This is a genomic window from Listeria farberi, assembly GCF_014229295.1.
Classification (GTDB): domain Bacteria; phylum Bacillota; class Bacilli; order Lactobacillales; family Listeriaceae; genus Listeria; species Listeria farberi.
In genome coordinates this window covers 1,038,087-1,483,358 of record NZ_JAARZL010000001.1, presented here as the reverse complement: position 1 = coordinate 1,483,358, position 445,272 = coordinate 1,038,087, and the positions used below count along the sequence as shown (strand labels likewise).

Genomic DNA, 445,272 nt, shown 5'->3' with positions numbered 1-445,272 from the left:
CAATATTGTCTGGTAGTTATGGCGAGAAGGTCACACCCGTTCCCATCCCGAACACGGTAGTTAAGCTTCTCTGCGCCAATGGTAGTTGGGGGCTTCCCCCTGCGAGAGTAGGTCGCTGCCGGGCAGTATTTCTGGAGGTTTAGCTCAGCTGGGAGAGCATCTGCCTTACAAGCAGAGGGTCAGCGGTTCGATCCCGTTAACCTCCATTTTTTATGCCGGCTTAGCTCAGTTGGTAGAGCAACTGATTTGTAATCAGTAGGTCGCGAGTTCGACTCTTGCAGCCGGCACCATTAATATTTTCTTTATAGTAATACATATTTTTATTATAGAGAGCCGTTAGCTCAGTTGGTAGAGCATCTGACTTTTAATCAGAGGGTCGCTGGTTCGAACCCAGCACGGCTCACTTTTGCGGGTGTGGCGGAATTGGCAGACGCACCAGATTTAGGATCTGGCGCCGCGAGGCGTGGGGGTTCAAGTCCCTTCACCCGCACTTATTATACAATATGCGGAAGTAGTTCAGTGGTAGAACATCACCTTGCCAAGGTGGGGGTCGCGGGTTCGAACCCCGTCTTCCGCTCCATATTTTATAGCAACGCCGGGGTGGCGGAACTGGCAGACGCACAGGACTTAAAATCCTGCGGATAGTGATATCCGTACCGGTTCGATTCCGGTCCTCGGCACTTATATTTGCGCCCATAGCTCAACTGGATAGAGTACTTGACTACGAATCAAGCGGTTAGAGGTTCGACTCCTCTTGGGCGCACTTTATTAAACGGGAAGTAGCTCAGCTTGGTAGAGCACTTGGTTTGGGACCAAGGGGTCGCAGGTTCGAATCCTGTCTTCCCGATTGTTTCATCTTTTATTATATGGGGCCTTAGCTCAGCTGGGAGAGCGCCTGCTTTGCACGCAGGAGGTCAGCGGTTCGATCCCGCTAGGCTCCACTTGCTTCACATTTAATCACATAATTAGAAAGAAAATGGTAGCCTTATTATCATCATGGCGGCGTAGCTCAGCTGGCTAGAGCGTTCGGTTCATACCCGAGAGGTCGTGGGTTCGATTCCCTCCGCCGCTATTTTCAATCTTGGACCTTTAGCTCAGTTGGTTAGAGCAGACGGCTCATAACCGTCCGGTCGCAGGTTCGAGTCCTGCAAGGTCCACTTGTCACTTTATTATTATCATGGAGGAATACCCAAGTCTGGCTGAAGGGATCGGTCTTGAAAACCGACAGGCGGGTAATACCGCGCGGGGGTTCGAATCCCTCTTCCTCCGTTTTTCACTTGTGATATGTGGACTAAATTAAATATTATTGTCGCGGGGTGGAGCAGTCTGGTAGCTCGTCGGGCTCATAACCCGAAGGTCGTAGGTTCAAATCCTGCCCCCGCAATAGAGTGGTTCCGTGGTGTAGGGGTTAACATGCCTGCCTGTCACGCAGGAGATCGCGGGTTCAAATCCCGTCGGGACCGCCATTATGGCTTGGTAGCTCAGTTGGTAGAGCACTTGATTGAAGCTCAAGGTGTCGGCAGTTCGATTCTGTCCCAAGCCATTCTTTTTTAAACATTTTTGCCTTATGGCGGATATGGCGAAGTGGTTAACGCACCTGATTGTGGTTCAGGCATTCGTGGGTTCGATTCCCATTATCCGCCCTTTGTTTTAAATTTTATTATGCGGGTGTAGTTTAGTGGTAAAACTACAGCCTTCCAAGCTGTTGTCGTGGGTTCGATTCCCATCACCCGCTTTTTACCATGAAAATAGTTTTCTAGGGCCTATAGCTCAGCTGGTTAGAGCGCACGCCTGATAAGCGTGAGGTCGATGGTTCGAGTCCATTTAGGCCCATTTTATTCCACAGTAGCTCAGTTGGTAGAGCAATCGGCTGTTAACCGATCGGTCGCAGGTTCGAGTCCTGCCTGTGGAGTTATTCTTTCAAAATAGAATATTTATATATCTGGGGAAGTACTCAAGTGGCTGAAGAGGCGCCCCTGCTAAGGGTGTAGGTCGCTCGCGCGGCGCGAGGGTTCAAATCCCTCCTTCTCCGCCAGATATGGCCCGTTGGTCAAGCGGTTAAGACACCGCCCTTTCACGGCGGTAACACGGGTTCGATTCCCGTACGGGTCATCTGAAAAACAATGTCGAACATCGACATTGTTTTTTTTAGTAAGTTTTTGGAGGTGTGCTATGGGGGCAAAAGGGAAGTTTTGGATTTTAACGATGGTTGTAGCCATATCTGGATTGTCTCAGGGAGTTTTACTGCCACTTATTGCAATAATTTTGGAAGAAAAGGGAGTAAGTGCAGGAATAAATGGATTTCATGCCACAGGAATTTACTTAGGAGTTTTATTGATTTCTCCATTTATTGAAGCACCATTACATAAATATGGTTATAAACCTATAATATTAGTTGGTGGAGCGCTTGTTGCAATTGCAATATTTGCTTTTCCTATCTGGTTTAATTTATATTTTTGGTTTATATTGCGATTACTTATTGGGATAGGGGATCATATGTTGCACTTTTCTTCACAGACATGGATTGGTGCAATGAGTGATCCTAGTAAGCGTGGTCGGAATATGGCTATTTATGGTTTGTTTTTCTCTGTAGGGTTTGCAATTGGGCCACAGTTAGTCAATTTGGCGAAAATAAGTGCTAACTTGCCTTTCTTTTTATCAGGTATTTTAGTTTTAATTGCTTGGAGCCTTGTTTGGTTTGTTCGAAATGATTTTGTTGGAGAAAAAGCTGTTATTCGAAAAATTTCTTTTTGGGGAAGTTTAAAACGTTTTTCGGGTGTATTTAAGATGGCTTGGATGGCAATGATTCCACCATTTTTATATGGAATTCTTGAGACGGGTCTTAATGCGACGTTTCCAGTTGTAGGATTACGTGATGGACTTGATACAACAATGATTGCGTTAATTATTTCTTCTTTTTCAGTTGGGACAATTATTTTTCAAGTACCGATTGGAATTATTAGTGATAAATTTGGTCGGAATAAAATGTTACCTTTTTTAATTGGAGCAGGGGCTATTGTTTTTGTATTGATAGCTTTTGTTAAGACACCTATTTTCTTTGTGATATTCTTCTTTGTTTTAGGGATACTACTAGGCTCGCTTTATTCTTTGGGATTATCTTATATGACTGATTTGACACCTCTCGAACTACTTCCGGCTGGAAATATTTTGGTTGGAATGTTCTTTAGTCTAGGGAGTATTATTGGGCCGAGTGCTACGGGAATGATGATTGGTGTTTTTGGAAATCAAATATTTTATTTTGTGATTGCTGGAATCCTGTTGTTAGGCTGTTTATTGTTAACTTTTGGAAGACAAAAAGAAGCACTTTGAAAAAAATTAAAAATTTAATGATTGACAGTTTTTAGTTGCAAGTGGTATGATGATTTCAATCCAATTTAGGTGATTGAAAAAACTAAATAAATTACTCTTATTATGAGTGGTAGAGGGACTGGCCCGTTGAAACCCAGCAACCTTTCAATTCGTTGAAAAGGTGCTAAATCCTGCGAAGTGTGATGCTTCGAGAGATAAGAGAGACTTAAAAAGTTTCACTGTATTTGTGTATCGAAACTTCCAAACCTCTCTAATTCTCTAGGGAGGTTTTTTATTGGCAAAAAATGGAGAGGATAAGGTGATAGGTATGGTAAAGGCGATTAGTTCAAACTTGGGGTATCCGAGACTTGGGGAGAAACGTGAATGGAAACGTGCGTTAGAAAAGTTTTGGAATGGTACGATTTCTGAAGAAGAATTATTGGCGGAAACGAAGGCTTTAAGATTACATGCGCTGAAAAAACAACAAGATAAAGGAATTGATCTGATTCCAGTTGGTGATTTTAGTTTTTATGATCAGGTGCTTGATACGAGTGTGACATTTGGAATTATTCCGAAACGTTTTCAGCATAATGGTGGGAAAGTTTCCCTAAATACATATTTTGATATTGCACGTGGTAAGAGTGATGCGGTTGCCTCTGAAATGACGAAATGGTTTAACACGAACTATCATTATATTGTTCCAGAACTTGCTGATGCGGATCCGAAAGTATTAGATAATCGGGCGCTTTACTATTACGAAGAAGCCAAGAGAGAACTTGGTATTGAAGGGAAACCAGTGCTAGTTGGGCCGATTACTTATTTAAAACTAGGAAAAGGTAGCGATGCGGAAAGTTTTGAAGGATTATTAGATAAATTTATTCCGGCGTATGTAGAAATTTTGAAAGGTATCGAAGCTGCTGGTGCTACATGGGTGCAAATTGATGAGCCTTATCTTGCAACTAGCTTTGATAAATCAGAAATTGCTTTCTTCGAAAAAGTCTATCAAGCATTTCAAGTAGCGGTTCCGAATTTGAAAATTGAGTTACAAACTTATTTTGAAAGTTTGGATTATTATGAAGAGGTTGTTAATTTGCCAGTAGCAGCTGTAGGAATTGATTTTGTTCATGATCATGGGGATTCGCTAAAAGCACTTAGAGATTACGGATTTCCGGAAGATAAGTATTTAGCGGCTGGTGTAATTGATGGTCGAAATGTTTGGCGCAGCGACTTGGATGCGAAACTAGCGCTGCTTACGGAGATTGCGAGTTATGTGGAAGATGGGAGACTGATTGTTCAGCCATCTAACTCATTATTGCATGTTCCGGTAACGAAGCTAAATGAGCCAGATTTGGATGAAGTAATTCTTGGTGGTTTATCATTTGCTGATCAGAAATTAGATGAAATTGCTGTTTTAACCAAAGCTTTGACGAATGGCGCGGAAAGTGTGGCGACTGAACTAGAAGAAGCTCGTGCAGCAGTGAAGGCGCTCAATGAATCGAGTCATCGAAATAATTTAGAAGTACAAGAAGCAATAGCTAATTTAGCAAATGTACGAGTGGACCGGGAGTTGCCATTTGCGGAACGAATTAAATTACAGCATGCATGGTTGAAATTACCGCTATTCCCAACGACAACGATTGGAAGTTTTCCACAATCATCTGAAGTTCGGAAGACGCGTGCAGACTGGTTAAAAGGTAGTATCACGGATGCGGAATATAATGCTTTTATTGAAAAAGAAACGGCGCGCTGGATCAAAATTCAAGAGGATTTAGATATTGACGTATTGGTCCACGGCGAATTTGAGCGGACAGATATGGTGGAATATTTCGGTCAAAAACTGGCTGGTTTCCAAGCGACTAAATTTGGTTGGGTACAATCATATGGGTCAAGAGCAGTTCGTCCACCACTAATCTATGGGGATGTTGCTTTTACAGAAGAAATTACGGTAAAAGAAAGCGTCTATGCCCAGTCATTAACAAAACGTCCGGTGAAAGGGATGTTAACAGCACCAGTCACTATTATTAATTGGAGTTTTGTTCGTGATGATGTCCCTGAAAGTGTTGTTGCGAATCAAGTTGGGCTGGCGCTTCGTAAAGAGGTTGAAGCATTAGAACGCAATGGTATTAAAGTGATTCAAGTCGATGAGCCTGCTTTACGTGAAGGGTTACCACTTAAACAAGCACGATGGGAAAAATATTTGGATGATGCAGTTTATTCGTTTAAATTAACAACTGCTTCGGTTCAAAATGATACGCAAATTCATACACATATGTGTTACTCGGATTTTGACGATATCATTGATACGATTAGTGCTCTAGATGCTGATGTAATCTCAATTGAAACTTCAAGAAGCCATGGGGAGATAATTTCGACATTTGAAGAAGTGACTTATGATAAAGAAATTGGCCTTGGGGTTTATGATATTCATAGTCCACGTGTACCGACTGTGACAGAAATTCAAGATAATATTCGTCGGGCGTTACGTGCAATTGATGCAAAACAATTTTGGATTAACCCAGATTGTGGCTTAAAAACGCGGAAAGAGCCTGAAACGATTGCGGCGCTGCAAGATATGATTAAAGCGACTAAAGAAGTTCGTGCGGAATATCAAGTATTAGAGAAATAAAGGAATGGAGGAGAGGTAATATGGCAAAGCTGAAACAAGAGACGATAGCAGCGCAAATTGGAAATAGAAAATGTGAAAGAACGGGTGCTGTCAATATGCCAGTCTACTTCTCTACAGCTTACCAGCATGCCGATCTTGGAGTATCAACGGGGTATGATTATACTAGAACTGGGAATCCAACGCGAGACGCTTTACAGGAAGCGCTCGCAGCACTCGAAAATGGGACACATGCTTTTGCAACGAGTTCAGGAATGAGTGCAATTCAACTGGTTTTCCAGCTTTTTAAAACCGGCGAACATATTATTAGTTCGCAGGATTTGTATGGTGGGACTTTTAGATATTTTGAACAGTTTGGTGCCCAGTATAATATTGGATTTTCGTATTGGGACGGTCTAGACATTGCGGATTTGGAAAAATTAATTCGTCCTGAAACGAAGGCGATATTTATTGAAACACCAACAAATCCATTGATGCAAGAAACAGATATTACGGCTGTGTCTAAATGGGCGCATGCACATGATTTGCTTGTAATCGTGGATAATACATTTTATACACCAGTTTTACAGCAGCCATTATCTTTGGGAGCGGATATCGTGATTCATAGTGCGACAAAGTATCTTGGAGGACACAATGATGTGCTGGCTGGCGCGGTAATTGTGAAAGAAGAACAACTTGGGGAATTCTTTTTTGATCAATTAAATGCGACAGGGACTGTGCTATCACCATTTGATAGTTGGTTATTGATTCGTGGGCTTAAGACACTTGTTTTACGTGTAAGGCAGCATCAAGCAAATGCACAGAAAATCGCAGTCTTTCTGGAAGCACATGAGTTAGTAGAGGAAGTTCGCTATCCTGGGCGTGGTGGAATGATTAGTTTCTTTATTCGAGATGCGGCGCTTGTATCGCCACTTTTGAAAGAGCTGGATCTGTTTACTTTTGCGGAAAGCTTAGGCGGGGTGGAGAGTTTGATTACTTATCCAACGACGCAAACACATGCGGATATTCCAGAAGAGTTGCGGAATTCTTACGGACTCACTGACAAATTGTTACGTATTTCGGTTGGTATTGAGGCGAGCGAAGATTTGATTGCGGATTTATCCAAAGCGCTCGATACTGTTCTAGAAGGGGTGAGCGCTCGTGGTTAAAGAATATGCGCAAGACACAGCTGTGATTAAAGCGAGCCTCGGGATTGATAAAGAGACTGGTGCACTTAATACGCCAATTCATTTATCTTCTACTTTCCATCAACATGACTTTGATAACTATCATGCGTATGATTATGCGAGAAGTGGAAACCCAACAAGAGAAAAAGTGGAACAGGCGATTGCGGAACTGGAAGGTGGTACGGATGGTTTTGCTTTTGCTAGCGGTATGGCAGCTGTATCTGCGGCACTTTTTACACTTTCTAAAGGAGATCATTTTATTATTGCGAAGGATGTGTATGGTGGGACATTTCGTTTAGTTGAGCAGGTTTTGCCGCGGTTTGGGATAACGCATACGTTTGTTGATACGACGAATATTGACGAGGTCGCCAAGGCATTTCAGAAAAATACAAAATTGGTTTACTTAGAAACACCTTCTAACCCGTTGCTCCACGTAACGGACATTCGGACGGTTTCTAAGCTTGCGAAAGCGAATGGGTGCTACACGTTTGTTGATAATACTTTTTTAACACCATTACTTCAAAAACCGTTAGATTTGGGTGCAGATTTAGTTATTCATAGCGCGACGAAGTTTCTTGGTGGACATAGTGATGTTTTAGCAGGACTAATTGTCACTAATAATCCTAGTTTGGCTGAAGCGGTCTACTTTTTGCAGAATTCGACTGGTGGAGTACTTGGTGTGCAAGATTCATGGCTCTTGCTCCGTGGTCTTAAAACACTCTCAGTACGGATGAAAGCGGGGACGGAGACAGCAGAAAAAATTGCTTTGTTTTTAAATGCGGAGCCAGATGTAGTTGCAGTGCATTATCCAGGGCTGCCTTCTCATGCGGGCTATGAGATTCAAGTGGAGCAAGCAACAAGTGGTGGTGCTGTTTTATCGTTTGACCTTGGTAGTGAAGAAGCGGTGCGTGAACTAGTAACACATTTGGAATTGCCGGTATTTTCTGTGAGTTTAGGTGCGGTGGAGAGCATTTTATCGTATCCGGCTAAAATGTCTCATGCGGCTGTTCCGGAAGAGGAGCGTTTGGCACAAGGGATTACGCCAGGACTATTACGTTTCTCGGCTGGATTAGAAGATGCTGATGATTTGATTGCTGATTTAAAACAAGCACTTTCATTCATTAAGAAGGGAAGTGTTGCGAAGTGAATTTAAGAAAAGATTTAAGTGAAAAGGTATTAATTGCTGATGGTGCGATGGGCACTTTGCTTTATTCTTATGGAGTGGATCGTTCATTTGAGGAGCTGAATTTATCTCATCCGGAAGATATTGTGGCGATTCATAAAGCATATATTGGAGCAGGAGCAGATATTATCCAAACAAATACCTACGGCGCGAATTATATTAAATTAGCGCGATATGGGTTAGAAGATGAAGTGAAGCGTATTAATCAAGCGGCCATTCGATTAGCAAAAGAAGCAGCAAGAGGGACTGGAACGTATATTTTTGGTACGATTGGCGGAATAAATGGGGCGGTAGATGCAAGACTTCCAGCGGCTCCACTGGAAGAAATCAAGCGAAGTTTTAGGGAACAGCTATACTGTTTTTTATTAGATGGTGTGGACGCGATTTTGCTAGAAACCTATTATGATTTAGATGAACTTAAAACAGTGTTAAAAATTCTTCGTGAGACTACTGATTTGCCAGTAGTTGCCAATGTTTCTATGCATGAGCCGGGAATTCTTCAAAACGGGAAAAAATTACCGGATGCGCTAGAGGAACTTATTGCGCTTGGAGCAGATGTGGTTGGCACTAATTGTCGACTTGGTCCGTATCACATGGCACGTGCGCTTGAAACTGTACCGCTGTATAATAATGCTTATTTGGCTGTTTATCCAAATGCTAGTTTACCTGAAATGCAAGAAGGAAAAGTAATTTATCAATCGGATACGGATTATTTTGAACATTATGGGGAGATTTTTCGGCGAGAAGGGGCACGTATTATTGGCGGTTGTTGTGGAACGACGCCAGACCATATCCGCGCTTTAAGAAAAGGGCTTGAAACCACGAAACCTATCTTGGAAAAAGAAGTTCGGCCGATTTTGGAGCTAGTTCCAGAAGAAGTGGAAGACGTGGAATCGGGCGAGCGCTTGCTTGATAAAGTGAAGGAACGTTTAACAATTTTAGTTGAACTAGATCCACCACGGACTTTTGATACAACGAAATTTTTTGAAGGAGCCCAAGCACTTGACGCGGCGGGAGTTGATGCAATTACAATTTCGGATAATTCGCTTGCCACACCACGGATTAGCAATATGGCCCTTGCTTCGATTTTGAAGCATGAGTATGGTATTAAACCACTCATTCATCTAACAACGAGGGATCATAATTTGGTAGGGATGCATTCGCACGTGATGGGATTCCATAAATTGGGACTGCATGATGTGCTTGCAATTACAGGTGATCCAACCAAAGTAGGGGATTTCCCTGGAGCTTCATCGGTGTTTGATTTAAGGTCAGTGGAATTAGTTCAGCTGATTAAAAAATTCAATGATGGAATTTCTTATACGGGGAAGTCGCTGAAAGAAAAAGCGCGATTTCATGTTGGTGCGGCGTTTAACCCAAATGTACTTAATTTAGAAAAAGCGGTTCGTTTAATTGAGCGCAAAGTGGAATACGGTGCCGATTATATTATTACACAACCAATTTACGATGTTAATAAAGCTGTTTTACTAAAAGATGCATTGCGAAAAGCAAATATTGATGTGCCGCTTTTCATTGGTGTTATGCCATTATTATCTAGTCGAAATGCGGAATTTCTGCATAATGAAGTTCCTGGAATTCGTTTGACGGATGAGGTGCGTGAAAGAATGAGAGAAGCGGAGGAGCACGGTCATGCCAATGAAGAAGGTATGGCGATTGCTCGTGAATTAGTGGATGCTATTTGTGAGCATTTTCAAGGGATTTATATCATTACGCCATTTTTACGATACGATTTGTCAATAGAACTGGCGAAATATATTCAAAATAAACAACAAGTCCAGATAGTTTCTAAATAAAAAACTGGTTGTCATGAAGACAACCAGTTTTTTTACATGAATAGGTTTCTAGATAATAGGCTTAAAAGATAAGCAATCGCTAGTGTGATTCCAAAGATAGTTAATGCTTTAGAAGTGGATTTCATGGCTGGAACCATCGTAATCGGCGAAGTTTTACCGATGAAACGACGAACAGCTCGAATAGCTTCTGGCAAACTAAGTAAAATTAGAAGTGTCCACCACGGAGCATTTTGTGTGAAAATAAGGGCGATTTCAAATACATAACTGAACAGAAAAGCAGCTGCGAAAAGAACGGTTGCCCATTTACGACCTAATAAGATAGCTAAGGTTAAACGACCATTTTTTTTATCAGGCACTAAATCACGAATACTATTAGCAAGTAGCAAGTTACCAACGAGTACCATCACAGGAATCGATACATATACGATAAACGAACTAATAAATTCTGCTTGAATATAGAAGGAAATGAAAGTAATAATTCCTCCCATAAAGAATCCTGCCATAATTTCTCCAAACGGCGTATAAGCAATAGGATAAGGTCCTCCTGTATAAAGAAAACCAACAAGCATACAAATGGCGCCAAGTAGACCCACATACCAATTAAGTTCCATGGATAAATAAACCCCACCGAGAATGGATAATATGTATAAGAAAATGGCCAGGAATAAAATAAACCCGGGGCGCATACCATTACGAACGATGGCGCCACCATTTCCAACCGAGTGCTCATCATCTTGCCCTTTTTTGTAATCAAAATATTCATTGAATAAATTGGCGGATGTTTGTATAAAGAAACAAGCAATTAGCATAACGATAAAACGTGTAAAATGAAAACTGGTGTAGCTCATTGCGACCGAGGTTCCAAGAAATACAGGAACAAAAGAGGCTACAAGTGTATGGGGGCGAAGTAATGTCCACCATTTTTGAAATCCAGTTTGTTTTGTAAGTGCAGATTTTGAGGCATTAGCCATGTTTTTCTCTCCTTTTTCACTTCCATATGTTTCAGATGTCTACCCTTCATTTTAGGGAAATATTGCAAGAACGTCAATAATTAATGACGAAATGATAGAAAAAACGCAAACCAAGCAGTTTGGCTCTATTTTTGGTATAATAGAAGATGTGAATGTAAAAGGAGAGATAAGCATATGAATACTAAATTGCCTCTTGATTTATTTAATCAAGCGAAACGTAGCGCAAGCCAAGATCAACCGGCTCTATTTAGCTGGGTAACTGAGTTAGATGAATTAGTGTCTCCAGTCAAATTGTTTAAAAAAGCTGGTACGGCTTTTAAAGGTGAACGTTTTTTCTGGCAAAATCCAGAAATGACACTAACGATGACCGGCTTTGGCGTAACGAAACAATTTTTGGCGGAGAAGAAAAAAGATGCTTTTCTTGGACTGCAAGAGAAAATTGAAAAAAGGCTGCGCACTTGTGTAACAAATGCAACATTGGATGCAACTGGGCCAATTTACTTTGGTGGTTTTGCTTTTGATCCTGAACGGGACACAGAGAAAGAATGGCAAAGTTTTAAAGACGGCTTGTTTTATTTACCATTATTTATGTTAACGAATAAAAATGGTAAAAGTTATTTAACTGTTAACCTGTCTATCTATTCAGATGATACGGAAAGCAAATTAGAAGCTGTGTTTAATCAATGGCAAAAAATCATTCATCAAGAGGTTAATGAAGCTGAAATGGCATTACTTACAGATTTTAAGGAGATTGGCAAAGAACATTTCCTAGAAACTGCGAGTGAAATTATCGATATGATTAATCATTCAGAAGACGTAAAAAAAGTTGTTTTAGCTAGACGAATGGGCTTGCGTTTCCAGCGCCAAGTAGATAGTGCAATTATTTTAGAAAATATGCTAGCAACACAAGAAAATAGTTATTTCTTTCTTATTGAAAAGGGAACAGGAGTATTTTTCGGGGCGACTCCTGAAAGATTACTTGCGGTTAATGGGGATGAAATTCATTCGTCCTGTGTGGCTGGTTCTACGGAACGAGGCATGACCGAAGAAGCAGACGAAGCACTAGGAAATGCATTATTAAAAGATGCAAAAAATTTACGAGAGCATTCCTATGTAGTGCAAATGATGGAAGAAACTTTAAAACCATTTACAACTGGACTTTCGTTATCTAGTCAACCCGTACTTTTGAAAAATCGCGATATTCAACACTTATATATGAATATTACTGCGAAGAAAAAGCCGGATGTTTCGATGCTTGAAATGGTGAAAGCTCTTCATCCAACACCAGCTCTTGGTGGATTACCACAAAAAATGGGACTCGCGATTATTCGAATGAAGGAAGAAATGGATCGTGGCTTTTACGGGGCCCCGATTGGTTGGGTTGATTTAAAAGGCTCTGGTGAATTTGCGGTTGCAATTCGTTCAGGCTTAATTGTGGATTCGCAAGGTTTAATTTATGCTGGTTGTGGGATTGTTGGTGATTCTGTTCCAAAAGAAGAATTAAAAGAAACGGAAGTAAAATTTCAACCAATGTTACGCGTATTAGGAGGCATAAAGAAATGACAAATCATGAACAAGTGCTGACAGATTATTTAGCTGCATTTATTGAGGAGCTTGTGCAAGCTGGTGTGAAAGAAGCAATTATTAGCCCGGGTTCACGTTCCACTCCGCTTGCACTGATGATGGCAGAACATCCGATTTTGAAAATTTATGTGGATGTTGACGAACGCTCGGCTGGCTTTTTTGCCTTAGGTCTAGCGAAAGCATCGAAACGTCCAGTTGTTCTACTTTGTACTTCTGGAACTGCAGCGGCGAACTATTTTCCAGCAGTTGCCGAGGCCAATTTATCACAAATTCCATTAATTGTTTTAACTGCTGATCGTCCGCATGAGCTTCGAAATGTTGGAGCGCCACAAGCGATAGATCAGCTGCATTTATACGGCTCGCATGTTAAAGATTTTACGGATATGGCGCTTCCTGAAAACAGCGATGAAATGCTTCGTTATGCAAAATGGCACGGTAGTCGCGCAGTTGATATTGCAATGAAAACGCCACGTGGCCCTGTGCATCTTAATTTTCCATTACGCGAACCACTTGTGCCGATTTTAGAACCCTCGCCATTCACTGCTACTGGGAAAAAACATCATCATGTACATATTTATTATACGCATGAAGTGTTGGATGATAGCTCGATTCAAAAAATGGTGACAGAATGCACTGGAAAAAAAGGCATATTCGTCGTTGGGCCAATTGACAAGAAAGAATTAGAGCAGTCTATGGTTGATTTAGCGAAAAAACTTGGTTGGCCAATTCTAGCTGACCCACTTTCTGGACTCCGTTCATATGGGGCACTTGATGAAGTTGTCATTGACCAATATGATGCATTCTTAAAAGAAGCAGGTATTTCGGACAAATTAACACCAGAAGTAGTGATTCGATTTGGAAGTATGCCAGTATCTAAACCACTTAAAAATTGGTTAGAACAACTTATTGATAGCCGGTTTTATGTAGTAGACCCTGGTGCAGCTTGGAAAGATCCAATTAAAGCAGTAACTGATATGATTCACTGTGACGAGCGATTTTTACTGGATGTTATGCAACAAAATATGCCCGACGATTCTAAAGACAGTGCATGGCTAAATAGATGGACTACTTACAATCAAAAAGCGCGTGAAGTCGTTTTGGAAGAAATGGCGAATACACCTAACTTAGAAGAGGGTAAAATTGTTGCAGAATTACGTCGCTTACTACCGGATAAAGCAGGATTATTTATTGGTAATAGTATGCCAATCCGCGATGTAGATACCTATTTTTCACAAATTGATAAGAAAATAAAAATGCTCGCAAACCGCGGGGCTAATGGTATTGATGGTGTTGTTTCTTCAGCGCTAGGTGCCAGTGTTGTGTTCCAACCAATGTTTTTATTGATTGGTGATTTATCGTTTTATCATGATATGAATGGTTTACTTATGGCAAAAAAATATAAGATGAATCTTACTATTATTATCGTCAATAATGACGGTGGCGGGATATTTTCATTTTTACCTCAAGCAAACGAACCGAAGTATTTTGAGTCACTGTTCGGTACTTCAACTGAGCTTGATTTCCGTTTTGCTGCGGCATTTTATGATGCTGATTATCATGAAGCAAAATCTGTGGACTCGTTAGAAGAAGCTATCGATAAAGCAAGCTACCATAAAGGGTTAGATATTATTGAAGTAAAAACGAATCGTCATGAAAATAAAGCGAATCACCAAGCACTTTGGGAAAAAATTGCGACTGCTTTAAAGGCGTTAGATTAATATGCTAGTAAACGGTCAACATTATCATTTATTAAATGATATAAGCGATGAAAAACCAGTTTTATTAATGCTACATGGTTTTACTGGTTCTAGCGAGACTTTTCAAGATAGTATATCGCTTTTAAAAGAGCGTTTTAGTATAATCGCACCTGATTTACTTGGGCACGGAAAAACTTCTTGTCCCGAAGAAGTATCGCGTTATTCTATTGAAAATATTTGTGATGATTTGGCCAGTATTTTACGCCAATTAAAAATCGATAGCTGTTTTGTGCTAGGGTACTCAATGGGTGGGCGAGTAGCGACTGCTTTTGCTGCAAAATGCAAGGAGCTTGTGCGCGGGCTTATTCTAGTTAGTAGTTCACCAGGACTGCGAGACGAAAAAGCACGCGCAAGCCGGATTAGTGCAGATAACCGTTTAGCTGACACGCTTGACGCGGATGGTATGGAACCTTTTGTAGCTTACTGGGAAAATTTAGCCCTTTTTGCATCACAAAACGACTTACCATTTGCGTTAAAAAAGCGGATAAGATTAGAGCGATTAGCTCAAAACCCACATGGTTTAGCAAGGAGTTTACGGGGAATGGGCACTGGGAAGCAACCTTCTTATTGGGAAAATTTAGTGGACTTTACGTTTCCAGTGCTACTGATCACGGGCAATTTAGATGAGAAATTCGAAAAAATCGCCCGAGAAATGAAGCAACTTTTACCAAATAGCACTCATGTCACGATACAAGATTCGGGACATGCTGTCTATTTAGAACAACCGAACGTTTTTTCAAGTCAGCTTATTTACTGGCTGGAAGTTATTTTAAAGGAGGAAGAAAAATGAGTTTTAATTGGCAAACAGAAAAAGTATATGAGGAAATTAAATATGAAAGTTACGAAGGTATAGCAAAAATCACGATTAACCGCCCAGAAGTACATAATGCATTTACACCAAAAACGGTAACAGAAATGATTGATGCATTTAACTTAGCACGTGATAATTCGGATCTTGGCGTGATTATTTTAACAGGGGAAGGCGAAAAAGCATTCTGTTCTGGCGGAGACCAAAAAGTTCGCGGTCACGGTGGTTACGTTGGTGATGACCAAATCCCCCGTTTAAACGTACTTGATTTACAACGTTTAATTCGTGTTATTCCAAAACCAGTTATCGCGATGGTTGCAGGCTGGTCCATTGGTGGAGGAAATGTTCTTCAATTAGTTTGTGACTTAACAATTGCAGCAGACAATGCGAAATTTGGACAAACTGGGCCGAATGTTGGTAGCTTTGATGCTGGTTATGGTTCTGGCTATTTAGCACGTGTTATTGGACATAAGAAAGCAAAAGAAGTTTGGTTCATGTGCCGTCAATATACAGCGGAAGAAGCACTGGAAATGGGCTGGATTAATACTGTTGTTCCAGTAGCAGATTTAGAAAAAGAAACTGTAGCTTGGGCGAAAGAAATGCTACAAAAAAGTCCAACTGCGCTTCGTTTCATCAAAGCTGCCTTCAATGCAGATACAGACGGTTTAGCGGGTATTCAGCAATTAGCTGGTGACGCAACACTTCTATACTATACAACAGATGAAGCCAAAGAAGGTCGCGATGCCTTTAAAGAAAAACGCGATCCAGACTTTGACCAATTTCCAAAATTCCCTTGATTTGAAGGTGTAAAAATGGACATGACAAACTGGCTTCAAAAACGAGTGCGGCTTTCTCCAGGAGAAACCGCGCTCGTTTTTGAAGGAAAACAAGAAACATTTGAGGAAATATATGAAGCAGTAGAGAAGCTTGCAGGTAAGTTATTCGCGCTTGGTATTAGAAAAGATACGATGGTTGCTTTACTTGGAAAAAACGATCGGATGACTTTTTTACTTATTCATGCTTTGCAACAACTTGGAGCGGTTACTTTATTCCTTAACAATCGTTTAACGAAAAAAGAGATTACTTTTCAATTAGCAAATGCTGAGATAGAACAAGTGATTGTAGCAGACATATTTATGGAAAAAGTAACTTTGGGCGTTAGTTACAGAGCATTACAGCAAATGAATTATGTAAAGCCAGAGCTAGTTAGTACACAGGATTTATCGTGTATAGCATCGGTTATGTATACTTCAGGAACAACTGGAAAACCAAAAGGTGTGATACAGACATATGAAAATCATTGGTGGAGCGCTGTTTCTTCCGTTTTGAATTTAGGTTTAACAGAGAGGGATAGTTGGCTTTGTGCGGTACCGATATTTCATATTAGTGGATTATCAATTCTGATGCGTTCGGTTATTTACGGAATTCCAGTATATTTAGAAGAGCATTTCGATGAAGAGAGAATTACGAAATTGCTTGAAAGTGGTAAAATTTCTACAATTTCTGTAGTGACTTCGATGCTAGAACGATTGTTAAAAATCCAAAGGAGAAGTTACCATCCGAATTTAAGAACTATATTGTTAGGTGGGGGCCCAGCAAGTAAAAACGTTTTGGAAATTTGTAAGCAACGAGATATTCCGTTAGTCCAGTCGTTTGGTATGACGGAAACAGCTTCACAAATTGTGACATTGCCACCAAAAGATGCCTTAAATAAAATTGGCTCCTCTGGCAAGGCATTATTTCCGGCAGAAGTAAAAATTGCTGCTGACGGTGAAATTCTGCTAAAAGGTCCTTCGATTACTCCTGGATATTTGCACAATGAAGTAGCGACGAAAAAGGCATTTATAGATGGCTGGTTTAAAACAGGTGATATTGGTTATTTGGATGACGAAGACTTTTTGTTTGTTTTAGAGCGGCGTTCTGATTTAATTATTTCTGGAGGAGAAAATATTTATCCAACGGAAATAGAACATATAATTGGCACTTATGAGGCAGTAAAAGAAGTTGCGGTTGTTGGTAAACAAGATGCTAAATGGGGAAGTGTTCCTGTTGCTTTCCTCGTTATAAATGAAGGTTTTGATGAGGCAATATTAAAAGATATTTGTCAAACTAATTTGGCTAGTTTTAAGATTCCTAAGCAAATAACGATTGTTGAACATTTACCGAAAACAGCATCAGGCAAAATTCAGCGAAATAAATTAAAAGAAAGGTGCTCAAGTTGATTAGAGCACCTTTCTTTTTAGTAATCAAGTCCTTGTTTTAAAGCTTTTAAGTTATCATTCATAATGGAAAGATAATCGCGACCTTGGTCAATATCTTTTTGTGTGAGTGTTTCTAGATTATGAAGCGTCAATGTTTTTGTATTTGTTTCTTGCATGATAACATCCGCTATTTTCGAATTGGTATTTTGTTCAAGCATGATGTAAGGGATTTTAGCTGCTTCGATTTTTTCTACGATTGATTTTAATTTCTTTTGAGAAGGTTCATCACTAGTAGAAACTCCAGCTATAGGGATTTGGTGTAAGTTATATTCTGTTTCCCAGTAGCTATAAGCAGCATGGGCTGTAACAAAATCTTCTTGTTTTGCTTCACTTGTAACAGAACGGAAATCTTGATCTAATTTTTTTAGCTTTTCTTCTAAAGCTTGATAATTTTTCTCTAACATTTCTTTTTGATCAGGCATTTCTTTAATTAATTTATCTTTAACAACTGTGGCCATTTGTTCCATATAAACAGGACTTAACCATACATGCGGATTTATATCATGATGCTCATGCTCTTCTTCGCTCTCATGGTCATGTTCTTCAGCTGCATCTGGATCTATTGGTAAATCTAGTTTTTCTGCGGTAGGAACAAAAGTGACTTTTTCATTCGCTAATGTTTTTTTAGCTTTATCAACAAATCCTTCCATACCTAGTCCAATATAGAAAAATAAATCGCTATCGGCAATTTTCATCATGTCTTTCTGTGTCGGTTCAAAACTATGGGCATCAGAACCAGGCGGGTAAATACTTTTAACATCTACGTATTTACCGCCAATTTGTTCAGTTAAATACTGCAAAGGATAAACAGTAGTATATACACTCAATTTATCACTTTTAGTAGCTTTTGTATCACTACTGTTTGAACAGCCTGTAAGTATTAAAAAAACTGATAGTAGTGCTGATAAAGCAAAAAGGTAACTCTTTTTCAATCTATTCACTCCTCTAAATCGAAATTGTTCTTGTTTAAATAATATACTAATCGTAGTAATTACGATTTATAGTCCGAATTTGATAATACCTTATTATTTAAGAAAAAGCAAGAAAAAATGAACCGGCATAAGCCGATTCATGCTATTATTAATGATGATGAGCTTTACAAGTGTGCTCAGAATCATCGTTTTTATCTTTTTTAGGTGGAACGAAATCAAGTCCGCCTTTATGAAAAGGGTGGCATTTGGAAATACGTCTTATTGCAAGGTAACTTCCTTTTAAGGCGCCATGGGTTTCAATCGCTTCTATTCCATAAGCAGAACAAGTTGGATAAAAACGACAAGTAGCTGGAGTAAAGCGTGATATATATTTTTGATAGAGTCGGATGCCTCCGATAAGTATTTTTTTCATTATAATTCATCCTCTTAAAATTCATCTTAATAACAGCTTACCATATTTTTGAAAAAAGAAAAGGAAGTGAGTTTTTGTTTATTTATACAGATACATTAGGCAATAAAGTAACCATTTATTTCGAAAAGCAGCAAAAAAATCCAGACGATGTGCTTATTATTCCTAAAATAGACGGTAGTTGGCTATTTACGGAACACAAAATTCGCGGTTTGGAATTCCCTGGTGGTAAGGGGGAGCCTGGCGAAACTAGTATTGAAGCAGCGCGCCGAGAATTAATGGAAGAAACAGGTGCAGTTAGTGATACTTTCGATTTTGTTGCAGATTATTTAGTTGAATCTAAAGAACGAATTTTTACTAAACGCGTTTATATAGCAAAGGTTGTGTCAATAATGGAACAACCAAATTATTTAGAAACAAATGGGCCAGTCGTTTTGAAAGGAACACTTAGCAAGTTTATTTTACAACCAGCATTTAGTTTTTTTATGCGTGATGCTGGAATGGTACAAATTGTTAAGCAAGCGGAGCAGATCTTAGACGATAAAAACTAGTCAAATTAGGGTAAACTCTGCTATGATAAAAGAAACTGGAGGTGAGAAAATTGGGTATGCCACTTGAGGTAAACACAATGATCGTAACAAAGGGAAATGAAAAAAGAATTTCTGATAATTTTTTTGAACTGGAAAAACTAGGTTATCGCATTTATCCCATTGATGTTCCTATTGCTGTTCGTAAAACAAAAGAAGGCGAAACACTTGGAGAAGCAATTCCGCGTAAACTTGTATGGGAAAATAATAAAACCATCATTAAATATGAATTAATCGCTTTAAATTCAAGTAACTAAGTTTGGAGGGGATTTTTTGAAACGTAAAGTTGGTATAATTGGTGCTGGTCATGTTGGAAGCGACGTGGCTTTTTCTCTTGTTACACAAGGGATTTGTGATGAAATCGTTATAATAGATAAAATAGAAGCAAAAGCAGAGAGTGAAGCGCTTGAGTTACGCGATATGGCATCCATGACTCATTCCTATACAACCATTACAGCGAATAACTGGGAAGCTCTTTCAGATGCAGACATTATTGTGATGGCTGTCGGGCCCGAAACTTTACTACGAGAAGATCGTATGGAAGAACTCGTTGAAACAAGTCGGTCGGTAACAGAGATTGTGCCGAAAATTTTAGCGACAGGTTTTAAAGGAATTTTTGTAAATATTACTAATCCGTGTGATGTTATTACTATGCTTATTCAGAAAATATCTGGTTTTGATCGGTCTCGTGTATTTGGAACAGGGACATCGCTTGATACTGCTAGAATGAGAAGAGTGGTTGGAGAAGCTTTACATATTAATCCAAAAAGTATCGAAGGTTACGTTCTTGGCGAGCACGGTGAATCACAATTCGTTGCTTGGTCGACTGTGAAAATTGGTGGCGTCAATATCACTGATTATAAAACGAAAAGGCCGCTTGATTTACCTGCTTTAAAAGATGCAGTACGCGGTGGTGGCTGGAATATTTTAACTGGTAAAGGTTGGACGAGTTTTGGAATTGCTACTGCCACAGCGGGAATTGTTGATGCTCTCCTAACAAATGCTAAACAAGTATTTCCATTAGCTGTTTTTTCAGAACAAACACATACATATATCGGACAACCAGCGCTTATTGGTGCAGAAGGAGTTCTTGATATTATCGAACCCCCATTGACTAAAGAAGAACAGATTAATTTTGAAAATTCGGCAGCGGTTATTCGTAAAGCTTTCGACTTGGTTCAAATTTAAAAATAAACCTAAAAAACTAGCTACATGAAAGATGAGCATTTTTTCATATAGCTAGTTTTTTAAGCTGTTTTGACTTTTTTCTTTTGTTTAGGTTTTTTTGATTTTCTGGAAATAAACCGAATTAGGCTGATGATAAGCGATACGATATATTCACCAAATGAACCAATAAAAATAGCAATAGCAATTTCTGTTTGTGACATTCCGCCACCATAAAAACTGATGAAAAATACCACACCACTTGCAATTAATCCCATAGTTGCTAAAAAATATTTAAACCAATACCAACGAAAAACAAAATCAAATAAACATACAACGGCTAAAAACCCTAGAAAAATAATCAAGGATAACGTAATTAAACTCATAGATACAATCTCCTTTAGTTAAGTAAAACATCTTTTTTATCCATCTATCATACCACAGGATAGAAATAATGATAAGCAAAAAATAAAGGAATGCCTTTTTTAGAAATGCAAATGAAGACAAAACCGAATTTTTATTGCATATAGCCCCATTTTATGGTATTCTATCTTAGAATTAAAATTTATCTCTTATCCAGAGCGGTAGAGGGACTGACCCTTTGAAGCCCAGCAACCTACACATATAAGTGAAAGGTGCTAATCTGTTGCAGGAGTAATATCTCCTGAACGATGAGAGCAAAGGTATAATTATAGCCTTTCTCTATTCGTGCGCGTTTCGTGCAAAATAGAGAAAGGCTTTTTATATGAGACGTATTTGGAGAGAACTAGAGGAGGAAAAAAATTGGCTAAGAACCGTCATCTATTTACATCGGAATCGGTTTCTGATGGACATCCAGATAAAATTGCAGATCAAATATCTGATGCAATTTTAGATGCAATTATTTCAAAAGATCCGGACGCACGTGTAGCTTGTGAAACCACCGTGACAACTGGTTTAGTATTAGTAGCAGGAGAGATTACTACTTCTGTTTATGTAGATATTCCTAAAATCGTTCGTGATACTATTAAAGAAATCGGCTATACTCGAGCAAAATATGGTTTTGATGCAGAGACATGTGCTGTTTTAACGGCTATTGACGAACAATCACCAGATATTGCGCAAGGTGTGGACGAGGCACTAGAATCAAGAAGTGGCAGCGAAATTGATGCTGCTATTGAAGCAATTGGAGCAGGAGACCAAGGTTTGATGTTTGGTTTTGCTACAGATGAAACAGAAGAGTTAATGCCATTACCAATCTTTTTGGCACATGGCTTGGCACGTAAGTTAACAGAATTACGTAAAACGAATAAATTAGATTATTTACGACCAGATGCGAAAACACAAGTAACCGTAGAATACGATGAATTTAATCAACCTGTCCGCATTGATACAATTGTTGTTTCCACGCAACATCATCCGGACATTACACAAGAACAAATCGCGAAAGACTTACACACGCATCTATTCCCAGAAGTAATTGATGCCTCTTTCTTAGATGAAAATACAAAATACTTTATTAATCCAACCGGGCGCTTTGTTATTGGTGGACCACTTGGCGATGCTGGCTTAACTGGCCGTAAAATCATCGTGGATACATATGGTGGTTATGCACGTCACGGCGGGGGAGCGTTCTCTGGTAAAGATCCTACCAAAGTAGACCGATCTGGTGCTTATGCTGCAAGATATGTAGCTAAAAATATCGTTGCTGCTGGACTTGCTAAAAAAGTAGAAGTACAAGTTGCTTATGCTATCGGAGTTGCGCGTCCAGTTTCGATTTCGATTGACACATATGGGACCAGTAACTATTCGGAACAAGAATTAATTGATGGCGTTAATGAGCTATTTGACTTACGACCAGCCGGGATAATCCATATGCTAGACCTGCGTCGCCCAATTTATCGTCAAACAGCTGCATTTGGTCATTTTGGCCGTAGCGATCTTGATTTACCTTGGGAAAGAACGGATAAAGCAGAGGCATTGAAAAAATTAATCGTAAAATAAGCTTAACCGAACATTTCTTGTTAGGAATGTTCGGTTTTTTCTTTCCTAAACAGTGCAAAGAAAGTCTAGTTATGATATGATAGACGTTGTGAAAAAAAGATAAAATGATTATCTATATAGAGGAGAAATGTTACCATGTGTGGATTTGTAGGATGCGTACATGACCGCATTGCAGAAATTACTGGCGCTGATAAAGAAACCTTTAGACAAATGAACAGTATGATTACGCACCGTGGGCCAGATGATGAAGGATACTTCACAGATGATCACGTGCAGTTTGGTTTCCGCCGTTTAAGTATTATTGATGTAGAAAACGGTCATCAACCGTTAACGTATGAAAATGAACGTTACTGGATTATTTTTAATGGAGAAGTTTATAACTATGTGGAACTCCGCGAGCAATTAGTTGCTGAAGGAATGACATTTGAAACTGAAAGTGATACCGAAGTAATTATCGCTACATATGCGAAATACAAAGAAAAAACAGCAGAACGTCTTCGTGGGATGTTTGGTTTCGTTATTTGGGATAAACAAGAAGAACTTGTTTATGGCGCACGCGATCCATTCGGAATTAAACCATTTTTCTATGCAGAAGAAGATGGCAAGCTATTTATGGGTTCTGAAAAGAAATCCATTTTACATGCTTTAAAAGAAAAAGAATTGGATGAAGTTTCATTACAAAACTATATGACTTACCAATTCGTTCCAGAACCAGATTCCTTAACTAAAAATGTCAAACGTTTAGAACCAGGACATCAGTTCACGAAGAAAATTGGTCAACCAATGGAAATTACTACTTATTGGAAAGCATCTTTTGCACCAGTAACTAAATCAGAAGACGCTTGGATTAAAGAAGTCCGTGACGTGATGTATGATTCTGTAAAAATGCATATGCGTTCTGATGTTCCAGTCGGATCTTTTCTATCTGGCGGTATTGATTCATCGATTATTGCTGCGATTGCCAAAGAATATCATCCTGCAATCAAAACATTCTCTGTAGGCTTTGAGCGCGATGGTTTCAGTGAAATCGATGTCGCAAAAGAAACAGCAGATAAGCTTGGAGTAGAAAATATTAGTTATGTTATTTCACCAGAAGAATATATGAAAGAATTACCAAAAATTGTTTGGCATATGGATGACCCACTTGCTGATCCAGCTGCTATTCCGCTTTATTTCTTATCAAGAGAAGCGCGTAAACAAGTAACCGTAGCATTATCAGGTGAGGGCGCAGATGAACTATTTGGCGGTTATAACATCTACAACGAACCAAATTCTCTTGCGATGTTTAACAAAATGCCAAGCGTATTTAAATCAATGCTAAATAGTGTGGCGCACATTATGCCAGAAGGTATGCGTGGTAAAAGTTTCTTAGAACGTGGAACCACTCCGATGGAAGAACGCTATATCGGAAACGCGAAAATGTTCACGGAAAAAGAAAAACAAATTTTACTTCCAAAATATCAAGCTGGTCATGACTATACGAATATTACAGATCCATTTTATGCAGAAACAACGAATTATCATCCTGTAGAAAGAATGCAGTATATTGATATTCATACGTGGCTACGCGGAGATATTCTTCTCAAAGCTGACCGTATGACAATGGCTAATTCACTGGAAGTTCGTGTACCTTTCCTTGATAAAGAAGTGTACAATGTAGCAAGAAATATTCCAGATACAATGAAAACAACCAATAGCACAACCAAATATATCTTACGTAAAGCGGCAGCAACATTCGTGCCAGAACACGTACTTAATCGCCGTAAACTAGGATTCCCAGTACCAATTCGTCACTGGCTAAAAGACGAAATGAACGCTTGGGTTAAAAATATCATTAAAGAATCACCAACCGATCATTTAATTAACAAACAATACGTTCTAGGCTTACTAGAAGACCATTGTGCTGGGAAATTCGATTATAGTCGTAAAATCTGGACAGTAGTCATTTTTATGATTTGGTATGATGTATACGTAGCAGATAAATATGATTTTGGAAAATAAAAAGAAAACCTAGACAGGCTAATTATTAGCTTTGTCTAGGTTTTCTTTTTTCGATGACAATAACAAAAGGCGCATCATTTTTTTGATTTATAAAGTTATAAGATAAAACGTGGAAATCTTGTTGTGGAATCGCTTCACAAAAAGTCATGACAGCATCTTTTTCGATTTTTCCAGCTGGATGACCGTGATAAATCACAAGAATAATGACGCCACCAACTTCGAGCAGCTTCATTAAATGACCAAGACTTTCTAGCGTCGAATCAGCGGTTGTTGTAATTTCTTTGTCGCCACCTGGCAAGTAGCCGAGATTGAAAATAGCAGCGCGAACAGGTTTTGTTGCATATTTTGGAATGAGCGCATGGCTAGCACATACGAGCTCCATTTGCGAAGAAACACCCGCATTTTCTAAACGGGCCTTCGTCGCATCAACAGCCACTTGTTGAATGTCAAATCCAAGCACATGCCCATTAATACCAACAAGTTCCGCTAGTAAAAGCGTATCATGTCCATTGCCACATGTGGCGTCAATCACATAGTCACCAGGACGAACTACTTTCCGGAGCGTATCATGAGCGAAGGGGAGAATGCCTCTTAAATTCATTTGGAAACCACTTCCGCAGGTTGATAAAGTTTCCCTTGCCAGCTATCTCTTCGAACGAGTTCTGCATCAATCGCATTCAGTACTTCAAATTTATTTAAACTCCAAACTGGCCCGATTAAATCATCTACACCACCATCGCCTGTAATTCGGTGAATAACCATTTCTGGAGGTAGAATTTCGAGTTGGTCAGCCACTAAGTTCACATAACCATCACGGGTTAAAAATTCTAAGTCACCTTTTTTATAATCTTCAACCATAGGTGTTCCTTTTAATAAATGGAGCAAATGGATTTTAATACCATCAACGCCACTTTCAACTACCTTTTGTGCGGTTTCCATCATCATTTCCGGTGTTTCTTTCGGAAGTCCGTTAATGATGTGGGTACAAATGCGGATATTATGTTTTTGTAGTTTGCGCACACCTTCTACATAACAATCATAATCATGCGCGCGATTAATTAAGCGTCCGGTTTCATCATGAGCAGATTGCAACCCGAGTTCCAACCACAAATAAGTCCGTTCATTTAATTCGGCCAAGTATTCCACGACATCATCTGGCAAACAGTCAGGTCTTGTCGCAATCGAAAGTCCAACCACGCCAGGTTCATTCAAGACCGTTTCAAATTTCTCACGCAATTCAGCAACAGGGGCATGAGTATTTGTAAAAGCCTGGAAGTAAGCAATACATTTCCCATCTTTCCATTTCGTTTGCATCTTGTCGCGCACCTGCTGGAATTGTACTTTTAAATCAAGCGCTCGGTTTCCAGCAAAATCACCAGAACCAGCCGCACTACAAAATGTACAACCACCATGCGCCACTGTGCCATCACGATTTGGACAATCAAAACCACCATCTAGCGCAACTTTGTATGTCTTTTGACCAAATTCTTCGCGTAAACAGTAGTTCCATGTATGGTATCTTTTATTATCATTACTATATACAAATGGATTCGTTTGTTTCACTAGTTTTAAACTCCTTTAAATCAAATTCTCCATTCATTTTAGCACATTTTACTACGAAAGTTAGATAAATCTTCAGACCGCTTGCTAAAAAAACTAAATTCAGCTACAATAAGACTAATGAATTTTGCGAAATAGCGATGAATTGGAGTAGTAATCTCTATATTTTGATGTAAAGAGAGCTGACGGTTGGTGCAAGTCAGTCACAAAATCCGGATGAACTTACCATGGAGCTTGGGTGTATCCCCGTTTTCCGCGTTAAGGAATTGTTAAGTTGAGTGGTCAAACACTAATGTGGGTGGTACCGCGGGAGAAGCATCTCTCGTCCCATGGCGATAAGCCGTTGGGATGTAGGGATTTTTTTGTAGCCAAAATTCGATATTTTAAGGAAAAGAGGATGAGTAAAGTGACATTTAATCATAAAAAAATGGAACCGAAATGGCAACAATATTGGAGTGAACATAACACATTTAAAACAACAGAAGATAAAGATAAAGAAAACTTCTATGCACTAGATATGTTTCCTTACCCATCTGGAGCAGGTCTTCACGTAGGACATCCAGAAGGCTATACTGCAACAGATATTTTGTCTAGAATGAAACGTATGCAAGGGAAGAACGTCCTTCATCCAATCGGTTGGGATGCATTTGGACTTCCTGCAGAGCAATATGCGATTGATACTGGTAACGATCCAGAAGAATTCACCGCACTGAATATTGCCAACTTTACTCGCCAAATTAAATCTCTTGGTTTTTCCTACGATTGGGACCGTGAAATTAATACAACAGACCCAGAATATTATAAATGGACACAATGGATTTTTGAAAAACTATATGAAAAAGGTCTAGCTTATGAAGCTGAAATCGCTGTAAACTGGTGTCCAGCACTTGGAACCGTACTAGCTAATGAAGAAGTAATCAATGGCAAAAGTGAACGCGGTGGCTTCCCTGTTTTCCGTAAACCAATGCGCCAATGGATGCTTAAAATTACCGCATACGCAGATCGTTTGCTAGATGATCTTGATCTGGTGGATTGGCCTGAAAATATTAAAGATATGCAACGTAACTGGATTGGTCGTTCTGAAGGTGCAGAAGTTACTTTTAAAATTAAAGATAGCGATGAAACGTTTAATGTCTTTACAACACGGCCGGATACCCTTTTTGGCGCAACATATACCGTTTTTGCACCAGAACACGAACTTATCGAAAAGATCACAACACCTGAGCAAAAAGAAGCAGTGGAAGTTTATAAAAAACAAGTAGAACTAAAAAGCGAACTAGAAAGAACTGACCTTGCAAAAGATAAAACAGGTGTCTTCACAGGAGCTTACGCGATTAATCCAATCAACGGCGAAGAAGTGCCGATTTGGATTGCTGACTATGTTTTGATTCAATACGGAACAGGGGCAATTATGGCCGTACCAGCCCATGACGAACGTGATTTTGAATTTGCACAACAATTTGGTTTGAATATCCGTCCAGTACTTGAAGGCGGCGACGTGACAAAAGCAGCATTCACTGGCGACGGACCACATATTAACTCTGATTTCTTGAACGGCCTAGCTAAAGCAGAAGCGATTACTGCTGCAATTGATTGGCTAGAAAAAGAAGGCATTGGTAGCCGTAAAATCACATATCGTTTGCGCGACTGGTTGTTCAGCAGACAGCGTTACTGGGGCGAACCAATTCCAGTTATCCACTGGGAAGACGGCGAAACAACACTTGTACCCGAAGAAGAACTGCCACTACTTTTGCCAAAAGCAACAGAAATCAAACCATCAGGAACTGGCGAATCACCACTTGCTAACTTGCATGACTGGGTAAACGTAACAGACGAAAACGGTCGAAAAGGTCGTCGCGAAACAAATACGATGCCACAATGGGCTGGATCAAGCTGGTATTTCTTGCGTTATATCGATCCAAAAAACAGCGAAGCAATTGCTGACAAAGAAAAACTAGCAGAATGGCTTCCAGTTGACGTTTATATCGGCGGGGCAGAGCATGCAGTGCTTCACCTTCTTTATGCACGTTTCTGGCATAAATTCTTGTACGATATCGGTGTAGTTCCGACAAAAGAACCTTTCCAAAAACTATTTAACCAAGGGATGATTCTTGGCGAAAATAACGAAAAAATGTCCAAATCAAGAGGCAATGTCGTTAACCCTGATGAAGTAGTAGAAAAATACGGTGCAGACACACTCCGCTTGTACGAAATGTTCATGGGACCACTAGAAGCTTCGATTGCATGGAACGAAAATGGACTAGAAGGTGCACGTAAATTCCTAGACCGCATCTGGCGCTTGCTAGTAACTGAAGAAGGCACACTCGCTGAAAAAGTTACAACTGATACGAATGTTAACATAGAAAAAGCGTATCATCATATGGTGAAAACAGTTACGAATCATTACGAAAACCTGCGCTTCAATACCGGGATTTCGCAACTAATGATTTTCATCAATGAAGCATATAAACAAGATACGATTCCAAAACAATATGTCGAAGGTTTTGTACAACTCCTGTCACCAATCGCACCACACCTTGCAGAAGAACTATGGGAAATCCTTGGACACACCGAAACAATCAGCTACGTAGCTTGGCCAACATACGATGAAACCAAGCTAGTAGAAGATGAAGTGGAAATCGTACTTCAAGTAAATGGCAAAGTAAAAAGTAAAATCACCGTTGCAAAGTCACTCGAAAAAGAAGAACTAGAAAAAATCGCACAAGAAGACGACAAAATGAAAGAAAACCTAGAAGGCAAAACAATCCGTAAAGTGATTGTTGTTCCAGGGAAACTTGTAAATATTGTTGCGAATTGATAATGGAAACTGCTGGCTTCTAGCCGGCAGTTTTATTTTTGACCAATTTTTTGGTATAATTACGGAAAATGGAATGGAGAAAAGTTAATGAATAATGGTAGTATTATCAATCGAATAGAAGGTATTTTAAATGATTTGCCGAAGTCAGAGAAAAAAATTGGCCAAGCAGTATTAGCAAATCCAGAATTTACAACTACTGCATCGATTCATAAGCTAGCTCAAAAAGCAGATGCAAGCGGGGCGGCTGTTATCCGTTTCTGTAAATCAATCGGACTTCAAAGTTTTCCAGAATTAAAAAGACAATTATCATTAGATTTGGCTCAACCACAAAAGAAAGGCTATTATGATATTGAACCAAATGAAGATTTTCATACCATCACAGAAAAACTAGTTTCCAACATGATTCAAACGATGAACGATACGGCTAGCCAACTAAACGAAGCCAAAGTTTTAGATGCATGCGAATTACTCGACAAAGCAGATACTATTTATACCTATGGGGTCGAGGCTTCTTGGTTAGTAGCAGAAGATATTTCGCAAAAGTGGCTGCGTGCAGGGAAACATGTTTTAGCTACGCAAGATGCACATGTTCTAGCAATGGCTTTTGCAACGGGGAAGAAGAAAGCCGTTTTTATTGCTATTTCTAACAGTGGAGAAACATCCGAAGTCTTGCAACTCGTAGATCAAGCCAAACTGAACAACGTCATTGTGATTAGTCTTACACGTTTTGGTAGCAATAAGCTGAAGGAAAAAGCAGATTTATCTTTAGAAACTTCTCGTGCTCCAGAAGCTGAAATTAGAAGTACAGCAACAAGTTCAAGACAAGCGCAATTGCTAGTAATTGACATTTTATTTTACTATTATGCATCCCATCACTACGACGAAATGATTCACCAAATTAAACATTCGCGAGAGGCCACTAATCGTTTTAGAGAATAATAGAAAATAGGTAGTAGCTTAATAATTAAAGCTACTGCCTATTTTTTTATTACCAATAATAAATAAAAATTTTAATGTTTAATTTATATATTGAAATTTTATTTCATTTATATTATACTATGTTGGAAGGAGTGGTTAAAATGTTAGAGAATTTAGCAACAGAAGAACGAAATAAAAAAACGATTGATTTAGATACACTTTCTCCAAAAGAAATTTTAGCAGTAATGAATGAAGAGGATTTAACAGTTCCAATAGCTATAAAAAAAGTCTTACCTCAAATTGAGTCAATTGTAAGCGGTGTCATCTCGTGTTTTCAAAAAGGTGGCCGTTTGATTTATCTAGGTGCCGGAACAAGTGGAAGATTAGGGGTACTTGATGCAGCTGAATGTGTTCCAACTTTTGGGGTCTCAAAGGAGCAGGTCATTGGCTTAATTGCAGGTGGTGAAAAAGCTTTTGTAGCTGCAATAGAAGGTGCGGAAGATTCAAAAGTACTTGGCGAAAACGACTTAAAGCAAATTAAGTTAACTGCAAACGATTTTGTTATTGGTATTGCTGCAAGTGGTAGAACACCTTATGTGATTGGTGCGCTTGACTATGCCAAATCTGTTGGGGCTAAAACCGGAGCAATTTCTTGCAATACTAATGCAAAAATTTCAGCACACGCTGATATAGCAGTAGAAATTATGACCGGAGCGGAAATTTTAACAGGTTCCACTAGATTAAAAGCAGGAACAGCTCAGAAACTAGTATTAAATATGATTTCAACAGCTTCAATGGTCGGAATTGGAAAAGTGTATAAAAATTTGATGGTGGATGTTTTACCAACAAATAAAAAATTAGAAGAGCGCTCTAAACGAATTATTATGGAAGCCACAGAAGCCGATTACGAAACAGCAAATAAATTTTATGAAGCAGCTGAAAAACATGTAAAAGTGGCCATTGTCATGATATTAACCAATTCAACCAAAGAAATAGCGTTAGAAAAATTAAGTGAAGCAAAAGGGTTTGTTCGAAACACTATCCAAAAATAAGGAGCTGGAATAATGACAAAAGAAGCAGAAATTGGCAAACAAATATTTATTCACGTTGGTGGAATGGAAAACGTTTCAAGAATTGCACATTGTATGACACGAGTTCGATTGGGGATAGTTGATAGTGACCTTGTTGATGTAGCTGGATTAAAAAAAATTCCGGGCGTTATTGGTGTTGTAGAAGATGATACTTTACAGATTATTGTTGGACCAGGAGTTGTGAACAAAGTAGCCGGCGCAATGGCAGAAATAGCTGGTGTTAAAATTGGCGAAACGATTCAAGAAAATTTGGATAGCGGCACAAAAACTGGTAAGGAATTAGTCGAAGAAAAAGCATCCAAAACAAAAGCAGAATTAAAAGCAAAACAAAATAATTCATCAGGTTTTAAAAGATTACTAAAATCAATCTCTAATATTTTTGTTCCACTAATTCCAGGATTTGTTGGCGCGGGATTAATTGCAGGTATTGCAGCAATTATTGCTAACAATATAACAGCTGGAAATTTAGATGCTGCTGTTTGGACTCAATATATTGATATTTTAGGGGTTATTAATAAAGGAATATTTGCCTTCTTAGCCATTTATGTAGGGATTAATACCGCGAATGAATTTGGTGGAACACCTGTACTCGGTGGAGGAATCGCTGGAATAACATTGCTTTCTGGATTGGCAGAAGGACATACAATTACAAACATTTTCACGGGGGATCCTATCGTAGCCGGACAGGGTGGAATTATCGGCGTGTTATTAGCAGTTTGGCTAATGTGCCTACTTGAAAAAAACTTGCGCAAAATCATTCCAAATGCGATAGATATTATTTTTACGCCAACGCTTGTATTACTTATTATTGGTTTAGTAACTATTTTCTTAATTATGCCATTTGCAGGACTTGTATCAGATGGTTTAGTTAACGGTATTAATTGGGTAATCGAAGTTGGGGGAGTATTCGCAGGTTTTGTACTAGGAACGTTATTCTTACCAATGGTAATGTTTGGGTTACATCAAGTTTTAACACCTATTCATGTAGAAATGATTGCTCAAAATGGTTATACTATCTTACTACCTATTTTAGCAATGGCAGGTGGTGGACAAGTTGGAGCAGCAATTGCACTTTGGATTCGTTGTCGTAAAAATAAACCACTTGTAAATATGATTAAAGGGGGGCTTCCGGTTGGGATTTTAGGCATCGGTGAACCATTAATTTATGGGGTAACAATACCACTTGGTAAACCTTTTCTTACAGCTTGTCTCGGAGGCGGTATTGGTGGGGCTGTAATCGGCTATTTTGGTAACGTCGGAGCAATTGCAATCGGACCATCAGGGGTTGCACTTATCCCTCTAATCGCGAATAATGAATGGCTTTCTTACGTCATCGGACTAATTGCAGCATATTTAGGTGGATTCATTTTAACTTATTTCTTTGGCACTCCAAAAGACGCAATGAATAGCGTAGAATTTTAATTTACTGAAAGATAATAAAAAGCATCAGAATTTGAAATGAATTTTGATGCTTTTTATTATTTAAAATGTAAAACATGTAATTATAATTGAGAAATCGAGACTTTTATCGCAAATAAGCGAGAAAACAGCTCTTGGACACCGAACGCTATCGTGTTAATAACGAAAATGGCGTTCGGTGTTCCGGCAGTATTCAGTTTAATAATCGTCAATTTATACTAGAATAGATTTTGGGAAGTTTAACGCAATAACTTGCAACTTGAGCTCTATTATGCTATATTTATTGTTAGTGTTAAATCACACACGCACGGTGACAGACTGAGAAGGTGCTTAGCGGCTTGTTCGCTTAAGTTTTTCAGCTGGTTGATCCATGCGGAGGGCGGTTATCCGCAAAAAATAAACCAATAGGAGGGAATAACACATGCCTGTTATTTCAATGAAACAATTACTCGAAGCAGGAGTTCACTTCGGCCACCAAACTCGCCGTTGGAACCCAAAAATGAAGAAATATATCTTCACAGAAAGAAATGGTATTTATATCATTGACCTACAAAAAACAGTGAAAAAAGTAGACGAAGCTTTCAACTTCATGCGTGAAGTAGCTAGCGACAACGGTACTATCCTGTTTGTAGGAACTAAAAAACAAGCACAAGAATCCGTTCGCGACGAAGCTATCCGTTCTGGACAATATTTCGTGAATCATCGTTGGTTAGGTGGTACTTTAACTAACTTTGAAACTATTCAAAAACGTATTCAACACCTTAAAAAAATCGAAAAAATGGAAGCAGATGGAACTTTTGAAGTCCTTCCTAAAAAAGAAGTAGTCCTTCTTAAAAAAGAACAAGAAAAACTAGAACGCTTCTTAGGCGGAATCAAAGACATGAAAGGTCTTCCTGACGCTCTATTCATCGTTGACCCACGCAAAGAACGTATTGCGGTTGCAGAAGCTCGTAAACTTCATATTCCTATCATCGGTATTGTTGATACAAACTGTGATCCGGATGAAATCGACTACGTAATCCCTGCAAATGATGATGCTATCCGTGCGGTTAAACTTTTAACTGCTAAAATGGCTGATGCTATCATTGAAGTGAACCAAGGGGAAGAGTTAACTGAAGCAGAAGTTGCTCCTGTAGAAGAAAAAGCTACAGAAGAAACTACTGAAGCATAAGATTTTATTTGAAACTTTCAAGGTGATAAGGCACTATTCTTATCACCTTTTTTAAAGAGAAAAATTGGAGGGAAAATAAATGGCTAATATTACAGCTCAAATGGTAAAAGAATTACGTGAAAAAACTGGTGCTGGTATGATGGATTGTAAAAAAGCGCTTGTAGAAACTGAAGGAGATATGGAAAAAGCAATTGACTATCTTCGTGAAAAAGGTATCGCTAAAGCTGCGAAGAAATCTGATCGTGTTGCTTCTGAAGGTATGACTCATGTAATCAGCAATGAAAAACATGCAGTAGTACTTGAAGTAAATGCTGAAACAGATTTCGTTGCTAAAAACGATAACTTCCAACAGTTAGTTGATGCATTAGCTAAACAAATTCTTGCAGTACGTCCTGATAGCTTAGAAGACGCTCTTAAAACAGAAATGCCTAATGGCCAAACTGTTCAAGATTACATCACTGAAGCAATCACAAAAATCGGTGAAAACATTTCCCTTCGTCGTTTTGAAGTAAAAGAAAAAGCAGACAACTCTGCTTTTGGTGAATACATCCACATGAATGGACGTATTGGCGTTCTTACACTTCTTGAAGGAACTACTGACACTACAGTTGCAAAAGATGTTGCAATGCACATCGCTGCAATCAATCCTAAATACATTTCTCGTGAAGACGTTTCTACTGAAGAAGTGGAACACGAAAAAGAAGTATTAACTCAACAAGCATTAAACGAAGGCAAACCAGCTAATATCGTTGAAAAAATGGTAGAAGGTCGTTTGAAAAAATATTTAAGCGAAATTTCCTTAGAAGACCAACCTTTCGTTAAAAACCCAGACATCACTGTAGGTGAATACGTAAAACAAAGCGGTGGTAAAGTTGTATCATTCGTACGTTTCGAAGTAGGCGAAGGAATCGAGAAAAAAGAAGATAACTTTGTTGAAGAAGTAATGAGCCAAGTGAAAAAATAAGCCTTATTGATGATTTCCCCTCGAGTTTTCCTAGAGAATTCGGGGGGTTTTTGCTATACTTAAACTACATATAATAACAACAAAAGGAGTTCAATATGAAGAAAATCATCAAGATTACTTTAATTGTTTTATTTTTATTGTTTTTACTGGATAATATATGGATGATGGTACAAACAAAACAAGGACTGGATTTACCGATTTGGCTTCAAATAGTTTTTTTGCTTGTTTATATAATTTCTGCAATAACTACATATAAAGGAAAATGGTTTGGATTTTTTGCTTCTTTTTTAATGGGTATTGGTATTATGTTAGTAAGTATAATTGTCAGTTTGTAACTAAAAACCTCGATTATCACTCGGGGTTTTTTGTTTTATTAAGTTTAATATACTATATGTGAATATTTATACAATAAAAATATAATATTTTATATGTTTAATCCGTTAACTGTACTAAATATTAATGATTCAAACTTCATTTATGTACATTTAGTGAAGTGTGGATATCAAAGTGAATAAAACGGGAAAAATCACGCCGAAACGAGTGGGTAATCTCTTTTTTCTCAAATTTTATTTCAAAATGAGTAATAATCATTCTAAATAAGAATGGTTTTTCGTCATTCATGACAAGAAATAGACATTTCATTACATTTTTGGTTATACATTCTATTTTCATGTTACACTTTTTTTGTTCGAAAAAGTTGATAAAAGCCATGATTTACTACGGGAAAATGATGGGTGATAGTGTCAGCTAAAAGTGAGGTGAATACAAAAAAGGGGTAGCTTTTCTAAGAGAATTATTTACTTTATCACAATATGTTTACGGTTTCACTTTATTATTTACAAAGAGGGGGAAGACAGAATGAAGAAGATTGTATCATTTGTAATCGCATTTGTATGTTTGTGGAGCGTTTTACTTCCAGGACAAGAAGCGAGTGCAACAGCAAAAATCAATAGCTGGGATTTGGTAGATTCTAGTAAACACCTAGATTATTCAGGGAATTCAAAGTATATGTCATTTATCCGATCTGGGGCTAATACTTGGAATGCTTATAAAAAAGGAGTTATTAGACCAGCTTCAGGAGCAAACAAATCAGACGTATATTGTAGTGATATTTCAGCAAATAATAATATCAACGCGACAACTTACAGTAACGGAAAAATCACTTTTAACAATAAAAATATGGATAAAAAAAATAATGCTGGGAAACAAAATGTTGCTACACATGAGCTAGGACATGGTTTGCGATTAGGTCATAATGCATCTAGTGACGTAATGTACCAATATAGCACTTCTAAAACAACTTTATCTACGAATGATAAACAATCATATGATGCAGCATATAAAAAATATTAAAAAGGGGTACTTAAATTGAAAAAAACAACTATTGGCATTATCGCTTCAATAATTAGTATTTTAGGTATCGGCAGTATTTTAACAGTAAACACCCATGCCGAGAAGACTAAACCAGAGAAAAAAGAAGTACCAACATATGCTATTCATTCCGATTATACACTCGATGTAGACAATCCAAATGAAGTTGTTGGCGATGCGGATCATGTATTTGTAGGAAAAGTAACGAAAGAAACAGGAACAGATTACAAAAATAAAACACCAATGGAACAAGAAGATGGTTCAATCGAATATATTGGCGAAGCATATACAAATTATAAAGTAGAAGTCATTTCGAATTTAAAGAATGAATTAGCAATGGATAAAGAAATTGCACTTCAAAAACAAGGTGGAATTCGGGAAGATGGGTCGGCTTATGACGTTTTTGAAGATGATCAACTTCCAGAAGTAGGCAAAATCTACCTATTCAATGCTTACATACAAGATGATGGCTCTTTACTTGTAGCAGGAGGAAATTCTACTATTTCTTTCGATGAAAAAACAAAAAATATTGATACAGAAAAAGAAGTGAGCAAAACAGAGGAGTTTGAATTATATGAAGAGGCTGTTGAAAATCAAGTCACTTCAGAAGAAAATTAAATATTCTAATGATAAAGCATAACAATTCTTGGATATATTGTTATGCTTTTTTATATAACCAATTGATCCCGAGAGCAAGTATAATAAAAATAATTTTTAAACAATTTGCAATTATTTGTTGCGCTTTCAAAAAAAATCGGTTAAACTAATAACGTTGCATAATAAAACAAAGGAGGAATGGACGATGAATAATTATATGAAGGCTTCAAACAAGGCATTATTGCGCTTAAAAATAGAATTTATTTCACCGGACCATTTCAAAAACAAGGGAGCTCTCCTTTAATTTGGTTTTATTTTATACAAAGTGGTGACAAATAAATATATTTTTTCGGGTAATAATGGGCAGAAATAGGTCCATTATTTTTATTTGTCCAATTTTAAGGAGAAAAGGGAGGGATTGTTGTTTGAAAATTTATAAAGCATTAGGTTGGTTTTTTAAAGAAAATTGGAAATCTTATGCATTTGGGGTAACCATTTTGTTTACGATTGCGCTTTTACAGTTAGTTCCGCCACAAATTATTGGCTATACGGTTGATGCTGTAACGAATGACTCACTGACAAAAGACAAATTGATTAAATGGATGGTTATTCTAGTTGTAGCAGCAATTCTTGCATACGCTGGTCGCTATGTGTGGCGAATGTTAATTTTTGGTTCTGATAATAAATTACAACGAACTTTACGCTTGCGATTATTTGAACATTTTACAAAGATGTCGCCATTTTTCTTTCAACGTTATCGTACTGGGGATTTAATGGCCCATGCGACGAATGATATTACAGCCATTCAACAAGTAGCAGGAATTGGTGTTTTGACCCTATCAGATTCTGTTCTAACAGGCGGAACGGTTATTGCAACAATGGCGATTACAATTGATTGGCGCTTAACTTTGATTGCATTACTTCCAATGCCGTTTATGGTGCTCGGAAGTTCGATTCTAGGTAAAAAGTTACATGATCGCTTTCACGGGGCGCAAGCAGCTTTTTCGATGCTAAATGATAAAACGCAAGAAAGTATTTCTGGAATTAAAGTAACTCGGACATTTGGGCAAGAGAAAGAGGATATTCAAGATTTTGCGAAACAAACGAAAGAAGTTGTTCAAAAAAATATTTCTGTCGCTAAAGTGGATGCAATGTTCGATCCGATGATTTCTATTATTGTGGGGATTTCATTTGTTCTTTCATTAGGGTTTGGAGCGAAATTCGTTGTAGACGGAGAATTAACTATTGGGCAAGTAATTGCTTTTTCAAATTATTTATTCTTATTAATTTGGCCGATGTTAGCATTTGGGTTCTTATACAATATTATCCAGCGCGGGAATGCTTCTTATGATCGAGTGCAACATTTGCTCGCCGAAAAAGAAGATGTTGTTGACCATGAAGGTGCAGTAGATACGGTTCCAGTTGGGAACTTACAAGTAGCAATAGATAAATTTATTTATCCAGATGAAAGTGTTCCAGTTTTATCAGATATTCATTTTAATTTAAAAGCCGGGGAAACACTGGGGATAGTTGGTCGAACTGGTTCTGGGAAAACCTCCTTATTAAAACTGTTAATGCGGGAATATGATACGTATGAAGGTAAGATTGCTTTCGCTAACATGAAAATTCAAGACTACACAGTTCGAGCTTTACGAGAAGCAATTGGTTATGTGCCGCAAGATCAGTTTTTATTCTCAACAACGGTGCGAGATAATATTCGTTTTGGGAAACCAGAAGCATCACAAGAAGAAGTGAGTAATATTGCAAAACTTGTGTCTGTAGATGAAGACATTCTTGGTTTTGAAAATGGTTATGATACGATTGTCGGCGAGCGTGGAGTCTCACTTTCTGGTGGACAGAAGCAGCGTCTTGCCATCGCACGTGCGCTAATTATGAACCCTGAATTGCTTATATTAGATGATGCACTTTCGGCGGTAGATGCGAAAACAGAAGAACAAATTTTAGCTAATTTAAAAGAGAATCGTTCAGATAAAACGACGATTATCAGCGCACACAGATTAAGCTCTGTTGAACATGCGAATTTAATTATTGTCATTGATAAAGGCAGAATTGTGGAACGTGGAACCCATATGGAGCTAATGGATTTAGATGGCTGGTATAGAGAAATGTTTCAGGAGCAACAGCTGGAAGAAGCATTAGAAGAAGGGGGTGCAGCAGATGGAAGCGATGAATGAGCAAGATGAAATGTTAGTGATGTCCGGCAAAGAACATCGTGAGGTTTTAAAACGGATGCTTAGTTATACGAAATACCATATTCCAAGTTTGATTTGGACAGGTGTGCTTGTTCTTCTTGTGACACTTGCGGATGTGTTTGCGCCAATCTTGATTAAAATATTTTTGGATGATTATTTGACACCGATGAATTTGGAAATGCAAGCTTTGTTAATTCTTGGTGCGGGCTATTTGGGACTTACGATTGGGAAATCGGTTGTTTGGTATTTCCAACTGTTGTTCTTTCAAAAAATCGCGCTTGAAATTGTTCAACAAATGCGGATTGATATTTTTACAAAACTTCATTCACTAGGAATGCGTTACTTTGACAAAACGCCTGCAGGAAGTATTGTTTCGCGCGTGACAAATGATACCGAAGCTGTGAAAGATATGTTTATTAATGTGCTTTCAACAGCAATTCAAAGTTTGTTTATGCTTGTCGGGATTTATGCTGCAATGTTTGCGCTCAATGTTCAATTAGCGCTATATAGTTTACTGTTATTCCCACTTATTGTCTTTATTATTTTTGTTTACCGAAAATATAGTTCCCAATTTTACCGGGCGAGACGAGAAAAATTAAGCCAATTAAATGCGAAAATCGCTGAGTCGATTTCGGGGATGTCAATTGTTCAACAATTTAATCAAGAGCGTCGTTTAGTAAAAGAATTTGAGAAAATTAACAAAGATTACTATGACGTTGGGATGAAAAATATCAAATTTAATGCACTATTACTTGGACCAGCGATTGATTTAATTTATGCGTTAGCGGTTGTGATTATTCTTAGTTTCTTTGGGGCTGAATCATTAATTGGACCAGTAGCAATTGGGACGATTTATGCGTTTATTAGTTACTTTGACCGTTTTTTAGAGGCGATTTATAACGTAATGGAACGGCTGGCAATGTACCAAGAAGCAATTACAGCGGCTTCACGAGTATTTCGTATTATGGATGAAACAGAAGAAGTCCCAGCTCAATTAAATGATCCAGAAGCGAAAATCACGCGCGCCAAAATTGAATTTAAAGATGTTTCGTTTGCTTATGAAGGTGGACGAGATGTGCTTAAAAACATTAGCTTTACGGCAGAACCTGGGCAAACAGTGGCACTTGTTGGTCATACAGGGAGCGGGAAAAGTTCTATTATTAATTTAATGATGCGTTTTTATGAATTTGAACGTGGAGATATTTTAATTGATGGTAAGTCAATTAAGTCTCATGAAATTACTGAATTACGGAAGAAAACCGGGCTTGTCCTGCAAGATAGTTTTATGTTTTATGGCGATATTAATACAAATATTCGCTTGTATGATAAAAACATTACAGATGAACAAATTATAGATGCTGCGAAATTTGTTCAAGCGGACAGCTTTATTCAAACATTATCCGATGAGTACAAGCATAAAGTAATTGAGCGAGGTGCTTCATTTTCAAGTGGACAAAGACAATTGATTTCATTTGCAAGAACGGTCGTGACAAACCCACAAATTCTCGTTTTAGACGAAGCAACAGCGAATATTGATACCGAGACAGAAAGCTTAATTCAAACGGGATTAAAACGAATGAGAGAAGGACGTACAACAATTGCGATTGCGCATCGACTTTCGACAATTAAGGATGCCGATTTAATTTTAGTTTTATCCAAAGGAAGAATTATTGAACGTGGTACCCATGATACGTTAATTGCAGAACAAGGTGTATATCACTCGATGTATCAATTACAAAATAGCGGAATGGATTTAGACGAAGCGCTTTAAGCAGAGAAGTTTATTTCAAACGGTAAAAGGAATATAATGAGGAGCGAAGTGTTACAGCAGATTAGTAGGGGGAATTAAAAGTGTCATTAATCATTTCAATTATCATTACACTTGTTTTTGGGGCTGGAATTATCATGATAAGAATGAAAGCATCAAAGCGTCCAGCAAGTGTGAAAGGGATTATCATACCACCAATTATGATGTCGACAGGCGCTCTCATGTTTGTAATTCCTTTTTTCCGTGTTTCGTGGGTAGATATTTTAGAAGCTATAGCAATGGGGCTGGTGTTTTCTGTTATTTTAATTTGGACAACGAAATTTGAAGTTCGTCATAAATACGTATTTATTAAACGTACAAAAGCTTTTCCGGTTATTTTGATGGGACTGTTACTCATTCGGATCTTCATTAAGTACTGGATTAGTGGTAGTTTAGAAGTGGGCGAGTTGTCTGGTATGTTCTGGATAATGGCGTTTGCGATGATTGTGCCTTGGCGAATTGTGATGTATTTTCAATATAAAAATACCGAAAAAGAGCTTAATAAAGTAGAAGTTAGCGGAGAGTACGAATAATAGTGAAAGCATTTTCTAAAACAGCTTGAAAAATGCCGTTCGAATAGCTTATAATGAATAATGTTACATCGTGAGTAATGTTACTTGCCGGATGGGTGAAGCATATCCGAGACTGACGCGGCCAGTTACAAAAGGGCTTCCGAGTTTGGCTTGAAAAAAAGGAGGACATCATCTTGAAGAAATGGTTATTAGTAGTTTTAACTTTAGCACTAGGATTGTCGCTTGCGGCTTGTTCTGGTTCTAACAGTTCTGACAAAAAAGAAGACACAAAAAAAGAAACAACAAGTGATAAAGACAAAGTATTAAATTATTACATGGACTTAGTAGACGTTGTTAATGAAAACAATGGCGATTACAACGCTTATGTAGGAGCAGTTGGCGCAGATCCTAAACCATCTGAAGCAGAACTTGCATCTCTTGCAAAACCAGCTAGTGAATCAGCACTAAAAGTATCTGAAGCACTTGCGAGTGAAAAAACACCAGACCTTGGTAAATCCACAGATGATTTTAAAGCAGCTGTGAAACAATTAAGTGACGCTTACAAATTAGAAGCAGACGCACTTAAAGCTAGTGGTCGCGATACAACAAAAGCAGACGAAGCGATGGCAAAAGCGGACGAAGCAATTGCTGGCGTATTAAAAGATGCTGGACTTAATCCTTCAAGCATTACAACAGATACAGCTTCCTGATAATAAAAAAGACAGTTTCCAAATGGAAGCTGTCTTTTTTATTATTTGTTTTTTGTTTGGTTAATTTCATTTTGAAGTTGTTCAAAAGTCGCCATTAATTCTTGAGACTTAACTTCTAGTAGCTCTTTTTGGTCAAGTTCGGTATCATTGAATAATACCGGATCGCCAAAACGAATAATGATTTTTTTGCGTTTCAAAATCTCTCCAAATGTTTTTGGTCCATCGTAAACGGCAGGTAGCATGGGAACTTTTGCTTTATGGGCAATCGTTACGGCACCACGTTTTAAATGAAGATTCGTTGTTTTTCTAGTACCACTCGGGAAAATACCAACTACTTTGCCAGATTTTAGCATTCGGATGGGCGCTTTAATGGCACTCGGTCCAGGGTTATCACGATTGACTGGAAAGGCATTAAGGTGCGTCATGAGCCAGTTAAGAAATTTACCTTTGAATAGCTCTTGTTTTGCCATATAATGTACTGGTGTTGGCGATAGGGCAAAACCCAGATATAAGATTTCAATCCAAGACGTGTGAGTGGAAACTACAACATAAGGCGCTTCGATAATTTTGTCTTTGTTTTGTACTTGAAATCGTCCACCAATAATAATTAAAATAAAATGAACGAGGTTTTTTGCGAAATGATAAAACAACTTCTTCACTCCCAATATTGCTAGTTATTTTTTTAAACTATATCTAGTATACTTAAAATTGACGAGTTTTGCATTAAAAATAAATAATCTCTGAGAAAAAGAAATGAGGTAACCGATGAAATTTTTACATACAGCTGATTTGCATTTAGGAAAAATTGTATCAGGCGTATCGATGCTTGCAGAACAAGAGTATATTTTGGCCCAAATAACAAAGATTGCAGAAGAAGAACAGGTCGACGCACTTATTTTAGCGGGAGACTTATATGATCGTGCTGTGCCACCTGCTGATGCGGTGAAAGTATTAAATGATATTTTAGTCAAGTGGAATGTAGAGCTTGGTATTCCGATATTTGCGATTAGTGGAAATCATGATAGCGCCGAACGACTAGCATTTGGTAGCCAGTGGTATGAAAGCAGTAAATTATATATGAAAGGTAAATGCACTTCGGAGTTTGAAGGCATTCCTTTTATGGATGCGGAAGTGTGGCTCGTCCCATATCACGAACCAGCAATTATTCGAGAAGCTTTGGCAGATAATTCGATTCGCAGTTTTGAAGATGCTATGCAAGCTGTGACGAAACAAATTCGGTCCAAATGGGATAAAAGTAAGGCGCAGATTTTGGTTGGACATGCCTTCGTTTCTGGCGGGATTCCAAGTGATTCTGAACGACAATTAGCAATCGGGAATGTAGACCGTGTTTCTACGGATTGTTTTGATGGTTTTACGTATACCGCCCTTGGGCATTTGCACCATCCGCATGCAATTCGCCACCCGTCTATCTTTTACAGTGGATCTCCGTTAAAGTATTCATTTTCAGAAGCAAATGATCATAAGAGTGTGCGAATTGTGGAGTTGGAGGGAAAAGAACTGCTTAGCGTGACTGAGCGCTTTCTAACGCCAAAACATGATATGCGCATTATTTCTGGAACACTAGCGGAACTGACGGAAAACTTAGTAGAAAAGCCAAACGACTTTTTTCAAGTGAATTTAATGGATGAAGGGGCTTTAATTGATCCAATGGGAAAATTGCGCCAATTTTATCCGAACATTTTACATTTAGAACGAAAAAAACAAACTTTAAAAGAAACACAAGATAGCTTTGAAGAGATAATGAAAAAAGATGATTTAGAGCTATTTGGCCAGTTTTTTGAATATGTCAATGGAACGGAATTAACGGAAACACAAAAACAAAAGTTGGCGGATGTTTTTGAACAAGCGAGAAAGGAGGAAGTGGAATGAGACCGATTAAATTAACGATGCAAGCTTTCGGAGCCTATGCAAAAAAAGAAGTTATCGATTTTGAAAAATTGGGAACGGAGCAGATTTTTGTGATTTCTGGTAAAACTGGGGCTGGGAAATCGACTATTTTTGATGCAATTAGTTTTGCGATTTTTGGGAAAGCGAACACATTTGACCGTGAGAGTTTTTCGATGCGAAGTCATTTTGCAACGGATAAAGAAATAACGGAAGTAACGCTTGTGTTTAGATTGAAAGACAAAATTTATCAGATTAGTCGCATTCCGCAACAAGAAATTGCTAAACAACGTGGAAATGGAACGACAACTTCCCCACAAAAAGCAGAATTATATGAGCTAGTTGGTAATGAAATGAAGTTACTCGCGAGTTCCGTTCGCGATGTCAATACAAAAATGGAAGAATTAATTCAACTTAATGTGGACCAATTTAGACAAATTTTGATGATTCCTCAAGGCGAATTTAGAGAGCTCCTCGTATCGGATAGTAAAGAAAAGGAAGTCATATTGCAAAGGTTAGCACATACCGTTTACTATGAAAAAGTGGAAAATTTGCTATGGGAAAAGCAAAAACAAGCAGAAGTTTTAGTCATAGAAGCGCGCAAAAAAGTGGCAGAACTTGCTGAACTTAGTTTGCCAGGAGTGGAAGTTTCGGGAAAGACAACGAGTGAAATCAGCGCTCTACAAACCGAGGCAATTCAAAAAGAACAAGTGATTTTAACAGAATTAGAAAGTGAATTAAGTGTTGTTCGCAAAAAAACAAGTGAAGCTGTCGAAAAAGTGACACTAGCTAAAGAACAACTGCTTGATTGGCAAAATTTAGATTTATATATAGAAGAAGTAGCTAAATTAGATGCTGAAAAAGACTTTTATCAAGTGATAGCAGACCGAATTGAAGCAGCTAAAAGAGCCAGTAATTTGCGTTCTCAGGATGCACTTTGTATCCGTTTAAAAGAACAATTAGAAACTGCAGTAAATACTGAAAAACAAGTAGCACATGAAGTAGAGTTAATAACAAATCAATTTTCAAATGCCAAAAAACAAAAAGAAGCACTCGCTGAACAAGAAGCAGCACTAGAAGCTAATAAACGAACACTTTTTCAATTAGAAGAAATGGAACCAAAAATCATTGAATTAGAAACAGTAACGATTCAACAAAGAGTGGCTGAAATTAATTGGAAAGAAGCAGCAGATTGTTTGGAAAAAGTAATGAAAACAGAGCAGGAAAACGTAGCAGAACTACAGTTAATGGAAACTCGTTTAGGAGAAATTAACCAAGCAGAACTAGCGATTTTAGAGGCTATTAATAAACGAACAACTGCCGAAGCTCTCATTGAAAAAAATCAAGAACTTGTTAATAAACGAATGAAAATGGATCTATGGAATAAACAAAAACAAACAGAAGAACAAACACTAGCACAACTTTTAACAGAAAAATTAGCTATAGAAACAACTATTAAACAAGAAGAATCAAATTTACAACAAGAACAAGCTGCAACACTCGCAGCTCATTTGCACGAGGGGGACGCTTGTCCTGTCTGTGGTTCTGTGTCACATCCACAATTGGCAGAATACGGGGAGTCGGCCAGCCTCACAACTCTAGAAGAGGCAAAAGCCAAACTACGCGAAAAACAATTAGCGATTAATGAGGCTGAAAAATCAATCAGTCAACTTGAATGGCAATTAGCTGAATGGGCAGATATAGCAGATGTGAATCTAGTTGCAGTAGAAAATTTATTAGTAGAAAACCGCCAATTAGCTAAAAACCTATCGGATCAAATAAATCAATTGCAAACTAATGTGGCGCAAAAAGAAAATATTCAAGGCGCACTTGAAACATTAAAAAACAAACAAAAAGAGCTAGAAACAGAAAAAAATAATACGGCTCTTCAAGTAGAAAGTTTTCACCAAGAAGTTCAACTTGCATCAGGAAAATTAAGCTATCTGGAACAAGCAATTCCAGCTGATTTACGAGATAAAACTATTTTTGATAAGCAAAAGAATGAATTAAGTAGCAGCATTAAAACACATCTGGAACAAGTCGAACAAGTGGATAAGGTATTTAGAGAAGCTGAAAAAGAAACAACTAAGCTAGAATCAACATTGCAATCTGCCGAAAAAACAGCACTGGACGCTAAAGAAGCATTACAAGTCCAACGCGAAGTTTTTAAAGAGGCAATGAAACAAAATGATTTTCCTACTTATGAGGCTTATAAACAAGCTTTAATGTCAGTAGAAGAACTAAAGAGTAAAGAAGAACAACTAGCTGATTTTGAGCGGAAACGCCATTTAGCTATATCACGCCAAGCTGATTTGACAGAAAAACTGAAAAACAAACAAAAACCAAATATCGAACAACTAGAATCACTTATGAACGAAAAACAATTTGAACTTGCTCAGTCAGAAGAAAACACAATTAAGCAACGTGACTTTGTTTTGAAACGAAAAGAACTTGCCGAAAACTATCAAAACAGTATTCAAGCAGTAGAAAAAGCAGAAGAAAATTATGCGGACATTGGCTTATTAGCAGACTCAGCTCGTGGTAAAAATGCTAGACGGCTAACCTTTGAACGATATATTTTAGCGATGTTTTTAGACACGATTATCCACCGCGCCAACCACCGTTTATCCAAAATGACAAGCGGTCGTTTTGAACTCCAGCGAAAAATCGAAAAAGCAAAAGGAAATGTCCAAAGTGGCTTAGAACTTGAAGTTTTTGATGAATATACGGGATTAACACGCCACGTAAAAACACTTTCGGGAGGAGAAAGTTTTAAAACCTCTTTAGCTCTTGCTTTATCACTGGCAGAAGTTGTTCAAGAAATGGCTGGCGGGATTTCGCTTGAGACCATGTTTATTGATGAAGGGTTCGGCACACTTGATCCTGAATCACTTGAAGCTGCAGTGGAATGTTTATTAGAAACACAAGAAAATGGCCGCTTAGTTGGGATTATCTCTCATGTGCCGGAACTAAAAGAACGGATTTCAGCAAGACTCGAAGTAACAGCGACAAATCACGGAAGTACCACTAAATTTATTACTGCAAGTAGCTAAAAGACCGCATGCGTTGCCGTCCCTCGTCTTTTCCTATATAATAGTAGTTTAGAGTAATGGACGTTTTTGGGAGGAAGAAAGTAATGGAGCACTTTACAGCAATTCAAAATAAAATGATTCCATATAGTGTGAAGCAGGCTGGAAAGAAACTGATGGAAGACGGAGAAATCATTCAGTTTCGTGAAAAGGATTCAGCAGACCATTTTTTAACGTATTTTATTGATCAAAATGTCGTAGAAGATGCAGGCAGTGAAAATTATGCGTGTAGCTGTGCTGATTTTCAATTGAATGCTATTTGTAAACACATCTATGCAACACATTTAAAAATGGAAAAAGAAAAACAACAGATAGCCAAGCAAGATTTTAAAAATCGAATTCTCACACAGGAATCAAATACACTTCTTTCCCTTTTTCAACAAAATATGGCCCAACAACTTGAAGTGGAAGAGGACAATACGAACAAAATGCCACTTCAAACCCAATATATCCTCCGTTTAAAGCCGGATGAGTCTAGTTATATAATGACTATTGAAGTCAAAGTAGGAACAGAACGAACTTATGTTGTAAAAAATATGAATACCTTTTTAGCCGCAATTCGTGACCGACAGTGGCTTGTTTTTACCAAGAATTTTGCTTATGATCCGAATGAGCATTTCTTTTTGGAGGAAGACAAACAAATTTTGGATAAATTACTGCAAATCAGCGAAATTGCAAAAATATACGATACAGATACTTTCTACTGGTCCAAGTCTTACGCAGAAGAGAAAAATTTAACGATACCACCTAGCATGGCGAGTGGGTTATTGGAGCTTCTCACTAAACGCGATACGACTTGTATTATTATGAAAGAACGCGTCGAAGATATTAAATACCGCGGTATCAATGTGCGCCACGACAACCTTGATTTCATTTTTGAACTCAAAAAAAGCGCAGATGACAAATACCAACTAGAAATGGAAGACTTACAACAAGCAATCTTTTTTGAAGCTTACCAACTTCTTTTCTTTGATGGCACTTTTTTCATCCCTGCAAAAGAAGTGTGGGAATCGTTAAAACCGTTAATGGAATTTCATAAAGTAACGAAAAATGAAGTGGTGCAATTTTCAGAGTCCCAGTTGAGTGAAGTTATTTCATACGTTTTGCCTGCTTTACAGAAAAGTGGCAAATTAAAACTGGATGATTCGATTGAAGACCGGATTACGCAACAACCGCTTGATTGTAAATTATTTATTGCACTCGAATACGGAGAGCACACATTACGTCTTGAATATCATTATGGCAATCAACTATTCGATCCATTTGCAACTTCAGAAGAAGAAAACGAAAAGATTATGATTCGCGATGTGGAAAAAGAAGCCCGTGTAATGAATATTATTGAAAGCGCACCTGTCCATTTTTCCGGAACAAAAATGGTTGTCAATAAACAAGAGAAAGATTTATATCAGTTTTACTATCGCACCATTCCAAAACTTGCTGAGTACGCAGAGATTTATATGGAAGACGGCTTAGAAGAAATGGTAGAAGAGAATGTGCGCCCAGTAACAACGTTAGATGTCTCTTCTGATAACGATTATCTTTCTGTTTCATTCGATTTCAAAGGTATTCCGGAAGAAGAAGTGCAAAATGTCCTAGAATCCTTGCGCGAAAAACGCAGCTATCATCGTCTTAAAAATGGTCGTTTCTTATCGCTCGAGTCAGAAAACTATAAACAAATGGAAGACGTACTCCAAATGTTAGAGGTGCGTAAAAAAGATGTGCAAGCAAATATGCAAGTGCCACTTTATCGTGGAATGCAAATTTATGATATCTTAGGAGCAGGAACACAAGACGAACATCATAAATTCAGCCGTTCGTTCCGCGAATTGCTTACAGATATTACGACGCAATCCGAAGACAGTTTTGCTTTACCAAAAGGATTAAAAGCAGAGTTGCGCGATTATCAACTAACTGGGTTTGAATGGATGAAATCACTTGCGAAATATAATCTTGGCGGCATTTTAGCAGATGACATGGGGCTTGGTAAAACGGTGCAAACAATTAGTTTTCTAGCATCTGAGTTAGAAGATAACCCTAACTTAAAACCAGTCTTAATTATTACGCCAGCATCACTACTTTATAACTGGCAAAGCGAATTAGAAAAATTTGCGCCAGCTATTCCAGTGACCGTTTTACATGGAACGAAACAATCCCGGATGGCTGAAATGGAAGAAATGAAGCATGGCCATGTATATTTAATTTCGTATCCATCGTTACGCCAAGATATTGTTCATTTTGCAGATGTCGCTTTTTCCAGCGTTATTATTGACGAGTCACAAGCTATCAAGAATTATCATACGAAGGCATCTCAGGCTGTGCGCGCTTTGAAACGCAATCATGTATTCGCGCTCAGTGGAACGCCGCTTGAAAACAGTATCGATGAACTATGGGCAATTTTCCAAACATTAATGCCAGGATTTTTCCCTTCATTACGCAAGTTTAAAGAAATACCTTACGACAACATTGCTAAAATGATTCGTCCATTCTTACTACGTCGACTAAAACAAGATGTTGTCAAAGAACTACCAGATAAAATTGAAACCAACCTTTATTCTGAATTAACCGATGAGCAAAAAACAATCTACTTAGCTTACTTAGAAAAAATTCAAGCTGATTTAGAAGAAAGTAATGGCAATGCTTCCGAAGAACGAATCAAATTACTCGCGGGATTAACTCGTTTACGTCAAATTTGTTGTGATCCGAGTCTTTTTGTGGAAAATTATCAAGGTGAATCTGGTAAATTACTACAATTATTTGATACAATACAGACAGCAAGAGAAAACGGTAAACGCATTCTCCTGTTTTCCCAATTCACGGGTATGCTTGGAATTATTCGCCGAAAACTAGAAGAAGATGGACAAACACTTTTCTATATGGATGGTAAAACACCATCGAAAACAAGATTAGATATGGTCAATGCTTTTAATGAAGGGGAGAATGATATTTTCTTAATTTCCTTGAAAGCGGGAGGAACTGGACTTAATCTTGTTGGCGCGGATACTGTAATTTTATATGATTTATGGTGGAATCCCGCCGTAGAAGAACAAGCAACCGGACGTGCACACCGAATCGGTCAAAAACGCATCGTCCAAGTGTTCCGAATGATTACAAAAGGTACGATTGAAGAACGAATTTTTGACTTACAAAAGAAAAAACAAGCGCTAGTGGATGAACTAATCCAACCAGGTGAACAAATGCTAGGAAAATTAAGCACAGAAGAAATAAAACAAATTTTACAATTGGATAATGGAAGGGATGACAAATAATGAAAAAATGGGAAGTATTCGCAGTTCAAAATGTCAAGGCAGCAGAGGAAATTATCAACAAGTTAGTAAGTGAGGGCTATGAAAAAGAAGACATTTCTGTTCTAGCTAAATCAAAACACAACAAAAACCTAGAAACACTAACAGAAAAAGAAAATATCGAAATCGAACGTCCTGTAAACGAAGAAGCTTTCGGTATTATTTCTGGAATCTTACAATCCCTAAGTGGAGCTATTGTTATTCCTCAAGCCTATAACCCTAAATACGGTGCATTATACGCGGCGGGGCCCTTTGCCAAATGGTTCTCCAAAACAGACGATAAATCTGTAAAAAGATTATTAGAAGACTTTGATTTAACAGAAGAACAAGTAGATAAAATGATTGAAAATTTACATGCAGATAACATCTTAATTTTTGCGAGATAATATCGGTGAAAAAAGGAGAAGTTTATGCAAATTAAGGAATTTTTGATTAGTCGTCGTTCAGAGTTAGTGAATATGTTTTACGAAAATTATTATATTGAAACAGATGAATTTAAACTAAGACTTCGTGGTGGTGAAGAGGAAGCAGCTATTCGCTCCTTAAGCAATGCGTCGTGTGGCATGATTATTGATGTAATTACTGGTGTGAAAGAACGAGACTTTGAAAGCATCGGTAAAAGACGCTTCAATGATAAGACTGATATTAGAAAAATTCATCAACATATGAGTCAAGTCGAAAAATATATCATTACTAGCTTAGTCAAATGGAAGGAAACAGAAAATGTTTTCTATACGGATGCTGACATTATCCAATTTATGCTTGATATAAAAGATACGCTTTCATCCATTCAACAACAATTGTTAGAAGGATTTATGCAAGAAAATAGAAATCAAGTAGCAGCTCAGCGAAAAGAAATCATTCAATTATCCACGCGAATTATTCCAATAAATGATTCTATTGGCGTTTTACCAATTGTTGGTAGTTTAGATGACGATAGAGGCTATTTTATGAAAGAGAAAGCAGTAGAATCTGCGGATAAGCTGAATTTGGATACGATTGTCATTGATTTTTCCAGTGCGGTATTAAAAGATGATTTTGCAACGAAACACATGGAAGATATGATTCAATCCTTTAAATTGATTGGTTTAGTACCAATACTTTCAGGTATGCAACCAAGCTTTGCCCAGCGCACCATTCAACTTGGTTCCAATATTTCTAAACTCGAATCATTTGGCTCTTTAGAACAAGCATTAACCAATATAGGTGTATAAAGTAAAAATGAATGGCGCACGTTGCCATTCATTTTTTTGTTATAAGAAAAAGTTATCAAAATATAGCGGATTCTCTTTGTTTACTTATCGCTTGTTTTTAAGTACAATAGATGAGAGAGACCAATCGTTTCAAGAATTGAAGGAGGAAACGTGGATGACTAATTGGAAAGAAAAAGCAAAAGCATCATTTCAGTTGAACGACAAAACGTATCATTATTACAAACTTAAAACCTTAGAAGAGGACAAGCTTACAAACATCGAGAAATTACCTTATTCTGTACGTGTTTTGCTTGAATCGGTATTAAGACAAGCAGATGGCAGAGTAATTAAGGACTCACATGTAGAAGATTTAGCTCATTGGTCTAAAGATGGCAATGAAGGGGAAGTGCCATTCAAACCTGCCCGTGTTATTTTACAAGATTTCACAGGTGTTCCAGCAGTCGTTGATTTAGCTTCTTTACGTAAAGCAATGGCAGACCTTGGAGGCGATCCTGAAAAAATCAATCCGGAAATTCCGGTCGATTTAGTCGTCGATCACTCGGTGCAAGTGGATAGCTACGCGAATCCAGAAGCACTTAAAATCAACATGGAACTTGAATTCAAACGCAACATGGAACGTTACCAGTTTTTAAATTGGGCGCAAAAAGCATTTGATAACTACCGCGCTGTACCACCTGCAACAGGTATTGTTCACCAAGTTAACTTAGAGTATTTAGCAAACGTCGTCATTGCAAATGAAGTAGTAGACGGCGAATTTGTAGCGTTCCCAGATTCTCTTGTTGGAACAGATAGCCACACAACAATGATTAACGGTATTGGTGTTTTAGGTTGGGGTGTTGGAGGTATTGAAGCAGAAGCTGGCATGCTCGGTCAACCATCTTACTTTCCAATTCCAGAAGTTATTGGCGTAAAATTGCTAGGTGCACTACCAAATGGGGCAACTGCAACCGATTTTGCATTAAAAGTTACCCAAGTTTTACGGGAACAAAAAGTAGTAGGTAAATTTGTGGAGTTTTACGGTCCAGGCGTTGCAACACTGCCACTTGCTGACCGTGCAACTGTTGCAAATATGGCTCCAGAATACGGCGCAACTTGTGGCTTCTTCCCAGTGGATAAAGAAGCACTTAACTACTTAAAACTAACTGGCCGTGATAAAGAACAAATCGAATTAGTAGAAGCTTATTTAGAAGCAAATGATTTATTTTTCACACCAGAAAAAGTGGAACCAAACTACACGCAAATCGTGGAAATCGATCTTTCTGCGATAGAGCCAAACTTGGCAGGACCAAAACGTCCACAAGATTTAATCCCACTTTCAAAAATGAAAGAAACATTCCGCGAATCGATTACTGCCAAAGCAGGCAACCAAGGTTTCGGTCTTGATAAATCAGCTTTAGAGAAAGAAGTCACTGTAACCTTTGGTAATGGAGATCAATCTACTATGAAGACTGGTTCTGTTGCCATTGCGGCGATTACAAGTTGTACGAACACTTCTAACCCATATGTTATGTTAAGCGCTGGTTTGGTTGCTAAAAAAGCAGTCGAAAAAGGCTTAGAAGTACCAAAATTCGTCAAAACTTCCTTAGCACCTGGTTCCAAAGTCGTAACAGGCTACTTAGAAAAAGCTGGATTACTTCCATATTTAGAAAAACTTGGGTTTGACCTTGTTGGCTATGGTTGTACAACGTGTATCGGTAATTCTGGTCCATTAAAAGAGGAAATTGAAGAATCGATTCAAAACAGCGATTTGCTTGTTTCTGCGGTATTAAGTGGTAACCGTAACTTTGAAGGTCGTATTCATGCACTTGTGAAAGCAAACTTCTTAGCTTCACCACCTCTAGTCGTTGCCTATGCGCTTGCTGGGACAACAAATGTTGACATGCTAACCGAACCAATCGGGCGTGGTAATAATGGCGAAGAAGTCTTCTTAAATGATATTTGGCCAAGTTCCGAAGAAGTGAAGGCGCTTGTAGAAGAAACCGTAACCCCAGAACTTTTCCGTGAACAATATGCCCATGTTTTTGATGAGAACGAAGCTTGGAATGCGATCGAAACAACGGAAGACGCTTTGTACAAATGGGATGAAAATTCTACGTATATTGCCAACCCGCCATTCTTTGATAATTTAGCAAAAGAAGCTGGCAAAGTAGAAAGCTTATCTGGTCTCCGGGTTATTGGTAAATTTGGTGATTCTGTTACGACCGACCATATTTCACCAGCCGGAGCAATCGGTAAAGATACACCTGCTGGAAAATTCCTACAAGAACAAGGCGTGGCCATTCGCGATTTTAACTCTTATGGCTCTCGTCGTGGCCATCATGATGTGATGATGCGCGGGACATTTGCGAATATCCGTATCAAAAATCAAATCGCACCAGGTACAGAAGGTGGCTATACAACTTACTGGCCAACTGGCGAAGTGATGTCCATTTATGATGCATCTAGAAAATATATCGAAAATAATACTGGTTTAGTCATTCTTGCTGGCGACGATTACGGAATGGGATCTTCCCGTGACTGGGCTGCCAAAGGAACGAACTTGCTAGGAATTAAAACAGTTATTGCGAAAAGCTATGAACGGATTCATCGTTCTAACCTTGTCATGATGGGCGTTTTACCACTTCAGTTCCAACCAGGCGAAGACGCAGAAACACTTGGCTTAACTGGCTCAGAAAGTTTACAAGTGGAAATCGGTGAAGAGGTAGCGCCGAGAGATATTGTCAAAGTGACAGCTGTTCGCGAAGATGGCTCTAGCTTCACATTTGATGCACTTGCGCGATTTGATTCAGAAGTAGAAATTGACTATTACCGTCATGGTGGAATTCTACCAATGGTCCTTCGTGGCAAATTAAAATAATTATCAAAAAAGAAGCGAACAATTAAGTTCGCTTCTTTTTATTTTCACTTGCAAAAAGAGAACGTATGTTTTATGATTGGTAAATAGGAGGCTTGAGCGAATGAGGTATCAAAAGATAAGTTTGGTTGTAACAGGAATAATTGCAGCTGCAGTTGGTTATCTTATTTTCAAAAGCGGCTACCACCCAGATGTTCCGAACTGGCTATTATTTTTATTTTTAGCATTAAGTATTGCAGTTGCAGTTAGTCAGTGGAAAGAGAGACGAATAATTTGGAGTTGTATTGGTTTGTTTGTGGCAGTTTTAATTAGTGTATATTACATTTTAACTATATAGGAGGAATTCCCTTTGTCTGAAGAATTACGTTGCCCTTGGTCAATAAATGATCCATTTGAGTTAGAATACCATGATAAAGAATGGTGTATCCCAAGTAAAGATGACACTTATTTATTTGAAATGCTAAATTTAGAAGGGGCGCAAGCTGGTTTGTCATGGAAATTAATTTTACATAAAAGAAAAGCCTATCAAGAAGCTTTTTTTCATTTTGATATTGATAAGTGCGCTCGGTTAACAGATGAAGATTTAGCGCGGATTGTTTCAGAAGCGGCCATTGTAAAGAACCGTTTAAAAGTCAAAGCAGTTCGCACCAATGCCCTAGCTACACAAAAAGTCCAAGCAGAATTTGGCTCATTCGCTAATTATATTTGGAGTTTTACAAATGGAGAGCGAGTCATTAATGAATGGCAGGGAATGGGAGAAGTTCCAGCTAAGACAGAACTATCCGAAAAAATAAGTAAGGATTTGAAGAAACGAGGCTTTAAGTTCGTTGGACCTGTGATTATCTATTCTTATTTACAAGCTATTGGCATTCTGGACGATCATTTACGTTCATGTCCATTCCATACACTAAATAGGGAGGCGATGAAATGATGATTCCCGCAAAATTAAAACAAGGTGATGAAATTCGTATCATTGCTCCAAGTCGATCACTTGGTATACTAGCAGAAAATCAAGTTGATTTTGCTGTTAATCGCCTAAATGAGATGGGTTTTAAAGTCACTTTTGGAGAACATGTTTCAGAAATAGATTGTATGTTAAGCTCTAGTATTCACTCAAGAGTAGCTGATATCCATGAAGCGTTCAATGATTCGAATGTGAGGGCGATTTTAACTGTTATCGGTGGTTTTAATAGCAATCAGTTATTACCATATTTAGACTATGATTTAATTGCTGAGAACCCTAAGATTTTTTGCGGATTCTCTGATATTACAGCGCTAGGAACGGCTATTTATACGCAAACCGAACTCGTTACTTACTCTGGCGCTCATTTCTCTACCTTTTCAATGGAAAAGGGTCTAGACTATGTACTTGATTCATTTCACGCTTGCTTAGTAGATAAAGAACCATTTACGCTAACAGAAAGCACCTTGTGGAGTGATGATGAATGGTATTTGGATCAAGAGAATAGAGACTTTAGGCCCAATGAAGGATTAGTTGTTCTTCAAACAGGTGAAGCAGAAGGAACCATTATTGGCGGGAATCTCTGCACGCTTAATTTACTCCAAGGAACAGAATATATGCCTGATTTATCTGGTGCCATTTTATTTCTGGAAGATGATTTTATGACTATTCCAGAAACGTTTGATCGTGATTTGGAGTCGCTTCTTAATCAACCAGGTGCGGATGAAATAAAAGGTTTGGTCATTGGTCGCTTCCAAACAAAAACAGCAATGACGAGAGAGAAACTTGCTTTTATTATAGAAACAAAAACTGCTTTACAAAAAATTCCAGTTATTTCTGGTGCGGATTTTGGTCATACGCAACCACTTGCTACTTTCCCAATTGGCGGAACAGCAAGAATTGATACGAATGCAGTAAATAAAATTGAGATTATCAAACATTAAGAAAGAGGTTGTCCGTTATGGACAACCTCTTTTTTGGAATTAACTTAATGCGACATCTCGTTTTTTGAATATGAAGAAGGTAAAGAAAAGGATAATCGCTGTATATACACCTAAGCCAGCAATAATTTGCCAATCTGCTAAACCGCCAGCGATTTTTTGACCGCCAACTGTATCATTTAAGCTAAGCAAGTTGAAAATAATCCATTTCATCCAGTCATATTTTTCGATAGCGAGTGGTAGTAGTTGACGAATAATTCCACCAGAGAATAGTACGCCGACACCAACACCAACTGCTAATGCTTGTGAACGAACAACAGATGAGAAGAAGAATGCGATAGTTGCATACACGATCATCAGTAAGAAGTTTGTTCCAAGCAGCATCCAAGCATGATCCCACGCTGTCATTGCGCCTGTTGAAGGGGAGAGCGGCATGAAAATCGATTGCTTCGGAAGAATAAACGAGAAGATAAAACTAGCTAAGAATAGCGTGATGGAACTAATGATGCTATAAACAATACACATAAAATATTTAGAGAAGAGAATTTGACTTCTAGAATAAGGTCGAGCAAGTAATAACTTAATTGTTCCGCCAGAAAACTCTGTTGCAACAATAATACTTGCGACAATTACTACTAGCATCGTTGCGACTGCACCAGAGCTACCGAGTGATGCAAAGAAGTCAGCACTTGAAATTCCCGCTGTATTGCTAGCAGGTTTTTCATCTGCATCTACATAAGCTTGATAGAAATCAATTTGATTTTGAACTGATTCTTTTTCAGCTTTCGTTTGAGCAGCTTGTTTTTGGGTTTTTAAGTAAGCAACGGAATCTGTTAGTGATAGTGTTTCGGTTTTATAGGTTGGGTTACCATCTTTATCTGCTGAATTCCAATATTCCTCCTCACTAACCGGAGTTCCTTTATCATCGTAATAAGCTGTAATTCCAGCATTACTTGCATTGCCACCTTCAACGCCGCTTGTATCAATCTTACTTACGAAAAACATAAGTAGTGCCAACGCTAAAACTGCTGCAAATAAAACAATTTGCATAATCCAACTAGACTTTCTAGAAAATAATTTAGTAAATTCATTTTTTATTAATGCTATCATGCTTTTACACCTCCGCCATTTGTTAATTCTAGGAATCGTTCTTCGAGGGAGGCTTGAAGTGGGACCATTTCCAATAAATCGATATTTGCTTGAATAATCGCGCGGGCAATTAAATGCACATCTTCATGAGCTACTTCAATTTTAAATGAATTTTCTTTTTCAGCAATAAGTTTTACTGGAAGTGTAGCAAGAACAGGTTTTGTTGCTTCCGAATCCGTGACTTTAAGTTGATAAACAGCCACGTGATTTTCAAGAACATCACTCATTTTTTCTGTATGAGTTAAGACGCCCTTATTGATAATAGCAAAGCGATCGGTGATTTGTTGAATTTCGCTAAGCAAATGGCTAGAAATTAAAACAGAAGTACCGTTAGTTGCTAAATCACGAATTAAAGTTCTAAATTCTGCCATCCCTTGTGGATCAAGTCCATTGGTTGGCTCATCTAAAATAAGTAGGGCGGGATTGTGAAGTAAGGCTTGTGCAACGCCTAAACGTTGGCGCATACCTAAGGAATATGTTTTTACTTTTTGATTGATGGCATCTGAAAGTTTTACAAGTTCTACAATTTCACGAATATGATCATCTGTAATATTTTTTTGGCTCATTCGTGCAAATTGCTTTAAGTTAGCCCATCCAGACATATACATATAAAATTCCGGATTTTCAATAATTGCTCCTACTTCAGAAATTGCAGCCTTAAAGTCGGTATCAATATTTTTACCATTAATATAAACTGTCCCTTCTGAGCGGCGAATTAAGCCTACAATTGAGCGGATAATAGTTGTTTTACCGGCGCCATTTGGACCAAGTAAGCCAAATACTTCTCCTTTATGTATGTCAAAGCTGATATCGTGGACAATGTTTTTTTGTCCGATTTTTTTCGTGACATGTTCTAATTTTAAAACTGTCTCAGTCATGAACTCACTCCTTTTTTCTCTCACTACTAAAATTGTACTATTTTTTAGTTCTAATTACATTCGGCTAGAGGACGGGAAAAAATCAGTCTTTAGTAGTAGACTCGTTTTCTAAGTTAAGATGCCAATCGATGCTATAATGATCAATAACTTTTGCGTATTTGGCATCCCAAAAAGTTTTTTGAATAGGGATTTCAACGGTTCCTGTTTTAGAAAGTAGTACGAAAGCATGTACAAAACTTTCTTCAGTTTCAAAATTAACTGCAAGTGATAAACGATTTCCCGCATATGTTTCGCCTTCTAGTGTATCTGAGAAGTAAAACAAATCTTTATCGTCTTTCGTAAGCCTAGCATGAAGGATGCGTTCGCCTAATTTTTCATCTCCAGAGAATCCTTCCATCTCGTGAAAAAAACGAGTTTTTGTAATTTCTGCTTGAAACACTTTTTTATAAAATTCTAGCGCTTCTTGGGCTTCCCCGTTAAAAGTGAAGTAGGGCACAGTTGCTCGTATCATTAAATCAACTCCATTCTTGTTTCATTATACTAATTTTAGTACTAAAGCGAAAGCGCAAGCCCTGGGATGGACTTGCGCTTTCTTCTAACTTTATATATTAATGGTGGACAAGTTAGCTAGTTTTTAGACACCTTTGTAAGCTTCGAGATAGATTTCTTTTAGTTCGCTTACAAGTGGTTGTTTAGGGTTGGCAGTAGTACATTGGTCCATGAATGCGCGATCTGCAAGTGTATCTACAACCGCATCCAAGTCTTTTTTAGCAACATTTTGTCCTTTAAGACTCATATCGATACCAACATCTTTACCAAGTTTAATGATTTCATCTACAAGTGATTTAACGCCTTCTTCTGTAGTTGCAGCAGGGAAGCCGATAATACGAGAGATACGAGCATAATCTTCATCTGCACGGAAGCTTTCATATCTTGGGAATAACGCATGTTTTTTAGGTTTAAGTGCGTTATAACGGATAACATGTGGCATAAGGATTGCATTCGCACGACCATGAGGAATGTGGAATTCAGGTCCAATTTTGTGTGCCAAGCTGTGGTTAATTCCTAGGAACGCATTCGCAAATGCCATACCAGCAAGGGCAGAAGCATTATGCATTTTTTCACGCGCGTCAGGATCACCAGTAAGAACAGATTCACGTAAGTTTTCAAATACAAGTTCGATTGCACGGATAGATAATCCACGTGTATAATCGCTTGCCATTACGGATACATAAGATTCAATTGCATGAGTTAGAACGTCCATACCTGTATCAGCAGTAATGTGTGCTGGAACAGTAGTTACATATTGTGCATCGACAATCGCAACGTCTGGAGTTAATTCGTAGTCAGCAAGAGGGTATTTAATGTTGTTTTCTTTGTCTGTAATAACCGCAAATGGAGTTACTTCAGAACCTGTACCACTTGTTGTTGGAATTGCAACGAATTTCGCTTTTCCACCAAGTTTAGGATATTTGAAAGTACGTTTACGGATATCTAAGAATTTTTGTTTCAAGCCGAAGAATGAAGCTTCTGGGTGTTCATAGAATAACCACATACCTTTGGCAGCATCCATTGCGGAACCACCACCAAGAGCGATAATTGTGTCCGGTTTGAAGTCTTTCATTAGTTCTGCACCTTTATAAACTGTTACGTCCGATGGATCTGGTTCAACGTCAGCAAATACTTGGTAAGATACATCATTGCCACGTTTTTTCAGGTGTTCGATTACTACATCTACGTATTTGAATTGAACCATTCCTGGGTCAGTTACGATAAATACACGTTCAACGCCTTCCATTTTTTGAAGGTATTGAGTGGAATATTTTTCAAAGAAAATTTTTGGTGGAAGTTTGAACCATTGCATATTATTTCTCCGATCCGCGATACGTTTAACGTTCAGCAAGTTAGTCGCACTTACATTTTGTGATACAGAGTTTTTACCATAAGATCCACAACCAAGTGTTAGGGAAGGGATGAAACCGTTATAAATGTCACCGATACCGCCTTGAGCGCTTGGTGCATTTACGATGATACGGCAAGCTTTCATACGGATACCAAATGCTTTTTGAACTTCTTTATCAGTAGAGTGTATAACTGCTGAGTGTCCAAGTCCGCCGTATACTAACATTTCTTCACAACGATCGAATGCTTCTGCTTGGTTAGCAGCTTCGATAAATGCAAGAACTGGGCTTAGTTTTTCGTGAGATAGTGGGTATTTGTCGCCAACACCTTTAATTTCAGCTACAAGGATTTTTGTATCTTCTGGAACTTTGAAGCCAGCTTGATTTGCAATCCATGCAGGGGATTTACCAACTACATCTGGGTTAAGTGTTCCTTTTTCAGGGTTGATTACATAGCTTTCTAGTTTTTTGAATTCAGCGCCTTTAACGAAGTAGCATTTATTAGCTTCCATTTCTACTTTTACTTCTTTAGCAACTTCTTTGTCCACGATAACTGCTTGTTCAGAAGCACAAATCATACCTTGGTCAAAAGATTTAGAAAGAATGATGTCATTAACAGAACGTTTGATTTTAGCTGTTTTGTCAATGTAAGCTGGTACGTTACCTGGTCCAACACCTAGTGCAGGTTTACCAGTAGAGTATGCTGATTTAACCATTCCAGCACCACCAGTTGCAAGTACAAGTGCAACTTTATCGTGGTTCATTAATTGTTTTGTTGCTTCTAGGGAAGGTTTTTCTACCCATTGAATACAATGTTCTGGTGCTCCAGCTGCAACTGCTGCATCGTAAACAACTTTTGCTGCTGCAGATGAACAACGTTGCGCACTTGGATGGAAAGCGAAGATGATTGGGTTACGTGTTTTGATTGCAATAATTGCTTTGAAAAGTGTTGTTGAAGTTGGGTTAGTTACTGGTGTAACCCCGGCAACTACTCCGACTGGTTCAGCAATTTCGATAACACCAGTTTGAGTATCTTCGTTAATAACTCCGACTGTTTTGTTATTTTTAATGTTGTTCCAAATATATTCTGTTGCGAAGATATTTTTAATACATTTATCTTCGTATAATCCACGTCCTGTTTCTTCTACTGCTAATTTTGCAAGGGGCATATGTTGGTCAAGTCCGGCAAGCGCCATTGCGTGTACGATATTATCTACTTGTTCTTGGTTGTAACTTTCAAATGCTTTCAATGCTTTTTGTCCATTGTCTGCTAATCTGTCAATCACTTTTTGAACTTCTAATACTTCTTGGGCCGCATTTTCTTTAATTGCCATTTTCCAGAACCTCCTAATATTTGTTCGGGACTTAAAATGTCCATAGTAGACTTTTAACGTCCCTGATAATCCAAAAAAATTTGGCTTGTTGCTTTGCCGTATTCTTCTGTTTTATTTGATTACACCGTTAGTATAATCCATCAATAAAAGTTTGTCCAGTGTTTCACGTGAAAAACTTCACAAATTAATAAAGATGGTCGAAAAGTCCTTTTGGAAAAGCCTTTTTTAGTTAATTAGACATGGTTTATATGAGTATTTTTATCATTGGAATTTAAGCTGATTATCATTTGAGAACCTATATTTATGTGTATTTTAGGGGAAGTGATATTTATTATAATAGAGAAAATAGCATACTTTTTCTGGGATGAAATATTTTATAGGAAGATAGTTCTTTTTTCTTACTTGTTTATTAATTATCGTTTTGCAACCTTTTTAGTATAAAATAGTTTTGTTTTCTTGACTTTCATGGTTTTCTTATGTAAGATGAACACAAGTAAAAAATGATAGCATTGAAGAAGAGTAAGTAGCATGATGAAAGTTTTTAGAGAGCTGACGGTTGGTGAAAGTCAGTAGCGGACATGATGTGAATGGACTTCTGAGCTCTGGTTTGAAAAGGAACTTCCTTAGTAGGATACAGCGATTAGGCCTTATCGTTACACAAGGCGCCCATTCGGAATTTGGATGGATTAAGTGAACTGTTTTTGCAGTTAATCAAGGTGGTACCACGGGTCTCTCGTCCTTGTCTAGTATATTTGCTAGGCTTGGAGAGAGGCCCTTTTTTAATTTTATAAAACGAAAACATGAAACAAGAATAGTACTTTTCATCGATTTTTAAAGAGAGTTAGCGGTTGGTGCGAGCTAATAAATAGATGAAATAGGAATGGGCCTTGTGCGTGATGCCTTGAAATGGAGTAGGGGTGAACGGGAGCTCCCGTTATAGAGCAGCTGTAAAAAAACAGCACTGAGATAGGGGGAATTCCCTAAAATGAGGTGGCACCGCGATAACTCGTCCTCTGAAAAAGCATGATAGTAGGCTTTTTCAGAGGGCTTTTTTTATTTTAATGAAGAAGGGATGATTTAAATGAGAAAAATGAAAAGAATGGATGCAGATACTTTAACCGCGATTTTAGCCTTTCAACGTCTTTCCGGAACAGGCAAAAGCTTACTTGAAGGAGCTACAAAAGATGCAGAGGCAGGGAGATATTCTATTATTGCTATCAATCCTGTGCATGAAATTAAAGTATATCAACATGAATATTATATAGACGGGGCACTTCAATTAGTGGCAGATCCTTTAAAGGAAATTGAACTATTTATTGAAAAAGCAAAGACGGAGGAAGAAAGCTTACCTTTAGATTCAGGGGCAATTGGTTATGTTGGGTATGACGTTATTGCACTTTATGAAAATTTAGGTGATATACCAGTCGAAACGCGGGACATGCCAGATATTCGCTTTTATATATATGAAAGCTTTGTCATCATAGATCATCAAGCGGAAGAACTTATTTTAGTGCAAGATAATTGCTACTCTGGGAGAAGTGAAGCAGAACTAGATAAGGCGCTTGAAGCGATGTTTTTAGAACTTACAACGCCAAAAAAAGATGAACACAAAGCAGTTCAAGTTCCCAAAATGACTTACAAAAGCAATTATACAAAAGAGGAGTATATGAACTTAGTCAAAAAAGCGAAAACCTATATTCAAGATGGCGATTTTTTTCAAATAGTACTTTCTCAGCGATTAGAGGCAGATTTTACAGTGAAGCCGTTTGATTATTACCGGAAATTACGGTTATTAAATCCTTCTCCTTATCTCTTTTTCATTGATTTTGGCGATACAGTCTTAATTGGTTCTTCACCAGAGAGTTTAATTAAAACGAAAGGACGGACTGTTACGACGAATCCAATTGCTGGTACAAGGCGACGCGGGGCAACAAAGCAAGAAGATGAAATGTTGGCAACGGAATTATTATCCGATGAAAAAGAACTTGCAGAGCATCGAATGTTAGTGGATTTAGGACGAAATGATATTGGGAAAATTGCAGAAACGGGTTCGGTGCATGTACCAGTATATTTGACTATTGAACGTTACCGATTCTTGATGCATTTAGTTTCCGTTGTCGAAGGTACATTAAAACCAGGGTTAAGCGCGATGGATGCTCTTCGGTCGACGCTTCCGGCTGGTACAGTTAGCGGAGCACCAAAAATAAGAGCCATGGAGCGAATCTATGAATGGGAAAATGTAAAACGTGGCCCCTATGCTGGCGCGGTCGGCTACTTAACGAAAAATGGTGATTCTGATTTTGCTCTTTCGATTAGAACGATGGTACTTCATAATGGAAAAGCTTATGTGCAAGCTGGTGCAGGGATTGTTTATGATTCAGAACCTGAGAGTGAATACTTGGAAACATTACAAAAAGCGAAAGCCCTTTTGGAGGTGGGAGAATGATTTTATTAATTGATAACTATGATTCTTTTACGTTTAATTTAGAGCAGTATTTGGCAGAGTTTAGTGAAGTGATAGTGAAACGGAATGATGCGGCTGATTTAATGGAAGTAGCAGCTTTGGCTGAGGGTATTGTTCTTTCACCGGGGCCAGGAAAACCAAGTGAGGCAGGGCTATTAGAAGAAGTAGTTGCAAAATTTGCAAAAGAAAAGCCTTTACTTGGGATTTGTTTGGGACACCAAGCGATTGGCGAAGTATTTGGCGGAGAAGTAAAACGAGCAAAGCAAATTCGACATGGAAAAGTTTCCACTATGCGTCAAACCGCTGGAGCAATCTTTGCTAATTTGCCAGAAGAAATGCCTGTGATGCGTTATCATTCTTTAATAGTAGATAAAAACACGCTGCCACAAGTTTTGGAGGTGTTAGCAGTAGCGACGGACGATACAGAAGTGATGGCAATGAAAGTAAAAAATTATCCGGTTTATGGTTTGCAATTTCATCCTGAATCAATTGGTACGAATGATGGAAAACAAATGATGGAAAACTTTATTCATATAGTGGAAGGGGCGCGAACAAATGGAAATCTTACTACAAAAAGTATATGACCAAGAAAATTTATCCAAAGAAGAAATGAATATTGTTGCAACAGAAATTTTTGAAGGACGACTTTCAAAAACGAAAATCGCTGCTTTCCTAATGGCGCTTAAAGTCAAAGGAGAAACAGCGGAAGAAATGACTGGAATAGCAGAAGCGATGCAGCAAGTTGCGGTTCAAGTGGATTTCCCAGCTGGAACTGCGATGGATAATTGCGGAACTGGCGGAGATAAATCGAATAGTTTTAATATCAGTACAACGTCGGCATTCGTCCTGGCAGCAGCAGGGATTCCAGTGGCAAAACATGGGAATAGAAGTATTTCTAGCCGTTCAGGTAGTGCGGATGTTTGTCAGGAATTAGGAGTTGATATTAATATGCGTCCTGAAGATATGACTTATTTACTTGAAAAAGTAGGGATCGCCTTTTTATTCGCGCCCCATGTTCACCCTAATATGAAATACGTGATGGATGTTCGTAAAGAGCTTGGAACGCCAACTATTTTTAATTTGATTGGACCTTTAACTAACCCGGTTCATCTCGAAACACAATTAATGGGTATTTATCGTCGTGATTTAATTAGACAAACTGCGGAAGTTTTAGGACAACTTGGACGAAAACGAGCAGTTGTTTTAAATGGCGCTGGTTTTATGGATGAAGCTTCTCTAGCCGGCGAAAATCATTACGCATTATATGACAGTGGGGAAGTTCACTTATATACACTAAAACCTGAAGAAGTTGGTTTAACTAGCTATCCGCTAGAAGCAATTAGGGGCGGAGATGCAAAAGAAAATGCAGCCATTCTTCGTAGTATACTTGCCGGCGAACCGGGAGCCTATTTAGACACTGTTTTGCTAAATGCCGGATTTGGTTTATTCGCAAATGGCAAGGTAAAAACAGTAAAAGAAGGCGTTGATTTAGCCCGCGACCTAGTTAGAAGTGGTTTAGCTAAACAAAAATTGCAAGATTTAATAACTTATCAAAAAGAGGTGCTAGCGAAATGACATTTTTGGAAGAAATTTTAGCTCAAAAAGCAGTAGAGGTTGCTGAAATGCCATTAGAACAAGTAGCAGAAAAACGGAAAACTTATTCGTTTTATGAATTTTTAAAAGAAAATACAGATAAGGTGCAACTTATCGCGGAAGTAAAACGTGCTTCTCCCTCTAAAGGAGAAATCAATATGGATGTGAATCCGGTTCTGCAAGCTAAGTCTTATCAAGCAGCAGGGGCTGGAATGATTTCCGTTTTGACAGATCCTATTTTTTTCAAAGGTTCGATTGAAGACTTGCGAGAAGTAGCGGGAAATGTGGGAATTCCTGTACTTTGTAAAGATTTTATTATCAGTGAAAAACAATTAATTCGTGCTCGAAATGCAGGAGCAACGGTTGTATTGCTAATTATTTCGGCGCTTACAGAAGAGAAGCTAATCACATTATTTAAACAAGCTCTGGCGCTTGATTTGGAAGTGTTAGTGGAAGTGCATGACCAGAAAGAATTAGCTGTGGCTCAAAAGATTGGGGCTAAACTCATTGGCGTAAACAACCGGAACTTGCACACGTTTGAAGTGGATATTGCAATAAGTGAGATACTTTCAAGTGAGTTTTCATCGGATGCTTGTTTCATAAGCGAATCAGGTTTTAAAATAGCAGACGATGTTAATCGAGTTAGTAAAGAATATAATGCGGTACTTGTTGGAGAAGCGCTTATGCGAGACAAAACTCCCCAAAATGCAGCAGAAAGTTTGAAGGTGAAACGATGATTGTAAAAATTTGTGGATTGAAAAAAAGCCTCGATGTAAAAGCTGCAGTCGAGAATGGTGCGGATATGATTGGTTTCGTTTTTGCGAAAAGTAAACGCCAAGTTACGATTGAACAAGCGCACCAATTAGCTAAAAACATCCCACCTAATATTAAGAAAGTTGGCGTTTTTGTTAACCCGACTGAAGAAGAGTTAACAGCTGCTATTAAAGGTGTACCACTAGACATTGTGCAACTCCATGGTCAAGAACCGACCGAGCAAGCAGGCCGTATTGATGTCGAAGTAATTAAAGCTTTTCCAGTTAAAGAGGGTAAACTTCCTAACAATATAAATGATTATTCAAATGCCTATATCTTACTTGATGCTCCAGCAGAAGAATACGAGGGTGGCAGTGGGAAAACTTTTGATTGGGATAAAATAAATAGTAATCTACTAATAAAAAATAAATTGATTATTGCTGGTGGGTTAAATGCCGAAAACGTGAAAGAAGCTATTAACCGCTTTGAACCATATGCTGTAGATATTTCCTCTGGCGTAGAAACAAATGGTGAAAAAGATCCTGAAAAAATTAAAGTCTTCATTAAAACAGCAAAAGGAGTTGGAAAATAATGACATATCAAGCACCTGATGAAAATGGTTTTTACGGAAAATTCGGTGGCAGATTTGTGCCAGAAACCTTAATGAAAGCAGTGAAAGAATTAGATGAAGCGTACCGAGCTTCCAAAACAGATGCAGCTTTTCAAAAAGAATTAAACTACTATTTAAAAGAATATGTAGGCCGGGAAACGCCGCTTTATTTTGCGGAACAACTTACTGCCTATGCTGGCGGGGCTAAAATCTATTTAAAACGAGAAGATTTAAACCATACTGGAGCGCATAAAATTAATAATACGATTGGTCAAGCGTTACTTGCTAGGCAAATGGGCAAGCAAAAAGTAGTGGCAGAAACCGGAGCGGGTCAACATGGTGTGGCTACAGCGACAGTAGCAGCACTTTTTAATATGGAATGTACTATTTTCATGGGAGAAGAAGATGTGAAACGTCAATCGCTCAATGTATTTAGAATGGAGCTGCTTGGTGCAAAAGTTGTCAGCGTGAAAGCGGGTAGTCGTACGTTGAAAGATGCCGTAAATGAAGCGCTGCGGTTCTGGGTGGCGAATGTGGAAGATACGCATTATATTATGGGATCTGTTCTAGGACCTCATCCGTTCCCAGAAATTGTTCGTGATTACCAAAGTGTCATCGGAACAGAAGCACGTAAACAACATCTCGAGAAAGAAGGTAAGTTACCTGAAGCAATTGTGGCTTGTGTTGGAGGCGGGAGTAACGCGATGGGCTTATTTTATCCATTTGTGGATGATTCTTCTGTTCAAATGCACGGTGTGGAGGCAGCTGGTCATGGTCTTGAAACAGAATTCCATGCAGCCACGATTTCTAAAGGTGAAATTGGCATTTTGCACGGGGCCATGATGGATGTTTTACAAGACGAAAATGGACAAATTTTGGAAGCTTTCTCCATTTCTGCGGGATTAGATTATCCTGGTATTGGTCCGGAGCATAGCTTTTTCCGTGACTTAGGTCGTGCAGCGTACCATTCTGTTACCGATGATGAAGCCGTTGAAGCATTTCAACTTTTATGTCGTACAGAAGGAATCATTCCTGCACTCGAAAGCTCGCACGCGATTAGTTATGCAGTTAAACTTGCAAGCCAGATGCGTCCAGAAGAAAGTATGGTCGTTTGTTTATCTGGTCGCGGAGATAAAGATGTTAATCAACTAAAGGAACGCTTGGAGGGACAAATAAATGACTAAAACATTAACGAACAAACTCGCAAAAAAAGAGCATGCTGCTGTTGTTACTTATATTATGGGAGGAGATAGTGGTCTAGATAATTTAGAAGAACAGTTATTATTTCTAGAAGGCTCGGGTGTGAGCGCGATTGAAATTGGTATTCCTTTTTCTGATCCGGTTGCCGACGGTCCGATTATTCAACTTGCTGGGTTACGTGCTTTAAAGGAGCAAGTGAGTTTAGAAGCCATTTTAAATAAATTGGCTAGGAGTAAAGTGCAAATTCCGCTAATTATTATGAGTTATATTAATCCGATTTTTCATTTAGGTATCCCGAAATTTGTTGAATTGGTGCAGAAAACGCCGGTGAAAGGGCTTATTATTCCTGATTTACCTTATGAGCACCAAACACTGATTACGCCAGAACTTCAAGGGACAGATATCGCACTTATTCCGCTTGTTTCATTGACAAGTCCGAAAGAGCGCCTCGAAGAAATTGCGAAACAGGCAGAAGGGTTTATTTATGCAGTAACAGTTAACGGAACTACTGGTGTGAGAAATGAATTTGATACCCATATTGATAGTCACTTAGCTTACTTAAAAAGTATTAGTCCTGTTCCTGTTCTTGCAGGTTTTGGAGTTTCTTCTATTGAACATGTCGAAAAATTTGCGCGTGTTTGTGATGGCGTGATTATTGGAAGTAAGGTCGTACAAATGTTGCATGATGGGGAAACGAGTGAATTAGGTGCATTTTTACAAAATGCAGCGGAAGTTCCAATCGAAAACTAATTACTACTTACAATTTCTCTTTAAATATGGTAAAGTCTGGTGTATAGAATGTTAAAGAGGAGTTGTAAGGATGTCTGTTGAGGTAAAACCAGAGCATGCAAGAATGCTCAATAATACAAAAAATGTAACACTTGGAATAGCGATTGTATCTACTATTCAAGCCGTTTTAAGTACAGTTTCTATTGTGGGGCTTTTTGCACTACAACAAAGAAAAGAAGTACTTGCAAATGCAAATGCAACCGCTGTCGTTCAAAATACGATTATGACGACAACGATTATGGCGGTTATTTGTATCGCATTTACGATAATGTTATTTCTTTCTTATAACAAACTTAGAAAAGGCATTATAATTACTCCGCTTGTTTTTTATTTATATGGTGCGTTTACCATTCTTGGTGTCGTTTTATCAATGATTAATAGTGGTGTGAACTTTGTTTCGCTTGTTTTACCAGCAGTACTACTTGCTCTTAGTGTAACTTGTATTTTAAATCTTAGAAGAATGCGTTAAAAGTAGTAATGTAAGAATGATTTTTACATAATCCACCTAAAGACAGACTTAAAAGAAAAAATCAATTGAGGTAATGGAAATTATGAGTTCAAAATTAATGCGAGGAACGGCCGTACTTACTGCTGGGACATTATTATCCAAAATTTTAGGGATTTTGTATGTCATTCCATTTTACTGGATTGCTGGCGGGGAAGAGGCAACTATTCTCTATCAATATGGGTATGTTCCTTACCAAATTTTCTTAAATATCGCGACTGCTGGAGTTCCATTAGCAGTTGCTAAGTACATTTCTAAATATAATTCGTTAAATGAATATGCTTTAAGTCAAAGATTGTATAGGTCTAGTACGTATTTGATGATATTTACCGGGATTGTTAGTTTTTTAATTATGTATATTTTTGCACCGCTACTCGCTGGGATGCAAGAGGTTAGTGGCGGAACGAGTATTGAAGATATTACAACGGTTATTCGTGCAGTGAGTTTTGCGTTACTGATTATTCCTGTAATGAGCTTACTCCGCGGTTATTTCCAAGGATTTCATTCAATGGGACCTTCTGCTGTATCACAAGTAATTGAACAAGTAGCAAGAATTGTTTTCCTACTTGCAAGTACGTATATTGTGCTTCATCTTATTGGTGGAAGCCTTGTAACAGCGATGAGCTTAGCAACTTTTGCGGCTTTTGTTGGAGCTTTTTTCAGTTTAATTTGTTTACTTTGGTATTACCGAAAACGTAAATCAGGTATTCAAAAAATGATTGCTGGCAGTGAAAATAAATTACAAGTGTCGACGTTACATTTATTAAAAGAAATTTCTATCTCTGCCGTGCCTTTCATTATAGTAGGAATGGCGATGTCATTATATCAACAAATTGATTTATTCACCTTTGCGCGTGTTTTAACATACGATGGTATGCCTGGAAAAGCAGCGGAAGATTTACTTTCAATTTTCAACTTTTCTGTCCAAAAAATCATTATGATTCCGGGGACATTGGCGTTGGCGTTTTCGATGACACTCGTTCCACTTGTGGCTGCTTCTTTTCATAAAGGACATATTCGCGAAGTACACCGTCATCTAACTGCTGTTTTTCAAGTATTACTATTTTTAATCGTGCCGGCTTGTTTAGGGATAGCGCTCTTAGCTGATCCACTCTATACGATATTTTATGGTTATAATGCTGATGGATCTATGTTGCTTAGTTTTTTCGCGCCATTTGCAATTTTTTTCTCCTTATTTAGTGTTACAGCTGCGATTCTGCAAGGTATTGACGAACAACGTTATACGGTACTTAGTTTACTTCTCGGGTTACTAACAAAATCAGTGCTACAAATGCCACTAATATTACTTCTTGGTGCAAAAGGTGGCGCTCTTGCGACGGGACTTGGCTACATCGTTTCCGTACTTTTCACCATTTTTATTATTAAAAAATATGCTCATTATTCATTTAAGTATATTATTAGACGCCTAGTGTTAATTCTTGGAATAAGTTTTGTGATGTTAGTTAGTGTTTGGCTCATTTATCATGGGCTTGCATTATTCTTAAATCCGCATGCAAGATTAACTGCATTAGTTATTGTTTTTATATCAGCTGGAACAGGGGTTTACATTTATGCCTTTTTAGCTGCAAAAGCAGGGCTACTAAACTATATTCTAGGTGACCGGATGTATAAAATTCGCAAAAAACTTCATTTAATTTAAACTTTTTGTAAAGAACAAGCCGATATTTATTTGGGTTTGTTCTTTTTTTTTAAAAGAGTTAATGGTAAAGTAAACAAGGATGTATAATTTAATGTAAAGGAAGTTAGACGATGGGTTCAAAACTGCTCAGAGGAACATTTATTCTGACGCTAGGGACATTAATTTCTAAAGTGCTCGGAATATTGTATGTGATTCCGTTTTATGCAATTATTGGAGGAGATGAACCAGCGCTTCTATATAATTTCGGTTATGTGCCGTATCAATTATTCTTAAGCATTGCAACTGCTGGGATTCCGCTGGCTGTTGCTAAATATATAGCAAAGTATAATGCGATGGAAGAATATGCTGTAGGTAGACGTTTATTTAAAACCGGGGTATATTTAATGATTTTCTCCGGCATTGTCTGTTTCCTAGCAATGTATGGACTTGCTCCAACGCTTGCTCGTATGCAACAACTAGAGGGCGGCTATAGTTTAGCAGATGGCATTCAAGTTATTCGTGCCGTTAGTTTTGCCTTACTAATTATTCCAGTAATGAGTTTACTTCGAGGCTTTTTCCAAGGATATAATTCGATGGGGCCTTCTGCTGTATCCCAAGTATTAGAACAAGTTGTTCGGATTATGTTTTTACTTGCCGGGACTTTTATTGTCATGTATGTACTTGATGGGAATGTGGTAACAGCTATTAGTATCGCTACTTTTTCCGCTTTTGTCGGCGCTTTTGCAAGTCTGCTTTTACTGCTTTGGTATTTTTATAAACGAAAACCTGGACTTGATCGAATGCTTTTAGAAGATAGAGGGACAGTGAAAATTTCTATCCCAACACTTTATAAAGATATTATTCTTTCGGCCATTCCTTTTATTATTGTTGGTTCAGCTACATCGCTTTATCAATTGATTGACCAGTTTACACTAGGACGAGTATTAGAATATATAGGTATTTCTCCAGAACTAGTGAATTCTTATGTGGCAATTATTAACTTTGATGTACAAAAATTAATTATGATACCTGGTACACTAGCAATTGCATTTTCGATGGCGCTTGTTCCACTTGTTACAGGTGCTTATGTAAGAAAAGAATATGCACAAGTGAAACGTCAACTTAATGATGTTTTTCAAATTTTGTTATTTTTAACAATACCTGCTTGTTTTGGAATTGCGATGCTAGCCAGACCACTATTTACGGTGTTTTTCTCACCTAGTGATAATGGTACAGCATTACTACAACTTTTTGCGCCAATCGCTATTTTATTCTCCTTATTTAGCGTATCTGCTGCAGTCCTTCAAGGGATTGATGAACAACGATTTACCGTACTTGGTTTATTACTCGGTTTACTGGCTAAATCAGTTCTTCAAATGCCGCTCATTATGTTATTTGAGGCAAAGGGATCCATTATTGCAACCGGAATTGGCTATGCGGTATCTTGTATTTTCATGCTGCTTATTATTAAGAAATATGTTCGTTTTTCGTTCAAAGTTATTTTACGGCGAACGGTACTTTTCTTTGGGATGACGGCTTTAATGGGACTTGTAGTTATTGCACTTTATATTATGATGTCTAACTTTGTAACAACAGACCGGAAAATTCCTGCATTAATGATTACAATCGTTTGCGGCGGGGTAGGTGCAATTTTCTATGGTTACATGGCATTTAAACTCCACTTATCCGATAAATTATTTGGGCCACGTGGAACGAGACTGCGTGAAAAATTAAGAATTCGCTAGGAGGATTATATGAAAAAAACACCATTTATTATTAGCGGTATCGGTCTCCTTGGATTTATTTTCTTTATGACAGGCGTTATGACCGGTGCAAAGTGGATTCAACGTTTTGACTATTATTGGAATAGTGTTATCCGTGTGGGTATTACGGATGCTAAAACTACCTTGATTTCTTATCTAACGGATATTGGTGGGGTAGCTACCATTTGTATTTTAACGGCAATCCTTATCGTTATATTTGTATTTATGCGAAAAGTGGATATGGCGATTTGGTTTGGCGGTATTGTTTTAATTGGTGGAGCACTCATTCCTTCGATTATTAAAAATATCGTCCAACGTCCAAGGCCTACCTATAAATTAATCGAACAAGGTGGATTTAGTTTTCCAAGTGGACATTCAACTGGTTCAACAGTATTTTATGGAATGCTTGCTTTCTTGTTAATTCTATACGTGAGCCGCAGATGGCTTCGATTTACAATTGGTATTCTAGCGTTAGGTCTTGTTATTTTCATCATGTATTCGCGTGTTTACTTAGGGGTTCATTTTCCAAGTGATGTGGTTGCAGGGTTCTTAATTGGTAATGCAGCGCTTTTCAGCGGAATCGGATGTTACTTCATTTGGAATGAAAAATTAGCATTATGGGCGAGTAGATTTAAAAAAGCATAGAAAAAATCCTCTCTTTTAAAAAGGGAGGATTTTTTATTAAGCATGTTCATCTGTTTCACTAAAAATTTTCAAGTAAGTTGGTAATTCTTCGGCGATTTCGGTTGGAAGTACCACATAGCGTTTTTTTGCTAAAATTTCGCCGATATAGCTGTGAAGGAAGACTGCGGCTAGTGTGCCGGTAATTGGCTTTTCGGTTTGAGCCATTAATCCACAAATTGTGCCCGCAAGCGTATCCCCCATACCGCCAGTCGCCATCGCTGGCGTTCCATACATGTTTTGCCAAGCGAACTCACCGGAATACACTTTCGTACGATGACCTTTAAGTACGATTGTTGCGTCAATAGCAAGCGCTACATCAGTTGGTGTTACGGCATCTGGCGCTAATACTTTAAGCCTTTCCCATTCTCCAGCATGAGGCGTAAAAGTTAGTTTCGCGGCAGGATGGGGATTTTCTCCTTTTGCATAAATAGTAATCCCATCACCATCAATAATTACTTGTTGCTGTTCGGTTGATTTTTCTAAAACTAAACGAAAAATTTCTTCCGCATAGGCATCAAGTCCAAGCCCAGGACCAATTAATATCGTATCAAATTGGCTGATTTGTTCGCTGAGACTCGAGATATTTTCATAATCAATAAACATGCATTCAGGTATTCTTGTTTGAAGAGCAGGACGGTTAACACTATCGGAGGCCACGGTTGTTAAACCAGCACCACTTTTGACACAAGCTTCAGCCGCCATAATAGCAGCGCCACCAAATTGTTTATTTCCAGCGACGATTAAAACACGCCCGTAATCACCCTTATGTGTTTCATCTTCGCGTTTAGGAATCCAAGCGCACATTGCTTTTGGTGTTATTTTTTTCATTTTTGTAAAACCTCCTTATGACACTGGCTTTTATCTACTCAACCGGGTAAAATAAAGAACAGATAAATCATGTTTATCTTAAATGATAAGGAGGCTTTTGTAAAATGAAACCTATATATCCTGCAGTGAAAGCAGTTATCGTAAAAGACGGGAAATTTTTAGCATTAAAGAAAAAAGGGGTAGAAGGAGAAGTTTTTGAACTTCCTGGAGGCCGAATGAATTACGGTGAAACACATGGGGAAGCTCTTTTTAGAGAAGTTTATGAGGAAACTAAATTACAAGTACAGCCATTTATTTTATATGATACATGGGAATTTTTTCATAAGGACTTCCAAATTACCGGTGTTATTTATTTAGTGGAAATGCCAGAAGGAGGAGAAATCGAATTATCCGATGAACACGAAGAATATCGCTTTTTACCACTAGAAAAAGAAAGTTTAAACATAATGGATATCGTTTTTTCTGCACGCATGGAACGCTGGGATTTTGAAGCAATTAAAGGTTTTATGAGAAAATAGGGAGTTCCGGCTTCCAAGCTACGTAAAAACAGTTTACAATAGAGAAGATAAGTTTGAAGGAGGGAATAACAATTATGACAGAAATTAATTGGCAAAAAGAAGTGGAATCACGCAAAGATGATTTCTTAGAAGATTTAAAAGGGCTTCTTCGCATTCCGAGTGTTCGCGATGACAGTAAAAAAACAGAGGATGCGCCGTTTGGACCAGACGTGAAACGCGCGCTCGACTATATGATTGAACTTGGTAAAAAAGACGGCTTCACAGCGAAAGAAGTTGCAAACGTAGCAGGACACCTTGAATATGGCCAAGGAGAAGAACTAGTTGGCGTTTTAGGGCATGTCGATGTAGTACCAGTTGGTGATGGTTGGACGAACGGACCATTCGAACCAACTTTACGCGACGGCAAATTATACGCTCGTGGGGTTGCGGACGATAAAGGCCCAACAATCGCAGGTTACTATGCACTGAAAATCATTAAAGAGCTAGGTTTACCACTTTCTCGCCGTGTTAGAATCATTGTTGGTTCTGATGAAGAAAGCGGTATGAGCTGTGTGGAACGTTATTTTGAAACAGAAGAACAACCAACACTTGGTTTTGTTCCTGATGCAGAATTCCCAATCATTCACGCAGAAAAAGGTATCTCAGAACTAGATGTATCTTTTAAAGATGGTGAAGCAAGCGGGGAAGCGGCTTTCCGTTTACTTAGCGTTGAATCAGGCGAGCGTTACAATATGGTTCCTGATCATGCGACAGCTATTTTAGAAGACGTAAAAGACTTTGATAAAGTAGCAAGTGCATTCAAAAACTTCCTAGCAAACCATCCAGTAGAAGGAACATTAGAAGAAAACGGCAAATCCATTAAAATTAATATTGTCGGTAAATCTGCGCATGCGATGGAACCGAATAACGGAGTAAATGCTGGTCTTCATTTAGTAGCTTTCCTTGGTAAATTCAAGCTGACTGGTGCGGCAAATGATTTCGTAACATTTGGTCGTGACTATCTATTCGGCGATTCCCGCGCAGTTAAATTAGGTATTAGCTATGAAGACGAAGAAAGCGGCGAACTAACAATGAACGTTGGCGTTATCCGTTATGATGTTGCAGAAGGTGGTAAATACGGTCTTAATTTCCGTTACCCAGTTACTGCTAGCATGGATAAACTTAAAAATAAAATGCAAACAGTTGTCTATGAGTACAACGCGCAGTATACACATTACGATGATTCCAAACCGCTTTTCGTACCAAAGGATCATCCACTTATTCAAACTCTACAAGAAGTGTATACAAAACAAACAGGGGAAGAAGCTACCTTGCTCGCGATTGGTGGCGGAACTTATGCACGTCATATGGAGACTGGTGTTGCGTTCGGAGCACTATTCCCAGGCCGTGAAGACACGATGCACCAAAAAGATGAATTCAGTTATTTTGATGATTTATTAAAAGCTACTGCAATTTATGCAGAAGCGCTTTACAAATTAGCAAAGTAAGAGGTATAATTGAAAAAATTAACTGCTGCAAGGCTTAGTTTTGCGGCAGTTTCTTTGTTTCATTAAGTTTTTAGATAGTTCCAAAAATTAACTATGCAAGGAGAGACTCAAGATGAAAGTATTAGTAAATAACCATTTAGTGGAAAGAGAAGATGCCACAGTTGACATCGAAGATCGCGGATATCAGTTTGGTGATGGCGTATATGAAGTAGTTCGTCTATATAATGGAAAATTCTTTACTTATAATGAACACATTGATCGCTTATATGCTAGTGCAGCAAAAATTGACTTAGTTATTCCTTATTCCAAAGAAGCATTACGTGAGTTATTAGAAAAATTAGTTGTTGAAAATAACATTCATACAGGGAATGTCTATTTACAAGTGACTCGTGGTGTTCAAAATCCACGTAATCATGTAATGCCTGATGATTTCCCATTAGAAGGTGTATTAACAGCAGCCGCTCGTGAAGTACCGAGAAATGAGCGTCAATTCATTGAAGGTGGAACAGCGATTACAGAAGAAGATGTACGCTGGTTACGCTGCGATATTAAGAGCTTAAATCTACTAGGAAATATTCTAGCAAAAAATAAAGCACACCAACAAAATGCTTTGGAAGCTATCCTGCACCGCGGGGAACAAGTTACGGAATGTTCTGCTTCTAACGTTTCTATTATTAAAGATGGAGTTCTATGGACCCATGCGGCAGATAACTTAATTTTAAATGGTATTACTCGTCAAGTTATCATCGATGTTGCGAAAAAGAATGGTATTCCTGTTAAAGAAGCTGATTTCACTTTAACAGATCTTCGTGAAGCGGATGAAGTGTTCATTTCAAGTACAACTATTGAAATTACACCTATTACGCATATTGACGGAATTCAAGTAGCTGACGGAAAACGTGGACCAATTACCGCGCAACTTCATCAATATTTTGTAGAAGAAATTACTCGTGCGTGTGGCGAATTAGAATTTGCAAAATAATAAACTAAAACCTTCCTTTTTTAGGGAGGTTTTTTTAGATTTAGTTACCTATGTAAAAAATTATATAACTTTTTTAAGTCGTTGAAGCTTCTTATTTGGCTCCGCTTTCAAACTAAAACTTACGCTTTAAAGCAATTGACAAATTTTTTTGAAGGTGTATAATTCAAAAGGCTAATAGTTCGTATGCGAAATATTTGGAGGCGAACGATACGGAGGGAAGTTAATGGACGAGAAATTAGTAAAAGAGGTAATTTTCTCTTTTCGTGAAGTGCAACGAAAAACGCATCATGTGTTAGCAGAAGAGGCTGCTAATCGTGAAATCACTACAACACAATTACTTGCAATTAGAGAACTACAAAAAGAGTCGGATTTGACACTTGGTGAACTGGCAGAACGCATGAAACTGGGGAAAAGTACTGTGTCTGGCATTGTTGATCGATTAGTAAAAGCTGGATTTTTAAAAAGAACAAGAAATGAAAGCAACCGTCGTGCGCTTAGTTTGGAATTAACTGAAAAAGGAGCGACGAAAGCTGCAGAAACCTATCATGTGTTTTTTAACCGCTTAGAACCTATTCTGGAAATTGGCGAAGATAGGTTAAAAGAAATGTTAGATATACATCAAGAGATAATTACAATTTTAGAAAGGGAAGGTGCAAGAAATTGAATATGAAAGCAGCAAGTACATCAGTGAAGCGTAACGGAATTTTAATTGTTATGCTGATGGGCGCCTTTGTTACGATTCTCAACCAAACGTTGATGAATGTCGCTCTACCAAGTATTATGAAAGATTTTGGAATTACCGCCAGTCAAGGACAATGGTTATCGACTGGTTTTATGTTAGTAAATGGTGTTATGATTCCGATGACAGCCTTTTTAATTGAAAGGTTTACGACTCGTCAACTTTACTTATTTGCGATGATTACTTTTGCAATTGGTACTGCGATTGGTGGATTTGCAACTGATTACACAATGCTTATAGCTGGTCGTATGGTACAAGCAATTGGCGCTGGTATTGTCATGCCGCTTCTGACTGTGGTTGTATTAAACTTATTCCCGATGGAACGAAGAGGACGAGCAATGGGCTTAATTGGTCTAGCTATGAACTTTGCCCCAGCAATTGGTCCGACACTCTCAGGTTGGATTGTTCAGCAATATGATTGGCGTAATTTATTCTTTATTATTATTCCATTTGCAATACTTGATATTGTAGTAGCAATCTTCTTACTTAAAAATGTCGGTAAAAGAACTTTCCCGAAACTCGATATACTCGGAGTAATTATGTCAACTGTTGGGTTCGGTAGTTTATTACTTGGATTTAGTAACGCCGGAGATCACGACTGGTTAACTTGGAAAGTAGCCGGATTTATTATTCTTGGTTTAGTGGTATTAGGTATCTTTATCCGTTATCAATCAAGCAACAAAGCGCCACTTCTTAATTTTAAAGTATTTAAATATCCAACATTTGCACTTACAACAGCAATTAGTTTCTTTGTTGTGATGGGACTTTTTGGCGGTATGTTGTTACTACCGATTTTCTTACAAACTGTTCGAGGATTTTCACCGCTTGAATCTGGTTTAGTTCTTTTACCTGGTGCGCTTGTTACCGCTATACTTTCGCCGGTGACTGGAGTTATGTTTGACCGGTTTGGAGCGAAGTATTTATCTTTAGTAGGATTAGTTATTATGGCAGGTTCAACGTTTATGTTTACAAATTTAGATGAATCAACAACTTTAACTTTTATTATTATCATTCAAACTATTCGTTCAGCAGGTATGGCGATGGTAATGATGCCACTTCAAACAGCTGCACTCAATTCGCTACCACTAAAACTAGCATCTCATGGTTCGGCGATGTTTAATACGATGAGACAAGTAGCTGGCTCGATTGGTACAGCGGCACTTATTACTGTAATGTCAAAAAGTGCTGCAAGTTTTGCAGATAAACTAGGCCCAGCAGATGTAATAGGAAAAACAAAAGCAGAAGTTGCTAATCATGTGCTTATTCACGGAATTGAAACAGCCTTTTTAGTCGCAGGAATTCTTTCTGTAGTAGCTTGTATTTTAGCTTTATTTATTCAAAAAAATAGAAGTGCAATGGATCCAATTGTCACTAAAACAGAAGAAGTAAAAAATTAATAAAAAGCGCATTCCATTTTAATGAGAATGCGCTTTTTTCATGCAAAATAGTCCGCTATATAAAAAAATACGCAGAACGAACATATGTTGACTTGACGAGAGCGCTTAAGAGAAGTAAAATCATGAATAGTTACCAATTTGTTCGGAAGTGAAATAAACAGGGGATAATGAAGTTGCAAAGAGCTAATAAAAGGTGTGCATGTAAATGAAAGATAATTTTTTTGGGAGAGAATATGACATAGCGCCGGCCGGTGGAGAAACTGGTCAAGCATTTGTTGCAACACATGAAGACGAAAAATTCTTTTTAAAAAGAAATTCTTCGCCTTTTTTAGCGGCGCTTTCAGTAGAGAACATTGTTCCAAAGCTCGTCTGGACAAGGAGAGTAGAAAACGGAGATGTTATCACTGCGCAAAAATGGGTAAATTGTCATATTTTAACTCGGGAGGAAATGATTGGTCCAAGAGTAGCAAAACTCTTGGCGAAAATTCACCACTCGGAAAACTTGCGTCATATGCTCGGGAAAATCGAAAACTGTTATTTTTCTGCTCACCAATTACTTGCTCGTTTAAAAGCAGAAGTTGAAGTAAAAAATGAAGCTGCGAAAGCAATGCAAACAGCGATTGAGTATTTAGAACAAAATATTATAGCTGTTGAGAATGTGGATTATGTTGTTTGTCACGGGGATGTAAACCATAATAATTGGATTATATCGGAAGAAAATGAATTATTTCTTGTTGATTGGGACGGTGCAATGCTTGCTGATGCTGCAAACGATTTAGGAATGATATTATACCAATATATCCCGCGTAAAGATTGGGAAGATTGGCTTTCTAACTATGGAACGACATTAACTAACGAATTACATCGTAAATTAAAATGGTATACACTTTGCCAAACGGTCATGCAACTTACTACTAACCACTCTGAAGAAGCATGCGAACGAGCAAAACAAATTTTTCAAAATGCAATAGAAGATGATGAGGTGTAAAGAAAGATGCGTGTAAAACATAAACCATGGGCAAAAGATCGATTAGAAGAATTTCCAGCGATCTATATTAAAAACCCAGAAGATTTCAAGGGAAGCTGGCACGAAGTATTTGGCAATAATAATCCTATCCATATTGAAATTGGTTCTGGTAAAGGCCAGTTTATTAGCGGGATGGCAAAAGCAAATCCTGAAATTAACTATATCGGCATTGAAATGATTGAAAGCGTCCTAGTTTCTGCACTTGATAAAGCAATTGAAGCAGAAGTACCTAATTTGCGACTTGTAGCAAGAGATGCCAAAATGCTGGAAGAATCTTTTGAAAAAGGAGAAATAGCACAAATTTATTTAAATTTCTCTGATCCGTGGCCCAAAAAACGGCACACAAAACGTAGACTAACGAATCCAAACTTTTTAACCATTTATGAGCGATTATTACCAAAAGCAGGGGAGATTCATTTCAAAACGGATAATCGTAGCTTGTTCGAATATTCGTTAGTGGCTTTTTCTGAATATAATATGTTACTAACTTTTGTATCACTTGATTTGCATAATAGCGATTACGAGGGGAATATAAAAACTGAATACGAAGAAAAATTTTCAGCTAAAGGATTCCCAATCTATCGTCTTGAAGCAAAATTTGATAGAAATTAACTAGGATAAACCAGGTGCATTTGCTGCATCTGGTTTTTATTTTTAATTGGAGGCGTTAAAAATGGATTCCATTCAAATTGGAGAAATAAAAGTTTATTGGTTGCGTGGAGGCTATACTCATTTTGATGGCGGAGCAATGTTTGGAGTTGTCCCAAAACCTTTATGGGAGAAAAAATATCCGGCAAACGAAAAAAATCAAGTAGCCAATGTAACTGATCCGATGTTTTTTCAGTATTTAGGGAAAAATTATCTAATTGATAGCGGGTTAGGGAACGGGCGATTAACTGAAAAACAAAAGCGTAATTATGGGGTAACCGAAGAGTCTTTTGTATTAGAAGATTTAGCAAAAATAAATATTGCCCCTGAGGATATAGACTACTGTTTAATGACACATTTACATTTTGATCACGTTCTAGGTTTGACAGGTTGTTCAGAAGAGGGTTATTATTCTATTTTCCCAAATGCGGAGATTTGGACTTCTGAAATTGAATGGGACGAAATGCAACACCCGAATATTCGTTCAAAAGCAACTTATTGGCAAGAAAACTGGCAAGCAATAAAAGGGCAAGTCCGCACATTTACAAAAGAAAAGCATTTTAATGATGCAATTAAAATGGCCCACACTGGAGGACATAGTGCTGGACATTCGGTTGTTTGGTTTGAATCAAACGGAGAACGAGCGATTCATATGGCAGATATTTTTCCGACATTTGCTCACCAAAATATTTTATGGGTAACGGCATATGATGATTATCCTATGACATCCATCGCGGCAAAACAAGATATTTTCGAGCAAATTTTTGGGAAAAATTATTGGTTTTTATCGTATCATGATGCTAGATTTCGAGCAGTTAGAATTGGTGCAAATGGGGAAACTGACGCGGAACTAAAAATAGAAAATCGAAATTAAGAAGTGGAATTCCGCTTCTTTTTTTGAGGGTATTTTTATTTTGTGTTATTATATAACTTATAAAGCTTTATTCAAAGCCGAAAACATAACCTGGGGAGGGGGTTGTTTTCCGTTATACTATAAGGGGGTATATATGAAAAACGAACAAAAGAAAGCGCTAGTAACAAGGTTCGCGAAGATTGAAGGTCATGTGCGTTCAATCAAAAATATGACAGAGGAAGATCGTGATTTAGAAACAATTATGCAACAAATAGCAGCCGTTAAAAAAGCAATGGATGCAGCTGCAAAAGTGATTTATACAGAACAAATGAAAGAACTGATTGAGCAAGGCGTGGTGGACGAAGCTGTTATTAAAAAGAAAATTGACAGTTTTATTCGTTAAAAAAACGACTACCCACTTGGGTAGTCGTTTTAATTTTTAGGCTAAATACACATCAATGATTGTTCCTGTGTTAGCGTCTGCGATAAATTCGAATTGTTTTTTCTCGCCTTCACGAATGCAAGTGATACCACCGTGGTATACGAATGTATCAATAGCGAATTTTTTGTAGTGTTGCTTTTTTAGTTGAATCCAAGAACCTTCAATAGGTCCTTCTTGTTTGAATGCATTTTTTACATTTTCTAAGATGACGTCTCCTGAAATTGTTTTATCGCTAAGTAAATAATGATAAACAAGGTGTCCAGCTGCTGCTCCTGCTCCAACGCCGGCAATGAAAGCTTTCCAGTTCATCGCTTTTCCTCCCTAGTGTTGTCTATTCTATTTAAAGACGTTTTTGAACATCTCTTTTAACCATTATACTACAAATTTTTGATTATAAAAGGATTTTTGAACGCGCTTTCGATAAAAGGGAGAAGTAAGGCGAGCGGAAACATATTTTATTTGCTATAATAAAAGAGATTTCAGACGGAAAGAGATGATTATTAATGGAAAAAGAAACGTTAGCAATGTTTAAAGAATTAACGGAACTTCAAGGTACTTCAGGTGATGAACATAGAATTCGTGCGTTTATGCGAAAAGAACTTGAACCGGTTTCCGATGAAATTATCCAAGATGGCTTAGGTGGCATTTTTGGTGTGCGACACGGAGCCGCTGATGGTCCGCGCGTATTAGTTGCGGCCCATATGGATGAAGTTGGCTTTATGGTAACACAAATTACAGAAAATGGTTTGATTCGTTTCCAAACAATTGGTGGTTGGAATCCGCAAGTTTTACAAGCGCAACGTGTGCAAATTATGGCGCCAAGTGGTCCTGTAATTGGGGTTGTGGCTTCTGTTCCTCCGCATTTGTTATCAGAAGCGGAACGTAGCAAACCGACTGACCCGAAAAACTTACTTATTGATATTGGTGCGGATGATAAAGCGGATGCGGAAAAAATCGGTATTAAACCAGGGCAATTTATTGTTCCTGTAGCTGAATTCACTCCACTTGCGAATCCAAAGAAAATTTTAGCTAAAGCGTGGGATAACCGTTATGGTGTCGGTCTTGCAATTGAGCTTATGAAAGAATTAAAAGGGGAATCTTTACCGAATACGCTTTTTGCTGGTGCAAATGTGCAAGAAGAAGTTGGACTTCGCGGTGCAGGTGTTAGTGCCAATATGGTTCAACCAGATTTGTTTTTTGCGCTAGATGCTAGTCCTGCCAATGATACAACTGGGAATAAATCGCAATTCGGTCAAATTGGCCAAGGTTTCTTATTACGTATTTTTGACCGGACAATGATTATGCACCGTGGTATGCGTGAATTTTTACTTGATACTGCGGAAACAAATAAAATTCCATATCAATATTTTGTTTCGCCTGGTGGAACGGATGCTGGAAAAGTGCACACGTCACTTAGTGGTATTCCGAGTGCGGTAATTGGTGTTCCGGCTAGATATATTCACTCATCTAACTCGATTTTACACGTGGATGACTATGCGGCGGCGAAAGAAATGATTACAACGCTTATCCGCGGTCTGGATAAAACAACTTTTGAAACCATTAAAAACAATGCGTAAAATAATCAAAAGACCAGTATTTTTGGTTGGATTTCTACTTTTGGTAGCAAGTCTAGTGTTCTTAGTAGGTTACGCTACAGGGATACCTTACCTTCGCGATGCTGAAATTGGCTGGATTATTACCACCCTAATTGCGGGAGTGATGACGTTAATCGTTGGTTATTTTAATTATTATATAGAAAAGAAAAAAACGCAATCTAAAGTCCGGTGAAAAGTTTGGCTCTTATAACAGAGCCGGACTTTTTTCATGAGCGTTATTCTGGACGAAAGTTAGCTAAGGCGTTAGGATTTAACTAGTATGAAAGAAGAAGGAGCGAACAAAAAATGAAAAACTTAGAAACAGTAGAACAATTTAATGAGATAAAAGCGGGAGGCAAATCTGTTTTTATGTTTAGCGCAGATTGGTGCGGCGATTGTAAATATATTGAACCTGTAATGCCAGAAATTGAAGCTGAAAACGAGGATTTCGTTTTTTATCATGTAGATCGAGATGAATTTATTGATTTATGTGCTGATTTAGCTATTTTTGGAATCCCTAGTTTCCTTGCTTTTGAAGATGGTGAAGAAGTAGGGCGTTTTGTTAGTAAAGATAGAAAAACGAAAGAAGAAATTAATGATTTTCTAGCTGCAATATAAAAAGTGACTGCTTTTTATGGAAGGGGAGGCGCCTATGGCAAAAATGACCACATTAAAAATGAAAGAACGACTAGAGAAGGAGCTGGATAAACCTAACCGGCAGTTTGCTTACGATCGAGATAGTGACACGCTTTCGGTTACTCAAAATGGCAAAAAAGTAACTTTGGCTATCCCGCAAATCATCGCAAATTATGAAAACGATGGTGAAGCTGCGATTGAAAAGATTATTTACTATGTCGAAGAAGGTTTTCTGGCTGCATCCGGAAATATTGAACTTAAAAACAATACAGCGAATATTTTCCCTGTTGTTAGAGCGACTTCTTTTCCGAATACCACCAAAGCGGGAGAGGCGCTATTAACAGATGAACATACCGCCGAAACGAAAATTTTCTATGCACTTGATTTAGGAAAATCCTACCGTTTCATCGAAAAAAATATGCTGGAAAAAGAAGGATTATCCCATGAAGAGGTCAGAAAAGCAGCCTTCGATAATCTAAGAAAACTGGAAATTCCGCTAAAAAAAGATTCGGTTAATGGAAATGATTTTTATTTCGTGCGTACAAATGACGGCTATGATGCGAGTCGTTTGCTAAATGTTGATTTTCTTCAGCAAATGCGCGAAAAGCTAACTGGAGAAATGGTGCTTGCTGTGCCGCATCAAGATGTTTTAATTATTGGTGCTATTAAAGATAATACCGGCTATGACGTTTTGGCTCACATGACGATGGACTTTTTCGCAGATGGTCTTGTGCCGATTACCTCTTTGCCATTTGTATATAATAATGGTAAACTTGAACCGATATTTATAATGGCAAAAAACAGATTAAAGGAGTAGAAAACGTGATAGTAAATGCATTTTATAATGAAAAAGGGGTAGGGGACACTCTACTAATTGAAACAGGCGAAGTAACATTTGAAAATCGTGAGTGGGAGCGCCGTGGTGATGTAGCGCGAATTTTTGACCGCGAAACAAAAGAAGTAGCTGGTTTCAATATTTTTAACAGCTCCAAATACTTTGATATTACTGCAAATGGCAAAGTAGATTTAACGGAAGAACTTGTTGCGTTAATGAACCAAGTTATCGAAAAAGCGGGATTTGAACCTGAAATCGTAGCTGATTTAACTCCAAAATTTGTGGTTGGATATGTGGAGTCGAAAGAAAAACACCCGAATGCGGATAAATTAAATGTATGCCAGATTAATGTAGGTGGGGAAGTGTTGCAAATTGTTTGTGGCGCCCCGAATATCGAAGCTGGACAAAAAGTAGTCGTTGCGAAAATCGGAGCAGTAATGCCTAGTGGTTTAATTATTAAACCATCTAATTTGCGAGGCGAAGATTCTTTTGGTATGGTATGTGCCGCGCGTGAATTAGCAATTCCTAATGCGCCAACTGAAAAAGGTATCCTTGTTTTAGAAGATTCCGCTACTCCGGGAGAAGAATTTCCGGTAAATTTTTAAATAATTGATTTTTTTAAGCGCCCGATGCTATATCGGGCGCTTTTTTTGCTTGCTAAATCCGCCACTTTGTGAAAATAAGTAAATTGTAGAACAATACGCCTTTTATTGTATACAAAATATACATAAATCGTACAAAATAAAGATAATTTTCAAGGGATAACAAAAACTTATATCGGGTTTAAACCTAGTTGTATCAAGGTATTATAACGAATATGGCTCGAAAAATAGCGAATTCACAATTTTGTCATAGATTATTTTGATTTTGTCTGTTAAAATCAAACAAGAAAATTAAATTTAGGGTGATAATGAATGGGATGGTTTAAAGATTTTTTCTTTGGCGATATGGATGAAGAAGTAGATACATATGAAAATACGCCTACTAAGAAAGTAGAAAAGAAAGTAACATATGCTCCTGAAGTAGAACCGAAATCAAAAGTTACAGCAATTAAAACAAAAGAACGAAATATAAGAAACGTAAGACCTGCACCAAAAAGTGTAGTACCAAAGCAAAAACAACTGCAGCCAGTGAAACGGCAAGTAAAAGCACAAATGGTATATCAATATCCAAAAGGCGAATTTCGTTTTCCACTAATACCTGATAAGCCAGTCAGCCAACCATTTCAAACAGAGCAACAACCAACTAGAACTTTGCATCAAACGAGCGAAAAGCCTGTTGTAAAAGAAGAGACAAGAAAACGCCCTTTTGCCGCGACAGATGTTCCGTCTCCTGTTTATGCATTTAATAAAAGACCGAGTAAATATGAGTTTGCGGTGTCTGAACCAGATGAAATTGCAGAAATTCAAGAAGATTTAACTATTCCTCCAGTAGACTTACCAGAGTTAGCAGAAGCAGAAACAATTGCTTTTGATACAGAAATTGAAAGACAAATAGAAGATACTTACCCAGAAGAAGTTGGGATTGAAGAAGTAGTAGAGGAACCAATTTTGGCTAGTAATGAAACTACTCCAGTTGAAACAGCTCCAAAACGTGTGACACTTATTCAAGAAGAAGCGACACAAATACCTAAACCAAAAAAACAAGTTGAAGCAAGTAGACAAGAACAAATGTTGAAAAGCAGAATCCCATTTAACGTTATGATGGTAAAAAAAGATAAACAAGCACTTCAAAAAGAACCAATAGCTGAAGTTATCCAAGAGAAAGAAGTAATTAGTGAAAATATTCAGCCTACTACCACAACACAAGAAAAACAAGTAGCACCAGAATATCCAAACAATTACCAATTTCCGTCATTTAGACTTCTGCATCCGCCCGTATCGAAACGAGAAGATGATTCTTGGTTACAAATGCAACAAGAAATGCTAGATGAAACATTAGCAAATTTCAATGTTCATGCGAGTGTTGTTAATAGAACACAAGGTCCTGCTGTAACTAGATTTGAAGTCCAACCAGAAAAAGGGGTCAAAGTAAGTAAAATCACCAATTTAACAGACGATATTAAGCTAAACTTAGCTGCAAAAGATATACGAATAGAAGCGCCAATACCTGGTAAGAGCACGGTTGGTATTGAGATTCCAAATCAAACGAGTCGCCCAGTGATGCTTTCTGAGTTAATGAATACAGAAGCGTTTCAATCATCTAAGTCGCCGTTAACAGCCGCACTTGGTCTTGACATTTCAGGGACCCCGATTATTACTGACCTTCAAAAAATGCCTCATGGCTTAATTGCCGGGGCTACAGGGTCAGGTAAAAGTGTTTGTATCAACTCACTACTTGTGAGTTTGCTCTATAAAGCGACTCCTGACCAATTGAAGTTGCTTTTAATTGATCCGAAAATGGTCGAACTAGCTCCGTATAATCGTATTCCACATCTTGTGAGCCCAGTAATTACAGATGCAAAAGCAGCAACTGTTGCACTTAAATGGGCTGTCGAAGAAATGGAGCGTCGCTATCAACTCTTTAGTCATACCGGAGTTAGAAACATGGAAAAATATAATGAATATGCAAGTCATCCCGACCATACTGGGGAAAAATTACCTTATATTTTAATTGTTATTGATGAATTGGCTGATTTAATGATGGTTGCACCGAATGATGTAGAAGAATCTATTAGCCGTATTGCACAAAAAGCTCGGGCATGTGGTATCCATATGATTGTAGCGACGCAGAGACCATCTGTAGACGTAATTACCGGTCTTATTAAAGCTAACATCCCGACACGTGTTTCTTTCTCTGTGTCTTCGCAAATCGATTCTAGAACTATCCTTGATGCAAGTGGTGCTGAAAAACTTCTTGGAAAAGGAGATATGCTTTTCTTACCAAGTGGTGCAAGTAAACCAGTACGCCTGCAAGGTACTTTTGTTAGTGATGAAGAAATCGATGCAGTTGTAGCTCATGTTCGAAGTCAAGGTGAAGCTGACTACATCTTTGAAGAACAAGAATTACTTGTAAAAGAATCAGTTAAAGAAAACACTGATGAATTATTTGAAGAGGCCTGTGACTTTGTTTTAAGTCAAAATGCTGCATCTACTTCATTACTACAAAGACATTTCAGGATTGGTTACAACCGAGCGGCTAGATTAATGGAATCTCTTGAAAATCATCAAATAGTTTCAGGAATTAATGGATCAAAGCCACGCGACGTTATTATCACAAAAGATCAATTAGCTAAACTTAGAAACAAAGAAACTTAATTTTATAGTACTAAAATAACACGTTACTTAATTAGTTTTACAAATTACTTCTCTTTTCATGAGTAATTTCGCTTATATTCGCTGAAAGATTTTTCTAATTACATGGAAAGTGATATAATAAGCTGGTGAATTATTGACTCAACTATGAAATCAAACAAAAAACACAATTGGAACGTAAGATGATGTCTAGAAAACGGAGACTTTATACTGTTTTCAAAGTTAAGACTTGGTGCTTAACAGTTAACATGTTTTTTTTAGGCACCCTCTTCAAGATAAATTAATGGGGGTTCAAATAATGACTATCTATCATTTTGTTGGAATAAAAGGGTCGGGGATGAGTGCACTTGCTCAAATCCTGCATGATAAAGGTTTTCAAGTGCAAGGTAGCGATGTAGACAAATATTTTTTCACACAGAAGGCATTAGAAGAAAAGCAAATACCAATTATGACGTTTTCAGCAGATAATATAAAAGAAGGCCTAACAATTATTGCTGGTAATGCTTTTCCAGATACACATGAAGAAATTAAGCGTGCTAATGAGCTTAATCTTCCCGTGATTCGATATCATAAATTTTTAGGTCAATTAATAGATGGCTATACAAGTATTGCAATAACTGGTTCTCATGGTAAAACATCGACAACTGGTCTTCTTTCTCATGTAGTCGGTGCAATTCGTCCCACTTCTTATTTGATTGGCGATGGAACTGGTAGCGGCACAAAAGATGCTAAATATTTTGCATTAGAAGCTTGTGAGTATCAACGCCATTTCTTAGCTTACAAACCAACTTATGCAATTATGACAAACATTGACTGGGATCATCCAGACTATTTCAAGAGTGTAGATGATGTATTTAATGCATTTGAAACGCTTGGTAAACAAGTGAAAAAAGCAGTCTTTGCCTTAGGAGACGATGTTGAACTACGCAAATTATCATTAGACATACCGATTGTTTATTTTGGCTTTGGTTCTGAAAATGAATTTCAAGCTAAGAATGTTAATAAAGAAACTACTGGAACTAAATTTGATGTCTATCATCGTGATGAGTTTTTAGCTTCATTTGAAATTCCTGCTTATGGGGACCATAATGTTTTAAATGCTTTAAGTGTTATTGCGCTTTGTGACTATGAAGGATTACCAGTTGACGAAGTAAAAAAAGAATTAAAAACTTTCGAAGGCGTAAAAAGAAGATTTAGCATTACTGAAAAAGGAAATCAAGTTTTAGTAGATGACTATGCGCACCATCCTTCAGAAATTCGTGCGACTGTTAATGCTGCTAGACAAAAATATCCAAGTAAAAAAATCGTCGCTGTATTTCAGCCGCATACATTTACAAGAACGCGCACCTTCTTACAAGGTTTTGCGGATAGCTTGAATTTAGCAGATGAAGTTTATCTTTGTGACATTTTTGGCTCTGCGCGCGAAAAAACCGGTAATTTAACTATTGCTGATTTAGCGCATAAAACCAAAGGAAATCACATTATTAAAGAAGAACACACAGAAGAATTATTACAGTACTCAGAAGCTGTTATTTTGTTTATGGGAGCAGGAGATGTTCAAAAATTCCAAGCTGCCTATGAAAAAGTTCTTGATAATGAAAATATAACTAATGAAGTTCTAAAAAAAAGTGCGATTAATTAACTTTGAATAAAGCATGTCATTTATTTGGCATGCTTTTTGCTTGTTTGTAATTAGTATAAATAAAGCTTTACAGTATTTCTTAGGTGTATTAAAATATACCATGTGAGACAAAATACAACTACATAGATTAATGGAGGGATAAAAGTGGCAGAACGTTTAGTAGGCACCCAAGCTCCAAGATTTGAAATGGAAGCTGTTATGCCAAATCAGACTTTCGGAAAAGTTAGTCTAGAGAAAAATATAGAAGACGATAAATGGACAGTTCTCTTTTTCTATCCAATGGACTTTACATTTGTTTGTCCGACAGAAATCGTTGCAATTTCCGCTCGGTCAGATGAATTTGATGCATTAAATGCGCGGATAATTGGTGTTTCAACAGATACGATTCATTCGCATCTTGCTTGGACGAATACACCAATTAAAGAAGGCGGAATTGGGAAATTAACCTATCCGCTTGCTGCTGATACAAATCATCAAGTAGCTAGTGATTACGGGGTTCTAATTGAAGAAGAAGGTGTGGCATTACGTGGGCTTTTTATTATTAATCCAAAAGGTGAAATCCAGTACGAAGTGGTGCACCATAATAATATTGGACGTGAAGTCGATGAAGTGTTGAGAGTACTTCAAGCCTTGCAAACTGGTGGACTTTGCCCGATAAACTGGCAACCTGGTGAAAAAACAATTGTTTAAAATAAAAAGTGCTTAGGATTTACTCCTAAGCACTTTTCTTATACTAAGTTTTCTGGATTAAGAGGAGTTAATTCTGGAAGTACGAAAATGCCATCTTTACGAATAAGCACATCATCAAAATAAATTTCGCCGCCGCCATAATCAGCGCGCTGAATATTTACTAAATCCCAATGAATAGCTGATTGATTGCCATTAAACGCTTCATCATAGCATTGCCCGGGAGTAAAATGAAAACTTCCTTCAATTTTTTCGTCAAAAAGAATATCTTGCATTGGTTCATGAATAAACGGATTGACACCGATAGCAAATTCTCCAACATAACGAGCGCCTTCATCAGTATCTAAAACTTTATTAAGACGATCCGTATCATTTGCAGTCGCTTTGACAATTTTTCCATCTTTAAAAGTGAAAGAGACGTTTTCAAATGTAAAGCCTTGGTACGGTGAAGGAGTGTTATAAGTAAGCGTTCCATTGATAGAATCGCGAACTGGAGCAGTAAATACTTCGCCATCTGGAATGTTCATTTCGCCAGCACATTTAATTGCTGGAATACCTTTAATACTAAATGTTAAATCTGTTCCTGGTCCAACTAAGTGAACTTTATCTGTTTTATTCATAAGATCTACTAAGCCGTCCATTGCAGTGCTCATTTTACCGTAATCTAGATTACATACATCAAAATAGAAATCTTCAAAACCAACTGTACTCATTTTTGCAAGTTGTGCCATGGAGGAGCTTGGGTAGCGAAGTACAACCCATTTAGTTTGTTTTACGCGAATATCTGAATGCATTTTACCAACAGTCTCGCCTTGGATTTTTAATTTATCTGCTGGAACATCAGAGGATTCATTGATGTTTTCACCAGCGCGTAACCCTATGTAGGCATCCATTTCTTTCATAACATTGCCTTCGAATTCAGCAATTTTTGCATATTGTGCACTATCTGCACCGAGCATCATTGCGCGGTCGATTTGTGGTTCTTTTAATGAAACGAATGGAAAACCGCCAACTTTATACGCTTCTTCCACTAAAGCCATCACTAGTTCTTTTTGCACTCCGAAGTTTTCAATTAACACTTTTTCTCCAGCACCAAGTTTGACGGAATAGTTAATCAAATTATGCGCTAATTTTTCGATTCTTGCATCTCTCATATTGTAACCTCCCTAGTTTTAATTAAAAATAGGCAAAAAGCAGCCTGTATCCATTTTACTCCAAATTACACCAAAAGCAACCTTCTGTAACAAATTAGCAGGTTTCTTTCATATTAGTTTATTTTTCAGCAGTTACTTGCTAAAATGAAGCTAATACCTTTTCTTTTTTACATTTTGTACATAGATTCATTAGAGAAGAAAGTTTTAGAGGGGAATACTCAGGGTATAGAAAAAAGAATATGGAGGTGTGGATAGATGATAGTAATTTTGTATATTGCAGCACTCATTGCCGCAATTGCGCTTTTAGTTATTGCCATCTATTTGGGAAAAACATTAAAATCAACTTCCCAAACAATGGATGAGGTAGCTAAATCGTTAGAAAAAATAACCATAGAAGTACAAGGGATTACAGGCGAGTCACAAAAATTGCTTGATAAGACCAATACACTTCTAGAAGATGTAAATGGCAAAGTTGCGAAAGTTGATCCAGTTTTTGATGCAGTTGGTGATATTGGAACTTCTTTACTAGGATTAAGTCAATCTGTTCGCGAATTAGCAACACTCGCAACTAACAAAGTAGAACAAAATGAAGCAAAAATTTCTCAAGCTGTCTCAATTAGCAATTCAATTCTTTCTTTTAGAGAAAAGATGAAAGCGAATAAAGCAGCGAAAGAAGCCGCAAAAGAAGCTCGAGAGCAATCTAATTTCTAATATAATTTGGAGGGATTTAACATGGCAGAAAAAGAAGGTATTAATACAAAAGATTTTCTAATCGGTGGTTTAATTGGTGCAATCGTTGGTTCAGCCGCAGCACTTCTATTTGCACCTAAATCAGGTAAGGAACTACGTGAAGATTTAAATACACAAGTAGATACAATTAAAGAAAAAGGCAACCAATGGAAAGATGTTGCTTATGAAAAAGGTATCGAAATTAGTGGTGTAGCAAAAGGAACAAAAGATAAATTAGTTGATTCCGCTGGCGGATTTGTGGATGTTGTGAAAGACAAATCAGGCAAATTAGCTGATACAGTTTCTAAACAAAGTAAAGCCGTGAAAGAAGTTGTTTCACAAAATAAAGAAGAAAACCAAGAAGCTGCTAAAAAAGCGGCAGATGCTGTAAAAAGTGAAGCGAAAGATGCTGCAAGCGATGTAGAAAAAGCTGCAGATAAAGCAACAAAAGAAGCAAAAAAATCACTAGATGACGGTAAAGATGAAGCAAAAAAAATTGCTTCTGATGTGAAAAAAGAAGTAAAATAAAACTGAGTTAAAAAACAGCCTTACGAGGCTGTTTTTTTATACAAAAAAAGCAATATCCGCTTGTAATTTCTTTTAAAACATGTTAACATTAATTTTACATTATTTACTTTAATGCTTAAAAGCGATTAAGTATAAAAGTGGATTCGTGACAAATTATCTGTTTTCCTCTATAATGAGAAATAATCTTGGAGCAGATTTTTAGAAGGGTGGAAGTAAAATGGTTAATACAAATTTAGAGGAACTTAGAACAGAGGTGGATCAATTAAATATTGATTTGCTTGAATTAATTAGTAAACGTGCCAATTTAGTACAAGAAATCGGTAAAATCAAAGGAACACAAGGTTCTCTTCGTTTTGATCCATTACGTGAAAGAGAAATGCTTAATACGATTCTTGCAGCAAATAAAGGACCTTTTGAAGATAGCACGGTTCAAAAATTATTTAAAGAAATTTTTAAAGCGGGATTAGAGCTTCAAGAAGAGGATCATTCTAAAGCGTTACTTGTTTCTAGAAAAAATAAAAAAGAAGATACGATTGTTACAGTTAAAGGATTACCAATCGGAAACGGTGAGCCCGTATTTGTTTTTGGGCCTTGTTCCGTAGAATCTTACGAACAAGTTGCTGCGGTTGCTGAATCTATTAAAGCAAAAGGCCTAAAACTTATTCGTGGTGGCGCATTTAAACCTCGTACTAGCCCATATGACTTCCAAGGATTAGGTTTAGAAGGACTGAAAATTTTAAAACGTGTATCAGATGAGTATGGTTTGGCTGTTATTAGTGAAATCGTCACTCCAGCTGATATCGAAGTGGCACTTGACTATGTTGATGTTATTCAAATTGGTGCAAGAAACATGCAAAACTTCGAATTACTAAAAGCAGCTGGCCGTGTGGACAAACCAATCTTACTAAAACGTGGTTTATCTGCTACTATTGAAGAATTTATCGGTGCTGCAGAATATATTATGTCACAAGGAAATGGCAAAATCATTTTATGTGAACGTGGTATTCGCACATATGAAAAAGCGACAAGAAACACACTTGATATTTCTGCTGTTCCAATTTTGAAAAAAGAAACACATTTACCAGTTATGGTTGATGTAACCCATTCTACTGGTAGAAAAGATCTTTTACTTCCATGTGCGAAAGCTGCTCTAGCTATCGAGGCTGATGGTGTAATGGCGGAAGTTCACCCAGATCCAGCTGTTGCATTATCGGATTCTGCGCAACAAATGGATATTCCTGAATTTGAGGAATTTTGGAATGCAATCTTAGCTAGTAATTTAGTTCCTCATAAAATAAAATAATATTGAAAAACCTTGGTACGCCAGGGTTTTTTATTTTGGTTAAAATTAATAATGCATAATTGGTATTTAATACTAACATTCAATGCCATTTCGGTATGAAAATAAATGAAAATAAAGAGTAAAAACAATTGCATATCGAAAAAAGTTATCGTATTATTAAGGGAAGGCAAGTTTGTTTCCGTTTACAATGGTATATAGAGCCATTAAAATAATGAATATGGAGAGTGAATAGGGATGAATGTAACAATTTATGATGTTGCTCGTGAAGCGAATGTTTCTATGGCGACGGTATCTCGGGTAGTTAACGGCAATCCGAATGTTAAACCAGTAACAAGAAAGAAAGTATTGGATGTTATTAATCAATTAGGTTATCGTCCTAATGCAGTAGCTAGAGGTCTTGCAAGTAAACGTACAACGACTGTCGGTGTAATTATTCCTGATATTTCTAACGTTTTTTATGCAGAGCTTGCGCGCGGAATTGAAGATATTGCGACAATGTATAAATACAATATTATCCTTAGTAATTCGGACGAAAATGAGGATAAAGAACTTCAAGTACTAAATACACTGCTTGGTAAACAAGTAGATGGTATTATTTATATGGGGGAACGAATTTCTGAACAATTACAAGAAGAATTTGACCGTTCTCCTGCACCAGTAGTTTTAGCTGGAGCGGTAGATATGGAAAATAAATTAGCTTCTGTTAATATCGATTACAAAGAAGCGACAAAAGAAGCAGTGAAACGTTTTGTAGATAATGGACATAAGCAAATCGCTTTTGTTAGTGGTTCCTTAAATGAGCCTGTAAACCGTGAAATGAAATTGGCTGGTTATAAAGAAGCGCTAGAAGAAGCTGGTATTACTTACCAAGAAGACTACATTATTGAAGCAAAATATAATTACAATGCTGGTGTAAAAGTTTGGGAAGAATTAAGTGCATTATCTAAGAAACCAAATGCTGTTGTTGTTGCGGATGACGAGCTAGCAATCGGAATTTTAAATGCGGCTTTAGATGCGGGCGTTAAAGTTCCTGGAGAATTAGAAGTCATGACAAGTAACAATACAAAATTAACATTAATGTCACGTCCGCAACTTTCTACAATCGTACAACCTTTATACGATATTGGTGCAGTAGCGATGCGTTTATTAACAAAACTAATGACGAATGAAGAAGTAGACGAAAAGACAGTTATCCTTCCACATAGTGAAAAACTTCGTGGAACTACAAAAGAAAAAAAATAAGTTGACAGCATTTTTAGCGGTATGTTATAAATGTATGTATACTTTTCATAATGAAAATGACTATGAACGGACGAAGTAGTTGCTTATTCTTATTCCTAGAGAGCTAGTGGTTGGTGAAAACTAGTAGAGGTAAGTAGACGAATTACATCCCGGAGTCACGCTGCGTAGGATAATGGCGCGGCCGGTGTTTAGCCGTTATTTTTTGAAGTAGGATTTTTTCCTAAAAGTAGGGTGGTACCACGTTAATTAATACGTCCCTTCGCTAAAGTTTTTGGCGGAGGGGCGTTTTTTATGTCCAAAAATAAAAGGAGAATGATGAAAATGAATATTATTGATGAATTAGAGTGGCGCGGAGCTATTTACCAACAAACAGATGAAGAAGGTTTACGTAAATGGGTTGACGAAAAGCAAATTTCTTTATACTGCGGGATTGATCCATCTGGAGATTCGATGCATATTGGTCATTTAATTCCATTTATGATTTTACGCCGTTTCCAAAACGCTGGGCACCGTCCGATTATCTTGGTTGGTGGAGCGACAGGAACAATTGGTGATCCAAGTGGGAAAAAAGAAGAGCGTCAGTTGCAATCAATGGATCAAATTAGTAAAAACGTCGAGAGCTTACGTGTCCAACTTGGAAAGATTTTTGACTTTGAGGGTGATTCGGCTGCGAGCATGGTGAACAACTATGACTGGACGAAAGATGTGAGTATCCTTGATTTCTTGCGTGACTATGGAAAAGAATTCAACGTGAATACGATGCTTTCAAAAGATATCGTTGCTAGTCGTTTGGAAGTAGGGATTTCATTCACGGAGTTCGCTTACCAAATTTTACAAGCGATGGACTTTAATCACTTATATGAATTTAATGATTGTCGTTTGCAAATCGGTGGTAGTGACCAGTGGGGGAATATTACCGCTGGACTAGACTTAATTCGCAAAAAACAAGGTGAAAATGCCAAAGCTTTCGGCCTAACAATTCCACTTTTAACAAAAGCTGATGGAACGAAATTTGGGAAATCAGAAGGTGGCGCGATTTGGTTAAATCCGGAAAAAACAACGCCATACGAATTTTACCAATTTTGGATTAATACGGATGATCGCGATGTAGTGAAATACTTGAAGTACTTTACATTCTTGACTGAAGTTGAAATTGATGAGTTAGCGAAACAAGTGGAAGAAGAACCACATTTACGAGCTGCACAAAAAACGCTAGCTGCTGAAATGACTAAATTTGTGCATAGTGAAGAAGCGTTAGAACAAGCGCTTAAAATTTCAAAAGCATTATTCAGTGGAGATGTAACAGCTCTAACTGCGGATGAAATTGAACAAGGTTTCAAAGACGTTCCAACATTTGTGGCGGAAGACACGGAAGCGAACTTAGTAGATTGGTTAGTATCACTTGGGATTGAGCCTTCCAAACGTCAAGCGCGTGAAGATGTGACTAACGGAGCAATCTACATTAACGGTGAACGTCAGCAAAACGTAGAAAAAGTAATTGATGCAAGTGACCGGATTGAAAATAAATTTACAATTGTAAGACGCGGCAAGAAAAAATACTTCTTAGTTTCTTATAAATAAGAAGAGAAGCACTCATTTTAGAATGAGTGCTTTTTTGTACATAAAAAAACCTTACAAACACAACCGAAGTCATGAAGTGTAAGGTTTTTAGTTCTAATTAACGGCTGTAGAATTCTACGATAAATGCTTCGTTGATTTCAGCAGCAAGTTCAGAACGTTCTGGTAAACGGTTAAGAGAACCAGTTAGAGTTTCTGCATCGAAAGTTACGTATTCAGGCACGAAACTTGAAACTTCTAAGCTTTCAGCGATTGCAGAGTTTTTAGCAGATTTTTCACGAACAGAAATCACTTGACCAACAGATACTTGGTAAGAAGGGATATCTACGCGTTTGCCATCTACAGTGATGTGGCCATGATTTACGAGTTGGCGAGCTGCACGACGAGTGCGAGCAAGACCAAGACGGTAAACGATGTTATCAAGGCGTTGTTCTAGTAAGATCATGAAGTTCTCACCATGTTTACCTTGTAATTTACCAGCTTTGTTGAACGTGTTTTTGAATTGACGTTCAGTTAATCCATACATATGACGCAATTTTTGCTTTTCAGCTTGTTGCAAACCATATTCTGAGATTTTTTTACGTTGAGTTGGGCCGTGTTGACCTGGAGCATACGGACGACGCTCTAATTCTTTACCTGTTCCAGAAAGTGAAATTCCTAAACGACGGGAAACTTTCCAGCTTGGGCCTGTATAACGAGCCATAAGAGACTCCTCCTTTTATTTGTTTTTGGTATAAAACAAACGTGACGTAAAACCAAATCAGGGCAGTTTACCTTCATATACCATCACCATAGCAGCCGCCGGTTACGCGATATACCACAGAATTACATCTGGGGGTAAACAACACACTCATTCATTTTACTCAAGCTGCATTTTACACATCTTCCAGTATAGTATAGTTACTAGTAGCTTGTCAATTGATTTCTTGAACGATTGTATCACGGATTTTTTCTAGCCACAACTGGTCCACTTCATCAAAACGATTAAAGAGGGGACTGTCAATATCAAGCACGCCAAGCAACCGATTATTTTTTACAATGGGTAAAACGATTTCTGAATTAGAGGCAGCGTCACACGCGATATGTCCAGGAAAATCATGCACATTTTCTACTATATACGTTTTTTGGTCAAAGGCGGCAGAACCGCACACACCTTTACCTAGTGGAATGCGAATGCATGCAGGCAAACCTTGGAAGGGGCCAAGTACTAATTGATTTGTTTCTTTTTCAAGTAAATAAAACCCAACCCAGTTAATATCGGAAAGTGCTTGATTTAATATAGAAGAAACATTACTTAGATTTGCAATTAGATTTGGTTCGCCAGCAATCATTGCTTGTACTTGTTTTAAGGCAAGCTCGTAATTCTCTTCTTTTGTTCCGGTCATTTTTTTAATTTCAATCATATTTTAACCCCACATTTCTTTTCAAATAATGTCTTTAGTATAGCATGAACGACAAGGCATTTAGGAAAATTTGTTTTGAGGAAGGGTAGGTTTTACTTGCTTCAAAATTTTTTTCGCTAAACGCAAGTAATTCTAGGCAAATCGTGGTAAAATAAAAGATGTGTATAATGAACTGAAAATGAGGAATAAAATATACTACATATGGAAAGATGTACATAATTGAAAAGATGTATGAGCAGCACGATGGTGGCTGTTTTTCTTTCACAAGTTAACGTTGATGGGAGGATTTTGGATGTACTACATGTTAATCGGCTTTATTATCGTAGTTATTGCAGTCATTGGTGCAGGCTACATATTAAAAAGAAAACATTACCAAAGAATAAACGAGTTAGAAGAGAAAAAGATTAAACTCAGAGAGCGGCCGGTTATTGATGAACTTTCAAAAGTGAAAAAATTAAAACTAACAGGTCAGACAGAAGCGCTTTTTGAATCATGGCGTTCGTCCTGGGATGAAATTGAAACAAGATTATTTCCTGATTTAGAAGAAGTTTTATTAGAAGCAGAAATGAACACAGACCGTTACAAATTCCGTTCTGCGACACATGCTGAAAATGATATTGAGCAAATGCTTGTTGTAATTGAAAAGCAAATGGACCAAATTCTTGGCGGACTAAAAGAACTACTTATTAGTGAAGAAAAAAATGCCAAAGAAAGTCGTGCAACAAAAGAAAAATTTGCGGAGCTGCGACGTGAAGTTTTGACAAGAGGATTCAAACTTGGAGAAACGTTACCATATATCGAGGCAAAACTAAGTGAACTGTCAGAAAGCTTAAATAGCTATGATTCATTAACTGACCAAGGTGATCATTTAGAAGCGCGCGAAATTGTTATAGTAGTTCAAAAAGAAATGCAAGTAATTGAAGCCCAAATGGAACGAATTCCGTCTTTATTGCATGAAACAGATACCATTTTGCCAGAAGAAATGAATAAACTTCGCGCTGGCTATGAAGAAATGGTTCGAAAAGGTTATTATTTAGCTCAAATGGAGTTAGATAAAGAAATTTCTCGCATGAAAACGCAAATTGATAAAATGAAACAAAATGTAATCAATCTTGATTTAGATGAGGCTGAAGAAGGAATTGAAGAATTACATAATGAAATCGAATTGTTTTACGATACACTTGAACACGAAGCAGAAGCACGGCATTTTGTAAAAGAAAATCACAGTCCTACTTCTGATAAATTACAACGACAAAATACTGTTTCTGATGCACTTGCTGAACAAATCACGGAAGTAAAACAAACATATCATGTGGCGGAAGATGATTTAGCTATTTACCTTAAGACAAGCGCCAAATTAAGTGAAGCTAAAGAAAACTTCGAGCAGTTGACAGCATTGATTGCTAGCGGAGAAATTGCTTATTCTGCAGCACAAGATACACTAAAAGAAATAGATGTGGCTCTACTTTCCATTAGTTCTGAACAAGATAAATTTGCTGAGGAATTACGTTCGCTCCGTAAAGATGAATTAGAAGCTCGCGATGACGCGGAACGAATGAGACGTGCAATTATTACACTTGATCGTAAAATGGAACGAGAACGTTTGCCAGGACTTCCAGAGGAGTATTTATCACTTCGAGCACACATGGGAGAATCCATTGATGCGCTTGAAAAACGTTTAGAAGAAAAGCCACTAAATATGAAAGCAGTTAGTCAAGATTGGCGAATTGCGGAAGAAGATTTAACACATTTAACGGAAAAAGCAGAAGAAATGATGGAAAATGTGCGCTTAGTTGAACATGTCATCCAATACGCGAATCGCTACCGTTTACGCAATAAAGAATTGGCAGATGAACTAGTTCAAGCAGAGAATCATTTTTATAACGATTACCAATATAAAAAAGCACTTGAAATTGCTGTAACTGCACTCGAAAAAGTAGAAACAGGTGCATTTAAAAAAGTAGAAAAAGCTTATGAATCAAAAGTAAGCGTGGATGATATTGAATAAAGTTTAAAAAACAAGGATTTCTATTGTAATAATAGAAATCCTTGTTTTTTCTAAATTAGTAGTTGGAATGTGTTGGAATTATGATAAAATGAAGAGTGGAATATTTGGGAGGAGAGTCTATTTTTTATGATTTATTTCGATAATAGCGCGACAACTAAACCAAATGATGCCGTGCTTGAAACATATACGAAAGTAGCAAGTAATTACTTCGCTAATCCATCTTCACTTCATCGTTTTGGTGCAAAGTCTAAAGAATTACTAGACGCATCCAGAAAGCAAATCGCAACAATGTTAGGGGTTTTTCCAGAAGAAATTATCTTTACATCTGGTGGGACAGAAGGAAATAACTTAGCAATTAAAGGTATTGCCTACAACTACAAAAACCGCGGAAATCATATTATTACTTCCAGTATTGAACATCCTTCTGTACGCTTAGTAATGGAAGAGCTTGAGGAAAATGGCTTTAAAGTGACGTATTTAAAAGTTGATAAAAATGGCGTTATCCAGTTAGATGAATTAAAAGCAGCACTTACAGATGAAACCATTTTAGTATCTATTATGGGTGTGAATAATGAAGTAGGGAGTATTCAACCACTCCAAGAAATTGGCAAATTGCTTACTACTCGTGCAAATACTTTCTTTCATGTCGATTTTGTACAAGGTGTTGGAAAAATTCCGCTCGTAATAAATAAACATGCGATTGATTTACTAACTTTTTCAGGCCATAAATTTCATGCTTTACGCGGTACAGGAGCACTTGTAAAACGGAAAAAAGTTCATTTACATCCGGAAATTATTGGTGGCGGTCAGGAAATGGGCTACCGTAGTGGAACAGAAAATTTAGCGGGTGTTGTGGCGCTTGCCAAGGCATTAAGATTAACACTAGAAAATGAATCAAAGAGAGTAGAACTAATCGAAATCCGTGATTATTTATTAACAGAGATTGCTCTAATGCCCGATATGACAGTGCATACTAAGAAAAACATAGCGGCACCACATATTGTTTGTTTCTCGGCAAAAGGTCACCGGGGAGAAATTCTAGTTCATGCATTAGAAAAAGAAGATATTTACATCTCAACAACAAGCGCTTGCTCATCTAAACAAAAATTAGCAAGTAGTACGTTAAAAGCCATGGGTGTGACAGACGAAGAAGCCACTGGCGCGGTAAGAGTAAGCTTATCTTATGAAAACCGTTTATCGGAAGCGAAAATTTTTATTCAAAAGTTGCAAGAAATTATTGAAAATCTAAATAAAGTGGTGAAATAAATTGGAATTTGATCGTATGTTAATTAGATACGGAGAATTATCTACTAAAGGAAAAAACAGAAAACAGTTTGTGACTAGATTGGCACAAAATGTGAAGCGCGCAATGAAAGATTTACCGGAAGTCCGTATTCACGGGGAACGCGACCGGATGTATATTATTTTAAATGGGGCAGATTATCAGCTGGCAGAAGAACGTTTAAAACCGATTTTCGGAATTCAATCGTTTAGTCCAGCGGTTCGCGTTAATTTAGATTTAGAAGAAGTAAAAACTGCCGCGCTTGCATTAGTCCAAGATGTGCACGAAAAAAATGGTACTTTTAAAGTAGCGGCTAGACGTAGTCATCGTGAGTTCCCTCTGGACTCCAATGAAATCAATCAGGAAATTGGCGCACATGTATTACAAAATATCGAGGACCTGACTGTCAATGTAAAAAATCCGGATGTAAAACTAACGATTGATGTTCGTAAAGAAGGCGTGTTTTTATCATGTCGCACGATTCTTGGAGCAGCTGGTCTTCCAGTCGGATCTTCTGGTCGCGCGATGCTAATGCTTTCTGGAGGTATCGACAGTCCAGTTGCTGGTTATTTAGCACAAAAACGCGGCGTGGAGATTGAAGCAGTTCATTTTCACAGCCCGCCATATACGAGCGAACAAGCTAAACAAAAAGCAATCGATTTAGCAGGAAAACTGGCTAAGTATAGCGGACAAGTTCAAATGCATATCGTTCCATTTACAGAAATTCAAGAAGTAATCAAACAACAAATTCCTGAGAGCGTGATTATGACTGTTACACGCCGAATGATGCTTCGAATTACAGATGAAATTCGCCGTAAGAGAAATGGTTTAGCAATTGTTAATGGTGAAAGTTTAGGTCAAGTTGCCAGCCAAACACTCGAAAGTATGCTAGCAATTAACGCTGTAACAGCTACACCGATTATTCGCCCAGTTGTTTCCATGGATAAAAATGAAATTATTCAAATCGCACAAAAAATCGATACGTATAATTTATCTGTGCAACCATTTGAAGATTGCTGTACGATTTTCACGCCGCCTTCTCCAAAAACAAAACCAAAACTTGATAAAATCGAGCATTACGAAAGCTTCACAGATTTTGATTCGTTAATTGCGAAAGCATTAGACAACATCGAAACCATTTTTGTGAATGTAACTGAAACTGCGCAAGTGAAAGATGAGTTTGCTGACTTATTTTAAGATAAACCGTTTATCCTTTTTAGGATAAACGGTTTTTTGTATATTATATACATAAAAAAATAACTAAAAATGCATAAAATAGTTTTGAATATTAATAAAAAACCATTTGACATTATAAATATACATCATTATAATGAAAAGTATCATTTAACAATTAACGGGAGGGGTTAGGATGAAAGTTTCTATTATTGGGGCGACAGGATACGGAGGGCTTGAGCTAATCCGCTTGTTGCACCAACATTCTTCGGTCGACATAGCGACGTTACATAGTTTTTCCGCACAATCAGAAACATTGGCAAACTTTTATCCGCATTTAAAAGGTTTAGAAGCTAGCCCCTTAGAGAAGATAAATCCAGCAGAAATCATCGAAAAAAGCGAAACGGTTTTTATTGCTACGCCATCGGGAATTGCGAAAGATGTGGCCTTACCGTACATTGATGCCGGGCTTAATGTCATTGATTTATCCGGAGACTTTCGGCTAAAAGATAACCAAATTTACGAGAAATGGTACGGGAAAAAAGCGGCACCTGAGGATTACTTAGCTAAAGCGGAATATGGTTTAGCAGAATTTCGCGACAATAAACTTGCGACTTTTATTGCTAATCCAGGATGTTACGCAACGGCGACTTTGTTAGGGTTAGCTCCACTCGTGAAAAAACAGCTAATTGATCCCACCTCCATTATTGTAGATGCCAAATCAGGTCTTTCCGGTGCTGGAAAAGTGCCATCAACAAGCACTCATTTCACAGAAACGAATGAAAACATGACACTTTATAAAATGAATTCTCATCAACATATTCCAGAAATCATGCAACAACTAACAAAATGGGACGTGAGTATCCCAGCCATTCAATTTTCCACTTCATTAATTCCCATCACACGAGGCATCTTCACAACTATCTACGTTAAACCAAAAAAACCAATTACCGAGCAAGAATTACATCAATTATACGAATCTACCTACGAACATGCTCCATTTGTCCGAATTCAAGAGGCGAATTTTTATCCAACTATAAAACAAGTAACAGCTTCTAATTACTGTGATATTGGCTTAGCTTATAATGAAAAAACGAATGTAATCACCATTGTTTCCGTGATTGATAATTTAGTCAAAGGAGCCGCTGGTCAAGCCGTTCAAAATTTAAATATAATGGCGAATTTTGCTGAAAGTGATGGATTGGGATTTATTCCGGTGTATCCGTGAAGGGAGAAAATAATATGGAACTTATTAAAGGAAATATCGCTTCACCAAAAGGTTTTTATGCTGATGGAAAACATGCTGGGCTTAAAAGAAAACGAAATGATATTGGCTGGATTTATTCAGAAGTTCCGGCAAATTCTGCGGCAGTCTACACGATGAACCAAATGCAAGCTGCACCAATTTTTGTAACGAAAGATTCTTTTAAAAATAACGCGAAGTTACAAGCAATTATCGTAAATAGCGGAAATGCTAATGCGTGTACAGGGAATCAAGGGATGTTAGATGCACTTGCAATGCGAGCTAAAACGTCAGAAAAACTAGAAATCCCGCTAGATTCTGTAGCAGTTGCTTCGACGGGGGTTATTGGCGAGATGCTCCCAATGAATAAAATAATGGCTGGAATTGATATGTTAGACAAACAAACGGGAAATGCCGCTGACTTTGAAGAAGCAATTTTAACGACGGATACGTTTCAAAAACAAATCAGTTTTCAAACAAAAATAGGTGGTAAAATAGTGACGATGTCAGGGGTAGCAAAAGGTTCAGGAATGATTCACCCTAATATGGCTACCATGCTCGCTTTTATTACAACAGATGCAAACATTCCAGCTAAATTATTGCAAAAATTACTAAAAATAAAAGTAGACAAAACTTTCAATCAAATAACGGTTGATGGCGATACTTCTACTAATGATATGGTCGTTGTTATGGCAAATGGATGCGCAGAAAACCCGCTGATTCAAGAAGGAACAGCTGATTTTGACAAATTTGCAGCTATGTTTCAAGCCGTAACAGAGCACCTTGCTAAAAGTATTGCTCGAGACGGTGAGGGCGCGACTAAATTAATTGAGGTTCAAGTAAAAGGCGCGACTAAAACAGAAGATGCCAGAATGATAGCTAAAAAAATCGTTTCTTCTAGTCTCGTGAAAACAGCAGCATTTGGTGGGGATGGTAACTGGGGACGTATTATTTGTGCAATTGGTTATTCAGGTGGTCGTTTTGCACCAGATAACATTACTATTAAAATTGGTGGCATGGAAATACTAAATCATAGTAGCCAAACAATTTTTAATCAACAAGCATTAGATGCCTATTTAGAAGAAGAACATATCGTTATTGAAGTCGATCTTCATATCGGTCTTGAGTCAGGAACAGCGTGGGGATGCGACTTAAGTTATGAATACGTCAAAATCAATGCATGTTACCGGACCTAAGGAGTGAATAGAATTGAAAAATACAATAGTAGTAAAATTAGGCGGCGTTGCAAGTGATAATTTGACAGACCATTTCTTCCAGCAAATTATCAAATGGCAAGCAGAGAAAAAGAAAATCGTACTAGTTCACGGCGGCGGTCATTATATAACGAAGATGATGAAAGCACTTGATATTCCTGTTGAGACGAAAAAAGGCCTACGCGTTACTAATAAACAAGCGCTTGAAGTCACAAAAATGGTTTTAATTGGCCAAGTCCAACCAGCCATCACTACAGCTTTTCAAAAAAGAAATATTTCTGTTATTGGATTAAACGCTGGCGACACTGGTTTGTTAGAAGCAGATCAAATTAATGATTCAGACCTTGGTTTTGTTGGGAAAATTACTAAAGTGAAAACAGCTTTAATTGAACAATTACTTGCTGAAAATATTATCACTGTGATTGCACCGCTTGGTATCAATAGCGCGCATGACTGGCTAAATGTCAATGCTGATACAGCGGCTTGTGAAGTAGCAAGTGCGCTAAATGCTGAAGCGCTTTACTTACTAACAGATGTCCCAGGCGTGAAAAATGGAGCAAAAATTATCGACGAAATAGCTACGGATGAAATAAACAAATTACAAACTACCGACATAATAAAAGGCGGAATGATTCCAAAATTAGCAAGTGCTGCTTTTGCTGCTGAAAATGGTGTTGGTCAAGTAATTATTACAGATTCACTTGAAAATGCTGGAACGAAAATTAAAAATAAGGTGGCGATTAGATGAAACATGTTTTTCCAACCTATGAAAGATTCCCAGTTGATATAGTTAAAGGTAACGGTACAATTGTCAAAGACGCAACAGGTAAAACGTATCTTGATTTTACTAGCGGGATTGCAGTTTGCAACTTAGGTCATTGCCCGGAGAATGTTACGGAAGCGATTCAATCCCAATTAGCAAATATTTGGCATACTTCGAATTTATATGAATGTGCACTGCAAGATAGCGTGGCGGAATTAATTACTAACGGGACAGATAAACTAGTATTTTTTTGCAATAGCGGGACAGAAGCTAATGAAGCTGCTCTTAAATTAGCGAGAAAATATACAGGCAAAGAAAAAATAATAACGTTTGAAAAATCTTTTCATGGTCGTACTTTCGGTTCGATGTCAGCTACCGGACAAGCTAAAATCCATCAAGGTTTTGGAAGTCTTGTTCCTGGCTTTACATACGTTCCCTATAACGATATAGAGTCTTTCAAAACTGAGCTTGACGAGAATACAGCGGCTGTCATGTTAGAGGTAATCCAAGGTGAAGGCGGCGTCATTCCAGGAAATGCAGCCTGGCTAATGGAAGTTCAAAGACTTTGTAAAAAAGCAGGCGTATTACTTATTATTGATGAAGTCCAAACAGGACTTGGCCGAACTGGAACCCTTTTTGGTTTTCAGCAGACGTACTTAGATCCAGATATTTTTACTTTAGCAAAAGGGCTTGGTAACGGTTTGCCAATTGGAGCAATGGTCGGAAAAGAATACTTAAGCAGTGCTTTTGGACCAGGAAGTCATGGTTCTACTTTTGGCGGAAATAAACTAGCCCTCGCAGCTGCGAAAGAAATTTTATTATCAATGAAGCAACCAGGATTTTTAGAAGAAGTGAACGCAAAAGCAGCTTATTTTAGGAATTTATTAGAAGAACATTTCGAGCAGTTAGAAAATGTTGTAGAAATTCGCGGTGAAGGTTTTCTCATTGGCATAGAACTGGATAGTATCGCGGAGCCAGTTGTTACAGAATTACGTAATAAAGGTTTATTAATACTAACAGCCGGACCCAATATATTACGAATTTTACCACCTTTAACTGTAAGCTATGCAGAAATAGATCAAGTAATTAGTATATTAAAAAGCGTTTTGGAAAAACAATTGATTGGAAGTGAGTGAGATGACGATGTACGTTAAAAGCAGTACGACAGGAAAAGATATGTTAGATTTGCTTGAGTGGAATAAAGAAGAGTTGACCGATATTATTAAGCTAGCTGTTGCGATGAAAACTAATCCAGCCCATTATAGTCATATTTTAAGTGGAAAAATTTTAGGAATGATTTTTGATAAACCTTCTACTAGAACGCGGGTGTCTTTTGAAGCGGGTATTTTGCAATTAGGTGGTCAGGCGATTGTAATGAGTTCTAAGGAACTTCAAATCGGTCGGGGTGAGCCAATTAAGGACACAGCGCATGTAATGTCAGAGTATATCGATGCAATTATGATTCGGACTTTTAGCCATGAAAAAGTAGAAGAATTGGCGTACCATGCAGCGATTCCTATTATTAATGGTTTAACCGATTTACATCATCCATGCCAGGCGTTAGCAGATTTAATGACTATTTATGAATGGAAAGATCAATTTGAAGGTGTCAAATTAGCCTATATTGGTGATGGAAATAATGTATGTCACTCTCTTGTTTTAGCAAGCGCAATGGTTGGGCTAGATATACGACTAGCAATGCCAAAAGGATATGAGGTTGACGAAGCGATTCTCCATACTGCGAAAGAATTAGCAGAAAAAAGTGGCGCGAAGATTTTCATAACCGAAGATCCAATGCTTGCTGCAGCAGATGCGGATTTTATTTATACAGATGTTTGGACAAGCATGGGGCAGGAAGAAGAGAATGTAAAACGTTTAGCTGATTTTGGGGGAAAATATCAAGTGAACAGAGAGTTAGTTAGTGTTGCTAAGCCAGATTATCATTTCTTACATTGTTTACCAGCACACCGAGAAGAAGAAGTGACAGCAGAGATTATTGATGGGGCTCACTCGGTTATTTATCAACAAGCAGGAAATCGGCTGCACGCACAAAAAGCATTACTAGCAGCGATTTTGGAAGCAAAATAATTAATGGAGTAGACAAGGTGAGAGAAATGTTTGAAATCCCTAGTTTCTAATATAATTCTCCTAACTAATTTGTTTGTAATCATGTATAATAGGAAAAGTGAAAGTCCTATTGTTACTAATATCACTATGCTGTATTGTTTGTGTAAAACATTAAGTGAAGCGATTTTATATTAGGAAGGGGTCAGCATGGACAAAAAAGAATTTTTACAGGAACTTGAAGAAATTGTATCTGACCCAATTTTTATTGGAAAAAATAAATCAGAACGACAGAAAGAAATAGACAACAATATGTGGTGTATTTCTATAAACGTAAAAGTAGTAGAAGGGATAACTTTAGAGGATTTGCTTATATTCATTAAACGAGTTATCTCAAATCGAAATGAACAAGTTCAAAAGTTAAAACTGTCTAAAACCATCCTCTTTTATTTATGGTTTGATGCTCAAGCTAGTCAAATTAGGTTTAATGTTATATCTAATTATGATATAGCATTGCCATTCGGTTGTAAAACTACTTTTGTGGATAATTATGATTGTATCATTAAGGAATTTTTGCAAACAGCTTATCATAATGACTGCTCTTATATTGACGAATATACAAGCCAGGATTTTTCATTGAAGGTGTACCTTACGAAATTATAATGTTATACCTCATTTTAAGAATATTTGCAGACGAATAATCGTATAAAATCAACCTTTTTATTATTAGAAAGTAGGTGGAATATATTTGAAAAAGGAATTTTTTCACAATTCTATAATGGAGAGCGCAGAACTGGGAAGGGACAAAGTAATACTCGTTTTTTTAAGTAGTGATAATTTATCCAAAAATTTAGCTTATAAGATTGTTGCAAATTTAAAATCTGAAAGGGAAGCGAAAATGACCTTTAACCTGACACAATTGAATTTTGAATTTGAAACACAGCAAGTAATAATTTCCTATTATATTCTTGACGAAGAGTATCCGGATAAAAAAGTAACTTTTCAGGAGTTATTAGATTTGTTAAAATACAATTATAAAGTAACGTAAGATAAAACAATTACTACTAAATAAAAAAAGCAATATAAATTGGAAAAACTCCAAAACATATTGCTTTTTTTATTCATTTATTTGATGCCCAGTTTTTTATAGGAAATTACGTTTCACTTTATCCCAGAAGGAATTTTTAGGCAGTTTAATAATATTGATAAAGCGATCGCCTACTTCTAAGTTAACCTCATGAACATGTTGGATACTAAGTGCTTCGCTATCCATTCCAATCATTGGGAATTCATTATTTCCTTCTTCAGATGCAATCTCAATCCGTAATTTGCGTTTTGGACTAAGAATGAAAGAAGAACCGAGTGTGCGGAATTTGTTATTGTTAATAGAAGCGAGTTCACTTACTTGCATAGATGGAAGAAGTGGGTCCACGATAGAACCGTTCACTGATTTATTATAAGCGGTACTTCCTGTTGGTGTAGAAATAACCATTCCATCACCGCGGAAAGTTTCGAAGTGAGAATCATTAATATAAAGATCCATCGTAAGTGTTCTAATAATGGAAGAACGAATATTAAATTCATTTAAGACATAAAATGCTTTGGTATTATTTACTGTTCCATAAATAGTGGGGTAACGACGTACTAACCAACGATCTTCAATGGCTGCCTTGATGATTTCATCCAATTGATTAATATGGAAGTCACAGTATTGACCTAATTGCTCTGTTAGTGCAATCCCTGCATATAAACAATCTTGACGGAAGCCGGTTTCTCTTACAGATTTAAGAAAAGCACCATCGCCACCAATACTGATAATAACGTTTGCTTTTTGATAGTCATCTGTCAATTCATATCCATAATCCGTCGTAATTTTCTTTAATTCTTTTGCTTTTGCATGTAATTCTTCTGTTTTTCGATAGGAAAAATAAAAAATAGTTTTTGCCATGTTAGTTGTCCCTCCAGAATCCAATTTTAATCAACAAACTTATTATAACATGACTTAAGAGCAATTTCTTTCTTCATCTTTAAAAAAGTGAAAAGGGACACAATTTAAGAGAAAGATTGTACAAAATAAAAGAGACTGGTATTATTACATTATCTAAATAGAAAAAGGGGAGAAATAAATGAACGCTAAAAGATGGATTGCACTAGGAATTGTTTTCGCACTTTTGATAGTTAGTGCGTTAGCAAAATTTACATCAAGTCAAATTGCTTCAATGGAAGAGAGTAACCCGACATTTATCGAAAGTTTATTCGCAGATATGGATGAACTCACAGAAACGGTAATTGAAGAAGGTGGAGCCGATACAATTGCTGTATTATCTGTAGATGGTACAATTCAAGATACGGGAGATTCTGGTTCTTTATTTAGTGGAGCAGGCTACGACCATTCATTTTTCATGCAACAATTAGAACAAGTGAGAAACGATGATTATATTCAAGGTGTACTTTTGTATGTAAATTCACCAGGTGGCGGCGTCATGGAATCCGCACAAATTCGTGACAAAATTTTACAAATTCAAAAAGAACGTAATATACCGTTTTATGTTTCCATGGGGAGTATGGCAGCATCAGGAGGATATTATATTTCCGCACCAGCTGACAAAATTTTTGCAAGCAAAGAAACATTGACTGGTTCGCTTGGCGTTATTATGCAAGGGTATGATTATAGCGAATTAATGAAAAAACTAGGTGTTTCGGATAATACCATTAAAAGTGGCGAATATAAAGATATTATGAGCGGCACCAGACCAATGACAGAAGATGAGAAGAAAATTATGCAGTCAATGATTGATGATTCTTACAATGAGTTCGTTAATGTCGTTGCAAAAGGTCGTGGAATGTCTGTAGAAGAAGTGCGCAAAATTGCAGACGGCCGCATATATGATGGTCGCCAAGCAAAAGAAAATGGCTTAATTGATGAGTTTGGCTATCAAGAAGATGCTTTAGAAGCTTTGAAAAAAGAAAAAGGACTATCGGATGCAACAGTCATCCAATATGATGCACCGGAAGACTTTAGTTCACTGTTCTCTGTAGCAGCACAAAAAATCTCCGGTCAAAATGCGGATATTTCTCAACTAATTAAATTAACTGGCACACTCAAAGCGCCAAGAATGATGTATTTATATGGAGAATAATGTGAGAGGAGAGGCGCAAATGGCTAATGAAAATGCTGCTTTTGAAAGTAAACGCCAAGTCTATCATTATGAACCACCTATTCCGAAAGAAGAAGCTATTCCTAAACAGTATTTTGCTGGATTTTGGATCCGATTTTTAGCTTATTTAGCTGATTTAGTTGTCATTGCGGCTTTGAAGGGAATTATCGTTAACCCGATTTTCCGTGTTTCTGGGATAGAAATGGATGACGGTTTTTTCACATTTTATTGGGGGATGACCACGATTATTTTCCTAGTTTACTTTATTTTACTAACTAAGTTTTTTGGACAAACAATAGGAAAAATGCTGTTCGGACTTCGTGTAGTCAAATTAGATGGGAAAAAATTAACTTGGTTAACCGTATTATTCCGAGAAGGTGCGATGCGTTTTGTATTAAAAACAATTTGGCCTTTATACGTTGTTTGTGCTTTTACGCCAAATAAACAAGGAATTGCAGATTTCTTTGAATCTACCTCTGTTGTCCACATAGGTTATTTAGAATTAGATGAAAAGTGGGCAAATGGAGCAAAAAAATAGCTTATAGTTCACTTCTTCTTTAAAATGGAATAGAAGCGTCCATTAAAGGAGGAAGAAAAATGACTCAAGTAACATTTAAACATAATCCAGTTACACTCGTAGGTACCGAAAGAAAAGCAGGCGATAAAGCGCCAAACTTCACAGTGGTTAATAGAGATTTAGAAGAAGTAACCTTGCACGATTATGACGGTAAAGTGAGACTTATCAGCGTTGTTCCTTCCATTGATACAAGTGTTTGTTCCACACAAACACGTAAATTTAATGAAGAAGCAAGCAATTTAGATAATACGGTTGTCTTAACTATCTCCGTCGATTTACCATTTGCTCAAAAGAAATGGTGTGCAGCAGAAGGTTTGCCAAATGCAATTACTTTATCTGACCACCGCGATCTTTCTTTCGGGGAAGCATACGGTGTCGTTATGAAAGAACTTCGCTTACTAGCGCGTTCTGTTTTCGTTGTAAATGCAGCAGGAGAAATTGTCTACACCGAAGTAGTTTCAGAAGGCAGCGATCATCCGAATTATGGAGCGGCAATTGAAGCTGCGAAAAAAGCATAAATTATCTGTAAAACGTAATGGGTCAAGAAATACTGACCTATTACGTTTTTTATTTTTATGCTAAGATAGTTTTATTGGTAGTGATAATAGATGGGAAGGCAAGGTATTTATATGGATAAAAAAGTTTTTATGGTTTTGGAAGATTTAAACATATTATTATCCACTTTCTTAAATAATGAGAATTTAGGAGTATTTTTTTCTAAAGATTATAAGCATCAGTATATAGGAATCGATGACATTAGTGAAATGCATCTTACTAAAATGCATTCAATATTAGTAGGTAATCAGGATGTACAGCTAAAAATATTAGGGAAATATCAAAGTGAAGTGAATCGAGATGATAAGAGAGGCTTTGTAAGTATAAGGCTTGGTGATGAGGATCAATATGCTTTAGGAGCAACTCTCTTTCTTTCTGATCCATCTGAAAATGAGAGAAGGGTAGTAAATTTAATAAATCAATTCTTACGAAAAAATTGCCATAAAGGTGTTTATAACTCCCAGCGTACCAAAGTTGAAAATTATTATTGGACAAATAGTGCGCTTCTACGTGAAAAAAATTGGCACTTATTCTTAAGGGAAAGAAAATTTTCTGAAAAAAATAAAATAAATGGATACACACCCTTTATAATAGAGGAAGACCAATAAATATATGTTATAGAAAATAGTGATTATTAAGTAGAAATTTTATGAGTAAGAAGTTTTTTCTGTATTACTACAAAAAATAAACTGTACTAATTATAATTAACTATTTCCAATTGGAATTTCATCTTTTACTACAGAAAATCCTTTCACATTCTTTAGAAATACTGTATAATATTTGGTGGTGTTAGTAATGATGGAAATTCGAGGTGTTACTTTTGGCAAATGAAGCAACGCAAGAATTGTTTCAAGTGCTTGATAATACAGCTATTATCTTGCAAAATGAACTTGAAATAAGCTATTTGGAAGCGGTTTATGAAACAGGAGAAAACCTGTTTCAAAAAGAAGTTTTACAAAAAGAAGAGTTGTCTTCTGAAAAACAATTGAAATTACAAGAGTCTTACGAAAGTATCGAACTTGAGAATTTTTCAAATGAAGAAATACGCAAAGGTCTTCAATTAGCACTACTAAAAGGCATGAAACATGGTATTCAAGTCAATCACCAAATGACACCAGATTCCATTGGTTTTATTATGGCTTATTTACTTGAAAAAGTGATTCAAAAAAAGAAAAATATTTCTATTTTGGATCCAGCCTGTGGAACAGCGAACCTTTTAACTACCGTGATAAACCAACTAGAACTAAAAGGCGATGTAGACGTTCATGCGAGTGGTGTGGATGTAGATGATTTGCTTATTTCACTTGCATTAGTAGGCGCGGATTTACAGCGACAAAAAATGACGTTACTTCATCAAGATGGTCTGGCTAATTTGTTAGTAGATCCTGTAGATGTTGTAATGAGTGATTTGCCTGTGGGGTATTATCCAGATGATGAAAATGCAAAAACATTTGAACTTTGCCGTGAAGAAGGGCATTCATTTGCACATTTCTTATTTATTGAACAAGGAATGCGCTACACAAAGCCAGGAGGATATTTGTTCTTCTTGGTACCTGACGCAATGTTTGGGACTAGTGACTTTGCTAAGGTGGACAAGTTTATCAAGAAAAACGGTCATATTGAGGGAATTATTAAATTGCCTGAAACACTGTTTAAGTCTGAACAAGCACGAAAAAGCATCTTGATTTTACGAAAAGCGGACGTAAATGTAAAGCCGCCAAAAGAAGTTTTACTGGCCAATCTCTCTTCACTAACAGATCCGAGCGTAACTGCACCGATTTTAGCTGAAATAGAGAACTGGTTCAAGGGAAACAATAATGGAAGGAATTGACAAAAACAAAATGGAAAAAACGATTGCAATTAACGCCGGAAGTTCTTCACTGAAATTCCAATTATATGATATGCCATCTGAACGTGTTATTACAGCAGGTATTGTAGAAAGAATTGGCTTGAAAGATTCTATTTTCACAATTACTGTAGACGGAGAAAAAATCAAAGAAATTATTGATATTCCTGATCATGAAATTGCTGTTCAAATGCTACTTGAAAAATTAATTAATCACAAAGTTATCGGTTCTTACGATGAAATTACTGGAATTGGTCACCGTGTCGTTCACGGTGGAGAAAGATTCCCTGAATCCGTTTATATTGATGACCAAGTAATTAAAGATATTGAAGCTCTATCTGAACTTGCGCCACTTCATAATCCAGCAAACGTTACTGGAATTAAAGCTTTCCGTAAAATTTTACCTGACGTTGTTTCAGTGGCTGTTTTCGATACAGCGTTCCACCAAACAATGCCTCCAGCAAGTTACCTTTACAGCTTGCCTTACAGCTACTATGAAGATTATGGCATCCGTAAATACGGTTTCCATGGTACAAGTCACAAATATGTATCCGAACGCGCTGCAGAACTTCTAGGTCGTCCTGTAGAAGAGTTACGTTTACTAACATGTCACCTTGGAAATGGTGCTAGTATTGCTGCAATTGAAGGCGGAAAATCAATGGATACTTCCATGGGATTCACTCCACTAGCAGGTGTTTCTATGGGAACTCGTTCTGGTAACATTGACCCAGCGCTTATTCCTTTTATTATGGAAAAAACTGGCAAAACTGCTGAACAAGTGCTTGATGTATTAAATAAAGAATCTGGTATGCTTGGTGTTTCTGGTATTTCAAGCGACCTTCGTGATTTAGAAGATGAAGCTGCAAAAGGAAACGACCGTGCAGAACTTGCACTTCAAGTTTTCGTTGACCGTATTCATAAATACATTGGTTCTTATGCAGCTCGAATGAACGGCGTAGACGCAATTATCTTCACAGCTGGTATCGGTGAAAATAGTTCATACATTCGTGAAAAAGTACTTCGTGGGCTTGAATTCATGGGCGTATACTGGGATCCAGCACTTAACCAAGTGCGCGGAGAAGAAAGATTCCTTAACTACCCACATTCTCCGGTAAAAGTAATCATCATTCCTACAAACGAAGAATTAATGATTGCTCGTGATGTAGAGACAATTAAAAACAATCGCTAAAAACGATAAAAAAGGCTAGCTCTTTTTAAAGAGCTAGCCTTTTTCTATTATTATTTCTCATCTTTATAATCAGGCACATCATTACGAACTACAAGGACATCACAAGGGGAGTGGCGAATAATATATTCTGATACACTACCAATTAACAAACGTTCTACAGCGTTTAGGCCAGTAGCACCACACATAATTAAATCTGCTTGGAATGCTTTTGCTGCTTCTTTTGTAATGGCTGTTTTTGGTGAACCGTATTCAATATAGCTTTCTACTTTTGTTACACCGCCTTTTAAAGCATCTTCTTTATAGCCACTAAGTAATTCGTCTGCATATTCAGTAGCTTTGTCCGCCATGCTTGTATCATAATTGGCTACGGACGAGAACGCACGTGTATCAATAACATGTACAAGACCAAGCGCCGCATCATTACGGTTAGCCACTTGAATTGCTTTTTGGAAAGCTCTTTCTGCTTCTTTAGATCCATCAACTGCTACTAAAACTCTTTCATATTGTTGTAACATAATAATTCCTCCAATCAAAATATATGTATCTACTATACTTATATTTTACCCCTTTTTTTCCAAAAGAACCATAAAATGAAAAATAAATTATTATGAGGTAAATATTTCGTCTAATTTTGCTAAATCTTTTGTTTGAATTTCCGTTAGTTAATTTTTTACAATTTAGGTATATTGTGTTAGCATGGGGGTGTAGAAAATCTTTTATAGTCTATTATACCTATATCGAGGAGAGTGATTTAGATGTTAGTCGGCGTACCAAGAGAAATAAAAAATAATGAGAATAGGGTGGCAATGACCCCGGCAAGTGTTTTTTCTTATGTAAATGCAGGACACACTGTTTATGTGGAAAAAGATGCGGGGATTGGCTCTAATTATCAAGACGCTGATTTTGTGCAAGCGGGAGCAAAAATTGTCGAAACAGCTAAAGAGGCTTGGGATGTAGACATGGTTGTAAAAGTAAAAGAACCAATTGCTTCAGAATACCAATATTTTAAAGAAGGTTTATTACTTTTCACATATTTACATTTAGCGAATGAACCAAAGCTTGCCGAAGCTTTATTACAAAGTAAAGTAAATAGTGTAGCTTATGAAACAGTAGAACTCGCTGATCATACACTTCCACTACTTTCTCCAATGAGTGAGGTTGCAGGAAGAATGGCAGCTCAGATTGGTGCACAATTTTTACAAAGAACAAATGGTGGTATGGGTGTATTGCTTGGTGGTGTACCTGGTGTCGAGAAAAGTGAAGTAGTTATTATCGGTGGCGGAATTGCTGGAACAAATGCAGCAAAAATTGCTGTAGGACTTGGCGCTAATGTTACAATACTGGATATGAATTTGAAACGACTTCGCGAATTAGATGACATTTTTGGGAATCAAGTACAAACTTTAATGTCAAATGATTTTAACATCGAAATGGCTGTTAAAAAGGCCGATTTAGTCATAGGAGCTGTATTAATCAAAGGAGCAAAAGCACCAAAATTAGTTAAGGAGCATGTTATTAAACAAATGATTCCTGGTTCAGTTCTTGTGGATATTGCAATTGATCAGGGCGGGATTTTTGAAACTACCGATCATGTTTCTACACATGATAATCCAACATATGAAAAATATGGAGTTCTTCATTATGCAGTTGCTAATATGCCAGGAGCTGTTCCGCGGACATCTACCTTAGCGTTAACAAATGCTACCTTACCATTTGGATTAAAACTTGCGAATGATGGATTAGAAGAAGCTATAAAAAAAGATCCATACTTGCTTCGTGGTTTAAATACGTATCAAGGGCATATTACGTATAAAGCTGTTTCTGATTCTTTGGATTTACCTTATACAAATAGTGCAGAATTAATTTAATAAAAAGCAAACTTCCGCACGGAAGTTTGCTTTTTTTATTTGATAACTTGTAACGTTTTTGGAAACTCGGTTAGCACTTGAACACCGTCTTTTGTAACTACTAAATCATCTTCAATACGAACGCCAGCCACTCCAGGAACATAAATACCTGGTTCAATCGTAAATACCATATTTTCCTGCAATTCCATTTTATTTGTTTCTGTGATGGAAGGGAATTCGTGAACACTAGCACCTAATCCATGACCGAGGCGATGGGGGAAATAATCGCCATATCCAGCTTCACGAATAATATTCCTAGCAGTTAAATCGATATCACTTGCTTTTATACCAGCTTTTACTTTTTCAACAGCAGCTAGTTGTGCTTCTAAAACAGTATCGTAAATTTTTTTCTGTTCATCGGAAATGTCACCGAAAGCTACTGTACGTGTAATGTCAGAGCAATAGCCTTTATGGACAACCCCTAAATCAAATAAAACTAAATCGCCTTTTTGGATTTTAGTTTCGCCAGGAGTACCGTGTGGCAGGGCACCGTTTTTACCAGTAAGCACCATTGTATCGAAAGACATTGCGGTTACGCCTTTTTTCTTCATTTCATATTCGATTTTTGCCACAATTTCTGCTTCGGTTTTGCCTTCTGCGATTTCGTCTACGCCAACTTGTACCGCATAATCTGCTAATAAAGCTGCTTCTTTTAATATTTTTAGTTCGGCTTCTGTTTTTATAAGACGAATTTGCTCGATTTTGTGTTCAATCGGAATGAAAGAGCTGTCGGCGAATAAACCACCTAATTGTTCGTAGCGATCTACGCTCATATGTTTTTTCTCAATAGCAAATTTACTTGGATTTGCTATACGTTTTCTGATTTCGTCTGCAATGATTGTGAAAGGGTTCTCGGTATCGTTATATCCATACGCAGGGTGTGTCCAGTCGCCGCCACGAACATCTTCTACTTCAAGAGCCGGCGTAAATAGAAAAGGTTCGTTATCTGGGAAGACAGCTAAGCCAAGTACACGCTCATGTGGCTCACTATGATAACCTGAGAAATAGGCGATGTTCTCTGGATCTGTTAAAAATGCCACCTCGGCACCTTGGTCTTTTAACCAGTTTTGTAAGATATCGATATTTTTTTCCATAATTGTACCTTCTTTCCAATTGATTTCTATTTCATGATAACATGTGGAGGAAATATTTTGCTAATAAACGCCTCCTAGTTTACGAGGTGTTATATATTAGTTTATAATAAATAGTGGTACAATAATACACGTAAAATAATTAATCAGGAAGGAAGTTTTTACTATGAAGATTTCATTTCATGGTCAATCTTGTATTAAAATAATTACTGGAAATACAACTATTTTAGTTGATCCATTTATTTCTGGGAATGAAAAGTGTGATTTAAAAGCAGAAGAGCAAATGCCAGATTTTATTGTTCTGTCGCATGGGCATGATGATCATGTCGGTGATACAGTTGAAATTGCTAAGAATTCTGGAGCAACAGTCATTTGTAATGCAGATTTAGCTGCATTTTTAGCTGTAGAAGATGGTCTTGAGAATATTGCGGCAATGCATATTGGTGGGAAAAGACAGTTTAGTTTTGGGCAAATAAAGTTAACGCAAGCTTTTCACGGATCACAGACAGTTCGAGATGGTCGCATTGTTAACCTTGGTTTCCCAACCGGAATTGTATTTACGATAGAAGATAAAAATATTTATTTTGCAGGGGACACTGGTTTATTTTCTGATATGAAATTAATTGGTGAATTAACCCCGTTAGATGTTGCTTTTTTGCCAATTGGGGATAATTTTACAATGGGACCGGAAGATGCGGCGATTGCAGCACGATTTTTACAAGCGAAATTAGTTGTTCCAATGCATTACAATACATTTCCTTTGATTGCGCAAGATCCGCACAAATTTGTTGCATCGCTTGATAAGGGGATAACTGGCAAAGTACTTGAAATTGGGGAAGGTATCGAAATCTAACAAAATAGGAATGGGTGAACGAGTCGTGGCCACAAAACATGAACAGATTTTAAAATACATTGAAAATCTTGCAGTTGGAGAAAAAATTTCTGTGCGAAAAATCGCAAAAAACTTATCTGTAAGTGAGGGTACCGCTTATCGGGCTATTAAAGACGCAGAAATAATCGGGTTTGTTTCCACCATTAAACGAGTGGGGACACTTCGAATTGAACGAAAACAAAAGGATAGTATCGAAAAATTAACTTTTGCTGAGATTGTGAACATGATTGATGGGCAAGTGTTAGGCGGTCGTGCTGGGCTTTACAAATCGCTTAATAAGTTTGTTATTGGTGCGATGACGGTGGAAGCGATGGAACGCTATACCGACGCTGGGAACTTATTAATTGTCGGAAATCGGGTGAGCGCTCATGAACTTGCTTTGAAACGTGGCGCGGCGGTACTGATTACTGGTGGATTTGATACGGACGACGAAGTAAAACAGTTGGCGGATGAGAAAGAATTGCCTATTTTATCGACTTCGTATGATACGTTTACGGTTGCAACGATGATTAACCGCGCGATTTATGACCAATTAATTAAAAAAGAAGTAGTATTTGTTGAGGATATTTTGACACCACTAGAAACAACTGCATTTTTATCTACGTCTGATAAAGTGGAAGATTGGCATAAAATGGAAGAGGCAACAGGCCACAGCCGTTTCCCTGTTGTTAACCGGGCGATGAGACTAACTGGGATGGTTACGAGTAAGGATATTCTAGAAAAAAATCCAAGTATTTCGATTGAACGAGTAATGACAAAAAATCCGTTAACCGTTGGACCGAAAATGAGCGTAGCCTCGGTGGCACACATGATGATTTGGGAGAGTATCGAAGTAATTCCGGTCGTTAAAGATGACTTAACTTTAATTGGTATCGTTAGCAGACAGGATATTCTAAAATCTATGCAAATGATTCAAAAACAACCGCAAGTCGGCGAAACAATTGATGATACGATTGCGAATCAGCTTTCCGAAAAAGCAGATACTGGCGAAGAGGCAGATTACGAATTTAAAGTAAGCCCCCAAATGACTAATTCGCTTGGAACATTATCGTACGGTGTATTTACCCAAGTGGTCTGCGAAGTCGTACAGCAAAAACTATTTTCTATGAAGAAACGGAATGTAGCGATTGAAAATGTAACAATGTATTTTCTAAAACCTGTTCAAATGGACGCGACGATTGTCATTAAGCCGCGAATTTTGGAAATGGGGCGTAAAGCCGGGAAGTTAGATGTAGAGCTTTATTTAGAAGGGATTTTGACCGGAAAAGCTATTGTCGCTTGTCAAATGATGGAACGTTAAAAAGAAATAGAGGCGAAACAATGAAAAGTGAGATTTTACAACAAATAAAACAATATGAAACGATTATTTTGCATAGGCATGTACGTCCTGACCCAGATGCATACGGTTCGCAAATGGGACTTGCAGAAATTATCCGAGCTAGTTTTCCAGAGAAAAAAGTTTACTCGGTTGGTAATGATGAAGTGTCGCTCCAATTTTTAGGTGCAGTAGATGAAATAGCCGATGAAGTATATAAAGATGCGCTTGTAATTGTGTGTGACACCGCAAACCAAGAGCGGATTTCAGACGGGCGGTTTAACCTCGGTAAAGCACTAATCAAAATTGACCACCATCCAAATGATGATGCTTATGGTGATTTACTTTGGGTTGATACGACTGCTTCTTCTTGTAGCGAAATGATTGCTGCTTTTTGGGAATCATTTTCAGAAGAGTTAATTCTAAATGAAACAGCTGCAAGACTCCTCTATGCTGGAATTGTTGGTGATACTGGACGGTTCTTGTATCCAAGTACAACAGAAGAAACTTTACTTCTATCCTCGTATTTAGTAACATTTCCATTTGATCGTCCGGCGCTTTACCGTGAATTATATGAGCTACCAAAAAATACAGTGAAGCTTTCAGGGTATATTTTGCAAAACTTTGTTATGGATGAAAATGGCGCTGCAACCGTTTATTTAAGTGATACGCTTTTAAACGAGTTTGAAGTAGATCCGCGCGACGCTTCCGCACTTGTATCTTGCATCGAAAATGTGGAAGGAATTAAGGCGTGGATTATGTTCATTCAAGAAGGCCCGGTTTTCAGAGCGCGGTTACGTTCAAAAGGACCAGTTATTAATGAGCTAGCGAAAGAATACGGTGGAGGCGGACACCCACTCGCTTCTGGCGCGACCCTTCATAATGAAGAAGAAATAAAAGAAATGACAGCAAAACTTGCACGCATCTGTGCGGCTAAATAAACAAGAAATAAAGCCAGTTTAACTAGCTGGCTTTATTTTTATATAAAAACACGAACACACTTTCTTTTTTTTAGCTTAACCGATATAATGGAAAAAGAGAGTTTTGAAAGGAGAGAGGATAGTGGGGTTTGTTCATTTACAAGTTGCGAGTGCTTATGATTTGCTTTCTAGTACAGCATCAATCGATAAGCTAATCGCTAAAGCAAAAGAATACCATTATCCAGCCTTAGCAATTACGGATAAAAATGTACTTTACGGAGTAGTTGAATTTTATCAAAAGTGTTTAGCGGCGGATATAAAACCAATTATCGGGATGACGGTGACAATACAAGGTTACTTAAATCCAATTAATTCATATGAGTTGATATTAATTGCGGAATCAACCGCTGGATATCATGAGTTATTAAAAATCGCAAGTGCCATTCAAACACGGGAAGAAGGTCCCGAATTGCCACAGAGTTGGTTGCGTGCGTATAGCAGTCATTTAATTGCTATTTCACCCGGCGCCAAGGGAGAAGTAGAGCGTCTTCTTATGGAAGAAAATCATGGGGGGGCACTAGAAGTTTACGAGAACTTAGTCAGTATTTTTGGCAAAGAATCCGTTTATTTATCAGCCCAAAAAGAAAACCCACGCCTTTTTGCCAAAATAGAAGCTTTTTCAGCAGAAGAAAAGGCTCCTGTTGTTGCAACGAAAGATGTCCAATATATGGAGCCAAAAGATGCTCAGGCTAAAGAAGTTTTGACTGCAATCCGTGATAATCGTACAGTAGATTGGGAGACGCTGCCACTCGCTGGTCCCAATTATTTTACTTCACAGGCTGAAATGGAGCGTGACTGGCAGACTGATTTCGAAAAACAGGCATGTCTCGAAACAGAGAAATTAGCCGAACGTTGTCACGTTGAAATCGCCTTAGATCAGCATTTATTGCCAAGATTTCCGTTAAACCAAGAACAAAATGCCTCAGATGTTTTAAGGCAAACGGCTTATGCTGGCTTGAAAGAACGGGATTTATTAGCAAAAGAATATCGCGAACGTTTAGATTATGAGCTAAACGTTATTACAGAGATGGGGTTTGCAGATTATTTCTTAATTGTTTGGGATGTTATCCGTTATTCTCGAGAAGCAGGAATTTTAACTGGACCAGGTAGGGGGTCTGCGGCAGGGTCGCTTGTTTCCTATGCGCTTAGAATTACCGATGTCGATCCAATTCGTTATAACTTGCTATTTGAACGATTTTTAAACCCAGAAAGAATAACAATGCCTGATATTGATTTAGATTTTCCAGATAATCGCAGGGATGAAGTAATTTCTTATGTCGTATCTAAATACGGAGAGGCGCACGTTGCCCAAATTGGTACATTCGGGACCTTAGCTGCTAAAGCGGCGATTCGTGATACTGCGAGAAGCTTTGGTTTAAATTCGGTCCTATTATCAGAATGGTCGAAGTTAATTCCAAGTCAATTAGGCATCACCTTACAAAAAGCCTTCCAAGAAAGTCCACGACTGGAAAATCATATTAAAAGCTCCAAAGAAAACGAAATGATATGGGAAGTAGCTTGCCAACTCGAAGGTTTACCGCGCCATATTTCGACGCATGCTGCCGGGATTGTTATTAGCGATAAGCCCCTCGTTGAACAAGTTGCGCTTCAATTAGGTAGCGGAGATGCTAGATTGACCCAGTTTGCTATGGGGGAATTAGAAAAAATCGGCTTACTTAAAATGGACTTTCTTGGGCTCAGAAATCTGAGTTTACTTGATCGTGTTTTAAAATCAATTAATTATACTCGAGAAACGCCGCTAACTTTAGCAGATATTTCTTTAGAAGATAAAAAAACATTAAAACTGTTTCAAACAGGCGATACGACAGGCGTATTCCAATTTGAGTCAGACGGGATTCGCCGAGTGCTCCGAAAATTAAAGCCGACTTCTTTTGAAGATGTTGTGGCTGTGGATGCACTTTACCGCCCAGGACCAATGGAACAAATTGATACGTTTATTGCTAGAAAGCATGGAAAAGAAAAAATTCAATATCCACATCCAGATTTAGCGCCTATTTTAGAAGTGACTTATGGCGTTATCGTCTATCAAGAACAAATTATTCAAGTAGCTAATCAGATGGCTGGTTTTTCACTAGGAGAAGCAGATTTATTAAGACGAGCTGTCAGCAAGAAAAAAGCGGATGTTTTAAACGAGCAAAGACTTCATTTTGTTGAAGGAGCTAAAAATAAAGGGTATTTAGAGAGTAGTGCTAATCAAGTTTACGACATGATTGTCCAATTCGCGAATTATGGGTTTAACCGGAGTCATGCAGCTGCTTACTCAAAGATCGCTTTTCAATTAGCCTATTTAAAAGCACATTTTCCAGCGGCATTTATGTCGTCGCTTCTTAGTTCTGTTTTTGGAAACGATGATAAAATTTCCCAATATATTACAGAAGCAAAGAACTACGGTATCAACATGTTAGCACCAAGTATTAATCATAGTAATTATTACTTCCAAATGGAAAACGAGACCTCAATCCGTTATAGTTTCCGGGTTATTCGAAAAGTACCAACAAAATTTATTTTAGAAATCATCAATGAACGGAAGAAAGCACCATTTAAAGACTTCTTTGACTTTTGTGAAAGAATGCCTCACAAAATGCTCTCAGAAACGGTTTTAGAAGCGCTTGTTTTTTCTGGTTGTTTTGATGAATTTGGTGAAGACCGGGCAACTATATTAGCAACAATAGATGCAGTACTGCAATACATTTCATTACTCGGAGAAGATTCAAAAGGTATGAATCTTTTTGCAGAAGATGATGAGTTTTTGAAAAAAATGAAACCTCGTTACCGGAAAACCGCGCCAATTTCGATTGACGAAAAATTAGAAAAAGAAAAATTATATACGGGTCAATACGTTTCGGCACATCCAGTATCATATTATCAAAACAAATTACAAAACCTTGCTATTACAAAGTTAGCGAGTGTTGTTTCTGGAAAAATCTATCAAGTTGCAGCCTATGTTCATGAAGTGAAGTCTATTCGAACTAAAAAAGGGGAAACGATGTGCTTTTTGACGATTAGTGATGAATCGAAAGAACTAAGTGCTGTGATGTTTCCTGAAAGCTACCGAAAATACGCCAATTTTGCTCAAAAAGGAGAAATTCTTTTTCTTAAAGTGAAAGCAGATACGAGGAATGGAGAACTTCAATTAATTATCAATGAAGCTTCAGATTTAAAAGAAATGAAAGCTCCAGTAAGGCTATTTCTAAAGGTTACGGAACCACTGCAAATGGAGCAAATAAAACCGATTTTAGCGCGACATAAAGGAGATAGCAAAGTTATTATTCACCAAGCAATAACCAAGCAAACAACGGAACTTAAAAATATTCAAGTTACACCATCAAATGAGCTGCAAGAAGCACTGTTGAAGTTGCTTGGTAAAGAGAATGTAGTGTTTAAGTAATCTTAGACTTTCTATATTTATAGAAAGTATGTTATAGTTTAACGTGGAAAACAATATTGCGCAGTCTGTCCAGTTGTAATTCGGATAGACTGGCATTTTGTCTTCTTGTGGAAAAATGCGATGGATTTATGTTTCATGTCTTTATTCATTTTTTATTTTTACAACATTAAGAATCGTTAATAACCACAATAGAAAGCGTAAATGGGGAGGGTTATCCTTGCTAGGAGACTTGTTTACAAAACCAAAAAAGAGAAAATATGCCACAATTCCTTCTGATGGGACAAAAGCAGATGTTCCAGAAGGTATTATGACAAAATGTCCAGAATGCAAAAAAATAATGTATACCAAAGAATTGCAAAAGAATCTTATGGTATGTAATTATTGTGGTTTTCACCATCCAATTGGTGCTACAGCTAGAATTGATATGTTAGTTGATGCAGGCTCTTTTGAAGAGATTGATGCTAATTTAACGACTGCGAATCCACTTGGTTTTGAAAATTATATGGATCGAATTGAGAAAGATAAGCAGAAGAGTGGTTTGAATGAAGCGATTGTTACTGGTCATGCTACGATTGATGGTAATCCGCTTGTGATTGCTGTTATGGACTCACGCTTTAGAATGGCGAGTATGGGTTCCGTTGTCGGCGAAAAAATTCTTCGTGCAGTAGAGGAAGCTGATAAATCAAGTAAACCATTTGTAATTTTCACTGCTTCTGGTGGTGCTCGTATGCAAGAGGGAATGCTTTCACTTATGCAAATGGCGAAAACTTCCGCCGCATTTAAACGATTTAGTAATCACGGTGGACTTGTCATTACGGTAATGACGCATCCGACTACTGGTGGCGTTTCTGCTAGTTTTGCATCACTTGGAGATTATAATTTTGCGGAACCCGGCGCACTTATCGGTTTTGCTGGTCGCCGAGTGATTGAGCAAACTGTTCGTGAAGAATTACCAGAAGACTTCCAAACAGCGGAATTCTTATTAAAGCATGGACAATTAGATGACTGTATTTCACGACTTGATTTACAAAATAAATTAAGCTTTATTTTAAAAATCCATGTGAAAACACCTGAAGTTGGAGGTGAATCTGATGGCGAATGAAATGGAATTTGAGAAGCCAATTTTAGAATTAAAAAGTAAAATCGCTGACTTAAAGGAATATAATGAGACTTCTGATGTTGATTTGACTAATGAAATTGAAAAGCTAGAAAAACGCTTAACTAAGTTAGAATCCAGCATCTATAGCAATATGACTGCTTGGGATAAATTTCAAGTAGCTCGCCATCCGGACAGACCTACTACACTTGATTATATTTCGCTTTTATTTGAAGACTTTATGGAACTTCACGGGGATCGTGCATTTGGTGACGATGCTGCAATTGTTGGTGGTATCGCCACTTTCAAAGGTATTCCTGTGACAGTTATTGGACACCAACGTGGTAAAGATACAAAAGATAATCTGCACCGTAATTTTGGTATGCCTCATCCTGAAGGTTTCCGTAAGGCACTACGTTTGATGAAACAAGCAGATAAATTTGGTCGACCAATTATTTGTTTCATCGATACAAAAGGCGCTTATCCTGGTCGAGCTGCAGAAGAACGGGGCCAAAGTGAAGCAATTGCTAGAAATCTTTATGAAATGAGCGATATGAAAGTACCGATTATTTCTATTGTTATCGGTGAAGGTGGAAGTGGTGGTGCACTTGCTCTTGGTGTTGGAAATCAAATTTTCATGCTTGAAAATGCGGTTTTCTCTGTTATTTCACCAGAAGGAGCTGCAGCCATTTTATGGAAAGATGCTAGTCAAGCAAAAAAAGCAGCCGAATCTATGCGGATTACAGCTGGTGATTTATTTGAACTTGGCATTACAGATGGAATCATTCCAGAAGTAAAAGGCGGTGCACACCGAGATTTAACAGCACAAGCCGAAGAAATTAACAAAACTATCACGAAGTCTTTACATGCTCTAATGGCATTTTCTGAGGAACAATTAATGGAACAACGTTATGAAAAATTCAAGAAAATCGGCGTATATGAGACTTTATAAATAAAGAAAGAAGCGGATTTCCTAAAATATGGAAATTCGCTTCTTTGGTATATGCCAAATGGGGAAAGAAAGTTTATTCGTTCACAAGTATAGACCAATTATATTTATATAAGCTATAAAGCCGTTTTTTGGTCAAATCGGAATAGACCGATATAAGAAAGCGCATATGCAAGCGGTTACGCTTTAAAAAAGTGCTTTGTTGGAGCTTTTCATTTGACCTTTTTTCATGTAGAATAAACACATGTGATGAAAAACAATATCATTGTCTGAGGTGGTAAGTAAAATGAAACGAATTGCAATTTTAACAAGTGGAGGAGACGCTCCAGGAATGAATGCAGCCACTCGTGCTGTTGTACGGAAAGCAATCTATGAAGGACTCGAAGTTTACGGTATTAACTATGGCTTTTTAGGGCTAGTCAATGGCGATATTCGTAAATTAGAATTAGGTTCTGTTGGTGATTTACTTCACCGCGGAGGTACATTCCTTTATTCCGCAAGATATCCTGAATTTGCTACAGAAGAAGGACAACTTAAAGGAATTGAACAATTGAAAAAACATCAAATCGATGGTTTAGTTGTAATCGGTGGAGATGGTTCTTACCACGGAGCGGAAGCACTTACAAAACGTGGTTTCCCAACTATTGGTATCCCAGGAACTATTGATAATGATATTTCTGGAACTGATTTTACTATTGGTTTTGATACAGCTTTAAACACTGTTCTTGATGCACTTGATAAAATCCGTGATACAGCTACTAGTCATGAACGTACTTTCATTATTGAAGTTATGGGTCGTGATGCTGGTGATATCGCTCTTTGGTCTGGTCTTGCTGGTGGCGCTGAAGCTATCATCGTTCCAGAAGAAAGCTTTAATATGGATGATGTCGTGGATCGTTTGAACAAAGGTCGCGAACGTGGTAAAAAACACAGTATTATCGTCGTTGCTGAAGGTGTAATGTCCGGTAACGAATTCGCTAAACAATTAGCTGAATATGGCGATTATCATGCACGTGTAACTGTTCTTGGACACGTTCAACGTGGTGGTAGCCCGACTGCATTTGACCGTGTACTTGCAAGTCGTCTCGGTGCACGTTCAGTAGAATTATTGTTAGAAAACCGCGGAGGATTAGCTGTTGGAATCCGTGAAAATAGAATTGTCGAAAATGACATTAGTGAGATTTTGAAAGAAAAACACACTCTTGATCAAAAATTATTTGATCTTGCATCTATTTTGTCGATTTAAAACGGCTGAAGAGCTGGCTGCCATGACAAAGCATGGTAGCCTTTCTTTGTGAAAAATTTTAGTAACGTATAAAAAATAGACTTTGAGAAAAAAGAGAAGTCAATTGTTAATTAAGCGTGCTGTAGCAATCCGGAAAACGTTTTCTTGTTATCGTTACCATGCTTCACAATTTGCGCTCTTATTCACAAACTTACTTGTTTTGCAAGGTTGTGACTGGTAAAATAGGTAATATATGTTTATAATAAATACGAATGAATAGCTAAGTTCTAGGAGGAGTAATAACATGAAAAAAACGAAAATTGTTTGTACAATTGGTCCTGCAAGTGAATCAGTTGACACTTTAGTTCAGTTGATCGAAGCAGGAATGAACGTAGCACGTCTTAATTTCTCTCACGGAGACTTTGAAGAGCACGGTGCGCGTATTGTAAATATCCGTGAAGCATCGAAAAAAACTGGTAAACAAGTGGCTATCTTACTTGATACAAAAGGTCCAGAAATCCGTACAAACGACATGGTCGGCGGAAAATTAGAATTCCAAACAGGTGATGTTGTACGTGTTTCTATGACTCCTGTTGAAGGAACAAAAGAAAAATTCTCCGTAACTTACGGCGAACTTTATGATGACGTAGAAATTGGTTCTTCCATTTTACTTGATGACGGCTTAATCGGCCTTGAAGTAATCGAAAAAGACGAAGCTAATCGCGAACTAGTTACTAAAGTACTTAACCCAGGTGTACTTAAAAATAAAAAAGGTGTTAACGTACCTAACGTTTCTATCAACCTACCAGGAATCACAGAAAAAGATGCTGCTGATATCCGCTTTGGTTTAGAACAAGGTATTGACTTTATCGCTGCATCTTTTGTACGTCGTGCTACAGATGTTCTTGAAATTACTAAAATTTTAGAAGAGCACAATGCAACTCACGTACAAATCATTCCTAAAATCGAAAACCAAGAAGGCGTTGACAATATTGACGAAATCTTACAAGTATCTCAAGGTCTAATGGTTGCTCGTGGTGACCTTGGTGTTGAAATTCCAGCTGAAGAAGTTCCGATTGTACAAAAAGAACTTATCAGAAAATGTAATAAACTTGGTAAACCTGTTATTACTGCAACACAAATGCTTGATTCCATGCAACGCAACCCACGTCCAACTCGCGCTGAAGCAAGTGACGTAGCCAATGCGATTTTTGATGGAACTGATGCAATTATGTTATCCGGTGAAACAGCTGCTGGGGATTATCCAGTAGAAGCAGTTAAAATGATGGCGAAAATCGCTGTTCGTACAGAAGAAGTACTAGTTGCTCAAGATAAATTTGCACTTAAACTTCACGAAAATACGGATATGACAGAAGCTATCGGTCAAGCAGTTGGCCATACTGCGAAAAACCTAAATGTACAAACTATCGTTGCTGCGACTCAAAGTGGTCACACAGCTCGTATGATTTCTAAATACCGTCCAAAATCTCATATCGTTGCTGTAACATTCAACGAACATGTATACCGTGGATTAGCTCTTTCTTGGGGTGTATATCCTCGTCTAGCTACTCCTGTTAGCAATACTGACGAAATGTTCGACCTTGCAGTAAAAGAATCTCTTGCTTCAGGCGTAGCGAAACAAGGCGATTTAATCATCATTACTGCTGGTGTTCCAGTTACAGAAAGCGGAACAACAAACGTTATGAAAATCCAGTTAATTGGTGAAAAAGTTGTTAAAGGCCAAGGTATTGGCAGCAAATCTGTTATCGGTAAAGCAATCGTTGCTAAATCCAATGCAGAAGCACTTGAAAAAGCAGAAGAAGGCGGAATCTTAATCGTTAAAACAACGGATAAAGAAATGCTACCTGCATTCGAGAAAAGTGCAGCAGTTGTTGTGGAAGAGGGCGGCTTGACTAGCCACGCAGCAGTTGTAGGAATCAACCTTGGCATTCCTGTCATCGTTGGCGCTAAAGATGCAACATCCCTTGTAAAAGACGGTGAAATCATCACTGTTGATTCTCGTCAAGGCGTTGTGTATAACGGCAAAACAGCCACACATTAATAGTTAACTTTTTAAAAGCGTCCCGCATGCGGGACGCTTTTTTTATGCGCACGCCTGTATTGTTTTTCGATTACGCCAAAATAGGTTATAATAGAGAGTAAGTATTGGAGTTGATTTTATGAGAAAATTTATTCTTTATTGGGCTTTATATGGCTTAATTGAGTTAATTATGTACGTTTGGTTATTCCAAGTAATTGGCTTTTGGCCACTTCTTTTTATTCAAATAGCTTCAAGTGCTTTTGGTATTTTTATTTTCAAACGTCTTGGAGGCAATCTTTTCCGAAATTTACGAGATGGACGGACCGTAGCCCCGTATTTATTGGATAGTCTGTGTTTTTTTATCGCTGGTTTTTTATTAATTATTCCAGGTGTTATAACAACCATACTTGGGCTACTCATTTTTATTCCGTTTTCCCGCAAATTATTAAAACCTAAATTAACAAAATGGCTTGGAAATCAAAAGAAACATACGCAATATTATTATTTTGATATGTAATGAAAACCTCTATGGGAAAAACTTTCTATAGAGGTTTCATTGAAAAAAGGGTAATTCATTTTCCTTATGGCATTTTAGTATTACTATAAGGTATGTTTATGATATAATAATTGTTATCTCGCTTCCTAGATGCGTGATATTGAAAGGTGACTTAATATGTTTACGGAAAGTATGTTATTTTTACTTCTTTTTTTACTTCTCGGACTTATAGCAAAAAATAATTCGCTTATTATTGCCGTAGCTGTCGTTATTCTATTGAAGTTATTTCATGTTGATGGCAAAGTAATGGAAATGATTCAAGCCAAAGGAATTAATTGGGGCGTCACGATTATTACTGTTGCCATCTTAATTCCAATTGCGACAGGTCAAATCGGCTTTAAAGATTTAATTGACTCTTTTAAATCGGCAGCTGGCTGGATTGGTCTCGGGGCAGGGATTGCTGTTTCTATTTTAGCGAAAAAGGGTGTAGGCTATATGGCCGTTGATCCACAAGTAACTGTTTCACTTGTATTTGGCACCATTTTGGCAGTAGTGCTTTTCAGAGGGATTGCTGCTGGACCGGTAATTGCAGCTGGTATTGCGTATATGGCAATGCAGTTAGTTGCATTCATAAAATAAATACATACGTAAAAAAGGATAAAAGGAGGAAACGAAATGACGTTATCTAAAGGGTTGGAAAATGTATATGTGGCTGAGACTTCCATTAGTTCTATCATTGATGATATGTTAACTTATGTTGGTTACGGTATAGATGATTTGATGGAAAATAATGCTTCTTTTGAAGAAGTGATTTACTTATTATGGCATTTACGCTTACCTAATAAAGAAGAATTTAAAAAATTTAAATTAGAAATTCAAGAAAATATGGCAGTATCTGAAACCATTATTACAAGTTTAAGAATGCAGAATCATCAAAAATTGCATCCAATGAGCGTTTTAAGAACAACAGTTTCCATGCTCGGTGTATTTGATACAGAAGCTGAATTAGATGATGGGGAAGCAGTTTACCGCAAAGGCTTGCGTCTTCAAGCAAAAATGCCAACCATAGTTGCTGCTTTTTCAAGAATTCGTCGCGGGCTTGATCCGATTCCGCCAAGAGAAGATTTAAATATGGCAGCAAATTTTCTTTATATGATTACAGGAGAAGAAGCAGATGAATTATCGGTAGAAGCGATGAATAAAGCACTTGTACTGCATGCTGACCATGAGTTTAATGCGTCTACTTTTACAGCGAGGGTTTGTGTGGCAACGCTTTCGGATGTTTATTCCGGCGTAACTGCTGCGATTGGTGCGCTAAAAGGTCCACTTCACGGCGGCGCTAATGAACGTGTATTTGATATGCTAGAAGAGATTGATCAAGCTGGCGATGTACGTAATTATATCCAAGAAAAAATCGATACTAAACAAAAAATCATGGGCTTTGGTCATCGTGTTTACCGAGGCGGGGATCCGCGTGCGCAACATTTGCGTGAAATGTCCAGAAAGTTAACTGCCGAAAAAGGCGAAGAGAAGTGGTTTGATATTTCGCTACAAGTAGAAGAATCAGTTTGGGAATTAAAACATTTAAAACCGAATGTCGATTTTTATTCTGCCTCCGTTTATCATGCGCTTGGTATTGACCGGGATTTATTTACATTAGTATTTTCCGTGAGTCGTGTTTCCGGTTGGTTAGCGCACATTTTTGAACAATATCGTGATAATCGTCTTATTCGTCCCCGTGCTATCTACGTTGGACCTGAAAATAGAAGTTATTTACCTGTAGAAGAACGAATTTAATGGAGGAGGAACAAACTTTATGAGTCAAAAAATTCAAGTAGAAAATGGTGTGCTAAAAACACCAAACAATCCAGTCATTCCTTTTATTGAAGGGGACGGAACTGGCCCAGACATCTGGGCAGCTGCGAAACGCGTTTTAGATGCCGCAGTAAAAAAAGCTTACAATGGTGAAAAAGAAATCGCTTGGAAAGAAGTATTAGCTGGTGAAAAAGCATTTAAGCAAACGGGTGAATGGTTACCACAAGAGACTTTAGATACAATTGACGAATATTTGATTGCTATTAAAGGACCACTTACAACTCCGATTGGTGGAGGTATTCGGTCATTAAATGTTGCTTTACGTCAAGAACTAGATTTATATGTATGTTTACGTCCAGTTCGTTATTTCAAAGGCGTACCATCACCTGTAAAACGTCCTGAAGATACAGATATGGTCATTTTCCGTGAGAATACAGAAGATATTTATGCAGGCATTGAATTTAAAGAAGGTAGCGAAGAATCAAAAAAACTAATAGCCTTCTTAAAATCTGAATTTGGCGTTGATAAAATCCGTTTCCCGGAAACTTCTGGTATTGGCATTAAGCCAATTTCCAAAGAAGGAACAGAGCGCTTAGTTCGTTCCGCGATTGAATATGCAATTAAAGAAGGTCGTAAATCATTAACGCTCGTACACAAAGGGAATATCATGAAATTCACAGAAGGAGCTTTCAAAAACTGGGGCTATGAGTTATGTGAACGCGAATACGGCGATAAAGTATTTACTTGGAATGAGTATAATCGTATTAAAGAAGCAGAAGGAACAGAAGCTGCTGATGCGAAACAAAGAGAAGCGCTTGCTGCTGGGAAAATTTTAGTGAAAGATTCCATTGCAGATATATTCTTACAACAAATCTTAACTCGTCCAGCTGAATTCGATGTTGTGGCTACGATGAATTTAAATGGAGATTATATTTCTGATGCACTTGCTGCTCAAGTAGGTGGAATTGGTATTGCTCCAGGAGCGAACATTAATTACTTAACAGGCCATGCGATTTTTGAAGCAACACATGGTACTGCTCCGAAATATGCTGGTCTTGATAAAGTAAATCCTTCATCGGTGATCTTATCTGGGACACTTCTTCTTGAACATATTGGTTGGGGTGAAGCAGCAGCCTTAATTAATCAGTCAATGGAAAAAACCATTGCTGCGAAAACGGTAACCTATGATTTTGCTCGATTAATGGACGGGGCGACAGAAGTTAAATGTTCGGAATTTGCGGATGAATTAATAAAAAACTTCTAAAATACTTCATCTTTAAACTCTAAAACTAGTCTGTAATTGTACATTTAATCATAAAAGTACGTTTTTAAAACAAACCATTTAATCCCATTCGGATAAGTGGTTTGTTTTTATGTTCCTATGGTAAAATAGACACAAGTGAATGATTATATCGAGGAGGATATCCCTGTGAATAAATTAGTATTAATTGATGGAAATAGTATCGCGAATCGCGCTTTTTATGCGTTACCGCTTTTAAATAACGATAAAGGTGTTTACACAAATGCGGTGTATGGATTTGCGATGATGTTGATGAATGTACTCGAAAAAGAAAAACCCAGCCATGTGCTCGTTGCATTTGATGCTGGTAAAACAACTTTTAGACACACAACATTTAAAGGTTATAAAGGTGGACGTCAAAAAACCCCGAGTGAGTTATCTGAACAATTTCCATTCATCCGAGAACTTTTAACGGCGTATGATATTCCGCAATATGAACTTGCTAATTATGAGGCAGATGATATTATCGGAACGTTGACAAAAAAAGCGGAAGCAGATGGAATGGAAGTTGCTATCATTACCGGAGACCGCGATTTAACGCAATTAGCTTCTGAAAAAACAACGGTTTATATTACTAAAAAAGGTATAGCCGATATGGAAACCAACACACCAGAAACACTAAAAGAAAAATACAATCTAACTCCTGAACAAATTATTGATATGAAAGGCTTAATGGGTGATTCATCCGATAATATCCCTGGAATTCCAGGTGTCGGTGAAAAAACAGCCTTAAAACTGTTACATGAATTTGGTGGATCCGTGGAAAGCGTGTTAGAACATGCCGAAGAAATTTCTGGAAAAAAACTAAAAGAAAAAGTGCTGGAAAATAAAGAATTAGCTATTTTAAGTAAAGAGTTAGCTACAATCAATGTGGATTCACCGATTGAATGCACGGTGGAAAGCACGAAATATGAAGGCTTTCAAACGGAAAAAGTTATCCCTTTATTAAAAGAAATGAATTTTACAACACTTTTGAAAAATATCGAAGGTGATACGCCTGAGGAATCGAAAGAACTAAAAGAATTGTCTTTTGAAATCGTAACGGAATTAAAAGAACAACACTTTGGTGGGAAAACCGCGCTTTATGTGGAGCTAGAAAATGATAATTACCATACAGCAAACTTCATCGGGCTGACAGTTCATTCCAGTCAAGGAACATATTTCTTTACAAAAGAAACAGCTGAAAGTAGTGAGGCATTCCGCAAATGGGTAGAAAGTGAACAAACAAAAGTAGTGTATGATGCGAAGAAAACTATGGTGGCGATGAATCGTATTGGTTTTGCTATTTCGGGCATCACATTTGATATTATGTTAGCCTCTTATTTATTAAACCCATCTGATTCCATTGATGATTTTACAAGTGTAGCAGTGAGGCATGACTACACTGAAGTAGAGACAGATGAGACGATTTATGGAAAAGGTGCTAAACGAAGCACACCGGAAGAGAGTATTGTTGCAGCTCATCTTGCTAGAAAAGCAGTAGCGATTGCTGGTTTAGAAAAGAGATTGGTAGATGATTTAGAGAAAAATGAACAATTAGCTTTAATGGACGACCTCGAGTTACCATTAACTTTTGTTTTAGCAGAGATGGAAATGCAAGGTGTTAGCGTAGACACAGCTCGTCTTGAAAATATGAAAGTTGAACTAGCTGGCAGACTGAAAACCTTAGAAGAGTCTATTCATTCACTAGCTGGTGAAAAATTCAACATCAATTCACCAAAACAACTAGGTGTGATTTTATTTGAAAAGTTGGAACTCCCTCCAGTCAAGAAAACAAAAACAGGATATTCGACAGCCGCGGATGTACTGGAAAGCTTATCAGGTAAACATGCAATTATTGATGAAATTTTATTATATCGTCAACTTGGTAAAATTCAGTCCACCTACATCGAAGGACTACTTAAGGTGACAGACAAAGACACACATAAAGTCCATACACGTTTCAACCAAACTTTAACGCAAACAGGACGTTTAAGTTCAGTTGATCCGAACTTACAAAATATCCCAATTCGTTTAGAAGAAGGTCGTAAAATCAGACAAGTTTTCGTACCAAGTAAACCTGGTTGGAAAATGTTTTCGGCCGATTATTCTCAAGTTGAGTTGCGAGTTTTAGCACATATTTCTGAAGATGAGAATTTAATTTATGCATTTAAACACGACTATGATATTCATACAAAAACAGCAATGGATGTGTTTCATGTCGAGCAAGATGAAGTAGATTCGTTAATGCGTCGTCAAGCCAAAGCAGTAAACTTTGGAATTGTATACGGTATTAGTGATTATGGGCTTTCTCAAAACCTTGGTATTACGAGAAAAGAAGCAAAAGACTTTATTGATCGTTATTTTGTGAGTTACCCAGCTGTGAAAGAATATATGCAAGATATCGTTCGTTTTGCAAAAGAAAAAGGCTATGTAGAGACCATTTTACATCGTCGTCGTTATATTCCAGAAATCGTTAGCCGTAATTTCAATGTGCGGGGATTTGCTGAAAGAACAGCAATGAATACACCTATTCAAGGTAGCGCCGCGGATATTATTAAAAAAGCAATGATACTCATGAATGAACGCTTAAAATCTGAGAATTTAGAAGCAAAATTGTTACTTCAAGTGCACGATGAGCTTATCTTTGAAGCGCCTGAAGTCGAAATTGCAAAATTAGAAGAGATTGTACCTGATGTAATGGAAAATGCGGTAGAACTTTCTGTGCCACTTAAAGTTGATAGCGCATTTGGCGACACTTGGTATGACGCGAAATAAATAGAGAAACGGGGAGTTTATATATGCCAGAAATGCCGGAAGTAGAAAATGTCCGCGCAACATTACAAGAATTAGTCCCAGGTAAAAAAATAGATCAAGTGATTGTCCGTGTTCCCAAAATGATTGTAGCAACCCCACCCGATGAGTTTGTGCATATGCTTGTCGGGCAAGAAATAGAAGCAGTGCGCCGTCGCGGTAAATTCTTATTATTCGATTTAACAAACTGTACGATTTTATCTCATTTACGAATGGAAGGTAAATTTCGTTTAATGAACGAAAACGAGGAAGTCAGCAAGCATACTCATATTATTTTTCATTTTGAAGATCACACAGAATTGCGTTTTTTAGATGTACGGAAATTTGGCACGATGGAAGTCACCAATAAATACGGCGAAGGAGAGACACGCTCAATAAAAAAACTCGGTCCAGAACCACTAACTCCATCATTTACATTAACGGATTTTGCGACTGGCGTGAAAAAAACAAGCCGCGCTATCAAAACGGCTTTACTCGATCAAAAGTTAGTAGCTGGAGTCGGAAATATTTATGCGGATGAAATTTGTTTTGAAGCAAAGGTGCGACCGGAGAGAGCTGCCAACTTACTTTCTGACAAAGAAATCAAGCGTATTTTTGAAGCGACAAAAAGCATTATGAAAGAAGCTGTCGCTCTTGGGGGATCAACTGTCAGAACTTATGTGAATTCACAAGGAAAACTTGGACAATATCAAGATAAATTAAAAGTATATGGTAAAACGGGTGAGCCGTGTGTTATTTGTGGAACACCGATTGAAAAAATCAAATTAAATGGACGAGGGACCCATTTTTGCCCGAATTGCCAAAAATAGAAAGCGAGCTGAAATCATGGGGAAAACAATTGGATTAACGGGAAGTGTAGCTACAGGAAAATCTACGGTGAGTAACCTGATTCAGCAAGCTGGAATACCGTTAGTTGATGCAGACATTGCTGCTAGAAAAGTAGTTGAACCAGGCACAGAAGGACTGAAAGAAATCATTGCCTATTTTGGGAAAGAAATTTTACTTGCAGACGGCACTTTGAACAGAGCCAAAATAGGAGAAATTATTTTTAAAGATAAAGAAAAGCGTGAAAAGTTAAATGAAATTACGCATCCTCGTGTGAAAGACTACATGTTAGAAGCGCGAGAACATTTTTTTAAAGCAGGCGAGGAGATTGTCTTTTTCGATATTCCGTTATTATTTGAAAGTCATTTAGAATCGTTGGTAGATCAAATTATCGTTGTTTGGACCACGCCGGAAACAGAGTTGAAACGTCTGATGGAGCGAAATAATTTAACAAAAGAAGAAGCTTTAGCAAGGATTGATAGCCAAATGGGAATTGATGAAAAGGCCAAAAAAGCCGATTTTGTCATTGATAATAATGAATCGCTTGAAAAGACACAAAAACAAGTTCATACAATTATCGAACGTTTTGTAAAGAACAAATAGCCACCCTTACTTTCACATGGTATAATGAGGCATACAAATAAACAGATAGAGAAAGTTAGAGATAGGAGTGATTTTTTGTGAGATGTCCTACTTGTCAATATAATGGTACACGTGTTGTAGACTCAAGACCGGCAGATGATGGCAATTCCATTCGGAGACGGCGTGAATGTGAAAAATGTGGATTTCGTTTTACTACTTTTGAGAAGGTAGAAGAGAGTCCTTTAATAGTTGTGAAAAAAGACGGGGCAAGAGAAGAATTTGCTCGTGAAAAAGTGAGACGCGGCTTAATAAGAGCCTGCGAAAAACGACCAGTAAGTGCGGAACAGATTGAAGAAATTGTGAATGAAGTAGAGCGTGAACTAAGAAACATTGGTGACAGCGAAATTGCTTCTGATTTAATTGGTGAGAAAGTAATGAATAAATTAGCGAATCTCGATGAAGTAGCATATGTGCGCTTTGCTTCGGTTTATCGCCAATTTAAAGATATTAGCGTTTTTGTAGAAGAACTAAAAGATTTAATGGAAAAAAATAAAGATAGGTGAGTAAATTGACGGAATTTTGGATGGAGCTTCAAGCGGTAGACAGCTATCAAGTGAAAGCAAGTGGAATCTTGACCGGTGCCGACAGAAAAATTATTACGATGTTATATCAACCGCTAATGGGGGCGGAATGTTTAGCTTTGTACCAAACACTGTTTACAGAAGTCGAAGAAAACAGACTGTGGTCAGAAGCGCATTCGCACGTCCAACTTTTAAATATGCTTGATATTAGTATGAAAGCTTTATTCGAGGCACGGCTAAAATTAGAAGGCTTGGGTCTTTTAAAGAGTTATGTGAAGACCGAAAACGATCAACGCTTTTATATTTACGAAATTCTGCCACCGTTATCACCAGAAAAGTTTTTTTCAGATGGTCTATTAAATATTTACTTATATAGCAAAATTGGCAATGCACAGTTTCAACGTTTGCGTCGTTTTTTTGCGGACGAGGCATTTGACACAGATACATACAGCGAAATCACTCGTTCATTTCAAGATGTTTTTGAACCATTTAAAGGCGGTAGTAGTGCTGTTACGACGGAAACTAGCCAAAAGCTAGCAGACAAGGTCGCGCCAAAAGAAATTGAATTTGATGATGCGAGTTTTGACTTTAATTTATTTTTATCCTTGCTTTCACCCGGGATGATTTCTAGAGAAAAAATAACCAAAGAAGTGCGCCAAACCATTTTAAAATTAAATGGGATTTATCAAGTTTCTGAAAAAGACATGCCGAGTTATTTGTACCGAGCACTTGATGCAAATGGAGAGGTTGACATCGTTTATTTACGTAAAATCGTTCGCGAGGGCTATACTATTGAAAATGGTGCTCCACCAAAATTAAAAATGAAGCAGGAAACTATTGTAAATAAAGAACCAGAAGAAACGTTAAATGATGAAGAAGCGCTACAAGTATATTTAGAGAGCATTACCCCCTTTCAACTATTGGTAGATATTTCAGATGGTGCGGTTCCTGCTGAAACCGATTTGCGCGTCGTGGAAGAAGTTATGAATCAGCAAAATTTACCGGTGCCTGTAATGAATGTGCTAATCGAGTATGTTTTACTGCGGCTTGACCGGAAGCTTTCCAAGAATTACATGATGACAATTGCGGCTCACTGGAAACGAAAAAATGTAAAAACAGCAAAAGAAGCAATGGATCTCGCGTGGCAAGAGCACGAGAAATATAAACGACTTCAAGAAGAACCAGCCACACCAAAAACGAATAATTACAACCGAAATTATCAAAAAATAACTCGGAAAGAAATTTTGCCGGATTGGTTTGATAAGGAACAAGTTGCTCCAGCGGAAAATAAAATGACAGACAAAGAAAAACAAACACTCGAAGATCAAGTTCGCGAAATTAAAGAACGACTAAATAAAAGGTAGGTGAAGAAGATGGATAACATCGAAAGAACATTAGGACAGCTTTTTGAAGGACGCGACTTTGAAAAAGAATACCAAAGTTTAAAACAACAAGTTCTCCATTATCAACCAATTCAAGATTTTTTCAAAGAGCACAAAGAAGAGGTTACCGAGCAATTAGTTAATCAAAACTTGTCCAATTTATATGAATTCATGACACAACACAAAAAATTCACTGAACAGGAAGAAACTTTAATGCCCGGCTATGCGCCAAAACTGGTCCTTAATGGGGAATTCATCACTGTCACCTACTATCCGACGAAAGAGAAAATAGAAGAAGATAAACGCCGTGCAGTTGAGCGGAGAATTCGTTCTCTTTATATGCCAAAACAAGTAGTGGATGCGAATTTAGCGGACTTTTATACGGATGAAGAATCACGTCAATTAGCACTTGTTGAAGCTTATCAATTTTTAAATAATTATCCTCCGAAAAGTGGGAAGCGTGTGAAGGGATTATTTATTCATGGTAGCTTTGGGACTGGAAAATCATATTTGTTAGGCGCTCTTGCGAAAGAACTTGCTTTAAAAGGTATTTCAACGACACTTGTTTATTTACCCGAGTTCATGCGCGAAGTGAAACAGTCTATTTCGGATAATACTGTTGGCGAAAAAATCCAATTTGCGAAAGAAACCGAAGTATTAATGCTTGATGATATTGGAGCAGAATCAATGACAGCGTGGACACGTGATGAAGTGTTGGGTGCGATTTTACAATTTCGGATGCAAGAAGAATTACCTACGTTTTTCTCGTCTAATTACAATATGGATCAACTTGAGAATCATTTAATGTTTGCTCAAAACGGTACCGAAGAAAAACTAAAAGCTCGCCGAATCATGGAACGGGTGCGCTATTTATCGAAAGAGGTTAACTTAGAAGGTAAAAATCGCCGCTTCTAAAAAGTACTTGCAAATATATCTTATCGGGCTTATAATGTGAAGTAATATAAAACAAAGTGATGAAAAGGACAACCAATTTAACGGAAAATTATAGAGAGGAAGGGCTAGCTGGGAACCTTCTATTGGAACTTAAATTTGGACCACCTTGGAACTTCTATTAGGAACGTTTTTTTACTAGTAATAATAGACGGATCGCTCCGTTACAGGCGACAAGAGTGAAGTAGTTAGTTTTAGCTATTTCTGAATCTTGGGTGGAACCACGAGCATAAACTCGTCCCTTGAAAGTAGGAGGGATGGGTTTTTTATTTTGCCCTCCTAACCATAATTTAAAAAAAGAAAAGGAGAGATTAGTATGAAAATCACATTTCCAGACGGTGCTGTAAAAGAATTTGAGCCAGGCGTGTCAACAGCTGACATCGCGGCTTCCATCAGCCCAGGTCTAAAAAAGAAAGCACTCGCAGGTAAATTAAACGGGGAATTACTTGATTTAGTAACGCCAATCCATGAAGATGGCGCAATTGAAATCGTTACTCCAGACCATGAAGATGCACTTGGTATTTTGCGCCACAGTACAGCTCATCTAATGGCTCAAGCGCTAAAACGACTTTATCCAGATGTGAAATTTGGAGTTGGTCCAGCGATTGAATCTGGTTTCTACTATGATATTGATACAGAAGCTGTTATTAGTGATGAATCTTTAGTTGAAATCGAAAAAGAAATGCAAAAAATCGTGCGTGAAAATGTTCCAATTGAGCGCGAAGTTGTTTCTCGCGAAGAAGCAATTAAACGTTTTAAAGCAATTGGTGATCAATATAAATTAGAACTTATTGAGGCAATCCCAGAAGATGAAACAGTGACAATTTATACACAAGGTGAATTTTTCGACCTTTGTCGCGGTGTTCATGTTCCTTCTACTGGTAAAATTCAAGTATTTAAACTATTAAGTGTAGCTGGTGCTTACTGGCGAGGAGACAGCAACAACAAGATGCTGCAACGTATTTACGGTACAGCTTTCTTCGATAAAAATGGCTTAAAAGAATTTATCCAAATGCAAAAAGAAGCAAAAGAGCGAGATCATCGTAAATTAGGGAAAGAATTAGATTTATTTACAAATAGTATCGAAGTTGGACAAGGATTACCGCTTTGGTTACCAAAAGGTGCGACTATTCGCCGTGTTATCGAGCGTTATATCGTGGATAAAGAAGAACGTCTAGGTTACAATCACGTTTATACTCCAATTATGGCAAACGTGGAACTTTACAAAACAAGTGGGCACTGGGATCACTACCATGAAGATATGTTTCCAACTATGAAAATGGATAATGAAGAACTTGTTTTACGTCCAATGAACTGTCCACACCACATGATGATTTATAAAAATGATATCCACAGTTATCGTGAACTGCCAATCCGTATAGCAGAGCTTGGTATGATGCACCGTTATGAAATGAGCGGGGCACTTTCAGGATTACAACGTGTTCGTGGCATGACTCTAAACGATGCACATGTTTTTGTTCGCCCAGATCAAATTAAAGACGAATTCAAGCGCGTTGTGGAACTGATTTTAGAAGTGTATAAAGACTTTGATATTACAGATTATTCCTTCCGTTTAAGCTACCGTGATCCGAAAAATACAGAAAAATATTTTGACGATGATGCAATGTGGGAAAAAGCCCAAGCCATGCTTAAATCCGCCATGGACGAAATGGAGATGGATTACTTTGAAGCAGAAGGAGAAGCTGCATTTTACGGTCCAAAACTAGATGTTCAAGTAAAAACTGCCATTGGCAAAGAAGAAACACTTTCCACTGTACAACTTGACTTCTTACTTCCAGAACGCTTTGATTTAACTTACATCGGCGAAGATGGTGAAAAACATCGCCCAGTAGTTATTCACCGCGGAGTTGTATCTACAATGGAACGCTTTGTTGCTTACCTAATTGAAGAATATAAAGGCGCTTTCCCAACTTGGTTAGCTCCAGTACAAATGGAACTTATCCCAGTTAATGCCGACGCTCATTTGGATTATGCAAAAGGAGTCCAAGATAAATTACAACGTGCTGGACTTCGAGCGGAAGTAGATGACCGTAACGAAAAACTAGGATATAAAATTCGCGAAGCACAAACTAAAAAAATCCCGTACGCATTAGTGCTCGGGGATCAAGAAGTAGAAGCTGGTTCTGTAAACGTTCGTCGCTACGGCTCTAAGGATTCTGAAACAATGGACTTAGACGCCTTCATTGCACAAGTAGTAGCAGAAGTAAGTAAATACTAATCTGAAAAATACTGTCTCAAATGGGGCAGTATTTTTTCATGGTGCTTTTTTCCTCTTTTTCCGTTATACTAGTAAAAGATAATGAATAGAACAGGATGGACAATTATGGATGTAAATAATGTAGAACTAGTAATAAGCGCTGTTCGACCAGAACAATACCCTGAAACAGATTTTCCAGAATATGCACTTGCAGGTCGATCTAACGTCGGAAAGTCATCGTTTATTAATACGATGATTCGCCGTAAAAGTATGGCAAGAATTTCACAAAAACCAGGAAAAACACAAACGCTAAATTTTTATAAAATTGAAGAAGCACTTTTCTTTGTTGATGTACCAGGCTACGGTTTTGCTAAAGTGTCGAAAACCGAACGAGAAAAATGGGGTGTTATGATAGAAACGTATATCACTTCTCGCGAGCAACTTCGTGGTGTTATTCAAATTGTTGATTTACGCCATAAACCTACAGAAGATGACCGAATGATGTATGAATTTCTAAAGTATTATGATATTCCGGTTATCGTCGTAGCAACAAAAGCCGACAAAATCCCACGTAGCAAATGGCAAAAAAATGCTAAAATTGTGCGCGAAACACTAGATTTTGATTCGGACGACAAATTTGTCTTATTTTCTTCTGAAACAAAGATGGGAAAAGACGAAGCATGGCAGTTTATCAAAGAAGGAATGGAATAATAGAAGGAGTTGGAATGAAAAATCCAGCTCTTTTTTCCGTCTAAATACATAAACGGACTATTTGGTGTCCACATCGAAAAGTGGTAGAATGTATTAGAGTTCAATTTAATTTTAGGAGGATTATCGAATGTTTATTCTCACCATGGGGCTGAATCATCATACAGCACCAATCGACATCCGCGAAAAATTAGTTTTTAAAGAAACGGAAGAAGAAATGGCCTTAGTAACATTACTGCAGGAAAAAAGCATCCTCGAAAATGTTATTATATCGACATGCAATCGAACGGAAATTGTGGCAGTTGTCGATCAATTACATACAGGCAGATATTACTTAAAACGCTTTATGGCCAATTGGTTTCAAATGGATATGGATAAAATCGAGCCTTATTTGTTTTTTCATGAAGAAGTATTGGCTGTTAATCACTTATATAAAGTAACTGCGGGGCTCGATTCACTTGTACTCGGCGAAACGCAAATTCTCGGACAAGTAAAACATGCATTCGAAATCGCCAAGCAAACGGGCACAACAGGAACACTTTTAAACAGACTTTTCCGGGAAGTAGTTACTTTTGCAAAAAAAGTACATCATCATACGAAAATTAACGAAAATGCCGTTTCGGTTAGTTATGCAGCTGTAGAAGTTGCAAAAAAACTATATGGCTCATTAGATAACAAAAAAATCGTCCTAATTGGAGCAGGGGAAATGAGTGAACTTGCTTTACAAAACCTTGCTGGAAGTGGCATTGCAGATATTACCATCATCAATCGTACAAAATCTAATGCAGAAATATTAGCGAATCAATTTCAAGCAAAAGTTGGTGCATATGAAAATATGTCGGACCATTTGTTAGGAGCAGATATTGTACTCGTCTCAACAAGTGCCGAAGAGCCGATTATTAAACAACTAGCTATGCAAGAATTGATGGAACAAAAAGCGAGCTCTATGCTTGTAATTGACATCGGCTTACCAAGAAACGTTGAACATGATTGTTCATATATTCCCAATTTCCATTTGTATGATATTGACGATTTAGCTGGAGTGGTAAGTGCTAACTCTTTAGAACGTCAAAGAATCGTTCAAGGGCTTGAAGATTCGATTGATACAGAAGTTCGAGGCTTTTTTGAATGGGAAAAACAACTTGGTGTCGTTCCTGTCATTCGAGCTTTGCGTGAAAAAGCGCTAGATATGCAAGAAGTTACTATGACTAGCTTAGAAAATAAACTTCCAGGGTTAACAGAACGGGAATATATTCAAATCGGAAAACATATGAAAAGCATCATTAACCAAATGCTAAAACGACCTATCTCAGAATTAAAAGAAATGTCTGTGGAAGAAGATGCAGATACAAGTATTGAACATTTTAAACGTATATTTGGTTTAACAGAAACAGATGTCAATGTAATAGAAAAAGAACAAGCCGAAACGAGGAGTTAACGGATGAAACGGAAAATAATTGTTGGTTCGCGACGTAGTAAATTAGCTTTAACACAGTCTAACTGGGTAATTAACAAACTCAAAAAAAACTATCCTGAAATCGATTTTGAAATAAAAGAAATTGTTACAAAAGGCGACCGTATTTTAGATGTTACTTTGAGTAAAGTAGGTGGAAAAGGTCTATTTGTTTCTGAAGTTGAGCAAGCTTTGAGCGATGAAGTAATAGATTTCGCGGTACATAGTATGAAAGATGTGCCTTCAAGGTTGAAAGACGGACTAGTCATTGGAGCAATTCCAAAACGTGAATCCCCATTAGATTGTTTTGTTTTTAATGAGGTAAGCACACTAGGTGAATTACCAAAAGGCGCAGTAATAGGCACAAGTAGTCTACGTCGCGCGGCACAACTCTTAAAACATCGTCCTGATTTTGTCATTAAGCCAATTCGCGGCAATATTGATACTCGGCTTCAAAAATTACATGCTGAAAACTTTGATGCAATCATTTTAGCAAAAGCTGGACTTGCACGAATGGGCTGGCTTGAAAATACGAGTTTAAAACTAGAAGATATATCTCCTGAATTATGTTTACCTGCTGTAGGGCAAGGGGCTCTTGCTATCGAATGTAGAGAAACTGATCTTCAAATTTGCGATATGTTAGCTTCTATTCACCATGAAGAAACGGGAATCTGTGTAGAAGCAGAGCGCGTTTTCTTGAAAAAACTAAATGGCGGCTGCGAAATCCCAATTGCTGGATTTGCGACAAAAACGGACGATTCAGTTCACTTTAAAGGTTTGGTTGGTAACGCAGACGGTTCAATTATTCTTGAATCTGAACGAACTGGTGTGAGCCCAGCTGAAATTGGCAATCAAGTAGCTGAAGAATTGCTAAGTGAAGGTGCAGACACCATTATCAAAGAACTGAGAAACATATGATTAAAAAAATTGTTTTAACAAGAGAAGCGAGCAAAAAAAAACTATGGCAAAATTATTTTTCGCAAAATGGTTTCGACGTTGAATCAATTCCACTAATTGAAACGCATCCTAAAAAAATCAATCTGAGCCTAGAGCAACAAACGGCAAATTGGCTTTTTTTAACGAGTGCAAATGCAGTAGAATATTTTTTCAATGAACAATTTAGTAAATTGAATTACAAAATAGCAGTTATTGGCGAGAAAACAAAAGAAAAGTTAGCAGAATATGGATATAAGCCTAATTTTGTTCCGTCCGTTTACCAATCAGAAGTATTTTTGTCCGAGTGGTTAGGTGAAAATACTAGCCAAACAAGTATTTTACTTCCACAAAGCAACTTAAGTAGAACGATAATAGAAGATACACTGATACAAAATGGACACCTAGTTTTTCCGATTGAACTATATGAAACAAGCTTCCCAGAAAATTCTCAAACAATATTAATCGAACAATTGAAACTAGATGAAAAACGAATAATTATTTTCGCTAGCCCTTCTGCTTGGAAAAACTTTTATACGATCGCGAAACAATTTTCTATTAAAAATGAAAACTGGCGCATCGCATCAATCGGTAATATAACTACCGAGGCAATTTTAGCAGATGGTTGGGAAGTTACATACCAACCAAAAACCTTCACCATGAAGCACTTAGCTGATTTGATAATACAGGAGGAATTTAAATGAACAATCAATTTGATAGACATCGTCGTTTAAGAAAAACAAAAACAATGCGTGATTTAGTGAGGGAAACAGTTTTACATACAAATGATTTAATCTATCCGATTTTTGTCAAAGATGGTACAGAACCAAAAACAGAAGTAGTTTCCATGCCAGGCGTTTTTCAATTTCCTTTACATGAATTAGAAGCGGAAATGAACACTGTTGCGAGCCTTGGAATTAAAGCTGTTATTTTATTTGGTATACCTGCTGAAAAAGATGCTGTTGGTACACAAGCTTATCATGACCATGGCATTATCCAAAAAGCAACAAGGCTAATAAAAAATAAATTTCCTGAAATAATAGTGGTAGCAGATACATGTTTATGCGAATTTACAGATCATGGACATTGTGGTGTAATTGAAAATGGTCAAATTCTAAACGATGAATCACTAGAATTACTGAAACAAACAGCTGTCAGTCAAGCCTCTGCGGGTGCGGACATCATTGCACCTTCAAACATGATGGATGGGTTTGTTCAAGTAATCAGAGAAGGTCTTGATGACGCTGGATTCTACGATATACCAATTATGTCTTACGCAGTAAAATACGCTTCTGCATTTTATGGGCCTTTCCGCGATGCTGCTGGGAGTGCACCGCAATTTGGAGATAGAAAATCCTATCAAATGGATCCAGCGAATCGCGAAGAAGCTCTACGGGAGGCGCAATCGGATGAGCAAGAAGGAGCAGACTTTCTAATAGTCAAGCCATCTCTTTCGTACCTTGATATAATGCGAGATGTAAAGAATCAAACAAATTTACCTATTGTAGCCTATAACGTTAGTGGTGAATATGCAATGGTAAAAGCAGCAGCTCAAAATGGTTGGATTGATGAAGAGCGAATTGTTTTAGAAATGCTGACAAGTATGAAACGAGCTGGAGCGACATTAATTATTACTTACTTTGCAAAAGATGTAGCAACATACTTAAACAAATAGGAGGCGGGAATTTTGCAAAACTATATAAAATCTGAAAAAGCATTTAAAGAAGCAAAAAAAGTTTTACCTGGTGGCGTAAACAGTCCAGTACGCGCCTTTAATTCAGTCGATGCTTCACCAGTTTTTATGGACCATGGGGATGGCGCCTATATCACTGACGTCGATGGAAACAAATATATTGATTACGTTTTATCATGGGGGCCACTTATTTTAGGACATGCGAATCCTTCTGTTGTTAATGCGATTACAGATGCAGCTATGAAAGGAACTAGCTTTGGTACACCAACTGAAATTGAGACAGAACTAGCAAAACTTGTAATTGAGCGTGTTCCATCAATAGAAATAGTGCGTATGGTTTCGTCGGGAACAGAAGCAACAATGAGCGCTATTCGTTTGGCTCGTGGATATACCAAAAGAGAAAAAATCTTGAAATTTGAAGGCAGCTACCATGGTCATGGAGATTCTTTATTAATCAAAGCCGGCTCTGGCGTAGCGACGTTGGGGTTACCTGACTCACCTGGAGTTACAAAAGGTCTTGCTGCTGATACAATTACTGTTCCATACAATGATGTAGAAGGCGCCAAACTAGCTTTTGAAAAATTTGGTGAAGAAATAGCAGCTGTTATCGTAGAGCCAGTCGCTGGAAACATGGGTGTTGTCCCTCCAATTGATGGTTTCTTAGAGGGTTTACGAGAACTGACAACCCAGTACGGCGCGCTACTGATTTTTGATGAGGTTATGACAGGATTCCGCGTGGACTATTATTCTGCCCAAGGGTACTATGTTGTAACCCCTGATATTACTTGCTTAGGAAAAGTAATTGGCGGTGGACTACCTGTTGGTGCTTATGGTGGTAAAAAAGAAATCATGGAACAAATTGCGCCTGCTGGTTCTATTTATCAAGCTGGGACTTTATCCGGTAATCCGTTAGCAATGAATGCTGGATTTGAGACGGTTCGACAATTAACACCACAACATTATGATGTGTTCCGTTCCCTTATTAAGCGAATGGAAGAAGGCTTGACCGAAATTTCGGTTAGACATGAAGTACCACTATCCATAAACAAAGCAGGCTCAATGTTCGGCTTTTTCTTCACTGATCAAAAAGTCACTAACTTTGATACGGCTAAAACAAGTGATTTAGAATTTTTCAGAAACTACTACCGCGAAATGTTAGCGCAAGGTATTTTTCTACCACCATCTCAGTTTGAAGGCGTTTTTATTTCTACAATGCATACTGAAAAAGAAATTGATGCGACTTTAGAAGCTTTTGACGTTACCTGTAAAATGCTTCGCGGCTAATTGACGAATCTACAAACATTTGTTAAAATTATTTTTAGTATATAGAACTAAATGCAATGAAGAGGAAAAGTAGGTCATTTATTTTTCTAAGAGAGAAAGCGGTTGGTGCAAGCTTTTAAAAATAATGTCTGAAGGTAGCCTTGGAGCAGTTTTCCTGAAATAATAGTAGGGAATAACCGGTAGATCTCGTCTATCGTTAACACAATGAAGTGCCTACATTTCTTGTTGTAGGTAAAAAGGTGGTACCGCGAATAATACTCTTTTCGTCCTTTTATTAGGATGAGAAGAGTTTTTTATTTTGCTTAAAAAGGAGGAATCGTTATGACAGAACAAAACGAAATAAATATGCCTACCAAATACGAGCCTAGTAATGTAGAGGCCGGGAAATATAAATGGTGGTTAGAAAAAGAGTTTTTTAAAGCAGAAGGTAATACTGATAAAAAGCCTTATAGCATTGTAATCCCACCACCAAATGTGACTGGAAAACTTCATCTGGGGCATGCTTGGGATACAACATTACAAGATATAATTACTCGTATGAAAAGAATGCAAGGCTTTGATACACTTTATTTACCAGGAATGGACCATGCTGGTATAGCTACACAAGCAAAAGTAGAAGCTAAATTAAAAGAAGAAAATATTTCTCGTTATGATTTAGGGCGAGAAAAATTTGTTGATAAAACATGGGAATGGAAAGAAGAATATGCTGATTTTATCCGAGAACAGTGGGAAAAATTAGGTCTAGGTTTAGATTATTCCAGAGAACGTTTTACTTTAGATGCCGGCTTATCTGATGCAGTAAAAAAAGTATTTGTTACGCTATACAATAAAGGGCTTATTTACCGTGGACAGTATATTATAAACTGGGATCCAGAAGCAAAAACAGCTTTATCAGATATTGAAGTTATTCATAAAGATATAGAAGGAAGTTTTTATCATCTAAAATATCCACTTACGGATGGATCAGGATACTTAGAAGTTGCAACAACCAGACCAGAAACAATTCCTGGAGATACTGCAGTTGCTGTACATCCAAAAGATGAAAGATACCAACACTTAATCGGTAAAACAATTATGTTGCCTATTTTAAACAGAGAAATTCCTATTGTTGCAGATGAATACGTAGAAAGAGAATTTGGTTCAGGAGCTGTGAAAATCACACCTGCGCATGATCCAAACGACTTTGAAGTGGGTAATCGTCATGATTTACCAAGGATAATTGTAATGCATGAAGATGGAACAATGAATGAAAATGCTGGTAAATATAATGGTTTAGATCGTTTTGTTGCAAGAAAAGCTATTATTCAAGACTTTAAAGATTTAGGCTTATTTATAAAACAAGAACCTCATCTTCATTCAGTAGGACATTCTGAAAGAACAGGTGCTGTAGTAGAACCTTACCTTTCATTGCAATGGTTCGTTAAAATGGAACCACTTGCAGCTGAAGCATTAGCACTTCAAAAAACAGAAGACAAAGTAAATTTTGTACCTGCTAGATTTGAAAAAACATATGAAACTTGGATGGATAATATCCACGATTGGTGTATTTCTCGCCAATTATGGTGGGGGCATAGAATCCCTGCTTGGTATCACAAAGAAACTGGTGAAATCTACGTTGGTGAGAAAGAGCCTGAAAACCTAGATCAATGGGAGCAAGATGAAGATGTTCTCGATACTTGGTTTAGTTCTGCTTTATGGCCATTTTCTACTATGGGCTGGCCTGACACTGAAAACCCTGATTACAAACATTTCTTCCCAACTAATACTTTAGTAACTGGTTACGACATCATCTTTTTTTGGGTATCAAGAATGATTTTCCAATCTGTTGAATTTACAGGAGAAAGACCTTTTAAAGATACTTTAATTCATGGTTTGGTACGTGATTCAGAAGGGCGCAAGATGTCTAAATCACTTGGCAATGGGGTAGATCCAATTGAAGTTATTGATAAGTATGGAGCCGATTCATTACGCTACACACTTGCCACTGGTTCCTCACCTGGTCAAGATTTGAAATTTAGTTTTGAAAAAGTAGAGTCTACTTGGAATTTCATTAATAAAATTTGGAATGCATCACGATTTGTATTAATGAATCTTGATGGTATGAAATATGATGAAATCGACTTATCTAACGTGACTGAAGTTAGTGATAAGTGGATTTTAACAAGACTAAATGAAACCATTCAAGCAGTTACTTCTCTAGGTGAAAAATATGAATTTGGTGAAGTTGGCCGAACTTTGTATAACTTTATTTGGGATGATTTCTGTGATTGGTATATTGAAATTGCTAAAATTCCATTATACGGGGAAGATGAAGTTGCTAAACAAACTACAAGATCAGTGCTTGCATATACTTTAAATACCACGATGCGCTTGCTACATCCTTTCATGCCATTTGTAACAGAAGAAATTTGGCAAAACTTGCCTCATGAAGGTGAATCTATCACGATTTCCAAGTGGCCTGAAGTTGATGAGAAACAAATGGACTCAAAAGCATCTACTGCAATGCGGACATTGGTTGAAGTAATTCGCGCTGTACGAAATATCCGTGCAGAAGTGAATACGCCTCTTAGTAAACCAATCGTGCTTGAAATAAAGCCGAAAGATGAAACTTATAAAGAGATTTTAGAACAAAACATTTCTTATATAGAACGTTTTTGTAATCCAGAAAATGTTACTATTGCATTTGATATCGAGCCTTCTAAGACAGCAATGACAGCTGTTGTATCTGGTGCTGAGATATTTATTCCATTAGAGGCATTAATTGATTTAGACATAGAAATCGCTCGCCTTGAAAAAGAACTGGAAAAATGGAATAAAGAAGTAGCTAGAGTTCAAGGCAAATTAAATAACGAACGTTTCATTAGTAAAGCTCCTGAAAATGTTGTAGCAGAGGAACGTTTAAAAGAAAAAGATTATCTAGAGAAAAAAGCTTCAGTTCTTGAAAGGATTGAAACGTTGAAAGAAGTTTAATAAAATGATTTGACCTTATCATAAAATCGTGTGGTAAGGTCATTTTTTAAGGTGGTAAAATAATGGCATTCAAAACGTATCAGGAAGCTTTGGATTGGATTCATGGAACACTTCGTTTAGGAATAAAACCCGGATTAGCTCGAATGGAATATATAATGGAAAAGCTTAACCATCCGGAAAAGGCTAATAAGTGGGTACATATAGCTGGTACTAATGGGAAAGGTTCTACTCTTACATTTATTAGAAGTAGCTTAGAAGAAGCGGGATATAAAACAGGAACGTTTACTTCTCCTTATATTGAAACTTTTAATGAACGAATTAGTGTAAACGGTATTCCTGTTAGTGATCAAATGATTTTAGATTTAGCAAATAGAATAAAACCTATAGCGGAAGAACTTGAAAAAACTGTATACGGTCCGCCATCTGAATTTGAAATTATTACAGCAATGATGTTCTTATGTTTTGCAGAGTATGAGCCAATCGATATTGGTATCATTGAAGTTGGGCTTGGTGGAAGACTAGACTCCACAAATGTTTTAACGCCTTTAATCTCTGTAATTACAACCATTGGGATGGATCATATGGAGTTTTTAGGAAATAGCATAGAACAAATAGCTGGCGAAAAAGCAGGGATTATAAAACCAGGCATACCTGTTATTTCTGGAGTAGTTCAAAAAGAAGCACAAGAAGTAATAATAAATAATGCTGTTAAAAACAATTCCAATGTCGCATGGTTAAACAAAGATTTCTTCATGCAAAATAGAGACGATGAAATCATATTCAGAACATCACATGGAGACGAAATAACGAACATAACTATTGGCTTATTAGGAATACATCAGTTAAATAATGCAGCAGTTGCAATAAAAGTACTACTATATCTCAACACATTTTCATCCTATGAAATTAATCAATCAGCAATTAAACAGGGATTAAAAGAAGCTTTTTGGCCCGGAAGAATGGAATTGATTGATGTGAAGCCATTTATTATGCTGGACGGAGCACATAATCCTGAAGGTGTAAAAACTTTTGCCGATTCAATCAAAACATACCCTGGGCATAAAAAAATAATAATCAGCATACTCGGAGATAAAAAATATCAAGAAATGATAGCTCTTTTAAAGACAATTCCTGATACTGAAATTTTATTGACAACTTTTGATTATCCACGAGCAATGAGTGCTAACGAAGTCATACAAATGGGACTTATAGAAGGTATTTCTACTAATCCAAACTGGAAGCAAGCGCTAGATGATATAAAAGAAATCAAAAATGATACTAAGTTTTTCGTCACAGGCTCTCTTTATTTCATTTCTGAAGTCCGTAAATATTTACTTACATCGCACAACTAATTTTTGGAATAAAGTGAGTATACTTAGAAAAATAAAAAAGCGCAAACTACTAAAATAGTATTTTCGTATGCTAAAAGTAATTAAAAACACCTATTTTCTACTAAGGGAAAATAGGTGTTTTTTAGTTAGTCGATTCAGTGAAAATACTATTTTACCTATGTGCAAAAATAAATCTTCTTTGCTATTCTATTTGTAACAACTAGGAGGTGGCGGATGATTTACTTTTTACTAGTAATCTATAGTTCTATTTTTGTTTCTTTTATCCAAGTTGCAGGGGAATGCTTTCCAATAAAAAAATCATTTCTATTTCGTTTTTCAAAATGTAATTATTGCCAAACGGAGTTGTCTTTCTCTCAAATCATACCAATTTATTCATTTATCCTTCTAAAAGGAAAATCTAAATGTTGCAAAACTTCTATTCCAATAAACTACTTTTTATTAGAATTAATAACACCGATTTATTTCGTTCTTCTACATTACCAATTTTCTTTTTCTTATCACTTTTTTATAGGAAGTATTATGTATTATTTTCTCGTTTTTTTCTTCGTGACAGATATTTTATATATGCATGTACCTAATTCGGTAATGATTTTCTTTTTTTCAGTGTTGTTAGTATGTTATTTTTTCTTTCAGCAATCAATTATATCTTTAGTTTACTCTAGCGTTATAAGTAGCTGTTTTTATTTGGTGTTTTTTATTTTATTTCGAAAAGGAATTGGATTAGGAGATATTAAAATACTTATCATATTAAGTTCTTTTTTAGGTTTTGAAATAGGATATAGTATCTTTTTTCTCTCCATTATACTGGGCGCTACTATCCTTTTAATTGCGTTAGTTTTAAAAAAAGTGGAGAAAAATAAACAAGTGCCTTTTGTGCCTTACATTTTTGCATCTTATATTTTAGTTAGTATTTTAATGAAATGAGGGTTTAGCTTTATGCTAGTGAATGAAATCTCAGAAAATGAAAAACCACGAGAAAAGCTACAAAATTATGGAATAGAAGCGCTATCAACTTCAGAATTAGTGGCATTGATTATTGAAACAGGAACGAAAAATGAGTCGGTTTTAACGATTGCTAACCGAATTATGATGAAATTTAAACATATAGCTGAAATGCAGTACGCTTCTATTGAAGAATTCCAATTAGTTAATGGAATCGGAATTGCTAAAGCATCAAAAATTATGGCAGCGGTAGAACTAGGGAAACGCATTAGCTTAGTTACGGAACAAAAAGAAATTGTCATTAGATGTCCAGAAGATGCAGTGAAATTAGTAATGCCTGAGTTAGCTTTCCTTTTTCAAGAACATTTTCACTGTGTTTTTTTAAACACTAAAAATCAAGTAATTTTCAGACAGACCATCTTTGTTGGTAGTCTGAATGCTTCTATTGTTCATCCCAGAGAAGTTTTCAGACTAGCACTGAGAAAATCAGCAGCTTCTATAATGTGTTTTCATAACCATCCATCTGGTGACCCTGCTCCTTCAAGCGAAGATTTACTCGTTACTAAACGTTTAGCAGAAGCAGGAAATATTGTTGGAATAACACTTTTAGACCATATTATTATTGGAAAAAATAAATACATTAGTTTAAAAGAAAAGGGATATTTTTAAATCTTAAAAGTGTTCACAACTTATCTACAGACAACATATATTTTCATGTGTTAAGGTGAGTATCAATTAAAAAGCAAAAGGTGACTTATCATGCTAAATCGATGGAAAGTATATAAAGATAATATTATTGTATTTTCAATAGTTATAGGGATGTTTATTATCCCAGTTTTTCTTTGTATTATGGAATTTTTAAAATAATAATAATGCTTTTAAAAGTTTAATTTCATTAAAATTAAAAAAGCAAAAATATATTTCTAAAGAAAAGTTAAAATTTTTTCCTTCTCATGAAAAATTAATGTCTGATACTCTTACTTATGTTATAATAAGATGGTTGTTTATGTGTCTATACAGAAACATTGACATAAAAGGGATAAGGTAACATTAATTTAATGGACGAATTAGGAAACTTAATGTATCCTGTAGAATATTACGAAGGAAAAGGAGAATACAGATGTTTGGATTTGGTAATAAAGATATTGGAATTGACTTAGGAACAGCGAACACGCTTGTCTACATGAAGGGAAAAGGTATTGTCCTTCGTGAACCTTCCGTTGTGGCAATGAAAAAAGACACACAAGAAATAGTTGCAGTTGGAAGTGATGCAAAAAATATGATTGGTAGAACGCCAGGAAATATTGTTGCTATTCGACCAATGAAAGACGGCGTTATTGCTGACTATGACACAACAGCAGCAATGATGAAATATTACATACAAAAAGCTGGGAAAAGTGTTAATGCAAGCAAACCACGTGTAATGATATGTGTACCATCAGGTATTACAGGTGTAGAAAAACGTGCTGTAATTGATGCGACTCGTCAAGCAGGGGCTAAAGACGCCTTTACTATTGAAGAACCTTTTGCTGCAGCTATCGGTGCTGGTCTTCCTGTAGGAGAGCCAACTGGTAGTATGGTAGTTGATATCGGTGGAGGTACGACAGAAGTTGCTGTAATTTCTCTAGGCGGTATCGTAACAAGCCGCTCTGTAAGAACTGCTGGTGACGATTTGGACGAAGTTATTATTAATTATATTCGCAAAAAATATAATTTATTAATCGGTGATCGTACTGCAGAAGCAATCAAAATGGAAATCGGTTCAGCTGATCCAAAAGGATTAGACCTGTCTCCATTTAGTATTCGTGGTCGTGATTTAGTAACTGGACTTCCAAAAACAATTGAAGTTACTCCGGAAGAGATTAGTGAAGCACTTTCTGATACAGTTGCAGCAATAATTGATGCTGTAAAAGGAACTCTTGAAAATACGCCGCCAGAATTATCTGCTGATATTATGGATAAAGGAATTGTATTAACAGGTGGTGGTGCGCTTCTTCGTAATCTAGATACAGTAATTTCTGAAGAAACCAAAATGCCCGTTATCATTGCTGAAGAACCACTTGATTGTGTTGCAATTGGCACTGGTAAAGCTTTAGAAAATATGGACATGTATAAACGCAAAAAAATGAGCTAAATGGACACACTCATTTAAGTCATATAACAAGATGAATTCGCTGCAAAAAAATGAAAAAAGAGTACTAACGAGATGAGGTGTCGTTATGCCACAATTTTTTCTTAATAAACGTTTGATTATCTTGTTAATATCCATTATTGTTCTTGTCGCGCTAGTTGGTTTTTCTTTGCGTGATCGTGAAAATGCTTCGTGGCCAGAACAATTTGTGAAAGATGTTGTTGGATTTGGCGAGAATATTGTAGCTAAGCCTACTTCATTTGTCTCAGGTGTATTTGGTGGAGTTGCAGACTTAAAAAACACATACACTGAAAACCAACATCTGAAAGAACGTTTAGAAGAATTGGCACAACTTGAAAGTGAAGTTGCAGACTTAAAAAAAGAAAATAAAGATTTGAAAGAAAGTCTAGATATTACTGATAGTATTCGAGACTTTGATCCACTTAATGCTTCTGTTATTTCTAGGAATCCTACTAATTGGAACGATCAAGTAGAGATTGACAAGGGTTCAAGTGATGGAGTAAAACCTGACATGGCTGTAACTACACCAAGTGGTCTTATTGGAAGGGTGACAACAACTGGAGCAAAATCTGCTACTGTGGAATTGTTAACTTCATCAGATGTTAAAAATCGTGTTTCTGCTAAAGTGCAGGGGGATGAAAATGCATTTGGAATTATTAATGGATATGACAGTGATACGAAGTTGCTTGAATTAAAACAATTACCTTATGATATGAAGTTTAAAAAAGGTCAAAAAGTTGTTACTTCTGGACTTGGCGGAAAATTCCCTGCAGGTATTTTTATTGGTACTATTGAAAAAGTAGAAACGGATAAAATGGGATTATCTCAAACCGCGTTTATTAAGCCGGGAGCTGATATGTATGATCTTAATCATGTTACCGTTCTAAAACGTTCAGCTGAAGCAGGAACAACAGCAGATGATACATCCAGTTCGGATACGACTGGAGGCAATTAACCATGAATGTAAAGAAAAATATTGCGCTTCCTGCAATTATGGTCGGAACATTTATTTTAGAAGGCGTCTTTAGCCTCCAGTTTGGTAATGGTCTTTTCAATGATAAGCATCTATTTATTCCCCACTTTTTACTCGTAATGTTAACAATAATGACTTGCTTTTATAAACGTAATACTACTTTAGTGTATGCTTTTATATTAGGGTTATTGTTTGATATTTATTATACAGGTGTCATGGGGATTTATTTTGCAATCTTTCCATTTACAGTTTATATTACTGATAAATTTATGAAAGTTTTACAGAATAATATCTTCTTGGTAGGTTTAATCACTGTATTTAATGTTATCCTTACTGAGAGTCTGGTATATGCGTTTTATTATTTAATTGGTTCAACCACAATGACTATTCCAGTATTTATTGATCAACGTCTTTGGACAACGATTTTGTTTAATCTGGCATTCTTTTTAGTTATCTTTTTCCCGTTCCGATTGTTCCTTGATCGTTTGGTTAAATCAGAATAACTATAGTAATTTTATCAGTTTGAATTCGCTATTACTTGTAAAAGTATGACTGTGGAGTACACCCACAGTTTGCGATTTCAAGCTGTTTTTTTCAGAAAAAGTATTTTTTTATTATCATTTAATTTGAGTTAGTGTATACTAAAGGCTAGAGTATAAATGTTGCGGGGTGAAATGGTATATGAAGAAGAATGTTCAAATTAAAGGCACAAAAAATGGCATCAGTATTTTTCTTAGTGATAAGGCAAGTATATCGGAGTTACAACAAGAATTATCGCAATTACTAGCAGATCAAAAACAAAACCCGTACTCTGGTGAAAAATTAGAGGTACAAGTTCAAATCGGGAATCGACTATTTTCAGAGGAAGAAGAACGTGAAATTTCAACTATTATCCATAACAATAGTCAAATGAAGATTAGCGCATTTTATAGTAATGTTATGTCTAAGGATGAAGCTAAGAAATGGAAAGAAAATGATCAGATTTTTTCTATGGCAACGATTATTCGTTCTGGACAAGTAGTTCAAGTTCCAGGAGACTTTTTGTTAATTGGTGATGTGAACCCTGGTGGACAAATTCGTTCGAATGGAAATGTATTTGTTCTTGGAAATATTAAGGGGATAATTCATGCTGGTTTTGAAGGTAACGAAAATGCTATTGTAGCCGGGAAATTTCTTTATCCATCCCAAGTTAGAATAGCTGGAAAAACGTACGGTTTTGATAGTGAAGATTATAAAGAAGTTGCAGCTACAGATTTGTTTTCTGCATATGTAAATGACGCGGGTGAAATAGTGATTGATGAAATACATAAGATAAGAAAAATTAGACCGGAAATTTCTAATTTTCAAGGAGGGCGTTAAACATGGGAGAAGCTATAGTCATTACTTCTGGGAAAGGCGGAGTAGGAAAAACTACTTCAACTGCTAACTTAGGAACGGCACTTGCTCTTCAAGGTAAGAAAGTGTGCTTGATTGATATGGATATCGGTCTTCGTAATTTAGATGTTGTTTTAGGCCTTGAAAATCGGATTATTTATGATTTAGTAGATGTTGTAGAAGGACGTTGCAAAATCCATCAAGCTATGATTAAAGATAAGCGTTTTGATGATTTACTTTTCTTACTTCCAGCAGCACAGACTACGGATAAAAATGCTGTTTCGGGAGAACAAATGATAGATTTAATTAATCAACTTCGTCCAGATTATGATTATATTTTAATTGATTGTCCAGCAGGAATTGAAACAGGATATAAAAATGCGGTTGCTGGAGCTGATAAAGCGATTGTTGTGACTACGCCAGAGATTTCAGCTGTTCGTGATGCAGATAGAATTATTGGACTGCTTGAAAAAGAAGATATTGAGCCACCGAAACTTATTATTAATCGTATTCGTACACAAATGATGGTAAATGGGGATGTGATGGATATTGATGAAATCACTACACATTTATCTATTGAATTGCTTGGTATTATTATTGATGATGATGAAGTTATCCGTTCATCTAATAGCGGGGATCCGGTTGCAATGTTACCGAACAATCGTGCTTCTCAAGGATACCGAAATATCGCACGACGCATTCTTGGTGAATCTATCCCATTAATGTCAATTGAAGCAAAAAAACCAGGATTTTTCACACGGCTAAAACAACTTTTTGGCGGAAAATAAAAATTTGACCCTTTATCTTTTGGATGAAGGGTCTTTATAAAAAAGGTGATTGGATGAAAAAACTAGTAGTAAATGCAGCTCAGGTAGAAAAACGAGTAGCAGTACTAGAAGACGACGTGTTAATTGATGTAGAAATTATTCGCCCATCTAATAAAATCCAAGTAGGTGATATTTTTTATGGATTTATTCAGAAAATAGACCAAAAAATGGACACAGCTTTCGTTGATTTAGGTAATCAAAATAAAGGTTTTATACATTTAAAAGATATTCCAGCAAATTATGAAAAAACGCAAGGGGCAAAAATACCCGTACAAATTGTTCGAGAAGGTAGTGCCACAAAACTCCCTCTTTTATCAGCAGTACTTGAATTTTCAGGAGATTTGTTGATTTATTTGCACGGGAAAGAATACATTTCCATTTCAAAAAGAATTGCGAATAAAGAACCTCTGAAAAAAATAATGGATTTGCTTTTAGTAGAAAATGAAGCAACTATTATACGCTCCAATGCAGAAAATGCAACAAAAGAGCAATTAGAAGTAGCGTTAAATCAAGCCAGAGAAAAATATCAAACATTACTTAAAGAAGCTGCGACAAGAAAGAAACCTGGCTTACTTTTATCTGCTGCTTCAGGCATTTTCTTGAGCACGAAACAATTTATCGAGCGCTATTTGCCAACTGAAATTGTTACTGATGATTTTGAATTTGCGAAGATTCTAGAATCTAGCTTTACTGATCAAGAGGTTATTTTAAAGAAAAGCGGGGATTTGTTTGCTGACTTTGGCATTAAGCAACAAATGGATCGCCTTAGTAGACCAGTTGTTCACCTTTCAAATGGTTCTTCTCTTTTTATCGAAAAAACAGAAGCTATGTGGGTAGTAGATGTGAATTCTAGTCGTTTTAAAGGTACAACCGATAAAGAAAAAACAGTAGAAGCAGTTAATATAAAAGCGGTTCCTGAAATCTTTAGACAAATTCGTCTACGTAACATGAGTGGCATGATTCTTGTTGATTTTATTGGCGGTATGTCAGAAGCAGGTCAAGAGAAGCTTCAGGAAGCGATAGAAAGACAAAGCCGGAAAGAGTACATTACGACACAAATTGCGGCATTGTCGCAGTCAGGGCTCCTACAATTAACGAGACGAAAGAAACAACAATCCTTTTTAGAGGTTACGACAATTCATTGTCCAGTTTGTTACGGTACAGGGCATGTTGCTTCAAAAGATACACTTGCTTTTCAACTTGAACGAGAATTAAGTGGGATTATCGAAGGGGATCCAAGTAGCATCCAAGTCATCACCACAGAGGATGTGTTAGATGCGTTCTTAGATTTGAATACCTTTAATAATGCTCCAATTGATTGGGAAGTGGCAGACGAACGAGTTCCTTTTTATCAAATTGCTCGCGTTGAAAATTAAAATTAACAAGTGATTGACATAGACAGCTTCTCTATGCTATCATTTTACTGTTATGTTTGTAGCGCACCAAGCTACAACCGCACAGAGCTGGGTTAAGTATTTACCTTGTGTAAATCCCCTGTAATGGCGAGTCTTAGTATATGAGGAGGTGCAAGTATGTACGCAATTATTGAAACAGGTGGGAAACAAATCAAAGTAGAAGCAGGCCAAGAAATCTATGTTGAGAAATTAGCAGGTGAAGTTGGTGATGTTGTTACTTTTGACAAAGTTCTATTCGTAGGCGGAGATTCCACTAAAGTTGGCGTTCCATTCGTGGACGGAGCAACTGTAACAGCTAAAGTTGAAAAACAAGGCCGTGCGAAGAAATTGACAGTTTATAAATATAAACCGAAAAAGAACTACCACAAAAAACAAGGTCATCGTCAACCTTACACAAAATTAACTATTGATGCAATCAATGCTTAATTTGAAAGGACGAAAACAATGATTCAAGTCGATGTTATGCGAGAAAATAACCAAATAATTTCTTTTACAATGAGTGGACACGCCGATTTTGCCGAACATGGTAGTGATTTGGTATGTGCAGGAGCTTCGTCTATTGCTTTTGGGATGGTGAATGCTATTTCAGAAGTACGTGATTTTGAGCCTGTAATAGAAGAGTCGGAGGGTTACCTTTACTATTCTGTACCTACTGATTATGTCGAGGATGACGTGGTGCAAATCTTGCTTACAGGGATGGAAAATCAACTAAGATCATTAGCGTACAGCTATCCTGATCATATAAAAATTAACTCCAAATAGGAGGTGGAATTTCATGTTAAAATTTGATATTCAACATTTTGCGCACAAAAAGGGTGGCGGTTCGACTTCTAACGGACGTGACTCTGAATCAAAACGTTTAGGTGCAAAACGTGCGGACGGACAATTTGTTACTGGTGGATCTATCCTTTACCGTCAACGTGGTACTAAAATCTATCCAGGAACTAACGTTGGTCGTGGTGGCGATGATACATTATTCGCTAAAACTGATGGCGTTGTACGTTTCGAACGTATGGGACGCGACAAGAAAAAAGTTAGCGTTTATCCTGAAGTACAAGAAGCTTAAATACAATTTTAAAAACCGTCACTTGTGGCGGTTTTTTTGTGTTTTCTTCTTTGTGAATTAATTTCTTTTAAAATGGGTTATAACTCTCTTGAATTGGGGTAAAAGTAAAGAGGCAGATAAAGAGACATTGTGAAAAACAGGACAAGTCGTTTGATTGACAGCGTTTTCTTGATATGATTAAATAGACTCAAGTTAATTAACATGTCAGGAGAAAAGATGACAATCGAAACGATGCAAGGGTACTAGTGTGCCTGCGTTTTGATTGTCATTCTTTTTTTGAAGTTAATTGATAATCGGAATGTAAGGGGACTAGTAAGTGTTAAAATTCCGGTGCTACAAAAAAGCAAGAAGAAGGAGTTGGAAAAGATGATTGACACAAGTTTAGCAACACAATTTCTAGGTGAAGTTATTGGTACTGCCATCCTAATTATTTTAGGTGCTGGTGTAGTAGCTGGCGTTTCACTGAAAAGATCCAAAGCAGAGAATGGCGGCTGGGTCGTTATTACTTTAGCTTGGGGGCTAGGGGTTACAATGGGTGTATATGTCTCAGGTTATATGAGCATGGCCCATCTTAATCCTGCTGTAACTATTGGTATGGCGCTTGCAGGTGCTTTCCCATGGAATTACGTATTGCCATATATTCTTGCTCAGTTTATCGGAGCGTTTATCGGGGCAACGCTAATATGGTTACATTACTATCCACACTGGAAACAAACAGAAGACAAACCAACAAAATTAGGTGTTTTTGCAACGGCACCAGCTATTCGTCATTTTACATCTAACTTTTTTGGTGAAGCATTAGGTACATTTATGCTAGTGTTTGGATTACTATCATTAGGTGCAAATTCATTTTCAGATGGATTAAATCCACTTGTTGTTGGTGCGTTAATCGTAGCTATCGGGATGTCTCTTGGTGGTACTACTGGTTATGCAATCAACCCAGCACGTGACCTTGGACCAAGAATTGCGCATTTTGTTTGGCCGATTTCTGGTAAAGGTAGTTCAGATTGGGGATACTCATGGGTTCCGGTTATTGGACCAATTATGGGTGGTGCATTAGGTGCTTTAGGGTATAATGCCATTATTAACGGCGAACTAGGAATGTGGTTCTGGGTGTTCGCAGTATTATTTGTTTTAATTCTTATTTTAACGATGCAACTCGACAAGAAAAAAGACTTAGCATAAGCTAGAATGATAACTAGCTCCAAGCGAAGGTCTTCGGGCTTTCGTTGTACTTAAAACTAGAGGAGGAATTTTACATGGAAAAGAAATATATTTTAGCACTGGATCAAGGAACAACAAGTTCAAGAGCGATGATTATTGACGAAGAAGGAGAAGTAATTGGCGTTGCGCAAGAAGAGTTTGATCAAATTTTTCCTAAGCCAGGTTGGGTTGAACATAGTGCCAATGAAATCTGGGCTTCGATTTTAGCTGTCATTGCAGGCGTTTTACTTAAAACAAATATTTCTTCTAAAGAAATAGCTGGGATTGGTATTACAAACCAACGTGAAACTACTGTTATTTGGGATAAAGAAAGCGGAAATCCAATTTATAATGCAATTGTTTGGCAATCTCGTCAAACTGAAGATATTTGTAAGCAACTTCGTAAAGATGGTTATGAAGATACGATCAGATCAAAAACTGGCCTTTTGATTGATCCGTATTTTGCAGGTACGAAAGCACGCTGGATTCTTGACCATGTAGATGGTGCACAAGAACGTGCTGAAAAAGGAGAACTTCTTTTCGGAACAATTGATACTTGGTTAGTTTGGAAATTAACTGGTGGTCGTGCGCATATTACTGACTATTCCAATGCTTCTCGTACACTTCTTTATAATATTTATGATTTAGAGTGGGATGATGAGCTTCTAAAAATGCTTAATATCCCGAAAGCAATGTTACCAGAAGTTCGTCCATCTTCTGAAGTATATGCGGACACAGTGCCTTATCACTTCTTTGGTGAAGAAGTTCCTGTTGCTGGTATTGCTGGTGACCAACAAGCAGCGTTATTCGGTCAAGGCTGTTTTGAAAAAGGAATGGCTAAAAATACGTACGGAACTGGTTGTTTCTTACTCATGAATACTGGGGAAAAAGCAGTTCGTTCTGAAAATGGTTTATTAACTACTCTTGCTTGGGGTATTGATGGCAAAGTGGAATACGCATTAGAAGGTAGTATTTTCGTTGCTGGTTCTGCTATTCAGTGGTTACGAGATGGCTTACGTATGGTTCGTCAATCAAGTGATTCTGAAAACTATGCGAGCCGGATTGAATCAAGTGATGGTGTATATGTTGTACCCGCATTTGTTGGTTTAGGTGCACCTTACTGGGATTCCGACGTTCGTGGTGCTGTCTTTGGATTAACTCGCGGTACCGAAAAAGAACAATTTATCCGTGCGACATTGGAATCTCTTGCTTATCAAACTCGCGATGTACTATATGCAATGGAACAAGATTCCGGTATTAGCTTAAAAACGTTACGTGTGGATGGCGGGGCTTCTGCTAATAACTTCTTAATGCAATTCCAATCCGATATTCTAGGTGTTCCTGTAGAACGTCCAGAAAACAAAGAAACGACTGTTCTTGGAGCAGCTTTCTTAGCAGGACTTGCAGTAGGCGTTTGGAAAGATAAAAATGAAATTAAAAAACATTGGAAACTAGACAAACGTTTTGAAGTAGAAATGAAAGAAGACCAAAGAGAAGACTTATATGAGGGTTGGCATAAAGCAGTCAAAGCAGCACAAGCTTTCAAATAATGGTTAAAAGATGCGTCAAATGTATAAAATCATTTGGCGCATTTTTATTATGGGGGAGAAATAAATATCTGGAAATAGAAATAAATATAGTGACAGATGTATAGTTTGTTCGTTATAATGAAAGATAAGACTTTTAAGGAACGGGAGAATATAAAAATTATGTTTGTAGATCAGGTTAAAATATATGTAAAAGCAGGTAACGGCGGGGACGGCATGGTGGCATTCCGTCGCGAAAAATTTGTGCCAAACGGTGGTCCTGCTGGCGGTGACGGCGGTAAAGGAGCAGACGTTGTATTCGTAGTAGATGAAGGTTTGCGTACACTAGTAGATTTTCGCTTTAAACGAATCTTTAAAGCAGAGCACGGCGAACACGGCATGAGTAAAAGTATGCATGGACGCGGTGCAGAAGATTTAGTTGTCAAAGTCCCACAAGGCACAATTGTGAAAGATATTGATACTGGAGAGATTATCGCTGATTTAGTGGCACATGGTCAACGTGCGGTTATTGCAAAAGCTGGACGTGGTGGACGTGGTAACAAACGTTTTGCGACACCAGCAAATCCAGCTCCAGAACTTTCTGAAAACGGAGAGCCAGGGCAAGAACGAAATGTACAATTAGAACTTAAAGTATTAGCAGATGTTGGTTTAGTTGGTTTCCCAAGTGTTGGTAAATCTACCTTATTATCTGTTGTATCTGCAGCAAGACCAAAAATCGCTGCTTATCATTTCACGACGATTGTGCCTAATTTAGGCATGGTTGATGCAGGAGATGGACGTAGTTTTGTTATGGCGGATTTACCAGGATTAATTGAGGGGGCTAGCCAAGGTGTCGGTTTAGGTCATCAATTCTTACGTCATATCGAAAGAACACGTGTTATTGTGCATGTCATTGATATGTCTGGTTCAGAAGGGCGCGTACCTTATGAAGATTACATGGCTATTAATAATGAACTAGAACAGTACAACTTGCGCTTAATGGAGCGTCCACAGATTATCGTAGCGAACAAAATGGATATGCCAGACGCGGAAGAAAATTTAAAAGAGTTTAAAACTAAAATCGCTGAAGATATTCCGGTATTTCCGATTTCCGCAGTAACAAAAACGGGTCTACGTGAATTACTTCTTGCAATTGCAGATAAATTAGAAACAACACCAGAATTTCCACTTAATGAAATTTTGGAACAGGAAGACGAAGATACAGTTCTTTACAAATATGTTGCTGAGGAGCCTGACTTCGAGATTTCTAGAGAACCAGATGGTACATTCGTACTTAGCGGTGCAAAAATTGAACGCTTATTCACGATGACTAACTTCGAACGTGATGCTTCTATTAGCCGTTTTGCGCGTCAACTTCGTGCAATGGGTGTTGATGAGGTACTTAGAAAACGTGGTGCCAAAGATGGCGATATCGTTCGCTTACTTGATTATGAATTTGAATTTATGGATTAAACAAAGTGCTGTGCCAATCTTTTGGCGCACGCTTTTTTCCTAGCTACAATAAAAAGGAGAGTTGAAAATGAAAATTGCTTATTTAGGCCCAGCAGCATCTTTTACTCATGCAGCAGCAACGAAAGCTTTTCCAAAAGAAGAGATGGTTGCTAAAAGCACGATTCCTGATTGTATCATGGCAATCGAAAAAGAAGATGTGGACGTGGCGGTTGTTCCAATTGAAAATACGATTGAAGGAAGCGTCAATATTACGCTAGACTATTTGTTTCATTTTTCAAGTGTCCCTGTAGTGGCGGAGATTGTTTTACCTATTGCACAACATTTAATGGTTCATCCAGCACATAAAACATCGTGGAAATCTGTGCAAAAAGTAATGTCTCATCCGCAAGCCCTTGCCCAGTGCCATACTTTTCTTCAAGCTGAACTTTACGGGGTAGAGCGTGAAGTAACACCTTCGACTGCGTATGCGGCAAAATGGGTCAGTAATAACCCAACTGAACTTGTAGCAGCAATTGCTCCTCGTATGGCAGCTAGTGAGTATGGACTTGAAATCGTTCAAGAAAATGCACAAGACTTGGAATTAAATCAAACAAGATTCTTTGTTTTAAGTCGCAAGCCAGTTTCCATTTTATTACCTAAAGAAGAAGAAAAGACTTCTATTTCGGTCATTTTACCTAATAATATGCCAGGTGCGTTACATAAAGTATTATCTACATTTGCTTGGCGTGACATTGACTTAAGTAAAATTGAGTCAAGACCGCTTAAAACCTCATTAGGAGAATATTTCTTTTTGATAGATGTACTTTCAGAAGGTAAAGAAACACTCGTTACAAATGCACTTGATGAAATTACACTTTTAGGTGGAACGGCAAATAAACTTGGCACTTATCACGTTCACCGCTTACAAACGACCTAGATAAAGAGTTATCGCAATTTTTTGCGGTAACTTTTTTATTGCGAATCCTCATTTTTTACGTTAAAATTTGTAGGAGAAAAGCTTTACTAAAACTAAAAGGAGTGAAACAGATGGCAGGACATTCAAAATGGAACAATATTCAAGGTCGAAAAAATGCACAAGATTCCAAGCGTTCTAAAGTATTTCAAAAGTTAGCAAGAGAAATTTTCGTTGCAGCAAAAAAAGGCCCTGATCCAAATCTGAACCCGTCACTTCGATTAGTAATGGATAAAGCAAAAGCAGTCAATATGCCGAATGATAATATCAAACGTGCTATAGATAAAGCTGCTGGAAATACTAGCGGCGAAAATTATGATGAAGTAACGTATGAAGGGTATGCACCAGGTGGAATTGCAGTGCTTGTCCATGCACTTACAGATAATAAAAATCGCACAAGTACAAATGTCCGTGTAGCTTTCAATAAAAACGGTGGTAGCCTCGGAGAAACGGGAAGTGTCAGCTACATGTTTGATCGTAAAGGCTACTTAGTTATTCTAAGGGAAGGCTTAACCGTTGATGAAGAGGAGTTTATGCTAGAAGCGATTGAAGCTGGAGCAGATGATGTAGAAGTGAGTGATGATGTCTTTGAAGTGTTCACTGAACCTGGAGCGTTTTCTGATGTCAAAGATGCTTTACAACAAGCTGGTTATACTTTTGCTACAGCAGAACTTTCGATGTTTCCAACTGTATACAACGAAATTGCGGAAAATAACCAAACTCAATTTGATAAAATGATGGAAGCATTAGAAGATGACGATGATGTACAAGAAGTTTACACAAACGCTGAGATAAATTAAGTCAAAACACCCCTTTTGTGCAATCTGAATGGGGTGTTTTATATGAATCAAGAGGAGGAAATAAAAATGAAACCACGTAAAGTTATGATAATTGGGGCAGGTAATGTAGGGTCCGCTGCGGCTCACGCATTTGTTAATCAAAAATTTGTAGAGGAGTTAATCCTTGTCGATTTAAATAAAGAACGTGTGGAAGGAAATCGGAAGGACTTGGCAGATGCAGCAGCATTTATGTCCGGCCAAATGGATATTTCAGTTCGTGAAGCAAGTGATTGCAGAGATGTCGATATAGCTGTAATTACGGTGACAGCGGGACCATTAAAAGAAGGGCAAACACGTTTAGACGAGCTAAGAAGCACATCAAGAATAGTGGCAAGTATTGTCCCTGAAATGATGAAAGGCGGGTTTAATGGTATTTTCTTAATTGCCACGAATCCTTGTGACATTATTACGTATCAAGTTTGGAAATTATCTGGACTACCAAGGGAACAGGTGCTTGGAACTGGAGTTTGGCTTGATACAACAAGATTACGCCGTTTATTAGCGGAGAAATTAGATATTGCTGCTCAAAGTATCGATGCATTTATTTTAGGTGAACATGGAGATTCACAGTTTCCTGTCTGGTCACATTCCTCTATATACGGTAAACCAGTAAATGAGTATAGTATGGAAAAACTCGGAGAATTCCTTGATTTAAAATTAATTGGTGAAACTGCCCGTGATACTGGCTTTGAGATATATCATCAAAAAGGCTGCACTGAATATGGGATTGCTGGAACTATTGTAGAGATTTGCCGCCATATTTTCAGTGGCAGTCAACGTGCTCTAACTGTTTCTTGTGTTCTTGACGGCGAATATGGTCAAACTGGTTTAGCAATCGGTGTTCCGGCAGTTTTAAGCCAAAATGGCGTAAAAGAAATTATTTCCTTAAAATTAAACGAACAAGAACAACAAGCATTTGACCATTCCGCTTCAGTAATCAAGGAAAATATAAATTCTATTTAAGAAGGCGATAATATTATTATGTAAACTAAAAACGATTTCCTTTTATGAACTAAAACTAGTACAGATGTTCCTTTTTATGCTATCATATAATGTATGACGTGAAACGAAGAGAGGACGAATAAATTGTACGATTACATAAAAGGAACAGTTACTACGATTACACCAGAATATATTGTTGTCGAAACAGGACAAATTGGCTATCAAATAATTACAGGAAACCCGTTTTCCTTTCAACGATTAGAAGGTACAGAAACCCAAGTCTTTTTGTATCAACATGTGAGGGAAGATAACATTTCTTTGTTTGGTTTTCAGTCAACAGAAGAACGTTTTCTGTTCAAAAAATTATTGAGTGTTTCTGGTATTGGACCAAAAAGCGCGTTAGCTATTATCGCTTCAGGCGATGTCGTTCCATTAATTTCTGCTATTGAATCTGAGGACGATGTTTATTTAACCAAATTTCCGAGTGTCGGTAAAAAAACAGCTCGACAAATTATTCTCGATTTAAAAGGAAAGCTGGCTGATGTTGTCGCGAGTGAAATAGTTTATGTTGCTCCAGAAAACGATATGGTTGCTGGGCTTTCCCCGCAATTGGAAGAGGCCGTATTAGCTTTAGAAGCCCTTGGTTACAGTACGCGTGAACTTAAAAAAGTAATACCAAAATTGGCTAAAGAAGCTGATTTAACAAGTGATGCATATATCAAACTAGCACTGCAATTAATGACAAAATAGAGAGGAGCTTGTGGCATGGATGAACGAATTATTTCAAGTGAAACGGTAGACGCAGAAGAAGTATCTTTTGAAACTAGTTTGCGGCCACAAACCCTTTCACAATATATTGGGCAAGATAAAGTAAAGAATAACTTAACTGTCTTTATTGAAGCTGCCACGCTCCGAAATGAAGCGCTAGATCATGTGCTTTTATACGGACCTCCTGGACTCGGTAAAACAACGCTTGCGATGGTTATTGCTTCTGAAATGGGGAGCGAAATTAAGACAACGAGCGGACCTGCGATTGAACGCCCAGGTGACTTGGCGACTATTTTGACAAGTTTAGAACCAGGTGACGTTTTATTTATTGATGAAATCCACCGTTTATCTAGAGCGATTGAAGAAATTTTATATCCAGCAATGGAAGATTATTGTTTGGATATTGTTATTGGAACAGGACCTACCGCGCGTTCTGTTCGCTTAGATTTGCCACCATTTACACTGATTGGAGCAACGACTCGGGCGGGACTTTTATCGGCACCACTTAGAGACCGCTTTGGTGTGATTGACCATTTGGAATTTTACACGGAAGAGCAATTAACCGAAATTGTCCTTAGAACGTCTGGGATATTGGATACGAAAATCGATGACCTCGGTGCACGTGAAATTGCAAGACGATCTAGGGGAACCCCGAGGATTGCTAATCGTCTATTGAAGCGTGTTCGTGACTTTGCGCAAGTTAGAGGAAACGGTACAGTTACTGAAAAATTAGCTAAAGAAGCGCTGACACTACTTCAAGTGGACCCAAGAGGACTTGATACGATTGACCAAAAGCTACTTCATACGATTATTCAATCATTTAGAGGTGGCCCTGTTGGTTTAGATACAATCGCAGCAAGCATTGGCGAAGAGCGAGAAACCATTGAAGATATGCAAGAACCCTATTTACTACAAATCGGTTTTCTACAAAGAACCCCGCGAGGACGAATTGCGACGGAAACAGCATACAACCATTTAGGAATAAGTTATGAAAAAGAGGTATAAAGAATGAAAGTAGAAGATTTCGATTTTGATTTACCAGAAGAATTAATTGCGCAAACCCCATTACTTGACCGGACTTCAAGCCGACTAATGGTACTTGATAAAGAGTCAGGTGAGATAAAAGATCAACATTTTACTGATATAATTAGCTATTTAAATAAAGGAGATGCACTAGTATTAAACGATACGCGTGTTCTCCCAGCTAGGCTTCATGGGATTAAAGATGAAACTGGCGCTCATATTGAAGTATTACTTTTAAAACAAAAAGAAGGCAATGCTTGGGAAACTTTAGTAAAACCTGCAAAAAGAATTCGTAAAGGCGCTACTATTACATTTGGGGATGGGGCTTTAAAAGCTACTTGTTTAGAAGAACTTGAGCACGGTGGCCGAATTCTTGAATTTTCTTATGAAGGTATTTTTTATGAAGTATTGGAGCAACTTGGTGAAATGCCCCTGCCTCCATATATTAAAGAGCAACTTGCAGATCAAGATCGTTATCAAACAGTTTACGCGAAAGAAAATGGTTCTGCAGCAGCGCCAACTGCCGGCCTGCATTTTACCGAAGAGTTATTAGCACAAATTAGTGCCAAAGGTGTAGAAATAATATTTGTAACTCTGCACGTTGGTCTTGGTACGTTCCGTCCAGTAGATGTGGAAGATACTCAAAACCATAAAATGCATTCTGAATTTTATCGTTTAACAGAAGAATCTGCTGATCGGATTAATAAAATCAAATCAGCTGGCGGAAAAGTAGTAGCAGTCGGAACAACCTCTATTCGTACTTTAGAAACGATTGCGAGTCGTCATGGTGGTAAACTAATTGCAGAATCAGGTTGGACAGATATTTTCATTTCTCCAGGATATAAATTCCAGGCAGTAGATGCGTTAATTACTAATTTCCATTTACCAAAATCGACATTAATTATGCTCGTGTCTGCTTTATCAGACCGCACAAAAATTTTAGCAGCCTATAATCATGCTGTAGAAGAGCAATATCGCTTCTTTAGTTTTGGCGATGCAATGTTTATTCATTAAATTACGAAAAAATTAACAGAAAAGCTTGTTTTCATTAGTAATTTTCGTTATGCTAGTGAATAGAGTAAATTAGAAAGAGGTAACACATGTCTGCCATTCGTTATGAACTAATTAAAACAGATAAACAAACAGGTGCTCGTCTCGGTAAAATTCATACACCACACGGCACATTTGATACACCAATGTTTATGCCAGTTGGTACACTTGCAACGGTAAAAACAATGTCGCCCGAAGAATTAAAAGCGATGGGCGCAGGTATTATTTTAAGTAACACCTATCATTTATGGTTACGTCCCGGAGAAGAACTTATTCGAGAAGCGGGCGGGCTACATAAGTTTATGAACTGGGATCAACCAATCTTAACGGATTCAGGCGGTTTTCAGGTGTTTAGTTTGAGTAAAATGCGTGATATTAAAGAAGAGGGCGTTCATTTCCGTAACCATTTAAACGGAGACAAACTTTTCTTATCACCAGAAAAAGCAATCCAAATTCAAAATGCGCTTGGATCGGATATTATGATGAGTTTTGATGAATGTCCCCCGTACCCAGCGTCTCATGAATATATGAAAAAATCAGTAGAAAGAACATCACGCTGGGCTGAACGTGGCTTAAAAGCGCACCTTAGACCAGAAGACCAAGGTTTGTTTGGTATCGTTCAAGGTGGAGCTTACGAAGACTTACGAGCTCAAAGTGCTAAAGATTTAGTATCTCTAGACTTCCCTGGATACTCCATTGGTGGATTGTCTGTTGGTGAACCAAAAGATGTCATGAACCGAGTTTTGGAACACACTACACCACTATTACCAGCTAATAAACCACGTTATCTAATGGGCGTAGGTTCGCCTGACTCATTAATTGATGGCGTAATTCGAGGAGTGGACATGTTTGACTGTGTTCTTCCCACACGTATTGCACGAAACGGTACTTGTATGACATCTAGTGGTCGCTTAGTCATTAAAAATGCTAAGTTTACCCATGATTTCCGTCCAATTGATGAAAATTGTGATTGTTATACATGTAAAAATTACTCGCGTGCATACATTAGACACTTGATTCGTTGTGAAGAAACATTTGGAATTAGACTTACAACTTATCATAATCTTCATTTTCTGTTAAACTTAATGAAGCAGGTTCGTTCCGCTATTATGGAAGATCGACTTGCTGATTTTAGGGAAGAATTTTTTGAGCAATATGGATTCAATCGTCCTGATGCAAAAAATTTCTAAATATATATAAAGTATCGAAAGGAGTTGGAAAATATGGGTGGCGGTATTGTAACATTTATACCAATTATCTTGATGATTGTTTTGTTCTATTTCTTACTAATCAGACCTCAGCAAAAACGTCAAAAAGAAGTACAAAATATGCAAAGCAGTTTAGCTAAAGGTGATAAAATTATTACTATTGGTGGACTTCACGGTGTTGTAGAAGCAATTGAAGATGGCACAGTCATTTTAAAATGCGGAAACAGCAAATTAACTTTTGACCGTAATGCAGTAAGAACTGTACTTGAAAAAGGTAATACAGTTTCTAATCCAGTTGTAGCAGAAACAACTTCTGATGACACTGAAGTAGTAGAAGACAACAAATAATACTTGAAATAAAAATGCCATTTCCCTTTAAACGGTGGAGTGGCATTTTTTAAACACAAAAAATAGAGCTTATACTTTCCATTTAAGCTTTTTTTAGATAAAATGGGAATATGCTTATTGTTTAAGAAAGGGGATGACTTGATGACGGATACATTTTCGGCTTGGTATGAGGATTTAGAACCGGCAATTTTAATTAAAGTGGAAGATTTTCATATTCTAGGCTACCGAGAAATCAAGGCTAGTCACATTTGGGCTTTTTTAACAGAGGAAAAGTGGAAGAATAACCCAGCCCCAGCATTGCATGAACGAATAAATGATGTCATGCAAATGAAAATTGGACAATTAATGCAGTTTATTATGACAACAGCTGAACAAGAATCTAATAACCATGTTTCTCAAGCAGATAGCATGCTTCAACCAAATGTGGAAGATTAACAGCCTGTTAGCAAATGCTTGCTTTTCGTACATAAGATAGAAGTATTTGTTGTTAGACTGGGATTTGTTATGGTTTAGATGAGGGAGGAACGAAACAGAAATGGTAAAAAAGAGTAAGATAGTTATTTTCTTTCTAGTAGTTGCAATTATTTTTGGTGCTGTATTTGGTACCGCAAAAATGGTTATGCAAAATATTAATCTTGGCTTAGATCTTCAAGGGGGATTTGAAGTTCTATATGAAGTGTCTCCAGCTAATGGTAAAGGAACTGTTTCTAAGCAAACATTAACAGATACAGTGACTTCACTTGATAAACGGGTCAATTCATTAGGTGTTGCAGAACCAAGTATTCAAATCGAAGGAAATAACCGCATTCGTGTTCAACTTGCTGGGGTAACTGACCAAGCAGAAGCACGAAAAATGTTATCAACTACTGCCCAATTATCATTTAGAGATGCTAATGACAAAATGATGATGAATGGTAGTGACTTAGTTGCAGGCGGTGCTAAACAAGCTTTTGATTCGAGCAATAATCCAATTGTTACTTTAAAACTAAAAAGCGCAGATAAATTTGCTAGCGTAACAAAAACTATTCTAGCAGAAGCACCTGACAATCAATTAGTTATTTGGTTAGACTGGAAAGAAGGACAAAAATACAAAACAGAACGTGAAAAGAAAAATCCAGCTTACTTATCTGCACCAAATGTAAGTAGCGTATTAGATACAGATAAAGTAGAAATTTCTGGGAGTTTCACAACAGAAGAAGCAAAAGATTTAGCTGAATTGCTTAACTCTGGTGCACTTCCTGTGAAAATGACTGAAGTTTACTCTACCTCTGTTGGTGCGCAGTTTGGTCAAGATGCATTACAAGAAACAATTTTAGCTGGAATTATTGGTGTTATCGCTATCTTTATTTTCATGATGGCTGTTTACCGTTTACCAGGTGTTATTGCTTCTATCACACTAGTTGCATACACTTATTTAGTACTATTAATATTAAGTCTGCTTAACGCAACACTTACTTTACCAGGGATTGCAGGTTTGATTCTGGGGATAGGTATGGCTGTTGACGCGAACGTAATAACCTACGAGCGAATAAAAGAAGAGATTAAGGTTGGTAGATCGACGAAAGCTGCTTTTGAGGTCGGTGGTAAAGAAGCATTTCGTGCGATTTTAGACGGTAACTTGACGACACTTATCGTTGCTGCCGTGCTCTTCTACTTTGGAACAAGTTCCATTAAAGGTTTTGCTACAGTATTGATTATTAGTATTTTAGTCAGCTTCTTGACAGCTGTATGGGGATCAAGATTCTTATTAGGATTACTCGTGAAAAGTAATTGGCTTAATAACAAACCAGGTTTCTTTGCGGTTAAACGAAAAGATATCCATAACTTACATGAAGGCATTAATAGCTTTAGCTTAAAAACACACTTTGACCGTTTTGACTTTGTAAAACATCATCGTCTGTTCTTATCCATTTTTGCAGCAATTGTCATTGTCGGTATCGTTATTCTCTCCATATTTAGATTGAACTTAGGTATTGACTTTGCCAGTGGGACACGAGCGGAAGTAACTGCTAATCAAACACTGACAGAAACGCAAATTAAGAAAGATTTAGATGCGATTGATATGCCATCGGATGATATTGTTTTCCAAGGTTCAGGGTCTAAAACAGCCGTTGTTTCTTATAAAGGAACATTATCCCAAAATGACGTAGCCAAATTTAAAAATTACTTTAATGACAAATATAAGCACGAACCAAGCATTAGTACCGTTTCACCAACTGTTGGGAAAGAACTTGCCAAAAACGGCTTCTGGGCACTCGGTGTGGCTTCTGTGCTGATTGTACTGTATATTGCAGTCCGGTTTGAATTTTATATGGGTATTGCGGCGATTCTGTCCTTACTATTCGACGCATTTATCATCTTTATCTTCTTTAGTGTAACAAGGCTGGAGGTTGATTTAACCTTTATCGCCGCGGTTCTGACGGTTATCGGTTATTCCATAAATGATACGATAGTCACCGCCGACCGGATACGGGATATTAGCATGAAGATGCAACGATTTAAGACGAAAGAAGAAATTGCAGATGCAGTTAACAAAGCGTTGCGACAAACCTTCACTCGTTCTATTAATACAATCCTAACCGTTATCTTTACTGTGCTTGCACTCGTATTATTTGGTAGTGAATCTATTCTTAACTTCTCCATCGCTTTACTAGTTGGACTTGTTTCCAGTGTATTCTCCTCCATCTTTATGGCAATGCAATTATGGTACGTATTTAAAGCAAGACAATTACGTAAAAAAGGACCGATTAGCACAGTCAAAAAGAAAAAACCACGTAATAATGGACAACCTGTAGTTTAAAAAGAATAGCCGGATTTCATAAATTGAAATTCGGCTGTTTTTAATAGACGTGAAACGGGTAAATAATAAGATAATTGTTACAAGGAGGAGAGAGAATGAAAGAAAACAAAGTTCAATGGCAAGTAATTGTGGGGATTATTTTAGCACTTATTATTGCGATATTTGCAGTTATTAATGTAGACCCAGTAGAGGTTAACTTTTTATTTGCTCAAGCTGAGTGGCCGTTAATTTTAATTATTATAGGTTCTGTACTAGTTGGTTGTTTAATTATCTTTTTCTTAAACATTGCCAAATCACGTGGCATGAAGAAAAAAGTAAAACAATTAACTGCTGAAAAAACAGAGCTAGAACGTCAATTAGCAGCTGCAAAATCGATGAAAACACATTCATCTAATGTAGAAAAACGCGATACTGAAAATACAGTAGAGCCAATTAAATAATAAAGAAGACGCTAACTTACTTAGTTAGCGTTTTTGTTTGGAAGATTCCTCTTGGTTTTTCTAGCAATTTTAGATATAATAGGAAGGTTGAGAGGTGGGGTAAAGTGATTCATTCAAAATACGTATGGAATATCGAGGAAGCAAGCGACGAGAGAGCTAGCCAACTAGCCGAACAATTAAAAATCTCGCTTCCACTTGCAAAATTACTTTGGAAAAGAAAAATTACAACGCAAGGACAATTCGATAAATTTTTCCACCCAGAGAAATATGAAAGTTACGACCCATTTTTATTTGCTGAAATGGATCTAGCTGTTGCTCGGATTAAACAAGCAATTGACTCAAATGAACAGATTTTAGTCTACGGAGATTATGATGCTGATGGAGTGACAAGTATTGCTGTTTTAATGAAGACACTACGACATTTGGGAGCAAATGCCGAATTTTATATTCCAAATCGTTTTACAGAAGGATATGGGCCGAATATTGATGCATTTAATATGGCGAAAAGTCAAGGCGTCGATTTAATTATCACGGTGGATAATGGGATTGCTGCACTAGAAGTTATGACGCATGCGAAGGAAATCGGGCTAGATGTCATTGTAACGGATCACCATGAACCACGTGAAGTTATGCCAGAAGCTATTGCAGTTATTCATCCAAAACATCCTAAATCTGCGTATCCATTTGAGGAGCTCGCTGGAGTCGGCGTTGCTTATAAATTATCTCATGCTCTTCTTGGCGAGGAACCAAAAGAACTACTTGATTTGGTCGCAGTTGGAACAGTGGCGGATTTAGTTTCGTTAACGGATGAAAATCGCTTTTTAGTTCAATTAGGCTTACGTCAATTACGTGAGAATGCTAACTTAGGTCTTGCGGTACTAGCAAAAAAAGCAAGTTTGAAATTAGAAGAAGCTACAGAAGAAACGATCGGTTTTGGACTTGCGCCGCGACTTAATGCTGTCGGTCGTCTTGGCCCAGCTGATCCTGCCGCTGATTTACTTTTAACAGAAGACGAAGAAGAGGCATTATTTCTAGCTGAAGAAATAGATGATGCAAATAAAGAACGTAAACAAGTTGTTGTAGATGTGACGAAATTAGCGATAGCTGCAATTGAGGCAAAAGAATCTCTTGGAAATGTTATAGTCGTCTCCGGAGAAGGTTGGAATACTGGTATATTAGGAATTGTAGCTTCCAAATTAGTTAGTATTTATTCTCGACCTGCTATTGTACTTGGAATTGATCCTGTAACAGGTATAGCAAAAGGTTCTGGGCGCAGTGTAGAGGCTTTTCACTTGTACAAAGCGCTAGATAAACATAGAGTATTAATGACTGCTTTTGGTGGTCATCCAATGGCAGCAGGGCTTACTTTACCAGCAGAAAACTTAGCTGAACTTGAAAACAAGTTACAAGAGGATGCTAATCACCTATCTGATGAAGATTTTCGACCTGCTTTAAAAATAGAAGAAAAAATAAATCTTGCTGATATCTCTGTTTCTTTTATAGCACAAGTAGAGAAATTAGCACCTTTTGGAATGGATAATCCAAAACCAATTTTCCTATTAGAAAAGATGAATTTAAAAGGAACCAAAAGAATTGGGGCAGATAAAACCCATCTAAAAACGATGCTTACAAATGAAGATAGTGATGCAAGTTTAGATGCTATTGGCTTTGGTGTTGGCGATTTAGTAGAGAAAATATCTCCTCATGCAGCAGTAGATGTTGTCGGGGAGCTTTCCATCAATGAATGGAATAATATTAAAAAGTCACAACTTCGCATGATAGATATTCACATACCGCACTGGCAGCTTTTTGATGTGCGAAATAAAGCCGAATGGTCTAGAATTTTACAAGAACAAAATGCGCAGCGACTTTTTGTTTGTTTTGAAGAAAGAACGGTTACAACTCTCGCAGAACAAAAATATATATTGGTCGATGAAACGAAAGGTTTTACAGCAGATTTTCAAACTGAGGAATTAGTTTTTGCTGATATGCCGGCGAAAGTAGAGTTAATAGAAGAAATTGTGCGCGAAACAAAACCAGAGCGAATCTTTGTTCATTTTGATGCTTCTGAAGGTAATCAAATCCCAGCAATACCTGACCGGGGAGCATTTGCTGAGCTATATAGTTTAATAAAAAAATTCCAACCATTTCCAATCGAAAAATATACCCCAAGGCTTATACAAAAGTTTGGCTGGAACAAAGAACAAATAGATTTCATGTCAAAGGTGTTTTTTGATTTAGAATTTGCTAAAATGGATAGTGGTCAGATTATTATTAACCAAGTTGTTGAAAAACGTAATTTGGACGAATCCTTAGTTTATCAACAAAAAGTAGAAGAAATAACTACTAGAAAAAAACTGTTATACTCCAATTATACTGAGCTTCATAGTTGGATAAAATCAATGATGGAAACATCAATTTACCCGAATGCGGAGGAACTAGAAAATGGAAATTAAAGATTTACAAGATTACGTAGCGATTGTGAACGATTGGCCGAAAAAAGGGATTGTTTTTAAAGACATTACGCCACTTATGAATGACGGAGAAGCATATCGTTTTGCTACGGATAAAATTGTGGAGTACGCAAAAGAATTAAAAATCGATATAATTGTTGGTCCAGAAGCACGTGGCTTTATTATTGGCTGTCCTGTTGCTTATGCGCTAGGAATTGGATTTGCTCCAGTCCGTAAACCAGGTAAACTTCCACGTGAAACGATTGAAATGGAGTATGATTTAGAATATGGTACTAATAAATTATCCATGCATAGCGATGCCATTAAACCTGGTCAACGCGTTTTAATTACAGATGATTTATTAGCAACTGGTGGAACTATTGAAGCTACCATCAAACTAGTAGAAGAATTAGGTGGTATTGTTGCTGGTTGTGCTTTCCTAATCGAACTAAAAGAACTTGAAGGACATAAAAAATTAAATGGTTACGATCGTTTAATTTTGATGAAATTATAAAAAACAAACTACTCCTGATATTTTAGGAGTAGTTTTTTCATAAAAAATCTTTAAACCACTAGAAAATGTGGAAAAACAAGGAAAAGTACTTTATAAACAAACAAGTGACATGCTATAATGTAATACAAGAATCTTTTTTAAGAACACTCAGTTATTGGGTGTTTTTAAGTTGGATATAGATGACATAGAAATAAGAGGGTGAATGTAAATGGCGAAAGAACAAAATCTGACAGCTGAGCAAGTCATTGATATGGCTTCTCATTATATGAATCAGGAACATCTTGCGCTTGTGAAAAATGCGTATGAATTTGCGCGCGATTCTCATAAAGAACAATTTCGTAAATCAGGTGAGCCGTATATTATTCATCCAATTCAAGTTGCTGGCATTTTAGTAGAGCTGAAAATGGATCCATCGACTGTTGCTTCAGGATTTTTACATGATGTCGTAGAAGATACTCCCGTTACACTAGCTGACTTAGAAGAAGTTTTTGGGGAAGAAGTTGCCATGCTAGTGGATGGCGTTACAAAATTAGGTAAAATTAAATATAAATCGCATGAAGAGCAACAAGCTGAAAATCACCGAAAAATGTTTATTGCAATGGCGCAAGATATTCGAGTCATTTTAATAAAGCTTGCCGATCGATTACACAATATGCGTACTTTAAAACATCTACCAGTTGAGAAGCAACGAAGAATTGCGAATGAAACCTTAGAAATATTTGCTCCACTGGCGCATCGTTTAGGGATTTCACGAGTTAAATGGGAATTAGAAGATACCGCGTTACGTTACTTAAATCCACAACAATATTACCGCATTGTTCATTTAATGAAACAAAAAAGAGATGCCAGAGAGCGCTATTTACATGATGTTATAGACGGGGTAAATGAAAATTTAGACGAATTAAACATTCAAGCTGATATCTCTGGAAGGCCAAAGCATATCTATTCTATTTACCGAAAAATGTCGGAGCAAAATAAGCAATTTAATGAAATTTATGATTTGCTTGCGGTCCGTATTGTTGTTAGTAGTATTAAAGATTGTTATGCTGTGCTTGGGATTATTCATACGCGCTGGAAACCAATGCCAGGCCGTTTTAAAGACTATATTGCAATGCCTAAATCTAATATGTATCAATCCATTCATACGACAGTAATTGGACCTCAAGGCGAACCGCTTGAAGTGCAAATCAGGACCCATGAAATGCACCAAATCGCTGAATACGGTGTCGCTGCTCACTGGGCATATAAAGAAGGAAAAGTTGTTAATTCAAAAACTTCTTTTGATAACAAGCTTACTTGGTTCCGCGAAATTTTAGAATATCAAAACGAATCGGATAACGCTGAAGAGTTCATGGAAAGCTTAAAACTCGATTTATTTTCTGATGTTGTTTATGTTTTCACACCAAAAGGGGATGTATATGAGTTACCAAATGGCTCTGTTCCACTTGATTTTGCTTACCGCGTCCATACCGAAATCGGAAACAAAACGATTGGTGCAAAAATAAACGGAAAAATTGTTACATTAGATTATAAATTAAAAACAGGCGATATTATTGATATTTTAACGTCTAAACATTCCTACGGACCAAGCCGCGACTGGTTAAAATTAGTCCAAACATCGCAAGCTCGCAATAAAATCAAGCAATTTTTCAAACGACAAGCAAAAGAAGAAAACGTTGAAAAAGGCCGAGATTTAGTTGAAAAAGAAATTAGACAACTTGGGTTTGAACCGAAAAAAATTATGGTCACTGAAAATCTTCGCAAGTTAGCTGATAAGTTGAACTTTTCTCATGAAGATGATCTTTTTGCAGCGGTTGGTTATAATGGCATAACTGCTTTGCAAGTTGCTAATCGTTTAACAGAAAAACTGCGGAAAGAGCGAGAACTTGAAGCTGAAACGGAAAAACTATTAACACAAGCAGAGAATAAACCGTCTAATTCAGATGCTAATAATGAGAAGCTGAAGATTAAACATAATGCTGGTGTTGTAGTTCAAGGGGTAGGAAACTTATTAATTCGTCTTTCTAGATGCTGTAATCCAGTACCTGGTGATGATATTGTAGGTTATATTACAAAAGGTCGTGGTATTTCCATCCACCGTCAAGACTGCCCGAACGTTCAAGCGATTGAACCAGAACGTTTAATTGAAGTAGACTGGGAAGATACAGATTCGCAAGCAAAAAATGATTATAATGTTGATATTGAAATTTACGGTTATAATCGTAACGGCTTGCTAAATGATATTCTTCAAGTTATTAACAGCTTGACGTCCAATATTAATGGAGTCAATGCCAAAGTAGACAATAATAAAATGGCAACCCTCGTTGTCACACTACAAATTCATAATATTAATCATTTACAGCGAGTTGTGGATAAGATAAAACAAATTCCAGATGTTTATACAGTTAGAAGATTAATGAATTAAAGGAGTGGAAAAGAAGTGCGTGTGCTACTACAAAGATGTTATGAAGCTTCCGTCAGTGTGGAAGGGGAAATTATTAGTGAAATTGCTGGAGGTCTATGTCTATTAGTTGGGTTTACTCATACTGATAATGAAGAAACAGTAGAATACATGGCGAAAAAAATTATTGGGTTACGAGTTTTTGAAGATGAATCAGAGAAAATGAATATTTCTTTAGCCGAACGTGGTGGCGCAATTCTCAGCGTTTCACAATTCACCTTATATGCGGATGTTAGTAGAGGCAAACGCCCAAGCTTTACAAAATCTGCTCCTGGAGAAAAGGCGGAAGGGTTGTACAACTTATTTAATAACAAACTTTCCGATGCAGGATTTATAGTTGAAACTGGTGTGTTTGGTGCATTTATGGACGTGAAAATTGTCAATAATGGCCCAGTTACTATTATGCTAGACTCTGAAGAAATGCGAAAATAAAAAAAGCGATCATTCTAGTGATATTTCATCACTGGAATGATTGCTTTTTTAGTTAGAAAAGTAATTAGATAATCCATCAGTTACTGAATCAGCAATTTGGCTTCTATAAGATGCTGAATTAATGTTTCTTTCGTCTTTTGCAGAGCTTAAGTAACCAAGTTCTAGAAGGACAGCTGGTTGAGAATTTTCTCTTACTACATAATAATCGCCAACTCTTGAGCCGCGGTTAGTAGTAGGAAGATTATTTCCAAGCGTAGTATTAATACTTTCAGCGAGCGATTTATCACTATTATCATAATAATAAGTAGTTTGACCGCTAACACCTTTGCTACTATCTTCTAAACTATCAAAATGAAGACTAATAAAAACGTCTGCGTTATTTTTTGCTGCTATATTAGTCCGAGATTTTAAGGAAACATATTTATCACTGTTTCTAGTTAAAATTACTTTAGCGCCTCTTGATTCTAATTTTTCTTTTAGTTTTTTGGCTGTTTTTAAAGTCATTTCTTTTTCTACTGTACCATTTGCGCCTTTTGCTCCTGGATCATTGCCACCATGACCGGGGTCAATAACAATAGTTGCTTCGGATAATTTAGTTGTTTTACTTCGTGGGCTGGAAGTTTGACCTTTGTCGGACACATCTACTACCCAGTTAGCCACATAACCTTCTTCGCCACTTGTGGTGCGGATTTTATACCAATCACCTTGAACCCCTTGAATAGCAAAACCTTGGCCAGAATTGGCTTTTTCAATAACGGCTCCATCTCGTCCTGGTTTATTTCTTATGTTTGTGGAGTCATCTCGAATCGTTACGGTTTGAAGTTCACTTTCATCTACTTTAGTTACAGATTCGCGTATAGTTAAGTACTGAGAACTAACCCATGCACTTTTACCGTTATACTGAATTTGCGCCCAGCCATTTTGTTGGCTTGTTACAGTTACTTGATCACCATTATTTAGTAATCCAAGTGATGTACTTGAAGTACTAGGCTTTTCACGTACATTTAGTCCACCATCAGAGGAGACAATAGCGACACTATTACTTGCAGCGCTGACATCTGTATTTTCTACTAGCCAGCTCGCAACCCAACCACTATTTCCGTTATCTAATTGAACTTTGTACCATTGATTTTCTTCACCAACTACCCGGAGTACTTCATTTTTTCTGGCTTGGCTTGTTACATCATAAGCTAAACCAGGACCGCTGCGGACATTTAAGACTTCTGCTTTTACGATGACGGAATTTGCATTCGCCATTGCAATGGTTGTAAAAATACCTGCTGCAATCAATAAAATGGAGACAACGGTGATAAAAATGAATTTATTCTTCATTTAAAGCTAACACCACCCATATACTCATAAACTTTTATCTGACAGTAAAATGTTACCATAAAATGCGCTTTCATGGAACTAGAAAGTGAGTATTTATAAAAAAACTGACAAAATGTTGACTTTTCAGTGTGTTTTTAGTAATCTTAGAATAATTCATATTTAAAACTAGCGACAGAGAAAAGTAAGAAAATCCATGCTATACAGAGAATTTATCCCATTTGGCTGAAAGGATAAAGATAGTCACATTTTCCGAAAAGACACTCTCGAGGTTTCTTGTTGAAAACAGTAAACAAGAACGTATTCAGGCGTTAACTGACTTAAGTGAGGACTTATTAATAGTTCTAATTAGGGTGGTACCACGGGTGTAAATAAACTCTCGTCCCTTGTTTTTATAACAAGTGACGGGGGTTTTTCTTTATATTTTTAAGGAGGGGTATGGTGATGGATTTGCAATTACCAAGAGGGACACGAGATATTTTGCCAGAAGAAGTTAGTAAATGGCATTTTTTAGAATCGGTATTTAAAAAAGTTTGTGAAAATTATCAATACGAAGAAATTAGGACGCCTGTTTTTGAACATACGGAGTTATTTGAACGAGGCGTGGGCGATTCAACAGATATCGTATCTAAAGAAATGTATACTTTTGAAGATAAAGGTGGTAGAAGCCTTACTTTAAGACCAGAGGGGACTGCTTCCGTCGTTCGTGCTTTTGTTGAACATAAATTATACGGCGAAGTTAGCCAACCGATTAAAATGTACTACAATGAGCCAATGTTCCGTTATGAACGCCCACAAGGCGGAAGACAACGCCAATTTACTCAAATGGGAATCGAAGCACTTGGTAGTGACGATCCTTCCATTGATGTAGAAGTTATCTCGCTTGCAATGGAGTTCTTCAGGAAAATTGGTTTAACTAATATTAAACTAGTCATTAATAGCCTTGGTGACAAAGAAAGTCGTTTAAAACACCGAGAAGCACTAGTTGCGCATTTTGAACCACATATTGATGAATTTTGTGCAGAATGTCAGGTACGATTACACAAAAATCCACTTCGCATCTTAGATTGTAAAAAAGATCATGATAATCCGCTTATTCAAACAGCACCATCTATTTTGGATTTTTTAAACGAAGAATCAGTTGCATATTTTGAAAATGTTAAAAAATATCTAACTGCATTAGAAATTCCGTTTGAAATTGATCCAACAATGGTTCGTGGTTTAGATTATTATAATCATACAACGTTTGAAATTATGAGTGTGGAAGAAGGATTTGGAGCGAAAACAACACTTTGCGGTGGTGGTAGGTATCACGGTTTAGTCAAAGAATTCGGTGGACCTGATACACCAGGGATTGGTTTTGGAATTGGCGTAGAACGAATTTTACTTGCCTTAGAAAAAGCCGAAATCAATATTCCAGAAACAAAACCGTTAGAAGTATATGTAATTACTGCACAGCCAGAAGCTGAATTAAAAGCAGTGACACTTGTAAATAAATTAAGACAAAATGGAATTAGTGCAGAAAAAGATTATTTAAAACGAAAATTAAAAGCACAATTAAAAGATGCTAATAGAAAGAAAGCAATATATACCGTAATTCTAGGTGAAGAAGAGTTACAAACAGGTAATTATCAATTAAAAAATATGGAAACAGGCGAACAAGAAGCCGTTTCGGAAACAACTATTATCGAAAAACTAACAAACACCAAGGAGGAGAAATAAAATGGAAAAACGTACAAGTTACTGCGGTGAATTAAATGAAACACATATTGGTCAAAGTGTTATCCTTCATGGTTGGGTGCAAAAACGTCGCGACTTAGGTGGACTTATTTTCATTGATTTGCGCGACCGAGAAGGAATTGTCCAAGTGGTTTTCAATCCTGAATTTTCAAAAGAAGCATTGGAAATTGCAGATAGCGTTAGAAATGAATTTGTTGTTACTATCAAAGGGAAAGTTCATGCTCGCGGGGAAAAAGCGATTAATGATAAGTTAGCAACAGGTAAAGTAGAAGTTTTAGCAGAAGAAATTACTATTTTAAATACCTCTAAAACACCACCATTTTACATTGAAGACGGCGTGAATGTTTCTGATGAACTTCGCCTAAAATATCGCTACTTAGACTTGCGTCGCCCAGAAATGAATAATATTTTCAAAATGCGCCATACAGTAACAAGAACTTTCCGAAACAAACTAGATGCACTTGGTTTCTTTGATATTGAAACACCTTATTTAACGAAAAGCACGCCAGAAGGAGCGCGTGATTATCTAGTACCAAGTCGTGTATACCCAGGTAATTTCTATGCACTACCACAATCTCCGCAAATTTTGAAACAGTTATTAATGACTGCCGGTTTTGATAAATATTATCAAATTGTACGTTGTTTCCGAGATGAAGACTTGCGCGGTGACCGTCAACCAGAATTCACACAAATCGATTTAGAAACAAGCTTTTTAACAAAAGAAGAGATTCAAGCGATTACAGAAGATATGCTAGTGGATGTTGTTAAAGAAGCGAAAAACATTACGATTGAAAAACCATTCCCACGCATGACTTATAAAGAAGCAATGGATCGTTTTGGTAGCGATAAACCAGATATTCGTTTCGGCTTAGAATTACAAAACGTTTCAGAAGTCGTAAAAGATGTCGATTTTAAAGTATTCCAATCAGCTATTGAAAACGGTGGCGAAGTAAAAGCGATTAATGCAAAAGCTGCTGCAACTAATTTCTCTCGTAAAGATTTAGATGCATTAGGCGTTTTTGTTGCTAATTACGGTGCAAAAGGGCTAGCCTGGCTAAAAGTTGAAGCTGGTGAATTAAAAGGACCAATTGCTAAATTCTTCCCGGAAGATAAAGCAGCAGAACTACAAGCAGCACTTCAAGCTGAAGATGGTGATTTATTGCTATTTGCAGCAGATAAAGCGGATATAGTTGCAGCATCGCTTGGAGCGCTTCGTAATAAGTTAGGGAAAGACTTAGATTTAATTAATGAAGATGAACTTGCTTTCCTTTGGGTAACAGATTGGCCGCTCTTTGAGTATGACGAAGAAGCAGGGCGTTATGTATCGGCGCACCATCCATTCACTTTACCAAAAGAAGAAGATATTCCACTTCTTGAAACAGATTCTTCCAAAGTAATGGCAGAAGCATATGATATCGTATTAAATGGATATGAAATTGGCGGTGGTTCGCTTCGTATTTATAAAAAAGAAGTACAAGAATCGATGTTCCGCGCGCTTGGTTTCACGGATGAATCAGCAAAAGAACAATTTGGTTTCCTGATGGATGCATTAGAGTATGGTACGCCACCTCATGGAGGTATCGCACTTGGCTTAGATCGTATTGTTATGATCTTGGCAGGTCGTAACAACTTGCGTGATACTATCGCGTTCCCTAAAACAGGAAGTGCAGTAGATCCACTAACAAATGCACCAGGTGAAGTTAGTGTAGCACAGTTAGCAGAACTAAAACTAGAAACAGTAAAAAAAGAAACTAACTAAAAAAGAAGCTGAGTGTCCGCGCTCAGCTTCTTTTTTTAAAAATCATCACTTAATTCTTGAATACTTTCGACGTGCACTTTATTAACTAATATTCCTTGATTGGAATCATTGGACCAAAATGGGCCATCAAGTTCCTTCGCTTCACTGGAGCTGATTTTCTTTTTATTATAAAAAGTGGCTTCCACATTGTAGCGATTCCCTTTTTCTACTGTATCCCAGCTTTCCTTAGAAAGCGGTAAAGTAATTGATTTGTTTCCAGCACCATCAATTTTGCCGGTGACGGTATTATTTTTATCTTTTTGGTCCACCACAAAGTTAAATGTAACATCTACTTTTGACGAAGCATGTTGATAGAGGTAATAACCGCCAAAAAGTAGTATGGCTGCTAGAAGGGTGAAAATGGGGATTTTACGCATAGGGAATTTCGCGCCTCCTTATCTGTTCTAAACGTTCTTCCTTTTTCATTATAAGTGTAAAAGCTAAGAAGCGGAAGGGGTAAACGCCATTTCTCATTGATTTTTTAGAATAGAGGCCCCATTTTTAATTAATTCACCATTTTAACTATTCATTTTGATGGTTTATCTTGTAATGCGTCGATTCCAGTTTCGCCAGTGCTGATTTTAATGACCTCGGCAAGTGGGTAAATAAATACTTTTCCATCACCTGGCTCCCCAGTTCGCAGTGTTTCTTTAACGACTCGAAGTACATCATCAACAGGCACCGTGGAAACAACGATTTCAATTTTCATTCGTTCATGAATATTGCTTTCTTTTTTTGTACCACGATAAAGTTCGATAAATCCTTTTTCTAAGCCTGTACCAAGTGCTTTTGTGACAGTTAGTCCGCTTACTCCGATTTTTGCAAGTTCTTTTTGAAATAAATTAAAGCGGTTTGGGCGAGTAATGATTTCGATTTTTGTTAATCCAGACATATTGTTGCCTCCTTTATTCTTGATATGCTTTTTCACCATGCAGCGTCAAATCAAGTCCTTTGTATTCTTGTTCTTCATTTACACGAATTGGTAAAAATAGTTTGATAATTACGACGATTATAGCTGTTACTACAGCTACATATGCAACCGTTGAGCCGATTGCAATTAATTGTTTCACTACTAGAGAAGCATTTCCGTAAAATAACCCATTTGCTCCAGCTTCATTTACTTTTGTTGTGGCAAAAAGTCCGGTTGCAATACCACCCCAAATACCTCCGATTCCGTGAAGACCGAACGCATCAAGTGCATCGTCATATTTTACTTTGCCTTTCAACCAGAACACAGCCCAGAAGCATAGAGCCCCGCCGAGGAAACCGATGATAAGTGAACTTGGAACGGTAACGAATCCAGCAGCAGGAGTAATAGATACTAACCCAGCAATTGCTCCGGAAATGGTCCCTAGCATAGTTGGCTTTTTATTAGTCAACCATTCTACCATTCCCCAGCCGATAATACCTGCAGCAGCTGCCGTATTCGTATTTACAAAAGCTATCATAGCTACATTATCAATTGTAAGGGCGCTACCAACATTAAATCCATACCAACCAAACCAAACTAGAATACCGCCAATAAGTGCAAGTGGTAAATTATGAGGGGAAGCAGAGTCGGCTTCTTTCCTTCGTCCAATCATAATTGCAAGTATTAATCCTGTTACACCGGAACTAATATGGACCACATTCCCGCCGGCGAAATCAAGTGCGCCAAGGTTACGTAACCAACCACCATCACCCCAAACCCAGTGAGCGACAGGGGAATAAACAAGTAAAGACCATAGGATAATGAAAATCAAGTAGGCGGAGAAATTCATTCGTTCTGCAAATGCCCCAGAAATGATGGCAACAGTCAAAATAGCAAAAGTCATTTGGAACATCATAAACAAAATGTGCGGAATTGCATCTGAGTAAGTGTCATTTGCCGCAAAGCCAACATCATGAAGGAAAGTCCAGTCGAAACTGCCGATAAAGCCATTTCCGGGTGCAAAAGCTAACGAGTAGCCAACAATCACCCAAAGAATAGAAATAATTGCCATCGAACTAAAACTATACATTGCTGTACTTAACACGTTTTTGCGGCGAACCATACCGCCATAAAATAATGCAATCCCTGGTGTCATCAACCAAACCAATAAGGTACAAAAGAACATAAATACTGATTCCATACTCAACTCTCCTTTTTGTTAGATAAACTAACATATAATATTTTATTTATGCGTTTATAATACACTATATTCAAATAAAGGCAAGAATATTTTATCAATTCAATAAATTTGGTTAGATTATCTAACATACAGCGTTTTCAATTGGGTCTTTTTTAGATTTATTTCAGAATAATCAGATAAATAAATAGGTTAGTTTCCGCAAAAATGGTAGATAAAAAGCCTATTAAAAAATAGGCTTTTTCCATTAAATATAAAACATATAACCATCAGTTAGTTCAGAATCAGTAGAATGTTTTAGTAAGTCAGCAAGAGTAGTTTGATCTAGCACATCGCGGACAGCATTACGCATTCGAGTCCAAAGTTCTCTCTGGGCAGCTTCTTCATCATCCATACTTTCAACGAGTACAATAGGCCCTTCCAGTGTGCGGATAATGTCACCGGCAGTAATTTTTTCAGGATCGCCATTTAATACATATCCACCGTGTGCACCGCGGATGCTTTTGACGATTCCTGCATTACGTAGCGGTCCGATTAATTGTTCTAAATAATGCTCGGATAAATTTTTATCTTGCGCAATACTGCGAAGAGAGATTGGCCCATCACCAATCCTTTTCGCAAGTTCAAGTGTTATTGTTAAGCCATAACGGCCCTTTGTTGTAATTTTCATTTTTATATAACCTCCAGTAATTTCAAAAAACACTTATATCGCATCTATTATATCGGAATTACTGTCAGAAGGCAAAGAAAACAAGTGAGTGAACGTACAGGTGTTCTTATGGTATAATAGAAAGCAAGCAAATAAGAAGGAGCGGTTATATGGCAATTCAACCCTTAGCTTACCGGATGCGCCCGAAAGCGCTAGATGAAATCGTGGGACAAACGCACTTAGTCGGTAAAGATAAAATTATTTATCGGATGGTCAAAGCAAAACAATTATCTTCTATGATATTATATGGACCGCCTGGAATTGGAAAAACCTCGATTGCAAGTGCGATTGCTGGTAGCACCAAATATGCGTTTCGTACGTTAAATGCTGTAACAAATAATAAAAAAGATATGGAAGTAGTAGCAGCCGAGGCGAAAATGAGTGGTACTGTTATTCTTCTATTGGATGAAGTACATCGTTTAGATAAAGCGAAACAGGATTTTTTACTTCCTTTGCTTGAAAGTGGTGCGATTATTTTAATTGGTGCAACGACAAGTAATCCTTATATCGCAATCAATCCTGCAATTCGAAGTAGGACACAAATTTTTGAGTTAAAACCTTTAACGGTAGAAGATATTATGATAACAATGGACCGGGCTCTTCGTGATAAAGAACGTGGACTCGGAAACTATGAAGTGGAAATAGATGAATTTGCGAAAAAACATTTTGCCACAGCGAGTAATGGTGATGTACGTAGTGCTCTTAATGCGCTGGAGCTTGCTGTTATTTCTTCTGAACCAAATGAGGACGGGATTATTCATATTACGCTTGATGTGGCGGAAGAGTGTTTGCAAAAGAAAAGTCTTGCACATGATAAAGACGGCGATGCTCATTACGATGTTTTAAGTGCTTTTCAAAAATCAGTTCGTGGTAGTGATGTTAATGCAGCGCTTCATTATATGGGACGTTTGATTGAAGCGGGGGATTTAGTGAGTATTAGCAGGAGAATGCTTGTTATGGCTTATGAGGACATTGGTCTTGCAAATCCACAAGCTGGAGCGCATACACTTGCTGCAATTCAAACAGCAGAAAAAGTAGGATTTCCTGAGGCACGAATTCCGCTTGCAAATGCTGTTATTGAACTCTGTCTTTCACCGAAGTCAAATTCTGCTATTATGGCAATTGACGCAGCATTAGCTGATATTCGCCAGGGAAATAGCGGCGAAGTACCCGATCATTTACGTGATGGTCATTATTCGGGGGCTAAAAAACTTGGTCGAGCAATTGATTACAAGTATCCGCATAATTACGATAATGCATGGGTGGATCAACAATATTTACCCGATCGGCTCAAAAATAAATTATATTATGACCCGAAATTCACTTCTAAATTCGAGCAAACAATTGCTGGTGTGTACCAAAAAATTAATGAAAATAAAGCAAAAAAAGAATAAAAAAATACCAAACTGAAAAGTCGCTAACATTGAAATTTCGTCTTTCATATGGTATTCTAAGTTAAGAAAAGAAACCCTAATGTATTCGATATAGTTCCTGATATTTTTGAACCGAACAATTTTTTATACCTAGGGAGCTTGGAGTTCCGGCGCGGCGCACATGCCTTCACACGAGGAAGTGCAAACCGTTAGACAGAGCACCCACCTGCTTTAATTGAGAGCGGGTTCAAAGGAAGGGAATCCTAAACGGTACGATTGGGGTTTCTTTTTTTGTATGTAAATAGGAGTTATTCCTCTTTACTTTACAAGAGTATTGCTGTTACAATAAGAAACGATTAACGGCGAAAAGGAATTCGTCACTAAAAAAAGGACGCGATAAAAAATGGAAAACAGAATTTACTTAGACCATGCAGCGACAAGTCCGATTCATCCAGAAGTTATCCAAACGATGCTTGGCGCAATTACTAATACGTACGGCAATCCATCTAGTATTCATTATGCTGGTCGAGAGGCAAGAAAAGCACTTGATGAAGCACGTCATACTATTGCCCAAAGTATTCAAGCTGAAGAAAAAGAGATTATTTTTACTAGTGGCGGTACAGAAGGCGATAACTTGGCTCTTATTGGAACTGCTTTAGCACATAAAGAAAACGGAAAACATATTATCACCTCACAGATTGAACATCATGCTGTTTTAAAAACATGTGAATATCTTGAAACACAAGGTTTTGAAGTCACTTATTTACCAGTAGATGAGCATGGGATAGTGTCTAGTGAGAGCGTGCAAAAAGCTTTACGCCCTGATACAATTCTTGTTTCTATTATGTATGGTAATAATGAAATTGGTACTATTCAGCCGATTGCAGAGATTGGTGCTGTACTTCTTGACCACCAAGCCGTTTTTCATACAGATGCAGTACAAGCTTACGGGCTATTAAATATAAATGTAACAGAACTTGGAGTAGATTTATTAACTACTTCTTCTCATAAAATAAATGGACCACGCGGTGTAGGCTTTTTATACGTCAAAAATGGTACACGTCTTGCATATCAAATGCACGGAGGGGAACAAGAACGAAAACGTCGTGCTGGGACTGAAAACTTAGCAGGTATCTGTGGTCTTAGTGCAGCTTCTACTATTATGACAAATGAACGTGAACTTAAAAATGAGGAATATGTTTCCTTTAAAAAGCGCATGGCGGAAATTTGGCGTGCAGCAGGCTTAGATTTTGAAGTGAACGGTTTAGAAGCGAACACATTACCACATGTTTTTAGCGTGCGTTTCCCAGGAGTTTCTATTGAGCAATTACTGATGAATTTAGACATGGAAGGCATTGCTGTTTCTAGTGGTTCAGCATGTACAGCGGGAACTGTTGATCCTTCTCATGTTTTAGTAGCTCTTTTTGGAGAAAATCATCCGGCAATTCAAGAAACAGTTCGAATTAGCTTCGGGCTAGGAAATCATTTGGAAGAAATAGAGATAGCGGCTACGAAAGTTAGTGAAGTCGTGACGCGTTTAATGAAAATTTAAGAAGGTGAGGAGCGAACTTTGAGTACAAATAATAGTGACATTCGTGTAGTTGTCGGCATGTCAGGCGGAGTAGATTCATCAGTCACTGCTTATATATTAAAAGAACAAGGTTATGATGTTATTGGTATTTTCATGAAAAATTGGGACGATACAGATGAATTTGGTGTTTGTACAGCGACGGAAGACTATGATGATGTCATTCGAGTGGCTAACCAAATCGGCATCCCATATTATGCAGTAAACTTTGAAAAAGAATATTGGGATAAAGTATTTACCTATTTCTTAGACGAATATAAACTTGGGCGTACACCTAACCCAGACGTCATGTGTAACAAAGAAATTAAATTCAAAGCATTTTTGGAACATGCAGAAAGTCTTGGGGCAGATTATGTAGCAACGGGACACTACGCACAAGTGAAAAAAGTAGGCGACGAAATCGAATTGCTTCGTGGAGTCGATAATAATAAAGATCAAACTTATTTTTTAAATCAACTTTCGCAAGATCAACTGAAAAAAGTCATGTTTCCTCTTGGTGGCATGGAAAAAACAGAAGTACGTGAGATTGCAACAAAAGCCGGACTTGCTACTGCTAACAAAAAAGATAGTACAGGGATTTGTTTTATCGGTGAAAGAAACTTTAAGCAATTTTTAAGTGAATATCTTCCGGCACAACCTGGTGACATGAGAACATTGGATGGAGAAGTACTGGGCAAACATGATGGCTTAATGTATTATACTATTGGGCAACGTCATGGTTTAGGTATTGGTGGAGACGGTGAACCTTGGTTTGTTGTTGGTAAAGATTTAAAAGATAATGTTTTATTTGTAGAACAAGGTTTCCATCATGATTCCTTGTACTCAGATTCCTTAATTGCAACAGATATTTCCTTTACTACCAATTCAGAAAAACCAAAAACATTTGAATGCACAGCAAAATTCCGTTACCGCCAAACAGATACAAAAGTAACTGTACACATGCGTGAAAATGGTACAGCAGAAATAGTTTTTGCAGATCCAGTGCGTGCAATTACTCCTGGTCAAGCAGTTGTTTTCTATGATGGTGAGATTTGCTTAGGCGGAGGAACTATTGATACTGTTTGGAAAAATGGTGCAAAGCTAGACTATGTTGGTTAAAATTAGAACCGGAGAATCTTGTTTTCTACGAGACTCCGGTTTTTTCCTGTGCAAATGAGTTATTTTAAAGCATTTTTATGGTAAAATATTAAGCGAAACAAGGAAAAGAGGTCCTTTATGAAAAAGTTAGCGATTTTTGGGAGTGCAATAGCTATATTTTGTCTTCTTATTTGGGGGTATTTTTATTTTAATTCTGAACCATCAAATGTAGCAGAAGAAGCTGCAAACTCAACAAAAACGGTGGATGTGCTTGAGGAAAATGATATACTTGTTTTTACTCCGCGAAAGTCGGATGCAGGAATTAGCGTTATTTTGTATCCAGGAGCCTTTGTGGATGCACTGAGCTATGCGCCACTTGCGAATAAACTAGCTTCGAGCGGTTATAAAACATACATTGCTGAGATGCCTCTTAATTTAGCTGTATTTGGCAAAAATCGTGCGGCTGATATTATTGATGAAGCACCTGATGAAAAGTTTGTCATTGGCGGTCATTCGCTTGGAGGCGTTATGTCTTCCCGATTTGCCCATGAAAACGAGAGTGAAATCGAAGGCGTGTTTTTCTTAGCGAGTTATCCTGATAAAAAAGGTTCGCTGAAAAAAGCCTCTTTCCCAGCGCTTTCCATAACTGGGACAAAAGATGATGTTTTAAATAAAGATGCTTATGATAAAAATAAAAAATACTTGCCTAAAGATACTACATTTGTGTCTATTGAAGGTGGAAATCATGCGCAATTCGGGTCATACGGAGCTCAGCATGGTGACGGGAAGGCTACTATTAGTGAGGCGGAACAAACTGATCAAATTTCAAAAGCGCTAGTAGCATGGTTAAATACGTCTGTAAAAAACCAAGAAAAATAGAGGAGAATTTAAAATGGATAAAAATCAATTAGGAATCAAACAGATGCAAGAGGGAAATTTAGAAGAAGCAGTTAAACTATTTACGGAAGTAATTGAAGAACATCCTAGTGATCCAGTTGGTTATATTAATTTTGGTAATGTTTTACTATCAATGGATGATTTTGAACGTGCAGAATTATTTTTCAAAAGAGCTCTTGAACTAGATGACACAGTTCCGGCGGCTTATTATAGCCTAGGAAATTTATATTACGAGTTAGAACGTTTTCAAGAAGCAGCGGATAGCTTCCAAAATGCAACAAAACAAGGAATGGAGAACGGCGATTTATTCTTTATGTTAGGAATGAGTTTTGTTCAAATGGAAGAGTTAACGCTAGCTATGCCTTATTTACTTAGAAGTGTCGAATTAAATCCAGAAGATAGTGAAGCGTTATTTCAATATGGTATCGTTCTTGCTCGTAGCGGGTTTTACGAAGATGCGATTAATATGCTTGAAAGAGTACTTCTTATTAAACAAGAAGATCCAGATGCACTTTATAATATCGGAGCTGCTTATCTGGCATGGCAAGGCGACATCGTACTTGCAAAAAATTACTTTGAACGAGCGCTAGCAACTGGAACATCGCATGAACTTGCTGAGAATGCTTTAAATGCTATTCAAGATTTAGAAAACGAAGCGGAATAAACTATAGAAAGGAGGCGGTTTAAGATGGCTGAACAAGAATCTCTCGCGTTATTTAATGATACCCCAGATGAACTTTTCATGAAGGGGACGATGTTGTCTACCATTTTTTATAATGCCGAAAACCTCTTTTCTGTGGTAAGAATTCTAGTAAAAGAGACGAATGCGAATTGGGATGAAAAGGATATTATTGTAACTGGTTTTTTTCCAGCACTTCATGAACAAGAAGTATATACGTTTTACGGGAAAATGCAGGAACATGCTAAATTTGGTCAGCAATTTAAAGCGGACCGATTTCGAAAAGAAATGCCTCAATCTCGCGCTGGATTGATTAACTATCTTTCAGGGGAACTTTTTAAGGGGATTGGTAAAGTAACGGCGGAAAACATTGTCGATACAATTGGCGATGACGCGATTACGAAAATACTATCTGATCCAAGTTTGTTAAATACTGTTCCTAAGCTACCTTCTGGAACAGCGGAAAGCTTGCTTGCTTCCCTTAGAGAAAATCAAGGTCTAGAGCATGTGATGGTTGGTTTAAATGAATATGGCTTTGGTCCACAATTATCTATGAAAATTTTTCAGGTATATAAACAAAATGCAATCGAAGTGCTAGAAAATAATCCTTATAAATTAATTGAAGATGTTAAAGGAATTGGTTTCCAGCGTGCCGATGAGCTTGGGCGTAAGCTTGGACTTGGCGGAAACCATCCAGAACGACTTAGAGCAGGAATTTTATTTATGTTAGATTCTGTTTGTATGCAGCAAGGTCATGTCTATATGGAACAAGAGGTTTTGCTCGGGGAAGTGACTTACCTACTAGAAGAAAGTGAAGGCATTAGGATTGACCAGGCTATTTTACTGCAACAAATAGAAAAGCTTGCAGAAGAACAAAAAATAATTACAGAAAATACGCGTGTCTATATGCCGTCACTTTATTATTCAGAAAGCGGTTTTGCTTACCATGTAAAGCGAATGTTAAAACAAACAGAGTATCAAGAACAATTTCCAAAATCTGAATTTTTATTAGCACTTGGGGAACTAGAAGAACGTATTGGCGTACATTACGGGGATTCTCAACGCGCGGCATTAGAACAAGCATTAATGTCACCAATGCTCGTCCTTACAGGAGGGCCGGGAACAGGGAAAACAACTGTTATTAAAGGAATTGTAGAATTGTATGCCGAGTTAAATGGAGTTAGTCTTGATCCGCATGCCTATAAAGATGGTGCGACTTTTCCAGTATTACTCGCAGCTCCAACAGGGCGTGCAGCTAAACGGATGTCTGAATCCACTGGGCTTCCAGCAATGACAATTCACCGCTTACTTGGAATGAATGGACAAGAACAGATGGATGACGACGCAGAGCGATTAATCGATGGGCGATTGTTAATTGTGGATGAAATGTCAATGGTGGATATTTGGCTTGCGAACCAATTGTTCCGCGCTTTACCTGCTCATATGCAAGTAGTACTCGTTGGTGACCAAGACCAGCTCCCTTCTGTTGGACCAGGTCAAGTATTAAAAGATATTCTAAAGTCAGAACAAATTCCAACTGTCGCGCTTTCAGATATTTATCGGCAAAAAGATGGTTCCTCAATCATTGAAATGGCTCATTATATCAAAGAAGGAATGCTTCCAGCTGATTTTGCGAAAAATAGTGCCGATCGGTCATTTTTCCACTGTACAGTAAATCAAATTGGCGATGTTGTGGAACAAGTAGTGAAAAATGCTAAAAATAAAGGTTTTCGCGCAAAAGATATTCAAGTATTGGCTCCAATGTATCGCGGTCCAGCAGGGATTGATATATTAAATAAAAAACTACAAGAAATCTTTAATCCAAATGACACTGGTCGTCGAAAAGAAGTGCAATTTGGTGAAATTAAGTATCGAGTTCACGACAAAGTATTGCAATTAATTAATCAACCTGAAAAGAATGTATTTAATGGTGATATTGGCGAAATCGTATCGATAATTTACGCCAAAGAAAATACAGAGAAACAAGATTTAATTGTCGTTCAATTTGATCAAACAGAGGTTTCTTATTATCGGCAAGAATTTAATCAATTGACCCATGCTTATTGTTGTTCGATTCATAAAGCACAGGGAAGTGAGTTTCCGATAGTTATTATGCCAATTGTGCGTAGTTACTACCGGATGTTACGTAGAGATTTATTGTATACTGGCGTTACCAGAAGCAAACAATTCCTTATCCTTTGCGGAGAAGAAGAAGCTTTCCGTATGGGAGTAGAGCGTGTAGATGAAAATAAGCGGAATACGACGCTATCGGAACGCTTAATGAGTGAAGATGTAATGCTCGAACAAATGACGAATAAACGAATATTAACTACCGAAAATATTATGGAGATTGATCCGATGATTGGGATGGAAGGGATTACTCCAGAACAATTTATGGCAGGATGAAAAACACCCACTCGCAAGTGGGTGTTTTTTTATTGCTCATTATCTTGGAAAAATGGTAAACGAATCGTAAATGTCGTGCCTTTATTTGGCTCACTCGAAGCGCTAATTGTTCCATCGTGGTATTCAATTAACTGCTTCACAATTGAAAGTCCAATTCCTGATTCACCGAAAGCTGTATTCGTCCGAGACATATCTGCTTTATAAAATCGTTCCCAAATTTGTTCTAATTCTTCTGTATTCATGCCGATACCAGTATCCGTAATAGTTAATACAGATTCCTTATAATCTTGGGTACCCGTTAAGGTAATCTTACCATTTTTAGTAAACTGGACACTATTTTTAACAATATTAATAAATACTTGAGTTAAACGATCATAATCAGCGTAAATAAACATATCTTTATCAATATTTACTGTAATCGCGTTACCTTTTTCATTAGCAACATAATCTAGTTGTTCTTTAATTAACTCTAAAAATTCATAACCATTAAAACGCGTTTTTTGTAGTTTGATTTTATTACTACGTATTTTTTCGTAATCCAGGTTTTCATTAACTAATTTGGTTAACCGTTTTGCTTCTGTATCTATTAAAGCAATACAGCGATCTGTTTCGCTTTTTGGAATGATATCATTTACTAGTCCCTCTGTTAAGCCGCTGATTGTTGTGAGTGGGGTACGCATTTCATGGGAAACATCTGCGATAAACTGACGACGGCGTTTTTCTTGTCGTTCAATTTCTTCTTGAGAGGTTTCCAGTGTTTGTGTCATTTTGTTGAAATCAATGGCAAGTGCGCCAATCTCATCAAAATTATTCTCTTTTAGTCGTGCCTTATAATTGCCTTGGATTACATCTTTTGTCGCTGAACGCAATTTATTAATCCGATTGACTTGTAGTTTGGACAGAATAGCACTCAAAATAAGTGCAATCGTAATCGATAATAAAATAGTATAGAACATATAACGATTTATTGTTCCAATCACTTGTTCAGTTCCGCTAATTGGAGAATTCAAGACGATGGATCCAACAAATTTATCGCCGTCCATAATTGGCACATAAACAATGGTCATTTCACGATTAAAACGATTGTCGATTTTTTTACTAACTGTTTCACCACTTTTTAGTTTTTTCTTATCATCTTTTGAAATCGAAAAATCTTTTGGTAATGGCTGATTGAGCTGAGCAGGGTAAATTGTTTCGTCATCTGCATTCTTGATGGTGTAATGGATCTTTTTAACATCTAAAATGCGCTGATACGTATTAAGAACCTGAATTGTCGCATCTTGCGGTGAGTGGCGAATGTCCATCGAAATTGTTTCACCATAACTAGTTAAATCATCGACTTGGCTTTGATAAAAATAGTCTTTCAGTGAGTGAGAAACAAGCACACCAATCATAATACAAGCAATCAGTAAAATGATAAATTGTGTGAAAAAAAGTTGGTAGGCATATTTAAATTTCATTCGCTTCATTCCGTTTCATCAAATTTGTAGCCTACACCCCAAACAGTGTGTAAAAACGGCTTCGTGTCTGTTGCGATTTTTTGGCGTAAACGTTTGATATGAACGTCTACTGTACGCTCATCTCCGTAAAATTGATAACCCCAGACTTGCTCAAGTAACTGTTCCCTTGAAAAAACTTGACGAGGATGTTGCATTAGAAAGTAAAGTAAATCAAATTCTTTCGGAGTCAAAGCATCAAGCAGCTCGCCTTGATAAAAAATTTCCCGGGTGCGTTTACTAATTTTAAAATAAGTTGTCTCCAAAATATCTTCATCGTTTTCAGTGGTCGAATGATTATTTTTTCGACGAGTAACTGCTTTGATACGAGCCATTAATGTAAGTGGGCTGAATGGTTTAGTTACGTAATCATCTGCACCCATTTCGAGACCAAGTACTTGGTCTGACTCTGATTCTTTTGCCGTTAAAATAATAATTGGAACATCACTAACTTCACGAATTTTACGGCAAATTGTCATTCCGTCCATATTTGGTAACATTAAATCAATAATTGCAATATCAAAATCATCCTTAAAAAATGTTTCATAACCAAGTTTTCCATCATGAACAAACGTGGCATCAATTTCTTCTTTCATAAAAAACATTTCTATCATTTCACAAACACTAACGTTATCTTCTATCATAAGTAGTTTCATATTTTGTATTCACTCCTCTTACATTAAAACTAGACTAATTAGATCCAATAATCAAGCCAAATTATTTTTTTCGCGAAAGTTTAAAATATGCATCATAGTTTGTTCATAGTTTCTTCATAACTGCCCAGTAATCTTAGTGGAGTAGAAACGGAAATGGAGGAAAATACATGAATTTTTTTAAGAGAGCATGGCTCAGCATGAAAGCAAGAAAAGGCAGATCTGTTTTACAATTAATTATTTTTACAGTTGTTTGTGTACTTATTTTATCAGGCTTTACTATTCAATCTGCTGCAGATAAAGCAAGCGAATTGGCAAGAGAACAGCTAGGCGGCACAGTGACGTTAACCGTCGACCGAGAAAAACAAATGCAGACAATGCGAGACGAGGCTTCAAGTAGCGATAGTAGCTCTACTGAATCTAAACCACAATTTCAAAGCAGTCCGATAGATGTCAGTGATGCTAATGATTTGGCGGGATTAAATCATGTAGCAAGTTACAATTACTATTCCAGTACACAAGCTTTAGCATCCGGATTTGATCCGATTGAGTCTTCCGGTGATACATCTTCTTCAAGTGATGAATCATCCACTACAACTGAAACACAAGGACCAGGAGGCGGCCAAGGTGGACCGCAAATGGTAGATGCGGATTTAAGCATTAGTGGATTACTTGACTCTGCAACTAGTACTGATTTTGAAGCTGGAACTAGTGAATTAACAAGTGGTGTAGCAATTACTTCTGCTGACAAAGATAAAAATGTAGCTATGGTAGAAGAAAATTTAGCAGAAGAAAATGATTGGAAAGTTGGCGATTCTTTCACTGTTACATCAAGTGATGGTAATACAAAAGTAACATTAAAAATTGTTGGTATTTATAAAACAACGGATTCTGGAAGTGATATGGCACAAAATTTCTCTTTCCTAAATCCTTATAACAAGGTATATGTTCCTTATACAGTAGCAAATACAATTAAAGGTTCTGATTATAAAAACACGGTTGATTCCGCCGTTTATACAATGGATGATGCAGCTAATATTGCTGCTTTTGAAAAAGAAGCAAAAAAAGTTGATAGTATTGATTGGGATACATTTAAACTTGATGCCAATGATACACTTTATCAACAGATGATTGGACCAATCAACAGCGTGGCATCTTTCTCTAAAAATGTGGTTTATATTGTCAGCATTGCAGGAGCTTTAATCTTAGGTTTACTCGTAATGATGCAAGTGCGTGATCGTAAATATGAAATGGGTGTACTTCTAGCAATAGGCGAGAAGCGTGGTAAATTAATTGCGCAATTCTTTGTTGAAATTTTGATTGTAGCACTTGTTTCCTTTGGATTAGCCGCTGCAAGTAGTCATTATGTAGCACAATTAGCAGGTAATCAATTACTGGCACAACAGAATTCATCTACTACAGAAACCACAAGTTCAACAGAAAACCGTGGTCCTGGTGGCGGTGGTGGCCAAGGCGGTCCAGGTGGATTTGGAGAGAGTGTGAGTAACTTGACGAAAAATACGGAACAAATCAAAGAGTTAGACATTCAAGTTACGTTAGAAGATATGCTGAAAATGGGAGGGATTGGCATAGGAATTGCCTTTATCTCTGTTCTTTTACCAGCTGCACTCGTTCTTCGTATGAATCCAAAAACAATTCTAACTAAACAGGAGTAGGTGACGATATGACCAAAGTATTGACGTTTGAAAATATCTCTTATTGGTATAAAACAAAAGATGAATCGATTTTAAGTGATATAAATTATGATTTTGAAGCTGGTGTTTTTTACACAGTAGTCGGAAGTTCAGGCTCAGGAAAAACAACCTTCTTATCTCTTGCGGGAGGACTGGATACGCAAAAAGAAGGCGATATCTACTATAAAGGCAGCTCACTTAAAAGCATTGGCTTACAACAATTTAGAAATAGATATGTATCCATTGTATTCCAAAGTTATAATCTATTGACGTATATGACCGCTCTTCAAAACGTTACAACGGCAATGGAGATTACCCATGTTAATCAGCCAGATAAAAAAGCTTTTGCACTTAGCATGCTAGAAAAAGTGGGCATTACGGAGAAAATGGCGCGCCAAAAAGTGCTGACTTTAAGTGGTGGACAGCAGCAAAGGGTTTCAATCGCACGGGCATTATGTTGTGAAACGGAATTAATCGTTGCAGATGAACCTACAGGAAACTTAGATGAACGAACAAGTAAAGAGGTAGTTACCTTATTCCAAGATTTAGCGCATAAAGAAGGTAAATGCGTTATCATGGTGACGCATGACCCCGAGATTGCCAAAGTGTCAGATATAAAACTAACACTTAAAAACGGAAGCTTTGTTGAAAAGAAACAATCAACGAACAGTCTAATAAACAGTTGACATTTAGCCATCCGTTCTTTATAATTTAGTTTATTGTTGAATAAATATTGATACATGATAGGAATATGATTTTGGTTTCCACGTGATTAGAGAGTTTTCCCTTGGCTGAAAGGAAAACCACGCTTGTCCCGAAGTTGCTCTCCTATTAGATGATCCGTCTTATCCACGTTAACAGATAACTGAAGAGGTAATGATACAAAGTCTATATCATTGCAAACAGGGTGGTACCGCGATTTCACTAAAATCGTCCCTGTGAGCAATCATATAGGCTTTTTTTGTTGTAAAAACCAAAAGGAGGAAATAAAAGATGAAACAATTATCAAGCGCAGAAGTAAGACAGTTATTTTTGGATTTCTTTAAAGAAAAAGGGCATACTATCGAACCTAGTGCTCCACTTGTACCAAATAACGATCCGACGATTCTTTGGATTAATAGTGGTGTGGCAACCATGAAAAAATACTTTGATGGTTCGGTTATTCCGGATAATCCAAGAATGGCTAATGCACAAAAATCAATTCGTACAAATGATATTGAAAACGTAGGTAAAACAGCTCGTCATCATACATTTTTTGAAATGCTAGGAAACTTTTCGATTGGTGATTACTTTAAAGAAGGCGCAATTCTTTTTGCTTGGGAATTTCTAACAAGTCCTAAATGGATTGGCTTTGATCCTGATAAATTATATGTAACTGTTTATCCTGAAGACGAAGAAGCAAAGACTTTATGGCGCGAAAAAATCGGTTTAAGTGATGATCATATCGTGGAAATTGAAGATAATTTCTGGGATATCGGTATTGGACCAAGTGGCCCAGATAGTGAAATCTTTTACGACCGCGGACCTGCTTTCGGAGATGACGAAAGTGACCCAGAACTATATCCTGGTGGCGAAAATGAACGTTACTTAGAAATTTGGAACCTTGTATTTTCTCAGTTTAACCATAATCCGGATGGAACCTATACACCACTTCCTAAACAAAACATCGATACCGGGATGGGGCTTGAACGTATGGTTTCCATCATTCAAGACGCGCCAACCAACTTTGAAACGGATTTATTTATGCCGATTATTCGTGAAGTAGAACAAATTGCTGGCGTGAAATATGGCCATTCACAAGAAAATGATGTGGCATTTAAAGTAATCGCTGACCATATTCGTACCGTAGCATTTGCAATTGGCGATGGTGCATTACCGTCCAATGAAGGACGTGGATATATTTTACGTCGTTTACTTCGTCGTGCTGTTCGATATGCAAAAGTCCTAACAATCAATGAACCATTCATGTACAAATTAGTACCCGTAGTTGGGAAAATCATGAATAGTTTCTATTCAGAAGTAGAAAACCAAACAGACTTTATCCAAAAAGTGATTCGCACAGAAGAAGAACGCTTCCACGAAACATTAAACGAAGGTCTAGCAATTTTGGAAACAATACTAAAATCGGCGAAAGAAACGAACGAACAAGTGATTAAAGGCGCAGATATTTTTAAATTATACGATACATTCGGTTTCCCAGTTGAATTAACAGAAGAATACGCAGAAGATCACGGCTTAAAAGTTGACCATGCGGGATTTGAAGCAGAAATGAAAGAACAACGTGACCGTGCTCGCTCTGCTCGTGCTGATGTAAAATCTATGCAAGTGCAAGGTGAACTGCTTGCTAATTTAACCGAAAAAAGTGCATTTGTTGGCTACAACTCAACAGAGCACGTTTCGGAAATCTTGTATTTAATTCAAAATGACACCCTTGTTGACGAAATAGCTGCTGGAAATGAAGCGCAAGTTATTTTCAAAGAAACGCCATTTTATGCAGAAAGCGGCGGACAAGTTGCGGACAAGGGAACTATTGAAAGCGAAACTGGGCTTGCTTATGTAGAAGATGTTCAAAAAGCACCAAACAAACAAAATTTACACCGTATTTCTGTAAAAGAAGGTGTTTTAAAAACAGGTGACACAGTGAAACTGACTGTTGACACAGTGAAACGCCGTGAAACAATCAAAAACCATACAGCAACACATCTTTTACATCGTGCACTTAAAGATACATTGGGCGAACATGTTAACCAAGCAGGTTCACTCGTTTCACCAGATCGTTTACGATTTGACTTCTCTCATTTTGGTCAAATTACAGAAGAAGAATTAACAAAAATGGAAGAAATTGTCAATGAAAAAATCTGGGAACAAATCAATGTCGTAATTGAAGAAATGCCAATAGCGGAAGCAAAAGAACTTGGCGCTATGGCACTATTCGGCGAAAAATACGGTGATATTGTACGAGTTGTACAAGTAGGCAAATATAGCATTGAACTATGTGGCGGTGTCCATGTCCGAAATACAGCCGATATTGGTCTATTTAAAATCGTATCCGAAACAGGTATCGGAGCAGGAACTAGACGTATCGAAGCTGTTACTGGCAAAGAAGCATATCGCTTTGTAACGGAACAAGAAAATACATTAAAACAGGCAGCGAGTCTACTAAAAACAACAACTAAAGAAACACCACAAAAAGTAGAACAATTACAGGCTGACTTGCGCGAAGTGAGACGCGAGAACGAATCATTATTAAGCAAATTAGCAAGTGCTGCAAGCGCTGATATTTTTGAATCACCAGAAGAAATCGGTGGTGTTAAAGTGATTGCAAAACAAGTAAATGCGAAAGATATGAACCAATTACGTCAGTTTGTTGATAACTGGAAAGATAAAAAAATTGGTGGTGTTCTTGTTTTAGGCGCTGTTCAAGGTGATAAAGTAAACTTGATTTCTGCAGTTTCAGAAGATGCAATCAAAGCTGGCTATCACGCTGGTAAACTTTTAAAAGAAGTTGCGACACGATGCGGCGGAAATGGTGGTGGACGTCCTGATATGGCGCAAGCTGGCGGTAAAAATCCAGCTGAACTAGGAACAGCTCTTGATTATGTTTCTACATGGGTGAGAGAACAACAAGCATAAAATTCGTTAAAGCACTTCATTTTTCTTTGTTATTTCCGTTCACATGGTGTAAAATGAATAGAGATACATGAAGGAATGAGGTGCTTCGATTATGGATTCAAAAGATCAAACAATGTTTTACAACTTCGGCGATGACTCAATTGAAGAAGATGTAAAAAAATTAATGAAACAAGTCTACGTTGCTCTTGAAGAAAAAGGCTATAATCCCGTAAATCAAATCGTTGGCTATCTACTCTCAGGTGACCCTGCCTATATACCTCGTCACAAGGATGCCCGGAGCATGATACGCCGTTTAGAACGAGATGAAATTATCGAGGAACTTGTTAAAGCGTATCTGAAAAATAACGAAATTGGTGAGAAATGAGAATAATGGGTTTAGATGTCGGCTCGAAAACAGTCGGCGTAGCGATAAGTGATCCACTTGGTTGGACCGCACAAGGTGTTGAAACCATTCAGATTGACGAGAGCAGAAAACAATTTGGCTATGACAGAGTAAAAGAGCTCGTGCTCGAATACGAAGTTGAAAAAGTCGTTGTTGGGCTACCGAAGAATATGAATAATACCATCGGACCTCGTGCTGAAAGTTCCAAAATATATGCTGAAGTACTTGAGTCAAGAATCGGACTCCCTGTTGTACTTTGGGATGAACGTTTGACCACTTCTGCCGCGGAAAGAACTTTGATTGAAGCAGACGTTTCGCGTAAAAAACGAAAAGAAGTAATTGATAAGTTAGCTGCAGTAATGATTTTACAGTCCTATTTGGACACTACTAATTAATTTGAGGTGAATTTAATGGCAGAAGAACATAACCATAATCATGAAGAAGAAAATATTATTTGGATTACAAATGAAGAAGGAAAAGAAGAAGCTTACGAAATTCTTTTTGACTTTGATTCCGAAGACTTTGACAAATCTTACGTATTATATTTCCCAGCTGGTAAAGGGGAAGACGAAGAAATTGAAATTCTTGCGTCTAGTTATATCCAAGATGAAGAAGGTAAACAAGGTCAACTTAAACCTGTTGAAACAGATGAAGAATGGGATATGATTGAAGAAATCCTTGCAACTTTCCTTGCTGACGAAGACGAAGAGTAATATTTTAAAAAGCATGTCCTGACAAAAACTGTCAAGACATGCTTTTATTTTGCGTTTCTAGCTCGTTTATTCCATACTTTGTAAGCAAGGTAGACAACGATGGCAATAACTAAAGCTAACATTAAATAGCTAATTGGTCGCGTATATTTTTCCACAACGCTCCAATTGGAACCTAATGAATAACCAAGCCATGTCAGAAAAATATTCCACGGAATGCAACCTAAAATCGTATATATAACAAATTTCCAGACATTCATTTTGGCAATTCCAGCCGGTAAAGAGATAAATGTTCGGATAACTGGCAAAACACGACCGAAAAATACAGCTCTAGCTCCGTAACGACCAAACCAAAGTTCGGCTTTATCCAAGTGCTTCACATTTAAGAATATGTACTTTCCGAATTTCAATACTAAAGCTCTACCGCCGAATTTACCAATGTAGTAAGCAATCAGTGAACCGACTAAGTTACCAGCGATACCAGCAAATACAACGAGCCAAAAATTCAGTTTCCCAGCTTCCGCCATAAATCCGCCAAACAGCATGATAACTTCACTTGGAAGCGGAATGCAGACACTTTCGATGAGCATTCCGAGGAAAATTCCCCAGTGACCAAGTGAGTCTACTAACCACATCGTAAAATCTTGCAAACTTTGTATTAACGTATGTAACATCCAAAAGACTCCTTCAATCTTTATTTAATTGGCAGAAGCAAGTCCTTGACCGATTCTGTCTTGTTCGTTTAATCACGCTGTTTATTATACCGAAAAAACATAAAAACGTCACTTTTTAAGAAAATTTTCCTTATTGAATAGCATTTTTTTTAGATAATCGGTATAATAGATAGGAATTGTTTTCAATGAAATGAGGTCTATAATGAAGAATACAAAAGGTAAGAAAATTACAATTATTATTTCTGTTATTATTCTAATTTTAGTAATCGCAACTTTTGCAGGATATTATTATGTGAAGTCGCAATTAGAACCAAGAGATGAAGCAAGCAAAGAGAAGATCGCTGTTGAAATTCCAGCAGGATCTAGTATTTCAGATATATCTACTATTTTAGAAGATAAAAAAGTCATTAATAACGCTTCTATTTTCTCTTTTTATGTAAAATATAATAATGATACGAATTTAAAAGCTGGGAACTATGAATTCAGTCCAGCGATGAACACAGATCAAATCGTAAAAAAAATGCAAGAAGGTAAAACTGTAGTACCTGCAAAACTAATCATTCCAGAAGGATACACGTTAGACCAAATTGCTGATAGAATTGTTGCTTATCAACCGAAACTAAAAAAAGCAGATGTACTTAAAACAATGGACGATCCTGAATTTGTTGCTTCCATGATAAAAGCATATCCAGAGACAGTAACCAATGATGTGTTAAATAAGGCCATTAAACATCCATTAGAGGGTTATTTGTATCCAGCTACGTATACTTTTAAAGGAACAGATGTATCTGCTGAACAAATTATTACAGAGATGGTCAAAGCAACAGATGTTAATATTGCTAAGTACCGCGACGAACTAACTAAACAAAAAATGTCCGTGCATAAATTCCTAACAATGTCTTCCATCATTGAAAAAGAAGCAACTGCTGATGTGGATCGCAAAATGATTGCTAGTGTTTTTTATAATCGTTTAGCAAAAAATATGCGTTTACAAACCGATCCTACTGTTCTATATGCGCTTGGTGAACATAAAAGCAAGACAACTTATAAAGATTTAGAAGTAGAGTCGCCGTATAACACATACAAAAACAATGGATTGCCACCAGGTCCAATTTCTAATAGCGGTGATACATCTATGGAAGCAGCTCTTTATCCAGAAAAAAGCGATTATCTATACTTTTTAGCGAATACGAAAACTGGTAAAGTTTATTTCTCTAAAACATTAGAAGAGCACAACAAACTAAAAGAAGAGCATATTACGAAAAATAATTAAAATGAACCACTTGTCAGAAACATGTTTTGCATGCTTTTGACAGGTGCTTTGTTTGTTAAAATGAGGGGATTTAGCAGTGAATGATATAATTCATGATTATTTATTAAAACATATTCCGAAGAGCGCGCCTTTTTTTGAAGAATTAGAAATATATGCAAAGAAACATGAAGTACCAATTATGGAGCCGGATTCGTTACATTGTTTATTACAAATTTTAGATATTCAAAAACCAAAGCGTATTTTAGAACTTGGAACAGCAATCGGATATTCTGCTTTAAAAATGGCAGATAAACTTCCAGGAACTGAAATTATCACTGTCGAACGTGATGAAGAACGATATAAAGAAGCTATACATAATATACAGCGTTACGGGGCTTCTGACAGAATAAAAGTCTTGCTTACGGATGCCATTGAAGGATCAGAAGAAATTTTAAAGTATGGTCCATTTGATGCCATATTTATTGATGCTGCCAAAGCGCAATATGAAAAGTTTTTCCATATTTATACAGATTCCCTTGCTCCAGATGGGGTGATTTATAGTGATAATGTTCTTTTCAAAGGACTTGCACTTGATATGTCACCAGAAAAACAGCGTAAACTTCGAGTTGCTCGCAAAATGCGCCATTTTAATGATTTCTTAGTGACGCATCCTGATTTTGATACTACAACTATTCCACTCGGAGATGGTTTATCTATCTCAAAAAGAAAGAAAACTGGAGGCATATCATGACAAAAAAACCAATCGTAGTTGGTGTAACTGGTGGTTCAGGTTCAGGTAAAACCAGTGTAACTAAAGCAATTTGTGATCATTTTAGTGGACACTCTATTTTAATGATTGCGCAAGATGTCTATTATCATGATCAAGCAGATATTAGTTTTGAAGAACGTTTAAAAGTAAACTACGATCATCCGTTAGCTTTTGATACGGACTTACTTATTTCCCATATAGCAGCGCTACGTCGTTATGAAACAATTGAAAAACCAATTTATGATTATGAAAAATATACACGTAAGCAAGAAGTAGAAATTCAAGAACCACGAGAAGTAATTATTTTAGAAGGTATTTTAATTTTAGAAGATAAGCGATTACGTGACTTGATGGATATTAAAGTATATGTTGACACAGATGACGATATTCGTTTTATTCGCAGGCTATTAAGAGATATGAAAGAACGAGGTCGAACAATGGATTCTGTTATCGATCAGTATCTTTCTGTAGTAAAACCAATGCATAACGAATTTATTGAACCAACAAAAAAGTTTGCTGATATAATTATTCCAGAAGGCGGGGAAAATCATGTGGCGATTGATTTGATGACAACTAAAATTGAATCAATCTTGCAAAAACATGTATAAGTAACAGGTAACACTTGTCAAACAGATTAATTTAAGGTAAAATTTTTCTAGTAAAAAGAGAGACAATTGCTTGCTATTTCAAGCGTGACATGTTAATCTTTCTCACGAGTAGTAATATTTTTTATGAAGGTGCGGAGCGATATCTCCGTGCTTTTCTATACAATAATGAACAAACAAAAGGAGCGAAAACGATTGGCGACAGAAAAAGTATTTCCAATGACCCTAGATGGGAAAGCAAAATTAGAAAATGAATTACAAGAACTTAAGACAGTAAAACGGAAAGAAGTAGTAGAACGGATTAAAATTGCCCGTAGCTTTGGTGATTTATCTGAGAACTCCGAGTATGATTCCGCAAAAGACGAACAAGCTTTTGTTGAAGGTCGTATCACTACTATTGAAAATATGATTCGTAATGCTCAAATTATTGATGCAGCAGAAGCTCATAATGGTTTAGTAACACTTGGAAACACCGTTACATTTATTGAATTACCAGACGGAGAAGAAGAAACATACACGATTGTAGGAAGCGCAGAAGCAGATCCTTTTGAAGGTAAGATTTCTAACGATTCTCCAATTGCTAAAGGTTTACTTGGTCATAAAGAAGGGGAAGAAGTAACTATCCAAACCCCTGCTGGCGACATGAGTGTTAAGATCGAAAAAATCACTGCATCTTAATTTTATCTGTTTTTATACAGCGGTTACTTATAAGGTGGTGAAAGCAAATGGCAGATAATCGACAATCAAATAACCGTCGCATTAAACAAAACCTAGTCGAGGGATCTCGCTCAAAACAAAATACAAAACGAAAAAAAACGAATTTAGTTTTAAATCTTTTAATTATCGTGGTAAGCTTACTTATCATTGGTAGTCTATATTTTGTTCTGTTTAAAACTGAAAGCGATCCAACTCAGCAAGATAACAAAACGGCATCTTCCAATACAAAAAAAGAAGATGCCGCTAAATCAAATAAAACTTCCGAAAAAAAATCGACTTCTTCGGATGAAAAATCAACAGAAACGACTAAAAGTGATGATCCTAATGTGGCAAAAGTTATTACAAAAGACTGGAAACCAATTGGAACTGAGCAAACTGGCAATCATGTGAATTCTTACAGCTCTACAAGTGTAGACTGGCAAGAAAAACGTAAAGCTTTTTCAGCAGCGACAGATATTCCAATCTCAAATACATCTCTTTGGTTTGTAGAGCAAGGGTCTGACCCTGCTACTCAAGCAATTGGAACACTTTCCACAAAAGAAAATCCTGATAAAGCTTACCGTGTTTATATTACATGGGTAGATGGTGAAGGATGGCAACCAACAAAAGTAGAAGAGCTAAAAACAAACGACAAAAGATAAAAGCACAGAAGTTAGTTGTTAACGACTGTGCTTTTTTGGAGGTTACATAATGAAAATAGGCATTATTGGAGCAATGGAAGAAGAAGTAGAACTTTTAAAAAACACCATGCCCAGTATAGAAGAAGTTATTATTGGCGGAGCAAAATTTTATATTGGCGAAATTGCCGGTAAAGAAGTGGTGCTTTTAGAATCAGGCATAGGAAAAGTTAATGCTGCCCTTGGTACCACACTTCTAGCAGACCGTTTTAAACCAGAAATTATTATTAATACAGGTTCAGCTGGAGGCATAGGTGAGGGTTTAGCAATTGGTGATGTCATTATATCTGATCGCTTAGCATATGGTGATGTTGATGTTACTGAATTTGGTTATACATATGGCCAAGTTCCCCGAATGCCAGCTTTTTATCAAGGTGATGCTGTTCTTTTGAAAAAAGCGGAGACAATTTATCGTGATTATTTTGCAGATAGTGAAAATAAAGCAGTATATGGTCTTGTAATTACAAATGATTCATTTATTATGCGTCCAGATCAACATGAAATTATTCAAACATTTTTCCCAGATGTGAAAGCTGTAGAAATGGAAGCTGCTGCCATTGCACAAGTAGCTTATCAATTTGATATTCCATTTCTCATTATCCGAGCTATATCGGATTTAGCCAATCAAGAAGCGACAATGTCTTTTGATGAGTTTATTCATCTAGCTGCAAAACAATCAGCTACTTGTATCATTGAATTATTAAAAACGATATAAAAAATCCAGGAGAAAGATTCTCCTGGATTTTTTTATTTTACATATTCTTCTGTTAAAGTAAGGAAATCTTCTACATCTTTAGCTGCAAGGGCAACTGCTTCTTCCCAGAAATCAGCTTTACGCAAGTCGACTCCAAGATGTTTTTCAGCAAGTTGCTCTGTAGTCATAGAACCCGTATCTTTTAGAAGAGCAATATATTTATCTTCATAGCCTGCACCCTCAGCTTGTGCTTTATGATAAATACCAAGTGAGAATAAGTAACCAAAAGTATATGGGAAATTATAAAATGGTACGTCAGCAATATAAAAATGTAATTTAGAAGCCCAAAATTGCGGATGATATTCATCTAAAGCATCCAAGTAAGCTTCACGTTGCGCTTCCTCCATTAGGGAGTTAAGTCTATCAACTGAAACTACACCTTGTTTACGTGCCTCATAGAAACTACATTCAAAAATAAATCTAGCATGAATATTCATAAAGAAAGCAATACTACGACCAATTTTGTCTTCAAGTAGGGTGATTTTTTCTTCTTTTGTTTTCGCGTCTTTTACAGAAGCATCGGCAATAATCATTTCAGCAAAAGTAGAAGCAGTTTCCGCCACATTCATTGCGTAATCAGTGTTTTCAAATGGCTCTTCCCGAATAACGTGGGAGTGGAAGGCGTGTCCGAGTTCATGTGCAAGAGTTGCCACAGTACCAGGAGCTCCGTCATATGTCATGAAAATCCGGCTTTCTTTTTCGACCGGGAAATCCGTACAAAAGCCACCTGGACGTTTATTATCACGATCTTCAGCTTCAATCCATCCTTTTTCAAAAGCGGACTTCGCGAAGTTTGCCATTTTTGGGCTGAATTTATTAAATTGTTCGATGATAAATTCGGCGCCTTCTTGATACGTATATTTCTTAGGCTCACTTGAAAATACAAGAGGAGCTTCAACATCGTAAAAACTTAATTTTTCAAGACCAAGTAATTTAGCTTTTCTATCTAAGAATCGAACAAAAGTAGGCTTGTTCGTTTGGATAACATTCCACATAGATTTTAATGTTTGTTCATCTAAACGATTAATTGCTAGTGGCTCATCTAGGATATTTTCCCAGTTACGAATATCATATGTAGCTAAGCGGAAGCCTGACAAATGATTTAGTGTATCGCTAAATAAACGAGATTCTTCTTGCCAAACGCGCGTATATTCTTTGAAAACTGCTTGACGTACAGCGCGATCAGGATGATTTAACAAGTTTAGCGCTTGACCGGCAGAAACATCTTTTTCTTCTCCATCAATTGTAATGTGCATACGGAGTTTACCAACGATAGTATCATAGTGGTCAGACCAACCTCGATAACCATCTACGGATAAAGAATTAATCGCTGCTTCTTGTTCTTTACTGCCTTTTTTACGACGGTTGGTACGTGCTTCACTTAAAATAAAACTAATTTGTGATAAACCATTTTGCTTCATTAGTTCATCCCAAACACGGTCAGATATTTGAGCAAATTTGTCATGCCATTCATCTTCTGCCGTCGAAAGAGTAGCAACATATTGATAAATTAACGCAGAAAGTTCGTTTGCACGAGTATCATTCACATCTGCTGAAGCTAGACATTCTAAAAAAGAACCAGCAGTTAATAAAATTTTTGAGATGTCTGCATTTTGATTAACTAATAGTAGAAATTCTACTGAAGCTTCGACATTTTCGGGAACTTCCCATTCAGATACATTCATAACAAAGCTATCCAAATCAGCTTTTACCTCTTGCAGTGTTTGCTGTAATTCTTCTGAACCACTACCGCCTACATATATGTTTTCTAAATCCCAAGTTAATGCATAATCTTTTGACATTAGTGTACCTCCTTAAAAAAATCATATCCTTTCATATTATAGCATTTTTCTAAGGTTTTTTTGTAAAATAAGCAGAAAGATGGTAAAATTTATAGATTATTAGTCTAATTGAATGTATGATAGAATAGACTGTACTAAATAAAAGAATGAGGTGCCAATACGTGTTAAAGCAATTCTCACCAGATAAAATGTTGAATACTCCATTTGGAATAACAGCAGAGCAGCTGCGTAAAATGGGAAAGACTACTATTTTGACAGATCTTGACAATACGCTGCTTGCTTGGGATCAACTAGATGCAACGGATGAAGTTATCAACTGGTTTACTATATTGAAAGAAGAAGGAATCAAAGTTATGATTTTTTCTAACAATAATGAAGAACGAGTTGCTCGTGTGGCAAAAGCGATTGATGTCCCTTATTTAGCGCGGGCAAAAAAACCCTTAGGTGCTAATTTCCGCTGGGCACTAAAAGAAATGAATGCAACACCAGAAGAAACTGTGATGATTGGTGATCAAATTATGACAGATATATTCGGTGGGAATCGTCAAAAATTAACAACTATTTTTGTTCGTCCTGTGAAACAGACAGATGGTATGGCGACAAAATTAAATCGAATGATGGAAAGCGTTATTTTAAAGCGATTAGCAAAGAAAAACCAAATTAAGTGGGAGGAATCACTTTGACAGAAGAAATTAGATGTATTGGTTGTGGAGCGATTATTCAAACAGAAGATCCTGATAAAATCGGCTATGCGCCAAAATCATCCTTGAATAATGAACAAGTTATTTGTAAAAGATGTTTTCGTCTAAAGCATTACAATGAGATTCAAGATGTGGCGCTAACAGACGACGATTTTTTACGTATTTTAAATCAAATTAGTTCGAAGCAAGCTTTGATTGTCTATGTGGTGGATATTTTTGATTTTGATGGTAGTTGGTTGCCTGGGCTTCCTCGTTTTGCAGGAAGCAATCCGGTATTACTTGTCGGTAATAAAGAAGATGTATTACCAAAATCATTAAAACGCGATAAATTAACACGCTGGATGAGAACACGTGCCAAAGAACAGGGATTGGCGGCAACAGATGTGGTATTAGTTAGTGCTGAAAAAGGTCACGGTTTTGATACGCTTTTAGAGAAAATAGAAGAATTACGAAATGGACAAGATGTTTATGTTGTAGGTTGTACGAATGTTGGTAAATCAACACTTATCAATCGTATTATCAAACAAGCGTCTGGAGAAAACAATGTAATTACAACATCGCAATTTCCAGGAACAACACTGGATAAAATTGAAATTCCATTAGCAGATGGCAATGTACTTGTTGACACACCAGGAATTATTAATCATCATCAAATGGCACATTTTATTGATACGACGACACTAAAAGCTATTACACCTAAAAAAGAAGTCAAACCAGCCGTCTTCCAATTAAACGAAGAACAAACCCTATTTTTAGGGGCGCTTGCTCGCTTAGATTATGTTTCAGGTGGTCGCAAATCATTAGTAGTCTACGTATCTAATAATTTACCGATTCACCGGACGAAATTAGAAAAAGCGGATGCATTATATGAGAACCAAGCAGGATTAGTACTTCAACCGCCTACAGAAGAAGGAATAGAGGCACTTCCGAAGCTAGTACCGTATTCGTTCACAATTAAAGATAAAGCAGATATTGTCTTTTCCGGACTTGGCTGGGTTACAATTCCAGAAGGCGGCGCGAAAGTAACTGCTTGGGTTCCAGAAGGCGTGAGTGCAACTATCCGAACATCACTCGTTTAAAACTAAGGAGGCCTATCATTTGGAAAAATATGTTGTTATCGGAAATCCTATTCGTCACTCGTTATCCCCAGCTATGCAAAATCGGATTTTCCAAGAACTTGGAATGAATGCGGAGTATAATTCTGTTTTAATAGAAGAAGACACTTTTGAAACAGAAATCAAAAAACTAATGGATTCTGGTGTGCGCGGCTTTAATATTACCACGCCATTTAAAGAGCGTATTTTACCATTTTTAGACGAACTAGAGGATCTTGCAGTAGCTTCTGGCGCAGTGAATACGGTGCTGAAAAAAGAAAACAAGTGGTACGGATTTAATACAGATGGTAAAGGCTACTTAGAAGGATTAGAAGAAATCCGCTCAATTACAAAAGAAGATTCTATTTTAATCACTGGTGCAGGCGGTGCAAGTAAGGCGATTTATCTAGCACTTACAACGCATACAGATGCTAAAATAACCGTTGCCAATCGAACAGCGGAAAAAGCGATTGAAATGACGAAAGATAATAATCATCAAGCTTTAACACTAGAAGAAGCAGAAAAACAACTGGCTGATTTTACAATTATCATTCAAACAACTTCTATCGGTTTAGAAGCTTCTAAAAATAAAAGCCCAATTTCGTTGGCAAATGTAAAGCGAGGGACGATTTGTTCTGATATTATTTATAATCCAGCGGAAACTGCTTTTTTAAAAGAAGCAAAGAAAAATGGTGCCATTACCCAAAATGGCTTACCAATGTTTGTTAATCAAGGGGCACTTGCCTTTGAAATATGGACTGGCATTAAGCCAGAGCGATCACTGATGAAAGAAGCAGTACTCGAACAATTAGGAGGAAACTAATGTTAACAGCTACACAAAAACGTTTTTTAAGAAAAGAAGCGCATAATATCCAACCTATCTTTCAAGTAGGAAAAGGTAGCGTATCACCAAACTTAATTATCCACGTGAAAGAAGCTTTAGAAGCAAGAGAACTAATTAAAATCTCTATTTTGCAAAATTGCGAAGAAGATAAACAAACGGTTGCAGAAAAAATCAGCGCTCGCTCAGGCGCAGATATTGTTCAAGTTATTGGTAGAACGATCATTCTCTACAAAACTTCAATAAATAAGCAACAAATTAAATTGCCATAAATCTGGAGGAAACCTGCGATGAAACATAAAGTCGGTATCTTAGGTGGAACTTTTGATCCGCCACATTTAGCACACCTCCGCATGGCAGAAGAAGCCAAGCAGCAACTCGGGCTAGAGAAAATTCTTTTTCTACCTAACAAAATTCCGCCGCATAAACATATCAGTGGTATGGCTTCAAGTGATGAGCGTGTAGAAATGCTTCAATTGATGATAGAAGGCATTGATTCCTTTGAAATTGATACACGTGAACTCATGCGTACTGGAAAATCCTATACGTATGATACAATGCGTGATATGATTAGCGAACAGCCGGACACAGATTTTTATTTTATTATCGGCGGGGACATGGTAGAATATTTGCCAAAGTGGTATCATATAGATGACTTGGTAAAAATGGTGACATTCGTTGGAATTAATCGTCCACTTTATCAAACTGAAGTTCCGTATGATATCGTTAAAATCAATATGCCGGAAACGACAATTTCTTCCACAGAAATTAGGAATGATATTGAGAATGCAGGTGCCTTTCTACCAGAAAAAGTATGGTCATATATAAAGGAGCATCAACTTTATGGAAAGAAATGAAGTGCTAAAAAAAGTAGAAGCAGCTATGCCGAATGCTCGATTTAAACACACTTTAGGCGTAGAAAAAGCAGCAGTAGAACTTGCAGAACATTACCATATGGATGTAGAAAAGGCTAGAATTACAGCATTACTACATGATTATGCCAAGTACTATGATGATGATAAAGCGAGAAAAATCATTGAGGACGAGGGTTATGATCCACGTTTACTTGCGTTTCATCGTTCACTATGGCACGCTCCGGTTGGTGCCTATCTAGCAGAAAAAGAATTTGGTATTACGGATACAGAAATATTAGAAGCGATTCGTCTGCATACGACAGGAAGCGCTACGATGTCTGATTTCGATAAACTTATTTATCTAGCAGACTACACTGAACAAGGAAGAACATTTCCCGGTGTGTATAAGGCGCGTAGATTAGCACTTAAATCACTTGACGAAGCAATGTTATTCGCTTTATCGAATACGATTACGCATTTAATCAAAAAACAACAATTGGTTTTTCCAGATACTCTGGATGCATATAATTATTTTGTTAATTTAAACTTGGAAGGAGACTATTAATAATTTGAACAGTTATGATACATTAATGCTGACCGCTAAGGCAGCAGATGATAAAAGAGCAGAGGATATTTTAGCACTAGATATGAAGGGGTTATCAAGTTTTGCGGATTATTTTGTAATCTGTCATGGTAATTCGGACAAACAAGTGCAAGCAATTGCTCGTGAAATTAAAGAAAAAGCTTTAGAAAATCAAGTAGATGTGAAACGTTTAGAAGGTTTTGATGCAGCACAATGGATTTTAATTGACTTAGGTGATGTCATTATCCATGTGTTCCATAAAGAAGAACGTTCTTACTATAACTTAGAAAAACTGTGGGGAGATGCGCCACTAGTGGACGTTTCCGCGGCGTTTATTTCATAATAAAAAACAGAACAGGCGGGAAATTCTCGTCTGTTTTTTTAAGGAGAAATTACTATGAGTTACGAACATTTTCCAGGTTTCTATGATAGATTAATGGATTCCGAACTTTACGATGAATGGCTAGAATTTACGGCTAATTTCATTGGAGATACTCCTAAAAAAATACTTGATTTGGCTTGTGGAACAGCTGAATTTGCGCTACGATTAAGTTTTTCCAGTCATCAAGTTACTGGTGTAGATTTGTCTAAAGAAATGGTGGCAGTTGCTAGAGAAAAAGTAGCGGCTGCTGAAATCAATTTGCCGATTTTAGAACAAGATATGTCAAAATTAGCATTAAATCAAACGTTTGATGTTGTCACATGTTTCTGTGATTCACTTAATTATTTGGAAACAGAACAAGCGCTTGAAGCTACTATTCAAGCAGTCTCAGAACATTTAAAAACAGATGGCTTATTTTTATTTGATGTACATTCAGTCTTTAAAATGGACCCAGGGTTTAAAGATTATTCTTACGGAGATAGTGATGAAGAGATTTCAACGATTTGGAATTCATTTCCTGGCGAACATCCGCATTCTGTCGAACATGAACTTACCTTCTATATTTTAGGTGAAGATGATACGTATAATCGTGTGGACGAACTGCATAAAGAACGAACCTATCCAATCGCTACTTATGAAAATATATTAAAAAAATATGGTTTTACGAAAATTGATATTTATGCCGATTTTAGTCATGAAAAACCCAATGATACGAGCGAAAGAATCTTTTTCGTAGCAAGAAAGTAATTTTTTACTATTACTTTCTTTTTTTATGCCGTTTTTGCTTTAAGTTATCAAAAAGGAATTTGTTCTAGTATGGCGAATAGTATATTAAGGACGGTGATATGGATGGTAGAATTAATGAAAAAATACAAGAATTATATCTTAATAGGGATTGCTATTCTTTGTGCTGGTTTAGTTTATATTTGGATACCTGATGGTAAAACAGATGCAGTTACTGCGAAACCAACAGCAACCAAAGAAGAAAAGCCAGAGAAGGAAGAAGTGAAATTATCGAATTACGTCTATGTTGATATTAAAGGAGCCATACAGACACCTGGTGTGTATAAATTACCTTTTGACGCCAGAGTACAAGATGTAGTAAAAATCGCAGGCGGGCTTACAGAAGAAGCTGATAGTAGTAAATTAAACTTAGCTGAAAAATTAAAAGATGAGATGAGTATTTATGTGTACAAAAAAGGAGAAGAAGGCCCAGCATTACAAGAATCTAATATTGAAGAAACAACTGGTGTGTCTCAGAAAATTAACATTAATAGTGCAACGAAGGCAGATTTGCAACAAGTTCCAGGAATTGGAGAATCAAAGGCAACAGCGATAATGGAGTACCGAGAAAAAGAAGGATTATTTCAAACCATAGAAGATTTAAAAAACGTTTCGGGTATTGGCGAAAAAACAGTAGAAAAATTAAAAGAATATTTGGATGTTAATTAATAAAAGTGGTTGACGAACTTCCTTCTAAACACCTATACTAATATTTATCAAATCATAAGGGAGTTTTTAATGTGCAAAGGATCGCATGGGATCAGTTTTTTATGGCGCAAAGTCATCTAATATCTTCAAGGAGCACGTGTACACGATTAATGGTAGGTGCGACAATAGTTCGAGATAAACGTATTATTGCGGGCGGATATAATGGATCCATCGCTGGTGGTGATCATTGTGCAGAACATGGATGTTATGTTGTAGACGGTCATTGTATCCGAACTATACATGCAGAAATGAATGCGATTTTACAATGTGCAAAATTTGGTGCCACAACAGATAAAGCAGAGTTATATGTAACACATTTCCCTTGTCTGGCTTGTACGAAATCTATTATTCAAGCAGGAATAAAGAAAGTGTATTTTGCTAAAGACTACAAAAATCATCCATACGCTCTAGAACTATTTAACATTGCCGGCGTCGAATTACAAAAAGTGGAGTTTGATGAATCTGTTCTTCAAATAAACAATTGGAACGGGGAAAAACTGCATACTTTAGTAACAGAAGCCGCAGTGGAAGTAAATATCGAACCAGAAAAAGCAGAGCAACTTTATCAAAACATCTCAGAGAAATTAAACTAAATCGGGAGGGAACGTTATCGAGCGATATTTGGCTATTATTGTTTTAGCTATTGTTTGTGCGACTTTTGCAGGCTCTTTCGTTCCCATATGTATTTGTTTGCTCAGTTTCATCGCTTTTATTAAAAAATCCAAAATTATCCTTCTCTTTATCCTCGTCTATCTTCTAACATATTGTTTTTTATTTTTGGTAGAAAAATCCAATACATCTTCCTATACAGCAACTGAGTTTAGTGGTAATTGTCAAGTGGTTAATGATTTGAAAATCGATGGCGATAGTTTTCAAGCGATCTTGCGTTGTGAAAAAGAAAAGTTTCAATTGAGTTATAAAATTACAACAGAAGAAGAGCAGCAAAAATTAAAAAAAATCCAGTACGGACAAATTATTTCCGTTTCTGCTGTTTTAGAACAGCCTCAAACCAATCGTAACCAACATCAATTTAATTACAAAGCTTATCTTAGACGCAAAAATATACACTATATACTTCGAGCAAGCTCCCTCTCTATTTCAGATCAATTTTCACCATCTATTCTAATGCGAATTCAAAATATACGTTTAAAAACAATCTCTCATTTAACTGAAAATATTTCTCCAATACTATCTCCTTATTTTCTTGCATTAATTACTGGAGAAAAAAATGGCTTTTCGCCCGAAATGTATGAAGTTTATCAGCAAATGGGAGTTGTTCACTTACTAGCTATTTCAGGGCTACACGTTAATTTACTAATAGGAGCCATCTACTTTCTATTGCTGAAATTTGGCATCACGCGTGAGCGAGCTGTCTTTTGTTTACTTGTTTTTTTACCCTTTTACGTAATCCTAACAGGGGCAAATCCACCAGTCATACGTGCTGCTTCGATGACAGCACTACTGTTGTTATCAGAAAAATATGCTACTAAATGGAGTTCTTTTTCTGCTATTTGCTTATCTTTTATTCTCTTTTTCGTCTTGCAACCCTATGTTATCAATGAAGTGGGATTTCAGCTTTCTTATGTAGTGTCGTTTGGTATTATTTTATCGTCACGACAAATATTAACAAGGCAACAGAATGCGTTTACTAAGTCACTGGCTATTTCTTTTGTCTCCACTATCATGTCGTCCGTTGTTATGATGTATCATTTTTATTCATTTTCGTGGGTGGGGATTTTTTTAAATTTAATTTATGTTCCCATTTTTACAATTCTCATTTTACCTGGTTGTCTGGCTGTTTTTGTATTATCCATTTTCCCAACAGAAATAATCCGTTTCCCTGAAGCAGTGCTTACGTTTTTAATACAATTAGTAGAAAAGTTAACCTATATTTTTGCAAAAATACCGCATCAAACCATTGTTACTGGAAGACCAAGTCCCGTTATTTGTGTTTTAATAATTTTAACAATCCTAATATTCTTCTATCAATGGCAAAAGAAAAAGTTTCCATTAGGGATGTTTATTTGTTTTTGTTTATTATGTTATTTGTCTAGTTTTAATTTTAGTGGAAAAGTTAGCTTTATTGATGTAGGACAAGGAGACAGTATCTTAATTCAACTTCCATATAATCAAGGAGATTATTTAATAGATACTGGAGGTCAACTTCCATTTAAAAAAGAAGAATGGGCTAAGAAAAGAAAACCATTTACAATTGGCGGAAGCACACTTGCTCCGGTTTTGAAATCAAAAGGAATTAGTAGCTTAGATAAAGTAATTATTACACATAGTGATGCAGATCATATGGAGGGACTTGATGATTTACAGAAAAATATGACTATTAAAGAACTCATTTTCGCTAAAGGAGCCGAAAATAAACCCATTATGAAAGAAGCTCTTGCTACTATGCCAAACATAAAGAAAACGATTATTTTAGCTGGAGCTAAGTGGCGGAGCGGTAAAAATACATTTGAATGCTTATATCCAGCTAAATCTGGTGAAGGAGGCAACGATGACTCTATAGTTTTAAAAGCGATTTTAGATGATAAAGTGTGGCTTTTTACTGGTGATTTAGAGGAGAATGGGGAAAATAAAATTCTAAATCAACCAATCAAAGCGGATATTTTGAAAGTAGGGCATCACGGTAGCAAGACCTCAAGCTCTAAAGAATTTATTCAAAAAGTGAACCCATCTTTTGCAGTTATTTCATGTGGATTAAAAAACCGTTTTGGACATCCGCATGCAGAAACTATTGGTACGCTAGAAACAGCAGGAGTGACAATTTTACGAACGGATTTAGAAGGGGAGATAATTTATACATTTGGAAAAGGCTTTAAAGCGACTTTGAAATAAAACTTGCTATCTCTTATTTCATGTTTTACCATAGAAAGAGAAATAAGAGTGAAGCGAGGCGAAACGGATGCTGCCAGAATGGAAACAGATACGATCCAAAAAAATAACTCCATTATATTTAATTATTGGGACAGAAGATTATATTATTAATGAAACAAAACAATTATTAATAGATAACATTTTAGAAGGAGAAGAAGTAGAGTTTAACTATGCTAATTTAGACTTAGAAGAAATGCCCATTGAAGCTGTTGTTCAAGAAGCAGAAAGCATGCCGTTTTTTGGTGATAAGCGCTTAGTCATGGCAAATAATCCCCTCTTTTTAACGACAGAAAAAAGTAAAAACAAAGTGGAACATGATACTGCAAAATTAGAGGCTTATCTTAAAGAACCAGTAGATTATTCTGTTCTATGTTTTGTGGCACGTGTGGAAAAGTTAGACGAACGTAAAAAGCTTACTAAGTTACTCAAAAAGACAGCAACTGTCATAGAAGCTAAACGGCCTAACGAGAATGAATTGAAAAAGTGGATTGAAGCAAAATTAAGCGAAAGTAACATACAAATGTCACAAGTAGCCATAACTCGACTGATAGAATTAACTAGTGGTCAATTAACCACTGCCATGAATGAGTTGCAAAAATTAATGCTATATTGTTTTGAGACAAAAGAAATTACAATTCAAGATGTAGAATCTTTAGTTGTACGCTCACTTGAACAAAATATCTTTTTATTACTTGATAAGATGATTGCAATGGATATCAGCGGGGCACTTCGGATTTATTATGACTTATTAAAACAAAAAGAAGAGCCTATCAAGATACTTGCCTTAATCTCTAGTCAGTTTAGATTGTTGAATCAATTAAAAATATTAGAACAACAAGGATACTCCCAACAGCAAGCTGCGACTAAATTAAAAGTGCATCCATTCCGTGTTAAATTAGCGTCAAAACAAGCGAAGACTTTCTCGGAATTACAATTAAATCAAGCACTTAAACGATTAGCCGAAATAGACTTGGAAATGAAAACAGGCTTTGGTGATAAAGATCAGAAACTTGAATGGTTCTTATTCGAATTACAAGATAACCAGCAAAAAAGAGTATGAAAAATAGCTTTGTCATTAATGGCAAAGCTATTTTAAAAAACAAAAAACACCACACAAGGTGTGATGTTTTATACCGGCTTCGGTATTATTTAGCTAATTTAGCAGCTAAGCGAGATTTGTTGCGAGCAGCATTGTTTTTGTGAATCAATCCTTTGCTCACAGCGCTATCTAATTTTTTCGATGCTTCTACGTAAAGATCTTTCGCGTTGTCCGCGTTGTTTGCAGCTGCTTCATCAAATTTTTTGATAGCAGTACGCATTGCAGAACGTTGAGATGCATTACGGTTGTTACGAGTTTCAGCAGTTTTTACACGTTTAATTGCAGATTTAATATTTGGCATTCCATTCACCTCCGTCCAAACTAATGAGGTAGTATTTATTTCATATAACATACCTTTTTAAATTATATCAGAACAAATGCTATTATACCGAAATCACAGCCATATTGCAATAATACTTTCTATTTTATTTTAAATTTATTCGTAATTACTAAAGTAGTCATTGAATGTTAAGCGTTCTACTGATATAATCAAGGATAGCTTGCCATCGGATTTATGCGATGAGTTCTAATCAGGAGCTGGGGAAATGAACAAAGAAGAAATGAATGCAAGACAAAAGAAAATTAGAAATTTTTCGATTATCGCGCACATAGATCATGGTAAATCTACACTCGCTGATCGGATTTTAGAACAAACAGGTGCTTTGACGCATCGTGAAATGAAAAATCAGCTACTAGATTCGATGGATTTAGAACGTGAACGCGGGATAACCATAAAATTAAATGCTGTACAATTAAAATATAAAGCAAAAGACGGAGAAACGTATATCTTTCATTTGATTGATACACCTGGACACGTCGATTTCACTTATGAAGTATCTAGAAGTTTAGCCGCATGTGAAGGTGCTATTTTAGTAGTAGATGCTGCACAAGGTATCGAAGCGCAAACACTGGCAAACGTTTATTTAGCTCTAGATAATGATTTAGAAATTTTACCTGTTATTAATAAAATTGATTTACCAGCGGCAGACCCAGAAAGGGTTAGGGACGAAATTGAAGATGTTATTGGATTGGATGCATCAGACGCTGTACTTGCTTCTGCAAAATCTGGTATCGGTATTGAAGACATTCTTGAACAAATCGTCGAAAAAGTTCCAGAGCCTTCTGGTGATGTAAACAAACCACTAAAAGCGCTTATTTTCGACTCTGTTTTTGATGCTTACCGTGGCGTTATTGCTAACATTCGTATCGTAGACGGAGTTGTAAAAGCTGGTGATAGAATTAAAATGATGTCAAACGGCAAAGAGTTTGAAGTTACAGAAGTAGGTGTTTTTTCTCCAAAAGCAACACCACAGGACGAGCTCCTTGTGGGTGACGTTGGTTACTTAACAGCTGCAATCAAAAATGTTGGAGATACTCGGGTGGGTGATACAATCACACTTGCGAACAATCCTGCTGAAGAAGCGCTGGATGGCTACCGCAAATTAAACCCCATGGTTTATTGCGGACTTTATCCAATTGATTCTTCTAAATATAACGATTTGCGTGACGCACTTGAAAAATTAGAGCTTAATGATTCTGCTTTACAATTTGAAGCTGAAACCTCTCAAGCATTAGGTTTTGGTTTCCGTTGCGGATTTTTAGGTTTACTACACATGGAAATCATACAAGAAAGAATCGAGCGCGAATTTAATATCGATTTAATTACTACAGCTCCAAGTGTTATTTACCATGTAAACTTGACAGACGGATCCAATATTGTTGTCGACAACCCCGCTGAAATGCCAGAACCTGGTGTCATCGAGAGCGTGGAAGAGCCGTACGTAAAAGCAACAGTCATGGTTCCTAATGATTATGTTGGAGCTGTCATGGAACTGGCACAAAACAAACGGGGAAACTTCATTACAATGGAGTACTTAGATGATATTCGCGTTAGTATTGTGTACGAAATTCCACTATCTGAAATAGTATACGACTTCTTCGACCAATTAAAATCATCTACAAAAGGTTACGCGTCCTTTGATTATGAATTAATTGGCTATAAAGCATCTAAACTTGTGAAAATGGATATTCTTTTAAATGCAGAAAAAGTTGATGCACTTAGCTTTATTGTCCACCGTGATTTTGCTTATGAGCGTGGGAAAATCATTGTGGAGAAACTAAAAGAACTCATACCAAGACAACAATTTGAAGTACCAATTCAAGCCGCAATTGCAACGAAAATCGTTTCTCGTTCTACTATTAAAGCGCTACGTAAAAACGTGCTTGCTAAGTGTTATGGCGGGGACGTATCACGTAAAAGAAAACTTCTAGAGAAACAAAAAGAAGGTAAAAAACGAATGAAACAAATTGGTTCAGTTGAAGTTCCGCAAGAAGCTTTCATGGCTATCTTGAAAATGGATGAATCGAAATAATAAAGATTGTGCTAAGAGCGAATATGTTCATAGCACAATTTTTTATGTTAAAAGCGAAACCTCCACATAAGCACTAAAAAATATGTTAAACTGACTTGTGGATAACGAAGCAAATTTAAGTACAAGGAATTGATAAAATTGAAAAACATGAACCAATCGAGTAATGAGAGTTCAGCGATATATATCCATATCCCGTTTTGTGAACACATTTGCTATTACTGTGATTTTAATAAAGTATTCTTAGAAGGGCAACCAGTCGATGAATACGTAGATTTACTAATAAAAGAAATGGAAATGACTGCTGCAAAAGGTCCTATCGCGCCTGTTGACACGGTTTTTGTGGGCGGCGGAACACCTACAACCTTAAATGAAGCGCAAATTGCAAGACTTTGCACAGCTATCCAAGAAATATTACCACTCAAGAACGAAATAGAGTTTTCCTTTGAAGCAAATCCAGGAGACCTCTCCTTATCTAAATTACAAGCAATGCAAGATCATGGTGTTAATCGTATTAGTATGGGTGTTCAAAGTTTCAATAACGAGCTTCTCAAAAAAATTGGTCGCATTCATACCGTGAAAGATGTATACCAGTCTGTTGAAAACATGCGCAAAGTTGGTTTTGAAAACGTAAGTATTGATTTGATTTTTAGCTTGCCAGGTCAAACCGAGGCTGACTTTAAAGACACTTTAAAACAAGCACTTGATTTAGACTTACCTCACTATTCAGCATACTCGCTAATTATTGAACCAAAAACGATTTTTTACAACCTTATGCAAAAAGGAAAACTATTTCTTCCAGGCCAAGATGCCGAAGCAAATATGTATGATTTATTACTAATAGAAATGGAAAAACACGGTCGTAAACAATATGAGATTAGTAATTTCGCGAAAGAAGGTTTTCAAAGTAAACACAATATTACTTACTGGAGCAATGAGCATTATTACGGGTTTGGCGCCGGGGCACACGGATATGTCGGCAACACCCGTTATAGCAATTTCGGTCCAATAAAAAAATATATGGAACCATTACAAGAAAATAAACTTCCCACATTCCAACAAAAAGAACTTTCACTAAAAGAGAAAATGGAAGAAGAAATGTTTTTAGGTCTTAGAAAAATAGATGGAGTTAATAAAATTCACTTCAAGCAAAAATTCGGTCAAGATTTAGATACGACTTTTGCCCATGCTATTCAAAAAACTACCGCAAAAGGCTGGCTTGAAAATAACAAAGAAAATGTGGCACTTACAAGAAGCGGAAGATTTTTAGGGAATAATGTTTTTCAAGAATTTCTCTAAAAGCGCATCATTTGACCTTTTTTGACCAAACAATCCTACTTTAGTCTGAAATCGAGTGTTTTCGGTTGACTAAGGGGGAATTGTTTGGTAAATTTATACTTGTATTTAGCACTTGACGTTATTGAGTGCTAAAAGAGGTGATTGCTATGTTAACAGAAAGACAACTTTTGATTTTCCGTGCCATCATCGATCATTTCACTTGGACTATTCAGCCGGTTGGATCAAAAAATTTGCTGAAAGAAAAAGGTTTGCCTTATAGTTCTGCGACAATCCGTAACGAAATGGGCGTCCTTGAGGAATATGGCTTTATTGAAAAGACGCATTCTTCATCGGGACGAGTTCCATCAGAGAAAGGTTATCGCTTCTATGTCGATTATTTACTCCAGCCTAAAAAGCTAGATAAATTTGACAGACAAATGATTCGTTCTTTCTTTTCAGAGAATTATTATGAAATGGAAGGACTTATTCAAAATTCAGCATTAATGTTATCCGATCTAACCAATTACACTTCCATCTTACTTGGTCCTGAAGCAACGAAAAATCATTTAAGCGGCTTTAGATTTGTACCAATAAATAATTTTCAAGCAATGCTCATTTTAATTACCGATCAAGGGCATGTTGATAACCATCTTGTGACGATACCCGAGGGCACAACGCTTTCTGATATTGAGCGAATGGTCAACATCTTAAACGAACGGTTAGTTGGGCTTTCACTGGATGATTTAAAAGTACAAATACCAATGGAAGTAAAAGAACTACTTGGAAAGCATGTTAGAAACTATGAAAGCTTTATGCATGTCTTTTCTGATTCTTTTGCCCAGGCCAGCCAGCAAAAAGTGTATTTTGGCGGAAAAACGAATATCTTAAATCAACCAGAATTTCATGATATTAATAAAGTCCGTGAGATGCTCCATTTGATGGAAGAAGAACAAGATGTATATGAATTGTTTAGGGATATTCCCGATGGCCTACAAGTTAAAATTGGCCGTGAAAACAATAATAGTCTAATGGAAGATTGTAGTATCATTACAGCAACATACAATATTGCTGGCGAACGTGTTGGTGGTATTGTGCTCCTAGGTCCAACAAGAATGGAATATAGCAGAATGATGGGCTTAGTTGATGTAATGAGTCGAGATTTAACCGATGTGTTAACCAAACTTTATCGTGATAACCAAAATTAGGAAGGCTGAAAAAGCATAAGTTTTTTCAGGAGGTGGCTACAGTGTCTGAGAAAAAGAACAAAAAAGAAAAACTAGCTGAGGAAATCGAACAAGAAGAATTAAATAGTTTAGATGAATCAGAAGAAACAGTGGAAGAAGAAGCGACAGAAGAAACTTTAACAGAAGAACAAGCCAAAATTTTAGAGCTTGAAAACAAACTAGATGAAGTGGAAAATCGTTATCTTCGCATGCAAGCGGATTTTGAAAATGTCAAAAAAAGACATATTGCAGACCGCGATGCTAGCCAAAAGTACCGTTCACAAAGCCTAGCGCAAGATTTACTTCCTGCACTAGATAGTTTTGAAAAAGCTCTTGCAACGACTTCTGATCAAGAAGAAGTGAAACAAATTCTAAAAGGAATGGAAATGGTATACAACCAAATTCTTGTTGCTTTTGAAAAAGAAGGTATTGAGGTAATTCCGGCTGTCGGCGAACAATTTGACCCGAACTTTCATCAAGCCGTTATGCAGGATAGTGATGAAAATGCAGGTAGCAATGAAATCACTGCTGAACTTCAAAAAGGTTATAAATTAAAAGACCGGGTTATTCGCCCATCTATGGTAAAAGTGAATCAATAAAAAATAATTACTGAATAACAGGAGGAAATAACAATGAGCAAAATTATCGGAATTGACTTAGGAACAACAAACTCTGCAGTAGCAGTATTAGAAGGCGGAGAAGCTAAAATTATCCCTAACCCAGAAGGCGCACGTACAACACCTTCTGTAGTTGGTTTCAAAAATGGCGAACGCCAAGTTGGTGAAGTAGCGAAACGTGCTGCTATTACAAACCCAAATACAATTAGTTCTATTAAACGCCACATGGGTACTAACTATAAAGAAACAATCGAAGGAAAAGACTACTCACCACAAGAAATCAGTGCAATCATTTTGCAATACCTAAAAAGTTATGCAGAAGACTACCTTGGTGAAACTGTAGATAAAGCTGTTATTACAGTTCCAGCTTACTTCAACGATGCACAACGTCAAGCAACAAAAGATGCTGGTAAAATCGCTGGTCTTGAAGTAGAACGTATTATTAACGAACCAACAGCAGCAGCTCTTGCTTATGGTATGGATAAAACAGAAACAGACCAAACAATCCTAGTATTTGACCTTGGTGGTGGTACTTTTGACGTGTCTATCCTTGAATTAGGTGACGGCGTATTCGAAGTACATTCTACTGCAGGTGACAACGAATTAGGTGGAGATGACTTCGATAAAAAAATCATCGACTATCTAGTAGCAGAATTCAAAAAAGACAATGGTATTGACTTAAGTCAGGATAAAATGGCGCTTCAACGTTTGAAAGATGCAGCTGAAAAAGCGAAAAAAGATCTTTCTGGCGTAACAAGCACACAAATCTCCTTACCATTTATCACAGCTGGAGAAGCTGGTCCACTTCACTTAGAAGTAACCCTTACTCGTGCTAAATTTGATGAACTAACACATGACTTAGTTGAACGTACTATTGCGCCAACTCGTCAAGCATTAAAAGATGCGAACCTTTCTGCAAGTGATATTGACCAAGTAATTTTAGTTGGTGGATCTACTCGTATTCCTGCAGTTCAAGAAACAATTAAAAAAGAATTAGGCAAAGAACCTCATAAAGGTGTAAACCCAGATGAAGTTGTAGCAATGGGTGCTGCAATTCAAGGTGGCGTAATCACTGGTGATGTAAAAGACGTTGTACTACTTGACGTAACTCCATTATCCCTTGGTATTGAAACAATGGGTGGCGTTATGACTACGCTTATCGAACGTAATACAACTATCCCAACATCTAAATCACAAACTTTCTCTACAGCAGCTGATAACCAACCAGCCGTAGATATTCATGTTCTTCAAGGTGAACGCCCAATGGCAAAAGATAATAAAACATTAGGTCGTTTCCAATTAGCAGACATTCCAGCAGCTCCACGTGGAATTCCTCAAATCGAAGTATCCTTTGATATCGATAAAAATGGTATCGTAACAGTTCGTGCAAAAGATCTTGGAACTGGTAAAGAACAAAATATCGTTATTAAATCTTCTTCAGGTTTAACAGACGAAGAAATTGAAAAAATGGTTCAAGATGCTGAGGCTAATGCTGAAGAAGATAAAAAGAACAAAGAAAACGCTGAACTTCGCAACAATGCAGATCAATTAGTATTCACTGTAGATAAAACATTGAAAGAATTAGAAGGCAAAGTAGACGAAGAAGAAGTGAAAAAAGCAGAAGCGGCTCGCGATGAACTACAAGAAGCGCTTAAAGGTGAAGATTTTGATGCAATTAAAGAAAAAACAGAAAGCTTAAACGAAATCGTTCAAAACCTATCTGTTAAATTATATGAACAAGCTGCAGCAGAACAACAAGCAGCTGGTGGCGCAGAAGGTCAAGAAGCTCCTCAAAATGATGACGTAGTAGACGCTGAATTTGAAGAAGTAAATGACGACGACAAAGAAAGCAAATAATCTTTTTTAAAGGTAAGGATAATGAGTCAAAGTCTACTGTGGCTTTGGCTTTTTATCTGAAATAAAGTTTTTACAACATCTCTTTCAAATGTTACAATACGTTAGGACTATAAAAATATATCATGGACAGGAGTGATGGCGGATGGCAAAACGAGATTACTATGAAGTGCTTGGTGTTTCCAAAAGCGCCTCAGCGGACGAAATAAAAAAAGCTTACCGGAAACTGTCCAAACAGTATCATCCGGACATAAATAAAGAAGCAGGCGCTGATGAAAAATTCAAAGAAATATCAGAGGCTTATGAAGCATTAAGTGATCCACAAAAACGTGCGCAATATGATCAATATGGACACGTAGATCCAAACCAAGGCTTCGGCGGAGGTGGTGCAGGTGGCGGCTTTGGCGGAGGAGGATTCTCTGGATTTGAAGATATCTTTGACACATTCTTTGGTGGCGGTGGACGTCAACAAGATCCAAATGCCCCAAGACAAGGTAGCGATTTACAATATACAATGCGCCTTAAATTCAAAGAAGCTATTTTCGGTAAGGATGCAGAAATCGAAATTCCTCGTGAAGAAAACTGTGATACATGTCACGGTTCCGGCGCAAAACCTGGGACAACACCTGAAAAATGTAGCCATTGTGGTGGTAAAGGTTCCATTAACGTGGAACAAAATACCCCATTTGGTCGTGTAGTTAACAAGCGGACATGTCAATACTGTAATGGTACTGGTAAAGAAATCAAAGAAAAATGCCCAACTTGTCACGGTAAAGGCCGTGTAACTAAAACGAAAAAAATCAAAGTGAAAGTTCCAGCTGGTGTGAACGACGGACAACAAATGCGTGTATCTGGTGAAGGGGAAGCGGGTATAAATGGCGGACCTAATGGCGATTTATATGTCGTGTTTGTTGTTATTCCAGATGAGTTTTTTGAACGTGAAGCAGACGATATTTATGTAGAAGTTCCCATTACTTTCGTCCAAGCTACATTAGGCGACGAAATTGATGTACCAACTGTACACGGTAAAGTTCGCTTGAAAATCCCTAGTGGTACTCAAACAGGAACCACTTTCCGCTTACGAGGTAAAGGTGTGCCTCATCTACGAGGAAATGGAACAGGCGACCAACATGTAATCGTCAAAGTAATTGTTCCGAAAAAACTTGATGATAAACAAAAAGAAATCTTACGAGAATTTGCTTCAACTACAGGAGACAAAGTAGATGAACAAACATCCGGATTTTTTGACAAAATGAAACGAGCTTTTAAAGGCGATTGATGAACGTAGAGGTCGATAGTTGTGTGAGAAGCAACCATCGACCTTTTCTACATACTAAAGGAGTGTTGAAAAATGGAATGGTCAGAAGTAGAAGTCCATACAACAAATGAAGCTGTAGAGCCAGTAGCTAATGTTTTGACAGAATTTGGTGCAGCAGGAGTGTCAATTGAAGATATTGCTGATTTTTTACGGGAACGAGAAGATAAATTCGGTGAAATTTATGCACTTAGACGAGAAGATTATCCAGAAGACGGTGTTATCATTAAAGCTTACTTTTTAAAGACAACAGAATTTGTAAAGCAAATTCCAGAAATCGAACAAACATTGAAAAACCTCACTACTTTTGATATTCCGCTTGGTAAGTTTCAATTTGTTGTTAATGATGTAGATGACGAGGAGTGGGCTACTGCGTGGAAGAAATATTATCATCCAGTTCAAATTACTGACCGAATTACAATTGTACCGAGTTGGGAATCGTATACACCGTCCGCTAACGAAATAATCATTGAGTTAGACCCAGGGATGGCTTTTGGGACTGGTACACATCCGACAACGCAACTATGTATACGTGCACTGAGCGATTATTTACAACCAGGAGATGAAGTAATTGATGTTGGGACTGGTTCAGGGGTCTTAAGTATTGCCAGTGCTAAATTAGGCGCAAAATCTATTTTAGCAACTGACCTTGATGAAATCGCCACTCGTGCAGCAGAAGAAAATATTAAATTAAATAAAACAGACCATATTATTACTGTAAAACAAAATAACTTACTTCAAGATATTAATAAACAAAACGTGGATATTGTTGTTGCGAACATTTTAGCAGAAGTTATTTTACTTTTCCCTGAGGATGTTTATGCGACGCTTAAACCGGGTGGAATTTTCATTGCTTCCGGGATTATTGAAGACAAAGCGAAAGTAGTCGAGGAAGCACTTAAAAAGGCTGGGCTTGTTATTGAAAAAATCGAGCAACAAGGGGACTGGGTTGCGATTATTTCCAAACGAGGAGTGGAATAAATGCAACGTTATTTTGTAACAAATGAGCTAGAGAATGATAACGATCCACTATCCATTACTGGAGAAAACTTTCATCATATTACTCGTGTTATGCGAATGAAAGAATCCGACCAAGTTTTCATTGTTTTTCCTAGCAAAAAAACATGTATTGCCGCTATTAAAGCTATAAACGATGATGAAGTATTTTTAAATTTAGTGAAATGGCTAGAAGAAGATACCGAATTGCCTATAGAAATTACCATCGCAAGTGGTCTACCAAAAGGTGACAAACTAGAACTCATCATTCAAAAAAGTACAGAACTAGGCGCACACAAATTTATTCCTTATAAAGCAGAACGATCTGTGGTGAAATGGGATGACAAGAAAGTCATCAAAAAAATCGAGCGACTTCAAAAAATTGCGCAAGAAGCTGCTGAACAATCGCACCGGACAATCATTCCAGAAGTTCATTATGCAGCTAGTTTCAAAGAGTTAATGTTTGACCACGTTCATTATGACTTTGTTATCGCAGCATATGAAGAGAGTGCCAGAGAAGGCGAGGACAGCGCGCTTGTAGGCTTATTCCAAATCATGAAGCCAGGACAGTCTGTTTTATGTATTTTTGGACCTGAGGGAGGCATTAGCGAAAAAGAGCTAATGCAACTTCAAGAAGTAAATGCAAAACTCGCAGGACTCGGCCCGAGAATTTTAAGAACAGAAACTGCTCCGCTCTATGTTTTATCCGCAGCTTCATTCTATTTTGACCTTTACAAAAATAAAAAAAGCTAACATTTCAAAGTTTTATCCGAAAGTTAACGATTTCATGTTGACGATGCCCGATGTTTCGTATATAATTTTTAATGAGTGAATGCTTATCTGCATTACTTCAGAATAATTCATAATTTATTTTCCGTTATGTCCTATTCTGGAACTTAAATGAAGGATTTAAGTGAGTGCATGTAAGTGCCGGAGGGAGGGAAAGAGAGATGTCAAAAACAGTAGTTCGTAAAAACGAATCGCTTGAAGATGCTCTTCGTCGCTTTAAACGTACTGTTTCCAAAAGTGGAACTTTGCAAGAATCCAGAAAGCGCGAATTTTATGAAAAACCAAGCGTAAAACGTAAGAAAAAATCCGAAGCAGCAAGAAAACGCAAATTCTAATTAAAAGGCGATGATTTCGTTGACACTGCTTGACAAGTTAAATGAAGATATGAAACAAGCGATGCGCGATAAAGAGAAAGAAAAACTTTCCGTTATTCGTATGTTAAAAGCAGCTTTACAAAACGAAGCAATTCACCAAGGTGTGAAAGATCTTACTCCGGATGATGAAGTAACCGTGATTTCCCGCGAACTCAAACAACGCAGAGATTCTCTTGCAGAGTTTGATAAAGCTGGACGTAGCGACCTTTCTGATAAAGTCCGTTCCGAGATTGTCATTGTGGAGGACTACGCGCCAAAACAATTGACTCCTGAAGAGCTTGAGAATATTGTGAAAGCAACTATCGAAGAAGTTGGCGCATCTAGTAAAGCTGATTTCGGCAAAGTAATGTCCGCTATTATGCCTAAAGTAAAAGGCAAAGCTGATGGTGGTGCCGTTAACCAATTCGTAAAAAAATATCTTTCATAAACTAATTCAAACTAGTTTTGAAAACATTAAAAACAGGATTTCTTCATATTTTATGAAGGAAATCCTGTTTTTTTATACATACTTCAAGTAGAAATTAAAGCTTCTTATCGCTTCGTTTTTCAAGCAAGGAAATTTCGTGTATAATATAACTAATTAAAGCACTTATAACAGGTGAAGGGGTTAGCCAATGCTAAATGAATTTAATGAAGTAGTCGAATTATCCGAAGACACAAATATTCAAGATTTATTCGGCAATAATAATAAGAATATCGAACTTGTAGAAGAATTGCTTCAAGTAAAAATTATTACTCGTGGAGAAGAACTCTCTATCACAGGAGAAGAAGAAGCTGTCCAGCATACTATTGCTGTTTTAAATGAACTAATCTTAACAGTTAAGCGAGGCATCCATATTGATGGCCGAGATATAGCTCAAGCTGTAAAAATGCAAAGAAATGGGACACTCATATATTTCCACACACTTTTTGAAGAAGAAATCACTAAAAATGCCAAAGGAACGCCTATCCGACCTAAGACATTTGGACAAAGAACTTATATTCAAATGATAAAAAAACATGATATTGTTTTTGGTGTTGGCCCAGCAGGAACAGGGAAAACCTATCTTGCGGTCGTAATGGCAGTAGACGCTTGGAAAAAAGGTAAAGTTAGCAAAATTATTTTAACTAGGCCGGCCGTTGAAGCAGGCGAAAGCTTAGGTTTTTTACCAGGAGACCTAAAAGAAAAAGTGGATCCTTATTTACGCCCCGTGTATGACGCGCTATATGATATTTTTGGAACAGAGCATACAACAAGATTAATGGACCGTGGTGTTATTGAGATAGCCCCCCTCGCTTATATGAGGGGACGTACCCTTGATCATGCTTTTGTTATCTTGGATGAAGCTCAAAATACTACTATTGCCCAAATGAAAATGTTTTTAACACGTCTGGGCTATGATTCTAAAATGATTGTAAATGGTGATATGACACAAATTGATTTACCAAAAGGTGCAACGAGTGGCCTTGTTAATGCAGAACAAGTATTAAAAGACGTCAAAGATATTGGTTTTGTTTACTTTGAACACCATGATGTAGTCAGACATCCTTTAGTAGCTGAAATTATTAAAGCATATGAAGGGAAACAAAATTAGAAAGGAGACAAAGATGTGAAGCTAGCCAAGAAATGGAGAGATTGGTACATCGAAAGTGGAAAAAAATACCTTTTCCCACTTCTCCTTATTTGTTTTGCTGTCGTAGCTTACTTGCTTGTCTGCCAAATGACAAAGCCGGAATCGTATAATGTAAAGCTATTTCAAGTAGCTGAAAAAACGATTCGATCACCACAGACTGTTGAAGATACGGAGAAAACAAAAGAAGAACGGACTAAGGCAAGTAATGCTGTAGAAGATGTGTATGTTTACAACCGTGAAACAGGACAAAATCGAGTAGCATTAATTCAAAGTCTTTTCGCTTATGTAATTGAAGTGAATTCTGAAGCAGAAGAAAACGATAAGAAAAATAAAGAAAAAGCAGCAAAAGATAAAGAACCAGCCCCAGCACCAACTACAACAGAAACTAAATTAAAAAACTTGAAAAGCAAATTATCAAGTAATGTATCCGAAAAAATCACTTCGAATATATCAGATGAAGTTTTCACTACTTTAATTGAGGCTGATAGCAAAGATTTTAATGTAATGGAAGACGTTATTACCACTGAAGTAGCCAAAACAATGGAAAATAAAATTCGTGATGAAAATCTTAATGCCGCCAAAATAAGGGCACGTGATGACATCGAATTGTCCGCCATATCTTCTTATTATAAAAACGTATCAAAAGTACTTGTCTCATACGCGATTGTCCCAAATGAAATTTATAATGAAGAACAAACTGATGAACGGCGTAAAGAAGCAGCTCAGTCTGTTGTTCCTGTAAAAATTCTACAAGGTCAAGTAATTGTACAAGAAGGGCAAATTGTAGACCGGGAAACGTATCGGCAATTAAATATGTTGCATTTATTAGATCAAAAAATGCCAGTCAAACAATATGCTGGCTTTGCCATTTTTATTATTGCACTTGCAGCTATTTTATTCCTATATACGAAAAAACAAACTACTTCAAAAACAAAAAAGATGCAAACGATGCTTATTTTTTCGTCTGTATATGTCGTTTCTTTATTCATGCTACTGATTATTTTATTTTTAGAAAATCAAAATATATCTAATATCGCCTTTTTATTCCCAGCAGCATTTGCGCCGATGATACTTAAAATCTTACTTAATGAGAAATATGCTTTTTTAAGTGTTCTATATATTGCTGTAACTAGCTTATTTGCGTTTCAAAATGATTCAACTAGTGGAATTACGATTTTTATCTTATTAAGTGGTATTACGAGTATAGTTGCTTTACGGGATTATAGTAGACGTTCTGCCATCATGTTTTCAGGCTTTATGGTTGGTCTAATCAATATGGCATATGTCTTTATTTTATTGTTAGTTAATAATAGTACGCTACTTCAAGTGTCTACTTTGATGGCAATTGGTTATGCCTTTTTAGGGGGATTTGGTGCATTTATTCTTGGGGTTGGAGTTATTCCACTCTTTGAAACTATTTTTGGATTACTAACTACGAGCAGATTAGTAGAGCTAGCCAATCCGAATCATCCTCTACTCAAAAAAATACTAATGAAAGCTCCAGGAACTTATCATCATAGTATGATGGTTGCAAACTTAGCTGAAGCATGTGCAGATAAAATTGGAGCAAATAGCTTACTTGTTCGCGTGGGTTGTTTTTATCACGATATTGGTAAAACATTACGCCCGCCCTATTTTGTGGAGAATCAACTTCAAGGAATTAATCCGCATGATAGGCTGACACCAGAGCAAAGTCGTGATATAATTCTTTCGCACACTAAAGATGGGGCGGAAATATTAAAAGAAAATCATATGCCTCAACCGATTATTGATATTGCTTTACAACATCACGGGACAACGTTGCTTAAATACTTTTATTATAAAGCTAAGGAAACAAACCCGGATGTAAAAGAAGCAGATTTCCGTTACAGTGGACCAAAACCGCAAACAAGAGAAATTGCGATAATCAATATTTCTGATAGTGTGGAAGCGGCTGTTCGATCTTCCTCAGAACCCACAATGGCCAAAATAACAGAAATTATCGACGGAATTATTAAAGATCGTTTCCTAGATGGGCAATTTACTGAATGCGATATTACCATCAAAGAAATTAAAATCATTCGCGACACTTTAATTGCCACATTGAACGGAATATATCATCAACGAATTCAATATCCTGATGACAAAGATTGAAATAGGAGGACATAAAATGACGGTCTTAGAAATAGACTTGTTGGATGAAACAAATAAATTACCGGATGAAGATAAACAACTGGTTGAAAACATTTTACAATTTGCAGCAAGTTATTTAAAAATTGAGGAAGGCACAGAACTCTCCCTAACTTTTACAACAAATGAAGGCATTAGAGAAATAAATCGAGAATATCGTAATAAAGATCAAGCAACAGATGTTATTTCCTTTGCTCTCGAGGAAATGGGCGATGGCGAAACAGAAATTGAGTGGGGAGATTTAGAGGGCGAGACTCCACGAATGCTCGGGGATATTATCATTTCTACTGAAAAAGCAGAAGAACAAGCAAAAGATTACGGACATACGAAAGCAAGAGAATTAGGTTTTCTAGCAGTTCACGGATTACTGCATTTGCTTGGTTATGATCATATGGAGCCTGACGAGGAAAAAATAATGTTTGGCTTACAAAAAGAAGTGTTGGATGCTTATGGACTCGAAAGATAGAAAGTATAAACGTAGTAAAAACTATGCAGAGTCCTTTCAGCACGCTTTTACCGGGCTAAAAACTGCTTTTTTAGAAGAACGAAATATGAGGTTTCATACATTTGCGGCACTTGCGGTAGTTATTTGTGGCTTTTTCTTTCATGTGACTAGATCTGAATGGATTTTATTAATTCTATCTATTTTTGGTGTATTAACATTAGAAATGGTTAATACAGCGATTGAAAGAGCCGTGGATGTAGCAACAGAGCAATACATTGATGAAGCGAAAAAAGCAAAAGATGTTGCTGCTGGTGCAGTTTTACTCGCAGCTATTGTAGCGAGTTTTATCGGACTAATTATATTTATACCATACTTTTGTCAGATGTTTTTATAAAAAGAAGGGATTGTGACTTGGTAAATGAAAGAAAATAATTTTATCTCACTGGCAAAACAAGCAAGAGAGTTTGCGTATGTTCCTTACTCGAAATTTCCAGTTGGAGCAGCTCTTGTAACGAAAGATGATGAAGTCGTATTAGGTTGTAACATCGAAAATGCTTCTTTCGGCTTAACAAATTGTGCTGAACGGACAGCGATTTTCAAAGCTGTATCAGAAGGGAAAAGAGATTTTAAACAATTAGTTGTAGTAGCAGATACAGATGGACCAGTATCGCCTTGCGGGGCATGTAGACAAGTAATTAGTGAATTTTGTGCGCCAGATATGCCAGTAATTTTAACAAACTTAACAGGAAAAACAGCGACGGTAACAGTGAAAGATCTTTTACCAGGCGCATTCACATCGGAGGATATGTTATGAGTGAACCATTTAAATCAGGATTTGTCGCTATAGTTGGGCGACCGAATGTTGGGAAATCAACTTTATTAAATCATATTATTGGCCAAAAAATTGCTATTATGAGTGATAAAGCGCAAACAACTAGAAATAAAGTGCAAGGCGTGTATACAACAGACGAATCACAAATTATTTTTATCGATACACCAGGAATACATAAACCCAAACATAAATTAGGCGACTTTATGGTAAAGATTGCATTAAACACTTTTCAAGAAGTTGATTTGATTTATTTTGTTATCGATGCATCCACTGGTTTTGGTCGCGGGGATGAATTTATCATTGAAAAACTTAAAAATGTTCAAACCCCTGTGTTTCTTCTAATTAATAAAATCGACTTAATTTCCCCTGAGGATTTAATCAAACTTATTGAACAGTACCGAGAACTTATGGATTTTGAAGAAATAATTCCAATTTCCGCGCTTGAAGGAAATAATGTGCCTAATCTATTAGAACAAACAAATAATAACCTTGAAATTGGTCCTATGTATTATCCAAAAGATCAAATTACAGATCATCCAGAACGTTTTATTATTTCTGAATTGATTCGTGAGCAAGTTTTGCAATTAACACGTGAAGAAGTACCGCATTCTGTTGCTGTAGTTATTGAAGGAATTGAAAAAAATCCTAAAACGGAGAAATTAACCATTAATGCAACTATTATCGTGGAAAGAAGCACCCAAAAAGGGATTATTATTGGTAAACAAGGCCAAATGCTGAAGCAAATAGGAATGCGTGCTAGAAAAGAAATTGAAAGTTTGCTCGGTTCTAAAGTGTTTCTAGAAATCTGGGTGAAAGTTCAAAAAAATTGGCGAGATAAAGAGCATTATTTACATGATTATGGTTTTGATCGCGAAGAATATTAATAAAAAGCATCTAGTACACACAATTTAATTGTGTATACTAGATGCTTTTTATTCAGTCCAACTGTAATTGTCATACTCTATACTATAAGGACCAAAATTATATACTTCATAGTAAAGCGTTAATTCTTTTGTTTCGCCTGGCTGAACATCTCCAGAGAAACCATCTTCTGTAATTTGTTGGCCATAGTCTTCCGCTGCATCATCGTAAAGAGAGATGTTCTCCGAATAAAATGGTGTAGGATCTACCCCTGTGTTTTCATATTTTACTTTTACTTGATAAACATCGTAACCATCTTTCTTTTGAGACACTTCAGGTTTATAAACAGTTATAGTACTATCATTTTCTAAAACAACGGACTCGCCATAATCTACATCCGTATAATCATTATAAAAATCTTCATCGTAGTTTTCTGCATAGTCATTAGAATAAACATCTGTTCCACTATTACTATAAAAAGAAAATGGGTTATTAAAGCCTTGAAGTAAGCTAACAGTTGTTACGTTTAACCCTGCTAACAATACGTAAAATCCAATCCCAAATGATAATCCAGTAACAATAATACCAGCCCATCTTTCTTTTCTAACAATTAGCAAAATAATTCCTACAACTACACCTATGAATGTGAGTATAAATAAGCTGATTAACAATATAAGTAACATACCCATAGAATTAAAAATCCTTTCTTTCCTGCCTTTTTCTCTATTTTACAATAGCAAGTCGTGGAAAGATAGCAAAAAATATAAAAAGACATAATCCATTAGAAAATGTTATAATAAAAAGAATCAAAAAGGAGGGTGCCACATGGAGAAATGCGAAGGAATCGTGATACGGCAGACGAGTTATCGTGAATCAGATAAAATAGTCCGCATGTATACGCGAGAATTTGGAAAAATTGGTGTGGTTGCTCGGGGTGCAAAGAAAACCAAAAGTAGATTAGCAGCTGTTACACAATTATTTACAAATGGTTACTTCACTTTTTTTGGAGGGAATGGGCTTGGGACACTTCAACAAGGAGAAGTTATCGAAAATTTTTCTTCCATCCAACAAGACATTTTTATGACGGCTTATGCCACATATGTATGTGAGTTATTGGATAAGGCAACAGAAGAACGTCAACCCAATCCATATCTATATGAGCTAACTTTTCAAGTTTTACGTGATATTGATGAAGGATATGATCCACAAATTCTAACACAAATTTACGAAATGAAAATGCTACCTGTTTTAGGACTTTACCCAATGATGGATAAATGTGCTATTTGCGGAGAGACAACAGGACATTTTGATTTTTCAACAAGGAGCAACGGAATTATTTGCCATCGCTGCTTTGATAAAGACCATTACCGGATGCATTTACCGGAAAACGTAGTAAAACTTTTGCGGCTATTTTTTATATTCCAATTAGATCGATTAGGCAATATTGATGTAAAACAAGAAACAAAAGAATGGTTACAAAAAGCTATTGACACTTACTACGATGAATATTCTGGATTATATTTAAAAAGTAGGAAATTTTTGCGCGATATGGATAAATGGGAAAATATGTTAAAAAAAGATAGTGACGATTGACTTTTTTACAAAAATACAGTATCTTGTAATATATCAACTAATAGGTACATTGAAGGAAAATAGTAACAAAAAGCTCTATTTTTAGCGAGTTCGGGTGTGGTGAGAGCCGGATATCTAACTTTTTGTGAAGGCGTTCTGGAGTACAGCGAAATCAAGGTGGGAATTATTTCAATTCCAAATAGGGTGGAACCGCGAGCTAACTCTCGTCCCTATATGCTTTAAATCAGCATATAGGGACGAGAGTTTTTATATTGGCTGAATTATCTTTGGAGGTGGAAGCAATGAATTTACAAACAATGATTAGAACATTACAAGATTATTGGTCCGAACAAGGTTGTATTATGTTGCAATCGTATGATGTGGAAAAAGGTGCTGGCACAATGAGCCCTTATACTTTCTTAAAAGCAATTGGTCCAGAACCATGGAAAGCAGGTTACGTAGAGCCGTCGCGTCGTCCAGCAGATGGTCGTTACGGAGAAAATCCAAACAGATTATTCCAACATCACCAATTTCAAGTAGTGATGAAGCCTTCTCCTGACAATATTCAAGAGCTTTACTTAGGTTCTTTAGAAAAATTAGGTATCAATCCATTAGAACATGATATCCGTTTTGTAGAAGATAATTGGGAAAATCCTTCTTTAGGATGCGCAGGCCTTGGATGGGAAGTGTGGTTAGATGGAATGGAAATTACTCAATTCACTTATTTCCAACAAGTAGGTGGTTTGGAATGCTTCCCAGTTACATCCGAAATTACTTATGGTGTGGAACGTTTAGCAAGTTATATTCAAGATAAAGAAAATGTATTTGATTTAGAATGGACAGAAGGCATTAGTTACCGTGATATTTTCTTTCAAGCAGAATACGAAAACTCCACTTACGCCTTTGAAACTTCTAATACAGATATGTTGTTAACTCTTTTTGACACATATGAAAGAGAAGCAGCTCGTCAAATGCAGGAAGGATTAGTTTTCCCAGCGTATGACTATGTATTAAAATGTTCGCATACCTTTAACCTTCTAGATGCTCGTGGGGTAGTTTCGGTTACCGAACGTGCGCAGTATATTGGTCGAATTAGAAATCTAGCCAGACGAATCGCCAAAACTTTTTATGAATCACGAGAAAAACTTGGCTTCCCATTAGTCAAAGAAGAGGGAGGAAAACGTCATGAGTAAAGACTTTTTATTAGAAATTGGTTTAGAAGAAATGCCAGCACAATATGTGACTAGCTCTGTTTTACAATTGGAAAAACGTGTAACGGACTGGCTAATGGAAAATAAAATCGAATTTGGCGAAATTAAAACCTATTCGACACCAAGACGCTTAACTGTTCTTGTTGAAAAAATGGCAGAAGAACAAGCAAACCGTGTAGAAGAAGCAAAAGGTCCGGCGAAAAAAATTGCATTAGACGAAGATGGCAACTGGTCAAAAGCTGCACTAGGTTTTGCAAAAAGCCAAAAAGTAGACCCAGCTGATCTTACTTTCCGAGATATTAAAGGCGTTGAATATATCTATATTAAAAAAGAAGTAATCGGTGAAAAAACAAGCAACTTACTACCAAGCTTAGAAAAAGTAGTAACTAGCATGACTTTCCCTGTAAGTATGCACTGGGGCAGTAATGATTTACGATACATTCGCCCGATTAAATGGTTGATTGCTATGTTCGGTGAAGAAATCATTCCTTTTGAGATTACTGGAGTTGAAACGAGCAACACATCTCGTGGTCACCGTTTCTTAGGAAAGACAGCTACAATTAAAAAACCTAGTGACTATCCAAATGCATTACTAGAACAATTTGTAGTCGTTAATGCTAAAGAACGTAAACAAGCCATCGTCGAACAATTACGCGAAATAGAATCTATGGAAAATTGGCAAATTAAAGAGGACGATGACTTGTTAGAGGAAGTAACCAACCTCGTCGAATACCCAACGGTTTTATCTGGTAATTTTGAAAAAGAATATTTAGAGCTACCGGAAGAAGTGTTAATCACCACAATGAAAGAACATCAACGTTATTTCCCTGTATTTAGCCAAGAAGACGAGCTCTTACCTCATTTTGTTACAGTACGTAATGGGAATCATGAAAACCTTGACACAGTAGCCCGAGGAAACGAAAAAGTGTTGCGCGCTCGTTTGTCTGATGCGGATTTCTTCTATCAAGAAGATTTAAAAATGACGATTGACGAAGCAGTGGCTAAACTCCAAAATATTGTTTTCCACGAAAAATTGGGCACACTAACAGAAAAAATGAAACGTGTTCAAAAAGTAGCATTAATGCTTGCTGACTATCTGGATTGGCAAGAAGAAGATAAACAAGATATCATCCGCTTAACCAATATCTATAAGTTTGATTTAGTGACAAACATAGTTGGTGAATTTCCTGAATTACAAGGTTTAATGGGTGAAAAATACGCGTTATTACAAGGTGAAAAACCAGCGATTGCAACTGCTATTCGTGAACATTATTTACCAACTTCTGCAGAAGGCGATTTACCACAAACGGACTTAGGTTCACTTATTGCTATTGCAGATAAATTAGAAACATTAATTGGCTTTTTCTGTGTAAATATTGCACCAACAGGTTCTGCTGATCCATTTGGTTTACGCCGTAGTGCTTTTGGGGCGGTGCGTATTATCCAAGCAAATGGTTGGGACATTCCAATGCTTGAAGTGGTTTCTCGTATTGTGGATATGGAACGTGCAGAAGGAGCTACAGAATTACCAAGTTCAGATGTAATAAAAGAAGTGCAGACTTTCTTGAAAAATCGTTTACGTGTTATTTTACAAGGCCATCATATTCGCCATGATATTATTGATGCTGTGATCGGCGGCGATCCTAATATGATCCCTCAATTGATTGATCGTGCTCAAATATTGAATAAGCATGCGGACGCAGAGTGGTTCCGCCCAACCATCGAAGCTTTAACAAGAGTAGTTAATATTTCTAAAAAATATGAAGATGGTGTAGAAGTAGATCCAAACTTGTTTGAAAATGAATACGAACAAGCACTTTTCAATAAGTTAGAAAAACTGAAATTTGATTTTGCTGGTTTAAAAATTGTTGACAGACTCAAAGCTTTTGCGGATTTACGTACAACAATTGATGCTTATTTCGATAATACGTTAGTTATGACCGATAATGATGAATTAAAAAATAATCGTCTAGCACTTCTATTCGAACTTGCCAGCTTTATTAAAGAATTTGCTCAAATGGATGAAATTAATGTAAAATAAAAGTAAAATTTGAGCAAAGAGGAGGAAGTATGTATGACTCAACCAGCCGTATACGTGGTTTCGGATTCAACAGGAGAAACGGCCGAACTCGTGACAAGAGCAGCACTTAGTCAATTTGGTCAAACACCGAAGTTTATTCATCGTTTTCACCATGTTGACTCTTCTCACATGATTGAAGAGATTGTTGACTTAGTGGCCGTAAATAATGGAATAATCGTGCATACGATTGTACTAGAGAGTGTTCGAGAAGAGCTAAATAAAACAGCTCAAGCTTTCGGCGTACCGATTATTGACTTATTTGGTCCGCTTTTAAATCAGTTAGAAGAAACTTACAAAATTAAACCACTTTCTGAACCTGGCCGAGTTCGTTCGATGGATGAAGCTTATTTCAATAAAGTAGCAGCAATCGAATTTGCTGTAGAGAATGATGATGGTCGTAATCCAAGAGGCATTTTGCAAGCGGATTATGTATTAATTGGTATTTCCAGAACCTCAAAAACTCCATTATCACAATATCTGGCACTTAAAGGATTAAAAATTGTCAATATCCCAATCGTTCCAGAAGCACAAATCCCAGATGAACTTTTTGAAATTGACCCTAAAAAAATAATTGGTCTAAAAATTAGTAAACAAAAATTAACGAAAATTAGACAAGAGCGTTTAATTTCGATTGGTTTACCTGGCGCTGGTACTTATGCAAGTAATCAACGAATTGATGAGGAATTAGCGATTTTTACTAAACTAGCTAGTAAATTAAATTGTTTCGTGTTAGATGTGACTAATAAAGCCATTGAAGAGACTGCAAACGAGATTTTAATCCACATTGGTGAAATTGTTGATGAAAATTTAGAATTATAAGAAGGACTTTTGCTTTTTATGGCGAATATATATATTATACGGGAAAAACTACTTGTAAAAGTTAGTTACTTCTCGTATAATCTAAATTCGCATGTAAAAAAGCTGAATCTACGAATAATATAAAAAAAACGGGTTAAAAACTCGTTTTTTAACATGTCTTCATAGATTTTAAGAGAGGATGGAATATGTGCCAAAAATTTTAGTTGATGCCGATGCTTGTCCAGTAAAAGCAGAAATAAAGCAAGTCGCAGAGCAATTTCAGTTAGACGTTATTTTTGTGGCTTCTTTTAACCATTACTCTATCAATACAAATGGAGAGAATTGGATTTTTGTGGATACTGGAAAAGAATCAGCGGATATGCGAATGATGAATTTAGCAAATAAAGGTGATATTATCATAACGCAAGATATTGGCCTTGCTAGTATTCTACTTGCAAAAGGCACATATGTCTTTTCGAATCGGGGCGAACTTTACCGAGAAGAAGAAATGTCATTAATGTTAGATATTCGCTATAGACATGCCAAGGAAAGGCAACAAGGCAAATATAGCAAAGGTCCTAAAGCAATGACCGATCAAGATCGTGTGCTTTTCAAAGACCGGATGACTACATTTTTCAAAAATAAGTAAATAGGAGTTGACTGTCAAGATGGCGCGGATTCCTGAAGAAGTAATCGATCAAGTCCGGAATCAAGCGGATATAGTAGATATTATTGGTAATTATGTCCAATTAAAAAAACAAGGTCGTAACTATTCTGGCTTATGTCCATTCCACGGTGAAAAAACGCCTTCCTTCTCTGTATCACCAGAAAAACAAATTTTCCATTGTTTTGGTTGCGGTAAGGGAGGAAATGTCTTTTCATTTCTAATGGAACATGATGGGCTCACATTTGTGGAATCGGTCAAAAAAGTCGCGGATATGAGTCATTTAGACGTCGATATTGAACTTCCAGAAGAGCGTGATACAAGTAGTTTGCCGAGAGAAACTTCTGAAACTGCTAGAATGGTTGAAATGCATCAGATTACAGCCAAGCTTTACCATTATATTTTGATGGAAACAGAAGAAGGGGCAGCTGCTCTCACGTACTTAAAGGAGCGAGGTATGTCTGAACAAATGATGACATCCTTTCAAATTGGATTTGCACCAAACCATCACGCAACCATCACTTCTTTCCTAGAAAAAAGAGGGATGGATTTGCAACTAGCTGGAATGGCTGGGCTTTTATCTGAACGTGATGATGGGCAAATGGTTGACCGGTTTCGTAATAGAATTATGTTTCCAATTACGAATGATCGCGGTCAAATTATTGCTTTTTCTGGCCGTTTATTTGACCGAGAAGATGGCCCGAAATATTTAAATAGTCCTGAAACACCTATTTTTAATAAAAGAAGAACTTTATTTCATTTTTCAGAGGCAAGGCAGGCTATTAGAAAGCAAGAAGAAATCACGCTTATGGAAGGCTTTATGGATGTAATTTCTGCAGAAGAAGCCGGCGTTCAAAATACTGTTGCTTCAATGGGAACAAGCCTAACAGAAGAGCATGCCGATTTAATCAAACGGCTTACTAATCGGGCGATTATTTGTTATGATGGTGACCGAGCAGGAATTGAAGCAGCCTATAAAGCCGGTACACTTCTAGTTGAACGAAATCGTTTAGATGTTTTTGTGTTACAACTCCCAGCAGGAAAAGATCCAGATGACTTCATTAGAGCAAGTGGTGCAGATAAATTCAAAGAAATCTACAAACAGCAACGAATGACTTGGACAGCTTTTAAAATCAACTATTTACGCAAAGAACGCAATTTGCAAAATGAGACAGATCAAATCGCTTATATCGATGACTGTTTACGTGAAATTGCTAAGCTTGATCAAGCTGTTGAACGAGAATTATACTTAAAACAACTAGCAGATGAATTTGAATTAACTATAGAAACATTAAAACAACAATTGCAACAATCGCTGAAAAATACACAAAAAGAGCGACAAAATCAAAGCTATAATGAACCGCTGATAGATGATTCTTTTATGGGGATGATTCCGCAAGAAGATTCAGAAATGCTCTTTTCCTTTGAGCAGCCAATACAAAAGTTATCTGCGCATACGATTTCAGAGCAGCAACTCATGAAAGCTATGATGGAGAGCCGAGATAATTTTCTTTTAATTAAGCAACTTCTTGGCGACACTACGTTTTACCATGATAACTACAAAGCGCTTTATACCTATCTAATCGGATACTTTGCAGAGGGTAATGATGCGGATCCAACGAAATTCATGGATAGTATTTCTGACCCTACAATGAAAGGACTTATCAGTAGCCTTGAGATGATTATTAGTCCAGATGAACAAGGTAAAACACAGTTTGAAGACTACATTAAAAGCCTCAAACGTTTTAAATTAGAACAAACAAAGAAAGAACTTGAGCAACAACTAGCGGCTTTGATTCGCGAAAACGACAAAGAAAATGAAGTTCGCGTGATGCTTGAAATCGTCCAGCTTAACCGTAAGTTAAACAGCGGCCAATTGGATTAATAACGTTTTAAAACCGCTAAATGATGGTATTATTACCTAAGAGAAGCCTTTTAATAAGGTTAGCGGCATTTTGGAAGGAGGAATACAGGCAGTTATGAGTGATAAAACACAAAACACAAAACCAGTTGCTGAACTAAATGTTGAGCAAGTAAAAGAAGCCCTGATAGAAGAAGGTAAGAAAAAGGGGATTTTAACTTATGCAAAAATCGCTGCCAGATTAGCTCCATTTACTTTAGATTCCGATCAAATGGATGAGTATTTAGAACATGTCGGTGAAGCGGGCATTGAAGTTTCTGACGATGCAGACGACGAGGATCCAGATGAAACAGAACTTGTAAAAGAAGAAACCGAATCCTTTGATTTAACAGATATGAGTGTGCCACCAGGTGTTAAAATTAATGACCCTGTGCGCATGTATCTAAAAGAAATTGGTCGCGTAGACTTACTTACTGCCGATGAAGAAATTGCTTTAGCGAAACGCATTGAAGCTGGTGATATTGAAGCGAAAGGACGTCTTGCAGAAGCCAACTTACGACTTGTAGTAAGTATTGCAAAACGTTATGTCGGTCGAGGTATGTTATTCCTGGATTTAATTCAAGAAGGCAACATGGGACTAATGAAAGCCGTTGAAAAATTCGACTTTAACAAAGGATTTAAATTCAGTACCTATGCAACATGGTGGATTCGTCAAGCAATAACCCGTGCGATTGCGGACCAAGCAAGAACCATCCGTATTCCTGTTCACATGGTCGAAACAATTAACAAACTAATTCGTGTGCAACGCTCCTTATTACAAGATTTAGGGCGTGATCCTTCACCAGAAGAAATTGGAGAAGAAATGGACTTACCAACTGAAAAAGTTCGGGAAATTCTAAAAATCGCTCAAGAACCAGTTTCACTTGAAACACCAATCGGCGAAGAAGACGATTCACACCTTGGTGATTTTATCGAAGACCAAGATGCGACTTCACCGTCCGATCATGCAGCTTATGAATTACTAAAAGAACAACTTGAAGATGTGCTTGATACATTAACAGACCGGGAAGAAAATGTACTTCGCTTACGTTTTGGTCTAGACGATGGTCGTACGCGCACTTTAGAAGAAGTTGGTCGTGTGTTTGGTGTAACTCGTGAACGGATTCGTCAAATCGAAGCAAAAGCTTTACGTAAATTACGTCATCCGAGCCGCAGCAAACAATTAAAAGACTTCCTGGAATAATTGCACGAACCGGGCAGGAGGACAAAACGTTCTCCTGCCTTTTTAATGAAAAGGAAAGCAGGGAATCAAATGAACGAGGAACAACTATCGAAGCGACTCGAAAAGGTAGCTTCTTACATAAAAACAAACGAACGAATTGCTGACATTGGTAGTGATCATGCGTATTTGCCATGTTTTGCAATAAAAAATAAAACTGCCTCTTTCGCAGTCGCTGGTGAAGTTGTCGATGGACCTTTTAAGTCTGCGCAAAAACAAGTACGGACCTCTGGCTTAACTGATCAAATTGATGTAAGAAAAGGAAATGGTTTAGAAGTTATTGAAAAAGATGACAAAATTGATACAATTGTTATTGCTGGAATGGGCGGTACATTAATTCGTACAATTTTAGAGGAAGGCGCTGAAAAACTTGCTGATGTAAGCAAAATGATATTGCAGCCAAATATTGCAGCGTGGCAACTTAGAGAATGGTCCGAAAAAAATAATTGGTTAATTTCTTCAGAGGCTATTTTGCGTGAAGACAATAAAATATATGAAATCATTGTTCTTGAACCTTCTCAAAAAGAAGTTACTTGGACAAAACAAGAAATCTTTTTCGGTCCTTGTCTATTAAAAGAACAATCAGCTGTTTTTAAGAGCAAATGGCGCCATGAAGCTAATACATGGCAAAACATTATTCAAACTATCTCCAGCAACCAACCAATATCAGATGAAAATCAAGCAAAAATTCACGAATTAGAACATAAAATCTCACTAGTAGAGGATGTGCTAAAATGAAAGTCGCAAATGGTTATGAATATACCGCTATAATGGAAAAAATTGCTCCTAAAAAATTAGCAATGGAAGGCGACCCAATCGGCCTTCAAGTAGGAGATTTATCCAAAAAAGTAAGGAAAGTTATGTTTACATTAGACGTATTAGAAGAAGTAGTGGATGAAGCAATTGAAAAAAGAGTGGATTTAATAATCGCACACCATCCGTTCTTATATCGTCCAACACAACACATTGATACAACAACAAACCAAGGGAAAATGATAAAAAAACTTATTAAGCACGATATTACTGTTTTTGCTGCTCATACCAATTTAGATATTGCTCAAGGCGGAGTGAATGATATTTTAGCAGATTTACTCCATTTGCAAGATACTACGATGATTGAGGAAACTTACACAGAACCTTATTGCAAAATTGCTGTTTATGTTCCAGAAAACGAACTCGAATCTGTCCGTTTAGCACTTGTAAATAACGGAGCAGGACAAATAGGGACAAATTATACAGAATGTACTTTCCATACAACTGGAATCGGTTCATTCAAACCAGGCACTGACGCAAATCCAACTATCGGCGAAAAAGAAACTTTAACTTCTATCCCTGAAGTTAAAATAGAAGCTATTTTCCCTCAATATTTAACTGAAACAATCACAAAAGCTGTGAAAATTGCTCATCCATATGAGGAACCAGCAATTGATGTTTATACACTTGAAACACAGACTTACAAAGAAGGACTTGGTCGTGTTGGAACTTTACCTAAGAAAATTAGTATGGTTTCCTTTATTGATAAGTTAAAAACAGCTTTTGCAATTGATAATGTTCGTTTTATAGGAGATTTAAAAGCTAGCGTCCAAAAGGTAGCCATTATTGGTGGGGATGGAAATAAATTTATTCACCAAGCAAAAGCTACAGGTGCCGATGTTTTCATTACAGGAGATGTTTATTATCATACAGCTCATGATTTACAAGCTATTAATTTACCGACTATTGATGCTGGACACAATATTGAAAAAGTAATGAAAGGCTACTTGAAAAACAAAATGGAAGAGCAAGCAAAAATTTTAGATTATGAGGCAGAATTTATTGTTTCAGAGGTCAATACGGATCCTTTCCAATTTTGTTAATTAAAAACGACTAATTTCCCAAAAAGGAATTAGTCGTTTTTTTTTGCGTTATTTCTTTAAAAAATTCTGTAATTAGTTTAATCGATTTGATTGTTTTGACAAAGTTGTCTTATCGCGCGCACGAATGACCTAATATGTGCTATAATGGCTACTAGGTATAGAACGGAGTGGAAATATTTTATGACGAAGAAATCAAGGTTTGACCAATTTGGCTTTCAACCTTTTATTGGGCTTGCAATAGATAAATTAGGATTCTATGAGCCAACAGAAGTACAGCAGAAGCTAATCCCAGGCATTTTAAAAGGGGAAAGTATCATTGGACAATCTCAAACAGGTACTGGGAAAACCCATACTTTTATTTTGCCAATTATTAACAATGTGAATCCTGAAAAAGATGCAGTACAAGCGGTTATTACGGCACCAAGTCGTGAGCTTGCTACTCAAATTTATAATGAAATTCGCAAAGTAACGAAATTTAGTGAAAAAGAAATCGCTGTTCAACTCGTTATTGGTGGTACGGATAAACAACGTGCAATTGATAAACTGAAAAAACAACCACAAATTATTGTTGGAACACCTGGTCGTATTAATGACTTAATTCGCGAACAAGCTTTATTTGTTCATACTGCTAAAACATTAGTTATTGATGAAGCAGATATGACGCTTGATATGGGCTTCTTAAACGATGTCGACCATATTGCTGGAAAAATGCCTGCTAACTTACAAATGCTTGTTTTTTCCGCGACAATTCCGCAAAAATTAAAACCATTTTTAAGCAAATATATGGAAAATCCGCGTTATGAGCATATTCAACCAAAAGTTGCTGCTTCAAAAACAGTGGAACATCGTATTATGGCGACTCGTAGCCGTAATAAACTTGATTTACTTAAAAATGTTTTGGTTGGTTCACAGCCGTATTTAGCGATTGTTTTTACTAATACAAAAACAACAGCTGATGAGGTAGCAAACGGTTTAATCGAACGTGGGCTAAAAGTAGCGAAAATCCATGGTGATGTAAACCCTCGTGAACGTAAACGGACGATGAAACAAATCGAAAACTTAGATTATCAATATGTTGTTGCGACAGATTTAGCTGCTCGCGGTATTGATATTCAAGGAATTAGTCATGTTGTAAACTACGAACTACCAGATGATCTCGATTTTTATATTCACCGTACTGGTCGGACTGGACGTGCAGGACATTCAGGTATTGCACTTACTTTATTTGAACCATCAGACGAAGATCGCCTAAATCAACTTGAAAAAATGGGTATCGAGTTTAAACACGTAGATTGGAAAAATAAAGAATTCGTTACACTAGAAGACCGCAATCGCCGTGCCAAACGTGAAGCTAAACGCGAAACAGCTGATCCACGTGAAATTGGTATGCGTAAAAAAGCGAAACAAAAAGGTAAGCCAAACTATAAAAAGAAAATCAACTATAAAATGAACGAAATCAAACGTCGTGAAAGACGGAAAAAACGATAAGTGAGGAATGAATTTATGTTAAGACTAGGTTCTCATGTATCAATGAGTGGGAAGAAAATGCTTCTTGGCGCAAGTGAAGAGGCAGCTTCTTACGGCTCAAATACGTTTATGATTTATACTGGTGCTCCGCAAAATACGCGTAGAAAGCCAATTGAAGAGTTAAATATTGAAGCAGGCTTAGAACACATGAAAGCTCACGATATGGCTGACATCGTTGTCCATGCGCCTTATATTATCAATATTGGTAACTCAGTTAAGCCAGAAACATTTGAATTAGGCGTTAATTTCTTACAATCTGAAATCGAACGTACGCGTGCGCTTGGTGCAAAACAAATCGTACTTCATCCCGGCGCGCATGTCGGTGAAGGTGCGGACAAAGGAATTAAACAAATTATCCAAGGGCTTAACGAAGCTTTAATACATGATCAAGATGTACAAATCGCTTTAGAAACAATGGCTGGAAAAGGTTCTGAATGTGGCCGCACTTTTGAAGAACTAGCACAAATTATTGACGGTGTGACACACAATGAATTATTATCAGTTACTTTCGATACATGTCATACACACGATGCTGGTTACGATATTGTCAATGATTTTGACGGAGTGTTAAATGAATTTGATAAAATTATCGGTATTGACCGCTTAAAAGTGTTACATATCAATGATAGTAAAAACGAGCGAGGCGCACATAAAGACCGCCATGCTAATATTGGTTTTGGCCATATCGGCTTTGATGCGCTTCATTATATTGTGCATCATCCGCAACTATCGAACGTTCCAAAAATACTTGAAACGCCTTATGTTGGTGAAGATAAAGCATCGAAAAAAGCCCCATACAAATGGGAAATCGCCATGTTAAAAAATGGCGAATTTGACCCAGATTTATTAAATAAAATTCAAAACAGCTAAAAGGAGACGAAAATAATGACAAAAACACTTGTATTCGGTCATAAAAATCCAGATACAGATACGATTTGTTCTGCCATTAGTTACGCAGAATTAAAAAAAACACAAGGAGCAGATATTGAAGCGGTTCGTTTAGGAGAGCTTAATAGTGAAACAGCTTTTGTTCTTGATTATTTCCAAGTAACAGCACCTCGCCTAGTTCAAACTGTTGCAAATGAAGTTTCTGAAGTCGCGCTTGTTGACCATAATGAGCGCCAACAAAGCGTGGATGATATTGATGATGTAACAGTAGTTGCAGTCGTTGATCATCACCGCATCGCTAATTTCGAAACATCTGATCCACTATACTACCGCGCTGAGCCGGTTGGATGTACTACTACAATCCTTCTAAAAATGTTCCGTGAAAATGAAGTAGAAGTAAGTAAAACTGTCGCAGGTTTAATGCTTTCCGCAATTATTTCTGACACACTTTTATTCCAATCACCAACATGCACAGAAGAAGATAAAGTGGCTGCTCAAAAATTAGCTCTCATTGCAGACGTTGATATTCAAGCATACGGTATGGAAATGCTAAAAGCTGGAGCAGATGTTAGCAAAAAAACAGTTGCTGAACTATTACTTGATGCGAAAGAATTCAACATGAACGGCAACAAAGTAGAAATCGCTCAAATCAATGTAGTTGATGTAAATGATGTACTTAGCCGTCGCACGGAAGTTGAAGCACTTATGACACAAAACATTGTGGATAAAGGACTTGATTTATACTTATTTGTCATCACAAATATTCTTACTAATGACTCGGTTGGAATTGCTATTGGTTCCAAGACAGCCGTTGTAGAAGAAGCATACGGCGTTAAATTTGTAGAAAATCAAGCACCACTTAAAGGTGTCGTATCTCGTAAAAAACAAGTTGTTCCAATCTTAACTGACACTTTTGCTAAATAATTATACGAACCTGGGAATGCTCACTGCTTTCCAGGTTTTTTTGGCTATTTTTTAATTCGAAGTAATTACGATTTACATTTTAACCAATCTTTTATATACTAGTAAAAGCGGCTAGCAAATGCTGTCAAAGGAGAAACATGAATGAACAAAATCATAGAAGTAAATAATGTTAGTTACCATTATGACAAAGAACATGCCTTAGAAAACATTCATTTTCAAGTGGAAAAAGGCAGTTTTACTGGTTTAATCGGCCCTAACGGCTCAGGTAAATCAACCATGTTAAAATTAATCCTTGGCGTACTCAAAAAACAACAAGGAAGTATAGCTTTATTTGGAGAAAAACAAGCAGATTTTAAAGATTGGGTCAAAATTGGCTTTGTTTCTCAAAAATCCAATGCTTTTAATTCCGCTTTTCCTGCTACTGTGAAAGAAGTCGTTGCAAGTGGTTTAACAAAGAAAAAAGGCTTATTTAAAACCTTGAATAATCAAGATAAAGAAGCTATTGATTATGCTTTAAAACGAGTTGAAATGACTGATTATCTACATCGCAATATTGGCGAACTTTCCGGTGGTCAACAACAACGTGTTTTTATCGCGCGTGCATTAGTTAGTAGACCAGAGCTTTTAATTTTAGACGAGCCGACTGTTGGAATCGATGTAGAAAATGTAAAAGCATTTTATGAGCTTTTAGCAGAATTAAACCGGACAGAAGAAATGACGCTTTTACTTGTAACGCATGATTTAGTTGCAGTGAATACGTATGTTAATCATGTTATTAGTATTAATAAACGAATTATTTTTGACGGTTCAGCCCATGAATACCAACATTATTTGGCCGACCGCGAACTTGAAATATTAGCAGAACAACGTAGAAGGGAGGATGCTTGTCTTGATTGCGACGCTTCTCCAGTATGATTTTATTCGTAATACATTTATCGTTGGTATTGTTATTGGTGTTATCGCTCCACTGCTCGGAAGTTTTATCGTTGTAAGAAAGCTTTCGTTAATGGCAGATGCACTCAGTCATGTGACATTGGGTGGGATTGCAGTTAGTTTATTCTTAAGTAAAACTTATTTGCCACTAGCAGCACTTAATCCGTTATATCTTGGTTTTGGTTTTTCCGTAGTGGGCTCTTTATTAATGGAGAAATTACGCACCGTTTATAAACATTTTGAAGAACTAGCCATTCCGATTATTATGTCGGCTGGTATGGGTTTTTCTGTTATTTTTATTTCTTTAGCCAATGGATTTAATACTGATTTATTTAGTTATTTATTTGGTAGTGTAAGTGCCGTGAGTCGGACTGATATGATTACGATTGTTGTTACAGCAATCATCGTATTTATCGTTATATTATCATTATACAAAGAGCTATTTTTGTTATCATTTGATGAAGAATATGCAAAAGTTTCCGGCTTGAAAGCTAAAGTATTCGATATTATTTTTATGGTTTTAGTCGCGCTTGTTATTGCGTCTTCCATGCGAATCGTTGGTATTTTACTTGTATCATCGTTAATGACTTTGCCAGTTGCAGCAGCGATTCGGATTGCCAAAGGATTTAAACAAACTATCTTACTTTCAATTTTATTTGGTGAAATTGCGGTTATTGGTGGTTTATTTACAGCCTATTATTTAAATTTAGCTCCAGGTGGGGCAATCGTCATTATTTCTGTTTTACTTTTAATCATCACCATTTTATATCAAAAAATACGTCAAAAAATATTAATTTCAAAACGAGGTGAGGAAAATGGGACTTACAGCAACTGAAGCACTCATGAAGATGAAGGAAAAAGGCTATAAACATACAGATAAACGTGAATTTCTAATTAACTTACTAGCTCGTAAAAATAAATATTTAACAGCCAAAGATGTGTTAGAAAATATGAAAGACGATTTTCCAGGAATTAGTTTCGATACAATTTACCGTAATCTCTCTTTATTTGTTGAGATAGGTATTTTTGAAGAAACAGATCTTTCTGGGGAACGAAATTTCCGTCTGGCTTGTACACACGAGCATCACCATCATCACTTTATTTGCATGAAATGTGGCAAAACAAAAGAAATTATGATGTGTCCAATGGATTTTTTAACTGAAGCTTTACCTGGTTACCAAATTGACGGTCATAAATTTGAGGTTTACGGTGAATGTCCAGAATGTTTACAAGCCTCTTAATAGAAAAAAAGGTCCCCATTCAGGACCTTTTTTTATTTTGGAGATAATGTTCATAGTTATTTCATATTTGTTTCTTATTCTCGACACTTTTTATCGTTAAAGTAATAAGTAGCCGAAAGATGAAGGAGAGGAACAGTTTGATAAAATTAAAAAAAGTGATGATTTCCCTCGTAGCAGCAACACTACTTTTACTCGCTGGGTGCGGAAGTAGTGCTGTAGTAAAAACAGATGCAGGAAATGTCACACAAGACGAGTTATATGAAGCGATGAAAACGACTTACGGTAATGAGGTCGTGCAACAACTTACTTTCAAAAAAATCTTAGAAGATAAATACACTGTTACTGAAAAAGAAGTAAGTGCAGAATATAAAAAATACGAAGAACAGTATGGTGACTCATTTGAATCGACCTTATCGTCCAATAATTTAACAAAAACTTCTTTCAAAGAAAACTTAGAGTATAACCTTCTAGTTCAAAAAGCAACAGAAGGAAATATGAATGTAAGTGAAAGTAAACTAAAAACATACTACAAAACATGGGAGCCAGACATCACTGTGCGTCATATTTTAGTAGATGATGAAGCAACAGCCAAAGAAATTCAAACTAAATTGAAAAATGGTGAGAAATTCGCTGACTTAGCTAAAGAGTACTCAACAGATACTGCAACTAGCACAAATGGTGGGCTTTTGGATCCGTTTGGCCCTGGAGAAATGGATGAAACATTTGAAAAAGCAGCCTACGCACTTAAAAATAAAGATGATGTAAGTGGTATTGTTAAATCAACTTACGGATACCACTTGATTCAATTAGTGAAGAAAACAGAAAAAGGCACTTACGCAAAAGAAAAAGCAAACGTAAAAGCAGCCTATATAAAATCTCAATTAACTTCTGAAAATATGACAGCTGCCCTTAAAAAAGAATTAAAAGCAGCTAATATTGATATTAAAGATAGTGATTTAAAAGATGCATTTGCTGACTATACAAGCACGTCATCTTCTAGTTCAACATCCACATCTAATTAAGTTACTTCGGTTCCACCAATAAAAAAGCCCTTTACTGGTTTTGATTCCCGTCAAAAACACACTCCAGTAAAGGGCTTTTCTATATGATCAAACGAATAACAGCCATTGATATAATTCCTACAACAACAATCCACATTAAATTTTTCGTTAAAATAGCTGTAATGATAGTTGGTAAGGTGGCAAGTAGGTTTTCAATATTAATGCTAGGAAAACTCCTTTCGTTTGTAATGAGAAGACTTTGAACGAAAAGAGCAGTCAGTATGCATAAAGGTACATAAGATAAATAGCGAATCACAACACTGGGGAGTTGCAGCTTTCGAACAAAGATAAAAGGTAAGACACGTGGAATAAATGTCACTAAACCACAACCTAAAATAACTAGCAACGTATAATTACTTATTGCCATTTTTCAATTATCACTCCAATCAAACAACCAAGTAATGTAGCTGCTAAAATGGCTAATTCTGGTGTCATAAAACGCATAAACACGATTAATAAAATCGCAACCATTAACATAATAACTAAACTTGTCGCGATTTTTTTACTTTTATCGCTAACCACTTGTAAATAAAGCAAACCAATAAACATTGCCGATAACGCAAAATCAAGACCAAACTGTTCTGGATTTGGTAACCAATTCCCAATGAAAGAACCTAAGATACAAGCTGCTATCCAAGCTATATAGGCAGTTACATTAATCCCGTGCATCCATTTTGCGCTAACTGGTTTTTTATTGCCAATTTGATTCATTGAAACGCCAAATGTTTCATCCGTGAGAAGCGCTCCAATCCCAATGTTATTCAAAAGGGAATACTTTTTAAAATGAGGAGCTTCTGCCATACTCATCAAAAAATGCCGTGAATTAATTAAAAAAGTAGTAAAAATAATGGCTGACATAGGACTTTGTAATAATAATAATCCTGAAATAATAAACTGAGCAGCTCCAGCATAGACGATAATTGCGAGTAAAGTTACTTCTAAGACGCTTAAGTGAGAAGCTCTTCCAACAACACCAGCAGCTATACCAATACCGGCATAACCTAGTACAGTTGGCAAACAAGCCTTCACACCATCATAAAAACTAAGTTCGATTTCTTTTTCCAAAAAAACTCCCCCCATTAAATTAAAACTAGGAGCCTTAATGTTAGGCTAAAAGTTATATATTTTTTTACTAAAAGGTCAAATCTCTCACACGAACCTAAGACGCATTTCCACGATATGTGTGCTCGTTCAAATTTTAGTTTTAATTTTCTAATCATACCACTTTTCTAATAGGAAATCACCTGAATAATGCACAAAAAAACCACCTGCAAAAAGCGCAAGTGGTTAAGTTATTATTTTTCTAAAATAGTTGGTTCGCTTGGTGGAATCGAGCGGATTGCAAGGAATACAAAGATCATACTTACAACCATATTGATTTCCATTCCAAAAGGAACAATCACTTGTAAAGCCTCCATAACCAACGTGAAAACAGCTGCTAATGTAATACTGTAAGAAGCTATCATCCAGTTTTGACGGAAAGCAATACCCGTGCGACCAAAACCAGAAAGAATAAATCCAAATAACGCATAAAGAGCTACTCGGAAGAAAATCGATCCAAGCGTAAAGAAGAATAGGACAAGTAAGGCAATAGGAATAAAGTATTTCGCTAGAGATTCAATAGAAGAATACAAATCAACTAAATCAGCTTTATTACTAATTCCAGCAGTTTCATAACTTACAGATTGAGAAACACCAGCAGCAGTTATATAAATACTATCTGACAAAAAAGCTACAGCGCTATCATAAGAAGAAATTTTATTATCCACATCATCTTTATCTAAAGTTCCAGAGGCATCAAAATAAATATGTAATTCATCTTGGTCAATAGAGATTGGTATATTTTTGACAGTGTCATCTGTTAAGACTAATTTCCCGTCAGTTACTTTAAAAGCAGGAATTTCATTTGTCATGGTTTCTTCGCCGACTTTCAGCGCATTTTTTGTCGTAACGTTTGTAAAATATGCTAATGGAAGGAAAGTAACAAATGATAAAACAATAATGTAGACGATACTTTTTCTGATCTTATCATTTCGAAACGAAGCAATATCCGCAGGGGAATACAAACTCTTCCAGAAGCGTTTAAAAATATTCATTCTTTTTTCAACACCTCACCTAATGGTTTAACTTTTCATTTTCCGGGAAAAAGATACATGTATGTGCAAAAGAGCGTAATTTTTCCACCTAAACTTAATCATAGCTTGAAATGAATGCAAAATCAATATTGAAACATCACTGAGCAGAAAAATTGCAAGCATTTCTAGGTCGTGGTAGGCTAAATGGTGTAAAGAAAAACGTTATTTATGGCGTTAACTAGTTCTATAGAAATAGGATGTGTATCTTTCGCCTTATAAGTAATTTCTTTTCACGTAAAATAAAAACAATACAAGGAGGAATTTTTAATGACTTACGAATTACCTAAATTACCTTATACTTATGATGCTTTGGAGCCGAATTTTGATAAAGAAACAATGGAACTTCATTATACAAAGCACCACAATACTTATGTAACAAAACTAAACGAAGCGGTTTCAGGTCACCCTGAACTTGCAAGTAAACCAGTGGAAGAATTAGTTGCTAACTTAGATAGTGTTCCTGAAGATATTCGCGGCGCTGTACGTAACCACGGTGGTGGTCATGCTAACCATACTTTATTCTGGTCTATTCTTAGCCCAAATGGTGGCGGTACTCCAACTGGTGAGTTAAAATCTGCTATCGAAAGCGAATTCGGCACATTTGATGAGTTCAAAGAAAAATTCAACGCAGCAGCTGCAGCACGTTTTGGTTCTGGCTGGGCTTGGTTAGTAGTTAATAACGGTAAATTAGAAATCGTTTCTACTGCAAACCAAGATTCTCCACTAAGCGAAGGAAAAACTCCTGTACTAGGCTTAGATGTTTGGGAACATGCTTATTACCTTAAATTCCAGAACCGTCGTCCTGAATATATCGACACATTTTGGAATGTTGTTAACTGGGATGAAGCTAACAAACGCTTTGACGCAGCTAAATAATAATAGAAAGGCTCACTTCGGTGGGTCTTTTTTTATTTCTAATGAATTTCTAATGAACTTACAGTGGAAAAATGATGCTTTTTCAGCTACAATAGGGAAAGGTATTATTGAAAAGTGAGGTAACTTTGCGTGAAACTAAATTTTAGAAAAAAGAAAAGAGATTCCACTAAGAAAAAACGCGCCATCATTCCATTACGTTTAAATATTCTATTCTTTATAATTTTTATATTATTTTCCGTGTTAATTTTACGACTTGGTATTGTGCAAATTGTGCAAGGAGATACGTACAAACGTCAATTAGAAGAAACAGATAATGTGACCGTTTCTAAGAATGTTCCGCGTGGCAGTATTTATGACCGAAATTACAATTTGTTAGTGGGTAATTCAGCAGTCAAATCGATTACCTACACCAGGAGCCAACAAACAGAAACTTCAGAAACACTTCACGTAGCTCAAACATTACAAAAATTAATTACAGTTGAACCAGAAAAACTAACCGAGCGCGATTTAAAAGATTATTGGATTTTGACACATCAAACCGAGTCTTTAAATCGTCTATCTGCAAAAGAACAAGCACTTGAGTCTTCTAAGGCCTATAAAATCCAAGTAGAAAAAGTAACAAAAGATGATATAGCTAGCCTAACAACAGAAGATTTAAAAGTAGCAACCATCTATAAAAAAATGACGACAGGCTACGCAATGACTGAGTCCGTTATTAAGAATAAGGATGTAACGGATGAAGAAATTGCTCGTGTTAGTGAAAATATGGATAGCTTACCAGGTGTTGATACAACTACAGACTGGAATCGTTATTACACTTATGATGAAACGTTACGTTCTATTTTAGGCTCTGTTTCGACAGCAAAAGAAGGGTTACCAAAAGACAAAGCTGAGTATTACTTATCTCAAGGATATAGTCGCAATGACCGTGTCGGTAAGAGTTATTTAGAAGCTCAATACGAAAGTGTTCTAGCTGGGTCAAAATCCCAATCAGAAAGCGTACTTGATTCTAAAGGAAATATTATCGAGACCGTAAGTAAATATGAAGGTTCAAAAGGAAAAGACTTAGTTCTTTCTGTAGATGTAGAATTCCAGAAAGCTGTAGAAGATATTTTACGTAAAAATATTAAACAAGGTAAACAATATGCTGGTTCTGACTTATTTGATCGTGCATTTGTAGTTGCAATGGATCCATATTCTGGAGAAGTTCTCGCACTTGCTGGTCAAAAATTAAATGACAAAGGAGAGTTTGATGACTACTCCTTAGGGACATTCACCACTGCTTATGCAATGGGTTCCGCAGTCAAAGGTTCCACTATTCTAGGTGGCATAATGGACGGTGCAATTACAAATAAAACAGTATTCACCGACCAACCAATTGCCTTAAAAGGAACAAAACCGAAAAGTTCTTGGTTCAATAGAACTGGCGCTGGCAACCGGCCACTTGATCCAGTTGGCGCGTTAGAAATCTCCTCTAACTCCTACATGTATCAAGTAGCAATGAAAATGGGTGGCGCTAAGTATGTTCCAAATGGTCCACTAAGAGCTCCATTAAGTACATTTGATGATATGCGTTATTATTACAATCAATTTGGTTTAGGTGTTAAAACAGGTATTGACCTTCCTGGAGAACAAGTTGGCTACAAAGGGGACGACCAAACAATTGGTAAAATTCTCGATTTCGCCATTGGTCAATATGATTCTTATACACCGCTTCAAATGGCGCAATATGTTTCAACGATCGCAAATGGAGGTTCTAGAATTGCACCAAGTATGGTAAAAGAAATCCGCAATCCTAGTACAAATGGTGATTCTGTTGGAACTCTCGCAACGGCAAATGAACCAAAAGTTTTGAATAAAATCGGCGTTTCAGACAATGATATCAAAACAGTCCAAGAAGGTTTTTATGAAGTAACTCATGGATCAACTGGTACAGCAAGAACAGTCTTTACTTCCAGTGATTATGATGTTGCTGGTAAAACAGGAACAGCTGATGCTTTCTATGATGGACCAAAAGAAGGTAACAAAATGGCCAGTGTCTGGAATACAACGTTTGTTGGATACGCACCAGTTAAAAAACCAGAAATAGCGATTTCCGTTGTAGTACCTTGGATTTACCGTCCATACGGCACAGACCAAAAAACAAATATGAAGATTTCTAAAGAAGTATTTGATAAATATTTTGAACTAAAAAAAGAACGTGCTGAGTCTAATAAAGATGCTTCTAAAGTTGAACAACCAATTAACAATAAAGAAGCAGCTGCAAAAGCACAATCTGAACAAACCGAAAATTAATCTAAAAACCACTTTCATTCTTGCGAAAGTGGTTTTTTATAATCCAAACTGACAAACAATTAAAAAAATGGTGTCTAATATAGATAAAAAACTGCGAAATGGCTTTGTTTATGGTATGATAAAGTAAGTGTAAAATTAACCAGATTTCTGTTTTAAAGCAGAGGTACGAGGATTAAATTGAAGGAGGAATTGTAAACTATGACAAAAAGCTATCATGTCGCAGTTGTAGGTGCTACCGGTGCAGTTGGTACCCAAATGATTGAATTACTAGAAGAGGCGGCGACTTTTAAGATAAAGCAAGTTTCGTTCTTGTCTTCTATTCGTTCTGCTGGAAAAAAATTATCCTTCCGCGGGGAAGAAGTGACTATTCAAGAAGCTACACCTGAGAGTTTTGAAGGAGTAGATATTGCTTTATTTAGTGCTGGAGGTTCTGTATCTAAAGCACTTGCAAAAGAAGCTGTAAAACGTGGAGCTATTGTTATTGATAATACTAGTGCATATCGCATGGATCCTGAAGTGCCGCTGGTTGTTCCAGAAGTAAATGAAAAAGCGCTATTCGCCCATAAAGGTATTATTGCTAACCCTAACTGCTCTACAATTCAAATGGTAGCAGCACTCGAACCGATTCGAGAAGCTTATGGTTTAAATCGAATTATTGTTTCTACTTATCAAGCTGTTTCTGGCTCTGGAGTAAGTGCTATTAAAGAACTAAAAGACGGTAGCAGAGCGTTTTTAGATAACAAAGAATTCACGCCAGAAATCATGCCCGTTAAAGGCGATAAAAAGCATTATCCAATCGCATTCAATGCCTTACCACAAATTGACGTTTTCACAGACAATGATTATACATATGAAGAAATGAAAATGATCAATGAAACAAAAAAAATCATGGAAGACGATACTATTAAAGTTTCTGCTACATGCGTTCGAATTCCAGTTGTTAGTGGACATTCAGAAAGTGTTTACGTGGAAATAGAAGAAGAAAGGGTAAGTGCAAAAGATATTCAAAATGTACTTAAAACAGCTCCTGGTGTCGTACTTGAAGATGATCCTGCAAATCAAATTTACCCGCAAGCTATTCAAGCTGCTGGTAAAAAGGAAGTGTTTGTTGGTCGCGTTCGCGCGGACATCGATGATTCTAAAGGCTTCCATATGTGGATTGTATCCGACAACCTACTTAAAGGCGCTGCATGGAATTCGATTCAAATTGCTGAAAGCTTAGTCAAACTAGCGATTATTTAGAGGTGTAAGTAATGAAAATCATCGTACAAAAATTCGGCGGTACATCCGTCCAAAATGAAAAAATTCGTCTAATGGCTTTTAACCATATTAAAAATGCCCTTAAAGACGGCTATAAAGTTGTAGTAGTTGTGTCAGCAATTGGCCGTTACGGCGATCCTTATGCAACTGACACACTATTAGAACTAATAGGAGCAAAAGATACTAAACTAACTGCTAGAGAGCAAGATACGTTGCTGTCTGTTGGTGAAACTATATCAGCTTCTGTCTTTACTAATATGTTAAAAGAGGCAGACATTAAAGCAGAAGCATTTTCAGGTGGTCAAGCGGGTATTATTACATCTAATAATCACTTAAATGCAAAAATCACCGAAGTCGATACAAATCGCCTAAAAAAAGCGCTTGAAACACTTGATGTAGCTGTTGTTGCTGGTTTCCAAGGAATAACTGAAAATGGTGATATAACAACACTTGGTCGCGGTGGCAGTGATACTTCTGCCGCAGCTCTTGGGGTATCTTTACAAGCGGACTATATTGATATTTTCACTGATGTAGATGGTATGATGACAGCAGATCCTCGTATTGTCGAACATGCCCGTTCGCTTCCACGTGTCAGTTATAATGAGGTAAGTAATATGGCATATCAAGGAGCAAAAGTCATTCATCCACGTGCAGTGGAAATTGCAATGACTGCCAAAGTACCGATGCGTATCCGTTCTACTTACTTAGAAAGCACAGGAACTCTTGTCACATCTTTAGCGGATGATTCCGGTCATTTCGATGTAAAAGAACGAATGGTAACAGGAGTTGCACACGTTACAAATTTAACGCAAATTTTTGTAAAAACCGATACTGTAAAAGCACAACAGCAAACTTTCAAAATATTAGCAGATGCTGGCATTAGCCTAGATTTTATTAATATATCAACTGATTCTGTCATTTTTACAGTCCCAGAAGAAAAACGTCGCGTCGTCAAACAACTTTTAGAAGAAGCAAACTTACAAACAACGGTTCGTGAAGACTGTGCAAAAGTTTCTATCGTTGGTGCTGGAATAACCGGAGTTCCTGGTGTTACAGCAAAAATCGTAGGAGCGTTATCCGAAAAAAACATACCAATTTTACAATCAGCGGATAGTCATACCACTATTTGGGTATTAGTAAGAGAAGAAGACTTAATTTCGGCAGTTAACGCTCTTCATGACGTATTTTGTTTGGAAATTAAGTAAGGAGGAAATGAAAGATGGATTTAGGGAAAGTAATTACAGCAATGGTCACGCCAATTCACCCAGAAAAAGATAAAGTATGCAAAAAAAGAATTCATCATCTCGTGAATCACTTAATAGATAATGGATCAGATGGTTTAGTAATCGCTGGTACAACTGGTGAATCTCCAACTTTATCGCATGATGAAAAAATGAAATTATTCCGCCAAGTAGTGGAAACAAACGCAGGACGTGCGAAATTAATTGCCGGCACAGGTTCTAACAACACCGCAGAAACAATTGCTTTTACGAAAGAAGTAGCAGAATTAGGTGGCATTGATGCAGTTTTAGTCGTTGCACCGTATTATAACAAACCAAATCAAGATGGCTTATACGCTCATTTTGTTGCTGTTGCGGAAGCTTCTGATTTACCAGTAGTTATTTATAATATTCCAGGACGTAGTGTTGTTAATATCGAACCTGAAACAATTATTCAGCTCGCAAAATTACCAAATATCATTGGTGTTAAAGAATCCAGTGGCAACTTAGATAATATAAGTAAAATCATTGCTGAAACTTCTGATGATTTCCTCGTATACAGTGGAGATGACAGCTTAACATTGCCTATTTTGGCAGTGGGAGGAAATGGTGTCATTTCTGTTGCAAGCCATGTGATAGGAAATGACATGCAAGAAATGATTCAAGCGTTTGAAAGTGGGGACGTAAAAAAAGCAGCAAGTATACATCGCTCGTTATTACCATTAATGAACGGTCTTTTCTCTGTTCCAAACCCAGCCCCAACCAAATATTTATTAAATCAACAAGGTATTAGCGTTGGACCTGTAAGATTACCACTTGTAGATTTGAATGCTGAACAAGGAACGAAATTACAAGCTATATTAGAAGGACTTTCTAAATAGTTCAAAGGAGGTCTACGCTTTGACAATAAAAAAAGCGAAAAACATAAAAATCATTCCACTCGGCGGCGTCGATGAAAGTGGCAAAAATTTATATGTAGTAGAAATAGACGAAGATATCTTTATATTAGATGCGGGATTAATGTTCCCAGAAAACGAATTACTAGGAATTGATATTGTTATCCCTGACTTTAAATATTTAGAAGAAAATAAAGACAGAGTAAAAGCTATTTTCCTAACTCATGGTCATGAAGATGCAATTGGTGCGCTGCCATACTTACTTCAAAAAATCAAAGCACCTGTTTACGGTACTGAGTTAACCATTGCACTCGCAAAATCAGCGCTTAAAGAACATCGTAAACTACGCTTTAAAAATTTCCATGTCGTAAATGAAGAAACAACTTTATCTTTTTCTAAAATTGATGTGTCTTTCTTCCGCACAACGCATACAATTCCTGATTCCGTTGGGATTGTGCTTGAAACAAGCGAAGGATCTATTATTTATACTGGTGACTTTAAGTTTGATCAATCAGCAAAAGATGGATATGCTTCAGATTTAAGTCATATTGCTGAATTTGGTGAAAAAGGAGTGCTTGCTTTACTTTCAGATAGTTCAGAAGCAGAGCATCCTGGTACTACATCAAGCGATAGTTTAATAGAAGAAGAAATCAGACATGCTTTTAGAATGGCAGATGGTAGAATTATTGTTGCTTGCGTAGCTTCTAATTTAATTCGTTTGCAACAAGTACTTGAAGCATCCGTTGCCACAAAGCGTAAAGTTGCTATCGTTGGTAAAGAATTAGAACGTGTATTTGAAATAGCGGGCAGTTTAGGTAAAATTGTGATTGAAGAAGACTTAATCGTGCCCTTAAAAGAAATAAAAAAATATAATGATGAAGAAATCACTATTATTGAAACAGGAAATTTAGGTGAACCAATTCAATCATTACAACTAATGACTAAAGGTAATCACCCTCAATTTAATATTAAACCAGGAGATACTGTTTATATTACAACAACTCCGTCACCATCACTTGAAACGATGATGGCGAAGACAATGGATATGCTCTATAAAGCTGGAGCAAAAGTATTAACGATGAGCAATAATCTTTTTATCTCAGGCCATGCAAGCCAAGAAGATTTGAAATTAATGCTTAATTTGTTAAAACCAAGATATTTTGTTCCTGTTCACGGAGAATACCGGATGTTAATTAGTCATGCGAAATTAGCTCATGAAGTTGGTATGGCAAAATCAGAAGTATTTATTGTTGGTAAAGGTGAAATTTTAGAATATAAAAATGATAAAATGACTGCTGGAAACCGCGTCTATTCTGGGAATACATTGATTGATGGTTTAGGTGTGGGAGACGTTGGAAACATCGTACTAAGAGACCGTAAGTTGCTTTCTGAAGACGGTATTTTCATCGTAGTTGTTACGCTTAATCGTAAAACTAAAACAATTACTTCCGGACCAGAAATCATTTCCCGTGGCTTTATCTATGTTCGTGAATCTGAGCATTTAATTGAAGAATCATCCAAAGTCGTAACAAAAATCGTCGAAAAAAACCTACAAGAAACTGGCTTTGAATGGGCTAAATTAAAACAAGATATTCGCGATCAATTAAATCGCTATCTATTTGAGCAAACAAAACGACGTCCAATGATTTTACCAATCATTATGGAAGTTTAGTAGGAACTGCTGCACTTGAATGTGCGGCAGTTTTTTTCGTTTAAAAGTAAAATAGAGGGGAAAATAAGCTAGGAAGGAGTGATTCAAATGACAGAATTTACATATGATGTAGTTATAATCGGAAGTGGTGCTAGTGGAACAACTGTGGCTTTTGAAGCGCAGGCAGCCGGTCTAAAAGTAGCGATTGTGGAAGAGCGTAGTTGGGGCGGTACATGTGTCCTTAGAGGTTGTGATCCCAAAAAAGTGTTAGTTGGAGCAGCAGAAGCAAGAAATCTTTCCACAAGATTACGTGGTAAAGGTATTAAAGAAGCAGCAACAATTAGCTGGACAGATTTAATGGCATTCAAAGAAACCTTTGTAGAAGATGTGCCTGAAAGTCGCTTGGAAAGTTTTCAAGAAGCTGGGATTGAAACGTTTTTTGGACCAGCAAGTTTTCAAAATGAAAATACTTTGCAAGTTGGTAATGATATACTAAATGCTAAAAAAATAGTGATTGCAACTGGTGCAACACCAAATACACTTAAAGTAGAAGGGCAAGAACACATTCAAACGAGTGATGATTTCTTATCACTTGAAAAACTTCCAGATTCGGTTGTTTTTATCGGCGGTGGTTATATTTCTTTTGAATTTGCATCAATCGCGCTGGCGGCAGGGAGAGATGTGCATATAATTCATCATAATAGCGAACCATTAAAGAAATTCGATCCCGATTTTGTAGCCGCCTTAGTTGCTACACTAAAAGAAGAAGGCATTCATTTCCATTTTGATACAGATATTACTAAAATTACTAAAAATAGTGAAAAACTTCATATCGAAGGTAAAAATAGCTTTTCCTTGGAAACCGACTTAATTATCGGAGCAACAGGAAGAACCCCCAATATCGCCCATTTAGCTCTAGAAAAGGCAAACATAGACTATACAAAAAAAGGCATTACAGTAAACGAGAAACTACAAACAACTAACCACGCACATATTTATGCATGTGGTGATGTAGCAGCTACAAAAGGCGCTCCGTTAACACCAGTTGTTAGTATGGAAGCGGCATTAGTAGCAAAAAACATTTTAGGTGGCAACGAAAAAATCGATTATCCTGCAATACCAAGCGTTGTTTTCACTAGTCCAAAACTTGCAAGCATTGGCATAAGTATGGAAGAAGCAACTGCCAATCCAGAAAAATATCAAATTAAAAACCATGATACAACAAAATGGTATACGTACAGAAGAACGAATGAAAAAATCGCTCTCGCAAAAATCATAGAAGACCGCAAAACTGGTCAAATTAAGGGCGCTCACTTCCTTAGTGAAGAGGCCGATTATATGATAAATTATGTTGCTATCCTAATGAAAGCTAACTTAACTTTGGCTGATTTACAGTCTGTCATATTTGCATATCCATCACCTGCAAGTGATTTAACTGCTTTGAACTAGAGCTTAAATATGTTATAGTGAGGGAGAAATTCGCATAAAAGGAGTAAATTAGATGGAAATTTGGATTATTGCCGGAATATGTGCATTCTTAATTTTTATCAGCGGTATTGTTGTTTTATTTTTCCCAGCCAAGCGAAAAATCGGTGCAATTTTAACAAGCGCTGGAATGTTATTATTGGTTGGTTCAATTATTGGCATTATTGTTAGCTTTTCACACTATCAACAAGTTCAAAATGATGTGTTCAATTATTCTTCTAAAGGTACAAGCCAAGCTACTGCAGAAGAAACAAAAACTTATCAAATAAACTATGAAGATTCCGCAGATAATATTAAGAAAAAAATCACCTCTGTCACGGTCGAAAAGAAAGAAACCTATTCAACAGTAGAAGGCAAGTCAGTTCCTGGCAGTATCACATTACAATTAGAAATAACCAACAATGCAGCCAAAACTCTTGAAACCTATCCGAACCAAGGCCAACTTGAAGCAAATAAGATGGATATAAATGGAGGAGACGCTGTTCTATCTGATTTTGAAACCACCGAAATCGAACCTGGTAAAACGGTTAAAGGAACAATCGTTTTTCCAGTAGAAAAATTAGACAAAGTTTCTGATATTACTTGGATTTCTTATAGTTTCCTAAGCTATTTAAAAGATTCTTCGACACCAATTACAACAGAAACAGGTAAAATCGAACTTAAATAAAAAAACAATATCCCGGAGATGGGATATTGTTTTTTTACTTATTCAGCTACATTCATAACTTCTTTTAAATATTCATCATAAGAAATTTCTTTATTATAAAATTGATCTTTTGATAAATTAATAATACGAGTTGCGATAGTTTGTAGTAATTGATGGTCATGCGATGCAAAGATCATAGCGCCTTTGAACGCCTCAAGACCATTATTTAATGCAGTGATTGATTCTAAGTCCAAGTGGTTAGTAGGTTCATCAAGTAAAAGAACATTTGAACCTGAAAGCATCATTTTGGATAACATACAACGAACTTTTTCTCCACCAGATAAGACGCGTACTTTTTTCAGTACTTCATCGCCACTGAATAGCATACGCCCAAGGAAGCCGCGTAAGAATGCTTCACTATCATCTTCAGGAGAGAACTGACGTAACCACTCTACAAGACTCATGTCGTTTTCCTCAAAGAACTCTGAGTTATCTTTAGGGAAATAGCTTTGGCTTGTTGTAATACCCCATTTATAGCTACCTTCATCAGGTTCCATTTCACCAGCAAGGATTTGGAAAAGAACTGTTTTGGCAACTTCATCATCGCCAACTAAAGCAACTTTGTCATTACGATTGATAGAGAAGGAAAGATTATCAAGAATCTTCACGCCATCAATTGTTTTAGACAAGTTTGTTACAGTTAGAAGGTCGTTCCCAACTTCACGGTCCGGTTTGAACTGAATGAAAGGGTAACGACGGCTAGAAGGTTGAATATCTTCCAGCGTGATTTTTTCGAGCATTTTTTTACGACTTGTAGCTTGTTTGGATTTCGATGCATTCGCACTGAAACGAGCAATGAAGTCTTGTAATTCTTTCATTTTTTCTTCTTTTTTCTTGTTACGATCGCCCATCATTGTTTGAGCTAATTGGCTTGATTCATACCAGAAATCATAGTTTCCGACATATAATTTAATTTTGCTGAAATCAAGATCCGCAATGTGCGTACATACTTTATTTAAGAAGTGACGGTCATGGGATACAACAATAACCGTATTATCAAAGTTAATTAAAAATTCTTCCAACCAGTGAATCGCACGAATATCAAGGTGATTGGTAGGCTCATCCAGAAGTAAGATATCTGGTTTACCGAATAAAGCTTGCGCAAGAAGCACTTTCACTTTTTCTCCACCAGTTAAATCTTTCATTAGTTTTCCGTGTAAATCAGTAGGGATACCTAAGCCGTTTAATAAAACAGCGGCATCAGATTCTGCTTCCCAGCCATCTAATTCAGCAAATTCGCCTTCAAGTTCAGCAGCACGGATACCATCTTCATCACTAAAATCTTCTTTCATGTAAATGGCATTTTTTTCGTCCATAATTTTGTATAAACGTTCATGTCCCATTATGACAGTGTTAAGGACCAGTTCATCATCATACTGGAAATGATCTTGGCGAAGGACAGCTAGACGCTCACCTGAACCAATATGCACATTACCACTTTGAGAATCAAGCTCGCCAGAAAGCACTTTTAGGAACGTTGATTTACCAGCACCGTTTGCTCCAATAAGACCATAACAGTTACCTGGTAAAAATTTAATCGAAACATCTTCAAATAGCTTTTTATCGCCGTAGCGTAAGCCAACATTATTTACAGTTAACATTTTCTTCCTCCAATACTAAGTTACTTCTTCTTGAAATCAGAAAAAGCACAATTACTTCTATTTTAACATGGTTAGTGCAGCAAAGAAAGCATACACCCATAAATAAATGTTATAATGTAAAAATAAGGAGGGAAGCTAAATGGATTATCAGCAAACTTTACATAAAAAAGTTGCGCTTTGCCTTAGCTTGCAAGGTGCAAAAGAAACATTCCCGTTTGATTCTAAAATGCACGCTTTAACACTTGGTGGTAAAATATTTGCGCTCATACATATGTATCACGGGGAATTATATGTCAGTGTTAAATGCCAGCCTGAGAGAATTGATTTATTGCGCGATGAATATATGAGTATAAAACCCGGTTATCACTTAAATAAAAAGCATTGGATTACACTTGTGATTAATGAAAAATATGATGTCGAAGCGGAAACAGAATTTGCTTTAATCAAAAATAGTTACCAGCTGATTTTTGACAAACTGCCGAAGAAAGCACAAAATACTGTAAGATTCTCTGCAAATGATTAAGGAAGATAAATAATTCTTTACAAAAAAACATCTCATGCTATAATGATTGTTGTACGATAATTTCATAGACGTTACCACAGGGGGGGCTTCTTAGCTGAGATTGAATCCGCGTGTTTTTGGATTCTGACCCTTTGAACCTGTTCGTTAATACGAGCGTAGGGATTGTGGCGATTGCATTTCTAACAATAGAAACTGCTTTCTTCTGGGGTACGTTTTTGACCAAAAAGAAGAGGGGAGTTTATTTTTTATGCAAAACAAACGATTAATCATTTTACTTGAATGTGCTATCTTTGCAGCAGTTGCAATGGTACTAAGCTTTATCCCGCTAGACATTGGTTCCAGTTTTTCGATTTCACTAGGAATGATTCCAATGTACGTTATTGCAATTCGTCGCGGTTTTTGGGCGGCTGGATTTGCCGGACTTTTATGGGGGTTACTACATTTTTTAACAGGGAAAGCTTATATTTTAATGCCATCTCAAGCAATTATAGAATATATCCTAGCCTTCAGTTTTATTGCTTTCAGTGGCGTATTTAGTAAACAAGTTCGAAGTAATTTAGCTGCTAACCAACTGAAAAAAGCTATTCAATGGGCGTGGGGTACCATGATTATTGGTGGTGTGGCTAGATATTTTTGGCATTATGTAGCTGGAGTTTTATTTTGGGGCGCTTATGCTTTTCAAGGTTGGGGAGCACAGTTATTTTCAGCAGTGATGAACGGAGCTAGCTGCCTCGGTACTGTTGTTGTTTGTGGGATAATTATTTCAATACTACTCAAAACAACGCCAAAATTATTCTTACCTAAATAAAGGAAAGCCCTGTTAGTAAATCTAATAGGGCTTTTTAGTATGTTATAATAGAATAAATACTGTCTTACAGCTTATCTGAGTGCTCATTTTTACGACCAAAAGTTTAGCAGCGATGTTCTTAACGTGCCACAAGTACGAAATCATCTTGTTTAGTAACTTCCGTTTGAATGCTACACTATTTTAAAGCTGTTTTTTTGTATTTAAAAAGTTTAAATCCGTACTAGTTAGGGAAATTAGTTACCGATTGCCAATTTTTTTGGTAGTGGTAAAGAAAAAATGGAGGTGTGTAAGCGTGTTAAAATTCGAACACGTAACGAAGACTTATAAAGGGGGCAAAAAAGCTGTTAATGATCTAACACTTAACATCGATAAAGGAGAATTTGTTTGTTTTATCGGTCCAAGTGGTTGTGGAAAAACGACAACGATGAAGATGATTAACCGGCTTATTGAACCTACAGAAGGCAAAATATTTATAAATGATAAAGACATCATGGCGGAAGATCCCGTCAAACTAAGACGTTCTATTGGTTATGTTATTCAGCAAATTGGCTTGATGCCACATATGACGATTAGAGAGAATATCGTCCTTGTACCAAAATTACTTAAATGGTCCGAAGAGAAAAAACAAGAGCGGGCGAAAGAATTAATTAAATTAGTTGATTTACCAGAAGAATTTTTAGATCGTTATCCTTATGAATTAAGTGGTGGACAGCAACAACGTATCGGTGTTTTGCGAGCGCTTGCAGCAGAACAAAACTTAATTTTGATGGATGAACCTTTTGGAGCACTAGATCCGATTACTCGTGATTCTCTCCAAGAAGAATTCAAAAATTTGCAAAAAGAACTCGGAAAAACTATTATTTTCGTTACCCATGATATGGATGAAGCGATTAAACTAGCAGACCGTATTGTTATTATGAAAGCTGGCGAAATCGTTCAGTTTGATACACCAGATGAAATTTTACGTAACCCAGCAAATTCATTTGTAGAAGATTTTATTGGTAAAGACCGCTTAATTGAAGCAAAACCCGATGTCACCCAAGTAGCACAAATTATGAACACGAATCCAGTTTCTATTACAGCAGATAAGTCACTACAAGCTGCGATTACTGTCATGAAGGAAAAACGTGTAGATACGTTACTTGTTGTTGATGAAGGTAATGTATTAAAAGGCTTTATTGATGTAGAGCAAATTGATTTAAATCGTCGTACAGCAACCTCGGTAATGGATATTATTGAGAAAAATGTTTTTTATGTCTATGAAGATACTTTACTTCGTGATACAGTGCAACGAATCCTAAAACGCGGTTATAAATATATCCCTGTAGTAGATAAAGATAAACGCCTCGTCGGAATTGTTACTCGTGCCAGCTTAGTTGATATCGTTTACGACTCCATTTGGGGCACTGTAGCTGATGTGGCAGAAAATCAGGAGGAACAGGCGGATACCCAAACGACAGAACCAGAAATGAAGCAGGAGGGATAAGCTATGGACGCAATTGTTACATTTTTTCAAGAAAATGGCCATAACTTGCTTGTTCAAACATGGCAACATTTATTTATCTCTCTATCTGCTGTTATTTTAGGTATTGCGGTTGCGGTACCAACAGGGATTTTACTCACACGTTCTCCAAAAGTAGCGAACTTTGTGATTGGTATAGTTAGTGTTCTCCAAACCGTTCCGTCACTTGCCATTTTGGCGTTCATTATTCCGTTTCTTGGAGTTGGTACATTACCAGCGATTATCGCACTGTTTATTTACGCATTGTTACCGATCCTGCGTAATACTTTTATTGGAGTTCGAGGAGTCGATAAAAATTTAATCGAATCTGGTCGTGGTATGGGAATGACAAATTGGCAATTAATCATTAATGTCGAAATCCCTAACTCTATATCAGTAATTATGGCTGGTATTCGTTTATCAGCTGTATACGTTATCGCTTGGGCTACACTTGCTTCATATATTGGAGCTGGGGGACTTGGAGACTTTATTTTTAATGGCTTAAACTTATATCGTCCAGATTTAATTCTCGGCGGAGCAATCCCAGTAACTATTTTAGCTCTTGTAGTAGAATTCGCGCTTGGAAAATTAGAATATCGCCTAACTCCAAAAGCCATCCGTGAAGCTCGGGAAGGGGGAGAATAACATGAAGAAAAAATTTATCGCGTTATTCAGCGTTTTACTACTAACGAGTTCTCTTTTCTTATCTAGCTGCTCCTTACCAGGACTTGGAGGAAGTTCTAAAGATACTATCCGTATCGGCGCAATGGCTACAACCGAATCTCAAATTGTTTCAAATATTTTAAAAGAATTAATTGAACATGATACTGGCTTAAAAGTAGAAATTGTCAACAACCTCGGATCAACTATCGTTCAACACCAAGCGATGTTAAATGGAGATGTGGATATTACTGCTACTAGATACACCGGTACAGATTTAGTTGGTCCACTAGGTGAAGAAGCTATAAAAGATCCGGAAAAAGCCTTAGCAGCTGTAAAAAAAGGATTTGAAGAGCGTTTTCACCAAACATGGTTTGATTCTTATGGTTTTGCTAATACGTATGTGTTTATGGTACGCCAAGATACTGCCAAAAAATACAACTTAACTACAGTTAGCGACATGCGTAAAGTAGAAAATGAGCTTACTGCTGGGGTCGATAATTCTTGGATGGAACGTGAAGGTGACGGTTATAAAGCATTTTCAAAAGCTTATGACATCGAATTCAAGAAAATTTTCCCAATGCAAATCGGCTTAATTTATACCGCACTTAAAAACAACCAAATGGATGTGGCACTTGGTTATTCAACAGACGGCCGTATCCCAACATATAACTTAAAATTACTAAAAGATGATAAAAAATTCTTCCCACCATACGATGCTTCTGCCCTAGCAACAGATGAAATTTTAAAGAAACATCCAGAATTAAAAACTACTATCAATAAATTAAAAGGTAAAATTTCTACAGAAGAGATGCAAAAACTAAATTATGAAGCAGATGGTAAGCTAAAAGAACCATCCATCGTAGCGCAGGAGTTCTTGCAAAAAAATAATTACTTTGAAGGTAAAAACTAAGGAGGTGCCAAAAGATGGACACATTAAAACAATTAATTGATTATTACCAAACAAATGGAAGTTATGTCATGGAAGAGTTCTGGCGGCATTTCTTAATGAGTGCGTACGGAGTTATCTTTGCCGCAATCATAGCGATACCACTTGGAGTATATATTGCAAGAAAAAAACGCTTAGCTGGTTGGGTTATCCAAATTGCCAATATCATTCAAACTATCCCGGCACTTGCAATGTTAGCTGTACTTATGCTAATTATGGGCTTAGGGACGAATACAGTCGTTTTATCTTTATTCCTATACTCTTTACTTCCAATTCTAAAAAATACCTACACAGGCATTAGAAACGTTGATGGAGCGCTTTTAGAATCTGGCAAAGCAATGGGAATGACAAAATGGCAGGTACTACGCCTCATCGAAATGCCACTTGCATTATCTGTTATTATGGCAGGAATTCGAAATGCCCTTGTTATCGCGATTGGCGTTGCAGCCATTGGGACATTTGTTGGAGCAGGTGGTCTCGGTGATATTATTGTCCGTGGAACCAATGCAACTAACGGAACCGCCATTATTTTAGCAGGTGCCATTCCAACAGCAGTCATGGCCATACTAGCCGATGTACTTTTAGGATGGGTTGAACGCACTTTAAATCCAGTAAAGAACAAAAGAAAACCACTGACCGAAGTCCTATAAGAACAATCGAAAAACACAACCTATTAGTTATGTAAAAGGTTGTGTTTTTCATTTGACAAAGAATGTTTCCCGTAGTAAACTTTTTACCATAAACGAAAGAAGGTCAGGGAGCATGAAAAAGGAAAAAACAGAACGTACAAAACAAAGCTGGAGAAAAGCACAGAATGCTCCCAGCTTAAGCGAAGTAAATAATTCAGTAGCAATTCCAAAAAACGCTAAATTCTTCCGAAAACTATTTGCATTTATGGGACCAGGTGCTCTTATTGCAGTTGGCTATGTCGACCCTGGAAACTGGGCAACTTCCATTGCTGGAGGCTCAGAATTTGGTTACACGTTATTATCTGTTATTTTAATTTCCAACATTTTAGCCGTCTTATTGCAATCACTTGCATCAAAATTAGGTATCGTAACAGGGCGTGATTTAGCCCAAGCTTCAAGCGATCACTTTTCTAAACCATTTGGATTTGTACTTTGGATTTTGGCTGAATTAGCGATTATTGCAACAGATATAGCAGAAGTTATTGGTAGTGCGATTGCGCTTAATTTACTATTTGGAATTCCATTAATCTGGGGCGTTTGTATTACAGCATTAGATATTTTTCTTGTATTATTTTTACAACATAAGGGCTTCCGCTACATAGAAGTTATTGTTATTACATTAATGGTTACGATTCTTGTATGTTTTGGGGCGGAAATGGTGATGTCACATCCAGACATGCAAGCAATCGCCAAAGGTTTTATTCCACAATCAGAAATCGTTACAAATCCAGCTATGCTTTATATCGCACTTGGTATTCTTGGAGCGACTGTTATGCCACATAATTTATACTTACATTCATCTATCGTTCAAACAAGACAATATGCGCGAACAAAAGAAGGAAAGAAAGAAGCAATTCGTTTTTCCTTCATTGATTCAACATTTTCCTTAACAATTGCTTTATTAATTAATGCCTCAATTTTAATTTTGGCAGCAGCAGCTTTCTATACTACAGGACAACATAATGTCGCGGGTATTGAAGATGCATACAAATTACTTAATCCAACTCTTGGAAGCAGTATCGCCAGCACTGTTTTTGCAGTAGCTTTACTTGCTTCTGGCCAAAATTCCACTTTAACAGGAACTTTAGCTGGCCAAATCGTTATGGAAGGTTTTCTAAATATCCGTTTAAAACCAGTGGTGCGTCGTTTATTAACGCGTGTACTAGCTATCGTCCCAGCTGTTATTATTACGGCTCTCTACGGGGCAAATGGTATCAATGAACTACTAATTTTTAGTCAAGTTATTCTATCTATGCAATTATCATTTGCTGTAATACCATTAGTTATGTTTACAAGTGATAAACAAAAGATGGGCGAATTCGTTAACCCCACATGGTTAAAAATTATTTCTTGGACTGTTGCTATTTTCATCGCTGTTTTAAATATCTATTTGCTATTTTATACTTTAACATCATTATAAAGCAGGGTAGAAGACAATAATTATATTATGTAAACAATTAAAAATAATTTTCTCATTTCTTTCCCTCGAAATTTTCATCTTTATACTATATAATTGAATTATATAATACTAATGGCGTAGTAAAGGTGTTGATTAACAATGACGGATAAACTATTAAAACAACATAAAAGGCTTTTAGAACAGCAACATAAACTACCGTACACAATTAAACTGGACGGCGAAGTTTTTACAATCATTATTTATACAAAATTAAACAAAGTAGCTGGTGTAACAGTTCTAAACTCACAAGAAGAACCAGCAACAGTAAAACAAGCAGAAGCAGTAGTTAATCGCATTCAAAAGTATAATTTCTATTTTGAATACTTGGGTAAACGAGCTCATGTAATTAAAGAACGCGATAGCATTATTGCTGAAAAGATAGAACAAACACAATTAATTTTAAATGATAATACTATTTTTGGTGGACCAATGCAGCCAACGATTGATGAACTTAATTTAGCGATGGAAGTTTATAAACAACAACAACGCAAATTGGACGTTTATCAAGAAGATATTACTTTACTCAACCAAAAAATTAAAATGCAAGGTGAAATTTTAGAAGAAGATTGGGAATCAGCCGAAAATCTTTCCATTGCGTTTACTAAAGCTGCCTATGCGCAAACTATTTTCTTAGAAGCAACGCGAAAGAATCGGAAACAATTGGCAAAATGGTTCCATCTCCATCAAAAAGAACTACCAACTGAAAAACAAAAAGCATTAGGAAAAATAGTATCTGTTCTAAGTGACACAAATGCTGGACTTGTATTTGATCAAATAATTTCTCTTAGACCGCTTCTTGAAGAAGGTTTAATGCTTGATCATGAGCAATCTTTAACCCAGCGTGCAGCTGAGTTTAATAAAGAGTTCGAGACACATTGTCGTTTCTATAAACCTAATATTAATAAAGTGAAAAACTTAATCAGACAATAAGAAAAAGCTAAGTGGCGTAAAAACCACTTAGCTTTTTCTTATTTAATAATTCCTTGATCTTGAAGATACTCTTTAGCAACCGTATAAGCCGATTTACCATTTACGTTCACTTCATAGTTCATTTTACGCATTTCATCATCTGTAATTTTTCCTGCAAGTTTATCTAGTGGTTTTTTTAGTTCGGGATATTTATCTAATGTTTTCTTCAGCATAAGAGGTGCACCTTGATAAGGAGGGAAGAGTTGTTCATCATCTTCTAGCACTTTTAGCTTGTACTGTGCAAGTTCACTATCAGTTGAATAAGCATCTAACAGGTTAATATCACCAGATTTAATCGCATTATAGCGAAGTTTTGGTTCCATTGTTTTTAAGTTTTGGAAAGTAAGTCCATATTTATCTTGAATTCCTTTATAACCATCTGAACGATCTTTAAACTCTAGAGTAAATCCAGCTTTAACTTGATCAACCACTGGATTTAAATCAGATATTTTCTCTAATTTGTTTGCTTTAGCAAATTCAGGTGAAACAGCAAGCGCATAAGTGTTATTGTATTCCATTGGTTTTAAGTATGTCATATCAAAATCTTTTGCTAAACCATCACGTGCTTGCGTATAAACTTTTTCTGGATCATGCGTTTTTGCGTTTTCTTTTAAGAAAGTTTCTAATACGGTACCTGTAAATTCAGGATAAATATCAATATCACCTGATTTTAAAGCATTAAATACAAAGCTTGTTTTACCCATATTAGGTTTCACATTAACTTTTAAATCTGTCTCATCTTCAATAACTAATTTGTACATATTAATTAAAATTTCTGGTTCTGCGCCTAGTTTACCAGCGATTGTAATTTCTTTTTTATCGGAAGCAAAATAAGGAACGACGATGATTGCGGCAGTGAGTAAAATTCCTGCTGAAATCGTAATAATCGTACTCTTAAAAGAGGCTTTTTCCAGAAAGCGTAGTAGAAAATCAAACAAGATTGCGAGTAATGCTGCTGGAATTGCACCAAGCAGAATTAAACTATTATCGTTACGATCAATACCAAGTAAAATCAAGTCCCCCAGACCACCAGCACCAATTAATGCAGCAAGGGTCGCCGTACCGATAATTAATACCATAGCTGTACGTATACCAGCCATAATTACAGGCATTGCAAGAGGTAGTTGTACTTTATATAATCTTTTCCATTTGTTCATTCCCATTGCGCGTGAAGCTTCGACAAGGGCTGGGTCAACTTCTTTTATCCCAGTATATGTATTCCTTAAAATAGGCAACAGGGCGTAGATTACAAGCGCAATAATTGCTGGAACTATCCCAATACCGACAAGTGGAATTAATAACCCAAGTAGAGCAAGGGAAGGTATTGTTTGAAAAATAGCAGCTACTTGAATAATTGGTTCAGCAAGTCGTTTATGTCTAGTTAAGTAGATACCTAGGGGCAAAGCAATGAGTACAGCAATAAAAAGGGATACGAACGAAATTTGAATGTGTTGTACTAAGGCCGTGAATAGTTCATCTTTACGGACAGCAAATGTATCTAACAATGTATTCATACAAGCTCACCCGAACTTTCAAGATGACGCGCTAAAAATTGCATCACATGTTTATTAGTAATCGTACCGATAAACTGACCGGTTTCATTGTTAACTGGAACCGATTGTTCTTCAGCAATGCGGCGAACTAGATTTTCAACTGGTTCGTTCGAGGAAATTCCCATCGTCCCGTCACTAGCTTGATATGCGTAAAACAAATCAGCCTCTATTAAATCATTTACTGTAAAACTTGCTTCTAAAATCGGTGTATTGAACGCGTGCCCAGAAGCTAAGAAATCTTTAACAAAATCATTTTCAGGATTTTTTACAATTTCTTGTGGAGTAGCGACTTGGACGATTTCGCCATCTTGCATTACACAAATCCGGTCTCCAAGTGCCAGAGCTTCTTGCATATCATGGGTAACAAATACGATTGTTTTCTTGATTTTCTTTTGAAGTGTGGAAATGTCTTGTTGTAGACGTTGGCGTGAAATAGGATCAAGCGCGCTAAAAGGCTCATCCATTAAAATAATTCCTGGATCGGCTGCAAGTGCGCGAACAACACCAACACGCTGCTGCTCTCCGCCAGATAATTCAGCAGGCTTACGATGGCGATAGCTTTCTGCATCTAAACCCACACTATCAAGTAATTCGGTAATTCGATCATGGATTTTTTCTTTACTCCATTTCTTTAACTCTGGAACAATAGCGATATTTTCTTCAATTGTCATGTGAGGAAACAGTGCTATTTGCTGTAAAACATAGCCAATATCCCAGCGGAGTTCATGAATATCGTAATCACTAATGCGCTTTTCATTAATATAAATGGTTCCAGTTGTAAGTGGAATCAAGCGATTAATCATTTTTAATGTTGTTGTTTTCCCGCAACCACTAGGTCCGATGAAAACAAAGAACTCGCCATCTTTTATGTCCAAAGTAACATTATTCACTGCTGTCTTATCATCGCTGTACTTTTTGGATACATTATCAAAACGAATCATTTTTTCATCCCTTTCTTTATTTAATCGAATATATGTTCTATATCATATCATTTCTGATTTTAATTCTCAAGAACATATCATCCAATTACCCTAAATTATTACTATATATTCCTATTTTAATAAAAAACTATGGATTTCTTTGTAAAAGTTAGGTTCCATGATAAAATAAAGGAAGTGAATTTTCTAAATTACATCAATGAAAGGTTTGAAATAAATAATGAACAACTTGCAAGCACAATTTCCTCATATAGCTATTAAATTAAATGAACCCTTATCTAAATATACGTATACGAAAACAGGTGGAAATGCGGATATTTTTGTTTTGCCAAAAACAATAGAAGAAACTCAGGAAATCGTTACTTATTGTCATCAAAACAAATTACCGCTTACCATTCTTGGTAATGGCTCTAATTTAATTATAAAAGACGGTGGTATTCGTGGAGTAGTTCTGCACTTAGACTTACTTCAATCCATTGAAAGAAAAAATACACAAATTATCGCGATGAGTGGGGCTAAGTTAATTGATACAGCAAAATTTGCATTAGACGAAAGTTTGAGTGGACTTGAATTCGCTTGTGGCATCCCTGGATCAATTGGCGGCGCATTACATATGAATGCAGGTGCTTATGGAGGCGAAATTAGCGATGTTCTTGAAGCGGCAACTGTTTTAACACAGTCGGGGGAATTAAAAAAATTAAAGCGTTCTGAGCTAAAAGCAGCTTATCGTTTTAGTACGATTGCTGAAAAAAACTATATTGTATTAGACGCAACCTTTGCACTTGAATTAGGAGACAGAAATATTATCCAAACAAAAATGGACGAACTTACTGCTTTAAGAGAGTCAAAACAACCTTTAGAATATCCATCTTGCGGAAGTGTATTTAAACGTCCACCAGGCCATTTTGCTGGCAAACTAATTCAAGATAGTGGCTTACAAGGCCATATTATTGGTGGCGCCCAAGTTTCCCTAAAACATGCTGGTTTTATTGTCAATATTGGTGGTGCGACAGCTACTGATTATATGAATTTAATTGCTCATGTACAACAAACTGTACGTGAAAAATTTGATGTAGAATTAGAAACAGAAGTTAAAATTATTGGTGAAGACAAATAGTTATATTTAAGTAGGAGGTCATACATTTTTGAAAGAGTTTAGTTTATTTTTACAGAATCGAAGCGTACGACGTGTTGGCGTATTTCTTCTAATTGCTTTCGTACTTTATTTACTCAGAAGCCAAATGAATATTATTTTATTAACATTTATTTTTTCATATCTTATCACTCGTCTAGAAAATTTTATTTTAAGACGAATTTCAATATATCGACAAATTATTGTATTGTTGCTTTATGTTTTAATTGCTGGTGTTATCGTATTTGTTTTCGTGAAGTATATCCCTGTTTTAGCAGATCAAATAAATCAATTAGTGAAATTTGGTAATAGCTTCTTAAAAACAGATAGTAATAATGATTTTATTAACTACATTGTTAGTTTAGCAAATCAATTTGATATTATGAAATACACAGAACAAGGCGTTTCAATGATTCTAACTTATTTGACCAACGTTGGGACAGTGTTGATGAATGTATTTATCGCACTGATGCTAAGTTTGTTTTTCTCATTAGGAAAAGATCATTTGATTTCATTTACTAATCAATTTTCCACCAGTAAAATAGGGTTTATTTACGAAGAAGTAAAATTCTTTGGTTCCAAGTTTGTAGCTACTTTTGGGAAAGTAATTGAAGCTCAATTTATCATCGCTCTTGTTAATGCTATTCTCACGACGATTGCGCTATGGATTTTAGGTTTCCCGCAGCTAATGACGCTATCAATTATGGTTTTCTTACTAGGCTTGATTCCTGTAGCAGGAGTAATCATTTCCCTTGTTCCTTTAACCATTATTGGATATTCTATTGGGGGCATAGAATATATTTTCTACATTTTAATAGTAGTTATTATTATTCATGCACTTGAATCTTATGTACTTAATCCAAAACTTATGTCGGCAAAAACAAATTTACCAGTTTTTTATACTTTCATTATTCTTATTTTCGGAGAGCATTTCTTTGGAATTTGGGGATTAATTGTTGGTATTCCAGTTGTAATGTTCTTCTTGGATGTCCTAGGTGTCACAAATCAAGAAGAAATTAACCAACCAAAAGATACAATCAGTCATACGTAATTCACACGGGGGTTCTTCCAGATTAGCTGGAAAACCCCTGTTTTTTAAAGGGGGAAAGCATAATGGAACAACATCTTTTTGTGATTTCATTAGATGCGCTAGGAGCACTTGATTTAAAGGATACGTCTGAGTTACCAGTTTTACGAGAATTAATTCAGACAGGGACACATATTCAAGAAGTAGAAACGATTTATCCATCACTTACATATCCAGCACATACGAGTATTATTACTGGTCATTATCCGACAACTCACGGTATTATTAATAACACAAAAATTCAACCCGAGAAAGATTCTCCAGATTGGTTTTGGTATAAAAAAGCGATTCAAGTTCCTACTTTATATGATTTAGCAAAAGAAAAAGGAATGACAACCGCAGCATTTTTATGGCCAGTTGCAGCAAAAAGTAATATTGATTATAATATTGCTGAAATTTTCCCAAATCGCTTTTGGTTAACGCAAATGATGGTGTCGCTTCATGCTAGTTCATCTTTATTTTTAATCGATATGGACCGGAAATTTGGACATTTACGAAAAGGGATAAATCAACCAGAGCTTGATATATTTTTGACAGCAAGTGTTGTAGATACAATAAAAACAAAAAAACCGACCTTACTTTTAACACATTTAGTAGATATGGATAGCATGCGCCATGCCCACGGAGTTCATTCAACAGAAGCAAAAGCTGCTTTAAAAAGACATGACAACCGTTTAGCTGAAATTATTCAAGCCACGAAAGATGCTGGTATTTATGAAAATACAGTTTTCGCTATTTTAGGTGATCATTATCAAATAAATGTAACGCACGCAATCCGCTTAAATGTTCTCTTTGCTGAAAAAGGCTGGCTAACAGTGGTAGATGGCAAGATTACAGACTGGAAAGTATATGCCAAAAGCTGTGATGGTTCTTGTTATATTTATACGAAAAATGAAAAACATAACCAAGAAATCGAGTTTTTACTACAAAGCATCAACGAAATAGAAGAAATTTTGTCAACGAAGGAATTAACACGTCGAGGCGCTGACAGCCAGGCTACTTTTATGGTAGAGGGGAAGAGTGGTTACTACTTTATGGATGACATAGATGGTCCACTTTACGAAAAAGTGACTGAGGAGACGCTTGGAAAACCAGGTTATTACAAGGCGGTTCACGGCTATTCTCCAAGTAAACCGGATTATAAAACAACAATTATTTTTAACGGACCTGGCATTAAAAAAGGCGAAAAAATTGCCAGTGCACATTTAGTTGATGAAGCTCCAACATTTGCCCGAATTTTAGGCTTACAATTTCCAAATACTGCTGGTACTGTAATAGAAGCGCTATTCGAATAGAAAAGAGGGGAAATACATTTGGCATACACAAAAGAGGAAAAAAGCTGGATTTTTCAAGATTGGGCGAATTCTGCCTATTCTATTATGATTACAACTGCCATTTTGCCGATTTATTTTAAAGGGGTGGCAGCCAATGCAGGAATTGCTGATACGACTTCAACTGCTTACTGGGGTTATGCAAATTCGATTGGTACTTTACTTATCTCATTACTTGCACCAATACTTGGTACGATAGCTGATTATCAATTTTTTAAGAAACGGTTTTTCGGCATTTTTACAGCAATAGGGATTGCTTTTACTTTCTTACTTATTTTTATTCCTACTGATGCTTGGCTTTTGTTACTTGGATTTTATGTGTTATCATTAATCGGTTTTTCGGGGGCAAATATTTTTTATGATGCATTTTTAATTGATGTAACAACGAATAATCGAATGGATAAAGTGTCATCTGCCGGATATGCGTATGGTTATTTAGGAAGTTGTATCCCTTTTATTATCTTTATTATTTTCCAAGCGACTGGTATATTGCCGATTAGCGATGTCGCACTTGTCAATATTGGTTTTGTTATGACGGCGCTTTGGTGGCTATTTTTCACGATTCCTATGTGGAAAAATGTGCATCAAATCCATTATATTCCTGCAGTGAAAAAACCAGTCACAACAAGTTTTAAAAGGTTATTTCATACAGTAAGTCATATTAGTGAACATAAAAATATTGTTATCTTTTTAATTGCCTATTTCTTCTACATAGATGGGGTGGATACGATTTTCCGGATGGCGACTTCTTACGGAATTGACTTAGGAATTTCGCAAACGACATTGATTTTAATTCTCTTAATGACGCAACTCGTGGCCTTTCCGTTTACATTGTTATACGGCTACTTAGCTAAACGTTTTAGTGCCAAACCGCTTATTTTTACTGCAATTTTTGTTTATATTATCATTTGTATTTACGCGGTATTCATGAAAACAGCGCTTGATTTTTGGATTTTAGCGATGTTAGTTGGAACTTCGCAAGGTGGTATTCAAGCGTTAAGCAGATCATTTTTCGGGAAAATTATTCCTAAAAAACGTTCTAATGAATTTTACGGTTTTTATAATATTTTTGGTAAATTTTCAGCAATTATGGGGCCGGCACTGATGGGTGTAATCACACAAATAACCGGGAAAACACAGTACGGGGTAGCTAGCTTAATTGTTCTTTTCCTTGTTGGTGGCATTTTATTTTTATTTGTAAAAGAGAAAAACTTAGAAAATCTTTAAATCCTTTTAAGAAAGTCCTTATTTTCAAGTGTTAAGCTAGATGTACGATTTGAAAAGGAGGACACCAGGATGAAAAAATACTTCATAATTCTTGTTTTACCAATCATTTCTTTAATTGTCGCAGTAACTATGTATTTTTCCTGGTTCCAAGGATGGCTTTATTTTTATTTAAAGCACGTAATGGCAACAGTAAGCCATATGGGCTACATTACGGTTAGCATAACGGCGATTTTACTTTATTTTGTCGCAGTTCAATTAGTAAACTGGAAAATAAATAAAGCATTACTTGTATTTTGCTATTTAATCTATTTCAGTATTCTTGTTTGCTTACTATTCGGAAAAGCTTCCGATACTCAAGGATTTTCGAGTGATACTTTTGGTTTTATTGACACATTCTTGGCAGGGAATTTACGTGTTATTATTGTAGGAAATGTACTCGCTTTTGTTCCAATTGGTTTTTTATTAAAGAAATTAGGATTTTTTACTGCATTACTATCAGCAGGAATGTTGATTTTCGCAGTAGAAGGGATGCAGTATATAATGCATGTGGGGTTCTTTGATACTGGAGATGTATTCTTAAATGTTAGTGGTATTATGCTAGGATACATTCTTATCCGTTTTTTGTCCCCAAGAAAATTTAAACGATTCAAAGTAAAACCGACTAGCTAAATGAGCCTAGTCGGTTTTTTGATAGTTATTTTTTTATATATTGACGTTTATGATCTTGAATTCCTGTTAAAATAATTGCCGCTGGATCGCTAGCAGGATCAATTTTAAGAGTAGTACCATCTTTTGGTAATTGTTCTTTGAATTTAGTTTCATAGTCTGGAATAGATAGCTTCGTACGGTTAGCTAGTAATTCAGCGTGCGCTTCTTTATGAATATATTTTTTATAGTCTGGTTGAAGCTCCCCATGGAAAAACTCTCCAACAGCTCCAGATCCGTAACTAAAGAAGCCAATTTTATCATCTGCTTGTAGATTCGCTTGATTTTCCAGCAAGGAGATAAAGCTTAAATATAACGAACCAGTATAAATATTACCAATATTACGGCTGTATAGTGTACTTAAACGATAATTCTCTAATAATCTTTCTTGTACATCACTTGGAGCCGTTTCAATAATTGTATCTAATGCCTTTTTGCCCATTTTTGTGTATGGTAAATGAAAACAAATGGCCGCAAAATCATCTAGTTTCTTACCAAATTTCTCTGAATATTTATTCCAAATCGTTTGGAAAAAGTGAATATATTGTTCTGTCGAATATTTACCTTCTACACAAGCGTATTCAGAATACACAGGACGCCAGAAATCCATAATATCTTCTGTATAGAATATGTTATCATCTAAGAGCGTAATACAGCGCGGATTAGCTGAAATAACCATTGCAACTGCTCCAGCACCTTGTGTTGCTTCTCCACCAGTTTCAAGGCCATAACGTGCAATATCAGAGCCAATCACAAGTACTTTACTATCAGGATGTTTTGCAACATAATCTTTCGCTAGATTAATGCCCGCAGTGGCACCGTAACAAGCTTCTTTAATCTCAATAGCACGAGAGAAAGGTTGAATTCCTAGTAAACGGTGAATATAAACCGCACCAGCTTTTGACTCATCAATTCCAGATTCAGTTGCTAAAATAACCAAATCAATTTTTTCTAAATCTTTTTCATCTAAAATTTGTAAAGCCGCATTTGCACCCATTGTGACAGAATCTTGGGTGATAGGGGCAAAAGCCATTTTATCTTGGCCAATTCCAATAGTAAATTTATTTGGATCAATGTTTCTAGCTTCAGCAAGTTCAGTCATATCAACATAAAACGCAGGAGTATAAAAACCTATTTTATCAATTCCAATTTTCATATGTTCGTCTCAAGTCCTTTATATTTTATTTGTAAGTACTTCAATTTTAGTGGAAAAATGCACAAAATACAATACATTGGGCTTAATCTAGTGAGTTTTTAGCAAGTTTCATGATATAATACGGATAGATTACATTTAAAGGAGATTGCTATGAAAGAAGTAGTTATAATAGATGCCGTTCGAACACCAATTGGAAAATTTGGTGGTAGTTTGAAAGATGTTAATGCAGTAGACCTTGGCGCTACCGCTCTACAAGGTGTTTTAAAAAGAGCTAACATTGCTCCAGAACGTGTGGATCAAGTTATTTTTGGTAATGTTTTACAAGCAGGCCTCGGTCAAAATGTAGCTAGACAAGTCGCTATTAAAGCCGGGATTCCTTATAAAGTACCAGGTGTGACAATTAATGAAGTTTGTGGCTCTGGTTTAAAAGCTATTATGCTTGGTAGACAAGCAATTCAACTAGGAGAGGCTGAGATTGTAGCAGTAGGAGGGACCGAAAATATGTCCCAAGCGCCGTTACTACTTAACCCGGAACTAGCTGGTGAAGAAATTAACCCGAAAGATTTAAAAAATAGCATGCTTGTTGACGGACTTACAGATGTTTACGGGGAACACCATATGGGAATTACTGCAGAAAATGTGGCAGATAAATATTCCGTTTCAAGAGAAGAGCAAGATAAGTTTGCCCATAATTCGCAAATGAAAGCTGCTCGTGCGCAAGAAAAAAACCTTTTTGAAGAGGAAATAGTTCCTGTTCAACTTCCAGATGGTTCATTTTTCGAAGCTGATGAAACAATTCGCGCTAACTCTACTTTAGAAAAACTTGCTACGCTTAAGAGTGCTTTTCAAGAAGGTGGAACTGTTACTGCAGGCAATGCTTCTGGTATCAATGACGGGGCTTCTGCAATCATTTTAATGTCCAAAGAAAAAGCTGTGGCAGAAAACATCCCTTATTTAGCAACAATTAAAGTAACTTCAGAAGTCGGGGTTGATCCAGCTTATATGGGTTATGCCCCGTACTATGCAGTTAATGAAGCGCTAGAAAAAGCTGGCTACTCAATAGCTGATATTGATTTATTCCATTTAAATGAAGCTTTTGCATCTCAATCAGTTGCAGTTGCAAGAGATTTAAAAATACCTGAAGAGAAACTTAATATTTATGGTGGAGCAATAGCGTTAGGCCATCCAATCGGTGCTTCAGGAGCTCGCATTGTTGTTTCATTGTTAAATGAGTTAAAACACGAAAATAAACATACAGGTGTAGCTTCCTTATGTATTGGTGGCGGTATCGGTATTGCAATTATTATTGAAAGAGTATAAGTAGTATCATTTAATATTCATAAAAAGCTAAAATCAATCAACAACTGATTTTAGCTTTTTTATGATTTGGTTTTTGTCTTTTTTGTGAACAAAACTTAAGTTGATTGTGTGAACTTTTTTACAGATTGACGTATCTGCTTGGCTTTGGTGCTAGAATATAGTTATTCCAACAAGCAGGAGGTCCTATGAAACATTTAAAAAAAATTTTATTTGCGTTACTAATTCTTAGTTCAATTATTAGTATCACATTTCAACCATTTTCTGCAAAAGCTGCACCACTAATGCTTAAATTACCCGAGCCTCAAGTAGATCAACTTTATATTGGAGATGACTACATTACTGGAAAACTACAGCAAGAAGTACCAATGCACTATCCAGGTAACGCAGCCTATGTCCTTTTTAACAATAAGCAATATTATATCACTGACTATACCGTTGAAAATGACGTTAATTTTCGGCTCAAATTACCTAAAACACTTGAAGCAGGAGACACGCTTAATTATTTTACTATTACAGGTACCGTTCTTGACCCAGTCGCATATCCAGGACAAAATTCATACGATTTAGCTGGTCCTTTTACACCAATCGAAAAAGCAAAAGTACAAGTGAACTACCTTGATGAATCGAATGAAACATTAGCAACATCAGACGTTTTGTCCGGAAAACTTGGTGAAAATTATACAACATCCCCAAAAACAATGGAGGGATATCAAGTAAAAGAAACTCCAAGCAATGCTACTGGCAAGTACACATCAAATACCGAATCTACACAAGTAAATTACATCTATGAAAAAAGTATTCCAGAAGGCGAAAAAGTATCCGTCACGTATGTAGATGAAGCGACAAACGAAGAAATTGCCCCAACAGAAACATTTTCAGGCAAAAATGGTGCTTCTTTTCAAGCTGTGGCTAAAGAAATCGATGGCTATGAACTCAGCGAAATGCCAACAAACCAAGCAGGCACATTCAGAGACGAACCACAATCTGTTATTTTCAAATATAAAAAAATAACAACGCCTGTTGAAGTCGCAAAAGCTCTTACAGTAACCTATAAAGACACTGAAGGAAATCAACTTGCCGAACCAATCGTTTTAACAGGCGAGCTTGGTGCAGCTTTTGAAACAGAAACAAAAACATTTGAAGGCTACACGTTAACTAAAACACCAGTTAATCATGCTGGACTATTCACAAATCAAACACAAGAAGTAGCTTATGTTTATAGTAAGGATAGTAAAGTTATTGCTTCAACTGATTCTTCTGAATCTCCAACAAAAGAGATTTCAAGTAAAGAAGATTCTACAGATTTAATTGTTCCTCAAATTACTGATAATGCAATAAAAACTACTAATCAAAGCATAACGCATATGAGTGATACACCAACAGAAAAACCTTTCAAACCATCTAGCATTATAAAACTACCAAAAACGGGCGATACAAACAATCATTTACTAGTATTTATCGGATTTAGTTTGTTAGTTGGCGGAGCAGCATATATCATTATATCAAGAAAAATAGCGAAATAAGAATAAATTAACCTTAATCATAGTTGTGATTAAGGTTTTTTTGTTTAAAAGAACGATGGTATAATGAAAATAGATTATACATAAAGGAGAATTAGCTTAATGGAATGGAAACAAATAAAAAATGAAACGATTTGGTAAAATTAATGGACTTATTAAATTATTTCCATGATAGTTGCATTACTGGTTTAACATACTTAAGTAGTACATATGTAACAGAAAGCGACTTATCAATGGTGATAGGAACGAATCCAGTAGTTAAACTCTTTATTCAAAGACAAACAGATATATTAGCAACTCTAGAATTTTATTTAGAAGGCGTTACTCATTTTTGCATACATAACGATTTAAACGCATCATCAGAAATCCATGAAGCCAATATTTGCTACGAAAACGGTAATTTTCACTGGAATATGGGAGATGAAATGGCAAGTTTTAATTGTAAGAAAATATGTTGGAGAGAAATTCAAAACAAGTATATATAATAGCGTAGAAAAGTCGCATTTATTAGTAAAGGAGATGCATAAAATGAAAAAAATTATTATTACTGTGTTTTTCGGAATTCTTATTCTAATTATTGTTGGCCTATATGTTGCTTATATTTATATAAATCAAAAATTTATATGGGTTGTAGGGATACTTTTGTTGTTAGGTACATTATTCAATTGGTTTTTATATAATAAATATCTCTCTAAAAAATATAGAATAAGGGAATGAAAACATTAACTGTGTCTATTAATCAAGAGAGGGCAAAAGTTCTTTCTTGATTCCATAGATATCTTATTTTCTAGTTTACATAATATATATTATAGGAAGTAATGCCAATTATTGCAAACAAGCAATACGTGCTGATTCATCCATTAATTCTAGTTTATAATCAATATTTTCTCAGTTTATGATAACTATCTATCACAAATACTGCTTTTTGATATACATTTGCTAATAATTCTTTCGTTTGTTTACCAGAACGCTTATTATACTGCAAAGCATAAATTAAAAATGAAAAACTTAACTTTTCGTCGCAACCTGCAGTTATATCAGGACGCGTACTAAACATGTATTTAAAGCGTCTTTTGATTATATTTGCTACACATACTAATAACGGAATTTTAATCCAAATAACTAAGTCAGTGTCTTCCAGTCTTTTACTAAGGTTAAAAAAATAGTCTCCATCGATGATATACGGCTTTTTTGAACTCATTATTTCATTTACTTTCTTTTCGAATTCCAATTCAGATATATGATTCCAATTTTCTTGCCAAAAAATCTTATCAAGATGACATACTTCAAAGTCATATTTTTCGCCAATTTTTGCTGCGAAAGTTGATTTTCCAGCGCCATTTGGACCGATTACTAATACTTTGTTCTTGTTTACCAACACGGCTTCTAGTTGATTGTTATGCTTCATAGTTGTTCATCCTCCGCTTTTTAGTTTATTTTCAGGCGTATCATCAGCCACATACTCTAATATATCACCAGGCTGGCAATTTAATGCTTTACAGATTTCATTTAACGTGGAAAATCGTATCGCACTTACTTTGCCAGTCTTGATTTTAGATAAGTTAACATTAGCAATTCCGACTTCTTCGGACAGCTGGTTTAAAGATATTTTACGGTCAGCCATTATACGATCTAGCCTCAATACAATTGCCATCGTTTTTCGCTCCATTCATAAAGTTTCGTCAGATTCTTTTTGCAAAGCTGCACCATAACGAAATATTTCAGTCAAACAATAAAAAATAATTGCAAAGAAAAATGCCATGTCTAGTCCTAAATGAATACTATAACCTGGGATTAAAATTGTATGCAAAACTGAGTATACAATTTGCGGACCTAACGCATAAACGAGCATTAATTGTGCAATTCTATGTAACCTTTTGATTTCAACATCAGCAAAAGGTGTAAATTCAACTGCTAAATCTTGAAAAATGGTACTAGCAATCCATAGCATCCAAGCGATTAAAATAGCCGAAAGAACTGAAATACCAACTGTGAGCCACTCTTCCGTTTGAATATATTGGGAAATGTCATTACCTGCAAAATATTCAGTATTAAAATTTAAAATAGTGTTTAATTCCATCTTATTTATACTGATATTATTACTATTAAGCAACTTCATCACAATAGCTAAAGCGGCTACCAGAATCGCGCCTACAGACAGAATCTTAAGGGTAATATGTAGAAAATAACTCATTTTTTGCAATCGTTTTAGTTTCATGTAAATCTCCCCCTTTTTTCTCGATTATACATAACAGAGCGATAGTATGTCAATAATTATTTAATGATAAACGTTAAATAATTAATAACTAGCATAAAAAAAGACTGAACAAAATTGCTCAGTCTTTCATTTTTATTCACTTTTTATTGAAGTAGATTGTTGAAGTGCAAAATGTGCCGGTTTTAATTTAATAAAAAGTAGTCCCATACCAGCTAAACAAATGACACTGGCTACAATAAATGGCATTTTCATACCAAATGCTTCGCTAAGTAAGCCGGAACAAAGTGGTGCAAATGCTGCTCCTAACCAACGTACAAAGTTATATGCCCCACTAGTGACACTTCTTGCATACGGCGAGTGCTCCATCACAGTTGTTGTAAACAAGGCGTTATTTATACCTAAGATTAAGCCGGAAATAACTATTAAACCAATATCAATGGCTGTATTATCAATAAATCCGAGTAATGCTAAGATAACAGCACACGCAAGTAACGATCCCTTTAATATTTGTTTACTATTAAAACGAAATTCTAATGCATGAGAAACTTTTGCAGAACCAAGAGCTAAGCATAGTCCCCAAGCAAAAAATACAAAACCTATTTGAATCGCTGATAAACCAAGAACGAGTGGTGAATAAGCTAAAATAGTGAAGAAGCAATAATAATAAAACATGCCACTAAATGCGATTTGTAGAAACGGGCGATATTTAAACAAATGTAACATCTGTTTTATAGCCACTTCATTTTTTTCAGTAGGTGCTTGAACAACTTTCTTCGGTTCTTTTACTTTGAATAAAATCAGTAAAAATGCGATAAAAATTAAGCAAGCTGTAGCAAAGAATGGATAGCGCCACGAAACATTTCCTAAAATCCCTCCTAATAAAGGTCCAAATGCCATTCCAAGACCCATAGAAGCTTCATAAATCCCAATCGCATGTCCTGGCGTCTCTGATAAAGCAATTAACATTGTCATCGCTGTAGCCATGAACATTGAATTACCAAAACCCCAGCCAGCACGAAAAATAGATAAAGCGCCAATTGTATCTGATAAACCACATAATAATGCAAAAATAGTTACGATAAATAGTCCGATAACGATTAATTTTTTGTCACCCAATTTACCTGCGACAATACCGATTGGAATCATCATAATCGCCATTGTAAAAATATAAGCAGTGAATAACATTTCAACTTGTGAATGGGATGCGCCAATACTTTCTGCAATAGAAGGTAAAAGTGGATCCACAACCCCAATCCCCATAAAAGCAAGCAAACTAGCTGCTGCTGTTATCCATTTCCCCGTGTTCATTTCCTTGTCTGTCATCATAATACAACTACACTTCCCTTTCCAAAATAAAACTCAACTATTATATTACGCTTGATAAATACCAATGTCAATATTTACATATATAATTTATTACATATATAAATATTTTACTTATTGATGTTTATCGCTTACAATAAGGTTAAATAGAATTTTAGAGGTGCTACTGTATGATACCAAATGTCTTAGAATATACTTTATTGCAAATGATTGCTCGTGAAGCCTCTAGCGGTTATGAACTAGCAAACCGGCTTCGGATTATGCAAAATACGCATCACAGCCAAATTTATCCTTCTTTATCTAAATTAGAAAAGGCTGGTTTTTTAGTTGTTCATAAGCATTCTCAAGATAAAAAGCCTGATAAAAAAGTTTATACCATCACACAATCCGGCTTAGACTCTCTGCTCGAATGGTCCGAAACGCCACTTAAAATTCCTGTTACAAGGGATGAATTTACAACAAAAGTGCAACTCGATTGGTTAAATAATGCCAGAACCAAAGGACTTATTGAAGAACGAGAAAGCTATTTAAAAGAACAATTAGGTTTAATTGAAGAAACACTAGATCATTTCGTTAATTTATTTGATTTAAAAACCAAACAAGACAAGCTAAAAAACATGTCTTATCAGGTCTATGCAAGACGATTAGATTTAATTCAAACCGAATTAAATTGGTGCGAAGAAATGTATAAAATATTATAAAAAACCGGCGAACTTAGTATTCGCCGGTTTTTACTATTTATAACTACCAGTTTCTAAGATTTTATTAGCCATCGCTACCACTTCTTCTTCTGGAGCTTCGATGCCTTCTAATGGGTAACGAATGCCCATTTCTTTCCACTTGTAAACGCCCATCGTATGGTATGGAAGTACATCCACTTGTTTTACATTTGGAAGAGTTTGAATAAATTCGTGTAGCTTTGTTAAATCTTCTGGATCATCTGTTTTAGTTGGAATTAGCACGTGTCTAATCCAAATTGGTTGCTCTTTATCTCGTAAATAGTGAGCAAAATCGATAATTGGTGCGTTGGATTTCGTAGTTAGTTTTAAATGTTTTTCTGGATTGATTTGTTTAATATCAAGTAAAATCAAATCTGTTACTTCCATCAAACGATCCAATTTCTCGATAAACTCCGGATCACGAGTGAAACAGCCACCACAAGAGTCGATAGTTGTATGCACTCCTGCTGCTTTACATAACGTGAAAAACTCGATTAGGAAATCTACTTGAAGTAATGGTTCACCGCCACTAACTGTAACACCACCACCTGATGCATCCCAAAACTCTTTATACTTAATCGCTTCGTTAAATACATCTTGGGCTGAGCGTTCTGTGCCTGTACCAATTTTCCAAGTATCAGGATTATGACAAAATTGACAACGAAGTAAACACCCCTGCATAAAAACAATAAAGCGGATACCTGGACCGTCTACTGTTCCCATTGTTTCTACTGAATGAACTCTTCCTAAAACCTCTGTCATAATTCTCCTCTTCCTTTCCTAAATAACAAGGATTGCTACTGGTGAGCAATCCTTGTCGAAGCGTTCTCGCCTAATTATTACATGGATTCGTGCATTGTACGGTGAATAACGTCTAATTGTTGTTCACGAGTTAGTTTGATAAAGTTAACGGCATATCCAGAAACACGGATAGTTAGTTGAGGGTATTCTTCTGGATGATCCATCGCATCAAGTAATGTATCACGATTGAATACATTGATGTTTAAGTGATGTCCCATTTTTGTGGAATAACCATCCAGCATTGCAACTAAGTTATTGATTTGTGATTCATCTTCGCGACCTAAAGCTTTAGGTACGATAGAGAATGTGTTAGAAATACCATCTTGACCATATTCGTAAGGAAGTTTAGCTACAGAAGATAGAGAAGCTAAAGCACCTTTAGTATCGCGGCCATGCATTGGATTCGCACCTGGTGCAAATGGTTCGCCTGCGCGACGTCCGTCTGGTGTGTTACCAGTTTTCTTACCATAAACCACGTTGGACGTGATTGTAAGAACAGAAGTTGTGTGTACTGCATCACGGTAAGTTTTATGTTTTCTAACTTTTGTCATAAATGTTTTTAGAAGTTCAACTGCAATCTCATCTACACGGTCATCATTGTTTCCGTATTTAGGATATTCGCCTTCGATTTCATAATCAACCACGATACCGTCTTCATCACGAATTGGACGAACAGTAGCATATTTAATAGCAGATAAGGAGTCAGCTGCAACGGAAAGTCCAGCAATACCAGTTGCCATTGTACGTAATACTTCTGTATCATGTAAAGCCATTTCAATACGTTCGTAAGCATATTTATCATGCATATAATGAATAACATTTAGTGTGTTAAGGTAAAGTTCTGCAATCCATTCCATCATTGCATCATATTTTTCCATTACTTCTTTGTAATCTAATACGTCGCCTTCCACTGGACGATAAGCAGGTCCAACTTGTGCTTTAGATTTTTCATCGACACCACCATTGATTGCATAAAGAAGAGTTTTAGCAAGGTTGGCACGAGCACCAAAGAATTGCATTTGTTTACCTACACGCATTGCGGATACACAACATGCGATTGCATAGTCATCTCCCCATTTAGGGCGCATAACATCGTCATTTTCATATTGAATAGCAGATGTTTTGATAGACATTTTTGCACAGAATTTCTTAAATCCTGATGGCAAATGAGTGGACCAAAGTACAGTTAAGTTTGGTTCTGGAGCAGGTCCTAAGTTATCTAATGTGTGTAAGAAACGGAAGGAGTTTTTCGTTACAAGTGGAACGCCTTCTTCTGTAATACCACCAATGGATTCAGTAACCCAAGTTGGATCTCCAGAGAATAATTCATTGTAATCTGGTGTACGAGCAAATTTTACAAGACGTAATTTCATGATGAAGTGGTCAACAATTTCTTGTGCTTCTTCTTCTGTAATTAGGCCATTGCGTAAATCACGTTCTACATAAATATCAAGGAATGTAGATGTACGTCCTAAGCTCATTGCAGCACCATTTTGTTCTTTAATTGCTGCTAAGTAACCAAGGTATAACCATTGGAATGCTTCTTGAGCAGTTTTAGCTGGACGCCCAAGATCGAAACCATGTTTTTCGCCTAGTACTTTTAATTCACCTAGAGCACGGATTTGTTCGTTAAGTTCTTCACGTTGACGAATAACATCATCACTCATAGTACGTAAACCTGTGTTATTTAAATCTTGTTTCTTTTGATTAATTAAGAAGTCAACTCCGTAAAGTGCAACACGACGGTAGTCACCAATAATACGTCCACGACCATAAGCATCTGGAAGACCAGTGATTACGCCTGATTTACGAGCCGCACGCATTTCTGCTGTGTAAGCATCGAATACACCTTGGTTATGCGTTTTGCGGTATTCAGAAAAAATATGGCTAATTTCCTCATCCACTTTAAAACCATAAGATTCAGCTGCAACTTCTGCCATACGGATTCCACCAAATGGTTGTAAAGCGCGTTTGAAAGGTACATCCGTTTGAACACCAACAACTTTTTCTAAGTCTTTGTTTAAATACCCTGGGTCATGTGAAGTGATAGTAGAAACGATTTTGGTATCCATATCCAGTACGCCACCGTTTTCACGTTCTTTTTTAGTTAGGTCCATTACTTGATCCCAAAGTTTTGTAGTTGCTTCGGTTGGGCCAACTAAGAATGTGTCGTCACCGTCATATAAGCGATAGTTTTTTAAGATAAAGTCACGTACATCTACTTCTTGTTGCCAGTTACCACCTGCGAATTCATACCATTGTTCAGTCATCATATAACCTCCATTTATTGTTCAATCTCGAGCGTGCTTTTTTGAGCAAACTAATTTACAAATAATCTACACTGTTATCATAACATATTCTCCAAAAAATGCTACAGTTTTGTGCAATATTTTTCAAACTTTTTTATGAATTTTTTGTGTCATCCCCTTTCAAAATCGCCAAAACTCCTTTTATAATGCGGATTAGCCACTTTATCATTATTCTAATTTTATTTTGATTTTAATTCTTTATTTTTACTGTATTACTTCAAATACCGAGTTCTGTTATGGTACAGATTTAGTTTTAGCTCTTTATATAAAACAGTTAGAAAACGCTTAATCTATTGCACGCCAATACCTTAACCATTTATATAGCGTTTTCATTGTTTTTCATGAAAATAGCTAAGTCGCTATTAAAACGGCGACTTAGCTATTTTTTTACCATAAATGTTTATTAGATGTTGTAACAGCAATTGCACCACTAGCAATTACTTCATCCACTTGCTTCGTTGTCTCAATTAATCCCCCAGCAATAACCGGAATGTGTAGCTTTTGGGTCATTTTTTTGACTTGTTCTGGAATGACCCCAGGCAAAAGTTCAATGCAATCAGGCTGTACTTTTTGAATTAGAGCCACGCCTTTATTATAAGCGCTAGAATCTATCATAAATAATCGCTGAATGGCAAGCATTTTATGTTGTTTTGCTTTCATAATAGCATTTCCTCTTGTAGAAATAATACCATCTGGGCAAATTTCTTTACATAAGAAATCAATTGCATAGTCATCATTTTTTAAACCATTGACTAAATCAGCGTGTAGCAAAACTTTTTTCCCGCCAGCTTGTGCAAATTTTACTAAAGCTTTAAGCTGAGCAACATGAGTCTCGAGCATCACCATATAAGTCAAATCAAGCTCTAGTATCTTTTCCATGTCTTTTTGATTATGTGCAGCTGGGATAATTGATTGACCAGAAAATGGTAACTCCAATTGTATTCCTCCTCTTTTACATGACACGTTTAAACATTTTTTCGAGTTCGTAAGTTGAATATTGAATAATAACTGGGCGACCATGAGGACAAGTGAATGGATCGCTCGCTTCTCTAAGTGTGTCAAGAAGGGCTTCCATATCTTGCATAGTTAAATAGTGATTAGCTTTTATTGATTTTTTACAACTCATCATAATTGCGGTATCTTCTCTTAATTTATGAATACTTATACTTGGTGCTGATAAGGCTTCATCGATAATTTCGCGAAGCATTTCCTCTTCTTGGTCTTTTGGAAACCATGTGGGATGTGCGCGAATAATAAAGCTATTTTGTCCGAAGTTTTCAAGAAAAACACCAACTTCTTCTAATTTCACTTTTTGTTCTTCAAGTCGAACATATTCGTCTGATGGAAATTCTAACACGATAGGCACGAGTAATTCTTGCAATTCTCGACTTACTTCTCCAATTTTTTCACGATAGAATTCATATTTAATCCGTTCTTGCGCGGCATGTTGATCGATAATATATAGACCATTTTCATTTTGAGCGAAAATATACGTCGCATGCATTTGTCCGATTGGATACATTTTCGGAATGCGTTCTTTTTGATTTTCTACTTGCTCAGGTTGTGTTTCCGGATTATAAGTAGGCATCGTTTCTAAAATAAAGTCATCTTCTTTTGGTACATTTTCATCAGATGCTACGTATTCAGGAATATTTGGTTTTGAAAAAAGTGTTGGCGGTTCTTTTGGCTGTCTGTTTTCTTCAAATGACATCTGAATTTGTTCGGATTTTTGCTGTTCTTTTTGTTTTTTCGAAACTTCTCCATCTGGAATTAATTGCAACTGATGAAATGCGTCTTTAATCATCTGACTAATAAGCTGGCCAAGTTCTTTTTCTTTACTTAATCGTACCTCAAGTTTTGCTGGATGAACATTGACATCTACAATAATTGGGTCCATTTCGATTTGCAGAACGATTATTGGAAAACGGCCAATTGGTAAAAGTGTATGATATCCTTCTTGTATTGCTTTTACTAGCGCGAAGTTTTTGATAAAACGGCCATTAATAATCGTTGAAATGTAATTACGGTTGGAACGGTTTACTTCAGGAAGCACAGCATAACCTGAAATTTTAAAATCAAGCGACTCTGCCTTGACTGGAATCGATTTTCTAGCGATAGACACACCATAAATAGCTGCGATTACTTGACGTAAATCACCATTTCCATTTGTTTGGAGCAAAGGTTTCCCGTTGTGCGAAAACCGGAAACTAATATCTGGATGGGCTAAAGCAAGACGATTTAAAATATCGGTTATATTTCCAAGTTCAGTTGGTAAGCTTTTTAAATATTTTAACCTTGCTGGAGTATTAAAGAACAATTGCGATACTTCGATTTGCGTGCCTTTTCTGGCATGACCGCTTTTTTGTTCGATGATTTTTCCGCCTTCAAGGGAGATAGTAGTTCCTTTTGTTTCACCTGTAGAAGTTTCTAAAGTTAAGTGAGATACGGACGCAATACTAGGAAGAGCTTCTCCGCGAAAACCTAAAGTGTGAACACGAAATAAATCCGCTTCGTTTTTAATTTTACTCGTAGCATGACGTAAAAAAGCTGTTGCAACATCTTCTTCTTCAATACCACTGCCGTTATCAATAATGGTAATCTTATTTAATCCCGCTTCTTCCACCAAAATATCGATTACTGTGCTCCCTGCATCAATCGCATTTTCGACCAATTCTTTAACAACAGAAGCAGGTCGTTCTACTACTTCTCCGGCAGCTATTTTATTGGATAAAGCATCGGTTAATTCTACTATATGTTTAGCCATTTAAATCCCGCCTTTTCTGTTTAATGAATTTTACTTTGGAGTTCGTATAATTTGTTCATCGCATCCATTGGCGTCATCTGCATAATATTCATTGCGGCAATTTCTTTTAATAATTTTGTTTCTTTAGAAGATCCTTTTTTCTCCGGTTCTACCGGGAACATTGATAGTTGCACTTCTTCATGAATTTCTTCTGGTTGTTTATCGTTCGTAATTATTATTTTTTTATCGTTACTTTCTAATTGTTCTAAAATGCAACTTGCTCGTTCAATCAAGGATTTAGGTAGTTCTGCTAACTCAGCAACATGAATACCATAACTTTTATCTGCTGGTCCTTCTTTAATTTTATGAAGGAATACCACTTTTCCATTTTCTTCAACAGCACTCACATGAATGTTTTGTAACCCACTTAATTCTTTCTCAAGATCTGTTAATTCATGGTAATGAGTAGAGAATAGTGTTTTAGCATGAACGTTTTCGTGAATATACTCGATAATTGCCTGAGCAAGCGCCATCCCATCATAAGTAGCAGTTCCACGACCGATTTCATCAAATAAAATCAAACTATCTTTTGTCGCATGGACAATAGCGTTTCTAGCTTCTAGCATTTCTACCATAAAGGTACTTTGACCAGCTATTAAATCGTCCGCTGCCCCTATTCTAGTGAAAATTTGGTCAAAAATTGGCAGAGTTGCTTCTTCGGCAGGAACAAAGCATCCAACTTGGGCACATATAGCTGTTAAAGCAACTTGACGCATATACGTACTTTTACCCGACATATTGGGACCAGTTATAAGCAAAATTTCTCTATTTCGATCTAAATCACAATCATTAGCGACATAGCTTTGCGCACCCATTACTTTTTCTACAACAGGATGGCGACCTTGTTTAACATGCAGGGAACCATCTTCACTTAAGGTAGGGCGAATGAAATGGTTTTTCTCACTAATATCTGCAAAACTTTGCAAACAATCGATTTCACTTACAGACTTCGCTAATTTTTGGAGGCGTTCTATGTAGTCTTTTACCATTTCGCGTACTTCTGTAAATAGTTGATATTCTAATTCCATACTTTTTTCTTCTGCATCTAAAATGAGTTTTTCTTTTTCTTTTAGCTCAGGGGTAATATAACGTTCTGCATTGGCCAGTGTTTGTTTGCGTTCATAACGGCCTTCTGGGAGCAGATGTGTATTCGCTCGGGTAACTTCAATATAGTAGCCAAATACGCGATTAAAGCCTACCTTCATCGTTTTGATGCCAGTTAATTCGCGCTCTTTACGCTCTAATTCTGCAATCCATGTTTTTCCGTTACGGCTAGCATCACGATAAGTATCAAGTTGGCTATTGTAACCGTCTTTTATAATCCCACCTTCGCGAATGGAAATTGGTGCTGCGTCGACTATTGCTTCTTCTAATTTTTCTGTTAGCTCTTCACAGGGATCTAATTGGTTAGCAAGTTCTGTTAAACTCTTACTATGCATTGATAATAAAGTCGCTCGGATACGAGGTATTTGGTATAACGAATTACGTAGTTGAATTAAATCACGCGCATTTACATTCCCATAAGCAACTCGGCCAGCAAGGCGTTCTAAGTCATAAACGTTTTTTAGGTTTTCTACTAATTCAAGACGTTCAAAAAAGTGGGCCATTAATTCACTGACATCATTTTGACGTTCGATAATTTGCTTACGGTCAATTAAAGGACGATCAATCCATTGTTTTAGCATTCTCCCACCCATAGCCGTTTGGGTGTTATCTAATAGCCACAGTAGCGTTCCTTGGCGTCCTTTACCTCGAATGGATTCTGCTAATTCTAAATTACGTTTCGAGTAGTAATCCATTTTCATATAGTTACTAGTTTCATAATGTACAGCTTGTTGCAGGTGACCTAAATCCCGCTTTTGGGTTTCTTTTAAGTAATGAAGTAATTTACCTATAGCTCGCTTTTCTGATAACGACATATGGCGCGTAACTAATTTTTCGTTTTCCGCTGGGATTGTATCTTCTTCATGAACAGAAAAAGTTAGCCCAAGTTGTTCTTTCATCACATCAGAAAGAACTTCTTTTTCTGATTCAGAAACAATTAACTCTCTGGTTGAAAGGGTTGTTAACTCATTAATTAAGCGGTCTTCACTAGCTTCAATTACCGTTGATTTTAATTCGCCAGTAGATAGATCAGAGTAAGCAAAACCGTATTCCTTTCCTTCATAACAGTAAAGTGACGCGATATAGTTATTTTCTTTCGCCTTTAAGCCTCGTTCATCCATGACAGTTCCAGGAGAAATTAACTGTACTACTTCTCGTTTTACCATGCCTTTCGTTGTTTTAGGATCTTCCACTTGCTCACAAATAGCTACTTTATATCCTTTTTCAATTAACGTATCAATGTAGCCGCTCGCTGAATGATAAGGAACTCCGCACATAGGGATTTTCTCTTTTGTTCCACCTTCACGGCCAGTTAATGTAATTTCTAAAATTTGAGAAGCATTCAAGGCATCCTCAAAAAACATTTCATAAAAATCTCCTAAACGGAAAAATAAGAAAGCATCTTGATATTTATCTTTGATTTCCAAGTACTGCTTAATCATCGGTGTATATTCTGTCATTATCTCATCATCCCTTACTTCATTTTCATCCTCTCATTATATCATAAAGTTTCATTTTCCCGCGACCTCAAAAGAAAAAAACTACCAGTAGTTTGGCAGTTTTCAATGGTTAATTTTCTTTTTCAAGCTCCGTTGTTACTTTTGTAGTTATCTCCGTTGTAATAGATTGTAAAAGATCGTTAGCGTCTTCTTGAGCGCGTCTGAATTCTGTTACAATCGGAAGCGAATCTATATCTGCGCGAACATTATCAATTTGATTCTCGGTTTGTTTCATCGCTTCGAGTTTTTGATAATGCTCTAAGTTTACTGCTTCTTTTTGAAGTAGCTTTATTTTAGAAACCTTTGCTGCTACTTTGGAATTCGCATTGATTCTTTCTTCGGCTAGACGGTAGAACGATACTTCTTCCGTTTGTTGCAGCGCATCACGAAGTTCGGTTGCTTTTTTCATAATTTCGTCTTTTGAAACTGTCACAATTACATCTCCATTCTTAATCAAAGGAAAATGGGTGGTCTTCATTGATGAGAATTCGGTCAATTTTTTGTGCTTTTCCGGTTGTTTCGTCTAAAGTGATTAGACAGCCAGATAAGACTGCTCGACCTGTTTTAGGGACTTCAAATCTTGTTGGCAAGGCTGTTTTAAAACGACGAATAACAGCTTCTTTTTCCATTCCAAGAATAGCGTCATATGGTCCTGTCATACCTGTATCGGTTAAATATGCTGTACCTTCTGGAAGAATGCGGTTATCAGAAGTTTGTACATGTGTGTGTGTACCAACTACCGCAGTAACCCGCCCATCTAAATACCAACCCATTGCTTCTTTTTCGCTAGTAGTTTCCGCATGAAAATCGACAAAAATTATATTTGTTCGTTTCTTTGCTTCTTCTATTAATGCGTCCATTTTGCGGAACGGATCGTCTAAATCTGCTAAAAAAGTTCGGCCTTGCATGTTGATAACGGCTATTTCATGTTGATTACTTTTTACAAAAACCATTCCTGTTCCAGGTGTTGTATCATCTGGGAAGTTTGCTGGGCGAACGAGATATTTAGCATCATCAATAAATTCAAAAATATCACGATTATCCCATGTATGATTACCTAGAGTTACGGCATTTGCACCAAGTTCCAGAAAATCCTTGTAAATCTTTTCTGTGATTCCTCTTCCACTTGCAGCATTTTCTCCATTTATAATCGTGATAGTAGGTTTATATTTTTTCTTTAATTGTGGTAAATATTCTGTAATGACGTCGCGACCGATTGAGCCAACAACGTCACCAATAAATAATAATTTCATTTCGTTATTCTCCGTTTCTATTACTTCTACGTTCTAATAATGCGACATCTCGAAAAACACCATTCATTTCACCTAGTTTTTCGTGGATGCATAAAGTTTGGAAGCCGTATGTATGATGAAGTGTAATACTTGCTTCATTTTCCGGAAAAATTAAAGATTGCAAAGTCCAGAAGCCGTTTTCTTCACTTGTTTGAATAATTGCTTGCATTAGTGCCTTTCCGATGCCTTTTCCACGAGCACTTTTTGCTATATAAATGCTTAACTCAGCTACCCCGCGATAAGCATGCATACTTGAAAATGGCAACAATGCCGCCCAACCAATCACTTGACCCTCCATTAAAACAACTAAGCGGCAAGTTTTTAAGTACTTCTCATCCCAAGCTTCAAAAGATAGCGTCTTTTCTTGAAAAGTAGCGTTTCCGGTCTCTATACCTTCTTGATGCACTCGAGCAACACCAGAATAATGTTCTTTTAGCATCGGCAAAATTTTCCACTCACTCAAAAAATCCGCCTCCCTTTTTTCATCTATCCTTTGATTATACCGTTCTTGATCAAGCTAGGCAACCGATTAAAAAAGATACATCGCAAAATAAATTTGCGATGTATCCTTTAACTATTATTTAGCATATTCAACTGCTCTTGTTTCACGAATGACGGTCACTTTGATATGACCAGGATAATCTAATTCCTCTTCAATTCGTTTTCTTATGTCACGAGCAAGTCGGTAGGAAGAAAGATCATCAATTGTATCTGGTTCAACGATGATGCGTACTTCACGCCCTGCTTGAATAGCATAAGATTTTTCTACACCATCGTAAGACTCAGAAATTTCTTCTAATTTTTCTAGACGACGGATGTAATTTTCAAGCGTTTCACTACGAGCTCCTGGTCTTGCAGCAGAAAGAGCATCTGCTGCTGCAACCAATACTGCGATAACAGAAGTAGCTTCTGTATCGCCATGATGGGAAGCAATACTATTGATTACCACATCATTTTCTTTGTATTTAGTAGCAAGTTCTACGCCGATTTCAACGTGACTTCCTTCAATTTCATGGTCAATTGCTTTTCCAATATCATGAAGTAGTCCGGCCCGTTTAGCAAGCGTAACATCTTCACCTAGTTCTCCTGCTAGAATTCCAGCAAGTTTCGAAACTTCGAGTGAGTGGTTAAGAACGTTTTGTCCATAACTAGTACGGTAACGCAAGCGGCCAAGAATTTTTATCAAATCAGGATGGATGGAATGAATTCCAACTTCAAATGTAGCTTGTTCCCCGACTTCACGAATGTGTTCGTCCACCTCTTTACGGGCTTTGTCCACCATTTCTTCAATTCGAGCTGGATGGATTCTTCCATCTTGAACAAGTTTTTCTAAGGCGATTCTAGCGATTTCACGTCGAATTGGATCAAATCCGGAAAGTATTACTGCTTCCGGGGTATCATCAATTATCAAATCAATCCCTGTTAGCGTTTCTAGCGTACGGATATTACGTCCTTCGCGGCCGATAATCCGTCCTTTCATCTCATCATTTGGTAAGGTAACAACAGATACCGTTGTTTCTGCCACATGATCAGCTGCACAACGCTGGATAGCTAATGAGAGAATATTCTTTGCTTTTTTATCCGACTCTTCCTTGGCCCGGTTTTCTGATTCTTTGACCATGATTGCTGTATCATGTGTTAATTCCTCTTCTACCTGGTTAAGGATGATAGATTTCGCTTCCTCTTTGCTGAGCGCAGAAATTCTTTCAAGTTCTGTCTGCTCCGCTTGAATCATCTCAGCTAGTTTGCTTTCTTTCTCTTCAATTTGTTGTTGACGTTTACTGATACTCTCCTCTTTTCTTTCAAGTGTAGCTTCTCGTTTACTTAAAGAAGTATCTTTACGGTCGAGGTTTTCCTCCCTTTGCAATAAGCGATTTTCTGCTTTCTGTGTCTCTGTTCTTCGCCCACGAAGTTCATTTTCGATTTCAGTACGTAACCTATGATTCTCTTCCTTCGCTTCAAGCAATGCTTCTTTTTTTGTAGTTTCTGCTTCTTTCTTTGCATCTTCTACAATTAATTCAGCAGTCCCCCTTGCAGCAGCCAGTTTTTTCTCTGTACTAGATTTAAAAATTAGAGAACCAACAACTAGACCGACGATTAAGAAAAGCAAACTGGAGATGATCGTGATTGCGATTGTCATCCTTACACCTCCTTTGCTATTCAATTTTCGTTATTGTTATGTCGGTGGCCAAAATTCTGGCACAAGTGTATTTTTCATCAACAACCGAGTGTTAATCTCCCCATTCAGTTGAAGCCGATTTTCAAAGGAAAAAACTTCCCCCTTGTCTCCCAGCAATATAAAATATACAACTTAATTTTATAGGTCAAAGCATACAATGTCAAGAAAAGGAATGAAATGACAGCTTATTTTCCTGAGTTTTTTTAAAATAGTAAAAAATACGTGATAGGAAGTAAATTCCCTATCACGTATTAGCTAGTTATTATTCATCATCAAGTAAACTTAGTGTCTCTTCGTTTTCGTCTAAAGGCTCTTTGTTAGTTCCATCAATTTCGTATTCTTCGCGAACGCGTTTAGAGATTTCGTCTCGGATGTCTGTGTGTTCTTTTAGATATTGTTTCGCATTTTCACGGCCTTGTCCGATACGTTCTTCTTTATAAGAATACCAAGAACCACTCTTGTTGATCACATCAACTTCAGCAGCCATATCAACAAGTTCACCTTCACGTGAAATACCTTCTCCGTACATAATATCCACTTCAGCGATACGGAACGGCGGCGCTACTTTATTTTTTACAACTTTTATTTTTGTTTTGTTACCCATTACATCAGTACCTTGTTTCAATTGTTCAGCACGTCTTACTTCTAAACGAACTGTAGAATAGAATTTAAGGGCACGACCACCAGGAGTGATTTCAGGATTACCAAACATAACACCAACTTTTTCACGAATTTGGTTGATGAAGATTGCAATCGTTTTCGATTTATTAATAACACCTGAAAGTTTTCTTAAAGCTTGGGACATTAAACGTGCTTGTAACCCAACGTGAGCATCTCCCATTTCGCCTTCAATTTCAGCGCGTGGTACAAGAGCTGCAACAGAGTCAATAACCAACATATCAACAGCGCCACTTCTAACTAGTGCTTCAGCGATTTCTAAAGCTTGTTCTCCTGTATCTGGTTGTGATAATAATAGTTCATCAATGTTAACTCCTAGATTCTTTGCATAAGCAGGATCTAAAGCATGCTCAGCGTCAATAAATGCTGCTGTTCCACCTTGCGCTTGGACTTCTGCAATCGCATGTAGTGCAACAGTTGTTTTACCAGAACTCTCAGGTCCGTACACTTCAATAATACGACCCCGCGGATACCCGCCAACTCCTAAAGCAATATCTAATGCTAATGAGCCACTAGAAATAGTAGATATATTTTGGTCTGAATGTTCCCCTAATTTCATAATGGAACCTTTACCAAATTGTTTTTCAATTTGTTTTAATGCTTGGTCTAATGCCGCTTGACGATCATTCACGTTGTTGCCTCCTTCATAATATTCTAATAGCTGTTTTTTTGCTTCTTCTCTCTTAAAAACAGTCAGAATGTTTTCCTAGAATTACTATAACGCATTTCAAAGCAAGAAGCAAGCAAAAAGCGAACGTTTATTCGTATTTTTTATTTTGTGTAAGCACCGGCTGCTTTCTTCCTCATTATAACGGGATTCTAAGCGTTCGTCTAATACTTTTTTATCGCTTATTTATATATTTTAACGCTACTTTTTTTATTTTCTATAAAGGAAAACTATCTATTTGTATCTAAAAATTGCTTAATCAATTGAAAGCCTTGTTTTACAGCACGGCGACGGTTGTGGTTTCGATCTCTACCATAAACAAACTGATAAGCTTCTGTTTCAAAACCAGCTACATGTAAACCAATCCAAATAGTTCCAGCCGGATGGTCTTCTAAGCTATCTGGGCCTGCAACACCGGTAAAACTAATACCTATATCAGTGTTACAAAGTCTACTGACATTATTCGCCATTTCTTTTGCACATTCTGCACTTACGACTCCGTTTTCTTTTATTATTTGAGGTGAGACTTCAAGAATAGATTGTTTTGTCTCTTCGCTGTATGTAACCATACCACCTTTAAAAATTTTAGAAATACCAGGAAAACGGGCAATTTCTGCTTGGAATAATCCAGCTGTAAAACTTTCAGCAGCGGAAATAGTAATATTTTTTTCAAGCAGCATCGCTGTTACTAATTCTGGTAAAGAAACTTCGCCATAACCGTATAAAAAAGCCCCGTCTCTGCGTAAAATTTCTTGTTCCGTTTCATTCACAAGGGCACTTGCTTCCTCTTTAGTCTTTGCAGTAGCTGTAATCCGCACAACTACTTCATTATCACCTGCATACGTAGCAATAGTAGGATTTACTTGAGCTAAAATCATATCGTTTAAATCTGCTGCTAGTTGCGATTCTCCAATACCGAAAAAGCGCATTATTTTAGACTCTAAAATATTTTTTTCAGCACTATCATTTGCGAGTAAAGGTTCAGCGTAACTCGAAAACATCGGTTTCATTTCTGAAGGTGGACCTGGAAGTAAGATATATGTATGCTTATTTTCTTTTAAGAACATTCCTGCAGCGAAACCATAATCATTATTTAATACAGTGGATCCTTCAATAATTACAGCCTGCAATTTATTATTTTCAGTCATTGTTCTATTTCTTGAAGCAAAATAATCCGTGATTTTGTTCATATGAAACGCATCTTCTACTAAGTTTTTCTGTAGATGTTCTGCTAAAATTTGTTTCGTAATATCGTCTTCTGTAGGACCTAATCCACCCGTGAAAATGAGAATATCACTGCGTTTTTCAGCAATTTCTATCACATCTTTTAAACGTTTAGGGTTGTCACCAACAACAGTGTGATGGTAGACATAAATCCCGTTAGCTGCTAACTCTTCTGAAATAAAAGCAGCATTAGAGTTCACGATTTGTCCTAGTAATAGTTCTGTTCCTACTGCAATAATTTCCGCGCTTGCCATCTTAATTCATCTCCAATTCGATTTTTTGTGTAGAAAAAAAGCACACAATTCGAGTACCTCTTTTTTCATATCAAACTTGTGGCTTAATAAAGCCAACAATATAGTACTTCTAATATGCGGATAAATAAATGAATCAGCTACGTACGAGAAGCTGAAACGCCCATATAACAAGTTTTTCTTACCTTCATTCTACCACTTAGAGCTAGCACAAAGTCAAGCAGTTTGCGATGGGGTATTAAACAAATACATATGCCAATATATAATACTATGCTACTATTAATTTATGAAAACTTAATCATATTGAAGGAGAACGATTATCTATTTTTGTACAAACGTAATGTTTTATAATGATGTACGATATTCCCTAGAGAACCAAATGAAGTCGAAAACGGTAATATAATATCTATAGAAAATAATAAATAATTCAAATTTTTATAGTTATTTTATTAGATCATTTAGGAGGAAGTCATGGATACTAAAAATCATATAGACGCCACCCTTATTTTTTTAGATTCAATAAAAGAGAGACCTGGTATGTATCTTAGCAATTATAATGTTTTTTCAAATGTTTCAGATTTTATTAATGGTTATATTTTGGCATTATATAGTATTGATAATAAAATATTTAATCTAAAAAACATCTCATTATGGTATGGTAGAAATTATTATCCGCAAGCCACAAATATTATCATATCCTCCAATATTCAAAATAAATACCCCACTAAAAATGATAATGAATTGATAGAAATATATATTGATTATCTAGTTGAATATTTTAACTCATTTAAAAAATAGCTTAATTGCACTCAACATTTACCAACCAAATAAAGAACCAAGTATTTCAAAAGTTGAAATACTTGGTTCTTTGTATGGTGTATATTTTCTCAGTAAGGTTCGTATATTGTTCATACTATATGGTCTACGCCAGTAATCGGCTTTATCAGTATCTTAAAGAAGGTATGCTTTCTTATTTACATAGAGCCTTTAAATACTCCACGATTTTTGTAGAAATAGTCTATTCCAGACCATACTGCAAAAAATGCACATACATATAAGAAAATTAAGTCGACGCGGATACCTGTCCAAGCAAATGGGAAATTATTTAATAACATAAGTGGAATTGCAATCATTTGTGTGAATGTTTTAATTTTCCCAAGTTGACCAGCTGCTAAAACTTCGCCACCTTCCACAAGAAGTAGACGCAGACCTGTTACAGCAAGTTCGCGACTGATGATTAAAATAACCACCCAAGATGGGGCAATATGCATTTCTACAAGAATAATAAATGCAGCTGCTACAAGTAGTTTATCTGCCATCGGATCTGCAAATTTACCGAAGTTTGTAATTAAATTATATTTACGTGCTAGATATCCATCGAACCAATCTGTAAGGGCAGCTACGATGAAAATAATAGTGGCTACTAAACTTGTAACCGGAATGGTCGAATCAAGCCAGGAGACACTTCCCCAGTCAAATGGCACAACACATAGAATGACAAAAATTGGTATCATAAAAATACGGATAACCGTTAATTTATTTGGTAAATTCATCTTTTTCTCCCCTTTTTACATTTAAATAGTATGTAATGATAAAAATGTTGGCGAAACCTAATGAGTAGATTTCGCCATATAAAACAAATTATTCTGCATCTGAGTTACTAGTAGTATCACTTGCTTCTAAATTAATAGTTAACACTTGTTTAACTAGCGTTGGAGCAAGTTCTAACGCTTTACCATTAATTTTAACTGTCGTAACAGGTGAATTTCCAATAACAATTGAAACTGTTTTGTTATCGCCTAAATCAATTTCAGCAGTAGGGTTGGACGTGGATAGCGTTACGTTTTGAATAGTGCTTCCATTTGCATCCGATACACCAATCCAAGAATCACCAGTTGCGCTAAGGGAAAGTGTCATTTTATCCGTGTTTTTTACTGTATAACTAGTTTCGTTTCCAGATGTTTCACCTTTAGTTACTTCCACTTCTTTCGCCGTGTCGTCTGTTTTTTTAGTTGTATCTGTTGCTTTTTTTTCATCAGTTGTAGTATCTTTTTTCTCCGTGTCTTTGCTTGTGTCTTTATTTTTTGTTGAATCTTCAACTTTTACAGTCGGATTGCTTGTATCAGTTTTTACTTTCTCAGAGGAAGTATCTTGTTTATTAAGCAAGAAAAACCAAATAATGAAAAGAATAAAAACAATAAATAAAGCAATAAGAATTTTTGGTAAAATATCAAAGAAACGATTACGAGAGTTAGCCTGATTGCCGACCGATTGGGCAGGCATAGGATTTCTTTTACTTTGTACACGAGTTGGCTCATTATTTACTACTTCTTGTTGCGGTGTTTCAGGAACCTCGCTTTCAAACTCATCAAAAAGTGTTGCACTATCTAGTCCAACTGCTTCTGCATATTGTTTAATAAATGCCCTTGCATAAAATTTTCCAGGCATTACAGCATAGTTTCCTTCTTCTATCGCAATTAAATAACGTTTTTGAATTTTCGTTATTTGTTGCAAGTCGTCTAAACTGAGTCCTTTTTCACGTCTAGCTTGTTTCAGTTTATCACCGAGTTCTGTCAAAATTAAACACCTACCATTATTTCAATTTTCCACTTTTTACTAAAATTACATAAGCCAACCGCCATTTAAGCGCAAAACTTCTCCAGTGATATAGCTTGCTTTTTTGCTTATTAAAAATTCTACAGTTTCTGCAATTTCTTCAGGTTTTGCAAAGCGTTTCAAGGGAATTTCCTCACGAAGTACTTCTTTTTCATCCGCTGAAAATTGGTCCATCATTTTCGTTTCTACCGCTCCTGGTGTCACTGCATTAACAGTTATTCCAGAAGGCCCTAATTCTTGACTTAGCGCACGGCAAAAGGCGATTTGAGCCCCTTTTACAGTGGAATAAACTACTTCCATTGATGCTCCGACTTCTCCCCATATAGAACTGATGAAAACAATCCTTCCTTGACTGCTTTTCATTAGCTTTGGAATGAAGATGCGAATTAAACGCATTGGCATAAACATGTGCACATTCCATAATTTTGTAGTTTCTATATCTGTTGTGTCCTGGAATAAAGCATAGTGAGAATGCCCCGCTGCATGGATAAATGCATCTACTTGAAAAACTTGCTTTTCCATTTCTGCCAAACTTGACGCATCATCGAAATCAGCTTGAATAAGAAATACATCTATTTTTTCAGCTTGTAGTAGTGGTAATAAATTCTCCACAGCTTGTTTATTTTGATGATAATGAAGATACAAGTTCCAGCCAGCTTTTGCAAGTGATATACAAATCGCTTGACCTATTTCTCCGCTAGCGCCAGTAATAAAAGCATATTTTATATCTTTATCCAAAAAAAGGCAACCCTTTCCAGTCTATTTCTTTTATGATAGCATGACTCTGGAATTTATGCTATTTTTTATACTAAAAAAGTAAAAAAAGACATAGAACATCTATTTTTCTGGAAGCAATTGGAAACTAGTAGTACGCTCTTCGATGTCTAGGTTTTTCACGAAATTATTTACTTCTTCTAATGTAACTGTTTCCATTAAAGGTAAAATATCAAATAAAGAAGCAGATTTCATTACATATTGACTAAATTGGTTGGCAATAAACTCTGGTGAATTAAGCGAGCGTAAAAATTGTCCAATACGTTTACGTTTTACTAATGCCAAATCCGCTTCATTTAAGCCGTTTTTAGCTGCTCTTTGAATAGCTTCAATGATTTTAGTTGTTTGCATGTCTGGGTCTTTTGCATCCCCACCAACAAGGACAAAGGAAAAACTGTCTTGCAGTGTATAATCATAACCAAAACTATCATCAATGATTCCTTCGTTGTATAATTCCAAATAAGTATCAGAGGTAGTACCAAAAAGCATTTCAAGCGCTACATCACCAATAATCTCTTGTTTAATAGCAGCTCGTCCTTCTAAAGACCCGATATCTTCCTTGATACCTACCATATTTTTAGCAATTTGTACTGGAAAATGAATTTTACGTTCTTTTAAAGCAACAGTTTTTGGTTCATCTGGAAAATGGCGTTTGATTGGAGCAGCCTCTTTGAAATCTTTTTTCGCTTGATTTGCACGAATTTGGTTCATCATTTCTTCCGGCTCTAGATTACCAACAACAAACAGCACCATATTGCTTGGATGATAAAAAGTATTATAGCAAAGGTACAGCAGGTCTTTATTAATTTCTGCAATTGATTCAACAGTTCCGGCAATATCAATTTTTACTGGATGGTTGTGATACATATTTTCAATTACACCAAAGTAAGCGCGAAAATCTGGATCATCATCATACATTCTGATTTCTTGACCGATAATTCCTTTTTCTTTTTCAACTGTTTCTTCTGTAAAATATGGTTCTTGCACGAAATCGATTAATGTTTCTAAATTTTCTTCTACACGAGATGTACTTGAGAAAAGATAGGCAGTTTTTGTAAATGAAGTGAAGGCATTCGTAAAAGCACCTTTTTCACCGAATTTAAAAAATACATCGCCGTCTTCTTTTTCGAACATTTTGTGCTCTAAAAAATGAGCTATACCATCGGGTACTTTAGTGAATTCAGTTTCGCCAATTGGAACAAAATTATTGTCAATTGCACCGTAGTTAGTTGTAAAAACAGCATATGTCTTACTAAATCCTTGTTTTGGAAGAAGGTAGACTTGTAAACCATTAGACATTTTTTCATGAAATACAGCTTCTTTTACTTGTTCAAATGTGATTTTTTCCATGAAGTTCTTCTCCTCCCTTACTCAAGAAATATATTGTATCTGGCTTGATTTTATTAATAGCAGCAACTACTTCTTGTTTTGTGGCTTGTTTAATTTTTGTAATCCAATTTTCTAGGTCTAAGTTTGCTTCGCGTAAAACGTTATTATAAGCAAGTTCAATTAAACCTTGTGCTTGGTCATTCGTTTCAAGCAATTGATTAATGAGCATTTCTTTCGTTTGATTTAATTCATCTTCTGTGAAATCGCCTTGTTTCATTGCGACAATTTGCTCTTCAATAATGGTTAAAGCTTGTTTATAATTCACTTCATCAATTCCAGCTGAAATTATCATATAGCCTTTGAAAGAATCAATTCGACTGGAAGCATAATAGGCTAGACTTGCTTTTTCGCGAACATTGATAAAGATTTTGGAATTTGCAAACCCACCTAAAAGTCCATTAGCGAGTTGAAGAGAAACAAAATCATCATCTCCAAATAATGTTTCTGTTTGATAACCAAGCACTAGTTTACCTTGGTTAATTGCTTGTTTTTCATGGATGACACGAGTTTCTTTTGGTGCCTCTTTTGTATAGAAAACACCTTTTCGTTCTGGATGCGGTGAAAAAGCCATTTTTTCGATAAGCGGCATAACTTCTTCTTTTGTAACATCGCCGCAAATAAAAATTTCAATGACATCTTCTTTGATAAATTTCAAATAATATTCATATAAATCTTTTGCTGTAATCGCATCAACATCTTCTAAAACCCCTGCCGCCCCGTAGCGAAATTCATCGTCTCGGAACATTTCTTCAACTAGTCTTTTAGAAGCAAAACGAATTTTATCATCATAAATTCCTTCTAAGCTACTTTTTAGATTCTCTTTTTCACGGGCAACTATTTCTTCATCAAAAGCGCCATTTGTTGCATTTGGCTGAAATAGAGCTTGTTCGATAAAAGCAAATGCATCTTTTAAAATATTTTGTCCATCAGAGACATATTGGCCATCTATCATATCAAAAACGACAGTTAAAACATGTTCGTTTCCTTTTTTGGCTGTCGTAGTATAGAAATTTGCGCCATATAAGTTGGCTAACTGCTTTCTGAAAGCCGTTTGCGTTGGATATTTTTTACTGTTTGTTTCTAGCAAAATGGATAATAATGATCTTTTTGTGACTGTTTTTCTTTCTAATGGAGCGCGAAATTTAAAAACAATTTTATTAGATTTATATTTTTGGGTGGGAACGATTGTTAGTGCAACCGGGCCAACTTTTTCTTGAAATATTTTGTCTGTCATTATAATGCTCCTTTCAAGCAATGATCTCACTTTCCTATTGTATCCTAAGTTATTGCCACACACAATTTTCTAGCATAAAAAAACAGCCTAGAATAATATCTAGGCTGTGCTAATATTTTATTTTCCTTTAATGTAGTTAACGCCATCTGCTTTTGGAGCTTCGGATTTACCGATAAAGCCAACAAGTGCAAGGATTGTTAATACATAAGGCGCAATTTGTAAGTAAACGTCTGGAATATCTTTGAAAAATGGTAGTGAGCCCCCAGTAATTGCCAAACATTGCGCAAAACCAAAGAAAATTGCTGCTCCCATTGCTCCAAGTGGATTCCATTTACCAAAGATCATTGCTGCAAGAGCCATATAACCTTGACCGGAAATAGTTGCATGTCCGAAATCAAGCGTAAAGGATTGGGCATAAACCGCGCCACCTAGACCACCAAGAATACCAGAGATGATAACGCCTTGGTATCTCATCCAGCGTACTTTAATTCCCATTGTGTCAGCTGCAAGAGGATGTTCCCCTACAGATCGAAGACGAAGACCAAAGCGGGTTTTATAAATGATAAACCAAGATGCGATTGCAAACAGAATCGCCACATAACTCATCACCGGAATGTTTTTAAAGAAAATATCACCAATAACTGGAATATCACTTAAAACAGGAATATCCGGTTTACCAAAGTAATATTTAATTTGGTCAGTTTGGCCTTTATCATAAATTACTTTTACAAGGAATAAAGATAGACCAGTTGCTAAAAAGTTAATCGCTACACCACTGATTACGTGGTCAGCGCGAAAGTTAATTGTTGCAACGGCATGAACAAGTGAAAATAATCCCCCAACAAGCATCGCCGCAATAAGTGAAATCCAAGGAGTTAAATTGCCGAAAGTATCTTGGAAAGTAAGGTTAAAGACGATAGCAGAGAATGCTCCCATAACCATCATACCTTCTAGTCCAATATTAACCACACCGCCTCGTTCTGAATAAACGCCCCCGAGAGCAGTAAAAATTAGTGGGCCTGCCATAAGCAGTGTACTAGAAACAATTGTCGCTAAAATGGCTGTCATTCTGCTTTCGCCCCCTTCTTAAATTTTGCCATCGCCCAGCGGATAATGTAGCTGGATGCCACAAAGAAGATAATCAGAGCGATAATTACATTGACTAATTCGTTTGGAACGCCCGCAACTGCTGGCATGTTTAGTGCTCCGACTTTTAGAGCGCCAAACAAGATAGCAGAGAAGACAATCCCAATTGGAGAACTTCCTCCGAGTAATGCAACGGCAATACCGTCAAAACCAATCCCAGGAGAAGAAGTTAAGACATAAGCCGTTCCATATGTTCCGAGGCCTTCCATTACGCCACCTAGACCAGCGAGCGCTCCGGCAATAACCATAGAAAAAACAATTGTTTTCTTTACACTCATACCGGCATATTGCGATGCATTTTCGTTAAAACCAACTGCTTCGATTTCATAACCAAAAGTAGTTTTATTTAACATTAACCAAATAATAAGTGCAAAACCAAGGGCAATTAAAATCCCCCAATGTAGTGACGAATAATCTGTCATTGATTGCAATAATTCAGATTGTAAAGACGCAGACGCATGAATTTCTTGTGTTTTATCTAAACCGTCTGTAAGTAAATTTTGTACGACATAGTTGAAAATATACAGTGCTGTGTAATTAAGCATAATTGTTACAATAACTTCATTTACACGTAAAGTTGCTTTTAAAATACCTGGAATGAATGCCCAAAGTGCTCCAAAAACCATACCAGTAATAATCGCAAGTGGCAAATGAATCCATTTTGTTAAACCATCAAAGTTTACAGCGATGATGATAGAGCCTAACCACCCCATAAGCATTTGACCTTCTGCACCAATGTTGAAAAGTCCAGCTTTAAAGGCAACTGCAACAGATAGACCAACTAAAATGTAAGGTGTAGCTTGGCGGATTGTTTCACCAATATAGAAATTTTCTCCAACGACACCTTCTATAAGCGCTGAGTAACCAGCAATTGGGTCATATCCAAAAATAAGCATGATAATCGCACCGCAGATAAGTCCAAGAATAACGGCAGTAACTGGGATAACTAATGCTTGTAGTCGTTTAGACATGCTCTTTCTCCCCCATTTCCGCTTCCTGTTTGGATGAACCAGCCATCATCAGACCAAGTTCTTGCTCCGTTGTTTCTTTCGGATCAACAATAGCAACGATTTTCCCTTCGTAAATAACCGCAATACGGTCACTAACATTCATAATTTCATCTAATTCAAACGACATAAGTAAGACAGCTTTTCCATTATCTCGTTGTTCAATCAAGCGTCTATGAATGAATTCAATTGCACCAACATCTAGTCCACGTGTTGGTTGAGCCGCAATTAAGAAATCTGGATTACGGTGTATCTCCCTTGCAATAATCGCTTTTTGTTGGTTACCACCAGAAAGTGATTTTGCTGCTACGTATTCGCTACTTGCACGAACATCGTATTCTTCAATTAACTCACGTGCAAAGTCATACATTGCTTTATGATTTAAGAACCCTTTACTAGAAATAGGTTTCTTATAGTACGTTTGTAAAGCAATATTTTCTCCAAGTGACATCTCAAGTACTAAACCATGTTTATGACGATCTTCTGGAATATGTCCTAAACCAGCTTCTGTAATTTTACGTGGCTTTTTATTCTCAATGTGTTCACCATTTAGAAGAATGCTTCCACTTGTTACTTTAGAAAGACCTGCAATTGCAGAAATGAGTTCACTTTGACCATTACCATCGACCCCAGCAATTCCGACAATCTCGCCTGCTCGAACAGTCAAATTAAGTCCACGGACACTTTCGACACCACGGCTTTCTTTAACAACTAAATCTTTTACTTCTAAAACGTCTTTCCCAGGAGTTGCAGCGATTTTTTCTGTTGTAAAAACGACTTCACGACCAACCATTAAATTAGCTAAATCTTGCGGAGTTGTTTCTGGGACATTTACTGTACCCATGCCTTTACCACGGCGGATAACGGTTACCCGATCACAAACATCCATAATTTCTTTTAATTTATGTGTAATTAAAATAATTGATTTCCCTTCTTTAATAAGAGAACGCATGATTTGAATCAATTCTTTAATTTCTTGGGGCGTTAAAACAGCTGTTGGTTCATCAAAAATCAAGATATCAGCACCACGATACAGTGTTTTTAAGATTTCCACACGTTGTTGCATTCCGATAGAAATATCGCGGACAACAGCATTTGGATCAACTCGTAAACCATAACGGTCAGAGATTTCTTTAATTTCTTCTACTGCTTTTTTCTTTTCGATAACGCCGAATTTGCTTGGCTCTTTACCAAGGATAATGTTTTCTGCAACCGTAAATTTATCCACTAACATGAAATGCTGATGGACCATTCCGATTCCAAGCTCATTCGCTTTGTTCGGGCTATTAATATTTTCTTTCGTACCGCGAACACGAATTTCTCCACCATCTGGTTCATATAGACCAAACAAGACGTTCATTAGCGTAGATTTTCCTGCGCCATTCTCACCTAACAAAGCATGGATTTCGCCCTGCTTTAACTGTAAGGTGATGTTATCATTTGCTACAAATCCAGAGAATTCCTTCCTGATTCCTAACATTTCAATAACAAAGTCCACTTCTTCACTCCCCTTGTCGTCTAGTTCAAACTGGAAAAACAGCCACACGCGCGATTCTCTCGAAGGACGCCGCCTCTCCCCGTACTTCCTTCCAAAGAAGGTTCCGAGTTTTTTATCCGTTTGTTGTTCAATGACTTTTTCTCAAGCGCTTTGGTATGTTTCTAACTACATTTATTATACCAACTATGTACGAAACTCTGTCTTCATATTTTAAGCGATTAAAAAAGCCATCTCCTTATTTTATTTCTAAATGGCATTCATTGCAATCATAAATTCCAATATACCGATTATTTTCTTTGAGTAAAAGGGTTTACCTATCATATTAAAACGCTTACAAATTATTTTTTTATGAAAGTCGGTACAATTAATACCGACTTTCATAAAAGGTTTTACTTCGTTCATATTACTCAGTTTTTATAATTATAAAATCAAGGTTTTTCTGGAACTTTAATGTCCCCATCAACGATTTTTTGTTTGTATTCTTCTACCTTAGCTAAAACATCTTTAGAAATATTATCTTGATGCTCAGAAAGACCTACAGCATTTTTATCAAGACCATATTCAATTTTAGTTCCACCAGGGAAATCTCCAGCTTTAGTACGAGTTGCAAGGTCATCTACAGCGATATCAACGCGTTTGATTTCAGATGTAAGTGTTACATTGTAATCTTTGCCATCATTTGCTGTAACTTTTCCTTCGTCCCATTGGTCACGGTCAACACCGATTACCCAAACAGCACGGCTAGGATCTTTTTTCTTCAAGTTTTTAGCTTCTGCAAAGACACCATTACCAGTTCCGCCGGCAGCATGGAAAATCACATCAACTCCGCTTGAATACATGGAAGAAGCGATTTGTTGTCCTTTATCTGCTTTTGCGAAATCGTTTGCATATTGTACATCGATTGTTGCATCAGGATTAACAGCTTTTACACCAGCAGTGAAACCAGCTTCAAAACGGTCGATAACTGCTCCTTTTACCCCGCCAACAAATCCAACTTTATTTGATTTTGTTGTTAAGCCAGCTACAACGCCAACTAGGTAAGAACCATCATTATCTTTAAATCCAATACTTACTACATTATCACGGTCATCAATTGTGTCATCAACAATAGCGAATTGATTTTTAGGTTTTTGTTTAGAAACTTCTTCAATTGCATCTTTCAGTTTGTAACCAATTCCGTAAATCAAATCATAGTCGCTACGAACAGCAGTGTTTAAGTTTGTTTTGTAGTCTGCTTCAGAAGCTGATTGCAAATAGTTATAACCATCTGTACCTTTTTTCATGTCGTTAGCTTTACCGAATTTTTGTAAGCCTTCCCATGCTGATTGGTTAAACGAACGGTCATCAACGCCACCAGTATCTGTAACCATAGCTACTGTAAAATCTTTACTGCTCTTATCATCGCCACTTTTTTTATCGTCGCTGCTCGAACCACAAGCACCTAGGATAACGCCAGAAGCAATAATCATTGATAGTGCTAAAGCAAATGTACGCTTTTTCACCTTAAAACCCCTCCCGAGAGATATAATGTTAGTCAGAGCTTTCTGTCAAAACAAACATTCAGGCGCGTATTAAAAAATTATGTATGGTCCCTTTTTCGGAAAACGCACAAAAACATTTAACGTCTTCTCTAACTGTTCTTAATATAACATGGAAAATAAAATAAATAAATAACCAACTTCAGAAAATTTTAATGCAAATGAATTCAGAAAATTTAATTCTGTCGGAATCATTCGATTTCAAGCTTATCCTTAGGCAGAAGCGCGTTAACGTGAAAAAGCAAACAATCTAATTTATTTGCAATCCTTTTTTGTTCCCTTCATAATAAAAGCTAACGAAGAAAGGCGGGATGAAAATGACAAAAATAGGTTTTATCGGTTTTGGGAGTATGGCAACGTTAATCGCGACTAAATTGATTGAAACAAAAGTTTGTACTCCAGAGGAAATCATCCTTTACTCTAGTTCTGCAAACGACCATTTCAAGCAATTTTATGATAAATATCCTACAGCCGAATTAGCAGCCAATGAAGCTGAAGTTTTTACAAAAGCAGATCATAGTTTTATTTGTAAATTACCTTTAGCCGTTTTACCCCTTATTAAAGATTGTGAAGCTGTATTAACGGCAGACCGACATGTGATTTCAATTGCGGCCGGAGTTAGTACCTCTGACATTTTGGAAATCTCTCCTAATTTACAAGTAAGTAAATTAATACCTTCAATCACAACAGTAGTTGGTGTTGGAACTACCTTAATTTCACACGCAGATACTGTTTCGGAAACGAACAGCACTTGGTTAGAATCCGCCTTTGAAAATTTGGGGCATGTGATGACAATTCGAGAGGAAAATATTGATATTGCGAGTGACTTAACGAGTTCCTCCCCTGGCATTATAGCGGCTATTTTCGAACAATTCGTGGAAGCAGCTCTTCGCAGGTCAACTTTGTCAGATGCAGAAATTTTTCAAATGATTAATTTTGCTTTAGCTGGGACTTCTAAACTTTTAGTGGAGGAAGATTATACGTTTAGCGGCTTAATCGACCGTGTTGCTACAAAAGGCGGGATTACTGCTGAAGGCGTTGAACTTAGCAAAAGCAACTTACCTTCTTTCTTCGATGAATTACTTGACCGTACTCAAGGAAAATATGCTACAAGTAAAAAAGAAATTGAAGCTCAAAAACGAGATTTACTTTCTTAAAAAAGAGGTTGCGACCAAAATCGCAACCTCTTTTTATTTATTCTATATCTGGAGGAAGTTCCACATTGACTCGTCGTGGTTTACTACCTTCATGGGGTCCAACTACTCCTCTTTGTTCCATTTCATCAATTAATCTTGCTGCCCGGTTATAACCAATTCGGAATTTTCGTTGTAACATCGAAACGGAAGCTGTTTGCATTTCTACAACAAGTTCGACTGCTTCATGATAAAGCTCATCTGTTACTTCCCCTTCAACGTCAGGAATATCATCAGGAATCATTTCCTCGTTGTACTGCGCTTTTTGTTGTGAGATAACATAATTAACCACATCTTCCACTTCTCTATCCGACAAAAAGGCACCTTGAATACGAGTTGGCTTACTAGAGCCAACTGGAAGTAACAACATGTCTCCGCGACCTAGTAGTTTTTCCGCTCCGCCCATATCAAGAATTGTTCTTGAATCTATCGAGCTCGATACAGCAAATGCGATTCGAGAAGGGATATTCGCTTTAATGACTCCAGTAATTACATCCACAGATGGACGTTGAGTCGCGATAATCAAATGAATTCCCGCGGCACGTGCCATTTGTGCAAGTCGTGTAATTGCATCTTCTACATCGTTAGAAGCAACCATCATTAAGTCTGCTAATTCATCTACTATCACAACTATAAATGGTAATTCCGGTTGTTTTTCTTCGTTAAGTTCATTATGTTTTTTTACGTAATCATTATAGCCTTGCATATTTCGTGTGCCTGTATGCGAAAACAAATCATAACGACGCTCCATTTCAGCAACTACTTTTTGTAAAGCTTGAGCTGCCTTTTTCGGATTAGTAACAACTGGTGCTAGTAAATGCGGGATACCATTATAAACATTTAATTCAACCATTTTTGGATCAATCATCATCATTTTAACTTCATGCGGTTTAGCTCGAAGTAAAATGCTCGTAATAATACCATTAATACAAACAGATTTACCACTACCAGTTGCCCCGGCTACAAGTAAATGAGGCATTTTATCAAGGCTCGCCATCATCGCTTCACCTGAAATATCCCTACCTAGAGCAATTTGTAATTTTTCATCTGGATTATTTTTCGGATTATTTTCTAATACTTCCCGTAAAGAAACCATTGCTACATTTTGGTTTGCCACTTCAATACCAATTGCTGATTTACCAGGTATTGGCGCCTCAATTCGAATATCTTTCGCTGCTAAAGCAAGTGCAATATCATCACTTAAGGAAACAATTTTACTCACTTTGACTCCGACAGACGGTTGGACTTCATATTTCGTAACGGCTGGTCCAAGATGCACTTGAGTGATTTTAGCTTTCACTCCAAAACTCTCAAAGGTGTCTTCTAATTTTTTCGCATTAACTTTAATTTGGTCGTATTCTTTACTTTGATCAGTTACTTTGGCAGGTTCTAAAATATCCACTGACGGTAATTGATATATTTCATTTTCAAAAGATTCTTGTTGGAACATTTCTAAATCTTTTTCTTTTACTTGGGACTCTGTTTTTTCTTCTAGAGGAGCTTTTTCTTGTTCTACTTTAGAACTAAAATTCGAAATAATTGGCGGTGTTTTTTCTTCTTTTGAAGGATCAATCGGTTGACTTACCTCGATTACTTCATCCGCTTCTACTTCTACTAATTTTTCCGCTTTCTTTTTGTCTCGTTTAGCTTTTACTTCTTTACTTTTTTCTGTAGCAGCCTTTCCTTTTGAAAATAAGTAGCGAACAAATTCAGTAATTTTTGAGAAAAATTGGCGTACAGAAATACCTGATACGAGTGAAAAACCATAAATAATTAAAAGAATGGCGATAATATTAGTCCCCAGTCGGTCTAATAAGAAATAGGTAGCCGAAGTAATAACAGCTCCAATCATTCCTGCACCAACAAAACCTACTTGATTTGGTCTAAATAAATTTTCTAGCACTAATTTCCATGTACTGGAAACAATAGGCGCATTCGCACCTAAATTATGGATGATGAAATACATATGTATATATGTTAAAAATCCTAAAACTATTAGATAGACACCTACTAACCGTTTGTTAAAAAGCTGTGGTCTCTTTCTTCTGATTAGCATGTATCCGCCAAAAATAACAATTCCAGAAAGTAATACATAACTAAGAAGACCAACAAACAGTTCAGCTAAGGCAAAGAAACCTCTGCCAACAAAACCTAATTGTAAAATCCCGATTATTCCTATCGCTATCAAAATAGCGCCAGTTATTTCTAAACGAAAAGAAGCAGATTTTTTCTTTTTTGAACGTGTGGACGATTTCTTTCGCCCAGTCGTTTTTTTCTTTTGTGTCGCCATTTCAAGTCCCACCCATTCCTTTTTTGCTTGTTTTATTATAGCATATCTATTCATTCTGTCGCTCATACTCTAGCCCTATTATACAAACAAATGTTTCCTTTCGTCAAAAAACCACATATCTCAAGTAGGAGATATATGGTTTCTGCTTTGTTATAGGTGCGGAGTTTTCGTGTTCATCAGTTTTCCGCCGCGGACTTCTGACATGCTTCCCCCAACAGCTAAGAAGGCTTCTGGATCTATTTCATCCAGAATGGCTTTCACTTTTACTTCTTCAAATCTAGAGACGATAACGAAAACTACTTTTCTTACATCACCGGAATAGCCACCAGTTGCATCTAAGTATGTGACACCTTTTCCAAGCTGCTCCATAATTTCTGCGCCAATTTCCTCGTAATAACGACTAATAATAAAAGCACTTTTCGATTCATCTACACCTTGAATAACAATATCAATTACTTTATACGCTAAAAAGTATGTAATTAATGAATACATCGCTCGGTCCCAGTTGAACACAATTCCTGCAACGATAAAAATAACAATATTAATAAACATAATAATTTGCCCTGTTGAAAATGGTGTCCGTCCGTTGATGATAATAGAAATAATTTCTGTGCCATCTAGCGCCCCGCCATTACGAATAACAAGTCCTACTCCAAGTCCAAGCGTCATTCCACCAAAAACAGTCGCAAGTAGTAAATCATCTGTCACAGGATCCATATCATGTAAGACGAGCGTGACAATCGACATAACTGCAATTCCGTACAAAGTAAACAGTGCAAAAACTTTTCCGATTTTCCGGTAACCAATAATGAAAAATGGAATATTAAGTACAAAAGTTAAAACCCCTAAAGGTAGCGGTGTTAACTGAGAAATAATAATGGAAATACCAACGACTCCACCATCTAAAATTCGGTTATTTACAAGGAAAAGTTCTAATCCTACCCCCATTAAAATCGCCCCAAAGGTAATCATTAGAAATTTATAAACAAACCACTTCAATCTTTTTCTGCGTTCTTGTTTTACTTTTTTTAAAGCTAGTTCTTCCATAAACGATTCATTTATTTGCACATAGCTCACGCCCAATCCTTACTTCATTCTTTATTTTAGGCAATGAAAACATGAATAGTTTTCATTAACAAAATTTTCGCTTCATATTTAATAAGTATACCATAGCTGTTTTGTACTTGTACATATAGTTAACTATAAGAAGTATTTATTTTGCGGTTCGGTTACTTGCCAGTCTTAATTTGCTATAGTATAGTATTAATGCGCAAACTTGTGGAGAATTTTTCTTACACATGAAATACATTTTGAAGGGTGATAAGATTATGAGTGACTATCAAGTGTTGTTATATTACAAATACACAACGATTGATGATCCAGAGACTTTTGCAAAAGAGCATCTTGCTGCTTGCAAAGAAATGGAGTTAAAAGGTCGAATTTTGGTGGCTACTGAAGGGATTAATGGCACCGTTTCGGGAACAGTAGAAGCAACAAACAAATATATGGATTATATGGCAAATGACGCTCGCTTCGCTGATATGGTATTTAAAATTGACGCGGCTGATTCCCATGCTTTCAAAAAAATGCATGTCAGACCTCGTGCTGAAATTGTTAGTTTAAGTTTAGAAGAAGATGTTAATCCACTTGAAATTACAGGGAATTACTTAGAACCTGCCGAATTTCGTGAAGCACTACTAGACGAGGATACGGTTATTTTAGATGCTCGGAATGATTATGAATTTGATATCGGTCATTTCCGCGGTGCAGTTCGTCCAGACATTCAGAACTTCCGTGAACTACCAGGCTGGATTGAAGATAATCGTGAGCAACTTGCTGACAAAAAAATTGTCACTTATTGTACTGGCGGCATTCGCTGCGAGAAATTTTCCGGTTGGTTGAAAACAGCTGGATTTGATGATGTGAGTCAACTTCACGGTGGGATTGCCACTTATGGTAAAAATGAAGAAACAAAAGGTGAGCTTTGGGACGGTCAAATGTATGTCTTTGATGAAAGAATCGCCGTTCCGATTAACCAAGTAAACCCTACTATTGTCGGAAAAGATTACTTTGATGGTACACCTTGCGAACGTTATATCAATTGTGCAAATCCATATTGTAATAAACAAATCCTAGCTTCCGTCGAAAATGAAGAAAAATATTTGCGCAGTTGTTCGCATGAGTGCCGCGTTCACCCAGCAAATCTTTATACGAAAGATTTATCTAAAGAAGAATTTACTGAACGCCTTCAAGTAATTGGTGAAACTTCGCCAGAAATGGTTCAATAAGCATAAAAACCAGCTTTGCTAAATAAATAGCAGCTGGTTTTTTATTTTCTATTTGCAAGTTGAACCATATCAATTCCTCGTAATTTACCCCACTCAGCTAGTTCTCCACTTATGATTATAGAGGTTTCTTTTAGCTCCCTAATATTTTTCGCATTTGCTAACACGAATAAACCACGTAATTGTTCTTTCCAGAATTCTAATTTTTCAATGGTTTTTAAGACGCCATCTTTTTTGAGTGAATAAATTACTTGTCCAGCCATGCCAACGCTATCTGCTCCGAGCGCTAATGCTTTCACGATATCTAATGGATTTCTGATACCGCCAGATGCTAAATAAGCGATTTTTGGAGCATCTCTGTGTTGCATGTCTAGTAAAGCTTGTCCAGTAGAAACGCCCCAGTCAAGCAAAAAGTCATAAGCTTGATCTCGGCGGCGGTCATTTTCAATTTTAGCAAAATTTGTCCCACCTTTTCCAGCCAGATCTACTGTTTGAACGCCGATATCAGCAAGCGTTTTTACTGTTTCTCGTGTCATTCCGAAACCAACTTCCTTTACGACAACTGGTACTGGAGAGAGTTTGACATACTCTTCTATTCTAGTTAACCAGTGACTGAAAGACCGGTCTCCCTCTTGCATAACTAATTCTTGTGCTGGATTAATATGAATTTGGAGAGCGTTTGCCTCTAACATATCGATTGCTCGAAGTCCATCTTGAATGGCTACTTCTGGACTAATGTTTGATAGAATCACCCCGTTTGGATTGGTTTCTCTAACAATTTTATATGTATCTATTAGCGAACTATTTTTTAAAGCTGCAGATTGTGAACCAACGGCCATTGGAATAGCTACTTCACGCGCTATTTCGGCAAGTTCGGCATTAATTTTTTTCGTGTGCCGACTTCCTCCTGTCATTGCATTAATATAGAACGGGAATGGAACTGTGGTCCCCAAAATAGTAGTTTTTAAATCAATATCTTTCACGTTATAGCGCGGTAGAGAAGTTCCAATCAGTTGCAAATCCTCTAAACTAGACGGCGCTAATTGCTCATTTTGTTTTACCCCAAGAGCAACGTGTTCATCTTTTCGACGTTCTCTTAATAAGTCATCGTTCTTCTGCATATATTAATCCTCCAAATTTCTTTTCACCTCAAGCAAACGTTAAAACTTGTTTAAAAATCGTTTCTTTTTCTTCTAGAGTTGGCTGATATACTTCTCCTTCAAAAAATAAAATCAGCCCATGAAATGTTTGAATATCATCTTCACAATCCTCGCAGTACTCTACTTCTTCTTCATTCCAAGCTGCTAACAAACAATCTTTTTTTGTTTGATGTTTGGGATAATTTTGCAGTAATGCTTCTGCTAGTTCTTGGTACTTCAGAAAAGCTGCTTCTTTACTCGAAAAAGAGAATTCCTCTTGAATAGATGTTTCCCACTCTTCGAAAAACCACCAAGGCTCGTATTCTCCTTTCGTTAGATAGACATTCCATTTTGTCATATCAAAAACTCCCAACAGTAAATATAATACACTTATTATAGCATAAGCTTTCCTGAAATACTGGAATGCAAATTTTTGAAAGTAACACCAAAAAAAGATACACTAGTAGTAAGGAAAAATAAAAGGAGTTGGTTTCGCCATGGCTAGAGATACAGCGATTTTGAGAGTAACTGGATTTGTGCAAGGTGTTGGATTTCGTTACACAACCAAACACGTCGCTTACAAATATGATATTAGTGGAACAGTGAAAAATTTAGAGGATGGTTCCGTAGAAATCCATGCAATTGCGGAAGAAGAAAACTTAAATAAATTCATTGATGCTATTAAGAAAGGCCCTTCACCTGGTTGTCGTATCGAACATGTTTATATATACAAAGGCGCCCCTGTAGAAGAACGAAAAACATTTGATATCGTTTACTAAAATCCCAAAATTAGTAGTTGTGCTATCGCTCTTTTTGCATTATAGTTAATGAGTATTAAAACATTGAAAGGAGCGACTGCGTGGCATGATTTCCATTTTGCAAATTTTACTTGAACCAGAATTCATTTCACTCACAGTGACGTTTTTATTAATGTTGACGATTTTCAGTTATTGGTCAGCAATTACGTTATTAAAACCGAAAATGGTGCTACCCGCTGACGCTACCTGCTTAAAGCCAGTTAAGACTTTACTTCGAGCATGTTTTGTTAGAACCTCACCTAATTTTGTTATTAATTGGTTGGCTATAACTCGGAAATGTAGCGCTATTACTGATGATGAAGACAGTTTTTCATTTTCCAACAGATGAAATAATTATTTTACTATTTAGGAGGAAAATGAAACATTGAAAAAGAAAAATATTATTTTAATTAGCGTTTTACTTGGTGCTTTACTATTACTTACAGGTTGTAGTTTGGATCCATCACAAAATACAGATGGTTTTTTCAGTACCTACCTTATTCAACCATTTACTAGCTTTATTATGTTCGTTGCATCGTTTGTAGGCGATAATTATGGAGTCGCGATTATTATTACAACTTTACTTATTCGCGCACTAATTATGCCACTAAACTTACGTACTGCTAAAGCGCAAATGGGTATGCAATCCAAAATGGCTGTTGCTAAACCAGAAATTGATGAAATTCAAGCTCGTTTAAAACGTGCTACATCGAAAGAGGAACAAGCAAATATCCAAAAAGAAATGATGGCTGTTTATTCCAAGTATAATATCAATCCAATGCAAATGGGTTGTTTGCCATTACTTATTCAAATGCCGATTCTGATGGCGTTTTATTATGCTATTCGCGGCTCTTCCGAAATCGCTAGCCATACATTTTTGTGGTTTAACTTAGGTTCACCTGATATGGTTCTTGCGATAATCGCTGGGCTTGTCTACCTAGCACAATATTTTGTTTCGATGATTGGCTATTCACCTGAACAAAAGAAACAAATGAAAATTATCGGCTTAATGTCACCTATTATGATTTTATTTGTCTCCTTCACAGCTCCTTCTGCTCTAGCTTTATACTGGGCTGTCGGCGGGCTCTTCTTAGCTGGCCAAACATTACTAACGAAAAAACTGTATATGAATAAACATCCAGAAATTAAAGTAATGGAACAAGAAGAAAAAGAATTCGAGCAAATCGTGGAAGAACAAAAGAAAGAAAAATAAAAAAAACCCGCAACCTCGTCATAAGGTTGCGGGTTTTCTATTTGGATTTTGGTTCAATGTAAGGAAGTGTAATTTTAATCGTTGTACCTTTATCTGGTTCACTAACCGCATTAATCGTTCCTAAATATCCCTCGACTAATTGTTTAGCAATCGCAAGTCCGAGACCATTACCACCTTTCTCGCGACTTCTAGCTTTATCTACACGATAAAAACGATTAAATATCTTATCAATCTCTTCCTGTGAGATACCTTCCCCGTAATCACGCACATCAATATGGATTTGCTTTTGCTCTTTATAGACATGCATATCCACTTCCGTTCCATCACCTGAATATTTCACGGCATTATCCATAATAATAATTAAAATCTGCTCTAAATGATTGTGCTGAATAAGCGCTCGTAAATCAGTATCATCTTCTTTTAAACTAAAAGTGAAATTTTCATACATCACTTCAAAATTACGCCTTACTTGCTCTACTGTTGCATTTACATCCGTAATTTGTAATTCTTTCGTTTGCGAAATCTGTTCTGCTCTTGATAAATCGAGCATTTCTTGTACTAATTTTTTCATACGTTCTAATTCCGTTAAAGAAGCATTTAGCGATTCATCCAGTACCGCAGGGTCATCTTTTCCCCACCGAGTTAGTAATTTCAAGTGCCCTTCCATGATTTGAACTGGCGTCCGAAGTTCATGAGAAGCATCTTCAACGAATTGCTTTTGCTGTTCAAAACTAGTTTCGATTCGGGTCATCATATCATTAAAAACAACGGTCAATTCGCCAATTTCATCTCTGGAATTCGTTTTCGTTTCGATTCGTTTTTGAAAACCATTTTTACGAATATCATTCATAGTTCGAGCTAGACGAGTTAGTGGGTTTAAGAAATTTTGTGCTAGTAAGTAGCCGAGCATCCCACTAATAAAGAGCGCCACTGCCCCAAGTAAGATCATCGTAACTAAAAGCCGGTCCATCATCCGATTATAAGAAGTAAGCGGATTTACCACCTGTGCATAGCCAATAACAGTCGTATTATCATCTGCTACAATCGGCATTTGCGCCGTCATCATCTTCTGCCCATCGATTGTTGGTTTGTTCATTATAAACTTATCTGTCCCGCTAACAAAATACTGTGAAAAATCAATGCTAGTAATATCTTGATTTCTTGAAAAATAATATTTATTAATAAAATGCCCATCTTTATCATATAAATTAATCACTTGATCTTGGAGTTTGCGGTTAACGGTTTTATCATTATTGAATAAATATTTAATTTCCTCATTATCACTCAGATCTTGATTCGTTAATGTACTTGTTGTTGCTAGAAGCAGTTCTTTTACTTCTGGTTCTTCTTCATTTAGCAACATTTGCCCAATTCCTTGGTAAATGGCATAGGAAAATAAGAAAAAGGTTAGAAAAATTGCTGCACTAGCTCCAAAAGTCCATTTAAATTTCAAAGAACGACTTTTTAAGGAAAATGGGCTAGTCGTCATGTACGCATCACATACCCTGTCCCGCGAACTGTTTGGATGTAACTTTCTTCGTCAGGATGATCAATTTTATTTCGCAAGTAACGAACATACACATCTACTACATTCGTTTCTACTTCCGTTTCGTAACCCCATACTTTGTTGAGTAATACTTCTCGAGTAAGAACGATATTGACATTTTCCATTAAAGTAAGTAGTAGTTCATACTCGCGTTTTGTTAAATCAATAATTTCTTCATCGCGTTTTACAATCCGATTTTCTTTTTCAACGATTAAGTTGCGGTATTGTAGCGTTGTTTGTTTAGCTGATTGTTCTGCATTTTCTACCCGGCGTAACAACGAACGCAGACGTGCAAGTAATTCTTCAATCGCAAATGGTTTAACGATATAATCATCTGCTCCATGATCCAGTCCAGATACACGATCAATCACAGAGTCACGTGCGGTTATCATAATAATGGGTGTTTGTTTCACTTGACGTACACGACGACAAACTTCTACACCATTTAAATGTGGCAACATTAGATCGAGTAAAATAGCGTCCCATTCTTCATTTAGTGCGAGTTCCAGTCCAGCACGTCCATCATTAGCGACCGCTGTTTCATAGTTTTCATGCTGAAGTTCTAGTTCAATAAAGCGCGCTAAGTTCTTTTCATCTTCTACGATTAATATTCTATTCATTTGGCCTAACCCTCTCTTTCGGTCATTACACTACATTCCTATTACTATTGTAACGAACTTTAGCTCAAAAACAACTAATAACAGCGCATAAATAGATATTTTCACTATTTTTTAGCACTTTACCATGATTTACTAATTCAAATCTCATAAAAAAGGCACCCACTCATTAAAGTGGATGCCTTATCTTTCATCAATCTTCTACTTCTGGCCATTCTGTATGGAATACACCTGGTTTGTCAACTCTTTCATACGTATGAGCGCCAAAGTAGTCGCGTTGAGCTTGAATTAGATTTGCAGATAATACTTCAGAACGATAGCTATCATAATAGCTGATTGCTGCAGTAAATGTTGGTACTGGAATACCAGCTTTGACTGCTTCTGCAACAACTGTACGTAGATCGCCTTGGTAGTTATGGGCAATATCTTTGAAATAGGGATCTAGTAGTAAGTTTTTAAGGTTTTTATCTTTGTTATATGCATCAGTAATTTTTTGTAAGAAACGAGCACGGATAATACAACCAGCGCGGAAAATTTTCGCGATTTCGCCGTATTGTAAGTCCCAATCGTTTTCTTCGCTAGCTGCTCTCATTTGTGCAAAACCTTGTGCATAAGATGCGATTTTGCTGAAGTAAAGCGCGCGACGAACAGACTCAACAAATTCTTTCTTGTCGCCTTCAAAACGATAATTAGATGGTCCAGATAAAACAGTACTTGCATAAACGCGTTCATCTTTAAGTGCAGAGATGTAACGAGCAAATACAGATTCGGTAATTAAGGAAAGTGGAACGCCTAAGTCAAGTGCGCTTTGGCTAGTCCATTTACCAGTTCCTTTTTGTCCAGCTTTATCAAGAATAACGTCGACAATTGGTTTGCCTGTTTCTTCGTCTTTTACTTTTAGAATATTTTTAGTGATTTCGATTAAATAGCTATCTAATTCCCCGTTATTCCATTCTTCAAATACGTCAGCAAGTTCATCATGGCTTAATCCGCCAATTTCTTTCAAAATAGTGTAAGCTTCTGCGATTAATTGCATATCGCCGTATTCGATACCATTATGCACCATTTTAACGTAATGTCCGGCACCATCTGGACCAATATAAGTCACACACGGTTCCCCGTCTGCTACTGCAGCAATTTCACGTAAAATAGGTGCTACCAGGTCATATGCCTTACGTTGACCACCTGGCATGATAGAAGGACCTTTCAGCGCGCCCTCTTCTCCGCCTGATACACCAGTTCCGATGAAGTTAAATCCTTCTTCACTAAGTTCTTTGTTACGACGAATCGTATCTTTGAAGAAAGCATTACCGCCATCAATTAAAATATCGCCTTCATTTAAGAAAGGTTTAACTGCTTCAATCATCATATCTGTAGCATCGCCAGCTTTTACCATAATAAGGATACGGCGAGGCACTTCAAGAGATTCGACAAATTCCTCTAAACTATAAGTTGGTACTAATTTTTTGTCCGCATTTTCTTCCATAACTGCTTTCGTTTTTTCAGTCGAGCGGTTAAAGATAGATACTGTATGACCGCGGCTTTCAATGTTTAGAGCCAAGTTCCGACCCATAACGCCCATTCCTATAACGCCAATTTCTTGTTTTGCCATTTTGCACTTCTTCCTTTCCGGTTTATTAAGGCAGAAAAATCTGTCTTACTTCAACATGACACATAAAAGTATCAACATCATTTACTATATCAAAGAATTGCTTCTTGGACAATGAATCAATCCGAATTATTTGACTTTTTTTCACTAATTTAGTTTTCTGAAGAGAATTTTCTCATTTTTTGCGGATTCAGCTAAGTCAATGATGAGTTGTGTAAGTTTTTCTAACTGTTTTACGGAAATAGTTTCTTTTTCTGAGTGTGCATTTTCATATCCTGCTGATAAGAGCATGGTTGGAATGCCTTTTTCATTTAGCACGTTCGCATCTGTCCCACCCTCTAAAAAGATTTCCCTCACTTGTAATGATTGTTTTCCAGCTGCTTTTTGAAAAATATTCATTAGCGGATGCTTGGAGCGAATTTGGTACCCTTCATAAATTAATTTTGTATCATTCGACAAGAGAGCACCGTATTTCTCACAAGTTTGCGCAAACCGTTCTCTAATGAGTTGAATATGTAAAAGTGCTTTACGAAAGCTTGCCGCTGAGGTGAAAAGAACTTCTAATTGAGCATCTTGTTGATTTTCATCATTTATCCCACCAGAAAAAGACTGAATTTCCCACTTGTTTTCGCGGTCAATTCTGCCTGGTCGTGTGGCATGTAACGCCATTCTAGCTATAGAAATCGGCGACATTTGAGCGGCATCAGAACTTGAGATAGTAAATTCTAATGCAACTAATGTATTTGCTTGAAGTTGGTAATTTCCGACTTCACCTGGTGCATCTAAACAGTAACCGTATGCTGCTGTAATTTTTTCTTCTGGAAATAATCGCATTCCAATCATGCCAAGTTCTTCTTTCGCCGTAAAAATAAATTCGATTTCCCCATGAGGCGTTTGTTCTACACAAAAATAATCAATAGCCGCTAACATAGCTGCTACTGCTGCTTTATCATCCGCACCTAATGAAGTGCCTTCCCCTGCCGTAAATATATCCTGCTCCACTTGAAAAACTGGTGCTATCGCATTCGGATGGGTATCTACATGACTACAGAAAAAAAGCGTTGGGAATTTCTCTTTAGTAGCAGGAATTCGCGCAATTAAACCATAATTTTCATCCAAACTATATTCGATGTTTAATTTCGCTAGATGTTTTTTTATATATGTTAAAATGGCTGTTTCATTTCCAGAAACAGATGGAATTTGGATTAATTCAGTAAAATATTTTTTTACATTGGATATCAACATTTTTTCACCTACATTCTTCCTATTTGCTTAAAAAATAAATAAACCACTTGAAATTTACTGTAATTATAAGTAAGATGGATATATCTGAAATGCTTTATGAGAGGAGTTTTCTTCCGCAATGACTAATAAAAAAGTAGTTCGCGTTGTCGTTATTTTAATGTTAATCGCGATTGTATTATCAAGTGTTTTAACCGGGGTATTAATGTTTTTATAAATATCCGACGTCTGGGCCGATTCGGTTCAGACTTTTTTTATTTTTCTCCTCAAAAAAAGAGCAGCACCCGAAAGTACTACCCAAGACATCTAGGGAGTTTAGGGGTATGGATCTAGATGTACTAAACAATACCCGCTAAACCTAGATTAAAACATTTTTAATACAATGCTGTATTTTCTTTAGAAATTTTTTCGACATTGGCTTTAATTGCTTGTAAGAATTTACCAGCTAGTAAGCCGTCTAAAATACGGTGATCGATGGATAGACATAGGTTCACCATATCTCGTACAGCAATCATGTCGTCAATAATGACAGGACGTTTAACAATCGATTCCACTTGAAGAATTGCTGCTTGGGGATGATTAATAATGCCCATTGATTGAACAGAGCCAAATGAACCTGTACTATTTACAGTGAAAGTACCGCCTTCCATATCGACTTGACTTAGTTTACCAATACGCGCTTTTCCAGCAAGTTCACTTATTTCGCGAGCAATGCCTTTAATGGATTTTTCGTCTGCATTTTTAATAACTGGAACATACAATAAATCGCCAGCTGCGATAGCTATCGAAATATTAATATTCGCATGTTCGATAATTTTATCGCCTGCCCACGTGCTATTAAGTTGCGGGAATTCTTTCAAGGCTTGCGCAACGGCTTTAATGAAAAAGGCAAAATAGGTTAACGAATAACCTTCTTCTTTTTTAAAGCTATCTTTAACTGCATTACGGTAACGAACAAGGCCAGTTGCATCTACTTCCACCATCATCCAAGCATGCGGAATTTCTTGTTTACTTACGCTCATATGTTTAGCAATGGCTTTTCTTACGCCATTGATTGGGATTTCTTTATCGCCAGCTGCAGAACGAACAGGTGCAGCAGTTGGTGCTTTTTCTTGTGCTCTGTTTGTTGATTCCTCTGGTTTAGTAGCTACTGGTCCGTTTTCAATGACTTGAAGTAAATCTTTTCTTGTAATTCGGCCACCCTTACCTGTGCCTTCTACAGTGGATAAATCAATATTGTTTTCACCAGCAATTCGCAGTACGGCGGGTGAAAATCTCCCACTAGCTGGTGCTTCTGCTAATTTCACTTGTTTTGTTTCTTGTTTTTCTGGGGCTTTTGCTTCTGTTTGTTCTACTTCTTCAGCAGGATCAGAATTTCCTGCATCTGCTGTTTCAATTGTACAAATAATCTCGCCCACTTCAAGCGTTTCATCTTCTTCTGCCAAAATTTCTTTAATTGTCCCGCTAAAAGAAGATGGGATTTCTGCTGTTACTTTATCTGTTAAAACTTCCGCGATAGCATCATATTTTTCGACTGTATCGCCAGGTTTAACTAACCATGAACTAATCGTTCCTTCTGTTACACTTTCCCCTAATTTGGGCATGGTGATTTTTTCAACTGCCACGGGTCTTCACTCCTTTAATTTAAAACGGGTCTAAAATTCCGCTAATTCTTTCATTGCATCCGCAACTTTATCTGGATTGATCATAAAGTGTTTTTCCATCGTTGGCGCAAAAGGCATTGCTGGTGTATCTGGTCCTGCGAGTCTCGCAATCGGGGCGTCTAAGTCGAATAGACAGTGTTCCGAAATAATTGCCGCTACTTCACTAATAATACTTCCTTGCTTATTATCTTCTGTTACAAGAAGTACTTTGCCAGTTTTTTTGGTTGCTTCTATAATTGCTTCTTGGTCTAATGGATAGATTGTCCGTAAATCAAGAATATGGGCTTCCACACCATCAGCTGCTAAACGTTCTGCAGCTTGTTGGGCAAATTGAACAGCAAGTCCGTAAGTAATAACTGTAATATCGTCACCTTCACGAACAACATTTGCTTCACCAATGGGAACAATATAATCCGTTTCAGGTACTTCGCCTTTTAGTAAACGATAAGCACGTTTATGTTCAAAGAAAAGAACTGGATCATTGTCGCGAATCGCTGCTTTTAAAAGTCCTTTTGCATCATACGGGGAAGATGGTACGACAATTTTTAAACCAGGTTGTCCAAAAAACACTTTTTCAACTGATTGAGAATGATAAAGTGCTCCGTGTACCCCACCGCCAAAAGGTGCACGAATAACCATTGGGCAAGACCAATCGTTATTAGAACGGTAACGAATTCTGGAAGCTTCTGAAATGATTTGGTTAACAGCCGGCATAATAAAGTCAGCAAACTGCATTTCTGCTACTGGACGGTATCCATACATCGCCGCTCCGATTCCGACTCCGGCAATTGCAGATTCAGCAAGTGGTGTATCAAGAACTCGGTCTTCACCAAACTCATCATATAGGCCAGCAGTTGCTTTAAATACGCCCCCTTTTTTTCCTACATCTTCACCTAAAATAAATACTTTATCATCGCGCTCCATTTCTTCTTTAAGCGCCATTGTTATTGCATCAATATATGAAATGACTGGCATTCAAATTCCCTCCTAATCAGCTATTCGCTTCTTCATCGTATACATAAAGTAAAGATGATTCTGGCTCAGCGTATGCTGCACTTTCCGCGTAATCGGTCGCTTCATTAACTTCTTTAGTAATACTTTTTTCGATTTCAGCAATTTTTTCTTCTGTTAAGTAACCTTCTTCAAGTAATTCTCTTTGAAAAATTTTCAGTGGATCTTTTCCTTTTGCTTCGTCTACTTCTTCTTTTGAACGATAACTACTGTCATCGTCATCAGAGGAATGTGGTGTGAAGCGGTAAGAAACCGTTTCGATTAATGTTGGTCCTTCGCCATTTCTTGCTCGATCGGCCGCACGTTTAAAGGCAGCATATACCTCTCCCATATTTGAGCCATCTACACGCTCACCTGGAATACCATAACCGATTGCTCGGTCCGATAGTTTTTCTGCAGCATATTGTTTTGATGCTGGTACAGAAATCGCATATTGGTTATTGTGAATAACGAAAACAACTGGCAATTTATGTACAGATGCGAAGTTGATTCCTTCATGGAAATCTCCTTGGTTAGAAGATCCTTCACCTGTTGAAGCATAAATTGCAATGTCATCGCCAGCCATTTTCGCCGCAAGACCAATACCTGCTGCGTGTGGGAACTGGGTAGTTACAGGTGAACTTTGTGTCACGATGCGGTTTGATTTTTGACCAAAGTGAGCTGGCATTTGACGACCACCAGAATTTGGATCTTCCGCTTTAGCGAACGCAGATAACATAATATCTTTTGCTGTCATCCCAAATGCTAACACCACTGCTAAATCTCGGTAATAAGGTAATGCGTAATCTTTATCTAAATCAAAGGCGAATGCTGCGCCAATTTGTGCTGTTTCTTGTCCTTGTCCAGAAATGGTAAAAGGAATTTTGCCAGAACGGTTAAGCAACCACATACGCTCGTCTAGTCTTCTTGCCATTAACATTGTTTCATACATTTTAATTAATTTATCTTCTGTTAATCCTGCTTCTTTTAAAGTCATTTTTGTTCCTCCTTTAAAGCTGTATTACCCATGAATTGCATTACCATCCACAGCAAGGGCAGCTTCTCTAAAACTTTCTGATAAAGTTGGGTGTGGGTGAATGGTGTTGCCCACTTCCCACGGCGTTGCATTTAAAACTTGTGCTAAAGCGGCTTCGCTAATCATGTCTGTTACATGAGGGCCAATCATGCTTACGCCTAAGATATCCTCTGTCTTTTTATCTGCAATAATTTTAATGAAGCCATCTGATTCTCCGTAAACGAGTGCTTTCCCGATACCACGAAAGAAAAATTTACCTTTTTTCACTTCATGACCGCGTTCTTTTGCTTGTTCTTCTGTGATACCGACACTTGCGATTTCTGTAGAAGTATAGATACAGCGGGGAACTAGGTCGTAGTCAAGTTTTTCAGTCGCTTTTCCGACAATATGGTTGGCTGCAATCGTTCCTTCTTCCATTGCAACGTGCGCAAGTTGAATCGTTGGAATGCAGTCACCAATCGCGTAGATATGACTTTCTTTCGTTTGATAAAAATCATTTACTTGGATAAAGCCATTTTCGGTCGCGATATCCGTGTTTTGTAGACCAATATTTTCTGTATTAGCTGAACGACCGACAGAAACGAGAATTTTATCTGCTGTGAAAGTTTGTTCTTCGCCCTTAATGATTGCTTTAATTTCTACGCCAGTCTCTGTTTTTTTATAACTAGCTGCTTGAACTTCAGCAGATGTATGCATGTTTAATTTTTTCTTTTTATAAAGTCTTGCTAATTCTTTGGACACTTCTTTATCTTCGGTTGGTAAAATTCGGTCTGCATATTCAAGTACCGTAACTTCCACACCAAAATCATGCATCATTGACGCCCATTCCATCCCAATAACTCCACCACCAACAATAATAATTGATTTTGGTAAAGTTTCCAGATTGAGAGCTCCATCAGATGATAAAACATTTTCTTCATCAATGCTTAAGCCATTTAATGTACGTGGTTTAGAGCCCGTTGCAATAATTAAATTTTTAGGAATTAACATTTCATTTTCAGAACCATCTTCAAATTCGACTGAAACCGTTCCAGCTGTTGGTGAAAAGATAGATGGTCCTAAAATCGTTCCCGTTCCAACAAACAAGTCGATTTTTCCTTGTTTAAATAATTGATGGATTCCTTTTTCTAATTGATCAACTATTTGCTGTTTTCTTTCTTGTGCTTTTAAAAAGTTGATTCCAGCAGTTCCTTCTACAGAAACACCAAATTCACTTGCTTTTTTCACCGTTTGCAGAACTTCGGCTGACCGTAATAATGCTTTTGTTGGAATACAGCCTCGATGAAGACAAGTTCCTCCAACTTTTCCTTTTTCCACTACTGCTACTTTTTGGCCATTCTTAGCTGCCTGGATTGCTGCGACGTATCCGCCTGTTCCTCCACCAAGAATAACTACATCATATTCTGTTGCCACATTATCTCCTCCTTTTTAATACACTTTTTCTTTCTCAAGACCAGCAAGTACACGTTGCACACCACTATTTAGCGCTTCTAATTCATCTTCTCCTGGTTCTATAATTACACTAGTTATCCAGTTTGTTTGCTCGATAATTTTACTTGTAAAAAGTTCACTTCTCGCAAGTCCGCCAGTTAAAATAATGGCGTCAATTTTACCTTGTAAGACAACAGAACATGCGCCAATTTCTTTGCTTACTTGATAAGCCATAGCATCAAAAGCTTCGATAGCTTTCTCATCTCCTGCTTGTACTTTCGCTTCCACTTCTAACATGCTGTTGGTTCCTAAATATGAAACCATTCCCCCACGGCCAACAATCAGTTCATGTAACTCACGTTTTGTCCATTTCCCGCTAAAACACGCTTCTAGAAAATCATTCATCGGTAATGAACCAGAACGTTCCGGACTAAAAGGACCATCCCCATCTAGTGCATTATTCACATCCACTGCTTTTCCTTGTCGATGAGCGGCGACCGAAATTCCTCCACCAAGATGTGCAATAACAAAATTCATTTTTTCATATTCTTTTCCTAGCTTTTTGGCAATTTTTCGACCTGCCGCTTTATGATTTAATGCATGAAAAATACTTTTCCTAGTAACAAAAGCATTTCCAGATATTCTTGCAATTTCCTGCAATTCATCCACGACAACCGGATCCACAATAAAACTAGGTATAGCAAGTCCATCTGCTATTTTTTTCGCAAGCATTGCACCTAGATTCGAGGCGTGCTCTCCGTATTTATTATCTTTTAAATCATCTATCATTTTCTCTGTAACCATATATGTACCGCCAGCAACTGGTCGAAGTAAACCACCTCTTCCAACTACCGCTTGTAATCTCTTTACATCATAACCATGTGCATCAATCACTCGACGTAGAACTTGCCACCTAAAATCAAATTGTTCCTGTACATCATTAAAGTCGGCTAGTTCTTGCAATGTGTGTCTGACGGTTTCTTCAAAAAGTACTTTATCGCCATGGTAAACAGCGAGTTTGGTAGACGTGGAACCAGGATTTATGGTTAAAACATCAAAAGACATTTGCTTTCCTCCAAATTTAATTGTGAAAAATGCAGTAGGTTATCATTTTCCCATGGACTATTGTAACACGTAGGTTGTAATCAAATAAAAGCCTTTGCATTCAGATTGTTAAAGTCCGTCTATTCACATTATTTCATCATTTCTTAACTAGTCTTACAGTCAGTATGAATGAAGCTAATTTGTTTTCAGGTGTATCATTTCTTGAAGAAATAACAATAGGTACTTTCGCTCCAACGACTGCACTGCCAACTTTAGCTCCTGCAAAGTAAACTAACGATTTGTAAAGTGCGTTTCCAGTTTCAATATTAGGCGCTATTAAAATGTCTGCTTCGCCTGCTGAACTATCCGTTATTCCTTTATGGAGAGCCGCTTCTTTGGAAATAGCTACATCAAGAGCTAACGGACCTGTGACAGCTATCTTATTTCCGAAATACTGCACAACTTCCTGCGCTTCTAATGTAGATGGCATTTTTGCTGTAACTTCTTCTACGGCACTAAGTAGAGCAATTTTAGGATTAATGATACCGATTTGATGAGCTACTGCTACAGCATTTTCTGTGATAGCAATTTTTTCCTTTGTTTTTGGTGCTACATTCATGGCGCAGTCGGTTATTAGTAATGGTTTGTGATAAGCAGGAATATCAAAAATGGCAATTTGGCTCAACAATTGGTCCGTACGAAGGCCATTTTCTTTTTTTAATACATGGTGCATCAATGTAGCAGTTGGAATGAACCCTTTTACTAAAATGTCTGCCTCTTTATTTTTCACAGCTAAAATGGCGCCTTGTGCTGCCGCTTCTGCTGTATCCGTTTGAATCCACGTAACACTTTCGTTCGCCGTTAAGGTTTTGTCTTCTTTCTTACCAAATAAAAGAAATTTACCTAGTTTTTGTTTTAATGCAAGACGAATGGTTTCTAATACTACTTCATCATCCGCGCCAGCTACTGCAAAAACAAATGAACTTGTTTCTGCTACCTCTGAAAAAAATCTATTTTTTATCATAAAAACAACTCCTTATCACACAAAAAAGCCGCATTTCGAATTAGTAGTTGTTTTTATGACCAGGTAATAATTTCTACCTTATTCATTTTAAGCAAAAACTATTCGATATGCAAGCAATTTCGTTTTTTAATATGTTTGTTTTACTTTTTCCGCTTGTTCAATCATTTCTTTTGCATGTTGTTTTGTTAGTTCTGTCACTTCTATTCCAGCAATCATTCGGCTAATTTCTTCTACTTTTTCTTCTCCTTTTAGCACTGTAACAGAAGTCGTTGTGCGTTTGTTTTGGACTTTTTTCGTAATATAGTAATGGTGATTTGCCATTGCTGCAACTTGAGGCAAATGACTGATACATAGTACTTGCGAGCCGACTGAAACAGCATAAATTTTTTCTGCAATTGCTTGACCGACGCGACCACTTACCCCCGTATCTACTTCATCGAAAATAATCGATGTAATGCCTTGATGTCTAGAGAAGATAGTTTTTAAAGCTAACATCATTCTAGATAACTCTCCGCCAGAGGCAATTTTTGCTAATGGTTTTAAGGGCTCTCCTGGGTTGGTCGACATATAGAAAACGACACTATCTTGTCCTGATTCTGTTAGTTCCATTTTGTTCGCTTCAAAACGCACACTAAAAATGGCTTTCTCCATATAAAGTTGATTTAATTCTTGTTTAATTTGTTTTTCTAACGTGATTGCCGCTTTTTTACGGATATCAGTGAGTGCAGTTGCTTGTTTTGTTAGTTCTTTTTTGAGTGTAGCTAATTTTGTCTCTAAATGACCTACATGCGATTCACTATCTGTTAGTTTTTCCATCTCGCTGCTTATTTCTTGTTCGTATTGGATGATATCTTCAATTGTTTTACCATATTTGCGTTTTAATTGGTTTAAATCATTTAAACGCGATTCAATTTGATTAAGTTCTTCTGGCTGGAATTCGAGTTGATCAAGCGATTGTCTAATTTGGCTCATGCTATCTTCTAACATATAGTAACTAGAAGAAATGGCCTCACTGACTGCTTTATAATCCGTATGAATACTTGCAGCTATCTCCATTTGACGCATCGCTTCCCCGATAAATTCAAGCCCGCCCGGCTCGCCTTGAATTGCCGCATAAGCACCTTGTAAATTTTCGTTAAGTTTTTCAAAATTAGCCAAGATGTTTTTTTGTTCTAATAAACGATCTTCTTCACCAGCTTGCAAATTAGCATTTTCAATTTCTTGTTGTTGAAAACGAAGCATATCAAGCCGTTGTGCTAATTCTCGCTCGTTTTTTGTCCAATTTTGCCATTCTTTCTCAATAGTTTGATATTCTTTAAAATTAATTTGGTACTTCGTTAGTTCTGGCTTCATTTTGTCTGAAGCAAACCGATCAAGTAACGATAGATGAAACTCCTCGTTCATCAATTCCTGGTGCTCATGCTGACTATGAATATCTATTAACTTCGAACCGATTTGGCGTAATAGAACAGTAGTGACAAGTTTCCCATTGATTCGGCAACTATTTTTCCCTGAGCGAAACAAGCTGCGTTCTAGGACGACCATATCATCTGAAGCATCTATTCCATTCTCTATTAAAGCATTTCTACAAGCAAGGTTATCCTCTGCTAACGCAAAAAGCCCTTGAAGTTCTAGACGTTCCTCTCCGTGACGGATAAAATCAGCTGATCCGCGTCCGCCAACAAGAAGACCAAGCGCATCAATAATAATTGATTTACCAGCGCCGGTCTCCCCAGTTAGTACCGTCATCCCTTCTTGAAAAGTTAAAGAAAGCGATTCGATGATAGCAAAGTTTTTAATTGTCATTTCTTGAAGCAAAATCTTTCACCTCCAACCATTTTTAAAGCATATCTATAAAACGATCTGTTAATGTTTTTGCATTTTCTTCCGAGCGACAAATAATTAAACATGTGTCATCTCCACAAATAGTTCCAGCTTTTTCTGGCCAGTCCAAGTTATCGATTAGTGCACCAACCGAGTTTCCATTTCCTGGCATTACTTTTAAAATAATCATAAATTGCACATTATCAATCCCAATAAAGCAATCAATCAAAGCGCGTTTTAATTTTTGATGTGGGTTAAAACTATTATCGGCAGGTAGACTATATTTGTAGCCGCCTGTTTGTGTTGGAACTTTGACAAGATGAAGTTCTTTAATATCACGGGAAACAGTTGCCTGGGTGACTTTAACATCGCGTTCTAATAGAAGTTCTACTAAATCTTCTTGCGTGTCAATCTCATTAGATGTAATCAATTCTCGAATAATAATATGACGATGACCTTTATTCATTCCTTTTTCACCTCACGATAATTTTCTACTTACATCTTATCCGAAAAAACGCATAAAGTCACGGAATTAGTGCAAATTTATGCAAGAAAAGTTTCTTTAATACTTTATACATAGGAAATACATTGCAAAACAGGCAAAAAGAGCATGGTAAACGCAAAAACCGGAAAACATCACTGCTTTCCGGTATACATTATTTATCTAATTTAGTATGCGCTTTTTCGATAAGTTTTGCAATCGCATCTGGTTCCAAATGGCTTATCCCAGTTTCCCCGCCAGTCCATTTAAGATGCGCAATAAATTCGATGTTTCCTTCTCCACCAGTAATAGGGGAAAAATCTAGCCCCATTAAGTCATAACCATTCTCAAGTGCAAATTGAACAATATGTTCAACTACTGATGCATGTACAGCTGGATCACGAATAATTCCTTTTTTACCGACCTGCTCTCGTCCCGCTTCAAATTGTGGTTTGATTAGTGTCATCACATCACCGCCAGTTACAAGCACGTTTCTAAGTACAGGCAAAATTAATTTAAGTGAAATGAAAGACACATCAATAGTTGCAAAATCAGCCAAGCCTTCTACAAAGTCAGCTGGTGTTACATGGCGAAAATTAGTTCTTTCCATCACAGTGACACGTTCGTCGTTGCGAAGCTTCCATGCGAGCTGATTATAGCCAACATCCAGCGCGTAGGAATGCCTTGCCCCGTTTTGTAGAGCACAGTCTGTGAAACCGCCTGTAGAAGCTCCAATATCAAGCATTAATTTGTCTTTCACATCAAAATCAAATACTTGTAAAGCTTTTTCTAGTTTTAAACCACCACGGCTTACATATGGCATTTGTTTTCCTTTTACTTGAAGTTCGCTATCAACAGGGATTTTTTCTCCTGGTTTGTCCACACGTTCCTCTTTCCGGTAAACAATCCCAGCCATAATAGCTCGTTTCGCTTTCTCTCTCGTTTCAAATAAGCCTTGTTCTACTAGCAGAATATCTGCACGTTCTTTTTTTATTGTCATAGTCTCTTCGCCCTTAATTTCTCGCTTTGTGCGAGCATTTCATTTATTTTTAATACTATTCCAGATTTAGAAATACCATATGATTCCAATATTAACGGTACAGAACCATGACGAATGAATTCATCCGGTAAACCAATTCGATGTATAATAACATCCGTATAATTATTCGCCTCCACAAATTCTAACACACTCGTACCGAATCCACCTTTTAATAAAGATTCTTCTACTGTCAAAATAGGAATTTTTTGCTTTAAAATCTGATGCAATAATACCTCATCTAGCGGTTTGATATAGCGCGCGTTAATTACTCCAACATGACATCCTTTTGCCTCTAACTCTTGAGCGGCTTGAATGGCTAATTGAATGGTCGGCCCAAAACTTAAAATAACAGCATCAAGGGGTTGAATAAGCGTTTCCCACTGCCCAATTGGTATAAGTTTGGTTGATTCAACTAAAGATGCACCTGGTCCATTTCCGCGCGGATAACGAATCGCAAATGGACCATCGTTATACGCAAAAGCAGTATCCATTAATTGCTTTGCTTCTATTTCATCTTTTGGCATCGAAATAATCATATTCGGGATACTATTCAAAAAAGAAATATCAAAAACGCCTTGATGTGTTTCGCCATCAGCTCCTACGAGTCCAGCTCGATCAATACCAATTACGACATTCAATTTTTGTCGACAAACATCATGTACTAGCTGGTCATAAGCTCTTTGTAAAAAGGTAGAATATATCGCAAGGAACGGTTTCATTCCCTGTGACGCTAAACCTCCAGCCATTGTTGTTGCATGTTGTTCAGCGATTCCAACATCAAAAAAACGTTCTGGGTATGTTTTAGCAAACTTTTCTAATTTTGAGCCAACTGGCATTGCAGGCGTTATCGCAACAATACGCTCGTCCGTTGCTGCTAATCGCATTAATTCATTGCTAATGACTGAACTCCATGATAACGTCTTCTTAACCGGCTTAATAAAACTACCTGTTTCAACTTTATAGGGACCTGTACCATGCCAGGTGCCGCGAGAGTCTAATTCAGCTGGCTGGTATCCTTTACCTTTTTTTGTGACGATATGAAGCAATACAGGCCCTTTTGTGCGTTTGGCAAATTCCAAGTTAATGATAATGTCTTCTAAATTGTGTCCATCAATGGGTCCCAGATACATAAAACCTAGTTCTTCAAAAAAAGTGCCTTCTACAAGTAAATGTTTTATGCTATCTTTTGCTTTTTCGGCTGTATCTGCCAATTTTTCACCAGCAGTAGGGATTTTTCTCATTAGTTTATCTAAATTCGTTTTGGTTTGCTGAAATTTATTAGAGGTTCTTAATTTCCCAAGAATGTTGTGGAGTGCACCTACATTTGGTGCGATGGACATATCATTATCATTTAAGATAACAATCATATCCTTACCCATATCACCAATATGATTTAAAGCCTCTAAAGCCATGCCACCTGTTAGCGCACCATCGCCAATCACTGGAATTACATAAAAGTCCTCTTTTTTAATATCTCTAGCAATAACCATTCCTGCCGCTGCAGATAAAGAAGTGGAACTATGGCCCGTTTCAAATACGTCATGAATAGATTCTTTTCGTTTTGGAAATCCGTCTAAGCCGCCATGCTCACGTAAAGTATCAAATTGGTTTGCCCTTCCAGTTAGGATTTTGTGCACATAAGACTGGTGACCAACATCCCAAATAAACTTATCTTTTGGACTATTAAAAGTATAATGCAACGCAATTGTTAGTTCTACCACACCAAGGTTAGGACCGATATGCCCACCTGATTTGGAGGTAGAAGTAATTAAAAAAGCGCGAATATCCGCCGCAAGTGCTTCTAATTCTTGTATATCCAATTGTTTCATAAAGGAAGGATCCTTTATTTTTAAAAGATCCAAATAAAAACAACTCACTTTCCAAAGAACCGCTCGCATTCATGCGCGCAAGGACTTTTTTTCTTGATTAATTGTTCTTATTATAGCAAACAATTGTCGTTAAACCAAACAACGCAAAATAATTTTTGGCAAATAAAAAAGCAAATCACCGAAATGATTTGCTTTTTCTTATTCAAAAAATAGAATTACGCTTTTTGAACGTTAGCTGCTTGAGGTCCGCGTTGGCCTTCTTCAACGTCGAAAGTTACTGCTTGACCTTCGTCTAAAGATTTGAATCCGTCGCCTTGGATAGCGCTGAAATGTACGAATACATCGTCACCGTTTTCGCGTTCGATAAAACCAAATCCTTTTTCTGCGTTAAACCATTTTACTGTACCTTGTTCCATGTTCATGTTCCTCCTCGTGTGTTATGCACACTAATTATTTACTATTCTTGCTTAACGGCACGAGATGGAAAGTTGTTCACAATCGTATCTTTCACCCACAAAAATAATCTTACATTAGTATAACACGGTATTTTAGGAAAAGCAAATCAAATTGAATTATATATGTGAAAATTTTTTGAAATTACTAGATAATTAAGATTAATATTCTCTAAGTGCGATTAAATCAGCAATTTCCAAGAGAATTCCATCATCAAAATCATGCCCTGAAAGCGCTGACTTTGCAATCGTAACATGCTCATTTAATGCCCTTTTGGCACCATCAAGCGTGAGTAATCCGGGATAGGTACTTTTATTCAGAAAAGCATCTACCCCTGTCTTTTTGCCCATTTTAGTTTCATCGCCAATTACATCTAAAATATCGTCGCTAATTTGAAACCCAATCCCAATATTTTCTGCAAAAATTCGTAAACGTTTCGTTTGTTCTGGATCAGCTCCTGCAATTTTTGCAGCGGCGGTTACAGCATAAATTAATAATTGACCCGTTTTTCGTGCATGAATGGATGATAGCTCTTCTAACGTCACTTGATTGTTTTCCGCTTCCATATCTGCAAGTTGACCGCCAACCATTCCTTCTGCACCGCTACTAAAACTGAGTTGATTAATCAGAGCAATTCGTGTTTCAAAAGATAAATTTTCATCTCTAGCTAAAATAGAAAAAGCAAGTGTTAGCAATGCATCTCCTGCCAAAATCGCAGTTGCATCCCCAAAAACTTTATGATTAGTCCATTTGCCGCGACGATAATCATCATTATCCATTGCTGGTAAATCATCATGAATAAGGCTATACGTGTGGATCATTTCTAATGCTGTTGCTGTTTTTACACCTAAAAGCGGATTTACCTTTAAAGCTTGAAGTGTAGCGAAAACCAGCATTGGTCGAATCCTTTTTCCGCCTGCTTGAACAGAATATAACATAGATTCTTTTAATTTAGGCTCGATATTTCGCTCGCTTATTTCTATAAAAAGCGACTCATCAATTACTTTTTTATATTTTTCTAGAAAAAGACTTAAATCTTGCAAATTTATTCACCATCCGCTTCAAAAGGAATTTCTTCTCCTGCATCTGTGACTACTTTTGCCATTCGTTTTTCTGCTGATTGTAATTTATCTTGGCATAATTTTGTTAGTTCGATTCCCTTTTGGTACATATCAAGAGAATCTTCGAGTGAGGCACTACCATTTTCGAGCGCTTCTACGATTGTTTCTAATTCCGCAATTGCTTCTTCAAAAGTTTTCTTTTTAGTTGCCACTTATATCTTCCTCCTTTGCGGTAATGAGTGCATCTATATGTCCACCTTGCATTTTCACTTGAATGTTATCGCCGACTTCAAGTTCCTGTACCGATTTGACCAGTATATTTTCTTTATACGTTACACCAAATCCTCGTTTCAATAAAGAAAGAGGACTTAAATGTTCTAACGCATCTACTTGCCTGAAGAAAGATTGTTGTTTGTCTTTTAAAAGCTGCTTCATCGCTTTATCTAATGCTTGAAGTCGTGAAGTCATCTGTTCTTTTTGTAGTTCAATTTCTTTGTTCGGGTGATAGTAGTGCAGGCGATCATTTAATCGGGTGAAAGTCGTTTGTTTAATAAACAATTGCTTAGAAAAAGCACTATTTAATCGTTCAGCAAAATAATCTGTACGTTCCATTTGTTGTTCTAATTGATGTTTTGGACCATTTAAGATTAAATGTTGTTTTAGTTGCTCTAATAATCGCTCTTTTCTTTCTAGTAATTGCCTTGTGACAGCTAGCAAACGATATTTTCGTTCTGCGAGTCGTTCTTCTAAATCACGATAGTCTGGTACAGCTAGTTCAGCTGCGGCAGTTGGTGTTGCAGCTCGTACATCCGCAGAAAAATCACTTAGCGCAAAATCGGTTTCATGACCTACTGCAGAAATTACAGGCACATCGGAATCATACACTGCACGAACAACTGGCTCTTCATTAAATGCCCATAATTCTTCCAGAGAACCTCCACCACGCCCAATAATCATAACATCAATGTCATTCCGCTGATTTATCCGGCCAATGTTTTCGACTATTTTTTGGGCTGCTTTCTCCCCTTGAACTATTGTCGGATAAACAATCACCTCCACAGAAGGCATTCTCCGATGAATCGTTGTTAATATGTCACGTACAGCTGCACCAGTTTTTGAGGTAACAACTGCGACTTTAGACGGGAAAGAAGGAAGCACTTTTTTATGCGTTTCCGCAAAAAGTCCTTCCTTTTCTAATTGTGATTTCAATTGCTCTAATTGAACATATAGAGCTCCAACACCATCCGGTTCCATGTGTTCTGCATAAAACTGATAACGTCCAGCTTTTGTAAAAACACCAATTCGACCTGTGATAAGTACATTCATACCATCTTCAGGAACAAAACCAATTTTTTGAACTGCTTTTTGAAACATGACAGAACGAAGCATTGCAAATTCATCTTTTACCGTAAAATATAGGTGTCCACTCGCTGGTTGTTTTAAGTTAGAAATTTCACCGCGCACAAAAACTTGCTTCATGTAGGGATCCACTTCAAACTTTTTCTCAATATATTTGGTTATTGCTGCCACCGTCAAATATTTATCTTGCTCCATCATTTCACATCCAATTAATCAATTCATTTTCCAAATGCGTTTTGCTGCTTTTAATGTGTTCGCAAGTAGCATCGTGATTGTCATCGGACCAACGCCACCTGGAACTGGTGTAATAAATCCTGCTTCTTCTACCACGTCATCAAAGTCAACATCGCCACATAATTTATTATTTTCGTCGCGATCCATACCTACATCAATAACAATCGCACCAGGCTTGATATAGTCTTTTTTCACAAATTTAGCTAAACCTGTTGCCACAACAAGAATATCTGCTTCTTTCGCCACTTGTGGTAAATCTTTCGTACGGCTATGCGCAATGGTTACTGTCGCGTTTTCATTTAACAATAATTGTGCTACTGGTTTACCTACGATGTTGCTTCTACCAATAACGACAGCGCGTTTACCTTCTATTTGAGTGCCGGTCGATTTTATTAGTTCAATAATTCCTGCTGGTGTACAAGGAACAAAAGAATCTTTTCCGATAAATAAATTGCCTACATTTACCGGGTGGAAACCGTCCACATCTTTATCATAGCTAATAGTATCAATTACTTTTTCTTCTGAAATGTGTTCTGGTAGTGGTAACTGCACGAGTATGCCGTGAATGGTATTATCTTCGTTTAGTTCTTCTACAACAGATAGTAATTTTTCTTCTGTTACATTTTCTGGAAGCTCAATTAAAACGGATTTCATACCCGCTTCTTCTGTTCTTTTTTGTTTATTTCTTACATATGTACGGGATGCTTGATTATCGCCCACGAGCACAACAGCAAGACCTGGTTTCTTACCTTGTTTTACTAATTCAGCTACTTCTGTTGATACATTTTCTTGAATTTCTTTCGCTAATTTTTTGCCATCAATAATTTCTCCCATGAGTATTGCCCCCTTAAAAATACTTTCCACGTAATTATTCTTAAAAAATCACGAAATAAGGGAGTGCAAGAGAGTTCTCCTGCACTCAATCAAGTTTATTTATCCTCAGGTGCAATATTAGCAAGTACGCCATTAATAAATTTACTTGATTTTTCATCGCTGTAAATTTTTGCAATTTCGATAGATTCATTCAAACTAACTCTATTTGGTACATCTTCCAAATATTTAATTTCATATACACTTAAACGCAGTAAAGATAAATCAACTTTACTCAAGCGATCCATACGCCAATTATCTAAGTTAGGCTCAATGATAGCATCAATTTCAGCTTTATTGGCCATAACACCTTCTACTAAATTTTCCATGTAGTCGTCTTGCTCGTCTTCCATGATGTTTTTGATTGCTTGATCTAGCGACATTTCGTTTAGCTCTATTTGGAATAGTGCCTGAAGTGCTTTCTCGCGCGCCTCTCTTCTTTTCATTTTAAAGCTGCTCCTTTTGTTCCTTGAATTTTATAGTTCAAAATCATCGAAGGAAAGTGTTTCTGTTTTTTCAAATTGTACGCCAACGATATGCACGTTGATTTCAAGAACATTCAACCCTGTCATATTAAAAATAGTATCTCGAACAACATCTTGAATATTTTGAGCAACAAGTGGGATAATTGCTCCAAATAGAACAGAACAATAAAGTTCGATTAGAATACCTTCTTCAGTTAGTTCTACTTTTACGCCCTTACGATAGTTAACAGCACCACTAAATTTCTCGCGCATTTCTGTCGCAAAGCCGCCTTGCATGTAAGCAACATTTTCGATTTCACTTGCAGCAAGACCTGCAATTACGCCAATTACTTCAGGCGCAATCTCAATTTTGCCGAGCGGCGCATCATTTTGTTTACGTAAATCTTTTGTATAAGCCATTATTTAGCCCTCCTTAGAAAGATTCATTACATCATTTTGCTCCAAGAATTTTGTGTTGAAGTCGCCCGATAAAAATACGTCATTATCTAATACACGTAAATGGAATGGAATTGTCGAAGGAATGCCGTCAATTGCAAACTCGGACAATGCTCGTTTCATTTTTTGAATAACTTCTTCACGTGTTTCTGCATAACAAATTACTTTGGCAATCATTGAATCATAAAATGGTGGAATTTTGTAGTTTGGATACGCTGCCGAGTCAATTCGAACACCTAAACCACCTGGAGGAAGGTAAAATTTAATTTCTCCGGGAGCTGGCATAAAGTTTTTCTCAGGATTTTCAGCGTTAATCCGACACTCCATCGCCCAACCTGTTAATTTCACATCTGCTTGTTTAATTTGTAGTTCTTCCCCGGAAGCCACTAAAAATTGTTGTTTAACTAAATCAACTCCGGTAACAAGTTCCGTTACGGGGTGTTCTACTTGGATACGAGTATTCATTTCCATAAAGTAGAAATTATTTTCGTGATGATCATAAATAAATTCAATGGTACCTGCGCCAGAATAATTCACGGCTTTGGCAGCTTTGACAGCCGCTTTACCCATTTTTTGGCGTGTTTTTTCATCAATGGCAGGTGAAGGTGATTCTTCAATTAGCTTTTGCAAGCGACGTTGAATACTACAATCACGTTCTCCCAAATGAATCACGTTACCATGGTTATCAGCAAGCACTTGAATTTCTACATGACGGAAATCTTGAATGTATTTCTCAAGATAAACACCTGGATCTCCAAATGCTGCTTCTGCTTCTTGTTGGGTAGTTTGTATTCCAGAGATTAGTTTCTCTTCATTTTCTGCTACACGAATACCTTTACCGCCACCACCTGCTGTTGCTTTGATGATTACAGGATAACCGATTTTTTTAGCAATTTTTTTACCATCTTCCACATCAGCAACGATTCCTTGTGAACCAGGAACGATTGGAACACCAGCCTTACGCATAGTTTCGCGGGCAACGTCTTTTGTCCCCATTTGCGAAATAGCGGAAGCGCTTGGCCCGATAAACGTAATATTACAGTCTTCGCATAACTCAGCGAAATCTGCATTTTCGGCTAAGAAACCATAGCCAGGATGAATAGCATCACAGTTCGTTAAAACAGCAAGGCTAATAATATTGGACATATTTAAATAACTATCTTTTGTCGCCGCAGGACCTACACAATAAGCTTCATCCGCCAGCTGAATATGTAGCGCTTCTTTATCTGCTTCCGAATAAATCGCCACTGTCTCCACTCCAAGTTCTTTTGCAGCGCGAATGATACGGACAGCGATTTCACCACGGTTCGCTACCAGTACTTTTTTAATCATGTTTTTCGACCCCTTATTTTTTTCTAACTTTGAAAAGTGGTTGTCCAAATTCGACTAATTCGCCACTTGAAACAAGAATTTCTGCGATTTCCCCGTCGATATCAGCAGTGATTTCGTTGAATAATTTCATTGCCTCTACAATACATACAACGGACTGCGCGGATACTTTAGACCCAACGCTAACAAAATTAGCATCTTCTGGTGAAGCGGATGCATAAAAAGTCCCGACCATTGGAGATGTAATTACTTCTAAGCTCGCATCTTCCGCTGCACTTGCCTCAGCTTGAGGAGCAACTGCTTGAGCTACCGGCGCTGCTTGAGCTGGTGTTTGTGTGGCAGCAATTGGAGCTTCTTGGACAGCTGCTGCAACAACCGTTTTATTCTTTTTAAGCAAAATCTTACTATCTTTCGTTTCTAACTCAAATTCATCTAGGGTTGACTCGTCAATCAGCTCAATTAGCTGTTTAATTTCATCTATTGATAACATACCTTTTACACTCCTTAATAATACTAAAAATAAAAAATTGCATGAATCACGCATTGTCCTTATTGTACCATACTTTTTATTCAAAAGGTGTACCGGAAGCGCTGAGGAATAGAAAAACAGCTGAAGAATTAACTCCAGCTGTAGTAAACGATTCTTGCTTACGCCCGAGAAACATACGCTGCTTCGGTTGTATTAATAACTAGTTTGTCTCCTTCATTAACGAAAAATGGTACTTGTACAACAAGACCAGTTTCAAGAGTGGCTGGTTTAGAACCGCCTGAAGAAGTATCACCTTTAATTCCAGGATCAGTTGCAGTAACAACTAATTCTACTGTGTTGGGTAAATCAATACCGATTGTTTCACCTTGGTACATGATAATATTAATTTCCATATTTTCTTTTAAGAATTTAAGCTCATGAGCAATTTGGTCTTCCGGAAGCTCAATTTGTTCATAAGACTCATTATCCATGAATACATGATTTGTGCCATCTGCGTACAAATAGGCCATTTTGCGATTGTCGATTTGCGCTTTTGCTACTTTTTCCCCACCACGGAATGTTTTTTCTTGGATTGCTCCTGTACGAAGGTTACGTAATTTGGAACGAACGAATGCTGCTCCTTTTCCAGGTTTTACATGTTGGAAATCTAGCACGCGCCAAATACCGTTATCTACTTCTATTGTTAACCCTGTTTTAAAGTCATTTACTGAAATCATGTTTTTCCTCCTGTAATTTGCAAAGTATCTTTATTTGGAGCATATTAAAACTGCTCATTCTTCCTTATTTAACCATAAAACACACAAAGTTACAAAGAAATTTTATAAAATAATCAATTCTTTTGGTGAATGAATTAGAATCTCGTTACCTGTTTCAGTAATTAATAGATCATCTTCAATTCTAACGCCACCGATTCCTGGTAAATAAATTCCTGGTTCATCTGTCACAACATGTCCGACTTCCAGTTTTTGAGGGCTCTTAAAGGATAGATTTGGTCCTTCGTGAATTTCAAGTCCAATTCCATGTCCTAAAGAATGTCCAAATGCATCACCATATCCAAAGGAAGAAATATAATCACGTGCAATAGCATCTGCTTCAATCCCAGTCATGCCCGGTTTTAAGCTATCAATTACTTTTAATTGAGCATCTAAAGTGATTTGGTAAATTTCTTTTAATTTTTCTGCAGGTTCACCGACCGCGATTGTTCTTGTCATATCCGAACAATAACCATCATAATAACAACCGTAATCCATTGTGACGAAATCGCCAACTTCAATTTTTTTATCAGAAGCGACGCCGTGTGGTAAAGCCGAACGAACTCCGGACGCAACGATTGTATCAAACGATGATGAGGTAGCTCCAGCACGTCTCATAAAGAATTCTAGTTCATTAGATACTTCGATTTCAGCCATGCCTGGTTTAATAAATTGAATGATATGTGCAAAAGCTGCGTCAGCGATATCACATGCTGTGCGTATTGCTTTAAGTTCACTTGCTGTTTTCACTTTACGCATTTCTTCAAAGAAACCCGTAAGCGGGATTAACTGACGGTTAAATACGTGCTCCATTTGTTTAAACTCGGATACAGTCACATAATCCGCTTCAAAATGCAGTGTTTTTGTGTCGTTTTTAATTAATAAATCTTCTACTGCATCAAAAATCGGACCAGTATGTTGTATGATTTCATATCCTTCTGCTTGTTTCGCTGCTTGTTCTGTATATCTAAAATCTGTTACAAAATAAGCCTTGTCTGGTAAAATTAAAGCCACACCACTAGTTCCAGTGAACCCCGAAACATACCTTCTATTAAACTCACTTGTGACAAGGACTGCTTCTATCTTTTCCTTGCCCAGTGTTTCTTGAATTTTAGTTAATTTAGACATTTTTATTCCCCCACTTTTATCAAATTTTAGGCGTGCAAAAATCGCTTTATTAAACGCGTTCGAAACTATTTTATCACAATTTAGAAAAAATAACTTTTTTTAGGCGTTTAGCGCTATACGAAAAACTATTTTTAGCGTAAAATAACATATTAGTAAACATGAATAGGCTGGTGAAAACTTTGAGCAAACAAAACGTACCATCTTATGGTGGTCAAGCTGTAGTTGAAGGTGTTATGTTTGGCGGCAGAAAACAGACCGTAACAGCAGTTAGACGTATAGATGGTTCATTAGAATATTTTTATTTAGAAAAAAATAGTCCAGTTTGGGTTATGCGTATGAAGAAAATCCCTTTTTTAAGAGGGATTGTTGCATTAATTGAATCTAGCGCTATCGGTTCCAAACACCTTGCGTTCGCTACTGACCGGTACGACGAAGATCCAAATAATCCAGTGGAAGAAGAAAAAATTGAAAAGAAAGAATCAAAAGTCGCAATGTGGCTTGGTGTTGCCGTCATCGGTATTTTATCTTTTGTTTTTGCTAAATTTGTTATGACGCTTATCCCTGTGTTCTTAGCGGAATTATTCCGTCCAATTGTTCCAGGCGACACTGCCCAAGTATTTTTAGAAAGCTTTTTCAAATTAATTCTTCTATTAACCTATATTTTCGCTGTTTCTCAGACTCCGATTATTAAACGAGTTTTTCAATATCATGGTTCTGAGCATAAGGTGATTAATTGCTATGAAGAAAATTTACCTTTAACAGTTGAAAATGTACAAAAACAATCACGACTTCATTATCGTTGCGGTAGTAGTTTTATTTTATTTACGGTTATTGTTGGGATGTTTATTTATTTGTTAGTACCAACTGATCCTCTTTGGCTCCGTGTGGTCGACCGAATTTTACTTATTCCAGTCGTACTTGGCGTAGCATTTGAAGTACTTCAATTAACTAATAAATGCCGAAATATCCCTATCCTTAAATATTTAGGTGTACCAGGGTTATGGCTACAACTACTTACAACCAAAGAACCGTCTGATGATCAAGTGGAGGTTGCTATAGCATCCTTTAATGAACTTCTACGCGTTGAAAAAGAAGGCGCACCAGCAGATGCAGCTGAACCGGAGAATCTGGAACTTTTAGAATAGGAGTGGATTAATTTGAAGAAGTATCCCCTCATTGTTATTTTTTTACTTGCACTTGTTGGTATTGGGCTTTTAATGGATGGCTTTCAATCATTTTTTGTCTTAATTATTTCCGTTTTAATTGGAACGGTTATTTTTACCCTCCTACTGCGGCTTTTCACAAATAGAAAAACAGACAGTAATTACCAAAAAGCAGTGAAACAATCAAAAAATTTACATGATCCGAAGAAAAAAATGAAGAAAAAACGAAAATCTTCTTTCAAAGTGATTGATGGTGGCAAAAAATAAGTTATAATAGAAAAGGATGCTTTAAAAAAGCAGTTTTCAGGATGAAAGGGGTTTACACAATTGATTAGTTGGATTATAGCAATTATCATTCTGGTTATTCTTTTAGGATACGAAATTTACCAGTTTGTAATGCGACGTAAAGCACTAAAAGTTTTAACAGAAGAAGAATTTAAAAAAGGTTATCGTAAAGCACAATTAATTGATGTTCGCGAGCCAAATGAATTCGATGCTGGACATATTCTTGGAGCTAGAAATATTCCAGTTACCCAAATGAAAAACCGTACAACAGAAATTCGCCAAGATTTACCCGTTTACTTATATTGCCAAACAGCACAACGTAGTAACCGTGCAGCAATTATGCTTTATAAACGTGGATACAAACAAGTGTATCAACTTAAAGGTGGCTATCGTAAATGGACAGGAAAAACTAAGTCTAAATAAGAAAAAGAAGCCTTGCTACGAAACTTCGCAGCAAGGCTTCTTTTTATACTTCTTTTTGATAACGTAAAATCGGTTTTCTAGCAGCCCGTGTTTCATCTAGTCGTTTTACATAGGTGCTATGCGGCGCTTCTTGAACGATTTCAGGGTTTTCTTCTGCTTCTTTAGCAATTTTCAACATTGTATCGATGAAAGAATCTAATGTTTCTTTAGATTCTGTTTCTGTCGGTTCAATCATGATTGCTTCGCCTACAATTAACGGGAAATAAACAGTTGGCGGATGGAAATTATGATCTAGTAACCGTTTTGCAATATCAACGGTTCTTACACCAAGTTTCTTCTGTCTATTACCACTTAAAACAAATTCGTGTTTACATACTTGGTCAAATGGTAAATCATAGGCTTCTTGCAGTTTACGCATCATATAGTTAGCATTTAAAACGGCATATTCTGTCACCAATTTCAAGCCGTCTGGTCCCATTGTACGAATATACGTATATGCTCGAACATTAATACCAAAGTTACCATAATAAGGTTTCACGCGTCCAATAGAATCAGGATAATTGTAATCAAATGTGTAAATATCTCCTTTTTTCGTAAGGACTGGTGTTGGTAAGAATGGTATTAATTCCTTTTTCACGCCAATCGGACCAGAACCAGGGCCACCACCACCGTGAGGACCAGTAAATGTTTTGTGTAAATTTAAATGAACAACATCAAAGCCCATGTCTCCTGGTCGAACTTTCGCCATAATAGCATTTAAGTTGGCACCATCATAGTACAACTTCCCACCAGCTTCATGAACAATTTCCGCCATTTCGACAATATCTTTTTCAAAAAGACCAAGTGTATTTGGGTTTGTGAGCATTAGCGCGGCTGTATCTTCTCCAACAACTTTTTTCAAATCAGCTACATCAACAAGACCTTTTTCATTTGATTTCACTGTTACCACATCAAAGCCTGCAACCGCTGCTGATGCAGGGTTTGTCCCATGTGCGGAGTCAGGAATGATAACTTTAGTACGTTTTGTATCACCATTTTTTTCATGGAATGCACGAATAAGCATTAATCCAGTCCATTCACCGTGTGCTCCAGCGGCTGGTTGTAACGTCACTTCATCCATTCCTGTAATTTCCACTAAGCTTGTTTGTAAATCGTACAGTAGTTCTAGTGCACCTTGGACAGAGCTTTCTGGCTGGTTTGGATGGATATTAGCAAAACCAGGAAAACGTGCAACTTTTTCATTGATTTTGGGGTTATATTTCATCGTACAAGAGCCAAGCGGATAAAAACCAGAATCCACACCAAAGTTATGATTGGATAAATTAGTATAATGGCGCATGATTTCAAGCTCACTCAGTTCAGGCAAATCTGCTGGTTCAGAACGAATATATGCTTGATCAAAATAATTACTGGCATTTGTTTCTGGAACATCGCTTTCTGGCAAACTAAAGCCAATTCTACCCGGAATAGAGCGTTCAAACACTAATGGCATCGTTTCTTCTAAATTCATTTTGCACCCTCCAAGCTCGCCACAAAGGCATCAATTTCCTCTTTTGTACGCATTTCTGTCACTGCTACAAGCATATGATTTTCGTATTTTTTTTCATAAAAACCAAGGTCATATCCACCAATAATCCCCTCATCTAAAAGCGATTCGTTCACTTCTTTGATTGGTTTCGAAAGCTTTACTACAAATTCATTGAAAAAGCCATCTGAAAATAGAACTTCAAAGCCATTTTCGCGGAATTTTTGTTTTGCATAATGAGATTTATCTAGATTTTGTTTTGCCATTTCTACAAGGCCTGTTTTTCCAAGTGTAGCCATTGCGACAGAAGAAGCTAAAGCATTCAAAGCTTGGTTAGAGCAAATATTAGAAGTCGCTTTGTCACGGCGAATATGTTGTTCGCGCGCTTGTAATGTCAATACGTAACCACGCTTCCCATTTTCATCCACAGTTTCCCCAACTAAACGTCCAGGAACTTTACGCATTAATTTATTTGTTACTGCAAAGAATCCACAATGCGGTCCACCAAATGATTCTGGAATACCAAATACTTGTGAATCACCTACAACAATATCTGCACCAAATTCTCCTGGTGGAGTTAACAAACCAAGGGATAGCGGATTGCTTGAAACAAGTAATAAAGAATTATTTTCATGCACTAATTTTTCAAGTTCTGCCAAAGGTTCCACTTGACCATAAAAATTTGGATATTGTACAACAAAACCTGCGATATCATCTGAAAGAGCTTTTTTTAGTGCCTCGATGTCTGTTTTGCCATCTAGCTCTGGAATAACTTCTACTTCAATGTGTTGGCCAGTTGCATATGTTTTTAAAACATTGCTGCTCTCTGGATGAACTGCTCCAGAAATGAGAATTTTTTTTCGTTTTGTATGCCCGCTTGCTAGCATAGCCGCTTCCGCAAGAGCTGTTCCCCCATCGTACATTGATGAGTTCGCTAAATCCATTCCAGTAAGTTCTGCAATCATTGTTTGGAATTCAAAGATTGCTTGCAATTCACCCTGCGAAATTTCTGGCTGATAAGGCGTATATGCTGTATAAAATTCTGAACGAGAAATAACGTGATCCACAACTGTTGGAATGTAATGACTATAGACCCCCGCTCCTAAGAAAGAGGCATAGTCTGCTGTATTGGCATTTTTAGAAGCGAGTTTCGATAATTCACGTAAAAGTGCAGGTTCTGATTTTGCAGGTTTTAAATCATAATCTCGTTTAAATCTAATTTTTTCTGGAATATCTTGAAATAAGTCATCAATTGACTTAACCCCTATTACATCAAGCATTTCCTTTTCATCTTGTTCCGTCATTGGTAAATAACGATGTTTCGCCATATTATTTCCTCCTTTTTACTTCGCGCGTTTATAAAATGGTGTTGGTACTATTTTTGCTTTTACTTTTTTATTTCTTATGCCCACTTCTACTTCTTGACCTAATTCTGTGTAAGCTGTATCAATTAAAGCGAGACCAATATTCGTTCCAAGTGTTGGTGATTGCGTCCCAGAAGTAACTACCCCGATTTCTTCCTCATTTAAAAATACTGGATAATCGTGACGCGGAATACCTCGTTCGATTAATTCAATGCCAACTAGTTTTCTTTTCAATCCTGCTTCTTTTTGTTTAATTAGAGCTTCTTTACCTATAAAATTTGCTTCTTTTTTCAATTTAACAGCAAAATTGAGGCCAGCTTCGAGTGGAGTAATATCTTTGCTCAATTCTTGTCCATAAAGCGCAAGTACAGCTTCTAATCGCAAAGTATCACGTGCACCTAAACCAATTGGAGCGACACCTTCCGCCAAAATTGTTTCAAATACTTTTCCTGCATCAGCGCTTGGCATATAAATCTCAAATCCATCTTCTCCAGTATATCCACTTCTTGAAATAATTGTTTTCACACCAGCTATATTCGCATCCAAAACAAATCCGAAGAAGCTGATGGAGCTTAAATCTACATCTGTTAGCTTAGAGAGAATTTTTTCAGCATTTGGCCCTTGCAGAGCTAATTGAGCATATTCCGAAGATACATTAGTAACTGAGACATCACCGCGTATATTTTTTACCATCCACTCAAAATCTTTATCTGTGTTTGCTGCGTTCACAACAAGTATGTATTCTGTTTCTGATTTTTTGTAAACCACTAAATCGTCCACTGTTCCCCCTGTTTCATAGCACATAATATTATATTGGGCTTTACCAACTTTTATTTTTTCAATATCATTTGATAACAAATATTGTAAATAAGAAGCACTGTCAGGCCCTTTCACCAAAATCTCTCCCATGTGAGACACATCAAATAACCCTGCGTCCGTCCGCACGGCCTCGTGTTCTGTTTTTATCCCAGCAAATTGCACTGGCAGATCCCATCCCCCAAAATCAATGGTTTTTGCACCATATTTTGCATAATAAGGGTGAATCGGTGTTTTTAGTAACTCTGTCATAATTATATCCTCCTTTTTCACATAACAAAAAGGCTTATAAAGTTCATAAGCCCTGTCGTAACATAAAAATGACTCCAGAGTTGCGTCCCGTAAACATCCTTTTGCCTGAGAGTTTCACATAATATATGCTTTCCCCGTCGGCGCTGCTTTTCGCAGTCTCTCTGTTTACATTCACCCGCTAATTCTATTATGTATTTGCCTTTTCTATAGCTTATCACGAGTTGTATTGTTCGGCAAATAATTAGTTTTATTCCTAAAAAATTCTTAATCCAACAGATTCGTTCGGAATGTAAGGGCTTTATCTCATTTTCACTTTCCAATTATACGTTTGTTATCTTTCGCACAAAGATTGTGAAAATCTAATAAAAATAAAAAAGTTTTTTCTATACTTAAAGGTAGCTTAAAAATATTTTTTACTAATGTTTTTTCTAAAATACTACTATTTCCAACTAAGAAAATCACTTTTTAGTTTTTTGTGAAAATAATTCTACAAAGGAATTTTATAATATACCGTAGAATATAACTTGTAAGGAGGTCATTATGCCACAAAAACTAATGGATCATATTACATCTCAAGCGCTTCGAGTCAATGCAAGTGATATTCATATTCATCCTTTAAAATATCGTTATTTGCTTCGTCTGAGAGTAAATGGGACACTGATACCCCTTCTCTATCTTTCATATGATACTGGAGAAAAGTTAATATCATTTCTTAAATTTCAAGCTGCTCTAGATATAAGCGAGAAACGCAAACCTCAATCCGGTAGCTATGAGAAAGAAATTAAATCCGAAAAAATAGCTCTAAGACTTTCTACTATGCCTAATAAAGACTTTCATGAAAGTATGGTAATTCGCATTTTCCGCTATAAATATCCAATCCCTTTTTTAAAGTCTTGTCTATTTCCTAAGGTAACTAAACAAATTTTGCACTTATGTAATAACCAAACTGGATTATTCCTTTTTTCAGGTAGTACTGGTAGCGGAAAATCAAGCTCAATGTATAGTTTAGTGTCAGCTATAGAAAAGCAAACTGAACTTCAAGTAATTACAATAGAAGACCCTGTTGAACATTATTCCCCTGGTTTTCTTCAAGTGGAAATCAACGAAAAAGCTGACATCACATATGCCCCTATCATTCGTTCCATTCTGCGTCACGATCCCGATATCCTTATTGTAGGAGAAATTCGCGACTTAGAAACAGCAAAAATAGTAGTAAGAGCTGCATTAACAGGTCATTTAGTATTTAGTACAGTTCATGCTGGCGATAGTTATGGAGTTTTACTGAGATTACTTGAGTTTGGTGTTAGCAAAGAAGAATTAGCTCAATGTTTGCTTGGTATAAGTTTCCAAAAATTATCTCATTTATATTGTGTCTATTGTGGTTCAAAATGTCATCCATATTGTAGCCATTTAAAAAGAAAAAGAACAGCCATCTATGAAATGATTACAAAAAATGATATACGAAATTATTTTGACTCAAATTATCAACAAAACAAACCTCAATATACATTAGACGAAATTTATCAGAAAGGGGTTATCTATGGCTTTTTTCCACCGGATTAATTGGAAAGATGATGGTGAATTTTTAATAAGAATTGCTATTTTACTTGAAAAAGGTTTTTCACTTGAGTCTGCAATTAGTTATTTAAGTATCACAACGCCTAAACATAGCGAGAGATATAGAGAAATTATCGCTTCTCTTGCAATTGGCAATTCTTTTTCTTTTGCTCTTCAACAAAGTAAGTTTCCAGAGTTTATTTGCTCACAGCTTCATTATGCTAGTAATCATGGTTTTTTTATTCAAACAATCCGAGAAACTGGCATTCATATGAAAAGAAAAGCCGAAGAAAAAAACGCCTTAATGAAAACATTTCAATATCCTCTCGTTTTATTTGCAACAGTTATCGTAGTATTTTTCTTACTTCGGATATTCCTTTTACCCAAATTCGAACTTTTATTTTCACAACTCGCTAGTAACGGATCTCTTGGAACCAGTTTCACTTATTTTTTACTTGAAAAAGTCCCCATTCTATTAGGTGCTATTTTGCTCTCTCTTTTTCTATTAGTAGGTTTTATTATTCGAAAACAAAATAAAAAATCAGCATATGAACAAGCCTGTTTTTATTGTCGTATTCCTTATATTAAGCAGTTTGTAAAGATTCATTATTCTCAATATTTTTCACGCGAAATAGGTTACCTATTAAAAAGCGGCCTTTCTATTACACATATTATACAATTATTTGCTCAAGAGGATTCTCCTGCTTTCTTCCGTTCTATAGCAAAACATATTATTCCTTCACTTGAAGCTGGCTTACCTTTAACAGATGCATTAGAAAAAATGCCTATTTTTGAAAACGAACTATATTACATTGCCTTACATGGTGAGAAAAATGGTAATTTAGCAGAAGAGTTTTTATTCTATTATCAGCTATGCCATCAAAAAGTACTCCAAAAAACAGAAAAATTATTTTCATTTATCCAACCGATTATTTTTATAATTATCGGCATTTTAATCATATCTATTTATTTATCTATCTTGTATCCAATGTTTTCTATGGTAAATCAAATTTAGAGGAGGAGTTTTAATGTATAAAATTAAAATAGATTGGAAAGATGATCGAGGGTTTACTTTAGTAGAAATGCTTATTGTTTTATTAGTTGTCAGTGTATTGTTACTTCTAACCATTCCTAACATCGTCACACAGAGTAAGTCTATTAATAATAAAGGTTGTGAGGCTTTTATTTCGATGGTTCAGGGACAAGTTCAATCATATCAATTAGATAAGAATTCGATTCCTTCAGTAAGTGACTTAGTTAATGGTGGTTATTTGAAATCAACTCAAAAATCTTGCCCAAACGGAAATAGTATTAAGATAGATAGTTCAGGCAACGTTTCTGAGAATAAATGAAAAAGAATGCCTTTACCTTATTAGAAATGTTACTAGTCTTATCCATTAGCTTAACTATGATAACTCTAACTATTTATCCAATTTCAACCACTATCTCTGGACTTGCAGAAAGACAATTGTTAGAAGAAATAAAAGCCGCTATTTATCTTAGCCAAATAAATGCAATAACATCTAATCAAGATACAATTATTTCCTTTATTCCTGTTGAAAATCAATTCCTTGCAAGTTCAAACAAACAACCGGTTACCACTATTCCATTTGGTGATACATTAAATTTACAACACACAAAAGTTGAAAATTATCGTTTTTCGCACCTAGATGGAACTATCAATCGTTTTTCTACAATTCATTTTTCAGGCTTAAATAGAAGTTATAAGCTTGTATTCCAAATTGGGAAAGGACGTTTTCGGATTGAACAAGATTAATGGATTTTCGTTAGTAGAAAGTATAGTTTCTTTATTACTTTTCTCCCTTGTTTGTAGTTTTTTATTACCTATTTCTATGACTATTTTTCAAAAGCTTGATCAACAGAAAGAAACTAGTCAACTATATCAGCAAATCTTTGAGCATAGTGAGCTATTACGTTATAGAAGTGTTCCAATTCTTTTTAACGATGGACAAGTAAAAAGTTTTTATTATCAAGGAGGTGTCCAAATTTGTGCAAAAAAAAATAAAACCGAAAAATGTACGTTATAGAAAGAGCTCATCTGCCTTCACCTTACTGGAAACTATACTATCGATTATTATCGTTTTAAGTATTAGTTCTCTTATTCCTTTATTTTTTGAATGTTATCATAAAACTATCGAGCTTAGTAATCTTGATCAAACGAGTGAATGGCAGTTATTTTTGATGCAAACTCGTTTAGAACTAGAAAAAGCTACAAATATGCAAGTAAATCCGGAAAAACTATCTTTCAAAATAAATGATAACCTTGTTACTTATTCAAAATACAATAATATGCTACGACGACAAGTAAATGGTAAAGGACATGAGCCTCTACTGTACAAAGTAACTAATTGGCAAATTATGGAGGAGGAAACTCAACTTACTTTAAAAGTTGAGTTTTCCAATAATAAGTTTTATACTTCAAAATTCCCTTTAACGAAAGTGAATGAGTTTTAATGAAACACAATGGATTCACGCTACCCTTTACACTTTTCATAGCCTTTATTACGATTTTAATTGTTACAGGCAGTACCTCAATTTTTAAAACTCAAATTCAATATGAAAAACAACTTCAGAACTATTATTTAGCATCTGCAGAATTGAATTTAGCTTTGTTAGTAGCAAAGAATGATTCGAAACTAGCAAGCCAATTTAGCATAAAGTATGGTAACTCAATAATAAGATGTCAATCTACTAACGAAGCTTTATCTACTTTTACTTGCAACATTACTTTAGAAAATGGTTACACGCTCACAAAAACAACGAATCCATAAGCATGAATTCGTTGATTAAAAAGTTTTAGTTGGTGTATTAATTAAATTATACATTTTACCTGTTTTTGTATCAATAACCTTATCAAACAAATAACCATAGAGAACTAAATCACCCGTTTCATAAGATAAAATAGGTTGATTATCCGTTAATTCTAATACAGTAGTCTCCTTTTTGTTTGTTGGATCAACTTTTACTAATTTATATTCATGGGGGCCACTGCTAATTTTTTGACTTTTATAAGGCACGAAGGTTAAAAAAGTATTTTTATCGAAATTTGTATCAAAATAAGGGATAAAAGTTCCTAATTCATCATACTCTCTTGCTGCTTCATAAGAGAAAAAATTTTGAAAACCTATTGTCCTAAAAACATACAATAATTTTTCATTCGAAGATTTCTCAATCGTAAGTAAAACATTATCATGTACAGCAAATTGCATTATATTAGCAACAATTAAGCTTTTAGTAGCTTTATCTCTAATATCTTGTAAATATAAGTTTCCTAATTCATCATCTGGTTTATCTTTATTATTTGAAATAATCAAATTATCACCATACCAAGAAATAAAAGGAGATATTACATCTACATTATCAACTTGATTAGTCGTGTAATCCCAATTCTCAATATGAAAATTCCACTGAGGACTATAAGTTACAAACATTATTTTTTCAGGCGATTCATTATTCCAATAAAAAGTGGTTGTTAATGGTTTAGTATCTCTAGACGCTAGTATGGAACCATCATTTAATGCAATGATTCGCATAGTTGCTTTTTTATCTGATTCAGCAGAATAAAGCAATATGTTTCGATAATCCGGACTAATTTGGACTTCTGAAATAGATTCTTTTGTATTAAAGATAGCCCGTTTTTTTTCATTATAAATATTTAATTCTTCAAAGTAAGTTGTGCCATGTTTTTTTGTTTGTAACAAAACAGCATCTTTTGACAACCAACCAACGACACGTTGAAATTCTTTCGTTTTAATTTGAACACCCTGAACTTCTTTTGCAGTCTTTTTTGGCGTTTCTTTTTCCTCCGAGCAACCAAAAGAGATAAAAACCAAGCCCATTAACAAGGTAATTAGCAAAAAAGCATTTGATTTTTTCATCTCTGGCCTCCAATCTCTCTATGCTAAAATTTTACCCTTTTCATAGGAAGCTAAAACAATGCGTGATAGAAAGATCATCTTAAGTAAGATAAGCTACAATAATGGAGTGTTATTGTAGCTTATGAAAAGTATTAATCTTCAACTGGTAATGCTAACCAAGCAGCACCTATTATCCCAGCGTCATTCCCTTTTGTCGCGATAGATAATTTAGTAGATTCTTTAACTGCTGGAAATACCATAGTTTCAAAATAATTTCTGACAGGTGTTAAAAGTTGATCTCCTGCAGCCGAAACTCCCCCGCCAATAATAATTTTTTCGGGATTTAGCATATTACCTATATGACTAAGTGCTAGGGCTAAGTAGAAAGAAATTTTATCAATCGTTTCATTAGCTAATTTATCATTTTCAGCACCCAATTCAAAAATCAACTTAGAAGTAATAGTAACTTGTTTGTCGATAGCTTCCTTAAGCGATGATTCGCCAGTGAATTCTTTTGCCAAATCTTTTGCTACGCGTACAATACCAGTTGCAGAAGCTACGGTTTCTAAACATCCTTTTTTACCACAAGTACAATCATAGCCATTCTCGGGGACAACTGTCACGTGACCAATTTCGCCTGCTGCGCCACGAATTCCGTGCAGAATCTTACCCTCTGCAAAAATTCCGCCACCGACACCTGTTCCAAGTGTTACGAACACAACATTCGCACCACCTTCACCAGCACCTTTCCAGCGTTCACCTAATGCTGCAACATTCGCATCATTATCTAATTCTATTTTTAAACCAGTAATTTTTTCCAAGTCTTCGCTAACGTTTTGTTCTTCTGCCCAGCCAAGATTATATGCACCTTTAACTGTTCCTGTTTCATAATTCACTGTTCCAGGAGTTCCCATTCCGATACCATAAAAAATGTCATTATCTAGCTGTAAATCAGTTAACTTTTGATTAATAGAATCACCAATATCTTTCACAATATGGGCACCTTTATTCTCAATATTTGTATCAATAGTCCATTTTTCTTCAATGTCACCGTCTTTTGTTAAAATAGCTAATTTTGCAGTTGTCCCGCCTAGATCTACACCAATTAATTTTTTGTTCATTCTGCTGTTCTCCTTATAATCAATTTAATTTAAACTACTATTTTTTCGTTGTTCTTTGATTAATTCTTGTTTCAATATACTTCGAGCTCTAGCAAAAACTTCTCTATCTAAAATATTATGCTTAAAAAGTTCTGTGACTTCGTATTCCATCATTTCGATATCATATTGTCGCTTTCCTAAATAAACAATTATGCCATGCTTTCGTAGTAATTGAGCAACATCATAAACTGTTTTCACATTAAAAACCTCTTATTCTTTGCTTTTTTGTAACTCATCATAATAAGAATCAAAAAACGTATTACTGGATAATTGTTTAGCAGTATCGGCTTCTTTAAGGGCGCCCTCTATATTACCTTGTATTCTATAACAAAAAGATAAATAATAATGAGCTTCTGGGATATCTTTATCCAGACTAATTGCTTCATTCGCCATATCTTCTGCTTTATCTATTTGCTTATTTTGTAAAGCAATAGACGATGCATAAGTATAAGAATAGCCATCAGCACTTCCGCTTTCGATTAAATTATCTATAATTTTTGTAGCTTCTTTTTTGTTATGATCTTGCAAATATTGTTGAACTGCTATATTGGCTGGCATGGGATCATAAGGTTGTTCTCCTTTTTGGAAACCAAAATATAAAAAGAGAATAGTTATTGCAACAAGCGAAACTCCATATGCAAGTCTACGCCAATGGAAAAATTGTTTCGGAAGCGATAATGCTCCTGCAAGTAAAAATCCGCCAACTAAGCCTCCAATGTGCCCAGCAATGTCAATTTGTGTAGAAAAGACATCTATTAATAAATTAATCGCTACTAAGGAAGCAATGCTTGTTCCAATTGTTTTTGCATAAAGATTTGGCTTTAATACAACTAAATATAGTAATGCACCCATTACAGCAAAAACTGCCGTGCTAGCTCCAACAGATAAATTCATATTTAACGTAAAACTCGCTATATTACCACAAATACCACCTAAAAGTAGTATAAGAATATATCGCCATTTACCATAAATACGCTCTGCCCATGCACCAACAATATAGAGCATTACTGCGTTTGATGCAAGGTGGATTAGACCACTATGAAGAAAAATAGGCGAAATAAAGCGCCACCATTCACCAGCATAAATAAGAGGGTTGAATTTTCCACCCCATTTAATTAAGTTAAAAGTATCGGTTGAACCACCTTGTAAGGTCACCCAAAGGAATGCCGCAACAATAAGCCCAATGAACGAATATGTGACAATTGGCTTAGAATTTCTAGCTACTTTTTGTTCTTCATTAACTTTAGCAGTAATATAAGTGATTACTTGCTCGCGTTCTTTTGCTACCATCTCTTTTGTTATTTCGTTTGAAAGGATAAATGTTTCTTCTGGTATATCTAATTTTTTAATTAGTAATTCTAGGTGCTCCTGCATTTGTTCGTTTGCAAGTAATATATTTTCTAATTTCACTTTTTCGTTTGGTGACGTAATGGTTTGTCCAAAAAAAGGCGAAATATCACCCATGGGCTCAAATGGAGTTATATAAATATTAATAAGAGGCAATTTTAAGCGTCCCATTTGCTTGCGAAGGTTTTCAGTTACATGTAATGTATGTGTCACATCACGTTCCACTACATTTACCCAACTTAATTCTTTCATTTGAATACGGATAACTGGTCTTTTTTTCTGGCTGATATTTTCTAACCAAAGTTCTTGTTTTTCCTCATGAAGATGGATTAAACGGTATTTTTCCACACCCAAGAAATAGTTAGTTAGGCGCCAGAAGACATATTGTTCTTGGAAGCTCAAAAAATTCCCTGCTTTCATTACAAATTATATTTACTACTATACGCAAAAATAGGGGCGTTGTAAACAATCCACCCTATTTTCTATAGAATTATTTTTCTTTATCCTTCAATCAGAATAGAAACTGGTTTATCATGGGGTTCTGGAGTGAATTCTATTTGTTGCTCATAAAAACACAAAGAGACTGTTTCTCCTTTAAAATCAGTTAAAAATCTATCATAGAATCCGCCGCCAAAACCTATTCGATAATGTGCTTTGTTAAAAACAACCCCTGGAACTAGTAACAACTCTATTGCTTCTTTTTCGACTGTTTCTGCTAATTTATTAGGTTCTAAAATACCAAATTTTGTTTTAATAAGCGGATGATTAGAATCCATTTTTTTAAATTCCATTTTTCTACTAGGATAAAATGTTTTTGGAATTAAAACGGTTTTTCCTTCTTTTTTAGCCTGGAGAATAATCGTTTCAGTTTCAATTTCAGGATGTCTTGCTAGTGTAATTCCGATTGTCTTTGCTTTGTTCCACTCTGGTAACAGAAATAATTTTTCTGCAAGTTTAATCGAGCGTTCCTGGTGCTCAAATTTATCAATACTATTTAAGTTTCGCAAAACTTTTTCTCGAATAAGGTGTTTGTCTTCCATCTTGACTTCCCCCTTTTTTATAATAAAAAAAGCAACAGAATGGAGATCCTGCTGCTTACTTAGTTTCGCGGTGTAAAGTTACACGGCGCAATCTTGGACAATATTTTTTTAATTCAATACGTTCCGGATTTTCACGCTTATTTTTAGTAGTGATATAATTACGATCACCGCATTCAGTGCATTCTAAAGTAATATTAACGCGCATTATTTTTCCCTCCAACTCTGACTGACGAATTTATTTACTAAACCTGTATAATAATATCATTTTTACACAGTTGTTGCAAGGACTCTATGCATTTTCTTTTTAATTTCTTTACAAAACCTTATTTCGGATGGTGTTTTATGTTAAATTATGCTATAACTAGTAGTAGAGTTTATGGAAGAGAGGTGTTTATAAAACCCATGACCACAGTCATAATTATCTTATTAATTGCTGCTATTGCGCTGTTTGTCATTTCATTTTTACAAAAAGGTGATAATAAGCAATTAGAAAAAGAACTAGAAGATGTTGCTGCTCAGTGGATGCAAGAAAACTTTGAATTAAAACAACGTGTCTCTGAATTAGAAAAAGCAATGAAAATGGATGCCCCTATCGTTGAGGTGGAGCAAGTTCCTGAAAGTCCTAAAGTTCGCGAATTAATGAAAAAACAAGTGATTACCCTTTATACTTCTGGAATAGTAACATCAGAAATTGCAGAACAATCATCCCTACCAAAAGAAGAAGTAGAAAAAATCATTGAAGAATATTTAAAACATTGATTTAAATTTTAAAGGAGGAGCCTATCTGTGAAGAAAAACTTACGGATGTTGGCATTAGGTTTCTTAATTTCTGCCGTTGTCTTACTGGTTTATAATCAGTTTTTTTCAACTCAGACCAAAGCAGAAGAAACTAAAGTCACATCAACAAAAACTGGTTCTGATGAAAACTCAAAAACATGGAAAAGCAAATATGAAAAATTATTAGCTCAACAAGAATTGGATAAGCAAGCAGAAGCAGATGCCAAGAAAAAAGCGGAAGAAGCTGCTAAAAAGAAAGCAGAAGAAGCTAAAAAAGTAAAAAGTTATAAATTAACGATTTCTAAAGGAGATCCTTCTTCTAAAGCTGGAGATGAACTTCAAGCAAATGGTATTATTAAAAGCGCTTCAGAGTTTGATAAATACTTAAGAGATAACAATTATGAAAAATACATTCGTGACGGTAGTTATACGCTCAAAAGTGACATGAATTATGAAACAATCGCAAAAATATTGACACATAAAAATTAGTTAAAAAAGGAAATAAGTCTAGAACTTATTTCCTTTTTTATGTTATTATTTAAGAAAGAAAGGATGATGAGATATGGAAAATGTAACAATGAAAAACCTCATAAATAATACGGGGGTATTTTACAAATAGAATGCTCCCTTTTTGCAAAGGAGCGAAACAATTGATACTTGAAAAATATGGTTTTACAAGTTTTTTTGAAGAACAAAAAATTGCTACTACTTCTTCGTATGGAAGAGTTACAGCAATATTCAGAGATTTTTATCGTGTTATAACAGAAAATGGGGAATTTTTAGCCACTCTTAAACGAGGGAATTTTTATGAATTGTCCTCTTCTAACCTGCCTGCTGTCGGTGATTTTGTGGAAGTAAGCAGTCAGAAACAAATTTTGTCTGTATTACAGAGGAAAACAATTTTTTCTCGAATGAATAAAGAATCAGAGGAACAATTAATTGCCGCAAACTTTGATTATGCGCTTATTGTAATGAGTTTGAACCATGATTTTAATTTAAATAGGCTAGAACGTTATTTAACGGTTGCTTGGGATAGTGGTGCTACACCAATTATCATTCTAACAAAAGCAGATTTAGTTGATGACCTCACTCCCTTCACACAAGAGCTCGAAACAGTCGCTTATGGCGTTCCCACTTATTATGTAGATAATTTATCACACCGCGGTTTTGAAGCTTTAGAGACTGATTTAAAGCCGAATAGTACCCTTGTTTTACTTGGATCATCGGGGGTTGGTAAATCTTCCTTTATTAATAGTCTTGCAGGAGCGGATTTGATGAAAACTTCAGGGATTCGCGAGGATGATAGTAAAGGAAAACATACAACGACTCACCGAGAAATGCATTTGCTTGCTAATGGTTGGATTATTATTGATACTCCTGGCATGCGTGAATTTGGGATTGGATTGAACCAAACAGGTCTAGAAACTACTTTTTCTGATGTAGAAGAACTAGGTGAAGGTTGCCGTTTTCATGATTGTTCCCATACAAATGAGCCAGGTTGCGCGGTTCAAGAAGCATTAGCAGATGGAACGCTTTCAGTACAACACTATGAAAATTGGCTGAAATTACAACGTGAAATGGCTTATCATGCTCGAAAAAACAGCCCCGCTTTAGCCAGGCAAGAACGAGATCGCCGGAAAACGATTCAAAAATCACTTCGAACACATTTAAAAACACGACCTAAAAGATAACACAAAAAAGCAAGTAGTTTTTAACTACTTGCTTTTTTGTATTATTTAGATTCTGGTTTTTTTGTTTTAGGATAGAATTTTTTCTCTGCTTGTGGTTTTTTGTCGCCTTCTGGTTGTTCTTTTTTCTCTAGCAATGCTTTACGTGATAAGTTAACGCGGCCTTGGTGGTCTACTTCAATAACTTTAACCGTTACTTCATCACCAAGCTTTAAGATGTCTTCCACTTTACCAACACGTTCATGTGCTAATTCAGAAATATGAACTAAACCATCTGTCCCTTTGAATAATTCAACAAATGCGCCAAATTTTTCAATACGACGAACTTTACCAGTGTAAACTTCTCCAACTTCTACTTCACGAACGATGTCTTCGATGATAGCAATTGCTTTACGGTTCATTGCTTGATCTTGTGAAGCGATGTAAACTGTACCATCTTGTTCGATATCAATTTTTACGCCTGTTTCTTCAATGATTGCATTGATTTGTTTTCCACCAGGTCCAATAACATCTTTAATTTTTTCTGGTTTAATATTAAGCGTAATAATTTTTGGAGCATACGCAGAAAGTTCTTCACGGGGTTCGCTAATTGTACTTGTTAAGTGTTCTAGAATATGCAAGCGCCCTTCTTTTGCTTGTGTTAATGCTTCGTCTAAAATTTGACGACTTAAGCCATCAATTTTGATATCCATTTGAAGTGCTGTAATACCATCTTTCGTTCCAGCAACTTTAAAGTCCATATCACCAAAGTGATCTTCCATACCTTGAATATCAGAAAGAATCGTATAGTCATCACCAAGTTTTACAAGGCCCATTGCGATACCAGCAACTGGCGCTTTAATTGGAACACCAGCATCAAGCATTGCAAGTGTAGAACCACAAATACTTGCTTGAGAACTAGAACCGTTTGATTCAAGAACTTCTGATACTAGACGGATTGTGTACGGGAATTCCTCTTCGGAAGGAATAACATATTGTAATGCGCGTTCACCTAGCGCACCATGACCGATTTCACGACGCCCCGGCGCACGACGAGGGCCAGTTTCCCCAACACTAAATTGCGGGAAATTATAATGGTGCATGAATCGTTTATATTCTTCTGTGCCTAAACCGTCAATGATTTGGTGTTCACGAAGCGGCGCTAATGTACATACGCTTAGAGCTTGTGTTTGGCCACGAGTGAATAAACCTGAACCATGGACACGTGGAAGCATGCCAACTTCAGAAGAAAGTGGACGGATTTCATTTACTTTACGGCCATCTGGACGGATTTTATCTTGAGAAATCAAACGACGCATTTCGTCTTTTTCAATCATTTCAAGAATATGAGCTACTTCACCAAGAATTTCTGCTTCATTTTCTAATTCTTTTGCTTTATAGCTTTCTAAAATTTCTTCTTTTACTTCTTCAATTGCAGCTTCACGCGCTTTTTTCTCTTCTGTTTTGATAGCTGCTTTCATTTTGCCTTCACTTGCTGCTTTTACTTCGGCTTCAAGTTCAGGATCGCTTACGAAAAGTTCGATTTCGCGTTTTTCTTTACCAACAGCGGCGATAATTTGTTGTTGGAATTCACAAAGACGTTTAATTTCTTCATGACCAAACATAATTGCTTCAAGCATTGCTTCTTCTGAAACTTCTTTTGCTCCAGCTTCTACCATGTTGATTGCATCATAAGTTCCTGCAACGGTTAAGCTAATATCACTTTTTTCTGCTTGTTCGATAGTTGGGTTGATAACGTATTTTCCATCGATACGACCCACATCCACACCAGCGATTGGCCCTTCAAATGGAATATCGGAAATAACTAATGCAACAGAAGAGCCAAGCATTGCTGCCATTTCTGGAGAACAATCTTGATCCACACTGAAAACAGTAGATGTAATTTGAACTTCATTACGGAAACCTTCTGCAAATAATGGACGAATTGGACGGTCAATTAGACGCGCTGTTAATGTTGCACGGTCACTTGGACGTCCTTCACGTTTTAAGAATCCACCGGGAACCTTACCAACGGAATACATTTTTTCTTCATAGTTAACTGTTAATGGGAAAAAGTCGCCAGGACGTGGCTTTTTCGAACCAACTGCAGCTGTTAAAACGACCGTATCGCCGTAACGAATTAAGGCTGCTCCACTTGCTTGTTTTGCTAATTGACCTACTTCGACAGATAATGTCTTACCCGCCCATTCTGTTGAAAATACTTGTTTTTCAGACATATTTTAATCTCCTTTGATTAGGAAAAACACGAACCAGAAACTTTACCATGCATAAGAATGTTCACGCACACTTTAGATTTTCTAAAGCACACATGAATCCAAAAACCTGCTAAAAATAGCGATTTTTGAAGCACGTTTTTGGATTCATGCGATAAAGTTTCATTTCTTCGGCGTGTTTTCCAAAATTTAGTATAGTTAATACTCAAAAAAAAGCGGGAACTTTTGGTATCCCGCTTTCGTCTGGTTTTTATCGACGTAAACCTAAACGTTTGATAAGTTCGCGGTAACGTTGAACATCTTTTTTACGTAGGTAAGTTAATAGGTTACGACGGTGACCTACCATTTTCATTAATCCACGGTAAGAGTGATGGTCTTTTTTGTGTACGCGAACGTGTTCATTTAAGCTATTGATTTCAGCAGTTAATACAGCGATTTGTACTTCTGGTGAACCAGTATCTGTATCATGGACACGGTACTCTGCAATAATTTCATTTTTGCGTTCTTGAGTTAAAGCCATTTCTTTCCACCTCCTTCTAAAATATCCCCAATTACTGAGCCAAGCGTCGGTGAGTCGCAAAAGCCAAGTAATGGTTCTGTTCGTACAGATTTAAAGATACACTATTTAGCCTCCAAAAGCAAGCAGAAATAGTCTTTTAATCCTCTAAATTAGCAAAAAATGCTCTTGTATCTTGTTCGTCTTTTTCTAGCTGAGCAATTAGACCTTCTACTCCGTTGAATTTAAGCTCTGGACGGAAAAATTGATACCATTCAATTTCTGCTTCTTCGCCGTATATTTCACGGTGGAAATCTAAAATATAAACCTCAATAGATAACGCTTGGTCATCTTTAAAAGTAATGTTATAACCAATGCTCGCCATACCTAAGTGAGTTTCTCCGTTCACACGGAATTTCACTGCATAAACACCAAGCTTTGGAATCAAGTAATCTTCTTTTACACGGATATTCGCTGTTGGAAAACCAATTGTTCTACCGCGTTTGTCCCCGTGGATTACAGTTCCTTTCGTTGTATAAGGATAGCCTAGTAATTGATTCGCTTCTTCTAGTTCCCCTTCTAAGATGGCACGTCTAATGTTTGTCGAACTTATTTTATCACTTGCAGCAGTTTGTTTATCGATAATAGTAACTTCAAAGCGACCATTAGCATATTTAGCCAAATCGGTCATTTTACCCTCACCTTTTTTACCATAAGAATAGTCGAACCCTGCTACCACATGTTCTACATGCAAAGCGACTAAATAATTATTTACAAAAGATTGCGGAGATAGTTCGGAAAATTGTGTTGTAAAGCGAACTACATACATAATATCTACGCCAAGTTCAGCCATTTTTTCTGCTTTATCTTCAAGCGGTGTGAGATATTTTACTTGTTTGCGAATATTGCTTAAAACGACAGATGGATGCGGATCAAAAGTTAACACTGCGGTTTGAAGTCCTTTTTGTCCAGCAATCTTTTTTGCTTGTTTAATGACTGCTTGATGTCCCAAATGAACGCCATCGAAAAAGCCAAGCGCCATTACTTTTTTTACGTCAGTCCACTCATCTGTTGTAATCGGATGATGTAAGTATATCGTCTTCATTTTTTGCCACTTCTCCTCTAAATTTGAATTCCTTTAATATCATAATATAAGCAAGTTGCGGTCGCAATAACTATGCTTGATGTAACTCAATGACTTTTTCTGGTTTAAAGAAATCTTTTTTCTCTGGATGCGGTTTGTATATTGCTGTTAATTTATCTTTAAAAATAAGTGCGACACGAGGTTCATTTTCGACTGTTTGGAATAAAGATTTTGGTAATAATCCGCCGTTTAAAACTTTCGCGTGTATTTCTTCATTTATTTCTAATTTTGCCATTGATTCAATGCCTTTTTCAAGCGGATATAAAAAATCAGTATCATTTGCTTGCATCTTTTCATCAATTTCCGCCAAGGTTAGACAATCTTCTTTTTTGAAAAAGCCGCTACGGGTCCGTTCTAGTTTGGACATATGGGCTGGATAACCTAGTAATTCGCCAATCATGACTGCAAGCGTGCGGATATAGGTTCCTTTTCCGCATGCAATTTCTAATTGAAACGTTGGATTAGTTTGATTTAGCGGACTGACGCCATCTAAACGGATTAATGAATAAATATCCACTTGTCTGGATGGTCTTTCAACCTCTATTCCAGCTCTTGCATATTCATACAACTTCTTGCCGTTAACCTTTACGGCTGAATACATTGGTGGAATTTGTGTGATATTGCCGGTTAGCTTTGTAAGGGTCGCTTGAAGTTCTTCTGCTGAAATTTCGGCTAAGTCTTTCGTTGCAATAGTTTCGCCAGTGGAATCTTCTGTTGTAGTCGATTTGCCTAGTGTTATTTCTGCTACATAGACTTTGCCTTCATCAGTTACATATTCAGCCAATTTTGTCGCACGTCCAATACAAATTGGTAGCACGCCTTCTACTTCTGGATCAAGTGTACCTGTATGACCAACTTTTTTTGTATGTAAAATTTTTCTTAATTTAAAAACGCAATCATGACTTGTCATCCCGCGTTCTTTCCATAGTGGGATAATTCCGTTCATCAAGCTCCTCCTTCTAAGAAAAAAAGTTTAAGGCAATTCCCACTTACATCCCGTTTGACTGAGAAGATAAAGGGACTGCCTTAAACTTTTATTTATTATTGATCGTTATTTAAGTCGCGAAGTAATTCATCGATTCGATTTCCGTAAGCGATGGAATTATCTATTTCAAAAGACATTTCTGGAACTTTACGAAGTCGAATACGGCGACCGATTTCAGAGCGGATAAAGCCATGCGCTTTCGCAAGTGCGAGTAACGTATTCTCTTTTTCCTTATCGGTACCAAGAATGGAAATGAACACCTTAGCTTCTTGTAAATCACCAGTAACATCTACTCCTGTTACAGTAACAAAGCCTAAGCGAGGATCTTTGATTTTACGATTTAAAATATCGCCCAATTCTTTTTTCATTTGCTCACTGACACGATTTGCTCGTACGTTCAAGTGTATTCACCTCTTTTATAACTTCTCCATAACTGTCTCAGCTCGCTCCCACTCAGGAAAAGAATCAAGAAAAGCAAGTACTTCTCTGGCTTCTTTTTCCGCTTGGATATGCGAGGAGGATACAACAGCAAAGCTAATTTCAGCTCGCTGCCATAAATCCTGATAATCTGTTTCAGCAATGGAGATATTGAATTTTTGTTTTGTTCTCGTTAAAATTCGTTGCAGTATAGCGCGTTTTTCTTTAAGGTTTTGTGGTTCCTGCATGAAAAATTCACTAATAACTGATTGAATCATTTTCTTTCAATTTCTTCCATAACGTATGCTTCAATTACATCATCTTCTTTAATATCGTTAAAGTTTTGAACTGTAATACCACATTCGTAACCTTTTGCTACTTCTTTCGCATCATCTTTAAAGCGTTTAAGTGTTGCAATTTCGCCTTCAAAAACAACGATTCCGTCACGGATAATACGAACGCCACTATCACGAGTTATTTTACCATCTGTTACGTAACAGCCGGCAATTGTACCCACTTTAGAAACATTGATTGTTTGACGAACTTGGGCTTGACCAATAATTTTTTCTTGGAATTCTGGGTCAAGCATCCCTTTCATTGCTGCTTCAATTTCATCAATTGCTTTATAGATAACACGGTGTAAACGAATATCTACGCTTTCGTTTTCTGCTGCTTCACGAGCTTGCGCTGTTGGACGGACATTAAATCCAATAATAATTGCATTAGAAGCTGCAGCTAAAGTAATATCTGATTCATTAATCGCACCAACGGCAGTATGAATAATTTTAACGTTAACGCCTTCTACGTCAATTTTGCGAAGTGACGCAGCAAGAGCCTCTACAGAACCTTGAACGTCTGCTTTAATAATAACGTTAACTTCTTTCATTTCGCCAGCTTTCATATGTTCAAATAAGTTATCTAAACTTACACGATTTGTTGCGGAGCGTTGTGCTACTAACGCACGACTTGCACGGGTTTCACCGATGTTTCTTGCTGTTTTTTCATCTTCAAAAACAACAAAGCGATCGCCAGCTTGTGGCACATCATTTAATCCAGTGATTTCAACTGGTGTGCTAGGTCCAACTTTTTTCACGCGGCGGCCTAGGTCATTAACCATGGCACGAACACGACCAAAAGTATTCCCTACAACGATTGGATCCCCGATATTAAGCGTTCCATCTTGTACTAGTAAAGTCGCAACTGGGCCACGACCTTTATCAAGTTCTGCTTCAATAACGGAACCGATGGCACGACGGTCTGGATTTGCTTTTAATTCTTCTACTTCAGAAACAAGTAAAATCATATCTAACAAGTTTTCAAGACCTTCACCAAATTTAGCTGAGATTGGTGCGAAAATAGTATCGCCGCCCCAAGCTTCTGGAACTAATTCATACTCAGTTAATTCTTGCATTACACGGTCTGGGTTTGCTTGTGGTTTATCAATTTTATTAACAGCAACAATAATCGGCATTCCCGCAGCTTTCGCGTGGTTAATCGCTTCAATTGTTTGTGGCATAACACCATCATCAGCTGCAACAACTAAAATCGTAATATCCGTGATTTGCGCACCACGAGCACGCATTGCTGTAAACGCAGCATGTCCTGGAGTATCTAAGAAAGTAATTTTTTTATCGTGAATTTCCAGTTGGTAAGCACCAATATGTTGTGTAATACCACCTGCTTCTCCTAAAGTAACTTTTGTATTACGAAGGGAATCTAGTAAAGTTGTTTTACCATGGTCAACGTGACCCATAATCGTAACAACTGGTGGGCGTTCAACAAGTTTTGACTCGTCAACAGCTTCATTTAGTTCATTTTCAAAGTAAACATCTAAGTCTGTTACATCAACTTTGATTTCTTCTTCTACTTGCACGCCGTAATCATCACAAATTAATTCGATTGCATCTTTATCTAATGATTGGTTAATTGTTGCAACAACACCAAGCATAAATAGTTTTTTGATTAGTTCAGATGGTTCTCTGTATAATTTTTTCGCTAATTCCGCTACTGTTAAAGATTCACTGAAAACGATTTTTTCAGGAAGCTCTTTTGGTTTTGGCGGAGTTGGCGGTACTGTACTGTGGTTTAGTTTACCTTTTTTCTTCGTGTTACGGCCTTTATTGTTGAAATTACCGCCACGATTCGGACGATTGTTACCGCCTGGACGGTTTGAATTGCCGCCTGGACGATTATTATTATTGTTACGTTTCTGTCCACCAGCTTGTTGTTGGTTACCACTTGATTGTGTTTGGTTACTTGTATTTGCTGGTTTATTTGTCGCTGGTTTAGTACCTTGGCTTTTGTTCGCAGTTGCTGGTTTATTAGCTTGTCCTGCTGGTTTATTTGGTTTATTCGACTTTTCATTACTATTTGTCATATTTGGTTTGTTTGGCCCCTTACTATTTCCATTTTCGTTGCTAGTAGCTTCTTTCTTTGGTGCTTCGGCTTTTTTATTTGCGCCATCAATAGCATTATCTAATTGTCTTAATGCATTTTCATTAATAGTGGACATATGATTAGCCACTTCAATACCTAAGCCTTTTAATGCTTCAATGACTTTTTTACTTGATACTTGATGTTCTTTTGCGTATTCATATACACGAACTTTACTCATGTCGTACACCTCCGTATAAGATTCAACCGAGTAATTCTGCTAATTTAATAGCAAATCCTTTATCAAGTATTGCAACTATTGCACGTGTGTCTTTGCCGATTGCACCCCCTATCATTTCCCGGGTACCGGCTTTTTTCACGACAACATTGTAGTATTCACACTTGTTGCGGATTGTTTTCTCGGTTTTTTCTGATATATCTTCTGAAATGAGAACCATTTTTGCTTTCCCATTTCTAACTGCTTTTAGTACTAATTCTTCACCAGTAGTAATTTTACGTGCTCTGTTAGCGAGGCCTAATAAGGAAAGTGCTTTTTTATCCATTCGTAGGTTCCTCGAGAGACTTCATATAAGCAATCAGCTCATCATAAAAAGACTCTTGTTCTGGCATTTTTAGTTGATGAAAAATAGCGTTTTTCTTTTTCGCTTTTTCACACGCTTCTACACTTTTAACAATGTAGAAACCGCGTCCAGGTGCTTTGCCTGTAGGATCTATCGTAAGCGCTCCGTCTTTCGAATACGCAATACGAAGAAGTTCGCCTTTTGGCAAGCGTTCGCCGGTAATAATACATTTTCGAAGGGGGATTTTTTTATTACGCATGATAATTCTCCTTTTTATTCTTCATCTTCAGCAAAAGTTTCGCTTTCTGCTTCTTCTAAAGCAGGCGATTCTACACCATTACGTGGGTAGATACCTAGTTCAGTTGCAACTGTTTCACTTTTAATATCAATCTTCCAACCAGTTAATTTTGCTGCTAAACGGGCATTTTGACCGCGTTTACCAATAGCAAGAGATAACTGATAGTCTGGTACGATGACAGTCGTCGCTTGGTCTGCTTCGTTGACAATAACATCTAACACTTTGGATGGGCTAAGTGCATTAGCTACGAATGTGAAAGGATCTTCTGACCATTCTACAATATCGATTTTTTCGCCTTTAAGTTCATTGACGATTGTTTGAACACGCGCGCCTTTTGGCCCAACACATGCGCCAACTGGATCTACTTCTTCGTTTGCTGTGTAAACAGAGATTTTAGAACGATCCCCAGCTTCACGTGCAACGGATTTGATTTCTACAATACCATCATAGATTTCTGGCACTTCCATCTCAAAAAGACGTTTAAGTAGTCCAGGGTGTGTTCGAGATACAAAGATTTGCGGTCCTTTTGTAGTCTTTTCTACTTTTGTTAAATACACTTTAATGCGGTCATGTGCATGATAAGTTTCGTTTGGCATTTGTTCGTTTTGAGATAAAATGGCTTCGATTTTACCAAGGTTTACATAGATAAAACGAGAATCTTGACGTTCAACAATACCAGTCATAATATCATCTTCGCGGTCGATGAACTCATCGTAAATGATGCCGCGTTCCGCTTCACGAACACGTTGGGTTACAACTTGTTTCGCTGTTTGAGCTGCAATACGCCCAAAATCTTTTGGCGTTACTTCGAGCTCTACTACATCACCAGGTTTGTATACTGGATTTAGTTTATGCGCTTCTTCCATGGAGATTTCAAGACGAGAATCAAATACTTGTTCTACCGCTTCTTTTCTAGCTAAAACACGGATAGAACCATTTTCCATATTTAAATCTACGCGTACGTTTTGTGCATCTTTGAAGTTTCGTTTATAGGCAGAAGTAAGAGCAGCTTCAATTGCTTCTACTAAAACCTCTCTTGAAATACCTTTATCATGTTCTAACACATGAAGAGCATCTAATAATTCTGTGCTCATTTTTTATTCAGCTCCTTATTCTTTGCTTTTTAAAATTGAATTGCAAGTCTTGCTTTAGCTACTTTGTCTTTAGGAATTTCACAAGTGATTTTGCGTGTTTTATCCGTGATAGTAATAACGAGTGTTGCCCCATCATAACTAACAAGTGTTCCTTCCCACATTTTACGACCATCAATTGGTTCATATGAAGTAACGTGAACATATTTACTTACCGCATTTTCAAAATCTTGCTCTTTCTTCAGTGGACGTTCAGCCCCAGGAGAAGACACTTCTAAAAAGTAGTTTTGTGTAATGGGATCAGATTCATCCATTTTTTCGCTAACTTTTTCGCTTACAGCGGCGCATTCATCAATATCTACGCCACCATCTTTGTCAATAAAAATTCGTAAAAACCAATTTGGGCCTTCTTTTTCAAAGACAATATCTACAAGTTCTAGTTGAAGTTCGTCCGTGATTGGCGCAACAATTGCTTCTACTTGTTCTAGTACTTTACTCATTTCAGCCTCCTTAAGAGATACGCTTTTCCAGCTAATTCGTCCCCTATTTCTGCCACGGGTGACTCTTTGACAGATTTGCAAAACGAAAGCGTGGGCATTGGCCCACGCTTGGCTGAGTTATCGTAGTATTTCTTAAATAAGTTTATCACAAATTGTGACTACAAGCAAGTTTTGCTATATTTTAGAATAACGATAACTGATTTTGATCAGGCAATCCTTCCAAGCATCCTTGATCATCCATGTACTGAATAATCGTTTTTGATACTTTGCCGCGCTGTTGTAAGTCTTCTTTGGATAAAAATTCTCCATTTTCGCGTGCAGCAACTATTTGTTTAGCTACGTTAGTACCAAGACTTGGAATTGCATTAAATGGGGGAATAAGAGAGTCTCCGTCAATAATGAACTCATCCGCAGACGATTTATACAAATCGACTTTTTGGAAATGGAAACCGCGAGCTAGCATTTCGTTCGCAATTTCTAAAACCGTTAGTAAATTTTTCTCTTTCGTTGATGCTTCCATTCCTTTATCATTTACTTCTTTCATAGTAGCTTTTACTGCTTCTTTTCCGTTTACCATCGATGTTAAATCAAAGTCATCCGCACGAACAGTGAAATAAGTCGCGTAAAAGAACAATGGATGATGTACTTTGAAATAAGCAATCCGAACTGCCATTAAAACGTAAGCAGCAGCATGGGCTTTCGGGAACATATACTTGATTTTTTTACAAGATTCAATGTACCAAAGCGGCACTTTATTTGCTACCATTGCTTCTTCCATTTCCTCGGTTAAACCTTTCCCTTTACGGACAGATTCCATAATTTTAAAGGCTAACGAACTTTCTAATCCTTGGTAAATTAAAAATACCATAATATCATCACGACAACCAATTACGTCTGGTAGTTCGCATGTTTTATTTTTAATTAATTCCTCCGCATTTCCAAGCCAAACATCGGTACCATGAGAAAGACCAGAGATTTGTACTAATTCAGAAAATGTCGTTGGTTTTGTTTGTTCTAACATTTGTCGTACAAAACGAGTCCCAAATTCGGGAATTCCAAGCGTCCCAGTTTTTGAATCGATATCTGTTGGTTTAACACCAAGCGATTCCGTAGAACCAAACAACTTCATCACATCTGGATCATCTGTTGGAATGGTTTTCGGATCAATTCCGCTTAAATCCTGTAACATCCGAATAGCGGTCGGATCATCGTGCCCAAGTATATCGAGTTTAAGCACGTTATCGTGAATCGAGTGGAAATCAAAATGGGTTGTTTTCCATTCCGAGTCCGTTGCATCTGCTGGGAACTGAACAGGAGTAAAATCATAAACATCCATATAATCAGGAATAACGATAATACCACCTGGGTGCTGCCCAGTAGTTCGTTTAACACCAGTACATCCAGCAACAAGGCGATCCACCTCAGCCCCGCGGATGGTCATATTCATATCACGTTCGTAATTCCGAACATACCCAAATGCAGTTTTTTCAGCAACTGTACCAATAGTACCTGCACGGAAAACGTAATCTTCCCCAAAAATTTCTTTTGTGTAGGCATGCGCTACAGGTTGGTAATCTCCCGAGAAGTTTAAATCTATATCGGGTACTTTATCTCCTTTAAATCCTAAGAATGTTTCGAAAGGAATATCTTGACCTTCTTTTTGATAAGGAGTTCCGCAGTGTGGGCAATCTTTATCAGGTAAATCAAAACCAGAACCAACCGATCCATCATCAAAGAACTCAGAGTCCTTACAATTCGGGCAAAGGTAATGTGGCGGAAGTGGGTTTACCTCCGTAATTTCTGTCATTGTAGCGACAAAAGAAGAACCAACTGATCCCCGGGAACCTACTAAATAACCATCTACGAGTGATTTTTTAACGAGTTTATGGGAAATAAGGTAAATAACCGCAAAACCATGACCAATAATACTTTTCAGCTCTTTTTCTAATCTTGCTTCTACAATTTCTGGCAACTTTTCCCCATATAATTGGTGGGCCATACCGTAACTCATATTACGAACTTCATCTTCAGCACCATCAATTTTTGGTGTGTATAGTTCATCTTTAATCGGTTTTAAATCATCCATCCAGTCTACTACTAAATTGGAATTTGTTATAACGATTTCTTTTGCTTTTTCTTCCCCAAGAAAGGCAAATTCTTTCAACATTTCATCTGTGGAGCGGAAATGAACATCTGGTAGTTCCGCACGATTAAGCGGATTAGCTCCACCCTGAGAATGAATCAAAATTTTACGGTATATTTTATCAACCGGATCTTTATAATGCACATTCCCGGTCGCAACGACAGGCTTCCCAGTTTTTTCACCAACACGGACAATGTTTTTCAATATTTCTTCTAACGCTTTTTCATCACGAACAAGCTCACGTTCTATTAGCGGAGCATATACTGGTTTCGGCTGAACCTCAATAAAGTCGTAAAATTCGGCTACTTTTTCAGCAGCTTGCATTCCTTTTTGCATCATCGCTTCAAATAATTCACCTTGACTACATGCTGTACCGATAATTAATCCTTCCCTCATTTTTTTCAACTGAGAGCGAGGAATTCGCGGTACGCGGTAGAAGTAGTTAATATTCGACATAGTGATTAATTTAAAAAGGTTTTTCAGTCCTACGTCCGTTTGTGCATAAATAGTTGCATGGAAAGGTCTAGCACGTTTGTACGCATCTCCTTCTCCCATATAGTCATTTAAGGAATCATGAAAATCAATATCATGCATTTCTTTTGCATCTTTAATTAATTTCCAGGCTAAATATGCGGTTGCTTCAGCATCAAATACAGCTCGGTGATGTTGCTCAAGAATAATATTAAATTTTTTCGTTAACGTATTTAAGCGATGATTCTTAAAGTGTGGGTATAGAAAACGAGCTAACTCCAGTGTATCGACAACTGCATTCTTTGCTTTTTCAATACCAACTTTTTCATAGGCGGTATTAATAAATCCCATATCAAAAGAAGCATTGTGGGCAACAAGGATGTCATCGCCGCTCCATTCCTTGAATTGTTTTAATACAACATCAATTGGATCAGATCCTTTGACCATATCATCTGTTATACCAGTTAGATTAATTGTCGTTGCAGAGAGTGGATGACCAGGATCAATGAATGCTTCAAATTTATCAATGATTTCGCCGTTTTTCATTTTTACGCCTGCAAGTTCGATAATAGTGTCATAAACAGCTGATAAGCCTGTAGTTTCAACATCAAATACACAATAAGTGGCATCTTGTAAAGCAATATGTTGATCGTTATAAGCAATAGGTACACCGTCATCAATAAGATTTGCTTCAATACCAAAGATAACTTTTAAGCCATATTTTTGACCTGCTCCGTATGCTTCTGGGAAGGATTGTGCAACCGAATGATCCGTGATAGCAATTGCTTTATGACCCCAATCAGCTGCTTGTTTGAACAGTGAATCCACGGACGAAGTAGCATCCATTTGACTCATTGGTGAATGAAGATGAAGTTCTGCACGTTTTTCTTCCGCAGTATCAAGCCGTTTCACTCCTGCAATTTCGTTGATATCTTGAGCCATCATTATTAAATCGCGCACAAAAGTATCATTTTGGACACTACCTCTTACTTTCACCCACATTCCTTTTTTTAAATTTTGGAACATTGCTGCATCTTCATTATCACGCGAAAACATTTTTATAATCATCGAGCTAGTATAATCGGTAATTTTAAATTGCAATAAACTGCGTCCACTTCGGAGTTCGCGAATTTCTGTAGCAAAGATGAGACCTTGAACAGTAATACGACGTTCTTCATCATAGACATCACCAAGACGTTTGATTTCCTCGTCATCCTTGATTTTATACCCAATCTGGAATGGTCCAGTAAGGGGCGCCGCATTTCCACTGCCATTCTGTCCTTCTGCCTGACGTTTTTGCATTACTTGAACCGCTTCGGCAGCTTTTTTCTGATCTTCTTCTTGTTTTGCTTGTGCAAAAGCTTTATATTCATCGGTTTCTGATTGATCCAATATATGCATTTTCATTGCTAGTCGTGGAAAACCTGCTTTTCCGTAGTTTTCGAGAATCTTTGCTTGGAATCGTTGTTGAATCGTCGTTTCTTCCATATCATTATGAACAGCTACTTCAATAAAATGTGGCTCTTTAAATGTAGGTTTTTGCTCCAATAAAAGCTTTCCAATCATTGGCGATTGCTTTTCAATTGGCTCTACAATTAAGTTCCAATAATCTTGAATAAGCGTTTCGTTGATAGTCTGATTTTCTGGAACTATTTGCATTTCTGTTTCTGCAATTTGGCTAAATGTACGTTTCATTCCAATATCCATCATATGAAAGAGTGCGGCTGGGAAAATTTGTGGTACGTGCAAATGAAATTGCCATGTTTTATTTTTCTTATCAGCAACAAGTTTTTCGATTGTAGCATCTTTCGTAAATTCTTGGTAGGCTGTTACATCTTGTAAACCAATTTGTGTCATTAACAGCTGAAATCGTTCTTGTTTTTCTTCCTCTTTTGCAGTCATTCCGAATAACACCCCTTTATCCAAATTTATAAAAGCCAGATGTCCCTCATGACCCGTTTTTAAAAGGAACGAGTGGAGTTTCATCTGGCACAACTTTATCCGTAATTATTTATCTCCAAAAAGAATTGGTAGCGTATTTAGTAGCTCATCTTGACGAACTTCGATCATTTCGCCCGTTTTTCTAATTTTCACTTCCACAATACCTTCTGCTGCTTTTTTACCAACAGTAATACGAATAGGTAGACCGATTAAATCAGCATCCGCAAACTTAACGCCAGCGCGTTCAGCACGGTCATCTATTAATACGCTAAATCCAGCATCTTGTAGTGATTTATATAACGATTCTGCAAATGCAACTTGCTCTTCACTCTTCATATTAACAGGAATTAAGTGTAAATCAAATGGGCTAATTTGCTTATCCCATACAAGACCATTTTCATCATTCGATTGTTCCGCAATGGCAGATAAAATTCGAGATAAACCAATACCATAGCACCCCATAATAATTGGTTGTGCACGACCGTTTTCATCTAATATAGTTGCATTCATAGCTTCACTATATTTAGTACCAAGTTTGAAAATATGACCAACTTCAATACCTTCTGCAAACTTGATAACCCCTTGACCATCAGGAGACAAATCGCCTGCTTGAATCATACGCAAGTCAAAATAACTAGTAACTTCAAAATCACGATTTGGATTAACATTAATATAATGATACCCATCTTCATTTGCTCCAGCTACAGCATTAACAATATCTTTTACTGCATTATCAGCAAAGACGCGAATTTTTTCAGGAACACCAATCGGCCCTAAGGAGCCAAAATTAGCACCTAGTAATTCCACTGCAACATTTGGATCTACTAACTCGACATTTGTTGCATCTAAAGCATTTTTAATTTTAATATCATTTATTTCATGGTCACCACGAACTAAGACCATAATCACTTCATCATCTACTTGATAAAGCATTGATTTCATTGTTTTCTGAATAGGAACTTCTAAAAATCCAACAATATCAGCAATAGTTTTTTGATTTTCTGTTGCTACTTTTTCAAGTTCTTTCTCAAGTTCATGCGATTTTTTCTCCATATATAAAACTGGTGCCATCTCTGTATTTGCAGCATAATCAGAAGCATCGCTATAAGCAATGGTATCTTCCCCAATATCAGATAATGCCATAAATTCTTTGGATTCATTTCCGCCAATTGAACCAGAATCTGCAATAACAGAACGGAATTCAAGGCCGCAACGACTAAAGATATTAGAATAAGCTTGGTGCATTAGCTCAAATGTTTCATCTAAGCTTTCACTTGTCGCATGAAATGAATACGCATCTTTCATAATAAATTCTCGTCCGCGTAATAGACCAAAGCGAGGACGTTTTTCATCACGGAATTTTGTTTGGATTTGATATAACGTAATTGGTAAACGTTTATAAGATTTAATTTCATCTCGTAAAAGTGACGTAATCAATTCTTCATGGGTTGGTCCAAGCACAAAATCACGAGCGGCACGATCTTTTAGACGCATTAGTTCTGGACCATAATCAGCCCACCGACCAGATTCATGCCATAGTTCTGCAGGTTGAAGCGCAGACATAAGCATTTCTGCAGCGCCAATTGCTTCTAATTCTTCGCGGACAATTGCTTCAATTTTTCTTAATGTTAATGTTGCAAGTGGTAAATAACTGTAAATCCCACTCGCCACTTGTCTAATAAAACCAGCGCGAAGAAGTAATTGGTGACTCTTTACTTCCGCATCAGCTGGAACTTCTTTTAATGTTGGTATAAATGTCATCGTTTGACGCATTTAAAACACCCCTTTTTCCCTTTATTAGTCTTTCTCTTTTTAGAAAAATGCTCGTTGTATATCGTTCCATGTCACAAGTATCATGAGAACCATCAAAAGTGCAAATCCAGCAAAATGGATAATACCTTCTTTTTTAGGATCGATTGGTTTCCCGCGGACGAGTTCATATAAGAAGAACATCAAACGTCCTCCATCAAGTGCTGGAAGCGGTAATAAGTTAACAATTCCTAGGTTAATACTTAAAACAGCAGTCCAGTTTAATACTGTCATAAAGCCATATTGCACGACTTGTTGTGTACTCGTATAAATACCAACTGGGCCATTCAGCATGTCTAGTGAAAATCCACCAGTAAACATGTTACCAAGAATCGTAAATATTTGAACAATCCAACTCCATGTTTGTGTAAAGCCATTAGTTATTTTAGCAGTAAATGAAGTGTCCATCGGTGTTTCTACTCCGATTTTCCCAACATCTTTACCATTTTCTTTTTGCGTCGCCGGTTTCACATCAATATCTTGTGTTTTTCCATCGCGATCAATTTTGAAATCGAGTGTTTTCCCAGGATTTTCAGAAACACTTTGAACAATATCTGTCCAAGACTTTGTTTCTTTACCATTAATAGAAAGAACCTCGTCTCCTTTTTTAAGACCAGCTTCTGCAGCGGCCCCATCCGGCATAACATTACCAAGTGTATTATCGGTACTCGGAACCCCGCCCTGAATAAAAGCAAGTGCAGTAAAAATTAAGATGGCTAAAATAAAGTTAAACAATGGGCCTGCAAAAATAGTCATTGCTCTGTTTCCTAAAGATTTCGCATTAAAAGAACGGTCATATGGCGTAATCATTGTTTCGATTTTACCATCAATAACAAGTGCATTTCGTTCTACTTGATACCGAACTTTCTTCGTGTCATCATAGTCTTCATAACCTTCGATAAAAAGTTCCTTCTCTAAATCACAGAGAGAAACTTCAATTGGTTGTGCATTGACATATTGGTCCTTACCATTAACAATAATTTTGCTAACAGTTTCTTCCGGAGTTAACTCAAGCCCAACTCGGTAACCAGGTTTCAGCTCAATTTCTTCCCCGTCTTCTCCAGCCATTCTAACATATCCACCAATAGGTAATAAGCGAATGGTATACTGTGTTTCTTTTTTTCGGTAAGCAAAAATTTTCGGTCCGAAGCCAATCGAAAAATCTTTGACCATAATGCCAGCTCGTTTTGCAAACAAGAAGTGACCTAGCTCATGGAAAAATACAATCAGTCCGAAAACGAAAATAAAAGCAATAATAGTTGTCAAAATAGCTTCACCTCTATAAAAGTGTCTTTACATACGCACGTGTTTCTTGATCAACTTGTAAAATAGTATCCAAGTCAGGATTAGAAATACTTGTATGACGATTCATTGCATTTTCAACAAGTGCTTCGATATTATAAAAAGCGACTTGTCCATTTAAAAAGCCAGCGACAGCAATTTCATTTGCCGCATTCAAAACTGTCGGCATTGTTCCACCTATTTTACCAGCATTATACGCGAGTTTCAATGCCGGAAACCTTTCATAATTCACTTCTTCAAAATGAAGCGCTGAAAAATCAGTAATCCGGAATTCTTTTTCGTATGGAATAGAAAGCCTATTAGGATATGTTAATGCGTATTGAATAGGCATCCTCATATCCGGTGTGCCAAGTTGCGCAATAAAACTTCCATCTACAAATTGAACCATAGAATGAACAATACTTTCACGCTGAATAACTACTTCAATATCATCATAATCCACATCAAAGAGCCAGTGCGCTTCCATTACTTCTAACCCTTTATTAAACATCGTAGCTGAATCAATTGTTAATTTATTTCCCATGTTCCAATTAGGATGTTTTAAAGCTTCTTTTACGCTAACTTCCCTAAGTTGTTCTCGTGTTTTATCTCGGAAACTTCCGCCACTCGCAGTTAGAATAATTTTCTTAATTTTTTCTCGATTTTCACCGTTTAATGCTTGTAAAATAGCAGAATGTTCACTATCCACAGGTAATAAGGAGATATTTTTTTCTTTAGCAGCCTCTATAACTAAATGTCCAGCTGTAACAAGTGTCTCTTTGTTGGCTATAGCAATCGCCTTACCAGCTTCAATAGCATCTAGAGTCGGTAATAACCCTACACTGCCCATAACAGCATTTAATAGAACGTCCCCATCTAAGTATGTTGCTACTTCTCTAAGTCCGTCTAAACCATTAAAAAACTTCACATCAGGAAATTCAGCCTCTAGTGTCACACGGTCTCTCGTATGCCAAACAGCTACCATTTTTGGTTTAAATTCTTGAATAATTGCCCGTCCTCGTTCAATATTACGTCCAAAACTAAAAGCAACAAGTCGAAATTCTTCTGGATTTTCTCGAATAATTGTGAGTGTTTGCGTCCCAATAGAGCCAGTTGCACCAAGTAAAATAATATTTTTCATTATCCCATCTCCAATTAAATAATTTGAAGTATATGTAGCAGAGGTAATACGAATAACAAACTATCAAATCTGTCTAAAATACCACCATGTCCAGGTAGGATTTTTCCAGAATCTTTCACGCCGTAAAATCGTTTCAACGCTGACTCTACTAAATCTCCCAGTTGACCAAAAATAGATAAAAACACTAGAAGCGCTAAAACAAGGATTATGTTACCTGGTAAATCAGCAAAATAATAAAAACCTCCAGCAATAACAAGTGCACAAACTATCCCACCGATAAAACCTTCTATCGTTTTATTAGGACTAACATTTGGCGCTAATTTATGCTTACCAATTGCTTTCCCAATAAAATAAGCCCCCGTATCGGTTGACCACACAATAAATAATGCAAAAAGTACATACATTAATCCAGCTTCCCGAGTTAGCGCTAAGTAATGGAACCCAAATCCAGTATAAAAAGCAGCAACCATACAGATTCCGACTTGATCAAAATGGAATTTATTGCGAGAAAATACCGTATTAGCAAGTAAAAGAGCCATTAAAATAAAAATAACTTCCATTTCAGTAATATGCAGTTTATCTAAAAAATCCAAGTATCTATCTGGGACCACAACTAACCACATTAATAGTAATGTAATTATTCCATTCATTGAAAAAATACGCTGCTTTGTCATGACAAGTACTTCATATAAAGCAATAGTTGCAAGTAAAATACTTAATAATTCAAATGGCATCCCCCCGTAAACAACAAATGGAATGAAAAATATAAGCGCAACAACAGCAGTAATAATTCTCGTTTTCAATCTTTTTTCCTCCCTAGAGCCCTCCAAAACGACGCGACCGATTTTGATATTCAATAATCGCCTGCAAAAAATCTTCCTTTGAGAAATCAGGCCAATGTGTTTCTGTAAAATAAAATTCACTATAAGCTAGCTGCCATAACATAAAATTACTTAATCTCAGTTCTCCGCTAGTACGAATTAATAAATCAGGATCCCCAAGACCATGACTCATTAAATGATTATTTAATAATTCTTCTGTTAAATCTTCAGCTGATTTACCTTCTAATAAGAGTTCTCTCATTGCTTCTTTTGCAGCGGAAATAATTTCAGAACGTCCACCGTAATTTAGTGCAAAGTTTAGGGTAAGCCCAGTACAATGAGCTGTATCAGCAATTGCTTTTTCTACTGCACGCATTGTGTGTTCTGGCAAATTTTCTCTATACCCCATCACATTAACACGAACGTTTTCTTCTATCAACTCTGGAACAAAAGAGTCAAAAAATTCTACAGGTAGCTTCATTAAAAAATCCACTTCATCTGTAGGTCGTTTCCAGTTTTCAGTTGAAAAAGCATAGAGTGTAAGCACATCAATGCCTATCGCATTTGCATACCTTGTAACTCGTTTAACAACATCCATACCTTCTTTATGCCCTGCAATCCTCGGTAAGAAACGTTTTTTGGCCCATCTCCCGTTTCCGTCCATTATAATGGCGACGTGACGAGGGATTGGCAAATCTTCTGCAAGTTCACTATTTAAAATATTTTCATCTTGTCGAAATAGCTTTTTAAACATCATAAATCCTCCAATTGATACACTTCTTAGAGCATGTCTATACCTATAATAACAAAAAAGAATCAATTAATGTACTAAAAATTCCATGTGAAAAGATGAGATTTTCATGAGAGAGATGGAATTGCCCATTAAAAAACATTCCTAACCCAACACATACGGAAAGAATTAGGAATGTCACTTCAACTTAAAAGCTATTAACCCTATTTGTTACTATTTGAAAAGTACCAATTAAACTTCTAAGATTTCCGCTTCTTTGTCTTTCGTGATGTTATCAATGTTTTTGATGCTTTCATCAGTTAATTTTTGAACATCTTCACCGTAAGAGCGTAAATCATCTTCTGTGATATCACCATTTTTTTCTAATTTTTTCAGTTCTTCATTTGCTTCACGGCGAATGTTACGAACCGCAACTTTGGCTTCTTCTGCTTCTTTTTTCACTTCTTTAACTAACTCTTTACGACGCTCTTCAGTTAATTGTGGAATTGATAAACGTAGAACAGAACCATCATTATTAGGTGTTAATCCTAAATCTGATTTTAATATTGCTTTTTCTATTTCACCTAAAATAGTTTTATCATAAGGTGTGATAAGCAACATTCTAGCTTCTGGGACGCTGATAGACGCCATTTGATTTACAGGTGTTGCTGCTCCGTAGTAATCAACTGTTAAACGATCAAGTAAAGATGCGTTTGCTCGACCTGCACGGATAGTACCTAATTGTCTTGTTAAAGCTTGTTCTGCTTTTTCCATTTTTTCTTTAGATTTAGTTAATACTTCTTTACTCATTATTTTTTCCCCCTGACAGTAGTCCCGATTTTTTCGCCTAAAATAACTCGCTTGATATTATTACCTTGTTCAGTAAACGAGAAGACGATTAATGGAATATCATTGTCCATACTTAAAGATGACGCTGTTGTATCCATTACTTCCAAACCATCTTTAATAACATCGAGATAAGATAATTCTTCATATTTTTTCGCATTTTCATCTACTTTTGGATCGGCATTGTAAACGCCATCGACATTGTTTTTCGCCATTAAAATGACATCCGCTTCAATTTCAGCTGCTCTAAGTGCCGCTGCAGTATCAGTGGAAAAGTACGGATTACCAGTTCCTCCTGCAAAAATAACTACACGCCCTTTTTCAAGATGACGAATCGCTTTACGACGGATATACGGCTCAGCAATTTGACGCATATCAATGGATGTCTGTACACGTGTTGCAACGCCAATATTTTCAAGAGAATCTTGCAAAGATAAGGAATTCATAATAGTTGCAAGCATGCCCATTTGGTCTGCTGCCGCACGGTCCATCCCCATTTCACTACCAAGCTTCCCGCGCCAGATATTTCCGCCACCAACAACGATTGCTACCTCTACTCCTAATTCTACTACTTCTTTGATTTGAGCAGAAATTAAATTGACCACGCTCGGATTAATTCCAAAGCCATCATTTCCCGCAAGTGCTTCACCGCTTAATTTTAATACAACTCGTTTATAATCTGGGGTATCCATAATAGCCTCCAATTTCATATTCTATTCATAGATAGAAAACTTTTCCATCCACCATTATCTATTCTACTAAAAAGCTAGCTATTACAAAAGTGTTTTCTACTAAAAAGTGAAAAAACATTTTAAATTTCACAAAACGTCTATTTTTTTAATAGCTAAATTACTTGTTTTGTACTTTGAAAAATATTCAAAATCTTATTTTTTCACAATTAGGATGGTTTTGTAGCGTATCACCGTTTTTTTGTGATAAAATAAACATACAAATAGCTAAAAAATGAGCGATAATGACAAAACACATAGGAGCTTTAGATTTTAATGGTTAAATGGAACAAAATTTATACATATAGCGAAAGCATTGAAGAATGGGGAAAACAAACAATTATAGAAATGCCCTCTTATAGTGAATATGCGGGTTATTTTTTCTTATTACCGCGAAAAATGGTGTTTTCTGTTTCGTCTGATTATAATTATTTTTATTTTCCAGATACATGGATTTTTACATTAAAGAAACATATAGAAAAAAGAAGCATAGATGCAGCCACAATGATGCTTCTATTTAAACAAGAAAGTGAAGAAATAATGCAATATTTTCAAACAAAGAAAGTAAATGATAGTATTGTAAAAATTCGTACACATATCCCTAAAAAAATTGAAAAAGATGTGATAATTGCAAATGACCTTATTAGACAACCAAATACAAGCAATACAGAAACTTAAACATTATAATGTCGGCGCTTTATTTATGAAACCCGGCACAGGTAAAACACGTATAGCCTGTGAGCTAATCAAGGAAGCAAACCCGGATTACGTCTTATGGATTACTCCTTTTCAAACAAAAGAAAATCTTGCTGCAGAAATTCAAAAATGGGGTTATGATTTCCCACAAGATATTGTCGGTATTGAATCCCTCTCCAACTCTGATTACTTATATCTGAAATACAGAGAAAAATTAAAAAACGCTTCTAATAGTTATATTATTATGGATGAAAGTTTAAAAATTAAAAATAAACATGCACTCCGCACACAAAGAGCTATTAAACTTTCCAGGTTAGCCAACTATCGACTAATTATGAATGGGACTCCATTCAGCAAAAATATTTTAGATTTATGGTCGCAACTAGAATTTCTCTCCCCTAAAATATTGAACTTAAGTTTTTCCCAGTTCAAAAAAACATTTTGCGAATATGTAACTATTACCCAAATAACGAAAGATAAGCAGCAATCGATGGACATTATTAAGAAATATCATAATTTAGATTATTTATATCAATTAATTGCTCCGTTTATATTCTCTTCTTCGCTAGAATTAAAAGTCAATTGGCATTATATTCGTCACGATTTCAGTATTGACAACGAACTTTTGGAAAAATATTATGAAATAAAAGATGATTACCTCCAAAAAGCAGCTGCTTATACAATTAATATTAACTTTTTGGAGATGTCCCAAGTGATGCAACATTGTTACTGTCTCTCCTCAGAAAAATTCACTATCGTAGAATCTTTAATTGCGGGTAAAGAAACTACCACCATCATTTTTTGTAAATATAAGCGATCCGAAGAAGCTCTAATTAAAGCATTTCCTAATATTAAAATCACAACCTTTGCAAAATCTTCTTACGGACTTAATTTACAATATTATAATCAAATTATTTATTTTGACAAAACATTCGATTATTCCCAGCGTGATCAATCAGAGCGTCGAATATACCGTACCGGTCAAACTGAAGACTGTTACTACCATGATTTAAGTGGCAATGTTGGTCTAGACACATTGATTGATTCAAACATATCTAAGAAAACGAGTTTGTTACAAGAATTTAAAAAAGAACTCTCACAAAAAAATTCTTTTGAGGTGATTATGGATGCTTTCTAAAACAGTCTTTGATGCTTCCCAAGAAAGAATGGAAGTAATTTTTTCCGAATTCGATAACATCATTGTGTCATTTTCTGGTGGTAAAGATAGTGCTGTGATGCTTCATTTAATGATTGATTATATAAGAAAAAATAATATTCAAAAGAAAATTTACGTATATCATATGGACTATGAAGGCCAATACACAGCCACAAGTGATTTTGTAGCTGAGATGTTAACGAGTAACTTAGACATTATTGAACCGCTATGGTGTTGCCTCCCTATTGCCGCCCAATCAGCAGTTTCGATGTATACCGACCACTGGATTCCTTGGGAAAAATCAAAACAAGCTATTTGGGTGAGAGAAATGCCTGATTATCCAGCTGTCATAAATGAGGACAATGCCCCTTTTGATTTTGATTTTCATACAATTTGGGATTATGAATTCAACAAAAAAATTATCCACTGGTTGCATACTAAAAATAATGCTAAAAAAACAATTGCTTTAATTGGTATTCGACAACAAGAATCACTTAATCGCTATAATGCAATTCATAAAAAAGAACGCATGTATAAAAACTATAATTGGACAACTGAAATTTCTAAAAATATATATAATGCCTATCCGATTCATGATTGGCTAGTAGAAGATATTTGGACGGCTAATGCCAAATTCAACTGGTCATACAACAAAATTTATGATTTGTTTTACCATGCTGGATTAACATTGAATGATATGCGAGTCGCTAGCCCTTTTAATGATTCCGCAACAGAAAGTCTTAAGTTATACCGTGTAATTGAACCTGCACTTTGGTCTAAATTAGTCGGTCGCGTAAACGGAGCCAATTTCACAGCTATTTACGGCGGAACTTCTGCGATGGCTTGGAAAGAAATTAATTTACCACCAAATCATACTTGGAAATCTTATTTAGAATTTTTACTTACAACTTTACCAAGCTACACAAGAGAACGTTATTTAAAAAAATTTAAAACAAGCATCAATTATTGGACCGAAAAAGGTGGCGCTTTAAAAGTAGAAACTGTACAAGAATTAAAAAATTTAAATGTACAAGCTGACTTCCTAGGAAAACCTCAAAACAAACGTACATATACAAACCCTATGGAAGTCGTTCGTTTTAAAGAATACCCAGATGATTTGAAGATTAAAGAATTTGCTAGCGTACCTACATATAAAAGAATGTGTATCGCTATTTTAAAAAATGATTATACCTGCAAATATATGGGTTTTGGTCAGACTAAGCTTGAATTAGAGAAAAGAAAACATGCATTAGAAAAATATAATAATATTTTATGAGGTGATATAATGAAATATCAAAGTCCAGTATACAACGTCACTCCTATTCACTACACTAAACTTCAAGCAAATAATTATAATCCAAATACCGTTCCAGCAACCGAACTAAAACTTCTTGAAAAGTCTATTTGGGAAGATGGGTTTACACAACCAATTGTTTGCTATCCTTTGGAAAACTCTGGTAAATATGAAATAATTGATGGATTTCATCGTTATACTATCATGAAATCTTCTAAACGAATCCGCGAAAGAGAAAATGAATTACTACCTGTAGTGATTTTAGAAAAAGATACCGTAAATCGAATTGCTTCTACTATTCGCCACAATCGTGCTCGAGGATTTCATAATGTAGAACTTATGTCTTCTATCGTTGGCGAATTAGCAGAGAGCGGCATGTCAGATAGTTGGATTATGAAAAATATCGGAATGGATGCAAATGAAATCTTACGCTTAAAACAAGTGAGTGGCCTTGCTCACCTCTTTTTAGATAAAGAATTTAGTAAAGCTTCTGATTAATTGAGGAAAAGAGGAATTAAAAATGAAAGAAAATAAATACGATGACAAAGAATTTTTTGAACAATATAGTCAAATGCCACGTTCTAAAAACGGCCTTGCTGCTGCCGGGGAATGGCATGAATTTAAAAAACTTCTCCCAGACTTTAATCAAAAGACAGTGCTTGATTTAGGCTGTGGTTTTGGTTGGCACTGTATTTATGCAGCCGACCATGGCGCAAAGAAAGTAGTTGGAATTGATTTATCTGCGCGCATGTTAACTGAAGCAAAACAAAAAACTACTTCAAGTGCAGTTAGTTACCAACAAAAAGCGATAGAAGACATGGATATTGAACCAGAAATATATGATGTTATCATGAGTTCACTCGCTATTCACTACGTCAGTTCCTTTCAAGACATTTGTCAAAAAGTCCATACTAATTTAAAAACAGGTGGCGAGTTTATTTTCTCTGTCGAACATCCAGTTTTTACTGCGGATGGCAGACAAGATTGGTACACTGACGAAACTGGTAATAAGTTACACTGGCCAGTTGATCGCTATTTCAACGAATCTATTCGAACAACTCATTTTCTTGGTGAAGATGTAAAAAAATACCATCGCACCCTTACGACTTATATCCAGACGCTCCTTCAAAATAATTTTGATCTTAAAAGTGTTATCGAACCAGAACCAGCTCCAGAACTTAAAAATTTACCAGAAATGCAAGATGAATATCGTCGCCCAATGATGTTAATTATTTCAGCAACTAAAAAGTAATCAAAAAACCCTTCTAGTTTTATAGAAGGGTTTTACTTTGTTAAAATATTATTTCTTTGCTTTTTTTGGTTTTTCTTTTTCTTGCTGTTTGTTCATCGCGCTCATCATTTGATTGATTTTCTTTTGGGATGGTTTTTGACCCATTTGCGCCATCATCATTTGTAACATTTGTTCGTTAATTGGCGGATTGTTTTTTAAATAGCTCATCATATAACGTCTTGCAATAAAGAATCCTCCCGCAAGTCCAGCTAGTAAACAAATAATGCCGACAAGAATGTAAATCCACATAGTCTCTTTTCTCCTCCTTGAAACAAAATCCTCTTTTATTGTACTTGATTTATATTAAACAGACAATACTTTTCAAGAAAACTTATCATCTAGATCAATTTATCAATAAAAGCTGCAAACAACCTCGTAATTATACCATTAATGGTACCACGGCGCAATCTAAAAAAAGCATAAAAAAACAGACCGCTCTAGAAAAACTAGCAACGGTCTGATTGTTTAATTAAAGTGATTTTACTGTATTAACTACGTTTTCAACAGTAAAGCCGTAATTCTTAATAACTGTTTCGCCTGGAGCAGAAGCACCAAACTTGTCAATTCCTATTACTTTACCATCTAAACCAACATAGCGTTCCCATCCAAAGCTAGCACCCATCTCGACTGCTACACGTTTTCTAACAGCATTTGGTAAGACACTTTCTTTGTATTCAGCTGATTGTTGTTCAAATAGGTCAAATGATGGCACACTGACAACAGATACATCTTTTCCTTGAGCTTGAAGTTCTTTTTGAGCTTCAACAGCTAAGTTAACTTCCGAACCACTTGCTAGAATAATCGCCTCTGGTACATCAGCTTTAGCCGGTGAAATAACATAAGCACCTTTTTTTACACCTTCTGCAGATAACTTAGCAGAATTTGGTAACGTAGGTAATCCTTGACGTGTAAGGACAAGTACATGTGGAGTATCTGTAGAAGTAATCGCTAGTTTCCAAGCTTCTACTACTTCATTCCCATCAGCAGGACGGATGACAGAAAGACCCGGCATAGCGCGTAAACTTGCAAGTTGTTCAATCGGCTCATGTGTTGGGCCATCTTCCCCTACTGCAATACTATCATGTGTCATTACGTAAGTTACTGGTAAATGTTGAATGGCAGATAAACGAATCGCAGCACGTACATAGTCAGAGAATACAAAGAATGTACCTCCGTATACTTGTAGTCCGCCGTGGAGAGCCATACCATTTAACGCTGCACCCATTGCAAATTCACGAACTCCAAACCAGATATTTCGTTCTGCAGGAGTTTTTTTAGTGAATTCACCGTCTGTTTTGATTGTTGTATTATTAGAACCAGCAAGGTCAGCCGAGCCACCAAAAATAGTAGGAATTTTTCCAGCTAATGCATTAATAACTTCTCCGCTTGAAGCACGACTAGCAAGTGCTTTAGAATCGTCATAAACTGGAAGATCCGCATCCCAATCAGCTGGTAACTTGTTATTTAAGCTATCTTCTAATTGCTCAGCAAGCTCAGGGTATTTCGCTTTGTAAGAAGCAAATAATTCATTCCAAGCAGTTTCAGCTTTTTCGCCACGTTCGCCAATAGTTTCTTTGAAGCGAGCAGTAACCTCTTCAGGAACAAAGAATTTTTCTTCATAATTCCAGCCATATGCTTTTTTCGCTTCTAAAATACCTTCATCACCAAGTGGAGCACCGTGAACTTTACTTGTACCTGCATTTGGAGCACCAAAACCAATAACAGTTTTCACTTCAATCATTGTAGGTTGTGAAGTATTTTGTTTTGCCTTTTCAATAGCAGCTAGAATTTCTGCTGTATCATTACCATCTTTAACTAATAAGTGCTCCCAGCCATAAGCTTCAAAGCGTTGTTTTACATTTTCAGAGAATGATTTGTCTAAATCACCATCTAGAGAAATATCATTGGAATCATATAAAACAACTAGTCTTCCAAGTTGTTGATGACCTGCATAGGAAGCCGCCTCAGATGCAACACCTTCCATTAAATCTCCATCTCCGCATAGCGCATAAGTATAGTGATCCACGACTGGGAAACCATCTTTATTATATTTTGCTTCTAAATGTCTTTCTGCCATAGCCATACCAACAGCCATCGCAATACCTTGACCAAGTGGACCAGTAGTTGCATCTACACCGTCAGTATAACGATATTCTGGATGACCCGGAGTTTTACTTTCCCATTGACGGAAATTTTTAAGGTCTTCAATTTCTAATTTGAAACCACTTAAATGTAATAAACTATATAAAAGCATTGAGCCGTGTCCAGCAGAAAGTACAAAGCGATCCCGGTTAAACCAATGGGAATTTTTAGGGTTTGTGTTTAATACGCGAGACCAAAGAGCATAGGCCATTGGCGCTGCTCCCATTGGTAAACCTGGGTGACCAGAATTTGCTTTTTGAATTGCATCCATTGATAATGTACGAATTGTATTAACTGCTAAACTATCTGTGTTATCGAACAAATGAAACATCCTCTCTCTTCAATATAATTTTAACTACTTTTAATAATAAGCCTAAAGAGCAATTAATACAACTAATAATTGCTTTAAATTGCTTAATTGATTGGTATTTTTGTTCATTTGCGCGAAAATGTTCATTTGGTGCTAACTATTACTTCTTATTCTTTCTCATTTGTTTTATTTTATGCGGTGTTACATCATTTCCTTTAGGGTCGATAATCGTTGTATTTTCAATTGTACCTTTCATATGTGTACGAAATGATTTAATATATTCTTTTCTTAATTTTTCTTGTTCCTTTTTTTCCTCGGTCGTTAGTGTTCCAGCTTTTTTCTTTTTAGAAAGCTCATTAATTCTATCTATTTTAGCTTTTTCTAGCATTAAAAAATTCACCCTTTTCTGCATTATAATAAAATAAGGAAGTAGTATAATCACTACTTCCTTTATTATATCATAAACGATATAAAAATCGTTTCTACTGGTTTGCTAATTGAATAGTGCTATCACTTTTTTGTAACTTTGTTTCGTGTACTGGTATAACTACGGAATCCCCAGCTTTCACATGCCCATCGGTTAGATTGTTTTCTTTTTCGACCCATGATACAAAATCAGCTTTAGGCATGTCGCTTTTCGCTGCATATTGGTCAGCAAGTGCCCAAACGGAATCCCCTTCATTTACATCCACTTCTGAATACTCACTACCACTTCCAATAACAGTACACATTAAAATAATACCTAAAACTATACAAGTTAATACAAATATAATAGAAACATAAAATTTATCCCAAATTAATTTTAATGTCATTAAAAACCCCTCCAAAAAAGAATATATGTTCGCTTTTCTATATTATAGAACAACCGTTCGCTTATGTCAATAAAAAAACGAACCTTTGTTTGCATATTGGTTTTTCTTTTGCTATACTTGATTTATAAAATAACCATTAACTTAATGAGGTGAAACCATGAAAATATCTAAACGCCAACAAGATATATATGAATTTATTAAATCAGAAGTAAAAGAAAAAGGTTATCCACCCTCTGTACGCGAAATTGGGGAAGCAGTCGGCCTTGCTTCTAGCTCTACAGTTCATGGGCATCTTGCTCGCCTTGAAGGTAAAGGCTTAATTAGACGTGACCCAACCAAGCCTCGTGCGATTGAAATATTATCTTTAGAAGACGAAGCAGAAACACCAAATGTTGTAAATATTCCTATCATAGGAAAGGTAACAGCCGGAATGCCTATCACAGCAATTGAGAACATCGATGAATATTTCCCCTTGCCAGAATACATGGCAGCTGGCGAAACGAATGTATTCATGTTAGAAATTGACGGTGAGAGCATGATAAATGCTGGAATTCTTGATGGCGATAAAGTAATCGTTAGACAGCAAAGTTCCGCAATCAATGGAGAAATCGTCGTAGCCATGACGGATGAAAATGAAGCTACATGCAAACGTTTCTATAAAGAAGCTAATCATTTCAGACTACAACCCGAAAACGACGCTTTAGAACCTATTCTTTTAAATAACGTTACTATTCTTGGAAAAGTAATCGGACTTTATAGAGATATTCGCTAATTTTATTTGGTAAACAGGTGGTTTTTAAGATGATTTATTTTGAAACAGTAAGGCTTATCGCAAGAGATTATTTAGTAAGTGATTATCTTCCTTTTAGCCAAATGAACGCAGATAAAAAAGTAATGAAATTCTTCCCAGCCACATTAACTCAAAAAGAAAGTAATGCACTACTTGATAGAAATCAAGAAGAACTAAATTCCCTAGGATATGGTCTTTTTGCCATCGAAGTTAAAACTACTAGTGAATTTATCGGATTTACCGGGTTTCATGAAGCGACATTCAAAGCAGAATTTACCCCTTGCACCGAAATTGGTTGGCGATTAAAGCGTAGTGCGTGGAACCAAGGATATGCTACTGAAGCCGCATTAGGTGCATTATCGTTTGCTAAGGGTATCAGTGCTATCAACGAAATTTACAGCTTTACCGCAACCTGCAATAAAGCTTCCGAACAAGTTATGAAAAAAATCCATTTGACAAAAGTAGCTAATTTCGAACATCCTGCTTTAGCAAATGGCGATCCACTAAAACCTCATGTGCTTTATAAGGCATAACAAAACCCCCGTACGCTTAATTAAAAGTGTACGGGGGTTTTTCAGTTCCAAATAAGTAGTGATAAGTACAATCCTACGAGCGTAATGAACAAAACAGGAATAGTAATTACAATGCCAATTTTGAAGTAAGAGCCCCAACTTATCTTGATACCTTTCTGTGCTAACACATGTAACCAAAGTAAAGTAGCGAGCGAGCCAATCGGCGTTATTTTAGGACCTAAATCTGAGCCTATAACATTAGCATAAACCAATGCCTCTTTCATCACCCCAGTAAATGAAGTATGATCGATTGCAAGTGCATTTATCATAACAGTAGGCAAATTATTCATGACAGATGATAGTATCGCAGCTATAAAACCCATTCCAATTGTCCCAGCAAATAAGCCAAAATCCGCAACATAAATAATAGCTTCTGATAACAGTTTGGTTATTCCAACATTTTGCAAACCATACACAACTACATACATACCAATGGAGAAAAATACAATATTCCAAGGCGCTCCTTTTAAAATGGCTTTTGTTGAAACTGAGTGACTTTTTGCTCCAACAAATAAAAAAATAAAAGCAACTAGTAAGGCAATAAATGACACTGGTATCTCTAAAAAACTACTCAAAAAATAGCCTACCACAAGAATGAGAAGGATTCCCCACGAAATGCGAAACATCTTTTTATCTTTAAGCGCTGAAACCGGTTCTCGAATTGCTCTCGCATCATACTTTCTAGGTAATGCTTTTCGGAAATAGATATATAAAATAATGATGCTAGCAACTAAAGAAAAAACAGTGGGAATCCACATGATAAGTGCGTATTGCGAAAAACTAATTCCAAAAAAATCAGCCGAAACTATATTGACTAAATTACTAACCACAAGAGGTAAAGATGTCGTATCTGCAATAAATCCACTTGCGATAATAAACGGAAATACTTTTTTCTCATCAAAATTCAGTGCTCGGACCATCGCTAAAACAATCGGAGTCAAAATCAGTGCCGCTCCGTCATTTGCAAATAGCGCTGCAACCAAAGCTCCCAAAACAGAAATTAGAATAAACATCCATAATCCATTTCCTTTTGATAGCCTTGCCATATGTAATGCTGCCCACTCAAAAAAACCAATTTCATCTAAAATTAGGGAAATAATAATAATAGCAATAAAAGCGAGTGTGGCATTCCATACTATCCCTGTAACAGTTACAACATCTGATAAGGTGACAACACCAAGTAATAATGCAATTAACGCTCCGCCGCATGCTGACCATCCAATTGATAAATTTCTTGGCTGCCAAATCACGAAAAAAAGCGTTAAAACAAATACTAAAATAGCTAGAGTAATCTGCATTTCTTCCCCTTTCCCTAATGAAAACTCCCTTTCATTAGCACAATTTTAAATATAAGCCTCTATTTGCCAAACATCAAATATTTGATATCCGTTATTAAAATAAAAAAAGCTCGTTTCCAGTTTTTAAGAAACGAGCTTCAAACTATTAATAAATTTCAAGATATTGTTCGCGTTCCCAAGGGTGAACTGCTGTGCGGAACATATCACACTCAATCGTTTTCGCTTCAATAAAGTGTTCGAAAATGTGCTCACCTAAACCATCACGTATGATGTCGTCTTTTTCAAGTTCAATTAGAGCATGACCTAAGCTTTCTGGTAAATCATAAATGCCAGTTGCTTCACGTTCTTCTTCATTCATGCCGTAAATGTTACGATCAACCGGTGCTGGAGGAGTTAATTCGTCTTTAATTCCAGATAAACCAGCTTTAAGTAATACCGCCATTGCTAAATACGGATTAGCAGATGGGTCAACGCTACGTAATTCCAGACGTGTGCTTAATCCACGAGAACTTGGAACACGTACTAGCGGACTACGATTTTTACCTGACCACGCAATGTAACATGGTGCTTCATATCCTGGAACCAATCGTTTGAATGAGTTAATTGTTGGATTTGTAACAGCAGTATAGCCACGAGCATGTTTCAACATCCCTGCTAAGAAATGATAAGCTGTTTGGCTCAATTCTAATTCGCCACTTTCATCGAAGAAAGCATTTCCTTTTTCATTAAATAGCGACATATTGAAATGCATTCCAGAACCATTTACACCAAAGAGTGGCTTCGGCATGAATGTTGCGTGTAAACCATGTTTACGAGCAATTGTTTTTACGACTAATTTAAATGTTTGGATACTATCACACGCTGTAACGGCGTCTTCATATTTAAAATCAATTTCGTGTTGACCTGGAGCTACTTCATGGTGAGAAGCTTCGATTTCAAAGCCCATCTCTTCTAATTCAAGCACGATATCACGTCGACAGTTTTCACCTAAATCTGTTGGTGCTAAATCGAAATAACCACCACTATCATTTAATTCAAGCGTCGGACGACGATTTTCATCTAACTTGAATAGGAAAAATTCTGGCTCAGGCCCTAAGTTAAATTCTGTGAAACCTAGTTCTTCCATTTCTTTAAGTACACGTTTTAAGTTAGCGCGCGGGTCTCCGGCAAATGGAGTCATGTCAGGATTATAAATATCACAAATCATTCTTGCAACTTTTCCTTTTTCAGCTGTCCATGGGAACACAACCCAAGTATCTAAGTCTGGGAATAAATACATATCAGACTCTTCAATTCTTACAAAGCCTTCAATGGAGGAACCGTCAAACATGATTTTGTTATCTAGTGCTTTCTTTAGTTGGCTAACAGGAATTTCCACATTCTTAATTATCCCGAGAATATCCGTGAACTGTAAACGAATAAATTTTACATTTTGTTCATCTGCGAAGCGGAAAATGTCTTCTTTTGTATATTTTGCCATAATCTAAATTCCTCCTAAATAATCTAATTATATTAACTTCTAAATAAAGTAAATACCTCTTCTTGTCGTTTTAAAACCTTGGTAATTGTTGTTTCCCTGTCGCATCTTGCTTGACAAAGCGACCAGCTTGTTGCATTTCTTTTCTAAGTATTTTGCGTACATCATCATCTGTCAAAGGTTCTTTTGATTCTTTTTGCTGCATTTGATACATTTTCTTAATTCCCGCAATATTCAGACCATCATTCAAATAATCTTTTATCTCTAGCAAAACATCAATGTCTTGAAGTGAATACAAACGGTGATTTCCTTGATTGCGTGCTGGATGGATTAATCCTTGGTCTTCATAGTAGCGAATTTGTCTAGCGGTGAGATCGGTTAGCTTCATCACAGGCCCAATTGGAAACAGCGGCATTGATCTCCGGATTTCCTTTTCACTCACGACAATTCCCCCTCAAAACATAATTATTTTTTGATGATAGTAGCATTATAATGTACGTCAGATGTTTTGTCAAATTTATGTAAGATTATCTAACATATACCACAAACCCATACATGTCAACAATTCCACAACAAAAAAACCACGATAGAAACTACCGTAGTAAAAAAATAAAAACTTTTTTTGAAAATGGATGTTACTTTTTTATAAAGAATTTTCTATTGCTCTAGTTACAGCAATTTTAACGTGTTCGTATGTTAAACCGCCTTGGACGTATAGTTGATAAGGCTCTCTAATCGGTCCGTCCGCTGTAAGTTCTAGACTGGCTCCTTGAATAAATGTACCTGCTGCCATTATCACGTCATCTTCGTAGCCTGGCATATATGCGCCGATTGGCAATACATGCGCATTAACTGGGGAAGCTGCTTGGATTGCTTGAGCAAAAGCAATCATTTTATCTTTGCTGTGGAAAGATACACTTTGAATCAAGTCCGTTCTTTTGGCATTCCATAGCGGATCTGCTTCTACGCCGAATTCAGCTAACATAGCAGCAGTAAAACGCGCACCTTTAATTGCTTGAGCAGTTACATGCGGCGCCAAGAAGAATCCTTGATACATTTCTAATAAGCTATAAAGAGATGCACCTGCTTCTCTCCCTATCCCAGGAGTCGTCAACCGGTAGCCGCATAAATCGACCAAGATATTTTTCCCAGCAATATAACCACCAGTTTTCGCCAAACCTCCACCCGGATTTTTAATTAGCGAGCCTGCAATAATATCTGCGCCCACTTCGGTCGGTTCTATTCGTTCCACAAATTCTCCGTAACAATTATCTACAAAAACAATGATATTAGGATTGATATTCTTTACAAAAGTAACCATTTCTTTTATTTTCTCGATTGTAAAAGAAGGTCGATCTGCATAGCCTCTAGAACGCTGAATACCAATCATTTTTGTATTAGCGGATATTTTTTTAGATATTGCTGGATAATCTATTTCGCCATTTGGTAGTAGCGGTACTGCATCGTAGCCAATTTGAAAGTCTTTAAGCGAACCTTGCCCTTTGCTTCTAATACCCACGATTTCTTCTAACGTATCATATGGTTCACCAGTTATATATAACAACTCATCTCCTGGGCGCAAGATTCCGAACAAAACAGTAGAAATTGCATGCGTGCCAGAAATAATTTGCGGTCTCACAAGAGCCGCTTCCGTTCTAAATACGCTCGCATAGACGCGCTCTAACGTGTCTCTCCCTTCGTCATCATATCCGTAACCAGTTGATGGATTAAAATGAAAATCACTTACTTTATTTTCTTGGAAAGCATCAAGCACTTTTGCTTGGTTAAATTCAGCAATTTCATCAGTTTCGTTTTGTAATGGAGCAATTTGTTGTTCAACTTTTTTTCTTATTGTTTGAATTTCAGTCATTAGTAGTTTCCTTTCTAGGTCGATAACCCTCGATTCGGTAACATGCTTTTTCTTCCATATATTCAAGCTTTGTTATCCAAGCTTGTTGTTGCATTTGCGCTAATTCTTTACCTTTTTCTTCTGATAAATCTTCTGTAAAGAAAGTCCAGTTTTTCTCAATTAGTTCAATCATTCGTTGTTTTATTTTTTTAGGAGCACCTTGATCTAATGCAGAAATAAGTAAGTGCTCTGGACGATCAGGTACGAATGTAGATGGCGCTTTGTCCATTTTATTATAGATAATTAATGATGGAAGATGACTCATCTCAAGCTCTTCTAGCAAGTTTATTACAGTCGTTTCATGCTGAAGGTAATCTGGGTCAGAGGCATCTATTACATGAATTAAAACATCAACATTAGCGGTTTCTTCTAAAGTAGAACGAAATGCCGCGATTAAAGTTGTTGGTAAGTCTTGAATAAAGCCTACCGTATCCGTTAAAAGTGCTTGAAATCCACCTTCAAATCGTATTTTTCTTGTGGTTGGATCTAGTGTTGCAAATAATTTGTCCTCTTCAAGTGTCGTCTCATTTGTTAGACGATTGAAAATGGTTGATTTTCCCGCATTGGTATAACCGATTAAACCGAAACGAAATACGGATTGCGTGTTTCTTCTATCAATAATACGTTTGCGATGTCGTTCGACGTGTGTTAGTTGTGCTTTTATATCATGCATTTTTTCGCGAATATGACGTTTATCCATTTCTAGTTTCGACTCACCTGGACCTCTTGAACCAATTCCTCCGCCTAATTTCGAAAGTGAAGCACCTTGTCCACTAAGTCTAGGTAGTAAATATTTGTACTGCGCATAGGCGACTTGTAGCTTACCTTCTTTAGACTTAGCGCGCATCGCAAAAATATCTAAAATCAATTGTGTGCGGTCAATAATTCGAGCATCCACTATTTTAGAAATATTGCGAACTTGTGTAGCACTAAGTTCACTATTAAAAATAACTACATCCGCCTCGTGCATATCCACTAATTCTGAAAGTTCCATTAGCTTACCAGAACCTATGAATGACGTCTGACTGACACGTTCTAATTTTTGAATCAGCTCATCCATTACTTCTCCGTTCGCTGTTTTAGCAAGGCTACGTAGTTCGCTCATGGAGTTCCAAAAAGCTTCTTCAGTTTTATTTGGCAATATGACGCCTACAAGTATTATTTTCTCCCGTTCCACAAGTACATCTCCCTTTTTCAGACAAGACTAATCGTAGCATATTTTTAGCATAAAAAAAAGACATGAAACATCGCAAAAAAGCGAGTTTCCTGTCTTTTAAGTAAAGTGCTTATTCCGCATCAGGATTTAAAGCGACATTCTTCTGCGGAGAGAAAGTTGAAATTGCGTGTTTAAATACAAGTTGTTGTTTTCCTTCGACATCTAGTAGTACGGTAAAATTGTCAAAACTTACAACACGTCCTCTTAACTGAAAACCATTTGTTAAAAATACTGTTGCAAGAATTTTCTCCTTACGCAATTGATTTAAGTAATAGTCCTGTAACCCTTGTCCACCTTGTTTCATAATTTCCCTCTCCAATCTCTATCTTATACTAAAAATTTCCCAAACCCCAATGAAGTTCCATTGTGCAATTGGTTGGCTAATTTCAAATACCCTTTATTTCTTCTTACCAAACAGAAAAGTGTTATTTAACTGATAAAAAGCTTTGGGCTTTATTCAATGCTTCTGCTTCGGTAGTACTAGTGCCCGCTTGAATCCAGTCAATATCCATTCTATTCCTAAACCATGTTAACTGTCTTTTGGCAAAATGACGCGAGTTTTTTTGGATTAATTCTTTTGCTTCTTCCAGTGAACTATTTCCTTCAAAATAAGTAAATAGTTCCTTATATCCTATACCTCTTATGGCTGGTACATCGGCTAAATTCTCATCGTATAATTTTCTTGCTTCTGCAACGAGTCCTTGTTTAAACATCTGCTCTACACGTTTATTAATTCGTTCATAAAGCAACTCTCTGTCTAAATCAAGTCCTAAAAAAAGCGGTTGGTATCTTTCGTTTAACGCATGATGAACTTGATATTCAGAAAAAGGTTTTCCAGTCAAATGTATTACTTCTAGAGCACGTATAATACGCCTCTTATTATTTTCATGAATAAGTTCTGCGCTTTTGGAATCAAGTTGTTCTAACATTTGCCATAAAGTCGTTTTGTCCAATTGAGCTAGTTCTGCTCGGTAAGCCTTATCTTCACTTACATTTCCAAAATCATAATCATAAAAAACAGACTGAATATATAGGCCTGTTCCACCAACTATAATTGGAAGTTTTCCTCTATTATGTATGGATTCAATTAAGCCCCTTGTTTCCGATTGGAATTTTGCAGCTGTAAAAGGGACTGCAGGGTCAGTTACATCAATAAGATAATGCTTTATCCCACCCATTTCTTCTGGTGTGATTTTTGCAGTACCAATATTTAACCCGCGATATACTTGCATAGAGTCTCCACTAATAATTTCTCCATCCAAATTCTTCGCAAAAGCAACACTTAAATTTGTTTTGCCGACAGCAGTTGGACCAACAATGACGATGACAGGAATCTTACTCAAAAAAAAACCTCCTTTTCACCTGTAATCAATGTACCATGAAAAAGGTTTCTTGAAAATAGTGAAAATGATTTTTTTCATAAAAAAAAGCGCAAATCTGAAGGAATTGCGCTCTTTTTCTCATTCTTTTATCTATCATGCCAATCAGCTGGCTCTCTAGCATCATTAATTTGGATATTTAATTCTTCCATATATGTTTGTTTTACATCATCACTCCAGTGGAATTGTTTCGCCATTTCATCTACAACAGCATCTTTCCATTCGAGTAAATACGGCATATCAAACAATAAGTAACCTGTACGACGTAATAAGAAATCAATGGGTGTTGTTACTGCTTCATGTTGAATCGAATAGCGAAGTTCAGCATACAGGCTATTTGGTAAGGTAGTCTCATTTTGTTCTTTATGTTCTTGGGCGTAGGTAAACAGTTGATCAATATTACTACCAAATCGTTTAGCAATTTCGCGCCCTTCTTCTAATGTCCAACCGAAACGATTATTTCCTTCTTTCGCTTTTTTTGAAAGGAATGTTTCTAACTGTTCTGAACCTCCAATGTCTCCACCGGAAATAGGTAAATGTTTTGTTTGTACTGGTTTATATTTTTTACCAGTTTCTTTAGACAAGGTTTTAGATACATCGTCTAGTAATTTTTCAGCCATTTTGCGATAACCTGTTAATTTACCACCAGCCATTGTGATTAAGCCACTTTCTGAGAACCAAACTTCATCTTTTCGAGAAATTTCAGAAGGATCTTTTCCTTCTTCATAAATAAGCGGACGTACACCAGCCCAACTTGATTCAATGTCTTTTTCACTAATATGCACATCTGGGAACATATAGTTTATCGCTTTAATAACATAATTATGGTCAGATTCGAGTGCTTTTGGATTAATCACCGCTTCATCATAAACTGTGTCTGTTGTACCCACATACACTTTTTTATCACGAGGAATAGCAAAAACCATCCGACCATCTGGCGTATCAAAATAAACAGCTTGTTCCATTGGGAATTTCTGTTTATCAATAACTAAATGGATACCTTTTGTTAAGCGGAGGTGCTTATTGTTTGTAGCATAATCGAGTTTTCTTACTTTATCTACCCATGGCCCAGCAGCATTAATTACGCGATGTCCTTTAATATCATAAGCTTTTCCAGTTAGTCGGTCTGTTACTGTAACGCCAACCACTTGTTTTTTATCATCATATAAAAAGTGTTCCGCTTTCGTATAATTAATTGCATTTGCTCCAAGTTCAACAGCTTTTTTCATTACTTCAATTGTTAATCTAGCATCATCTGTCCGGTATTCTACATAATAGCCAGAGCCTTTTAATCCATCTTTTTTAACAAATGGGTTTTTTGCTAATGTTTCTTTGGCGCTTAAAATTTTGCGTCGTTCATTCTTTTTTACACCTGCTAAGTAATCATATAGACGAATACCAAAAGAAGCTGTCGTTTTACCCATATTTCCGCCTTTATGGAATGGCAACATCATCCATTCTGGAGTCGTAACGTGTGGACCATTTTCATAAACGATAGCACGTTCTTTACCAAGGTCTGCTACTTCTTTAATTTCAAATTGTTGTAAGTAACGTAAACCACCGTGGACTAATTTCGTGGAGCGACTTGAAGTTCCACTTGCGAAGTCACCCATCTCCACTAGTGCAACGTTCATACCTCTAGTGGTGGCGTCTAATGCGATTCCTGCTCCAGTAATCCCACCACCAACTATGACTAAATCAAATTTTTCTTCTTGCAAATTTCTTTCAATGGTTTCTCTATCAAAAGCTGAAAACAATTGTACCATTTTGTTTGCCCCCTTCAAATTGTTTACCGTCTGAATTATGCCTTCTTGCTACTTTTCCACTATTCCAACTAACTGAAACGCTTTAAGTTATAAAAAAACAAAAAAAGAGACTGCAAATGAAGGCGATTGCGCTCGCCTTTTGCAGTCTCTCCGAATCTCAGACAATTTAATTATTAACTTACTTCGATTATAGCTTGTAATCTTTTAGAATGAAAGCGTTTTGCTCAGGGGTTTGTTTTATTGTTTTTAATGATTACAGCTTTTTCTGGAAAATCGGTCATAATACCTTTTGCATTAATATCTAAGAAATGGCCTATGTCAGCTTCTTTATTAACCGTCCAAAAACGTGCTGGGATTTGTTGGAGAATTGGATTTCCACAAGCTTTCATTGATGGATGAACTGCATCTAACTGAATTTTTTTATGTAAAGGAAGCACTTTATCTAAATTAGCATGTGTGATAAGCGCTAATTTAGCTCCACTATCTAACCCTCTAAGACGGATCAATGTATTAGGATTAAACGAAGAATACATCCGCTTAACATTCGGAAATTGACTTGCTAGTTCTAATACTTTTTTCTCAATTCCCTCATATTCAAAGACATCTGTTTTTAATTCTATATTAAGACTTACTCCTGTGTGATTAACTAATTTAAATACTTCTTCTAAAGTAGGCACGCGAACTTTTCTTAAAAAATGCTTAGCAGTATATAATTTTTTCACTTCAGACAAAGTGTAATCTTTTAAAAATCCAGTCCCGTTAGTCGTTCTATCCACACGTTCATCATGCATTACAATTAATTCTCCGGATTTTAGAACGTGTACATCTAATTCCACTCCATCTGCACCAGCTTCTATCGCTTTTTTTATTGCTAATAAGGTATTTTCTGGATATGTGCCACTACTGCCTCTATGAGCATAAATCTCTGTCAAATCGTTCCCCCCAAACTATTTACTTATAAATACTATAACAAAAATAAGTAAATATACTCAAATTTTTAAAAACCATATATTATTTCATCTTTTTAAATTACTTCTTGATTTATGTGTGGTATTATAGTATGGAGCTAAAAACAGATGGCTTTACTATCTCTGTCTAAGTTTACACATATATTTATCACAAATAGGAGATGTTAATTTGAAAAGGACTACTCGCTACAGTAGAAAATATGTTCCGAGTATTGATGGACTTCGAGCACTCGCTGTTATCGCTGTTATCGCCTACCATTTGAACTTCAGTTGGGCTAAAGGCGGATTTATCGGCGTAGACATATTTTTCGTCTTATCTGGTTATTTAATTACAAATATATTGTTAACACAATGGGAAAAAAATCAATCACTTCAATTAAAGCAATTTTGGCTCAGACGCTTTCGAAGACTTATTCCAGCTGTTTATGTGATGATTGTGGTTGTTGTTATTTATTCCGTATTTTTCCATCCTGAAATTTTAAAAAACTTACGTGGTGACGCTATCGCTTCATTCTTTTATGTAAGTAATTGGTGGTTTATTTTCCATAATATATCTTATTTCGATTCATTTGGACTTCCATCACCCTTAAAAAACTTATGGTCTCTTGCTATAGAAGAACAGTTTTATATGGTTTGGCCTTTGTTTTTACTCGTATTCCTCAAGTGGGTTAAAAATCCTAAATTACTTTTAAAAATCGTCATAGGCTTAGGTCTTCTTTCTGCAATTTTGATGACTGTTTTATATGTCCCAGGAACTGATCCAAGTCGAGTTTATTACGGAACAGACACAAGAGCATTTGATTTACTAGCTGGTTGTGCGCTCGCTTTTGTTTGGCCCTTTAATCGACTTAGTCCTGTTGTACCGAAGAAAAGTAAGGCAGCACTTAATATCGCTGGAACAATCAGTATTCTTTTCTTTGTATTATTTACAGCTTTTGTGAGTGAGTACCAACCATTTTTATATCGTGGAGGGTTGTTGTTCGTTGCTATTCTTGGTGTTATCATGATTGCAACTATTTCCCATCCAGCCTCTTATTTAAGCAAAATATTTAGTTTTAAACCGCTTAGATGGATTGGGACACGCTCCTATGGTATTTATTTATGGCATTATCCAATTATTACATTGACTACTCCTGTTTTAGAAATCACCCAACCTAATATTTGGCGAGCTATCTTACAAGTTGCTGCAACAGTTATTATCGCCGAATTATCGTTCCGCTTCATTGAAACACCTATTCGCAAAAACGGTTTTATTAATTATTTTAAAGGCTTTAAAGATAAAAATTATTTTGTCTGGAAAAATAAACCGATTGGTAAATGGCTTAGTCTTGCTGGGGTTGTCGCTGTTTTAGCCGTTTTTTCGCTTGGGATGACAAATGTTCTTTCAGTCAATACAAGCGCCGAAAACCAACAAACATCAGTTAAAACTACGTCTTCTAATAAAGATACTAAGAAAGAAAACAAAAAAAATACAGAAGCGAAAGAAAAATCACCGACAGATACAAAGAAAAAGAAAGAAACCGAAACGAAAAAGGCTACGACTCCAAGCAATCCAGCGCAAGCAGATAAAGAAAATAAAGCTGCTACTCCGCCCCCTACGATTACTCAAACAGTAGCAATTGGTGATTCGGTCATGCTTGATATCGAACCATACTTAAAAGAAGCTGTTCCTAATGTAACAATTGATGGTCTAGTTGGTCGACAGTTACGTGATGCTATAAATACCGCAACTGGTTATAAGGAATTTAATAGCAAAAATAGTGCAGTAATCTTAGAACTTGGTACAAACGGTCCTTTCACGGAAGAACAACTAAATACGCTATTAGATCAATTCGACAAAGCGACTATTTATCTTGTAAATACAAGAGTTCCTAGAGGATGGCAAAATGAAGTAAATAAGAGTATTGCTAATGCAGATTCACGTCCAAATGTGACCGTAGTTGATTGGTATTCACGCTCAAGTGGCCAGTCACAATACTTTGCTCCTGATGGTGTTCATTTAACCAAAACTGGAGCTCAAGCATATGTTGCAATGTTAACTAGTGTAATGAAAAAATAACAAGTTGCCCCTAGCTAGGGGCAACTTGTTTTTTAGTCACGTTTGCAAAATCAGGTCAAGAAACTAGTTGAAATAGGGCTATAACCGCTCCACTACAAAGCTAGACTTTATTTGTTTTAGGTTACACCAGGATGTTGTTCCTCTTTAAAATTATTTGTAGAGAATTTTTCACTTTATTCCTCGAAAACATTTTTCCATTCGTTTCGTTTTGCTAAAAATTCTGCTGCCAGCTTTTTCGCCCCTTCCAAACTATGACTAGCTGCCCAGCCGCATTGAACTTCATTACAGGCTGGAACTGCATCTGCTGCTAATACATCCGTTAAAGTCGTAGCTAAAATCTCTAAAACGTCATCATAATCAGTGTGATTGATAAATGATACATAAAAACCAGTCTGGCAACCCATTGGGCTAATATCTACTAATTTATCTGTATGGTTTCGTGCAAGTTCAGCCATCAAATGCTCTAAAGAGTGCAGTGCTGGCATTTCCATATGTTCTTTATTAGGTTGTTTAAAGCGCACATCATACTTATAAATTTCGTCCCCATGCATGCCGACTTTTGTGCCAGCAAGCCTCACAAACGGCGCTTTTACTTTGGTGTGGTCTAAATTAAAACTTTCTACATTCATTCTTTCTGCCATCAATATACCCTCCTTTTATTCTTAGTCATTATAGCAAAAAAAAAGAATTCTTGCATATTTTCTATGCAAGAATTCTTTTTTTATTCATCTTTAACATCTGTTGTATCTTTTATTTCTGGAATATCCAACCATATAGAAGTTGGCTCACCTTCCATTGTTTCATCTAATACAAAGGATCCGTTAGAATAGCGATCCGTCACTCGTAGATTAGCAACGTCGATTTCGACAATTTGGTCTGTATTTGTTTCGATAAATAGATGATCGTTATTATCAGCAAGCGTTAAACCAATGAAACGATGCGGATTACTTTTCAGTTCGCGTAACATTAATAAGCCGCGTTTTGCTCTTGAGATTGGTTCGAATTCACTGGCTTTCATTTGTTTAAGTGAGCCTCGCTGTGTGGCAAGAAGGATATGTTTTTGTTCGTTCGGCATAAGTACTACACCACCCACAACTATATCTTCTTGTTTTAAGTTAATCGCTTTTACACCAGCTGTTCTTGCACCAGATTCTGGAATTTCAGTAATCGAATAGCGAAGACCATAACCATTTTTGGTTGCTAAGAAAATATCTTCTGTGCCATCAATTAGATAAACACTTAGTAGCTCATCATCATCTTTTAGTTTAATCGCCATCATCGATTTAGAATAGCGCTGTGGTTTATAATTCGTAATAGCCGACTGCTTGATCATGCCATTTTTAGTAACGAATAAAAAGCGTTTTTCTTCTGAAAAGGCTTGGATTGCGATAGCAGAACGGATTTCTTCTCCTGCTGATAAATCGCTGGCCAAGTGACTCACGTGATCACCGAGGTTTTTCCAACGGATATCAGGAAGTTCATGCACTGGTCGATAAATGAAATTCCCTTTGCTTGTGAATAACAGAAGCGAATCAAGTGAATTCATTTTTTGGATAAAGATGGCATGGTCTGCTTCTTTCATGGCTAGTTCCGCACCATTTGATGCTGCATAAGAACGTTGGCTCGTACGTTTCACATAGCCTTCTTTCGTCACAGAAACAATCACATCTTCATTTGCAACAAGAACTTCCGTGTCAATTTTGATTTCTGTAATTTCAGCTTGCACTTCTGTACGGCGGGCAGTTTTATATTTTTTCTTAATTTCTACTAGCTCTTCTTTTAAAACTGCGATTAATTCAGCTTCATCACCCAGAATTTTTTCTAGCACACTAATTTGTTCAGCAAGAGATTTTGCCTCACTTTGAAGTTCGTGTATATCTGTATTTGTTAAACGATATAGTTGTAAAGATACAATCGCTTCAGCTTGTTTTTCGCTAAAATCATATTTTGTTTGGAGATTTAATTTCGCATCACGTTTGTCTTTTGAACCGCGAATTAATTTGATGACTTCATCTAAAATAGATAATGCCTTGATTAAACCTTCTAAAATATGTTGGCGAGCACGTGCTTTACGAATATCGTACTCAGAGCGTTTTGTAATAATCTCTTTTTGATGCTCAATATAAGCGTCAAGCATTGGGATAATCCCCATTAGCTCCGGACGTTTTTTATTAATAGCAACCATGTTAAAATTATAGCTTACTTGTAAATCCGTATTTTTAAACAGGTAGTTCAGAACACCTTCAGCATTGGCGTCTTTTTTAAGTTCAACAGCAATACGAAGTCCTGTACGGTCAGTTTCATCACGTACTTCTGAAATCCCTTCAATTTTCTTCTCAATACGCAGTTCATCCATGCGTTTAACTAAATTAGCTTTATTTACTTCATATGGAATTTCATGAATCGTAATTTGTTTTCTACCGCCACGAATATCTTCAATTTCTGTTTTAGAACGAACGACAACGCGTCCTTTTCCGGTTTGATAAGCTTTTCGAATACCATCAATCCCTTGAATAATCCCACCTGTAGGGAAATCTGGGCCTTTGACAATTTTCATAATATCATCCGTTGTGCAAAGTGGATTATCTAATCGTTTAATAACAGCTTCGATGATTTCTGTTAAATTATGCGGTGGAATATCTGTTGCATAACCAGCGGAAATACCCGTCGAACCATTCACTAAAAGGTTAGGAAAACGTGCTGGTAAAACTGTCGGCTCACTAGACGTATCATCAAAGTTAGGAATGAAATCGACTGTTTCTTTTTCAATATCGCGTAAAAGTTCTGCTGATATTGGAGAAAGTCGCGCTTCTGTATAACGCATTGCTGCAGGCGGATCCCCGTCGACACTACCGTTATTACCATGCATTTCAATCAGCATGTTACGTACTTTCCAATCTTGACTCATCCGTACCATTGCTTCGTAAACCGAAGAGTCACCATGTGGATGGTAGTTACCGATAACGTTTCCGACTGTTTTGGCAGATTTACGGAAACCTTTCTCAGCAGTATTCCCTTCGACATTCATTGCGAATAAAATACGACGTTGTACTGGTTTCAGTCCGTCACGAACATCTGGAAGCGCACGTTCTTGAATAATATATTTACTATATCTACCAAAACGGTCGCCCATAACTTCTTCTAGCGCTAAGTCTTGGATATGTTGTTCTGGATTACTCAAATGTCTTTCGCCTCCTCAACCATCATGTTTTCATTTTCTAAAATATTTTGGCTATCTTCCATAGAAAACTCGACATGCTTTTCAATCCATTGACGTCTTGGTTCTACTTTGTCACCCATCAGTGTTGCCACGCGGCGTTCAGCACGTGCAGAATCATCTACTCGTACACGAATTAACGTACGCGTATCAGGATTCATCGTTGTTTCCCAAAGTTGGTCAGCATTCATCTCACCAAGACCTTTGTATCGTTGAATCATGTAGCCTTTACCAATTTTTTGGATGGCAGAGTCTAATTCTTCATCTGTCCAAGCATACTCGATTACTTCTTTTTTACCAGAACCGCGACTTACTTTGTAAAGTGGTGGTAAGGCAATAAAAACTTTACCAGCTTCAACAAGTGGACGCATGTAACGATAGAAAAAGGTTAGTAGCAATACTTGAATATGCGCACCATCTGTATCGGCATCGGTCATGATAACTACTTTGTCATAGTTACAATCCTCTACATCAAACTCCGTACCAACACCCGCACCAACTGTATGGATAATTGTGCTAATTTCTTCATTTTTTAAGATGTCTTGTAGTTTTGCTTTTTCTGTATTGATTACTTTTCCTCGAAGTGGCAAAATTGCTTGGAAACGACGATCACGGCCTTGTTTGGCAGATCCTCCCGCCGAGTCTCCTTCGACTAAATAAAGTTCATTTTTATTAGGATTTCGTGATTGTGCTGGCGTTAATTTTCCAGAAAGCAGTGTTTCAGAACGTTTCTTTTTCTTGCCATTACGTGTTTCTTCGCGTGCTTTTCTGGCAGCTTCTCTTGCTTCTCGGGCTTTAACAGCCTTTTTAACAAGAAGGGAGCTTGTTTCTGGATTTTCAGCAAGGAAGTAAGCTAAATGTTCCGCCACTACAGCATCTACTGCCTGACGAGCTTCCTGTGTCCCTAATTTTTCTTTCGTTTGACCTTCGAATTGAAGGATTTTTTCTGGAACCCGGATAGAAAGTACAGCCGATAACCCTTCACGAATATCGCTACCTTCAAGGTTTTTATCTTTTTCTTTCAAAAGATTTACCCGGCGAGCATAATCGTTGAAAATCCGAGTCATTGCGGCTTTCATCCCTGATTCATGGGAACCTGCCCCCCGAGTCCGAACGTTATTAACAAAACTCAAGATATTCTCAGAGTAACCATCATTGAATTGGAATGCCATTTCTACTTCAATAGTCGCATTTTCTCCTTCAAAGCTAGCTACTGGATGAAGTACATCTTTGCCTTCATTAATGTATTCAACAAAGTTCTTTACACCTTCTTCAAAGTGGAAAGATTCTGCCATACCTACACGTTCATCAATTAATTCAATTAACATTCCTTTTAAAAGAAATGCAGATTCTCTTAAGCGTTCAGATAATGTTTCATAATTAAATGAAGTAGTGGGAAAAATCGTTGGATCTGGTTTAAAACGAATAGTTGTCCCAGTGGCTTTTGATTTTCCGATTTTTTTAAGTGTCCCATCTGGCTTTCCGCCGTCTTTGAATTTCTGTTGATAGGTTGCACCGTCACGGTTAATTGTAACTACCAACCATTCTGAGAGTGCATTTACAACGGATGAACCAACGCCGTGAAGTCCACCACTTGTTTTATACCCACCTTCTTGACCAAACTTACCGCCGGCGTGAAGAACTGTTAAAATAACTTCTACCGTAGATTTACCAGTTTTGTGCATTCCAACAGGCATCCCACGACCTTCATCGCTAACACTAACACTGCTATCCTCATGAAGTGTCACAACAATTTTCTTACCAAAACCTGCAAGGGTCTCATCGACCGAGTTGTCCACTATTTCATATACTAAATGGTGCAGCCCGCGTACATCTGTTGACCCGATATACATCGCTGGGCGTTTCCGGACCGCTTCCAGTCCTTCAAGCACCTGAATAGAATCATCATTATACTCATTCCGATTCATATTTCAAAACTCCCTTCATTCCGTCAATCTACAACATTCACGTTGTTATTCGCTTAAAACCACCTTATCAGAATAGCATTAACCAGCTGATTAATAAAGTGATAGTTTAGTGACAAATTCCTTTTCATAAAAAAACAGGCTCTGCTATAAGAACCTGCTTCCTTCAAAAATGGTGTTTAAGTTAATCCATTTCTTGATAAGCAACCTTAATGCAATAATCCATGACAGTAGGATATCCTTTTTCTGTCAAAAAATCAAATGCTTCCTGATTAGCTATACCGAGCTGCGCCCAAAATACATCTGCATCTATTTGGTCAAAAGCTTCAGCTATTTCAGGTAAAAACTCTGAGCGACGAAAGACATTAACAATATCCACATGTTCCTCGATATCCGTTAAATGCTTGACGGTTTTTTCGCCAAGAATTTCGTCTGCATTAGGGTTCACTGGTATAATTTTGTACCCAGCTTGCTGCATTATTTGACTCACTCGGTAACTTGTGCGATCTGGTTTATCACTCAAACCAACGACTGCGATAACTTTTGCCTTCTTTAAGATATGTTGGATTTCTTCTTTTGTTGGATTTTGCATTAGTCTAATCGCCCCCTACTATTCTTTCTAATCATAAGCTATTTTTGCGGTTTTTTCAACTTTTCATCGGGATTTGTCCTAACTATTTAGCCAATTTGCTTCATTTTGTGCTATAATTCTTTATGGAAAACATCATTTCTTCTTGAGGGGTTTAAAAATGACAATTAATTTAATTCTGCTTTCTTTATTAGCCTATGTGATTGGTTCGATACCATCCGGTTTATGGATTGGCAAAATTTTTTACAAAAAAGATATACGTGATTTTGGTAGTGGTAACTTAGGAGCTACAAATTCCTTCCGTGTTTTAGGGATAAAAGCGGGCAGTATTGTTACAGTGATGGATATTTTAAAGGGTACTATCGCGACATTACTTCCATTCTTTTTCCAACTAAATGTGAATCATCACTTCTGGTTACTTACAGGAGCATTTGCGATTATTGGGCATAGTTTCCCGCTTTTTGCAGGATTTAGAGGTGGAAAAGCGGTTGCTACTTCTGCGGGAGTTATTCTTGCTTATGCTCCGCTATTATTTGTAGCTGCACTTATCGTTTTCTTATTGACATTAAAAATCAGCAAATATGTCTCCCTTAGTTCCATGATTGGAGCACTTGCAGCATTAATTATTTCTTTATTCATGGGAGACTGGATTTTAATTGTTCTTGTTGCTTGTATCGCTCTCTTTGTTATTTGGCGTCACCGAGCAAATATAACCCGCATTCGAAACGGCGAGGAACCAAAAATAAAATGGATGTAATAAAAACCCAGCAGAGTTAAAAAATTCTGCTGGGTTTTCGTTTTATCCAATAGTAACTCTATATTCAGAAGCAAAAACTGCTTCTGGTTCCAGATGTTCAATACCTGCTTTATCTCGAAGCTCAACGGATGTTCCAACACCATCTGCAATTCCGTACCAAGGTTCGATACATAAGAAAGGCGTTCCTGCTTTTGCTGTCCAAACCCCAACAAATGGGAACTCTGGAAATGACACTTTTACAAAATGTGGAGTCTTGTCTGATTTAATCGTAATTTCTTTTTGCTTTAATGCTTCAAAAATTAGTGCATCTTTTTTAAATAAATCATAGCTTAGTGGCAAATATCTTGCCGGTTCACTGACAATTTTTTCAATTTCACCACTACGATAAGGACCTTCTAAACAAAGTGTTTCGAGGTTCTCTTCTGTTCCAAAATCTAAATAATAATCTTCAAATGTAGTTCCGTCCACAAGCGGCAAGTTAAAGGCTGGATGCGCGCCGATCGAGAAATAGATGCGCTTATTATCCGTATTTTCCACTTCATAAGACACAGCAACTGAATCTTTTTCTATCGTGTAAATAATCGATAATTTAAATTTATACGGATAAATCGCTAATGAATCTTCATCTGCATCCAGTTCAAAGCGTACAGAGTTTTCTGTGTGCTCTATTACTTTAAAATCACGATCACGCGCAAAGCCATGTTGGCCTAAGTGATACGGGTTACCATCTACAAAATAAGTATCCTCAACAAGTCTACCTACCGTCGGAAATAAAACTGGAGAATGACGCCCCCAAAAAGCACTATCTGCATTCCATAAATACTCTAGCTTAGTATCCTTGTGGAAAATTCGCGTTAATTCAGCACCAGCTTCTTTCATTTCTACAATTAGTAATTCATTTTCTAGTTTAATCATTTTTATTTCTCCTCCAAATGAAACCGCTCGATTTGTTCAAAGGCTTTCTCTTTTTTTAATACAACGAGTTGCATTTCGCCAAACAAATCATAATGCGGAAAGTTTTTTCGACGGTTATCAATCCAATCTGGTGCTAAACCGTATTGTTTTCCCCATTCTTGCAGTTTTTTCAAATCGACACAAGCAACTTTGGTTACTGTTTTTGAATCAGGAAAACGATCGTCTAGCCAGTAATGCGTAATAATCGCAATCTCGCCACGAGCTGCTTTTTCTTTCCATAATTCCATTTCATCGCGTTTTACACCAAAAGCCATTTTTTATCACTACCAGTCTTATTTATTCTAAAGCTTTTAGATAGGCTTCATGCCAATTCGGAAATGTTCTTCTTATCGAAACAGGTCGAAAATCTTCTTTGGTTACACAAACATGCTCTGTTTCTCCAGTTATTGCAACTTCATTTGTTTCTTCATAGCAAATTTCATAACCATAAGTAACACGAAGTCCATCATACCCTTTTATCCATGTTTTTACAACTGCTTTCTGTCCGTAGCGTAGTGGTTTTCCGTAATGAATATGCACATCTAACACCGGAGAAAGGTACCCCGCTTCTTCCATATCAAAATAACGAAAACCTAATTGTTCAATTAATCTTGTTCGGCCAATTTCCATCCATACAAGATAATTATTATGATAAACAACGCCCATCTGATCCGTTTCAGCGTAGCGCACCTCGATGATTGTTTCAGCAATTTCCATTCCAAATTCCTCCAGTCCCAACTACTTCTTCCTTCTTATTTTACCAAAGCAAGCAAAAAAAAGCTCTCCCTGAATATTCTCAGAGAAAGCTTTTCTGGTTTTTTAGTTATTTTTCAATTTTTCGAGTTCTACAAGGAATTTATCATTTAGTACACGGATAAATGTACCTTTCATTCCTAGTGAGCGAGAATCAATAACGCCTGCACTTTCTAATTTACGAAGTGCATTTACGATTACAGAACGTGTAATGCCGACACGGTCCGCTATTTTAGAGGCAACAAGAAGACCTTCTTTACCGTTTAACTCATCGAAAATATGCTCAATAGCTTCTAATTCACTGTAGGAAAGAGAGCTGATTGCCATTTGCACAACGGCACGGCTACGAGCTTCTTCTTCAATTTCTTCTGCTTTTTCATGCAAAATTTCCATCCCAACAACTGTTCCACCGTATTCAGCTAATAGCAAATCATCGTCTGTGAAATTACTTTCTAAACGAGATAAGATAAGAGTTCCAAGACGTTCACCACCACCGACGATAGGAACAATAGTTGTTAAACCTTTAGTAAATAAATCGCTATTTTCGATTGGAAAAGCAGTATATTGGCTTGATACTTCTAAGTTAGAAGAAGTTTCACCTACATTAAATAAACTTTGTGTATACTCTTCCGGGAATTGACGTTCTGTAAGCATTTGTTTCATCCGGTCATTTTCAATTGGTAAAGCTTCAGAATAACCAAGTAATTTACCTTTACGGCTTACGATATACGTATTTGCTTCAATCACGTCTGTTAATGTGTCAGCCATTTCTTTGAAGTTTACTGTTTTTCCTGCAGCGTTTTGTAACATAGCATTAATTTTTCTTGTTTTTTCTAATAAAGTCATTATTAGATCCTCCTAGTATTTTATAAAATAAATTGTGTTAAGTCTTTATTCGTCATTATTGGTGCAAGTTTTTCATTAACATAGTTTTCTGTTACTTTGATAGACTCCATATTAATTTCAGGTGCTTCAAAAAGTAAATCCTCTAGTAATTTTTCTAAAATGGTATGAAGTCTTCTTGCTCCAATATTATCTGAATCTTGATTAACTTGGAATGCAATCTCAGCGATTCTTTCTACAGCTTCTTTTGTAAAAATCAAGTCAATTCCTTCTGTTTTAAGTAAAGCTTTGTATTGTTTAATTAGCGCATTGTCTGGTTCTGTTAAAATTTTATAAAAATCATCTTGGGTTAGTTTATCCAGTTCAATTCTAATTGGGAAACGACCTTGAAGCTCTGGAATCAAATCGCTTGGTTTAGACATATGAAAAGCTCCAGCGGCAATAAATAAAATGTACTCCGTGTTGACTGTACCATATTTGGTAGAAATTTGCGACCCCTCAACGATTGGAAGAATGTCTCTTTGAACGCCTTCTCGAGAAACTTGCGCATTTCCACCGCCTTCTTTACTGGCGATTTTATCGATTTCATCAATGAAAATCATACCCATTTGCTCTGCACGATGAATCCCTTCTGCTGCAAGTTCATCTGAGTCAATCAATTTAGATGCTTCATCCTCAAAAAGAATTTTCTTTGCTTCACGCACTGTTACTTTGCGTTTTTTCTTTTTTGCTGGAAACATGCCAGAAAGCGCATCTTGCATGCCATTCATTTGATCCATTCCAGCGCCGCGCATCATATCGAGCATTGGGTTTTGTTGCTCTTTTACTTCAACTGTTACTATTTCATCATCAAGCTCACCATTTTGAAGGCGCCATTCGATTTGGCTTCTTTTATTCTTTAGTTCTTGATCTACTTCTTCCTCAGCAGATTCATCTGATTGATTCATACCGCCAAAAAGAGCTTCTAATGGATTTTGCGATGTGGTTTGTTTTTTCTTTTGGCTCGGTGCTAAAAGTTTGATTAAACGTTTTTCTGCGTTTTTTTCTGCTTTCACACGTACTAATTGCATTTTTTCTTCTTTTACTAAACGAACAGAAACTTCCACTAAATCACGTACCATAGATTCCACGTCGCGACCAACATAGCCAACTTCAGTAAATTTAGTAGCCTCTACTTTGGAAAAAGGAGCACGAACAATTTTTGCAATTCGGCGTGCTATTTCCGTTTTACCTACTCCAGTTGGTCCAATCATTAGAATATTTTTCGGAATAATTTCATCTCGAATAGATTCATCCATTAGTTGTCTACGATAGCGATTTCTTAGTGCTACAGCGACTGATTTTTTTGCTCCAGTTTGTCCTACAATATATTGATCCAGTTTTTCGACAATTTGCTTTGGTGTCAACTGGTTCATTAACGTTAAATTTGTCAAATTAACCACTCCTTCAAAGCTCTTCTACTGTAATATGGTCATTCGTAAATACACAAATTTCAGAAGCAATTTCTAGCGCATGACGAGCTATGTCTTTTGCTTCCATTTGACCGCCATTATGTCTTTTAAGTGCACGTCCAGCTGCTAGAGCATAGTTTCCACCAGAACCGATTGCTAAAATACCATCATCAGGTTCAATAACTTCTCCTGTTCCAGAAACTAACAATAATGTATCTTTATCCATTACGATTAACATTGCTTCTAATTTACGTAGAACACTATCACTTCGCCATTGTTGAGCAAGTTCAACAGCAGCTCTTTCTAAATTTCCATTATATTCATTTAATTTTGCTTCGAATTTTTCAAATAAAGTAAAGGCATCTGCAACGGATCCAGCAAAACCAGCTATTACCTTATCATGAAAAAGACGGCGAACTTTTTTGGCAGTATGTTTCATTACTACCGATTCCCCGAGCGTAACTTGACCGTCCCCAGCCATCGCAGCTTTACCATCGTGCTGCACAGCAAAAATTGTAGTAGCATGTAATTCCATTTTCTTTAACCTCCTCCAAATTTAAGCTCGCGGATGATGTTTCATATAAGTAGCTTTTAAATGTTCCTTTGTCACGTGTGTATATATCTGGGTGGATGATAAACTAGCATGACCAAGCAACTCCTGCACCGTTCTCATATCTGCGCCATTATTAAGTAAGTCTGTTGCAAATGTATGGCGTAACATATGCGGATGGATTTTCCGAGTCAACGAAGCCTTACTAATTATTTTCGTTAAACAATACCTAATCCCTCTTGTCGTAAGTGGATCACCATGATGATTAATAAGTAAAGAATCATGCGTTTTTTTGAAATGAATCATTAATTCTGTTCGTCCTCTTAAATAATCAGTTATCGCGTCCTCTGCATAGGCACCAAACGGCACATAACGCTCTTTATTTCCTTTTCCACGAATAAGAATTGCCTGATAAGATGTATCTAAATCAGAAAGCATTATACCTGCACATTCACTCACACGAATCCCTGTGCCATACAGCACTTCTAAAAGCACTCGATCTCTCATTGTAAGCGTTTCATTATCTTCATAAACCACTTGAAACAAAGCTTCCATTTCTTCTGAATAGAAAAATTTGGGAAGCCTTAGCTGATTTTTCGCATGTGAAACGTAGGTAAACGGATTTTCAGTAATAACATTCTCCCTTAAAAGAAAAGTGTAAAAACTCCGTAAACTTGAAATCTTTCGAGCTACTGTTGTTCTAGAAAAAGATTTTTGCTTTAATTCAGTTAAATAAATCCGAACGTCTAAAAATGTAACTTGTTGATACTCTGTAATAGCTTGTTCATTTAAGAAGTGACGAAAATCATTTAAATCATTTTCATAAGCCGTACTTGTATGTTCCGAATAATTCCGTTCTGAGTGAAGATAGTCAAGAAATCGCTTCTCTAACTGCCCCTCTTGCGTCATGCGAATACACCTCTCAAACACTTTCATGTTAACATAAGACTATGCACGTTGCAATAATTTTATACATTTTTCGCAACTTTTTGAATTAATCAGGATTTATAATCAATTCAATCTAAAATCAACTTTTATGTGAAATAGTCAACATTTATTACCACGATTTTCCTAACCATTTAATAGATAGAAAAACTGCCTTTCCATCACTATCGATTCTTTTAAAAATATAAAAACGATAATCGTGATGAAAAGAACAGTAAAGAATAGTCCTAAATTATTATAGTGTTTTTAAAGTTGTTCTGCAACCTTTTTTATTGCATCTAATGCTCTTCCAGCCAATTTTTCATTACGTTCTTGCTTAGCTCGAATCTTAGCAGGTAACTCCGGAAAGAGACCGAAATTTACATTCATTGGTTGGAAAGATTTTTTACTAGCACTCGTAATATAGTTAGCTAAACTTCCAATCGCGGACTCAGGAGGGAAAACAATCAGCTCTTTGTTCTGTACAAAATTAGCTGCATTGATTCCTGCTGCAAGTCCACTAGCTGCTGACTCCACGTAACCTTCCACACCAGTCATTTGACCAGCGAAAAATAAGTCATTTCTGGTTTTCAATTGATAGGTAGGATTAAGTACTGTTGGGGAGTTAATAAATGTATTTCGGTGCATTACTCCATAACGAACGATTTCCGCATTTTCTAGTCCTGGAATTAAGCCAAATACGCGTTTTTGTTCGCCCCATTTAAGATGTGTTTGGAATCCTACCATGTTATAAAGTGTCCCTGCTGCATCATCTTGTCTTAATTGCAATACTGCATATGGTCTTTTGCCAGTTTTTGGATTTTCTAATCCAACTGGTTTAAGTGGACCAAAAAGCATTGTTTTAATTCCACGTTTTGCCATTACTTCTATCGGCATGCATCCTTCAAAGAAAACTTCTTTTTCAAATTCTTTTAATGCGGCAGTTTCCGCAGTTACTAGTGCTTCATAAAAAGTGTTGAATTCTTCTTCTGACATTGGGCAGTTTAAGTAGGCAGCTTCTCCTTTATCATATCTTGATTTTAAATATACTTTATCCATGTCAATACTATCTTTTTCAATAATAGGCGCTGCTGCATCATAAAAATAAAGGTACTCTTCACCAGTTAAGCGTTTAATTTCTTCTGCTAGAGCTGGGCTAGTAAGCGGACCTGTTGCAATGATGGTTGGCCCTTCTGGAATAGATGTGACTTCTTCTGTATGAATAGTAACGAGTGGATGATTTTTTACTTTGTCCGTGATATAGCCAGAAAATTCATGGCGATCAACTGCAAGTGCTCCTCCAGCTGGCACAGAAGCTTTGTCAGCTGATTCAATAATAATTGAATCAAGTATCCGCATTTCTTCTTTAATTACGCCCACCGCATTAGTTAAGCCATTAGCTCGCAGTGAATTGGTACATACTAGCTCAGCAAATTTATCTGTATGGTGTGCCGGCGTTTGCTTAACAGGCCTCATTTCATATAAATCTACTCTTACACCTCGCTTAACAAGTTGCCAAGTTGCCTCACTACCAGCTAATCCTGCTCCAATTACATTAACACTTTTTTCCATTTGTCCGCCTCCTCGCGCAACAATGGCAACACAGGAACTATCCGAGTGCTGCCATTTTTCCATTTATTGTTGTGTGGATTCTTTATAATCACAATTTGTACATTGTACTTGTACGCCTTTTTTCAATTTTTTCTCTACTAATGCACGCTTATTACATTTTGGGCAAGCTCTTTCAACTGGTTTATCCCAAGAAACATAATCGCAATCTGGATAACGATCACAACCATAGAAAATACGCTTTTTCTTGCTTTTTCTTTCTATTACATGTCCTTTTTCACATTTTGGACAAGTAACGCCGATTTCTTTAACAATTGCTTTTGTATTTCGGCAATCAGGAAATCTGCTGCACGCAAGAAACTTTCCATATTTCCCCATTTTGTATACCATTGGTGCCCCGCATAAGTCACAATCGATACCCGCTGGTTCATCTTTAATTTCAATTTTTTCCATTTCAGCATCAGCTTTAATAACATTTGGTTCAAATTGTTTATAAAACTCATCAATCACTTTAACCCATTCAACTTCACCATGCTCTACTTCATCTAATTCACTTTCCATATTAGCGGTGAACTTCACATCTAAAATTTCTGGGAAATATTCCTCAATCATTTCATTGACTATTTCACCAAGTTCAGTTGGAACAAAACGTTTATTTGTTAGCGAAACATAATTTCTACGCTGGATTGTATCTAATGTCGGTGAATACGTCGATGGACGCCCAATACCAATTTCTTCAAGTGTTTTTACTAATCTTGCTTCTGTGTAACGTGGAGGTGGCTGCGTGAAATGTTGACGCTGTTCGAGTGATTCGGACTGCACCTTGTCGCCTTTTTTCAAATCCGGTAAAATATTTTCTTTTTCTTCCGTATTATCATCGTTACTTTCAACATAGACTTTCATAAAACCATGGAATTTGATTTTAGATCCGTTTGCTCTAAAGTTAACACCATTATTATCCAAATCAACTCGCATTGTATCTAGTACAGCTGGTGTCATTTGGCTAGCAATAAAACGTTCCCAAATTAAGCGATATAATCGAAGTTGGTCTCTCGTTAGATATTCTTTTACTTCTTGCGGGTTTCTCATAGCGCTCGTTGGACGAATCGCTTCGTGAGCATCTTGTGCGCCTTTAGCATTTTTATCAGATCGTTTATGATTACGGGAAAATTCAGCCCCATATGTTTCTTTAATATAATTACTTGCTTCTAAAATAGCTGAATCTGCAATACGAGTAGAGTCAGTACGCATGTAGGTAATTAAACCAACTGTACCTTGTTTTCCAAGAGTGATTCCTTCATAAAGCTGTTGAGCAAGCATCATTGTTTTTCTAGTACGATAATTTAATTTCCTCGCTGCTTCTTGTTGTAAACTTGATGTAGTAAAAGGTGCAGCGGGATTTCTAAGCCGTTCTTTTTTAGTTACGTCAGTCACATCAAATGTTTTACCTTTAATTGCCGACATTACTTCTTTAACATCATCTGCAGTGGATAGTTTTTTCTTCTTACCATTCACACCATAAAAATTAGCTTGGAATTTTTTCTTCCCTTTTAGGAAATTTCCGTCAATTGTCCAATATTCTTCCGGTTTGAAATTATTAATTTCTTTTTCGCGGTCAATAATAATTCGTAGAGCAATAGATTGCACGCGTCCCGCACTTAGACCTTTTTTCACTTTCTTCCATAAGATAGGACTAATGTTATAACCAACTAAACGATCCAAAATTCTTCTCGCTTGTTGGGCGTTCACAAGGTCCATATCAATTTTTCGTGGTGACTTAAATGATTCTTTTACTGCTTCTTTTGTAATTTCATTAAAAACTACACGTAATTTATCTGATTGGTCTAAATCTAAACTATTAGCCAAATGCCACGCAATTGCTTCTCCTTCGCGATCTGGATCGGCTGCGAGATAGACTTTTTTCGCTTTTTTGGCTGCTTGTTTTAAGTCTTTCAAAACAGGGCCTTTTCCGCGAATCGTAATGTAACGAGGTTCGTAGTCATGTTCTGTATCTACGCCCATCTGACTCTTCGGTAAATCCCTCACATGGCCCATTGAAGCTTTAACTTTAAATTTCTTTCCTAAATACTTCTCAATTGTTTTTGCTTTTGCAGGTGACTCTACAATCACTAAATAATCTGCCATATCTATATATTCCTCCCTGATTTGGGTCAATACACGGGCTTAACTAGTTGCTATCATACTATTACAGTCTTAGCCTCGCGTTCAATAAGTTTGCATGCTGACTTTTCACATAATTCAGTAGTAAATATTAGCCCTTCCTACTGGGTTTGTCAATGACTTTTAATAAAAAAACCATTTTATGTGGTGTAAAACAGCTTTCTTTAGCAAACTTATCTTAAAAAATCAGGAATTGCAAGCCAAATCACTTAAAAAGAATAATTTCACTACTTTTATAGCTTAATTTGAAAAAATTCTTCTATTATATTGTTTGTATTTAAAATTAACTTCGCACCTTCTTGAATTAAACGGTTTGTACCTCTCCAAGTATCTATAAAAATATTACCAGGAACCGCAAAAACTTGTCTATTTTGTTCAAGAGCAAAATCTGCTGTTATTAATGAGCCGCTTCTTTCAGCAGCTTCAATTATCACTGTACCGACCGCTAACCCGCTAATAATACGGTTACGTTCAGGAAAATACCATCTTCTAGCTTCTTCATTTGGTAAATATTCACTTATAAGTAAACCCTTTTCTGTTACTTCTTCTGCTAACGATTCATTCAAACGTGGGTAAATTCTATTCACTCCAGAGCCAAGTACTGCAATAGTAGCTCCCTTTTTGCATAAGGCCGCTTTATGAGCTTCTGCATCTATTCCAAGCGCCAGTCCGCTAACTATCGTGAAACTATGATTTGAAAGTTCACCAGCTATTAATGAGCACGCTTTTTTACCGTACTCACTCATTCGTCGTGTTCCGACAATTGCAATGGCTTGTTTTTTTAATAAATCTATATTTCCTTTACAAAACAATAGGGGTGGCGCTTCATATATTTCTTTAAGTAATTCAGGATAGGCATCATCAAGGATACAAACTATTGTTACTTCTTCTGATGAATAAATTACTGCTTCCTCTAATTCAGTAATCACCTGCTCTTTTATGTCTGGGGTGAAAAAATTAGTTGCAACTTGTTCTATTGACATCTCCCAACAATTAAAATTAGTTATTTTTTGCCAGATTACGGCCCTTTTTTTAGCAGAAACAGATTTACATGAAGCGATTTTTAACCAAGTGTCTCGTTTTTTAAAATTCATTTTCTGCACCTCCGTGATTGTTATTCCCTAGTGTACAAAGATAAGTCTTTTTTGTAAAATCGATAAAATTTACTTTTAAGCCCCAAAAAGCGTATTTTCTGGGGAGAAAATACGCTTTCAACTTAAGTATTTAACTATTTTAGTCTTTCAAAATGTGATTTTGCTTCTTTTACAGGCGAAAAACTTAAACGATGAATCGGGCAAATCCCAATAGTATCTAAGCCCTTCAAGTGTTTCTTCGTCCCATAACCCATATTGTTTACAAAATCATACCCTGGATATAGTTCATCATATTGTTGCATCATTCTATCTCTTGTAACTTTGGCAATGATAGAAGCACAAGCGATAGAAATACTTTTCGTATCACCTTTTATAAGTGATAACTCCGCTTCAGAGTATTTTAGCGGCATAGCATCAATTAAGGTAAAATCAGGTGCTGGATTCAATTCTTCTAACGCCATACGCATGGCTAATTTTGTCGCTTCATAAATATTTACTTGATCAATTACATCATGCTCAATAATTCCGATTCCAATAGAGATAGCTTCTTTTTTAATTATATCAAAAAGCGCATCCCGTTTCGCTTCATTTAATTGTTTAGAATCATTAATACCAAGTACAGAAAAATCTGCCGGTAAAATGACTGCTGCAGCGACTACTGGACCAGCTAACGGACCACGACCTACCTCGTCTACCCCAGCGATATGCTGGAAACCTTGTTTTAAGAGCTCCGTCTCATATTGTTTCATTTCTATTAATTTTGCAGCTAATTTTGCTTCTTTTTCCCATTTTTTCCGGGTCGAGCGCAGGAGTCTTTCTACACCTTTTCGTTCATCTCTTAAGCAGAGTTGAAAAAAAGGATCTTGTTCTGAAGTCACTTGGCTGAGTTTTTCTCGGATAATAGATATAGGTTCGCTCATTCAGCAGCATCTTCCCAATTAGGGAAATCAAAAGACATTCTTCCTAATTTTTGTTGACGGATTTCTCGAACAACGGTCTCAGCTGCACGTGAATAATCAGGATCATTATAACGATCTAAAAGTCCTCTTTTTTCAGCAATAAAAGCTAGTGTTTCAATTGGATCTTCTGATACTGTCTCTACTTTTAGCCAATTTTGAAGGCGATCAGGGTAATGTTTTTCTAAGAATCGTAGGCCATAACCAGCAATTTCTTCCATTTGTAATAAATCATCTTTAATCGCACCAGTTAATGCTAATTTATAGCCAATTTCTTGGTCTTCAAACTTAGGCCATAGAATCCCTGGTGTATCTAAAAGTTCTAGTGTTTTTCCCACCTTAATCCATTGTTGAGCTTTAGTGACTCCTGGTTTATTCCCAGTTCGTGCAATATTTTTTTTTGCCAAACGATTAATCAGTGTCGATTTTCCTACATTCGGAATTCCGAGTATCATCGCCCGAATAGCTCTTGGTTTCATACCTTTACTTCTTAAACGTTCAAACTTTTCAGCCATTAATTTTTCAGCTGCCTGTTCGATTTTAAATAAACCCTTTCCTTCTTGAGCATTGACTGCTACTGCTGGTAAGCCTTTCTCAGCAAAATAATCAATCCATTCTTTGGTCGTTTTCTCGTCAGCTGTATCTGCTTTATTTAAAATAATCACTCGTCTTTTTTGGTGAATAATTTCTTCTAGCATTGGATTGGATGAAGATAGTGGGATACGTGCGTCTACTAATTCAAAAATCACATCTACTAGTTTTAATTTTTCTGTCACCTCACGACGAGCTTTGGCCATATGACCTGGAAACCATTGAATTGTCATCATATACTCCTAATCTATTAGTTTAGCATCTTCAATTGGCCAATAACAAATAGGTGTTGTTCCAAGCACCTTACTTAGTGGTATCGGACCTATTATTCGGCTGTCTTTGCTTGCCCTACGATTATCACCTAAAACAAAATAAGTATCTTTTGGAATTTTACCCCCATCTAGTTGATCTTTAGAACTGTAATCATCTGTTAGGTAGCCATCTTTCAGCTTTTCTTTGTAAGTATCTAAATACGGTTCATCATATTTTTTTCCATTAATGTAAAGTTGATCTGCTTTATACTCCACTGTGTCACCAGGTAAACCAATCACTCGTTTAATGTACTCTTTTCCATCTGTTTCACGAAAAACAATTACATCAAACCGATTTACTTTACCAAACCGATTTATAATGACACGGTCATCACTATGAAGCGTGGGCATCATCGAAATTCCATCCACAAGAATAGGCACGAACAAATAAAAACGGATTATAACAGCTAATAACACTGCTAAAACAGCCGCCCAAATCCAAGACCATAACCGTTTTAAATTCTTCTCCTTCAAAAAACTGCACCGCCCTATTTTTTACTAACAGTCTTATTATAAACGAAAAAACTTTCATTTAATAGATAAATCCGCGAAAAAGTAACTTTCACGGATTTCTTATTATTTCCCAAATTGAATTACTGTACCATTTACCGTATTTTCATCAATAAATCCAAAAACTCGGCTATCAGAACTACCACCGCGGTTATCCCCGAGAACAAATAGCTTGCCTTTTGGAACCATACTTTCTCCCGTCATATCTGATAATGTATAATCCGCTATATATGGTTTTTGATTTGGGTCCGGGTTCCATAGTGTTAGCGTTCCTTCTGGCAAATAACTTTCAACTTTTCGCTTACCATTTAAATATAATTCACCATTTTTAAAAGCAATTTTATCTCCTGGTATGCCAATAACTCGTTTGATAAAATGTTCACCTGATCCAATCATTGGTGGTTCATCAAATACAATAATATCAAAGCGATCAGGACTTGTTATTTTCTCAATAAAAATTCGGTCTCCATCTTGATAGGTAGGAACCATAGATGTTCCTTCTACTTTCACTGGCGCAATAACAAAATTACGAATAACTAATGCAATTGCAAGTGCTGCTACAATAACAAGCACCCAGCTTAATAATTGATGTGTCCTGCTTTTTTTCTTAGGCTTTTCTTCCAAATAATCTGCCATCTACGTCTCCTCCTAGAACTCTTCGTAAGTTTGAACTATCGCTTCAAAGACTTTCCAAACGAAATTACTTTCCCAAGAACTGTATCTTTGGAAATAAAGCCGATATAGCGACTGTCCTTACTTACTTGACGATTATCCCCTAACACAAAAAGTTTGCCATCTGGAACAGTAAGAGAGCCATCAGAATATGGAATATCAGCCATCGTAAAATTAGGATCGCCTTTATCATCTGTTGTTAAATAACCACTAGTTAAAGCACTTTTCTCAGAATCTAAATATGGTTCCTCATACTTTTTACCATTAATATAAAGTTGGTCTTCCTTATACTCCACTTTATCTCCTGGTAGACCAATCACTCGCTTAATATACTCTGCATTTTCTTCATCAGGGGCAGGAAATACAATAATATCAAAGCGTTTTGGATCAGATATTTTATTAATAAATAGATGTTCACCATCATGTAGTGTTGGGTCCATTGATTTCCCATTAACAGTAACTGGAGAAATTAAAAAATAACGAATACCGAAAGCGAGTATGAGCGCAATGATAATTATTTTTATCCATCCAAATGCCCCAGAAAAAAATTTATTTTCACTTTTCATGTCTTTTTATCCTCTCCAATTATTATTAATAAAGTATAGCACGAAACAAGCCGGTTGTTACAGTAAAACAAGCTGGATTAACATAAAAAATACGCGCCATTTACGACGCGCATTTCGAATCATGCTGATGTTTTAATAGGGATAATGGAACCATCCTCTAATTGCAGCTGAGGTTCTTCTTCACCGCGAGCTGCTTTATCAGTAATAATACACTTTGTAATGTCATCACGAGAAGGAATTTCGAACATGACTTCTAACATGATTTGTTCAATGATGGAACGAAGACCACGAGCCCCAGTTTTACGTTCAATCGCCTCTTTCGCAATTTCAATTAAAGCTGTAGGTTCGAATTCAAGCTCTACATCATCAAGCTCTAACATGCGTTTATATTGTTTTACTAAAGCATTCTTCGGTTCTGTCAAAATGGAAACTAGTGCGGCTTCATCCAGTTGTTCTAGTGTTGCAATAACTGGCAAACGACCGATAAATTCTGGAATTAATCCGAATTTTAATAAGTCTTCTGGAACAACGCGAGAAAGATAAGTTTCATCTTCTTTTAGTTTCGCATTATCAGTTCCAAATCCAATGACTTTTTCACCCATTCGATTTTTTACGATTTGTTCGATTCCGTCAAATGCCCCACCAACGATAAATAGAATGTTTCCTGTATCAATTTGAATTAACTCTTGATGAGGGTGTTTTCTACCACCTTGAGGAGGAACACTTGCAACAGTCCCTTCCAAAATTTTCAGCAATGCTTGTTGCACACCTTCACCGGAAACATCTCTAGTAATGGATGGATTTTCAGATTTGCGAGCAACTTTATCGATTTCATCAATGTAGATAATACCTTTCTCGGCTTTCTCTACATCATAGTCTGCTGATTGAATTAGTTTAAGAAGAATATTTTCTACATCCTCCCCAACGTAACCAGCTTCTGTTAGTGAAGTCGCATCTGCAATCGCAAACGGAACATTAAGAATTCGCGCTAATGTTTGAGCAAGAAGTGTTTTACCACTACCAGTTGGACCGATTAAACAAATATTACTTTTTGAAAGTTCTACTTCATCTTCTTTAGTTTCATTGGAATTAATACGTTTATAGTGGTTATAAACTGCTACAGCGAGTGCTTTTTTAGCACGTTCTTGACCAATAACATAGTCACTTAATATATGACGGATTTCTTGTGGTTTTGGCACCTCACCAAAATCAACAAATTCAGAAATACCTAGCTCTTCTTCAATAATTTCATTACAAAGCTCGATACATTCATCACAAATATAAACACCTGGACCGGCCACTAATTTACGTACTTGATCTTGAGTCTTTCCGCAAAAGGAGCATTTAAGTTGGCCTTTTTCGTCGTTAAATTTAAACAAAATATTTCACCCCTTCGCATAGGTATGTTCTTTATAGGCGATTTTTACATCTCCTATGTGTGTTAATAATATCATTTGTTTATTAGAAATGCCAATCATCTGTATTCATATTTCTACATTCAGAAGGACACGAGTATAACTCATGTCCCCCTCATTTTTAATGAAATTATTCAAACAATCGTAGTTTATTTTTCCACTGCGCTATCTAATAATACATCAATAGCTTTACGGATTTTAAGGTCAGATTTAAGTTCGCTCATATCGCCAAGTGCAGCACGAACAGCGTCTTTTTCCATACCATATTTTTCAGCTAATGTAGAAATTTCTTCGTCAATAGCTTCTTCAGTTGGTTCAATGTTTTCAGCTTCCGCAATAGCTTCAAGCACTAGGTTCATTTTCACGCGTTTTTCAGCGTCTTTTTCCATTTGTGCGTGCATTGCTTCTTCTGTTTGACCAGTGAATTGGTAATACAATTCAGGAGTTAGACCTTGTGCTTGTAAATCTTGTGCAAAATGATTCATTAAATGATCAGCTTCATGGTGAACCATTGCGTGTGGAATATCCACTTCTGCATTTTCAACAGCTTTCGCAATAACTTCTTCTTGTTTAGCTTGAGCAACTGACTCTTCTTTTGCTTCTTGTAAACGTTTAGAGATTTTTTCTTTTAATTCATCTAAAGTTTCTACTTCTTCGTCAATGTCTTTTGCAAGTTCATCGTCAAGAGCTGGAACTTCTTTTGTTTTGATTTCATGTAATTTCACTTTGAATACTACTGGTTGTCCAGCTAAATCTTCCGCATGATATTCTTCAGGGAAAGTTAACTCGATATCCGCTTCGTCGCCAGCTTTTAGGCCAACTAATTTTTCTTCAAAACCAGGAATGAATTGTCCGCTTCCAAGTTCTAGAGAATGATTTTCAGCTTGTCCACCTTCAAAAGCTACGCCGTCTTTAAATCCTTCAAAATCAAGGATAACAGTGTCGCCATTTTCAGCAGGAGCATCTTCTTTAACAACTAACTCAGCTTGACGCTCTTGTAATTGTTTTAATTCAGCTTCTAATTCTTCTGTTGTTAGTTCTGTTTCGCGTTTTTCAACTTCAAGACCTTTATAGTCTCCTAGTTTCACTTCAGGTTTTACTGTAACTTCTGCTGTTAAAACCCAAGTTTCACCTTTTTCCATAGACTCAATGTTTACTTGTGGAGTGTCTACTGGATCAATTCCAGCTTCGTCAATTGCAGCAGAATATACTTCTGGTAGCAAGATATCAAGCGCATCTTGGTAAAGTGCTTCTTCGCCAAAACGTTGATTGAAAATTTGACGTGGAACTTTCCCTTTACGGAATCCTGGTACGTTAAGAGTTTTACGTACTTTTACGAAAGCTCTATCTAAACCTTCTTTTACTTTTTCTTGTTCAATTTCAAAAGTAAGTTTTCCAACATTACCTTCTTGTTTTTCCCATTTTACTGACATGGTATAATTCCCTCCATCATCTATTTAGTTCAATTTAATTGCTCTCATGACAAGTTTCAGCCATACTCACTAATAATAACACAGATATCCCTGACTTGAAAACAAGAAATATCATTATATAAAATAATTTTGCTGCCTTATTTCTAACTCTTCAATAATTGAAATTGCTTCCTCAACTGCCTCTTGATTTACTGCGTCTGAAATCATGCTAACATCGCCGTACATAGAGTTAGCCCATTTAAAGTATGCATTTACCCATACATTTACTTCTTTTGGCTCAAGTTCAAACGGATAAAGCATAAATAAATGTTGTTGAATAATCCCTATTATTTGTTCTAATAAACTAGGATTACTGTGTTCAAGTTTATCTGTGAGACCAGAAAACAGTTCCATCGCAAATGTATTTTCGGCTAACATTGGGACTTCACTGGGGTTAAAGGTGCCAGTCTTTTCAATTTTTCGAACTTCTATTTCTTCATTTACTTCCTTTTCTTGCATCAGCTCAAAGATCATTGACTGTACAAACGGAGAAAAACTTTCATCCGCTAAAAACACTTTAAAAGCTGGTAAAAAGTCATCAATTTCTAGAAAACGAGCTTCTTGTAAAAATTCGAGTTGTTCAGCAATTTGCCACGAAGCAAAATCCCGAATATCTTTTCTAGGAACAAATTGTTTAGGAAATGGAATAACATTGTTCGTTACTTGCTCCGTGTCTTCCTGTTTTTCTTCTTCCATATAATGACGAACCAATGTAAAATAAGTATCCATATTATCTTCTTGCATAAAAGTAACAGATAATTCTCCTAAAATTTCCTTATTGTAGCCATTCATTGTTAAGAAATTTTGGCCTATTTCTTGCGCTTTTTTAGTTTTATTCGTCTGATTATAAAATTGAATTAATCTATGTACAATTTCCTCGTTGCATGGTTCTTGGTGATACGCATTTTCCAAATAATGCAGCGTACTCATTTTTTCTTCTTCAGTCAACGAGGCAATCCCTTTTTCCATAAATTTTTTAACGCTTACCGGAAAAAAAGCACCACTTTCACTCATCGTTTTATCTCCTTTTATTCAAAAAGCTTTATTTATTCTAACTGGATTTACCCTTATTGTAGAAAGTCTAACCATTTTCAACAAAATATGTTAACTTGGATTTGATTCATTCTACTTGGATAGTTTAGTTCTGTCAAGTGAGTTTGGTGGTGTTTTATTACGTAAAATTGTCTGGAATAAGCCTTTGCTTTATCAAATTTTTTTGCCAACAGAAATATAGACCTCGATTTTTTATTTCGAGGTCCAATTCACTTTATTTACTCACTATATTCTGTTAAAACTTCTTGATACATTTCCTGATATATTTCTTCTATATTATCTGTTTCTTCCGTAGTTTCTCCACCATCTAAAAATAATTCTTCTTTGGGTAACTCTTCCTCTGGGAATTTACTTATAACAGCATTTGAAAGAATATAGTTATCACCATCTGGATTTTTTTCTAAGAAAAGTGTGTATTCTTCCCCGTTTTCCATGTTTTTATAGCCATCAATCGTTAAATCATATTCTTTTCCCTCTACTAAAACATTTTCTACACTATACTCTAATACTTTGATAGTCATATTCTCTTTCAATTTTCCTGTTGTATCTTTTTCGATAGAATTTATTTGCACATTGCTCATTGTATAAAAATCGGTTGGGAATATATTTTCTTTCGTTTCTTTAGTTACTGTGGCTTTTTCTGATTTCTTAGTAGCCTTCACAATAATTGGGGCGCCTTTTTCAAGCGTATCCACATCTTCAGCAAGTTCTAGGTATTTTCCGTGGTAGGAAACAACGCCATTATTAGCTTTTACAGTTTCCGATTCGCTTTGTGTAGTTGTTTGTTCTTCTGTTGGTTTTTCTTTAACACTTTCGCTATTAGAACAAGCAGTTAATATACTAAGGCTTACTAAACCTATAACCATTATTATTTTTCTTTTCATCATCCATCCTCCTTTTTACTTGTATAAAGCTTTAATGCCATTTAAATCATCTGTTTGCGGCTTAGTTTTATTGATAAAGCCTTTATCTAGCATAATTGCATTTCTGGTTTTTACATGCCCTAAGCCAAATCCATGGCCAAATTCATGCGCTACGGTTTCTATTTTGTGATTGTTTGAAAGTGAACGGAAACCTTTGTAAAGTGTAATTTCATTTTTCACAATTAACTTATTTGATTTGTAGTAAGTTGTATTACATACTGCTAAGACGTCTCCTTTGTTCGTTCCTGAACTACTAACGGTAAAGTTTGGATTCACATCATTTCCCATACTCACCGTATTTAGGTACGGGGAAGTATTCCAAGATTTTGCGCCACTAATAATGATATTTTTAAATCCTCTAGCTGAACCATTAATATAAATTTTAAAATTTTTGGCGCTACTTTTCGTCAATACATATCCGAGTTTTGAATATGCACTTACGTTAGTCGGTATGAGGAACGAAACTAATACCGTCAAAATAAGAAACATTACTAAAGTTTTTTTCTTCATGTTGTTTGCTCCTTTTTTTATATTACCACATGGTGTGGCTCATTAACTAAAAACGCTCATTTTGAGTGCTTTTTAGTTATTTTTAACCTATGCTACTCATAAAAACACTTTAAATCACACATTAAAATCTCACTTAAAATAACGGCATTTTTATGAGATAATCGTACACTTCCCTTTTCGATATTGCTATATCCTGATGTGTACTTGTAGCCCATTTTCCTTGCGATAAAAGCTTGTGTAATTCCCCGTTCTAACCGTAATTCCCGAATTTTGGCCGTGTTAATTTTTCTGCTGTCTACTGTTTTCATGTCATCTTCTCCTTATCTACACAGTTTGAGTTATTAATATAATAATAACAACTCAATTAGAGGTTGTCAATTGAAAATTAATTCACTTTGTGTTAAATTATAGCTAAATTGAGTAAAATATTGTATAATCAAACAAAAAGGAGTGAAATTATGCCAAATTTAAGTAACAGACTCACTTTACTACGAGAAAAACAGGGATGGTCAAAAGCAGAAACAGCAAGAAGATTAGGTTTGAAGGCACCCTCTACTTATGGCAACTGGGAATATGGTATTCGTGAACCTGATTTAGATATGGTTACACAAATTGCAACTCTTTATGATGTGAGTGTAGATTATTTGTTAGGTCAACAAAGTATCCCAACCTATACTCCTAGTGAACTTCAAGGGGAGAAAGATATTGCTAAAAGAATGATAAAAATTAGTGAAGATTTAAGATATGAAGATGATTTGAATTTAAATGGAGAGCCTTTGAATGAATCAACAGCTCATTTCCTAGCTGATTCCATTGATTTTCTCTATGAACAAGTGAAAAAACTTAACGATTAAAATTTTCTATTCGTTTAACTTTGCCTTTTTTTGGGAATAATTAACAGAGTCAAAATAAAAAGTTAAAGGGGGAGTTTCATTTGTC

At 36.8% G+C, this 445,272-nt stretch carries 417 protein-coding genes, 21 tRNA genes, 1 rRNA gene, 1 other RNA gene, 2 pseudogenes, 4 riboswitches and 9 other annotated features (1 of these 455 cut by a window edge); of the genes and pseudogenes, 286 read left to right on the top strand and 156 right to left on the bottom strand.

From position 1 onward, the window contains the following. The first annotated feature begins 8 nt into the window (after positions 1-8). From rrf to HCB38_RS07280, 27 genes and pseudogenes are all read left to right on the top strand, one after another. Positions 9-124, top strand: a 5S ribosomal RNA gene (gene rrf, locus HCB38_RS07410). Positions 125-133: 9 nt separating this feature from the next. Further along, positions 134-206 (top strand) — tRNA-Val (locus tag HCB38_RS07405). 8 nt (positions 207-214) lie between these two features. Then, a tRNA-Thr gene (locus HCB38_RS07400) sits at positions 215-290 on the top strand. Between the two features lie 40 nt (positions 291-330). Then, positions 331-403, top strand: a tRNA-Lys gene (locus tag HCB38_RS07395). A gap of 5 nt (positions 404-408) precedes the next feature. Continuing rightward, positions 409-490: transfer RNA gene (locus HCB38_RS07390), tRNA-Leu, on the top strand. 15 nt (positions 491-505) lie between these two features. Next, positions 506-580: transfer RNA gene (locus tag HCB38_RS07385), tRNA-Gly, on the top strand. 14 nt (positions 581-594) lie between these two features. After that, positions 595-680: transfer RNA gene (locus HCB38_RS07380), tRNA-Leu, on the top strand. A 9-nt stretch (positions 681-689) separates the two neighbouring features. Next, positions 690-763 (top strand) — tRNA-Arg (locus HCB38_RS07375). Between the two features lie 10 nt (positions 764-773). Further along, positions 774-847 (top strand) — tRNA-Pro (locus HCB38_RS07370). A gap of 21 nt (positions 848-868) precedes the next feature. After that, positions 869-941 (top strand) — tRNA-Ala (locus tag HCB38_RS07365). Positions 942-998: 57 nt separating this feature from the next. Continuing rightward, positions 999-1,072 (top strand) — tRNA-Met (locus HCB38_RS07360). Between the two features lie 11 nt (positions 1,073-1,083). Next, positions 1,084-1,157 (top strand) — tRNA-Ile (locus HCB38_RS07355). A 22-nt stretch (positions 1,158-1,179) separates the two neighbouring features. Further along, positions 1,180-1,269 (top strand) — tRNA-Ser (locus HCB38_RS07350). A gap of 41 nt (positions 1,270-1,310) precedes the next feature. Continuing rightward, a tRNA-Met gene (locus tag HCB38_RS07345) sits at positions 1,311-1,384 on the top strand. Between the two features lie 6 nt (positions 1,385-1,390). Then, positions 1,391-1,466, top strand: a tRNA-Asp gene (locus HCB38_RS07340). A 4-nt stretch (positions 1,467-1,470) separates the two neighbouring features. Then, positions 1,471-1,543, top strand: a tRNA-Phe gene (locus HCB38_RS07335). A gap of 27 nt (positions 1,544-1,570) precedes the next feature. Next, a tRNA-His gene (locus tag HCB38_RS07330) sits at positions 1,571-1,643 on the top strand. 21 nt (positions 1,644-1,664) lie between these two features. Then, positions 1,665-1,735: transfer RNA gene (locus HCB38_RS07325), tRNA-Gly, on the top strand. A 24-nt stretch (positions 1,736-1,759) separates the two neighbouring features. Further along, positions 1,760-1,833: transfer RNA gene (locus tag HCB38_RS07320), tRNA-Ile, on the top strand. A 6-nt stretch (positions 1,834-1,839) separates the two neighbouring features. Continuing rightward, positions 1,840-1,912 (top strand) — tRNA-Asn (locus HCB38_RS07315). A 32-nt stretch (positions 1,913-1,944) separates the two neighbouring features. Further along, a tRNA-Ser gene (locus tag HCB38_RS07310) sits at positions 1,945-2,035 on the top strand. 5 nt (positions 2,036-2,040) lie between these two features. Further along, positions 2,041-2,112, top strand: a tRNA-Glu gene (locus HCB38_RS07305). A gap of 60 nt (positions 2,113-2,172) precedes the next feature. Beyond that, positions 2,173-3,365, top strand: a pseudogene (locus tag HCB38_RS07300) (MFS transporter). A 59-nt stretch (positions 3,366-3,424) separates the two neighbouring features. After that, positions 3,425-3,531: riboswitch (SAM riboswitch) on the top strand. A gap of 106 nt (positions 3,532-3,637) precedes the next feature. Continuing rightward, positions 3,638-5,935, top strand: a complete 2,298-nt coding sequence (gene metE, locus HCB38_RS07295) for a 5-methyltetrahydropteroyltriglutamate--homocysteine S-methyltransferase (RefSeq protein WP_185620277.1) — start codon at positions 3,638-3,640, stop codon at positions 5,933-5,935. A gap of 20 nt (positions 5,936-5,955) precedes the next feature. Further along, entirely contained in the window at positions 5,956-7,080 is a 1,125-nt protein-coding gene (locus HCB38_RS07290) for an aminotransferase class I/II-fold pyridoxal phosphate-dependent enzyme (protein ID WP_185637976.1), read from the top strand. Next, a complete protein-coding gene (gene metC, locus HCB38_RS07285; RefSeq protein ID WP_185318976.1) occupies positions 7,073-8,245 on the top strand; it encodes a cystathionine beta-lyase in 1,173 nt (390 codons plus the stop codon). The genes HCB38_RS07290 and metC overlap by 8 nt, the downstream gene beginning before the upstream one ends. Continuing rightward, positions 8,242-10,095, top strand: coding sequence for a bifunctional homocysteine S-methyltransferase/methylenetetrahydrofolate reductase (locus HCB38_RS07280; RefSeq protein WP_185637973.1), 1,854 nt, complete (start codon positions 8,242-8,244; stop codon positions 10,093-10,095). Before metC ends, HCB38_RS07280 begins: the two co-directional genes overlap by 4 nt. A 32-nt stretch (positions 10,096-10,127) precedes the next feature. Here the strand turns inward: HCB38_RS07280 and HCB38_RS07275 are convergent, their stop codons facing one another. Next, positions 10,128-11,066, bottom strand: a complete 939-nt coding sequence (locus HCB38_RS07275; RefSeq protein WP_185318974.1) for a 1,4-dihydroxy-2-naphthoate polyprenyltransferase — start codon at positions 11,064-11,066, stop codon at positions 10,128-10,130. 174 nt (positions 11,067-11,240) lie between these two features. On the opposite strand from HCB38_RS07275, the gene HCB38_RS07270 reads away from it, so the two are divergent. Genes HCB38_RS07270 through HCB38_RS07250 form a run of 5 tightly spaced genes read left to right on the top strand, consistent with a single transcriptional unit; the run spans position 11,241 to position 17,437 of the window. Next, positions 11,241-12,629, top strand: coding sequence for an isochorismate synthase (locus HCB38_RS07270; protein ID WP_185637971.1), 1,389 nt, complete (start codon positions 11,241-11,243; stop codon positions 12,627-12,629). Beyond that, positions 12,626-14,368, top strand: a complete 1,743-nt coding sequence (gene menD / locus HCB38_RS07265) for a 2-succinyl-5-enolpyruvyl-6-hydroxy-3-cyclohexene-1-carboxylic-acid synthase (protein ID WP_185318972.1) — start codon at positions 12,626-12,628, stop codon at positions 14,366-14,368. The genes HCB38_RS07270 and menD overlap by 4 nt, the downstream gene beginning before the upstream one ends. 1 nt (position 14,369) lies before the next feature. Next, positions 14,370-15,197: a 2-succinyl-6-hydroxy-2,4-cyclohexadiene-1-carboxylate synthase gene (gene menH, locus HCB38_RS07260; RefSeq protein ID WP_185318971.1), complete on the top strand. Its 828-nt coding sequence runs from the start codon at positions 14,370-14,372 to the stop codon at positions 15,195-15,197. Then, positions 15,194-16,012, top strand: coding sequence for a 1,4-dihydroxy-2-naphthoyl-CoA synthase (menB, locus tag HCB38_RS07255; protein WP_185318970.1), 819 nt, complete (start codon positions 15,194-15,196; stop codon positions 16,010-16,012). The genes menH and menB overlap by 4 nt, the downstream gene beginning before the upstream one ends. Positions 16,013-16,027: 15 nt before the next feature. Beyond that, entirely contained in the window at positions 16,028-17,437 is a 1,410-nt protein-coding gene (locus tag HCB38_RS07250) for an o-succinylbenzoate--CoA ligase (RefSeq protein ID WP_185318969.1), read from the top strand. 17 nt (positions 17,438-17,454) lie between these two features. Here the strand turns inward: HCB38_RS07250 and HCB38_RS07245 are convergent, their stop codons facing one another. After that, on the bottom strand, positions 17,455-18,408 hold the full coding sequence (locus HCB38_RS07245) for a metal ABC transporter substrate-binding protein (protein WP_185318968.1): 954 nt from the start codon (positions 18,406-18,408) through the stop codon (positions 17,455-17,457). A gap of 148 nt (positions 18,409-18,556) precedes the next feature. Further along, the gene (gene yidD / locus HCB38_RS07240) at positions 18,557-18,820 is read right to left on the bottom strand and encodes a membrane protein insertion efficiency factor YidD (RefSeq protein WP_185318967.1); all 264 of its coding nucleotides are present in this window, start codon (positions 18,818-18,820) and stop codon (positions 18,557-18,559) included. Positions 18,821-18,894: 74 nt separating this feature from the next. Here yidD and ytkD point away from each other — a divergent pair, with 74 nt between their 5' ends. The 3 genes from ytkD to HCB38_RS07225 are packed head-to-tail and all read left to right on the top strand — an operon-like array spanning position 18,895 to position 20,592. Beyond that, on the top strand, positions 18,895-19,368 hold the full coding sequence (ytkD, locus tag HCB38_RS07235; RefSeq protein ID WP_185318966.1) for an RNA deprotection pyrophosphohydrolase: 474 nt from the start codon (positions 18,895-18,897) through the stop codon (positions 19,366-19,368). Positions 19,369-19,418: 50 nt separating this feature from the next. Then, positions 19,419-19,661: a DUF2584 domain-containing protein gene (locus tag HCB38_RS07230; protein ID WP_185318965.1), complete on the top strand. Its 243-nt coding sequence runs from the start codon at positions 19,419-19,421 to the stop codon at positions 19,659-19,661. 16 nt (positions 19,662-19,677) lie between these two features. Then, complete coding sequence (locus tag HCB38_RS07225) at positions 19,678-20,592, top strand: L-lactate dehydrogenase (RefSeq protein ID WP_185318964.1); 915 nt, start codon at positions 19,678-19,680, stop codon at positions 20,590-20,592. A gap of 59 nt (positions 20,593-20,651) precedes the next feature. On the opposite strand, the gene HCB38_RS07220 is transcribed toward HCB38_RS07225, so the two are convergent. Next, positions 20,652-20,954, bottom strand: a complete 303-nt coding sequence (locus HCB38_RS07220; RefSeq protein ID WP_185318963.1) for a hypothetical protein — start codon at positions 20,952-20,954, stop codon at positions 20,652-20,654. 183 nt (positions 20,955-21,137) lie between these two features. Then, positions 21,138-21,246, top strand: a riboswitch (SAM riboswitch). Between the two features lie 105 nt (positions 21,247-21,351). Between HCB38_RS07220 and metK the strand changes: the two genes are divergently transcribed. Both metK and asnB read left to right on the top strand, forming a co-directional pair. Next, a complete protein-coding gene (gene metK / locus HCB38_RS07215; RefSeq protein ID WP_185318962.1) occupies positions 21,352-22,551 on the top strand; it encodes a methionine adenosyltransferase in 1,200 nt (399 codons plus the stop codon). A 135-nt stretch (positions 22,552-22,686) separates the two neighbouring features. Beyond that, positions 22,687-24,552, top strand: coding sequence for an asparagine synthase (glutamine-hydrolyzing) (gene asnB / locus HCB38_RS07210; RefSeq protein WP_185607798.1), 1,866 nt, complete (start codon positions 22,687-22,689; stop codon positions 24,550-24,552). Positions 24,553-24,577: 25 nt separating this feature from the next. Here asnB and mnmM read toward each other — a convergent pair whose 3' ends face one another. Together mnmM and mnmL are read right to left on the bottom strand one after the other, a co-directional pair. Next, positions 24,578-25,153: a tRNA 5-(aminomethyl)-2-thiouridylate-methyltransferase MnmM gene (gene mnmM / locus HCB38_RS07205; protein WP_185318960.1), complete on the bottom strand. Its 576-nt coding sequence runs from the start codon at positions 25,151-25,153 to the stop codon at positions 24,578-24,580. Then, positions 25,150-26,115 (bottom strand): tRNA modification radical SAM protein MnmL/YtqA, encoded by a 966-nt coding sequence (gene mnmL / locus HCB38_RS07200; RefSeq protein WP_185607797.1) that lies wholly within the window; start codon positions 26,113-26,115, stop codon positions 25,150-25,152. The genes mnmM and mnmL overlap by 4 nt, the downstream gene beginning before the upstream one ends. 128 nt (positions 26,116-26,243) lie before the next feature. Then, positions 26,244-26,445 (top strand) — a binding site (T-box leader). Positions 26,446-26,518: 73 nt separating this feature from the next. Here mnmL and leuS point away from each other — a divergent pair. From leuS to HCB38_RS07135, 13 genes are all read left to right on the top strand, one after another. Continuing rightward, positions 26,519-28,930 carry a leucine--tRNA ligase gene (leuS, locus tag HCB38_RS07195; RefSeq protein WP_185607796.1) on the top strand — a complete coding sequence of 804 codons (2,412 nt, stop codon included), beginning with the start codon at positions 26,519-26,521 and terminating at the stop codon, positions 28,928-28,930. 87 nt (positions 28,931-29,017) lie between these two features. Next, positions 29,018-29,869, top strand: coding sequence for a MurR/RpiR family transcriptional regulator (locus HCB38_RS07190; RefSeq protein ID WP_185637969.1), 852 nt, complete (start codon positions 29,018-29,020; stop codon positions 29,867-29,869). 140 nt (positions 29,870-30,009) lie between these two features. Next, positions 30,010-30,900 (top strand): N-acetylmuramic acid 6-phosphate etherase, encoded by an 891-nt coding sequence (gene murQ / locus HCB38_RS07185; protein WP_185318956.1) that lies wholly within the window; start codon positions 30,010-30,012, stop codon positions 30,898-30,900. 12 nt (positions 30,901-30,912) lie between these two features. Next, positions 30,913-32,361: a PTS transporter subunit EIIC gene (locus tag HCB38_RS07180; protein WP_185318955.1), complete on the top strand. Its 1,449-nt coding sequence runs from the start codon at positions 30,913-30,915 to the stop codon at positions 32,359-32,361. A gap of 418 nt (positions 32,362-32,779) precedes the next feature. Next, the gene (gene rpsB, locus HCB38_RS07175; protein ID WP_014093012.1) at positions 32,780-33,529 is read left to right on the top strand and encodes a 30S ribosomal protein S2; all 750 of its coding nucleotides are present in this window, start codon (positions 32,780-32,782) and stop codon (positions 33,527-33,529) included. A 79-nt stretch (positions 33,530-33,608) separates the two neighbouring features. Next, positions 33,609-34,493 (top strand): translation elongation factor Ts, encoded by an 885-nt coding sequence (tsf, locus tag HCB38_RS07170; RefSeq protein ID WP_003767202.1) that lies wholly within the window; start codon positions 33,609-33,611, stop codon positions 34,491-34,493. A 95-nt stretch (positions 34,494-34,588) separates the two neighbouring features. After that, complete coding sequence (locus HCB38_RS07165; protein WP_185318954.1) at positions 34,589-34,828, top strand: hypothetical protein; 240 nt, start codon at positions 34,589-34,591, stop codon at positions 34,826-34,828. A gap of 523 nt (positions 34,829-35,351) precedes the next feature. Then, complete coding sequence (locus HCB38_RS07160; protein ID WP_185637967.1) at positions 35,352-35,846, top strand: matrixin family metalloprotease; 495 nt, start codon at positions 35,352-35,354, stop codon at positions 35,844-35,846. 15 nt (positions 35,847-35,861) lie between these two features. Next, a complete protein-coding gene (locus HCB38_RS07155) occupies positions 35,862-36,482 on the top strand; it encodes a cell surface protein (RefSeq protein WP_185318952.1) in 621 nt (206 codons plus the stop codon). A gap of 404 nt (positions 36,483-36,886) precedes the next feature. Beyond that, on the top strand, positions 36,887-38,656 hold the full coding sequence (locus tag HCB38_RS07150) for an ABC transporter ATP-binding protein (protein ID WP_185637965.1): 1,770 nt from the start codon (positions 36,887-36,889) through the stop codon (positions 38,654-38,656). Beyond that, positions 38,640-40,445, top strand: coding sequence for an ABC transporter ATP-binding protein (locus tag HCB38_RS07145; protein WP_185318950.1), 1,806 nt, complete (start codon positions 38,640-38,642; stop codon positions 40,443-40,445). The genes HCB38_RS07150 and HCB38_RS07145 overlap by 17 nt, the downstream gene beginning before the upstream one ends. A gap of 80 nt (positions 40,446-40,525) precedes the next feature. Beyond that, a complete protein-coding gene (locus tag HCB38_RS07140) occupies positions 40,526-41,014 on the top strand; it encodes a CcdC family protein (protein WP_003736784.1) in 489 nt (162 codons plus the stop codon). A gap of 173 nt (positions 41,015-41,187) precedes the next feature. Next, positions 41,188-41,703 carry a hypothetical protein gene (locus HCB38_RS07135; protein WP_185318949.1) on the top strand — a complete coding sequence of 172 codons (516 nt, stop codon included), beginning with the start codon at positions 41,188-41,190 and terminating at the stop codon, positions 41,701-41,703. A gap of 41 nt (positions 41,704-41,744) precedes the next feature. On the opposite strand, the gene HCB38_RS07130 is transcribed toward HCB38_RS07135, so the two are convergent. Beyond that, positions 41,745-42,353: a lysophospholipid acyltransferase family protein gene (locus HCB38_RS07130; protein WP_003727338.1), complete on the bottom strand. Its 609-nt coding sequence runs from the start codon at positions 42,351-42,353 to the stop codon at positions 41,745-41,747. A 115-nt stretch (positions 42,354-42,468) separates the two neighbouring features. On the opposite strand from HCB38_RS07130, the gene HCB38_RS07125 reads away from it, so the two are divergent. The 9 genes from HCB38_RS07125 (at position 42,469) to HCB38_RS07085 (ending at position 55,972) form a co-directional block, all read left to right on the top strand. Beyond that, positions 42,469-43,593, top strand: a complete 1,125-nt coding sequence (locus HCB38_RS07125) for an exonuclease SbcCD subunit D (RefSeq protein ID WP_185318948.1) — start codon at positions 42,469-42,471, stop codon at positions 43,591-43,593. After that, complete coding sequence (locus tag HCB38_RS07120) at positions 43,590-46,661, top strand: AAA family ATPase (RefSeq protein ID WP_185318947.1); 3,072 nt, start codon at positions 43,590-43,592, stop codon at positions 46,659-46,661. The genes HCB38_RS07125 and HCB38_RS07120 overlap by 4 nt, the downstream gene beginning before the upstream one ends. An 83-nt stretch (positions 46,662-46,744) precedes the next feature. Continuing rightward, entirely contained in the window at positions 46,745-49,963 is a 3,219-nt protein-coding gene (locus HCB38_RS07115) for a DEAD/DEAH box helicase (protein WP_185637963.1), read from the top strand. Next, entirely contained in the window at positions 49,963-50,385 is a 423-nt protein-coding gene (locus HCB38_RS07110; protein ID WP_185618771.1) for a general stress protein, read from the top strand. The genes HCB38_RS07115 and HCB38_RS07110 overlap by 1 nt, the downstream gene beginning before the upstream one ends. Positions 50,386-50,409: 24 nt before the next feature. Further along, entirely contained in the window at positions 50,410-51,213 is an 804-nt protein-coding gene (locus tag HCB38_RS07105; protein WP_185618774.1) for an STAS domain-containing protein, read from the top strand. A 154-nt stretch (positions 51,214-51,367) separates the two neighbouring features. Further along, positions 51,368-54,070 (top strand): aconitate hydratase AcnA, encoded by a 2,703-nt coding sequence (gene acnA / locus HCB38_RS07100; protein WP_185637960.1) that lies wholly within the window; start codon positions 51,368-51,370, stop codon positions 54,068-54,070. 100 nt (positions 54,071-54,170) lie between these two features. Beyond that, on the top strand, positions 54,171-54,404 hold the full coding sequence (locus tag HCB38_RS07095) for a hypothetical protein (RefSeq protein WP_185318942.1): 234 nt from the start codon (positions 54,171-54,173) through the stop codon (positions 54,402-54,404). A 12-nt stretch (positions 54,405-54,416) separates the two neighbouring features. Next, positions 54,417-54,998 (top strand): DNA-3-methyladenine glycosylase I, encoded by a 582-nt coding sequence (locus HCB38_RS07090; protein WP_185318941.1) that lies wholly within the window; start codon positions 54,417-54,419, stop codon positions 54,996-54,998. Further along, positions 54,998-55,972, top strand: coding sequence for a S66 family peptidase (locus HCB38_RS07085; RefSeq protein ID WP_185319019.1), 975 nt, complete (start codon positions 54,998-55,000; stop codon positions 55,970-55,972). Before HCB38_RS07090 ends, HCB38_RS07085 begins: the two co-directional genes overlap by 1 nt. 39 nt (positions 55,973-56,011) lie before the next feature. On the opposite strand, the gene HCB38_RS07080 is transcribed toward HCB38_RS07085, so the two are convergent. From HCB38_RS07080 to lap, 4 genes are all read right to left on the bottom strand, one after another. Beyond that, positions 56,012-57,079 (bottom strand): ABC transporter permease, encoded by a 1,068-nt coding sequence (locus HCB38_RS07080; RefSeq protein ID WP_185323084.1) that lies wholly within the window; start codon positions 57,077-57,079, stop codon positions 56,012-56,014. Continuing rightward, a complete protein-coding gene (locus tag HCB38_RS07075; protein WP_185318939.1) occupies positions 57,076-57,996 on the bottom strand; it encodes an ABC transporter ATP-binding protein in 921 nt (306 codons plus the stop codon). Before HCB38_RS07075 ends, HCB38_RS07080 begins: the two co-directional genes overlap by 4 nt. Before the next feature lie 82 nt (positions 57,997-58,078). After that, complete coding sequence (locus HCB38_RS07070) at positions 58,079-58,507, bottom strand: VOC family protein (RefSeq protein ID WP_185637958.1); 429 nt, start codon at positions 58,505-58,507, stop codon at positions 58,079-58,081. Positions 58,508-58,630: 123 nt separating this feature from the next. Beyond that, positions 58,631-61,231: an adhesion-mediating acetaldehyde/alcohol dehydrogenase LAP gene (gene lap / locus HCB38_RS07065; RefSeq protein ID WP_185637956.1), complete on the bottom strand. Its 2,601-nt coding sequence runs from the start codon at positions 61,229-61,231 to the stop codon at positions 58,631-58,633. Positions 61,232-61,731: 500 nt separating this feature from the next. Next, positions 61,732-61,975 (top strand) — a binding site (T-box leader). A gap of 48 nt (positions 61,976-62,023) precedes the next feature. After that, positions 62,024-62,248: a binding site (T-box leader), on the top strand. Positions 62,249-62,312: 64 nt separating this feature from the next. On the opposite strand from lap, the gene trpE reads away from it, so the two are divergent. The 11 genes from trpE to HCB38_RS07010 all read left to right on the top strand — a co-directional run bounded on the left by trpE (position 62,313) and on the right by HCB38_RS07010 (position 73,192). After that, positions 62,313-63,677, top strand: a complete 1,365-nt coding sequence (gene trpE / locus HCB38_RS07060) for an anthranilate synthase component I (protein ID WP_185318936.1) — start codon at positions 62,313-62,315, stop codon at positions 63,675-63,677. Then, a complete protein-coding gene (locus HCB38_RS07055) occupies positions 63,674-64,279 on the top strand; it encodes an aminodeoxychorismate/anthranilate synthase component II (RefSeq protein ID WP_185637954.1) in 606 nt (201 codons plus the stop codon). The genes trpE and HCB38_RS07055 overlap by 4 nt, the downstream gene beginning before the upstream one ends. Then, positions 64,251-65,270: an anthranilate phosphoribosyltransferase gene (trpD, locus tag HCB38_RS07050; RefSeq protein WP_185637952.1), complete on the top strand. Its 1,020-nt coding sequence runs from the start codon at positions 64,251-64,253 to the stop codon at positions 65,268-65,270. The genes HCB38_RS07055 and trpD overlap by 29 nt, the downstream gene beginning before the upstream one ends. Further along, entirely contained in the window at positions 65,267-66,025 is a 759-nt protein-coding gene (gene trpC, locus HCB38_RS07045) for an indole-3-glycerol phosphate synthase TrpC (RefSeq protein ID WP_185637950.1), read from the top strand. The genes trpD and trpC overlap by 4 nt, the downstream gene beginning before the upstream one ends. After that, positions 66,022-66,633 (top strand): phosphoribosylanthranilate isomerase, encoded by a 612-nt coding sequence (locus HCB38_RS07040; protein ID WP_185637948.1) that lies wholly within the window; start codon positions 66,022-66,024, stop codon positions 66,631-66,633. Before trpC ends, HCB38_RS07040 begins: the two co-directional genes overlap by 4 nt. Further along, positions 66,633-67,835 (top strand): tryptophan synthase subunit beta, encoded by a 1,203-nt coding sequence (trpB, locus tag HCB38_RS07035; RefSeq protein ID WP_185637946.1) that lies wholly within the window; start codon positions 66,633-66,635, stop codon positions 67,833-67,835. Before HCB38_RS07040 ends, trpB begins: the two co-directional genes overlap by 1 nt. After that, on the top strand, positions 67,828-68,601 hold the full coding sequence (gene trpA / locus HCB38_RS07030) for a tryptophan synthase subunit alpha (protein ID WP_185637944.1): 774 nt from the start codon (positions 67,828-67,830) through the stop codon (positions 68,599-68,601). The genes trpB and trpA overlap by 8 nt, the downstream gene beginning before the upstream one ends. A 70-nt stretch (positions 68,602-68,671) precedes the next feature. Next, positions 68,672-69,109, top strand: coding sequence for a hypothetical protein (locus HCB38_RS07025; RefSeq protein WP_185318929.1), 438 nt, complete (start codon positions 68,672-68,674; stop codon positions 69,107-69,109). Between the two features lie 82 nt (positions 69,110-69,191). Further along, entirely contained in the window at positions 69,192-70,805 is a 1,614-nt protein-coding gene (locus HCB38_RS07020; RefSeq protein ID WP_185318928.1) for a putative polysaccharide biosynthesis protein, read from the top strand. Between the two features lie 110 nt (positions 70,806-70,915). Next, a complete protein-coding gene (locus HCB38_RS07015) occupies positions 70,916-72,529 on the top strand; it encodes a putative polysaccharide biosynthesis protein (RefSeq protein WP_185637941.1) in 1,614 nt (537 codons plus the stop codon). Positions 72,530-72,538: 9 nt separating this feature from the next. Then, complete coding sequence (locus HCB38_RS07010) at positions 72,539-73,192, top strand: phosphatase PAP2 family protein (protein ID WP_185637939.1); 654 nt, start codon at positions 72,539-72,541, stop codon at positions 73,190-73,192. Positions 73,193-73,228: 36 nt separating this feature from the next. Here the strand turns inward: HCB38_RS07010 and HCB38_RS07005 are convergent, their stop codons facing one another. Further along, positions 73,229-74,059 carry an NAD(P)H-hydrate dehydratase gene (locus HCB38_RS07005; RefSeq protein ID WP_185637937.1) on the bottom strand — a complete coding sequence of 277 codons (831 nt, stop codon included), beginning with the start codon at positions 74,057-74,059 and terminating at the stop codon, positions 73,229-73,231. A gap of 104 nt (positions 74,060-74,163) precedes the next feature. Here HCB38_RS07005 and HCB38_RS07000 point away from each other — a divergent pair, with 104 nt between their 5' ends. The 9 genes from HCB38_RS07000 (at position 74,164) to HCB38_RS06960 (ending at position 82,113) form a co-directional block, all read left to right on the top strand. Continuing rightward, on the top strand, positions 74,164-74,577 hold the full coding sequence (locus HCB38_RS07000) for an NUDIX hydrolase (RefSeq protein ID WP_185318924.1): 414 nt from the start codon (positions 74,164-74,166) through the stop codon (positions 74,575-74,577). A gap of 74 nt (positions 74,578-74,651) precedes the next feature. Next, a complete protein-coding gene (gene pepV, locus HCB38_RS06995) occupies positions 74,652-76,064 on the top strand; it encodes a dipeptidase PepV (protein ID WP_185637935.1) in 1,413 nt (470 codons plus the stop codon). A 112-nt stretch (positions 76,065-76,176) separates the two neighbouring features. Next, positions 76,177-77,046 carry a D-amino-acid transaminase gene (gene dat / locus HCB38_RS06990; protein WP_185318922.1) on the top strand — a complete coding sequence of 290 codons (870 nt, stop codon included), beginning with the start codon at positions 76,177-76,179 and terminating at the stop codon, positions 77,044-77,046. Between the two features lie 223 nt (positions 77,047-77,269). Continuing rightward, positions 77,270-77,710, top strand: a complete 441-nt coding sequence (locus HCB38_RS06985) for a MarR family winged helix-turn-helix transcriptional regulator (RefSeq protein WP_185318921.1) — start codon at positions 77,270-77,272, stop codon at positions 77,708-77,710. Further along, positions 77,707-79,182, top strand: coding sequence for a multidrug efflux MFS transporter MdrM (gene mdrM, locus HCB38_RS06980; RefSeq protein ID WP_185318920.1), 1,476 nt, complete (start codon positions 77,707-77,709; stop codon positions 79,180-79,182). The genes HCB38_RS06985 and mdrM overlap by 4 nt, the downstream gene beginning before the upstream one ends. Positions 79,183-79,387: 205 nt before the next feature. Next, entirely contained in the window at positions 79,388-80,170 is a 783-nt protein-coding gene (locus HCB38_RS06975) for a phosphotransferase family protein (RefSeq protein ID WP_185607786.1), read from the top strand. A 6-nt stretch (positions 80,171-80,176) separates the two neighbouring features. After that, positions 80,177-80,821, top strand: coding sequence for a tRNA (guanosine(46)-N7)-methyltransferase TrmB (gene trmB, locus HCB38_RS06970; protein WP_185318918.1), 645 nt, complete (start codon positions 80,177-80,179; stop codon positions 80,819-80,821). A 61-nt stretch (positions 80,822-80,882) separates the two neighbouring features. Next, positions 80,883-81,731 carry a YtnP family quorum-quenching lactonase gene (locus HCB38_RS06965; RefSeq protein ID WP_185318917.1) on the top strand — a complete coding sequence of 283 codons (849 nt, stop codon included), beginning with the start codon at positions 80,883-80,885 and terminating at the stop codon, positions 81,729-81,731. A 133-nt stretch (positions 81,732-81,864) separates the two neighbouring features. Next, positions 81,865-82,113: a metal-sensitive transcriptional regulator gene (locus tag HCB38_RS06960; RefSeq protein WP_003762493.1), complete on the top strand. Its 249-nt coding sequence runs from the start codon at positions 81,865-81,867 to the stop codon at positions 82,111-82,113. Positions 82,114-82,149: 36 nt separating this feature from the next. On the opposite strand, the gene HCB38_RS06955 is transcribed toward HCB38_RS06960, so the two are convergent. Then, positions 82,150-82,461: a PepSY domain-containing protein gene (locus tag HCB38_RS06955; RefSeq protein ID WP_003762492.1), complete on the bottom strand. Its 312-nt coding sequence runs from the start codon at positions 82,459-82,461 to the stop codon at positions 82,150-82,152. 194 nt (positions 82,462-82,655) lie between these two features. Between HCB38_RS06955 and HCB38_RS06950 the strand changes: the two genes are divergently transcribed. The 8 genes and pseudogenes from HCB38_RS06950 (at position 82,656) to HCB38_RS06915 (ending at position 90,804) form a co-directional block, all read left to right on the top strand. Beyond that, positions 82,656-83,729, top strand: coding sequence for a M42 family metallopeptidase (locus HCB38_RS06950; RefSeq protein WP_185318916.1), 1,074 nt, complete (start codon positions 82,656-82,658; stop codon positions 83,727-83,729). Beyond that, complete coding sequence (locus tag HCB38_RS06945; protein ID WP_185318915.1) at positions 83,722-83,940, top strand: hypothetical protein; 219 nt, start codon at positions 83,722-83,724, stop codon at positions 83,938-83,940. Before HCB38_RS06950 ends, HCB38_RS06945 begins: the two co-directional genes overlap by 8 nt. Positions 83,941-84,050: 110 nt before the next feature. Then, a pseudogene (locus tag HCB38_RS06940) lies at positions 84,051-84,365 on the top strand (thioredoxin family protein); the annotation flags it as partial. 34 nt (positions 84,366-84,399) lie between these two features. Continuing rightward, entirely contained in the window at positions 84,400-85,200 is an 801-nt protein-coding gene (locus tag HCB38_RS06935; RefSeq protein ID WP_185637931.1) for a DUF1444 domain-containing protein, read from the top strand. A 5-nt stretch (positions 85,201-85,205) separates the two neighbouring features. Next, positions 85,206-85,823: a YtpR family tRNA-binding protein gene (gene ytpR / locus HCB38_RS06930; protein WP_185318912.1), complete on the top strand. Its 618-nt coding sequence runs from the start codon at positions 85,206-85,208 to the stop codon at positions 85,821-85,823. Positions 85,824-86,132: 309 nt separating this feature from the next. Continuing rightward, a complete protein-coding gene (locus HCB38_RS06925) occupies positions 86,133-88,475 on the top strand; it encodes a DNA translocase FtsK (RefSeq protein ID WP_185637929.1) in 2,343 nt (780 codons plus the stop codon). A gap of 295 nt (positions 88,476-88,770) precedes the next feature. Continuing rightward, a complete protein-coding gene (gene murC, locus HCB38_RS06920; RefSeq protein ID WP_185607779.1) occupies positions 88,771-90,114 on the top strand; it encodes a UDP-N-acetylmuramate--L-alanine ligase in 1,344 nt (447 codons plus the stop codon). Positions 90,115-90,258: 144 nt separating this feature from the next. Beyond that, positions 90,259-90,804, top strand: coding sequence for a peroxiredoxin (locus HCB38_RS06915; protein WP_185318909.1), 546 nt, complete (start codon positions 90,259-90,261; stop codon positions 90,802-90,804). Positions 90,805-90,842: 38 nt separating this feature from the next. Here HCB38_RS06915 and HCB38_RS06910 read toward each other — a convergent pair whose 3' ends face one another. Continuing rightward, entirely contained in the window at positions 90,843-91,955 is a 1,113-nt protein-coding gene (locus tag HCB38_RS06910) for a M29 family aminopeptidase T (RefSeq protein WP_185318908.1), read from the bottom strand. 255 nt (positions 91,956-92,210) lie between these two features. On the opposite strand from HCB38_RS06910, the gene HCB38_RS06905 reads away from it, so the two are divergent. From HCB38_RS06905 to tyrS, 5 genes are all read left to right on the top strand, one after another. Next, positions 92,211-92,666 (top strand): DUF948 domain-containing protein, encoded by a 456-nt coding sequence (locus tag HCB38_RS06905; RefSeq protein WP_185318907.1) that lies wholly within the window; start codon positions 92,211-92,213, stop codon positions 92,664-92,666. 21 nt (positions 92,667-92,687) lie between these two features. Beyond that, the gene (locus tag HCB38_RS06900; RefSeq protein ID WP_185318906.1) at positions 92,688-93,212 is read left to right on the top strand and encodes a YtxH domain-containing protein; all 525 of its coding nucleotides are present in this window, start codon (positions 92,688-92,690) and stop codon (positions 93,210-93,212) included. 217 nt (positions 93,213-93,429) lie between these two features. Next, positions 93,430-94,515 (top strand): bifunctional 3-deoxy-7-phosphoheptulonate synthase/chorismate mutase, encoded by a 1,086-nt coding sequence (locus HCB38_RS06895; protein ID WP_003767131.1) that lies wholly within the window; start codon positions 93,430-93,432, stop codon positions 94,513-94,515. Between the two features lie 234 nt (positions 94,516-94,749). Continuing rightward, entirely contained in the window at positions 94,750-95,757 is a 1,008-nt protein-coding gene (gene ccpA, locus HCB38_RS06890) for a catabolite control protein A (protein WP_185318905.1), read from the top strand. 53 nt (positions 95,758-95,810) lie between these two features. After that, positions 95,811-96,019: a binding site (T-box leader), on the top strand. Between the two features lie 59 nt (positions 96,020-96,078). After that, positions 96,079-97,338, top strand: coding sequence for a tyrosine--tRNA ligase (tyrS, locus tag HCB38_RS06885; protein WP_185319018.1), 1,260 nt, complete (start codon positions 96,079-96,081; stop codon positions 97,336-97,338). A 97-nt stretch (positions 97,339-97,435) separates the two neighbouring features. Here tyrS and rpsD read toward each other — a convergent pair whose 3' ends face one another. Further along, complete coding sequence (gene rpsD, locus HCB38_RS06880; RefSeq protein WP_003762477.1) at positions 97,436-98,038, bottom strand: 30S ribosomal protein S4; 603 nt, start codon at positions 98,036-98,038, stop codon at positions 97,436-97,438. A 211-nt stretch (positions 98,039-98,249) separates the two neighbouring features. Then, on the bottom strand, positions 98,250-98,738 hold the full coding sequence (msrC, locus tag HCB38_RS06875; RefSeq protein WP_185637926.1) for a free L-methionine (R)-S-oxide reductase MsrC: 489 nt from the start codon (positions 98,736-98,738) through the stop codon (positions 98,250-98,252). 292 nt (positions 98,739-99,030) lie between these two features. Between msrC and ezrA the strand changes: the two genes are divergently transcribed. From ezrA to HCB38_RS06825, 10 genes are all read left to right on the top strand, one after another. Further along, a complete protein-coding gene (gene ezrA / locus HCB38_RS06870; protein ID WP_185318903.1) occupies positions 99,031-100,746 on the top strand; it encodes a septation ring formation regulator EzrA in 1,716 nt (571 codons plus the stop codon). A gap of 126 nt (positions 100,747-100,872) precedes the next feature. Then, positions 100,873-102,012 carry a cysteine desulfurase family protein gene (locus HCB38_RS06865; protein ID WP_185318902.1) on the top strand — a complete coding sequence of 380 codons (1,140 nt, stop codon included), beginning with the start codon at positions 100,873-100,875 and terminating at the stop codon, positions 102,010-102,012. A 1-nt stretch (position 102,013) separates the two neighbouring features. After that, positions 102,014-103,225 (top strand): tRNA uracil 4-sulfurtransferase ThiI, encoded by a 1,212-nt coding sequence (thiI, locus tag HCB38_RS06860; protein ID WP_185318901.1) that lies wholly within the window; start codon positions 102,014-102,016, stop codon positions 103,223-103,225. Between the two features lie 172 nt (positions 103,226-103,397). Then, complete coding sequence (gene argC / locus HCB38_RS06855; RefSeq protein WP_185618832.1) at positions 103,398-104,429, top strand: N-acetyl-gamma-glutamyl-phosphate reductase; 1,032 nt, start codon at positions 103,398-103,400, stop codon at positions 104,427-104,429. A gap of 14 nt (positions 104,430-104,443) precedes the next feature. Beyond that, positions 104,444-105,640 (top strand): bifunctional glutamate N-acetyltransferase/amino-acid acetyltransferase ArgJ, encoded by a 1,197-nt coding sequence (gene argJ / locus HCB38_RS06850; protein ID WP_185318899.1) that lies wholly within the window; start codon positions 104,444-104,446, stop codon positions 105,638-105,640. A 13-nt stretch (positions 105,641-105,653) separates the two neighbouring features. After that, the gene (gene argB / locus HCB38_RS06845) at positions 105,654-106,406 is read left to right on the top strand and encodes an acetylglutamate kinase (protein ID WP_185318898.1); all 753 of its coding nucleotides are present in this window, start codon (positions 105,654-105,656) and stop codon (positions 106,404-106,406) included. Next, entirely contained in the window at positions 106,403-107,557 is a 1,155-nt protein-coding gene (gene argD / locus HCB38_RS06840; RefSeq protein ID WP_185637924.1) for an acetylornithine transaminase, read from the top strand. The genes argB and argD overlap by 4 nt, the downstream gene beginning before the upstream one ends. A gap of 1 nt (position 107,558) precedes the next feature. Further along, positions 107,559-108,509 carry an ornithine carbamoyltransferase gene (gene argF, locus HCB38_RS06835; RefSeq protein ID WP_185637922.1) on the top strand — a complete coding sequence of 317 codons (951 nt, stop codon included), beginning with the start codon at positions 107,559-107,561 and terminating at the stop codon, positions 108,507-108,509. A 186-nt stretch (positions 108,510-108,695) separates the two neighbouring features. Next, entirely contained in the window at positions 108,696-109,148 is a 453-nt protein-coding gene (locus HCB38_RS06830; protein WP_185318895.1) for a hypothetical protein, read from the top strand. Positions 109,149-109,233: 85 nt separating this feature from the next. Continuing rightward, the gene (locus tag HCB38_RS06825) at positions 109,234-109,533 is read left to right on the top strand and encodes a hypothetical protein (protein WP_260442488.1); all 300 of its coding nucleotides are present in this window, start codon (positions 109,234-109,236) and stop codon (positions 109,531-109,533) included. A gap of 96 nt (positions 109,534-109,629) precedes the next feature. Here the strand turns inward: HCB38_RS06825 and HCB38_RS06820 are convergent, their stop codons facing one another. Further along, positions 109,630-110,433, bottom strand: coding sequence for an NAD kinase (locus HCB38_RS06820; RefSeq protein WP_003723315.1), 804 nt, complete (start codon positions 110,431-110,433; stop codon positions 109,630-109,632). A 178-nt stretch (positions 110,434-110,611) separates the two neighbouring features. Here HCB38_RS06820 and sppA point away from each other — a divergent pair, with 178 nt between their 5' ends. From sppA to HCB38_RS06790, 6 genes are all read left to right on the top strand, one after another. Further along, positions 110,612-111,625 carry a signal peptide peptidase SppA gene (gene sppA / locus HCB38_RS06815; RefSeq protein ID WP_185318894.1) on the top strand — a complete coding sequence of 338 codons (1,014 nt, stop codon included), beginning with the start codon at positions 110,612-110,614 and terminating at the stop codon, positions 111,623-111,625. 19 nt (positions 111,626-111,644) lie between these two features. Beyond that, positions 111,645-112,181, top strand: coding sequence for an RDD family protein (locus tag HCB38_RS06810; RefSeq protein WP_185637920.1), 537 nt, complete (start codon positions 111,645-111,647; stop codon positions 112,179-112,181). A gap of 59 nt (positions 112,182-112,240) precedes the next feature. After that, positions 112,241-112,738, top strand: a complete 498-nt coding sequence (tpx, locus tag HCB38_RS06805) for a thiol peroxidase (protein ID WP_185318892.1) — start codon at positions 112,241-112,243, stop codon at positions 112,736-112,738. A gap of 111 nt (positions 112,739-112,849) precedes the next feature. Beyond that, positions 112,850-113,383, top strand: coding sequence for a hypothetical protein (locus HCB38_RS06800; protein ID WP_185318891.1), 534 nt, complete (start codon positions 112,850-112,852; stop codon positions 113,381-113,383). Between the two features lie 212 nt (positions 113,384-113,595). Then, positions 113,596-114,606, top strand: coding sequence for a class I SAM-dependent methyltransferase (locus HCB38_RS06795; RefSeq protein WP_185318890.1), 1,011 nt, complete (start codon positions 113,596-113,598; stop codon positions 114,604-114,606). Between the two features lie 10 nt (positions 114,607-114,616). Further along, positions 114,617-115,810 (top strand): acetate kinase, encoded by a 1,194-nt coding sequence (locus HCB38_RS06790; RefSeq protein WP_010989750.1) that lies wholly within the window; start codon positions 114,617-114,619, stop codon positions 115,808-115,810. Positions 115,811-115,860: 50 nt separating this feature from the next. Here HCB38_RS06790 and HCB38_RS06785 read toward each other — a convergent pair whose 3' ends face one another. Then, complete coding sequence (locus tag HCB38_RS06785) at positions 115,861-116,325, bottom strand: universal stress protein (protein WP_185318889.1); 465 nt, start codon at positions 116,323-116,325, stop codon at positions 115,861-115,863. A gap of 240 nt (positions 116,326-116,565) precedes the next feature. Between HCB38_RS06785 and ald the strand changes: the two genes are divergently transcribed. Next, positions 116,566-117,678, top strand: a complete 1,113-nt coding sequence (gene ald / locus HCB38_RS06780; protein ID WP_185637918.1) for an alanine dehydrogenase — start codon at positions 116,566-116,568, stop codon at positions 117,676-117,678. Between the two features lie 35 nt (positions 117,679-117,713). Here the strand turns inward: ald and HCB38_RS06775 are convergent, their stop codons facing one another. Continuing rightward, on the bottom strand, positions 117,714-118,811 hold the full coding sequence (locus HCB38_RS06775) for a M24 family metallopeptidase (RefSeq protein ID WP_185637915.1): 1,098 nt from the start codon (positions 118,809-118,811) through the stop codon (positions 117,714-117,716). A gap of 163 nt (positions 118,812-118,974) precedes the next feature. Here HCB38_RS06775 and HCB38_RS06770 point away from each other — a divergent pair, with 163 nt between their 5' ends. From HCB38_RS06770 to dtd, 56 genes are all read left to right on the top strand, one after another. Next, positions 118,975-119,661, top strand: coding sequence for a metal-dependent hydrolase (locus HCB38_RS06770; RefSeq protein WP_185318886.1), 687 nt, complete (start codon positions 118,975-118,977; stop codon positions 119,659-119,661). Positions 119,662-119,686: 25 nt separating this feature from the next. Beyond that, the gene (gene ytoI / locus HCB38_RS06765; protein ID WP_008947944.1) at positions 119,687-121,000 is read left to right on the top strand and encodes a CBS-HotDog domain-containing transcription factor YtoI; all 1,314 of its coding nucleotides are present in this window, start codon (positions 119,687-119,689) and stop codon (positions 120,998-121,000) included. Positions 121,001-121,020: 20 nt separating this feature from the next. Further along, positions 121,021-121,956, top strand: coding sequence for a DHH family phosphoesterase (locus tag HCB38_RS06760; protein WP_003767089.1), 936 nt, complete (start codon positions 121,021-121,023; stop codon positions 121,954-121,956). A 121-nt stretch (positions 121,957-122,077) separates the two neighbouring features. Then, the gene (gene dnaE / locus HCB38_RS06755) at positions 122,078-125,404 is read left to right on the top strand and encodes a DNA polymerase III subunit alpha (protein WP_185637913.1); all 3,327 of its coding nucleotides are present in this window, start codon (positions 122,078-122,080) and stop codon (positions 125,402-125,404) included. A gap of 217 nt (positions 125,405-125,621) precedes the next feature. Further along, positions 125,622-126,506 carry an acetyl-CoA carboxylase, carboxyltransferase subunit beta gene (gene accD, locus HCB38_RS06750; protein ID WP_185618848.1) on the top strand — a complete coding sequence of 295 codons (885 nt, stop codon included), beginning with the start codon at positions 125,622-125,624 and terminating at the stop codon, positions 126,504-126,506. Beyond that, positions 126,496-127,452, top strand: a complete 957-nt coding sequence (locus HCB38_RS06745) for an acetyl-CoA carboxylase carboxyltransferase subunit alpha (RefSeq protein ID WP_185618850.1) — start codon at positions 126,496-126,498, stop codon at positions 127,450-127,452. The genes accD and HCB38_RS06745 overlap by 11 nt, the downstream gene beginning before the upstream one ends. Positions 127,453-127,735: 283 nt before the next feature. Beyond that, entirely contained in the window at positions 127,736-128,695 is a 960-nt protein-coding gene (gene pfkA, locus HCB38_RS06740; RefSeq protein WP_003723299.1) for a 6-phosphofructokinase, read from the top strand. Positions 128,696-128,978: 283 nt separating this feature from the next. Further along, positions 128,979-130,736: a pyruvate kinase gene (pyk, locus tag HCB38_RS06735; RefSeq protein ID WP_003727384.1), complete on the top strand. Its 1,758-nt coding sequence runs from the start codon at positions 128,979-128,981 to the stop codon at positions 130,734-130,736. A 118-nt stretch (positions 130,737-130,854) separates the two neighbouring features. Then, positions 130,855-131,232, top strand: coding sequence for an FxsA family protein (locus HCB38_RS06730; protein ID WP_185618857.1), 378 nt, complete (start codon positions 130,855-130,857; stop codon positions 131,230-131,232). 156 nt (positions 131,233-131,388) lie between these two features. Further along, positions 131,389-131,850, top strand: a complete 462-nt coding sequence (locus HCB38_RS06725) for a DUF441 domain-containing protein (RefSeq protein ID WP_069009767.1) — start codon at positions 131,389-131,391, stop codon at positions 131,848-131,850. 36 nt (positions 131,851-131,886) lie between these two features. Next, positions 131,887-133,008: a citrate synthase gene (gene citZ, locus HCB38_RS06720; protein WP_185318879.1), complete on the top strand. Its 1,122-nt coding sequence runs from the start codon at positions 131,887-131,889 to the stop codon at positions 133,006-133,008. A gap of 19 nt (positions 133,009-133,027) precedes the next feature. Beyond that, positions 133,028-134,290 carry an NADP-dependent isocitrate dehydrogenase gene (icd, locus tag HCB38_RS06715; RefSeq protein WP_185637911.1) on the top strand — a complete coding sequence of 421 codons (1,263 nt, stop codon included), beginning with the start codon at positions 133,028-133,030 and terminating at the stop codon, positions 134,288-134,290. Between the two features lie 165 nt (positions 134,291-134,455). After that, entirely contained in the window at positions 134,456-137,083 is a 2,628-nt protein-coding gene (gene polA / locus HCB38_RS06710) for a DNA polymerase I (protein ID WP_185637909.1), read from the top strand. A gap of 23 nt (positions 137,084-137,106) precedes the next feature. Beyond that, positions 137,107-137,928, top strand: a complete 822-nt coding sequence (mutM, locus tag HCB38_RS06705) for a DNA-formamidopyrimidine glycosylase (protein WP_185618866.1) — start codon at positions 137,107-137,109, stop codon at positions 137,926-137,928. Between the two features lie 16 nt (positions 137,929-137,944). After that, on the top strand, positions 137,945-138,547 hold the full coding sequence (coaE, locus tag HCB38_RS06700; protein WP_185637907.1) for a dephospho-CoA kinase: 603 nt from the start codon (positions 137,945-137,947) through the stop codon (positions 138,545-138,547). Between the two features lie 77 nt (positions 138,548-138,624). Beyond that, entirely contained in the window at positions 138,625-139,089 is a 465-nt protein-coding gene (gene nrdR / locus HCB38_RS06695) for a transcriptional regulator NrdR (RefSeq protein WP_003723246.1), read from the top strand. Between the two features lie 5 nt (positions 139,090-139,094). Continuing rightward, on the top strand, positions 139,095-140,471 hold the full coding sequence (locus HCB38_RS06690) for a replication initiation and membrane attachment family protein (protein ID WP_185637905.1): 1,377 nt from the start codon (positions 139,095-139,097) through the stop codon (positions 140,469-140,471). 9 nt (positions 140,472-140,480) lie between these two features. Beyond that, the gene (gene dnaI / locus HCB38_RS06685; RefSeq protein ID WP_185318873.1) at positions 140,481-141,404 is read left to right on the top strand and encodes a primosomal protein DnaI; all 924 of its coding nucleotides are present in this window, start codon (positions 140,481-140,483) and stop codon (positions 141,402-141,404) included. Positions 141,405-141,454: 50 nt separating this feature from the next. Further along, positions 141,455-141,686: a binding site (T-box leader), on the top strand. Between the two features lie 70 nt (positions 141,687-141,756). Next, positions 141,757-143,679 (top strand): threonine--tRNA ligase, encoded by a 1,923-nt coding sequence (thrS, locus tag HCB38_RS06680; RefSeq protein WP_185318872.1) that lies wholly within the window; start codon positions 141,757-141,759, stop codon positions 143,677-143,679. Between the two features lie 105 nt (positions 143,680-143,784). Beyond that, positions 143,785-144,369: a ribosome biogenesis GTP-binding protein YihA/YsxC gene (gene yihA, locus HCB38_RS06675; protein WP_185637902.1), complete on the top strand. Its 585-nt coding sequence runs from the start codon at positions 143,785-143,787 to the stop codon at positions 144,367-144,369. A gap of 127 nt (positions 144,370-144,496) precedes the next feature. Beyond that, positions 144,497-145,804 (top strand): glutamyl-tRNA reductase, encoded by a 1,308-nt coding sequence (hemA, locus tag HCB38_RS06670; RefSeq protein ID WP_185318871.1) that lies wholly within the window; start codon positions 144,497-144,499, stop codon positions 145,802-145,804. A 3-nt stretch (positions 145,805-145,807) separates the two neighbouring features. Next, positions 145,808-146,737 carry a hydroxymethylbilane synthase gene (gene hemC, locus HCB38_RS06665; RefSeq protein WP_185637900.1) on the top strand — a complete coding sequence of 310 codons (930 nt, stop codon included), beginning with the start codon at positions 145,808-145,810 and terminating at the stop codon, positions 146,735-146,737. Then, positions 146,734-147,456: a uroporphyrinogen-III synthase gene (locus HCB38_RS06660; RefSeq protein WP_185637897.1), complete on the top strand. Its 723-nt coding sequence runs from the start codon at positions 146,734-146,736 to the stop codon at positions 147,454-147,456. Before hemC ends, HCB38_RS06660 begins: the two co-directional genes overlap by 4 nt. Beyond that, positions 147,453-148,427: a porphobilinogen synthase gene (gene hemB / locus HCB38_RS06655; RefSeq protein ID WP_185318868.1), complete on the top strand. Its 975-nt coding sequence runs from the start codon at positions 147,453-147,455 to the stop codon at positions 148,425-148,427. Before HCB38_RS06660 ends, hemB begins: the two co-directional genes overlap by 4 nt. Positions 148,428-148,439: 12 nt before the next feature. Continuing rightward, the gene (gene hemL, locus HCB38_RS06650) at positions 148,440-149,729 is read left to right on the top strand and encodes a glutamate-1-semialdehyde 2,1-aminomutase (protein ID WP_185318867.1); all 1,290 of its coding nucleotides are present in this window, start codon (positions 148,440-148,442) and stop codon (positions 149,727-149,729) included. Between the two features lie 47 nt (positions 149,730-149,776). Next, positions 149,777-150,003: a binding site (T-box leader), on the top strand. Between the two features lie 47 nt (positions 150,004-150,050). After that, the gene (locus HCB38_RS06645) at positions 150,051-152,699 is read left to right on the top strand and encodes a valine--tRNA ligase (RefSeq protein ID WP_185607766.1); all 2,649 of its coding nucleotides are present in this window, start codon (positions 150,051-150,053) and stop codon (positions 152,697-152,699) included. A 62-nt stretch (positions 152,700-152,761) separates the two neighbouring features. Continuing rightward, complete coding sequence (locus HCB38_RS06640; protein WP_185637895.1) at positions 152,762-154,051, top strand: bifunctional folylpolyglutamate synthase/dihydrofolate synthase; 1,290 nt, start codon at positions 152,762-152,764, stop codon at positions 154,049-154,051. Positions 154,052-154,264: 213 nt separating this feature from the next. Further along, a complete protein-coding gene (locus HCB38_RS06635) occupies positions 154,265-154,975 on the top strand; it encodes a prepilin peptidase (protein WP_185637893.1) in 711 nt (236 codons plus the stop codon). A 12-nt stretch (positions 154,976-154,987) separates the two neighbouring features. Then, on the top strand, positions 154,988-155,662 hold the full coding sequence (gene radC, locus HCB38_RS06630) for a RadC family protein (RefSeq protein WP_185318863.1): 675 nt from the start codon (positions 154,988-154,990) through the stop codon (positions 155,660-155,662). 451 nt (positions 155,663-156,113) lie between these two features. After that, entirely contained in the window at positions 156,114-157,127 is a 1,014-nt protein-coding gene (locus HCB38_RS06625) for a rod shape-determining protein (protein WP_185318862.1), read from the top strand. Between the two features lie 85 nt (positions 157,128-157,212). Next, complete coding sequence (mreC, locus tag HCB38_RS06620) at positions 157,213-158,100, top strand: rod shape-determining protein MreC (RefSeq protein WP_185318861.1); 888 nt, start codon at positions 157,213-157,215, stop codon at positions 158,098-158,100. 2 nt (positions 158,101-158,102) lie between these two features. Then, positions 158,103-158,621, top strand: coding sequence for a rod shape-determining protein MreD (gene mreD, locus HCB38_RS06615; RefSeq protein ID WP_185318860.1), 519 nt, complete (start codon positions 158,103-158,105; stop codon positions 158,619-158,621). Positions 158,622-158,799: 178 nt separating this feature from the next. After that, positions 158,800-159,477: a septum site-determining protein MinC gene (gene minC / locus HCB38_RS06610; protein ID WP_185318859.1), complete on the top strand. Its 678-nt coding sequence runs from the start codon at positions 158,800-158,802 to the stop codon at positions 159,475-159,477. A gap of 2 nt (positions 159,478-159,479) precedes the next feature. Next, positions 159,480-160,280 (top strand): septum site-determining protein MinD, encoded by an 801-nt coding sequence (minD, locus tag HCB38_RS06605; protein ID WP_185318858.1) that lies wholly within the window; start codon positions 159,480-159,482, stop codon positions 160,278-160,280. A gap of 53 nt (positions 160,281-160,333) precedes the next feature. Further along, entirely contained in the window at positions 160,334-161,695 is a 1,362-nt protein-coding gene (locus HCB38_RS06600) for a ribonuclease E/G (RefSeq protein ID WP_185637891.1), read from the top strand. A gap of 65 nt (positions 161,696-161,760) precedes the next feature. After that, positions 161,761-161,839, top strand: a sequence feature (ribosomal protein L21 leader region). Positions 161,840-161,851: 12 nt separating this feature from the next. After that, positions 161,852-162,160: a 50S ribosomal protein L21 gene (gene rplU / locus HCB38_RS06595; protein WP_185318856.1), complete on the top strand. Its 309-nt coding sequence runs from the start codon at positions 161,852-161,854 to the stop codon at positions 162,158-162,160. Positions 162,161-162,178: 18 nt separating this feature from the next. Beyond that, positions 162,179-162,496 (top strand): ribosomal-processing cysteine protease Prp, encoded by a 318-nt coding sequence (locus HCB38_RS06590; RefSeq protein WP_185318855.1) that lies wholly within the window; start codon positions 162,179-162,181, stop codon positions 162,494-162,496. Between the two features lie 13 nt (positions 162,497-162,509). Then, on the top strand, positions 162,510-162,800 hold the full coding sequence (rpmA, locus tag HCB38_RS06585) for a 50S ribosomal protein L27 (protein ID WP_003726866.1): 291 nt from the start codon (positions 162,510-162,512) through the stop codon (positions 162,798-162,800). Between the two features lie 366 nt (positions 162,801-163,166). Then, positions 163,167-163,985: an MIP/aquaporin family protein gene (locus HCB38_RS06580; protein WP_185318854.1), complete on the top strand. Its 819-nt coding sequence runs from the start codon at positions 163,167-163,169 to the stop codon at positions 163,983-163,985. A 74-nt stretch (positions 163,986-164,059) separates the two neighbouring features. Beyond that, positions 164,060-165,553 (top strand): glycerol kinase GlpK, encoded by a 1,494-nt coding sequence (gene glpK, locus HCB38_RS06575; RefSeq protein ID WP_185318853.1) that lies wholly within the window; start codon positions 164,060-164,062, stop codon positions 165,551-165,553. Positions 165,554-165,712: 159 nt separating this feature from the next. Then, on the top strand, positions 165,713-167,002 hold the full coding sequence (gene obgE / locus HCB38_RS06570; protein ID WP_185637889.1) for a GTPase ObgE: 1,290 nt from the start codon (positions 165,713-165,715) through the stop codon (positions 167,000-167,002). Positions 167,003-167,069: 67 nt separating this feature from the next. Continuing rightward, positions 167,070-167,918, top strand: coding sequence for a prephenate dehydratase (pheA, locus tag HCB38_RS06565; protein ID WP_185318851.1), 849 nt, complete (start codon positions 167,070-167,072; stop codon positions 167,916-167,918). A 110-nt stretch (positions 167,919-168,028) separates the two neighbouring features. Next, the gene (locus tag HCB38_RS06560) at positions 168,029-168,754 is read left to right on the top strand and encodes a YebC/PmpR family DNA-binding transcriptional regulator (protein ID WP_003762405.1); all 726 of its coding nucleotides are present in this window, start codon (positions 168,029-168,031) and stop codon (positions 168,752-168,754) included. A gap of 66 nt (positions 168,755-168,820) precedes the next feature. After that, positions 168,821-169,756, top strand: a complete 936-nt coding sequence (locus tag HCB38_RS06555) for an L-lactate dehydrogenase (protein WP_185637887.1) — start codon at positions 168,821-168,823, stop codon at positions 169,754-169,756. A 123-nt stretch (positions 169,757-169,879) separates the two neighbouring features. Beyond that, entirely contained in the window at positions 169,880-170,485 is a 606-nt protein-coding gene (ruvA, locus tag HCB38_RS06550; RefSeq protein ID WP_185607763.1) for a Holliday junction branch migration protein RuvA, read from the top strand. A gap of 15 nt (positions 170,486-170,500) precedes the next feature. Further along, entirely contained in the window at positions 170,501-171,508 is a 1,008-nt protein-coding gene (ruvB, locus tag HCB38_RS06545) for a Holliday junction branch migration DNA helicase RuvB (RefSeq protein WP_003762401.1), read from the top strand. 3 nt (positions 171,509-171,511) lie between these two features. Next, complete coding sequence (gene queA / locus HCB38_RS06540) at positions 171,512-172,540, top strand: tRNA preQ1(34) S-adenosylmethionine ribosyltransferase-isomerase QueA (RefSeq protein WP_185318849.1); 1,029 nt, start codon at positions 171,512-171,514, stop codon at positions 172,538-172,540. An 86-nt stretch (positions 172,541-172,626) separates the two neighbouring features. Continuing rightward, a complete protein-coding gene (gene tgt, locus HCB38_RS06535; RefSeq protein WP_185607762.1) occupies positions 172,627-173,766 on the top strand; it encodes a tRNA guanosine(34) transglycosylase Tgt in 1,140 nt (379 codons plus the stop codon). A gap of 33 nt (positions 173,767-173,799) precedes the next feature. Further along, positions 173,800-174,132, top strand: a complete 333-nt coding sequence (gene yajC / locus HCB38_RS06530; RefSeq protein ID WP_185318847.1) for a preprotein translocase subunit YajC — start codon at positions 173,800-173,802, stop codon at positions 174,130-174,132. 141 nt (positions 174,133-174,273) lie between these two features. Beyond that, on the top strand, positions 174,274-174,567 hold the full coding sequence (locus HCB38_RS06525; protein WP_185318846.1) for a post-transcriptional regulator: 294 nt from the start codon (positions 174,274-174,276) through the stop codon (positions 174,565-174,567). A 100-nt stretch (positions 174,568-174,667) separates the two neighbouring features. Continuing rightward, on the top strand, positions 174,668-176,932 hold the full coding sequence (gene secDF, locus HCB38_RS06520; RefSeq protein WP_185637885.1) for a protein translocase subunit SecDF: 2,265 nt from the start codon (positions 174,668-174,670) through the stop codon (positions 176,930-176,932). Between the two features lie 95 nt (positions 176,933-177,027). Next, on the top strand, positions 177,028-177,372 hold the full coding sequence (locus HCB38_RS06515) for a LapA family protein (RefSeq protein ID WP_185318844.1): 345 nt from the start codon (positions 177,028-177,030) through the stop codon (positions 177,370-177,372). 104 nt (positions 177,373-177,476) lie between these two features. Beyond that, positions 177,477-179,828, top strand: a complete 2,352-nt coding sequence (gene recJ, locus HCB38_RS06510; RefSeq protein ID WP_185637882.1) for a single-stranded-DNA-specific exonuclease RecJ — start codon at positions 177,477-177,479, stop codon at positions 179,826-179,828. Further along, a complete protein-coding gene (locus HCB38_RS06505; RefSeq protein WP_003723528.1) occupies positions 179,818-180,339 on the top strand; it encodes an adenine phosphoribosyltransferase in 522 nt (173 codons plus the stop codon). The genes recJ and HCB38_RS06505 overlap by 11 nt, the downstream gene beginning before the upstream one ends. A gap of 208 nt (positions 180,340-180,547) precedes the next feature. Next, positions 180,548-182,764 (top strand): RelA/SpoT family protein, encoded by a 2,217-nt coding sequence (locus HCB38_RS06500; RefSeq protein ID WP_185637880.1) that lies wholly within the window; start codon positions 180,548-180,550, stop codon positions 182,762-182,764. Between the two features lie 15 nt (positions 182,765-182,779). Next, a complete protein-coding gene (dtd, locus tag HCB38_RS06495; protein ID WP_185318842.1) occupies positions 182,780-183,232 on the top strand; it encodes a D-aminoacyl-tRNA deacylase in 453 nt (150 codons plus the stop codon). Between the two features lie 48 nt (positions 183,233-183,280). Here dtd and HCB38_RS06490 read toward each other — a convergent pair whose 3' ends face one another. Next, the gene (locus HCB38_RS06490; protein WP_185318841.1) at positions 183,281-184,564 is read right to left on the bottom strand and encodes an N-acetylmuramoyl-L-alanine amidase family protein; all 1,284 of its coding nucleotides are present in this window, start codon (positions 184,562-184,564) and stop codon (positions 183,281-183,283) included. A gap of 159 nt (positions 184,565-184,723) precedes the next feature. Beyond that, positions 184,724-184,951 (top strand) — a binding site (T-box leader). 54 nt (positions 184,952-185,005) lie between these two features. On the opposite strand from HCB38_RS06490, the gene hisS reads away from it, so the two are divergent. Both hisS and aspS read left to right on the top strand, forming a co-directional pair. Then, entirely contained in the window at positions 185,006-186,283 is a 1,278-nt protein-coding gene (gene hisS, locus HCB38_RS06485) for a histidine--tRNA ligase (protein ID WP_185318840.1), read from the top strand. A gap of 1 nt (position 186,284) precedes the next feature. Next, positions 186,285-188,060 (top strand): aspartate--tRNA ligase, encoded by a 1,776-nt coding sequence (gene aspS, locus HCB38_RS06480; protein ID WP_185318839.1) that lies wholly within the window; start codon positions 186,285-186,287, stop codon positions 188,058-188,060. A 35-nt stretch (positions 188,061-188,095) separates the two neighbouring features. Here the strand turns inward: aspS and HCB38_RS06475 are convergent, their stop codons facing one another. From HCB38_RS06475 to cymR, 4 genes are all read right to left on the bottom strand, one after another. After that, positions 188,096-188,476, bottom strand: a complete 381-nt coding sequence (locus HCB38_RS06475) for a hypothetical protein (protein ID WP_185318838.1) — start codon at positions 188,474-188,476, stop codon at positions 188,096-188,098. Positions 188,477-188,625: 149 nt separating this feature from the next. Beyond that, positions 188,626-188,991: a P-II family nitrogen regulator gene (locus tag HCB38_RS06470; RefSeq protein ID WP_185318837.1), complete on the bottom strand. Its 366-nt coding sequence runs from the start codon at positions 188,989-188,991 to the stop codon at positions 188,626-188,628. 13 nt (positions 188,992-189,004) lie between these two features. After that, on the bottom strand, positions 189,005-190,210 hold the full coding sequence (locus HCB38_RS06465) for an ammonium transporter (protein ID WP_185637878.1): 1,206 nt from the start codon (positions 190,208-190,210) through the stop codon (positions 189,005-189,007). 244 nt (positions 190,211-190,454) lie between these two features. Continuing rightward, complete coding sequence (gene cymR / locus HCB38_RS06460) at positions 190,455-190,877, bottom strand: cysteine metabolism transcriptional regulator CymR (protein WP_185318835.1); 423 nt, start codon at positions 190,875-190,877, stop codon at positions 190,455-190,457. 149 nt (positions 190,878-191,026) lie between these two features. On the opposite strand from cymR, the gene HCB38_RS06455 reads away from it, so the two are divergent. From HCB38_RS06455 to recD2, 7 genes are all read left to right on the top strand, one after another. Continuing rightward, the gene (locus tag HCB38_RS06455) at positions 191,027-192,310 is read left to right on the top strand and encodes a replication-associated recombination protein A (RefSeq protein WP_003766983.1); all 1,284 of its coding nucleotides are present in this window, start codon (positions 191,027-191,029) and stop codon (positions 192,308-192,310) included. Positions 192,311-192,380: 70 nt separating this feature from the next. Further along, positions 192,381-192,576: non-coding RNA, 6S RNA (gene ssrS, locus HCB38_RS06450), on the top strand. A 116-nt stretch (positions 192,577-192,692) separates the two neighbouring features. Next, positions 192,693-193,841: a cysteine desulfurase family protein gene (locus tag HCB38_RS06445; protein WP_185318834.1), complete on the top strand. Its 1,149-nt coding sequence runs from the start codon at positions 192,693-192,695 to the stop codon at positions 193,839-193,841. 18 nt (positions 193,842-193,859) lie between these two features. Then, positions 193,860-194,975 carry a tRNA 2-thiouridine(34) synthase MnmA gene (gene mnmA, locus HCB38_RS06440; RefSeq protein ID WP_185637875.1) on the top strand — a complete coding sequence of 372 codons (1,116 nt, stop codon included), beginning with the start codon at positions 193,860-193,862 and terminating at the stop codon, positions 194,973-194,975. Between the two features lie 117 nt (positions 194,976-195,092). After that, a complete protein-coding gene (locus HCB38_RS06435) occupies positions 195,093-195,833 on the top strand; it encodes an alpha/beta hydrolase (RefSeq protein ID WP_185637873.1) in 741 nt (246 codons plus the stop codon). Positions 195,834-195,876: 43 nt separating this feature from the next. Further along, on the top strand, positions 195,877-196,515 hold the full coding sequence (locus tag HCB38_RS06430) for a tetratricopeptide repeat protein (protein ID WP_185319017.1): 639 nt from the start codon (positions 195,877-195,879) through the stop codon (positions 196,513-196,515). Between the two features lie 24 nt (positions 196,516-196,539). After that, positions 196,540-198,936: an SF1B family DNA helicase RecD2 gene (gene recD2, locus HCB38_RS06425; protein ID WP_185637871.1), complete on the top strand. Its 2,397-nt coding sequence runs from the start codon at positions 196,540-196,542 to the stop codon at positions 198,934-198,936. Positions 198,937-198,965: 29 nt separating this feature from the next. Here the strand turns inward: recD2 and pieS are convergent, their stop codons facing one another. Together pieS and pieR are read right to left on the bottom strand one after the other, a co-directional pair. Next, complete coding sequence (gene pieS, locus HCB38_RS06420; protein WP_185318830.1) at positions 198,966-200,405, bottom strand: two component system sensor histidine kinase PieS; 1,440 nt, start codon at positions 200,403-200,405, stop codon at positions 198,966-198,968. After that, on the bottom strand, positions 200,402-201,088 hold the full coding sequence (pieR, locus tag HCB38_RS06415; protein WP_185318829.1) for a two component system response regulator PieR: 687 nt from the start codon (positions 201,086-201,088) through the stop codon (positions 200,402-200,404). Before pieR ends, pieS begins: the two co-directional genes overlap by 4 nt. A 167-nt stretch (positions 201,089-201,255) precedes the next feature. Between pieR and HCB38_RS06410 the strand changes: the two genes are divergently transcribed. The 6 genes from HCB38_RS06410 (at position 201,256) to HCB38_RS06385 (ending at position 207,507) form a co-directional block, all read left to right on the top strand. Next, complete coding sequence (locus tag HCB38_RS06410) at positions 201,256-202,761, top strand: ABC transporter permease (protein WP_185318828.1); 1,506 nt, start codon at positions 201,256-201,258, stop codon at positions 202,759-202,761. Positions 202,762-202,769: 8 nt separating this feature from the next. After that, the gene (locus HCB38_RS06405) at positions 202,770-203,465 is read left to right on the top strand and encodes an ABC transporter ATP-binding protein (RefSeq protein WP_185318827.1); all 696 of its coding nucleotides are present in this window, start codon (positions 202,770-202,772) and stop codon (positions 203,463-203,465) included. A gap of 307 nt (positions 203,466-203,772) precedes the next feature. Next, the gene (gene alaS, locus HCB38_RS06400; RefSeq protein WP_185637869.1) at positions 203,773-206,412 is read left to right on the top strand and encodes an alanine--tRNA ligase; all 2,640 of its coding nucleotides are present in this window, start codon (positions 203,773-203,775) and stop codon (positions 206,410-206,412) included. Between the two features lie 91 nt (positions 206,413-206,503). Continuing rightward, positions 206,504-206,776: an IreB family regulatory phosphoprotein ReoM gene (gene reoM / locus HCB38_RS06395; protein ID WP_003719797.1), complete on the top strand. Its 273-nt coding sequence runs from the start codon at positions 206,504-206,506 to the stop codon at positions 206,774-206,776. Further along, positions 206,773-207,189, top strand: a complete 417-nt coding sequence (gene ruvX / locus HCB38_RS06390; protein WP_003762351.1) for a Holliday junction resolvase RuvX — start codon at positions 206,773-206,775, stop codon at positions 207,187-207,189. The genes reoM and ruvX overlap by 4 nt, the downstream gene beginning before the upstream one ends. Before the next feature lie 15 nt (positions 207,190-207,204). After that, the gene (locus tag HCB38_RS06385) at positions 207,205-207,507 is read left to right on the top strand and encodes a DUF1292 domain-containing protein (protein WP_003722010.1); all 303 of its coding nucleotides are present in this window, start codon (positions 207,205-207,207) and stop codon (positions 207,505-207,507) included. A 44-nt stretch (positions 207,508-207,551) separates the two neighbouring features. Here HCB38_RS06385 and HCB38_RS06380 read toward each other — a convergent pair whose 3' ends face one another. After that, entirely contained in the window at positions 207,552-208,178 is a 627-nt protein-coding gene (locus HCB38_RS06380) for a DedA family protein (protein WP_003727417.1), read from the bottom strand. Between the two features lie 202 nt (positions 208,179-208,380). On the opposite strand from HCB38_RS06380, the gene mltG reads away from it, so the two are divergent. The 6 genes from mltG (at position 208,381) to HCB38_RS06350 (ending at position 212,913) form a co-directional block, all read left to right on the top strand. Next, complete coding sequence (gene mltG, locus HCB38_RS06375) at positions 208,381-209,451, top strand: endolytic transglycosylase MltG (RefSeq protein WP_185318824.1); 1,071 nt, start codon at positions 208,381-208,383, stop codon at positions 209,449-209,451. A 76-nt stretch (positions 209,452-209,527) separates the two neighbouring features. Next, complete coding sequence (locus tag HCB38_RS06370) at positions 209,528-210,181, top strand: O-methyltransferase (RefSeq protein WP_185318823.1); 654 nt, start codon at positions 209,528-209,530, stop codon at positions 210,179-210,181. Next, positions 210,178-210,807: a uridine kinase gene (udk, locus tag HCB38_RS06365; RefSeq protein WP_003762345.1), complete on the top strand. Its 630-nt coding sequence runs from the start codon at positions 210,178-210,180 to the stop codon at positions 210,805-210,807. The genes HCB38_RS06370 and udk overlap by 4 nt, the downstream gene beginning before the upstream one ends. Before the next feature lie 192 nt (positions 210,808-210,999). After that, positions 211,000-211,482, top strand: coding sequence for a transcription elongation factor GreA (greA, locus tag HCB38_RS06360; RefSeq protein ID WP_003722004.1), 483 nt, complete (start codon positions 211,000-211,002; stop codon positions 211,480-211,482). Positions 211,483-211,529: 47 nt separating this feature from the next. Further along, a complete protein-coding gene (locus tag HCB38_RS06355; protein WP_185637867.1) occupies positions 211,530-212,162 on the top strand; it encodes a YrrS family protein in 633 nt (210 codons plus the stop codon). Positions 212,163-212,211: 49 nt separating this feature from the next. Beyond that, positions 212,212-212,913, top strand: a complete 702-nt coding sequence (locus tag HCB38_RS06350) for a 5'-methylthioadenosine/adenosylhomocysteine nucleosidase (RefSeq protein WP_185637865.1) — start codon at positions 212,212-212,214, stop codon at positions 212,911-212,913. Positions 212,914-212,945: 32 nt separating this feature from the next. Here HCB38_RS06350 and HCB38_RS06345 read toward each other — a convergent pair whose 3' ends face one another. Next, complete coding sequence (locus tag HCB38_RS06345) at positions 212,946-214,754, bottom strand: M3 family oligoendopeptidase (protein WP_185637862.1); 1,809 nt, start codon at positions 214,752-214,754, stop codon at positions 212,946-212,948. Between the two features lie 161 nt (positions 214,755-214,915). Between HCB38_RS06345 and HCB38_RS06340 the strand changes: the two genes are divergently transcribed. The 12 genes from HCB38_RS06340 to holA all read left to right on the top strand — a co-directional run bounded on the left by HCB38_RS06340 (position 214,916) and on the right by holA (position 224,649). Then, positions 214,916-215,437, top strand: a complete 522-nt coding sequence (locus tag HCB38_RS06340) for a YqeG family HAD IIIA-type phosphatase (protein WP_185318819.1) — start codon at positions 214,916-214,918, stop codon at positions 215,435-215,437. Beyond that, positions 215,434-216,534 (top strand): ribosome biogenesis GTPase YqeH, encoded by a 1,101-nt coding sequence (yqeH, locus tag HCB38_RS06335; RefSeq protein ID WP_185637860.1) that lies wholly within the window; start codon positions 215,434-215,436, stop codon positions 216,532-216,534. The genes HCB38_RS06340 and yqeH overlap by 4 nt, the downstream gene beginning before the upstream one ends. A gap of 19 nt (positions 216,535-216,553) precedes the next feature. Further along, positions 216,554-217,372 (top strand): shikimate dehydrogenase, encoded by an 819-nt coding sequence (gene aroE, locus HCB38_RS06330; RefSeq protein WP_185637858.1) that lies wholly within the window; start codon positions 216,554-216,556, stop codon positions 217,370-217,372. After that, positions 217,372-217,662 (top strand): ribosome assembly RNA-binding protein YhbY, encoded by a 291-nt coding sequence (yhbY, locus tag HCB38_RS06325; protein ID WP_185318816.1) that lies wholly within the window; start codon positions 217,372-217,374, stop codon positions 217,660-217,662. The genes aroE and yhbY overlap by 1 nt, the downstream gene beginning before the upstream one ends. Before the next feature lie 18 nt (positions 217,663-217,680). After that, entirely contained in the window at positions 217,681-218,247 is a 567-nt protein-coding gene (locus tag HCB38_RS06320; protein WP_185637856.1) for a nicotinate-nucleotide adenylyltransferase, read from the top strand. Next, positions 218,234-218,809: a bis(5'-nucleosyl)-tetraphosphatase (symmetrical) YqeK gene (yqeK, locus tag HCB38_RS06315; RefSeq protein WP_185637854.1), complete on the top strand. Its 576-nt coding sequence runs from the start codon at positions 218,234-218,236 to the stop codon at positions 218,807-218,809. The genes HCB38_RS06320 and yqeK overlap by 14 nt, the downstream gene beginning before the upstream one ends. 4 nt (positions 218,810-218,813) lie before the next feature. Continuing rightward, on the top strand, positions 218,814-219,170 hold the full coding sequence (gene rsfS, locus HCB38_RS06310; RefSeq protein WP_003721994.1) for a ribosome silencing factor: 357 nt from the start codon (positions 218,814-218,816) through the stop codon (positions 219,168-219,170). Positions 219,171-219,224: 54 nt separating this feature from the next. Then, positions 219,225-219,956, top strand: a complete 732-nt coding sequence (locus HCB38_RS06305) for a class I SAM-dependent DNA methyltransferase (RefSeq protein ID WP_185637851.1) — start codon at positions 219,225-219,227, stop codon at positions 219,954-219,956. A gap of 102 nt (positions 219,957-220,058) precedes the next feature. Beyond that, the gene (locus tag HCB38_RS06300; protein WP_185318812.1) at positions 220,059-220,661 is read left to right on the top strand and encodes a helix-hairpin-helix domain-containing protein; all 603 of its coding nucleotides are present in this window, start codon (positions 220,059-220,061) and stop codon (positions 220,659-220,661) included. A gap of 71 nt (positions 220,662-220,732) precedes the next feature. Continuing rightward, a complete protein-coding gene (locus HCB38_RS06295; protein ID WP_185637848.1) occupies positions 220,733-221,293 on the top strand; it encodes a ComE operon protein 2 in 561 nt (186 codons plus the stop codon). Between the two features lie 34 nt (positions 221,294-221,327). After that, on the top strand, positions 221,328-223,550 hold the full coding sequence (locus HCB38_RS06290; RefSeq protein WP_185638012.1) for a DNA internalization-related competence protein ComEC/Rec2: 2,223 nt from the start codon (positions 221,328-221,330) through the stop codon (positions 223,548-223,550). Positions 223,551-223,617: 67 nt separating this feature from the next. Continuing rightward, positions 223,618-224,649, top strand: coding sequence for a DNA polymerase III subunit delta (gene holA / locus HCB38_RS06285; RefSeq protein ID WP_185618932.1), 1,032 nt, complete (start codon positions 223,618-223,620; stop codon positions 224,647-224,649). A gap of 85 nt (positions 224,650-224,734) precedes the next feature. On the opposite strand, the gene rpsT is transcribed toward holA, so the two are convergent. Beyond that, on the bottom strand, positions 224,735-224,989 hold the full coding sequence (gene rpsT / locus HCB38_RS06280; RefSeq protein ID WP_185637846.1) for a 30S ribosomal protein S20: 255 nt from the start codon (positions 224,987-224,989) through the stop codon (positions 224,735-224,737). 244 nt (positions 224,990-225,233) lie between these two features. Between rpsT and lepA the strand changes: the two genes are divergently transcribed. The 16 genes from lepA (at position 225,234) to era (ending at position 241,446) form a co-directional block, all read left to right on the top strand. Further along, the gene (gene lepA, locus HCB38_RS06275; protein WP_185318809.1) at positions 225,234-227,060 is read left to right on the top strand and encodes a translation elongation factor 4; all 1,827 of its coding nucleotides are present in this window, start codon (positions 225,234-225,236) and stop codon (positions 227,058-227,060) included. 138 nt (positions 227,061-227,198) lie between these two features. Continuing rightward, the gene (gene hemW, locus HCB38_RS06270; protein WP_185618936.1) at positions 227,199-228,356 is read left to right on the top strand and encodes a radical SAM family heme chaperone HemW; all 1,158 of its coding nucleotides are present in this window, start codon (positions 227,199-227,201) and stop codon (positions 228,354-228,356) included. 146 nt (positions 228,357-228,502) lie between these two features. After that, positions 228,503-229,540, top strand: a complete 1,038-nt coding sequence (gene hrcA, locus HCB38_RS06265) for a heat-inducible transcriptional repressor HrcA (protein WP_185318807.1) — start codon at positions 228,503-228,505, stop codon at positions 229,538-229,540. 41 nt (positions 229,541-229,581) lie between these two features. After that, positions 229,582-230,157: a nucleotide exchange factor GrpE gene (gene grpE / locus HCB38_RS06260; RefSeq protein ID WP_033533023.1), complete on the top strand. Its 576-nt coding sequence runs from the start codon at positions 229,582-229,584 to the stop codon at positions 230,155-230,157. Between the two features lie 33 nt (positions 230,158-230,190). Beyond that, positions 230,191-232,032, top strand: coding sequence for a molecular chaperone DnaK (dnaK, locus tag HCB38_RS06255; RefSeq protein WP_185318806.1), 1,842 nt, complete (start codon positions 230,191-230,193; stop codon positions 232,030-232,032). Positions 232,033-232,174: 142 nt separating this feature from the next. Further along, positions 232,175-233,308 carry a molecular chaperone DnaJ gene (gene dnaJ / locus HCB38_RS06250; RefSeq protein ID WP_185318805.1) on the top strand — a complete coding sequence of 378 codons (1,134 nt, stop codon included), beginning with the start codon at positions 232,175-232,177 and terminating at the stop codon, positions 233,306-233,308. A gap of 72 nt (positions 233,309-233,380) precedes the next feature. Further along, positions 233,381-234,325 (top strand): 50S ribosomal protein L11 methyltransferase, encoded by a 945-nt coding sequence (gene prmA, locus HCB38_RS06245; RefSeq protein WP_185618941.1) that lies wholly within the window; start codon positions 233,381-233,383, stop codon positions 234,323-234,325. Then, on the top strand, positions 234,326-235,093 hold the full coding sequence (locus HCB38_RS06240) for a 16S rRNA (uracil(1498)-N(3))-methyltransferase (protein ID WP_185637843.1): 768 nt from the start codon (positions 234,326-234,328) through the stop codon (positions 235,091-235,093). 197 nt (positions 235,094-235,290) lie between these two features. Continuing rightward, the gene (gene rpsU, locus HCB38_RS06235) at positions 235,291-235,464 is read left to right on the top strand and encodes a 30S ribosomal protein S21 (protein ID WP_003719762.1); all 174 of its coding nucleotides are present in this window, start codon (positions 235,291-235,293) and stop codon (positions 235,462-235,464) included. Between the two features lie 19 nt (positions 235,465-235,483). After that, the gene (locus HCB38_RS06230; RefSeq protein WP_003736634.1) at positions 235,484-235,930 is read left to right on the top strand and encodes a GatB/YqeY domain-containing protein; all 447 of its coding nucleotides are present in this window, start codon (positions 235,484-235,486) and stop codon (positions 235,928-235,930) included. Between the two features lie 187 nt (positions 235,931-236,117). Then, positions 236,118-237,077 carry a PhoH family protein gene (locus tag HCB38_RS06225; RefSeq protein ID WP_185318802.1) on the top strand — a complete coding sequence of 320 codons (960 nt, stop codon included), beginning with the start codon at positions 236,118-236,120 and terminating at the stop codon, positions 237,075-237,077. A gap of 15 nt (positions 237,078-237,092) precedes the next feature. Then, a complete protein-coding gene (locus HCB38_RS06220) occupies positions 237,093-239,249 on the top strand; it encodes an HD family phosphohydrolase (RefSeq protein WP_185318801.1) in 2,157 nt (718 codons plus the stop codon). Between the two features lie 16 nt (positions 239,250-239,265). After that, positions 239,266-239,751: an rRNA maturation RNase YbeY gene (gene ybeY / locus HCB38_RS06215; protein WP_185318800.1), complete on the top strand. Its 486-nt coding sequence runs from the start codon at positions 239,266-239,268 to the stop codon at positions 239,749-239,751. Further along, positions 239,729-240,124 (top strand): diacylglycerol kinase family protein, encoded by a 396-nt coding sequence (locus tag HCB38_RS06210; RefSeq protein ID WP_003771868.1) that lies wholly within the window; start codon positions 239,729-239,731, stop codon positions 240,122-240,124. Before ybeY ends, HCB38_RS06210 begins: the two co-directional genes overlap by 23 nt. A 24-nt stretch (positions 240,125-240,148) precedes the next feature. After that, positions 240,149-240,544 carry a cytidine deaminase gene (locus tag HCB38_RS06205; protein WP_160465781.1) on the top strand — a complete coding sequence of 132 codons (396 nt, stop codon included), beginning with the start codon at positions 240,149-240,151 and terminating at the stop codon, positions 240,542-240,544. Continuing rightward, the gene (gene era / locus HCB38_RS06200; RefSeq protein ID WP_185618949.1) at positions 240,541-241,446 is read left to right on the top strand and encodes a GTPase Era; all 906 of its coding nucleotides are present in this window, start codon (positions 240,541-240,543) and stop codon (positions 241,444-241,446) included. Before HCB38_RS06205 ends, era begins: the two co-directional genes overlap by 4 nt. 48 nt (positions 241,447-241,494) lie before the next feature. Here era and HCB38_RS06195 read toward each other — a convergent pair whose 3' ends face one another. Continuing rightward, on the bottom strand, positions 241,495-242,112 hold the full coding sequence (locus HCB38_RS06195; protein ID WP_185637841.1) for a DUF4352 domain-containing protein: 618 nt from the start codon (positions 242,110-242,112) through the stop codon (positions 241,495-241,497). A gap of 136 nt (positions 242,113-242,248) precedes the next feature. Between HCB38_RS06195 and recO the strand changes: the two genes are divergently transcribed. From recO to prsA1, 16 genes are all read left to right on the top strand, one after another. Then, positions 242,249-243,016 (top strand): DNA repair protein RecO, encoded by a 768-nt coding sequence (recO, locus tag HCB38_RS06190; RefSeq protein WP_185318797.1) that lies wholly within the window; start codon positions 242,249-242,251, stop codon positions 243,014-243,016. Positions 243,017-243,056: 40 nt separating this feature from the next. Continuing rightward, positions 243,057-243,230 (top strand) — a binding site (T-box leader). A 67-nt stretch (positions 243,231-243,297) separates the two neighbouring features. Next, positions 243,298-244,188: a glycine--tRNA ligase subunit alpha gene (gene glyQ, locus HCB38_RS06185; RefSeq protein ID WP_185318796.1), complete on the top strand. Its 891-nt coding sequence runs from the start codon at positions 243,298-243,300 to the stop codon at positions 244,186-244,188. Next, positions 244,181-246,247, top strand: a complete 2,067-nt coding sequence (gene glyS, locus HCB38_RS06180) for a glycine--tRNA ligase subunit beta (RefSeq protein ID WP_185618951.1) — start codon at positions 244,181-244,183, stop codon at positions 246,245-246,247. Before glyQ ends, glyS begins: the two co-directional genes overlap by 8 nt. Before the next feature lie 33 nt (positions 246,248-246,280). Beyond that, positions 246,281-247,105 carry a pyruvate, water dikinase regulatory protein gene (locus HCB38_RS06175; RefSeq protein WP_185318794.1) on the top strand — a complete coding sequence of 275 codons (825 nt, stop codon included), beginning with the start codon at positions 246,281-246,283 and terminating at the stop codon, positions 247,103-247,105. A 187-nt stretch (positions 247,106-247,292) separates the two neighbouring features. Beyond that, a complete protein-coding gene (locus HCB38_RS06170; protein WP_185318793.1) occupies positions 247,293-247,733 on the top strand; it encodes a YaiI/YqxD family protein in 441 nt (146 codons plus the stop codon). A gap of 19 nt (positions 247,734-247,752) precedes the next feature. Further along, positions 247,753-249,633: a DNA primase gene (dnaG, locus tag HCB38_RS06165; protein WP_185318792.1), complete on the top strand. Its 1,881-nt coding sequence runs from the start codon at positions 247,753-247,755 to the stop codon at positions 249,631-249,633. Positions 249,634-249,727: 94 nt separating this feature from the next. Beyond that, positions 249,728-250,852: an RNA polymerase sigma factor RpoD gene (gene rpoD, locus HCB38_RS06160; protein WP_003730430.1), complete on the top strand. Its 1,125-nt coding sequence runs from the start codon at positions 249,728-249,730 to the stop codon at positions 250,850-250,852. Positions 250,853-250,921: 69 nt separating this feature from the next. Continuing rightward, positions 250,922-251,626, top strand: a complete 705-nt coding sequence (locus tag HCB38_RS06155) for a tRNA (adenine(22)-N(1))-methyltransferase (protein WP_185637838.1) — start codon at positions 250,922-250,924, stop codon at positions 251,624-251,626. After that, positions 251,623-252,744 carry a Nif3-like dinuclear metal center hexameric protein gene (locus HCB38_RS06150; protein ID WP_185318790.1) on the top strand — a complete coding sequence of 374 codons (1,122 nt, stop codon included), beginning with the start codon at positions 251,623-251,625 and terminating at the stop codon, positions 252,742-252,744. Before HCB38_RS06155 ends, HCB38_RS06150 begins: the two co-directional genes overlap by 4 nt. Positions 252,745-252,924: 180 nt before the next feature. Continuing rightward, positions 252,925-254,232, top strand: coding sequence for a DEAD-box ATP-dependent RNA helicase CshB (cshB, locus tag HCB38_RS06145; protein ID WP_010991558.1), 1,308 nt, complete (start codon positions 252,925-252,927; stop codon positions 254,230-254,232). 15 nt (positions 254,233-254,247) lie between these two features. Beyond that, complete coding sequence (locus HCB38_RS06140; RefSeq protein ID WP_185318789.1) at positions 254,248-255,141, top strand: deoxyribonuclease IV; 894 nt, start codon at positions 254,248-254,250, stop codon at positions 255,139-255,141. A 15-nt stretch (positions 255,142-255,156) separates the two neighbouring features. Next, positions 255,157-256,083 carry a manganese-dependent inorganic pyrophosphatase gene (locus HCB38_RS06135; protein ID WP_185618954.1) on the top strand — a complete coding sequence of 309 codons (927 nt, stop codon included), beginning with the start codon at positions 255,157-255,159 and terminating at the stop codon, positions 256,081-256,083. A 141-nt stretch (positions 256,084-256,224) separates the two neighbouring features. Further along, positions 256,225-256,998 carry a zinc ABC transporter ATP-binding protein ZurA gene (gene zurA, locus HCB38_RS06130; RefSeq protein WP_185318787.1) on the top strand — a complete coding sequence of 258 codons (774 nt, stop codon included), beginning with the start codon at positions 256,225-256,227 and terminating at the stop codon, positions 256,996-256,998. Next, a complete protein-coding gene (gene zurM, locus HCB38_RS06125) occupies positions 256,973-257,851 on the top strand; it encodes a zinc ABC transporter permease ZurM (protein ID WP_003766892.1) in 879 nt (292 codons plus the stop codon). The genes zurA and zurM overlap by 26 nt, the downstream gene beginning before the upstream one ends. After that, positions 257,832-258,257 carry a transcriptional regulator ZurR gene (zurR, locus tag HCB38_RS06120; protein WP_185318786.1) on the top strand — a complete coding sequence of 142 codons (426 nt, stop codon included), beginning with the start codon at positions 257,832-257,834 and terminating at the stop codon, positions 258,255-258,257. Before zurM ends, zurR begins: the two co-directional genes overlap by 20 nt. Before the next feature lie 137 nt (positions 258,258-258,394). Then, positions 258,395-259,279, top strand: coding sequence for a post-translocation chaperone PrsA1 (gene prsA1, locus HCB38_RS06115; protein WP_185607758.1), 885 nt, complete (start codon positions 258,395-258,397; stop codon positions 259,277-259,279). Between the two features lie 79 nt (positions 259,280-259,358). Here the strand turns inward: prsA1 and HCB38_RS06110 are convergent, their stop codons facing one another. The 3 genes from HCB38_RS06110 to HCB38_RS06100 all read right to left on the bottom strand — a co-directional run bounded on the left by HCB38_RS06110 (position 259,359) and on the right by HCB38_RS06100 (position 261,414). Beyond that, a complete protein-coding gene (locus HCB38_RS06110) occupies positions 259,359-259,685 on the bottom strand; it encodes a branched-chain amino acid transport AzlD family protein (RefSeq protein ID WP_185607757.1) in 327 nt (108 codons plus the stop codon). Further along, positions 259,676-260,383, bottom strand: a complete 708-nt coding sequence (locus HCB38_RS06105; protein WP_185318783.1) for an AzlC family ABC transporter permease — start codon at positions 260,381-260,383, stop codon at positions 259,676-259,678. Before HCB38_RS06105 ends, HCB38_RS06110 begins: the two co-directional genes overlap by 10 nt. 230 nt (positions 260,384-260,613) lie before the next feature. After that, positions 260,614-261,414 carry a DUF1189 domain-containing protein gene (locus HCB38_RS06100; RefSeq protein WP_185637836.1) on the bottom strand — a complete coding sequence of 267 codons (801 nt, stop codon included), beginning with the start codon at positions 261,412-261,414 and terminating at the stop codon, positions 260,614-260,616. Between the two features lie 306 nt (positions 261,415-261,720). Between HCB38_RS06100 and HCB38_RS06095 the strand changes: the two genes are divergently transcribed. The 8 genes from HCB38_RS06095 (at position 261,721) to HCB38_RS06060 (ending at position 271,803) form a co-directional block, all read left to right on the top strand. After that, complete coding sequence (locus tag HCB38_RS06095; protein ID WP_185607755.1) at positions 261,721-262,329, top strand: superoxide dismutase; 609 nt, start codon at positions 261,721-261,723, stop codon at positions 262,327-262,329. Between the two features lie 129 nt (positions 262,330-262,458). Continuing rightward, positions 262,459-264,624 carry a peptidoglycan D,D-transpeptidase FtsI family protein gene (locus HCB38_RS06090; protein ID WP_185318780.1) on the top strand — a complete coding sequence of 722 codons (2,166 nt, stop codon included), beginning with the start codon at positions 262,459-262,461 and terminating at the stop codon, positions 264,622-264,624. 198 nt (positions 264,625-264,822) lie between these two features. After that, positions 264,823-265,866, top strand: a complete 1,044-nt coding sequence (locus HCB38_RS06085) for an aspartate-semialdehyde dehydrogenase (protein ID WP_185318779.1) — start codon at positions 264,823-264,825, stop codon at positions 265,864-265,866. 11 nt (positions 265,867-265,877) lie between these two features. Then, the gene (gene dapG, locus HCB38_RS06080) at positions 265,878-267,089 is read left to right on the top strand and encodes an aspartate kinase (protein ID WP_185318778.1); all 1,212 of its coding nucleotides are present in this window, start codon (positions 265,878-265,880) and stop codon (positions 267,087-267,089) included. Positions 267,090-267,103: 14 nt separating this feature from the next. Next, the gene (dapA, locus tag HCB38_RS06075) at positions 267,104-267,985 is read left to right on the top strand and encodes a 4-hydroxy-tetrahydrodipicolinate synthase (protein ID WP_185318777.1); all 882 of its coding nucleotides are present in this window, start codon (positions 267,104-267,106) and stop codon (positions 267,983-267,985) included. 19 nt (positions 267,986-268,004) lie between these two features. Next, positions 268,005-269,672: a ribonuclease J gene (locus HCB38_RS06070; RefSeq protein ID WP_185318776.1), complete on the top strand. Its 1,668-nt coding sequence runs from the start codon at positions 268,005-268,007 to the stop codon at positions 269,670-269,672. Positions 269,673-269,759: 87 nt separating this feature from the next. Continuing rightward, positions 269,760-271,100, top strand: coding sequence for a dihydrolipoyl dehydrogenase family protein (locus HCB38_RS06065; protein ID WP_185618967.1), 1,341 nt, complete (start codon positions 269,760-269,762; stop codon positions 271,098-271,100). A gap of 52 nt (positions 271,101-271,152) precedes the next feature. Continuing rightward, entirely contained in the window at positions 271,153-271,803 is a 651-nt protein-coding gene (locus HCB38_RS06060) for a hypothetical protein (RefSeq protein ID WP_003762252.1), read from the top strand. A 38-nt stretch (positions 271,804-271,841) separates the two neighbouring features. Here HCB38_RS06060 and HCB38_RS06055 read toward each other — a convergent pair whose 3' ends face one another. Next, positions 271,842-273,443: an ABC-F family ATP-binding cassette domain-containing protein gene (locus tag HCB38_RS06055; RefSeq protein ID WP_003771831.1), complete on the bottom strand. Its 1,602-nt coding sequence runs from the start codon at positions 273,441-273,443 to the stop codon at positions 271,842-271,844. Between the two features lie 139 nt (positions 273,444-273,582). Here HCB38_RS06055 and HCB38_RS06050 point away from each other — a divergent pair, with 139 nt between their 5' ends. From HCB38_RS06050 to HCB38_RS06015, 8 genes are all read left to right on the top strand, one after another. Next, a complete protein-coding gene (locus tag HCB38_RS06050) occupies positions 273,583-273,966 on the top strand; it encodes an MmcQ/YjbR family DNA-binding protein (RefSeq protein ID WP_185607754.1) in 384 nt (127 codons plus the stop codon). Between the two features lie 69 nt (positions 273,967-274,035). Further along, a riboswitch (TPP riboswitch) is annotated at positions 274,036-274,146 on the top strand. A 67-nt stretch (positions 274,147-274,213) separates the two neighbouring features. Beyond that, complete coding sequence (thiT, locus tag HCB38_RS06045; RefSeq protein WP_185637834.1) at positions 274,214-274,774, top strand: energy-coupled thiamine transporter ThiT; 561 nt, start codon at positions 274,214-274,216, stop codon at positions 274,772-274,774. Positions 274,775-275,066: 292 nt separating this feature from the next. After that, positions 275,067-276,260, top strand: coding sequence for a betaine/proline/choline family ABC transporter ATP-binding protein (locus tag HCB38_RS06040; protein WP_185618972.1), 1,194 nt, complete (start codon positions 275,067-275,069; stop codon positions 276,258-276,260). Positions 276,261-276,263: 3 nt separating this feature from the next. Continuing rightward, positions 276,264-276,920 (top strand): ABC transporter permease, encoded by a 657-nt coding sequence (locus HCB38_RS06035; protein ID WP_185318771.1) that lies wholly within the window; start codon positions 276,264-276,266, stop codon positions 276,918-276,920. A 1-nt stretch (position 276,921) separates the two neighbouring features. Next, a complete protein-coding gene (locus HCB38_RS06030; RefSeq protein WP_160465745.1) occupies positions 276,922-277,848 on the top strand; it encodes an osmoprotectant ABC transporter substrate-binding protein in 927 nt (308 codons plus the stop codon). A 14-nt stretch (positions 277,849-277,862) separates the two neighbouring features. After that, on the top strand, positions 277,863-278,534 hold the full coding sequence (locus tag HCB38_RS06025; protein ID WP_185318770.1) for an ABC transporter permease: 672 nt from the start codon (positions 277,863-277,865) through the stop codon (positions 278,532-278,534). A gap of 112 nt (positions 278,535-278,646) precedes the next feature. Next, positions 278,647-279,993: an Nramp family divalent metal transporter gene (locus tag HCB38_RS06020; protein ID WP_185637832.1), complete on the top strand. Its 1,347-nt coding sequence runs from the start codon at positions 278,647-278,649 to the stop codon at positions 279,991-279,993. A gap of 138 nt (positions 279,994-280,131) precedes the next feature. Then, positions 280,132-280,962, top strand: a complete 831-nt coding sequence (locus tag HCB38_RS06015; RefSeq protein ID WP_185318768.1) for a hypothetical protein — start codon at positions 280,132-280,134, stop codon at positions 280,960-280,962. A 38-nt stretch (positions 280,963-281,000) separates the two neighbouring features. On the opposite strand, the gene HCB38_RS06010 is transcribed toward HCB38_RS06015, so the two are convergent. Next, positions 281,001-282,515 (bottom strand): ABC transporter permease/substrate-binding protein, encoded by a 1,515-nt coding sequence (locus HCB38_RS06010; protein WP_185318767.1) that lies wholly within the window; start codon positions 282,513-282,515, stop codon positions 281,001-281,003. After that, on the bottom strand, positions 282,512-283,495 hold the full coding sequence (locus HCB38_RS06005) for an ABC transporter ATP-binding protein (RefSeq protein ID WP_185637830.1): 984 nt from the start codon (positions 283,493-283,495) through the stop codon (positions 282,512-282,514). The genes HCB38_RS06010 and HCB38_RS06005 overlap by 4 nt, the downstream gene beginning before the upstream one ends. A 217-nt stretch (positions 283,496-283,712) precedes the next feature. On the opposite strand from HCB38_RS06005, the gene murB reads away from it, so the two are divergent. The 5 genes from murB to HCB38_RS05980 all read left to right on the top strand — a co-directional run bounded on the left by murB (position 283,713) and on the right by HCB38_RS05980 (position 288,938). Beyond that, positions 283,713-284,609, top strand: a complete 897-nt coding sequence (gene murB / locus HCB38_RS06000; RefSeq protein WP_185318765.1) for a UDP-N-acetylmuramate dehydrogenase — start codon at positions 283,713-283,715, stop codon at positions 284,607-284,609. A gap of 28 nt (positions 284,610-284,637) precedes the next feature. Further along, positions 284,638-285,675 (top strand): AI-2E family transporter, encoded by a 1,038-nt coding sequence (locus HCB38_RS05995; protein ID WP_185318764.1) that lies wholly within the window; start codon positions 284,638-284,640, stop codon positions 285,673-285,675. A gap of 62 nt (positions 285,676-285,737) precedes the next feature. Further along, the gene (locus HCB38_RS05990) at positions 285,738-287,006 is read left to right on the top strand and encodes an alkaline phosphatase family protein (protein WP_185607750.1); all 1,269 of its coding nucleotides are present in this window, start codon (positions 285,738-285,740) and stop codon (positions 287,004-287,006) included. 18 nt (positions 287,007-287,024) lie between these two features. Beyond that, positions 287,025-288,269 carry an MFS transporter gene (locus HCB38_RS05985; protein WP_185637828.1) on the top strand — a complete coding sequence of 415 codons (1,245 nt, stop codon included), beginning with the start codon at positions 287,025-287,027 and terminating at the stop codon, positions 288,267-288,269. Between the two features lie 69 nt (positions 288,270-288,338). Then, the gene (locus HCB38_RS05980) at positions 288,339-288,938 is read left to right on the top strand and encodes a VanZ family protein (RefSeq protein WP_185609034.1); all 600 of its coding nucleotides are present in this window, start codon (positions 288,339-288,341) and stop codon (positions 288,936-288,938) included. A gap of 25 nt (positions 288,939-288,963) precedes the next feature. Here HCB38_RS05980 and HCB38_RS05975 read toward each other — a convergent pair whose 3' ends face one another. After that, positions 288,964-290,130: a hydroxymethylglutaryl-CoA synthase gene (locus tag HCB38_RS05975; RefSeq protein WP_185607749.1), complete on the bottom strand. Its 1,167-nt coding sequence runs from the start codon at positions 290,128-290,130 to the stop codon at positions 288,964-288,966. 150 nt (positions 290,131-290,280) lie between these two features. Here HCB38_RS05975 and HCB38_RS05970 point away from each other — a divergent pair, with 150 nt between their 5' ends. The 3 genes from HCB38_RS05970 (at position 290,281) to HCB38_RS05960 (ending at position 293,455) form a co-directional block, all read left to right on the top strand. After that, positions 290,281-291,450: a thiolase family protein gene (locus tag HCB38_RS05970; protein WP_185607748.1), complete on the top strand. Its 1,170-nt coding sequence runs from the start codon at positions 290,281-290,283 to the stop codon at positions 291,448-291,450. A 185-nt stretch (positions 291,451-291,635) separates the two neighbouring features. After that, positions 291,636-292,973, top strand: coding sequence for a MucBP domain-containing protein (locus tag HCB38_RS05965; RefSeq protein WP_185607747.1), 1,338 nt, complete (start codon positions 291,636-291,638; stop codon positions 292,971-292,973). A gap of 131 nt (positions 292,974-293,104) precedes the next feature. Beyond that, entirely contained in the window at positions 293,105-293,455 is a 351-nt protein-coding gene (locus tag HCB38_RS05960) for a hypothetical protein (RefSeq protein WP_260484086.1), read from the top strand. A 392-nt stretch (positions 293,456-293,847) separates the two neighbouring features. Here HCB38_RS05960 and HCB38_RS05955 read toward each other — a convergent pair whose 3' ends face one another. From HCB38_RS05955 to mdrL, 4 genes are all read right to left on the bottom strand, one after another. Further along, positions 293,848-294,378: a P-loop NTPase family protein gene (locus tag HCB38_RS05955; RefSeq protein ID WP_185637826.1), complete on the bottom strand. Its 531-nt coding sequence runs from the start codon at positions 294,376-294,378 to the stop codon at positions 293,848-293,850. 6 nt (positions 294,379-294,384) lie between these two features. Then, positions 294,385-294,624, bottom strand: coding sequence for a helix-turn-helix domain-containing protein (locus tag HCB38_RS05950; protein ID WP_185607745.1), 240 nt, complete (start codon positions 294,622-294,624; stop codon positions 294,385-294,387). A gap of 15 nt (positions 294,625-294,639) precedes the next feature. Further along, on the bottom strand, positions 294,640-295,188 hold the full coding sequence (locus tag HCB38_RS05945) for a DUF2975 domain-containing protein (RefSeq protein ID WP_185607744.1): 549 nt from the start codon (positions 295,186-295,188) through the stop codon (positions 294,640-294,642). A gap of 132 nt (positions 295,189-295,320) precedes the next feature. Beyond that, positions 295,321-296,514: a multidrug efflux MFS transporter MdrL gene (gene mdrL / locus HCB38_RS05940; protein WP_003766846.1), complete on the bottom strand. Its 1,194-nt coding sequence runs from the start codon at positions 296,512-296,514 to the stop codon at positions 295,321-295,323. A 167-nt stretch (positions 296,515-296,681) separates the two neighbouring features. On the opposite strand from mdrL, the gene HCB38_RS05935 reads away from it, so the two are divergent. Continuing rightward, positions 296,682-297,212 carry a helix-turn-helix transcriptional regulator gene (locus HCB38_RS05935; RefSeq protein ID WP_185318733.1) on the top strand — a complete coding sequence of 177 codons (531 nt, stop codon included), beginning with the start codon at positions 296,682-296,684 and terminating at the stop codon, positions 297,210-297,212. 33 nt (positions 297,213-297,245) lie between these two features. Here the strand turns inward: HCB38_RS05935 and pflA are convergent, their stop codons facing one another. The 11 genes from pflA to HCB38_RS05880 form a co-directional block, all read right to left on the bottom strand. Next, positions 297,246-297,992 carry a pyruvate formate-lyase-activating protein gene (gene pflA, locus HCB38_RS05930; protein ID WP_185637824.1) on the bottom strand — a complete coding sequence of 249 codons (747 nt, stop codon included), beginning with the start codon at positions 297,990-297,992 and terminating at the stop codon, positions 297,246-297,248. 77 nt (positions 297,993-298,069) lie between these two features. Then, complete coding sequence (pflB, locus tag HCB38_RS05925) at positions 298,070-300,301, bottom strand: formate C-acetyltransferase (RefSeq protein ID WP_185318731.1); 2,232 nt, start codon at positions 300,299-300,301, stop codon at positions 298,070-298,072. A gap of 426 nt (positions 300,302-300,727) precedes the next feature. Beyond that, complete coding sequence (locus HCB38_RS05920; RefSeq protein ID WP_185318730.1) at positions 300,728-301,276, bottom strand: glycerol-3-phosphate responsive antiterminator; 549 nt, start codon at positions 301,274-301,276, stop codon at positions 300,728-300,730. Positions 301,277-301,292: 16 nt separating this feature from the next. Beyond that, positions 301,293-303,104: a DNA mismatch repair endonuclease MutL gene (gene mutL / locus HCB38_RS05915; RefSeq protein WP_185318729.1), complete on the bottom strand. Its 1,812-nt coding sequence runs from the start codon at positions 303,102-303,104 to the stop codon at positions 301,293-301,295. Between the two features lie 20 nt (positions 303,105-303,124). Beyond that, positions 303,125-305,707 carry a DNA mismatch repair protein MutS gene (mutS, locus tag HCB38_RS05910; RefSeq protein ID WP_185637822.1) on the bottom strand — a complete coding sequence of 861 codons (2,583 nt, stop codon included), beginning with the start codon at positions 305,705-305,707 and terminating at the stop codon, positions 303,125-303,127. Positions 305,708-305,816: 109 nt separating this feature from the next. Beyond that, on the bottom strand, positions 305,817-306,179 hold the full coding sequence (locus HCB38_RS05905) for a YlbF/YmcA family competence regulator (RefSeq protein WP_003744056.1): 363 nt from the start codon (positions 306,177-306,179) through the stop codon (positions 305,817-305,819). 16 nt (positions 306,180-306,195) lie between these two features. After that, the gene (locus HCB38_RS05900; RefSeq protein WP_185637820.1) at positions 306,196-306,999 is read right to left on the bottom strand and encodes a TIGR00282 family metallophosphoesterase; all 804 of its coding nucleotides are present in this window, start codon (positions 306,997-306,999) and stop codon (positions 306,196-306,198) included. A gap of 4 nt (positions 307,000-307,003) precedes the next feature. After that, the gene (locus HCB38_RS05895; protein ID WP_185637818.1) at positions 307,004-307,501 is read right to left on the bottom strand and encodes a GNAT family N-acetyltransferase; all 498 of its coding nucleotides are present in this window, start codon (positions 307,499-307,501) and stop codon (positions 307,004-307,006) included. Between the two features lie 114 nt (positions 307,502-307,615). Further along, a complete protein-coding gene (rny, locus tag HCB38_RS05890; RefSeq protein ID WP_003721904.1) occupies positions 307,616-309,178 on the bottom strand; it encodes a ribonuclease Y in 1,563 nt (520 codons plus the stop codon). Between the two features lie 301 nt (positions 309,179-309,479). Next, positions 309,480-310,526, bottom strand: a complete 1,047-nt coding sequence (recA, locus tag HCB38_RS05885; protein WP_003766841.1) for a recombinase RecA — start codon at positions 310,524-310,526, stop codon at positions 309,480-309,482. Between the two features lie 266 nt (positions 310,527-310,792). Further along, positions 310,793-312,040: a competence/damage-inducible protein A gene (locus HCB38_RS05880; protein ID WP_185318725.1), complete on the bottom strand. Its 1,248-nt coding sequence runs from the start codon at positions 312,038-312,040 to the stop codon at positions 310,793-310,795. Positions 312,041-312,508: 468 nt separating this feature from the next. On the opposite strand from HCB38_RS05880, the gene HCB38_RS05875 reads away from it, so the two are divergent. Further along, positions 312,509-312,835, top strand: a complete 327-nt coding sequence (locus HCB38_RS05875) for a hypothetical protein (RefSeq protein ID WP_185318724.1) — start codon at positions 312,509-312,511, stop codon at positions 312,833-312,835. A gap of 176 nt (positions 312,836-313,011) precedes the next feature. Here HCB38_RS05875 and pgsA read toward each other — a convergent pair whose 3' ends face one another. The 9 genes from pgsA to HCB38_RS05830 all read right to left on the bottom strand — a co-directional run bounded on the left by pgsA (position 313,012) and on the right by HCB38_RS05830 (position 323,203). Beyond that, positions 313,012-313,590, bottom strand: coding sequence for a CDP-diacylglycerol--glycerol-3-phosphate 3-phosphatidyltransferase (pgsA, locus tag HCB38_RS05870; RefSeq protein ID WP_185318723.1), 579 nt, complete (start codon positions 313,588-313,590; stop codon positions 313,012-313,014). An 88-nt stretch (positions 313,591-313,678) separates the two neighbouring features. Beyond that, on the bottom strand, positions 313,679-314,614 hold the full coding sequence (locus HCB38_RS05865) for a helix-turn-helix domain-containing protein (protein ID WP_185318722.1): 936 nt from the start codon (positions 314,612-314,614) through the stop codon (positions 313,679-313,681). Positions 314,615-314,659: 45 nt separating this feature from the next. Beyond that, a complete protein-coding gene (gene ymfI, locus HCB38_RS05860) occupies positions 314,660-315,391 on the bottom strand; it encodes an elongation factor P 5-aminopentanone reductase (protein WP_185318721.1) in 732 nt (243 codons plus the stop codon). A 99-nt stretch (positions 315,392-315,490) separates the two neighbouring features. Continuing rightward, entirely contained in the window at positions 315,491-316,777 is a 1,287-nt protein-coding gene (yfmH, locus tag HCB38_RS05855) for an EF-P 5-aminopentanol modification-associated protein YfmH (protein WP_185637816.1), read from the bottom strand. Further along, positions 316,758-318,050 carry an EF-P 5-aminopentanol modification-associated protein YfmF gene (gene yfmF / locus HCB38_RS05850; protein WP_185318719.1) on the bottom strand — a complete coding sequence of 431 codons (1,293 nt, stop codon included), beginning with the start codon at positions 318,048-318,050 and terminating at the stop codon, positions 316,758-316,760. The genes yfmH and yfmF overlap by 20 nt, the downstream gene beginning before the upstream one ends. 117 nt (positions 318,051-318,167) lie before the next feature. Then, positions 318,168-319,118: an ABC transporter permease gene (locus tag HCB38_RS05845; RefSeq protein ID WP_160463862.1), complete on the bottom strand. Its 951-nt coding sequence runs from the start codon at positions 319,116-319,118 to the stop codon at positions 318,168-318,170. Next, positions 319,115-320,167, bottom strand: coding sequence for an ABC transporter permease (locus HCB38_RS05840; RefSeq protein ID WP_185318718.1), 1,053 nt, complete (start codon positions 320,165-320,167; stop codon positions 319,115-319,117). Before HCB38_RS05840 ends, HCB38_RS05845 begins: the two co-directional genes overlap by 4 nt. Then, positions 320,160-321,701 (bottom strand): ABC transporter ATP-binding protein, encoded by a 1,542-nt coding sequence (locus HCB38_RS05835; protein ID WP_185318717.1) that lies wholly within the window; start codon positions 321,699-321,701, stop codon positions 320,160-320,162. The genes HCB38_RS05840 and HCB38_RS05835 overlap by 8 nt, the downstream gene beginning before the upstream one ends. Before the next feature lie 428 nt (positions 321,702-322,129). Then, positions 322,130-323,203, bottom strand: coding sequence for a BMP family lipoprotein (locus HCB38_RS05830; protein ID WP_185318716.1), 1,074 nt, complete (start codon positions 323,201-323,203; stop codon positions 322,130-322,132). 353 nt (positions 323,204-323,556) lie between these two features. Here HCB38_RS05830 and proG point away from each other — a divergent pair, with 353 nt between their 5' ends. After that, positions 323,557-324,396 (top strand): pyrroline-5-carboxylate reductase ProG, encoded by an 840-nt coding sequence (gene proG, locus HCB38_RS05825; protein ID WP_185318715.1) that lies wholly within the window; start codon positions 323,557-323,559, stop codon positions 324,394-324,396. A 37-nt stretch (positions 324,397-324,433) separates the two neighbouring features. Here proG and HCB38_RS05820 read toward each other — a convergent pair whose 3' ends face one another. Both HCB38_RS05820 and HCB38_RS05815 read right to left on the bottom strand, forming a co-directional pair. Next, positions 324,434-326,722 carry an FtsK/SpoIIIE family DNA translocase gene (locus HCB38_RS05820; protein ID WP_185319013.1) on the bottom strand — a complete coding sequence of 763 codons (2,289 nt, stop codon included), beginning with the start codon at positions 326,720-326,722 and terminating at the stop codon, positions 324,434-324,436. 150 nt (positions 326,723-326,872) lie between these two features. Further along, positions 326,873-327,799 (bottom strand): YitT family protein, encoded by a 927-nt coding sequence (locus HCB38_RS05815; RefSeq protein ID WP_185318714.1) that lies wholly within the window; start codon positions 327,797-327,799, stop codon positions 326,873-326,875. Positions 327,800-328,050: 251 nt separating this feature from the next. Here HCB38_RS05815 and trhO point away from each other — a divergent pair, with 251 nt between their 5' ends. Beyond that, positions 328,051-329,010, top strand: coding sequence for an oxygen-dependent tRNA uridine(34) hydroxylase TrhO (trhO, locus tag HCB38_RS05810; RefSeq protein WP_185318713.1), 960 nt, complete (start codon positions 328,051-328,053; stop codon positions 329,008-329,010). 41 nt (positions 329,011-329,051) lie between these two features. On the opposite strand, the gene fni is transcribed toward trhO, so the two are convergent. Then, complete coding sequence (gene fni / locus HCB38_RS05805; RefSeq protein WP_185318712.1) at positions 329,052-330,128, bottom strand: type 2 isopentenyl-diphosphate Delta-isomerase; 1,077 nt, start codon at positions 330,126-330,128, stop codon at positions 329,052-329,054. A gap of 28 nt (positions 330,129-330,156) precedes the next feature. Continuing rightward, the gene (locus tag HCB38_RS05800; RefSeq protein ID WP_185318711.1) at positions 330,157-330,504 is read right to left on the bottom strand and encodes a DUF1033 family protein; all 348 of its coding nucleotides are present in this window, start codon (positions 330,502-330,504) and stop codon (positions 330,157-330,159) included. Positions 330,505-330,643: 139 nt separating this feature from the next. On the opposite strand from HCB38_RS05800, the gene HCB38_RS05795 reads away from it, so the two are divergent. From HCB38_RS05795 to HCB38_RS05785, 3 genes are all read left to right on the top strand, one after another. Next, positions 330,644-330,925, top strand: a complete 282-nt coding sequence (locus tag HCB38_RS05795) for an acylphosphatase (RefSeq protein WP_185607741.1) — start codon at positions 330,644-330,646, stop codon at positions 330,923-330,925. An 85-nt stretch (positions 330,926-331,010) separates the two neighbouring features. Then, on the top strand, positions 331,011-331,292 hold the full coding sequence (locus HCB38_RS05790) for a hypothetical protein (RefSeq protein ID WP_185318710.1): 282 nt from the start codon (positions 331,011-331,013) through the stop codon (positions 331,290-331,292). A gap of 36 nt (positions 331,293-331,328) precedes the next feature. After that, entirely contained in the window at positions 331,329-332,156 is an 828-nt protein-coding gene (locus HCB38_RS05785) for a membrane protein insertase YidC (RefSeq protein WP_185318709.1), read from the top strand. A gap of 37 nt (positions 332,157-332,193) precedes the next feature. On the opposite strand, the gene HCB38_RS05780 is transcribed toward HCB38_RS05785, so the two are convergent. The 4 genes from HCB38_RS05780 to HCB38_RS05765 all read right to left on the bottom strand — a co-directional run bounded on the left by HCB38_RS05780 (position 332,194) and on the right by HCB38_RS05765 (position 337,173). Then, positions 332,194-333,645, bottom strand: a complete 1,452-nt coding sequence (locus tag HCB38_RS05780) for a HAMP domain-containing sensor histidine kinase (RefSeq protein WP_185318708.1) — start codon at positions 333,643-333,645, stop codon at positions 332,194-332,196. Beyond that, entirely contained in the window at positions 333,642-334,322 is a 681-nt protein-coding gene (locus tag HCB38_RS05775) for a response regulator transcription factor (protein WP_003719652.1), read from the bottom strand. The genes HCB38_RS05780 and HCB38_RS05775 overlap by 4 nt, the downstream gene beginning before the upstream one ends. 190 nt (positions 334,323-334,512) lie before the next feature. After that, on the bottom strand, positions 334,513-335,931 hold the full coding sequence (gene gnd, locus HCB38_RS05770) for an NADP-dependent phosphogluconate dehydrogenase (protein ID WP_185607740.1): 1,419 nt from the start codon (positions 335,929-335,931) through the stop codon (positions 334,513-334,515). A 144-nt stretch (positions 335,932-336,075) separates the two neighbouring features. After that, on the bottom strand, positions 336,076-337,173 hold the full coding sequence (locus tag HCB38_RS05765; protein WP_185637814.1) for a M20/M25/M40 family metallo-hydrolase: 1,098 nt from the start codon (positions 337,171-337,173) through the stop codon (positions 336,076-336,078). Between the two features lie 118 nt (positions 337,174-337,291). Between HCB38_RS05765 and prli42 the strand changes: the two genes are divergently transcribed. Further along, entirely contained in the window at positions 337,292-337,387 is a 96-nt protein-coding gene (gene prli42, locus HCB38_RS05760) for a stressosome-associated protein Prli42 (protein ID WP_003722501.1), read from the top strand. A 157-nt stretch (positions 337,388-337,544) separates the two neighbouring features. Here the strand turns inward: prli42 and HCB38_RS05755 are convergent, their stop codons facing one another. The 21 genes from HCB38_RS05755 to HCB38_RS05655 all read right to left on the bottom strand — a co-directional run bounded on the left by HCB38_RS05755 (position 337,545) and on the right by HCB38_RS05655 (position 358,128). After that, positions 337,545-338,795, bottom strand: a complete 1,251-nt coding sequence (locus HCB38_RS05755; RefSeq protein WP_185318705.1) for a dihydrolipoamide acetyltransferase family protein — start codon at positions 338,793-338,795, stop codon at positions 337,545-337,547. Between the two features lie 30 nt (positions 338,796-338,825). Further along, on the bottom strand, positions 338,826-339,809 hold the full coding sequence (locus HCB38_RS05750; protein ID WP_185318704.1) for an alpha-ketoacid dehydrogenase subunit beta: 984 nt from the start codon (positions 339,807-339,809) through the stop codon (positions 338,826-338,828). Positions 339,810-339,825: 16 nt separating this feature from the next. Then, on the bottom strand, positions 339,826-340,821 hold the full coding sequence (locus HCB38_RS05745; RefSeq protein WP_185318703.1) for a thiamine pyrophosphate-dependent dehydrogenase E1 component subunit alpha: 996 nt from the start codon (positions 340,819-340,821) through the stop codon (positions 339,826-339,828). Positions 340,822-340,845: 24 nt separating this feature from the next. Next, the gene (gene lpdA / locus HCB38_RS05740; protein WP_185318702.1) at positions 340,846-342,273 is read right to left on the bottom strand and encodes a dihydrolipoyl dehydrogenase; all 1,428 of its coding nucleotides are present in this window, start codon (positions 342,271-342,273) and stop codon (positions 340,846-340,848) included. Between the two features lie 15 nt (positions 342,274-342,288). Beyond that, on the bottom strand, positions 342,289-343,356 hold the full coding sequence (gene buk, locus HCB38_RS05735) for a butyrate kinase (RefSeq protein ID WP_185637812.1): 1,068 nt from the start codon (positions 343,354-343,356) through the stop codon (positions 342,289-342,291). Between the two features lie 136 nt (positions 343,357-343,492). Further along, positions 343,493-344,359 carry a phosphate acyltransferase gene (locus HCB38_RS05730; protein ID WP_185318700.1) on the bottom strand — a complete coding sequence of 289 codons (867 nt, stop codon included), beginning with the start codon at positions 344,357-344,359 and terminating at the stop codon, positions 343,493-343,495. A 126-nt stretch (positions 344,360-344,485) separates the two neighbouring features. Beyond that, on the bottom strand, positions 344,486-346,177 hold the full coding sequence (gene recN / locus HCB38_RS05725) for a DNA repair protein RecN (RefSeq protein ID WP_185318699.1): 1,692 nt from the start codon (positions 346,175-346,177) through the stop codon (positions 344,486-344,488). Positions 346,178-346,199: 22 nt separating this feature from the next. Beyond that, positions 346,200-346,649 (bottom strand): transcriptional regulator AhrC/ArgR, encoded by a 450-nt coding sequence (gene ahrC / locus HCB38_RS05720; RefSeq protein WP_003722493.1) that lies wholly within the window; start codon positions 346,647-346,649, stop codon positions 346,200-346,202. 190 nt (positions 346,650-346,839) lie between these two features. After that, positions 346,840-347,664 (bottom strand): TlyA family RNA methyltransferase, encoded by an 825-nt coding sequence (locus tag HCB38_RS05715; protein WP_185318698.1) that lies wholly within the window; start codon positions 347,662-347,664, stop codon positions 346,840-346,842. Continuing rightward, positions 347,661-349,580, bottom strand: a complete 1,920-nt coding sequence (gene dxs / locus HCB38_RS05710) for a 1-deoxy-D-xylulose-5-phosphate synthase (RefSeq protein ID WP_185318697.1) — start codon at positions 349,578-349,580, stop codon at positions 347,661-347,663. The genes HCB38_RS05715 and dxs overlap by 4 nt, the downstream gene beginning before the upstream one ends. A 167-nt stretch (positions 349,581-349,747) precedes the next feature. Then, positions 349,748-349,948, bottom strand: a complete 201-nt coding sequence (locus HCB38_RS05705) for a cold-shock protein (RefSeq protein ID WP_003719639.1) — start codon at positions 349,946-349,948, stop codon at positions 349,748-349,750. Between the two features lie 198 nt (positions 349,949-350,146). After that, positions 350,147-351,028, bottom strand: coding sequence for a polyprenyl synthetase family protein (locus HCB38_RS05700; RefSeq protein ID WP_185637810.1), 882 nt, complete (start codon positions 351,026-351,028; stop codon positions 350,147-350,149). A 2-nt stretch (positions 351,029-351,030) separates the two neighbouring features. Beyond that, positions 351,031-351,258 (bottom strand): exodeoxyribonuclease VII small subunit, encoded by a 228-nt coding sequence (locus HCB38_RS05695; RefSeq protein WP_003722489.1) that lies wholly within the window; start codon positions 351,256-351,258, stop codon positions 351,031-351,033. Continuing rightward, positions 351,248-352,600, bottom strand: coding sequence for an exodeoxyribonuclease VII large subunit (gene xseA / locus HCB38_RS05690; protein ID WP_185318695.1), 1,353 nt, complete (start codon positions 352,598-352,600; stop codon positions 351,248-351,250). The genes HCB38_RS05695 and xseA overlap by 11 nt, the downstream gene beginning before the upstream one ends. Positions 352,601-352,618: 18 nt before the next feature. Next, a complete protein-coding gene (gene folD, locus HCB38_RS05685) occupies positions 352,619-353,473 on the bottom strand; it encodes a bifunctional methylenetetrahydrofolate dehydrogenase/methenyltetrahydrofolate cyclohydrolase FolD (RefSeq protein ID WP_185318694.1) in 855 nt (284 codons plus the stop codon). 95 nt (positions 353,474-353,568) lie between these two features. Then, on the bottom strand, positions 353,569-353,955 hold the full coding sequence (nusB, locus tag HCB38_RS05680; protein WP_185318693.1) for a transcription antitermination factor NusB: 387 nt from the start codon (positions 353,953-353,955) through the stop codon (positions 353,569-353,571). Between the two features lie 30 nt (positions 353,956-353,985). Further along, complete coding sequence (locus tag HCB38_RS05675; protein WP_185318692.1) at positions 353,986-354,393, bottom strand: Asp23/Gls24 family envelope stress response protein; 408 nt, start codon at positions 354,391-354,393, stop codon at positions 353,986-353,988. 3 nt (positions 354,394-354,396) lie between these two features. Then, entirely contained in the window at positions 354,397-355,761 is a 1,365-nt protein-coding gene (gene accC, locus HCB38_RS05670; protein WP_185637808.1) for an acetyl-CoA carboxylase biotin carboxylase subunit, read from the bottom strand. Positions 355,762-355,774: 13 nt separating this feature from the next. Then, complete coding sequence (gene accB, locus HCB38_RS05665) at positions 355,775-356,248, bottom strand: acetyl-CoA carboxylase biotin carboxyl carrier protein (protein ID WP_185637806.1); 474 nt, start codon at positions 356,246-356,248, stop codon at positions 355,775-355,777. A gap of 158 nt (positions 356,249-356,406) precedes the next feature. Beyond that, complete coding sequence (gene efp, locus HCB38_RS05660; protein WP_003722482.1) at positions 356,407-356,964, bottom strand: elongation factor P; 558 nt, start codon at positions 356,962-356,964, stop codon at positions 356,407-356,409. A gap of 102 nt (positions 356,965-357,066) precedes the next feature. Then, positions 357,067-358,128, bottom strand: coding sequence for a M24 family metallopeptidase (locus tag HCB38_RS05655; protein ID WP_185619468.1), 1,062 nt, complete (start codon positions 358,126-358,128; stop codon positions 357,067-357,069). Between the two features lie 179 nt (positions 358,129-358,307). On the opposite strand from HCB38_RS05655, the gene HCB38_RS05650 reads away from it, so the two are divergent. The 3 genes from HCB38_RS05650 to HCB38_RS05640 are packed head-to-tail and all read left to right on the top strand — an operon-like array spanning position 358,308 to position 359,999. Continuing rightward, entirely contained in the window at positions 358,308-359,273 is a 966-nt protein-coding gene (locus HCB38_RS05650) for a DUF1385 domain-containing protein (RefSeq protein WP_185318687.1), read from the top strand. A 12-nt stretch (positions 359,274-359,285) separates the two neighbouring features. Beyond that, positions 359,286-359,558: an AC76 family protein gene (locus HCB38_RS05645; protein WP_185318686.1), complete on the top strand. Its 273-nt coding sequence runs from the start codon at positions 359,286-359,288 to the stop codon at positions 359,556-359,558. Between the two features lie 60 nt (positions 359,559-359,618). Further along, positions 359,619-359,999 (top strand): rhodanese-like domain-containing protein, encoded by a 381-nt coding sequence (locus tag HCB38_RS05640; RefSeq protein WP_003738872.1) that lies wholly within the window; start codon positions 359,619-359,621, stop codon positions 359,997-359,999. A gap of 43 nt (positions 360,000-360,042) precedes the next feature. Here HCB38_RS05640 and gcvPB read toward each other — a convergent pair whose 3' ends face one another. Genes gcvPB through gcvT form a run of 3 tightly spaced genes read right to left on the bottom strand, consistent with a single transcriptional unit; the run spans position 360,043 to position 363,956 of the window. Next, positions 360,043-361,509 carry an aminomethyl-transferring glycine dehydrogenase subunit GcvPB gene (gcvPB, locus tag HCB38_RS05635; protein WP_185318685.1) on the bottom strand — a complete coding sequence of 489 codons (1,467 nt, stop codon included), beginning with the start codon at positions 361,507-361,509 and terminating at the stop codon, positions 360,043-360,045. Continuing rightward, positions 361,506-362,852, bottom strand: coding sequence for an aminomethyl-transferring glycine dehydrogenase subunit GcvPA (gene gcvPA, locus HCB38_RS05630; protein ID WP_185318684.1), 1,347 nt, complete (start codon positions 362,850-362,852; stop codon positions 361,506-361,508). Before gcvPA ends, gcvPB begins: the two co-directional genes overlap by 4 nt. A gap of 15 nt (positions 362,853-362,867) precedes the next feature. Continuing rightward, positions 362,868-363,956: a glycine cleavage system aminomethyltransferase GcvT gene (gene gcvT, locus HCB38_RS05625; RefSeq protein ID WP_185619472.1), complete on the bottom strand. Its 1,089-nt coding sequence runs from the start codon at positions 363,954-363,956 to the stop codon at positions 362,868-362,870. An 83-nt stretch (positions 363,957-364,039) separates the two neighbouring features. Further along, a riboswitch (glycine riboswitch) is annotated at positions 364,040-364,131 on the bottom strand. 365 nt (positions 364,132-364,496) lie between these two features. Between gcvT and comGA the strand changes: the two genes are divergently transcribed. From comGA to HCB38_RS15080, 7 genes are read left to right on the top strand one after another with little or no spacing between them, the layout of a single operon-like run. Continuing rightward, positions 364,497-365,519 carry a competence type IV pilus ATPase ComGA gene (gene comGA / locus HCB38_RS05620; RefSeq protein ID WP_185619474.1) on the top strand — a complete coding sequence of 341 codons (1,023 nt, stop codon included), beginning with the start codon at positions 364,497-364,499 and terminating at the stop codon, positions 365,517-365,519. Continuing rightward, positions 365,497-366,528: a competence type IV pilus assembly protein ComGB gene (gene comGB / locus HCB38_RS05615; protein ID WP_185637804.1), complete on the top strand. Its 1,032-nt coding sequence runs from the start codon at positions 365,497-365,499 to the stop codon at positions 366,526-366,528. The genes comGA and comGB overlap by 23 nt, the downstream gene beginning before the upstream one ends. 13 nt (positions 366,529-366,541) lie before the next feature. Beyond that, entirely contained in the window at positions 366,542-366,865 is a 324-nt protein-coding gene (gene comGC, locus HCB38_RS05610; protein ID WP_185318680.1) for a competence type IV pilus major pilin ComGC, read from the top strand. Beyond that, the gene (gene comGD, locus HCB38_RS05605) at positions 366,862-367,290 is read left to right on the top strand and encodes a competence type IV pilus minor pilin ComGD (protein WP_185318679.1); all 429 of its coding nucleotides are present in this window, start codon (positions 366,862-366,864) and stop codon (positions 367,288-367,290) included. The genes comGC and comGD overlap by 4 nt, the downstream gene beginning before the upstream one ends. Then, on the top strand, positions 367,277-367,561 hold the full coding sequence (gene comGE / locus HCB38_RS05600; RefSeq protein WP_185318678.1) for a competence type IV pilus minor pilin ComGE: 285 nt from the start codon (positions 367,277-367,279) through the stop codon (positions 367,559-367,561). The genes comGD and comGE overlap by 14 nt, the downstream gene beginning before the upstream one ends. Continuing rightward, positions 367,524-367,988, top strand: a complete 465-nt coding sequence (gene comGF / locus HCB38_RS05595) for a competence type IV pilus minor pilin ComGF (RefSeq protein ID WP_185637802.1) — start codon at positions 367,524-367,526, stop codon at positions 367,986-367,988. Before comGE ends, comGF begins: the two co-directional genes overlap by 38 nt. Beyond that, entirely contained in the window at positions 367,988-368,305 is a 318-nt protein-coding gene (locus tag HCB38_RS15080) for a competence protein ComG (protein ID WP_185323087.1), read from the top strand. Before comGF ends, HCB38_RS15080 begins: the two co-directional genes overlap by 1 nt. 15 nt (positions 368,306-368,320) lie before the next feature. Here HCB38_RS15080 and HCB38_RS05590 read toward each other — a convergent pair whose 3' ends face one another. From HCB38_RS05590 to rpmG, 6 genes are all read right to left on the bottom strand, one after another. After that, complete coding sequence (locus HCB38_RS05590) at positions 368,321-369,412, bottom strand: YqgU-like beta propeller domain-containing protein (RefSeq protein WP_185637800.1); 1,092 nt, start codon at positions 369,410-369,412, stop codon at positions 368,321-368,323. Between the two features lie 131 nt (positions 369,413-369,543). Then, positions 369,544-370,512, bottom strand: coding sequence for an ROK family glucokinase (locus HCB38_RS05585; RefSeq protein ID WP_185318675.1), 969 nt, complete (start codon positions 370,510-370,512; stop codon positions 369,544-369,546). 24 nt (positions 370,513-370,536) lie between these two features. After that, positions 370,537-370,749 (bottom strand): YqgQ family protein, encoded by a 213-nt coding sequence (locus HCB38_RS05580; protein ID WP_003762076.1) that lies wholly within the window; start codon positions 370,747-370,749, stop codon positions 370,537-370,539. Positions 370,750-370,761: 12 nt separating this feature from the next. Then, entirely contained in the window at positions 370,762-372,300 is a 1,539-nt protein-coding gene (locus tag HCB38_RS05575) for a rhomboid family protein (protein WP_185318674.1), read from the bottom strand. A gap of 98 nt (positions 372,301-372,398) precedes the next feature. Next, positions 372,399-372,938, bottom strand: coding sequence for a 5-formyltetrahydrofolate cyclo-ligase (locus HCB38_RS05570; RefSeq protein WP_185637797.1), 540 nt, complete (start codon positions 372,936-372,938; stop codon positions 372,399-372,401). Between the two features lie 55 nt (positions 372,939-372,993). Continuing rightward, positions 372,994-373,143: a 50S ribosomal protein L33 gene (rpmG, locus tag HCB38_RS05565; protein ID WP_003719608.1), complete on the bottom strand. Its 150-nt coding sequence runs from the start codon at positions 373,141-373,143 to the stop codon at positions 372,994-372,996. Positions 373,144-373,340: 197 nt separating this feature from the next. Here rpmG and HCB38_RS05560 point away from each other — a divergent pair, with 197 nt between their 5' ends. The 3 genes from HCB38_RS05560 (at position 373,341) to rsgA (ending at position 375,406) form a co-directional block, all read left to right on the top strand. Continuing rightward, positions 373,341-373,697, top strand: coding sequence for a hypothetical protein (locus tag HCB38_RS05560; RefSeq protein WP_185318672.1), 357 nt, complete (start codon positions 373,341-373,343; stop codon positions 373,695-373,697). Positions 373,698-373,724: 27 nt separating this feature from the next. After that, positions 373,725-374,204, top strand: coding sequence for an endolytic transglycosylase MltG (locus HCB38_RS05555; protein ID WP_185318671.1), 480 nt, complete (start codon positions 373,725-373,727; stop codon positions 374,202-374,204). Positions 374,205-374,365: 161 nt separating this feature from the next. Beyond that, complete coding sequence (gene rsgA, locus HCB38_RS05550; protein WP_185318670.1) at positions 374,366-375,406, top strand: ribosome small subunit-dependent GTPase A; 1,041 nt, start codon at positions 374,366-374,368, stop codon at positions 375,404-375,406. 41 nt (positions 375,407-375,447) lie between these two features. Here the strand turns inward: rsgA and pnp are convergent, their stop codons facing one another. From pnp to pyrH, 19 genes are all read right to left on the bottom strand, one after another. Beyond that, complete coding sequence (gene pnp, locus HCB38_RS05545; protein ID WP_003771683.1) at positions 375,448-377,619, bottom strand: polyribonucleotide nucleotidyltransferase; 2,172 nt, start codon at positions 377,617-377,619, stop codon at positions 375,448-375,450. Positions 377,620-377,866: 247 nt separating this feature from the next. Next, positions 377,867-378,136, bottom strand: coding sequence for a 30S ribosomal protein S15 (gene rpsO / locus HCB38_RS05540; protein ID WP_003719603.1), 270 nt, complete (start codon positions 378,134-378,136; stop codon positions 377,867-377,869). 136 nt (positions 378,137-378,272) lie between these two features. Beyond that, a complete protein-coding gene (locus tag HCB38_RS05535) occupies positions 378,273-379,217 on the bottom strand; it encodes a bifunctional riboflavin kinase/FAD synthetase (protein ID WP_185637795.1) in 945 nt (314 codons plus the stop codon). 70 nt (positions 379,218-379,287) lie between these two features. Continuing rightward, positions 379,288-380,202 (bottom strand): tRNA pseudouridine(55) synthase TruB, encoded by a 915-nt coding sequence (truB, locus tag HCB38_RS05530; RefSeq protein ID WP_185637793.1) that lies wholly within the window; start codon positions 380,200-380,202, stop codon positions 379,288-379,290. Between the two features lie 95 nt (positions 380,203-380,297). Continuing rightward, the gene (gene rbfA / locus HCB38_RS05525) at positions 380,298-380,642 is read right to left on the bottom strand and encodes a 30S ribosome-binding factor RbfA (protein WP_003719600.1); all 345 of its coding nucleotides are present in this window, start codon (positions 380,640-380,642) and stop codon (positions 380,298-380,300) included. Between the two features lie 15 nt (positions 380,643-380,657). Next, a complete protein-coding gene (locus tag HCB38_RS05520; protein WP_185318666.1) occupies positions 380,658-380,936 on the bottom strand; it encodes a DUF503 domain-containing protein in 279 nt (92 codons plus the stop codon). Beyond that, the gene (gene infB, locus HCB38_RS05515) at positions 380,933-383,272 is read right to left on the bottom strand and encodes a translation initiation factor IF-2 (protein WP_185619487.1); all 2,340 of its coding nucleotides are present in this window, start codon (positions 383,270-383,272) and stop codon (positions 380,933-380,935) included. The genes HCB38_RS05520 and infB overlap by 4 nt, the downstream gene beginning before the upstream one ends. 22 nt (positions 383,273-383,294) lie before the next feature. Then, a complete protein-coding gene (locus tag HCB38_RS05510) occupies positions 383,295-383,594 on the bottom strand; it encodes a YlxQ family RNA-binding protein (RefSeq protein WP_003729918.1) in 300 nt (99 codons plus the stop codon). Then, entirely contained in the window at positions 383,587-383,871 is a 285-nt protein-coding gene (rnpM, locus tag HCB38_RS05505; protein ID WP_185619489.1) for an RNase P modulator RnpM, read from the bottom strand. Before rnpM ends, HCB38_RS05510 begins: the two co-directional genes overlap by 8 nt. 14 nt (positions 383,872-383,885) lie before the next feature. Next, entirely contained in the window at positions 383,886-385,004 is a 1,119-nt protein-coding gene (gene nusA / locus HCB38_RS05500; RefSeq protein ID WP_185318663.1) for a transcription termination factor NusA, read from the bottom strand. Positions 385,005-385,033: 29 nt separating this feature from the next. Further along, positions 385,034-385,501, bottom strand: coding sequence for a ribosome maturation factor RimP (rimP, locus tag HCB38_RS05495; protein WP_185318662.1), 468 nt, complete (start codon positions 385,499-385,501; stop codon positions 385,034-385,036). 181 nt (positions 385,502-385,682) lie between these two features. Then, positions 385,683-390,017, bottom strand: coding sequence for a PolC-type DNA polymerase III (locus HCB38_RS05490; RefSeq protein WP_185318661.1), 4,335 nt, complete (start codon positions 390,015-390,017; stop codon positions 385,683-385,685). 105 nt (positions 390,018-390,122) lie between these two features. After that, positions 390,123-391,829, bottom strand: a complete 1,707-nt coding sequence (locus HCB38_RS05485; protein WP_185637791.1) for a proline--tRNA ligase — start codon at positions 391,827-391,829, stop codon at positions 390,123-390,125. A gap of 39 nt (positions 391,830-391,868) precedes the next feature. Next, entirely contained in the window at positions 391,869-393,131 is a 1,263-nt protein-coding gene (gene rseP, locus HCB38_RS05480; protein WP_185607734.1) for an RIP metalloprotease RseP, read from the bottom strand. 13 nt (positions 393,132-393,144) lie between these two features. Further along, positions 393,145-394,287: a 1-deoxy-D-xylulose-5-phosphate reductoisomerase gene (locus HCB38_RS05475; RefSeq protein ID WP_185318658.1), complete on the bottom strand. Its 1,143-nt coding sequence runs from the start codon at positions 394,285-394,287 to the stop codon at positions 393,145-393,147. Between the two features lie 14 nt (positions 394,288-394,301). Then, positions 394,302-395,090, bottom strand: a complete 789-nt coding sequence (locus HCB38_RS05470) for a phosphatidate cytidylyltransferase (RefSeq protein ID WP_185318657.1) — start codon at positions 395,088-395,090, stop codon at positions 394,302-394,304. A gap of 13 nt (positions 395,091-395,103) precedes the next feature. After that, entirely contained in the window at positions 395,104-395,862 is a 759-nt protein-coding gene (uppS, locus tag HCB38_RS05465; protein WP_185637788.1) for an undecaprenyl pyrophosphate synthase, read from the bottom strand. Positions 395,863-396,090: 228 nt separating this feature from the next. Further along, positions 396,091-396,648, bottom strand: coding sequence for a ribosome recycling factor (gene frr, locus HCB38_RS05460; RefSeq protein ID WP_185318655.1), 558 nt, complete (start codon positions 396,646-396,648; stop codon positions 396,091-396,093). Further along, positions 396,648-397,376 carry a UMP kinase gene (gene pyrH, locus HCB38_RS05455; protein ID WP_185318654.1) on the bottom strand — a complete coding sequence of 243 codons (729 nt, stop codon included), beginning with the start codon at positions 397,374-397,376 and terminating at the stop codon, positions 396,648-396,650. Before pyrH ends, frr begins: the two co-directional genes overlap by 1 nt. Positions 397,377-397,688: 312 nt before the next feature. On the opposite strand from pyrH, the gene HCB38_RS05450 reads away from it, so the two are divergent. From HCB38_RS05450 to HCB38_RS05430, 5 genes are read left to right on the top strand one after another with little or no spacing between them, the layout of a single operon-like run. Further along, positions 397,689-398,090: a hypothetical protein gene (locus tag HCB38_RS05450; RefSeq protein WP_185318653.1), complete on the top strand. Its 402-nt coding sequence runs from the start codon at positions 397,689-397,691 to the stop codon at positions 398,088-398,090. After that, the gene (locus HCB38_RS05445) at positions 398,041-399,246 is read left to right on the top strand and encodes an SNF2-related protein (RefSeq protein WP_185318652.1); all 1,206 of its coding nucleotides are present in this window, start codon (positions 398,041-398,043) and stop codon (positions 399,244-399,246) included. The genes HCB38_RS05450 and HCB38_RS05445 overlap by 50 nt, the downstream gene beginning before the upstream one ends. Beyond that, positions 399,236-400,540: a phosphoadenosine phosphosulfate reductase gene (locus HCB38_RS05440; protein ID WP_185318651.1), complete on the top strand. Its 1,305-nt coding sequence runs from the start codon at positions 399,236-399,238 to the stop codon at positions 400,538-400,540. The genes HCB38_RS05445 and HCB38_RS05440 overlap by 11 nt, the downstream gene beginning before the upstream one ends. Positions 400,541-400,549: 9 nt before the next feature. Further along, positions 400,550-401,056 carry an IbrB-like domain-containing protein gene (locus tag HCB38_RS05435; protein ID WP_185318650.1) on the top strand — a complete coding sequence of 169 codons (507 nt, stop codon included), beginning with the start codon at positions 400,550-400,552 and terminating at the stop codon, positions 401,054-401,056. Between the two features lie 22 nt (positions 401,057-401,078). Then, positions 401,079-401,810, top strand: a complete 732-nt coding sequence (locus HCB38_RS05430) for a class I SAM-dependent methyltransferase (RefSeq protein WP_185318649.1) — start codon at positions 401,079-401,081, stop codon at positions 401,808-401,810. A 48-nt stretch (positions 401,811-401,858) separates the two neighbouring features. On the opposite strand, the gene HCB38_RS05425 is transcribed toward HCB38_RS05430, so the two are convergent. The 4 genes from HCB38_RS05425 to yneA all read right to left on the bottom strand — a co-directional run bounded on the left by HCB38_RS05425 (position 401,859) and on the right by yneA (position 405,113). Beyond that, positions 401,859-402,098 carry a YneF family protein gene (locus HCB38_RS05425; protein WP_003723442.1) on the bottom strand — a complete coding sequence of 80 codons (240 nt, stop codon included), beginning with the start codon at positions 402,096-402,098 and terminating at the stop codon, positions 401,859-401,861. A gap of 220 nt (positions 402,099-402,318) precedes the next feature. Beyond that, positions 402,319-404,313: a transketolase gene (tkt, locus tag HCB38_RS05420; RefSeq protein ID WP_185607810.1), complete on the bottom strand. Its 1,995-nt coding sequence runs from the start codon at positions 404,311-404,313 to the stop codon at positions 402,319-402,321. A 148-nt stretch (positions 404,314-404,461) separates the two neighbouring features. Continuing rightward, positions 404,462-404,689 (bottom strand): DUF896 domain-containing protein, encoded by a 228-nt coding sequence (locus HCB38_RS05415; protein ID WP_185318648.1) that lies wholly within the window; start codon positions 404,687-404,689, stop codon positions 404,462-404,464. Positions 404,690-404,783: 94 nt separating this feature from the next. Continuing rightward, complete coding sequence (yneA, locus tag HCB38_RS05410; RefSeq protein ID WP_185318647.1) at positions 404,784-405,113, bottom strand: cell division suppressor protein YneA; 330 nt, start codon at positions 405,111-405,113, stop codon at positions 404,784-404,786. 157 nt (positions 405,114-405,270) lie between these two features. Between yneA and lexA the strand changes: the two genes are divergently transcribed. Beyond that, a complete protein-coding gene (gene lexA, locus HCB38_RS05405) occupies positions 405,271-405,885 on the top strand; it encodes a transcriptional repressor LexA (protein ID WP_003723438.1) in 615 nt (204 codons plus the stop codon). Positions 405,886-405,914: 29 nt separating this feature from the next. Next, on the top strand, positions 405,915-406,436 hold the full coding sequence (locus tag HCB38_RS05400) for a GNAT family N-acetyltransferase (RefSeq protein ID WP_185637786.1): 522 nt from the start codon (positions 405,915-405,917) through the stop codon (positions 406,434-406,436). 41 nt (positions 406,437-406,477) lie between these two features. Here HCB38_RS05400 and HCB38_RS05395 read toward each other — a convergent pair whose 3' ends face one another. The 9 genes from HCB38_RS05395 to HCB38_RS05355 all read right to left on the bottom strand — a co-directional run bounded on the left by HCB38_RS05395 (position 406,478) and on the right by HCB38_RS05355 (position 416,452). Continuing rightward, positions 406,478-407,773 (bottom strand): arsenic transporter, encoded by a 1,296-nt coding sequence (locus tag HCB38_RS05395; protein ID WP_185318645.1) that lies wholly within the window; start codon positions 407,771-407,773, stop codon positions 406,478-406,480. Positions 407,774-407,918: 145 nt separating this feature from the next. Beyond that, positions 407,919-409,253 carry a type I glutamate--ammonia ligase gene (gene glnA, locus HCB38_RS05390; protein ID WP_185318644.1) on the bottom strand — a complete coding sequence of 445 codons (1,335 nt, stop codon included), beginning with the start codon at positions 409,251-409,253 and terminating at the stop codon, positions 407,919-407,921. 70 nt (positions 409,254-409,323) lie between these two features. After that, the gene (locus HCB38_RS05385) at positions 409,324-409,692 is read right to left on the bottom strand and encodes a MerR family transcriptional regulator (RefSeq protein WP_003719570.1); all 369 of its coding nucleotides are present in this window, start codon (positions 409,690-409,692) and stop codon (positions 409,324-409,326) included. A 201-nt stretch (positions 409,693-409,893) separates the two neighbouring features. Next, entirely contained in the window at positions 409,894-411,120 is a 1,227-nt protein-coding gene (locus tag HCB38_RS05380; protein ID WP_185318643.1) for a methionine gamma-lyase family protein, read from the bottom strand. Continuing rightward, a complete protein-coding gene (hflX, locus tag HCB38_RS05375) occupies positions 411,113-412,336 on the bottom strand; it encodes a GTPase HflX (protein WP_185637784.1) in 1,224 nt (407 codons plus the stop codon). The genes HCB38_RS05380 and hflX overlap by 8 nt, the downstream gene beginning before the upstream one ends. Before the next feature lie 109 nt (positions 412,337-412,445). Then, positions 412,446-412,679, bottom strand: a complete 234-nt coding sequence (gene hfq, locus HCB38_RS05370; RefSeq protein WP_003719566.1) for an RNA chaperone Hfq — start codon at positions 412,677-412,679, stop codon at positions 412,446-412,448. A 121-nt stretch (positions 412,680-412,800) separates the two neighbouring features. Continuing rightward, the gene (gene miaA, locus HCB38_RS05365) at positions 412,801-413,718 is read right to left on the bottom strand and encodes a tRNA (adenosine(37)-N6)-dimethylallyltransferase MiaA (RefSeq protein ID WP_185637782.1); all 918 of its coding nucleotides are present in this window, start codon (positions 413,716-413,718) and stop codon (positions 412,801-412,803) included. Between the two features lie 125 nt (positions 413,719-413,843). Continuing rightward, positions 413,844-415,520 carry a glycerol-3-phosphate dehydrogenase/oxidase gene (locus tag HCB38_RS05360; protein ID WP_185318640.1) on the bottom strand — a complete coding sequence of 559 codons (1,677 nt, stop codon included), beginning with the start codon at positions 415,518-415,520 and terminating at the stop codon, positions 413,844-413,846. A 224-nt stretch (positions 415,521-415,744) separates the two neighbouring features. After that, positions 415,745-416,452, bottom strand: a complete 708-nt coding sequence (locus HCB38_RS05355; protein WP_185607727.1) for a glycerophosphodiester phosphodiesterase — start codon at positions 416,450-416,452, stop codon at positions 415,745-415,747. Between the two features lie 205 nt (positions 416,453-416,657). On the opposite strand from HCB38_RS05355, the gene HCB38_RS05350 reads away from it, so the two are divergent. Next, entirely contained in the window at positions 416,658-418,547 is a 1,890-nt protein-coding gene (locus HCB38_RS05350) for an acyltransferase family protein (RefSeq protein WP_185637780.1), read from the top strand. A 173-nt stretch (positions 418,548-418,720) separates the two neighbouring features. Here the strand turns inward: HCB38_RS05350 and HCB38_RS05345 are convergent, their stop codons facing one another. From HCB38_RS05345 to HCB38_RS05330, 4 genes are all read right to left on the bottom strand, one after another. Next, positions 418,721-419,188 carry an S-ribosylhomocysteine lyase gene (locus HCB38_RS05345; protein WP_185607726.1) on the bottom strand — a complete coding sequence of 156 codons (468 nt, stop codon included), beginning with the start codon at positions 419,186-419,188 and terminating at the stop codon, positions 418,721-418,723. A gap of 80 nt (positions 419,189-419,268) precedes the next feature. Further along, entirely contained in the window at positions 419,269-421,728 is a 2,460-nt protein-coding gene (gene parC, locus HCB38_RS05340; RefSeq protein ID WP_185318636.1) for a DNA topoisomerase IV subunit A, read from the bottom strand. After that, the gene (gene parE / locus HCB38_RS05335) at positions 421,725-423,692 is read right to left on the bottom strand and encodes a DNA topoisomerase IV subunit B (protein WP_185318635.1); all 1,968 of its coding nucleotides are present in this window, start codon (positions 423,690-423,692) and stop codon (positions 421,725-421,727) included. Before parE ends, parC begins: the two co-directional genes overlap by 4 nt. Positions 423,693-423,873: 181 nt before the next feature. Next, positions 423,874-424,281 carry a CoA-binding protein gene (locus tag HCB38_RS05330; protein ID WP_003732802.1) on the bottom strand — a complete coding sequence of 136 codons (408 nt, stop codon included), beginning with the start codon at positions 424,279-424,281 and terminating at the stop codon, positions 423,874-423,876. Between the two features lie 157 nt (positions 424,282-424,438). Here HCB38_RS05330 and plsY point away from each other — a divergent pair, with 157 nt between their 5' ends. Further along, the gene (gene plsY, locus HCB38_RS05325; protein WP_185318634.1) at positions 424,439-425,035 is read left to right on the top strand and encodes a glycerol-3-phosphate 1-O-acyltransferase PlsY; all 597 of its coding nucleotides are present in this window, start codon (positions 424,439-424,441) and stop codon (positions 425,033-425,035) included. Between the two features lie 42 nt (positions 425,036-425,077). Here the strand turns inward: plsY and HCB38_RS05320 are convergent, their stop codons facing one another. The 21 genes from HCB38_RS05320 to HCB38_RS05220 form a co-directional block, all read right to left on the bottom strand. After that, positions 425,078-425,950, bottom strand: coding sequence for an aldose 1-epimerase family protein (locus tag HCB38_RS05320; RefSeq protein ID WP_185607725.1), 873 nt, complete (start codon positions 425,948-425,950; stop codon positions 425,078-425,080). A gap of 2 nt (positions 425,951-425,952) precedes the next feature. Next, positions 425,953-426,264, bottom strand: coding sequence for a hypothetical protein (locus HCB38_RS05315; RefSeq protein WP_003761975.1), 312 nt, complete (start codon positions 426,262-426,264; stop codon positions 425,953-425,955). Between the two features lie 22 nt (positions 426,265-426,286). Further along, positions 426,287-426,706, bottom strand: a complete 420-nt coding sequence (locus HCB38_RS05310; protein ID WP_185607724.1) for an acyl-CoA thioesterase — start codon at positions 426,704-426,706, stop codon at positions 426,287-426,289. Between the two features lie 102 nt (positions 426,707-426,808). Next, on the bottom strand, positions 426,809-427,588 hold the full coding sequence (gene codY / locus HCB38_RS05305; RefSeq protein ID WP_003747412.1) for a GTP-sensing pleiotropic transcriptional regulator CodY: 780 nt from the start codon (positions 427,586-427,588) through the stop codon (positions 426,809-426,811). 20 nt (positions 427,589-427,608) lie between these two features. Beyond that, positions 427,609-429,018: an ATP-dependent protease ATPase subunit HslU gene (hslU, locus tag HCB38_RS05300; protein ID WP_185607723.1), complete on the bottom strand. Its 1,410-nt coding sequence runs from the start codon at positions 429,016-429,018 to the stop codon at positions 427,609-427,611. 13 nt (positions 429,019-429,031) lie between these two features. Further along, positions 429,032-429,571: an ATP-dependent protease subunit HslV gene (gene hslV / locus HCB38_RS05295; RefSeq protein ID WP_003761964.1), complete on the bottom strand. Its 540-nt coding sequence runs from the start codon at positions 429,569-429,571 to the stop codon at positions 429,032-429,034. Between the two features lie 21 nt (positions 429,572-429,592). Further along, positions 429,593-430,495, bottom strand: a complete 903-nt coding sequence (gene xerC, locus HCB38_RS05290) for a tyrosine recombinase XerC (RefSeq protein WP_185607722.1) — start codon at positions 430,493-430,495, stop codon at positions 429,593-429,595. Positions 430,496-430,777: 282 nt separating this feature from the next. Next, entirely contained in the window at positions 430,778-432,082 is a 1,305-nt protein-coding gene (gene trmFO / locus HCB38_RS05285; protein ID WP_185637778.1) for an FADH(2)-oxidizing methylenetetrahydrofolate--tRNA-(uracil(54)-C(5))-methyltransferase TrmFO, read from the bottom strand. Between the two features lie 63 nt (positions 432,083-432,145). After that, entirely contained in the window at positions 432,146-434,224 is a 2,079-nt protein-coding gene (gene topA / locus HCB38_RS05280) for a type I DNA topoisomerase (protein WP_185318628.1), read from the bottom strand. Between the two features lie 269 nt (positions 434,225-434,493). Beyond that, the gene (gene dprA, locus HCB38_RS05275; protein WP_185637775.1) at positions 434,494-435,354 is read right to left on the bottom strand and encodes a DNA-processing protein DprA; all 861 of its coding nucleotides are present in this window, start codon (positions 435,352-435,354) and stop codon (positions 434,494-434,496) included. Between the two features lie 134 nt (positions 435,355-435,488). Beyond that, positions 435,489-436,274 carry a ribonuclease HII gene (rnhB, locus tag HCB38_RS05270; protein WP_185637773.1) on the bottom strand — a complete coding sequence of 262 codons (786 nt, stop codon included), beginning with the start codon at positions 436,272-436,274 and terminating at the stop codon, positions 435,489-435,491. Continuing rightward, positions 436,271-437,134, bottom strand: coding sequence for a ribosome biogenesis GTPase YlqF (ylqF, locus tag HCB38_RS05265; RefSeq protein ID WP_185318625.1), 864 nt, complete (start codon positions 437,132-437,134; stop codon positions 436,271-436,273). The genes rnhB and ylqF overlap by 4 nt, the downstream gene beginning before the upstream one ends. Positions 437,135-437,143: 9 nt before the next feature. Further along, the gene (sipZ, locus tag HCB38_RS05260; RefSeq protein WP_185318624.1) at positions 437,144-437,686 is read right to left on the bottom strand and encodes a type I signal peptidase SipZ; all 543 of its coding nucleotides are present in this window, start codon (positions 437,684-437,686) and stop codon (positions 437,144-437,146) included. A 102-nt stretch (positions 437,687-437,788) separates the two neighbouring features. Then, the gene (gene sipY / locus HCB38_RS05255) at positions 437,789-438,358 is read right to left on the bottom strand and encodes a type I signal peptidase SipY (protein WP_185637771.1); all 570 of its coding nucleotides are present in this window, start codon (positions 438,356-438,358) and stop codon (positions 437,789-437,791) included. A gap of 35 nt (positions 438,359-438,393) precedes the next feature. Continuing rightward, positions 438,394-438,960: a type I signal peptidase SipX gene (gene sipX / locus HCB38_RS05250; RefSeq protein ID WP_185318622.1), complete on the bottom strand. Its 567-nt coding sequence runs from the start codon at positions 438,958-438,960 to the stop codon at positions 438,394-438,396. Positions 438,961-439,079: 119 nt separating this feature from the next. Further along, the gene (gene clpX / locus HCB38_RS05245) at positions 439,080-440,339 is read right to left on the bottom strand and encodes an ATP-dependent protease ATP-binding subunit ClpX (RefSeq protein ID WP_185318621.1); all 1,260 of its coding nucleotides are present in this window, start codon (positions 440,337-440,339) and stop codon (positions 439,080-439,082) included. Positions 440,340-440,524: 185 nt separating this feature from the next. Then, a complete protein-coding gene (gene tig / locus HCB38_RS05240) occupies positions 440,525-441,808 on the bottom strand; it encodes a trigger factor (RefSeq protein WP_003730674.1) in 1,284 nt (427 codons plus the stop codon). A gap of 114 nt (positions 441,809-441,922) precedes the next feature. Beyond that, positions 441,923-442,861: a hypothetical protein gene (locus HCB38_RS05235; protein WP_185318619.1), complete on the bottom strand. Its 939-nt coding sequence runs from the start codon at positions 442,859-442,861 to the stop codon at positions 441,923-441,925. A 257-nt stretch (positions 442,862-443,118) separates the two neighbouring features. After that, positions 443,119-443,784, bottom strand: a complete 666-nt coding sequence (locus HCB38_RS05230; RefSeq protein ID WP_185607718.1) for a hypothetical protein — start codon at positions 443,782-443,784, stop codon at positions 443,119-443,121. A gap of 15 nt (positions 443,785-443,799) precedes the next feature. Next, the gene (locus tag HCB38_RS05225; protein ID WP_185318617.1) at positions 443,800-444,333 is read right to left on the bottom strand and encodes a matrixin family metalloprotease; all 534 of its coding nucleotides are present in this window, start codon (positions 444,331-444,333) and stop codon (positions 443,800-443,802) included. 92 nt (positions 444,334-444,425) lie between these two features. Beyond that, positions 444,426-444,641, bottom strand: coding sequence for a helix-turn-helix domain-containing protein (locus HCB38_RS05220; protein WP_185318616.1), 216 nt, complete (start codon positions 444,639-444,641; stop codon positions 444,426-444,428). A gap of 150 nt (positions 444,642-444,791) precedes the next feature. Between HCB38_RS05220 and HCB38_RS05215 the strand changes: the two genes are divergently transcribed. Together HCB38_RS05215 and HCB38_RS05210 are read left to right on the top strand one after the other, a co-directional pair. Next, positions 444,792-445,187, top strand: a complete 396-nt coding sequence (locus tag HCB38_RS05215; protein ID WP_185318615.1) for a helix-turn-helix domain-containing protein — start codon at positions 444,792-444,794, stop codon at positions 445,185-445,187. Between the two features lie 80 nt (positions 445,188-445,267). Further along, positions 445,268-445,272, top strand: partial view of a PrsW family glutamic-type intramembrane protease gene (locus HCB38_RS05210; RefSeq protein ID WP_185637769.1) — the 5' portion only. It continues 1,135 nt past the right edge of the window; 5 of the gene's 1,140 nt are visible here — the first part of the coding sequence; it begins with the start codon at positions 445,268-445,270; the stop codon falls past the right edge of the window.

Coding starts and splice junctions, on each gene's coding strand:
- minD (WP_185318858.1), top strand. CDS start 159,480: ATGGGAGAAGCTATAGTCATTACTTCTGGGAAAGGCGGAGTAGGAAAA.
- HCB38_RS06050 (WP_185607754.1), top strand. CDS start 273,583: ATGGATTATCAGCAAACTTTACATAAAAAAGTTGCGCTTTGCCTTAGC.
- sipY (WP_185637771.1), bottom strand. CDS start 438,358: ATGGCAGATTATTTGGAAGAAAAGCCTAAGAAAAAAAGCAGGACACAT.
- pnp (WP_003771683.1), bottom strand. CDS start 377,619: ATGTCTGAAAAACAAGTATTTTCAACAGAATGGGCGGGTAAGACATTA.
- HCB38_RS07040 (WP_185637948.1), top strand. CDS start 66,022: ATGATTGTAAAAATTTGTGGATTGAAAAAAAGCCTCGATGTAAAAGCT.
- pgsA (WP_185318723.1), bottom strand. CDS start 313,590: ATGAATTTACCAAATAAATTAACGGTTATCCGTATTTTTATGATACCA.
- hemC (WP_185637900.1), top strand. CDS start 145,808: ATGAAACGGAAAATAATTGTTGGTTCGCGACGTAGTAAATTAGCTTTA.
- HCB38_RS07270 (WP_185637971.1), top strand. CDS start 11,241: ATGAATACTAAATTGCCTCTTGATTTATTTAATCAAGCGAAACGTAGC.
- mutM (WP_185618866.1), top strand. CDS start 137,107: ATGCCAGAAATGCCGGAAGTAGAAAATGTCCGCGCAACATTACAAGAA.
- HCB38_RS06925 (WP_185637929.1), top strand. CDS start 86,133: ATGGGATGGTTTAAAGATTTTTTCTTTGGCGATATGGATGAAGAAGTA.
- HCB38_RS07000 (WP_185318924.1), top strand. CDS start 74,164: ATGAAACCTATATATCCTGCAGTGAAAGCAGTTATCGTAAAAGACGGG.
- HCB38_RS05970 (WP_185607748.1), top strand. CDS start 290,281: ATGAAAGAAGTAGTTATAATAGATGCCGTTCGAACACCAATTGGAAAA.
- yihA (WP_185637902.1), top strand. CDS start 143,785: ATGGATGTAAATAATGTAGAACTAGTAATAAGCGCTGTTCGACCAGAA.
- HCB38_RS06785 (WP_185318889.1), bottom strand. CDS start 116,325: ATGTTACAACAATATGAAAGAGTTTTAGTAGCAGTTGATGGATCTAAA.
- thiT (WP_185637834.1), top strand. CDS start 274,214: ATGCAAAACAAACGATTAATCATTTTACTTGAATGTGCTATCTTTGCA.
- HCB38_RS06150 (WP_185318790.1), top strand. CDS start 251,623: ATGAAAGTCGCAAATGGTTATGAATATACCGCTATAATGGAAAAAATT.
- HCB38_RS05935 (WP_185318733.1), top strand. CDS start 296,682: ATGATACCAAATGTCTTAGAATATACTTTATTGCAAATGATTGCTCGT.
- HCB38_RS05775 (WP_003719652.1), bottom strand. CDS start 334,322: ATGAATAGAATATTAATCGTAGAAGATGAAAAGAACTTAGCGCGCTTT.
- HCB38_RS05400 (WP_185637786.1), top strand. CDS start 405,915: ATGATTTATTTTGAAACAGTAAGGCTTATCGCAAGAGATTATTTAGTA.
- HCB38_RS05790 (WP_185318710.1), top strand. CDS start 331,011: ATGATTTCCATTTTGCAAATTTTACTTGAACCAGAATTCATTTCACTC.
- tsf (WP_003767202.1), top strand. CDS start 33,609: ATGGCTAATATTACAGCTCAAATGGTAAAAGAATTACGTGAAAAAACT.
- HCB38_RS07290 (WP_185637976.1), top strand. CDS start 5,956: ATGGCAAAGCTGAAACAAGAGACGATAGCAGCGCAAATTGGAAATAGA.
- trpE (WP_185318936.1), top strand. CDS start 62,313: ATGAGAAAAATGAAAAGAATGGATGCAGATACTTTAACCGCGATTTTA.
- HCB38_RS06590 (WP_185318855.1), top strand. CDS start 162,179: ATGATTCAAGTCGATGTTATGCGAGAAAATAACCAAATAATTTCTTTT.
- menH (WP_185318971.1), top strand. CDS start 14,370: ATGCTAGTAAACGGTCAACATTATCATTTATTAAATGATATAAGCGAT.
- HCB38_RS06060 (WP_003762252.1), top strand. CDS start 271,153: ATGGAAATTTGGATTATTGCCGGAATATGTGCATTCTTAATTTTTATC.
- icd (WP_185637911.1), top strand. CDS start 133,028: ATGAGTCAAAAAATTCAAGTAGAAAATGGTGTGCTAAAAACACCAAAC.
- aspS (WP_185318839.1), top strand. CDS start 186,285: ATGGAAAAACGTACAAGTTACTGCGGTGAATTAAATGAAACACATATT.
- pieS (WP_185318830.1), bottom strand. CDS start 200,405: ATGAAGCGAATGAAATTTAAATATGCCTACCAACTTTTTTTCACACAA.
- HCB38_RS06175 (WP_185318794.1), top strand. CDS start 246,281: ATGACTCAACCAGCCGTATACGTGGTTTCGGATTCAACAGGAGAAACG.
- HCB38_RS05975 (WP_185607749.1), bottom strand. CDS start 290,130: ATGAAAATTGGAATTGATAAAATAGGTTTTTATACTCCTGCGTTTTAT.
- HCB38_RS05955 (WP_185637826.1), bottom strand. CDS start 294,378: ATGAAGCATAACAATCAACTAGAAGCCGTGTTGGTAAACAAGAACAAA.
- HCB38_RS06960 (WP_003762493.1), top strand. CDS start 81,865: ATGAAAAACGAACAAAAGAAAGCGCTAGTAACAAGGTTCGCGAAGATT.
- accC (WP_185637808.1), bottom strand. CDS start 355,761: ATGATTAAAAAAGTACTGGTAGCGAACCGTGGTGAAATCGCTGTCCGT.
- rpmG (WP_003719608.1), bottom strand. CDS start 373,143: ATGCGCGTTAATATTACTTTAGAATGCACTGAATGCGGTGATCGTAAT.
- HCB38_RS05320 (WP_185607725.1), bottom strand. CDS start 425,950: ATGATTAAACTAGAAAATGAATTACTAATTGTAGAAATGAAAGAAGCT.
- HCB38_RS06155 (WP_185637838.1), top strand. CDS start 250,922: ATGAACGAGGAACAACTATCGAAGCGACTCGAAAAGGTAGCTTCTTAC.
- murQ (WP_185318956.1), top strand. CDS start 30,010: ATGTTAGAGAATTTAGCAACAGAAGAACGAAATAAAAAAACGATTGAT.
- HCB38_RS06445 (WP_185318834.1), top strand. CDS start 192,693: ATGGAAAACAGAATTTACTTAGACCATGCAGCGACAAGTCCGATTCAT.
- HCB38_RS05990 (WP_185607750.1), top strand. CDS start 285,738: ATGGAACAACATCTTTTTGTGATTTCATTAGATGCGCTAGGAGCACTT.
- HCB38_RS06380 (WP_003727417.1), bottom strand. CDS start 208,178: ATGTTACATACGTTAATACAAAGTTTGCAAGATTTTACGATGTGGTTA.
- HCB38_RS07095 (WP_185318942.1), top strand. CDS start 54,171: ATGAGGTATCAAAAGATAAGTTTGGTTGTAACAGGAATAATTGCAGCT.
- HCB38_RS06430 (WP_185319017.1), top strand. CDS start 195,877: ATGCAAGAGGGAAATTTAGAAGAAGCAGTTAAACTATTTACGGAAGTA.
- lap (WP_185637956.1), bottom strand. CDS start 61,231: ATGGCAATTAAAGAAAATGCGGCCCAAGAAGTATTAGAAGTTCAAAAA.
- HCB38_RS06320 (WP_185637856.1), top strand. CDS start 217,681: ATGAAACATAAAGTCGGTATCTTAGGTGGAACTTTTGATCCGCCACAT.
- lexA (WP_003723438.1), top strand. CDS start 405,271: ATGAAAATATCTAAACGCCAACAAGATATATATGAATTTATTAAATCA.
- HCB38_RS15080 (WP_185323087.1), top strand. CDS start 367,988: ATGAAACACAATGGATTCACGCTACCCTTTACACTTTTCATAGCCTTT.
- HCB38_RS05235 (WP_185318619.1), bottom strand. CDS start 442,861: ATGAGTGAAAGTGGTGCTTTTTTTCCGGTAAGCGTTAAAAAATTTATG.
- HCB38_RS07005 (WP_185637937.1), bottom strand. CDS start 74,059: ATGAAAAAAATAACACCAAAAGCAATGTGCGCTTGGATTCCTAAACGC.
- HCB38_RS06020 (WP_185637832.1), top strand. CDS start 278,647: ATGAAAAAGGAAAAAACAGAACGTACAAAACAAAGCTGGAGAAAAGCA.
- dnaI (WP_185318873.1), top strand. CDS start 140,481: ATGGATAACATCGAAAGAACATTAGGACAGCTTTTTGAAGGACGCGAC.
- alaS (WP_185637869.1), top strand. CDS start 203,773: ATGAAACAATTATCAAGCGCAGAAGTAAGACAGTTATTTTTGGATTTC.
- reoM (WP_003719797.1), top strand. CDS start 206,504: ATGGATTCAAAAGATCAAACAATGTTTTACAACTTCGGCGATGACTCA.
- HCB38_RS05880 (WP_185318725.1), bottom strand. CDS start 312,040: ATGGCAAGCGCGGAAATTATTGCAGTAGGAACAGAACTATTACTAGGA.
- tpx (WP_185318892.1), top strand. CDS start 112,241: ATGACTCAAGTAACATTTAAACATAATCCAGTTACACTCGTAGGTACC.
- ruvB (WP_003762401.1), top strand. CDS start 170,501: ATGGATGAACGAATTATTTCAAGTGAAACGGTAGACGCAGAAGAAGTA.
- comGA (WP_185619474.1), top strand. CDS start 364,497: ATGCCACAAAAACTAATGGATCATATTACATCTCAAGCGCTTCGAGTC.
- rimP (WP_185318662.1), bottom strand. CDS start 385,501: ATGAGTAAAGTACTAGAACAAGTAGAAGCAATTGTTGCGCCAATCACG.
- HCB38_RS07055 (WP_185637954.1), top strand. CDS start 63,674: ATGATTTTATTAATTGATAACTATGATTCTTTTACGTTTAATTTAGAG.
- comGD (WP_185318679.1), top strand. CDS start 366,862: ATGAAAAAGAATGCCTTTACCTTATTAGAAATGTTACTAGTCTTATCC.
- glyQ (WP_185318796.1), top strand. CDS start 243,298: ATGAATTTACAAACAATGATTAGAACATTACAAGATTATTGGTCCGAA.
- fni (WP_185318712.1), bottom strand. CDS start 330,128: ATGCAGAAGAACGATGACTTATTAAGAGAACGTCGAAAAGATGAACAC.
- HCB38_RS06985 (WP_185318921.1), top strand. CDS start 77,270: ATGGACGAGAAATTAGTAAAAGAGGTAATTTTCTCTTTTCGTGAAGTG.
- sppA (WP_185318894.1), top strand. CDS start 110,612: ATGAACGCTAAAAGATGGATTGCACTAGGAATTGTTTTCGCACTTTTG.
- rnhB (WP_185637773.1), bottom strand. CDS start 436,274: ATGAGCGAACCTATATCTATTATCCGAGAAAAACTCAGCCAAGTGACT.
- trpB (WP_185637946.1), top strand. CDS start 66,633: ATGACATATCAAGCACCTGATGAAAATGGTTTTTACGGAAAATTCGGT.
- HCB38_RS05745 (WP_185318703.1), bottom strand. CDS start 340,821: ATGACTTTAAAAGAAGCAGGATTAACAGAAGATAAATTAATTAAAATG.
- mreD (WP_185318860.1), top strand. CDS start 158,103: ATGAATGTAAAGAAAAATATTGCGCTTCCTGCAATTATGGTCGGAACA.
- HCB38_RS05490 (WP_185318661.1), bottom strand. CDS start 390,017: ATGACTGCAAAAGAGGAAGAAAAACAAGAACGATTTCAGCTGTTAATG.
- comGB (WP_185637804.1), top strand. CDS start 365,497: ATGGCTTTTTTCCACCGGATTAATTGGAAAGATGATGGTGAATTTTTA.
- HCB38_RS06635 (WP_185637893.1), top strand. CDS start 154,265: ATGATTTACTTTTTACTAGTAATCTATAGTTCTATTTTTGTTTCTTTT.
- HCB38_RS06660 (WP_185637897.1), top strand. CDS start 146,734: ATGATTAAAAAAATTGTTTTAACAAGAGAAGCGAGCAAAAAAAAACTA.
- hfq (WP_003719566.1), bottom strand. CDS start 412,679: ATGAAACAAGGTGGACAAGGGTTACAGGACTATTACTTAAATCAATTG.
- HCB38_RS05450 (WP_185318653.1), top strand. CDS start 397,689: ATGGTTAAATGGAACAAAATTTATACATATAGCGAAAGCATTGAAGAA.
- HCB38_RS06525 (WP_185318846.1), top strand. CDS start 174,274: ATGACGGATACATTTTCGGCTTGGTATGAGGATTTAGAACCGGCAATT.
- HCB38_RS06010 (WP_185318767.1), bottom strand. CDS start 282,515: ATGAATACATTGTTAGATACATTTGCTGTCCGTAAAGATGAACTATTC.
- acnA (WP_185637960.1), top strand. CDS start 51,368: ATGACTAATTGGAAAGAAAAAGCAAAAGCATCATTTCAGTTGAACGAC.
- tig (WP_003730674.1), bottom strand. CDS start 441,808: ATGTCAGTAAAATGGGAAAAACAAGAAGGTAATGTTGGAAAACTTACT.
- frr (WP_185318655.1), bottom strand. CDS start 396,648: ATGAGTAAAGAAGTATTAACTAAATCTAAAGAAAAAATGGAAAAAGCA.
- queA (WP_185318849.1), top strand. CDS start 171,512: ATGAAAGTAGAAGATTTCGATTTTGATTTACCAGAAGAATTAATTGCG.
- HCB38_RS05730 (WP_185318700.1), bottom strand. CDS start 344,359: ATGATAAAAAATAGATTTTTTTCAGAGGTAGCAGAAACAAGTTCATTT.
- menD (WP_185318972.1), top strand. CDS start 12,626: ATGACAAATCATGAACAAGTGCTGACAGATTATTTAGCTGCATTTATT.
- HCB38_RS05840 (WP_185318718.1), bottom strand. CDS start 320,167: ATGTCTAAACGACTACAAGCATTAGTTATCCCAGTTACTGCCGTTATT.
- HCB38_RS05820 (WP_185319013.1), bottom strand. CDS start 326,722: ATGGCGACACAAAAGAAAAAAACGACTGGGCGAAAGAAATCGTCCACA.
- HCB38_RS07275 (WP_185318974.1), bottom strand. CDS start 11,066: ATGGCTAATGCCTCAAAATCTGCACTTACAAAACAAACTGGATTTCAA.
- HCB38_RS06410 (WP_185318828.1), top strand. CDS start 201,256: ATGAATTTTTTTAAGAGAGCATGGCTCAGCATGAAAGCAAGAAAAGGC.
- HCB38_RS06385 (WP_003722010.1), top strand. CDS start 207,205: ATGGCAGAAGAACATAACCATAATCATGAAGAAGAAAATATTATTTGG.
- HCB38_RS05510 (WP_003729918.1), bottom strand. CDS start 383,594: ATGGATAAAAAAGCACTTTCCTTATTAGGCCTCGCTAACAGAGCACGT.
- cymR (WP_185318835.1), bottom strand. CDS start 190,877: ATGAAAATTACAACAAAGGGCCGTTATGGCTTAACAATAACACTTGAA.
- era (WP_185618949.1), top strand. CDS start 240,541: ATGAGTGAACCATTTAAATCAGGATTTGTCGCTATAGTTGGGCGACCG.
- HCB38_RS06405 (WP_185318827.1), top strand. CDS start 202,770: ATGACCAAAGTATTGACGTTTGAAAATATCTCTTATTGGTATAAAACA.
- HCB38_RS06030 (WP_160465745.1), top strand. CDS start 276,922: ATGAAGAAAAAATTTATCGCGTTATTCAGCGTTTTACTACTAACGAGT.
- HCB38_RS06195 (WP_185637841.1), bottom strand. CDS start 242,112: ATGGGTATGTTACTTATATTGTTAATCAGCTTATTTATACTCACATTC.
- HCB38_RS06305 (WP_185637851.1), top strand. CDS start 219,225: ATGAGTTACGAACATTTTCCAGGTTTCTATGATAGATTAATGGATTCC.
- HCB38_RS07145 (WP_185318950.1), top strand. CDS start 38,640: ATGGAAGCGATGAATGAGCAAGATGAAATGTTAGTGATGTCCGGCAAA.
- mutS (WP_185637822.1), bottom strand. CDS start 305,707: ATGACAGAATATACACCGATGATTAAGCAGTACTTGGAAATCAAAGAT.
- truB (WP_185637793.1), bottom strand. CDS start 380,202: ATGAACGGAATTATCCCACTATGGAAAGAACGCGGGATGACAAGTCAT.
- HCB38_RS06760 (WP_003767089.1), top strand. CDS start 121,021: ATGAAAAGTGAGATTTTACAACAAATAAAACAATATGAAACGATTATT.
- HCB38_RS06625 (WP_185318862.1), top strand. CDS start 156,114: ATGTTTGGATTTGGTAATAAAGATATTGGAATTGACTTAGGAACAGCG.
- rpmA (WP_003726866.1), top strand. CDS start 162,510: ATGTTAAAATTTGATATTCAACATTTTGCGCACAAAAAGGGTGGCGGT.
- HCB38_RS06225 (WP_185318802.1), top strand. CDS start 236,118: ATGCTAAATGAATTTAATGAAGTAGTCGAATTATCCGAAGACACAAAT.
- dprA (WP_185637775.1), bottom strand. CDS start 435,354: ATGAATTTTAAAAAACGAGACACTTGGTTAAAAATCGCTTCATGTAAA.
- HCB38_RS06790 (WP_010989750.1), top strand. CDS start 114,617: ATGGAAAAAACGATTGCAATTAACGCCGGAAGTTCTTCACTGAAATTC.
- HCB38_RS05475 (WP_185318658.1), bottom strand. CDS start 394,287: ATGAAAAATATTATTTTACTTGGTGCAACTGGCTCTATTGGGACGCAA.
- rpsT (WP_185637846.1), bottom strand. CDS start 224,989: ATGCCAAATATTAAATCTGCAATTAAACGTGTAAAAACTGCTGAAACT.
- ald (WP_185637918.1), top strand. CDS start 116,566: ATGTTAGTCGGCGTACCAAGAGAAATAAAAAATAATGAGAATAGGGTG.
- HCB38_RS06745 (WP_185618850.1), top strand. CDS start 126,496: ATGGCGAATGAAATGGAATTTGAGAAGCCAATTTTAGAATTAAAAAGT.
- lepA (WP_185318809.1), top strand. CDS start 225,234: ATGAACAAAGAAGAAATGAATGCAAGACAAAAGAAAATTAGAAATTTT.
- HCB38_RS07160 (WP_185637967.1), top strand. CDS start 35,352: ATGAAGAAGATTGTATCATTTGTAATCGCATTTGTATGTTTGTGGAGC.
- HCB38_RS05225 (WP_185318617.1), bottom strand. CDS start 444,333: ATGAAGAAAAAAACTTTAGTAATGTTTCTTATTTTGACGGTATTAGTT.
- trpA (WP_185637944.1), top strand. CDS start 67,828: ATGACTAAAACATTAACGAACAAACTCGCAAAAAAAGAGCATGCTGCT.
- cshB (WP_010991558.1), top strand. CDS start 252,925: ATGACGAAGAAATCAAGGTTTGACCAATTTGGCTTTCAACCTTTTATT.
- HCB38_RS06065 (WP_185618967.1), top strand. CDS start 269,760: ATGACAGAATTTACATATGATGTAGTTATAATCGGAAGTGGTGCTAGT.
- HCB38_RS05220 (WP_185318616.1), bottom strand. CDS start 444,641: ATGAAAACAGTAGACAGCAGAAAAATTAACACGGCCAAAATTCGGGAA.
- prmA (WP_185618941.1), top strand. CDS start 233,381: ATGGAATGGTCAGAAGTAGAAGTCCATACAACAAATGAAGCTGTAGAG.
- HCB38_RS05570 (WP_185637797.1), bottom strand. CDS start 372,938: ATGGAAGACAAACACCTTATTCGAGAAAAAGTTTTGCGAAACTTAAAT.
- gcvT (WP_185619472.1), bottom strand. CDS start 363,956: ATGACAGAGTTACTAAAAACACCGATTCACCCTTATTATGCAAAATAT.
- pyrH (WP_185318654.1), bottom strand. CDS start 397,376: ATGGATACCCCAGATTATAAACGAGTTGTATTAAAATTAAGCGGTGAA.
- glyS (WP_185618951.1), top strand. CDS start 244,181: ATGAGTAAAGACTTTTTATTAGAAATTGGTTTAGAAGAAATGCCAGCA.
- HCB38_RS05950 (WP_185607745.1), bottom strand. CDS start 294,624: ATGGCAATTGTATTGAGGCTAGATCGTATAATGGCTGACCGTAAAATA.
- HCB38_RS06800 (WP_185318891.1), top strand. CDS start 112,850: ATGGATAAAAAAGTTTTTATGGTTTTGGAAGATTTAAACATATTATTA.
- topA (WP_185318628.1), bottom strand. CDS start 434,224: ATGGCAGATTATTTAGTGATTGTAGAGTCACCTGCAAAAGCAAAAACA.
- gnd (WP_185607740.1), bottom strand. CDS start 335,931: ATGGCAAAACAAGAAATTGGCGTTATAGGAATGGGCGTTATGGGTCGG.
- yqeK (WP_185637854.1), top strand. CDS start 218,234: ATGGAAAGAAATGAAGTGCTAAAAAAAGTAGAAGCAGCTATGCCGAAT.
- HCB38_RS06015 (WP_185318768.1), top strand. CDS start 280,132: ATGACGGATAAACTATTAAAACAACATAAAAGGCTTTTAGAACAGCAA.
- HCB38_RS06955 (WP_003762492.1), bottom strand. CDS start 82,461: ATGAACTGGAAAGCTTTCATTGCCGGCGTTGGAGCAGGAGCAGCAGCT.
- HCB38_RS06640 (WP_185637895.1), top strand. CDS start 152,762: ATGGCATTCAAAACGTATCAGGAAGCTTTGGATTGGATTCATGGAACA.
- HCB38_RS06730 (WP_185618857.1), top strand. CDS start 130,855: ATGAGAAAATTTATTCTTTATTGGGCTTTATATGGCTTAATTGAGTTA.
- xerC (WP_185607722.1), bottom strand. CDS start 430,495: ATGACGCAAGAGGGGCAGTTAGAGAAGCGATTTCTTGACTATCTTCAC.
- HCB38_RS07115 (WP_185637963.1), top strand. CDS start 46,745: ATGGAGCACTTTACAGCAATTCAAAATAAAATGATTCCATATAGTGTG.
- HCB38_RS07190 (WP_185637969.1), top strand. CDS start 29,018: ATGAATAATGGTAGTATTATCAATCGAATAGAAGGTATTTTAAATGAT.
- HCB38_RS06455 (WP_003766983.1), top strand. CDS start 191,027: ATGGCAATTCAACCCTTAGCTTACCGGATGCGCCCGAAAGCGCTAGAT.
- HCB38_RS05965 (WP_185607747.1), top strand. CDS start 291,636: ATGAAACATTTAAAAAAAATTTTATTTGCGTTACTAATTCTTAGTTCA.
- pfkA (WP_003723299.1), top strand. CDS start 127,736: ATGAAACGAATTGCAATTTTAACAAGTGGAGGAGACGCTCCAGGAATG.
- mdrL (WP_003766846.1), bottom strand. CDS start 296,514: ATGATGACAGACAAGGAAATGAACACGGGGAAATGGATAACAGCAGCA.
- ybeY (WP_185318800.1), top strand. CDS start 239,266: ATGACGGTCTTAGAAATAGACTTGTTGGATGAAACAAATAAATTACCG.
- codY (WP_003747412.1), bottom strand. CDS start 427,588: ATGACTTTATTAGAAAAAACAAGAAAAATTAATGCTATGTTACAAAAC.
- pyk (WP_003727384.1), top strand. CDS start 128,979: ATGAAAAAAACGAAAATTGTTTGTACAATTGGTCCTGCAAGTGAATCA.
- hisS (WP_185318840.1), top strand. CDS start 185,006: ATGGATTTGCAATTACCAAGAGGGACACGAGATATTTTGCCAGAAGAA.
- zurR (WP_185318786.1), top strand. CDS start 257,832: ATGGGACTTACAGCAACTGAAGCACTCATGAAGATGAAGGAAAAAGGC.
- tgt (WP_185607762.1), top strand. CDS start 172,627: ATGTCTGCCATTCGTTATGAACTAATTAAAACAGATAAACAAACAGGT.
- plsY (WP_185318634.1), top strand. CDS start 424,439: ATGACAATTAATTTAATTCTGCTTTCTTTATTAGCCTATGTGATTGGT.
- HCB38_RS07125 (WP_185318948.1), top strand. CDS start 42,469: ATGAAATTTTTACATACAGCTGATTTGCATTTAGGAAAAATTGTATCA.
- HCB38_RS06140 (WP_185318789.1), top strand. CDS start 254,248: ATGTTAAGACTAGGTTCTCATGTATCAATGAGTGGGAAGAAAATGCTT.
- HCB38_RS06865 (WP_185318902.1), top strand. CDS start 100,873: ATGATTTATTTCGATAATAGCGCGACAACTAAACCAAATGATGCCGTG.
- HCB38_RS05415 (WP_185318648.1), bottom strand. CDS start 404,689: ATGCTAGAAAAAGCTAAAATAGATAGAATTAATGAGCTTTCTAAAAAG.
- trpD (WP_185637952.1), top strand. CDS start 64,251: ATGGAAATCTTACTACAAAAAGTATATGACCAAGAAAATTTATCCAAA.
- HCB38_RS05425 (WP_003723442.1), bottom strand. CDS start 402,098: ATGTGGATTTACATTCTTGTCGGCATTATTTGTTTACTAGCTGGACTT.
- HCB38_RS06350 (WP_185637865.1), top strand. CDS start 212,212: ATGAAAATAGGCATTATTGGAGCAATGGAAGAAGAAGTAGAACTTTTA.
- HCB38_RS05900 (WP_185637820.1), bottom strand. CDS start 306,999: ATGAAATTATTATTTATTGGTGACGTTGTTGGCTCAATCGGTCGCGAC.
- menB (WP_185318970.1), top strand. CDS start 15,194: ATGAGTTTTAATTGGCAAACAGAAAAAGTATATGAGGAAATTAAATAT.
- argD (WP_185637924.1), top strand. CDS start 106,403: ATGAAACATGTTTTTCCAACCTATGAAAGATTCCCAGTTGATATAGTT.
- HCB38_RS06945 (WP_185318915.1), top strand. CDS start 83,722: ATGCGTAAAATAATCAAAAGACCAGTATTTTTGGTTGGATTTCTACTT.
- folD (WP_185318694.1), bottom strand. CDS start 353,473: ATGGGAGAAATTATTGATGGCAAAAAATTAGCGAAAGAAATTCAAGAA.
- udk (WP_003762345.1), top strand. CDS start 210,178: ATGACAAAAAAACCAATCGTAGTTGGTGTAACTGGTGGTTCAGGTTCA.
- hrcA (WP_185318807.1), top strand. CDS start 228,503: ATGTTAACAGAAAGACAACTTTTGATTTTCCGTGCCATCATCGATCAT.
- HCB38_RS07075 (WP_185318939.1), bottom strand. CDS start 57,996: ATGACTGAGACAGTTTTAAAATTAGAACATGTCACGAAAAAAATCGGA.
- buk (WP_185637812.1), bottom strand. CDS start 343,356: ATGTCTTTTGATGTTTTAACCATAAATCCTGGTTCCACGTCTACCAAA.
- HCB38_RS07120 (WP_185318947.1), top strand. CDS start 43,590: ATGAGACCGATTAAATTAACGATGCAAGCTTTCGGAGCCTATGCAAAA.
- asnB (WP_185607798.1), top strand. CDS start 22,687: ATGTGTGGATTTGTAGGATGCGTACATGACCGCATTGCAGAAATTACT.
- HCB38_RS06645 (WP_185607766.1), top strand. CDS start 150,051: ATGACAGAACAAAACGAAATAAATATGCCTACCAAATACGAGCCTAGT.
- HCB38_RS06100 (WP_185637836.1), bottom strand. CDS start 261,414: ATGAATATTTTTAAACGCTTCTGGAAGAGTTTGTATTCCCCTGCGGAT.
- HCB38_RS06580 (WP_185318854.1), top strand. CDS start 163,167: ATGATTGACACAAGTTTAGCAACACAATTTCTAGGTGAAGTTATTGGT.
- HCB38_RS05360 (WP_185318640.1), bottom strand. CDS start 415,520: ATGGTACAATTGTTTTCAGCTTTTGATAGAGAAACCATTGAAAGAAAT.
- HCB38_RS05780 (WP_185318708.1), bottom strand. CDS start 333,645: ATGACGACTAGCCCATTTTCCTTAAAAAGTCGTTCTTTGAAATTTAAA.
- HCB38_RS06110 (WP_185607757.1), bottom strand. CDS start 259,685: ATGGCAATAAGTAATTATACGTTGCTAGTTATTTTAGGTTGTGGTTTA.
- rpsU (WP_003719762.1), top strand. CDS start 235,291: ATGTCAAAAACAGTAGTTCGTAAAAACGAATCGCTTGAAGATGCTCTT.
- ezrA (WP_185318903.1), top strand. CDS start 99,031: ATGTACTACATGTTAATCGGCTTTATTATCGTAGTTATTGCAGTCATT.
- HCB38_RS07250 (WP_185318969.1), top strand. CDS start 16,028: ATGGACATGACAAACTGGCTTCAAAAACGAGTGCGGCTTTCTCCAGGA.
- HCB38_RS06910 (WP_185318908.1), bottom strand. CDS start 91,955: ATGAGAGATGCAAGAATCGAAAAATTAGCGCATAATTTGATTAACTAT.
- HCB38_RS06470 (WP_185318837.1), bottom strand. CDS start 188,991: ATGTCTGGATTAACAAAAATCGAAATCATTACTCGCCCAAACCGCTTT.
- HCB38_RS06830 (WP_185318895.1), top strand. CDS start 108,696: ATGGACAAAAAAGAATTTTTACAGGAACTTGAAGAAATTGTATCTGAC.
- HCB38_RS06810 (WP_185637920.1), top strand. CDS start 111,645: ATGGCTAATGAAAATGCTGCTTTTGAAAGTAAACGCCAAGTCTATCAT.
- HCB38_RS07025 (WP_185318929.1), top strand. CDS start 68,672: ATGTCTGTTGAGGTAAAACCAGAGCATGCAAGAATGCTCAATAATACA.
- efp (WP_003722482.1), bottom strand. CDS start 356,964: ATGATTTCAGTAAATGACTTTAAAACAGGGTTAACAATAGAAGTAGAT.
- HCB38_RS05440 (WP_185318651.1), top strand. CDS start 399,236: ATGCTTTCTAAAACAGTCTTTGATGCTTCCCAAGAAAGAATGGAAGTA.
- HCB38_RS06355 (WP_185637867.1), top strand. CDS start 211,530: ATGGCAGATAATCGACAATCAAATAACCGTCGCATTAAACAAAACCTA.
- mutL (WP_185318729.1), bottom strand. CDS start 303,104: ATGGCTAAACATATAGTAGAATTAACCGATGCTTTATCCAATAAAATA.
- pheA (WP_185318851.1), top strand. CDS start 167,070: ATGAAAATTGCTTATTTAGGCCCAGCAGCATCTTTTACTCATGCAGCA.
- uppS (WP_185637788.1), bottom strand. CDS start 395,862: ATGTTTAAAAAGCTATTTCGACAAGATGAAAATATTTTAAATAGTGAA.
- ahrC (WP_003722493.1), bottom strand. CDS start 346,649: ATGAATAAAGGTCATCGTCATATTATTATTCGAGAATTGATTACATCT.
- HCB38_RS06095 (WP_185607755.1), top strand. CDS start 261,721: ATGACTTACGAATTACCTAAATTACCTTATACTTATGATGCTTTGGAG.
- yajC (WP_185318847.1), top strand. CDS start 173,800: ATGGGTGGCGGTATTGTAACATTTATACCAATTATCTTGATGATTGTT.
- HCB38_RS07085 (WP_185319019.1), top strand. CDS start 54,998: ATGATTCCCGCAAAATTAAAACAAGGTGATGAAATTCGTATCATTGCT.
- dnaG (WP_185318792.1), top strand. CDS start 247,753: ATGGCGCGGATTCCTGAAGAAGTAATCGATCAAGTCCGGAATCAAGCG.
- ruvX (WP_003762351.1), top strand. CDS start 206,773: ATGAGAATAATGGGTTTAGATGTCGGCTCGAAAACAGTCGGCGTAGCG.
- HCB38_RS05845 (WP_160463862.1), bottom strand. CDS start 319,118: ATGACAGCCATTTTAGCGACAATTGTTTCTAGTACACTGCTTATGGCA.
- accB (WP_185637806.1), bottom strand. CDS start 356,248: ATGTTATCAATAGATGAAATTAAACAGCTAATTGAGCTGATTGACGAG.
- HCB38_RS06205 (WP_160465781.1), top strand. CDS start 240,149: ATGAAAGAAAATAATTTTATCTCACTGGCAAAACAAGCAAGAGAGTTT.
- HCB38_RS07220 (WP_185318963.1), bottom strand. CDS start 20,954: ATGAGTTTAATTACGTTATCCTTGATTATTTTTCTAGGGTTTTTAGCC.
- HCB38_RS06465 (WP_185637878.1), bottom strand. CDS start 190,210: ATGGAATCAGTATTTATGTTCTTTTGTACCTTATTGGTTTGGTTGATG.
- HCB38_RS07070 (WP_185637958.1), bottom strand. CDS start 58,507: ATGATACGAGCAACTGTGCCCTACTTCACTTTTAACGGGGAAGCCCAA.
- yneA (WP_185318647.1), bottom strand. CDS start 405,113: ATGACATTAAAATTAATTTGGGATAAATTTTATGTTTCTATTATATTT.
- argJ (WP_185318899.1), top strand. CDS start 104,444: ATGGAACTTATTAAAGGAAATATCGCTTCACCAAAAGGTTTTTATGCT.
- HCB38_RS07010 (WP_185637939.1), top strand. CDS start 72,539: ATGAAAAAAACACCATTTATTATTAGCGGTATCGGTCTCCTTGGATTT.
- gcvPB (WP_185318685.1), bottom strand. CDS start 361,509: ATGAATTTAGAAGAAACGATGCCATTAGTGTTTGAACGCTCTATTCCG.
- HCB38_RS05875 (WP_185318724.1), top strand. CDS start 312,509: ATGGATACTAAAAATCATATAGACGCCACCCTTATTTTTTTAGATTCA.
- HCB38_RS05715 (WP_185318698.1), bottom strand. CDS start 347,664: ATGACAATAAAAAAAGAACGTGCAGATATTCTGCTAGTAGAACAAGGC.
- HCB38_RS06025 (WP_185318770.1), top strand. CDS start 277,863: ATGGACACATTAAAACAATTAATTGATTATTACCAAACAAATGGAAGT.
- obgE (WP_185637889.1), top strand. CDS start 165,713: ATGTTTGTAGATCAGGTTAAAATATATGTAAAAGCAGGTAACGGCGGG.
- rny (WP_003721904.1), bottom strand. CDS start 309,178: ATGACAATCGCAATCACGATCATCTCCAGTTTGCTTTTCTTAATCGTC.
- HCB38_RS06935 (WP_185637931.1), top strand. CDS start 84,400: ATGGCAAAAATGACCACATTAAAAATGAAAGAACGACTAGAGAAGGAG.
- HCB38_RS06500 (WP_185637880.1), top strand. CDS start 180,548: ATGGCGAAAGAACAAAATCTGACAGCTGAGCAAGTCATTGATATGGCT.
- nusA (WP_185318663.1), bottom strand. CDS start 385,004: ATGAGCACAGAATTATTAGATGCTCTTCATGTGTTAGAACATGATAAA.
- HCB38_RS05315 (WP_003761975.1), bottom strand. CDS start 426,264: ATGGCTTTTGGTGTAAAACGCGATGAAATGGAATTATGGAAAGAAAAA.
- HCB38_RS06775 (WP_185637915.1), bottom strand. CDS start 118,811: ATGGAAAAAAATATCGATATCTTACAAAACTGGTTAAAAGACCAAGGT.
- HCB38_RS06900 (WP_185318906.1), top strand. CDS start 92,688: ATGGCAGAAAAAGAAGGTATTAATACAAAAGATTTTCTAATCGGTGGT.
- mnmM (WP_185318960.1), bottom strand. CDS start 25,153: ATGAATTTAAGAGGCATTCTCCCCTTCGCTCATGATACGCTCCGGAAA.
- rplU (WP_185318856.1), top strand. CDS start 161,852: ATGTACGCAATTATTGAAACAGGTGGGAAACAAATCAAAGTAGAAGCA.
- HCB38_RS07020 (WP_185318928.1), top strand. CDS start 69,192: ATGAGTTCAAAATTAATGCGAGGAACGGCCGTACTTACTGCTGGGACA.
- pepV (WP_185637935.1), top strand. CDS start 74,652: ATGACAGAAATTAATTGGCAAAAAGAAGTGGAATCACGCAAAGATGAT.
- argF (WP_185637922.1), top strand. CDS start 107,559: ATGACGATGTACGTTAAAAGCAGTACGACAGGAAAAGATATGTTAGAT.
- pflA (WP_185637824.1), bottom strand. CDS start 297,992: ATGACAGAGGTTTTAGGAAGAGTTCATTCAGTAGAAACAATGGGAACA.
- HCB38_RS06975 (WP_185607786.1), top strand. CDS start 79,388: ATGAAAGATAATTTTTTTGGGAGAGAATATGACATAGCGCCGGCCGGT.
- HCB38_RS05230 (WP_185607718.1), bottom strand. CDS start 443,784: ATGAAAAGAAAAATAATAATGGTTATAGGTTTAGTAAGCCTTAGTATA.
- HCB38_RS07165 (WP_185318954.1), top strand. CDS start 34,589: ATGAAGAAAATCATCAAGATTACTTTAATTGTTTTATTTTTATTGTTT.
- argC (WP_185618832.1), top strand. CDS start 103,398: ATGAAAGTTTCTATTATTGGGGCGACAGGATACGGAGGGCTTGAGCTA.
- HCB38_RS06210 (WP_003771868.1), top strand. CDS start 239,729: ATGCTTATGGACTCGAAAGATAGAAAGTATAAACGTAGTAAAAACTAT.
- hemB (WP_185318868.1), top strand. CDS start 147,453: ATGAACAATCAATTTGATAGACATCGTCGTTTAAGAAAAACAAAAACA.
- mltG (WP_185318824.1), top strand. CDS start 208,381: ATGAAGAATACAAAAGGTAAGAAAATTACAATTATTATTTCTGTTATT.
- yhbY (WP_185318816.1), top strand. CDS start 217,372: ATGTTAACAGCTACACAAAAACGTTTTTTAAGAAAAGAAGCGCATAAT.
- HCB38_RS07105 (WP_185618774.1), top strand. CDS start 50,410: ATGCAAATTAAGGAATTTTTGATTAGTCGTCGTTCAGAGTTAGTGAAT.
- HCB38_RS05215 (WP_185318615.1), top strand. CDS start 444,792: ATGCCAAATTTAAGTAACAGACTCACTTTACTACGAGAAAAACAGGGA.
- HCB38_RS06725 (WP_069009767.1), top strand. CDS start 131,389: ATGTTTACGGAAAGTATGTTATTTTTACTTCTTTTTTTACTTCTCGGA.
- HCB38_RS07180 (WP_185318955.1), top strand. CDS start 30,913: ATGACAAAAGAAGCAGAAATTGGCAAACAAATATTTATTCACGTTGGT.
- HCB38_RS05590 (WP_185637800.1), bottom strand. CDS start 369,412: ATGAAAAAATCAAATGCTTTTTTGCTAATTACCTTGTTAATGGGCTTG.
- metE (WP_185620277.1), top strand. CDS start 3,638: ATGGTAAAGGCGATTAGTTCAAACTTGGGGTATCCGAGACTTGGGGAG.
- proG (WP_185318715.1), top strand. CDS start 323,557: ATGACAAAAATAGGTTTTATCGGTTTTGGGAGTATGGCAACGTTAATC.
- HCB38_RS06490 (WP_185318841.1), bottom strand. CDS start 184,564: ATGAAGAATAAATTCATTTTTATCACCGTTGTCTCCATTTTATTGATT.
- HCB38_RS06555 (WP_185637887.1), top strand. CDS start 168,821: ATGAAACCACGTAAAGTTATGATAATTGGGGCAGGTAATGTAGGGTCC.
- murC (WP_185607779.1), top strand. CDS start 88,771: ATGACTATCTATCATTTTGTTGGAATAAAAGGGTCGGGGATGAGTGCA.
- HCB38_RS06950 (WP_185318916.1), top strand. CDS start 82,656: ATGGAAAAAGAAACGTTAGCAATGTTTAAAGAATTAACGGAACTTCAA.
- HCB38_RS07080 (WP_185323084.1), bottom strand. CDS start 57,079: ATGATAGCATTAATAAAAAATGAATTTACTAAATTATTTTCTAGAAAG.
- glpK (WP_185318853.1), top strand. CDS start 164,060: ATGGAAAAGAAATATATTTTAGCACTGGATCAAGGAACAACAAGTTCA.
- HCB38_RS05520 (WP_185318666.1), bottom strand. CDS start 380,936: ATGATTCAATCAGTTATTAGTGAATTTTTCATGCAGGAACCACAAAAC.
- HCB38_RS05655 (WP_185619468.1), bottom strand. CDS start 358,128: ATGTCTAAATTAACTAAAATTCAAGAAACACTGGGCAAGGAAAAGATA.
- yfmF (WP_185318719.1), bottom strand. CDS start 318,050: ATGACAGACAAAATATTTCAAGAAAAAGTTGGCCCGGTTGCACTAACA.
- HCB38_RS05535 (WP_185637795.1), bottom strand. CDS start 379,217: ATGAAGACGATATACTTACATCATCCGATTACAACAGATGAGTGGACT.
- HCB38_RS06965 (WP_185318917.1), top strand. CDS start 80,883: ATGGATTCCATTCAAATTGGAGAAATAAAAGTTTATTGGTTGCGTGGA.
- glnA (WP_185318644.1), bottom strand. CDS start 409,253: ATGGCAAAATATACAAAAGAAGACATTTTCCGCTTCGCAGATGAACAA.
- yidD (WP_185318967.1), bottom strand. CDS start 18,820: ATGAAAAAAATACTTATCGGAGGCATCCGACTCTATCAAAAATATATA.
- tyrS (WP_185319018.1), top strand. CDS start 96,079: ATGAATATTATTGATGAATTAGAGTGGCGCGGAGCTATTTACCAACAA.
- secDF (WP_185637885.1), top strand. CDS start 174,668: ATGGTAAAAAAGAGTAAGATAGTTATTTTCTTTCTAGTAGTTGCAATT.
- HCB38_RS06475 (WP_185318838.1), bottom strand. CDS start 188,476: ATGCGTAAAATCCCCATTTTCACCCTTCTAGCAGCCATACTACTTTTT.
- zurA (WP_185318787.1), top strand. CDS start 256,225: ATGAACAAAATCATAGAAGTAAATAATGTTAGTTACCATTATGACAAA.
- HCB38_RS07015 (WP_185637941.1), top strand. CDS start 70,916: ATGGGTTCAAAACTGCTCAGAGGAACATTTATTCTGACGCTAGGGACA.
- HCB38_RS05980 (WP_185609034.1), top strand. CDS start 288,339: ATGAAAAAATACTTCATAATTCTTGTTTTACCAATCATTTCTTTAATT.
- HCB38_RS06345 (WP_185637862.1), bottom strand. CDS start 214,754: ATGTCAAAAGATTATGCATTAACTTGGGATTTAGAAAACATATATGTA.
- HCB38_RS05345 (WP_185607726.1), bottom strand. CDS start 419,188: ATGGCAGAAAGAATGAATGTAGAAAGTTTTAATTTAGACCACACCAAA.
- HCB38_RS06035 (WP_185318771.1), top strand. CDS start 276,264: ATGGACGCAATTGTTACATTTTTTCAAGAAAATGGCCATAACTTGCTT.
- HCB38_RS06895 (WP_003767131.1), top strand. CDS start 93,430: ATGGTTAATACAAATTTAGAGGAACTTAGAACAGAGGTGGATCAATTA.
- radC (WP_185318863.1), top strand. CDS start 154,988: ATGCTAGTGAATGAAATCTCAGAAAATGAAAAACCACGAGAAAAGCTA.
- sipX (WP_185318622.1), bottom strand. CDS start 438,960: ATGAAAAGTGAAAATAAATTTTTTTCTGGGGCATTTGGATGGATAAAA.
- dapA (WP_185318777.1), top strand. CDS start 267,104: ATGGATTTAGGGAAAGTAATTACAGCAATGGTCACGCCAATTCACCCA.
- coaE (WP_185637907.1), top strand. CDS start 137,945: ATGGGGAAAACAATTGGATTAACGGGAAGTGTAGCTACAGGAAAATCT.
- parE (WP_185318635.1), bottom strand. CDS start 423,692: ATGAATCGGAATGAGTATAATGATGATTCTATTCAGGTGCTTGAAGGA.
- dnaJ (WP_185318805.1), top strand. CDS start 232,175: ATGGCAAAACGAGATTACTATGAAGTGCTTGGTGTTTCCAAAAGCGCC.
- trhO (WP_185318713.1), top strand. CDS start 328,051: ATGAGTGACTATCAAGTGTTGTTATATTACAAATACACAACGATTGAT.
- ylqF (WP_185318625.1), bottom strand. CDS start 437,134: ATGACAATTCAATGGTTTCCAGGTCATATGGCCAAAGCTCGTCGTGAG.
- HCB38_RS05675 (WP_185318692.1), bottom strand. CDS start 354,393: ATGGCTTATACAAAAGATTTACGTAAACAAAATGATGCGCCGCTCGGC.
- HCB38_RS06240 (WP_185637843.1), top strand. CDS start 234,326: ATGCAACGTTATTTTGTAACAAATGAGCTAGAGAATGATAACGATCCA.
- comGC (WP_185318680.1), top strand. CDS start 366,542: ATGTATAAAATTAAAATAGATTGGAAAGATGATCGAGGGTTTACTTTA.
- hemA (WP_185318871.1), top strand. CDS start 144,497: ATGTTTATTCTCACCATGGGGCTGAATCATCATACAGCACCAATCGAC.
- HCB38_RS06055 (WP_003771831.1), bottom strand. CDS start 273,443: ATGTTAACTGTAAATAATGTTGGCTTACGCTACGGCGATAAAAAGCTA.
- ccpA (WP_185318905.1), top strand. CDS start 94,750: ATGAATGTAACAATTTATGATGTTGCTCGTGAAGCGAATGTTTCTATG.
- rpoD (WP_003730430.1), top strand. CDS start 249,728: ATGAGTGATAAAACACAAAACACAAAACCAGTTGCTGAACTAAATGTT.
- recO (WP_185318797.1), top strand. CDS start 242,249: ATGGAGAAATGCGAAGGAATCGTGATACGGCAGACGAGTTATCGTGAA.
- rpsB (WP_014093012.1), top strand. CDS start 32,780: ATGCCTGTTATTTCAATGAAACAATTACTCGAAGCAGGAGTTCACTTC.
- pflB (WP_185318731.1), bottom strand. CDS start 300,301: ATGACTGAACAATGGTATGAATTCGCAGGTGGTAACTGGCAACAAGAA.
- citZ (WP_185318879.1), top strand. CDS start 131,887: ATGACGTTATCTAAAGGGTTGGAAAATGTATATGTGGCTGAGACTTCC.
- HCB38_RS05705 (WP_003719639.1), bottom strand. CDS start 349,948: ATGGAACAAGGTACAGTAAAATGGTTTAACGCAGAAAAAGGATTTGGT.
- holA (WP_185618932.1), top strand. CDS start 223,618: ATGCTGCCAGAATGGAAACAGATACGATCCAAAAAAATAACTCCATTA.
- rnpM (WP_185619489.1), bottom strand. CDS start 383,871: ATGCGTAATAAAAAAATCCCCCTTCGAAAATGTATTATTACCGGCGAA.
- HCB38_RS06770 (WP_185318886.1), top strand. CDS start 118,975: ATGAAGATTTCATTTCATGGTCAATCTTGTATTAAAATAATTACTGGA.
- HCB38_RS05330 (WP_003732802.1), bottom strand. CDS start 424,281: ATGCAAAATCCAACAAAAGAAGAAATCCAACATATCTTAAAGAAGGCA.
- HCB38_RS06515 (WP_185318844.1), top strand. CDS start 177,028: ATGAAAGAAAACAAAGTTCAATGGCAAGTAATTGTGGGGATTATTTTA.
- HCB38_RS06135 (WP_185618954.1), top strand. CDS start 255,157: ATGACAAAAACACTTGTATTCGGTCATAAAAATCCAGATACAGATACG.
- HCB38_RS05765 (WP_185637814.1), bottom strand. CDS start 337,173: ATGTTGATATCCAATGTAAAAAAATATTTTACTGAATTAATCCAAATT.
- xseA (WP_185318695.1), bottom strand. CDS start 352,600: ATGGAGCAAGATAAATATTTGACGGTGGCAGCAATAACCAAATATATT.
- HCB38_RS05380 (WP_185318643.1), bottom strand. CDS start 411,120: ATGACTGAAATTCAAACAATAAGAAAAAAAGTTGAACAACAAATTGCT.
- prli42 (WP_003722501.1), top strand. CDS start 337,292: ATGACTAATAAAAAAGTAGTTCGCGTTGTCGTTATTTTAATGTTAATC.
- HCB38_RS06505 (WP_003723528.1), top strand. CDS start 179,818: ATGGAAATTAAAGATTTACAAGATTACGTAGCGATTGTGAACGATTGG.
- dapG (WP_185318778.1), top strand. CDS start 265,878: ATGAAAATCATCGTACAAAAATTCGGCGGTACATCCGTCCAAAATGAA.
- HCB38_RS05560 (WP_185318672.1), top strand. CDS start 373,341: ATGACCACAGTCATAATTATCTTATTAATTGCTGCTATTGCGCTGTTT.
- HCB38_RS07110 (WP_185618771.1), top strand. CDS start 49,963: ATGAAAAAATGGGAAGTATTCGCAGTTCAAAATGTCAAGGCAGCAGAG.
- HCB38_RS05435 (WP_185318650.1), top strand. CDS start 400,550: ATGAAATATCAAAGTCCAGTATACAACGTCACTCCTATTCACTACACT.
- HCB38_RS06085 (WP_185318779.1), top strand. CDS start 264,823: ATGACAAAAAGCTATCATGTCGCAGTTGTAGGTGCTACCGGTGCAGTT.
- HCB38_RS05485 (WP_185637791.1), bottom strand. CDS start 391,829: ATGCGTCAAACGATGACATTTATACCAACATTAAAAGAAGTTCCAGCT.
- HCB38_RS05585 (WP_185318675.1), bottom strand. CDS start 370,512: ATGAACAAAAAATTAATTGGTGTAGATCTAGGCGGGACAACTGCAAAA.
- HCB38_RS05430 (WP_185318649.1), top strand. CDS start 401,079: ATGAAAGAAAATAAATACGATGACAAAGAATTTTTTGAACAATATAGT.
- hslV (WP_003761964.1), bottom strand. CDS start 429,571: ATGGAATTACATGCTACTACAATTTTTGCTGTGCAGCACGATGGTAAA.
- HCB38_RS05395 (WP_185318645.1), bottom strand. CDS start 407,773: ATGCAGATTACTCTAGCTATTTTAGTATTTGTTTTAACGCTTTTTTTC.
- HCB38_RS06560 (WP_003762405.1), top strand. CDS start 168,029: ATGGCAGGACATTCAAAATGGAACAATATTCAAGGTCGAAAAAATGCA.
- murB (WP_185318765.1), top strand. CDS start 283,713: ATGAACAACTTGCAAGCACAATTTCCTCATATAGCTATTAAATTAAAT.
- dat (WP_185318922.1), top strand. CDS start 76,177: ATGAAAGTATTAGTAAATAACCATTTAGTGGAAAGAGAAGATGCCACA.
- HCB38_RS05750 (WP_185318704.1), bottom strand. CDS start 339,809: ATGCCAGTCATTTCATATATTGATGCAATAACAATGGCGCTTAAAGAA.
- HCB38_RS05945 (WP_185607744.1), bottom strand. CDS start 295,188: ATGAAACTAAAACGATTGCAAAAAATGAGTTATTTTCTACATATTACC.
- trmB (WP_185318918.1), top strand. CDS start 80,177: ATGCGTGTAAAACATAAACCATGGGCAAAAGATCGATTAGAAGAATTT.
- rpsD (WP_003762477.1), bottom strand. CDS start 98,038: ATGGCTCGTTATACAGGCCCAAGCTGGAAAGTTTCCCGTCGTTTAGGA.
- recD2 (WP_185637871.1), top strand. CDS start 196,540: ATGGCTGAACAAGAATCTCTCGCGTTATTTAATGATACCCCAGATGAA.
- HCB38_RS06905 (WP_185318907.1), top strand. CDS start 92,211: ATGATAGTAATTTTGTATATTGCAGCACTCATTGCCGCAATTGCGCTT.
- infB (WP_185619487.1), bottom strand. CDS start 383,272: ATGAGTAAAGTTCGTGTATATGAATACGCAAAAGAACATCAAGTATCA.
- nusB (WP_185318693.1), bottom strand. CDS start 353,955: ATGAAAAGAAGAGAGGCGCGCGAGAAAGCACTTCAGGCACTATTCCAA.
- dnaK (WP_185318806.1), top strand. CDS start 230,191: ATGAGCAAAATTATCGGAATTGACTTAGGAACAACAAACTCTGCAGTA.
- HCB38_RS06300 (WP_185318812.1), top strand. CDS start 220,059: ATGGTAGAATTAATGAAAAAATACAAGAATTATATCTTAATAGGGATT.
- HCB38_RS05800 (WP_185318711.1), bottom strand. CDS start 330,504: ATGACAAAATGGAATGTCTATCTAACGAAAGGAGAATACGAGCCTTGG.
- trpC (WP_185637950.1), top strand. CDS start 65,267: ATGACATTTTTGGAAGAAATTTTAGCTCAAAAAGCAGTAGAGGTTGCT.
- pieR (WP_185318829.1), bottom strand. CDS start 201,088: ATGAAACTACTTATGATAGAAGATAACGTTAGTGTTTGTGAAATGATA.
- HCB38_RS05310 (WP_185607724.1), bottom strand. CDS start 426,706: ATGGAAATTGCTGAAACAATCATCGAGGTGCGCTACGCTGAAACGGAT.
- HCB38_RS06435 (WP_185637873.1), top strand. CDS start 195,093: ATGAAAAAGTTAGCGATTTTTGGGAGTGCAATAGCTATATTTTGTCTT.
- gcvPA (WP_185318684.1), bottom strand. CDS start 362,852: ATGGCGAAACATCGTTATTTACCAATGACGGAACAAGATGAAAAGGAA.
- yfmH (WP_185637816.1), bottom strand. CDS start 316,777: ATGGAAAAAATCACATTTGAACAAGTAAAAGAAGCTGTATTTCATGAA.
- rpsO (WP_003719603.1), bottom strand. CDS start 378,136: ATGGCTTTAACTCAAGAACGCAAAAATGAAATTATTGCAGAGTACCGT.
- mreC (WP_185318861.1), top strand. CDS start 157,213: ATGCCACAATTTTTTCTTAATAAACGTTTGATTATCTTGTTAATATCC.
- minC (WP_185318859.1), top strand. CDS start 158,800: ATGAAGAAGAATGTTCAAATTAAAGGCACAAAAAATGGCATCAGTATT.
- HCB38_RS06005 (WP_185637830.1), bottom strand. CDS start 283,495: ATGATTCGTTTTGATAATGTATCCAAAAAGTACAGCGATGATAAGACA.
- HCB38_RS06820 (WP_003723315.1), bottom strand. CDS start 110,433: ATGGCAAAAACTATTTTTTATTTTTCCTATCGAAAAACAGAAGAATTA.
- msrC (WP_185637926.1), bottom strand. CDS start 98,738: ATGATTGAAATTAAAAAAATGACCGGAACAAAAGAAGAGAATTACGAG.
- thrS (WP_185318872.1), top strand. CDS start 141,757: ATGAAAATCACATTTCCAGACGGTGCTGTAAAAGAATTTGAGCCAGGC.
- trmFO (WP_185637778.1), bottom strand. CDS start 432,082: ATGGAAAAAAGTGTTAATGTAATTGGAGCAGGATTAGCTGGTAGTGAG.
- HCB38_RS05795 (WP_185607741.1), top strand. CDS start 330,644: ATGGCTAGAGATACAGCGATTTTGAGAGTAACTGGATTTGTGCAAGGT.
- HCB38_RS06600 (WP_185637891.1), top strand. CDS start 160,334: ATGAAAAAACTAGTAGTAAATGCAGCTCAGGTAGAAAAACGAGTAGCA.